The organism is Phycisphaerales bacterium, from assembly GCA_040221175.1.
Lineage (GTDB): Bacteria > Planctomycetota > Phycisphaerae > Phycisphaerales > UBA1924 > JAHCJI01.
In genome coordinates, this window is the sequence record JAVJVK010000004.1 from 572,150 (window position 1) to 1,033,522 (window position 461,373).

The following is a 461,373-nucleotide window of genomic DNA, read 5'->3' on the forward strand; positions in this document are numbered from 1 at the left end:
ATTTGCGGCAGGCGCACCTGATCTGCCAGCAGTATGCGGACACGTATGGCGGGCGCGGGCCGGCGATCGGGCAGCCGTATGGGAGCGTGCCGAACTGGGCGTTGGTGGTCCAGACCGAGGCGAAGGGTGGCGCGGGGCGGGCTGGATCGAACCCCGGTGAGATCTATGAGGAAGAGAGCGTGCTGGTGTGCCCGGCGTGCCAGGCGCAGACGGGCGAGCGGATGACGCGGACGTACGCGATGAACGCGACGGGGCTGGCGGGGCTGCCGGGCGATGATGGGGATTACGACGCGCGGGCGACGTTCATCCGGTTTGATCTGGTGCGCTTGCCGGCGGAGGTGCCGTTGCTGGTGGATGCGGCGCCATTGCCGGCTGGGCCGGGGCAGCCGCCGGCGACGCGGACGGCGAGCGTGATCGACTTCCGGCAGGCGGATCACGTGGCGCAGCGGCTCGGGTATTGGCATGGCGGGAAGGCGGATGGGCGTTGCCATGCGGTGATGTTTGATGGGTCGGCTCGGGGGTTTGGAGCCGTTCCGGATGCGTGGCTGGAGGCGCTGCGGTAGCGGCAGCTGTACGGGACATCGAGTACGGGACGGCGGGCCTGTCCTCGGTCGGCGGGCGGAGTAGGGGAATCGCCGCGGGCGTGCGCTAGGCTGGACTTGCGAGCCGTGCGCGTGCGTGGCGGCTGTCGGGGGTGGGCTCGCGTTGGCGGTGACTGCGGACCGGGGCGGCGTGCCCCGATGGGGACGATCCGACGATGCCTGAGCAGCCTGGATCTGGTGGATCGACGCGGTCGGTCGGGGCGCGGCACGCCCGGGGCGGGGTTCGGCCGCTGGTGGCGGCTGCGATCGTGCTGGTCTGCCTGATTGCGATGGGGAGCATCGGCGGGCTGGTGTGGCTGCGCGCGGGGGCGGAGGGGCCGGGCGGTTCTCGGGGAGGTTCACGCGCGGCGGCGGTCGAGGTTGCGCCGGTGGAGGTAGGTCGGCTGGAGGGGCGTCGGACGTTCAGCGCCACGCTCGAGGCGCGGGCCCTGGTGACCATCGCGCCGAAGGTCTCCGGCACGGTGGTGAGCCTGCCGGTGGACCTGGGCGACGTGGTGGAGCGCGGGGGCGTGATCGCCAAGCTGGACGATGCGGAGTTCGTGCAGGCGGCGGCGCAGGCCGAAGCTGAAATGGAAGTGGCTCGGGCGCAGCTGACCGAAGCGGAGAGCGCCGCGGAGATTGCCGCCCGCGACCTGAAGCGGACCGAGGACCTACACGCCCGGGGGATTGCCAGCGATTCGCAGCTCGACCAGGCGCGCGCGGCGGAGCTTGCGGCGCGCAGCGCGGTGGCGGTGGCGGGCGCGCAAGTGGAACGGGCGCGGGCGGCGCGGCAGGCGGCGGAGATTCGCCTGGGGTACGCGACGATTCGCGCCGACTGGGCGGGCGGCGACGGCACGCGGGTGGTGGCGCGACGGTTTGCCGAGGAAGGCGACACGGTGGGCGCCAACACGCCGCTGCTGAGCGTGGTGGAGCTCGACCCGATCACGGCGGTGTTCTTCGCGACCCAGCGTGACTATGGGCGGCTGGCGGTTGGCCAGCGGGTGGGCGTGACGGCCGATGCGTTTTCGGGTGACACGTGGGAAGGCGAGATCGAGCGGATCGCGCCGGTGTTCGACGAAGCCTCGCGGCAGGCGCGGATCGAGGTGCGCGTGCCCAACGAGGGGCTGCGGCTGAAGCCGGGGATGTTCGTTCGGGTGGACGTGGTTCTGGAAGTTGCAAACGAGGCGACGATCGTGCCGCGGGTGGCGATCACCCAGCGGGACGGTCGCGACGTGGTGTTCGTGGTTGACGAGTCGTCGATGACGGTTTCGCAGGTGCCCGTGCGGCTGGGGGTGGTCGAGGGTGAGCGGGTCGAGTTGCTCGGCGAGCCTTCGGAAGCCCTGCGCGGCCAACGCGTCGTAACGCTTGGACAGCAGCTGGTGGGCGATGGCGCGGCGATCACGATTCCCGGTGATGCGGGCGGGACCGGGGTGGCGGCCGATGAGGGCGACGAGTCGCCGGTGGCGACGCCGGTGTCCGGGGGCGCGTCGTGAACCTGCCGAAGGCCGCGGTCGCCAGGCCGGTGTTTACGGTGATGGCGACGCTGATCGTCGTCGTGCTGGGCGCTGTGTCGCTGGTGCGGCTGCGGATCGATCTGCTGCCGGAGGTGGAGCGTCCGACGCTTTCGGTCTCGACCGACTACGAGGGGGCGAGCCCGGAGGTAATGGAGCGCCTGGTGACGCAGGTGGTCGAGGAGATCCTGGCCACGGTGCCGGGCGTGGAGGAGATGACCAGCGAGAGCAGCGAGGGCGAGAGCTCGGTTCGCGTGCGCTTTGGCTGGGGCACGGACATCGACACGATGGCCACGGAGGTTCGGGCGCGGCTGGAAGACGAACTGAACGAGTTGCCCGACGAGGTAGATCGACCGCAGATCCGCAAGTTCGACGTGAACAGCTTTCCGGTGGTGCTCTTGGGCATCGGCAGCGAGCTGGACCCCATCGAGCTGACGACGCTGGTGGAAGAGCAGGTGCGGTATCGGTTTGCGCGGATTCCGGGCGTGGCGCAGATCGACCCCTGGGGTGGCTACAACCGCGAGGTTCGGGTGGAACTGGACCCGGCGCGGCTGCGCGCGCTCGGTCTTCCCTTGAACGAAATTCTCGATGCGATCCGCGGGGCCAATCTGGACCTGCCGGCCGGGCGGATCGAGCGTGGGCAGTACGAGGTGACGCTTCGGGCGCCGGCGGAGTTTGCGAATGTCGAGGAGATCGGGGCGGTGGTGGTGGCGGTGCGCGATGGCGCGCCCGTGCGGCTGGATCAGATTGCCGACGTGAAGGACACGTACGAGCGGCTGACTCGGCACATTCGCGTGAACGGCGAGCTGGGGATGCGGCTTGCGGTGCGCAAGCAGGCCGACGCGAACACGGTGGAGGTGGCCAACGCCGTGCTGGCCGAGATCGAGCGGGTGAACGAAGACTTCCCGCAGATCACGGTGGTGCCGGTGATCAACCAGGGCAACTTCATCGAGCGGAGCATCCGCAACGTGGCGTTCAGCGTGCTGTATGGCGGGGCGTTGGCGGTGCTCGTGCTGCTGTTCTTCCTGCGGAACCTTCGGAGCACGCTGGTGATCTCGCTGGCGATTCCGATCTCGGTCGTCGCGACGTTTGCGTTGATGTACGGGGCGGGATTCACGATCAATCTGATGACGCTGGGCGGGCTGGCCCTGGGCATCGGCATGATGGTGGACAGCTCGATCGTGGTGCTGGAGAACATCTATCGTCGCAAGCAGGAACAGGGCGAGGCGCCCCGGAAGGCGGCGGTGCTGGGGTCGGTCGAGGTCGGGCCGGCCATCCTGGCCAGCACGATTACGACGCTGGTGATCTTCCTGCCGCTGATCTTCGTGGAGGGCGTGAGCGGCGTGCTCTTCAGCGAATTGGCGTACGTGATCGCGTTCTCGCTGGTGTGCTCGCTGGTGATTGCGTTGAGCGTCGTGCCCATGCTGGCGAGCAGGCTGCTCCAGACCAACGAGCAGGCGGCGCGAGACGATTGGCGTTCGCGGCTGAAGGCGAGGTCTGACCGGGCGTTCGGGGCAATCGACGGCGGCTACAAGACGGCGCTTGGATGGGTGCTGCACCACCGCGTGCTCGTGCTGCTTGGGGCGGCGGTTGTGTTTGCCGCGAGCGTGGCGTCGCTGCCGGTGCTGGGGCGAGAGTTCCTGCCGCCGAGCGACGAGGGCGAGGTGCGCGTCTCGGGAGAGATGGACGTCGGTACGCGGCTTGATCTGATCGATCGCCAGACGCGGCTGATGGAAGACATCGTGCTGGACGCGGTGCCCGAGAAGGTCGCGTGGGTGACGAGCGTGCAGACGGGCGACGATGATGGGAGCGAGGGCGAGATCCGGATGTCGCTGGTTCCCTCGACCGAGCGGGAGCGATCGAACACGGAGATCGCCGATGATCTGCGTGAGAGGCTGGAGGGCGCGATTCCGGGAATGACGATCCGCACGCGGGCGCCGCAGGGCCAGTTTCTGCTGGAGCGCCTGCTGGGCGGTGACGACGGGCTGACGGTCGAGGTTCGGGGGTTTGAGCTGGACGTGCTTGCCGCGTTGACCGAGCGCGTCGTTGAGGCGATGGGCACGATCGACGGGCTGGAGAACGTTGATACGAGCCTGAACGCGGGGCAGCTTCAAGAAGAGCTTCGGATCGATCGAGCGAAGGCGGCCGACGTGGGCGTGAGCGCGCGCGACATTGCCGAGGCGATTGAGACGGCGGTCGCGGGCAGCCAGGCGGGCGAGTTTCGGCCTCGTGGGCAGAGCTATCGCATCCTGGTGCAACTTCAGGACGCGCGATCGCTGTCGATCGAGGAGATTCTGGACCTGATGGTTCGGAGCCGGACCGGGGAGGACATTGCGCTGCGGAATCTGGTGACGACCGAGCCGGGGCGCGGCCCATCGGTGATCGAGCGGAAGGATCAGCAGCGATTGTTCACGGTGAGCGCGGACGTCGCGGGACGGGACACTGCATCGGTGGCGGCGGATCTGGAGGCGGCCCTGGACGAGATTCCCCGGCCGGCGGGCTACGAGTTCACGCTGGCGGGCAACGTGGAGGAACAGCGCAGGAGCCAGCGGGAGCTGTTGATCAGCTTCGGCCTGGCGCTGGTGCTGGTGTACATGGTGCTGGCGAGCCAGTACGAGAGCCTGCGGGATCCGTTGATCGTGATGCTGGCGGTTCCGCTGGCGGCGATCGGCGTGGTGCTGATGCTGCTGGCCACGAACACGACGCTGAACGTGCAGAGCTACATCGGGTGCATCATGCTCGGAGGCATCGTGGTCAACAACGCCATTCTGCTCGTCGATCAGGCGGGGCACTTGCGGCGGGATGGGATGCCCACGCGAGAAGCGGCGATGGAAGCCGGGCGACGGCGTTTGCGGCCGATCCTGATGACGTCCATGACCACGATCCTGGGCCTGACGCCGCTGGCGCTGGGCATTGGCGAGGGCGCCGACGCGCAGGCGCCGCTTGCCCGCGCGGTGATCGGCGGTCTGGTGAGCTCGATGCTGACGACGCTCGTTGTCGTGCCCGCGGCGTATACGTTGCTGCATCGTGACGGGTCGGAGCGTGAAGCGGCGAATCCCTATCAGCCGGAGGTTCAGGCTTGATCGGGTGTCGCAGCGTGCTGGCGTGTGCGGGCCTGGCGTCGCTGGTTGCGATTGCCGGATGTGCGCGCACGGCGATCGACGTCTTCGAGCCGGACTGGGGCGCGGAACTGGACGAGGAGCAGCGGCGATTTCGGCCGCAGCCGACGCCGGCGTTTGCGGTGGAGGGCGAACCGGTGCAGGTCGAGGCCGCTGCGGCCGAGGCAGGGCCTTTGGAGTTGAGCCTCGAGCGAACGGTGATGCTGGCGCTCGCGCGGAACCCTGATCTTCGCGTGGCGGAGTTGGGCCCCGCAGTGGCGGGCGCGTTCGAGTTGGTCGAGCGCGGAGCGTTTGATCCGGAAGTGTTTGCCGAGGCGAGCCTGGGCACGGAGGAACTGGTCGAGAGCGCGCGGGCGACGGGCGAGCAGTTTCCGGTGCGCGGCGATACGCGGGAGGTGATCGCCGGCGTCCGGCAATCGTTGCCGAGCGGAACGGACGTGGAACTGAGTGTCAGCCAGGATCGCATCGCGTCGAACCGGGCGCCGACGCAGGAGTCGGCGCGCGTGGGGTTAACGGTGACGCAGTCGCTGTTGCGTGGCTTTGGGCCGGCGGCGAATCTGGCCCGGGTTCGGCAGGCGGAACTGGAGACCGAGGCGAGCCAGTACGAGCTTCGGGGATTCGTCGAGGCACTGCTGGCCGACGCGGAGCGGGCCTACTGGCAGTATCTGCTGGCAGGACGACGGATTGCGATCTTCGAGCGTTCGCTGGAGTTTGCGCGTACGCAGGCGGACGAGGCGAGCCAGCGCGTGGAGGTTGGGGTGTTGCCCAGGAGCGAACTGGCGGCCTTCGAGGTGGAGGTTGCCGTTCGTGAGCAGGCGTTGATCGACGCACGTGCCGAGAAGGCGACGTCGCGGCTGGAGTTGTTGCGGCTGGTTGGCGCGCTCGGGGGACGTGGCGCGGATTCGATCGACCGTGAGGTAATTGCAACGACGATGCCCGAGGCGGAGGCGGCGCCAATCGATGACGTGGACGATCGGGTTGCATTGGCTCGCCTGATTCGCCCGGATCTGGCCGAGAGCCGGTTGCGCTTGGAGCAGAATCGGCTGGAGGTCATCGCGACGCGTCGAGGGCTCTTGCCGAGATTGGACGTGTTTGTTGCGCTTGGCAAGACGGGGTTCGCCGACAGCTTCGGACAGTCGGTAGACAACCTGAGCGACGAGACGTTCGATGCGACGGTGGGCGTGCGCTTCTCGCAGTCGCTGGGGCGGCTGGTGGCGCGCGGGGAACAGCGGGCGGCGATGGCCAGCCGGCAGCAGGCGGCGGCGGCCGTGGCGAATCTGGAGCAACTGGTTTCATATGACGTGCGGGTGGCCCTCAACGAGGTGGAGCGGGCTCGGCAGCAGATCTCGGCGAGCGCCACGACGCGGCGGCTCCAGGCTCGAACGGCCGAGGCGGAGCGTGATCGCTTCGAGGCTGGGGCCGGCACGTCGCTGCTGGTGGCGCAGGCACAGCGTGACCTGCTGGAAGCCGAGATCGCGGAAGTGGCGGCGGTGGTCGAGTATCGGCTGGCGCTGATCGACCTGTACGTGGCCGAGGGCAGCCTGCTTGACCGCCGCGGCATTACGATCGCGATGTCGTACTGATTTACTCGCAGCCGGCGTCGAAGGCGTTCTGGAAGGCGAGGAAGTCGAAGATGGTGAGTTCGCCGTCGCCGTCGAAGTCGGCGATGGGGTCCATGTCGTCAAAGGCGTTCTGGAAGGCGAGGAAGTCGAAGATGGTGAGCGTGCCGTCGCCGTCGAGGTCGGGGCGGCAGGTGGCGTCCGCGGCCAGGCGTTGGGCCAGGGCGCGTTGGGTGTCGTCGCTGGGGCGGTAGTACTGGCCCATGGCCCAGACGTCGCCGCCCGGGGTGACGTCCATGCTTCGGAACCACTGGTCGATGCCGTCGGTGGGTGCGGCGTCTATGCGTTGCCAGCTGCTGCCGTCGTACTTGAGCATAAGCTGACGCGGGCGGCCGTCGGCGTCTGCGTCGGTGCCGCTGGCGTAGACCTCTGTTGCCGACCGCGCGGCGACGGCGCGAAGCTCGGCGCGGCGGCCCTCAATGAACGGCACGTCGGCGCGCGTCCAAGATGAGCCATCCCAATGGAGTATGAGCGGCTGCGTTCCGTCGTCGGCGCCCATGAAGAGCGAGCCGACGGCCCAGACGTCGTCGCTGGCGATGGCCTCGACGCCGCCGAGCTGGCCGAATTCGCGGATGCCCACGTCGACGAGTTCCCAGCGATCGCCGCCGGTCCAGCGCACGATGTAGGGGGTCGGGCCGAAGGGGTCGGTGCTGCCGGTCTGCTGGGCGGCGCCCACGCCCCATGCGTCGTCCTCGGCTACGCCGTCGATGTCGCGGATGCTGTTGAACCCGCGGCCACCGAGCGTGGCGAGCGGCTCGACGTCGTAGGTTTCCCAGCCGGATCCGGTCCACTTGAGTGCAAGTCCAACGTTTCCGACGGCCGGTGGTGGCTCGAGCGAGCGGCGCAGTCCGCCGGCCCAGATGTCGTCGCCCGCGCGGCCGATGGCGTCAAGGCCCGATCCGCCCGTGAACTCGGGGCTGGAGATCTGCGACCATGAGCCACCTTCATATCGCATCACGAAGGTCTGACTCACGGAGATGGGCGAGTACGACCCCACCGCCAGCGCCTCGCCCGGGCCGATGGCCTCGACGTCTCGCATGAACGGCACGTCGTCCACCGTGGGCGGTTCGATGAATCTCCACCGCTGACCATCAAAGCGATAGGTCACCATCACCCGCTCGCGAAAGCCGCCGGCGGTGAAGTACTGGCCGTCGCCCACCGCCCACACCTCATCGTCCGCCCATGCGTCGACGCCGAAGGCGATGCTGATGGGGTAGGGCGATTCGGTCTGGAAGTGCTGCCAATCGCTGGATTGGGCGATCGCTGCTGATGAGATGGCGAGTATGAGCGTGTGTGCGATGCGATGCATGTGGTTCTCCGTTAGGCGCAGCCGGCGTCGAAGGCGTTCTGGAAGGCGAGGAAGTCGAAGAGCGTGAGCTCACCGTCGCCGTCGAAGTCGGCGCTTGGGTCGCCGGCGTCGAAGGCGTTCTGGAAGGCCAGGAAGTCGAAGAGCGTGAGCTCGCCGTCGCCGTCGAAGTCGGCGGGGCAAGCGGTTTCGCCGATGGCGCCCATCTTCCAGGCGGTCATGGTGGTCTGGCCGGTGGTGCCGTTGAAGGTTCGGGTGGTAACGTAGACGTTCGCCTGATCGTCGAAGTGCATCTCGCCCGGCGTGACGGCGGTGCTCGTGGCGCGGGCGATTTCGGATCCGGTTGCGGCGTCGAGCCGGAACAGGATGGTCGCGCCGCCGTAGGGAGGGGAGCCCGCCGAGCCCAGAAGCAGGACTTCGCCGGCGGGCGAGACGCGGATGCTGCTGGGCACGTCGTAGCAGCCGTGGCAGGTCTCGCCGAATTGGAAGGTCCATTCGAGGGCGCCCGAATCGGCATTGCGCTTGACGGCGTAGATGAGGTCGTTGAAGTTACTCTCGTTGCCGTCCAGGTCGGCGTCGCCGGCGATGTAGACGCCGCCGTTGTTGTCGATGGCGATTGTGCGTGCGTGGTCGTCGATGCCGAGTTGGTCGTAGGCGCGCCAGAGTTCGGCGCCGGTGTCGCCGTCGACCTTGACGGTCATGAAGGCGTCGCCGCCGTCCAGGCCCGTGCCGGTAACGTAGATGTCGCCCTGATCATCGACGACGAACACGTGGTTGTACTCTCCCGCGCGGGTGCCGTAGTTGTTCTCCCAGATGATCGAGCCGTCGGCGGGGTCGAGCTTGATGAGGTAGTAGTCGGGCTGGAGGTCGGCCATGACGGCGTTGGGCATCATGAGGACGCTGCCGTCGGCCATGGCGTGCATTTGTTCGGAGGAATCCTGCGAGTAGGGCCCCCAGGCGCCGCCGTCCCAGGTGGTTCCCCACTGCCGGGTTCCCTGCTCGTCGAAGCGCAGGATGAGCACGTCCGAGCCGTCGCCGTTGGTGCCCCCGCCGATCATGGCGTCGCCCCCGGGTAGGGCGACGATGTCGTAGCCGGCCTCGGAGGCGCCGGGGTTGAAGCGGTCGATGGTGGATTCGAGGATGTCGCCGGTCGACTGATCGAGTGAGAGCAGGAGCGTCTGCGCCCTGCTGCTCCAGTCCGGCGTGCTGCCGGTGACCAGCAGGCGGCCGGTGTCCGTGAGGGCAAGGGCGCGGGCCTGGTCATGCCAGTTGCCCGGACCGTTGTAGTCCAGACGCCAGCGGAGGTTGCCATCGGTGTCGAGTGAGGCCACCACGGCGTCGGTGTTTCCGGACGGACCGCTGATGCCGCAGAGGTAGAGATCGCCCGTCGCGGCATCGAGTTGTGCATCGAGCAGGCCGCCCGAGAGGTGGGTGCCGGTGTCCAAGCGGGTGATCCACAGGTGATCGATGGTCTGAGCGGTGGCCAGCGATGCCATTCCGGCGGTGCAGAGGATCGCGATCAGGGGGGCTTGGTGGTTCATGCGAGATGCCGTGCAAATGACGTGCCGTCGATCACAGCAGTTCATCGGGCATGGTCGGCGTGGACGTGGCCATGACGGGCCTTCGATGGCTCCATGTGGCCCGTCGCCGCACGGCTACTCGCAGCCCGCGTCGAACTCGTTTTGGAAGGCGAGGAAGTCGAAGATGGTGAGTTCGCCGTCGCCATCGAAGTCGGCGAGGGGATCGCCGGCGTCGAAGAGGTTCTGGAACATGAGGAAGTCGAAGATGGTGAGTTGGCCATCTTCGTCGAGGTCGACGCGGCATGGGGGCTCGCCGAAGGTGAGGCGGTAGGCTGCGCCGCCGGCGTCGAAGGGGCTGGCGGTGACGGTAATCTCCATGGAGAGCGGGCCGCGGTGGTCGAGGTAGACCTCGCCGCTGGACCATCGGTCGTCGGCGAAGGCTGCGTCGTAATCGGTGCCGATCTCGTCGCCGATCGTGGTGGGCTCGGAGCAATCGAATGCGTCGACAGTGCCAGCGCGGTCGACGAGACGAACGGAGAAGCGGTCGCCGGAGGTGAACGCGTCGGTGACCTGGAGCTGTGGGAACTCGTCGGTGATGAACAGGTCGATGGTGATGATGTCGCCGACGGGGCCGAAGGTGAAGCGGGTCCAGTCCTGGGCGTGGGCGGCGGCGGCGATGCAGCAGAATGCGGCCGTAGTGAGGGCGTGGCGAGGCGACATTGTGAGATCCTCCCTGTGACCTGGTGCGTGAGCCAGAGAATCTCCCTTATACCCGAAATCGCGCGGGCGATCAACGAGAAATTGGGCTGGCGGCGTGCTCGGTGATCAGGCGGGCAAGTTGGGAGGCCAGGGTCGACTTGGCGTCTTCAAAACTCGGGCAGGCGTCTCCAAGCAGGGCGAGCATGCTCGTGACGGGGCGGCCGGCCAGGCCGCAGGGGACGATGAGGTTGAAGTGATTGAGGTCTGGCGCGACGTTGAGGGCCAGGCCGTGCATGGTGACCCACTTGCGCACGCGGACGCCCATGGCGGCGATCTTGGCGGGTGGTGCTTCGGGTTGGGGTGAGACCCAGACGCCGGTGGCGGATTGGTCGCGCTCGCCTGAGATGTTGCACGTGGCGAGGGTGTCGATGACGGCTTGCTCGAGCAGGCGCATGTAGCCGTGCAGGCCGAGGGGCTTGCCGCTGGGTGCGGCGAGGCGTTCGAGGTCGAGGATTGGGTAGGCGACGATTTGGCCCGGGCCGTGGTAGGTGACGTCTCCGCCGCGGTCGGTCTGGTGGAGTTGGACGCCCATGGAGGCGAGGTGGTCGGCCGAGGCCAGCACGTGGTTGGCGGCGCCCGGGCGGCTGGTGACGGTGATGACCGGTTCGTGCTCGACGAGGTAGATCTCGCCCAGTTGGCCCTCTGGGTTGCCTCTGGCGGCGATGAGCTGGGCCTGGCGTGCCCGCTGGATCTCGAGGGCCGGGGCGTATTCGATGCGGCCGAGGTCGGTGATGGTGAGCCTGGGGTCGGGATCTGGCACGCTCGACGGTAGCTCCGGGGGCTCTACGATGGGTGCGATGCCGGCTACATCCCCAACCCATCACGAGACCGCCGAGATTCACCCGTCCGCCTACGTCGACCCGGAGGCGCACCTCGGCGAAGGCGTGATCGTGGGGCCTCGGTGCCACGTTGGCGCCGGGGTGAAGCTGGCCGAGGGCGTGCGGCTGATGGCATCGGCGCACGTAGAGGGCCCGGCGACCATCGGGGCGGGCACGCTGGTGTACCCGTACGCGGTGATCGGCATGCCGGGGCAGGACTTCAAGTTCTCACCGGGCGATCCGACGCTGGGCGTGAAGGTTGGCTCGGGGTGCGTGATCCGTGAGCATGTGACGATTCACGCGGCAACGAAAGGCGACCACCCCACCACCGTTGGGGACAAGTGCTACCTGATGGTGGCCAGCCACGTTGGGCATGACAGCGTGGTGGGCAACGGGGTGATCCTTGTGAACAGCGCGCTGCTGGCCGGACACGTGACGGTGGGCGACAACGCGATCCTGAGCGGGAACACGGCGGTGCACCAGTTCTGCCGGGTGGGACGGCTGGCGATCATCTCGGGCGGGGTGGCGACGGCGATGGACGTGCCGCCGTTCTGCCTGTGCGACCAGATCAATGCGACCAACGGGCTAAACCTGGTGGGGCTCCGTCGGGCTGGCGTACCCAAGGATTCGATCGACGCGATCCGATACGCTTTCCGCACGGTAATCTCCAAGAGCCTGCCGCGCGAGGAAGCCCTTGAGAAGTTGCGCACGCTGGGCGCGAACGATCCTTACGTGCTGGAGATGGCCGATTTTATCGCCACGAGCACGCGCGGCGTGGGGCGCGGGGCGGATCGGAACACGCGTCGTTCCGGCTGACATCGATCGACGTGCCCAAGGAGGGGCCGATGGTGCGTGACGCGAAGAATTCGCCGGCCGATGGGCCCGCGTTGTGCGTGCTGGCCAGCGGATCGAGCGGCAACTGCTCGGTGCTGCGCAGCGCCGATGGTCGGCTGGCGCTGATCGACGCGGGGCTGAGCCCCAGGCGGACGGCGGCGGCGCTCGCGCAGCTCGGGCATGGGCTGGAGGACGTGGACGCCATCGTGCTGACGCACCTGGACAGCGATCATTTCTATGCGTCGTGGGCGACCGCGGCGCGGAAGCTGGGACGCGGGGCGAGCGTGTGGGTGCATGCCTCGCACGCGCGGGCGCGGCGGCTGGAACCGCTGCACGAGAGCGGGCGGCTCAGGACCTTCGAGCGCGAGGCGTTCGAGCCGGTGCGGTCGGCGACGTTTGTCAGTCGTCTGGCGAGCCACGACGCCGAGGGCGTGGCGACGTTTCGGATCTCGACCCCCCAGGGCGAACTTGGCTTCCTGACCGACCTGGGCGAGGTGACCGATCGGCTGGTCGAGTTCCACCAAGGCGTGGGCGTGCTGGCGATCGAGAGCAACTACTGCCCGCGTTTGCAGGCGCGCTCGGAGCGGCCGGACTTCCTCAAGCGTCGCATCATGGGCGGGGCGGGGCACCTGAGCAACCAGCAGTGCCTGGGGGCGACCGAGGCGATCGCACCGGCCGAGCACGCGGTGTTCCTGCACCTGTCGCGCGAGTGCAACCGGCCGGAGATCGTGGGCGCGTTGCACGAGGGTGCGGACTATGCGCGGACGATCGCGTCGGCCGAGGCGCCCACGCGATGGGTGCCGATCGTTGGCGGGATGGCGGCGCGGCCGGTGACCCAGACGGCGCGGCCGGCGCCCATGACGCTGTTCGGGCCGGCGCCATGAGCGGACAGGGGCTGGGCGGCGGACTCGGCGGCACGGCGGCGGGGTATCGCAACACGAGCGGGCGGCGCCTGGAAGACGCGCGTGGCGGTGAGCCAAGGTCGGCCGAGCGCGGAGCGCACCGGTTGTGGCGGTGGCTGGCCGGGCTGCTGCGGACGCGGCGGGTTGTGACCATCCAGGGCGTTCGCTACGAGGAATTGGACGCCGTGCCGCTGCGGCGGGCGCTCTCGCGCGGGATGGGCAAACGCTACCGCGTGCGCTTTGCCGACCGGGCCAAGATGGTGCTGGAGGTCAGCGGCAGCCGACCCATCGCCGACCTGCTGGGCGCGGGCGACCTGGGCGAGTTCACGCTGATCGATCCCCTGATGCGGCCGGGCGACCGCGTGCTGCTGCTGCACGCGGGCACCGGGCACGGACCGGCGTGGCTGAGCGAGCGGCTGGGGCCCACCGGGGCGCTGGTGGCCCTGGAGCCCGACGCGGCCAGCGTGCGCTACGCGCGGCACCGCTACGACCCGGCCAATACCTCGCTGGAAGTGTGCGACCTGCAAGCCAGCAGCGGGGTGCCGCCCGCGCTGGCGGGCGAGTTGGACGGGGCCTTCGACGGCGTGGTGCACCGGCGGCTGCCAGCCGAGGGGCCGCTGCGCGAGGCGCAGCTGGCCGAGTGCTGGCGGCTGCTGGGCCCGGGGGGGGCGATGGTGGTGCTGCTGGCGGCGCCCAGCGGGCACCATGACCCGCGCGAGGACCCCAGGCTGCCGGGGCTCGAGGCCCAGCTGCGCGAGCTCATGGACGCCCACCCGCCCGGGGCCACCCGGATGGAGCGCGTGCGGGCGCACGCGCGGTGCGGGTTGCTGGTGGAGCGTGGCTACGACGACGAGGCGCCGCTCGGCCCGCCGCCGACGCACCAAGACGGTGACGGCGTTGGGGATGGGGACGAGGGCCAGCGCGTCTAGCCCATCGTGGGCGACCGGCCGGATTGCTCAGCGCTGCGGGCCGGTCAGGGCGCGCAGCACGCCGAGGGTGCCGGCGGTGGCGGCGGCGAGGGCCTGGTCTCCCGGCGTGCCCGGGCGCAGCTCGACGGTCAGCACGGCGCGGCCGGCCTCCTGGCCGTACCAGGTGCCCAGCGATCCGGGGGGATTGGTGAAGTCGGCGTGCACGCGCCACGCCGGGTCGACGGTCGATGCGGCGCGCACGAAGGCCCGAGCCAGATCGTCGGCCGGTTGCGGCCCATCGGGATCGACGAAGGGGCCGCCGTCGGTGGCGTGGAAGACGATGATCACGTCGGGGCTGGTGCGCTGCACGTAACGGTGCACGGCGGCGGCCTCGGGCTCGCTGAGGGGAGTGGGACCGTGGGCGGTCGAGGGGCGGAAGTTGCCGGCCGGCCAGTTGCGGTTGAGGTCCACGCCCCGCGCGTTGCCGCGGCGGGACTGTGCGAAGCCGTCGGGGTTCATGGTGTCGATGGCGTGGAGGGTTACGCGATCGCCGTAGCCGGCGGTGGTCAGGCGCAGCCACAGGTCGTCGAAGCGCTGGTAGACCTCGGCCTCGTCGCCGTGGATGAGGCCGATGATGAGCACGTTGGTTGGCCCCGCGCCGTGGGTGCGCACGAAGATGGGGCGGGCTTCTCTTGAGACGCCGAGTTGCGTGGCGCCCGATTCGAGCGCGGGCGGGGCGGGCATGTCGACGCGGTCGCCGGGTCGTGCGATGTAGTCCTGGGGGCGGGTGGCGCATCCCGAGAGCGTGCAGGCGGAGAGGGTGAGGACGAGGACGGTGCGGGTGCGTGTCATGGCGGGGCAGGATAGCGTGGGCGGCGGGCAGGTCGATGGGCATCGTGCGACCGCCGTGCGCCGACGTTCGACGCCTGTGCGGAGCCGCCGCGAAGCGCGCCCCCTCGACAAGAGCGCCGGCCGGTCTTCGGGGGTTGACCGGCCGGCGTCGCGTAAAGGGAAGGTGATTCGCAAGGCAGGCGGGCCCGGGCTCCAGCGTACGAAGGGTGCGAGCCCGGGCCGCCTGGGTGTTGGTGGCTTACGAGCAGCCGGCGGCAAAGCCGTTCTGGAAGCACAGGAAGTCGAACAGGTCCAGGCTGCCGTTGCGGTCGCAGTCGGCGGCGGTCTCGCCCGCGTCGAAGGCGTTCTGGAAAGCGAGGAAGTCGAACAGCGTGAGCTCGCCGTCGAGGTCGAAGTCGGCGTAGCAGCTCTGGATGATGCGGTCCTCGCCCCCCTCGGGGTAGGCCGTCATGCTGATCGTGCCCATCAGCGTGTCCTCGATCATGCTGGCCAGGCTCTGCTGGTAGCTCACGCCAAGCGTGGTGAAGGGCAGGCCGCGGAAGGGGTACTGGTCTCCGCCGCGGGCGAGGAAGTCGACGATGGCGACGTCGACGTCTGGCGCGGCGGGGACGACCATGCCATCCTCGACGATGGCGGTGCCGTCGCTGAGAGTGACGTTGCGGATGCGCTCGCCGGGGGTGGTGACCATGAGGTCGCCGTCCAACACCTGGGCCTGCTGGCGCCAGTCGAACTCGAGCGTGAAGCCGGCGATCTGCGCAAAGCGGCCGTTGGACTCGCCCTGGCGGCTGACGGCGTTCTCGAGGATCTCCTTGAACTGCTCGGCGGGAACATTGGGCACGATGGTGATGAAGTTGCTGAAGGGCAGGATGTCGAAGGTGTCCAGCTCGGTGATCTCGCCCGACGCGATGATGCTGTCGTTGCGGATGCCGCCACCGTTGGCCAGCGCCACGTCGGGCGCATCGACGCCGAAGGTGGCGGCGAGGTTGATGCCGGTGGTCAGGAACGAGTCGGCGATGAGGTTGCCCAGGTTGGTCTCGATGTTGCGCACGCTCGAGCGGCGGCCGTCGAGGTCGACCTCGCTGAAGCCGATGACGTTGGCGGCGAGCGCCGCAACGCCCGCGGCCACGGGGTCGACGACCTCGGCCTGGATGATGGGGTCAGCGGCGACGGCGTCGGGGCTGACGCCCGAGACGCGCACGGGGCCGGACGCATCGAGGATCTCGGTGAGGTTGCCTTCGGCGTCGAAGCCGAGGATGAGGCGGCCGACGTAGCGGTAATCGCCGCTGGTGGTGACGATCGGGATGTCGTTGCCGTCGGCGTCGGTGCCGAAGATGGGGTAGCCGCTCTGGCCGGCGACCTCGTCGGGCGTGTCGCCGGGGACGAGCAGGTCGCCGGGGTTGGCCAAGAGCTCCCCGCCGCCGCCGCCGACGATGGCGTCGACGCCGCGGAGGGTCTGGATGAGGCCGAGCTCTTCGGTGAGGCCCTGGAGGTGGCTCGACAGGATGATGATGTCGACGCCGCCCAAGGTGAGTGCGTCGACCTCGGCCTGGATGATGGTGGTTAGCTCGTCGCTCACGGTGACGCCGCGGGGGCTGGAGATGAACGGCAGCGCGGGCGTGGTGGCGCCGATGACGCCCACGCGGCGGACGCCGGCGTCGGTCATGACGTCGACGACGGTGCTGGGGGCGATGCGACCGCCGTCGACCAGGGCCTGCAGGCCGGGCTCAGCGCTGAAGTCGAGGTTGGCCGAAAGGAAGGGGGCGGGGTTGGTGCTGAAGCCGGCGATGAAGTCTTCGAGGATGTCGGGGCCGAAGTCGAACTCGTGGTTGCCGATGATGAACGCGTCGTAGCCGATCAGGTCGAGCGCGACGGTGTCGAAGAAGGGCACGCCGCGGTCGAGGCTGACGGAGAACTCCGGGCCGGGCAGGAAGTTGTCGCCGCTGGTGATGAGCAGGCTGCCGCGGGCGAAGCTGCCGGCGGGGAAGGTCGTGGCCTCGGTGCGCAGGTTGCTGACCACGGTGGCGAAGCGGGCGACGCCGCCGAAGTCTTCGAGGCCACTGCCGGCGTCGATGAGCTGGCTCTCGCCGTCGTTGTGGTGCAGCAGGTGGAGGTAGAAGTCGGTCTGGGCGCTGGCAGTACCGGCCGCCACGGCCAGGAGCAACGACGCGGAGGTGAATCGGTTGGTCATCTCGTCTCGTCCCCTCTTGCAATGGGTGCTTGTGTGTTGAGTCGAAACATAACAACGGACCGGAACGCGGGTGTTTCGGCGTGGTGAACGGTGCGCGAAGATGGTGTGTGGCGTGTCGTGCTGGCGTCAGGGACCGCCCGAAAGCATGTCGATGATCCAGGCGATGATAACACCGGCGCCGGTGGCGAAGCCCACGAGGATGGTGGCGGCCACGAGGAAGCAGCCGATGCCCATGAGCCAGCCGTGCCACCAGGGCTCGGGGGTGTACTGGCGCTCTTCGACGCGGGCGACGATGGCCGATGCGAACTTCTCGGCTGCGCCGTCGGCCATGTCGAGGAACAGCTCGGGCTCGATGAGCTCGAGCTCGCCGAGCAGGGGCTGGCCGTCGGGGCCGGGGACGAGGTCGACGCGGGCGTAGAGGGGCTTGTCGCCGTAGCGGTCCTCCCACGCGGCGAGGGCGCGCTCGGCGACGTGCTGCTGCTGCTCGGTGGGCTCGACGAGGGTGTAGGCGCCGCCGAAGTCGACCTGGGAGCGGAAGTCGCCCGGGGCGGGGACCTTGGTGACGGCGTGGGAGAATTGGCCGTTGAAGTAGACCAGCGAGGTCTCGCCCTCGGTCACGACTCGTGGCAGGAACGGCTGGACGAGCGCGCCGCCGGCCTTGGTGAGTTGCGTGAGGTAGTCGAGGGCCGCGGCGTCTGGGTGATCGAGCTTCTTCAGCCCCACCGCGGCGGCGGCGACGGTGGGCTTGATGATGAGGGGGGCCCAGTTGTTGGCTTTGGCTTGGTCGATGGCGGCGGACTCGCTGCCCTTAGTAACGAAAATGGTGGGGACGATGGGAACGCCGGCGGATGCGAGCTCCTGCAGGTAGGTCTTGTCGAGGTTGGCGAGAATGGTCTCTGCGGTGTTGGCGACGCAGGGCACGCCCTTCATGCCGCCGACGAAAGCGCGGAAGGCTTCCAGATCATCCCAGTAGTCCCAAGTCGTGCGGAGCACGGTTAGGCTGGCGAGTTCGCCGATCTCGCTGGCGGCGTCGCCTATGGGCACGTGGTCCTCATCGAGCTCCAAGGGCACGTCCCTCCACGCGATGAGCGTCACGATCGCCCCCTGCCGCACCAGTTCCTGCATCAGCCTGCCCTCGGAGGCGTGGTCGATGTGGTCGTGGTGGCGGCAGGTGAGCAGGGCGATGCGCGGGGTGGGGCGCGGCTGGCGTGGGGGTTGGCGTGCGGCGTCGGTCATTGGGCCGTTGGTCATTGGCCCGAGCGAGCGAAGCGGAGCAAAGGGCGGCTGCCGATGCGCAGCTCGAGCCACTGGGGGCCCACGGCGATGGTGTCGGCCCGCTGCATGCGCGAGACGTACTGCTGCTCGAAGGCCAGGGCCTCGGGCTCGCCGCCCATGCGCGTGGTGACGATGCCGCCGGGGTTCCATTCGCCTTGCTCCAGGGCGTCGGCGTCGGTGCTGCCGCTGAAGCGATTGATGCCGGCCTGGCCCGAAAGTCGGCCGCTCTCGGTGATCGTCAGCGTGGGCGAGCGGGCGCCGCTGGGCAGGTCGTAGCGCTCGTCCTCGATCTTGGTCAGGCTCCAGGCGCCGATGGCCGAGGCGTCGGCGGCGGGCTCGGTTGGCTTGGTGCTGGTGGTGCAGCCGAGGAGGGCGAGGGTGGCGATGGCCAGGGCGGTCAGGAGGATGGTTCGCATGAGTATCTGCCTTTCGCGGGGTCGTCGTTCTCAGGTCTGCAGCACGCCGGTCTTGAACTCGCGCGTGTAATCCCAGCCCTGGTTGGCGCTGGCGAGGGCGTCGATGAGTTCGGAGCGGGTGTTGTGGGGCTGGATGAGGCGGTCGACCCAGCCTCGCGCCGCGCCGTAGTGGATGTCCTGCTGCTCGTTGTAGCTGGCGCGGACGGCTTCGAGGATTTCCTTGTGGGTCTGTTCGTCGATGGTCTCGCCCTTGCGCTCGCGGCTGCGTTCTTCGATGGTCGCGAGCACGCCGCTCGATTGGGCCGCGCCCATGACCGCGCACTTGCTGCCCGGCCAGGCCAGGGTGAGGAAGGGCTCGAAGGCGCGGCCGCACATGGCGTAGTTGCCGGCGCCATAACTCGACCCGGTAATGAGCACGATCTTTGGGACCACGCAGTTGCTCATGGCGTTGACGAGCTTTGCACCAGAACGGATGATGCCGGCCTGCTCGCTGTCGCGGCCGACCATAAAACCAGTCGTGTCGTGGATGAAGACCAGGGGGATCTTGCGCTGGTTGCAGTCCATGATGAAGCGGGCGGCCTTGTCGGCGCTGTCGTCGTAGATGACGCGGGGCATGCCGGCGGCCTTGCTCGGCCCCGCTTTGCCGCCGGGCTGAACGCGCTGGGTGAGCTCGCACTGGTTGGCGACGATGCCGCAGGCGTGGCCGCCGATGCGGGCGTAGCCGCAGACCAGCGACTGGCCGTAGTCGGCCTTGTACTCGTCGAAGTCGGGCTCGAGGCTCTCGTGGCCCTCCTTGTTCGGCAGCGCGCGGGCGTCGAGGACGCAGGCGAGGACGTCACGCACGTCGTACTGCTGGCCGGACTTGTCGGTGAAGACGTCGTAGACGTCGTGGGCGTCGCGCAGGGGCGTGACGCCCTCGCGCGCGTCGGGGGCCTCCGGCACGTCGCCGCCGTTCTTGCCGACGACCTCGCGGAGGCGCGTGAGGCAGGTGTCGTCGTCGGGCTCCTTGAAGTCGATGGTGCCGCTGATGGCCGCGTGCATGGAAGCGCCGCCGAGCTCCTCGTCGGTGACGTCCTGGCCGATGGCGGCCTTGACCAGGGCCGGCCCGGCGAGGTACAGGCCGCTGCCCTCGGTCATCAATAAGGTATCGCAGAGGACGGGCAGGTAGCCCCCGCCGGCGACGCAGAAGCCCATGATGGCGGCGGTCTGCTGGAGGCCCTCGGCGCTCATGACGCTGTTGAGGTAGAAGATGCGGCCGAAGTCGTCGGTGTCTGGGAAGACGTCTTCCTGCAATGGCAGGTACACGCCCGCGCTGTCGACGAGGTAGATCAACGGAAGACGCGCCATGCGGGCGACATGCTGGGCGCGGATGATCTTCTTACACGTCATGGGGAAGAACGCGCCGGCCTTCACCGTGGCGTCGTTGGCGATGATCACGTGGCGGCGGCCCTGGACCAGGCCGATGCCGGTGACCACGCCCGCGCCCGGGGCGCCGCCGTGCTCCTGATACATGCCGTCGGCGGCCCAGAGGCCCAGCTCCATGAAGCCGGGGATCTCGTGCTCGTGGGGGTTGGCGCCGCCGGCCGCCCAGTCGATGGAGGTGTCCAGCAGGCGGGCGATGCGTTCGCGGGCGGTGAGGCGGGCCTTCTTGTGCTGGCGCTCGATGGCCTTATCGCCCCCGCCCATGCGGATCCTCGCCTCGCGGGCGAGGCTCTGGGCGTTGGCGTCCTTGAGGGTCGTCGGCGTCGAAGGGGCGGTCGTGGTCGCGGGCAAGGCTGGGCTCCGGCGGCTGGGGTGGGGTACGCCGGGGAGCGTATTCAGGCGGGGCCCGAGCCGCGGCGGCCGCGGGGGCCGGCGGCATCGGGGTGATGGCCGGCGGCTCGGCGCCCGTGGCGGGCGGATCGGGGGCCGGGACGCGTGCCTTTGCGGCGGGAATCCGTGCCTTTGCCGTGAAGGCACGAATTTTTGGGGCAAAGACACGCGTCATTGGACTGATGGCACGGGTTTCCACGTAGAAGACGGGCGTCTTCGCGGCGAGCGCGGCCCCTGGAAGGGGCCCGGGATGGACGAGAGGGCTCGCCGGTGGCTTTGCGGGGCCGTGCGGGCCTATCGGCGGGGCGCGGGCAGGAGCATGGTCTTGAGCACGCCGCCCAGCCAGAGGCGGCGCTGGTCGGGCAGGAGGGTGGCGAACTTCAGCGTCTTCGTGGTGGTCTCGATGGCGATGGCCCGTTTGGCCTTGCCGTCCTCTTTGACGTCCGAGTCGGTGAAGCGGATGGCCTCGACGGCGTCGGCGTCGAAGCGGCGCTTCCAGCCCAAGGGCCCCACGCCGGTGAAGACCTGGCCGTCGGGCCCGCGCAGGCGGACCTCGACCTTGCCGACCAGGGCCGTAAGCAGGGCGCCGATGACCGTCAGGCCGATCAGGACGAAGGGGGTGAGGAACAGGGCCATGAAGATGGTCATGCCCAGGGGCATGTTGGAACTGGCGCCCCCGCCCCAGTTGCCTCCCCCGCTCCCGCCCCCACTTCCACCCATGGGCGTGGGAAACCAGGCCGGCAGCGTGACGCCCGCGTGCAGGAGGAAGCTGGAGACCACGATGATCAGGAAGATGCCCACGATGCCGTTCCAGAAGGCGGCGAAGAAGGCCAGGCCCGCGACGCCGGGGAGCGAGCGGGCCGAGGCGCGCAGGGTGACGCGGTCGCCGTAGTCTCTCAGGGCGCAGCCGCGGGGCGGATCGCCGTGCGCCAGGGCGATGGCCTTGCGGGCCTCGGCCTGGTCGTGGGTGGAGGCCGGAGCCCGGGCGTGGGTCGCCCGGGCGTCGCCCCCGCCCGCGAGGTCGGCCAGGCGGCTGAGCCGGCCGCAGCGTCGGCAGAGGGCCACGCCCTCCTTGACGTTGATGTCGTCGATGTCGATGGGCGAGCCGCAGGGGCACGTGGTGGCGTGGGCGGGCATGGGTCAGAAATCGGCTTGCGGCGTGCCGGGCTTCCACTATACTGGCATCCGGGTGGCTGCACAGACACCGAACCGGCCGAACGCTCCACCGACCCCGATCAGGAGAACGCCATGGCGACGCCCGAAGAGATGGCCAGGACCATGGCCGAGAACCTGAAGAAGAACACCGGCAAGAGCCTGGCGCAATGGGCGAAGGTTGCGAAGGGTTCTGGCTTCGAGAAGCACGGCGAGGTCGTCAAGTTCCTGAAGGAAGAGCACGGGCTCGGGCACGGCTACGCGAACCTGATCGCCCACGAGATGAAGGGCCAGGCGGGGGCGGCCAGCGGGAAGAAGGCGAGCGCGGGCGCGGGCGAGGGCGACGATCTCGTCGCCGCCCAGTACGCCGGGGCCAAGGCCGACCTGAAGCCCATCTACGACGCGCTGATCAAGAAGGTGAAGGCGTTCGGCAAGGACGTCGAGGTGTCGCCCAAGAAGACCTACGTGAGCCTGCGGCGGAGCAAGCAGTTCGCGCTCATCCAGCCCAGCACGAAGACGCGGGTGGACGTGGGCATCCAGCTCAAGGAGCCGCCGAAGACCGCGACGGACCGGCTGGAGGCCTCGGGCAGCTTCAACTCGATGGTGAGCCATCGCGTGCGGCTGGAGGGCGTCAAGGACATCGACACCGAGGTGGTGGCGTACCTGCGCGAAGCATACGACAAGGCCTGAGTCGGCACGGAAGGGGAGCACACGATGCGGATGTTTCTTTCGACCCACATCGACGCGACGCAGGAGGCGGTGTTCTCGGCGGTCAGCGACTTTCCCAACGCGGCGGACATGGTCGGGGGCATCGACTCGGTGGAGATGCTCCAACCCGCCCGCGACGGGACGCCCATCGGCGTGGGCACGCGCTTCAGGGAGGCGCGCACGATGATGGGAAAGCAGGCGGTCGAGGAGATGGAGGTCACCGAGTTCGACCCGCCGCGGGCGTACACGCTCAGCGCGGTGTCGTGCGGGGTGAAGTTCGACAGCCGCGTGACGTGCCTGGATGAAACGCCCGGCGGCGGGCAGGCTGGTGGGCAGAGTGGCGAGCGGAGTGGCGGTTGCCGGCTGAGCTACGACATCAAGAGCCAGCCGCAGACGCTGGTGGCCAAGGTCGTCTCGCCGATCATGGGCCTGATGATGAAGGGCACGATGCGGAAGATGATGGAGAAGGACCTGGCCGACATCAAGGCGTACGTGGAAGGGCGGAACGGCGCCGGCCAATCGGCGTGAGGGGCCATCCGGGCTTGGTGAGGCCCTATTCGGACGCTGTTCAGCGTGCCAGCGCACCGCGACGCCCGGCCACTACGCTTGGGGCGCGCCCGCGCGTGCCACCGGGCCGCGGCGACGCCCAGGGCTGCCCAGACTAGACCCAGCCCAGACCAGACCAGAACGAAAGGGAGATTCGAACATGCCGAGCATTCCCACGAGAACCCTGACCCCGGCCATCGCGCTGCTGATGGCCGCCGGCACTGCGCTGGCGCAGGCCGACGAGCACCAGGACCAGCCGCAAGCGGTTGCCCAGCAGGGCGAGCAGGCGGCCGGGCCGGTGGACCTGGATGCGCTCGTGGAGGCCTACTACGAAGAGTGGGACGCGGTGCGCGCCTCGGGCGAGGCCACGTTCGACGCGTGGATCGAACTGCACCGCAAGACGCTCTCGCAGGTCGACCTTGGCTCGCTGGATGGAGAGGGGCTGGCCACGCTGTACGCGGCGGGCCTGTTCAACGGCGACGAGGCGCGCGAGCAGGCGACGGCGCGGGTGGCCGAGTTGCTGCCCAAGGCCGAGCCGGGTAGCGTCCGCGAGGTCTCGCTGCGCACGCTCGACCTGCTGCTGCGCGGGGTGCCCACGCGCACGCATCGGCCCACGCCGCAGACGCAGGCCGAGGTGCTCCAGGCGGTGCTCAGCCACCCGAAGCTGCACGAGGCCGTGCGGCAGGGCAAGGTGTCGAACATCGGCCGGGCGATCAACGCGACGGCGCCCGAGAACATGGAGGCGCAGAAGGAGAGCGTCATCGCCCTGGGCGTGATGCTGGCCGATGCGCCACCGGAGATGGCCACCGATGCCGCGCTGTTCTGGCAGACCGTACCTCGCATCAAGGAACTGAGCGACGAGCGCAAGGAAGCGATCCGCGTCGGGCTGGTGGACATGATGCGCCGGGCGGTGGAGGCGACGGACGAGGAGGGCGAGCCTGTGCTGGGCGAGACGCTTGCCTACGTCGAGAACGCGCTGAAGCAAATCGATGGCGCGGCGGCGCGGGGGATGCTGATCGACCATGCGATGCCCGAGATGACCATCACGTGGTCGAGCGATTCGTCCATCACGTCGTTCGATGACCTGAAGGGCAACGTGGTGGTGATCGACTTCTGGGCCACGTGGTGCGGCCCGTGCATCGCCAGCTTTCCGAAGGTGCGCGAGCTGCAGGAGTATTACAAGGGCAAGCCGGTCAAGATCATCGGCGTGACAAGCCTGCAGGGCGCGGTCTACGGGCTGCCGGGCGAAGAGGGCCCGGTCGACTGCGAGGGTGACCCGCAGAAGGAGCACGAGCTGATGCCCGCCGTGATGGAGGCGCACGACGTGACGTGGCCGGTGGTGTTTACCGAGCAGAACGTCTTCAACCCCGACTTTAACGTCAACGGCATTCCGCACGTGGCGATCGTGGATGGGCAGGGCAGGGTGCGCTTCAATGGCATGCACCCGGCGGCCCCGATGGACGAGAAGACCGAGAAGATCGATGCGCTGCTGAAGGAGATGGGCGTGGAGCCGCCGGCGCCGGCCAACGCCAAGCCCAGGAGCGAGCCCCAAGAGAACAAGCCGCAGGGCTGACGCCACTGCAGAACGATCACCAGCAGGGGCCGCGGGCTTGCTCGCGGGCCCCTTTTTCGTGCGCACTACAGCAGGGGCGAGACGATCTTGGCGGTGTCGTCGGCGAGCTTCTGGATCCATGGCCGGTCGGCCAGCTCGCGTCGATCCAGGGGTCGGCAGTCCGGCAGGTACTGCTCCAGGCGGTGGCGGAGCGCGAGGGTGACGTCCTTGCCGTGGGCGAGGAGGTTGAGCTCGTAGTTGAGCCTGAAGCTTCGCCGATCGAAGTTGCCCGAGCCGAAGACGCTGAGCGATTCGTCGACGGTCAGCGCCTTGACGTGCAGCAGGCCCTTCTGGTGAAGGTGGACCCTGGCGCCGGCATCGATGAGTTCTTCGAGCACGCTCTTGGCGGCGGCGTTGACCAGGAACGAGTTGGTCTTCTCGGGGATGATGATGTCGACCCTGACGCCGGCGACGGCCCGCAACCGGAGCGCGAGCTGGGTTGGCGGATCGGGAATGAGGTACGGCGTCACCATGACGATGCGGTGGTTGGCCTCGTTGATGGCGCTGAGGATGACGTCGCGAAAGGCCTCTTCGCGTCGGCCGGGCCCGCTTGGAAGGGCCTGCACCACGATCGGGCCGCAGTGTTCGGGCGTCGGGAAGAGATCGGCCTCGGGCCCGGGCATGACGCCGGTTTCGGCGACCCAGTCCTCGAAGAACAGCAGCTGCATCTGCGTGGCAAGGGGGCCGGTGATGCGCGCCGTCAGGTCGATCCACGGGCCATAGCGACGGTTGCCGTAGTCCAGATCGCAGATGTTCTGGCTGCCCGTATAGGCGGTGTGTCCATCGATGACGACGAGCTTGCGATGGTTACGCACGTCGATGCGCGCAAACGTGCGCCGGAAGAACCGGCTCGGGAGCGCATCGCGCACTTCGACGCCGCCCCTGCGCATCCTCGGCGCGAGCGTCGAAAAGAAGTCCGCCGATCCGGAGCCGTCGGCCAGGACCCGGCACACGACGCCGCGGCCCGATGCGCGCACGAGTGCCTCGGCGACCTTGCGTCCGTTGGCGTCATCGCGGAAGATGTAGGTGAGCAGGTGGACGTGGTTCTCGGCGGCATCGATGGAAGCGACGAGCTGATCGATGAAGTGCTCGCTGTCGACGATGTCGCCGTTGTTGCCCACCAGGGGCCTGGTGCCCCCCACCATCGTCGCCAGTCGGAAGAGGTCTCGGTACCCCGGATCGATAGCGTCGCTTGGCGCGGCATGCTGCTCGAGCATGTTCAGGCGGTCGACCGTTTCCACGAGCTGCGCGGCGCGCTGGTTGGCTCGCACGCGGCGGCGACCGAGCAACTGGCGACCGAAGGCGGCATAGAGCAACGCGCCCGGGATGGGCTGGAAGAGCGTGAGGGCGAGCCACGCCATGGCCTCCCCGGCGGTGTGCTTGCGGATGATGATGGGCGCCAGCACGAGCCGGACGATCCACTCCAGGAGCAGGTAGCCCAGGGGAAGCCAGGCGGAAAGGGAAGCGCCGCCATCGGCCTGGGCGAGGAACATGGGAAAGTCACGCATGGGTGATTGTTGACCGGCCCGGGTCGGTACCATCGGACGAGGAGCAAGCCGTGCTGCACGCCCCGGGCCGACCATCCAACCCGCAATCGCTCGAAGAGGCGCTCGGTCCGGCGCTGCTGGAGGTGCTCGGGCGGATGCGGCTGCGGAGCCGCAAGATCTTCGCGGGCAAGCTGCCCGGCGAGCGCCGGAGCAAGAAGCGGGGGCAGAGCGTCGAGTTCGATGACTTCCGCGAGTACGTGCGTGGGGACGACCTTCGGCACCTGGACTGGAACCTGTACGCCCGGCTCGAGAAGCTCTTCCTGAAGCTGTTTCTGGAAGAAGAGGACCTGGCCCTGCACGTGGCGATCGACTGCTCGCGGTCGATGGAAGCGGGCCGGCCGCCGAAGCTGGAACTCGCCCGTCGGCTGGCGACGGCGATCGCCTACGTCGGGCTGAGCAACCAGGACCGGGTGAGCGTGTGGGCGCTGGGCGTGCCTGGGCGGCCCGACGTGGTGCGCATGCCGCCGGTGCGGGGGCGATCGGGCGCTGGACGGCTGCTTGAATTCGTGTATCGCCAGGCGGTGGCCGAGCCGGGCGGCGTGACGCCCAATCGCCCCGAGCTCGTACCGGCGCTGCTGCGTCTTGCCCGTGCACGCGTGGGCAAGGGCGTGCTGGTGGTGCTGAGTGACTTCCTGACCGACGAAGACATGACGCCCGCGCTGAACGCCATGGCGTTTGCGCAGGGTGGGGGCTTTGACACGGTGCTGATCCAAGTGCTGGCGCCCGGGGAAATCGACCCGGCGAGCGAGGCCGATGCGGGGCTGCTGGGCGACGTGATGCTGACCGACGTGGAAAGCGGGCGGACGGCCGAGGTGACGGTGACGCCTTCGCTGATCGCCGGCTATCGCAAGCGGCTGCAGGCGCACAACGACCGGCTGGCGAAGCTGGCGAGCGCCCGGGGCATTGGTTACATGTTGCTGCCCAGCGATACGGAAGCCCGCGACGTGCTTACGGGTTCGCTGCGGGCTCGGGGCGTGCTGTCTTGATCGATTGAGCTTACTTGAAGGGCAATGCCGTGCGCAGGGCCGCGTGGGTGCGCAGTTCGGCGTGTGGCATCTGGGCGAATTCGCCGTCCTTCAGCTCGATGTGGCCGGTGTTGTTGGGATCGAGTTGATCGCGCAGCATGCCGAGGAAGCGACGGGACGCGAAGACCTTGAGACGCTGTCCATCGGTGCGCTCGCTGCGGCCGGCCAGCCATGCGGCGACTTCGCGTGCAAAGCGGCGGTCCTCTTCGGCCTCGGTGCCCTGCGTGTCGTTGACCATATGCGGACCGCCCACGACGCCGGTGCCGGCCTCGGCCCCTCGCTTGCCCGGGCCCGAGAGCATGTCCGGCCGGGTGCGCTCGTGTTCGTCGTCATGGCCGTTGGTGATCGAGGCAGTCTCGGTGAGGTCGATCGCCTTGCCCATGGTCGGCCGGGCGATGAGCAGCTTGGCAACGCGCTGATCGACGACGGCTACGGCTGCGGACTTGTCGGATGACGGCATCGAGATCTCCCTTCGGCTTGGAACTCACGCAACAACTCAAGCTCCTGCGGGAGTGTGGAAGATCAACGTGAATCGGGCCCTTGCGACTCGATGAATCGAGTTTCACGTTCGTCGGGGGGCCGGGTGAGGTGGGTCACGATGGCCCGGAACTTGGCTTCGGTGGGAAATACGAGGCCGATGCCGATGATGGCCAGCATCGGCGACACGAGGAAGAGCAGCTGACCGGTCACCAGGGCGCACGTGGCGCCGAGCAGGCCGAAGCCTTCGATGGCGGCAAGTTGGACCAGCGTGCCCCGGGCGTATGCGTCTTCGAACGTATTGATGGCTCGATGTTCGTCGTCGCCGTGATCGCGGAGCCAGTGGAGACGGGCCTGCTGGAGTTGGCTCGACTTGACGGCAATGCCCACCAGCACGCAGGCGGGAATCGACAGCGCCGCCGCGCCGGCCAGCGGGGCGATGAGGGCCGGCGCGGGCGTGGCGACGCGCGCATATGCGAACCCGCCCATGATGGCCGTGAGCGTCAAGAGACCCGCGATGAGGGCGGCACAGATGATCTGGATGGTTCGCAGCGGCATCAGCGGGGCGGCGCCCCCTGGGGATGCAGGAACGAGAGGTGCAGCGCCATGTGCTTGCGCTGGAGCGTGAGCCACTCTTCGTGGGTGAGTTGGCCGAGCAGCGGGCTGGGCTGGGTCATGGCTTCGCCCGCGTGGATGCGGGCGATCTGCTCGCGCAGGAGTGCCAGTCCCTCGGCATCGCCGACATCGTCGCTTGGGAGCAGGGCCGATGCCTGCTTTGGCAACTTGAAGCCCGAGGGCAGAGGCTCTTCGCTCTGGGTTGCCTTCTTTTTGAGCATCATGCGGGCGATCCAGCGAATGGGGGGCGGCGCCTTGGAGGGGAAGCCGTCGTAGGCGAAGCGCAGGAACTTGGCCAGGTGCTCGAAGTTCTGGCCCGGCGTCCAGTTTCCCGTGGCGGTCAGCGCGCCCGCATTGAGCGAGGCCTCGATGCGATCCAGGTCTTCGGAGACCTCATCAAACGATGCGAACGCGAGGTCGCGACGGGGGGCGATCTTGGTATCGACTTCGGCAGGTGGTGCGGATTGGGCGGTTTGTGACATGCAGTCTCCTTTCGCTCCCCTGTCGGGCGATGGTAGTGCCCTCGGGCCCGGGGACTGGCTGCAATGGGAACGAGGCGCCGACGTTTGCATCGATGAAAGCCGGACCGAAATGTGCCGATGGCGCATCCCAGAGACTCGGACGGGGGCAGGACCGCCTCCACGCGGAGAGAAGGGAGAACACCGATGCCGCTCAACCCGGCTCGCTTGACGAATCGAACGCCGACGTCGCTGGCCATCGCGGCCCTGCTCGTGGCGGCATGCCCGAGCCTGGCGCTGCAGCAGGATTCGGATGATGCGCCGCTGCTTGCCGGCCCCAGCGTGGGCGGTCAGGCTGAGCCCCTCACGCTGGTGCGTCATGATTTTACGGGCGCGTTCCAGCGTCTGGATCGCCATCCCGCCGAGGCCGCGCTTGCGCTGATTCGCGAGAACTTCACGGTCGAGCCCTCGGCCGATGGGGCCATCGCGTCGATCCTGGCGGATCGGCGTCGGCTGCTGGACGATCTGGTGGTCGAGCGGCTGGACGTACTGATCAAGCTTGCCAATGGCGGCGATGAGCGGGATCGAGTCGAAGCGATCGGCGTCTTGCGCCGTGCGATGGCGCCCGAAGCGCGAAAGGGCGCCCTGGGCGATCGCATCCGTGCGCACCTGCCGGGTCCGGCGGCGGCGGAGCATGCGCGATTGGAACGGGAGTACCTGGACGCGGCAATCGCCGACCGCGTGCAGTTGTTGGAAGCCGAGCGTGCCGGGATGGGCCAGGGCGCTTTGCGCCTTCGGGCTCGCGCCATCGAGACGCTCGTGGGCCTGGGGGCAGAGGTGCGGTCGGCCTACGAGCGGACCATCGTGCAGAAGGGCGAGCAATTGGACGAACTGATCGCGGCGTTGAATCTCTCGCCCGAGCAGGAGGGAACGGTCCGCCGGCTGGTGCAGGCATATGGCGAAGAGACGCTGCTGGACAAGGACGCCCGCGAAGATCAGAAGGGACGACTGGCGCTGTTCCTTCAGATTGCTGCGGAGCTGACGCCCGATCAGCGGCGTGCGCTGATTGCCCACGCCCGCGGCGAGGGCTGAGTTACGACTTCATCACGGCGTCGACCTGCTTGCGGTCGCCCGCGCTCATGCCGTCGACCGGTGTGTGCTCGAGCAGGTCGTCGATGATGTTGTCCGTGGTGATGCGGTCGGCCTCGGCGTTGAAGTTGGTCAGGATGCGGTGACGCAGCACGGGCCGGGCGACGGCCTTGACGTGCTCGACGGTCGTCATGGCATCGCCGCTGAGCAGGGCCTTGGCCCGGGCGGCCAGGACGAGGTACTCGCTCGCCCGTGGGCCGGCGCCCCAGGAGAGGTACTCGCTGACCAGCCTTGGGCGCTCGCCCTGGTTGTCCATGGGCTCGTTGATGCGCGTCGCGCGAACGAGCCGCAGGGCGTAGGCGATGACGTGCTCGGTGACGGGGTGGTGCTCGACCATGCGGGCGACGCGGTCCATGTCGTCGGCGCTGAGCACGGCGTCGAGCTGCACGGCACTCTTCTCGCTGGCGCGGCGGATGATCTCGGTCTCTTCCTCGAGGCTGGGGTAGGCGATGCGGATCTGGAACATGAAGCGGTCGAGCTGGGCCTCGGGCAGCGGGTAGGTGCCTTCCTGCTCGATGGGGTTCTGCGTTGCCAGCACGAAGAAGGGCCTGGGCAGGTCGTGCTTCATGCCGCCCATGGTGACCTGGCGCTCCTGCATGGCTTCGAGCAGGGCGGCCTGGGTCTTGGGCGGGGTGCGGTTGATTTCGTCCGCCAGGATGACGTTGGCGAAGATCGGCCCCTGGACGAATCGAAGTTCGCGGTGGCCCGTGGCGCGGTTCTCCTCGATGACCTCGGTGCCGGTGATGTCGCTGGGCATCAGGTCGGGGGTGAACTGGATGCGGCTGAAGTCGAGGCTCAGCGTGCGGGCGATGGTGGAGATCAAGAGCGTCTTGGCGAGCCCGGGCACCCCCACCACCAGGGCGTGGCCCCGGGCGAACATGGCCAGGAGCATCTGATCGACGACTTCGTCCTGGCCCACGATGACCTTGTGGATCTCGCCCTTGAGCCGCTTGTAGGCATCCTGGGCGAAGGCGGTGTCCTGCGGGGTGGTGTCGCTCATGGGGGCCCTCCGTGGTCGATCCATGCTACGAGCGTCGGCTCGAAGGGGATCGGGCATCAGGGAATCGGGCGTGCATAAAAGGACCGCCGGGCCTGGATCCTGCCCGATCCGAGGCCCGGCGTAGGGGAGTTCGTGACTGGGGCTGGTGGCCCGGGTTCGGGTCGTCTACCCGGCCGGCCCCGTCGCGTGAGGTTCACTCCCGGGTTTGTTCCGCTTGGCGGGGCCCGGGTTGCAGCACCCCGAAAGAAAAAACTTCTCGGTGTGCTCGGCCGTTGCCTGGTTCCTTACCGGCGGCGGCCGTCGCGCTCGTCCAGGGCCCGCTCCAGGCGTTCCATGAGGCGTTCGATCATGGCCTCGGTCCGCTCTTCCATGCGATCCATGGCCCTGTCGAAAGTGTGCTCGAGGCGATCGAGGCGCTCTTCGAGTTCCTCCAGGCGCTGGGCCCATGCGTCTTCGCGCTCTTCGCCCGGGAAGGTGAGGGCGAAGCCGCCGCCGCCCTCGCCGCGTTCGGCCCAGAAGCGGCGGTTGTTGCCGGCGCCCATGTCGCCGCGGAGCCGCTCGATGGCTTCCTGCTGCATGCGGCGCATGTCTTCGACCTCGAGGCCGAAGGCTTCGCCCTGCTTCATGGCCTGGATGGCCTTCTCGATGGCCTCGGACGCCTTCTTGTGGGCGTCGGCGGCCTTGTGGTCGACGTCGCGCTCCATGCGTGCGAGCATCTCGGCGGCTTCACGCATGGCCTTCTCGGCGCGCTGCATGTGCGAATGGGCCTGATCGCGCTCGATCTCGAGCGCCCGCCACTGGTTGCCTGCTTGGGGCGCCAAGCGAAGCTCACCCGCCGCGCCGCCGACCACCGGCGCCGGCGCCCGGCCGAGGGCCTCGGCATCGAAGGCTTCGAACTTCAGGTCGACCGTGACGGGATGGCCCTTGCGGATGACCTTGACCTTCACCTTCGACCCGGGTTTGGCCTTGGCGAGCACCTTGCGGATGTCGTCGGCCGAGCGGGGCTCGGCGTTTTCGCCAAATCCGATGATGATGTCCTTGGCCTGGAGCCCGGCCTTGTCGGCGGGCAGCCCGTCGACCACGCGCTCGAGCACGACGGCCTTCTTGGCGTCCAGGCCCAGGTGCTCGAGGATCACCGGATCCGGCTCGGCCATGACCACGCCCAGCATGACCTTGGGCTGGGCCTGCGGTGCGTCGGCCACCTGGGCCTGGGCCCAGCCGCCACCGGTGTTGCCGCGAAGCTGGATCTGCGCGGGCAGTTCCGGGGCCACCGGCTCGACCGGCCGAACCGCGATGCGGCCCTGGAACGGATGACCGGCGCCTTGCTCGGGCATGGCGATCTCGACCTTGCGGTCGTTGCCGGGCATGGAGATGATCACCATGCCGTCCTTCATCTTGTAGTGGTCCTTGGAGAGTTCCTTGCCGTCGAGCTTGACGACGATGGGCTGCTCGTTGACCCGGCGGACGGTGAGCGTCTTGCCATCGACGACGCGATTGATCTCGATGACCGTCCGAACCTCCTGGCGCACCTCCTGCTTGTCTGCGAGAGCGTCCTGGTCTGTCTCGACGATCACCTCATAGGCGCGCCCGCTGCCACCGCCGGACTGCGCAAAGGCCGCGCCGGCGAGGATGGTCAGGGCGAGGGCCGGCGTGGCGACGCCAGCACGCACGATGCGATCGATCATTGTGTTGCTGCTGTGGATCATGGTGTGAACCTCCTATCCGCTCCGACGATGTGTCGTGATCGGTCCCCGCCGAGCGACGGTTTCTGGCCGATCCTTCAGATAGAGACGCGGGCCGTTGTCGGGCCCGTCGATCTTGACGTGAGTAAGCGGGCTTTTGACAGCCATCTGACAGAGAGCCTCGATTCAGATGGGCCCCGACGAGGGGCGCCGCGTGCGATATGGGACGGTGCGATCGATGCCAGCGTCGTCGGGCTTGACCTGGTAGAGGTCGCCGTCGTCGACGATGGCGCGTTCGATGAGCTTGCGAACGTAGATGAGCTCCAGGCGGCCATCGGGGAGCGGGCGCACCTCCAGCAGCGTGCGCTCGGGCATCTCGGCAACCAGTTGTTCGGTGCTCTCGGGCGTGGCCGCGGAGCTGGTCGACGCGCGGCGGTAGGGTCCGCCGGCGAGCATGGTGTTGCCCGACGCATGGGACGGATCGACGAGTTCGAAGCGGCTGGGCTGGCTGGACGTGTTGTTGCCCGCCACCGCCAACGGCAACGCCTGGCCACCCGGCTGAGGCGTCCCAAGCGGCGAAGTGGGGCGGGATGGAGTCAACTGCGGCGCCATCCACGCGATGGCCACGCCCGCCGCGAGCGCCCAACCGGTCCAGCCTGCGACCTTGCGGATGCGGAACCGCAGGCTCGGGCCCGTGAGCGCGTCGGTGGGCGCATCGATGCCATCGGCGATGGCGATGGCCTGCTCGACCGCCCGGGCCAGGTCGGCCTGGGCGTGCTGGGCCTCGAAGAGTTCGCGCCACACGCTGGGGTCGTACTCGGCCAGGGCCCGCAGCTGGTCCCAGTCCCGGGCCGTCGCGGCATCGTCGACCACGCGGCTGATCAACAGGTCGCGGTCGACCGGCTGGGGTTCGAGGTTATCGTGATCGGTCGGACTCATTGGTTTGGCTCTCCGTGTGCCCCCGAATCACTGGATGCGCCGGCGGCGCCGGTCTTGCGGTCGCGTTCGATGGCGACGCGTTCGCGGAGCATGCGGCGGCCCCTGGCGATGCGCGTTTCGATGGTGGTCTCGGGCAGGCCGGTCAATTCGCTGATGGCCTTGTAGTTCATGCCGCGAACGCAGCGCAAGACGAGTGGTTCGCGATAGCTCTCGGGCAGCTGGTCGATCAGGTCGAGCAGCCAGCGGACCTCGTCGGCATCGTCGGGCATCGCCGCCGTGCGGTCGGGGGTTTCGTCGCGCTGGAAGGTGCCCGGATCGGTGGCGGCCTGGCTGTCCAGCGCGTTTCGGCGGCGTGTCTTCTTGCGGCCCTCGGCACGGGCCGCATTGATGGCGACCGTTCGCAGCCACGGACGCAGGGCGCCGGGCGTGCGGAGTTCCTGTACGCTGCGGACGAAGGTGGCGGCGATGTCCTGGAGCAGGTCGTCCAGGTCGGCCTCGCGCGGCATGTGCGCCAGCACGATGGCGGCGACCCAGCGGCGATGGCTCTGCCACAACTGCTGGACGGCTTCCCCGTGGCCGGCGGTCGCCCGCTCGACCAGGGCAGGATCGACGCGGTAGCGGTCGACCGAGGCCGTCCGTTTCGGATTGGTCGTGTCTGAGCTCATCGGCTGTGGCACTCCCCGTCGGTCGCCCCGCCGGCGACCGGTCCTGAGCACGCCCGGATGCGCACGGGCCCCCAGCCCGCCACGGGAGGCGCGGCGAACACGGATTGATGGCTGCCCTGTGGTGTGTCCATGCCGTTATACTTCGGATTCTCGGGCTGGCGGGTTCACGCCGAACACCTCTCAGGAACCGAACGACGTGCCCACCCCGTCCGCTACACGCTCTCGACGCCCGCACGACGACGTGCTGGCGATGCCGCTGGGCGACCACATCGAGGACCTGCGCCGGCGGCTGATCGTCGCCCTGATCGGGCTGGCGCCCATCCTGCTGCTGTCGCTCATCTTCGGTCGCGAGATCATCGACGCCATGCTGATCCCGCTGCGGGGCGCCCTGACGGCCCGCGGCCTGCCGCCGGTCGTGCAGGTGACCGGACCGATGGAGACCTTCGGGGCGTACCTGCGGGTGTCGATCGCCGTGGCGGTGCTGGTGGGCCTGCCGTGGCTGCTGTTCCAGGCGTGGCGGTTCGCCGCGCCGGGGCTGTACGCGGCCGAGCGGAGATTCGTGTACGTGCTGGCGCCGATGAGCGTGGGCCTGACGCTGCTGTCGGTGCTTTTCCTGTACTTCGTGATGATGCCCATCGTGCTGGCGTTCTTCATCGGGTTCGGGCAGACGCTCGGCGGGCAGGATCCCGGCCGGGCCGAGCCGCCGGCGGCGATGGTGTTTCCCGAGATTCCCGCCCTGGCCGGCGATCCACCGGATCCGCAGCCGGGGCAGGTGTGGATCAACACGAGGCTTCAGGAGCTGCGCATCGCCGTGGGCCGGCTGCCGGCGATCGAGGTTGCCGACCCCGAGGAGGTCTTGCAGGCACGCGAGCGCAGGCCGGCGGTGCGGATCCTGGGCTCACCCTTGGCGCTGACGGCGGGCCTGAGCCAGCAGTTCCGCGTGTCGGAGTACATCAAGCTGATGTTCCAGCTGACGCTGGCCATGGCGGTGGCGTTCCAGACGCCCGTGGCCGTGCTGCTGCTATGCTGGACGGGGCTGATCGATCCGCACGCGATGGGCAGGCACCGCAAGTACGCGATCCTGATCGCGGCGGTGCTCGGGGCGGTGCTGACGCCGGCCGACCCGCTCTCGATGATCGCGCTGGCCGTGCCGCTGTATGCGCTGTACGAGCTGGGGCTCTTGATCGCGCGGGTCTTGCCGGCCGAGAAGCTGGCTCGCGCGGCGGGCGAGGGCGACGTGGACGACGAGAGCCCGTAGATGCTTGGGCGTTTGTTCAAGAAGCGCCGAGCGCCCCGGGCGCCCCAGCCGCTGCCGGCCGAGCATGCGACGGAAGTGGATCGCCGCATGATGACGCGGGCGATCGAGCTCGCCGGGGAGGCCGCACGGGCCGGCGAAGCGCCGATCGGGGCGGTCGTGTACGAGACGTCGAGCGAGGCGGTCGTGGCCGAAGCTCGCAACACGCGTGAGGGCGATGCCGACCCGTGCGGGCACGCCGAGCTGCTGGCCATCCGCGCCGCGGCGCACGCCACCGGCGACTGGCGGCTGAACCAGTGCACGCTGGTAGTGACGCTGGAGCCCTGCTGCATGTGCGCCGGGACGCTCGTGAACGCGCGCGTGGGTCGGGTCGTGTTCGGCGCGTTCGATCCCAAGGCCGGCGCGGCGGGCAGCCTGATGAACCTGCTGGCGGACTCGCGCCTGAATCACCGTCCGCAGGTCATCGGCGGGGTGGAGGCCGACGCCTGCGGCGAGCTGCTGCGGGCGTTCTTCCGGGACCTGCGCAGGCGGAAGCGGCCGTAGCGTGCCCGCCCCGATCCGGTTGAGTTCTGTTTGGAAGAACCGGCCGCTTGGCCACGCCAGCGGGGCCACCGGTCCGAGAAGAAGGCCGCAGAAATGACTTTTTTCATGGTGTGAGCCGCTCGCGCCATGGAGTAAGCCGCTCGCACCATGAAAAAAGTCGCTCGCGCCATGGAGCAAGACGCTCACACCATGAAGAAAGTCGCTCACACCATGGAGCGAGACGCTCGCACCATGAAAAAAGTCGCTCGCGCCATGAAGTAAGACGCTCGCGCCATGAGAAAACCGGCTCGCGCCGGGACGTGCCGGGGCGCGGGCTCCCCATGGGAGGGGCTCACGCCCGCGTGCCGGTCTGGATCTCGTCGAGCAGGCCCTCGCAGGCGGCCAGCAGCATGTCATAGACCCGGTCGAAGCCGTCGTCGCCGCCGTAGTAGGGATCGGGCACGTCGGGGGCCGTGCCGTCGCGATGGGTGGGGTCGTACGAACGCATGAGCCGCACGCGTTCGGCCGGTGCGCCCAGGGCCAGAAGGTTCTCCATGTTGCTGGCGTCCATGGCGACGATGTGGGTGAACGACTGGAAGTCCTGCGGCGCGCGCACCTGCCTGGCGATGCTGGGCAGGTGGACGCCGCGCGTGCGGGCCACGGCCAGGGCCCGGGCGTCGGGGCCCTCGCCCTCGTGCCAGCCGCCCGTGCCGCACGAATCGACCACCAGCCCGTCGATGCCGCGCTGCCGGGCGAGGTGCAAGAAGATGCCCTCGGCCAGCGGGCTGCGGCAGATATTGCCCAGGCACACGAAGAGGATCGATGGTGGCGCGTCGGTCATGCGGCGAGGCTAGCCCTCGTGCTGATCGTCGGCGAGGCGCCGCTCGATCGCCTCGAGGTGGAACCCGGTGGTGTCGCGGGTGGTCCAGTGCCCGTCGACGGTTTCGAGCGCCACGTCGGGGTCGGCCAGGGCGGCGTCTTCCATCAGGCCCAGGCGCTCGAGCGTGGCGCGGGCGATGTTGGCGTCGAAGCGGCTGGTGATCTTGAAGCGTTCCTTGAGGTAGGCCGAGGCGCGGGAAGCGAGTTCGTCGATGGGCCAGCGGTCCTGCTCGGGCAGGTCGTGCCGCGCGGCGAGCACGGCGTAGGCGATGATGGCGGCCTTGGCCTCCTCGTGGGCGATCATGCGGCAGAGGGTGTGCAGCACGGCGGCGTTGTTGGCCAGGTTCTTCTCGTAGAGGTGCTCGGTGCGGTGGCTGGTGCGCTGCTTCTTCTTGCGCTTGTAGCCGAAGAAGCTGCGGACGGCCATGCCGCCAAAGCCGATGGCCGCGGGGATGGCCAGCGCGCTGGTGCTGGCGGCCCCCACCACCGCGACCTTTGCCAGCGAGCCCAGCGAGCCGGCGCCCATGCCCACGATCATCGCGCGGTCGAGCACGGTCATGGTCGCCTCGGCGTGGGGCAGCAGGGCCTCGACGTCGGCCACGGGGATGTCGCGGAAGAGCTTGAGGCGCAGGCACTCCTCGCCGGTGAGCCGGGCGACGACGGCCAGGCGGGTGTAGATCTCGATCTCGCGCTCGATCTTGATCCAGGGCTTCTTCTTGTCCCGGCGGACGAGGGTGATGGTGCCCCGGCCGCGGACGTGCAGCGCGAGCGAGCGGATGCGGTCCGGGTTGATGCGGACGCGCAGGCCGTACGCGCTGCCGGCGCGGATGGCCGCCTCGATGCCCACGTCGGTGAGCGGCGTGAAGTTGGCGCGATCGAAGAGGTAGTCCAGCGCGGCGTGCAGGCGCGGGTCGGCGAAGGAAACCAGCGGGTTGGGCTCGGCCAGGGCGTCCAGGTCCGGGTTGGCCGCGGCGTAGAGGCGGTCCAGGTGGCGGTGCAGCTCCCCCACTTCCTGGGCGATGACGCGCTCGGTGGCCTTGCAGATCTTCTGGGCCCAGCCGGCCAGCTCGCCGAAGCGGTCGGGGTCGGCGTCGATGGCGTCGACGATCGCCTCAATCCGGATGGGAATGAAGCGGTCGCCCAGCTCCGCCAGCTTGGGCGTCACCAGTTTCGTCGGGCTGGCGGGCGCGTCGGCCATCGCGGAGAACGTAGACCCCGGCGGCCGGGCCGGGCGGGGGTACCATCGGGCATGGCACGCATGATCTGGGCGGTTGCTCTGATTCTCCTGACGCTCGGGCTCTCGCTGGGCCTGCCGGCCTGCGGCGAGCAGTCGACGCCGGGCGCCTCGATCGGGTCGGCCGAGTCGGTGGTGTCGCTTGCCGAGGGCCGATCGCTGTACCAGACGCACTGCATGATGTGCCACCAGCCTCAGGGCGAGGGCGTGCAGGGCATGCAGCCGGCCCTGGCGGGCAATGCGGCGGTCGAGGGCGACGTGCGCTACCTGGTGGAGGTCACCGTGAAGGGCATGGGCGACGCGGCGGGGATGCTCGAGCCCAGCGGCGATTACCGCCAGCAGATGCTGGGGCTGGACTACCTGAGCGACGCCGACATCGCGGCGATCCTGACCTACATCCGCAAGTCGTGGGGCAATAACGCGAGCGCGGTGAGCGAGGAGCGGGTGTGGGAGATTCGCCAGGACTTGTAAGTTTCCTGCGTGGGGAGAAGAAGGTGATGAAGAAGCAAAGAGCTGTGGGTGTCGCGGGTTGCGGTGTCGCGTGCCTGGTGTTGTCGGGGTGCGCATCGAGCCGCACCGTGGTGATCACCAACACCAGCGACCAGAGCTTCGAGATGCGACGCGAGGGCGCCAGGACCGCCATCACCATCGACCCGGGCGGCAGCACGACCTTCGAGGTCTTCCCCGGCGAGCCCATGCAACTGAACGGGCTGGCCATCCAGGTCTACTAGCCCTACGCCAGCGGCCGGTTCGAGCCCAGGCCCGTCAGGTCGTCGTGCAGGGTGATCAGGCGGGCGGTGTCGTCGTCGGGCGGGCGGGTGTTGCCGATCTGGTCGACAAGCTCGCACACGGCGTACTTCGAGCACGCCTGCTCGTAGTTCCGCAGCCAGGCATTGACCCGCTCGTCCGCGTCGGCAAGCTTCTCAAAGGTGAGCTTGGGGGCGCCGGCGATGCCGATGCGCCATGGCTTGGGGCTCAAGCGGGCGCGGAAGCTCTGCTGGGCCCGGCAGAGTCGTGCGTAGAGCGGATCGGCCCCGAGCTGGTCCATCAGGCGCCCCGTGTCGTCGCCGTCGGGTGACATCGCAGGATGCGTGAGCAGGTATCGCAGGCCGGCGGCGGTGCGATAGACGCGGGCCCCGCTTGACGTGTTCTGGCATGACCAGGCGCGGAGCCGTTCGAGGGCGGCGTCGGTGGAGTTTGCGGGTGGCTGCTTGCGGCCGAAGAGCTTGCCGAGCAGGCCTCCGCCCGGGTGTTTCTCGGGCAGGTCGACGTCGACGAAGACCAGGCGGGCGGTGTTGAGCACGTTGGCACCGTAGCGATTCATGGTGACGGCGGCGATGCGGTCGCCGGCGGTGTTGCGGACGTCCTGCACGATGGGCTCGGGCAGGTCGTGCCGCTGGTACTCGTAGTGGTGCAGGCCCGGGTCGTCGGCCTTGATGACCTCGGCCAGCTTCCTGCGGGCCCGGTCTTCGGCGATCTGCCGCGCCTCGTCGAGGCTGGCGTCGGAGGCGCCCCACGCGCCCCGGCCGTAGCCGGCTTCTTCTACCTGCGCCCTTGCCCAGAATCGCGCGACTCGCATGGCTGGCTCTCCGTGCTGGTGGCCCCGGTGTCTTGTCGGGGGTAGGCTAGAACCATGGGTGTGGGGGTTTCTTCCATCGTGGCGATCGCGATCCTGCTCGGCCAGGCTGGCGGGCCCGCGGGCGATCCGCCCGAGCGTGAGGCATCGACCGAGGTCGACGCCCAGCAGCCGCTGGTGCCCTACCCCCACCCCTTGATCACCGAGGTGCTGTTCGCCGTGCCGGCCAGCGGGGGCGACGCGAACAAGGACGGCACGCGCCACGCGACGGGCGACGAGTTCATCGAGATCACCAATCCGCACGACGAGCCGATCAGCCTGGCGGGCTACCGGCTGGTGGACCGCCACCGCGGGCAGGACGGGCGCTTTGCGTTCACCTTCCCCGACCTGATGCTCGAGCCGGGGCAGACGGCGGTGGTGTTCAACGGGCTGGACGCGACGTGGACCGGGCCGGTGGGCGATACCCACCGCGCCCCGCCGGGGCCCAACCCGCTGTTCGAGGGCGCATTCATCTTCACTGCCGACGTGCCGAGCCGGTACGTCGCCCTGGCCAACCAGGCCGACTTCGTGCTGCTGGAGAACGCGATGCGGGTGCCGGTGCACGTGGTGGCGTGGGGCAACCCCGACCAGGCGCCGCCGACGGACGCGCACCACGTGGACACGATCACGGGCATCCCCCGCGCGAGCGTGCAGCGGACCGACGCCACCGGCGCCATGGCGGCCCACGACCGCATCGACGGCAAGACGTGCAGCCCAGGCGTGGCCTATCCCAAGCCGCCCTCGTTGCAGGATCGGCCGGCCGAATCGCCCTGAGCTTCGGTGCCCGAGCGGCGGCCTTGGGCCCTACCATCGGGCCGTTTCGGCCCGCGATTTCCCTTCGGAGCAGCGACCATGGCGTGGATCCCAAAGCCCTCGGCCACCACCAAGATCGAGCGGCGCGACGAGCCCTATCTGACCCAGGCCATGCGCGACGAGCTCAGCGAGCGTTACCTGCCGCGCTTCGAGACGACGCTGGCGGCGTTGTTGCCGGCGCTGCACATGATCCAGCACGAGTACCACTGGGTGCCGCCCCAGGCGATGGAAGAGATCGCCGATTTCCTCGAGCTCTCGCCGGCCGACGTGATGGACACGGCCAGCTTCTACGAGGAATACGCCCTGGCGCCGCGGGGCCGGCACGTCATCGGCGTGTGCCGTTCGATCGCGTGCGAGTTCTGCGGCCAGCCCGAGGTGAGCCAGGCCATCAAGGACGCGCTGGACATCGACGTGGGCGAGACCACCAGGGACGACAAGGTCTGCCTGGTGGAGCTGGAGTGCCTGGGCTCGTGCGGCACGGCGCCGGTGGCGCTGTACGACGAGGAACTGCACGAGCAGCTCACGCCCGAGCGCGCCGCGCAGCTGGCCAGCGAGATGCGCTCCAGCGATCAAGCGCCCCGGGCCGCCGGCCGCGAGGGCCTGAGCCCCGAGTCGGCCAGCATCCCGAGCTGATTTCGGGCGGGACTGGTTCAGGCCGGTTTGAGTTCAGGCCGATTTCGGTTCAGGCCGGCACTGGCTTATGCCGGCACCAATGGAGCATCGCCATGCCCGGGCGCATCTGCGGGAAGGTCGGCGGCCAGTGCGATGGCCCGCGCCAGCTCGTCGGCGCGTCGGCTGCCGATGAGCAGGGACTTCTCGGCGCCCTTCCACGCGTAGCGCACGTGCACGCCCCGGTCGCCGCTGATGTTGAAGACCAGGCCGTACTTCCTGGAGGTCCGCAATCCCCAGCCGCCGCAGTCGGCCAGCGGGTTGTAGCGCACGGCCAGGACCGCCAGGACGTCGGCGGTTGGCACGCGGCGGCCCCAGCCGACGATACTGCGCACCCGGAGCTCGCGCTCGGTCACCACCGTGCGCTGGGGCAGCATGCCCAGCAGCACGGGCACGCCCAGGCCGACGGCGATGGCGATGGCCAGGCTCGTTGTCGGGGCGCCCTGGGCGGCCATGACCACCACGGCGATGCCCACCGAGAAGACCGCCGAGATCGGCACCAGGTAGCGCACGATGGCGTTCTGGTGCAGGTACTGCGTTTCGGCAAACACCGGCTCATCGGCGGGCTGATCGGGCTCGTACGGGTGGTCGGGCATGGCGGCCTCCGTCTGTCGCTGTGCTGCATTATTGTGATGATGGCCCCGTTGCTTTCGGGCTGCGCCGGGCCGACGCTGACGGTGATCAACGAGTCGAGCGCGTGGCTGCGCTTCCACGCCGCCAGCGAGGTCGATGCGCGGCAGGCGTACGTCTCCGGGCCGCTGGCGGGCGATCGGTCGGTGACCTTCGGCGTGCCGCCGGGAGGCCGGCACGAGCAGCCCCTGGCGCGGGGCGGGTCGGTGTTCATCCAGCGGCGGCTGGGGCTGGTGATGGACCTGAGCGCCGGGCCCAACCCGGCCAGCGGCGACGCCCGCAACCCCTCGTTCAACACGGCCTACGGCGTGCGGCTGCCCCCGCCGGGGCCCTACGTGCTGAAGATCACCGGCCAGCCGGGCACGCTGGAGATCACGCGCCTTGACGCCCGCGGCCAGCCGCTGCCCGAGCAACGGGCGGCCATCGTGCCCCGGGCCGCGACGATGTGGTGGGGAACGTCGCCAGCACGACGATCACCGGACACGCCATAGCCGCGCCGCGTGGCGGGCGTAGTCGGCCGGCGGCTGGGCGTACAGGCGAGCCCCCAGGGCGAACGCCTCGGCCCGCAGCGCCTTGCGGCGTTGCTTGGCGTGTGCGATCAACTCGTCCACCAGCTCTGCATCGGCGTCCGATTCGCGCAGAGCGCCCGCCAGCACGGCCAGGTCGTGCTCGTCGCCCAGCAGGTCGCTGAGCTGCTTGGCCTGCTCGCGCACGGGCTCGATGACCGGCTTGAACAGGCCCCGCAGCAGGCGAAGGTGGGAGCGGTTGTACTTGACGCGCTTGCGCCACTCGTGCAGGTTGTCGGTGGTGGTTTCGTCCCTGGCCCGGGCCATGGCGTCGCGGCACCCCGCGTATGTCTTCTCCAGGCCCGGGCCGATGGCGTCGAAGTCCCGATCGCCGAGGGTCCACTTCCGAGCCCGGCCGCCGGCGTCGGTCATGCGCTCGAGGAAGCCGGCCAGGCGCTCGTCCGCATCGGCGGCCTCCTCGGTCCGCTCGGTTGCCAGCGCCGCCCGCACGGGGGCGAAGCGCTCGGCGTCTGGTTGGTCCACGAGCGCGTCGAATGCCTCCAGCACGGTCGTTGCGTCGCGCAGGTCGGCCAGCATTTGTGCGGCGGTGCGGAACTCGGCGTTCTCGCGCTGGTAGGCATCGAAGCTGGGGCGCACCAGGCGGACCAGGGCCCGCAGCTCCTTGCAGCGTTTGCGGGCGTCGTGCACGGCCGCATCGACGTCCTTGCGCGAAGCGTCCGGGCTTCGCGCACCCTCGATGGTGGCGATGGCCTTGTCGATGCGCTCCACGGCGATGCGCCGCAGCCCGGCGCGAACCTTCTCGCCCTGCTTGAACTCGTACGCCACGCCGTCCCCCTCCGCCGCGTCCGGGCTTCTTGCGGGGCAAGGTTATCACGGGTCGCGCGGGCTCGGCCGCGACTAGCTGTGCAATCCGGGGATCTTCCCGCGTCGCCGCTCGTCGCTGTAGCGGTTCAGGGCGTTCTCAATGATGGGGTGGGCGGCCTCGGCGGGCATGATCTCGTCGACCTCGACGTCCTTGCCCTCGAGGACTTTATAGTCTTCCAGGAAGCGCTTGAGCATCTTGAAGGTGTGCCGCGGGAAGTCGCTGGCGCTCTTGTAGTCGTCGTAGATGGGGTCCTGCTCGAGCACGGCGATGATCTTGTGGTCGGCCTGCCCATCGTCGATCATGCTCATCAGCCCAACGGCCCGCGCCTGCACCAGGCACATGGGCACGACCTCCTCGACGCTGAAGACCAGCACGTCCAGGGGGTCGTCGTCGTCGGCCAGGGTCTGGGGGATGAAGCCGTAGTTGGCCGGGTAGTAGACGGCGCTGCTGAGCACGCGGTCGAGCTTGAGCATGCCGCTGGTCTTGTCCAGCTCGTACTTGTTGTGGCTGCCCTTGGGGATCTCGATGACCGCGCGGAAGTGGCCTGGCAGGGGGTGGTTGCCGGAGCCGGGGGTGACGTCGTGCCAGGGGTGGATCATGGGCATGGAGGGTAGGGGGAAGGGAGGGGCAATGGGCGATGGGCCAAGAACCCACGCACGCGTCGGCGGGCCAGGCCCGCCGCGCATGGCCCCGCCGGCGAAGCGACCAGACTTACCCCGCGCTCTTCTGGTCCTTGGCCTCCGTCGGCGCGATGCTGCCGGCGGGGTTGTTGGCCTGGCTGCCGAAGGGGATGATCAGCGTCTGGCTCCAGCTGCTCTGCGGGCCGGTCGCCAGGCGTGCGGCGACGCGGTAGCCCACGCTCTTGATGCCCTCGGGCACGGCGTTGTCGGTGAAGGTCTTGTCGTCCTTGGCAAAGCCCATGAACTCGTAGGGGCCCGGTGCGCCATCGAGGGGCGTGAGGATCCGCTGGACCAGGTAGGTGGCCCCGCCGCCGGCGGCGACCTTGAAGGACAGGTCGACCGAGCCGTCGGTATCGACCACGGCGCGGAGGTCGGTGGGCGCGGGCGGGGCGTCGCGGACGCTGGGGTCCTTGGGCGCCGGGATGCCCGCCAGGGCGTAGACGCCGGGGTTATTCGTTGCCTTGGCGTAGGCGTCGATGGTGTCGATGTCGCCGCCGAAGATGGCGCGGAGGGCCTCGAGCTTGGCGTTCTTGGTACCGGTGGCCGTGCGAGCGGAGTTTCTCGCCGCGAGCATCGCGTTGTATGCGGATTCTGCCTCCAGAACGGCATTTTCCGTATCGATGAGTTGCTGTGCGGACAAACCCGTATCGGGGGGCCCGGCCTGGCCGCCCTTCCACTCGGCGATGCGCTGCTTGGCGTAGGTGATGAAGGCGGCCTCTGCGTTGGGGAATCGCGGCATGATGCACGCTCCGGGTTCTGCGGGCTCGGTCGACGCCGGCCCAGGTCTCCGTGGTCCGCTGTCCTTCCGGCGACGCTGCCGGCTGGGTGGGCCACAGGACCTGTATCGAGAGGATCGGAGGGGCACTTCAGTCGGCGTGCGATGGAAAGCGCGAAAAAGTGGGCTGGAGGGGTGGAATCGGGGCTGGGAGGGCGTGCGGGGGGTTTTTATTGGGCCGACGGGGTTAGGGCGGGGCCTTTAGGAAAGCCGCAGCCTGCCAACTTCCGCTCCCGCCCCCGGCGGGGGAGGTGGCCAAGCAAGCGAAGCGCCGCGAGGTCGGAAGGGGGCTCCCCACCTACACCGGCGTTCGATATGCCGACTTGTAACACTCGACCGACTGGCCCTTGAAAGACAACGACGTCTTGGTCCACTTGTCTTCGCCCTTGCCGTCCTTCAACTTAGCCTTGCTGTTGAGGCGCGTGTAGACGTCGCGGGTGATAAACGTGGAGCAGTCGGATCGGATCTCGGAAAGGATCGCAGCGTAGTTTGCCGCCCTGCCGATCCAGATGAGATCGTTGTTGCCCCGGATCCCTGCACGGACGGCAGTAACCTCCGATCGATCAATGCCAACACAGTGCTTCGGCTCGTAGGTGACTCCAGGCCGCATGGCCAACAGAACCGGCTGAACGATCTTCTCCACAGCGAAGTTAATCTGAAGTGCAGCAATAGCTGCGTTAGAGCACTGAGAGTCGCCGTAGAAAATCGCCATGACGCGATCGCCATCGAAGCTGGCAATTTCACCTTGGTTGTTTCGGATGATCCGAACTGCGCTCAGCAAGAACGCCTTTGAGATGGCCGCGGCAATCCTTGCTTGGTTGTCCCTTGCGAGCCCGGTCGAATCGGCAAGATCGGCATAGAGCATCGTTGCATCAATCTTGGAGCCAACGTTGCCGTAGCCGAGATCGTCTTGCTCGGGGACCTTTCTGCCATCACGTATAGACCATTCCCCGAAGAGGTCGCGGATATCAGCCGTCAGCTTGTCTGCAAACTCACCCATGAAAAACCTCCCGCCATGCCAGAATCTACGCGTTACGATCCTTTGTTCGACAAGCCGTCGTCGATCTTCATGCGATTCCTGATGACGCCCTCTCGCTGGATCTCACGCATGAGCCTGTCGGCAGCCGGCCGCAGGTCGTCTATCAGGGCGTTCTTGATGTTGCGCTCGAACTGAATCGGCTCTAAGCCAAAGAGGTCAGACGGGATCTTCAAATCCATGCCTCGCTGCTTCGTCATGAAGACCCTGTCGCGGCCGAGCCGTCCGATGAACAACCCCATCTCAAAAACGACGTTATCGCGAACTGCGTCCTGCAGCACAGCTCTAGACTCCGTTTTGTCGTCTGGGCCAAAAACGAACAACGCGAAGTCTGATCGGTTGACTTGATCGATGAGCGATTCCATCGCGTAGCGACTCGGCAAAAATACGTCGTCCGCCGTCCACTCGATCACTTCGATCGCTTTTTTTGGCTTCATGGCCTCTTTAAAGCCTTTGGTGACCGGCAACGACTCTCTTGAGGATCCGATGAACAGCACCGGTTTGTCATTGGGTGGTACATGGAATTTCGATCGTTCTCGCAGGCGATCGGATGCGATCCTGGCCAGCTTGATCGGCATGGAGCAGTGCGTGTTGCACAGATCAAGAAAGTCGCTTGAAGCCAGCCGCCAAGCCGCGACGTCGCCCGCTGCGGTAACCGTGGCCGATCGAACAGCAGCGCAGTCGATGGCCGCCATCTCGCCGACAGCCTCACCCGCTCGACGGGTTGCAACATGGTGGCCATTCACCAGGATGTCTACGCATCCCGCCAGGATGAAGTAGGCATCGTCATCACACGCGTCCTGCTCGACGAGGAGTTCACCCTTCTTGTGTCGAGAAAGCTCGCCTCGCTCGAACACGGCCTCGGCTAGTTCACTATTGCCGGCGATCAGGGCCTGCTCCATCAAGGCTCGAACCGCTGTGCTCTTGCCGTCTGGACCTTCGAACCGTTCTGCGATGTGACCGCATTCGCTCATCTGGCCTCCCCAAGCAGGTCACGCAATCGTTGCTCATGCTTGTACTGCTCGACGCCCTCCTGCCCATGACCCCAGAACGGCCAATCCGCAGGCCACTCGGTAATGCCCTCTTCCTTGGCGATCCAATGCTTCACGATCAGAGCCCTGCTGTTGTTGATGGCCAGTTCACATCCCTCTTGGATGATCGCGTCCGCCGGCTTCCCCTTCCAGTCCATGGTGTCGCGCCACTCGTCGGGAAGCACCCAGCACATCGGGGGAAAGTTGTGCCAGTCGGCGCCCGTCTTCATCCACGACTCGTCACACCAAATGATGGGCCCGTGCCGCTTGAGGTCATTGAACAACCATGGCACTCTCACAATGACTTTGGCATAGGCTGGCCCGATGTCCAGGTGGCCGATCGCCCCGTAAGCCTCGGAAGGCAGCTCGACGACACGTGGGTGGCGCAGACTGGCGGCAATGGTGTTCGCAAACTTCAGCGAGCGACTCATGTCGTCGCTCACTTGAAGTAGGGCCGATTGTCAACCGGACGCTGAACGCCCGCCGCCACAGTGACGACGGTCGGAAAACCATCGACGCGGGAGCGGGCGTACGTGCGTGCCAGTTCCTTGGTACTGCTCAAGCGAAAGAGGGTTGAGGTCTGGCCCCGCTGGTTCGTCGCGGGCCCGAAGTCGGCCTTGTAGTCGTCCGCCAGCCGATCGTGATCGGGCATGAATACCACCACCTCGCCAGTTTCGGGATTGATGTCACCAAACGCCTGGGTGCTGCGCCCGAATCCCTCGCCGGCCCCAACCAGGAAACGCCGCTGGCCGATCTGGATGCCGCCGAGATAGACGTTGCCGCCAGCGTTGCCGTGCACATCGCCGCCAGCGACTCCGTGGGCCCAACCGTTGAAGGTGGACCTGGGCATGGACAGGCCCATCTCCTTGTCGAAGTCGACCGGCAACTCCGCGAGCTTCGTGGCGCTGGCCTTCTCGTATTCGTCCTTCGAGCGGTACACAGCGGCGACCGTGAAGTTATCGCCCGCCCACGGCAATTGGGCCATCGTCACCGTCTCATGATCCCGCACGAAATCTGCGGCCGCCTCCATGATCTCGGCGAACTCGTCGGCGAGTTCCTGGAGACGATCGTCATCATCCAGGCAGTCTTGCACACGCCTTGTGAATCCATCGAGGTCGGCACGCAGCACCCAGCCAAAGTACACGTACGGCTTGTCGGGAGAGGGGGCCAGCGGTGAACCACCGGGGGCGATGGGCGCTGCATCGGCCATGACCCGCCGCATCCCCGCGCGGAAGTCGATCTGAGGCTCGGACTTGCGGATGGCCTCGCCGGTGCTGCGAGCGTCTTCCAGGCGGACGGGCAAGGTGTCAAGCGAGCTGTATGACCAAGCGCCGGTGACCGGGTGCCGCACGCCAACATGGAATCGCTGGAGCCGCCGGTCCGCCTCGGGCTTGGAGAGTTGCCTGTACAGTTCTTTCGCCGGCCTGTTGGCCGCCTTGCCCAGCGACACCCATGAATCGTCGTCATGCACGCCCCGACCAGAAACGACGAGAGTCTTGCCCGAGTCCACGGTCATCCGCCAGCCGTCCACCCGCGTGTGGCCCTCGGGGAACAGCGACTTGAACGCCTGATGCAACGCGGCGACAAACGTCAGCGCGTTGTCGTTAACGCTCGAATCGTTGAGGCCATTACCCCGCTGCAGGGCCACATGCAGGGTTGAACCTTGCACCTCGAACAGCGCGCCACCGCATTGCTGCGCCAATAGCTGGGCCGCCTCGGCGGCCCGAGCGATAGATCGAAGAAATCTCTTTGCATCCTCCGCCGTACGAGCATTCTCGTACTCAAGGGCAAAATCGAGCTTTATGTAGATATGGTCAAGCGGCGTTGGCGTGTACGTCGATGTTAATCCTGCCTGGTGAGCCTCGACGAACGACTTAAGATCCGAAGCCCGCTGGTACCCGTAACGATCTTGCATTGCGAATCCTCCGTGGCGATATTGCCCGCGGGGAGGTTGCAATGGGTGTGCCAAGTACCCTGACGTCTTTTGCACCTACGGGAAGGCCCCAAAAACCCTCACGCCTGCCGTACGGGTGCGATGGCTGCCAATTTGGCGGTCGAGGGGTATCAGCGAGCGACCGACGCCCCCCTCCAACCTCGGAAGATCTCGGCCACCTCCCCGGCCGGGGGCGGGGGAGGGAACGGATCGCCGCCGCAACACCGCCCGAGAACCGCGGCCCTTCCGCCCCGTCTTCTTCACCGCCGCCCATAACCCCCCGCAGCGCCCGGTCCGATAGAGAAACCGCCCTTGCGCCCCCTAGCAGAGTTTCGGGCGTGCAATCCGTCGCTCATGGCGTGCCGTCAGCCGCTCATGGCACGCCGTCAGCCGCTCGTGGCGTGCCGTCAGCGGCTCACGGCGTGCCGTCCATCGCTCATGGCGTGCCGTCGGCGGCTCATGGCCTGCCGTCCGTGGCTCATGGCGCGCCGTCGGCGGCGGGTGGCGTGCCGTCCATGGCTCCGTGGACGCCGTCGGCCGCGCCCGGCGTGACCCGCGTCGCTGTTGTCGGGGTGGCCGGGGCGGGGTTCTCGGGCGTTGTGCTCTGGCGGAGCAAGGTGGTTCGGGTGCGTCGTGCTCTGGCGGTGCGCCGAGGTTCGACGCCCCGGCGGAGCGCCCCTGAGGACAGGGCCGCTGCGCCGGGGCTCGCTCAAGCGTGGTGTTCTTAGGGCGCTCGCGGACTCGCGTGCGGGCTGCGCCCGGGCGGCGGGGCCGCCTCGACGGGGACATGCGCGGAGGACCGCGGATGCCCCGTCGCCCTTACAAGATCTAGTGGCCCTTCGGCCGCCGCCCTACCATGGAGGGAGCCCCCCCCGGCCCCAGGGCTCACCACGCCCCACCACGCCCCCTCACAACAGATGATCTGCCCATACTGCAGCCATAACGACGACAAGGTCATCGACTCGCGGCCGGCCGAGAGCGGGCGGGCGATCCGGCGGCGGCGGGCGTGCCTGAACTGCGACCGCAGGTTCACCACCTATGAACGCGTCGAGCAGCAGGCGCGGCTCGTTGTCGTCAAGCGCGATGGCAGCCGGGTGCCGTTCGACCCCGACACGGTCTTGCGGGGCATCCAGGCGGCGTGCGGCAAGCGGCCCATTCCCGAGGACGCCAAGGCGGGCGTGGTCGAGGCGGTGGAGGACGAGCTGCACCAGGCGTACGAGCGCGAGGTGGAGAGCAGCGTCATCGGCGAGCTGGTGATGGCCAAGCTGCGCGAGGTCGACGAGGTCGCCTACATCCGCTTCGCCAGCGAGTACCACCAGTTCATGAGCGTGACCGAGCTGCAGCGCGAACTGGACCAGCTCAAGACCCGGCCGAGAGAAGTCAAGGACCAGCGGGTGCTGTTCGACCCCGAGGAAGACGGCCGGGCGCCGGGTCGCTGACCCGGATGACCGACCCGGATGACCGAATAGGATGAGGGCATGAGCCAGCAACGCAGGGACGGCGTGGTATTCAAGAGGATCTCGATGGCCGCGTTGGTGGCCGGCGTGCTGTCGCTCGTCGCGTGCTCGAGCACGCCGCCGCCCAGGCCGTTGCCCGAGCCCCGAAGCCAATCAAGTACCCAGACGAGCAGCCAGCGCGCGGCGATCGACGAGCGGGCGCGCGAAGAAACGCCCACGCGCACGGCGGAGGCCGACGCCTCCACCCCCACCACGCCCACCACGCCCGAAACCACGCCTTCGACTCCCACCCCCACCACGCCCGACTGGTACCGCGAGGGCGCCTTCGAGATCGACGGCCGCGAGCACCGGGCCTTCGCCGTCACCGCCGGCGACGTGCGCGAGGCCCGCGGCCAGGCGATGGCCATGGCCTACCAGCGCTACCCCGGGGGCGAGGTGGCCGCCCACGAGGCCGTGCGCCTGGGCGATGGACGCTGGCGGTTCTTCGTGCTGATGGCCGCGGGGGGATAAAGGGCCCCAGAGCGACACGCGAGCCCCGGGGAAGCCCGGGGGACGCATGCCCGGACCGCGGCTCGACCCCGGCGGGGGCGGCGCTATCTTGCTTCTGGCCCTTCTCCTCGTGCCGGAGGCAGCATGTCGAACACGACGCCCGATCCGACGAACGACCCCACGACCGACACAACGACCGACACAACGTCCGGCCCGACGACCCTGCTCGAGCCCGAAGTCGCGGCCGACGCCGAGAGCCAGGCGCCCGAGGAGGCCGTGCTCGACGAGGCGGTCGACCGCGGCGACGGCGGCGTGTGCGCCCAGTGGCTCGAGAGCGCCAGCACCGAGCAGACCGTCCACGCCGTCAGCGCGATGGATAAGCACGAGCAGGCCCGGCTGCTGGCGCTGCTGCCCGCCGACACCGCCGCCGAGGTGTGCGAGGCCCTGCCCCGCGTGCAGGCCGCCGGCGCGCTGGGGGCCCTGGGCGCGGTCGACCACGAGAAGGCCGCCGAGATCCTCGAAGAAATGACCAGCGACGACCGGGCCGACCTGGTCGCCGCCATCGACGAGGACGAGGCGCACACCATCCTGGCGGCCATGCCCGCCGACGTGGCCGACGAGACGCGGCGGCTGGCCAGCTACGACGAGGACGCCGCCGGCGGGCTGATGCTCACCGAGTTTCTGGCCTTCGACGACTCGATGACCGTGCGCGACGTGCTGGGCGACATGGAGCAGAACGCCGAGCGCTACCGCGACTACAACATCCAGTACTCGTACGTGGTCGACTCGGGCGGCGCGCTCCGGGGCGTCATCCCCATCCGGCGGCTGCTGATGGCGCGTCGCACGACGCCGGTGGCCGAGATCATGGTCAAGGACCCGGTGCGCGTCGCCGACACGACCGAGTTCGACGCGCTGCGGGGGGTCTTTGACGACCACGGCTTTCTGGCCCTGCCGGTGGTCGATGGGCAGCAGCGGCTGCTGGGCGTGGTGGAGCGCGCGGCGGTGAGCGAGGCGGCTCGCGAGGACGCCGACGACATGTACCGCGCCAGCCAGGGCATCGTGGGCGGCGAGGAGCTGCGCTCGATGCCCCTGAGCCTGCGCAGCCGGCGGCGATTGGCGTGGCTGAGCATCAATATTGTTCTCAACATCATCGCCGCCAGCGTCATCGCCTTCCACCAGGACACGCTCGAGGCGGTGATCGCGTTGGCGGTGTTCCTCCCGATCATCTCGGACATGAGTGGCTGCTCGGGCAACCAGGCGGTCGCCGTGAGCATGCGCGAGCTGACCCTGGGCGTGGCCCGGCCGCGCGACATCTTCCGCGTGCTGATGAAGGAATGCAGCGTGGGGATCATCAACGGCTTCGTGCTGGGCATCCTGATCGGCGCGGTGGCCTTCCTGTGGAAGGGCAACCTGGCGCTGAGCCTGGTCGTCGGCAGCGCGCTGGCGGCCAACACGCTGATCGCCGTGTGCATCGGCGGCGGCGTGCCGTTGCTCTTGAAGGGGTTCAAGACCGACCCCGCGCTGGCGTCGGGGCCGATCCTGACGACCATCACCGACATGTGCGGCTTCCTGATCGTGCTGACCCTGGCCAGCGCGTCGATGGCGTACCTGGCCCCAGCCCAGGCCGAGGACGGGGCCGGAGTCGGAGCCGGGGCCGGGGCCGGGAAAGCGGACGCGCCGTATTCCCAACAAGATGGCGACGCACCTTCGACCCCGGAAGGAACCCCGCCATGACAGCCATGACCGCCACGCCCTGCCGCCACGCCGCCCCACCCCCACCCCCACCCCCACCCCAGCTGCCCGCCGACACCGATGCGCCGGCCCAGGCGGCGCCGCGTGCCAAACGCCGCTGCGGCGGCTGCCAGGCCGTCGCCGCCTCGCCCGCTCGTGCGATGATGGTGGTCATGGCCATCGCCACCGCGCTGGCGACGGTGGTGGCCATCGGCCAGCTGGCCGAGGGCGGCTCGGGCGAGACCGCCGGCGAGACGCTGTTCGTGGTGGCGGCGTTCAACCTGGTGTTCACCGCGCTGTTCGCGCCGCTGGTGGCGCTGTTCACGCTGCGGCGCGGGTTCTTCAAGGCCATCGGCTCGTTCTTCGGCACGATCTTCACCGGCATCGGCATGACGCTGTGCCTGCTGTTCTCCAGCGTGGTGATCCTGTTCGCGCTGGCGGCCGTGTTCGGGTAGGGGGCAGATCTTCAGAACATCCCGCACGCTCGGGCGTCCAATGGGTGATGGCCGAGCGTGCTGTACCTGGTGGATGGCGGATCGTGGCCCTCGCGGCCTCGCTGGGCGTGCTGGGGCTGTCGACCTCGGTGGGCGTGGCCTGGGTGGCGGCCGTCCTCGACAGCCCCGAACCCGGGCAGAACGTGCTGCTGGGCGCGGGCACGGTGCAGTCCGGCCGACTGCCCGGACGCCTGGGCGGCTGGGAGGCCGCCCAGTGGCGTCAGCGCGGCCTGACCACGCGCCTGATCGCCACCCGCGAGCCCATCGGCATCTGGCAAGATGGCGTCGTCGACCCGCCCCGGCACAGCCTGGCCCACGACCTGCCGCCGGCGCACGAAACCCACGGCCACCAGCGCCTGGTCGAGAAGGATGCCGGATGGCCCGTGCGCTGCCTGCGCGTTGCATGGCCCGTGCACGACCCGGGCATCGACCGACGGAGCGCCGTGGTGCGCGGCGGCATCGCCTGCGACGACCTGGCGTGGGGATTCGACGAGGACCAGTACTTTCCCGGCTGCTTCGGCGGCGACATGGCTTACTCGATGGCCAACGGCCACACCGCGCTGCCGCTCACGCCCCTGGTCGGGCCCCTGGCGCTCAACACCGTGCTGTTCGCGTCGGGTTGGGGTGGACTGGTATTCGCGGCGTGGCCCTTGCTTGCCGTCCCCGCGGCGGTGCGACGCCGCTGGCGGCGCACCCGCGGTCGGTGCGTGGCGTGCGGCTATAGCCTCGAGGGATTGCGGCTGGCGGACAAGGCCGACCCGCCGCCGTGCCCCGAGTGCGGTTCGACGGGCCATCGGCCTGCGTTTCGTGTGCCCGTTGTCGTTCCCGCAACGCTGGCGGTGCTCGTCGTGGCAGCGGTCTTGGCCCTGGGCGTCGAGCAATGGCGCACGGCGCCCAGGACCGACGCCGTGTTCGTCGCCGCCGAGCGTGGCGACGTGACGGGCCTGCGGCAGGCGGCGTTGCAGGGCGTGGACTTCGCGGCGGCTTGCCAGAGCGAAGACTGGGGCTGGGTGGGCGTCGACCTGGACGGCGAGGCGCCGCTGGCCTGGGCGGCGGCGCATGGCATGACAGACGCCGTGGCGTGGCTGCTTCACAATGGTTCGCCCGCATGGACCACGCAGACCAGGCCGGCCCGCTCGTACGGCCCGGTCATGCTCGGAGATGCCGCGCTGACCCTGGCCGCCCGGCACGGCCAGGCCGACGCGTGCCGCATGCTCATCGACGACCTTCGGGCAGCCGCGATGCACGATCCGGCCTTGGAGGCGCGGATCCCCAACCTGTTGCGGTCGGCCGCGGCGCGTGCGGCGTTGCGGGGCTCGCCCGAGGTGGTGGCGCTCACGATCGAAGCGGGGCTGACGCGGGATCCGGATTGGACGCTGCTGCCCTCGGCGGTGACCGGCGGCAATGCGCGCGTGGTGGCCATGCTCGTGGACGCCGGGCACGACCCCGACGAGGGCGGCGGAACCTGGGGCGGGTCGGCCGTCATGCGCGCCTACCAGACCGGCCAGCCCGAGATTTTCGAGATGCTGCTGGCCGCCGGTGGCGACCCCAACACGCGCGACGTTGACGGACGGGGGCTGCTGCATCGCGCGCCATGGGGGCCGGAGAACATCGAACCGGACGAGGCCGACCGCATCCGCCGAACGCTCATGCGCCGCGTCGCGTCGCCCGAGATCGGGGTCGACCTGAACGGCGCCAGCGCAACGGGCAAGACGCCGTTGATGGAGGCGGTCTCCCGGGGCGATGCCACGCTGGTGCGCGTGCTCCTGGAGGCTGGCGCCGACGTCCACGCGACCGACCGTGCGGGCCGAACAGCCCTGCAATACGCCCGGGGCGGACTGTCGTACCAATACCAGTCGGGCGGCTCGCAGATCCATACGCGAACGATCTCGCCCAGCCCGGAAGTCGTCGTCCTCCTCGAAGCCGCCGCGGGAGGCGGCAATTAGTGTTCCGGTCGAGAAGAGCGCCGACCCCCGATACACTGCTTTTGTGCCTAGTACAAAGCCGAACAAGCCAGAAACATCCGGAGCGGGCTCAAACGGCGCGCCTCCGGCCTCGCCCAACGCCAGCCCCGTCACGCCCAGCGAGCACATCGCCGACATCTTCAAGCGTGACGGCACCACGGCGAGCTTCGAGTTCTTCCCGCCCAAGAACGCCGACGCGGCCGAGAAGCTGTACGAGGCCATCAGCGAACTGGTGCCGCTGCGCCCGAGCTTCGTCTCGGTGACCTACGGCGCGGGCGGCTCGACCCGTGAGCTCACGAGGGAACTCGTCCTGCGCATCCGGCGCGAGACGCCCCTGCACCCCATCCCCCACATGACCGGCGTGTGCCACACGCCCGATGAGGTGGAGGGCATGCTCGAGGGCTACGCCCGCGCTGGGGTGCGCAACATCATGGCGCTGGGCGGCGATCCACCGCTGGACGGCGGTTCGCCAAGCGGCCGCAGGGAAGGCGAGGATCCCTTCGCGCATTTCCGTTTTGGCGCCGACGTGGTGCGCGCCATCCGCACCTACAGCGACACGCACCTGGGCAAGGACCGCGCCTTTGGCATCGGCGTGGGCGGCTACCCCGAGGGCCACGCCGCCACGCCCAACCGCCTGAAGGAGATGGACCACCTGAAGGCCAAGGTCGACGCGGGGGCGGACTTCATCATCACCCAGTTGTTCTTCGATAACCACGACTTCTACGACTTCCGCGAGCGGTGCGAACTGGCGGGCATCCGCATCCCGATCATCGCGGGCATCATGCCCATCACCAGCACCAAGGGCATGGGCAAGATGGCCGAGCTGGCCGCGGGCAGCCGCTTCCCCGCCCCGCTTCTGCGCGCCCTGCGCCGCGCGGGCGACGAGCCCGATCTGGTCCGGCGCGTGGGCCTGCACTGGGCGACCGAGCAGTGCCGCGACCTGCTGGACCACAAGGTGGCCGGGTTGCACCTGTACACGCTCAACAAGAGCACGGCCACGCGCGAGATCTATCGCACGCTGGGCGTGAAGGACTCGCGGGCGCTGTCGTGACGCGCGAGCAATTGAGCGTGGCCGCCGATGCCGCGGCACGCACGCTGCTCGGCTGGTTGCTTTGCCGACGCCTGGAAGACGGGGCCGTGCTCACCGGCCGCATCGTCGAGACCGAGGCCTACCTGGGCGCGGCCGACGAGGCGGCCCATACCTACCAGGGCCGGCGGACCGAGCGCAACGAATCGATGTATGGCCCGCCCGGCACGTGCTACGTCTACTTCACCTATGGCATGCACTGGTGCATGAACGTGGCGTGCGCGAGCGAGGGCGACCCGCAGGCGGTGTTGCTGCGTGCGATCGAGCCGGTCGCGGGCGCCGAGCACATGGACGCGTTGCGGCGCTCGAATCCCAAGGCGGCGCGGGCGCTGCCGGCGGCCAAGCTCGGGGCCGGGCCGGCGCGCCTGTGCGCGGCGATGGGCATCGATCGGCGGCACAACGGCCTGGACCTGTTCGAGCCGGCGGCCGAGGGGCCGGCGCTCTGGCTGGCCCCCGGCGAGGCGCCTCAGGGCGTGGCGTGCGGGCCGCGGATCGGCATCGACCGAGTGGGCGAACCGTGGCGGTCGGCGCCGCTGCGCTTCGGGGTGGCGAGCAGCGCATCGCTGAGCCGGCGGTTTCCGTAGGCCGGCGGTCCGCGGCATTTGTTTGGAGGTTGTCGGGAGTTGGGGGGAAACACCGCGGCTGGCCGATACAGTGCCCGGCACCGTGTACCATGCAGCGGGCAGGCCCGGCTTATCGGGAATGACCGGACCCCCCAGGCAGGTTAAGAACGGCATGGAAGAGCTCATCGACTGGCAGCGGCTTCGGACCCTGGCGCCCTTCTCGCCCGAGGCGTTCCGCTTCGTGCAGGAGGGGCTCCAGCACACCCTGGAGAAGGGCCGCGGCGAGTCCCCCGATGCGTCGCACGGGCAGGAACAGGACGACGACGATCTGGACCTGGCGCTGCTGGGCGAGATCGCCGGCTTCGAGCCGGCCGAACTGGACGAGATCGCCAGCGCCCAGAGCCGCCACGTAACCGGCCAGGAGCTGTGCCTGGGCCTGCGCTCGCTTGCGGTCGAGAAGTACGGCCTGCTGGCGCGCACGGTGCTGCGCGGCTGGGGCGTGCGCACGACCGAGGACTTCGGCAAGATCGTCTACGCCATGGTCGACACGGGGCTGCTGCGCACCAGCGAGCAGGATTCGCTGGACGACTTCCGCGGCGTGTACGAGTTCGATGAGGCCTTCGACGGCCCCCTGGACCGCTGCGCCAATGGTCCGGGCGCCACCGACGAGGCCGGCGGGCTTGGCTGACGCGAAGCAAGACCCCGACGCGAAGGGCCCCGCGCCCGCCCGCCAGCCGTGGTTCACGCGGCACCTGTGGCAGATCCAGCCCATCCGAGACATCCTCGTGTTCGCCGCCATCTTCGGCGTGCTGTACCTGGGCTACGTGCTGCGCCCGGTGACGGTGCCGCTGCTGCTTGCCCTCCTGCTGGCGTACCTGCTCGAACCGGTGGTGTGCAAGTTGGAGAGGTCCAGGCACTTCACGCGGCAGGGAGCGGTGTCGGGCATCCTGGTGGCGGTCGTGGTGTTCGTGGCGGTGCCGGCGGCGCTGGCGACGGCGTTCGCGGTGGTGCAGGGCGTGAGCTTCGCCCAGACGGTCGTGGACAGCACCGACCGCATCACGACCGTGACGACCTACGTGAAGAACCACGAGGACGACGTCCTGCCGCGGTACGACAAGGAGAGCCAGACGATCTCGTTCTACGCGGTCGAGCCAGCCAGCCAGTTGGGCGAGCCCGTGCCGGCCGGCGAAGGCCCGGAGGACCCAGCCGAGGGCGCCGTTGAGACGCGCCTGAACACCGCCGACAGCCGCAAGGCCGAGCGCGCCTTCGCCGGGCTGCCCGACGTGCTCAAGCCCGTTGTCTACGGCTATGCGCGGCGGACGGTCGACACGGCCGACGGCAGCGGAGACATCGACGGCACCGCGGACACGATCGCCCAGCTGTTCGACTGGGGCCTTGGCATCATCCGCGGCAACGCCGCCCGCATGACCGACGCGGCCGTGCAGGGCGGGCGCATCACGCTGGCGACCGGGCTTGCGACGGTGACGTCCATCGGCATGCTGCTGTTCGGGCTCTTTCTGACGGGGTTCTTCTTCTACTTTCTGTCCACCGGCTACGCCAAGGTGCGCGGCTTCGGGTACGAGGTGCTGCCCCACCAGCACCGAGACCAGATCGTTGACCTGCTGCGGCAGATGGACCGCGTGGTCGCCGGCTTCGTGCGTGGGCGCATCACCATCGCGATCATCCAGAGCGTGATCTTCACGATCGCCTACTGGCTCATCGGCGTGCCGGCGCCGCTCATCTTCGGGCCGCTCGTTGGCATCCTGAGCATCGTGCCATACGTCGCGCTGCTGGGCATCCCGCTGACCATCACCGCCCTGGCGCTGGATAACAGCGGCTGGTTCGCCTTCCAGGGGACGTGGTGGTGGACGCTGGGCGCGCCCGTCGCGGTCTACTTTGCCGGCCAGGCGGTGGACGACTACCTGCTGACGCCGGCCATCCAGGGCAAGGCAACGAACATGGACACGCCCACGATCCTGTTCGCCTCGCTGGCGGGGGGCATCCTGGCGGGCGTGTACGGGCTGCTGCTGGCGATCCCCGTGGCCGCGTGCGTCAAGATCCTGCTGCGCGAGCTGTTTTGGCCGCGCTTCCACGCGTGGCTGAAGGGCGAGGAGAAGGACTTCCTGCCGCTGAGGCGGTAGGGTTGGGCCGAGTGCACGCACCACACGACCGGGGGACGCATCATGAGCCAGGTACCACCGACCCAGCCGGGGCCGATCGCCCCGGACCCCACCACCGTCCGCGTCGCGATCCTCGTCTCGGCGATCTTCAACATCCTGACGGCCGTGAGCTGGGCGTTCACGTGCATCGGCATCGTGCTCAGCGTGCCGCTGGTGGTGCTGGCGGTGTTCGAAATCATGCACTTCAACGCCCTGGCGCAGCCGCCCTACGGCCCCAAGCGGGCGCGCACGCAATTGCTGGGCATCCTGGAGGTCTGCACGATCCTGGCGGGCAACCTGCCGTCGCTGATCTGCGGCGTGATCGTGCTGGCGATGCTCGACAAGGTGCGTGATTAGTCGCGCGATGAGCCGCGGGATGAATGGCGACGCCGGGCGCACACCAGAAGCCCGCCGAGCACGGCAACCGACGCTGGCGTGGGGATGACGCGAATAGTTGCGTTGCCCTCGGCAAGCAGGTCGAGGCGGCTCTCGCCGAAGACCGCTTCGCGGGTGGGATACACCTCGAAGCGGCTGGTGTCGGTTGACAGCAGCACGTCGAAGGGCGCGGCGACGTCCATCGGGGCGGTGTAGGTGACGGTCCAGAAGTCGATGGGGTTGGTGGGTGGTGGCAAGCCGGGAACGGGAAAGTTGAGCTGGCCCGCGAGGATGCCATCGATGCCGGTGCCGCTGGGCGCGCCGGGGGTTGTGCCCGGGCCGGTGAGGGGGGCAACGAGCTCCCAATCGCTGAGGCCGCGTTCCCCCTCGGAACTCACCAGATCGGTCAAGACGAGCGCGAAAGCCCAGTCGTGCGGGGCGTAGGCGGCAGAAAGCGTCACCGATGTGCTCTGGCCGGGCAGCAGCGTGTCGTCCTCGATGTCGAAGAGGATGGCGTATTGGGCCAGGGTTTGGGTGGCGGCGGCCAACAGCAGGACGCAGGCGGTCACGGGGCGCATGGGGTCCTCCTCGCGCGTTCAATATACCGGAAGCGGCGGGGCCACGCAAGGGCACTTGTGCGCGTCGCGTCGCGGACCACGGCGAGAGAGGGTGTTGTTCGGGAGACGCGGCCTGGCGGGCCGTGAGAGCCGATGGGCACCGCGGAGGAATGATTTCTCCGCCCGGCCAGATGATCTGACCGCCCGGTCAGGTCTTCTCGCCGCCCGGTCGGATGAACTGGCCGCCCGGTCAGGTCTTCTCACTGCCCGGTCAGGTGATCTGGCCGCCCGACGAGACCATGCAACCGCCCCGGCGGCGTCGCGTTACTTCCGCTTCTTGCGCTGCTTGAAGCCCTTGGGCTTGCCGCCCTTGGTGCTCTTGCGGCGGGCGATCGAGGGCATCATGGAGGCGGCCGCGGCGGCGCTGTCTCCCCCGGCCGCCCCCTGGGCCATGTGGGTCATGGTGCTCATCTTGCTGCGGGCGCTCATGTCGCCCATGCCGCGGGTGAGCTGGTTGATGGTGTTGAACTGCTTGACCAGCCGGCCGACGGTCTGCTGGTCGACGCCCGCGCCCCTGGCGATGCGGCGCTTGCGCGAGTTGTCGATGAGCTTGGGCTTCTTGCGCTCGGCCGCGGTCATCGACTGGATCTGGGCCTCGACGCGATCGAGTTCCTTGTCGTCGATGCTGACGTCCTTGAGCGCCGAGCCCACGCCGGGCAGCATGCCCAGGACCTGCTTCATGGGCCCGAGCTTGCGGATGGTCTTGAGCTGCTTCAAGAAGTCGTCCATGCCCAGCTCGCCGCGCATCATCTTGTTCTGCAGCTTCTCGGCCTCTTCCTCGGTGACCTCCTGCTGGGCTTTTTCAACCAGGCTCACCACGTCGCCCATGCCCAGGATGCGCCCGGCGAAGCGCTCGGGGTGGAAGGGCTCCAGCGCGTCGAGCTTCTCGCCCGTGCCCACGAAGCGGACGGGGGCGCCGGTGACCTCTCGAACGCTCAGCGCCGCGCCGCCGCGCGTGTCGCTGTCGAACTTGGTGAGGATGACCCCGTCGATGCCGAGCTGCTCGTGGAAGGCCTTCGCTGACCTCACCGCGTCCTGGCCGGTCATGCTGTCGACCACCAGGAAGATGTAGTGCGGGTTGCACGCGGCCTTGACCTTCTTGAGCTCGCCCATCAGGTCGTCGTTGACGTGCAGGCGGCCGGCGGTGTCGAGGATGGCCACGTCGCTGCCGTTGGCGCGGGCCTGCTTGAGCCCGCGCTTGCAGACGTCGACGGCCACGCCCACGCGCTCGCCGTACGCGCCGATCTGGTCCAGCTCGCCGTGGAACTTGACCGGCGCGCTGCCGGGAAAGCCGCCGGCCTGCTGGGCGACGGTCTCGAGCTGCTCGACGGCGGCGGGGCGCTGCAGGTCGGCGGCGACGAGGGTGCTGGAGAGGTCCTTCTTACGGAGCCAGGCGGCGATCTTGCCGCAGGTGGTCGTCTTGCCGCTGCCCTGCAGGCCGCACATCATGATGACGGTGGGGCCGGGAGAGACGGTGTGGATGCCCGGGTCGCTGGCCGTGCCCGGCTCGCCGCCCAGGAGCACGACCAGCCGGTCGTGGACGATCTTGATCATCTCTTCGCCCGGCTTGACGCTCTCGGTGACCTTCTTGCCCAGGGCTTCCTGGACGACCTGGTCGCAGAACTTTTCGACGACCTCGAGGGCGACGTCGGCCTCGAGGAGGCTCTCGCGGACCTGGGCCATGGCCTCGCGCACGTTCTTCTCGGAGATGGCGCCCTGGCCTGAGAGGTTTCGCAGGGCGGACTGGAAGCCTTCGGTGAGTCGTTCGAGCATGGGTGTCCTTGGAAGAAAGGCCTGGGTCGCCGGTGGATGTTCGGGCGAAGGGGATTGTAGAGGGCCCGGCCTGGTGCTTCAGCCGGTGAGGTGGGTGAGCCTTCGTTCGCGGAGGAGGGACCAGTCGGCCTTGAGGTCGGCGAGCGTCGCATCATGATGAGCGTCGGGGCGAACACCTTCTTCGCCGTCCCAGCAGGGATACACATCGACGGCCGCCTCGGCGGTCAACTCGCCGAGCAGGTCGAGCATGGCACACCGGTACCGTTCGTCATCCTTATCGATCTCCCATGTGGAGTCCTCGGGCATGCCACGCACCATGATCCCCAGCGGGCACGCGCAGCCCTCCGCGGTGCTGATTTCATAGACGTAGGCATATCTGAGAGAACTGAGAGCGTTTGGCCGATCCGCGTCCTCTCTGCGCCGGAGGGTGAGACCACCGCGAGGATGCCGCGGGGTCAACGGAGACGCCGTCGCGATGTACAGGCACATGCACACGGAGGATCGTAGAGCAGGCATTGGCACCCCGAGGCACTACGCCGCTACCTACCGTCTGGTAAATGGATAGCTTTCCTACTGCCGCTGCGAGTCCTACTTCCGTCGACCGTCCGCTGCGTCTGGCGGCCATCGACGTGGGCAGCAACTCCATCCGCCTGCTCATCGCCGAGCGTGACGACGAGGGCGGGTACCACGTGCTGGACGAGGAGAAGGTCAGCCCGCGCCTTGGCCACGCCCTGGCCGAGACGGGGATGATCGCCCCGGACCGGCTGGAAGACGCCATCGGCGCCGTCGAGCGAATGAAGCAGATCGCCCTGGGCTACGGGGTGGCCGAGATCCGCGTCATCGCCACCAGCGCCGTGCGCGAGGCGGGCAACGGACACGAATTCGTCGCCGGCGTCGAGCGGCTGAGCAACCTCAAGACCGAGGTCATCGGCCACGAGGACGAGGGCCGCCTGGCCCACAAGAGCGTGGCGGCGGCCTTCGACGTGCGCAAGCTGCCGTTTGCCGTCGCGGACATTGGTGGCGGCTCGACCGAGGTCGTCTTCAGCCGCAGCGGGGCCGTGGAGAAGGTCGTGGGCCTGAAGCTGGGCGCGGTGCGCGTGGCCGACATGTTCGGCGGGGCCAGGGCGTCCGAGCCGCACACCTTCGACGAGATGCGTCAGTATCTCAAGGGCGCCATCGAGGTGGCCGTTGGGAAGATGCCCCTCAAGCCCAAGGTGCTCTTCGGCACCGGCGGCACGTACAGCGCGCTGGCGTCGATCCAGATGGCCCGCGAGGGCACGAGCGCCGAGAGCGTGCAGGGCCACCGGCTGACCCGCGAGCAGGTCACCAAGACGCTCACCAAGCTGCGCTCGGCGCTCGAGAAGGGCGAGTCGGTGGCCGGGCTCAACAAGGACCGCTACGACATCATCCTGCCGGGCGCGGCCATCGTCGAGGCGCTCATGAAGACACTGAAGGTCGACGAGCTGGTCGTGCACGACCGTGGTATCCGCGATGGGCTCATGCTGTCGATGCTCGAGGGCCACACCGCGCAGAGCAAGGGCCGAGGCGCCCCGCCCGCCGCTACGCCCACGCGCGCCACGCTGGGTAGCCGCTCGGAATCCATCCGCCGCTTCGCGCGCAAGTGCCGCTACCACGAGGCCCACAGCGAGCACGTGACGATGCTGTCGCTGGAGATCTTCGACCAGTTGGCCCAGCAGTTGCCCGAGATCGCCCGCGAGCTGGCCCGCTCGCACCCCAGCCACCCGCTGGCGGTCGACCACGAGACGGCGATGGACGCCCAGGGTCGCGGCGTGCTCGAGGCCTCGGGCGTGCTGCACGACATCGGCTACCTGGTCAACCACTCCAAGCACCACAAGCACAGCTACTACATCATCGCCAACGGCGAGCTTGACGGCTTTAGCCCCAGGGAGCGCGAGCTGATCGCCAACGTCGCGCGGTACCACCGCCGCAGCCCGCCCAAGAACAGCCACGAACCTTACGCGGCCATGGACAACCACGACCGCAAGATCGTTCGCCGGCTGGCGGGCATCCTGCGCGTCGCCGATGGGCTCGACCGCACGCACACGCAGGTGGTCGATCGCGTGGCGGTCACGATCGAAGCCCGCGCCTCGGATGGACACCCCGCCGACCACCCCAACACGGCGGTCTTCACCGTCGAGTCACCCAGCGACGTGAGCACCGACGTCTGGGGTGCGCAGCGCAAGAGCGAGCTCTTTTGCTCGGCGTTCGGGCTGCGCACGGCGTTCGAGACCGCCTAGGTCGGCCAGCACGCAGAAAGTCGTCTTGATTCGGCCCCGCTTCGGGTAGACTGGGCGAACGCGCCCTCCGGAGGAATGGCCATGACCATCGCCGCATCGAGGTTTGTTGCCGTCGTGTGGTGCCTGTGCGCTGCCACGCTGCTGGCCCAGTCGCCCTGCCCGCCGGCCGAGCAGTCGGCAATCGGCGGAGCGATGTTCGACGTGGCGATCCACGAAGACGTCGCCTACATCGCCAACGGCGGGGGTGGCTTGCTCGTGCTCGATCTTCATGACCCTGCCCGGCCGACCGAGTTGGCCGAGCTAGCGCTGCCCGGGCAGGCGCAGGCCATTGCACTCGAGCCCGCGGCGCAGCTGGCGTACATCGCCGGCGCGGACGGGGGGCTGCACGTCATCGACGTCGTGCAGCCTCGGCGACCACGCCTGGTGTACTCGCTTGCGACCAACGGGCTGGCCCGCGACGTAGCGATCGCAGATGGGCTGCTGCTGGTGGCCCAGAGCGAAGCGGGGCTGGGCGTCTACGACCTTACCAACCCGCGCGTACCGGCCTTTCGATCGCACTTGGTGACGCCGGAACTGGCCGTCGGCGTGGCAGCGCAAGACTCACTCGCGGTGGTCGCCCTGGCGCGCGTCAGCCCCATCCTCGTATCGCTTGAGGACCCGGCGGCCCCGTCCATCACCGCAACGCTCACCGAGTTGACGTCCTGCTGGGACGTGGACATGGGCGACGGCTACGTGTATGCCCAGGGGCGGCTTTCGCCGGTCGACCTGTGTGTCGCCACGTACGACGTTGGCGACCCAGCCGTACCGGTGCAGACCGACTCGGACTGCATCGCGGGCGGCCGGCTGCGTGTGGCCCAGGATCGGTTGCTGGTCACCCGCCATCGCGAACTGCTGATCTACGACCTGGCCGACCCGTCGCAGCCCGAACTGGCCGAACGGATCTCCACCGGCGTATACCTCACCGCCGTGGCATGGACCGGCGGCCCGTGGGTGGTCGCCGGATCGGAGGCCCTCCTGGCCATCGCGAGTGATCCGCCGCACGGCGTGCTCGGGCGATTCGATCAGGTCGACCTCAGCCAGTTGGATCGCGCGGTCGTTGGCGGCGACCTGATGGTGACGGGGGGCGCGTTCCAGGTAGTCGACGTGGCCGACCCGACCACGCCGACGTTCCGGGGGCGGGCCGAGATCTATGGCTACGACGCGGCGATCGATGGTGATCTGGCGTACGTCACGCGTTTTCTTGATCTGACCGTCATCGACTTGGGCGACCCTGCCCGCCCCACCGCCGTCGGCTCGGTGCGCGTGCCGGGCAGCGATGCGGAGACATACCGCGTGGAGGTGCGTGGCAACATCGCGTACACGTACTCGCTGGACATGTACTTCCGCATCATTACCACGCTGGCCAGCATCGACGTGCACGATCCGAACAACCCCGCCGTGCTGGACACGCTGGTGGGCGTGGGCAACGCGTTCGACATGGCGGTTGGAGACGGCCTGATCATCACCGCCGATGGGCCGCTGCGCTTCGTCGACGCCACCGACCCGGCCAACCTGCGGCCGTTGGGCCAGCTCGAGGGTTCGTACAACGCCGTGACGTTGAACGAGGATTTGGCGTTCACCATCCACGGCGGGCCGGTGCAGTCGCTGCGCATCGTCGACGCCTCCGATGCCGCAACGCCGCGGATCATTGCCGATCTTCCGTTGACCCGGGCCCCAGCGTACCTGGAAGACCTCGTCGTCGTCGACGGCGTGGCGTACCTGGTCGGCCGCGAAGCCGGACTGCTCCGCGTCGATGTTGCCGATCCGAGTGATCCCGTCGAGCTCGAACCGGTTGCGATTGCGGGCGAGCCGTATTCGATCACGGCCCGCGGCACGTTGCTGGTGGTGACCACCACGCGGGGCGTCCGTCTGCTGGAGACGGGCCAGTGCGGGCCGTGCCGCGCGGATCTCGACGGCGACGGATCGCTCACGTTGTTCGACTTTCTCACGTTCCAGAATGCCTTCGCCACCGGCAACCTCGACACCGCCGACTTCGACGGCGACGGCGTGCTGACGCTCATGGACTTCCTGGCGTACCAGCGGGCGTTCGCGATGGGCTGCGGCTGAGGCGGCTTACGCGGCGGCGGCGGCCGTGCGCAGATCATGCACGAATTGCTCGAAGGCCTGGTCGCGCGTGGACTGGTCGGGCATGCGCAGTATGGCCGAGGGGTGGATGGTGCCCAGCACGGCGGCGCCCCACTGCTCGCTGTCGATGAGCTCGCCGCGCTGCTGGGTGACGCGGTAGGTGCGGCCGAGCAGGGCCTGGCCGGCGGTGGCGCCCAGTGCGACGATGATTGCGGGGCGGACCTGCTCGATCTCGCTGCGCAGCCAGGGCAGGCAGGCGCGCACTTGCGACACCGTGGGCTTCATGTGGATTCGACGCTTGCCTCTCGGCTCGTGGCGGAAGTGCTTGACGGCGTTCGTCACGTACACCGCTGCGCGGTCGATGCCCGCGGCCGCGAGCGCCTCGTCGAACAACCGGCCGGCCGGGCCGACGAAGGGGCGGCCGGCCAGGTCCTCCTCGTCGCCGGGCTGCTCGCCCACGAACATCAGCCGTGCGTCTTTCGGCCCCTCGCCGAAAACGGTCTGCGTGCCGACGTCGCAGAGCTCGCAGCCCTCGCACTGCCTGGCGGCGCTCCTGAGCTGCGGCAGCGAACGGTGCCCCTTCGGTGGGAGGAACGCCTCGGCCCCGGGGTTCTCGTCCTGCTGGCGGGCCATCATGGTTTTCACCCTCTCGGGGGCTTCGCGGAGCAACTCGTCGATGATTCCCGTCTCGGGCATGGTCGACCAGTACCGCCTCGGCATCTCCTTGAGCATGGCGCCAGTCTTGATGCGGGCGGGGTTGAAGATGTTGCGGTAGTAGGTCTTCCAGAGTTCTTCCATATTGTCGTTGGGGCCGTCGCGCTCCGACATCGGATCTCGATCGACGCCCGGGCCGTACGTCAGGCTCCGGCCGTCCCAGTCGGCGCTCTGGTGGGGCGTGAAGATGGTCCATCGCATCACGCCGAAGCGGCGGGCGAAGAAGGGGCCCACCAGCGGCAGCACGCGGTGCTCGGGGCGGTGCCAGGCGAGGTAGCGCTCGCCATCGGCGTCGTCGTCGACCTTCCGGAACCGCACGAACGCCTTGGCCTTGTGGGCGTCGAAGCGGACCTGCTTGTGCATCACCTCGAAGGGCCGCACGTCGGGGTCGGCCGCGTCGAGGAGCAATCCGCGGTCGCCCTCGACGCCGATGCGCCACACGAGGCGGTACAACACGGCCCAGCGGGATTCGTCGCGGTGGCAGGCGACGGTGCGGGCCCGCTCGAGGAAGGTTGCCGGCAGCCTCACCGCGGGGGCGGTCCCGCTGTCTTCCACGCCCGGGTCGAACAGCGAGCCGCCCGCGTCGGCGTCGCGCCAGGCCACGGCGTCCGGCGGCACGCGGCGGCGCAGCAGGCGGCGCGCGTGGTCGCACCACTGGTCGAAGTCGTGGCTTACGCCCACAACGATCACGCCGGCCGCTCCAACTGGTCGACCGCCAGGCGGCGGGTGAACAGCCGCATCTGCCGGTCGCTGGGCTTGAAGCGTTCGATCAGCAGCTCGGGCGTTTTCTTGATGACCTCGCCGCCGGGCACGCGGATGAAGGGGCCCGCCCGGTTCATCGGCGTCCGCATCGCCCGCAGGTCGGCCTCGCGCACGCGGCGACGCGTGCGGAGCTTCATGATCCGCCCCACCGTCCGCGTGCCGAAGCCCGGGACGCGGAGCAGGTCGGCCCGCGGCGCGGTGTTGACGTCGACGGGGAAGAAGGCCGGGTGGCGCAGGGCCCACGACAGCTTGGGGTCGTGCTCCAGGCTCAGGTCGGGCGCGTCGGGCATGGTCAGCTCGCTGGCGTCGAAGCCGTAGAAGCGCACGAGCCAGTCGGCCTGGTACAGCCGGTGCTCGCGGATGAGCGGCGGGGTCATGGCCGGCAGGTCGCCATCGGCGCCCAGGAACGGGCTGTAGGCCGAGTAGTAGACGCGCTTGAGGTTCTGCCCGGTGTACAGCCTCGTCGCGGTGGTCAGGATGTCGCGGTCGTTGGCCGGCGAGGCCCCCACCACCATCTGCGTGCTCTGGCCGGCGGGCATGAAGCGGGGCGCGCTGCGGGTCTTCTTCCGCTCGGCCTTCGACTCGATCAGCCGGTCGCGCAGGGCGCTCATCGTCAGGTCGACGGTCTTCATGCTCTTCTCGGGGGCGAGCTTCTTGAGGTCGGCGTCGGTGGGCAGCTCGACGTTCGCGCTCATGCGGTCGGCGTAGCGGCCGGCCTTCTCGAGCAGCTCCCCGCTCGCCCCCGGCACGGCCTTGAGGTGCACGTAGCCGAAGAACCGCTCGTCCTGCCGCAGCCGCCGGGCGACCTCGGCGAGCTGCTCCATGGTGTAGTCGGGGCTCTGGATGATGCCCGAGCTGAGGAACAGCCCCTCGATGTAGTTCCGCTTGTAGAACTCGACGGTCAGGAACACGACCTCGTCGACGGTGAACCGCGCCCTCGGCGTGTCGCTCGTCACCCGGTTTACGCAGAAGCGGCAGTCGTAGACGCACCAGTTGGTCAGGAGCAGCTTGAGCAGGCTCACGCACCGGCCATCGGGCGTGTAGCTGTGGCAGATCCCCACCCCGTCGGTGTCGCCCAGGCCCCTGGCCTTGCCGAGTCTGCCGTTGGAGCGCTTGGCCCCGCTGCTGGCGCACGAGGCGTCGTACTTGGCCGCGTCGGCGAGGATGGCCAGCTTCCGTGCGAGATCCATGAAACGATTCTAGATCCGCCAGGGCTATTGTTTGGGTTGTGGGCGGGTAAGTGTCAATGCGGGTCGGCCCTGCTCCGCCGGCCGCCGAATGGCCAATTCTGAACAGCCCCCGCACGCCAGCAAAGCCGCCGCTGAAGCCCGCGTGAGCATCGCCTCAGAGTGCACGAACTCCCTGTCGAACCCTTGTTTTACCGAAGAAAACGGGCAAGCTGTCCTTCGGGCCGTCGACGCACGGGTGGGGCGGCACGTGCCGCCCGCGACGCTTTCAACCCCTGGAGATCACCCATGCATCCCGTCACCCGTATCACCTCGCTTGCTTCCATAGCCATTCTGATGGCCCCGCCCGCCCTGGCCCAGTGCGACTGGCAGCGCGTCGATTCGCCAAACCCAGGCGACTACGCCAACAGCTTCGCCGACGCCCACGCCGCCGACGCCGACGGCAGCCCGCTCTACGCGCTGCTGCTGGCCGACAACACCGCCGCCTTCGGCAACCCGCTGGACTACCTGGTCTACCGCCGCGACGCGGGCGACTGGGTCGCCCTCCCGCCGCCGGGCCGCGGCTCGCTGGACACCATCCCCCAGTACTTCGGCATCCACGTGGATGAGCAGGACCGCGTGTTCATCTTCGGCACCGAAGACTTCGACGAGCCCTCGCTCCAAGCCGACCCGACCATCACCATGTACGACGGGTTCTGGCGCGAGCCGGTGACGATCAACCTGGGCATCATCTTCGGCCTCCCCACGTTCCAGCGGGGCGGGGAGATCCACGCGATGGACACCGCCCCCGACGGCACGATGTTCGCCGTGGGCAAGGCGACCGGCCACGCCCGCACCGATGACGGCAACATCCCGCTGTTCATGATCAACCGCGGGGGCGAATGGGTCGAGCTGGTCCCCGAGACGATGGACTTCCCCGGCGCCCTGGACCCCAGCACCATCCTGACCGACGTGCGTGCCTTCGCGGCCGACGACGTGTGGGCGGTGGGGGCGCACGGACGCAACGACGACACGGGGCTCGACGCCGGCGGCCTCATCCTGCACTGGAATGGCTCGGAGATCACCATCGTCGAGGACCCGCGCACCGGCGGCGAATTCGAGGGCTTCCCGCTCGAGAAGATGGACGCGATGGGCCCCAACAACATCATCGCCGTGGGCGGGTACGTGTTCGACGGCACGAGCGCCATCGCCCACTACGACGGCACCGAATGGACGCGGGTCGATAGCCCGGTCGACGACACCTTCCTGGACGTCGCCTTCGACGAGGACGGCACGGCCTGGGCCACGCCCTTCGCCGCACACCCCGAGATCGCGTTCTTCGATGGCTCGAGTTGGTCCGCCCGGCCCGCCCCGCGGCCCGAGGACTTCCTCAACACGCTGGCCACCGACGGCGATGGGGCGGTCTGGCTGCTGGGCCAGGATACGGATTTCGACTCGGCCAGCCTCGTGCTCGACTGCGACGCGTGCCCGGCGGACTTCAACGGCGACGGCGACCTGGACGTCTTCGACTTCCTGGCCTTCCAGAACGCCTTCGACGCGGGCGACCCCAGCGCCGACCTGACCGGCGACGGCGTGCTGGATATCTTCGACTTCCTGGCGTTCCAGAACGCCTTCGACGCGGGCTGCGAGTAAGGAGGACGCCACCCGGTGCCAGCGCCCGAGCATGACCAATCCAAGCCGGAGGGTTCAGGCCCCAAGCCCGGCACGCTGCACCGCGAGCTCAAGTTCCGCGATGCGCTCATGTTCGGCGTGGGCGGCATGCTCGGGGCGGGCATCTACGCCATCATCGGCGAGGCGACCGCCGACGCGGGCAACCTGCTTTGGCTCTCGCTCTCCCTGGCCGCGCTGGTTGCGTTGTGCACCGCGTTCACCTATGCCGAGTTGGTATCGATGTTCCCAGACGCGGGCGGGGGCTACGAGTACGTCTCGCAGGCCTTCGGCCGCACGTTCGCCGCGTGGGCGGCGACCCTCTTGTTGGGCACGGGCATCATCGCCGCGGCGGCGATCTCGATCGCGTTTGCCGACTACCTCGGCCGGTTGGTCGATCTCAACGCGCGTGTGATCATCGCGGGCATCCTGGTGCTGGTCACCGCCTTCAACGCGTGGGGTGCGGGCGAGTCCTCGTGGTTCAACACCGTCGCGACCATCGCGACCGTGCTGGGGCTGCTGGTGGTCATCGGCTTCGGCGTGCCGGCGGTGTTCGGCCTTGGCGATGGATCAGAGGGCGGCACGGACCTGCTCGGCCCCGCGCCCGGCGGCTGGATCGGCGTCTCGGCGGCCGCGGCGCTGGCGTTCTTCAGCTTCGTAGGCTTCGAGGACCTGGTCAAGATGGCCGAGGAGGTCGAAGAGCCGCGGAAGAACCTGCCGCGCGCCCTCATCGCCTCGACGCTCATCGTCACGGTCATCTACGCGCTGGTTGCGATCTCGGCGGTGAGCATCCTCGATCACGAGAGCCTGGCCGAGTCCAAGGGCCCGCTGTCTGCGGTCATGCGCGAGGCCTGGGGCCCCATCGGCGGCGTGGGCATCACCATCATCGCCCTGTTCGCCACCAGCAAGACGGTTCTGACCAACGTCATGGGCAACTCGCGGCTGCTGATGGACGTGGCGCGCGATCACGACAAGCTGAGCTTCCTGGCCTACGTGGCCCCCAAGGTGCACACGCCCGTGGCGGCCCTGGGGCTGACCTTCGTCGTGACCCTGGCCTTCGCCCTCATCGGCGACCTTGGGCTGGTCGCGTCCATCAGCAACTTCTGCGTCTTTTCGGCCTTCATCGTCGTCAATGCCGCCCTCATCAAGCTGCACGTGAGCCGGCCCGAGCTGCGCAAGCAGCAGGGCTTCCGCGTGCCCCTGCACGTGCCCCTGGGCGCCGGCCGCGTGTCGGTGCTGCCCTGCGTCTCGATCGTGCTGCTCATGGCGCTCATCGCGGCGAATGTCAAGAACCTGCTGGGATAGCGGCAGCCCCGCGTTCTGGCACTGATATTGCACCCTTGCCTGCCGTGGCCGCGAAGAGCGAGTGGCCGCGCCCCCGCGGGCCCACCGTGGCCCGCACGAGCCCCGACATGGCCACCAGTGGCCCACCCGCTCGGGCACAGCACCCCGGATTGGAGAATTCAACGATGCCCACGGCCCCCTCCCCCCGTCGTGCGTGCGGCCTGCTCGCCGTCGCCGCCCTGACCGCCGCCAGCCCCGCGCTGGCGATCGATGATGTCGAGCCCGGCCCGACCCGGGCCCTGGAGCGCGACACGGTGTTCCAGCCGTCGTATGGCGACCAGTTCTACGGCGAGGTCGCCGCCGGCGTGGACGAGTACTTCGCGGTGTGGGCCGACACCCGCGTGGGCGGGCGAGCACCCATCGGCTTCGACCTGTACGGCCAGCGCATCAACCCCGATGGAACGCTGGAGGCCCCCGGCAGCATCGCGCTGCTGGCCTCGCTCGATCGCGACGTCGACGGCGTGCCGGTGGTGGCGTTCAACGGCTCGATCTACCTGGCCGCGTGGTGCGAGGGCGACGAGCTATGGGCCATGCGCATCGAGCAGGACGGCACGCCCATCGACCCCGACGGCTTCCTGGTCGGCGTGCGGCGCACGCTCCAGTGGCCGTCGATCGCCAGCGACGGCGACGGCTTCCTGATCGCCCAGGGCGGACGCGATGGCAACCTGTACGCGACGCGCGTGGGGGCCGACGGCGCGGTGCTCGATCCCGATGGGCTCGTCATCGACTCGGGCGTCACCAGCAGCGGCTTCCCGAAGGTCGCCTTCGGCGACGGCGCGTACGTGGTGACGTGGAGCCGCCTGCCGGGCGGGAACGTGCGGGCCCTTCGCATCACGCCCGATGGCACGCTGGTCGACGGCGTGGGCGGGTTCGACGTGTCGGGTGGCGACTTCGACGTCTCGCCGCAGATCGCCTATGACGGCGAGAAGTTCCTCATCGGCTGGTCGCGTGAGGACGTGACGCACTTCGACCTGTACTCGTCGACGGTGGACTTCGGCGCGGGCATCGCGGTCTCGACGCCCCAGGAGTTCCTCGACGGCGCCACCCTCGGCTTCATCCGCAACACGCAGATCAATTTCAACGGCCGGGACCACCTGTTCCTGATCACCGTCGATGAGCCGGCCAGCGTCTTCCGCGACGTGTACGCGATGCGCCTGGATACCGGCGGCTTCGCGCTCGATCTTCCCTTCCCCGTCGACAACACGCCGCAGCTCGGCCAGACCTCGTTCGGGCTGGCGAGCCTGGACGGGCAGTGGCTGGCGGGCTACGAGGCCAACGACATCCTGGGCGTCGACCTGGTGTACGACGTGCAGGCGGCGCGCATCGACGCAGGCGGCACCGTGCTCGATCGGCCCGAGCCGCTGGAGATCTCGCCTGGCGCGACGTGGCAGGTGCAGCCGGCGATCGCCGCGGCGCCCGGCACTTCGCCCGGTTCGCCCGCGTTTCTCACGGTCTTCGAGGACTGGCGCGAGGGGCCCAGCGACTACCAGCCCGACCTGTACGGCGTGCGCGTGGATTCCAACGGTGTTCCCATCGACACCACCGCGTTCCCCGTCGCGACGATCGCCGGCTCGGCCCAGACCGATGCCCACGCGACGTACGCCGACAGCTCCATCGGCGAGCAGTTCGCCGTGGCGTTCCAGAGCCAGAACGGCGCGGTCGACCAGATCCGCCTGGCGCGGCTGACCTTGGATGGCGCGCTGCTGACGCCCGCGGGCGGCACGCTGCTGTTCGCCAACCAGCCCAACGGCGACGCGCTGGACCCGCGCATCGCCTTCAACGGCGACCGCTTCGCCGTTGCCTTCAGCGACGGCCTGCTCGCGCCCGGCGAGTCGGCCCTGCGCGTGCGGCTGGCCGACGCCTCGGGCGCGCCCATCGGCGACACGCTCAACGTGCCCGCCGCCGACCGCGTGAACATCAACGCCTTCGACGTCGCGGCCGGGCCCGACGGCGAGTTCCTGATCAGCTGGACGCGTCCCTCGCCCGGCGGCGCGTACGCGACGCGGCTGTCGAGCGACGGCGTGTTCCTGGGCACGGCCACCCTGCAGACCACCGGCACCACCACCATCCGCTTCTCGCGCGTGGCGTACAACCCCAGGGCCAACGGCGGCGCGGGCTCGTACCTGGTGGCGTGGACGCAGTTCGACGGCGGCGGCCTGCGCGTCTTAACGCGCCCCCTCGGCAACGACGGCCGGCCCCTGGGCCCCACCGTCGCGCTGACCGACCCCACCTCCAACATCGCGGTCGTCAGCGTCATGGCCTCGGGCGAGGGCTTCGTGCTGGGCGGCTCGACGCTGGTCGGCTCGGGCCCCTCGGCGACGTTCCAGCGCTGGGTGCTGCCCGTGGACGACACCGGCGCGACGACGGCCGAGCGCACCGTGCTGGCCACGAGCGAGCGCGACCTGACCTACGGCGACGCGGCCTTCGCGCTCTCGGACGGCTCGCTGCTGGCCGGCTACAGCCAGTTCGAGGGCAACCCCAAGAACGCGGCGCGCCTGTTCGTGCAGCCGGCGGCCATCGGCGGCTGCCCGGCCGACTTCGACGGCGACGGCGTGCTGACGATCTTCGACTTCCTGGCCTTCCAGAACGCCTTCGACGCGGGCGAGCCGATCGCCGACTTCGACGGCGACGGGCTGCTGACGCTGTTCGACTTCCTGGCGTTCCAGAACGCGTTCGACCAGGGCTGCGTATGACTTCTTCGGCGGCGTGGAGCGGTAGTACTCGCGCCGCGCCTCGGTGTGTGCCTTCTTGAGAGCTTTGGCCTTTGCGATGGCCCGGCCCCGTGCCTTCATTCGGGTACGGATGGGCAGGGTTGTCCGGTTCAGGTTCTCGTCGAGCATGACAACACCTTAATGCAACGGCGTGCGGCGTCAAGCCGTTTCCGTTGCATCACCACCACACTGCGCACTTCGGCAGTGATGGGGTGCAGATTGTGTTGCATGTGTAGGTGGGATCGGGGGATACTGGGAGGATGCGCGATGCGGCTACCCGGGCGTGCGCAGCGTCCGCGTGGCGATGTCGAACTCCAGCAGGTGCCGGCCCTTGGTGATGAACAGCACGCCGTCGTCTGGGTCGTGGCGGAGGCGCACCATGCCGTAGCCGCCGGCCATGTCCTCGGGCAGGGCGTACTCGGTCCACTGCCCGTCGGCCAGGTCGAGCACGACAAGCGTGTCGCTGCCGTTGGCCCAGTAGACCAGCACGCCATCGGCCACGATCTTCTCGGCCGAGCGGTCCAGCCGGCGTGGCAGCGGCCAGCGGGACTGGCCCACGGACACACGCGTCGCCTCGTCGGTGGTGTCGGCGTAGACACGCTCGCCCGCCGCGGTGAAACCGATGGTGAACGAGCCGAACGGCACAGCGGGTTGCGCCTCCAAGAGCGGCGCCGGACCACGCGTGCGCACTATCAGTGCCGCGTCACCCTCGGGAAGGCGCTCGAACAAGGCCACCGAGGCGGCGTCGATCACGAGCAGGTCGCGGGCCTGCATCGCGGGAGCACCCGGGAAGAGTTCGAGCCTATCGAGGTTGGCGACGATCGGCCGGCGCGGGAACCCGCCCGAGAGCATCACGATCGTGGAACCGAACCGCGCGCCCGCACCCGCCCCGAGGCCATCGGTGCCCGGCAGCGTCGCGGTGCGTCCATCGAAGCGGACCTCGATGGGTCCACCCTCACGCGGCATCCACGCGAAGGAGCCGTCGCCGAAGAGCGCGATGCCGTCGGCCGATTCGAACCCCGGGGCCCGGGCCAGCACCTTGCCCGACTCGTCAACGAGGCGGCGCGGCTGGCGCATCTGTCGCACAACCGCCAGCAGTCCATCGGCCGTGCGCGCGACCGCGTGCACCTGCTCGCCCTCGGCCGCAATGCCCATCGGCGCGAGGCTCCTGGCCGGTGGTGCGGGCGTGGGCGGGTCGCCGCAGCCGGCAACAAACGCGAGCAGGATCAAGAGCGCGGGCCATCGCATCGGCGATAGTAAGCCGCAACGCGTCCGTCGCGCTCGCCCGTTTGCCACCGCAAACCCCTAAAACACGCGTTGCGGAATCTTCCCGGCGCAGCCGAGTTCTTTAGAACCCCCGCCGTCCCTCGATCGCGTCCTCGAGCACCGCCTTGCTCGCCCAATCGATCTGGCCGCCCGAGGGCAGGCCGCGCGCCAGGCGGCTGACGCCCACGCCGCGCCTTTCGAGTTCTTCGGCCAGGTACAGGCCCGTGGCGTCGCCCTCGAGAGTTGGGTTTAAGCCCAGCACGACCTCCTTCACGCGCACGCCGCCGGCGTTGCGCGCGGGGTCGTCGACGCGAGCAAGCAGGTCGGCGATGTTCAGGTCGCCCGGGCCGACGCCCTCCAAGGGGCTCAGCCGCCCCATCAAGACGTGGTAGACGCCCGCGAAGGCGCCGCTGGCCTCGATGGCGAACAGATCGCGCGGCTGCTCGACGACCAGGACGAGTGAGGCGTCGCGCGCAGCGTTTCCGTCCGGCCCGGGCACCGCCGCCCGGCACACGCGGCACGGCGGCTCATCAGCGAGGTTCCCGCAGATGGGGCAGGGCGTCGACCGCGTTCGCATTTCGGCGATGGCCTGCGCGAGGCTCTTGGCCGCGTCGGGCGGGCCCTTGAGCAGGTAGAACGCCAGCCGCTCGGCGGTGCGGCGGCCGATGCCCGGCAGGGCGGCCAGCTCGTCGATGGCCCGCTGCACGCTCGCCGGGTAGGGCGTGGGGGCCGGACGCTTCGATCCGGCGGGCTTACGGGTTGGTCCCCTGTCCTTGGGCGTGTCCTTGGGCATCGCCCAATCGTATTCCTACCCTTGGCCATGACCGAGACGCCCGACGCACCGGCCGAAACCCCCACCACCCAGAAGAAGTCCCGCCGGAGGCTGATCGCTCCCGTGCTGGTGCTGCTCGTGCTCCTGGCTGGCATCATCTGGTACGCCGATGATGGCCACGAGCTGTTCTGGCCCAAGCGATGGGGCGTGGTGCAACAGGACGCCATCTACCGCAGCGGCGAGCCGCTGCCCGTGGCGACGGGCCGGGCGGTCAAGGCCCACGGCATCCGCACGATCATCGACCTGGGCGCCCACACGCCCGGCACCGAGGAGGAGATCGCCGCCCAGCAAACCGCCGAGGAACTGGGCGTGACGCGCTACCGCTTCGGGCTGATCGGCGACGCAACGGGTGACCCCAACGACTACGTGGCGGCACTCCACCTGATGAACGACCCGGCCAATCAGCCCGTCTGGGTGCATTGCGCCGCCGGCAGCGAGCGCACGGGCATGCTCATCGCGCTCCATCGCATCATCAACGAGGGCTGGGACGTCGACCGCGCCTACGACGAGACGCACCAGTACGACCACGACGACAACGAGTACCTCCGCAAGATGCTCGACCGCTGGCTGCCCGAGATCGAGCGGGCGTACCGCACGGGCGAGACCATCGACTACGACCCGGCCACCGATGGCCTGGGCGCAGCCGGGCGGGGTGAAACGAATGGTGGGCGGACGGGGCCGTTCAAGCAGCTCGAGCGTGCGCCGGAAGTGCTGGAGGGCGGCTGACATGGACCCTATCCGCGTCGCCTGCGTCCAGTACCTGAACACCGCGCCCCTGGTCGAAGGGCTGGAAAAGCTCGAGGGGCTCACCCTCATCCCCGCCGTGCCGGCGGATATTGCGCCGATGGTCCGTAGTGGCGAGGCGGATGTGGGGCTGGCGTCGGTCGTCGATGCGGTGGGCGAGCCCGAGCTTGTCATCCTGCCGGCGGGCATGATCGGCTGCGACGGGCCCACGCTGACGGTCCGGCTGTTCTCGACCATGCCGCTCGATCAGGTATCGACCGTGGCCGCCGACGCCGACAGTCATACGTCAGTTGCGCTCGCGCGCGTACTGCTGGCCGAGACGTTCGGCGTGACGCCCCGGTTCGTGCCGTTCAACGCGATCGAGCGCATCGCGCTGGAGGGGGACACCGTCGAGCAAGACGGAGACGGCTGGCCCGCCTGCCTGCTGCTCATCGGCGACAAGGTCGTCACCCACAGCCCCCCGGCCGTGCGTTATCCCCACCAGCTCGACTTGGGCGAGGCATGGAAAGAGCTCACGGGCCTGCCCTTCGTCTATGCGGCGTGGCAGTGCCGGGCCGACGCGCTCGATGGCGATGAAGGCCGTCGGCGCATGGCGCTGGCCAGCGCGATGCTCGACCGCCAGCGGCGGCACAATCAGACGCGGCTGGACTGGCTCGTCCAGCAATGGGCTCCCCGCGCGCGCTGGCCGGTCGACCTCGCCCAACGCTACATCGGTCAGTTGCTGCGATACGACCTGGGCGCGCACGAGCGCGAGGCGGTGGAGCGTTTCTTTTCGCTGTGCAACGTGCACGGCGTGTTGTCCGCCGGGGTGCCCCAGTTTGCAGACGTTGCCCGCCCCAACCCGGTGCCCGGGAACGCCTGAGCCATGCGTGCGCGCAGCCCGGCCAGCCAGCCGGCACGCGACGCCTTGGCCGAGCTCCGCCGAGCGCCGCGCCGCGTAGTGCTCCGCGCCATCGACCGGCTGGAAGACGCCGCCAACCAGCTCGACACGGGCGCAGCGGTGCAGGCCGGCTGGTTCCTGAGCACCGCCTCGGGCTACGACATCCACGTGGCCGGGCGCGTACCGGGCGACGTGGCCCTGACCGATGCGTGCGCTCTCATCGAGTCGTTGTGCATCGCCGCCGACCTGCGCGCCGACGAGCTTCCCCCCGGCTGCCTGGACGCCAGCGAACTGGCGAGCAGGTGGAGCGTCGCCGAACGAACCCTGCACCGCTATCGCAAGAGCGGCCTGCCATCGCGCAGCGTCCGGAGCGGTCGCACGCGTCGGCTCGCCTTCACCCCCGCCGCCGTCGCAGCGTTCGAAGCGCGCCGCGGGCCCGCTTTGAAAGGCGCCCGATCGTTCACGCGTATCAGCGACGAGGACCGTCAGCGGGCGATCGAGCGGGCCGAAGCCTTGCAGGCCACCGGCCTGAGCCCCAACGCAGCCGCACGCACGGTCGCCAATGAGTTGGGCCGCAGCCACGAGGCCATCCGCCAGATCCTGCGGAGGCACGCCGGGACATCGACCGCGTGGACCGAATCACACAAACGATTCGCCCTGCGCGCCCACGACCGTTTCATCGAGCCGGCCAGGATCGCGTCTCGCCTTGATTGCAATACCGCCGCGACCCGGCGCATCATCGACGCCGCGCGCCTGGCACGCCTGCAAGCGCTGGACCTTGACGTAGCCGCGGCGCCCGAACCGCAGGCAATCCGACTGCCACTGGGCGCTCCGGGTCCGACGCTGCTGGCCGATCTCGTGGCCGAGATGCGCGAGGCGACCGTGCCCGACCGCAAGAGCGAGCATGCCCTCACCGCATACGCCCGCTTCCTTGTGTCGCGAGCGGCTCGCACGATCGAAGAAGAGCGCGCCGCCGCGCTGCGGGCCGAGCCCATCGACGCCGCCGAGACCGATCTGCTCTGGGCGGCCCGGCTGCGCGTGGAGGCCCTGCGCCCCTTGCTCGGCATCGTGCTGCGAAGCGTCGAGGCGCGGCTGGGCGACTCCATCGAGTCGCTGCCCGCGCGGGCGGCCATCGCCAGGCTCGAACTTGCCCTTGCCGCCGCAGCCGAAGCCGCCCATCGCTATGACCCGGCACGTGGCGGGCGTCTGAGCGCGGCGGTGACCATCGCCGTGGACCGCGCGGCGGGCGAAGCGCTGGTGCCGGCCTCGCGGATCAGCAGCGCCCGTCGAAGCTTTGCCCTCTCCCACGTCAACGACTGGACGCGCCGTGTCAGCCCCTGGCAAGGCTTCCTCGAGGCGCCCATCGTCCTCCGCCTGGGCCTGTCCCGCGTACCGGCCGAGCAGCGATCGCTGCTGGAGGCCCGCTTCGGCCTGGGTGAGCGACCCCACACGCTTGCGGAACTGGCCGACCGCTTCGGCATCCACCGCCCCTGGATCGCCCGCCGCGTGCGCGAGGCGGCCGTCGCGGCGATCGCGGCGGGCAGGCAGGCGGCTCCAACCGATACGATGGCTCCATGACGACCGCCACGCCCGACATGTCCGCCGCCCAGCGCCAGGCCGCCGAGATCACCAACGTCCGTCTGGTCGTCGGGCTGGAGGTGCACGTCGAATTGGCCACGGCCAGCAAGATGTTCACCCGGGCGCGTAACCCTACCTCGCAGGCCGCAGCCGATGCCCAGCCCAACACGCTGATCGACCCCGTGGTACTCGCGCTGCCCGGCGCCTTGCCGGTGCCCAATGCACGCGCCATCGAGCTTTCGATCGCCGTCGGGCTCGCGATGGGCTGCTCGATCGCCCGGGTCACGCGCTTCGATCGCAAGAGTTACTTCTACCCCGACCTGCCCAAGGCCTATCAGATCAGCCAGTACGACCAGCCGCTGTGCTTCGATGGCCTCGTCGAGGTGCCGACGTTCAACGATCGGGGCGAGGTCGATCCGGTCGGCCCGCGCACGCCCATCCGCATCACCAGGGCCCACCTCGAAGAAGACGCCGGAAAGCTGCTGCACGAGGCTCCCGGCGGACGCGCCATCGATCACTCCATCGTCGATCTCAACCGCGCGGGCACGCCCTTGCTCGAGATCGTCACCGAGCCCGACTTCACCCATGCCGGGCAGGCAGAGGCCTTCTGCCGGTGGCTACGCCACACGGTGCGGCTGATGGGCGTCAGCCAGGGCGTGCTGCAAGAGGGCCACATGCGCTTCGAGCCCAACATCAACTGCGTGCTCACACTGGCCGGCGGGCAGACCATCACCACGCCGATCGTCGAAGTCAAGAACCTCAACAGCTTCCGCGCCGTCGTCGGCGCCATCGAGTACGAGCACCGCGCGCAGCCCGAGCGTTGGCGCCAGGACGGCCGCACGATGGGCCCGGGCGCCAAGGCAACTTCCGGCTGGGACGACGCCAACCAGCGCACCATCGTGCAGCGTGAGAAGGAAGACGCCCACGACTACCGCTACTTCCCCGATCCCGATCTCCCCCCCGTCCGAATCGAGCAGGCCATGCTGAACGGCGCGCAAGCCATCGCCGCCGAATCCTGGAGCGATCGTCTGGCGAGACTCACGGACGACCTGAAACTGCCAGTCGCCGATGCTTCGATCATCCTGAACGACCTGGCAACCGCAACATTGTTCGAAGCCGCGCACGCGTTACTGCTCGAGCGCGGCCACGACCGGGCCAAAGCCGCCAAGGCCGTCGCAAACGCCGTGACGCAAAAGCTCGCCAGCCTGGCCAACGAGCGCAGCTGCACGCCCGGCGAACTGCCGATCTCCTCCGATCAACTGGCGGGCTTGATCGACCTGCGGCTGGCGGGCGAGATCAGCAGCAACGGCCTGGACGAGTTGCTCTTGTCGATGGCAAGCGATCCCAGCGACGCCGATGCGCGTGCGCTGGCCCAGTCGCGCGGACTGCTCATCGTGCAGGACGTCGACGCGATCGACACGTGGTGCCAGGCCGCCATCGATGCCCATCCACAAGCCGCCGAGGAAGTGCGCGGCGGCAAGCCCCAGGCCATCGGCCGCCTCATCGGCCACGCCATGCAACAGGCTCAAGGCGCGGGCGATCCCAAGACCATCCGGGCGCGCCTGCTCGACATGCTGGGCTGAGTAGCTCTCGGCTGAACTAATCGAAGATCGAGGGAATCGGAGGCGTGCCGATGTGCGGGCGTGGGCCGGGCACGGGGTGCGGCAGGTACTCGTACTCGTCGCCCAGGTCGTCGGCGAAATTCGTAAGCCGAACCGACCCGTCCAGGAACAGGACGTTGCCCGTGTCGGGCTCGGGGTGCCACGACGCGTCCACGCGCCATTCCCGGTCGACCACGATCTGCCATTGCGGAACCGCGATGAGCAGCAGCCGGCTGGGCATGGTCTGGATCTCGTGCTCGGCCAATGGGCCCGGCCCCGCCTCGGGGTCGGTCAGCCGCTGGTCGAGCAGCAGCGGATTCGCGCGGTAGCTGGTGCCGAATCGCTCGAACACCGTGGGCTGGGGAAACACGTCCTGGGTCACCGGCTTGCCCGACGCCTCGGTCCAGCTGTAGCCGCGATCCAGCGGCGAGCGGAAGAGGTACGCCAGACTGTCGGCCTCCTGCTCGCTCTCGGTCACGATGTAGCCGTTCATCGGCCGATCGCTGGCCAGCACGGCCCTTCGATCGGCGCCGAAGAACGAGGCCCCGCCGTACTTCCAATCGGCATCTTCGCGGAAGGGCATGGCCTGGTGATCATCGACGTACTGGCGCCAACCGATGCCGATCTGCCGAAGGTTCGTCGCGCACACGGCGCCGTTGGCGGCGTATCGGACGTATCGGAGCGACGGCAGCGACAGGCCCAGCAGCACCGCCACGATGCCCATCGTGATGAGCAACTCGAGCATCGAGAACCCGCGACGCGATGGGTTGGTTGGCGTGCCCAGGGGCGTGCTCATGGCTCGGAAATCCTAGACCGGCTCCAGTCGGCGTTGCGGCGCGTCCTGCGGCCGCTCAGGGCCGACGCGTGTTGTATGCCGCTGGCCCTAAGGGCGTTTCGGCGCAGGCGCAATCGAGCAGGTATCTGGCCAAATCGCTGCGATCGCCCACCGGGGCACGAAGGACGCATCGCTACGTTTGGACGCTGGTCGCCGCTGCGGCCGCCGCCGGCGCCAGCAGCATCGCGGGCAGGAACACGCTGAGCCATCCGGGCATGCCCGCAATCGGGGCCGAAACACCAAGAACCGACAGCACCAGGGCCGCCAGCACGATCGGGGCGCACTTGGCCGCCTGGATGCCCATGTTCCGCGGCTCACGCGTGACGAAGAACGGCAGGGCAATGACCAGCGACAGCGCCGTGGCGACCCAGGCCCCAACACGGCCCCACCGGTCGCGTTGCAGGCGGCGGCGCAACTCGGGCGTCAGGCTCTTGTCCTGATCAAGCATGCGTCCGAGCGTCGCGAAGCTCAGGTGCTGGCCCAAGCCGGCAAAGCGGCGCACGGCCAAGGCGCTCGGGTCCATCTCCGTCTGGATCCGATCGACCGCTTCGGGCTCTCCCGCACGCCCCACCGGCTGGGCCACGCCGCCGACCAACACCCAGGCCGAGCCGTCCCACGTCGCCCGTTCGGCCGAGATCAGCCGCGTCGGCACGCCTACCTCGTTGCGCTCCCAGATCTTGACGCCCTGCATCTCGCCCGCGTCGGGGTCGAACACGCTGGCGAAGAACAGCCGGCCGCTCGCATCGGGCGTCGTGGGAAGGTTCGTCACCCCGATCCGTGCGTCTTCCCGCGTGACGCGCGGATCATCGGCCAACAACACGCCCACGATCCGCGGCAGGACCAGCTCCTGATTGGCCACGCCCACCAGCATGAACCCCAGCGCGACCACCATGACCGGCGCCATGGCCCGCCACAGGCTGATGCCGCTGGCCAGGATGGCCACCAACTCTCGCCGGGCCACGAGCTGGGCGGCCGTAAAGCCGAGCGCCGCCACGAGCACGAACCCCAGCGTGAAGTTGAACAGTTGCAGCAGCCTGGGCCACCACAGGCTCCAGATGACCGAGATCGTGGCCAGCACCTTGGAAACAAACGCATCGTGCTCGCCGGCGTAGCGAACGTACCGATGCAGGTTGAGCGAAGCATCGACCACGACGATGAAGCTGCCGAGGATCAGCAGCAGCAGCAGCACGTTGATGAGGTACTGCCTTCCGATGGTCCGATCGAGCAGTCGCACGCCCACGCCCCCTCAGCCTTTCCGCCCGCTGATGCGCAGCGACGTCCACGCCACCAGCCCCGCCAGGACCAGCGGGCCGCCCCACAGCAGAGGCAACCCCACGACGCCGTAGTCCTCCACCATTTCCTGCCCGGTCGAGATAACCAGGACCATTGCCAGCGCCGGCAGGAACGCCGCCAGGTAGGCCGTCAGCGGCGGCGCTTCCTGGAATCGGATGGCCGCAACCGCCCCGGCGATCGCCAGGATCAGGGCCGAAGCGCTCAGCGCCAGTCGCTCCTGGTGCGTGCCCAGGATCTCCCGGCGCGTCTTGGCGATGCGCTTGCGCAGGTCTTCGGTGGGCGGGGTCAAGAAGGGATCTTCGCCACCCCACCGTTCGTTGTGGGCCGCAACGGCCGCCAGCAGTTCATTGCTCGACATCGCGAGCATCTGAGAAACCGGATCGCTCTCGACCTTGAGCGGCCCGAGCGTCATCTCCTCGCGCACGCCGCCCACGCGCGAGCCAGTATCGGGCCCCTGGGCTACCGCCGTGCGTACGTTCTCGCCCAGGAGCATGAGCTCCATGCCGCGATTCGAAGGATCGCCCGTCAGGTTGGCTTCGATGGTGGCACGCTCGATCTCGAATCGGTCGAAGGAGCGAGAGCCACCACGCTCGGGCCGATATCGCTCCACCACGATCGGCTGCGATCCCCGTTGGGCCAGCCGCCAGGCCTGCGAATCGTCGTCCCACTCGATGCCGCCAGCCCGCAGCACGAGCGTCGATCCATCGGCGCCGAGCATCTGCACGGCCCCACCCCCACGCAACTCACCCACCGTGCGTTCGATGACCATGCGCAGCGCCAGGTGGAATGCCAGGTCGCGCCGGGCCGCATCGATGGGGCCCAGCGGATCGGGATTCTCGTACGCCCGGCGCATCTCGCCCCAGGTCAGGAACTTCGGCCTGTCTCCGGCGCCCCCGGGCATGAACAGCGTGTCCTGGAACTCGCCGACCTTGCCGTCGGCCAGGCGACCCGCGTCACCCACCGCCTCGCGCACGCGATAGATCACCTCGCTGACGCGCTCGCCCGGGGCGCCGGGCGCCTCGTCAGCCGAGACCAGGTCGGCCTCGGTAATCTCACGGGGCTTCATGACGTACAGGTCGGCTCGCTCGGCCGCGCCCCAACTGACCATCTCGCCTTCGGGATCGAGCTTCACCAGGTGGGCGCCCAGGAGCACCAGGTGGGCCTGCACGCCGGGCTGGTCGACCTCGGGCGTAAACACCTGATCGGCATAGAGCAGGAAACCCTCGACCTGCACGGCCTCGCCTCGCTCGATGGCGCGGCTGATGAGCCCGGCGGCCTGGCCCGACGCCACCTCGCCCATGCGTTGCAAGAACCTGGGGATCACCTGCTCGCTCAGCACGCCAAGCGACGCCGTCAGCACCACCCCCGTCACGATGGCCGGCATCAGAAGGGCCACCAGGCTCATGCCCCCGGCCTGGGCGGCCATGATCTCCCGGTCCTGAGCCATGCGGTGGTACGCCAGCGTGCCCGCCAGCGCACCGGAGAACGGGATGGCATATGCCAGCATCGGAACGGCCGCCAGGCCCATGAACTTCAACGTGTCGACCGCCGTGAGTTGGCCCTTGGCATAGTGCTGCACCGTGGCGCCGAAGGCCGTCACCAGCACCAGCACGGCCGTGATCAGCAGCACGTGCCGCCACAGCTCGATCGTGATGTGCCCGATCAGGGTCCAGGAGACACGCACGGGTGAGGGTAGGGCCTGGCGCTCCCCCTGGCGGCCTACAACCACGTCCATGGGTCCCGACATCGACCAACTGCCGCTGACTAGCTTCATCATTCCCTGCTACAACCACGGCCGGTTCGTGGATGACGCCGTCCGGTCCTGCATGCTCCAGATCGATGCCGAGGTCGAAGTCATCGTGGTCGACGACGGCTCGGACGATGGCGCCACCCCCCAGGCCTGCGACGCACTGGCGGACGATGACGTCCGGGTCATCCGCCAGCCCAACGCCGGCCTGCCCGCCGCCCGCAATGCCGGGGCCAAGTTGGCCCGGGGTGAGCACCTGGTGTTCCTCGACGCCGACGATTGGGTGGAGATTGACTTCGTCACCCGCCTGCGCGGGCACATGGAGCTTCTTCGGGAACTCAAGCAAGCGGATGAGGTGAGCCATGTTTACTGCCAGGAGCGCCTGACCGATCTGGGCAACAACGTCGTCTGGCGGGTGCCCGAGTGGGACCCGATCCTGCTCATGGTCACCAACCTGCACCCGGTCACCTGCCTCATCCGCCGGGACCGCTTCGAGGCCGTTGGCGGCTTCGACGAGACCATGACCGAGGGCTACGAAGACTGGGACCTCTGGCTCCGCTTTGCCGAGCGAGGCTGGCGGGGCGAGCGCTGGCCCGAGCCGCTCTTCAACTGGCGCCGCCACAGCCACCAGACGATGATCGACGATGCGGTCGCCCGGCACGAGGCGCTCTACCGCCGCCTGCTGGAGAACCACCGCGATTTCTTCGACGCCCACGCCCTCGACGTAGCCGTCCGCGCCAACGCCCTGCTCCGCCGCGCCGATGCCCACTGGATCGACGAATCGGGCGTGCCCATCGAACTCCAGTACCTCCACGCCGTCCGCGACGCGTACCACGCCTCGGGCGCCATCGCGATGGCCCGCAGGCTCGATCGCCTGACGCCGGGGATGCTGAAGCGGTTCGTGCGCCAGGTGATCGGCCGCGGCGCGAACACCCTCGACCACCCTTTGTCGCAACCGCCCGACGAAAAACCGGAAGCCTGAGGCTTCCGGTCGCGTGATACGCAGGTTGTCGGGCTCGATCAGCCGCCGATGCCGCCGTCGAACACGTCGTCGGAGAGATCGACCAGCGTGCCCTGCCCGAAGGTGCCGGTGCTCATGGTCACGGCCCTTCCGCTGACGCCATCATCACCGATGCGAGAGAGCGACACGCCGAACTGGCCGGCATTGGGCGTCACGCCGCCGCCACCGGGCCCGATGGCGATGCCGGCGATGAAGATGGTGTAGCGACCCCAATCCTCGCCAAGCGTGATGGTCGCCAGGATGTCGTTGAAATCGCGCGCCGAAATGTCGGCCCGCTCGCCCGGCTGCAGCATGGGCAGGAAGCCGAACTGCACGAACTGGCTGCGATCAAAGAAGTGGAACTGGATCGAGAAGTTCAGCTCGATGCCGGCCGTATCGCTGTAGGGGTTGTACAGCGAAATGACCTCTCCACCCGAGCCGGCATCGAAGCCGCCCGAGAGCACGACAAGGTCGGCCAGTTGCGTCTGGAACGCGGTGGACTGGGTCTCGTCGCCGATCGTGGCCGTGTAGTGCGCGGCCACCGGCTGGACCGAGCTGTAGCGGATGGTCATCACCTCGCCGGGCGTGAAGACGCCGCCGAAGTCGACAAGCAGTCGCTTCAGGTCGTACGTCCCGCGATCGCGCGGCGCCAGCACCACGCTCGTCATGGCTTCGTTGTCGTCGTTGTCGCTGATGGTCAGCGTCACGACCGTGCCGGCCGAGTTAGTGTTCAGGAAGGTCAGGTACGCTTCCTCGTCCGCGTCGCCGGAGTATCGCACGCCCGCCAGCACGCCCTCGGTCGCGCCGCCGTCGATCACGCCCAGCGTGCCGTAGGCGACGTTGGCGAACGCCGCCGAGCCATCGGCGGTCAGCAGCGTGTCGTAGGTGCTCATGGCCGCGATGATCGGCACGTCGGAATCCACGTACACGGCCTGCACGCCCTGGGTCGCAAAGCCGAAGAGGTTGTGCAGTTCGGCTCCGCCACGACGATGGCCTTCCAGCGTGTAGGTCATGCGCTCGAACGTGCTGGCATCGGTGTACACCGTGAGGGTGACCGTGCCGGCCATCCCGGTCAGGTTCTGCCAGACCACGTACGACTCGCGTGCGTCCAGGTTGTCGATCGACCCGTCCATGTCGGCATCGCCAATGGTGGACTCAATGCCGCCGAAGCCCCATGTGTTGAAGGCCCCGGCGCCGCGTGCATCCAGGTCGGCGAAGTTGACGAACGACTCGGTCAGCGTGGCGCCGAAGTCCGTGTGCGTCAGCGACGCGCTCATCGCCTCGGTGCTGTGCACCTCGATGGCGAACGGCGTGAACTTGCGCGCCTGCTCCGCATCGGCAATGCCCGGATCGCTGAGCGCCAGACGCGTCCGCGTGCCGGGGTCCAGCGTACCGGTGTACAGCACCTCGTCTCGAACGCCCGTCTCGTAGCGCAGCACCACCTGGTAATACGAGGCCGAACCGCCCGAGGTGTTGGTCGTCAGCTCGAGGTACGTCACGCTCGTGTCGTTGGCGTAGCCTTCCGGATACCCCGCCAGGAACGTGTAGAACTTCTCGGCATCGGCCGGCTTGATGATCAGCGTGCTGGTGACCTGCACCAGGAACCGCTCTTCCAGCGAGGTGCTGCGGATTTCGCCCGGCGCGATCGGATCGGGCGTCGAACGCACTGGCACGTCGGTCAGCGCGAAGCTCACGACGTCGGCGTCGGGGTCGTCAAGGAAGAACGGCGAGACCGACGGGTTGCCCTCGTTGTCGGTCAGGTTGCCGTCTTCGTCGACGTAGACGTCGGCAAAGACGAAGGTGTCGAGGTTCTGGATCGCCTGAACCACCGACCACGAGCGGTCGTTGGCGACACGGCCGAACACCGTGAAGTCCTGGGCGTCCAGGTCGATGTCGCCCGCGCCGGCGCTGCCGTTGTTGTCCCGCAGGTTGATGAAGAACTGGCTCGTCGCCGTGTCGGTGCCCACGCTGGTGATCAACGCCATGGCGATCGAACGCTCGACGTTGGAGCGGGCCGGGTCGGCCTCGTTCTCGATCGCCTCGTCGGTGTCCACGCGGCTCAGGCCGTCTTCGTCGGTGAAGATGAAGCCGCCGCCCTGGATCACGAACGGGTCGCCGTCGATGTCCGGGTTGCTCGAGTCGATGGTCACCGAGCGATGGAAGAAGCTCTCGAAGTAACGACCGCTGTTCACGTAGTTCAGGAAGTTCTCGACCGTGATGGGCGCCGCGCTCGACCCGCCGGGTCCGCTGCGGTCGTAGAGCTCGAAGTCGATCTCGCCCAGCGTGGTCTTGAACCGCACCACCGTGTTCTCGGGATCCACCAGGTCGGAGATATCCGGGAAGCTGGCGTCGAGCAGCACCCGCGGCTCCAGCGCCTCGACCAGGGCCGTCTCTCGGGGTCCCTGCCCCCTGCCCGCCATGCGATCGATCCAACCAAGCGCGCGTCCATACAAAGACATGGTTCAACTCTCCGTTTGAGGTCCGCCCGCCAGGCGTGGGGCCGAGGTCCATCGGCCGATGGCGGGTCGTCGGGCCGCCCCGTCAGGGCGGCTGCGGGGGTAAGCATGTTAGCGGCCAGCCGAAGCTGTCGCGTACGCTTCCGCGCCCCGCGATGTTCTCCAAGTGCCGTACGCTCCTGCCCATGGAACGGTTGACCGAATCCGGCCATCAACCTGATTATGCAGCGCACGGGGGCTCTTCCGCGTCGCCAAACCTGTGGGTTATCAGTCCATGCTTCAATCGGTCCGCCGACGCCCAAAACCTTTGCCAAGCTCTCTCGGCCCTCGCCTTACCCCCGAAATGCACCCCCACGCTGCTCCTGGTCGACAACGCAAGCAATCCGCCCATCCGCGAATCGCTCGGGCCTGATGCCCTCCCTTCGCCGTGGACGCTCATGCACCTGCCCCAGGAACGCAACTCCGGCGGCAGCGGCGGATTCAACGCCGGGCTGGCCTGGTGCCTGGGGCATTCCCGAACGAGGGACCTGGTGTGGCTCCTCGATAGCGACGCCGCTCCAGAGCCCGATGCACTGAGCTACCTCGTCGATGCCCTTTCGCGAACCGATGCCGCCATGGTGGGCTCGAGCCTGATCGACCCGCTCACCGGTGGCCCTTTCGAGTGCGGCGGGTTCATCCATCCTCGCACGGGCGAGTACCAGCAGCGGCCGCCCGAAGGCGACCACCCCATCCCGTGCGACTATCTGGCCGCCTGCAGCATCCTGACCACCACGGACACGATCCGCCGAGCGGGGCTCTTCCCCGATACCTTCCTCAATGGCGACGACGTGGGCTGGGGGTGCCGCGTTCGCCGGGCGACCGGCCGGCCCCTGCTGGGCATTCCCGCCAGCCGCGTGGCCCACCCCAGGCCCGATCGCATGCGGACGGCGGCCCGCTACTTCGCCGCCCGCGGCGCGATGGTGGCGTTGCAGGAAGCGGGCGTCCCCGTCTTCGGCCGGGCAATGCGCGAGGCGGCCCGCGGCGCTTCATTGCACGCCACGGGCCTGCACGCGCTGGCAGAATTGCACCTGGCCGGGCTCCGCGATGCCGCTGCTGGACGGGTGATGGGTTCGTTGCCGCAGGGCCTCGACCCGGGCAACCCCGATCGGCCGGGGCTTTCCATCGAACAGGCGCGGGAAGACGTAAGGGGCCGCCGCCGCGTCGTGAGCGCGCGAGCCCGTCGCGCCGACCTGCTCAACCCGCCCGGCTCGATTGCGGTCGAAGCACAGGGCGGCTGGACGATCTCGACCTCGCGGGCCACCCAGGCGTGGCGCGCGGCGATGGCGTTGCTGCGTGGCCTGAGGCTTGCATGGCGGCTGAATCGGTCTGGCGGCGCGTTCGGCCATGCCCCACCAGCACCAATGGACCAGGACGTTCGCGGCGCCGAGCACGGCTTGAGCATCGTCATCGTTGCCTACAACCGCAAGGACGCCCTGTTGCTCACCCTGGCGCGCCTGAGAGAAGCCGAGCCCGCCGCAAGCGCCGAAGTCATCGTCGTGGATAATGCCTCCAGCGATGGCGCCGCCGAGGCGATACGCGAGCAGTTTCCGGCCGTCCGTTGTCTCGAGCAGTCGAGCAATTTGGGTGTCGAAGCCTTCAATCGCGGCGTCGACGCAGCCTCGGGCGACCTGGTCCTCATCCTCGATGACGACTCTTGGCCCGATCCGACGGCCCTCGCACTTGCCCTCGAATTGATGGCCGAGCGCCGCGACGTCGCCGGCGTCGCGTTGCACCCCCGCCACCCCGATGGTGGCCGCAGCGAGTGGCCTTTCGCACGGCGCGTACACGAGGCCTGCGACGCCTGGCCGCTCATGGGCTGCGGCAATCTGGTTCGCACAGAGGCCTGGCGCCGCGTAGGCGGGTACTGCGAGCCGTACTTCCTCTACCGCAATGACACCGACCTGGCGCTCTCACTCTCGACCGTCGGCAAGGTGTGGTTTGATCCCAGTTGGGTCGTGTGGCACGACAGCCCCGCCGCCACGCGCAAGAGCGTGCGGTGGTGCCGCCTGGCCACCCGCAACTGGCTGTGGATGGCCAAGCGGCACAGCACCCACCCCCGCCGCTTCTGGGCCTGGCTGGGCGTGCTCCAGGCCTTCCGCCTGGCCGGCGCACGCCCAGCGGCGCAGACGGCGGTGCTCCGCGGGGTGGCCCAGGGCCTGCTCGGACGCGCGCCGGCGACCTCGGCGAGCGCGCCCGATGCCTGGAAAGCCCTCATCGACCTGAGGCTGGGCAAGCCGATCAGCCGGGCGGCCCGCTATGTTGGCCCATGCCACGCACGACCAGCCCAGCACACCTCTCCCCAGAGCAGTTCCGAGCCCTCGCCCACCAGACGCTCGACCTGATCCTGGACTACCACGCCACCATCGACCAGCGGCCGGTACGCTCGCGCGTCGATCCGGGCGATGTCCTGGCAGCCTTGCCCGAGCGCCCGCCCGAGCAGCCCGGCGATCAGGACGAGTGGCCCGCCATCCTGGACGACGTTCGCCGCATCATCCTGCCCGCGCTCACCCACTGGCAGTCTCCGGGCTTTTTTGGCTACTTTCCGGCCAATGGGTCGTGGCCGGCCGTCCTGGGCGATCTGCTGAGCACCGGGCTGGGCGTGCAGGGCATGCTGTGGCAGACCAGCCCCGCCATCACCGAACTCGAAACCCGCATGCTCGACTGGATGGCGCGGCTCTGCGGCCTGCCCGAGATCTTCTTGAGCACGGGCGAGGGCGGCGGGGTCATCCAGGGCACCGCCAGCGAGGCGACGCTGGTGGCCATGGTTGCCGCTCGCCATCGATTGCGCACCGCACGCCCACAGATCGATCCGCGCACGCTCGTGGCGTACACCAGCAATCAGGCGCACAGTTCGGTGCTCAAGGCCACCCGCATCGCCGGCATCGAACATCTCCGGTTGATTGCCACCGACGCCAACCACGCGATGGACCCCGTCGACCTCGCCCGGCAATTCCGCGATGACCTGTCGCAGGGATTGACGCCCTTTTACGTCTGCGCAACCGCCGGCACGACCAGCAGCGGCGCGTTCGACCCCATCGACGCCATTGCCAGCACGCGCACCGAACTCGCGCCCGATGCCTGGCTTCACGTCGATGCCGCCTGGGCCGGCTCGGCCGCCGTGTGCCCCGAACACCGGGGATTCCTCGAAGGCCTCTCGGGCGCCGACAGCTACTGCACCAACCCCCACAAGTGGCTGTTGACCAACTTCGATTGCGATCTGTTCTACGTCGCCGACCGCCAGACCCTGATCGACTCGCTGAGTGTCACGCCCGAATACCTGCGCAACTCGGCCACCGATTCGGGCGCCGTGATCGACTATCGCGACTGGCAGGTGCCCCTGGGCCGCCGCTTCCGGGCGCTCAAGCTGTGGTTCGTCATGCGTCACTACGGCGCAGAAGGCCTGCAAGCCCACATCCGCCAGCACGTCGCGTGGGCCGAGTGGCTCGAGCAGCAGGTGTTGCATGACGACCGATTCGAGTTGGCCGCCCCACGCTCGCTGTCGCTGGTCTGCCTGCGGCTGGCCGGGGATCGCGACGCCCAGACTCAGGCCCTGCTGGAAGCGGCCAACGCCACCGGCAAGGTGCTCTTGACCCATACCACGCTTCCGACCCAGGATGCACGCCAGCGCTACGCCATCCGCGTGGCGATTGGTGGCTCGAACGCCACGTTCGAGAGCGTCCGGGCTCTGTGGAACCTCCTTGCCACCCATGCTCCCGACGCTCGCCGCTCCCTCTGAACGGGGCGTATGCTCGCCCGTGGTCCTGCGCCTTCTTGCTTCCGTGCTGCTTGCCTGCGTCCTTGCCGGGTGTACGTCGGCCCGATCACCCGCTCCGCCGGCCGCCGCGACGTTCACCGTCGCGGCCGATGGCTACGCGGAGGCCTTCGAGGCCGCCAAGCGCGAGCTGCTCGACCAGCGTTTCGAGCTCGAACGCGTGGATGCCCGGGCAGGCATCATCCTGACGCGACCCCGTTCAGGCGCGGGCCTGCTGACGCCATGGACCATGGGCCCGGGGACCCGTCCCGTCGAAGACACGCTCAACGCCCAGAGCCGGCGCGTCGAGGTGAGGTTCGAGCCCGCCGAAGAGATCGATCGGCTTCCCGGCGGCGTTCCCGATGCACTGGCGGATCCGCGGCCCCCGGTATCGCCGGGCGAGGCCCAAGGGGCCATCGTCGTGAGCGTGCGCGCGTTGATCAGTCGTCGGGTGACGCCCACGCGGCGGCTCGACCCGACCACCATCCGCGGCAACGCCACACCAGCGGATCCGACGCTCTTTCAGCGCGGGCTCTCGGCGGTATACACCGCGCCGCACGACTTGGACGCCAAGGTGTCGAGATCCCTCTCTCGGGCGATCCAGCGGCGTCTCGACCTCACGATCGCCGGAGCGTCCTGACGATCATTCGCAACCAAACGACGGCGGTGGTACGCCGATGGTCGCACAAAGGCCGCCGTCGCCACGGCTTCCGAATCACCGGCGGAGGCCGACGCTCGCCCCCGTTCCATGCCGCACGTTTATACTGTTCCCCGACGAGCATGCGATTCCCCTTCTACTCCGGGGGCAGTATCGGACACCGAACGCATGCGTGACAGGCCCAGGCGGGGCATCCGGCCCGCCAAACCACGCCGGTGTGTCGAAACGACGCGATTCACCTGCAAGGCACACGGATTCGTGTGCACTGCCCCGCCGGACTCGACCGCAGCCACGAAAGAATGAGGTTGGTTTCCTGATGCATGCACGCGGCCCCGACGGGGGTATTGGCCCTGGCACACTGGCTCGCGACGCGCGGGTGCTGATCATCGGCGCCGGCCCCACCGGCCTTGGGGCGGCCTGGCGGCTCCGCGAGTTAGGACACGCCGACTTCACCGTACTCGAGGCCAACCCATACGCGGGCGGGCTGGCCCATTCGTTCGTCGATGACGCCGGGTTCACATGGGACATCGGCGGCCACGTCATGTTCAGCCACTACGACTACTACGACAAGGTCTTCGACGCCGTCATGGGCCAGGACTTTCAGCTTAACGACCGCGAGAGCTGGGTGCGCATGCGTGGCACGTGGGTGCCGTACCCATTCCAGAACAACATCCGCTACCTGCCGCCCACCGACGCCGCCGACTGCCTGATCGGCCTCATCAAGGCCCAAGCCGCCGACGCGCCAAGCTACAAGGACGCGGCCAACTTCGGCGAATTCATCGACCGCGTCTTCGGCGAAGGCATCGCACGCCTGTTCATGCGGCCGTACAACTTCAAGGTCTGGGCCCATCCGCCCGAGATGATGAACAAGCACTGGATCGGCGAACGCGTGGCCGTCATCGACGTCGAGCGGGCCGTCCGCAACGTCGTCGAGGGCAAGGACGACTTCGGTTGGGGTCCCAACAACCAGTTCAAGTTTCCCCTGCGCGGCGGCACGGGCGAGTTCTATCACCGCATGGCAGAGCGCCTGCGGGAGCACATCCGCTTGTCCACCAGCGTCGTGCGCATCGACGCGGCCCGCAAGGTCGTCATCGTGCGCAACAGCCAGGGCGAGACCGAGGAGTTGTCATACGACGCGCTGATCTCGGCCATGCCACTCGACGTGCTCTGCACCGACATCATCGCCGACGCGCCCGAAACGGTTCGCCAGGCCGCCGGCGGGCTCCTGCACTCGGCCGGGCACATGGTGGGCGTGGGCCTGAAGCGACCGTGCCCGAGCACCAAGAGCTGGATGTACTTCCCCGAGGACAACTGCCCCTTCTACCGGGTGACGTACCTGAGCAACTACTCACCCTACATGACTCCCAACCAGACGGGCGCCAACGACACGCACTACTCGCTGCTCTGCGAGACCAGCGCAAGCGGTCACAAGCCCGTGGACCCCGGCACTATCGTCGAAGACACAATCGCCGGCCTGGAGAACGCCGGCCTCCTCGAGCCAGGCGAGCGAGCCGACATCGTCAGCACCTGGCACCATGCGGTGGAGTACAGCTACCCCACGCCGTCGGTAGACCGGGACGATCGGCTTTCGGTCGCCATCCCCTGGCTCGAGGCCCAGGGCATCTACAGCCGCGGGCGGTTTGGCATGTGGAAGTACGAGGTGGCCAATACCGACCACACGCTCATGCAGGGCGTCGAGGTCGTCGATCGCCTGGTGCTGGGCGAACCCGAGCACACGATCGGCATCGTCTACAAGGTGACCGAGGACGGCCGAGAGGCCGCCGGCCACGACCGTCCGACGGTCGCGGGCTCGGGCGAAAAGCGCCTGATCGGGTCGGCAACTGGGGGAGGCCCCGGACGCGGCTCGCAAGACGTGGCCGACGCGGAACTTGGGGCCAATGTGGGCAGCGAAAGCCGACCGAACGAATCATGACCTCGGATTAACCCGAACTATAACCAGTTGCGGACGTAAATCTGGCCCGCAAAACGCTGCGGATTGTGTCGGTTGCATCGGCTATTCGGGCGAATGCTGGCCGAGTTCCATTCCCGGCGCACACTTACAGCAGTGAGGCACCCGGCCCCCTCGTGGTGGTCGGAACAGGGGTATGGCACACCACCCTGGGTGTTGTGTCGTGGTGAGACACGGACGGAAGGCTCCGGGGTATGGGCGTTCTTACGAGCCAATCGAATAACCCCCTGTTGGGGGGACGGTGGCAAGCCGACGTGCTGGCCATGGCCGACGAGTCGCATCTCGTCGCCTGGACGCCCTCGCCGCGCCGCCAGCTCGACTTCCTGGCATCGCTCGGCCAGTTCCTCCAATCCCAGCGATACACCGAGGTGTTTCGCTTCCAAGGCCGACACATCCACGATCTGGAATCGTTCTGCGCGCAACTGGAACGCCACGTGCCCGGCCCGTCGCTGGCGCGCCGCGTCCACGGCCCGCGCGGCGTGGTGTCACTCTTGCGAGGCCGTGACCCCGCACACTGCGGACCGGCCAGCCGGTTTCGCTTCCTCTTGTGGGACGACGCCCACGTGCTGCTGCAACACGACCGCCGGCTCTTCGGCGAGTTGGTCGACGCCCTCATCGGCGTGTCGGCCGAGTCGGAGTACGTCGGCGACGATCTGCTTCTCATCCAGCGGGCGATCTTCGCGGGCAATGCCTCGCTGAAGACCTACGCCGACGATCCCACCGGCCAGTTCAACATCTGGCTGCCCGACGGGTTCGATGAGCCCTTCTGGGAAGTGGTCACGGGCATCGAGGCGCCATCAATCACGACGCTCTCGATCGATCGCCTGATCGAACCCGGCCGCTGATTTCCGTGCTTAACCACACCCGGCCATGAACGACGCCTGGAAGCAGGCAAAGTCGTCCATGGTGACGCTGCCGTCGCCGTCGCAGTCAGCCGACGCCTCGCCCTGCGCGAACGCGTTCTGGAAGCACAGGAAATCGAAGATGGTCAGGTCGCCATCGCCGTCGCAATCGGCAGCGCACGCATACGAGCCGTACACCTCGTAGGGCAGCGACACTTGCACGCCGCCCTCGGTACGGTTGCGTGCCGGACGCCATGCGCCAAGCACACGCTGGCGAGCCTCGCCCGTAACCGGCCGCGTGTCGTCGCCCAGGTACGGGCTGTAGGGTCCGCCATCGAGGCTGCCGCCCATCGTCCAGACGAGCCAGTAGTCTCCCGCGGGCACCGACCAGCCGAGATCACCCGCCGTGAGCGCAAACACGCGGCGGTCGATCGTAAAGGTCACGCCCGTCATCGCGACGAACGCGTCGGTCGGGGAGACCGACGAGAGCATGTTGGCATCGATATCTCCGGCGATGCGTGAACTACCCGCGTCGCCCGGGCGACCGTTCCACAGTTCAAGACCGAGTTGATCGATCGTGGACCCCTCGATGGCGCCCTGCTGGTAGCCAAAAACCACCACCGACTCGATCGTGGCCTGGCCGGTCAGCGTGATGGGCTCGGCCAGGCGATACGCAAGCGGCGCGTGCCCGCTCACGCCGGCCGACGCGCCGTCGGGCACGGCCCAGATCAGGTCGGCGCCGGTGTCGTGAGCGCCGGGCATGGAAGACAGCGGCCCGTTGAAGGCAAGTTGCTCCTGCCCCAGGGCAAGAGCCGCGAACCCAAACGAAGCAAGAACGATACCGGTCCGCATCGCGGCAATGGACGTAGTCTGGGCCATGGGTCTCCTCCGGATGCAGATTACGCGCCGCCCGCATTCATCGCTACAGCGCGAACCGGCTGGGGGCCACCACACGCGGGCTTCATGGGCGTGATCCGCCAGCGAGAGGGCGCAGGATCCGCCGATTCCGAAATTTTGCCCTGCTTCGGGCAACTGGGATAAACCACCCACCCCTTCTAAGCCGATGCGAATGTCGGAGCGAGAGCCATGGTGGCGAGGGACGTCCCCGACGGGCCCGGTGGTGGGGCCACGGGGATGGAACGGATTCTTCCACACGGTGGTGAACGACATGGATGCGGCACAACAGATCGAACTGAAGAGGCTCCAGAGCGACCCCCAGCCCGAGGCGACCGACGCCGGGCCGTACGTCTTCGACCGTCGCCGCGCGACGCGCACGCCCGCCACGGGGCAGCGCCTGGGCGTGGTCTTCGGCGTCGAGGGCGGGCGATGGCTCTTGCCCCTCGAGCTGCGCGACACCAGCGCGGGCGGCGTAGGGCTGATCTCGGCTCAAGCACTCGAGGCCGGCGATCGCGTCACGCTGTACGACGAAGGAAGCCGCGCCACCTTCATCAAGGGCCGCATCGCACGATGTGCCCTTCGCGACGACGGCCGCTTCGACCTGGGCCTGTCGATCTAGTCGGCCGCTTGCACGATCTCAATCAAGGGTGTGCGACAGCCGTTCCCACGTCTGGTGGTACCGCTTGGCCATGTCGTCGAGTGCCTGGGGCACCACACGCACCTGACCGACGGTGGTGATGAAGTTCGTATCACCACCCCAGCGTGGCACGACGTGCACGTGCAGGTGGCTCGGCACGCCGGCGCCGGCGGCGCGGCCCTGGTTGATGCCCACGTTCAGCCCCTGGCATTCCAGCGTGCGCTCGGCCAGGTCGCAGGCCAGTTCGACGAGCATCCACAGGTGCGCTCGGTCCTGCGGCTCGTAGTCCAGCAGCCTCGCACGCGGCTCGCCCAGCGCCACGAGCAAATGACCGTTGGCGTAGGGGAACGCGTTGAGCAGGATCATGCCGCGCTCGGTCCGTGCAACGACGTGGTTGGATTGATCGGCCTTCGGGCTGGCCCAATAGGCCGAGAGGAACGTGCCGCCGGAGCCGTCGGTGGTCTTGGGCCCGGACTCTCCCAGCGACTGGAGGTACGTCAGCCGCCAGGGCGCATGGATGCCTTCGGGCCCGGCGGGGCGATTATCGGATCCGCGGCCGGGCGTGGCATGGTCGTCGGTGGGCATGAGCGACTGTAGCGGCTGCGCGCCGAGCCTTGATCGACCGATATTAAGGTTGGATCCAACGGAGGCACGTCGATGAAAATCGCCGACATCATGACCCGCCAGATCGTGACCGCGCATATGGACGAGGACCTTGAGCACGTCCGCGAGCTCTTCACCCGCTACCGCTTCCGGCACCTGCCGATCGTCGGCGACGACGGCGGCCTGGTGGGGATCGTCTCCGATCGCGACATGCTGGCCCACGTGAGCCCGTTCGCGGGCACCATCAACGAGCGCACCGCCGACGCCAACAGCCTGAAGCGTCGGGTCCATCAGATCATGACGCGTGATCCGCAGACCGTGTCGCCCGAGGAGTCGGCCGAAGGCGCCACGCTGATGCTGCTGCATCGTCGCATCTCGGCCATGCCGGTGGTCGACGACCGCGGGCGGCTGGTGGGCATCGTTACCATGCGGGACCTCACAAGGTGGCTGCTCAATCGCGAAAAGCCGCAGCAGCGGGACGGCGCAGCTTAGGGTATTCACGGATCTGTGAAACGGTCTGAACGGTGGCCGGGGGGGGCAGGGCGGATATACTCTCCGTTCCACGCACCAGACGCATCTTCGGAGCCGGGCCATGAAGCAGGACACCCACCCCACGTACTACCCCAACTGCAAGGTCTACCACAACGGCGAGGTCGTGATGACCGTGGGCGCCACCGTGCCCGAGATGCACGTGGAAGTCTGGTCGGGCTCGCACCCGTTCTTTACGGGCAAGCAGGCCTTCGTCGACGCCGCTGGACGCGTCGAGAAGTTCCAGCGCAAGTTTGGCGGCAACTACTTTGCCGGCAAGGACAAGAAGAAGGCCAAGTAAGACCTTCGACCCTGCCTCAAATCGACACCCCCTCGACCGCACGGCTTCCCGTGCGGTCTTTCGTTGGGCGTCCGGTGGTTATGGGGCAACGCAATTTGCCCAAGCCGCATGTTCGTCATGCCTTCCGCCCAGTGCGTGCCACATTCGCTTCATCGCGACAGCGCCCCGGCCATTGGGTCGATGAACGCATCAGGAAGTCCCATGTTCACGGCAATGGATGCCAGCCCGTCGACCACGCAAGCCGCCACCTATCGGGCGCGAGTTGGCCTCCCGCGACAGAAACCCGAGCGATCGACGTCGGGCAAGGAACTGAGCGAGTCCGAGGAGCGCAAGCTCAAGGAGCTTCGCGAAACCGATCAACGCGTTCGTCGGCACGAAGAGGCCCACAAGGCAGCCGCGGGCTCGCTCTATCGCGGCGGACCGAACTACAGCTACGAAACCGGGCCGGACGGCAAGCGATATGCCGTTTCGGGCTCGGTGCAGATCGATACCTCGCCCGGTCGCACGCCCGAGGAAACGGTGCAGAAGGCCGCGCGAATCCGCCGTGCAGCATTGGCGCCCGTCGATCCGTCGGGCACCGACCGCGCCGTGGCCTCGAAGGCGACGCGCATGGAAGATGCCGCGCGGCGCGCGATGGTCAGGGACAGCGTGACCAGCGAGGCCGCGCCGCAGGTTCGCACGACCAAGGCGCCACCGCTGCCCATCCGCGAGCGTTCGGATGACGACGCAACCCCGGCGGCAAACGCCCCGGAGCCAAGCCGGATCGACGTTGCCGAGGTCGACCAAACGGCAAGCATCGAGTCGGTCGCGGCGGAGACCTTGTCGCCGGGCGACCTGGGCGGCGAGGTGTGGGCTTCAACCAGTGCCCTGAGCGATTCGTCGCAGCTCAAACAGGAGCGCCGGGCCGACGGATCAATCCCGACGCCGCACGTGGACGTGATGGCCTAGGACGGCCGGCTTGCCTGGCTCCGCAGGATGATGACCAGCGCAGGCGCGGCCAATATGGCAACGACCACGCCGGTGGGAAGGCGTCCGGTTTCCATCGGCAAGGCCCGAGCGAGCGCATCGCTGGCAAGCATGATCATCGCACCAACCATCGCAGCGCCGAACACCAGGGGCGTGTGACGCGGGCCCATGAGCATCCGTACGAGGTGGGGGCACACCAGGCCGAGGAACGCGATCGGTCCTGCGAGCACCACCGCGATGGCGGTAAGCACGCCCGACACCAGCACCATCTCGACGCGCAGCCGCCGGAGCGGGACGCCGGTCGTGCGTGCCTCGTCTTCGCCCATCGCAGCCGCGTCGAGCGCTCGCCCGCGCCAGGCCACCCAGAGCACGCCGGCCAGCGTCACGCCGCCCGCCATCAGCATCTGCCCCGTGGTGAGCGATTCGGTGAGCGAGCCGAAGTACCAGCCGCCCTCCAGCCTTGCGCTGGGAGGCATAAGAGCACGCACGGCACTGGCCATAGACCCCAGGCCGATCGCCAGAGCTACGCCGACGAGGATCAGCGTGACCGGCTCCACTTGACCGCGTCTTCGTCCCAGCAGCAGCACTAGGCCGAGCGCCCCGATCGACCCGACCAGCGCCGCCACGTCGTCGCGGATGGCCCAGCCCACCGCGTGCACCACCGTGACGGCAAGCACGGCGCCGGCGGACATGCCCAGCAGGTCGGGCGAAGCCAGCGGATTTCGCAGCATGGCCTGCAATGCCACGCCCGCCGCGCCCAGGGAGACTCCAACGATGATGGCCGCGATGGCGCGATCGAGGCGGATGCCCCACACCACCGAACTTCCCGGCAGGGCCAGCCCCCCACCGGGCTCGATCAAGAGCCGAACACCCAGTGTCAGGGCAAGCAGAAGGGCGAGCAGGATGAGGGCGACCCGAACGGGCATGGGCCAGCGTATGGCGCTACCATGGCGGCCCCGGCCCTTGGGGCCGGCCTGAGACGACTTCCTACACGGAGCCGGGCACGCATGAGCACCCTCACCTGCAAGCTGATCACCCCCGATGGCGTGCTGTCGGACGGACCGGTGCAGTACGCCTCCATCCCCGCCCACGACGGCCAGTTCGGCGTGATGCCCGGCCGCGCCCCGGTGGTGGCCAAGCTGGGCCTGGGCCTGCTGACGCTCAAGACCAGCGAGCGGCAGGAGCAGGTCTACCTGGTCGAGGACGGCTTCGTGCAGGTCTCCAACAACACCATCCGCGTGCTGGCCAGCAGTGCGAAGGCGCCGGCCGACCTGAGCGAGCAGGACGCCAAGGCCGAACTGGCCGAGGCCGAGGCCCGCCGCGTACCCAAAGACCACCCCGATCCCGTCGCCGAGCAGGAGCGCATCTCCCGCCAGATGGAGCGTGCGAAGCTGCAGTTGCGACTCATCCGCGAGCGCGATCGGCGGTAAGACCAATCGATCGTTTGAGACAAGACCGCGTTCGACGCGGTTCTTTTATGCGCCCAGTGCGCACATCTTGTACAGCACCCGCGCCCCCACCACTGCGTCGATGGATCGCACGCTCGGGTCCGGGTCGGGCGCGACCTCGACCAGGTCGAACCCGACCACCTTCTTGCCGCTGTCGACGATGGCCTTGATGAGCGCCGCCGCCTGCGAGAAGCTCATGCCCCCGGGCACGGGCGTGCCGGTGTTGGGGCACAGGTAGACCTCGAGCGCATCGATGTCGAAGGTGACGTAGATCGCGTCGGGCAGCGCTTCCAGTGCCCGCTCGACCAGATTCTTGAACAGCACCGGGTCGCCGCCCGTGTCGGCGATGTCTTCGCCAAAAACCGTGGTCACGGGCTTGCCCAGCGTGTCCTTGGCCGATCGGGCGAAGTCCAGTTCCTCCCTGCAATAGTCGCGGATGCCGATCTGAGCCAGGGCCTTCACGCCCGGAATCATCGTGAGCGCGTTGCGCATGATCGAGGCGTGGCTGTGCGTCAGCCCGCAATAGGCGTCGCGCAGGTCCATGTGGGCGTCCATCTGCAGGATGCCGATCTCGCCGGCGTGCTCGGCGCAGGCCTCGATGGCCCCCAGCGGCACGCTGTGCTCGCCGCCGACCAGGCCGGGTGTCTTGCCGTCCTTCAGGATGCCAGCGACCGTCTCGCGTACGTACGCACGCACGCGCTCGCTGGCGGCGTTCACCCGGCCCCGGGCGTCCTCGTCCACCGGCGGCTCGCCCTCGACCTCGATCAGCACCTCGGCATCGGGACGCACCGCCGCGGAGAGTTCGGCGATCCAGGGCTCGATGGGCTCCATGACGATGCCGCGATCACAGATGCGACCCAGCCGCAGGTCTTCGAGGTCGACCTGGGCCGAGGCTTCGAGAACGGCCAGCGGCCCATTAGCCGTACCGGGGCGGTAGCTGGTGGTCGCGTCGAAGGGGATCCCCACGAGCACGACGCTGGCGTCGTTGCGAGTCGTTGGCAGGCGGAGGAAGTCGGGCTGGGTCATGCAGGAACGCTCCCGATAGCCGATGGAAGGCGTGCGACGGCGCCACGGTAGCGCTTGCTTGGCCCGCCCGGGGTGGGTAGGTTGCCTGCGATTCGCCCGCATCCAGATCTCGTGGAGACGCCATGGACCCCAGCGACACCTCCCGTTCGCCCGCCGATCCGCAGTTGAGCACCAAGCGCCGCGGCGCCCTGGACTGGATCGAGTGGCTTGGCAACAAGCTTCCCGACGCGGCCACCCTGTTCCTGCTGGGTGCGATCGTGGTCATGCTCGTCAGCCACATCGCCTACGTGGGCAACTGGTCGGTCGACGTGCAGGCCCTGCGTGAGACGGTCGACCCCGCCACGGGCGAGGCGACGACCGAACTGGTGCCCACCGGCGTGACGCTGACGGCGCGCAGCCTGCTGACCAGCGACGGGCTGTACTGGTGCCTGAGCACGATGGTCGCCAACTTCATGGGCTTTGCGCCCCTGGGCGTGGTGCTCACCGGCATGCTGGGCATCGGCGTGGCCGAGAAGACCGGTCTCATCGGGGCCGGTCTCAAGGCGTTCATGAAGGTCGTGCCCAACCGGTTCCTGACGCCCGCCATGGTGTTCCTGGGAATCATGAGCAGCTTTGGGCTCGACGCGGGCTACGTGGTGCTGCCGCCGCTGGCCGCGCTCCTGTACAAGTCCGTGGGCCGATCGCCGCTGGCGGGCATCGCGGCGGTGTTCGCGGGCGTGGCGGCCGGCTTCAATGCGAACCTCGTCGTGACGGGCCTGGACCCCATGCTCGCTGCCCTGAGCACGCAGGGCGCCCAGATCATCGATCCGGATTACCAGGTCGCCGCGACCTGCAACTGGTGGTTCATGATCGCCTCGACGTTCATCATCACTGGCGTGGGCTGGGCCACCAGCTCGTGGTTCGTCGAACGCCGACTGAGCCGCAAGAGCATCGAAGAAGGCGGCCCGGCGCCGGTGGAAGCCACCGACTTGGAAAGCCAGCAGATCACGCCAACCGAACAGAAGGGCCTGTTTGCCGCCACGATCGCCGGCGTGATCGTCATCGCCACCATCGTTGGCTGCGTGCTTATCAAGGACTCGCCGCTCTACGACTACACGATGCCGGGCGTGGCGACGGCTGAGAACCCCGAGCCCGATCCGGCGATCGCCGACCTGGTGAAGGAAAACGGTCAGCCCGTCGCGCCGCCGGAGACGATGCCCGAATCAGCGGTCGTCGTCGAGGGCAAGGGCTACTACACCGACGCCACCCTTTCGAGATTCGTCACCGATGCGGGCGACGTGCTCCAGAAGCGCTCGCCGCCGTTCGCGCGCTGGGTGGTGGTCATCACGCCGCTGATCTTCATCGGATCGATCATTCCGGGCATGGTCTATGGCATGGTGACCGGCAGCATCAAGAGCACGAAGGACGCCGGGGCCGTGATGATCAAGGCCATCGAGATGATGGCGCCCATCATCGTGCTGGCGTTCTTTGCCGCCCAGTTCATCCAGTACATGAGCTACAGCGGGCTCGACGTGATGATGGCCCACGCGGGCGGGCAGTCGCTGGCGACCAGCGGGCTGAGCAAGTACGGGCTCGTGGTGGCGTTCATCGTAATGACGATGTTCTTCAACCTGTTTATCGGGTCCATGAGCGCCAAGTACACGCTCTTCGCGCCCATCTTCGTCCCCATGCTCATGTTCGTAGGCATCAGCCCCGAGCTGACCCAGGCGGCCTACCGCATCGGCGACAGCACCACGAACATCATCACGCCCCTGAATGCGTACTTGGTGATCATCCTGGTATTCATGCAGAGGTTCGCTCCGCGTTCGGGTATGGGCACACTGATTTCCATGATGATGCCCTACACCCTGGTCTTTGCCGTCGTCTGGACGATCCTGATCCTGCTCTGGATGGCACTGGGCATCGAGCTCGGTCCCAACGGGCCTCTGTCGTACACGATGACCCAGGGCTGAACCGGCTGGCAATTTCGGTGTTTCGATCGCCCCGTCGCCCTCGGGCTGGGACGGCGCGTTGGTTGCCAATATCATCTTCACTCGGCCGGCATTGCCACCTCGATTGTGCCGATGAACCGATACCCGGAACGGCGTTGGACGGACCACGCCGTCCCTTGAAGATGGGATCAGGCGCCGTGCTATGGGACCTTCGGCCGAGGCCACGACAATCCAGCGAGCCACGACGGGCGGCACGACGATGAGCGACGGGAGCGCCGTGCGCCAGATGCTGCTGTTCGCCGGCGCGGTGCGTCCCACCCCGCTGCTCAAGGCGGCCGCGCGCAACGTGCTCGATCTTCCGTTGCTCGATGGACAGACCGTTGGGACACGATGGCTCGCGGCGCTCGAAGAGCTTGGGGAAGCACTCGGGATCACCCTGCCACTGCGGATCCTGACCGATCGCAAGAGCCCCGCCCCAACCTCGACCAACCACGACCGCACCACCGTCGAGCCCGATGACGTGGCCTTCCTCGGCACCGGGGGCGTGCTTCGGGCGGCCGCCTCGGGCCAGCAGGGCAAGATGCTCGTCGCAACTGGCGGCAGCGTTGTGATCCCACCGCTGCCCGGTGTGGTCAACAGGCTCCTGGAACTCGACGCGGACGTCGCGCTCCTGGCCGAGCACGATGGCACGCCAACGGGCTTCATGCTCGTTTCTGCCGAGGTCATGCGAGCGGTGCCCGGCGCCGGCTACATGGACTTCAAGGAACAGTGCCTTCCGGTCATCGCCAGGCGCCACCGCGTGCGCGTGGCATATGCCTCGGCCGGCGAGCGGATCTGCCTGCCGATCCGCGACCGCGAGCAGTACATCGAGGCCCTGGGATACCTGTCGGGCGGCAAGCCGTTCGTCGTCGTGGAGCCGGGCGCCGAGGTGGCGCCGTCCAGCCGGATGCGCGACGCGGTCGTGCTGGCCCGCGCTCGGGTGGGCGAGCGAGCGGTCGTCGCGCGCTCACTGCTGGGGCCGGGCGCAGTGGCGCCGGCGGGCCAGGTCGTCACCGACAAGACGCTGGGAGGTGATGCATGAGCCTCGCCGCCCGCACCTGGACCGCATGGACGCCCGTGCAGGCGTGCGTTGCCGTGGCCGCCGCGGTGCTGGCGTGCCTGCCGGCATGGCGTGACATCTACGTCAGCGCCACGACCGATCCGGACAACGGGTACATCGTGCTCGTGCCCGCCGTAGCCGGCTGGCTGGCGCTGTGCCGGCGACGCAGGCTCCGCAGCGCAGGCCGCCATGGCTTATGGCTCGGTCCGGTCATCGCGGCCGTGGCCGGCGGGGTCTACCTCGTGGGCGGTGCGCTCGATTCAACCCTGACCGTGCACCTGGGCGCCATCGGCGTACTCATCGGAGCCATCTGGTCGGTCGTGGGTAGCAGCGTGATGCTGCGCATGAGTCCGGCGGTCGTGGCGCTCTTCTTCCTGGCCCCCGCGCCCATGCCGTGGCTGCTGCCGGTCACCGACGTGCTGAGCGCATGGAGCCTGGCGGTGACCGCGGGCGTGCTCGAAGTCTTTGGCATGCCGGCCTACTCCAGCGGGCAGGAACTGGTGGTGGGCGTCGAGCAGATCAGCCTGGGCGACTTCGCCGGCGTCCGCATGATCGCAGCCATCGGCCTGGTGACGTACGCCTTTGCATTCGGCACGCCGCTGCGCCATGGCGTGCGCATCGCGCTCGTGCTGGCCAGCCCGCTCGTGGCGATGGTTGCCAACATCGTTCGTCTCGTGCCGTTTGCCATCCTGGCCGAATCGTGGCCCGCCTCGACCAATTTCCTTGCCCAGCTCAGCGGCTGGCTCACGCTGGCACTCTCGCTCGGCATGCTGTACGGCGGCATTCGGCTGCTCGCCTTTGCCCAGGTTCCCGCCCGCCGCTACGCCCTGGCTTATCAGTGATTCGTACACAAGAGGAACCCGCTTGCGCCGAAGCATCCCCGTCATCCTGATCCTGCCGGTCGCGGCGGCTGTCTACATGGCCGACCCGATTCGGCGGCAGGGCCCGATGCTCGATCCTGCGTCGGTGGACGTTGACGCGCATGTGCTCCAGCAAGACGTCGCCGGCTGGGTGCGGACGGAGACCTCGCAGCAGATGCCGCTGGCATTCCCGCCGCACAACGCCGTCCGGATCGAAACCATCCGATACGTCATCCGCAGTACGCCCGAAGGCGATATCGGCTTGCTCGATGACGATCGCAGGATCATCGCCGAGGCCTTCCTGCGCATCGTCATCGCGCAAGATCGTCGAGACCTGCTCGCGTTCGACCCGATCGAGGCCATGCGTTCGGGTGGATGGTCGGGCCAGGCCGGCGAGGATACGGACGAGCTTCGCCGGACGGTTCATCAGCGTGGCCCCGGACCGTTCACCGAGAGCGTCACGCTCGACACCGCCTACGTCGCTCCTGGTGCTTGGGGAGCCGACCCGGCCGTCCTGAACGCTGCTGGTGATCTTGATCGTGGCTGGCCCGGCCAGGGCGCCATGGTGCAACTTCTCATCGCCGACGCGCCGAGCGAGCAGGATGCCCAGGCACTGCGCAACGTCGTACGGTCGGCGGCCGAAGCGCTGGCCGAAGCGCTAGCCGGGAGCGAGGCGCCATGATCGCCGAGCCGGCTGGCACCCCCACCATCTTCGGCCTCTCGGCCGTGGCGCTCCACGATCGCTACTGGGCGTCGCGCGGGGTGCAGGTTGTTCGACAGGGCCTGGCCACGCCGCTCGTGCGCCACGCCCAGTTGTTTCTTCTTCTGCAGCCTCGCACGCTGTGCCTCTTCGAGCTGCCCCCGGTGGTCGACCATATCGTGTGGGATGATGCCGACCTGGTCATGCTGCGCCTGCAGGACATCGACGAGCACGCCTATCGCGAGCGCATCGTTGCGGATGACCAAGGACGCTTCGTGCAACTCGAACGGGTCTACGGCAGCGACGATTCACGATTTGCTCGGGCTGCGGTAACCAATCGGCCCACGGTCGCCAGACTGTGGCAGGAAGCCGAAGACCGTCGGGACGGATGGCGGAAGCTCCGACGGGCCGTACGACGCGGACAACGTTGGCCCATGGGCATCGATGCGCGGGTGTTCGATGCCGACGACCCCACCGAGCTCGCCCGGTGCGCCCGCCTGCTGGTCGAACGCTGGCACACGCCCAACAGCACCATCGAGCGCGCCACCCAGCGCGGGGGCGGCGCCTGGATCGACCCCGACGCCACGCTGGGCAAGGACGCCCAATGCATCGGCAGGGTCTGGGTGGGCGCCGGACGCACCGTCGCCGACGACGAGATCCTCGTGGGCCCGGACATCGCATGGGACGACCCCGCGCACACGCCCGACCCCGGGGATGTCCGCTGGCTTGATCTTCAGCCCACCGAACGGACCGAGCCCCTGCACCCGCGCTCCCTGCCACCCCTGGAGCGTGTGCTCAAGCGGGCGTTCGATATCGTGTTCGCGATCATCGCCCTGGCCCTGACGCTGCCGATCTATCCCTTCGTCATGCTGGCCATCTGGCTCGAGGACGGGCGGCCGTTCTTCTTCGCGCACACGCGCGAGTCGCTGAACGCCAAGGACTTCCCTTGCCTGAAGTTCCGCTCGATGCGCAAGGACGCCGAGAAGATGAAGGCCGAACTCGCCGCGCTCAACCAGGTCGATGGCCCACAGTTCTACATCAAGGACGACCCACGGCTGACGCGCGTGGGCAAGTTCATCCGCAAGGTACAGATCGACGAGTTGCCGCAGTTTATCAACGTCCTGCTGGGCCACATGTCGGTCGTCGGGCCGCGCCCAAGCCCATACAAGGAGAACCAATACTGCCCCGGCTGGCGCGAGGCGCGGCTGAGCGTGCGCCCCGGCGTGACGGGGCTGTGGCAGGTGAAGCGCACTCGCGCGGCCGACAGCGACTTCCAGGAATGGATCCGCTACGACATCGAGTACGTCGAGAACATGAGCCTGTGGCTCGACCTGAAGATCATCTGGCGCACCATCGCGCAGATCATCCGCTCGATCAAGCGCTCTTGACTACCAGCTCGGCTCGCCCAGCGGCTCGCCCTCGTAACGCTCGACGGGCACGCCCTCGGGCATGGCCTTGAGGAACATCGACCCATACCGCGCCGTCACGATGCGGGGGTCGAGCACGACGACCTGGCCCGTGTCGCTCGCGCTGCGGATCAATCGGCCGAAGCCCTGCTTGAACCGGATCACCGCGCGCGGCAGGCTGTCGATGCGGAATGGGTCCATGCCCTGCTCCTTCAGTCGCTCGGCGCGCGCCTCGGCCAGCGGACGATCGGGCGGGTCGAAGGGCAGCCTCGTAATGATGACGTTGCGCAGGCTCTCGCCGGGCACGTCCACGCCCTGCCAGAAGCTCGCAGCGCCGAAGAGCGCCGAACTCGGGTCCTCCCGGAAACGCTCGAGGATCACCGCCCGCGAGCCGTCCGCTTCCTGGGCATGCACGTTGATGCCCATGCGGCCCAGAGGGTCTCGGCAGGCTCGGGCCATGTTCCGCAGCAGTCGATGGCTGGTGAAGAGCACGAACGCCCCGCCGCGCGTGGTGCCCACGTGTTCGACGATCGCGGCGGCCAGACGATCCTCGTAGCCGCGGTCGAGCCCGCGGCCGGGTGTGCCCACGCGCTCGTCGACGACCAGCCGTACCTGGCGTTCGTAGTCGAAGGGCGAGCCGAGCCGCAGCGTCGATGCGCCGTGGGCCCCCAGGCGGGCCATCGCGTGGTCAAAGCCCTTGCTCTCGTCGCGAGAGCTCGTCGCCAGGGTCGCGCTGGTCAGGCACACCGAAAAGTCTCGCCCGAACAGGTGCTCGTTCAGCAGCGGGCCCACGTCGACCGGGGCGCTCGTGAGGCTTATGCGCGGCCGGCCCGTCGTGCTTCGGCTGGCGTCGATCCAGTAGACGTATCCCGCTTGCTTCTGCTCGATGAGCTGCGCGCACGAGCTGGCGATCTCGGCCGCCCGCATGGCGTAACTGTTCAGCTCGAACCTGTCGGGCTCGAACTGCGGCTCCTCGGGCAGGGCGTCCTTCAGCCGTTTCAGCCGGCCGGCCAGTTCATCGAAGGCGGGCGTCACCGAGTTACCCACGACCTCCGGCTCGCGCACGCGGAGCGAGCCGCCCTCGCCGCCGCTCTTCTCGCCCGCGACGACTCCCAGCGAACCGAAGAACTCGCGAGCGGCAAGTTCGGCCTCGTGCACGGCATTCGCCGCCGCAAGCACCGGGCGATCGTCGGGCAATTCCAGGTTCGCCAGATACCCCTTGTTCGTCCGGCTGTTGAGCAGCACGCCCAGCAGGTGCATCACGCGGCCCTCTGTGAGCGAGATGCCGAAGTGGTCGGCGGCGACCTCCTCCACCGTGTGCGCCTCGTCGAGCACGACGTGGTCGTACCTTGGCAGGAAGCCCGTGCCGCGCGACCGGAGCGCCATGTCGCTGAAGAACAGCGCGTGGTTGGTCACCAGCAGGTTGGCCCGCTCCATGTCCCGCCGGGCGTTCTGGTAAAAGCACTGCTGGTACCGCGGGCACTTGCGGCCCATGCAGTTGCCGCTGTCGCTCTGCACGCGGTCCCACACACCCGGTTTCTCGAGCGCCGGCAGCGTGCTGAGCGTGCCGTCTTCGGTGACATAGGCCCATTCTTCGATCGTGCCCAGCGACCGCCGACTTGGCTCATCGCCGAAGAGCTTCAGGCGCCGCTTGCTGGCAAGTTCCAATCGCCGGATGGAGAGGTAGTTTCCTCGTCCCTTCACGAGCGACGCGTGCAGCTCGCTCGTCGCGCCCGGCTGAGCGAGCAGCACCGGTTGCAACACACGCTGAAGCAGCGGAATGTCTCGCGAGATCAACTGCTCCTGCAACGCAATCGTGTGCGTTGAGACCACGACGCGCTCGCCGAAGAGGATCGCCCGGATCATCGCCGGCACGAGGTAGGCAAAGCTCTTGCCCACGCCCGTGCCCGCCTCGGCCAGCAGGTGGGCGCGGTTCTCCATCGTCCGCTGCACGGCGTCGGCCATCTGCAACTGCTCTTCGCGCGGCTCGTACCGCCCGCCCAACGCCTCGGCGATGGGGCCGTCAGTCTCCAGCAGGTCGCGTGCGTCGGCCATCAGGTTCCCAGCGGCTTGCGCTTGGGCTCGCCATTGCCGCGCGGGTAGGCCTTGGGCGTCGGCCGCATCTTCTCGAGGATCACGATCCGGCCCGTGGGTGTCTCGACGGTGCCGGCGTGGTGGCTCAGCAGCATGTGCAGCGCAGCCTTGGCATTCTCGAGTTCCTCGCCAGCCCGTTCGCCCTTGATGAGCAGCGCGACGCCCCCCGGCTTGACGAACGGCGTTGCGAGTTCGGCGATGGTCGCCATGGGCCCCACCGCCCGCGCGATGGCCGCGTCGTAGGCGTCGCGGTGCTCGGGGTCTCGGCCGGCCGCCTCGGCGCGCGCGGTGACGACCTTCGAGTGTTCCACGCCCAACACGTCCATCGCCGCGCGCACGAAGGCGGTCTTCTTGGCCGTTGCGTCGAGCATGGCGAACCGCAGGTCGGGCCGCACGATCGCCAGCGGCACGCCCGGCACGCCCCCGCCGGTGCCGATGTCGATGACAGTTGCCCCAGCGGGCAACTCGGCCAGGGGCGCCATGAGCGTCAGCGAATCGAGGATGTGCCGCTGCCAGGCCTCGGCCGGGTCCTTGATGGCCGTCAGGTTCATCCGCGTGTTGGCGTGCAGGAGCAGGGCAAGGAAACCGCCCAGCTTCTCCACCTCGCCGGGCTCGAAGGCGATGCCAAGTTCGGCGGCCTGGGCCAGGAACTCGGGCGGCGCCGGCAGCGGCTCCTTGGGCGCGTCGGCAAGGATCTCGGCGACGAACGCCTGGATGTCGCGCTCTTCCTGGTTGGCAGGCTTACGGGCTGGGGCGGGTTCGGACGTTGCTGAGGACCGGTTGGGCATCACCCTCAGCGTATTCAAACGACGGGCGATAGGACTGGCTGGACCGCCGCAGGCCGACGCCCAGCACCAGCCCGGTGGTCAGCCAGACGGCCACGATGCTCGACCCGCCGTAGCTGAGAAAGGGCAAGGTAATCCCCACGATTGGCAGCAATCCGACGTTCATGCCCACGTTCACGATGGTCTGCGCGGCGATCAGGGCGGCCAGCCCCACGCACAGCAGCCGGCCGAAGGGATCGGCACACATCGCCGCCACGCCCAGTGCCCCCAGGAGCCAGGCGAGGTAGAGCCCAAGGATGCCCACGCCGCCCCAGAAGCCAAACCGCGTGACGAGCACGCTGTAGACCATGTCGTTGTGGGCCTCGGGCAGGCTGTTGTAGCGGATGAGGGCCCGGGCGTGCTCGTCGCCGTTGCCCGTGGTCAGGCCCGCGCCCATGACGCGCTGGGCGGTCAGGCTCTGGTAGTTGATGCCATCGGCGCCTTCGCGGCTGCCCTGGATCTGGCGGATGAGCCCCACCACCCGCTCCTTCTGGTAGTCCTTCAGGAACGGATAGCTGGCCGGTGCGGCCATGGCTGCCACGAGCGCGATGACCGCCAGATGGCGGAGCTTGGCGCCCGCGGCGATGATGACCGCGCCCAGCGCCGGCACGATCATCATGGCCGTCCCGAAGTCTGGCTGGAGCATGATCAGGCCGATGGGCACGAAGGCGATCATCGCCGGCCCAATCAGCCCGAGGAAGCGACGGTGGCTCCGGCGATATCGCATGTGCCAGGCAAGCATGATCACGAAGACGACCTTGGCCACTTCCGAGGGCTGGAAGTCGACCGGGCCCAGATCGATCCAGCCGCGCGTGCCGTTGCGGGGCGTCACGATGGACGCGGGCACAACGGGAATAAGCAGGAACACCAGCAGCGCCAGGGTGGCGATGGCCATCGGCCAGCGCAGGAACCCGATCAGCCGGTAGTGCGGCACGCACGCGGCGCCGGCGGCCAGCACGCCCGCACCGACGAAGATGAGCTGGCGGTGGGCCGTGGGGCTCAGGCCGGCAGCGTCCTCGCCACGCGTGGCGATGTCGATGGCGTAGACGCCCAGCAGCGAGAGCGCCATGGCGGCGCCGAAGCTCAGCCAGCCCAGGTTGGCGATGGCCCACCGGGCCCGGGAGCCCGACCCTTCGGCCAGCATGAACCCGTGCAGGCGATCGAGCATCAAGGGCGCCCACCCTCCGAGCCGCGGGGCAGGTAGCCCTCGGCCTGCAGTGCGTGGACGATCTGGTTGGCGATGGGCGCACTGACGCGTCCGCCGCTGCCGGCAAACTCCATCATCACGCTGATGGCGTACCTGGGCCGGCCACCTTCCGGCCCCACCAGCCCGACGAACCAGGCGTGCGTGTAGTGCGTGGTGACCGGCTCGAAGACGGTGCTGGCGCCGGGTGGCTCGGGGTCGCCCTCTTCGATGACCGTGCCGTCGGGCGCGATCCTGCGTTCCTTGGTCAGCGTGGCCCTCTGCTGGGCGGTGCCCGTCTTGCCCCACACGCTGACGCCCGGCGCGTTGAAGTACTCGACGCGCTGGCCGTTGATGGTCGTGTGGTTACCCGTCCCGTACCGCGGATCGTTGACGCTCAGCCACAGGCCCTCGAGGGCGCGCTCGACGGCGGTGGACTCCAGGCCGATGTCCTCCCGGCGGACCGGCGAGCCCTCGCGCACCAGCGTGGGACCCAGCCGTTGGCCGCCGCGCGCAAGCGTGGCGTACGCGTCGGCCGCCTGAAGCGGGCTCCACGCGACGGGCCCCTGGCCGATGCCCATGAGCACCGCGTCGATGCGGGTGGGTCGCACCTCGATGGGGTTGCCCTGGTCGTCTCGCTCGGGGATCAGGCCCAGGATGCCCGGTGCGCACGCGACGGCGTCCAGCGGCTGGGAACCAACGCCGAACTGCCGGTAGGCCTCGACCATGCGGTCGTAGCCCAGTCGGCCCCCAAGCTCGTAAAAATAGATGTTGCACGAGCACATGAGCGCATCGACCTCGTCGGGATCGCGGCCCAGTTGCATGCTGTGGGTCAGGTTGTTGTAGACTCGCCGGTAGATCCAGCATCGCAGGATGTCGTCCCGCCCGGGCAGGTAGTGGCCGGTGCACTCGATGTGCTCGCCCAGTTGCTGCTCGCCCCGGCTGGCCGCCCAGACCAGCGTGAGGGCCTTGGCGATGCTGCCGGGCGGGTAGATCGCCGAGGTCGCACGATTGAACCGTGGATCATCCCAGTCCTGCGCCTCGACGTTGTCGGGCCTGGTGGCGCTGCCCACGGGGTCTTCGGGGTCGACGGTGGGCGTGGAGACCAGCGCGAGCACCTCCCCCGAGTCGATGTCGATGACCACGGCCGCGCCGGCCAGGGGCAGGCCGTCGTCTCGCCTGGAGGCGCGGTCGCCGTGCCACGCCTGCGCGACGGCCAGCCCGACCTGGGGGCTCATGGCCGCGGCGATGCGGGCCTGGAGCATGGCATCGAGCGTGAGCGTGACGTCGCGGCCGGGAGTTGGCTCGGTGACCTGCTGCTGGCCGGTATCCAACCGGCGAACGCGCACGCCTCGAAGACCCCGCAGCGTGTGCTCCATCCTGGCTTCGACGCCGGCGTGGCCCACGTGGTCGCCGGGCATGTAGGCGCCGCGGTCGCCGCCGCGATCGGTGCGCGCCAGGGCCACCTGCTCGGGCGTTGCCTGCTCTTCGAGCCACTGGCGGCGACGCTCGGGATCTTCCTTGTACACGCGTGAGCGGGTGCTGCCGACGATGGCGTCCAGCGTGCCGCGCACGGTCACGCCCACGGCGCCTTCGCCGCGCCCGCCCCGGCCGTCGCCGCGCAGCGGACCGGGCAGCGTCGAGCGGTCGACGTCGACCGTGATGGTCTGGTAGGGGTACTGCCGATCGCGCGAGAAGCCTGCGTCCAGGCCCGGGCAGACGGGCAGCTCGACCCGGGCGCGGCGGCCGGTCGCGGCGCCGTCCAGGTCGAGCACCGGGGCCTCGAACATCGTGGTTCGCTCGGCCAGTTGCATGACGGCAAAGCCGACATCGTCGCTGACCAGTGGCACGACGGTGTGCGGCTCGGTCTGCTCGCGCACGGGCCGACGGGCCTGGCGTTCAAGGCGTTTATCCAGGTCGGCGGTCAGGGCCTGGCCTCGGTCCAGGGCGCGCTCTTCCAGTTCCTTCTTGCGGTGGGCGGCGTAGCGGTCGGCCACGTCATCGACGCGCCGGACGATGGCGGCGCGGCGCTCCATGAGATCTTCCAGCGGCACGCCGGTGACCAGGGCCAGCTCGGCGAGCCCCCGCTCGACGTGGGCCTGGAGGAAGGGCTCGTAGCTGCGCGCGAGCGCATCGCGCTGCTCGGGCGCGATCTCGCGCCACGTTTCGGCGTGGGCAGCCCGCGCAAAGCGGACGGCCCAGAGCTCGGCCCAGGCGCCACCCAGCACGGCGTAATCGACGCGCACGTCGAAGCTGGGGCGATCCTGGGCCAACACCCGGCCCGTGCGGTCGAGGATGCGGCCCCGCACGGTGGGCTCGAAGGCCAGACGCTCGAGCCGCCGCTCGGCCTCCTGGCGAAGCTGGGCCCCCTGGACGAAGCTGAGGCGGCCAAGCTGGGCCGTGAGGGCGGCAAAGCCAAGCAGCCCCAGGGCGGCCAGCAAGAGCAGCCGCCCGTGGAACATTCCCAGGCCGTCTTTTTCGTACATGCCCATGGGCGGCGTCCTTGCCTGCGGGTGGGGCTCAGCGTGCGATGCGGGCCGTCCGGTGGCCCACAGAGGGTATCGGGTGTTGGGGCGAGGGGGCACGAAGGCCGCGGGCCCGAACGCCGGAGATGCCCCGGGCGCCGCGTCCCGGCCGCCGGACGAGGCAATAGGCCCGTCGAACAGAGCGCCCGGCCCGCCGATCGCCGCGCACGGCCCGTCGATGGGAGCGTTCGGCCCGCCGATCAGAGCAATCGATCCATCGATCATCGTGATGGATGGCGGGATCACGACATCCGGCGGGCCCAAACCGCCCTGGCGCGGCGTGAGGGCGGTTTCGATATTGGGACGTGGCGTGTGTGCGGGGTGGCCCGAGGTCTGGCGGTTGCCGCCGCACCTCGGACGCCCCACAACCAGCGGCCCGCGCGGGCAGGCCGAGTTCAGGGATCATGATGGAGCCGGGCGTTATGGGCCGGTCGCGGCGTCGTTAGCGTCGTACGCGTCGTGATAGAGGGTGTCGTCGGTCTGGCCATCGGTGTTCATGTCCACGCGGCGGGCGCCAGTAGCGATCAGGTCGTTGAACAAGGTCATGTCGTAGAGATCGGTCCCATCGTCGAAGTCGAGGCTTCCGGGGTCGGGTGTTCGCGGCGAAATGGCCTTGCAAACGAGACCACGATCGAGGACAATGGCGGCATGACTGCCTCGCAAGCCTGCCATGCCGCCGCCATCGCCCTCGCCGGTTTCATGCTGGCCAAAGCGACGTTGGCCCAATGTCCGCGGCAGATTCTCGAATCACCCTCGGCCTTCGCCGACTCGTTTGGCGGCGCCGTCGCTATCCACGACCGCCACCTGCTCGTTGGCGATGGCGGGGAGCATTCGCTCTGCGGCGATGTCTTCTGTGCCAACGGCCTTGTGTACGCCTACGAGCGAGACGGCGCCGGGGACTGGATGCTCCGGCAGGTCATCGAGCCCGCTGACCTCGCATGGAACCACCTGTTCGGTGCGGGCATCGCGTTGGACGGCGACCGCGTCCTGATCGGTGCCGCCCGCATCGGCAGCGGAGGACAGGCAAACTACGAATTCGAGTTCGATGGCGAACGGTGGCGCGAGGTCAGCCTGTTCCAGTCGCCCGATACCCGGCCTAAAGACGCGGCACGTGCGCTCTCGGGGGATACGGCGCTGGTGCCGTACGCCTTCGACGGACTGTTTGTTTTTGAGCGGGTCGACGGGGTGTGGCAAGCGACGGAGGATCTTCGAAATCCAGACAAGCCCATCGGCCGCAGCGACTTCGGCGTGTCCGCCGCGCTGAACGATGAGTGGGTCGTGGTCGGAGCGACGTACGAAGATATCATTGCGATCAACGGTGGCGCAGCCTACGCGTATCGCCGATTGCCGGATGGTGGCGTTGAACTAGCCCAAAAGCTCGTCGCGCCAGACGTGCTGGATGGCCCTCGCTTCGGTGCGCCCGTCGTGCTCCACGACGACCAGCTCTTCATCGGGGCCAGGCTCGCCAGCCGAACGGCCAGGGGCCAAGGCGTCGTCTACGTGTACGAACTCGAAGAAGGCCTCTGGACCCTTGCCGACGAGATCACGCACTCGAATCCCGAACGCTTCGATGGCTTGGGACGATCGCTCGCCGTCGAGGGCAACAACCTCGTCGTTTCAGCGCCCGGCGCATCAACGCCCACGGCCAGCGGCGGGGCCTTCCTGTTCCGGCGGGATGCGTCGGGGCTGTGGATCGAGGACACGCGGATCAGTCCCGTGCAACCCACGACGTCGTTCGGCGTCGGTGGGATCTCCGGCTCGACGGCGGTCTTGGGTTCGCCCGGCGCCGTGGTCGGAACTGGCTTCCCCGGCGTGGTCGAGATCTTTGATCTGGATTGCGACGCCTGCCCCCCCGACCTCGATTTCGACGGCGCCCTGACCATCTTCGACTTCCTCACCTACCTCAACCTCTTCCAAGACGCCGACCCGCAAGCCGACTTCGACGGCGACGGCGAGCTGACGATCTTCGACTTCCTGGCGTTCCAGACGGCGTTCGACGCGGGGTGCCCATAGCGAGCACGCTGGGGGCCGGGACGTTCTGCGCGATCCTTCGTGCTCATACCCTGTCTCCATGGCCGCCGCCGAGCCCCGCACCATCCTGCACGCCGACCTCGACGCGTTCTTCGCGTCGGTCGAGCAGCGTGACAACCCCAAGCTGCGTGGCAAGCCGGTGCTGGTGGGCGGCGGCGGCAAGCGCGGGGTCGTCGCGGCGGCCAGCTACGAGGCGCGGAAGTTCGGGTGCCGCAGCGCGATGCCCGGGGCGGTGGCGGCCCGGCTGTGTCCGCAGGCCATCTTCGTCAAGGGCCGCTACGACGCGTACAAGGAAGCCAGCCGGGCGGTGTTCGAGGTGTTCGAATCGGTGACGCCGCTGGTCGAGCCGCTGAGCATCGACGAGGCGTTCCTGGACGTCACCGGGAGCCTGCGCCTGCTGGGCGAGGGCGAGGCGATCGCGCGGCAGATCAAGCAGAGGGTGTTCGAGAAGACCCAGCTTCGCGTGAGCCTGGGCGTGGCGCCCAACAAGCTGGTCGCCAAGATCGCCAGCGACCTGGGCAAGCCCGACGGCCTGGTCGTGGTGCGCCCGGGCGAGGTTGGGTCGTTCCTCGAGCCGCTGGAGATCGCGCGCCTGTGGGGCGTGGGCGCCGTGGGGCAGCGCAAGCTCGAGCGCATCGGCGTCCGCACGTTCGGCGACGTGCGGAAGCTGGAGCGGCAAGCGCTCTCGGCGATGTTCGGCAGCCTGGGCGAGAGCCTGCACGACCGCTGCCGCGGCATCGACGATCGGCCGGTGGTGACCGACCGCCGGGCCAAGAGCATCGGCCACGAGCGGACGTACGGAGACAACCTTGTGACGCTGGAACAATGCCACGCGCAGGTGGTCGACCTTGCCGAGCGTGTGGCGTGGCGGCTTCGCCGTGCCAACCGTGCCGCGGGAACGATCACGCTGAAGGTGCGCAATGGCGAATTCAAGACCATCACGCGGGCGCACACGCTGGCCGAGCCCACGCACGACAGCGGCACCGTCGTGCGCGAGTCGTGCGCTTTGCTCGATGCCTGGGCGCGAGCGAGGTTCGAGCCCGTGCGGCTGCTGGGCGTGAGCGCGAGCCACCTGCACACGCCCGAGGGGCCGGGGCTGTTCGACGCGGCCGAGCACGAGCGGTCCAGCCGGGTCGATGAAGCGGCCGACGCGATCCGCAGCAGGTTCGGCGATGCGGCGATCGGTCGTGCGAGTTCGCTGGATCGCTAGGGCCTGAGCCGCAGCCGGATCGGGCCGCGGGCGTCGTCCGGGCTGACTTCCTGGGCGCCCTTGGTGATCACGAGCGAGCCCTGGCGCACGAGGCGTCGCGCGGCCCGACGAGTGCGCTCCATCAGCGGCTTCCAGTCGTCGGGCTCCACGGCCCGGGCCGCCTCGCTGGGGCAGATGGTGGCGCCGCGATCGCGGCTTGCGAGCACGCCGAGGATGGCTTGTTCGAGCCGGGCATCGAGATCGCCGGGCTTCTCGCGGCGACAGAGGTCCGAGCAGTAGCGAACGGTCTCCCAGGAACGCTCCCACTTCTTGCGCCACGAGAACGTGCGGCCGCACGTCTGGCAGATCTTCGTGGGCACGTCCGGGGGCGTCACGAGCCCACCGCGCGGGGTTTGGCGAGCGGATCGACCCGGGGCGTCGGATCGCCATGGCCGCGGATGCGCTGGGCGATGCGCGGCCAGGCGCGCAGCGACATGCCGGCCGGAAGGGACGCCAGGATGCCGTCCTGCTGGCTCTTGGTCAATCGCAAGACCTGCTGGACGGGCATGCCGGCGAACCTGCGGGCGGTATACGCGGCCATGGTGGCGCGCAAGACGCGGGCGATGATGGCGCGGCGTGGGAGCACGCCCGCGCCGATGGCCTCGAGCGCGAGGCTCGCCTGGGTGCGGATCGAGTGACGGCTCCGATCCCGGCTGAGGCGATGCACGCCCTGGCAGTCGGCCACGGCCACGCTCGGGGTGTCGCCATCGAACGAGACGATCAGGTTGCTGGGCTTGTGATCGCGGTTGTGCAGGCCCGCGGCAAGCAGGCACCCGACCTGGAGCCCCACCGCGTCGGCCAGGGCATGCTGACGCTTGAGGGACAACTGGCCCAGTCGAGCCTGGTCCATGCAATGCAGCAGGCTCTGGCCCTGGAGACGGCCCATGATCAGGCAATCCTCGCGAAGGCCGGATTCACGACGGCTGAGCAGGGCCAGCATGGGCGCGCAAGGGATGCCCTCTGCCGCCAGCAGTGCTGCTCCGGCCCAGTGCCGGTCTCCCGCGGCAACGCCCATGCGGGCGCGGGCACGGGCGAGCGGGCCGCGATAGCGGTAGAACTTGAGCACCACCGATTGGCCGCGCAGCTCGGCGGCCAGCACCCGGACGCCGGCATCTTCCTTCAGGAGGACCGCCTCATCGGCCCATGGCTCGCTGGCCAGGGCGCTGGCCCATTGGGGTCCGTCGCCCAAGGCGCCGTGTCGGCGAGCTGTGAAGCTGGGAGGCTCGGGCATCGGGCCCTAGTGTACGTTCGGGCGGTTTCAGGCCGCCGGATGTCCGATTTTCTCTCTGCCGCGAGGGACCGGCCGCGACGGCGACCGCCCCCGAGGACGCCCATGCCCCCTGCTCCAAAGCCGCTCTCGGTGGCGATCATCTGCAAGAACAACGCCGACACCATCGGCAGGACGCTTGAAAGCGTGCGCGGGCTTGGTCATGAGATCGTCGCGGTGGATTCGGGCTCGACCGATGGCACGCTGGCCATCCTGCACGAGCACGGGGCGCGGGTGATCGAGGTCGAATGGCTGGGATACGTCGAGACGGTGCGGTATGCCTACGAACAGTGCCAGCAGCCGTGGATCCTGCCGCTCGACAGCGATGAGTCGCTCGAGCCGGAGCTCCGGGCGTCGATCGAGGCCCTCGATCTGGAACGCGCTGGCGGGCCCACAGGCTACCGCGTGAACCGCAAGGTGTTCTTCAAGGGCCGGTTCTTCGAGCACACGTGGCAGCCCGAGTGGCGGCTGCGGCTGGTTCGCAAGCACCGATACCACTGGCACGGCATCAACCCCCACTACGACCTGCGGCCGCTGGAGCCCGGCGAGGTGATCGAGGACCTGCGGGGCGACCTGCGGCACGACAGCTTCGCCAGCTTTGCAGATCTCATGCGAAAGCACGTAGGGCACGCCGAACTGATGGCCAAGGGGCTCCACGAGCGGGGAAAGCGGGCCAGCGCGTGGAAGCTGGCGACCTCGCCGCCGCAGGCGTTTGTGCGGCAGGCGATCTTCAGGCGGGGATACAAGGACGGCACGCGTGGATGGGCCGCTGCCGGTGCGATGGCGGCTTATACCCTCATGAAGTACGTGTGCCTGCTGGAGCTTCAGGACCAGACGGGCCGACAGGACAGGGAGCGACTTTGACGACGATTCAAGAGGAGCGAACACCCGTGAGTCAGGCCGCAGCCGTGGATTTGTCCGGTGTCAACAAGACGCTGCAGTTCGAGGATGCCCGCGACCCGCGCGTGGCGCCCACCGTGGCGGACATGAAGAAGTGGGTGCTGCGCTGGCGGCTCAAGGGCGAGCCCCTGGGCGTCAACGGGGCGGTCAAGAAGCGGTGGTATGTGCGGCCGCACAAGATGTGGGAGTACAGCCGCGGCCTGGCCCTGACCGGTGCGAGCGGGCCGACGCGCGAGCCGGGGGCGAAGCTGCACTGCCTGGACGTTGGCGGCGCGATGACCCTGCCGATCTTCTACCTCGGGAGCCTGGGCGACCGGGTGGTGTGCCTTGACATCGACCCAACGATGACCCGGCAGAGCATGGACGCGGCCCGGCGGCAGGGGCTGGACCTGGACTGCCGGACCACGAACCTGGGCGAGGAGGACCCTTCGGCGGCCGACCTTGGCGTACCGGAGGCTGGTTTTGACCGCGTGTATTGCTTCAGCGTGATCGAGCACATCCTGCCGCCCGAGCAGGAGCGTGTGGCCAGCCGCATGGGCAAGTTGGTCAAGCCGGGCGGGATGCTGTGCATCACGTTCGACTTCGGGGAAGACGGGCCCATGGAGGCTCCGATGCGGACGATGGACGACGCGCACGAACTGGGCAAACTCATCGGGCTGCCGCTGGTGGGCGGAGACTTCGTCGACACGGGCGACCGCTACCCGCTGAACCGCAAGCACCCGCAAGCCCGCTATACGTTTGGTTCGATGTTCTTCCGCCGGCCCGAGGCCTAACGAGCCGATGAGTTGGTGCTAGCATTGTCGCCCTTATCGTGAGGGCGAAAGACGTGCCCGCGGCTGATACCGCGTCGAGGACACCAATGGCCAAGAAGACCACCAAGAAGGCCGGCACCACCGGCAAGAAGACCACCAAGAAGACGTCGAAGAAGAAGACGACAAAGAAGACCGCGCCGGCCGCCGCCGCCGCGGGCAAGAAGACTTCGAAGAAGACCAGCACCAAGAAGACCAGCAAGAAGGTCTCCAAGAAGACCCCGACCACCAAGAAGACCGGCAAGAAGGCCACCAGCCGCACCGGCCGCAGCAAGGTGACGCGCACCAAGGTGCACGCGATTCCGTCGAGCTGATCGTGACCGCCTCGGTTCGATCCAGCCACCAAGGCCGCGGCGGCCACGGGCCCGCCGGAGAGGAATTCCGCCCTGCCTCCTTCAAAGAAAAACAACAAGAAGAAGCCCGCCCCCACGCCCTCCAAGGGCGGCGCTGCTCGCGGCCGGAAGTCATCGTCCGGCAAGCCCGAGCGTGACGAGACCATCTTCGATCGCTCGGTGACGTTCGACGATTTCGATCTGGTCGAAGACGTACTCGAGGGGGTGGACGACGAGGGATTCGTCCACCCCACCATGATCCAGTCGATGCTGATTCCCGTCGCGCTGACGGGCAAGGACGTGCTGGGCCAGGCCAAGACCGGCACGGGCAAGACGGCGGCGTTCGGCTTGCCGTTGCTGTCCCTGATCGATCCCGGCGACTCGTTCGCGGGCCTGGTTCTGGCACCCACGCGTGAACTGGCGCTCCAGATCACCAGCGAACTCCAAACCCTGGGCAAGCACAGCGGGCTGAACGTCGTGGCGATCTACGGCGGCGACCCGATCGAGAAGCAGGCCAAGAAGCTGGCCAGGAAGCCCGAGATCATCGTGGGCACGCCCGGCCGCGTGATGGACATGGAGCGGCGGGGCTACCTGCGCTTCGACAAGATCCAGGTAGCGATTCTCGACGAGGTCGACCGGATGCTGGACATTGGATTCCGCGAGGACATCCGTCGCATCATGAGCGCCTGCCCCAAGGACCGCCAGACGATCTTCGTCTCGGCCACGCTGACCGAAGAGATCGAGAAGCTCGCCCGGCAGTACATGAACAACCCCGAGAAGCTGGTCGCCTCGGCCGGTTCGCTGACCGTCAGCGTGGTGGAACAGCACTACCTGACCGTGCAGCCGTGGGACAAGAAGCGGCTGCTGGTGCACCTGCTCACGCACGAAGAGCCCGCGCTGACGGTCGTCTTCTGCCGGCTCAAGCGCGTGGTGGACGACCTTGAGAAGCTGCTGCGCGACAAGGGCATCGACGCGGTCGCCATCCACGGCGACATGCGGCAGAGCAAGCGCAACAGCGTGATGAGCCGGCTTCGCACGGGCGAGCTCGGCGTGCTGATCGCCAGCGACCTGGCCAGCCGCGGCATCGACGTCGAGGGCATCAGCCACGTCATTAATTACGACCTGCCCGAGGACCCGGATCTGTACATCCACCGCATCGGGCGCACGGCGCGTGCCGGTCGCGGCGGCGTCGCGTGGAGCCTGGTGACCCCCGAGCAGGGCAAACTGCTGACCGAGATCGAGACGCGGATCAACACGCACATTCCGTACATGGACTACCCGGACTTCAAGCCCGGGCCCGAGCCGGCAGCCGTGCGTGAACGACGTGAGCAGGAAGCGGCCCGCGAAGAGCGCTCCAAGCAGCGAACGTTGGAGCGTCAGGGTAAGGTGTTGCCCAAGACCGCCGACGAGAGCAAGTTCCCCGGCGGGGTGGTGCCGACGAAGCTGCCGCCCAAGCGCATGGGCGGCCGTCTGTCGGGTCGGCGATAGCCCGCGGCTTTGCCTGGCTAGCCCTGTTTGCCCATTTTCGTGAGCGCCTTTTCACGGCTTGGCGCAATCGTGAAGAGGCGATCGACCCGCGTGGTCTTGAGCACCGCCGCGATGGGCTTGGCGAGGTTGCAAAGTGCAAGCGAGCCACCTTCGCCCATGCACAACTCACGCAGTTGCACGAGCATGGAGATGCCCGCGCTGGACATGTATTCGACGCGGGACATGTCCAGCACCACCCGTCCTCGCTGTCGGGCAGCATCGGGCATGGTCTCGGCCAGTACGTCGGCAGCGTCGGACTCGCTCAAACTCGGTCCTTTGGGCGAAACCACCAACACGCCCGAGCAGATTTCACGAAGGGTATTGAGGCCCTCGACGATGGGCTGGTCCGGGGTTTCGGCATGCCTCGGCATAGTGGCTCTCCGTTTCGGGTTCGGCCCCGAATGTACAGGATCCATCGGTCGGTATGTGCGAACGGTGAAGTGCGTCCGCCCCACCCTCGATCGGTCGTACCGGCAGGGGATGGTAAGCGGCTGTTACCGGACGGGCGGTTAGCCTGCCATTGCCGGATCCGACCGCTGGACGCACCTCTGGGGTTGAGCTTGGTTTCCCCCACCTACACCTTTAAAGAAGGAGAGATCGAATGATGAATTTCACGGAATCGCTGTCGACTCGCATGATCGCCGCGGCCGGCCTGGCCGCCACCGCGACCGCCGCCTTCGGACAGTGCGTGCCCACATGGGACTATGCGATTGGCAACCCCGGCGTGGCAGACGGCTACGTGCAGCCCATGTTTGTTTGGGAAGGCGACCTGTACGCGGGTGGCTCGTTCCCCATGATCGGCGGCGTGAGCGACACCGCATACATCGCCCGCTGGGACGGCAGCGCCTGGAACAGCCTGGGCACGCCGGGCATCGACCCGGGCTCGTCCAACGCGTTCACCACCAGCTTCGAGAGCTTCGACGTGAACGGCACGGAGGCGCTGATCGTCGGCGGCTTCTACGCCAGCGCTGGCGGGCTGGCCAACTCCATGTCCATCGCGGCCTGGGACGGGACGGAGTGGCTCTCGATGGAGCCCGACTTCGCGCTCTTTGACGCCATCTGGGGCATGACGACCGGCGACCTGGGCGACGGCGAGCGTCTGTACGTCGGCGGCGCCTTCGAGGGCATCGGCAGCTCGGCCGGCGCGGGCGTGGCCCAGTGGGACGGCACGAGTTGGGCGCCCGTGGGCGGCGGCGGCACGTTCGTGGGCACCGTGTTCGACGTGGTCATCTTCGACGACGGCTCGGGCCCTGCGCTCTATGCCGGTGGTCGCTTCAACACGATCGACGGCGAGCCCATCCTGCTGCTGGCGCGTTTTAAGGACGGCGCCTGGGAGACCGTGCAGGACGGCCTGTTCGGCACCTCGCCGGTTGCCGACGCCGGCCAGCTGGCGGTTTTTGACGACGGCAGCGGCCCGGCCCTGTACGTCGGCGGTCGCAGCTTCTTTGCCGCCAGCTCGTCGGACATGGCCGACGTGTATAAGTGGGACGGCACCGAGTGGTCAGGCGTCGGCCAGGACTTCACCGGCATCGTCAGCGACCTGTTCGTCTGGGACGATGGCAGCGGCGAAGCGCTGTACATGGCCACCAGCAGCTCGGACCTGGGCCGCCTGGCTCGCCTCGAGGGCGACACCTGGGTGACCGTCGATGGCGGCGCCGACGGCGGGTCGGTCTTCGGCCTTGCCGAGTGGAACGGCGACCTGTACGTTGGCGGCAGCTTCGAGACCGTCAACGGCGAGGCCGCCAGCGGCATCGTGCGCCGCACCGGCTGCACCGCCAGCGATTGCTACGCCGACTTCGACGGCGACGGCGAGCTGACCATCTTCGACTTCCTGGCCTACCAGAACGCGTTCGACGCGGGCGACCTGGTGGCCGACTGCGACGAGGATGGGTCGCTGACCATCTTCGACTTCCTGTGCTTCCAGAACGGCTTCGACGCCGGCTGCCCGTAAGCGGCACGGCGAGAAGGCCCGTATAACGGGCACTCCATTCAGGATTTCCAGAAATGCCCCCGATTCAGCGAATGAATTGGGGGCTTCTCTGTTAGCATGCCACACGGCCGTGGGCCGTTGAGGGACCCCATCAGGAGAGATTTTTCATGCAGACGAAGACCGTTCTTGGCATTCTTGCGGGCGCCGGCTTGGCTTGCGCCGCGCACGCGCAGTGCGATCCGGCGTGGGATGGCGCCATCGGCAACCCCGGCCTGGTGGACGGCTATGTCCAACCCATCATGAACTGGGACGACGGCTCGGGGGAGAAGCTCTACGTGGGCGGCTCGTTCCGCGGCATTACCGGCGTGGCGGGCTCGACCATCCTCGCGGCGTGGGATCGAGACACGAACACGTGGTCGCGCGTGGGCACCCCCGGCCTGAGCACCGGAAGCACCAACGGCTTCCTGACCACAATCATGCCGTACGACGTGTTCGGCGAAGAGCGACTCGTCGTGGCCGGGTTCTTCGCCAGCGCGGGCGGCGTCACCGACACCCGTTCGATCGCGGCGTGGAACGGGACCGAGTGGGTCTCGATGGGCGCGAATCTGCCGGCGCCCCAAAGCATCTGGGCTATGACCACCGGCGACGTGGGCGATGGCGAGAACCTGATCATCGGCGGCGCGTGGCCCGAGATTGGCGGCGAGTTCGCGGCCGACCTGGCCCAGTGGGACGGCGAGCAGTGGCTGCCCGTGGGCGACGGCCTGGGCATCACCGGCTCGTTCAGCCCCACCGTCTTCGCCATCGAGATGTTCGACGACGGTAGTGGTCCGGCCCTGTATGCCGGCGGCCGCTTCGACAGCATCGGCGGCGCCGCGGGCACGAGCCTGCTCGGCCGATTCGACGGCACCTCCTGGGAGGCGGTCGGACCTGGACTGCTTGCCGGGAGCATCACCTCCCAGGTTGCGGCCATGACCGTCTTTGATGACGGCACCGGCCCGGCGCTCTACGTCGGCATGGGCAGCGGCGTGCGCATCCCAGGCGTGCCCTTCGCCAGCGTGTACAAGTGGGACGGCGCGGAATGGTCGGCCGTGGGTCAGGAGTTCGGCGGCCGCGTGACGGACCTGCAGGTGTGGGACGACGGCACCGGCCCGGCCCTGTACGTTGCCGGCACGGCCGTTCCGCCCATCGAGTACCTCGCGAAGCTTGTCGACGACGAGTGGATCCCCGTCGACGGCGGCATCGCCAGCCAGCCGGCCACCAGCGGCACGTTCGCCAGCGTCTTCGGCCTGCACGTGTGGGACAACGATCTCTATGTGGGCGGCAACTTCACGCTGGTGGGCGATCCGGCCATCGACGTACGAGGTCTCGTCCGCCGCACCGGCTGCGCCGACTCGGCGTGCTTTGCCGACTTCAACGAAGACGGCGTCCTGGACATCTTTGACTTCCTGGCGTTCCAGAACGCGTTCGACGCGGGCGACCTGGCGGCCGACTGCACCGAGGACGGCTCGCTGGACATCTTCGACTTCCTGTGCTTCCAGAACGCGTTCGACGCGGGCTGCGAGTAAGTCTTCAGGGGATCGAGCAACGAACAGCGCCCGGGAGCGATCCCGGGCGCTTTCGCGTTTAACGCTTGTCGAACTGCTTGAGCTTCAGGCGGGTGCGGTGGTGCTCGGGCGCTACGGTGCCGCCGGCTGTCTGGCCCTTCATGTAGTCCTTCTGCCAGGTGTCCTGGCCGCCCTGGTGGCGGGTGATGGCTTGCTGGCGGCTGGCGGCCCAACTCAGGTAGGCCTTCTGCGTGGCGGGCTCCTTTTCGATGTTGATCGCGCCCGGCTCGGTCCACTCGAGCAGCGCGAGCGGGTAGGGCGTGATCATGCAGATGGGCTCGCCCTTGCGGAACCACACGTCGGTGCCGCGCTTCATGATCTTCCAGTTCATCGTGAACGTGCTGGGCGACCAGTCGGTCTCGACCAGGCCGTCGAGCGGGACGGCGTAGTCCTTGGGGTAGTTGGTCGCGCCGCGGACCATGAGCCCGATCCTGGGTGGCGTGCGGAAGAGCCAGGGCAGGCGGAAGGTGACGATGCCGCTACCGAAGTGGCTGACGATGAACTGGTCGATGCCCTTGGGTCCATCGTGGACCTTGATGGTCAGGGCGTCGGGCATGTCCTTTCCGTTCCAGCGCATCGAGACCGTGGCCGGGCATGGGATGACCCAGCCGCTCTGGTTGGCCATGGCCAGGGGCAGGCAGCGGTACGCCCCCTTGCCGGGCGTCTTGTCCATCCATTCACGGGTGGGACCGGCGGGCTCGATGCTCCAGCCGGTATCGTCGCTGACGATGTAGGCGGTCAGGGGGCAGGGTCCGTCGATGGTGACCGTTTCGGGCATGGGGTCTCGCTCCTGGGGTGTCTGCCTGCCAGCATACGGGGCCGGGAGCGGGTCCACGAAAACTTCACACAGATCATGAACCGAACACTTGACGGGTTGTTCGGGCTCTGGTACACTGGCCCGGCCGGGCACGCGACCAGCGCCGCCCCCGGCCCCCGACGCCCTTCGGTCATGGTGGACCGGGCCCGGGCCACGAGCGCTGCAGCGGTGTGACGCCCGGCTGGAGCACGAGATGCTTCAGCAGGCCACGGCACGCCGAAACAACTGGAGGTGCCCCCATGGCACGCACGAAGGGTTCTGCCGGTTCCGCGACCGCCGAGAAGTCCTCGAAGTCTGGCGCCAAGACGGACGAAAAGTCCAACGGCGCCGTCGAGGTCGTTGCCCCCGAGAAGGACAAGGGCGACGCCAAGGCCCCCACCACCACCGCCCCTCAGAAAGCCGAACCAAGCCCCGAGAAGGCCAAGGCGTTGAACCTGGCCGTCGGGCAGATCGAGCGCAACTTCGGCAAGGGCGCGATCATGCGCCTGGACGAGAACGCGGCGCTCAACATCCCGGGCATCAGCACCGGCGCACTCTCGCTCGACCTGGCCCTGGGCGGGCGCGGCATCCCGCGAGGCCGCATCGTTGAGATATTCGGCCCCGAATCCAGCGGTAAGACGACCCTGGCGCTGACGGTGGCGGCCCATGCCCAGCAGAGCGGCGGCGTGGCGGCGTTCATCGATGCCGAGCACGCGCTGGACCCCTCCTGGGCCCGCCGCCTGGGCGTGAACATCGATGATCTGCTGGTGAGCCAGCCCGACACGGGCGAGCAGGCGCTGGAGATCTGCGAGCTGCTGGTGCGGTCCAACGCTGTGGACGTCATCGTGGTCGACTCGGTCGCGGCGTTGATCCCCAGGGCCGAGATCGAGGGCGAGATGGGCGACAGCCACGTGGGCCTCCAGGCGCGGCTCATGAGCCAGGCCATGCGCAAGCTCACCGGCATCATCGCCCGAAGCAACTGCACGGTGATCTTCATCAACCAGATCCGCGAGAAGATCGGCGTGATGTTCGGCAGCCCCGAGACCACCCCCGGCGGGCGGGCCCTGAAGTTCTACAGCTCGGTGCGCATCGACATCCGCCGCATCGGCTCGATCAAGGAGGGCGACGAGGCCGTGGGCAACCGCGTGCGCGCCAAGGTGGTGAAGAACAAGGTGGCCCCGCCCTTCCGACAGACCGAGTTCGACATCATGTTTAACGAGGGCATCAGCATCTCGGGCGACCTGATCGACCTGGGCGTGGAGTACAAGGTCGTCGACAAGAGCGGCGCCTGGTTCAGCTACGGCGAGGTGCGGCTGGGCCAGGGCCGGGAGAACTCCAAGCAGTTCATCCGCGAGAATCCGGACCTGGCCAAGGAGATCCGCTCCAAGGTGCTCGAGCGGTACATCGCGCGAGCCCAGGCCAAGGAGCAGGGCGGCAAGCGGTAGGCCGCCATCGAGCCTGGCAGGCAGGGCTGGCCCCAAAGGGGGTCGGCCGGCCGGATTGGCTTGGCTTGGCTGGATTGGCCTGACTGGGTTGAATTGGCTGGGTTGAATTGGCTGGGTTGCTTGGGGGTGGGGATGCGTGCTACACTCCCCACCGCCATCTGGCACCCACCGCGGATGTGGCGGAATTGGCAGACGCGCTAGGTTCAGGTCCTAGTGGGAGTAAAATCCCGTGGAGGTTCGACTCCTCTCATCCGCACTCAAACCCCGGGCTTGTCCCGGGGTTTTTTGTTTGGGCTCAGAGCCCCTCGAACTCCAGGTCGGCAGAGGCATCCAGCCCGTAGACCTCCAGCAACACAACGCCAACGAGCCCGACGGCGGCTTCGATGTCGCCGCCGAGATTGGCCGACAGCACTTCCACCCCGTCTGGATCGTTCTCCACCGGCACCGACACGCCGTGAGTTGGAAGGACCCGCTTGGCCCGCTCGGCTTCGCCGACCGAAAGCGCAACCAGTGGGAGATCAAAAATCAGATCTTCCCCAGCCCCGCCAGCAAACTGCACAAACTTGTCCGAGCCATCAACAGTGATGATGAGGAATGGCGCCTCTCCGAGCGAGTCAGGCTGGCGCTCCATCAACGCTCGGAGTTCCCGGCGTACCGCGTCAGCCTGATCGTACATACTGACACCCTCGTCCGGGCTCTCACTCGTGGACGATTGCACCGGCGGTGGCGATTCGCTGCAACCGAGCACAAGTATCATCGCAGCTAGAACTGGCAATGCCGCAATGTGCCGCATCAACTGCCCCTTGTGCGCGCCCAAGGCCAACTTGCAAATGCCGGAGGGGGGACTCGAACCCCCACTCTGTCTCCAGAAGTGGATTTTGAATCCACCGCGTCTGCCAATTCCGCCACTCCGGCGAGGGGGCTGGATGATAGCCGGGCGGATTGAGGGGGCGGCATGCTGAATCGATGGACAGGGCGTGGAGTAGTGGCTGAGCCAGCTGGTGAGAGGTCCGGGCCTGAGCCGGCGCTCGGGTATCAAACGCCGATCATCGACGATGCCATCGACCAGGCCGAGACGAGCAGCACGACAGCCAGGGTTGGGACGGCGATCCATGCGCGAAACCATGGCGCACGCCGCAGCCATCCGAGGACGAGGCAGAGCGCGAAGAACACCGTCACGCACCCCGCCGCCAGGCCCAGGCTCATGCCGGCAACGGACGTCCACCGATCGTGGTCTGGCAGGGCGGCAATCGTCGGATCGGTCGCCAGGCTGGCGCCCTGGAGCAAACCGAGCAACAGCAAGGGACTGGTCCATCCGCGTGCGCGGTCGCTGCTCACCAGGCCGGCGATCGCCAGGACGACGACCGACGCGGGCGTCGCGACGTCGAGCATCTTCGGAGCGGCGTCGATGGCCCCGACCGACACCAGGCCGAATGCCCCCCCGAGCCCCACGAGCAAAGCGCTCATACCCGCGACGTGCTGCTCGAATCTCAGCCCCAGCAGGACCAGCGCGAGCACGAACAACTGCGGCATCGTCGCACGATCGAAGAATCCCACGTAGCCGTCCAGGGCGTGAGACGAGCCGGCACGAACGGACGTTCGTCTGGAAGTGTGAGCATCTGATGGAACAAGCGGGGTAGTCGAGCCCACGTACGCGACGTCGATGGCCGCCGACCACTCGCCGGTGGGCACGTGCATGATCATCGCTTCGCGACCGGGTCGATGCACCGACAGCAGCATCTGGTCGAGGACGTACGGACCGCGAATCGCCAGCTCTGCGGCTGTTGCAGGGAGCGTGCCGCGAAGGACGAACTCACCGGCCAGTGGAAATCGGAGCGAGGGGTTCTCCAGCCTCCAGGCATCGACCGTTTCGAGCGTCGGCGCGCTGACGACGGCCATGGAAACGGGCACGCCGTCCACCGTGACCTGGAAGCTGGCCGCGAACCGCTCGCGACTCTCGTGCAACGCGGCGCCGAGCACGCCGGGCGGGCCCTCCAGCAAGTCGTACATCTGCCAGTCCATCACCCGCTCGGACGTGTCGTTGAGCGCATAGGCCAGTACATCGTGCGTGACGCGCAGCTCGATCTCACCGCCGCGGGCGCCCCGGTCGATCTCTACCACTGCCACGGTCGCCAGCGTCGGGTGTGCGCTCGCACATGCAGCCATGCAGAGCACGAGCGTGAGGCACAAGCGGATCATTGCGGCGGTTGGCTCATGAGCGTGTTGATCGCGTGCTCGGTCAATGCCTGGTCCCAGATGGTCAGGTTCGCAAGATCACCCTCGTAGCGATATCGCCCATCCCACGGGTCGACGGGCGCGATGAGCACCTTCGACTCGTCGTCGGCCAGTCGCACGGCTCGCTCGCCGATGAGCTTGCCGTCCTTGTAGAGCCGGCCGACCTCGCCGTCGTAGGTCGCGGTAATCATCTGCCAGCGGCCCGTGTCGTACGCCGTTCGGCTGGGCACGTCCTGGTTGTGGCTCCACAAATGGACGCCGCTGGCAAATTTGGCGAAGTAGCGGGCCTGACCGCCCGTTCGTGCGTCACAGTTGCCAAAGCCAACCAACAGCGTGCGATTGTCGGGCTGCTCGTCGAAGCGGACCCACACGTTCATGGTCCACGCATCGCCAGCGGCAACGGGGAGTTGACCGACGTCCTCGAGGGTGGAGCCATACAGGTTCTTCGAGATCGTGTCGAGCCCGAAGGTCGGCCCCGAGACAACGAGCGTGTGCATGTCGTTCGAAAGCGTGTTGGCGGCGGGCGAAGCATCCTGCACGCGCGCCAGGTTCAGGGAGTAGGGCGTGCCGGCGTCGGGCGCGTCGGCGAGTTCGAGCATCGCGGTCCGACCGTCTTCGCCCATCGATACGCCTCGGATCTCGATGGCAGGATCGATCGATACATCGCTGGCGGCGATCGCCTGCACGGGCTCGGAAAAGCTCAGGCGGATGCGCGGCGTGGCGTACATCGCCAGCACCTCCTCGACGCGGGGCTTGGTCTGGTCGTTTACTCGGATGATCTGCTGCTGGACGGGGCCCACGCTGCCGTCGTCGTTGAGCATGGCGGCGCGGATCGTCGTCGTCTGGTTGAGGACGATCGGCCGCTCGTAGGCGGGCGAATCGGCGGTCGGTTCGCGGCCATCGGTCGTGTAGCGGAACGAGCCGGGCTTCCAGTAGAGGCTGGGCTGGATGGTGGCTTCGATGGTGTCGGTGTGCGTGCCGTCGGCGCCACCGGGCGTTGCATCCACCTGGATGGTCGGCGGGCGGTACTGGTGATCGCTGAGCGTGTCGAAGAGCGCCCTTGCCGGCGTGGCCGAGTGACCAACGTTGGCGACCGTGGCCGCGAAGATCGTGATGCGCGGGTCGTCGGGCAGCGTGATGGTGCGTGCGCCCTCGGGCAGTGCGATCGCCTTGCGGAAGAGATAGCAATAGCGGTAGATCGCGTCGGAATCATCCGTGTGGTGGTGCGAGGCGTACCAGGCGATCTCGTCGTGCTTGATGAATCCGGGCGTGAGGCCGATGATGTCGGTGCGGCCCCAAGGGTAGCGTGGGTTGGTGACGTCGCCGGGCCACTCGCGGCGGTCCCACTGGCCCACGTAACCGTCCCAGGCCTGGGCGGAGAGGTAGGTCTCGCTGCCGTTGATGTTGAGGAACGCGTGGGCGTCGTCTTCGCTCGAGGCCAGCAGCAGGTACAGCGTGTCGTAATCGCCCTCGGGCAGAGTGATCTCCTGGCCCTGGCACCGCAGTGCGTTCGGCGCGTCATGGTTGCCCAGATCAAAGTCGACGCCGCCCAGCGTGATGGTGTCGGGCAGCATCTCGGCGGGGTACGAGCGGCCGTCGCCGGTGAAGGCGCCGGAAGCGCGGTCGGCATTGGCCGTCATGGCATCGGTGTTGAAGGGCAGTTCGATGCTTCGGGCCTTGGGCGTTGCCACGCTCGACGAAACGTCTTGGATGCTCAGGGCGATTGCCTCGAGGCCATACCCGCCCAGGCTCGTCGTGAGCGTGCCGTCGCGGGCCTCCAGGTCAGCCATGGGCCGTTCCTGGCCATCGATCTGTCGGGCGTTGGTGATAGCGCCGATACCGCTGGAGATGGTGACGTTCTTCGCGGGTCTGCCGGTGTGCTCGCGCAACCGGATGACGATCTCGCCGGTGTCCTCGGCCTTCTTCATGGCCTGCACGCTGACGGCGGGGTCATCGACGCTCAGGAGCGAGATTGTTTTGCCCAACTCGCCGCTGTGCGAGGTCGTGCGGAACGGGATGAGCGGCTGGTTAAGCGCGGCGGCGTGCTGGTAGCTCTCACCCTCGCGCCAGTCGCCGGCGTGGCCCTGCACGGCGTAGAGCACGTGGTGGCGGCCCAGGTCCTGGCTCTGCTGGTCGGGGTAGCCGCCGCGGACGCCGGGAGTGAACAGCAGCGTGAGGCGGACGGTGTTGTCGTCTGGCTTGTCGGCGGCGTACTTGCTGTCGCACATCACGGTCGTGCCGTGGCTGCCGCTGGTGTCGGTCAGGTCGAACCATTGGTGGAAGAGGTACTCGTACTGGCGCGGGTGGCCGTTGCCTCGCTCGATCGTGCCCAGGTGGATGTCGTAGGTGGCCTTCGGGTTGCTGGCCGTCAGCGGGAAGGCGGCTCGGACGCTGCGCTCGCGCGTATTCCAATCGATGTCGGTATCGAACTCGACACGATCGCTGCCGGCGCCCAGGCGGATGCGCTGGGTAAAGGTCGAGCCCTCGGCCTGCCTGGTCACCTCGACGGCCACGCGGGCCGGACCGTTCTCGATGACCTCGAACTCGACCGGGCCTTCCTCGCCGACGAATGCCTTGGCGGGGAGCTGGCGGTCTTCCCAGTCCATGTTCCACGCGGGCCACTGGCTTGGATTCTCGTAGTGCAGGCCGATGCGCGCGGGGGCGCTGAGCAACTCGGTATCGGCCTGCTTATCGAAGATGGACTCGACGTCGCCCTGAGCGTTGAGCTTGACAATGTAGCTTGCGTTCTCGAGGCGGCGGCCGTCGGGCGCGATGCTGAGTTCGCTGGGCTGGCCCGGGAAACCGGCCTCGCTCAGGCGGACGTCGTAGGTCGCGAAGCCGATCGAAGGCGCGCTGGCGACGAAGGCGACGCGGGCGTAGCCATGGGCGTCATCGACCCAAAGGAGCTGCGCGGGCACGGGCTGGCCATGGGCATCGAGCACGACCACGGCCTTGGGCGTCGGGCCCTCGAAGGTCAGCTCGGCCTCGACGATGTCGGTGCGCTCCCACGAGACCGGGTTGTAGACGACGATGGGCGTGCCCTCGGCCGAGGTATCCATCGCGCTGATGATGACCGAAGCCGCGTCGGTGAGGACCGCGCCGAACTGATTGGCGGCGATGACTTCGTCATTCCAGCTCAGATCGTACGCGAGCGGCACGCTGGTGCCGGGCAGGATGTCGTGCATCTGCGAGCCCAGCACGAGCTCCCACGCGTCCTGCAGCCGCTGGCCGGGGTAGTCGCGGGCGCCCAGCAGCATGGCGCCCACGGCCGCCTTCTCGGCGGCGTCGGCGAGCTGCTCGTTCTTGCGGTTCCATCGCTTCATGTAGGCCTGGGACGAGATGCTGCCGGCCGAGTGCTCGATGAGCTGGAGCTCGCCCTTGTAAGTGGGCAGGGCGTCGCGCTGCTCGGGCGTGATAGCCTCGAACATGAGGTCGGCCCGCTGGGCGATGACGTTGATCTTTGCGTCAGCGTTCTTGCTGTGGGCCACGCTCTGCTCGACCATCGCGACCGAGGCTTCGCGGGGCGCACCGCCCTGATCGCCCACGCCGTAGTAGTGGTAATCGACGTAGACGCCCGACGCGTCGCCGTTGTTGTTGATGCGGGTGAGCCAGCCCTCGTCCATCGAGAGGTCGTTGCGAACGTCGCCCACGTAGGCGCCGGGGTCGAGGGCGGCGATGATCGACTCACCGTCGGGCCCCTCCCACACGCCCACCTTGAAGGGAATCGGTGTGACGGCGTTCCAGGTGAGCTTCTGCGTGCTGAAGCCCTCGAGCCCGCAGTGGGCCAGCAGGCTGGGCAGCGCCGCGGGGAAGCCGAAGCAGTCGGGCAGCATGAATTCGTTGCTGGTGACGCCGAACGTATCGCGGGCGTACTTGTTGCCGTAGAGGACGTGGCGGATCTGGGACTCACCAGAGGGCACGTTGGCGTCGTTCTCGTCGACGGCCGAGCCCGAGGGGAACCAGCGGCCCTGGGCGACATACTTCTTGAGGGTTTCGAAGTCTTCGGGGTAGTACTCCTCCATCATCTCGAAGCGGCGGGAGCCACCGAAATTGAAGACGTAGCCGGGGAACTTCTCGAAGCGGTCGAAGTTCTGGTGCAGCGTGTTGGGAATGAACTCGCGAATGGTGTCGAAGTAGGTCCAGCGCCACTGGGTGTCCAGGTGGGCGTAGCCAACGACGAAGAGGGTGGGCTCGGTCAGGTCGAGGGTGGCGGGGTCTGGCCCGGGGGCGTCCTGCTCCTGAGCAGCCGCGAGGGTCGTCGCCGCCAGTGCCATGCCCGCCGCCGCCACAAGGATGCTGGTCATCGTCATGCTCCGTCGAATCGGGGCCAAGCGGCCCGTACGCCCTGGGAGTGAGTCCGTCAAAGTCGATGGTACCCGCCCGGCTGAGCGTGTCGGCACCGAGCGATTGGATGACCGGCAGATCGCGCTATGAGGCGGTGATCCGCCTTCGGTCGGGTTTGTTGGTAGGATTGGCGCTGTTGGGGGGAGCAAGGCCCTGGCTTGCGCCAGGGCTGCGTGGGGTGTTGTTGATTGGGGCGAATGACATGGGCGTGGTCGTCGATGAACTGAAGAAGCTGCGGCAGCACCTGCTGACGGGCGTGTCCTTTGCCATCCCGTTCATCGCGTGCGGCGGCATCCTGATCGCCCTGTCGCTGGCGTTCGCACCAAAGATCGAAGGCATGGGCCTGGGCGAGAGCCTGGGCACGCTCGAACCGATCTGGGCGCGAAACCTGTTCCAGACGACGCTCGCGATCGGCGTGGCGGCATTCACGCTGATGCTTCCGGTGCTGGGCGGATACATCGCCTATTCCATCGCGGGCAAGCCGGGGCTGGTGGCAGGCATGCTCGGCGGATGGTTCAGCGGACACCTGAGCGTGCCATGGGACCCCGACGCCGGCGAGGTCAGCGCGGGCTTTCTTGGCGCGATCGTGGCGGGCATCATCGCGGGCTACGTGGTGCAGGCGCTCAAGAAGATTCCGACGAATCGCTACGTCAAGCCGTTGATGCCGATCCTGGTAATTCCGGTTGTCAGCGCACTGGTCATCGGCGTGCTGATGCTGCTGGTGATTGGTCCGCCCATCGCCTCGCTGATGGGCTGGATGACGGCCGGACTGGAAGACATGCAGGGCGGCAGCGTCGTACTGCTGGCGGCGCTGCTTGGGGCCATGATCGCCTTCGACATGGGCGGACCGGTCAACAAGGTTGCGTTCTTCTTTGCGGCCGGCCTGATCCAGGATGGCAACATCATGGTCATGGGCCCGGTGGCGGCGGCGATCTGCACGCCGCCGCTGGGGCTGGGGCTGGCGACGGTCATCGCTCGCAGGATGTGGCGTGAAGACCAACGGGAAGCCGGGCTGGCGGCGTTGGGCATGGGCATGATCGGGATCACCGAGGGGGCGATCCCTTTCGCGGCGGCCGACCCGCTGCGCGTGATCCCGTGCATCATGCTCGGTTCGATGACCGCGAGCGTGACGGCCATGCTGGCATCGGTGGGCAACCACGCGCCGCATGGCGGGCCCATCGTGCTGTTCGTGGTCGAGAACAAGCTGATGTATCTCGTGGCGATCGCGATCGGCACGCTCGTGACGGCCGGGTCGGTGCTGGCCGTGAAGAAGCTCACCGCCGGCACGCCGCCCGAGGCCGCCGAGAAGGAGGATACTCGATGAAGATCGTCGCCGTCACGGCGTGCCCGACGGGCATCGCCCATACGTACATGGCCGCCGAGCAACTCGAGCGGGCGGCGACCGCCGCCGGGCACGAGGTGCAGGTGGAGACGCAGGGCTCAATGGGCATCGAGAACGAACTGAGCACGCAGGCCATCGATGCCGCCGACGTGGTGATCTTCGCGGTGGACATCGAAGTGGAAAAGAAGGAACGCTTCGAGGGCAAGAAGATCATCCAGGCCAGCGTGTCGGAAGCCATCAAGAAGCCCGAGAAGCTCGTGGCCCGCGCGAGCGAGTAGGCCATGACGCACGCGGCCGAGCATCGCTTCGTGTGCGAATTGCCCCATGGGCTGCATGCGCGACCGGCGAGCGTGCTGGCCGAGGCGGCCGGCGGGTTCGCCGCCACCATCGAGATCGTTCGCGACGACGGACCGATTGCCGACGCGCGGAGCGTGCTGTCGGTGGTCGGGCTGGACGTGCAACAGGGCGACGGATTCACGATCCGCGCGGAAGGTGACGACGCCACGGACGCCGTGGCCGCGCTGCGGACGATCATCCAGACGAGCCTACATGATGATGGGGACGAAACGCCGAACGGCGTCGAGTGCCGCCTGCCGCCCGTGCTGCGCATGCTCGGTGTGCCGCACGTGCCGGGCCTGGGGGTGAGCAGCGGCGGCGGCATGGGGCGCGCGGTCTGCGTTGGTGGCCTGACGCTGCCCGAGGCGGCCCGTACTGCGAAGCCGGCATCGAAGGATGAAGAGCTGACCGCTGCTCGCCGGGCCGTATGTGCGGTGACCGAGTCGCTCCGGACGCGGGCGAGCCAGACACTCGACGACATGGAGGCCTCGCTCCTGCGTGCGCACGCCCAGATTGCCGGCGATGCGGCGCTCTGGTCGGCGATCGAAGCGCAGGTGGACAAGGGTGAGACCGCCCCCCGCGCCGTGATCAGCGCGGCCGAGGAGTTGGCCGCCCGGCTGCGCAGCGTCGATAGCGCGTACGTTCGCGAGCGAGCGGTCGACGTGATCGATATCGCGATGCAGTTGGTGGACGAACTGATTCCCGGGTCGATGAGCGCGGCGTGTCCTGGCCTCGAAGAAGACTCGGTGGTCTTTGCGGATATGCTGACGGCCAACCAGTTGCTGGGCATGGATCGGCGGCACCTTCGGGGACTGGTGCTTGGACCGATCGGCCGCACGTCGCACACGGTGATCCTTGCCCGGGGCATGGGCCTGCCGTGCGTGATCGACGTCGCTCGGGCAGCGGGCGTAGCCCGGCCGGGCGTGCACGCGGTCGTCGATGGCGATGGCGGCTTTGTCATCTCACCCATCGACGAGCGGGTACGGCGCTTCTATGCGAGCGAAGAGCGCACGTTGCAGCGGCGCCGTGACCGCGAGCGACCGCTGGTGTGCAAGCCCGCCCGAACCGTCGACGGGCGCGCTCTGGAAGTTGGCGTGACGCCGGTGGATGCCGCCGAGACGGCGCAGGCCGTCGAGAACGGCGCCGACGGGGTCGGGCTGTTCCGCACCGAGTTTCTGTATGTCCACCGGGACGAGCCCCCGGGCGAGGCCGAACAGCGCGAGGTGTATGAAGCGGTCATCGACGCGGCCGGTGACAACCCCGTGATCCTGCGAACATTCGATATCGGCGGGGACAAGCCGGCGCCGTACCTCCGGCTGGCTCGAGAGGATAACCCGTTCCTCGGCGTACGCGGCGTGCGCCTGTACGAGCGGCGCCCCGACCTGCTGGACACGCAGCTGCGCGCGATGTCCGCCGCCGCGCACGGTCGGCCGTTGAGGGTGATGGCGCCGATGGTCTCGACGGTCGCCGAGATGGCGTGGTTCCGGGAACGCGTCGCTTCGGTTGACGAGGGCATGCAGGTGGGCATGATGGTCGAGGTTCCGGCGGTCGCTCTGTCGCTGGACCGCTTTGCGCCGCACGTCGATTTCGTGAGCCTTGGAACCAACGACCTGTGCCAGTACTGGATGGCCGCCGACCGCGGCAACGTCGCGGTGGCCGGCCTGGGCGACGAACTGCAGCCTGCGTTCCTGCGGGTGCTGCGGCGCATCGTCGATGATGCTCACAACGCTGGGGTGTGGGTGGGCGTGTGCGGCGAGATGGGTGGGCGCGTGGCCAACGTGCCGATCATGCTCGGCCTGGGTGTTGACGAGGTCAGCGCGGGCTCGGCCGACGTGGCGGCCATCAAACTCGCGGTTGGCGAAGCCGATGCGCAGCGCTGCCGGGAACTCGTGGAAGCGGCGTGCCAGTTGGATTCGCCCGGGGACGTCCGTTCAATGCTGGCGGGCTTCGCATGGCGGGCGGTGCGCGATGGGCCGCCGATCATCGATGCCGCATGCATCGAGGTTGGCGTTGATGCCGTCAGCAAGGCCGAAGCCATCAAGGCGGCGGTGGACCTGCTGGCGATCTCGGGGCGGACCGAGCGACCGCGGGAGATCGAAGAAGCCGCGTGGGCGCGCGAGGCGACGTATTCGACCGGGCTCGGCTACGGATTTGCCGTGCCACACTGCAAGTGTGCCTCGGTCAAGTGGCCGACGCTGGCGGTCATCAAGCTGAACGAGCCGGTCGATTGGGAAGCCATGGACGACCAGCCGGTGCACACGGTGCTGCTGCTGGCGATGCCCGAGGGCGAGGCGGCGGGCGGCGGCGGCGCAGCACACCTGAAGGTATTTGCCACCCTGGCCCGCAGGCTGATGCACGAGGGCTTCCGCGACCGGATGGCGTCGTGCAACGACGCGGCGTCGATCGAAGCGCTACTCCACGAAGAGCTTGGAATCTGATTTCAGGCCGTGACCGGTTGTGCCGTGGGCCGTGCGGCGAGATCGGCGACTTCGACCGTGGGCAAGCCCGGGGCCTCGACGCCCGCGTACGCCAAGCCGCGTTGCTCGCAGAGCATCTTCGCGGTGATCTGGCTTGAAAGGAAGATCACCGGCAGGCCGCTGCCCGGGTGCGTGCCTCCGCCGACCATCCACACGCCTTCCAGGCCCTGCAACTTGTGGCGCGGGCGCTTGTGCAGCATCTGGCCCAGATTGTGGGCCAGATTGAACGTGGCGCCGTGGTTGATGTTCATCGCCGCCCAGTCGTCGGCGGCGACCATCTGCTCGCACTGGATGCGTTCTTCGATTCGCTCGATGCCGAAGACGGTCTCCAGTTGGGCCAGCATGTCGGCGCGCATCCGCCGGCGCTCGGCCTTGAAGTTCACGTCGCTGCGCTCGTTGGGCGTGGGCATGAGGACGTACAGGGCGCTGCACCCGGGAGGGGCCATCGAGGGATCGGTGGCGACCGGGTTGCAGACGTAGGCCGAAGGGTCTTCGCTCAGCGTGCCCAGGCGCGAGATTTCCTCGAGGTTCTGCTCGTACCGCGAGGATATGTAGATGGTGTGGTGCGGGAGGTCCGTCGGGCCCTCGATGCCCAGGTACAGCATCGCCGTCGAGCAGGAATACTTCTTGTCATCGATCGCCCTGGGCGTGGCATAGCCCGCCACGCGGCGGAGCGCGTCGGGCGGAATCAGGTGCTTGAGCGCCCAGGGCGCGTCGGCATTGACGACGATGTCGGCGTGTTCGTGGTGGGATCCGTCGACGACCACGCCGGTCGCCCGGCTTCCTTCGAACGTCAGACGCTCGACGGGCGCGCCGGTGCAGATCTCGACGCCCATCTGTTCGCACGCGCCCGCCATGGCATGCATTAGTTGGTTCAGGCCGCCGGTGACGTGCCACACGCCGTACTCGTATTCGATGAACGGCAGGATGGTGAACAGGCTGGGGCAGTCGAAGGGGCTCATGCCCAGGTACTTGCTCTGGAAGCTCACGGCAAGCCGCACTTGCGGATGGTTGAAGTACTTGCTCAGGAGCTGGTGCACGCTCTGGTGGGGATTGATGTGGGGCAGAGCCTTGATGGCGTCGGCCTTGAGCAGGTCCAGCGGTGAACGGATGGCCCGGCGCAGGATGGGCTCGGCCGCGGTGAGCTTGGCGCGGTTGTCGATGATAAAACGCTCGAAGGCGGCGCCGTCCTTTGCATCGATCGTTCCGATGCGCCGGGCCATCTCGGCCACGTCTTGCGTGGTGTCGAGCGAGATCGGATCCTGGCCCGACCGTCCCAGCAGCAAGCGGTACATCGGGTCGAGCCGCGTGAGTTCGACCGCGTCGGCCAGGCGCAGGCCGGCGGCGCGGAAGATCTCGTCGAGCACGTAGGGCATCAGGAAGAACGTGGGGCCCAGGTCGAAGCGGAACTCGCCCGACTCGCCCTGCAGCGAAACGCGGCTGGTGCGCCCGCCGACGCGGGACTGGGCCTCGTAGACCTTCACGCGGGCGCCGCTGGCCGCCAGCAGCATCGCGGCCGCCAAGCCACCCGGACCGGCGCCGATGATCGCGATGGGGTTGTCTGCCTTGGGCGTGGGCGCACTCATGGGTCTCACTATACTGCCGTCGATGACCCCCGCCGAGCACGCGAGCGCACCGAACGCGGGACTGCCCGCACCCCGCGGGGGTTTGACGCAGCCGTCGTGGACCCTCCGCGAGCGGCTGGCGTGGGTGCGACGGTTCCGGCGGGCGGTCGTGACCGGTCAGGACGAGTTGATCACGCTGGCGGGCGAGGAGGTCCGCAAGGACGCGTTCGAGACGCTGGTGAGCGACCTGGTGCCGCTCTTGAGCAGTTGCAGGTGGCACGAGCGCCACGCGGGGCGGGTGCTGCGGACGCGGCGGCTGCGCGGCGGGAGCGTCTGGCAGATCGGCCAGCGGCACTGGCTGCGGCGCGAGCCCCTGGGGCTCGTTGGCATCATCGCGACGTGGAACTACCCGGTGCAGCTCCTGGGTATTCAGCTCGTGCAGGCGGTCGTCGCGGGCAACCGGGTGGTCGTGAAGCCCAGCGAGCGGTGCCCGAAGACGCAGGCGCGGCTGCTGGCGATGGCGCAGGAAGCGGGGCTGCCCGAGGGGATGCTGGGCGTGCTGGACGCCACGAGGGAAGCCGGCGCGGCGATGCTCGAACGCGAGCGGCTCGATCACCTGGTGTTCACGGGATCGACGGCGGTCGGTCGCCAGATCGCCGGCGTGCTGGGGCCACGGCTGGTTCCCAGCACGCTGGAACTCTCCGGACGCGACTCGGCGATCCTGCTTGCCGATGCCGACGTCGCGCTGGCGGCGCGATCCATCGGCGCTGCGGTGCGGCTGAACGCCGGGCAGACGTGCATGGCGCCGCGACGCGTGCTGGTGCACGCGGGCATCGCCGAACGCTTTGCCGAAGTGCTTCGCGCGGAGGTGGCCACGGGCGGTGCGCTCACGGCCTGCGATGGCACGCCCTGCCGGGCCCGCGTCGAGGCGTGCGGACCCGGCGATGCGCTGGTCGAGGGCGACCACTTCGAGCCGGTGATCGCGGTGGTGGCGTGCGAGTCGGTCGAGCAGATGCTGCGGATTCACCGCGACGTCGGCCAGCACCTGGCAACCAGCGTGTTCACCGCGAACGTCCGCGGTGCGCGCGAACTCGTCGCGGAGTTGGCCGCCGGCACGGTGACCTTCAATGACGCCGTCATCCCCACCGCACACCCGGGGGCCCCGCTGCCGGCGCTGGGCGCCAGCGGCTGGGGCGTCAGCCGGGGGAAGCTTGGTCTGCTGGCGATGACGCGGCCGGTGCACGTCTCGACGACCAGCCGGCGTCTGCGCGTGCCGACCGACCCGCCAAGCCCGAAGCAGGCCGGGCAGGTGAAGAAGTTCGTGCGATTCTGGTACGGCCGCTAGGCCAGGCCCTTGAGCCAGAGTTCGTGGGGGTGGTGCTCGCCGCCGGTGTCCTTATGCTCGCGCGTCTGGGGCTGGTGGGCGAAGCCCAGGTTGGCCAGGAGCGACTGGGCCCGGGCGTTGGTGGGCTGGACGAACGCGCGCACGGTGGTGCAGCCCAGGCCGGCGGGCAGGTCGGCAAGCGCGTGCTCGGTGACGGCGGCGCAGGCCTCTCGCGCCACGCCCCGACCGCGGGCCTGGGGGGTCAGCCAGAAGGCCAGCTCGGCGTACCACTCCAGCCCCCGCTCGATGGTGATGAGGTTGCAGCAGCCCAGGATGGCCGTGGGGTCCTCGCGGTCGAAGACGGCGCGCCGCATGGCCCCGCCGGTGCGCAGGCCCTTGGCGGTCAGGTCGAGTTGCCGCTTGACGATCTGGCGGGCCTGCTCGCCGGGCAGGTTGACCCCGCTGGTGCCGTCGCCCGAGGCGATGAGGGCATCGATGGCCGCCTCGAAGGCCGTAGCGTCGGCCGGCGTGGCGGGGCGGAGGATCAGGCGATCGGTGTCCAGGCGGGCCCCGGGGGTGTCGCCCGCGAACACCTCCACGGGCCGTCCGGCCGTCGCGGGGGTGGCCGGGGTGGACGGTGGGTGCGGGACCGGGTTGCTGGGGGCCCGATTGCGGGGCGCTGGCTTGGATGGGTCCATGGGCGGGGCCTCGGCGCGGGTGCGTCCTCCTGCGGGCAGTGTCGGCCCGGGCCCGCCCGATCGCTTGAGAAAAGGGGCCTACTCGACCGTGACGCTCTTGGCCAGGTTCCTCGGCTTATCCACGTCGTGGCCGCGGAGCACGGCGGCGTGGTAGGCCATGAGCTGCAGGGGCACCACCGCCACCATGGGGCTCAGGCACTCGGGCACGTCGGGGATGTAGAAGACGTCCTGGGCGTGGTTGCCGATCTCCTGGTCGCCCTCGGTGGCCACGGCGATGACGTGCCCGCCTCGGCTGCGGACCTCGCTGATGTTGCTCATCACCTTCTCGTACTGGCTGCCGCGCGTGGCGATGAAGACCGCGGGCATGCCGTCGTCGATCAGGGCGATGGGCCCGTGCTTCATCTCGGCGGCGGGCATGCCCTCGGCGTGGATGTAGCTGATCTCCTTGAGCTTGAGTGCGCCTTCGAGCGCGGTCGGGTAGTTGTACCCACGCCCCAGGAACAGCCAGTTCTCGCGTTCGATGTACTTCTCGGTGATCGAGCGGATGGAGTCGTTGAGCCCCAGCACTTTCTCGATCTTGTCGGGGATCTGCTCCAGGTCGGCGATGAGCTGGCTGCACTGCTCGGCGCTCATGAAGCGCCGGCGGGCCATGAACAGGCTGATCATGGTGAGCACGGCCACCTGGGCGGTGAACGCCTTGGTGCTGGCCACGCCGATCTCCGGCCCCGCGCGCAGGTACACGCCCGCGTCGGTCTCGCGCGGGATGCTCGAGCCCACGGCGTTGATGACGCCCAGCGCGAGCGCGCCGCGTTCCTTGGCTTCGAGCAGGGCCGCCAGCGTGTCGGCCGTCTCGCCGCTCTGGCTGACGGCCACCACCACCGTGCCCTCTTCGATGATGGGGTTGCGATAGCGGAACTCGCTGGCGTACTCGCACTCGGCGGGAACCTTCGCGAGGTCCTCGAGCAAGTACTCACCGATCATGGCCGAGTGCAGGGCCGTGCCCTGGGCGGCCAGGATGACGCGCCGGCTGCGGACGAGCTGGGGGGCGAACTGCCGCAGGCCGCCCAGCACGACGGTGCCGTCGGCGCCGTTCAGCCGGCCGCGCATGCACATGCGCAGGGCCTTGGGCTGCTCGTAGATCTCCTTCTGCATGAAGTGGGCGTAGCCGCCCAGCTCGATCTGCTCGAGGTCCAGCTCGAGCTGCTCGACCCTGGGCGTCACCGGCACGTTGTGGATGGTGCTGGTGGTGAACTTCTCGCGGGTGATCTTGCAGACGTTGTAGTCTTCCAGCGGGAAGGCCTGGGTCGTGTGGGCGACGATGGCGGCCGGGTCGCTCGCGACGACGAATTCGCCGCTGCCCACGCCCACGAGCAGGGCGCTGCCCTTGCGTGCGCACACGAGCGTGTCGGGCTCCTGCTCGCAGATCACGGCGATGGCGTAGGCGCCGGTGACCTCGCGCAGGGCGGCCTGGACCGACTTTTCCAGGTCCATTCCGTGCTCGGGGTCGTACAGCTCGCCGATGAGCATGGCGAGTACCTCGGTGTCGGTCTCGCTGTGGAAGGTGTGGCCGCGCTCGGTGAGGTAGGTGCGCAGGGCGCTGTAGTTCTCGATGATGCCATTGTGCACCAGCGCGATGCCGTTGCGGTCGTCGCGGTGCGGGTGGGCGTTGGCCTCGGTCACCCCGCCGTGGGTGGCCCAGCGGGTGTGGGCGATGCCCAGCGTGCCCTCGAAGTCGGCGTTGCCCTCGACCTGGGCCTCGAGCTTGGCCACCCGCCCCACCGCCCGGGCGACGCTTAGTCCGCCGTCGATGATGGCCATGCCGGCCGAGTCGTAGCCGCGGTATTCCAGGCGCTTGAGGCCCTCGATGAGCAGTGGGCGGGCCTGGCGGTGCCCGAGGTAGGCGACGATTCCACACATAGACCGAATCTCCTGGCGGCCGACGGGCCTCGAACTGCGTGCGCGGGGCATCCCGCCCACACCGCGGCCCGCCCAACGGTACACGATCGGCATTCGCCGGGTTCGACCGGAAGATTCGCGGGTCCGTGGGTGGGCCCGGGGCGTGGGCCGAAGCGGCTGCCCCATGGCCCGGGAGCCCCGCGCGGTCGTTGCGGAGTCCTCCGCCGTCATGCTGCAGGCCTGCGCCGCCGTCCTGTGGGCCTCCAGAGTGGTTCTGGAGGCCCGCGCGGTCGTGCTGTGGGCCCGCGCGGTCGTTCCGTGGGCCTCCGCGGTGACTCTGTAGGCCTCCAGAATGGCGGCGCAGGGCTTGGTTTCGGTCCGCCCACGCGTTATGAAGGTCCGCGCCGCGGGGGCGACCGCAGATTCGCCAGCATCCGTGCGGGTTTCGCGGCCGGTTGGATAATCGTCGGATTCTAGATGGATTCTGAAAGGGTTGGCCCGCGCTCAGGCCTCCGGCGCGTGCGCTCGCAGGAACCGTTCCAGGTCGTCCAGTTCCACGGGCTTGGGCAGCACCGGCACGTGGTGGACGGCCTCGGGCAGGCTGCCGGGCTCGTGGCCGGTGAGCAGGACCATGGGCACGCCCGCGGCTTCGAGCACGGGGATCAGCGGGTAGACCTGCTCGTCGCCCAGGTTGACGTCGAGGATGGCCGCGGCCGGCAGCGTGCGCTCGGCCAGGGCGCGGGCCTGGGCGACGCTGGAGGCCGGACCGATGATCGCAAAGCCGCGGTGCTCGAGCTCGGCCTTCATCGCCATGGCCAGGGGGGCCAGGTCCTCGACCAGCAGCACGGCCGGGCGTGTGGGTTGGTCGGGATTTGTGTCGGAGCGGGCGGCCTGGTCCGAGATCGCATCGGTGTCGGGCGTTGCGCGGCCGTTCTCGCCGTGGCCATCCGCGTGATCCGGCGCGTCGGCCTGCGTGGGCGCGCGGGTCAGCGGCACGCGAAGAGAAAACGCCAGGCCGCAGGACTCGAAGCGGCGTTCGAGTGTGCCGCCCAGTTCGTAGACGACCAGTTGCTCGATGAGGCGGCTGCCGAAGCCCTCGGCCTTGGGCGCCTCGACGGGGTCGGGGCAGCGCTCGGTCCAGGAAAGCTCCAGCTCTGGCTCGTCGGCCGTGCCGAGGCGTTGCCAGCGGATGTCCAGCGAGCCGCTGGCGGTCGCCAGGCAGCCGTACTTGTGTGCGTTGGTGGCCAGCTCGTGGAGGACCATGTGGACGGCCAGGGCCATGTGGGGGGGCAGGGTGATGTCGGGCCCGCTGGTGTGCAACCGGGCGGCGGCGCCGCCGGTGAGGTCCAGCTCGCTGTCGATGACCCGGCCCAGGGTGACGCCCGTCCAGGTCGTGCGGGTGAGCAGGTTGTGGGCCTTGGCGATCGAGCTCAGGCGGCGTTCGAAGTCTCGGCGGAAGCTGGCCAGGTCCGGCGCTCGGCGCATGGTCTGGCTGGCGATGGACTGGACGACGGCCAGGGTGTTCTTGACGCGGTGGTTCAGCTCGGCCATGACGGTCCTGAGCTGCTCCTCGTGGGCCTTCTGGCGGGTCTGGTCGCGCAGGATCTTGATGAACCCGCGGGGGTAGCCGTTTTCGAGCGGACGCAGCACGCCGTTGGCCCAGAAGCGTGAGCCATCCTTGCGACGGTACCACTGGTCGGTGGCCACCTGGCCCTCGGCCAGCGCGCGGGTGCGCTTGCGCTCGGGCGCCCCCGCGGCGCGATCCTCTTCGGTGTAGAGCGTCTCGGAGGGTGCGCCGATCATCTCCTGGGCGGTGTAGCCAAAGAGCCGCTCGGCGCCGGCGTTCCACGAGGCGATGGTGCCGTCGGGGTCGATCATCAGCATCGCGTACTCGCGGGCGCTCTCGACCAGCAGGCGGTATCGCTGCTCGCTGATGCGCAAGGCCTCTTCGGCGCGCGTGCGCTCGGTGATGTCGTTGAAGAGGATGGCCACGCGATGCTCGGGCGGCTTGCCCATGCAGAAGGCGTAGACGTCGAACCAGCGGTTCATGGCTTCGGAGCGCTCGACGAATCGCTCGGCCTCGCCCGTGGCGGCCACGCGGGCGTACCGCTCGACCCAGTGCGGCTCGAGGTCGGGCACGAGGTCCATGATGCGTTTTCCGACCGCGTCGGTCAGCCCGGTATGCCGCTCGAAGGCGGGGTTGATCTCGGTGAACGCGTAGTCAATGGCCGTGCCCGCGTCGTCGTAGATCAGATCGATGACGCAGAAGCCCTCGTCGATGGATTCGAAGAGCGCGCGGTACTGGGCTTCGCTGGCCTCGAGCGCCGCTTCGGCCCGGCGACGATCGGTCATGTCGGAGATCATGGCGAACATGCCGCGGACTTCGCCAGATTCGTCGACGTCGGGCACGTAGACAGCGCTGACGTCGCGCCGGCCGGCGTTGGGGTAGACCAGGGTGGTCTCGAAGGAAACCTGCCGGCCCGACATCGCCAGTTCCAGGCGCGGGCGGATCTGCTCGTACGCATCGCGTCCCAGGACTTCCTCCACCGGCCGCCCGCTGATCTGCTCGCGCGGCCGGCCGAACCACCGGACGTAGGTCTGGTTGACGAAGCCGAAGCGCCTGTCAACATCGACGTAGGAGATGAGCACGGGGAGCGCATCGGTCAGCAGGCGCATGCGGGCCTCGCTGCGCTGGATGGCCTCTTCGGCCTGCTTGCGATCGGTGATGTCGGTCGCGGCGCCGAACCATTCGACGATGCGGCCGTCGTCGTCGGCCACGGGCACGGCCTTGGAGTGCATCCAGCCGATGCTGCCGTCCTGTCGCAGGAACTGGTGTTCGAGTTCGAACACCTCTCCCCGTTCCTTGGCCCGCGCGACGGCCTCGAGCACCGCCTCCTGGGCGTGATGGGGGATATAGCGTTCGAGCCAGGGCTGGTCGCTCGTGGCGTCTTCGAGGTAGCCGTCCACGTGCAGGCGTCGCATGCGCGTCCAGTCGGGGCTCATGCGGAAGACCACGTCGCTGGTGGCGGTCACGAGCGCGTGCAGCCGCGCTTCGCTGGAGCGCAGGGCCGTCTCAGTGTGTCGTCTTTCCGTCAGGTCGATGGTGACGACGACGATCGTTGTTGGGTCGCCGTCCTTCAGGAGGCTGGCCGTGCTGCTCACGTAGACGCTCGAGCCGTCGGGGCGCCGGTACCGCTTCTCGATCGCGACCGTTTGTCCGGTCTCCAAGAGGCGCTCGACTTCGTCGAGGCAACGCTCGACGTCGTCTGGATGGGTGACGTCCTTGATGGTGCACGCGAGCAGTTCGTCTCGCGATCGCCCCATGATGCGGCACATTTCGTCGTTGGCGTTGATGAAGCGCCCGTCGGCGGTGATCTCGCTGATTCCCACCTTGGCGTTTGCATAGAGCCCAGCCAACCGCTGGCGACTGGTCCTCAGGGCCTGACGGGCCCCGTCGGCGTCGGTCTCGTCGCGGATCCCCAGCAGGATGAGCTGCGCGTGGTCGAGCCGGCGGGCGTTGACGAGCATGAACCGGCGGCCGATGGATTCGAAGTGGTGCTCGACCTCGAAGTTATTGAACACCGTGTTGTCGGGCAGGACGTCCTCGAGTAACGTCCGAAGCGACGGGATATTCCATTGGCCATTGCCCAGGTCGTAGATCTTCCGCCCGATCGTCTCGGCCGGCTCGACTTCGAAGTGCTGGTAGAACGCGCGGTTGGCGCTCTTGACCACCAGGTCCGGCGAAAGCACGAGCAATGGCTCATGCAGCGTCTCGACGATCGCCTGGGCGAACTCTTCGTTCGCGTCGTCAAATAATGGTTCCGGTGGCTGCTTCAACGCATGATGCTATTCCTGGACACGGACATGCCGGCCACGGGCGTCGATGAGGAAATCCTCACATCCGCGGCTCCCTATGCTTGCGCATGAGCCACATGACCCCGGTTTCCACCGATTCTGCAAGCCTCGTCGCCCCGCTCTCCATCGCCGGCCGCACCGTCGACAGCCGCCTGTTCGTGGGCACGGGCAAGTACGCCAGCTACGACCTCATGCAGCGGGCCCTGGAGGCCAGCGGCTGCCGCGTGGTGACCGTGGCGGTGCGGCGCGAGCGCCTGGTGAACGAGAAGGGCGAGAGCCTGCTGGACTACATCGACACCGGCAAGTACACCATCCTGCCCAACACGGCCGGGTGCTTCACGGCCGAGGACGCCGTGCGGGTTGCCCGGCTGGGGCGCGAACTTCTCAGCCAGATCGACAATCCGGGACAGGATTGGGTGAAGCTGGAGGTTCTGGGCGACAAGCGCACGCTGCTGCCCGACCCGGTTGGCACGGTCGAGGCCACGAAGCAACTCATCGACGATGGATTCAAGGTGCTGGTGTACTCCAGCGACGACCCGATCGTGGCCAAGCGGCTGAAGGACCTTGGAGCCGCGAGCGTGATGCCGGCGGGCAGCCCGATCGGCAGCGGGCGCGGCGTGGTGAACCAGGCCAACATCGTGCTGTGTCTTGAGGCGCTCAAGGAGAACGACCCGGACTATCCGGTGATCGTCGACGCGGGCGTGGGCAGCGCGAGCGATGTCTCGGTCGCCATGGAACTGGGCGCCGACGGCGTTCTGCTCAATACCGCCATCGCGCACGCGAAGGACCCGGTCTTGATGGCCCACGCCATGCGCTTGGCCCTGGACGCCGGCTACCTGAGCTACCGCAGCGGCCGCATCGAGAAGAAGCTCTATGCAACGGCCAGCAGTCCGTTCGAGGGCACGATCAGCTACATCCCCGGCGAATAGTCACGCCTGCTTGCCGGCCCGGTACACGTCCGTCGGGATGCCCGCGAACCCCCAGTTCTGCTCGTCGATTTCGTCGATGACGATGTGGGTCTGCTCGGGGCGTTTGTCGAGCACGCGGCTGAGCGTGTCGGTGATCTCGGCGATGATCTGAGCCTTTTGTTCTCGTGTGGCGGCCGGGGTGATGCGGACGTTGACGTAGGGCATGATGATCCTCACGTGGTGGAGCTCAATCGAGCGCGGGCAGCATGACGGCCATCATGGCCGCGACGAGCAGGAAGGCGGCCAGGAAGTATCGGGCTGCCACGCGCTTGCCGTTGCGGGCGCCTCCATGAACGGCGGCAACGTAGGCAACGCGGGCGCTCACCACGCCCGCCGGCACGCCGATGGCAAGCACGAGCAGGGGGAAGGCGGTGAGGAAGAACGCCGAATCTCGGGATCGCAGCGACAGGGCGACGATGGTGATCAAGCCGCTGGTGATTGAAATCAGCCACGGCGCGATCAGATAGACGCGGGTCGACGGCGGCGCCGGGGCTGGCGGCAATGCGTCATGCATGCTGCCCCTGCGCCTCCCCCTGGGCCTGTTGGAGCCTGCCGGCACGGGTCGAGAGGCGGCGTTGTAGCTCGATGACCAGGGTGTCGTCCTCTGGCGGACCGCTCCGCCGCGCGTCGAGCTCGCCGATGATGCGGCGGGGCCAATCGCCCGGTTCGCAGCCGGCCATGGTCATCATGGCGGTCAACCACGAGCGACCGATGCACTTGCCCCGGTCGTCGCGGGCTTCCATCGCGCCGTCGGTGTAGGCAATGAGCATGTCGCCGGGCATGAACGTGTGGGTCTGCGGGTCGGCATGGAAGTCTTCCGGCAGGCAGGCGCCCAGGACGATGGCCGTCGAATCGAGCTCGTCGATCGTGCCGTCGACGCCGCGCAGGAACATGGGCGGGTGGCCGGCGTTGGCGTAGGTGAGCTCGTTGGTCGTCGGGTCGATGCGCAGGCAGACCGCCGAGGCATAAATGCTGTGCTGGGCGAGTGTGAGGTGCACGTAGCGGTTCAGCAGGGCCAGCACGTGGCCCGGCTCGGCGTGGGGATCTTCGGCGTAGATGCGTTCGAGCTCGCCGTGCAGGCGATTGACGGTGAGTGCGGCGGCCAGGCCGTGGCCGGTGACGTCAAGGAGGACAAGGTTGACCGGGACGCGGCCCTCGATGCCCGGGCTCTCGTGGAAGAAGAGGAAGTCGCCGCCGATCTGTCGCATGGGCTGGTAGGTGTAGCGGAAGACCATGTCGCCCACGTCGCGTGGTTCGGGGAAGAGGTCTTCGTGGATGCGGCGGGCGTCGGTCATCTCGCGGCGGACTTCGCCGTAGCGGGTCGAGAGGAATCGCATCTTGTACGCCCGCATTCGGCTTGAGTGCTTGACGGCGCACACCGCGAAACCTGGCGCAACGAACGCGGGGAAGAACGCCAGCCAGAGCCAGCCCAGCGTGGGTGGCAGGTGCATGGCGATGTAGGCCACGGCGTGCAGCCCGAGCACGAGCCCCACCGTCTTGTAGACCTCCTGGGGCGACCAGGGCAGGAAGATGCTGGCCATGAAGAACGAGAAGCCGAAGGCCATCGTCGGCTGGGGTACGTAGCCCAGCGCCTCGGCGCCGGGCAGGCGGAACAGCGCGCCGACCAGGCTCATGACGCCGATGTAGATCAGCAGCATCCGCGTCAGCTTCAGCAGCGTCGCCTTGTCGGGCCGGCTGCGGCGGACGCGCTGGAAGAACCAGACGTAGACGCCGATGTCGACCACGGCGATGCCGGTCATGCCCAGCTTGGTGCTCAGTGGAAAGTCGCTCGGCTGAGCCCACATGAGCATCAGCCCGAACAGGCCGAACAGCCAGAGGCCGAGCGTCGCCGCGAGGAACCACATGAACCGACGACGCAACAGCCGACCCGTCTCGACGTCGAACTCCTGGGCGAACTCGGTAGTAAAGGTGGCGGTGGCCATGTCGGCTCGTGTCAGGTCGAGGGGTGGTCCGTCTCGCGGTTTGCGCCGGGCTTCCAGAGCACGTCGCCGTCGGTGTTGGCGACGCGGCCCAATACGAAGAGCAGGTCGCTCAGCCTATTGAGGTATCGGATTACGATCGGGTTCGTTTCGTCGGGCTGGGACTCGAGCACGACCGCGGCAAGGCGCTCGGCCCTGCGGACGATGGTGCGGGCCAGGTGCAGGGCCGCAGCGGCCCGCGTTCCACCGGGCAGCACGAAGCTCGTCAGGGGCGCCAGGTCGGCGTTGAAGCGATCGATGAGGTCTTCGAGGCGGTCGACCTGGCCCGGGGTTACCCGAAGGCGCTCGCCCTCTTTGCCGTCGTCCTTCACGGGCGTGCACAGGTCGGCCCCGCAATCAAATAGGTCGTGCTGGAGGCTCTCGAGAATGGTGACCAACCCTGCCGTCGGCTGGCCGGCGTCTCGGCACGCAATGACGGCCAGCCCCAGGGCCGCGTTGGCCTCGTCGGTGGTGCCGTAGGCCTCGACGCGCGGGTCGGCCTTGGCTACGCGGGAACCATCGCCCAGGCCCGTGCTGCCGTCGTCGCCCGTGCGGGTATAAATCTTGTTGAGCTTGACCATGCCGCCACTTCTCCCGTTGGCCCCGGCTGCGAGCCGAACTAGTCTACGGCCCATGCCCCCCACCGCAGCCCAGACCGAGCGGCCCGAGCTTCGCGGCCTGACCTGCCGCTGGCGTGTCCACGAGCCTGCGGGGGTGCTCGACGCCTCGCTGCCACCGCTGGTGGCGCGGGTGCTGGCCGGGCGGACTCACCTTGGCGGTTCGGTGCTGGAGCCCAAGCTGACGGGCCTGCACGATCCTTCGGACATCCCGGATCTGGATCGGGCGGCGGCCATGCTGCTCGAGGCGGGGCGGTCGGGCGAAACCATCGCCATCTACGGCGACTACGACGTGGACGGCACGACGGGCTCGGCCATCCTCCATCACATCTTCGCCGAGTTGTGCCCCAACGTGAAGGTGCTGCACTTCGTGCCACATCGCCTGCGGGATGGCTACGGCGTGCACGTTGGCGCGGTGGAACGGCTCGCGGCCGAGGGAGCGAAGGTCATCGTCACGGTGGACTGCGGAATCACGGCCATCGAGCCCGCCCGCCGTGCGAGGGAACTGGGCGTTCGGCTGGTGATCACCGACCATCACAACCCGCCGGCACGGGTCGAGGACCTGCCCCAGGCCGATGCCGTGGTGCATCCGGGCAGGCCCGACTCGTCGTACCCGTTCGCCGGTTTGTGTGGCGCCGGCGTTGCGTTCAAGCTGGCGTGGCGCATGGCCACCATGGCGGGCGAGGGTGGTCGGGCGGCCGCGGGGCCGAGATCGCTGCTCCTGGACCTGCTGCCGCTGGCGGCGCTGGGCACGGTGGCGGACGTCTCGCCGCTGATCGATGAGAATCGCATCCTGGTCACCCACGGTCTTGCGTTGATGCGGCGCACGCGAGTACGCGGGCTGGCCGTTCTCGCCGAGCGCTGCGTGCGCGAGCAACGGGCCATCGGCGTGGGTGACCTGGGCTTTCGGCTCGGTCCGCGCATCAATGCGCTGGGCCGCGTGGCGCAGGCTGACGAGGCGATCGAGTTGCTCACCACGAGCGATGAAGACAGGATCGTTTCGATCTGTGAGACCATGGATGAGCTGAATCAGCAGCGGCAGTCCATCGAGAAGCTGATCGTCGATCAGGCATGCGCGCAGGTCGAGCACTTTGGCATGGACCAGGACGAACGCCGGGCGATCGTGCTGGCTCACGAAGACTGGCACCCGGGCGTAATCGGGATCGCGTGCTCACGCCTGGTGGAGCGATACCACCGGCCGGTCGTCCTGCTCCAGCGGGATGGGGACGTGTGTCGCGGCAGCGGCCGGAGCATCCCGGGGTTTAACCTGCACGGGGCCATCGCGGCGTGCGGGGATGCGGTTGATTCGTTCGGTGGCCATGACGCCGCGATCGGGTTGAAGGTCTTGCCGGACCGTTTCAGTGAATTCTCGGACGCGCTCATTGCGCATGCGAACGAGCACATCTCGGTTGATGAATTGACACCCGAGGTCCGCATCGATACGGACGCAGGCCTTGACGAACTGGACGAAGCAACCATCGGGATGCTGGAGAGGATCGGGCCGTTCGGCCGGGGGAATCCGACGCCGCGGCTCCGCGTGAGAGGCGTGCGCGTAGCCCAGGCTCCGATCTTGATGGGCTCGTCGGGCGCCCACGTATCGGTGCTGGTGCGCGATGCGGGCGGGATGGTGCTCAAGCTCGTGGGCTGGGGTTGGGGGCGCCACGCCGAGCACATCCGCAACGGCGAAACCCTGGACGTGGTGATCACGCCCAGGGTCGAGGAATACCGTGGTCGCCGATCGGTTCGCGGCGAGATCGCCGACGTTCGAACGGCTGATTAACGGGCCGCTTACTGGCCGTCGTCGGGCACGTTGGCAAACGTCTCGGCGTACTGGGCGTCCAGCGCGGCGATCATGCGTGCCACGTTCTCGTTGCTGGGGTCGAGCTTCTGTGCGGCCTCGAAGCTCGAGCGGGCCAGGCCCGGCATTTCGGCCTGCTGGGCGATGAGGCCCCGCAGGATGAGCGGCGAGGGGTCGCTCTCGCTGCGCTGGATGGCCAAGTCGAGGCTCTGCAGGGCGGCATCGAGGTCGCCCATGCCACGCTGCTGGAGGGCACGGAGCAGGTAGCCCTCGCTGCGCTGGGGCGCCAGGGCGATGACGCGGCCGGCGGCGCGGCGGACGCGGGCCATGTCGCGGAGCTGGTAGCAGACGTGGCCGAGTTGGACCCAGGCGTCCAGGTCCTTCTCGCCACCCTCGCCCTCGGTCAGGCTCACGAGCACGTCGCGAGCTTCGACGGGACGATCGACCTCGACCAGGCAGCGGGCACGCATGTGCTGCAGGTCGCGACGGCTCTCGAACTCTTCCTTGCTCATCAACTCGGCGAGGTTGAATTCGGCTTCGGCGAAGCGGCCGGCGGCCAGTTCGGCCCGGGCCAGGTCTTCGAGCACGCCGGGATCGTCGGGCGCCAGGAAGCGGGCCTCGGTGAACCAATCGGAGGCCTGCACGGCTTCGCCGCGCATCATGGCGATGTGGCCGAGCGTCTGGCGGATGCCGGCGTTGTGTCGGTAGAGGTCCAGGCGATCCTTGAGGTAGGTCTCGGCGTCTTCGGTTCGACCAATATCGATCAGCATCTCGGCGGCGGCGACGGCGTAGATGGCGCGGGCGGTGTCAAGCTCTGCGGCGGCCTGATAACGCTCCATGGCCTTCTCCTTCTCACCAATGCGTTCGTAAGCGACGCCCAGGAAGTACTGGGTGTCGACGTCCTCGGGGTCGAGGACCTCGGCCTTGCCAAGCGAGGCCATCGATTCCTCGAAGTTGCCAAGCTCCATCATGATGCGGCCACGAAGGACGTGCGAACGCACGACTCCGTCGTTGAGCGCGATGGAGCGATCGATGTGGTCCAGGGCCTTCTCGGGGTCGCCCGAGAGGAAGGCCTGGCGGGCCATATCCCACTCGGTGCCGCTCTTCATGCCGGCCATGCGTTCGGCGGCGGCGTTACGGGCCTCGGCGGAGGTGCGGCCGTTGCTCGAGCATCCGGTCAGGGCCATGGCTCCCACCACGGCACCGGCGAGGATCATGAGCTTGGCGGTCCGCGTCGTCGTGTTCGTGCGTCGTTCGTTCTGCATCGTCCTGCGTCCTCTCACCCGTCTGCTCGGGCTCAGGCTTCTGAACGCGTGGTCACTGCACGCGTCCGGCTGTTGCTTACCTTCGGCCTTTTTGGGGCCACGCTGAACCGGACACGCACGTGCGCGGCCGGGTGATGGGGTTATCAGTCCTGCGAGGTGTTCTCGGAACCCACGCCGTCGGCCGAGTCGGTCTCGAGTTGGCCTTCGTCGGTCTCGCCCGCGTCGGTCTTGTCGCCTGACGGGGCGCTCGAGGTCGACGGGGCTTTGGTGGCATCCCAGCTGGTCGGCTCGGTGTAGCCGTCGCGCGACACGCTGGGCGACCACTCGAACTTGTTGAAGCTGAGCGAACCAAGGAGCGCCGTCTCGAACTGGTCCTCGATCTGGGCTTCGACCTCGGCCTCGACGGGGCTCGACGCATCGAAGCTCGGCGTGAACTCGACGGGTTCGGGCGTCTTTGCTTCGGCCGGCTCAGTCGTCGGCTCGGCGGCCTCCTCGGCCTCGCTGGTCGCGATGGTCAGCGGGGCGTTGGCGGTGGTCCCGTCGGTCGACTCGGCCACGATCTCGCCCGTGCCTGCCTCGGGCGCTGGTTCGAGCGTTTCGACCTGCTCGGCCCCCTGGGCTTCTGCCAGGCGAGCGGCCTCGAGTGCCGCGGCGTCGGCTGCGGCCATGGCGGCGGCCTCTTCTTCGGCAGCCTGCTCGGCAGCGGCGAGCGCGGCCGCCTCGGCCTTGCGTTCGGCCTCGCGCTGGGCAATGACGTCCAGCGGAAGCACACGGATGACCTTGCCCTCCTCGACGTAGCCGAGGTTCTGCTGGCCGAGCACGGCGTCGAGCGTTTCCTCGAGCGTGAGTCCGTAAAGTGAGGCGCTCACGGTGCCGGCCACGTCGGGCGACACGATGATGCTCCGTCGGGCCTGGCTGGACAGGTCTCGCAGGAAGGTCGGGAGGGGGGCGTCTTCGACGGCAACATCGAAGGTGCGTGCCTCGCTGTCATAGGTGATGGCGGGCGTTTCATCGGCGGTCGTGGTCTCGACGTCGTCGCTCACCGTCTCGGCCTGGCCCTCGACGGGCTCGTCGGTCGTCTGGCCCGCGGCAGCGCCGATCTCGGCCTGGGCGAGGCTGTTGATCCAGTCCGAACCCTCGAAGGCGCTCTCGCTGGACTCGGCCGACTCGATGGCTTCTTCGCCGGCGTTCTCGGCAACGATGGTCTCGCGAGCGCTTGCGAGTTCGGTCTCTTCGAAGCTGTCATCGGCCGCGGCGATCGCCTCGGCTTCGGCGGCGAGGGGGTCGACCGGCTCGAGTTCTTCGGTGGTCTCGTTGACGCCCTCGCTTGCCGTGGCGATCGTGGCCCCGGTTTCGACGTCGGTATCGGACGCGTTCTCAGCGTCGGTCCCGGTCACGGTCTCGGCCTGGGCCACGGCAGTGTCGCCTTCACCGGCCTCTGTCGTGGATTCGTCGGTGGCATCTTCGTCCGTGGTGTCGCTCTCGGCGGCTTCGACGAGCGTGTCGATCTCGCCCTCGAGCGAGGCGCCCTCGTCGATCATGTCGACCTTGGTGGGCACGTACATCTCACCGTGCTCATCGAGGTAGAGGTCCATCTCGGTGTGGAAGGTGCTCTGGAGGATGCTCTGCATGGGCCAGTCCTGGGTCTTGGTCGTCAGCCGCTCGAGCAGCAGACGGGCCTGGGGCTGGTTGGGGTTGAGCGAGAGCGAGCGGCGAACGCAGTAGAGGGCCTTCTTGGTGTTGCCATCTGCGGCGTGCTGCTGGGCTTCGACGAGCAGACGCGAGGCCTGCTTGTCGCGGCTGAAGGGCAGCAGCCCTTCCCGTGTCCCGGCCACGGCGCTATCGATGAGGCTCTTGGCGCGCTCGGCGTGCTCGGAGACGATCTGGTCGTTCACGATCGTGGGCGTGATCATGAAGATGATCTCGGCGCGATCGGTGCTGTCCTCGCGACCACGGAACGGAGCGCCGATGAACGGCAGGTCGGCGATCCAGGGCACCTGGCGGCGGGTGTACTGCGTCCGCTCGCGGAACAGGCCGCCCAGGACGATGGTCTGGCCGTCGCGGACCATGACGTTGGCGGTCAGTTCATTGGTGGTCTCGTCGGGGATGGTTACGGCGGCGCCGCCCGAATCGGTGGCGTCGCGGATGACGGCCTCGGAGACCTGCGGCTTGAGTTCCATGCGGATCAGGCCATCGCGTGAGACGAAGGGTCGGAAGTAGAGCTGGGTACCAGTATCCAGGAATTCGACGGTCTGGGTCGTGCCCGTCTGCGTCGTGGTGCTGCTCAGGTAGCCGACGCGCTCACCCACGAGCACGCGGGCGGGCTGGCGGTTGAGCGTGAGGACCTTGGGCCGCGCGATGATGGTGGTGTCGGTCACCTCGTCGAGCACGCGGAGGAAGGCGGCAAAGTCGCCGTCGACGTAGCCGACCTTCAGCGAGGCGGGGCCGGCGGTGCGGCCGACGCTGGACACGGCGCCGTTGGCGCTGCCGTTGTTCGAGCTGGGCAGGGCGGTGGGCGAGCCGGCGACGTTTTCGCCCTGACCGTCGATCAGGTTGTTGACGGCGTTGAGCGGGCCGCCCAAGAAGTCGCCGAAGTTCATGTTGCCGATGATCGAGAAGTCGACGCCGAAGGCGTTGTTCTCGGTCAGTGCGGCCTGGAGGATGGTGGCTTCGACCAGCACCTGGCTTGGCTTGGTGTCGATCTGCACCAGCAGGTCGCGGATGGCGTCGACGTTCTCCTCGAAGTCGACGACGACGATGAACGCCTCGGTGGCCAGGTCATCGGCGCCCACGGGGGCGTTATCGGGAATCTGGAAGGGCGAGGTCTTGCCCGGGGCCTTGATCTGCCCGTTCTCGCTGAGCAGGGCCTGGGCGAACTCGGCGGCGTCGCTGGAGTTGATGTAATCCAGCGGAATGACCGCGGTGGTGCGCTCGCGGCTGCTCTCGATGAGGGTCTTGATCTCTTCGGCCGTATAGACGTAGATGAAGTTGCCTTCTTCGACGTAGCCGAAGCCGTTGACATGGAGGATGGCGTCGAGAGCCTCGTAGAAGGTCACGCCGTAGAGAGTGGCGGTGACGTTCGCGGCCACGTTCTTGCTGGCCACGATGTTTCGCTGGCTCTGGATCGAAAGGAGCTGGAGCACGTCGGCCAGGTCCTCGTCGACGACGTGCAGGTCAACGATGAGATGCTCATCCACCTTGATCTCGCCCTCGATGGGCACGCGGGCCTGGTCACCCTTCTGGGTGGTGTCGGCGGAGATGAGCTCGGGAGCCTTCTCGAGCGAGAATGCGTCGCCCGACTGCGCGAGCGCGGCTGGGCTGCCGGCCAGCGCGCCAAGCGCCGCGGCCGAGGCGGTGGTCAACGTCGTGTTCTTGCTCGACGCGGTCTGCTTGTTGCTGTGAACCGTCATGTGCTGTTCCCTCGATCCGTGGTGTGTCAGTGCATTGCCTGATGGTCACGGCCCCTGCGGCTCGTCCACGGCAACATACCCCCTATTCCTCGACACTCTGCCAAACGCACTTCTTGATCCAGCATCCCAAATTGAAACAACCGGCCAACCTGTGCCGCGTGGGCAAGGCCTGCCGGTTGTGCGGGGTGCGACGGCTGGTTCAGCGGGCGTCGGTGGATGCATCGCCCGCATCGCTTGACGACAACGCGCGACCATCGGTCTGCGACTGCCGGGCCTCGGGCACGGCATAGGCCTGGCGGGGCACGTCGGTTACCAGACGGAGGCGCAGCCAGATGAGGGCGGTAAAGAGCAGGACGGCCATAGCGAGGCCGAATCCCGATCGTCCGAGAAAGGCGATCGTCGGACTGCGAGCGGGAACGGAGCTGGTGTGGTCAGGGGTCGCCATTTAGAGAATGCCTCCGACCGAATATGTCGGGCAACGGGGCACTGCAATTGAGTAGAAGTATCGGCCTGCGCCGCGACGGCCTACTCGCGCTCGACCAGGACGCGGCCGGTGTAGGCCTCGACGGTGATGCGGAAGGTCTGGCCGATGGCATCGCGGATGCGGATGGTGCCGCCCGAACTGGGCCGGTCGCCGGTGGCGGTCTCGACCGGGCCGCCCAGTTCGTCGAAGATCAGGATGTTGTCGCCGTCGAAGTCCACCTCGATGATGGCGGCGCCGGCGGTGCGGTCTTCATCGAAGACCACTTCGTAGCGGGCGCCATCGCGAGTTGCGTCGAACAAGGCGTCCACGTCGGGATCGATGACCGAACCGCGGACCTCGCACAGGACGTACCGGCCCTCGCCCTCGTAGAACACGATGGCTCGCCTGGACTGGTACGCGACGGCATCGCTCTGGGCGAAGGTGATATCGGACACGAGCTCTCGAACGGCGGCCTGGACGCGCAGGTTGCCGGCCGAGCTCATGGACGGCACCACCATCGCGGCGGCCGTGCCCAGGATGGCAACGACCACGAGCACCTCTAGAAGCGTGTAGGCGCGGGCGCGCATGGGGTGTCCTTTCATTACGGCAGACGAGGCAGGGGGAAGTCCTGGTCGTCGAATCCGCCTGCCCAGACGCGGCCGGTGGCGGCGTCGTAGATCCATGCATGGTCGGTCTGATACGCCGCGTCGGGCGTGTCACGGAAGATGATCACCCGGCGGTTGTCGCCACCCACGTAGGAGTTGACCGGCGGAGACATGAGGTAGCTTGTCGTGTCGCCAACAATCTCGCCCCAGGTGCCATCGCCCTCCGCGATGGTGGGGAAAGCGTCTTCACGCGAGCGATAGACCACGATGTGTCGGCGGATCTTGCCCAGGTCGTAGAGCGTGGAGTTGACCTGCGACTCCTCCTGGGCCCCCACCATCTGCGGCACGACGATCGCTGCCAGCAACGACAGGATCACGACCACGATGAGGATCTCAATCAGAGTGAACGCGGTTCGAACCGCGGAGACGCCATGGGTCATGCTCGATTCCTCCGTCGAGTCCCTGCAACCGCAAAGCCCGACCCGGGTGTTACCCCGGGGCGGACGAGAATCATGAAATCAGGACGATTTACGGCTCGATCCACTCGCCGTTGACCTCGTCGAAACCGTTCATCCAGATGCGGCCGGTGGCTTCGTCGTAGACCCAACCGTCATCGCCGGCGGCGACGGCAGCGGCGGGAGCCGCAACACCGGCAACCACGGTCGAGGTGCCGGTACGGGGGTTCTGGGGAGCCACCCGGAGGTAGTCCGGGTTGACGATGCTGATCCAGCCACCGGCGGGCTCGGCCAGGAGGCCGGCGTCACCGGTAAAGATGTCGGCCAGAGCCGGCGAGGTGCCGTTGTTGCGAACGCGGAACAGCTCGATCTGGTTGCGAACCGTCTGGAGCTGGCTCTCCGCGCTGCTCACCTGAGCATCCTCGCTGGCGCTGGTGAACTGGGGGATGACGATCGCGGCCAGGATGCCGAGGATCACCACAACGATGAGAATTTCAACGAGCGTAAACGCCTTACGAACCTGTGCGCGCATGATGCGTGCCCTCCTAGGTACCCGCCGCCCGAGCTCTCGCCGAACCATTCGGCATCGCGTCGTCACGCTCGCGCGGGCGACCATCTGTCACGGTCCCCGGCTGACACCATGCCTGCCGCGGCCATACACAGCATCGGATTCGTGCCTGTGGCAATCCCGCCCGCAGGCGTCGTCGTGCGGGAATCGGTGTGGGCTGTGACGTTTGTGCGTTCTGCGTCGCGCCGCGGGCGGCAGACCGGGGTTATCGAACCGTGATTGACGCACAATGCGCAATGAAAAGCCCGGGCTTGGGCCCGGGCCGTGCTGGTGCGATTATCGTGAGGCTTCTTTAGGAGCCGCGGCCGTCGAGGATCAGGCCGGCCAGGTCTTCGCTGGGCACGCCCAGGGAGCCGAGCAGGCCGGCAGCGGCGATGGCCTCGGCGTCGTTACCGGCCCGCGCGATCTGGAGCAGACGCTGGATCTGGCGTTCGAGGAGGTGGTTGCCGTTGCGGCGAGCGGAGTTGGCCGTGTGTCCGAGCAGGGCGACGCGCTGGGCGCCCTGGGCCTGGATGGCTCGATCAAAGATGGCCTGCTGGGCGGTGGCCTGATCGATCCACGACAGCAGTTCGGCAAGACGCAGTTCGAGGAGGCCCTCGTCGTTCTCCAATGCCTGCACAAGTTGGCTGGTGGCGTCGGACGCCACGATGACCTGGTTCTGCGAGATCGCCAACTCGAGCAGCGCATCAATGGCTTCGGCGGCGTAGATGGTGGCCTCTTCTTCGGAGATCGGACCACCCAGGGTGCGGGCGGAGAGATCTTCGATGGTCGCGCGCATCTGCTCGCTGCGGATGCCCGCCGTGCGGACGGCCACGGAACGATCGCTGCCGTAGCGGCGGCTCAGTTCGATCTCATCGGCGCCCTCGGAGAGCAGCAGGAGCGGCGCGGCCATCAGGCGGTTGGTCGCATCCTTCTGGGCTACCAGACCGACGGACTGATCGAGCGGGAGGCTTGCGACGATCAGGTCGACGCTCGCTGCGGTTTCGTATTCCTGCTGGAGCGCGGTGAGCGATTCTCCGGCGGGGCTGACGCGGTAGCCCATGCCCTCGAGCATGCGCTGCAGGCCGCGACCAACCTCGGGATCGCTGGAGACGACGAGTGCGTACCGATCGGTCGCGCCACGGATGGACGAGGCGAGGATCGGAGCGACCAGGTCGCTGCGCTCGAAGGGCTGGTTGGGCTGCGCGTTCGCGAACGCCAGGGCCGCCTCGTATTGCACGCGGCGGTTGGGATAGGTCAAGGACTGGACCAGTGGCTGGGCATTGCCGGTCGAACCGACCCAGAGGTCCTGGCCGCCGGCGGTCTTACTGATCGCCTCGATGGCCTTCCGGGCCAGTTGGGTGTTGCTCGTGGCCAGCGCCCGCGACAGGACGTTCTGGGCGATGGTCGAGCCGGCGGCGACGGCGTAGTACATGGGCTCGCGCAGGCCCAAGTCCAGGTTCGCATCCTGCGGCCGCTCGATGTCCAGACGCAGGTACGAGGCCACCCAGAGGGCGGCGGCCGAGGCGTTGGGGCGGCGGACCAGGCGGAGCGAGTCTTCGCTCAGTCGCATGGCCATCAGTTCGTGGTAGACCGGGGTGGGCACCGATTCGAAGAGCAGGCCGCCCGCGGTCGGTTGGTAGCGCCACACGGGCTGGGTGGCTTCGCCCTGGAAGCTGGTGACGGCGGCCTCTTCGGACGAGAAGTTCTCGGCCACGGTGATGTACAACTCGTGGGCGGGCGAACCCTGGCCGGCGCCGACGCTGTTGAGCGCGCGCTGGGCGGCCTCACGCACCTGGGCGTTGCTGGACGTCTGAGCGACTTCCGCCAGGAACGGCGCGGCGGTGTCGTAGCCGATCTGGCCCAGCAGATCGGCGATGGCGCGCTGGGTCTGCGGCGGGGTCTCGCGGAGCGCGACGCTCAGGGGCATCACGGCCTGCTGGCCGAGTTGGACGAGCACAGCGCGGACTTCGCGGACCAGGGCCGGATCGCCGCCCTCGTCGATGACGCGGAGCAACTGGGGCACGGCGTATTCGCCTGCAGCCACCAAGCGGTCCTTGGCGATCAGACGCCCGCGAAGCGGGCCGGTGAGCATGGCGATGTTCTCGGCGATCTCCTGAGGATCGCGAGCACGCTGGAGGCGGCCCTCGCTGTAGAGCTTCCGCAGCGCCGCGGCCTGGCTTTCGGCCAGACCCGAACGGATGGCTTCGCTCACGGCGCGATCGAACCGGTCTTCGAGGCCGGCGTTCTCGACCAGGTCCACGAACTCGCGGGGATCGATGCTGCGTCCCAGAAGCTGGGCGGCGTAGTCGGCCGCGACGTCGTCGCGATCAATAAAGACGAAGTGAATGAACTCGTCCAGCAACTGCCGGTCGGTCAGGCGGTCGGGACCATCCTGAGCAACGGCCGGAGCGGCCAGATGGGTGGTGAAGGCCAGTGCCAGGCAGCCGGCGAAGGTGGGCAGGGTCGATCGCGAGAACATGGGCACGAGCTGCACTCCTCTAATCATCAGTTCGGTGAGGCCTGACACGACTCCACGCCGATCCCATGGAGCCCCGATTGGGGCCCGCGCGGGGTCGTGAGGATAGACCAGCGCCAGCCCGAAGGCAGGCTCGGGCAAAACGGACCTGGCCCTGGTGGGTGACCGTACGGGCCGCAGGCCTGATGGATGCATCCACCGGCGGTCTGCTCGCGATGTGCTCGGCCCGATTGTGGGTGGCCTGGTTAGAGCCGATAGCCATCGGCGCGTCGTCCCAGAACGGCGACTTGGGGCCGCTATGTCCGCCTAACCCACAGAAACCACAGAACTTACGGCACATCTCTCGCTTCCGGTGTCAAGCGACCGACCCGTGCCGCCGATCTCACTGGCGTCCGCAGCAGGCCGCAGCGCTCGGGGCGCTGGGAAGGGATGTGAGGTGTAGCCATGCCGTTCGAGAAGGACGTGCTGACGACGGGTGAAGTGGCGGAGATCTGCAAGGTCGCCCCGCGCACGGTGAGCAAGTGGTTTGATTCTGGCGAGTTGGAGGGTTATCGGATCCCCGGGTCGAAAGACCGGCGCATCCCGCTTCCGTCGCTGGTCAAGTTCATGAAGAAGCATCGAATGCCGCTGGACGGCTTGAAGACCACCGGCACGCGCGTGCTGCTGGTCGACAGCGATCCAGCCGTCATCGAGGGACTGGGAAGCATCATCGCCGAGCAGACCGACTACGAGGTCTCGACGGCGACCACGAGCTTTCAGGCGGGCATGCTCTGCGAGAAGCTCCGACCCCACGTGCTCTTGTTGGACATGCACCTGGGCGAGAACGAGGCCCAGCAGGTGGTGCAGATGGTTCGCTCCAATGACCACCTGGCGATGACGCGAATCGTGGCACTGAGCAACCGCCTGACCGATGGGCAGGCCCAGGGGCTCAAGAGCCAGGGGTTCGACGCCTTCCTGCGGAAGCCCTTCCCCGCTCGCGAGGCCCTGCGGATCATCGAGGCGATGACCTCCATGATCTGACATGGCCCGATATGCGGACGCGAATCGAACGAGCCCACGTCGAATCACGTGGGCTCGCGTCGTTTCGGTACCGTCGAGCGTGGGTGATCTACAGCGTGCTGAGCGCCGCGGCGACGATATCTCGGGCAGCGGCAAGGTCCCGGCGATCGATCATCTCGGTGACGGTGTGGATGTAGCGCGTGCCGCAGACGATGCCCACGGCCTTGGCGCCCGCGGCGGCCTGCTGGGCGGCGGCGCCGTCCTGCCCGCCGCGGGCAAGGATGGTGCGCTGATAGGCGATACGCTTCTTCTTGGCGATCGATTCGATCTGGTCGACGAGTTCGTAGTTGGCGATGAAGCTGGCGTCCTGGATGTGCAGGCCGAAGCCCTTGCCGTGCTGGTTGACCGCTTCGGGCTCGGGCACGCCGGGGGTGTCGCAGGCCAGCGAAACGTCGATGCCCAGGCCGATATCGGGCTTGACGGCGTAGCTGGCGGTCTTGGCGCCGCGCAGGCCGACCTCTTCCTGCGTGGTAAAGGCGACGACGACCTCGCACGAATGTCCGTTGCCGCTCTTATGCAGCTTGCGGACGCTCTCGATGCCCAGCCAGCAGGCAAAGCGGTTGTCCAGCGCCTTGCTGACGACCTTGGTGCCGATCTCGATGAGCGGCTCGTCCATGACGACGTAGTCGCCGATGCGGACCTTCTCCTTCACCTCGTCGGCGGGCATGCCGGTGTCGATGAAGAACTCCTTGACCTCGGGGACCTTCTTTCGTTCCTCTTCGCCCGAGATGTGCACGGGCCGGCCGCCGGGGTTCATGACGGCCTTGAGGTCTCCGCCGCTGGTGCACACGAGCACGCGTCGGCTGAAGAGGTTGCGCGTGTCGAAGCCGCCGGCGGGGTTGACGCGGATGAAGCCCTTGTCATCGATGTGGCTGACGTAGAAGCCGATCTCGTCCATGTGGCTGAGGATCATGACGCGCGTGGCGTCGCCCTTGCTCGAGCTGGCCTTCTTCTTGCTCGATTTCTTGCCCGAGCCGCCCTTGGGCCGCGGGTGGCGCGTGCAGATGAGCGAGCCCATCGCGTCGACGTACATCTCGTCGAACAGGTCCTTGACCTCCTCTTCGATCAGGGCGCGGACACGCTCCTCGCGGCCCGGCACGCCGGGGGTCTCGCACAGTCGCTTGAGCAGGTCGATGTTCAGGTCGTCTTTCATGGGCAATGCTCCGTCTGACGGGGGTTTTCGCGGCCGGCAGGGCCCCACTGTACGGGCCCCGGACCGGGCGGGTGTAGCATGTTGCATGGCCACGCAAAGCCCCATGACCGACCTCTATAAGGACCAGCATGCCGCCCTCCAGCCCTACGGCGACCCCCAGCGTGGGCTGCTCGTGCCCATGGCCTTCGAGCACGTCGAACTCGAGTACGCGGCCATCCGCAAGGGGTGTGCGCTGGTCGACCTGCCGCAGTCGGGCACCATCGAGGCGACCGGGGCCGATCGCGTCGGCTTCCTGAACAATCTGCTGACCCAGGAACTCAAGACGCTCGAGCCGATGGCCTCGGTCCGCAGCTTCTGGCTGAACCGCAAGGGCCGCATCGACGCCGACCTGCGTCTGATGGACGACGGCCAGCGGCTGCTCATGGCCACCGACGCGCTGGTGGCCGGCGCGACCGCCGAGGCGCTGGCCGAGTTCGTATTCGCCGAGGACGTGCAGCTCCGCGACGCGACCGAGTCGCTGCACCGCCTGGCGCTGCACGGCCCGCGGGCGGCGCAGGCGCTCATGGCCATCGCCGACACCGACGAGCACGTGGCGCTCGAGCCCGGGCGGGCAATGACCGTCATGGTCGCGGGCGCGAGCGTGCTGGTCGAACGCGAGGACAGCGCGAGCGAGCCGGGCCTCGTGCTGACGATGCCCGCCGAGCACGCACGCGCGGTGTACGAGCGGCTTGCGGGCGTCGATGGCCTGCGCCCGTGCGGCTGGCTGGCGTACAACATCGCTCGGATCGAGGCGGGCTGGCCGATCTTCCAGATCGACTTCACCGGCGACAACCTGCCGGCCGAGACGGGCGTGCTGCACGACCGCGTCTCGTTCACCAAGGGGTGTTACCTGGGCCAGGAGGTCGTCGCGCGGATGCAGAGCCTGGGCAAGCCGAAGCAGGTGCTCGTGTCGCTGCGGCTGGCCGAGGGCGCACAAGCCAGGCTGCCCGAGGAGCGGGCGCTGGTGTACGCCGACGCCGAGAGCGACAAGACCATTGGCACGGTGACCAGCTCGACCATCGCGCCCATGCTCAGCGCCACGCCCATCGCGCTGGCGCAGGTGCGGACGGCCCACGCCGAGGCGGGGACGACGCTCTACGTCCAGGCCGAGGGCGATCGCGTGGCGTTCACGGTTCAGCCGTCGCTGGCGTCGTGGCCGGCGCCCGGGGTTTCTTCGTCGGCGTCCTCGTCCGCGCCCGAGCGGCAATAGGTCAGCTCCACGTCCTCGCCCACGCGTCGCACGCGGCCCAGTCGCAGCTTGACCCCCGAGGACAAGGCGGGCGACACACGCCCCACCGCCACGGGCTTGGCTTCTTCATCGGCCAGCAGCATGGGCGCGACGTAGGCGATGGCGGTGTCGACCACGCCCGCCTCGAAGAGCGCGCCGAGCAGGCCGGCGCCGCCCTCGACCAGCACCGTCGTGATGCCGAAGGTGGAATACAGCTTCCGCATCGTCGCGGGCAGGTCCAGCCCGCCCTTCGCGTCCGTCGCCGCCGGGCACGGCAGGATGCGCACGCCCGCCTTGGCCAGCTCGGCCCGCCTGGTTTCGCTGATGCCGTTGCCGGCGAGCTTTTCTTCGCAGCAGACGACCGTGGGAATCGCCTTGGCCGTGCGCACGAGCTGGCGGTCCAGCGGCATCTCCAGGTCCGGGTCGAGCACGATGCGCATGGGCGTGGTGCGCGGGCGGCCGTGGCGGACGGTCAGCGAGGGGTCGTCGGCCATCACCGTGCCCATGCCGGTGAGGATGGCGTCGACCCTTCCCCGCAGCGCGTGCACGCGGCGGCGCGAGCTGGTGCTGGAGATCCACTGGCTCTCGCCCACGCGCGTGGCGATGCGGCCGTCGAGCGTCTGCGCCCACTTGGCGATGACCCAGGGCCTTCCCTCCACCACGCGCTGGCGGAACGGCGCGCTCACGGCGACGGCCAGTGCGCTGGCGTCGCTCCTGCGGACCGCGACGCCCGCCTGTTCCAGCGCCTCCGCCCCGCCGCGGGCGAGTTCGTTGGGGTCGCTGGCGGCGTAGACGACCTCGGCCAGTCCGGCGTCGATCAGCGCGGTGGTGCACGGCGGCTGCTTGCCCGTGTGGGCGCAGGGCTCGAGCGTGACGTAGGCCGTCGCGCCGCGCACGTCGTGGCCATTGCTGAGCGCGCCGGCGAGCGCCCGCGTTTCGGCGTGCCGCCCGCCGAAGCGCCGGTGGGCGCCCATGCCCAGGACCCGGTCCCCCCGCGCGATGACGCAGCCGACGAGGGCCCCATCGCCCACGCGGCCAAGGCCCAGCAGCGCGAGCCGCGCCGCGGCGTCGAGGAAGCGGGCGTCGCGCCGGGTGATGGGGTCGTCGGTGTGCACGCGTGCAGGGTAGGGAGCGGGCGCACGGCCCTCGGAGCCTTCGCGTGTCCAATCAGAATCGGTGGAGGCGGTGGTGGTGAACGACGAGGCATGCCAAACACGCCCCGGAGACTCGTGCAAGAAGATTGGATGCGCCGGTGGTCGGACACCGGATCGGCGGTAAGGTCCTAAAAGCGGGTGCGAAAGCACCGCGGGGCGATCGTGCGCCCGGCGTTCGCATTGGCAAGGCCAAGGGGCACAGGGAGCGTCGAACATGCGTGGAGCCATCGCCGTCTTTCTCTGCGCCCTCTCGCTGCTGGTGGCCGGCCCGGCCCTCGGCCAGACGCCCGTGGGCGGCACGATCGACACCGATACCACCTGGTCGCGGCTGGACAGCCCGTTCAGCGTCACCGAGACCATCCGCGTGACCAACGGGGCGACGCTGACGATCCGCGCGGGCGTCGAGGTCGAGTTCGAGCCGGGCACGTCCCTGCGCGTCGAGGACGGCACGCTGGCCGCCCTGGGGGTATCCGCGGGAGCCGGGGATCGCATCGAGCTGCTCCGCGGCGAGGGCATCGTGCTGACCGCCGGCGCGACCGACGCCGTGCTGGACCCCGCGACCGGCGCGTACGTCTCGGGCACGGTCCTCCAGCACGTCGAGATCCGCTACGTCGACGCGGGGTTCGGCGCGGCGCTGCAGGTCGATTCGAGCGTGCCGCTGCTCCGCAACGTGCGCGTGCAGGACATCGCCGGCGGCGGCATCGCGATGGACCTCTGGGCCCGGCCCGATGCGGACGTGCGCCTCGAGGACGTCACCGTGTTCGTCGCCAGCCGGCGGGGCCTGAGAATCGAGGGCGGCAACTCGGTCACGCTCGAGCGCGTCCGCGTGGGCGACATCGCCATCGCCGACCGCCGCGGGGCCGCGCTCGAGATCGAGCTCGATGGCCGGTCCTTCCCCACGCCGGCCGAACCGGACATCGAGCTGATCGACGTCGAGGTCTTCGACGTCTCGGCCCGCTGGGGCATCGTGTGCGATGGCGGCTGGGCCCGCGCGACCAACCTGCGCGTGGAGAACTGCGACAGCATCGGCTACCTCGCCAACGTCCGCCGCTTCGACATCATCGGCGGCGAATTTACCGACAACGGCTTCCTGCACGTGGACATCTTCAACGCCCGCGATGGCGGCGCCGTCCGCTCGGCGACGTTCACCGGCGGCGGCGGCGTCCAGCTCGAGGGCCAGTGCGAGGTCGTCGGCTGCCGGTTCGAGGGGATCACCAACGGCCCGGCGCTCTCGGGTCGGACCGCCACCATCCGCGACTGCGTGTTCCTGAACAATGCCGCTTCCGGCGACGGCGGCGCGCTGGAGTTCGCCTTCGGCTCGCTGGAGCTCTACGACAGCTACTTCGATGGCAACAGCGCCGTACGCGGCGGAGCCCTCTTCTCCAACGGCGTCGTGACCTCGGCGGGCAACACCTTCGTACGCAACCGGGCCCAGTACGGCGGGGCGGCCTGGCTCGACGAGCGCGCCATGGGCTCGGCCCTGGGCGAGCCCGGACGCCCGGACGTGTACCTGGACAACACCGCCTCGGAGGCCGGCGGCGCCGTGTACATCGCCGCCGACGAGGTGGATTTCGTCGCCAACGAGTTCGAGGGCAACGAGGCCATCTTCGGCGGGGCCATCTCGGTGGATCCCTCGGGCTCGGCGCTCGACCTCAACCGGCCCGGGGGCGGCCTGGGCAACCGCCTTGTGGCCAACCACGCCCTCTTCGGCAGCGACATCTACCTGTTCCGCCCCGACCCGGCCTTCCCCGCCGCAGACACGGACGCCCGGTGCGTCGACTGGGGCACGAGCGACCCAGCCGCCATTGCGGCACGCATCTACGACGCGGCCGACGAGCCGGGCCTGCCCGAGGTGCTCTACCTGCCCGTGGGCCCCTGCGCCGGATGCCCGGCCGACTTCGACGGCGACGGCGCGCTCACCATCTTCGACTACCTGCTGTTCGCCAACCTGTTCGACGCCGGCGACGCCCGCGCCGACCTGGACGGCGACGGCGAGCTGACCCTGTTCGATTTCCTGGCGTTCCAGACCGCCTTCGACGCCGGCTGCTCATAACCGCTCGAACCCGCGATGTTCCAAGGGGACCGCACGATGCCAAGACTCGCGATCCTGCTCGCCACGCTCGGAATGATCACGTTCTGGACTGCCAGCGCGGCCGGACAAGCGTGCACCGAGCCCGACACCATCTGCCTGGTCCACCTCGACGGAACGATCGGCGTGCGCTACGACGCGGCCGATGCCGCCGGCCAGGCCGGCCATGCCGTGGCCTTCGCCGGCGACCTCAACGGCGACGGCATCGACGACCTGGCCGTGGGCGAGTACGAGGCCGACGGCGGGTACGGCGGGCCCGGCGCTGTGTACCTGGTCTACGGCAAGGCCGCTCCATTCGGGGCGCGCGAGTCGCTCGTTGCCCTTGGCCAGGGCGAGGGCACGCGCCTGACTCCACCGCCCGGCGTGAGCGGCTTCGGCTTCGAGCTGGCGCGCCTCGGCGATCTGGATGGCGACGGGTACGACGACCTGGCGATCGGCTGCTACGACCGTTATGGCGGCGTTGGCCGGGCCTACGTGCTGTTCGGGCGTGCGGGCGGCTTCCCGGCAAACGCCAGCCTGGACGACCCCGGCGTTCGCTCGCTCGCGCTCACCGCCGCCACGCCGCTCTCGTACGCGAGCGTGGCCGTCTCGTCGGCGGGCGACTTCAACGCCGACGGCCGGCCCGACCTGGCTATCGGCGCGCCGTACGCCGGCGCGGGCGGCGAGGCGTACGTGCTCTGGGGCCGCGATGTGCCCGGTGGGGCCGAGCCCTTCCCCGAGGCGCTCACCCTGGGCGCCTGGCCCGCGTCGGTGGGCCTGACGCTGCGCGGCGGCCCGGGCCAGGCGGCGGGGTCCTCCGTCGCTGGCGCGCCCTTCGGACGCACCGGCGACGCCAACGGCGACGGGATCAACGACCTGCTCGTCGGCGCACCGCTGGCCGCACCCGCCGGTCGATCCCGGGCCGGCCGTTTCTACCTGGTCTACGGCTCGACGGCCCACGGCACGGGCGGCCGCACGATCGACCTGCCCGCCATGCCCGCGGGCGTGGGCGTTCGGTTCGACGGGCTCGAAGAACGCCAGTATGTGGGCTCGCGTGTGGCCTTCCTGGGCGACCTCAACGCCGACGGTCTGGACGATTTCGGCACCTTCTCGCCCGCGGCCGGGCCCAGCGGCTCGGTCGACGGCCGCGGGTGGATCCGCTTCGGCCGCGCCCCGGGCGACGGCTTCCTCCCCATCGAGCCGCTCTGGGCCGACGATGCCGGCCGCGGCTTCGAGCTTCGGGCCGATCGCGCCCTGTCGCGCTACTTCGGCGTCGGCGCGGCGGCGATCGGAGATTTCGACGGCGACGGCATCGACGACGCCCTCATCGGCGCCTCGCTCACCTCGTACTGGCCGCCCTACGAGGCCGGCCGCGGCTTCATCCTCCAGGGCGCCCGCTCGTGGCCGGCCCGCGTCGAGCTGGGGTCCAGCCCCGAGCGATACATCCCCATCGACGGCGACTCGGACGACCAGGAAGCGGGCGCCTCGGTCGCCGGCCTGGGCGACCTCAACGGCGACGGCCTGGCCGACCTCGTGCTGGGCGCCCCGGGCCAGGTGGGCGACGCGGGCCCCCCCGGCGCGGCCTACGTCGTCTTCGGCGGCGCGATCGCGAGCGCCTGCCCGGCCGACGTCGACCGCGACGGCGCGCTGACGGTCTTCGACTTCCTGGCCTTCCAGAACCTCTTCGGCGACGGCGATCCTCGCGCGGACCTGGACGGCGACGGCGCACTCACGCTCTTCGACTTCCTCGCGTTCCAGACGGCCTTCGACGCGGGGTGCGGATAACGGGGCGGCTCTCCCGCGGGCCAGTGCTTCACGGGACCCCGAGCAACCGCGACGGCGCGGGCTGGCGCGGTGGTGTCGCGGGGCGGCGCGGCGACGGTGCGGGCCTGCGCGGTCGTTCCGTGGGCCTGCGCAGTCACTCTGGAGGCCTGCGCCGTCATTCTGGAGGCCTCCACCGCGGCGCTGTGGGCCCGCGCCGTCATTCTGTGGGCCTGCGCCGTGACTCTGTGGGCCTGCGCGGTCATTCTGTGGGCCTGCGCCGTCGTTCTGTGGGCCTACAGAATCATTCTGGAGGCCTGCAGAATCGTTCTGTTGGCCGTGCGCAGCGTCCGGTTCGCCGTTATGCACGTCCGCCCGAGTCGCACCCTCGCGCGGAATGCCGAGAAGATGGGCGTTTCTGGCTCGTTCGAATAATCGTTGGGGGTTGCATGGGTGGTGTTCGGGTGGGCGGTGGTTTGTTCCGAGAAGGCCGGGCTAGGCAGCCCTCGATCTACGGTCCGCGGCAGTCCGGATGCCCGTGGTGCCGCGCCGGGCCTGGAGGGCGAGGTAGTTGTCGCCGGTTGCGCCTACCTCGCCGAACCACCACAGCGTCCAGGTGTCGCCAACTTCGGGCCGGTCGTCGTCGCCGAAGTAGAGCCAGCAGGTGACCGAGATGGGCAATCCACCAGGCTTGGGCGTGCTGCCAATATATCGCGCTTCGAGTGCCGCCCCATCTTGAAATCGCACGCTCATGGCTCAGCACCCCGACTCGAACAGGTTGAAGAACTCCAGGAAGTCGAAGACGTCGAGCATTCCGTCGTAGTCGAAGTCGGCGAAACCGGACGAGCCGCCGCTATCGAATCGGTTCTGGAACTCGAAGAAGTCGAAGACGGTCAGGTCGCCATCGGCGTCGAGATCGGCCGGGCAGCCGAGCAGCCACTCGAGCTGCCGTTCGGCGGTGAGGATGCCAGATTCCCAGTAGTCCCAGTGCTGGCCGTTGACGATTACCGCGCCGTCCCGTGAAACGACGATGGCTCCGGTCGAGTCGTCGACGAACTCGGCGATCACGGAGGCATCTCCGCCTGGTTCGAGCCAATCGCCATAGTCGCTGGTTGGCGGCAGGAACGGGTCGTCGTTTACGCGCCACCCAAGCTGGCGAAACGCCGGGTGCCGCCGCGTCGGATCGTCCCGCCCATGAACGGTGAATATATCTTGGAGCGGCTCTTCGACATCCACCGCCGCATCAATGCCGAGGATGGGCCACACTTCGGGCTGCTCGTCGAGCTGCGCCATCGAGAACATGAGCTTCCCGCCGCCGTCGACGTGCGAGGCCAGCTCGGCGATGATGTCGCCCGCCAGCGGTCCCTCGAACGCGTCGAACCACCGGATGATCACCAGGTCCCACGGGCCGTCGCGCAAGGCCGGCAGCAGCAGGTCCTCACGCTGGAAGACGAGCGTGACGTGATCGAGCAAGCCGAGATTCGAGAGTGCGCTGCCGATCGGAAAACTCTCGAACCCGCCTTGGCCGCTGAACAAGATGCGCGGATCATCTTGGGCCGTCGCGTTGGGAGATATCAGCGGCAAGGTTCCGCACGCGAGCAAAATTATGAACCTCATGTCGTTCCTCTCTTGAGCGGGGCGGTGTCGTTACATGAATCGATACATGAACCCAAGACCTGTCGCCGGCCCCGTATCGGCGTTGCCCCATGCATAGCCGCCGGGACGAGCTTTCGATGAGTTGGCCGGCTGCACGCAGCGGAGCTCGACTACCATGCGGCTGTACCCGAACGAATCGACGACCAGCACCGGGCTTGAATCGCCCTGCACGTTCGTTGTACGGAACCCCGGAATCATCGACCGATCGTGGCGAATGGTGGCGCGCCTGGAGAAAGAGCCGTCGGTCGGGAGCACCGTCGTACCGCTGCCGATCTCGTCGTAGCCGATGGTGATATCGAATTGGCCGAGGTACTCTCCGACGTACTCGTTCGTGCCGGCGTTGAGCTCGCTCACGCCCCAGATTGCACCGATGCCCATGGCGATGTCACCGCCTGGGTCGGAACCGGTTGGCTGGGTCGAACCGGGCTTGCCGATGAACTTGAACATCGCGTTGTTCGCGTTGCTATCCACCGGTATCACCAATCGCTGGTCCGCAATATCGCCGAGCTGGTCCGCCCAGAGGTTCTCTGCGTGCGCATACGCGTCCGGCGCGCTCAACCCCATCGCTTCCGGCGTCGTGCCGTGGGGCACGAAGTACTTTCCACCAGCGCCGTCGGTCGCAAGCGTCCACGCGATCTTGCTCGTTGTGGTATATTGGGTGGTCATGGGCTAAGGCTCCTGCGCTTACAGGTACCTGTAGAGGAACCCGAGGAAGTCGGCCGAGTTGGTCGTCTGCAGCGACGTGGTGACGACGGCACGCCGCATCTCAACGATGACGTAGGTGTAGCCCATCGTGTCGACGACCAGAACGGGCGCCGCTTCGCCCTCCTGTCCGACGACACGCATGCCCGGGAACAGAGACCGATCGTCTTGGACGCCAACCTCCCGGGCCCAGAAACCTGGGTTCGTATCCCCGCTGTCGGGCAGGACCGCCGAAGAGTCGATCTCTTTCTCGCCGAGAACGATCTTGGCCTTGCCAAGATAGTCTCCGACGTACTCGGTCGCCCCGTTGAGCTCGGACACGCCCCAAAGGCCCACCAGCCCGGTCCGGGCAACCGTGCTCGTCGTCGCAGGATTGCCGTAGAACTTGAGCAACAAGTTGTTGCTCTCCACGCTCGTCAGGTCGAGGCGGACGCGTTGCGTCTGGCCGGTGGTTAAGACGGATTACCAGTCTGAAAAGGTATCGGTATGAGCGTACGTCTCGGGATCACTGAGGGCGCCGGATTGATCAAAATAGTCATTGGCCGGGTCTTGGACGGTCCAAGCGACTTGCTGGCTGACGGGCGTAACGGCTGTGGCCATGGGGTCTCCCTCTGGTTCTGGGTCGATCTGGAGCTAGCTCTTGTCAATATACCCGAAGATGCGCCAACCCGTCGCATCTTTGACGTGAAGATCCTGCCAACCTCCGAGAACCCCCCCCAATCTGGGGCTTCGGGGCCCCCAAGGGCCTTGGGAGTGGCCGATTCTTGCCCAACCCGCACAACCGGCCGTTTTCTGCGGCTCGCACGCACCCAACTTTCAAACGCCTTGTCAACTCCCCCGATGAACACGCAGGCCCCGGGCGTCTGGGGCGTTGCACCAAGCCTTCTCCGCTGGACCGCCAGCGCGCAGGGGGAGGCGGACATACGAGGCCGGGCACGGGCGCTCCTTCGAGCACCCACGCGCGGCCGCGACGGAGGCGCTGCCATGAGCAGACGACCGCGTGACGAGCAGGCCCTCCTGGCCTGGAGCAAGGCCCGGGCACTGCAGTGGAAGGGTGGCCAGGCCGGCGTGCCGGATATCGGAATCACCCAGGCGATGGCCGACGCCTTCGACCTGGCCGTTTCCGAGGCAGAATCGGCATTCCTGGCGATGCAGAGTGCAAGGCAGTTGGCCGAGAACCGCACGAGCGAGAAGGACGACAAGTTCGAGGCGATGCTCGACCAGCTCGAGTTCCTCGTGCCGTCGATCGACGCCTACGCCAAGGCAACCGGCGATGCGAGCGTCTACACCCGCGCGGGGATCGACGCGCCCAAAAAGCCCGCCAAGCGCGGCGCGCCGCCCACCCCCACCGACATGCAGGCCGAGCTGACCAACGGCGGCGACGTCGTGATCCGCTTCGCCTGCGCCACCGGGGGCGGGGCGTTCTTCGAGATCCAGCGCCGCCTGACGGCCCTGGACGGCATGGTCCAGACCTGGCAGCCGCTGGTGACCGTGACCGAGAAGACCTATACCGACGAGGCGGTGCCCCGCGGCTACCGCAGCGTGGACTACCGCGTGCGGGCCACGCGCACCAACGGCAAGGCCAGCGAGTACAGCGAGAGCGCGACGGCCTACTTCGGCAGCTCGGCAAGCGAGCAGCCCGCACCGGCGGGCGTCACCATCGAGGACGCCCAGCGGCTCAGGGATGCCCAGACGGCCAAGGGCAAGGGCCAGGCCGGCTGAGATAGGTCTGGCTGACAAGAGGCTGGCACCACACCACGCGCGCCGCCGGGGACACCGGGCGGCGTGCTTTCTTGCGCGCAAACCGCCGCGTCGCGCATCGCGTTACGCCAATCTTACAAGAACCCGCCGCTCGTCGGCCGAGATCGCCCCTTCCATGTCGGCCAGCCAGCGGCGGGCGTCGGTGGTGTAGCCGGCGGTGGGCTTGACCTCGGGGCGGCGCTCGCGCCAGTAGGCGTTGAAGCGCTCCATCGTCAGCTCGCGCACCAGCTTGGCCTGCATCGACGCGAGCGCCACGGGCAGGTGGGCCTCCTCGGCCCTGGGCTGCACGCGGATGCGCGCATTGGGCACGTCCACGAACTGGTAGGTGCTGGCCTCTGGCGCCTCGGCCAGCGTGCGGAGGGGGCGGCCGAAGACGCGGGCCAGGGCGTCCTGGTAGCGCGTGCGGCCGCCCTGGCGGTCGAGGACGATGCGGGTGTGGACGTTCCCCTCGCCGTGCTCGCGCTCGTGTTCAAGCCGGGTCCGCTCGATCAGGTCGAGGATGGCCGGGGCGTGCTCGGCGATGGCGGCCAGCGTCGTGTTGGCCTTGGATCTTCCGCCTTCGAGCTGGGCGTTGAAGCGGGCCTCGTCGGTGCGGGCGACGCGCTGGAGCGTGCAGGCCACGCCCGCGCGGGCCATGGCGCGCGCCAGCGTGTTGGCGGCGATGCCCGCCTCGGCCGCGTCGGCGTGGCCCGGGCAGGGCAGGGGCTGGCCGCCGTACCAATGGAGCGCGCACGGCCCGACCGCCAGGCACTCGAACAGGGCCGCGTCGGTCGCGGGGATCGACCCCGTGCGGGCCCGCACGAAGGCCAGCACGCTCCGCTCGGCCTCGGCCAGGCGACCGGCGCCCATCGCCATCGGCTTGCACAGCTTCTTGCTGTCGGCGACGGCCAGGCGGCGCTTCTTGTCCCCGGGCTTGCGGCAGACGGCCGAGCGCAGCAGCTTCCAGGCGTTGGGGGCCGGCTGGCTGGGCTCCCAGTCGTCGATGCGCAGGGCCGCCAGGCCCACGCACAGGGGGCCCAGCATGGGTCCGTAGCCCGCCTCGTCGATGCCGATGTAGAGGAGCACCGACCATCGTTGCCGGCTCCCCCACCACCGGGCAAGGGACCGACCCTGTCGGTTGTCAACAACGTACGATGCGTCGATGCAAGAGCGACGCCCCACACGGCCCATCTACGTTGGCAACGAGAAGACCGGCATCGTCCAGATTGGCGGCGGCCTGCCCGATTCGTCGGGCAAAGCCACCAGCCCCGCGCCGGTGAGCGTGCAGACCATGACCGCCGGGTATACGCACGACGTGGACAAGTGCGTGGCGGAGGTCCACAAGCTCCAGGCGGCCGGGGCCGACGTGGTCCGCGTAGCGGTGCCCGAGAAGAAGGACACCGAGGCGCTCAAGGAGATCCTCGCCCAGACCAGCGTGCCGATCGTGGCCGACGTGCACTTCCACTTCAAGCGGGCGCTCGAGGCCGTCGAGGCAGGGGTGCACAAGATCCGCCTGAACCCGGGGAACATCAACGACCGCGAGCAGGTGATCGAGGTGATCAACGCCTGCAAGGACGCGGGCCTGCCCATCCGCGTGGGGGTGAACGAGGGCTCGATCATCGAGCGGCGCGACAAGCAGAAGCGGGCGAAGGAGCTGGGCGCCTTCTTCAGCGACCACAAGCACGGCTACATGCTGGCCATCATGATCGCCAAGCTTGAAGAATACCTGGACATCTTCTACGAGCAGGACTTCCACGACGTGGCCATCAGCGCCAAGAGCATGGACGCCACGATGGTGATCGACGCGTACACCGAGATCAGCAAGCGCTTCGACCACCCGCTGCACCTGGGCGTGACGCACGCGGGGCCCAAGGAAACCGGCTGTATCCGTTCCGTGGTGGCGCTCGGAACGCTGCTGGCCAATGGCATCGGCGACACGATCCGCATCAGCTACGCGAACGACCCGATCTACGAGGTCGAGGACGGGCTGGAGTTGCTCTACTCCCTCGGCCTGCGCGAGCGCATCGGGGCGGAACTGATTGCCTGCCCCACGTGTGGCCGAATCCAGGTCGATCTGTTCAGCCTGGTGCAGGAGGTTCGCGCGAAGCTGGCCAGCGACATCCAGGTGCCCATGAAGGTCGCCGTGATGGGCTGCGTCGTGAACGGGCCGGGCGAGGCCGAGGGCGCCGACGTAGCCGTCTTCGCCGGCGACCGCCGCGGCATCATCTACGTGCAGGGCGAGAAGGTCGCCAACGTGAACGAAGACGAGATCCTCGATCGCCTGCTCAAGGAGTGCCTGGCCTTCCAGGACGCCGTCCGCGCCGGCACGGCCAAGCTGGGCGAGAAGAAGGTGGACATCGTGCCGCCCGACCCGCTGGGCGAACTCGGCAGCGGGTGGGAGAAGATGGCGGCCGAGCGGCTGAAGGGCGCGGACCTGACGATCGGGCAGTCTTGAGCCTCTCTGGGGAACTTACTTTTTCAGCTGCGCCGCTATGCCCGCGGTCAGGCCGCCATCGACGGCGAATTCGGCGCCCGTCACGTATGCGGACTCGTCGCTGAGCAAGTACACCGCAAGACTCGCGACGTCTTCGGGCGAACCCAGGCGCCGCAGCGGCACCTCGGCGGCGAACTCGGCGATGGCGGCCTCGCGATCGGGCGCGTGCTCGAGCAGCGCCTCCCACATGGGCGTGAGGATCGCGCCGGGCGAGATGGCGTTGCAGCGCACCGGATAGCCGCGTTCGGCGCAGCAAAGGGCGACCGAGCGGGTGTGGTTGATGACCGCGGCCTTGCTGCTGGCGTACGCCGCGGCGCCACCGACGCCAACCTTGCCGCTGCGCGAGGCGATGTTGACGATCGAGCCACCGCCTGCCTTCATCGCGGCGATCGCGTGCCTGCAGCCCAGGAAGACGCCGTCGAGGTTGATCGCGTGCACGGCCCGCCAATCTTCGAGCGAGCAGTGCTCGGCGTCTTGGGGGCCCAGTTGGGGCACGCCGAAACCGGTGATGCCGGCGTTGTTGACCAGGCCGTGGAGGCCGCCGATGGATTCGAGGGCGGACGCCCAGTCCGACTGCGAACGGACGTCGAGATGGAGGTACGTCGCGCCGATCTCGGCCGCGGCCTTCGCACCCTCTTCGTCGCGGATGTCGCTCAGGTAGACCGTCGCGCCTTCGTCGAGGCACGCCCGCGCGATCGCCAGGCCGATGCCTTGGGCGGCGCCGGTGACGAGGATGCGTTTGCCTTCCAGTCGCCGGCCCGCCACGTCAGAAGACCCTCGCGGCCGGCGGCGTGTCGCTGGTCAGCCCCCCCGCCGCCAGGCACTCGTGCAGTGCGTCGGCATCGCGGGTGGTGAAGGCGCCGCGGCTGAAGCTGTCAAGATCGAATACGCCCCAGCACTGCCCGTGCGCGTCGAAGAGCGGGATGACCAGTTCGGCCAGGTCCTTCGGGTCGCACGCCACGTAGCCCTCGCCCAGCGCCGCGACGTCGCGCACGACGAGGGTGATGTGCTGGCGGAACGACTGGCCGCACGCGCCGTGCATGCCAATGGGCGAGCAGGCGGGCTTGTCTCTCCGTGGGCCCAGCAGCATCTGCAGGTCGTCGTCGGGGTCGGGCAGGTAGAAGCCCAGCCACGACACGTCTTCGCTTGCCAGCGCGTCCCACGCAATATCGACAAGGCCCGCCATCCGCGTTGCGCGATCGCCGGTAAGGCGACGGCATGCGGAGAGCAGGCCCGTGTAGTCGCGAACTCGCGACGTGGTCTCGCTCATGTGGAGATCAGAGCGTCGCGGAGGTGTAGGGCAGCAGGCCCATGAAGCGGGCCCGCTTGATCGCCTGGGCGATCATGGCCTGCTCCTTGGCGGTGGTGCTCAGACGCTTGCGGCCGTAGATCTTGCCGTTGGGGCTCATCATGCGGCGCAGGTTGTCGGCGTCCTTCCAGTCGACGTAGGTCACGCCGTTGCCGGAAGTCTTGATCACGCTCTTCTTGTTGGGTCCGCCGCCGAAGCGGGAAAAACGGCTCATGCTGGCCTCCGTCGTGGTCCATGGCGCCCGGGCGAGACCTCCTCGCAATGGGGCGCGACGGTGAGTTTGGGTCGAATCTCAGTCCCAGCGGGGCTTGGGCGGCGCATCGGCCGATGGCTGCCCCGAGGGCGGAGATGATAGCGGGGCTGGCCGGGCCGGGTCCACCGCGGTGGAACCTTCGCCCTTCGCCCGGGCGGGGGCCGCGGATCGCCGATCGGCCTCGCTTGGCTCTCCAGCCTCGCTGGCAGGCCTGCTACGGCCGCAGAAGCGGTCGAACGAGGCCCTCCCGCCGCCGCGGATGACCAGGAACAGGCACCCGGCGGCCAGGACGCCGTTGCGGTACATCTGGCACATGCCGATGGTGTCGTCGCAAGGGAAGCTGAAGTCGCCGAAACAGCCGCACTGGACGTTCATGTCGCGGGCGATGGCGGTGTAGATGGCGTACATGAACACGCCCAGAGCGCTGAGCATGGCGAAGGCCGCCGCCCGCGTCCAGAGCCCCAGCAGGATGAGCACGGCACAGATGGCTTCGAGCCACGGCACGGCGAAGGTCGAGACGACCACGACGTGGTGGTGATCGAAGCGATCAAGCAACTTGAAGGCCTGAATCGACTCGGCGAAGGCCTGCGCCGCGTCCGGGCTGCGCAGCTTCATGAATGCGGCAAAGCCGAACACGCCCGCCAGGAACAGGCGGACGAAGACGGTGAACACCACGTCGATGCGCTGACCGGTGGTCACTTAGCCACCCCCCGCCGGCTCGGTCGGATGGCCGGCGGCCTTCCAGGCACCGAAACCCTCGTGCATGATGTAGACTTCGGTGTAGCCGCGGCCGATGAGCCGCTGGGCGACGTTCTCCGAGGCGTCGCACTCGCCGCCCCCGCAGAAGATGATGACCGGGAAGGCGCGATCGACCTGGGCGAGCACCTGGGCGCTCATCCCGCTGATGAAGTCGCGCGTCTCGAGGTGAAAGGCGCCCTCGATCGTGCCGTCGGTTCGCTCGGCGTCGGTGCGGGCATCGATGAACGCCATGCCGTCTTCCCAGTACTCGTACGCGCGATCGACGGAGATGTAGTAGTCGGGCAGGTCCGCTTGCTCTTGGACGCCCTGATCGGGAACGGGAATCGGATCGGCCACGGTGGGATCGACGCCCAGTTCGGGTTCTTCGACGGTCGACGCCTCTGGTTCGGGCGCTGGCTCGGGGTCGCTCGCAGACGCCGACTCGCCGCCGGTTGAAGGCTGGGAAGCGCGTCCCTGGCGTTCGAGCGCGTCGGCGACGTCGCGGGTGATGGGCCACTGCATGGAGTGGGCCACGGCGGCGCCGACCGCCACGATCAGGATGATGGCAAGTCGACCGAAAAACCGCATGGATTACTCGCCCGAGCGGGTGTCGACCACGCGGCCCACGTAGGGCAGCATGACCTGCTCTTCGAGGGGCACGTCGGTGTGGACCACGAAGTTGCCGCGAATCCGGCCGGCCTGCTCGATGCTGGGCAGCACGAGCTTGACACGGTACGCATCGACGGCCTTACCGTTGGAGCCCGCCTCGGCGTCGATCGGTTCAACGGTGTACTCGATCTTCATCGGGGCCATGCCGGCCGGCTGCAGCGGGCGAAGCTCGACGCCGGTGATCTTGAACGGCTCGTTGCGGCCGTGACGAACTTCGACGATTTCTTCGAGTTCGCGGCCGACGCTCAGCGTGCCCAGGGACATACGCAAGGGGTTGATCGAAACGTCGCCCTCGACCTGGGCGCCCACCGGAACGGTGACGAGCTTGCGACGATCGTCGTTGGTGCGGATGGTCGCCAGCGCCTGAGCGCGACCGGGAGGCGCGTCTTCGCGGAGCGTGACGAGGATGTCGGTCCGAGCGACGGACTCGCCTTCCTGCTCGAGGCGGTCGGTGCCCAGGATGTCGACGTTGAAGTACTTCGCGCCTTCGCCCACGAGCGTGACGTGGAATGCCTCGAAGTCTTCGTGCGAGCCGGTCAGGCTGATGAGCGTCTCCTTGCGGGTGTGCTTGGTGACTTGGCCCAGGTTGACCTGCATGGGTTCGATCGAGATGAGCGGCTTGACGAATGCACGGACCTTGACGGCCACCATCGGGTTGGCCGGGTCGCTGGTGCGGAACGTCACCGTCTGCTCGTGGCGGCCCGCGGTCTTTCCGCGAGGATCAAACTCCACTTCGAGCTCGACCGATTCGCCCGGGGCGAACTCGTTCTTGGGTAGCTCGGCCACCGTACAGCCGCAGGTGGTGCTCACGCTGGGCACCATCAGGGCGGTGTTGCCCGTGTTGCGGAAGCGGATGGTGCCTGTTGCTGGCTCGGTGTCCAGGATCGTGCCCAGGTCGATGATGGGCGTTTCCAGATCGAAGGTGGCCTGGCCGTTCTGGCCGTCCTCTTCCTGCTGCTGGCTGCCTGGCACCACGACCGCGCCACCGGCCTGCTGGGCGAGCGTGGCGGCGGGCGAGAGGGTGAGGCTCGCGCCCAGGCCAAGGACGGCCAGGATGGTCAAGCGAGAGTTGCTGGTCATGCTCTTTCCCCTATCTCCTCGCCCGCTGGGGGCGACCTCGCGGAGCCTGCAACAGCACCACCGATCCGATCGGGTGGCCCGCAGGCACGCCTGCATCATTGTTCGGCCGCCGGGGGCCGCTGTCAGCATACCACAGGTCGCCGACTTCGCCCACCATGAAGCGCCAGCCGACACAAGCTGTCACGTCCGTCCGCTATTTCCGCGCCCCGCGATTCGAATACCAGACACAGACTGAACAATTCACTCCATGGCTTCCGCGAGCCTATTCAGGGCGTGGGCGTAGCAGGCGGTCCGCATCGGGATGTTCTCGGACTGCATGAGGTCGTACACCTGGCCGAAGGACTCGGACATGATCTCGCCCAGGCGCTTGTGCACGGTCTCCAGGTCCCAGTAATAGCCGCTGATGTTCTGCGTCCATTCGAAGTAGCTGACCGTGACGCCCCCGGCGTTGGCCAGGATGTCGGGCACGACCAGCGTGTCGCCCTTGGAGAGGATCTCGTCGGCTTCCTTTGTCAGCGGGCCGTTGGCCAGCTCGATGAGCACCTGGGCCTTGATCTTCTTGGCGTTGTCCTTCCGTACGGCGTTCTCGAGCGCGGCGGGCACGAGCACGTCGACCTCCAGTTCCAGCAGATCCTCGTTGCTGATCTTCTTGCCGGCCTCGGGCAGGCGTCCGGAATCGACCTTGGTGGCAATGGTTTCGCGAACGTCCAGCCCCGAGGCGTCATAGATCCCGCCACGGGAGTCGCTGACCGCCACGACCTTGTAGCCGGCCTTGTCGGCCAGCTTGGCGAAGTGCTGGCCTGCATTGCCGAAGCCCTGGATAGCCACGGTAATGTCCTTGGGGTCCCAGCCGCGCTTCTTCTCGACCTGCTGGAGGCACACGAAGCCACCGCGACCGGTTGCATCGTCGCGGCCCAGCGATCCTCCGACGGCGACTGGCTTGCCGGTAATGACGCCCGGGTATCGTCCGCGCTTGATGACGTCGAATTCGTCGCTCATCCAGCCCATGATCTTCGCATTCGTGTACACGTCCGGGGCGGGCACGTCGATGTCCGGCCCGAGCACATCGGCCATGCCGCGCATGTAGCCGCGGCTGAGGGTTTCGAGTTCGCGCTCGCTGAGCTTGCGAGGATCGACGACGACGCCGCCCTTGCCGCCACCGAAGGGAATGCCCACGGTGGCGCACTTGAACGTCATCCAGAACGCCAGGGCGCGAACTTCGCCCGGCGTGACATCGGGGTGGTAGCGGATGCCACCCTTGGCCGGCCCGCGGACGGTGTTGTATCGGCAGCGATAGCCGGTGAAGACCTCGAGCGAGCCGTCGTCTTTTTTGACTGGAATGGCGACTTCGGAGAACCGCTCGGCGTGCCGGAGCCGCTCGACCGTGTCCGCGCTGGCGGAACTGTGCTTGGCGGCGGACTCCAAGCGGGGCAGGGCTTCGTCCACGAACACGTCTGAGGCCATCGGCTTCTCCTTGCTTTGCACGCTCGTCGTGCGGGCAGTATCCGCCGCAAGGATCGGCCCAAGGCGAAGAACGACGTTGCATTCGGGTCAACCCGAAGTTGCATAAGCCGCGACGGGCGCGGCAAACGCCAGCCTCGTGTATGCCAGCCTGAATCCCAAGCGAGCGGCATTGCGTTCGGTCGGAATGCCGGGCTCGCACTCGATGACGGCGAGAGCGCAGCCTTCTTCCTGGCCCTGCCTCAAGCGGTGGGCGATCAGTGCTTGCTGGATGCCCCGGCGGCGGAATCGCTGGTCCACCGTCGCGCCCCACAGCGAGGCGACCTTGATTGGTCCCTGGCCCGGCATCGGCGATATGGACACGACTTCCATGCCGCATGTGGCGGCCGGCTCACCATCGACGAACGCCCAGAAACCCCTGGATCGAGGATGCTTCTGGCTGCGGATCATGGCCTCGACCTGTGCGGCCGGCGCAGGCTTGCCGGGCTCGGCGAAGCCATCCATCGTAAATCGCGCAATCGCCTCGACCGCGGCCCCATCCGTTGCATCCAGCCGCTCGATGGTCAGGCCGGAGACCTCCGGTGTGTGAATCGGCATATCGAGGCCCCTGGCCAGGACACGCTCTACTTCCTCGAGCACCAGGCTCGTCCGAGCCAATGCAGCGAACTCGGGTTTGGTGCTCTGGTCGGTCAGGACGATGCGGGGCCGACCGCCCCGGGTAGCGATGTAGCTCGCGATGGCCTGAGCGCCCTCGTCGGTAAGCACCGACTCGAGCCCGCAGCCGATCGCCGAGCACAGCCAGGGCGCACCGGCCATGAATGCCACGACGCCACCGCCCTGACTGGCTGGTCGAACTTCGTGCTCGTCGGCCAGTTCGGCGATGACCGCCATCTGCCGGCGTTCGTTCAGGCGCATGATGGTGGTCGAGCCAAGCGTTGTGCTCATCGCCAAGTGTAACCGCATCATGGCAAACGCCGGACGCGAACGCCAAGGAGAGAGCGTTCGCGTCCGGCGAATTGGGGTTCCTGGCGTTCGCCGCGTCAGCACCCGCCAGCGAAGGCGTTCTGGAAGCAGAGGAAGTCGAACAGGGTGAGGGCGCCGTCTCCGTCGCAGTCGGCGATGGCGTCGCCGGTCGCGAAGGCGTTCTGGAAGGCGAGGAAGTCGAAGATGTTCAGCCGGCCATCGCCGTCGAAGTCGGCATAGCACGAGGTCGTGTCTTCGAAGGTGAATGCACCGGTCACCAGGCCGTCGCCCGTGGCTGCATCGACCTGCCAGCGCCCCTCAAACGTGATGTGGTTGGAGCGATTGCCGGCGATCTCGCCGTTGCCGGCGACGACCACGACGACCTGGTCGTCCGCGATGGGCGGGCTCATCTCGACCAGGATGTCGCCGCCCGGGCGAGCCGGCGGATCGGCCGGCGGGGCGACCTTGGAGTCGATGGCGTTCGAGATGTTGACCGCCGCACCGGCTCCGACTACGGTGCCGGCGCCCACGCCGCCCACGCTACCGAGCGCGCCGCCGATGAGGATCTCGCCGGCATAGACCCACCACTTGGGCTTGAAGCTGCCGCCGTCGTCGGCGATCTCGACGTAGTCGAGCGTGGTCAGGTTGCCGTCGGCGTCGGTGTTCCAGATGCCCTCGATGGCGCTGTTCCACTGCTCATCGAGGATGGTGCCGAAGCCCTGGGCACGGGACTCGTAGCCGTCGGGCGTGGCCACGAGATCGCCGAAGTAGTCCAGGCTCATGACGCCGCCGCAGACGCTTCCCTGGCCAACGGCGCTCCAGTTCTGATCGTTGAAGCGAACCTCGATCTGCAGTGCGCCGCCCGAACAGGTCTCCCAGCCAGAACCCTCGGTCTGCATGTGCAGGCCGTGCAGGATGCTCTCGATGGCCATTTGCACGTTGGCGTGCTGGGCAACCTCCAACTGCTGATCCTGGGCGCTGGCGACCGTGCCGGCCAGCAGGGACAATCCAATGAACGACTTCAAAGCGATAGCGCGAGTCCGCATGGGACACCTCCACAAACTTGTTTGAAAACCTGGACCGCGTGGCTGGCCGCGCCGCTGACTGCGGCGCTGTGATGCCAGGCACCTGCTCGCCCACGATGAAAGCGAGCAGGATCCCCAATACTCACGCGCTCGTTTAACAAATCTTCGCACGTTCTGCTCTGATTGCACAGAAGTCCCTAGCCTCGGTCATGCCTGACGCCACGCACCTTGCCAGTCCGATGACCTATCGCTGCACCCTCCTGCGGGCCGGCCGGCTCTTGCTTGACGCCGGCGGCATGTTCGGGCTGATCCCCCGCGTGGTATGGGAGACGATGGTGACGCCGGACGACCGCCATCGCGTGGAACTCCACCACAATTGCCTGTGGCTTGTTGGAACCGAGGACGACCCCGAGTTGGGCCGGCCGCGGCAGGTCATCATCGAGGCGGGCACGGGCGACAAGCTCGACCCCAAGATGGCCGGCATCTTCGGGCTTGACGGCCGCACCGTGGAAACGGCGCTGACCGAGGCTGGCGGCGATCCGACAAGGATCGATGACGTGGTCATCAGCCACCTGCACTTCGATCACGCCGGGGGCCTGACCCGACGCCTGCGCCCTGGCGAGAGCCCGGACTGGTCGGCCGGGCCCGGGCAGGCCAGCGGCGATGCCAGCCAGGTGAAGCTGACCTTTCCCAACGCAACCGTGCACGTGCAGGAGAAGGAGTGGAAGACCGCCTTGGCGGGCGATTCGGTGATGACGCGAACGTACTACACCGACCACCTGGCGCCGATTGAGTCCCGGCTGAAGCTGCACGATTCGCCCCGCCCCTTCGAACCCGGGCGCGTGCCCCACAAGGACGAGCACCCCGCCCTTCGCTGGGAGCGGCGGACCACCACGATCCTGCCGGGGATCAAGGTCTTCCTGACGCCCGGGCACACCTGGGGCCAGCAGGCCACGTGGTTCACCGAAGATCGGGATCGCGCCATCATCTTCGTGCCCGACGTGATGCCGACCGCCTGGCACGCGGGCAAGGCCTACAGCCTGGCGTACGACGTGGAGCCGTACACCAGCATGGTGAGCAAGTCGTGGCTGCTGCGGGAGGCCAGCGAGCGGGGGTGGACCCTGATGCTGGACCATGAGCCATCGGACCCGTGGCGTCGCGTGGAGCCGAACGGGAAGGGCTGGTACGCCCTGAAGCCGGTAGATGGCCGCTGATCGACCCGATTCGCGGCCGGGGGTCTACCATCGGGCCATGCCCCCCGCGGTGAACGACACCACGGCTTCCAAATCCCTACCGCAGGCCGAGATCGAGGCCTCGACCGATGCGCGCGCGCCGGTCGAGGAAGGGCAGGACCCCGGGCCGAAGGGCCAGCCGATCGACGCCCCGAAGTCTCGGGCCACCTCGAAGAAAAAACGCCGGCGGACGCTCTGGGAGCGGGCCGAGGCGTTCGTGAGCCAGTTGAGCACGCGGAACCACTTTTGGCACCGCGTCTGCTCGCTGATCTGGCTGCCCTACGCATTCCACAGCGGCATCAAGATGAAGATGGTTGATGCCCAGACGTTCCAGGCGGTGCTGCCATTCCGGCGGTTCAACCGCAACTGGTACAACGCGATGGCCGGAGCCGCGCTGCTGGGCAATGCCGAGATCGCTGGCGGTTCGTACATCTTCAAGGTGTGCGGCGTGGACTACACCGTGGTGTGCAAGAAGCTTGAGTACCGCTTCCTGCGGCCTTGCCTGGGACCGGCGGTCTACCGCATCGAGCCCGAAGAGGACATCGAGGCTCTGGTCGCCACGGGCAAGGAGTTCAACTTGACCATCACGATGAACGTGGTCCAGCAGATCCGCCGGCCCAGCGATCGTGAGAAGCGTGTCGGCGTGGCAACAGCGACCTTCCACGTAACGCCCAAGGCCCACCAGCGCAGCCGCGGCCGGCTCAAGTAAGCGCTCATGGCCGGGCCATCCGCTCCCATCGCCCAAACTCGAACGTCGCCGCTGGCCACCCTGGGCTGGGGCTTCTACCTGGCCGTCTCGTGGACATGGGTCATCGGCATGATCCTGCCGGCGCTCATGCTGAGAGACTTTGGCTGGTGGGGTCTGGCGGTCTTCCTGGCGCCCAACGCCATTGGTGCGGCGGCGATGGGCACGGTCCTGCGAAACGGGGACGCTGCCCGGCGAATGCGCCTGGTACACGACGCGGCGATCCGCCGGTTTTCCATGGTCACGATCGCGTTCCACCTGTACGTGCTCGGCGCGATCGGCCTTGCGGTCGAGGGCTTCCACACCATCCCGGGACAACTCGGCGTGCTGGCATTCGGGGCCATCGCGGCGGTTGCATTCCTTGCCCTGCGGCGATGGCTGCTCACGGCCCTGCTCGTCTGGGCGGCCAGCGTCGGGCTCGGCGTTGCATACGCCATGTCCGCCGAGACCGGGTGGGCGATCGAATGGTCAGCGACGTCGTCCGGGCCTTCGCGTGACCTGTTGATGCTTGCGCCGGTCGTGGTGTTTGGCTTTGCCCTGTGTCCATATCTGGACGCGACTTTCTTGCGAGCGAGGGCCGCCACCGGCCCTGTGGCGGGCAAGGCCGCGTTCGCGTTTGGCTTCCTCGGACCGTTTGTCGTCATGATTGCGTTTACGGCCTTGTATGCAGGCGCAATCGTGTCCGGCCAGGCAACGGGCTGGGTACTCGTGCTGGTGCACTTGGCCCTGCAAGCCGGGTTCACGCTGGCCGTCCACCTGCGCGAGGCGAAGCTCTCGATCGCCGAGCGTGGCTTGACGCTTGGTCTGACGATCGCCGCGATGGCGGGTGCTCTGGCGCTGCCCGTCGGACCGATCGCCTGGGCCGACGGCATGCTGGCGTGGGAAGTGGGCTACCGGCTGTTCATGTCGGCGTACGGGCTCTTCTTTCCGGCGTACGTGCTGTACGCGATGATGCCCACGGCCCTGAATATGGGCCCCATGACCCGGGGCGCGCGGGCGGTGACCACGATTACGATGGCGACCGTTTTGCCGATGTACGCCCTGGGCTTCATTGCCCGAGAAGAGCAGTGGTTGCCGCTCGCCTTCGGGCTCGTTCTGGCGGGAGCGTTCGTCACGTTCATCATGCGACGCCGAGCGGCGGAGCAATCCGATGGCTGAAGCCCGCTTCCTGGCCGCGGCAGACCTGCACCTTGGCCGGCCGATCGCCAGCCTGCCAGAAGCGCTGCGCGATCGTTCGCGCGAGCTTGGGCCATTCGGGGCCCTGGAGCAGTTGATCGAACTTGCTCGCGACGAGAACGTCGATGCGGTACTGCTGGCTGGCGACGTGGTGGACGACGACGGGGCGTACTTCGAGGTGTTCGCCGCACTTCAAGGCGCGATATCGAAGCTCGATGGCATTCCACTGCTGGCTATCACCGGCAATCACGACGCGCGCGTCTTACCAAAACTGGCCGAGGCAATAGATGGCTTGACGCTGCTGGGTCTTGGCGGCGTCTGGCAGTCACGGATCATCAACACGGCGCTGGGCGGCGTGGAAGTGCTGGGCTGGGGCTTTCCGAGTACGCACTGCACCACGTCTCCATTCGAGGCGCCCCCACCGTCGCGTTCGGGCCCGCGCGTCGGGTTGCTCCACGGCGACCTCGACGCGACTCGAAGCGTGTACGCACCATTCACCAGCGCCGACTTGCGCGAGCACGCCGCCGATGCGTGGCTGCTCGGACACGTGCACAACCCATCTCATGAACGTCTGTGCAACGCGTCGCCCGCGGGGTATCTGGGCAGCGTTTGCGGGCTTGACCCGGGCGAGCCCGGGCCGCGCGGCGCATGGCTCGTGCGAATGGACGGCTCGGGCACCAGGCTGGACCATCGCCCGCTCGGCCCGATCGCCTGGGCGACCATCGAAGTCGATTGCCACGACATCCGTCCAGAAGCCCTCGATGGCGTACTGCGCGAGCGAGCCGAGCATGTCGCGGATGGTCTGGAGTCCGCACGGGCCGTGGGCGTTCGCGTGTCGCTGGCGGGCGAACACGCCGCGTGGCAGGCGTTGAACGCCCGGGCCGCGGGCATCGAGACGGGACACCCATGGCAGCACCGCGACAAGGCGGTGTTCATCGAAAGACTCGATGCCCGCGTGACGCCACCACTGCCACTGGAACGACTGGCCTCGGAGCGATCGGCGGCCGGTCGCATTGCCGGCCTGATCCTCGAGCTTCGGGCAGGCAAGGCCACGGAGGTTGTCGAGGAAGCGAGCGATCGCTTTGCGGCCATCGCGACCAACCGCAACCTGCGCCCGCCCGACCTGGGAGAGCACGAATTCCCGCTGCCCGACCCGCGCGAGACCCTGGAGCGGGAAGCTCGGCTCGTGCTCAGCGAAATGCTGGCCCAGCGTGAATCGGAGGATGGCTGATGCACATCGAGCGCATCGACATCCTCAGCAGCGTTGGCATCAATCCCGGCTTTTCGGTGCAGGGGTTCGATGCGCACCTGACGGTCATCGAAGGGCGCAACGAGTCTGGCAAGAGCACGCTGGCGGGCGCCATCCGCGAGTTGCTGTGGCCCGATCGACATCCAACGCTCCAAGCGCGTGGCACGTTCGTGGCAGGCGATCGCACGTTCCATGCGTTCGTTGATGCCCATGCGGGTGGCTGGCAGGGCGACCGGCCGGTCCTTCCCGATGCCAACGCTGGTCGGTGCCTCATCGTCGGCATCGGCGATCTCTGGGTCGAGGATCCGTACGATCAAGCCATTCGCCAAGCGATGATCCGCGAGTTGCACGGCGGCTTCGATCTCACGATCCTGCATGATGCAGCCGAGCCTCGCAACCCCACGGGCCCACGGCGCGACGCCCAGGAATGCGAGCGCGCCTTGTCGCGTGCCCGCACCGAGGCGCAGGCGCTGATTGCCCAGGAATCGAGGCTTCCGGACCTGCGTTCGAGTGCCGCCAGTTGTCGCAAGCGGGCCGCTCGCAAGGCGACGATCACCGACGCAATTGAGCGCATCGACGTGGTCGAGAAGCTCGGCCAACTCCGCAACGAACTTTCCGGAATTCCCGACGGCGCCCTGCGGGTGACGGGCGATGAAGACCGTCGGCTTCGGGACCTCCGGCAGCGCATTGACGAGGATGAGTCGGCCATCGCGCAGGAGCATGCCTCGGCTGCAAACATACGAGAACGATTTGAACGGCTCGGGCTTCCAGCAGATGGCGTCGATGCGAGCGACTTGCAGGCGCTCGCCGGCATCGAGAGCGACCTGGTGGGCCTCGAACGCCAGTTGAGCGAGGCACAGCGACGGGCAAGAGAACTGCAAGCCGAGATCGAAGCGGCGCCTCCGGCGTTGCGGACGTTCGACACCGAGACCCTCGCCCGGCTCGAGTCGGCACTGAACGCGGCGCACGAGGCTCGTGAGCGTCGGGCGCGCGATCTGGCCGCGGTCGAAGCCCCCGCTGCGACGAAGGTTCGTGCGCCGTCGCGATTGCCAGGGCTGCTGGCCGCGGTGGTTGTGCTCCTGTCGGGTCTGGCGGCTGCGTTCAAATCCGCCTGGATCGCCGCGGGGCTGGCCATCGTTGCGCTCGGCCTTTGCATCGCGGCGGTCGTGCGACGCCCCACCGCCAGTCATGACGCATCCGCCGGGATCCGCGAGCAGGCGGACCGTAGCAATCAGGCCTATCAGAAAGCGCTGCAGGCCGTGCGCGACATCGCCGGCGACGACGACACGCTGACCTCGACCCTGGCGATCGCAACGGCGGCGGACCGAGCCCGACGCCTCGATGCGGTTCGCATCGAGTTCCAGGGAGCCAAGGCAGGTGTCGAGTCGCTCGTCGAACAACGCGGCACGCTTCTGTCCCGGGCCAGCATGATTGTTTCCATCTACGGCATCGACGCGTGCGAAAGCGCAGAAGACCTAACAAGGGCGCGCACGGATCTCGATGCACGAAATCGCGAGCACCGGCAGCTGACCGAGGCCCTCGAGCAGGCCCGCCGGCTTGCCAACCAGTGCGAGCGGCGGCTCGATCAGGCCCGCCGGCAACGGGAAGACCTGCTGAGCCAGTTGGGATTGAGCGAAGACCGTCTTTCCGAGCTTGCCGAGTGGCTGCGATTGCGGGAGCGAGCGGGCACGCTGACCGATCAAATCCGCCGGGGCGAGGCTGTGCTGCAACGGCTGGACGCGTCGATCGCCAGCGCGCCCTCGCTGGCAGGCATGGATCGCGCCGCCCTGGAAGAAGAGCGCCAGGCATGTGAGGCCGCGGGCATCGAAGCAGACCGGTTGCACGCCGAAATCGGCGACATCGAGGGCCAGATCCGCACTGCGCGCGGCAAGGCCGACGTCGGTTCGGCATTGGCCGATCTCGAACGGGCGGCCGGGAGTGTCGTGGACGCGCGCGACGCGGAATGTGCCAAAGCGGCGCGACGGTTGATCCTCGAGCAGGCCATCGACGGCGTCCAGAGCGACGACCTCCCGGTGATCATCCGTCGTGCCGACACGCTGATGGCACGCTTCACGGCGCGGGCCTACGGCTTGCGAATCGAGCGCGGCCAGCCGGAGGTCTATGACTTGCGCTCGGGCCAGCACAAGCCCTATGAATCCCTGTCGACGGGCACGCGTGCCCAGGCGCTGCTCGCGATGCGGCTGGCCGGCGCCATCGACGCGGAGCAGCGGTCTGGTGCATCAACCCTTCCGCTCGTGCTCGACGAGCCGCTGGCGACGACCGACGACGTGCGATTCGAGGCCATCGCTCGCGCGGTGTTCGAACTGGCTCACGACGGACGGCAACTGGTCTACCTGACCTGCGATCCCGGCCATGCCGCCCGGCTGCAACGGCTCGCTCAAGATCAGGACGTGACGTGCACGCGCTTGAACCTGGACGAAATCCGCGGCCGACAAGCGACCCAGCACGTGCCGCCGGGAATGCTGCTCGAGCCCAAGGCCGGCCCCGACCCCGAGCGCATGTCGCGCGAGGCCTACCTCCGCGCAATCGGCCTGCGACCGCTCGATCCCTGGCGGGGCACGGCTGGCATCGACCTGTACTACGTGCTGCGGGACGACCTCCCCAGGCTGCACGCGCTGCGATTGCGCGAACTCTGCACCGTGGGTCAGGTGCTCGCGCATCCCGAATGGGCCAATGACCCCGAGGTCGCCCAGGCGTGCAGGATGGCACGACGGCTGGTGCGGGCATGGCGACGCGGCCGAGCGCGCCCGGTCACGACAAGCGACATCGTGGCATCGGGGGCGGTCTCGCCAACGTACGAAGCCCGCGTCGTGGAACTGAACGACCAGGCGGCCGGCTCTGCTCGCAAGCTCATCGACGCTCTCTCGAGGGGCGAAGCCAAGGGCTTCCGCAGCAACAAGATCGAACAACTGCAGGCGTACTTCGAGCAAGAGGGCCTGCTCCCGGACGGTGCCCCATTGTCCAGGGCGGAGGTGCTCGCAGAGGCGCTGCGGGGCGAAGTTATAGGGACTTCTGACCAGAGTAGTTCCCCGACGTTGCGATCGGCCACGGAGCTGTTGGACGCACTTGAGGCGGTGAATCGGACCGGCGATGAAGCGCTGGCCGACCAACGGGCGTAACCATCAGGAACCACGTACTCGATCCGCACCGGCCGTGGCCGGGCTGCGGGGACGTGGTACTTTGACACCGCGGGCTTGCCCGCGACCGGCTCCGTTCATGAGCAAAACCCGAACGCGGATCCGAACCGCTTCGGGCTCGTGCCCGTATCGAGCCAATCCAGGGAGGTATCGACATGCATTCGAAGATGGGACTCTTGCTGGCGTGCGGATTGGCGATCGGTCTGGCTGCGACGGGGCACGTCCATGCCGACCAGGCGTCGTCAACGCCCGCCGTGGCCGTGCAGCGGGCAGCGGACGATGCGCCCCCGACGCTGACCTTCAACGGGCGCCCGTTCCACGAGGCGGCCGGCTCGGTGCTCGATCTCGAGCAGGCGCGCGTTCCCGGCAGTGATGCCGTGCTTGTTTCCTGGAAGGAAGCGACTTCGCGCGGCCAGATCGGCTACAGCGCCATCTCGCTACGAGGCGAGCGGATCGACCGCGTGGCACCCAGCGAGAACACCATTCGTCTGCGGTATGCCGAGTTCGACCCCGACGTGTTCACGCCCGCCATTCCCGGCGAACTGGCGGCGGTCCCGGGCAATGATGCCTACATCGTGCAGTTCATCGGCCAGCCCGTGTGGGCGGCTGATCAGGCACTCGAGGCCGCCGGCGCCACGATCCTCCGCCCGCTGCACGACCACGCACGCATCGTGCGGATGGAGCCCGACGCGAAGGCAGCCGTCGAGGCGATGGGCATCGTCCGCTGGGTTGGCGCGTATCACCCGGCGTACAAGCTCGAAGAAGAGATCCTCCAGCCCCTGATGCTCGGTGGCACGTTTGCGGGTACGGCCTCGCGCTATTCCATCGAGTTGTTGACCGACGGCAATGCCGCCATGGACCGCATGGTGCGCATCATCGAGGGCATGGGCGCCACGGTTGAACTGACCGTGCCGCAGGTCGGCCGGCTCGAGGCCAACCTCACGCCCGCTCAGATCTTCTCGGTTGTTGCGGACAGCGACGTGCTGTTCATGGACCGCTGGCAGGCTCCCGAGACGGACATGAGCATCGCCCGCGCCATCGGCGGAGCAAACTACATCGAGGGCATCACCGGCTTCTCGGGCGAGGGCGTACGCGCCGAAGTCATGGACAGCGGCATCCGCCAGGATCACCAGGAGTTTTCGGCACGACCTCCGTTGATGCACACGAGTTCGAGCATCGACAGCCACGGCACCAGCACGTACAGCATCAACTTCGCCCAGGGCGCCTCGGGCGTTGCGCGGGGCATGGTGCCCGATGCGCAGGGAATCTTCGCGAGCTACAACTTTGCCGGCAACCGGTACTCGCACACCGCCCAGTTGATCAACCCGACGTTGCCCTTCCGAGCCGTCTACCAGTCCAACAGCTGGGGCAGCGGCCTGACGACCAGCTACACCACCAGCAGCAGCGAGATGGACCGGATCATCTTCGATCAAGACATCCTCATCACCCAGAGCCAGTCCAACCAGGGCAGCCAGCAGTCGCGTCCGCAGGCCTGGGCGAAGAACATCGTGTCGGTCGGCGGCGTGTTCCACCGCAACACGCTTTCCAAGTCCGACGATTGCTGGTGCGGCGGCGCAAGCCGTGGGCCCGCCTCCGACGGACGCATCAAGCCCGACCTGACGCACTTCTACGACTTCACCCGGGCGGCGACCAGCTCCAGCCGCACCGCGTACACCGAGTTTGCCGGCACCAGTGGCGCCACGCCCATCGTGGCGGGCCACTTCGGCCTGCTGTTCCAGATGTGGAGCGAGGGCGTCTTCGGCAACCCGACCTCGGGCGGCGACGTGTTCGATGAGAAGCCTCGCTTCACCACCGCCAAGGCCATGATGATCGCCTCGGCGGAACCATACAACTTCAGCGGTTCGAGCATCGCCAACGACAAGGCTCGCGTGAAGCAGGGCTGGGGCATGCCCGATCTGGCGGCGCTCTACGACAGCCGCGACAGCGCGTTCATCGTGAACGAAGACGACGTCATCCAGGAACTGGACGTGGCGACCTACCCGCTGAAGGTGGCCGCCGGAACGCCGGCTTTGCGCGCCACGCTCACCTGGGCCGATCGCCAGGGCACGACCTCCAGCACCGTGCACCGCATCAACAACCTGGATCTGCGCGTGACTTCGCCCAGCGGCCAGGTGTACTGGGGCAACGCCGGGCTGAACGCGGGCATCTGGAGCACGACGGGCGGATCGGCCAACACGGTCGACACTGTCGAGAACGTGTTCATCCAGAATCCCCAGGCCGGTACGTGGACCGTGGAGGTCATCGCCGCCGACCTGAACACCGACGGTCACATCGAGACGGGCACGCGCGATGCGGACTTCGGCTTGGTGGTGCTGGGCACCGACGGCCTGGCTGCAGCGTTCGAGCTTCCCTTCGAGGACGACTTCCCCGAACTCGCGCTCGACACCGAAAAGTGGATCGAGGTATCGGGCAGCGTGGCGCCGACGTCGCTGGGCCAGAACCCGCCGAGCGAGCCCTACAGCGTGCTGCTGCTGAACGATGCGACGATGGCCTCGACCCGGATCAACGTGCCCGCGTCGCTGCTGCCGTCCATGCCCGTCGAGGTCGCCTTCCACAGCCAGCATCGTGGAGTGGAGAGTGGCAAGGTGCTCGACGTGGACTACTACAGCGGCTTCTTCGGAGAATGGCGCGACCTGACCGAGATCGTGTCTGACGGCAACGATCAGTCGACCTTCGTCGCAAGCGCGACCGAGATTCCACTGGATGCTTACGGCGATGAGTTCCGCGTTCGCTTCGCGACGCCCGGGAGCGATGCCACCGACCAGTGGTACGTCGACGACGTGCGTGTCCGCGTCATCAGCGATGACCCGACCTGCCGGGCCGACCTGGATGGCGACGGCAATCTGACCATCTTTGATTTCCTGGAGTTCCAGAACCTGTTCGACCAGGGCGACCCGCTGGCCGACTTCGATGGCGACGGCGTCCTGAACATCTTCGACTTCCTGGCATTCCAAAACGAATTTGCGATGGGCTGCTGATTCCAACCGACATCACGCGATTCTTCGGGGCCCGGTCGCACAGCCGGGCCCTCTTTTCATGGCTCAGCCGAGATCGCCAGGCGGCGGCGCAATGCCTCGACCGCCGCGTCGATGTCACGCCGATCCTCGAGTTGCTCGATCGTCGCCTCGGCCTTGCGAGCGAACAAATCGAGTTGACGCCTGATCGCCGAGATGCGGTCCGGCTCATCGGTGCGGTCAGCCACCACCGCCAGACCCTCCACCAGAGCCCGGAGCGTGGCGACGTTTCCGCCAGCATTCTGCCGGATCTGATCGAAGGCGTTACCAAGCAGGGTCTCGAAGTCCGGCCGTATGGCGATGAAACGAACCTGTCCGTTCTCGGCACGGTACTTCGAGGGCATCTTCCGCCCGGCAATCTTGGCCATGATTGCCGTCAGGTGCTCCGTGCAACTGACCGCCGTCGTGGTGTCGTTGATCCCCGGGCTCAGGGCCTTGATAGCCATATCCACGATCTGCCGGATGCCATAGCTTGCGTCCTGCACGATCGTGCGCTGCCCGCCGATGACGAAGTACCCGTTGATCGTCTTGCGGGTCTCGTCGTCGGGTTCGGCGGCATTGGCGAGCGATACGAGCGGCGAACCCTCCACGATGAAGTGCCCGACGGGGCACTCCATGCGGACGACACACCCACGATCGCAAGCATGCTTCACCAGGCCGTCGCCATCCACGGATTGGAGGTAGCCCGTCTTGGGCGCTGCAATCGACCGCCACGTGGTGTCGTCGGCCGGCAGAGGCGGTCGCACGGCCTCGGCTGGCTGAGCAACACGCTCGGGGAACAGGCGGTCGACCGCCGCAAGCGTCTCGCTCGTGGCCGCAAGGATGATGTGCTCGGCCTGGATGGCCTGGGCGATGTGGTGGATGAAGAAGATCAGGCACGCGATGCCCACCAGCGCGAGCAGCACGGCGGCCAGGATCGCGAAGATCGGTACGAAGCTGTAGTCGTCGCCCTCGCTGATGGTCCTCAGCACCCACAGGCAATACACGAAGATGCCCACGAACGCGCCCAGGACGGCCTGGTTCGCCCGGTCGCGCATGAAGTTGCGCAGGATCCGGCTGGTGTACTGGCTCGACGCCAGGGTCAACGCGACGATGGTGATGCTGAAGGCAACCCCTGCGACGGAGATCATCGAACCGGCAATCGTCGCCAGCAGGCTGCGGGCCCCCGACGGCCCGACGGCGAAGAGCCGGGGCAGTGCCTCCTCGAACCGCTCGATCGGCAGGAGGTGATCGAGTTCGATCATCCCCTGAGCCAGCAGGATGGCCCCCAGCACGAACAGCGAGGGTACGAACCACAGGCTGGAGCGAAGGGCGTCCCAGAGCAGGCGAAGGTGTCGCATCGACGCAACGGTACACCGGCCGACCCACCGGATGAGGCCGCCGCGTTCATGCCAGCCGCAAACTTCCGCTCAACCGCTTGACTCTCCTGAGCCGATGGGGATCATTGAGCACATGAGCCGCCGCCACGCCATTTCGCTGAAAGCCAAAGCCAAGGGGAACAAACCCTCCGGCGACGGTCGCGTGCGCGTCCGCTAGATCCACCTTGCAATCGAAATCGCAAGGCTCGCCGGAACCCTTCCGGCGAGCCTTTTTCGTCGTGTCTTTCTGCATTTCTGAAGGAGCCTCAGCATGTCCCAGGTCACCACACCCACCACGCCCCCCACCACGCCGGCGCCCGAGACCATCACCGCCACCTGCCCCGAGTGTGGCTCGACCATCACGTTCGCCCGGGCGCCACGCCGCCACGAACTCGTCCGCTGCCCGGACTGCGGAGCCGAACTTGAGGTCACCGACGTGTCGCCCATCACGCTGGCGCTGGCCCCCGAAGTCGAGGAAGACTGGGGCGAGTAAGCACGACCCGAGCACCCGGAGCCCCGCCATGCATTTGACACTCCTACACACCCGCATCCGCATCGAAGAACGCCTGCTTCTCGACGAGTTCGAACGTCGTGGCATCGACGTCGAACTCGTGCACGCCGACGAGGCCGTCATCGACCTCACCCGGCAGCATGAGCCCGCCAGCGAACCCCACGTACTCCTGGACCGCTGCCTCAGCCATGCCAGGGCGTTCGCCATCGTGCGAGCCTACGAGAGCCGTGGCGCGATCTGCCTGAATCGATCGAGCGTCACGCACGCTTGCGGCGACAAGCTGCAAACGACACTCGCCCTGACCGACGCGGGGGTCCCCTCACCACGGACCGTTGCGGCGTTCGGAGCCGACGGGGCCGTTCGGGCAGCCGACGCGCTGGGCTACCCCGTCGTCATCAAGCCCTGCGTTGGCTCGTGGGGACGCATGGTGGGCCGATTGAATGATCGGGACGCGCTCGAGGCGGTGCTCGAACACAAGCTGGCTCTCGGCGGACCGCAGCACGGGGTGGTGTACCTCCAGGAGTTGGTGCGCAAGCCCGATCGCGACATCCGTGCGTTCGTCGTGGGCGGGCAGACCATCGCCGCGATCATGCGGCACAGCCAGCACTGGATCACCAATACCGCCCGTGGTGGACGCGCAGAGGGATTGCCCGTCACGCCCGAACTCGACGACATCTGCCAACGCGCGGCTTGTGCGGTGGGTGGCGACGAGCAGAGCCTGCTGGCCATCGACCTGATGGAATGCCCCGAGCGCGGCTTACTCGTGTGCGAGGTCAACTCAACCATGGAGTTTCGCAACTCGATCGACACCACCGGCGTCGATATTCCGGGACGGATCGTCGATCAGGTCGTGCGCGTGGCCGAAGCCCGGGCGGTGGTGGCGTGAGCGTTCGCGTCGGCATCATCGGAGGCGCGGGATACACGGGAGGAGAGCTCCTGCGACTGCTGACGATGCATCCTCACGCCACCATCGCCTGGGCAACGTCACGCGGCCGGGCCGGCTGGCCAATATCGGCCGTCCACCCGAACCTCCGGGGCGTACTCGATCTTTCGCTCTGCGACCCAGCGGATGTTGAACCGGTCGACGTCGTCTTCTTGTGCCTGCCGCACGGCGAAACGGCGGGCAACATCGAGGCATACGCAAGCCTTTCCCACCGCGTGATCGACTTGAGCAGCGACTTCCGACTTCGCAGCGCCGACTCGTACGAACGCACGTATGGCCAGGCCCACGCGGCGCCGGCGTGGCTCGATCGCTTCGTGTATGGATTGCCCGAGGCGCATCGCGAGCAACTCGCAGACGCCCGATACGTCAGCGGCGTGGGATGCAACGCCACGGCCATGAACCTGGCGTTGCTTCCACTGGCACGAGCCGGCGTGATCGATCGCGTCATTGCCGACGTCAAGGTCGGTTCGAGCGAATCGGGGGCCGAGCCGAGCGCCGCGAGCAATCACGCCGAGCGAAGCCACGCCCTGCGCACCTTCGCCCCGGTATCGCACCGACACGCGGCCGAGGTGGAACAGGCTTGCGGCACGTTTCCGCTGCACGTGACGGCGACGACCACGGATTTGGTTCGCGGCGTGCTCGCCACGTGCCACGTCCTGACCAGCCGTGAACTGACCGAACGCGACGCGTGGCAGCTCTATCGGGATGCGTATGCCGACGAGCCATTCGTACGCATGGTGAAGGAACGTCGCGGCCTGTATCGCCTGCCCGAGCCAAAGATCCTCGCGGGCACCAACTATGCCGACGTCGGCTTTGCCATCGAACCGGGCGCCAATCGCATCGTCGCGCTGTGCGCGATCGACAACCTGGGCAAGGGCGCCGCCGGCAGCGCCATCCAATCCATGAACCTGGCCTGCGGATTCGATGAAACCGCGGGCCTGACGTTTCCCGGGTTGCACCCGGTCTAGGAGCGCACGATGATCGTGATCAAGATCGGTGGAGCCGAGGGAATCGGCCCCCGGCACGCATGCGAAGACATCGCAGCGCTCGCTGCAACGGGCCAGCCCATAGTCGTAGTCCACGGTGGCTCTCATGAGACCAACCAACTTAGCGAGAGGCTCGGGATCGAGCCCCGCTTCATTACCAGTCCCAGCGGACACGCGAGCCGATACACCGACGAGGCGGCCATCGACGTATTCCAGATGGCCTGCTGCCGGCTGAATGCTCGCATCGTTCGCATGCTGCGTGAGATGGGCGTCGATGCCGTCGGCCTGAGCGGCATCGACGGCGGGCTGTGGGCCGCGCGACGCAAGGGCGCGATCCGGGCGATCGAGAACGGCGTCACCACCGTCATTCGCGACGATCACAGCGGAACGATCGAGCGCGTCGACTCGGCCATGCTCGAAGCCCTCTTGCGGCTTGGCAAGACGCCGGTGCTCTGCCCACCGGCCATCGGCCGGGAATGCGAGCCGTTGAACGTCGACGCCGATCGGGCCGCGGCGATGACGGCCGCGTCGCTCCGCGCCGACTCGCTCGTGATCCTCTCCAACGTGCCGGGACTGCTGCGCGCGTTTCCCGACGAGTCGTCGCTCATTCCCAGCCTGTCGCGAGGAGAGTTGGAGAGCGCCATCGAACTGGCCCAGGGTCGGATGAAGCGAAAGGTCATCGCCGCGGGCGAAGCAATTGACGCCGGTGTCTCGCGCGTTATCTTGGCCGATGCACGCCGGGAACGTCCGATCACGCATGCCCTGCAAGGGCAGGGGACATGTGTTACATGAACATCGTAAACGAACAGCACGCGATCGAACTGCTGCAAGACCTCGTGCGCACGGCAAGTCCGTCCGGACATGAACACGAGGCCGTCCTGCTGCTCGTGCAGCGCATGTCGGCCCTGGGCTTTCGCGCCGGCATCGACCCAGCCGGCAATGCCGTCGGCGTGATCGGAAGCGAGGCGCCCGACGCCACGGAGATCCTGCTGCTCGGACACATCGACACCGTGCCGGGCCACATCCCGATTCGCGTTGAAGATGGCGCGCTCTGGGGCCGAGGCTCTGTCGATGCGAAGGGCCCCCTTTGTGCATTCGCTGTTGCGGCGGCCACGGCGAAGATCGCCCAGGACACCCGCCTGGTTGTCATCGGCGCCGTCGGAGAAGAAACGCCTTCTTCGCCCGGCGCGTCGTACGCCCGCGATCACTACCGACCCGACGCGTGCCTGATCGGCGAACCCAGCGGATGGGAGCGCTTCGCCATTGGCTACAAGGGCCGCCTGATCGTCCGCGCGCTGTTCGAGCAGGCGGCGGGCCATTCCGCGGGTCCGGTCGGCTCGGTCGCCGAGGCCGCAATCGACTGGCATCGCCGAATGACATCGTCGATCGCAGAATGGAACATCGGCCACGAAGGGCTGTTCGAAACGATCCAGCCAAGCCTCCAGGCGTTCAACACCAATTCGGATGGCCTGCGCGACTCAGCGAGCCTCATCCTGGGCCTGCGTCTGCCCACGTGGGCGAAGCCCGAAGACATCGAGGCACGGATCCGCCGAAGTTCACCGGACGTGTCGCTCTCGTTCCACGGCCACGCGGCCGCGCACCGCGGCCCGCGCACGGGCGAAGTCCCCAGTGCGCTTTCGGCTGCCATCGGGTCGCTCGGCGGACGCCCCACCGCAACGGTGAAGACCGGCACGAGCGACATGAACACGGTTGCAACCACGTTCGGCTGCCCCATCGTGGCGTATGGCCCCGGGGACAGCACGCTCGACCATACGCCGCACGAACGCCTGGACCTACCCGAGTATCTTCGTTCCATCGAGGTACTGCGTCACGCGATCCCTCAAATCGCAGCCGCCTTCAGCCCCGAACGCTGTGCATCATGAGGCGCTTCATGTCGGCGACGGCGGCTCGGAAACCGGAGTAGATGGATCGACTCACGATCGCGTGGCCGATGTGTAACTCCTCGACGCCGGGAAGAGCTGCGATCGGTCCGACGTTGTGGTAATTCAGTGCATGGCCGGCGTTGAGCCGCATTCCCTTGGCCGAAATCTGTGCGCCCGTCTGGGCGACCGCCTCGAGCGCAGCGCTAAGCTCGGGCCGGCGAAAGTCGCCTCCACACCGCGCCCACGCGTGCGCATACGGCCCGGTATGAACCTCGCACACGTCAAAGCCCGCGGCGTGCGCCGCCTCGACCTGAGGAAGAGTCGGATCGATGAACGCGCTGACGATCAGGCCCGCGCCCTTCAGGCGTTCGACCACACCCCGCATGGCGTCAAGCTGACCGGCAACATCGAGCCCGCCCTCGGTGGTCACTTCCTGGCGGCCCTCGGGCACGAGCATCGCCGTATGCGGCTTGAGGTCGCAGGCGAACTCGATCATGGCGTCGGTCGCCGCCATCTCCAGGTTAAGCCGAACGTTGACGGTATCGCGCAACCGGCGCAGGTCGTGGTCCTGAACGTGCCGGCGATCCTCGCGGAGGTGGGCGGTGATGCCGTCGGCCCCGCCCAGTTCGGCTTCGTGCGCCGCGCGCACCGGGTCTGGCTCCACGCCGCGGCGAGCTTGCCGGACCGTGGCCACGTGATCGACGTTGACGCTCAGTTGCACCATGCCCAAGCCTATGCCCGGCGCGTCAGCGTTCGGCCTCGAAGCTCAGGCTCAGCACCGCCAGCGCCAGCACGTGCCGCCGATCAACCCAGGCCTCGGTCTCGACGCCTGAATCGAACGCGTCGGCGATCTCCAGGTGCATCGCGTTGCCGTCATCCAGCTTGTGGCCGGTGGCGACCACCCGGCCGCCCCGCTTGAACTCCATCCGCTTCCAGGGACCGCTGAACGCGAGCGCCAGCCCGATGGGCCCGGACACGAGCCCGCCCACCACGGACGCCAGGTTCAGATAGTCTCGAACGATGGTCACGGACAGTTCGGGCGCGGATCCCTCCGGCGCTGGCTCGTCCTCGGCCATCGCCACGCTCCACGCGTAGAGCGCGCCGGCGAGGTTCGAGGCCTTGGCCGCCTCCGCGGCGGCTTGTTCATCGTCGCTGGGCGGCGGCGGCTCGATGGCTTCGAAGCCACGGACCCTCCACTTCCCAAGTCGTCGCGAGACGTCGCCGAACATCCATCCACGCTCGTCCCGCAGCGCATACCACGATTGCTGGCCGCTGCGCTCGGAGAGCACCATCAACGGTGGGCGATCGAGCCCGCCCGGTAGATCGTCGTGGAAGCGATACTCTCGCGTGGGCTGGGCCATCAGCACGACCACGAGCCCGACCAGGCCCACGGCAACGGCCATGGCGAAGCCCAACAGCGGCGGCAACCCGATGCCCACCGGGATGAGGAACGCCAGCGCGATCGTCAGCAACACGCCCGCAAGCACCACGAAGAAGCGGGCTCGGTTCACCCGTGGGCGCACGGCCAGCAACAGACGAACCGTCGAGTCCCGCACGCCGATGCGGATTCGCTCGCCGGCCTGATCCTGGACTCGGACCAGCAGGAACTCGTTTCCATCGACCAGCAGGTCGAGCCCGTCGACCGGCGGCACGAGTTGCACTTGGCCGGTGGTCGCCATGGCCGCGTGTTCAGGCCGGGCTGGCCGAACGGTTCATCCCGATCAGGGCTTCGTTGGTCTCGAAGCGCTTCAGGGCGCCCAGGAGTTGCTCGATCTGCTGGGGCGGGGGCATTGAGAGAAGGCGACGCCGAAGGGCGTTGACCGTCTCGAGTTCCTGCTTGGGCATGAGCAGGTCTTCCTTGCGCGTGCCGCTGGCAGCCAGGTTGATCGCCGGGAACAGCCGGCGCTCGGCCACCTTGCGGTCGAGGATCAACTCCATGTTGCCGCTGCCCTTGAACTCCTCGAAAATTACCTGGTCGCCTTGCCCACCGGTGTCAACCAGCGCGGTGGCGATGATGGTCAGCGAGCCCGCTTCCTCGGTCTGTCGGGCCGCGCCGAAGATCTGCCGCGGCACTTCCAGCGCCTTGCTGTCGATACCGCCGCTGAGCGTGCGACCGCTGCTCGAATACTCACGCGAGCGATTGAACGCCCGGCCGAGCCTGGTCAGCGAGTCGAGGATGATCACCACGTCCTTGCCCAGTTCGACCAGCCGCTTGCACCGCTCCATCGTCACCGTGGCGACCTGGATGTGCCGCTCAGCATCGTGGTCGGCGCTCGAGGCCACCACCGTCACGCGGGAACTGTCCCAGGGGCGATCGGGATCGCCGGGCCCATGGCCGGTCAGCGAGCGGCGGAAATCGGTGACCTCTTCGGGACGCTCATCAACCAGCAGGACGAACAGTTCGGTGTTCTCGTGGTTGTGGAGGATGGCGGTGGCGATGTCCTTCAACAGCGTCGTCTTGCCGGCCTTGGGTGGGCTCACCACCATCGCACGCTGCCCGAAACCGATGGGACAGAACATATCGACCAGCCGGCACGATGCAGGGCAGCCTCGATATTCGAGTTGCATCCGCGGGCTCGGATCGACCGTGGTCAATTCCTCGAACGGCGTGGGCTGCGGAGCGTCATCGGGGTGCACGCCCTCGATGCTGATCACGCGCTCTGCGAGTGGTGCTTTCGCGCCGCGGTTGTCTTGCGGGCGTCGATTGCGACGGTTCCGGTTTCGCCCGCCGCCTTGGCCATTCTGGCCCACGGTGGCCTGCTTCTCGCCCAGGCGCACCTCGACCTGCATCCCGGGCTTGAGCCCGAAGCGATCGACGAGCGATCGCGGCAGGATTGGGTCGTCATCGCGGAATTGCACGGTATCGCCCGCCAGGGGCCGAAGCCGGACATCCCCGCGCCGTGGTTGGTCCACCAGGCCGGAAAAGGTCGTCATGTTGTCCATCATCCGCTGGATCCACGCGCTAGAGAGCCAGACGAGGCTCCGCTCGCGCAGATCGGCTTTCTGTGGTATCGGTCCGCCGGGGGGCAACGCTTTGGGCCGCTCGGCGTGACCGGCGTATCAGAGGCTTCCAGAGCCTCGATGTCAATCCAACCGCGTTGAGCAATCGGGCATTCCCAGCCCGCGGTGCCCCATCGCACAGATACGCATGGCCAGCCCCACCGGATTCGGCTATGCTCGGCGTTTGCAGGGTGCGGGGTTATCGGTAGCCCGCCACGCCACCCCCGCCTCACCCTTCCGGAGCCCATCCCCGCCATGGAGGTCCTTCGCGGCATCGCGGTTTCGCCCGGGCTGGTCATCGGCCGCATCTTCCTCTTGGAAGACGAGGACCGTCGCGTAGTCCGCCGGTTCACCCCCGCCGCAGGTTCGGACGAGGAAGCCGCCCGGGCCAAGGCCGCGCTGGAGGCCTCGGTCGCCGACCTTCAGGACGTCAAGCATCGCGCCGAGAAGGAGATGGGCGAGGAGGCCGCCAAGATCTTCCTCTTCCACATCGGCGTGCTCCAGGACGCCTCGCTGCGCGGCCCCATCTTCGAACGCATCGAGAACGAGCACATGGCCGCCGAGCATGCCGTCGAGGTGACCTTCGGCGAGTGGGCCAGCAAATTCTCGAAGATGGGCGACTCGGCGTTTACCTCCAAGGTCGACGATCTCGAGGACCTTCGCAATCGCGTGCTGGGCCACCTCATGGGCGAGCACAACCGCACGCTGGACGAACTCAAGCATCCCGCCATCGTGGTCGCCGACGACCTCACGCCTTCCCAAGCCGCGGGCTTCAACCGCGAACTGGTCCAGGCGTTCGTCACCGACCGCGGCGGACGCACCAGCCACACCGCCATCGTCGCACGGGCCCTGAACATCCCGGCCGTGGTGGGCCTGCGCGACATCGCGCGCATCGCAGAAGAAGACACCACCATCATCGTCGACGGGCTCGAGGGCGTGGTCATCCTCGACCCCACCGACGAGCAACTCGATCGCTATAAGGAACGCCAGGTCCGCATGGAGCGGCGCCAGACCGTGTGGAAGGAGCAGGCCTCCGAGCCCAGCATCACCACGGATGGCCAGCACGTCCGCCTGCTCGGCAACATCGAGTTTCCCGACGAAATCTCCCACGTGCTGGAGGTGGGCGGCGAGGGCATCGGCCTCTATCGCACCGAGTTCCTCTACCTCACCAGCGACACGGAGCCATCCGAGGAAGAGCACTATCAGGCCTACGTTCGCTGCATCCGCCAGCTCGAAGGGCGCGAGTTGGTCATTCGCACGGTCGACCTTGGCGCCGACAAGTACACCCAGCACAGCTTCGAGCTTCCCGAGCGCAACCCCTTCCTGGGCAACCGCTCGATCCGCTACTGCCTGAGCAACCTGCCGATGTTCAAGCGCCAGCTTCGCGCGCTGTTGCGAGCGAGCGCCGAAGGGCCGCTCAAGATCATGTTCCCCCTGATCACGACGGTGCAGGAACTCCGGCAGGCCAAGGCCATCGTCCGCGATGTGATGGAAGACCTGGAGGAGGAAGGCGTGCCCTTCGACGCCGACGTGCCCATGGGCATGATGGTCGAGGTGCCCGCCGCCGCCGTCATCGCCTCCAGCTTCGCCCGCGACGCGGCATTCTTCAGCGTGGGCACCAACGACCTGGTCCAGTACACCCTGGCCGTCGACCGCACAAACGAGCGGGTGGCCGACCTGTTCACCGCCATGCACCCGGCCGTCCTCAGGCTGGTCCGGGACGTCATGCGGGGGTCCAAGAGCCGGCAGATCCCCGTCTCCTGCTGCGGCGAATCGGCCGCCGAGCTCGATTTTGCCGTCTTGCTGATCGGCCTGGGCGTGCGTACCCTCTCGGTGGGTTCGTACTCGATTCCGCAGGTCAAGCGGCTGGTGCGGAGCGTTTCCGCAGAGGAATGCACCCGCATCGCCCGGCGGGCCCTCTCGCTCGAATCGCCGTCGGACGTCACCGCGTACGTCCGAGAGCGTGTCCGCAAGGTCATGCCCGGCGTCTTCGATTCGGGGGAGGATTAGTCTCGATCCATCGGCGAGAACCGCCGATAAGACTCTTGGCGGGCCCAATTGGGGCCTCAGGCCAAACCCCACCCCCACGAGGGCCGTAGATGTTCGTGGGACCGGTTGGGGCGCTTGATGAATCGCGCAACGACGGCCCTTGCACCCGCCGCGAGCCACTGGTCCCCGGCGGAGACTTGAGACAGATAACTTCGACGCCCGCCAGAGGCCGCGGATTGGCCAGGCCCGGCCGGCGTCCACCAGGCACGATCGACTCCGATCACTGCCGTTCACACATTGCGGAGCACGCCGAAGTGACCCCCCGAACCCCTCTCGCAGGCCCGACCGCCGCCCATGGGTGTGGCGTCGCCGGCCGCGTGGCGGTGGCGGGCGGCCCGGCACTCCCTGCACGAGAGCGTCCACATCATGGCACGAAAGCCCAGCACCTCCGACAACGGATCGACCTCCAAGGCTGACTCGACCGACACCGATACGACGAATACCTCCAAGAAGTCCTCCGGCAAGAAGTCCTCGCGCGGCTCCTCGGGTCGCGGCCGCGGTCGCTTCCAGAGCGATGCCATCGAGTCCAGCGGCGGCGCCCCTGGCGCGTCCCGCATGCTCGTCAACTACATCCCGGGCGACGAGTGCCGAATCGCCTTCGTCGAAGACGGCAAGCTCGAGGAATACCACGCCGAGCCAACAGCCTCGACCAGCCGCGTCAACAACATCTACCTGGGCGTGGTCCGCAACGTCAACACCGCCGTGCAGGCGGCGTTCGTCGACTTCGGGCTCGAAGAGCACGGCTTCCTGCACACCACCGACGTCCACCCCCGCTACTTCCCTAAAAACGAGGACGCCGCCGAGCGTGTGGGCATCAAGACCCCCCGCCGCGACCGCCCGCCGATCCAGAAGTGCTTCAAGCCGGGTGACCGCATCATGGTCCAGGTCTTGAAGGAAGGCGTGGGCACCAAGGGCCCCACCCTCACCAGCTACATCTCCATCCCGGGCCGATACCTGGTCATGATGCCCGGCATGGACAACGTGGGCGTCTCGCGCAAGGTCGAGGACGAGGACACCCGCCGTGCGATGCGCAAGGTGCTCGACCAGCTCGACCTGCCCGAGGGCTTCGGCTTCATCCTGCGCACCGCTGGCATGGAGCGCACCAAGACCGAACTGAAGCGCGACCTGGCCTACCTTAAGCGCCTCTGGAGCGACATGGAGAAGCGCCAGAAGAGCAAGAAGGCGCCCCAGGCCCTGTACGCCGAGAGCGACCTGCTCCTCCGTGCCCTGCGAGACCTTGCCGGCACCGAGGTGACGGACATCATCATTGATGATCCGGGCGCGCTCGCCCGTGCCGAACGCTTCATCAAGATCGCCTCGCCCCGCAGCCGACCCCAGCTGCGCCAGTACACCGGCCAGGCGCCGATCTTCGCGGCCTTCGGCATCGAACAGCAGATCCACAACATCCACTCGCGCGAGGTGCCGTTGCCCAGCGGCGGGCGGCTCATCTTCGACGAGACCGAAGCGCTGGTGGCCATCGACGTCAACAGCGGCCGCAGCCGCAGCGCGCGAGACGCCGAGAGCAACGCCTTCAACACCAACATGGAAGCGGCCGACGAGATCTGCCGCCAGCTCCGCCTGCGTGACATGGGCGGCCTGGTCATCAATGACCTGATCGACATGCGGCACGCCAGCAACCGCAAGGCCATCGAACAGCGATTCGCCGAGCGACTGGGCCGCGACAGGGCCAAGAGCACCATCCTGCCCATCAGCGAGTTCGGCCTGCTCCAGATGACCCGCCAGCGCATGCGCTCCAGCCACGAGCGCACCCACTTCGCCGAGTGCCACCTGTGCAAGGGTCGCGGCGTCATCCGCCGGCCCGATAGCGTCGCCGCCGAAGCACTGCGCGATCTCTCGCTCATCGCCAGCTACGAGAAGGTCGCACGTGTGGAGATGGTCGTCTCGGCCCAGGTCGCCAGCCACCTGCTCAGCGGCCGCCGCAAGCAGCTAAGCCGCATCGAGCGTGTCAGCGGCGTGATTACCGAGGTCCGCGTCAGCGAGAACATGGCCGCCGAGCGCTTCGTGCTTCACGCCTACGACAGCAGCAACAACGACATCAACATCGAGAAGCTGCCCAAGCTGCCCGAGCCCGAGCAGTTCCTGGTCGAGGCACAGGGGCTTACCGAGACCGATGCCGGGCTGGCCGAATCCGTCGAGGGACACGACACCGAAGCCGACCGGTTCGACGAAGAGGTCGATGACGTGCAGGCCGTCCAGGCCCACCCGATCGAACTTGACGCCGACTTCGACGATCAGGAAGAGGGCGAGGAACGCAGCGGCCGTCGCCGGCGCCGGCGGCGGCGTCGCCGCCGTGGTGGCGGTGGTGACGAAGCCTCGCAGCAGGAAGCTGCCCGGTCACACGATGACGACAGCGAAGATGACGAGAACGTCGAACCACAGGACGAACGACGGGCCGACGCCGACGAGCGCAACGCACACGAGCGAGAATCCGACGATGAAGACCGTCCGCGCCGCCGCCGCCGACGTCGCCGCCGTGGTGGGCGGGGTCGCTCGGGCGCCGACGCACAAGGCGGCGACCGCCGCGAGAGCGACGATCACGAGGAGGCGCGCGAGCCCGATTCGCTCGCCCGCCGGCTCGCCAGCGCCCTTTCCACGCCCCTTCCCGAGTCACACGCGGAAGAAGAAGCAGACGAGGACGAAGCGCCGGAAGGCCGCCAAGACGACGAAACTCGCGACGAGCAGCACGACGAGCACGACGAAGATCGGCCCCGCCGGCGTCGTCGGCGCCGCCGTCGCCGGGGCGAGCGTCGCGACGACGAGGCCTCGAGCGACGCCACGAACGTCGATGAGTCCGAGGCAGAATCGGTCGAGCCGGTCGCCGAGTCCGACGAGCCATTGGATCAAGACGAATCGGACGAGCAGGAGTCCGATCGCCCTCGCCGCCGACGCCGGCGCCGCCGTGGCGGACGCAACCGCGATCGCGCCGAACACGTCGAAGAAGCCGGCGAGATCGAGGACGCCGAAGAGGCCCACGAACACGACGAAGACGAAGCGGCGGAGGAAGACGAAGCCCCGACCGTCGAAGTCGTTGCCTCGCACGAGGAGCCCGAGCCCGAGCCGGCCGGCATGATCGAGCCGCGTCCCAAGCGTGGCCGCCGTTCGCGTCGCGAAGACGACGAGGGCGACCAGACCGACGAGCCCAAGGCCGAGCAGAAGCCCCGCCCGCGGTTCCTCTACTCGGCCCATCGCCGGACCAAGCCCGGCGGCCCGGGGGCCTGAGTCGATGTCTATCGGCACGCGGCGGCTGATCGTCCTGGGCAGCACCGGCTCCATCGGCCGGCAAACACTGGACGTCGTCGCCCATGTCGCTTCGTTCGCCAAAGCCAGAGGCCAGCCCCCACCCATCGAGGTGGTGGGCCTGGCCGCCGGCCGGCGTGCGCACGAGTTGCAGGAGCAGGCCGCAGCACACAGTGTGGCGCACACAGCCCTGTGCGAAGGCGACGGCGGATCGGCAACCTTCATCGGCAGAGACGCCACCGAGCGCCTCGTGCGCGAGGTCGACGCCGACATCGTCATGGCCGCCGTGGTGGGTGCGGCCGGTTTGCCCGCCACGCTCGCCGCGGTCGAACTCGGTCGCGATGTTGCATTGGCGAACAAGGAGACCCTCGTCGCCGCCGGCGCCGTCGTGGTTCCGGCCGCCGCGCGCTCAGGCTCCAAGCTGCTCCCCGTCGACAGCGAACACTCGGCGCTCTGGCAGTGCCTGCATGCCATCGCCGGCCCCGACGCCGCGCCGCCGATGGAGCCGCCCGCGCACGTCTCGCGCCTGGTTCTCACCGCCTCGGGCGGGCCCTTCCGCACCGCGTCGGCCGACGAGGTCTACAACGCCACTCCCGAGCAAGCGCTCGCCCACCCCACGTGGGACATGGGCCCCAAGGTCACCATCGACTGCGCCTCGCTCACCAACAAGGCCCTCGAAGTCATCGAGGCCCACTGGCTCTTTGGCTTCCCATCTGCGCAATTGGGCGTGCTCGTACATCCCCAGTCCATCGTGCACTCGCTCATCGAGACCGTCGACGGCTCGGTGCTCGCCCAGCTGGGCGTCAGCGACATGCGCCTGCCCATCCAGCTCGCGCTCACCCACCCCCGCCGCATGCCGGGCAATACCCCGCCGCTGAACCTCGCCCAACTCGCCCGCCTGGACTTCGAGGAGCCCGACGAGGCCCGCTTCCCCGCCCTGGCTCTGGCACGCTGGGTCATCGACACCGGCGGCACCGCCGGGGCCATCTTCAACGCCGCCAACGAGGCCGCCGTCGAGGCCTTCCTGGCCGGCCACGTCCCCTTCGGCCGCATCGGCGAGCTGACCCGGGACGCCTGCGAATCCCTCGACGTCTCACCGCTCCGCACGCTCGAAGACGCTACAAACGCCGACGCAAGGGCCCGCGAATACGTCGAACGCCACATCGCCGCGGCCATGCGGTCATAAGGACCGCAACCTGCCAGGGCCGCGCTGGTACTCTTACGGCATGCTCGATCTCACCGCTCACCGCCGCGGCGGCGTATACAAGAAGCTCATGCTCGCCATCGCCATCATCCTGGGCCTGGCGATCGTGCTGATCGTGCTGGAGTACTTCGCCGGCGCGTCGGCCAAGCCCGTCATCACCGATCGCTACAGCGCCGAACTCGAACAACGCTCGCTCGATCGGCAGGCCGCGTACACGGGCGAGGGCCCCAACGCCTACGAGCAGTTCGGCGCCATCGTGATGGAAGCCAAAGCCGCCAATGACGAGCTGTTCGATGCACTGCTCGAGCGTCTGGACCAGCAAGACACCGACGAGGACGATCCCTGGGCGTACGACGCGTTCGAGCCGCTTTACTTCGTGCCCGACGAGGGCACACCCGAGCAGTTCGAGCGCGCCCGCCAGCGCGGCGTGCAGGCCCTTCAGGACTGGGAAGCCCGCGGCATCTTCGCCCGCACCGCCGCCCTACCCACCCTGGGCCCCGTCGCCCGGCCGCCCACCGACAGTGTGGTCGAGGACATCATGGTGCCCTTCATGGGCGCTGCGCGCATGCTCGCCCGCACCCAGGCCGCCCGCGGCCGGGTTGCCGCTCAGGCCGGCGACCACGCCACCCTCGTGCAAGCCACCGACGAAACGCTCGCCCTGGGCCGGCACATGGGCAACTTGGGCTACCTGATCGATTGGCTGGTGGGCGTCGCCGTGCAGGAACTGGCGCGATCATCCATGCTCGACTCACTGTTGCTGCATCCGACGAGCGACCAGGCAATCCTGCAAGAACTCGATGCCTCAATCGAGCGGGAGATGCAGGAACGCATGCCAACCCTGGCCGACGCCCTTCGAGGCGAACGGCTCTATCTACTCGACTCTCTTCAACACTACTTCACCGACGACGGCAACGGCGGCGGCCGCTTCCTGCCCCTCCAGTACGTCCGACTCGTCGAGAGCGAGTTTTTCCCGGTCGACTCCACCCTCACCCCCTTCGGCGATCGCACGCTCTCGAACATTCATGGCCGGCTGTACCTCGGCCGACGCGAGACGACCCAATGGTTCGAAGGGCTCTTCCAGCGGTACATCGCCGCCGCCGAAGCCACCAGCGCCGACGCCCCGACCCGTGCAGCCGAAGTCGGCCGCTACGTCGACACCGCAACCTGGCGGAACCCGGTCGCCCAGAACTCCAGCATCTTCTTCGGCACCTCGCTGCAAGCCGAACGCCGCCGCCAGATCCAGTCCGCCGGCACACGCGTGCTGCTGGCGATCGAACGATACCGCCTCCAACACGGCGCCCCGCCCGCCACGCTCGAAGACCTGGGCGACCTGCTGCCGCAGGATCTGCGCACCGATCCCTACACCAGCCAGCCCTGGCACTACGAGCCCACGCCCGCCACCATCACCGCCGACGGTCAGCCGCTACTGCCCGGCGCGCACGCCTGGCCCTACACGCTCGCCAGCCGGCCGCTACCCGGCCGCACGCCCAACCCGACCGAAGACCGCGGCATCGACCCGCGCACGGGCGTGCTCATCACCGTGCCGATCCAGGGGCCCCAGTATGACACGCCGTAATCCGACTTGCGCGTTCCTCAGCCGCCGAGGCGGCATCCTGGGCAAACTGCTCATCACCATCGGCATCGCGCTGCTGGTCCTCGTCGTGCTGGCCGCGTCCGAACTCATCGCCGCCATGACCGCCTCGCCCAGCATCACCACCAACTATGGTCAGCACACCTACGACCGAATCCTTGAACGCCAGCGCTCGGTGCACGGCGACGGCCCCAACCAATGGCCACGCTTTGCCGAGATCATGGAAAAGGTCGAAGAAGGGCGCAACGACCTCGACCGCCGCAACCAGGCGTACCAGCCCGGCGCCGTCGACCCATTCCCGGCTATTGATTTCTACATCATCCGTGGACCCTACGACGACCCGGCTGCGTACAACCTGCCCGATCTTGCCGCCCACTACGCCCGCGCTCGTGAGCGCGGCATCGAGGCCTACAACCACTGGCGAGACATCGGCGTCTTCAAAGAATCCGCAGATCTCCCGGGCCTGCAACCAATCACCTCGCCCGACATCACGGCCCCGGGCGTTGAGGTTCCCCTCGAGCAGTTCGGGCTGGCACGGTCTCTTGCACGCGCCCAAGTGGCGCGCATGCGGTTGGCCGCCGAGGCGAACGACCCCGGCGAACGCATCGTCGCGCTGGAAGAGGGTCTCGCCCTCTCGCGCATCATGGCCGACAGCGGAACGATGCTTGGGTGGCTGACCAGCATTGCCATAGATGGCCTTGCCGTCACTTCGTTCCTCCACGACGCATACCTCTTCCCCCTCGACGACGCCACCCTCGCCGCCGCCGACGCCGCGATCGAGCGCGAACTGGTCGACAACTTCCCCACCCTCGCCGACGTCATGGCCAGCGAGCGCGACGCCGCCCTCGACCACATCCAGCGGGTCTACACCGCCCGTGGCCGCTTCATCCCTCTCGCCCACGCGCGCCTCAGCTATACCTACGACATCAACCAGGCGCCAGACGAGCTCCTGCCCTTCGGCGATTCGAAGTTCTCGAACATTCATTCACGCTTGTTCATCGATCGCGACGCCGCGACGGCGTGGATCAACGACGCCTACGACCTGGCCGACGCCGCCTCGATCGCCACCGGCGCCGACGCCATTGCTGCCGACGCCGCGCTCGAAGCACACTACGCCGCGCCCACGTGGCACAATCCGGCCAAGGACATCGGCCTGGAGCCCCACCGCGTCATCGACTCAGCGCGCCGGCGCGACATCCAGATCGCCGGCTGGCGCGTCATGCTCGCCATCGAGCGCTACCGACTGGCCCACGACGGCGCCCCGCCGCAGACCCTGGCCGACCTGGGCGACCTGCTGCCCAACCACCTGCGCCTCGACCCCTTCACCGCCCAGCCCTGGCACTACGAGCCCGTCGCCCCCACCACCGGCTGGAACAACGAACCCATCGGCAGCCACGAGACCATCTGGCCCTATACCCTGGCCAGCCGCCCCCTGCCGGGCTTCGAGACCGCCACGCCCGAGTTTCCGAACCACCCGGATACCGTTGTGCAGATCACCATGCCAATCGAACTGCCGGTGGAACGCTGGCCCAACGGCCCCTGAGCCGCACGCCCCTATCCTGCCCAATGCGCACGCTCCTGGCTTCGCTCTTGATCGCACTGCCGACACTGGCACAAGATGCCCCAACGGTTGATCCCTCGCCCGCGGCCGCGACGGACGACCGCAGCCAGTGGGCCCGATACGAAGCGATCATGGCCGATCTCGAGGCGTTCGTCGAAGAAGCCAGGGCCGCCGAGCGCGACGTCCGGCAGGAAGACAACGACTGGGCGGGCACTGGATTCTCGGCTTACTACTGGCAGCCGGGGTATGGCCGCCGCGTACACCGTGCTCGAGAGCGGGCGCGTTTGGCAGCTGTGCTCGACGACTGGACCGCGCGCGGCGTGTTCGAGCACACCGCGGCCCTCGCCAACCTCCATGGAATTAAACCACCGCCGACCAGCCCCGGGGATCCGCCGGCGTTCTCGCTGAGACTCATTCGAGAGCTTGCACGCATCCAGATTGCGAGGATGCATCTGGCCGCCGAACGCGGCGACGACGAGACGCGGCTCACTGCCTTCGAGGAGCTCTTGTCGATGCATCGCTTACACCTGTGGCACGACCACATGATTGCATGGGGGGTCGCCGAGTCAGGCGCGCGGGATGCCTGCGCCGAACTGTTGCGCACGCAGTTGCGTTTTCCGATGACCCAGGACATCGCGCTGGCACGCGCAGACACGGCCATCGAGCGCGAAGCGGTTGAACGATGGATGAATGCCGAGGGCGTGGCGGCGATGATCCGCGACGACCTGCTGCACATCATCGCCCAGACCTACACCGACGGCGGCGAAGGCGACGGTGTCTTCCACCCCGAAGCATACGACGACTTGCTGCGCGGCGCCCCCCGGCGCGTCGACCTTGAGGAATACCGCGGGCCATTCGAATCACATAGCGAGGCGAGGGCGTGGAGCGACACCTTTTTGGCCCTGGTGTCCACGATGCTCCAGTCATCCGGACAGGCATACATCGACGCCGAACGCGCAGCACAGTCGCTGATAGACGAAGCCTCGCCAGCAATACCGTTGGCTGGCGATTTTGGACCTGTGTATCTGTTCATCGTTCGCAACGAACGCCGGAGAGGGGTACTCGTTGACGGCTCGCGCGTCGTCTTGGCTATTGAGCGGTACCGCGTGGCAAATGGCGGCGCCTCTCCCGCGACGCTCGCCGATCTCGGTCCATTGCTGTCGCAGGAACTGCGCACGGATCCGATGAGCGGCGAGCCATGGCTGTATTCTCCCGAGCCGTTGCAGACGGACGAGTACGGGAGGCCACTGCTTCCCGGAGCCGCGGTCTGGCCCTACACCCTGCGCGGCCATGTCCTGCCGGGCGTCGAGTCGCCGGTGGGCTACGCCCGCGATGCGACCGAAGGCCTGCTGATCAACCCGCCCATCCAGGGACACGATTTTGACCCCGAGCCTGACGAAGCGGAGGGGAACTGACCAATGCGCACGCTCTTGGCTTTGCTCGTGCTCGCCCTTCCCGCGTACTCGCAAGACGCACCCCCCACCGGCCAACCCGCCTTCGACGCCTTCGCCCGCGCCCGGGCCATCGTGCTGGGCGGGGAACCGGGCGAAGGCGACCTCCCGCCCGTCTGGGGCGTTGCCGTCACCGTTCGCGAAGACGGTCGTCGGTTCATCGCCGACGCGCTCGCCTTCGATCGACCGCGCGCATCGCTCATCGACGCCGTCGCGCGCGAGGCGCGTACGCCCACCACCGACGCCGCACGCCTGACGGTTGAACTGGCCGGCCGGCCCTCTGCCATCGAGGGCACGCGCGGTCTGGCCGACGTCGCGCTCGCGATCCGCCCGGGTCTCGACGCCGTCGCCGTGCGCGCGGGCGAGGCGGTCGCTGTCGTGTTCCCCGACGCTGCGCTCGCCGGGGGCATGCTGCCCAGCGACATGATCTCCGCGGCATTGCGCGAAGCCCTGGAAGACGACCTGCCCGCCACCGTCGAGCCCGGCCCGGGCGCATGGACCCGCTACGCCGATGCCGCGCTGCGACAAGACGAGGCCACCGTGTACCGCGCCCCCGTCACCATGCTCGCTCAGCCGCCCGACGCGACCGCCCCCACGCTGGTCCACCGCGGTGGCCGCGTCGTCGGCCTCATGGAACTCACCCCACCGACCCTGATCGAATGGGCAGGCGACATGGCCGCACACCTGCAACGCCGCCGCCACGCGGGGCTGGAGCCCTACGGCCTGACCGGTACGCTCGACGCACGCACCGGCCGCACGCTCTCGCCCATCGACGAGCCGTTCAACCAGGCGCTTGCGGCTCACGCCCTTCTGCGGTACGGCACCTCGAACTGGGCCCCCGAGGACAAGGCCGCCCAGGCTCGCACCACCGCGGTCGTCCTGCTTCGCCAGCTCGCGCTCATCACGCCCGTGCGCATTGGCGCCATGGCCGACCTGGGCGACGAGGCTCCGCTCGAGCCCGAGCCGTGGTCCGACGTCACCTCGGCGGCGATGGTCCTGATCGCCATGGAGCCGCTCGGGCCCGAAGCCTTCGAGGCCTACCCCGAGTTGGAAGCGATGCGCGAGCGCTGCGCCGCGGTGGTCCGACCCCTCCTGGGGCTCTCGATCACCGGCTCGGCCGTGTTCGCCCCCGAAACGCCCGCGGGCGCATACGCCCTCATCGCACGGGCCCGCGTCGCCCTGGGCGCTTCGGATATCGCCACGGTCGAGGACACCCAGATCGGCCGCGCTGGCGCCCGGGCCGTGCTGACCCGCGTCGACCCCGAGGTGCTGGTGAGCCAGATGCCCTGGGCCCTCACGGCGCTGGGCGACCAAGAGCCGCTGGCCGGCGGCGACGCACTGCGCCAGATGCGCACCCTCGTCTGGGAACACCAACTCACGGGCCCCGCCGTTGAGGGAGATGATCGCGATCTGGCCGGCGGTATCGTCTTCACCCGCGGTGGCCCCCCGCTGCCGACGTGGCAGACCGCGCGCGCCGCCACGGCCATGGGCGCAGTGCTGCTCGACGAACGCCTGACACCCCCCAACGAGCGGGCCGGCGAGTTCCTCAATCTGCTGCGAACCCTGCGGTTCCTGCGCCAGCTCACCGTGGACGAAAGCATGGCCCACCTGCTCGCCGACCCCGGCAAGGCCACCGGTGGCGTGCGCGCCGCCCCGTGGGACCTGCGCCAGCCGTCAATCGCCACGAGCCTCACGCTGCTGGCCGTCTGCGACGCACTCGACACGGCCTATCAGCCCCGCTGAATCGGGGTTTTCAACGCTCGGCCGACCTAGAATCCACCTCGCCCACGGTGCCCATTTGCAAGGCATCTGTTCGGCAAATTCTTGACCGGCTTCGGAGGGCTGCTGCTTGGCCGACGAGCATGATCAGGCTGGAATCTCGGACGACGGCGATCAGGGCGAGGGGTCGCAACCGCCGGTGATCGGCGGCGGCCGCATCGTCGACCTTGAGATCGACCGCGAGCTCCAGGAAAGCTACCTCACCTACGCCATGAGCACCATCATGGACCGGGCCCTGCCCGACGTCCGCGACGGGCTCAAGCCCAGCCAGCGACGCATCCTCGTCGCGATGAACGACAACAACTTGCGCCCCGGCCGCAAGCACCTCAAGTGCGCCAAGATCGCCGGCGACACCAGCGGCAACTACCACCCCCACGGCGAGAGCGTGATCTACCCCACCCTCGTCGGGCTGGCCCAGAAGTGGCGCATGCGCGTGCCGCTCATCGACCCGCAGGGAAACTTCGGCTCCATCGAGGGCGATCCGCCCGCGGCCATGCGATACACCGAGGCCCGCATGCACCACGCGGCCGTCGACATGCTCCAGGACATGGACCTGAGCACCGTCGACATGCAGCCCAACTACGACGAGCGTCTGCTCGAGCCCAAGGTGCTGCCGGGACGCTTCCCGAACCTTCTGGTCAATGGATCGCTGGGCATCGCCGTGGGCATGGCCACGAGCATGCCGCCGCACAACCCCAGCGAGATTCTCGACGCCATCACGCGCGTCGTTGACAATCCCGACATCGAACTGCTCGAACTCATGCAGGACGAGGTCGACGCCGAGGGCAATGTGACGCGCCTGGGCGTCAAGGGCCCCGATTTCCCCACCGGCGGCGTCATCGTCGGGCGGCGCGGTATCGGCGAGGCCTACGCCAACGGCCGCGGCAAGGTCTACCTCCGCGGCGTGTGCCACGTCGAGGAACTGAACAAGGACCGCCAGCAACTCGTCATCGACGAGATTCCCTACAACCTCAGCCAGCGAAACCTGGTCGAGAAGATCGTCGAGGCCGTCCAGGACGAGCGCATCAAGGACATCAGCGACATCCGCAACGAATCCGGCCGCCAGGCAATGACGCGCGTAGTCATCGAACTCAAGCGAGGCGCCGACCCGGCCGTCGTCGAGAACCAGCTCTACCAGTTCACGCCCCTCCAGCAGACCTTCAGCATCATCAACATCGCGCTGGTCGGCCGCCGCCCGGTGACGCTCGGCCTCAAGGAACTCATCGAGCACTACATCGACCACCGCGTCGAGGTCATCCGCCGCCGCACCGAGCACCTGCTCCGCGAGGCCCGCCGCAAGGCCCACCTGCTCGAGGGCCAGATCTACGCCGTCATCGATATCGACGAGATCGTCAAGCTCATCCGGAGCAGCTCGACCCGCGAGGAAGCGATTCAGAAGCTCATGGATCGGCGCTACCGCATCCCGCCCGAGCACCCCGCCGCCAGGCAGATCCCCCAGCGCCTGCTCGACCACGTGGCGAAGTTCGAGGACCTCGGCGGCGTCGCCCTGACACGCCACCAAGCAGAGCAGATCGGCTCGATGCGTCTCATCCAGCTCGTGGGCCTTGAGATCGAGCGCCTCGTCGACGAGTACACCAAGCTGGTGGGCGAGATCGAGGACTACGAGGAGATCCTCGCCAGCCGCCCCCGCGTATTGCAGATCATCCGTGACGACTGTGAGGCCATGAAGGCCCGCTACGGCGATGCCCGCCGCACCGCCATCGAAGATGCCGTGGGCGAGATCGACATGGAGTCGCTCATCCGCGAGCACGACGTGGTGGTCACCATCAGCCGCGGCGGCTACGCCAAGCGCGTGCCCGCCGAGACGTATCGCGCCCAGGCGCGCGGCGGCAAGGGCATCCGTGCCGGCACGAGCAAGGACGAGGACTTCGTCCAACACCTTTTCGTCGCCAGCACGCACGACCACCTGCTGTGCTTCACCAACACCGGCCGCGTCTTCAAGATGAAGGTCTACGAGTTACCCGAGATGGCGCGCACCGCCAAGGGCCGCGCCATCGTCAATCTGCTCGACCTGAAAGAAGGTGAGAAGGTCTGGGCCTTCCTGACGATCAAGGACTTCGAGGCGAACAGCCAGTTCCTCACCTTCGCCACGCGCGGCGGCATCGTCAAGCGCACGCCGCTCCGGGCCTACCGCAACGTCAACCGCTCGGGACTCATCGCCGTGGGCCTGAAGGAAGGCGACGAGCTCTACGACGTTGCACTCACCAACGGCAACGACGACATCCTGCTGGTCACCAGCAATGGCATGGCCATCCGCTTCGCCGAAGACGATGTCCGCGTCATGGGCCGCTCGGCCGCCGGCGTCAAGGGCATCGATCTGGCCGACAGTGCGCGCGTCATCGGCTTGGTCGCCATCCCCATGGTCGAGGACGAAGACGGCGACCTGATGACCGATCCGGCCGCCATCGAACGCAACCTCTGCCTGCTCACCGTGACCGAGACCGGCTATGGCAAGCGCACGCCCGTCGACGAGTACCGCGTCCAGCCAGAGACCGGCAAACCCCGCAGCCAGAGCCGCGGCGGCAAGGGACGCCGCGACATCGCAACCGGCGATCGCAATGGCGAGGCCGTCACCGCCGTCGGCCTCTTCGACGGGCAGGAGATCATGGTCATCTCGCGCAGCGGCCAACTCGTCCGCATGGCCGGCGAAAGCATCCGCGAAACCAACCGCGGCACCAAGGGCGTTCGCGTGGTCAAGCTCAACGAGGGCGACGATGTCATCGCCGTCGCGCCCGTCGCAGAAAGCGACACGGCTCCGGGAGACGCCGCGACGACCGACGAGCCCCCCGAAGACGCAGGCGGTACCGAGTCATGACAACCGACTGGTCGGACGACATCGTGCTGGCCAACCTGGCCGACGAGCCCGCGCTCAGCGACGAGATGGGCACCATCCTCGATCGCATCAAGGGCCTCGAAGGCGCCGACACGATGCCCAACGTCGTGCTCGACTTCTCGAACGTCACCTACATCAACAGCTCCAACATCGCCCAGTTGCTCCAGCTCCGCCAGGCGCTCGAGCCCGCCGGCCGCCAGCTCCGACTCGTGGCCGTCCAGGGCGACGTCCTCGAAGTCATGCGCACGACCGGCCTGGACCGCGTGCTGAGCTTCTCGCCCGACATGCTCACCGCCCTGGCAAGCGTCCAGATCGACCACGAGGACTGACCGGCCGACCTCGGGGGGACCATGCAGATCGTCACCGAAGGCTTCGCGAGCGTTGCGGCGCTGCTGGCTTTGGTCGGCGTGCTGGGGGCCGTGGCCCTGCTCTTGCGCCAACCGCTGGTCGTCGCGTTCCTGGTTGCGGGCATCCTCGGCGGGCCTGCGGCGCTCGGGCTCGTGGGACACGGCGACGAACTCGAAGTATTCGCCGAGTTGGGCATCGCCATCCTGCTCTTCCTCGTCGGGCTCAAGCTCGACGTGGGCATCATCCGGCAGATGGGCGTGGTCACGCTCTTGGCCGGTCTCGTGCAGGTTGCCTTCACCGCCGGCGTCGGGCTCCTGCTCGCACAGCTCCAGGGCTGGTCGTGGGCAGCCAGCGCCTATATCGCGCTGGCGCTCTCGTTTTCCAGCACCATCATCATCGTCAAGCTGCTCAGCGATCGGCGGGAGATCGATTCGCTCCACGGCCGCCTGGCCGTGGGCATCCTGATCATCCAGGACATCGTCGTCATCCTGGCGCTCATCCTGCTGCCGGCGCTCGACCGCGGCGAAGGAGACCAGGCCGGCCTGTCGCAGATCGCCGGACAAATCGGGCTGATGCTGGTGAAAGCCATCCTCGCCGGCGCCGTGCTCGCGGCGACAACGCGATGGGTAATCCCCCGACTGGCGCACCACCTTGCAAGGTCGACCGAACTCCTGTTGTTGGCGTCCATTGCCTGGGCAGTCGGGCTTGCGGCCGCGGCCGATCTGCTTGGCTTCAGCAAGGAAGTTGGCGCATTCGTCGCGGGCGTCAGCCTGGCTAGCACGCCCTTCCGCGAAGCCATCGGCAACCGCCTGGTGCCCGTGCGAGACTTCCTGCTGGTCTTCTTCTTCATCGAGCTTGGCGCGGGCCTTCAACTCGATCGCCTGGTGGGCGTGCTGCTGCCGGCGCTGGCGCTCTCGCTGTTCGTGCTGATCGGCAAGCCCATCGTCATCATGGCCATCCTCGGTGTGCTGGGCTATCACAAACGCACGAGCTTCTACGCCGGCCAGACGCTCGGCCAGATCTCCGAGTTCTCGCTCATCCTGGGGGCCCTGGGCGTATCGCTGGGCCACGTGCCCGAAGAGGCCCTCGCGCTACTGACGCTGGTCGCGCTCATCACGATCGCCTGTTCCACCTACGGCATCGTGAACCTCGCCTGGCTCTACGACAGGCTCGCGCCCGTGCTTGGCGTCTTCGAGCGAGATCACCCCACGCGCGAGTTCAGTGACACGTCCACAACGCCGCTCCACGTCGATGTCATCCTGATCGGCCTGGGTCGCTACGGCGGTCGCATCGGGCGCCAGCTTTCGGCCCGCGGGTTGTCGGTCTATGCCGTCGACTTCGACCCCGGCGCAATCAGACGCTGGAACGAAGAAGGACGCCACGGTCGCTACGGCGACGCAACCGATCCAGAGTTGTGCTCGAGCCTGCCCCTCAGGCAAGCCCGACTGGTCGTCTGCTCTGCGCCCGAGCTACGCACGAACCGGGCACTGCTCGACGCCTTGGGCAAGGCTGGCTACCGGGGCGGCTTCGCGGGCACTGCCCACAACCATCGCGAGGCACGCCGGCTCCGACAACTCGGCGCAGACCTGGTGCTCGAGCCGTTCACCAATGCCGCCGACGAGGCCGCGGATCGACTGGCGCCCATGGCCACGGGGAACGCCAGCGCCCCATAGCATTCTCTCGAAAGTGAGGGAAACCTGATGGGCAAGCTGTTGAAGATCGCCGCCGCCGTGCTCCTCCCGCTCGTCGGCCTGGTCGTGTTTGCACTGGTGCTCGGCTGGATCTACGTCGACTCCCTGGCCGAACGCGGCGTCGAGCGCGGCGCCACCTACGCACTGGACGTGCCCACCGAACTCGGCTCGGCCGACGTCGGCGTGCTGTCGGGCCGCGTGGAACTCTCCAGCCTCTCGGTCGACAATCCCGATGGCTTCGAAGCCCAGCACTTCCTGACGCTCGGCAATGCCGACGTCAACGTCACCCTCGGCACGCTCATGGATGACGTCGTCGAAGTACCAAGCCTCACGCTCGCGGGCATCGACCTGCACCTCGAACGCACGACCGACGGCGCCAACTACAAGGTCATCATGGACAACCTCGCCCGCTTCGAGAGCGGCGAGCAGAAGGACCCCGACCCGGACGCCAAGAAGTTTGTCGTCCGCACGCTGGCCATCCGCAACGTGACCATCCACGCTGACATCGTGCCAATCGGCGGCGCCATCGGTGATCTGACGACCACCAAGCTCACCGTCGACGAGGTCGTCCTGCGCGACGTCGGCTCGGGCGGCGAACCCATGACGATCGCCGAAATCACCACCGTGGTCGTCAAGGCCATCCTCGCCTCGGCCATCGAAGTCGGCGGCGGCGTCATTCCCGAAGACGTACTCGGTGAGATCGGCGGTCAACTCGCTTCGCTGCTCGATCTCGAAGACATGGGCGTGGGCAACATCGAAGGACTGGGCGAAGCGGCCGCCGACCTGCTCGGCGCGCCCGTGGAAGGGGCCATCGAGGAAGCTGGCGAAGCGATCGAAGACGCCGGCGAAGCAATCCAGAAAGAAGCCGATCGAGCCAAGGAACGCCTGGGCGGACTCCTACCCGGCCAGAAGAAGAAAGAAGACGAGCCGAAGCCCGACGACCCCGGCTGATTCTTTCACCTATCTCGGCTGAGACTTGAACTCGCGCTGATCGGCCAGCCGCTCGGCGAGCTTGGCCGCACTGGCATGCCCGGCTTCCTTGGCCCGCCGTGCGTACGCCAGCGCCGTCGGACGATCATCGGCGCGGTCGAACCAGACGGCGGCCTCGAAGGCAAGCTCTGGGTCCTTGGGTCTGGCGTCCGAAGCCGCTCGGTACATATGTGCGGCTTCCACCGGTTGCTTCATCATGCCGTAGCACTCGCCCGCCAACCGGAGCACGGGCTTGGTCCGCATCGCATCGGGCGATAGCGAGTTGATCACCACGACCGCCTTGGATGCGTCACCCATCCGCTTGAGGGCCCGCGCCTGGATGATCTTCCACGCATCGGTTTCGGGATCATGGTGCCGAGCCCGACCTGCGTGCTGCAACGCCATCTCGGCCTTGTTCTCGCGCAGTGCGATCTCGGCCAGCATGCCCCAGATCCGCGGGTCATCGGGCGAGGCATGGCGCGCCCGCGCCAGCGCGGCGGTCGCGGGTGCGTAGTTGCCCGCTTCGAGTTCGGCCTGCCCGAGGAACAACGCATACTGCGCGTTGGAAGGCTCCGCCTCGTGCGCCAGGCGAAGGTGGGCGATCGCCTCGGTCCCCCGACCAAGCCGGGACGCCAGCGTGCCTGCGGCAAAGTGCAACTGCGGGTCGGTTCGCCCCAGGGTGATGGCCTGCGAGAACTGGTCGTACGCGGCCTGGTGATCTTCCATCGCCAGATACGCCTGAGCAAGTGCGACGCGCAACTCGCGATCCCGATCCGCTCGGGCCACCATCGGCTCCAACACGGCAAGGGCCATGGCGGGCTCACCATCGGCGATGTAGGTCTGGGCCTGCTCCATCGCCGAAGCGACGTCGACGCTCCGCGGCGGAGCCCCGGCCTGGGCGGCCGCCGCCGAACTGGGCGGCGGCTTGGAACCCTGCCAGAACACGGCCAGCGCCACCACCAGGCCGATCGAGAGGACCCCGACGGCAAGCGTGCCCAGACCCAGCCCCTTCCGGGAGGGCTCCTCGGCCTCGTAGCCGGGGAATCGAGATGGCAGGCGGTCCAGGGCGAGCCTGGCCTCTTCGTGTGGTGTCATTACGACTAACTATCGGCTTGCTACACTCGCTTTTCATCCCCATCAGCCCGGATAACTGTCGGCAGACCATGCCTTGGCCCCTTCGACCATGCCCGAACTACCCAAGCAATACGACCCGAAAACCGCCGAGGCCAACGCTTGGCGGCGATGGGACGACGCCCACGCCTTCTCGGCCGACCCAAGGGCCGTCCTTCGCGGCGAACGCCCCGCCTACGCCGTCGTCATTCCCCCGCCAAACGTCACCGCCAGGCTGCACCTGGGCCACGCCCTGAACACCACCGTCCAGGACGCCCTCGTCCGTGCATACCGCATGAAGGGCTTCGAAACCCTATGGATGCCCGGCACCGACCATGCGGGCATTGCCACCCAAACGGTCGTCGAACGCCGCCTCATGGAGAGCGAGGGAAAGCGGCGCACCGACTTCGCCCGCGAGGACTTCGTCGCCCGCGTCCAAGCCTTCAAGGACGACTTCGAGGCCCAGATCACCGAGCAGTTCAAGGCCATGGGCGCCTCGTGCGACTGGGACCGCCAGCGCTTCACCATGGACGAGGTCTGCGCCCGCGCCGTCCGAGAGGCGTTCTTCATCCTCTTCCGAGACGGCTTGATCTACCGCGGCAAGCGCTTGGTCAACTGGGACCCGGTGACCGGCACCGCCCTGGCCGACGACGAGGTCGACATGATGGAGGTCGACGGCTCGTTCACCTACCTGCGCTATCCGCTGGTGCATGCGTCTAAGAACGAACACGACCCGCGCGACACCGAGCCAGTAACCTGGAGCGAACTGGCCGCGCGCGGCTACCCGACCGAGCACGTCGAGGGCGAGGACGAAGAGCCCGCCCACATCACCGTGGCCACCACCCGCCCGGAAACCTACCTGGGCGACACGGGCGTGGCCATCAACCCCAAGGACGCCCGGGCCAAGGCCCTGCGCGGCCTGCGGGCCCAGTTGCCCATCGTGGGCCGCGTGGTGCCGATCGTCGAAGACGACTACGTCGTGCTACCCGACCCCGAGAGCGACGACGCCAAGGCAAAGATGGCCACAGGCTTTCTCAAGGTTACACCGGCCCACGACCCCAACGACTACGAGATCGGCCGCCGCCACCACCTGCCCATCATCAACGTCATGGCGCCCGATGCCAGCATCAGCGCCGACTTCGGCTGGACCGAGGCCGACCCAGACGGCGCTCGCGATGCGCACATCTTCATGGGCAAGCCCCGCGAAGAAGCGCGCAAGCTCGTCCAGCGGGAATTCGAGGCTCGCGGCCTGCTCGCCGGCGTCAAGCCCCATCGCCACAGCGTGGGCCACAGCTACCGCAGCCACGCGGCCATCGAGCCCTACTTCACCGACCAGTGGTACGTCCGCGTCACCGACGACCGCCTGCGCGGCAGCGCCCAGCGCGCCCTGCACCGTACCCAGCGCGAGAGCGAGGGCTTCAAGCCCCGCACAGGCGTCAAGACCGACTCGACCATCAAGTTCCATCCCGCTCGCTACGCCAAGACCTACGAGCAGTGGCACGACAACCTGCGAGACTGGTGCATAAGCCGCCAGCTCTGGTGGGGACACCAGATCCCCGTGTGGAGCAAGGCCTTCGGCACCTTCACCAACTTCATTGGCGAAGAAGACTCCAAGCAGGACAAGCTCGTCAACCTCATGATGAGCCTGCGCGACCATGATCCCTCGACGCCCATCGTCTACCGCCTGATCAGCGCCAGCGACATGGGCGTGCCCCTGCGAGACCCCGCCGAGATCCAGGAATGCGAGGATCTGGTGTGCATGGTCTGCGTGCGCAGGCCCGGCGCCTTCGAGACAGAAAAGTATGGCACGATCGAGTTCGAGAGCCTGCTCGAAGAGGCTGGCTTCGAGCGCGATCCCGACGTGCTCGACACCTGGTTCAGCAGCGCGCTCTGGCCAATCTCCACCATGGGCTGGCCCGAACCGGCCATCGCCGGCGAGGAGTTCGACGGCCTGCTCGAGGCATTCAACCCCACCAGCGTCCTGTGCACCGCCCGCGAGATCATCACACTCTGGGTGAGCCGCATGGTGATGTTCAACCGCTACTTCCTCACCGACCAGGGCCAGGAGCCCGGCGCCGGCCGCGTGCCCTTCAACGACGTCTTCATCCACGCGATGATCCAGGACGGCCTGGGACGCAAGATGAGCAAGAGCCTGGGCAACGGCGTTGACCCGATGGACATTATCAAGAGCCACGGCGCCGACGCCATGCGCTTCACCCTCGCCCATATGACCACGCACACCCAGGACGTGCGCATGCCCGTCGAAGTTGATCCGCAGACCGGGCGCAACACCAGCCCCAAGTTCGACATCGGCCGAAACGTCTGCAACAAGCTGTGGAACGCAGCCCGCCTGACGCTGGGCATCCTCGATCAATCCGATCCGCTCCCCGATATGGTCGATCCCGACGAACTGGGCGTGGTCGATGCATGGATGCTGGCGCGACTCGGCCAGGCCGTCGACGAGATCGACGCGGCGCTCGAGAACTACAACTTCCACGCCTATGCCGAGGTGTTCTACAACCTGTTCTGGCGCGACTTCTGCGACTGGTACCTCGAAGCCATCAAGCCCACCGTCCGCGAAGACGCGAACCAGCGCGGCGTCCTGCGCCTCACCCTCGAAGCCATCCTCCGCCTGGCCCATCCCATCATGCCCTTCATCACCGAGGCCATCGGCGAGCAGTTGGGTCACCATCCGCTTCCCCAACTCGAAGGCTTCGACCTGGGCACGCCCGGCAAGGCAGGCATCATGGCAACGGCGGCTTGGCCCGCCATCGACGATGCGCGCCGCAACGCCGACGCCAGCGCGTTGTTCGAGCGTGCCCGGGGCCTGGTCACCGCTGCTCGCGAAGTGCGCGCCAAGCACAACGTCAAGCCCAGGCGCATGGTCACCCTGCACGCACCCAGCGAACTCACCAGTGCCATCCAGCCCGTTGCCAGCGTCGTCAGCACACTGGCCGAACTCGACTCCATCACCACCGAGCCGGCCAACGGCGAGGCCGCGACTTTCGCCTACGACGGGTGGGAACTGCGCCTGTCGAACCTGGCAGACGAGGTCGATGCCGGCGCCGAACGCGAACGGCTGGAGCGCGAAATCGGCGAACTCGAAGGCTCACGCCGGACCCTCGAGGGCCGCCTCGGCAATCCCGGGTACACCGAGAAGGCCCCTGCCAAGCTCGTCGAACAATCTCGCGAACAGCTGGAACGCGTCAAGCAGGAACTTGCGACCGCGCGGCAGGCCCTGGAGCGCTTGAGCTGAGACGCGTCCTCCCACTCCTGCTCGTCTGCGCTGCCATGCTCACCGGCTGCGCCGGTGGCGCAACATCCGATGGCGTCCAGCGTCGCCAACCGTGGCCCTACATGCAGCGCGAGGGCGTGCAGATCACCACGCGAAACTACCACCTGCTCACCACCGCACAGCACCTGCCCATCGCCGACAAGCTCCCCGCCTTCCTCGAGGCCTCGCTCGCCCGACATCGCACGTTCGCCGGTTCCACCCTCGGAGGCCCCGCCCTTCCCGGTCCGCCCGGGCGCATGCAGATGTTCTTGTTTGCCGACCGCGAGGAGTGGGCCCAGTTCACGCGCGCAACGGTCGACCAGAGCGCACACCCTCTGCTGGCTATCGAAATCGGCGGCTACTCGGCCGGGGGGCGAGCCGTGTTGTTCGCACTGCCACCGCAGTATGACAGGCTGACCCTCAAGATCGCTGCTCACGAGGGCTGGCACCAGTACGTGCAGCGCGCCTTCCGAGAACCGCTACCGACCTGGGTCGACGAGATGATCGCCGTCATGGCCGAGGGTTTCGTCGTCGACGCCCAGGGAACCTATCGCTTCGAACCACTGCTCAACCCCGAGCGGCTCAGCCAGCTCCAAGCAGTCGACCAAGCAAGCCGATGGCGGTCGCTCGATCAGTTGCTCGACGGCGACCCCACGATCCTGCTGGGCAGCGACCCGGCCCGCGCGGTGGACTACTACGCCCAGCTCTGGGCTCTTGGTCTCTACATGGCAACCGACGCACAACGCTGGAGCGGCATCGAACGCCTCCTCCGCGATGCCGCCCGCGGCCGAATGCAACGCGAACTGGGCCGACCGCCCGCGAGCGATCTCGGCCTTGTTGCATTTCATCGATACGTCACGGCAAATCTCGACGCGATGGACGACGACTACCGCGCGTTCGCCAGGGCGCTACTCGACGAAGCCTCGGCCGTCACCCGGTCGGGCTCCACGCCAAGATAAGGCAGCACCTGCTCGACGATTCGACGCACCGCGGGGCCCGCCACGCTCGATCCATAATACTGGTTGCGGCGAATGGTCTCCGGCCCGGGGTCCTCGATGCTCACCATCACCACCACGCGCGGACGATCCAGCGGCGCACCAGCAACGAAGCTCGAGACATACTGACGCTCCAGGTAGCCCCGCGCTCCCGGCGGCCGGCGATGCCAGGATTCCGTTCGCTCGGGCGCCACCTGGGCGGTGCCAGACTTGCCGAACATGTTGTACGCGAAGGGAGCCTCGCGGCGCATTTTCTCGTCAAGCTTCTCGGCGATCTCCACCATCACGGTGCGCGTCGCCAGCGCCGCCTCGGGCGAGACCGCTCGGCGCGCCACCAGCCCGTCCGGCCCGCTGACGCCCACGGCACTGAGTCGAAGCGAGGGCACTGTCCCCGCTTCGCTGCCGTTGCGGGCAAACGCGCAGTAGGCCCGTGCCACTTGCGCGACGCTCGTGGTCACTTCCTGGCCGAACGCGATCGACACGTGGGTGTAGTCGTTCCATTCCTTCAGCGAGCGCAACGTGCCGTGCGCCTCGTCGGGAAGGCCCACCCGCGGCGGCTCACCCACACCAAAACGTTGCAGCGCTGCCCGAAACTCGGCGGGCGTGAACTCCTGCGCCGCCAGCGCCATGCCGATGTTCGATGAGTTCACCAACACCTCGGCCCACGTCTGCTCGCCGTTGGCGCGCACGTCGCTCAGCCGCCGACCATTGATGAACGCCACGCCACCCGGCGCCGGCTCGAATACGCGATCGAGCAGTTCCGGATGCGCGTCGGTCAGCGCCGCCCACACGAACGCCTTGAACGTCGAACCCGGCTCGTACGCGTCTTCCACGACGCGATTCCGACCGATGGCAGGGTCCTGCTCACGCAGCGGATCCGGTCGGACGAACTGGAATCGCCGGAAGAGATCGACGCGACGCGGCCATTCGCTCCGTGGCACGCGATCGTCGGCCCACGGATACGGCACATTGTCGACCTCGCGCAGCACGTCGGCCATAGCCAGCACTTCGCCCGTCGCCGGATCGAGCACGATCACCATCCCGCCCGCCGCGTCCGCGTCTTCGACCGCCCGCGCAAGCTCGGCCCGCGCAATGCGCTGGATCTCCAGATCGAGCGAGAGGTGCAGCGGCTCGGCCGGTTCGGGCGTCCGCGCGGCGCCCCGTGCGATCCATAACGGGCGGCCTGCCGCGTCGTGGGTGTACGTGATGGCGCCGGGCTGTCCTTCCAGCCGTTCGCGCATCGTCCGCTCCAGACCCTCGCTGTACTGTGGCTCGCTTCCGACCTTTCCCACGATCGACGCCGCCAGGTCGCCACCCACGCGATCGCGGATGGCCTCGCGCTCCAGGTGAATGCCCGGCAGCGGATGCGCCCGGACGATTGCCAGACGATTATCATCCAGATACCCGCCGATGCGGACGTACCGGATCAACGGCTTCGGCTTGTCCTCGGTGGGATTGGCCTTGGCCGCCTCGATCGCTCGCCGACGATCACGGTTCTCGGCCAGCGCCACCTGGATGCGACGATCGATATCGAAGTCGTTCTCGCCGGTCATCCACGCCATCGCCGCCGCAAGTTCATCGATCGAAATGCGGTCCTTCTCGAGTTGCTCGGCAATCTCGACCGGGTCGAAAAACACGCGGTGGACGTATCGCGATACGGCCAGTGGTCGTCCGCGCCGATCGAGGACGTCGGCACGCGGGACACCAATGGTGTGCTGACGCTCCCGGGCTTCCAGCACAGCCATGATCCGAGGAGGCGGCGCCGCCTGCAACAGGGCGACACGCACCACGATGACCAGCAGCATCGCCGAACACCCAATGCCCAGGGCCGGAGCAACCCATCGCACGCGATCGCCCGTTGGTTGCGTCTCACCGGTCATCGCGGTCTTCCAGGCCCACCAGGGCGGCTTCGGCCTCGTCGGGCGTTCGTGCGTCGAGTTCCGCCAAACGCTCGCGCAACTCGGCCGGACCGATGTGTCGAGCGATGTCCGCCCGCAGCCGACCGGATGCTTCATCAACGCGCATCACGCGAAGCCGCAACGAGGCAAACTCGTGGGCGGCCTGCGTTCGCATCTGTCGGATGGTCAGCAGCGCCCCGGCAATCCCGACCAGAGCGATGACGCAGAAGGCCAGCTTGCAGCCAAAGGCGTTCCCGATCTGGACTCTCGCACGCGCCATGCTCAGGAGCTCGGCAGCTTCAAGACCATGCCCGCACGCAGGTTGTCCGGGTCCTTCAACACGTCGCGGTTGAGCGCGATCAACTCGTGCTGGCGACGCACCGTGCCCAGCAACTCCTGTGCGATCTCTCCCAGCGTATCACCCGACTTGACCGTGTACGTCAACGGATTGCTGGGCGGCGCCGGCGTGCTGCTCCGCTCGGCACGCGCGCTCGTCGTGGGTTGCTCGGAGCCGACCCCCTTGATCGGATCGAGGATCCGCAGGGTCACACCCTCGCGCACCGACCCGTTCTCGCCCACGCGGCCGGCGTTGTCCTCCGCGATGCGCCGCCACGTATTCCCATCGCCGTAATAGCGGGCCGCGATCTTGTAGAGCGACTCGTTGGGCTGCACGTGGTGCTGGACCACCATCGGCTCGGTCGAGACCTCGCGCGACACCGCCCGGGCGCCGTCCTGGCCCATCGCGGCCATCCCGTTGGGCTTGGAGATCTGCGCCAGGCCCGTCAGCTTCCGAACACCTTCGGCAACCGCCTCGGCGCCCTCGGCGACCGAATCGCCCACGACATCCAGCACGCTGCGGCTGCGAGCGGGCTCGCCCGGCACGTACAGACCGCCGTCGCCGCCCAGGACCAACTGGATCGGCTCGGGCTGGGGCCGCTCGGCGACCGGTTCGGGGGTCGGGGCGACGACCTCGCGCGGCTCGGGCGCGGAAGCCAGAGCGCGGTCGGTCGTCTCGATCTGTCGCGCCGGACGCCCGCGGTACTCGGCCTGGGCCGGTGGCAGCGTGACCACCCGCCGGAGAGCCTGGCCCTCGCTGGCGTCGACCACCACGGTCGCGTCGTGCGGGGCATCCTCAAGGTCGGCCGAACGAGCAGCCGCCAGGTGATCACTGATCAGCAACCCCACCACCAGGACGGCGGCGAATCCGAGTACCAGGGCCAGCTTCTGCTCTCGGGTCAACGCGACGGTCCCCCTTCCACGTTCGGGGTCAATTCGATGGCTCGCAGGCGGGCCGACCGGGCTCGGCGATTCAGCGCCGTTTCGGCATCGCCGGGAACGATGGGCTTGCGGGTCAGCCGACGGGCCAGGCCCTGATCGCTCAGCGACACGAATGCACGCTTGACCATCCGATCCTCGAGAGAATGGAAGGAGATAAAGGCCATCCGTGCCCCCTGGGCGAGCCATCGGCCACGCCCGTCCCTGTTCGCCGCTTCGCCTGCTCGAACCGGCTCTGTCCCGCTCTTCGTCGACCCGGCTTGAGACGAGATCGCCTCGAGAAGGGCCGAGAGCGCGCCCAACTCGTCGTTGACGGCTATTCGTAACGCCTGGAACGTCCGAGTAGCCGGGTCGATGCCGCCACCAGTGGTGCAGGACCGGACGAGATCCGCGAGCGCGCGCGTGGTGGTTATCGGTTTCGACTCCCGGCAAGCGACAACTTTCCGCGCAATCCGCCCGGCACCTCGTTCCTCGCCGAACGTCCACAGAATCTCGGCGATTTCGGCCTCGCTGGCCGTCGCCAGAAGTTCCGCCGCGCTCGTCCCCGACGTGGGATCCAGACGCATGTCCAGCGGCCCATCCTGACGAAAAGAGAACCCCCGCTCCGGGTCATCCACCTGCGGGCTGGCAAAACCAAGATCCGCCAGCAACGCGTCGGCAGCCAGACCCCGTTCCTGCAGCGCCGCAGGGAGCCCTGCAAACGAACCATGCACGGCCTCGATGCGAGTCCCTGGCTGGGTTGCCCGAACCCACGAAGCCGCACGCGCCAGCATGGTGGCATCCAGATCGTTCAGCACGACCACGCCGTCGGGGCCCACCCGCTCGGCCGCCATCGCCGCGTGCCCTCCCAGGCCCGCCGTCGCGTCGACGTACACGTCCCCCGGCCGCAACGCCAGAACATCGAGCGATTCCTGCGCAAGCACGGACTGGTGGCCACCGGCAGACATTCCAAGCATGATTGCACCCCGCACCACCGGCGGCAGTACAGTCCTGCCATGAAAGCGCTCCTCGCCCTTGCCTGCTCGTTCCTCCTGCTCGCCGGCTGCAGCCCCTTGGGCCTCACCGTCCGCTTGGGCCCCGCCAACGACCAGGTCGTAGCCTCCCAGGTGCTCGAGATGGGCCAGGGCCCCGGCAAGGCCAGCGACCGAGTGGCCATGGTGGTCGTCCGAGGGCTCATCACCGACACCCCCACTACCGGACTGCTGGGCGAGAGCAGCGCTCCCATTGATGACCTCGTGGCCCACCTCAAGCTCGCCGCCGACGACGAGCGCGTCAGGGCGGTCCTCCTGCGCATTGATTCCCCCGGCGGCACCGTCGCCGGAAGCGAGACCGCCTACCGGGAAGTCCGCGCCTTTGCGCGGCGGACCGGCAAGCCCGTCATCGTGTCCATGGGCGAGGTCGCCACCAGCGGCGGCTACTACCTGGCGCTGGCCGGCGACCACATCATGGCCGAGCCCACAACCCTCACCGGATCCATCGGCGTGCTCATTCCGAGCTTCAACGCAAGCGAAGGACTCGGCAGGCTGGGCATCCGAACGCTGTTCGTAACCAGCGGCCCCAACAAGGACTTAGCCAACCCGCTCGCGCCCGTCCAGGAACAGCACTACGACATCCTGCGCGGCATCGTCGGCGAGTATTACGCGCGGTTCCTCTCGCTCGTGCTCCGCCGCAGGCCCGGCCTGCTGCCCGAGGAAGTTCCCACCGCCACCGATGGCCGGGTCATGACCGGAGACACCGCCGCGGCCATCGGTCTGGTCGATAGCCTGGGCGGCGTACGCGAAGCCATGGCCAAAGCAATGGAACAGGCTGGCGTCGAGCGTGCCATTCTCATTCGGTACGGCCCGCGGGGAAACGCGCCTCGAACCGCCTACGCCACCTCCGCAACGCCCGCGCCGTTCATGGCTGACAACTCGGTCAGCCTGCTCCGCGTCGAGGGCTCGGCGCTCTCGGCGGGCGCACTCGGGTTGCGTCCGGGCGTGGGCTACTACGTATGGGTTCCCTAGGGACCGTGCGTTCGCCCGCTTTTGCACCGGCAAGCGACGGCCATCCGATACGTCTTCTTGAGACGTGCGCCCGGGCTGGACCATCCTGATCTGCGTGCTGACGCTGCTGGGCGTCGGCTTGGTCATGGTGCGCTCGGCCGATACACGCGTAAACCCCATCCCAACCCCCGAGCCATTGGACTTCAGCCAGGGCGCCGCGCTGCTGGTCGTTCCGGACCCGCCCGAACCCGTTGATCCGACGTTCACCGAAGCGATGGGCGACATGGCCGCTTCCCGGGCCGCCGTCTACGCGGGGCTCGCGCTGCTCGCAACGCTCGCCTGCGCAGCCATGCCGGGCGCATTCCTCGACCGGGTCGATGCACTGGGCGAGGCAAGACGGCCAGGTGTCTGGCTGGCAGTCGCCGTGCTGCTGATCGTGATCGTCCTGGTTCTGGTCTACGTCCCCGGCCTCAGCCGGGAGGCCAAGGGCGCCAAGCGATGGGTCGAGCTGAGCCTGCCGGTCGTCGGCCAGTTCAGCTGGCAGCCAAGCGAACTCGCCAAGTGGGCCCTCCCCGCGGCGATCGCGGTCTTCGCCGCCGCCCGCGGGCCGGCCATCGGCACCATCCTCAAGGGGCTGCTGCCAGCCGGGGTGGCCATCGCGCTTGTCTGCGGCCTGATCATGCGTGAAGACCTGGGCACCGCGGTGCTCATCGGCGCTGCCTGCGGCGTCGTGCTCCTGGCCGCTGGCATCCGCTGGTGGCACGTGGGCGTGCTGGCCGCGGTCGCCCTGGCCGCGTCCGTGCAGGCCGTCCGCACCAGCCCTTATCGAATGGAACGCATCACAAGCTTCCTCGACCCATGGGCCGATCCAGCTGACACGGGCTACCACATGATCCAGAGCCTGGCGGCCATTTCCGGCGGGGAATTGACCGGTCGCGGCCTGGGCAACGGGCTGCACAAGCTGGGCTACCTGCCCGAAGACACCACGGACTTCCTCTTTGCGATCATCTGCGAAGAGCTCGGCGTGCTCGGCGCTGCTGGCGTCGTGGGCGTGTTCGCGCTGCTGACCTGGGCGTGCATCGGCGTGGTTCGCCACGAGAAGGGCGCCGCCTGCCAGCTCATCGCGTTGGGCATCACCGCCACGGTGTCGCTCCAGGCCATCATGAATTTGGCCGTCGTCACAGGCCTTGGGCCAACCAAGGGCATCGCCCTGCCCCTCGTCAGCGCAGGCGGAACCGGCTGGGTGCTCACCGGCGCTTCGCTGGGCATCCTGATCGCCCTCGACCGCCGCCAGGCCGCGCGCGCACCCGCGACAGCCGAGGCGCCCCAGCCGGACCATGAGCCCGGCCGCCAGCAGACCCTGTTCACCCGGTTGGGAGCGACCGAGGCGCCGGTTTGAGCCCCCGGGCGTCCATCGGCATTGCGTTCCTGGGCGGCGGGAGCGGAGGGCACATCTACCCCTCCCTGGCAATCGCAGACGCCATGGAGCCACTGCATCCAGACGCCAAGGCCGTGTTCCTGACCGGCGACCGCACCGCGGACGAGCAAACGCTGGCGGGCCAGTTGGTGTTCCACGAGCCCGCGCAACGCGTGGCGCTCCACGCCCGGCCACCCTCTCCCAAGCCACGGGCGCTTCTTGCCTTCCTGCGCGCCTGGGGACAGGCCGTCCGCGACGGCCGTCGTGCGCTGCGCGAACTCAAGGCGTCGAGCCAGACCGTCGTTGCGTTGTCCACGGGTGGATACGTCTCGGCCCCCGCTGCCATGGCCGCTCGAGCCGAACGCGTGCCCCTGATTCTCGTGAGCCTGGACGTGCGCATCGGCAAGGCCAATCGGTTCGTTGGGCGGCTTGCGAAAGCGAAGCTGGTGGCCCAGGCCGAGGCGCCCGCCGGCTGGCGCGCCATCGGCCCAATCGTGGGCCGGCGAGCCACCGCGCCGGCGGCCAGGCCCGAGTGCCGTCGCATGCTGGGCCTCGATCCGAGCCTGGCCACGCTGCTGGTCATGGGAGGCAGCCAGGGCGCAACTTCGATCAACGAATTCATGCGCGAGTTGTGCGTTCAACACGCCAACGATCTGAAAGCCTGGCAGGTGCTCCACCTGGCCGGATCGGTTCAGGCGGCTGACGAAGCTCGCGCCTCATACGAGACCGCCGGCATCCACGCACGCGTCCTCGACCGGCTGAGCCCGATCGGGCCGGCGTGGGGCGCGAGCGACCTGGCGCTCTGCCGCAGCGGCGCCGGCACGGTTGCCGAGGCCCACGCCAACGGCGTGCCGGCCGTCTTCCTGCCCTATCCCTATCACCGCGACGAGCATCAGGCCGCCAATGCGAGCCCTCTGGCCGACGCCGGCGGCGCCGTACTGCTGGAAGACCGCATTGCGCCCGAGGCCAATCTCCAAGCCGTCGCCCCAACGCTGCTGGACCTGCTTGCCTCTGCTCAGAAGCGAGAAGCGATGTCGCAGGCGCTGCAACGCCTGCCCCGCCAGGACGGGGCGGCCGCGTGCGCCCGCGAGTTGTCCCAGTACGCCATTCGCTGCTGAGAGCCCGTAAACGAGAGGGTGCAGCGACGAACTCTGGTATACTTGCGCCGATGGGGCAGAACGGACAAGATGGAGCACGCTCGCTCTCGGGCATCGACCCCTGCTGCGTGCTGTGGACACCCCCGGGCGAGCATCCCCCACGCGAACTGCTTGCCTCGCTCCAGCGGCGGAACCTGGCGTGGGTGGGCGTGCAGGACGGCTACTCGGCCATGACCGAGATCCTGCTGCGGCGACGGGCCGGCGGCGGGCCACGGTCGGCCGTGCTGGTACTGGTTCACCCGACCAAGCTCGACTTATCGGGCCTTGTCGTCGATGCCCTCGCCCGCTTTACCGGGCCCGTGGCGGTGTGGAGGTTCGATCCTGACGCCCAGCCGGTGCTTGCCGCAGCCCAGAGACACGAACTGGCCACCGTGTTCGTGCGAACACAAGAAGAGGAGTCACGGCCCGCTCGCACGGCAGGGAACCGGCCGCAAACTCCTCAAACGAATGCCCAGCCCCGACCCCAGCCCGAAGAGGACGAGCCCACCGCCTCGTCGATCCTGAGCGAGGAAGAGTTGAGCATGCTCCTGGCCGACCGGTCGGAGCGTTCGGGTCGATAAGCGGGCGAATCATGGGAGCCGACGTGGCGAGCAACGGAACATCCCAGCACGGCACGGCCGCCAACGGCAACCGGACCGACGGACCTGCGCGCATCGTGCTGGTGGGTCGGACCGGGCTCGACGGCGTGCTGGCCGCGCCCGCCACCACCGAGATGGTGCGCGTGCGCAGCGGTATGGACGCGCTGGGCGAGGTCTCGGCCTGGAGCCGCCAGCGGCACGACCAATCGGGCGAGCAGGTCGTGGTCCTGGGCGAGGCTATCGACGCGGACCCCACGCTGCTGCGAGCCCGCAAACTGGTCGAGGCGCTCCGCAGGCTCGATCCGAACGTGCGCGTTCTGGCCGTCGGCCGACCGCTGCACGATGAGGGCCAGGAACAAGGCGAAGACACCTTCGACGGATGGCTGGACATCGATGACCCGGCCTTCTCCTCCCGCGTGCTGCTCCACGGCCAGCGTGCCGCACGAGCCGCAACGCCCGATTCGCCTCCAGCCGGGCGTGCGGTCGAAGTGCACGCCCCCGAGCCACCGGCGCCACCCGCCAGGCCCGTGCCGGCCGACGACCGGCACCTGGTCGAATTGATGCTGGAGGGCAACCCGATCGCTCCCGCCGCAGTTGAGATCGCCTCGCGTCGCCTTGGCGTGCCGCTCACGCTGGAAGATGCCTCGGGCCGGGACGCCGGGCCGGGCCGGGCGCTCCTGCCGGGGCTGGAAGGTCAAGTGCTGGTCGGGCCGCGGGCCACGGGTGAGCAGTTGACCGATGCGGCCGAGTGGCTGTCGGGCTGGCTGCGCTTGGAAGCTCGCCAGCGCACCCTGGCGGTCGAGGCGAACACCGACCCGCTGACCGGGGCCTGGAACCGCCGCCACTTCGACGCGACGCTTGCCAAGGCGATCCAGGCCGCCGGCGAGGCCCGCCGCGACCTGTCCGTGCTCGTCTTCGACATCGACGACTTCAAGCAGTACAACGACGAGCACGGCCACGACGCGGGAGACGAGATCCTGCGGGAAGTCGTCCAACTGCTCCAGAGCGTCATCCGCCCGACGGACAAGGTTTGCCGCATCGGCGGCGACGAGTTCGCCGTCATCTTCGATGATCCCTCCGGCCCTCGAGAGCCGACCAGCCGCCACCCGCGATCGGTCGTGGGGGTTGCCAAACGCTTCCAGCAGCAGGTGGCCGCCAAGCGATTTCCCAAGCTGGGCGAAGACGCGCCGGGCCGACTGACGATCTCCGGCGGGCTGGCGACCTTCCCATGGGACGGCCTGGACGGCGCCTCGCTCGTGCGCGCGGCCGATCAACGCGCCATGGAAAGCAAGCACCAGGGCAAGAACGCCATCGAACTGGGCCCGTCGAGCGACTGAGCGCGCTCAGGCCCGCCCGACGCCCACACGCAGCAACCGGGTGTGCCCCATTGGGGCCGCAGGATCGCACACGAACGACACGTGGTCGGCACAGGCGGCCGGGACGACAATCGTGTGGCCGGCATGCACCGGAAGGCATGCATCGTCGTCGCCGTCGACCACGACCTCGCCCACGCCGCTGATCAGCATGAGCACCTGACACCGACCGTCGAAGGCCAACGGGATCTCGTCGCCCCCGTGCGGCCGCGCCTCGTCGATCGAGAAGGCGTCCAACTCGCACAAGCGGCCGGCTTCCTCGTCCGGACCCAGCCGCCTGGTGGCCGGTGGAGGCCCGCCAAGGATGCACTCGACGGCCTGATCGAGGTGCAACTCGCGTCCGGCTCGCCCGTGCTCGCGAGCCCAGTCATAGACGCGAAACGTGGTGTCGCTTGGCGTCTGCACCTCGGCAACCATCGTTCCCGCACCAAGCGCGTGGATCGTGCCGGTGGGCAACACGTGCAGGTCTCCCACGCGCGACGGGGCACTGTGCAGCAATGCGGGGACGTCGCCGCCCTGCTCGGCCGCGCGGCGCACGGCCTCGGGCGATGCATCGGGCATCAGGCCCTTCAGGATGCGCGCGTGCTCGTCGGCTTCCACAACGTACCAGCACTCGGTCTTGACGTGTGCATCGGCGTGCGCGGCTGCATACTGCGGGCTGGGATGCACCTGGATCGAAAGATCCTCCCGAGCGTCCAGGTACTTGACCAGCAGCGGAAATCGACCCTCGATGGGCGCCGCCAAACCGAGCAGGTCGCTCCCCCACAGCCGGACGGCATCACGAATCGTCTGCCCGGCCAAGGCGCCTCGAGCAATCGTCGAGGACACGCCCGCGCCACCGGCCCCCGATGCGCTGGTGGTATCAAGGTCGGCCAGTTCCCAACTCTCGCCGATGCTCCCGCCCTGGGGAACATCCTTGCCCAGCGTGGCAAGACGCCGACCGCCCCAGACCTTCTCGAAAAGCCTGGGCTCGAGCACGAACGGTCGTGGTTGTGGGATGGCGGCCGCCACGACGCCCGTCAGCCGCCCTGTTCGGCGACGGGATCGATGGCCATGCCCGAGACGGTGGCCTCGAACGCGACGCGATTCTGGACCACGCCCTGCACGTTGGCCGTGAAGCGACGGCGGCCGAACTTGATCTCTTCTCCGAGCACGTAGAGCTCGTCGCCGGGGGCGACCATCGAACGGAAGGCGGCGTTCTCGATCCGCAGGAACGCGGCCAGGAACGGATCCTTCTGGCGGATGAGGAACATGAAGCACGCCAACTGAGCGCCAGCCTCGATCTGGAGCACGCCGGGGAACATCGGCTTGCCAGGGAAGTGCCCGGCCACCCAGAATTCGTCGTCGGCAACCGAGCGCGCGGCGACGGCCTTGGTGTAGCCCTCGTTGTGCCAAACCAAGCGATCAATCAGTCGCATCTGCCCGCGATGGGGCAGCACGCGTTCGACACCAGCCGTATCGAGCACGTGCGCGCCAAGATCGATCCCGGTCAACGGGAACAACAGCCCCTTCGCGCCCGCGGGCGTATTGGTGGGGCCGGTGGCCGGTGTGTCGCTCGATACCGTCGGCATGGGGGGAGTTCAGTCCTGCTTGCGCAACTCCAGGACTTCCTTGCGGAGTTCCTGTGCCAGGTTCTTGATGTCCTGCATTGCCGTGCGAACGCGGGTGCCCGCGGCCTTGTTGCCCGCCTTGACCTTGTCCATGTCTTCGGCGATGGAATCAAGGATCTGCTTCATTTGCTCGTATTGCTGCATCGACCTGGTCTCCCACGTGGTGCCCGGAATGCGTCGGCCCTGCGGGCCGGCTGTCATACTTCCCATCCCCGGTGGCCGGGGCAAGCGTTGAGCCGCCCTGAGGGCCCAAGAGGGCCCCCAAACCGCAAAAATCGACCAAACAGCGGCCGGCCTCGCCCCAGTCTAGCCACCCAAAGCCCGCACAGATCGCTCCAGCACGGCCAGGGCCCCGCTCAGATAGATCGCATCTCCCTCGTGCTCCAGGTTTGCCGGGGCCGCCGCCGAAGCGATGAGCCGCTTGCTCTGGAGCAGCCGGGCATACTCGTCCTCCACGGGCAAACCCGCCTCACGCCGGGCCCGGGCGATCATCGAAACCGGCTTGAGCCCGCACAACCGCTCTGTGCGGCCCCAGAACTGTCGCTCCAGATACAGGCCGTCCTCGGCCCAATGCCCGGGGTGCACCATGCCCAGGTCTATCAGGGCGCACCGCTGGCCGTTGTGGCCGTGAACGTTGTTGGAGGGTTGCCGCCACATGGCGTTGGCCGGATGGAGATCGCCATGCAGCCACGCGTTGACGGGCCGCGCCCTCCACATCGCCATCGCTTCGGGCAGGAGCTTTCTGGCGTGCTTGAGCGCGTTGTTCCAGTGCTGGGCGTCTGGGATGGTGTTCTCGTGGGCCATCTGCCGAGCCTGATCGTGGGCGTGCGCCCAATCGGGCTCGATTGGCCGCCCAGTGGGCTGGAACCTCCGCTCAGCACGAATCTGGAAGTCGCAGGCCGCATCGATCAATGCACGCAGGCCGTGCTCATCGAAGTGCGTGGCAACCGTGCCCCCCTCGAATCGCTCGACGACCAGCCAGCAAAGGTCGTACGCGCCCAAGTGGTCGGCCGAGGCCAGCACGCGTGGGGTCGATAGTGCGACACAGTCGGGCGCCGTCCAGCCTTGCTTCCAGCAATCACCCAGCGCGGCCGCCCATCGTCGCTCGACCGGGCCCACGGGCACCTTCACCATGCAGGGCACGACCGACCCGTCTTCGAGGGTCCACGTGGAGAAGCCCGTGGCCGCGCCGCCGCGCTGCCAGCTGGTCCTGAACCATTCGATGTCACCGAGGTTGTCGCCGGCGGCCTGTTTTACCACCGGGGCCAGCATCGCCCCGAGCGCCAGCGGATCGCTGGTGTCCAGGGCGGTCGCATTGGGCTGCGGATCGGCCATCGCCTGGTGGCGCCTCCCTTGCCCTGGTCCGCGTCGCGCCAGCGGGGCCGTCCTAACCCCGGCACGCCCGGACGAACACACTGTACACGCCCAAACCGAGCGCTCCGTTTCCGCTCAATTCGGGATGCCACTGCACTCCTACGTAGAAAGACCTCTCCGGGTTGTGCACCGCCTCGATGATCCCATCGGGAGCGACCCCAGCAACCGACAGCGAACCCGCGTCTGCGACCGCCTGGCGGTGACGGCTCAGTGGGTTATCGGGGCTTGCCGAAATCCATGCCGGCGCACCTTCCTTCGCCTCGATCCCATGTGGACGCCGCCAATGGAGCGACCAGGCCTGGCCCAGCGTGTCGGGCAGGTGCTGGTCGAGACGCCCGCCGGCCAGGAGCGCCATCATCTGCATGCCGTAGCACACGCCCAGCACGGGCACATCGGGCCGATCGTCAAGCGCCTGGATCAGGGCGGCGTCGTAGGACTGGCGCAGTTCGATGACCGGCGTCACCCGCGGGTCGGTCGGCTCGCCGAAAGGCTCCGTGCGAGGATCGTCGCCACCGATCAGGAGCAGTCCGTCGACCATGCCCAGTTGTTCGGGAATCTGCCCGATGACCGGCGGGAGGACGATCGGAAGCCCGCCCGCGGCGACGACCGCGTCGATGTAGGTCATGCGGCAGCAGGACCGGAGGGCCGGCGGGGCGGCGGGATCGGAGCTTGGCGCCACGTCGACGTCGCCGGCGATGCCGATGAGCGGTCTGGCGAGCTGGCGTGAGTGGCCCATGGTCGGCCTCCGTGCCGATGGTGCGTTCGTGCCCCGCGCCCGGGGCAGCGGAGTATGCTGCGCCGATGTCCACGAAGCCGGTGATCATTGCCCTGTCGGCCGCCATCGCGATCGTGGTCGCCTCCACCTGGCTGCTGCGACCACCATCGGCAAGCACGGCGCTCCAGCCCCAGTCGGTGCTGGATGTCGACGCGGCGTCCATCGTCTCGTTCGAGACCCGCGGCGCGGCCGGCGAGGGCGCCCGCATCGAACGCGTGCTGACGGGCTGGCAACTGGTCAGCCCCGACGGTCCACCATGGGCCGTGGAAGACGGGCGTGCCCGCGCCGCCGCCCGCATCCTCGCAGACTTGCAAGGACGCCCGGTCGACGAACCCCAGTCAGCCCCGGTAGCCATGACGCTTACTATCAAAGACGCCCGTGGCCGGACGATGTCTCTGGGCCTGCGCGAGCCGGTGGTCGGTGGCCGGCGGATCGTCGACCGCATCGATGCCGACGGCGTGCTCCAGCGGTTTGCCATCGACGAACCCCTGTACGAGGCGTTCGTCGAGACCGGGCTGCCGGCCTGGCGTAATGCGGGCCTGCTGGGCGCCTTGCCCGGACGCCCGGCACGCCTGGAACTGGCGCGGGGTTCCTCCCGCCTTGAACTCGCCCGCGTTGATGGCCGGTGGTCGCTGCGCGCGCCGGTGGCGACGCGCGCGAACGAGCAGGGCATCGAGTCCCTTCTTCAGGCGATTGCCCGGCTTCGGGTCGAACGCTTCGACGAGCCCGCGCCGCCGGCGGTCCAGGCGCAGGATCCGGTGACCATCACCATCGAGGCCGATCGCAGCGAGCCGGGAGACGATCCCACCCGGCCCGTGCGCATCACAGAACGCTTGACGCTCACGCTGCACGGACCGGCCGACACGGGCGGTCGATTGACGCTGGTGGGCGTCTCCCGCGAGCAGGCGTATCGAACCGCTGGAGCCGCGGTCGAGTACCTGGGCGCCACCCACGTCGCCGTCGATCTGGAACCTTTACAGAACGTGACGCTCGAGCCCCGTGGGTACGTGGCGCCCACGGCCTTGGACGGCGACGCGTCGATGATTGCGCGCCTCACGCTGGATGAACGTACGTACGAGCGCACGGCCTCGGGATGGAGCGAGCAGGGCCGCGACCTCGCAGCTGAGCGAGCCGCCGCGCTCGACGCGTTGGCTGCGCTTCTCACTACGACGACGATGACGGGCGTAGAACTGACCGACGCCCCGACGCCCACCGGAAGCGCCTCACGCCCCGTCACCATCACTGCGGCGACCATCGCTGGTGAACCACTGACGCCCCCCGGCGGCCTTGTTCTGCGGGTCGTCCAGACGCCCAGCGGAGCGTCGGGCGCGCTGGTCATCGGCGACGGCGTGACGCGCGAGTACACCGATGCCGCGAGCACAGCCACGGCCCGCGCAGCAATGGTGCTCAGCGAACCAGACGCTGATCCATCAAGCGGCGGCTAGTACCCGCTGGAGACCATCTTCGCGGCGCGCTCGCGGATGCCGTCGAGCAATTCGCGTACTTCGGCGGCCATCTTACTATTGGGAAACTCGGCGATGATGCGCTCGCCGTGATTGGCCGCTTCGACCCATCGCTTGTCGCGCACCGCCAGCTTGAACTTGGCCCCCAGGTTGTTGCGAGCCTTGCCAATGACGCCCCGGGCGACCTCCCTGAAGGGCGCCGCTTCGTCCTCGGTCAGGTGCTGGTCGAGTCGCTTGAGCAACTCCATCGCTTCTTCGACGCGTTCGTCTTCTGCTGCTTCGAGGAATTGTCGTTCCAGGTCGACCTTGAATCGCTCGACTTCTCGCTCGACCCGCTCGGGAGCCGCCTGGGCCCTGGGGGCGTCTGGGAACGTCCGTGCAATGCGCACCGCTTCGCGCTGGGCTTCTTCCCATTGCCGATGCAGCACGAGATCTTCGAGCTGGCTCATCGCGTTGTTGAGCTGGCGCTCGAGCGTGGCGCGCCGTGATCGGTCGATGCGGCGACGGAAGTTCTCGGCGTCCTGCCGGTAGCCGAAGCGATCGGCAAGCTCGCCCGACAGCACGAGCGCGGCGTCCCAATCTTCGGCGGCGATGTCCTCTTCGATGGCTCGACGCAGCAAGGTGCGCTCGCGCGAGCGATGCAGCACGCGCCGGGCGTCGTCGCTCAGCGCCGCCTGCTCGCCCAGCGAGCGCAGCGCCAGCGTCGCTGATTGCAGGTCGCTGCGGGTCTGGCGAACATCTCGCACCAGGTACACCAGCCCAACCGACGCCGGCGCAAGCACGACGGCAAGCACCATGGCCAGCAGGCCCGCAACGCCCATGCTCTCGGGAACGAGCAGGCCGGCGGTGGTTGCTGCCTCGCCGGGCGTCAGCGTCGTTTGGGGGTCGCCCGAAAGAATCGCCTGGAGATCGATGCCAGCTGCGCTCGCGGCCGCGGCTGGACGCAGCGCCCACAGCACGACGGCCGCGAGCCCGAGCACGAAGACGAACCCGTGGCTCAGCAGGACCAACGCCATGGGCCACCTGCTGGGGCGAGAACGCGGGATCGCCGGCTCGAGCGAATCGAGGGTGGTCTGGGAAGATTCGGGTTGCTGCTGGTTCATGAGCGGCTCTCCTTGCCGTCGCGACGCATCCTCGGCTCTCTCCACTATAACGGCCGATCCGCCAGGTTGATGCAGCCCGGGTGCCCGATCGACGCGGGAGTACACTGCGGCATGGAGAAGATCGACATTTCCGGACGCATACAGGACATGAACAAGGAGGCTGCACTCTGGACGGCCAGCCTCGGACCGTTCGAGACCAATGCGTACGTGTACACGCCCGATGGCTCGCATGCCTGGATCATCGATCCGGGCCTGGGGCCGCAGCCGGTGATCGATCTGGTACGTGAACACGGGTTCTCAATCGACGCCATCCTGCTCACGCACGCCCACGCCGATCACATCCTGGGCCTGCCCGAGGTGACCAAGGCATTCGCCGATGCGCCCGTATTGATCCATGAAGCCGAGCGGGAGTGGATCGCCGATCCGGCGCTCAACCTCAGCGCCGGCTTCGGCATGCCCTATAGCGGGCCCGAGCCATCGCGCCTGCTCGCACACGGCGACGAGGTCTCGGTCGGCTCGGAGTCGTGGAGCGTGCGGCATACGCCGGGCCACAGCCCCGGCGGCTGCGTGTTCATCGCGCCTGGCGGCTCGCTGGCCATCGTCGGCGACACCCTGTTCTCGGGAAGCATCGGACGCACCGACCTGCCCGGCGGCGACTTCGACCAACTCGCCCAGAGCATCCGCCGAGAACTCTACGGCCTCGATGCCGCCTGCTTGTGCCTGCCCGGGCACGGCCCGCCGACCACGATCGGCCAGGAGCGGGCGCACAACCCGTTCGTTCGGCGCGAAGGCTGAGCGAGCGGCCGTCCCAATCACAAACCGGGGCCGACCCAAAGGCCGACCCCGGTTTGCTCCAAGGAGGGGACGCTTGTGCGGCCGTTGAATTAACAGCCGGTATCGAACTCGCTCTGGAACGCCAGGAAGTCGAACAGGGTCAGGCTTCCATCGCCGTCGAAGTCCGCGGCCGGGTCGCCGCTGGCGAAGGCCGACTGGAACGCGAGGAAGTCGAAGATGGTCAGGTCTCCGTCGCCGTCCATGTCGACGCGGCAATCACCACACTCCAAACCCTCGATGCGCAGGGCATCGATGGCGGCCTCCATGACCGAGTCGTTGGGGCTGTCGGACACGGTAAAGCGAACCTGCACCTGCGAGGTGAGGCTGATGTGGTCGGTCAGGTTCCACCGCATGTGCGTCCAGGCGTCGCCACCCATCGAGTGATCGACGCGCTCGAGCTCGATCCATCGGCCGCCGGCGTCGTCGGAGATCTCGACCACCAGGCGGTCCTGGTCGCCCAGTCCGGCGCGCTGGTCGTCGTTGGAGAACCAGCGGGCGTAGCTCAGCACGGCGTTGCTCGGCACGCCGCTGAGGTCAAAGACCGGCGAGGTGAGCGTGGTCGGTCCGCCGTCGAGGTCTTCGCCGCGATCCGAGCCGGTGACGTAGGCGTTGCCCGAGCCATCGAAGTCGCCCGAGGCGGCGCCGCGGAATCCATCGGGCACGCCCAGCTCCCAGCCGCCGTCCAGGACGACGCCATCGACCGACCAGCCCGGGGCGGACTGGAAGTCCTGGTCGACCGCGGTGACCACGGCGGTGGCGGCCAACGCGTCGTAGCTGACGCCGGGCGCACCAAATGGCTCGATGGTCTCGCGGCCATCGGACGTCGCACGGACGTAATACTCGACGATGGAACCACAGTCGAGCGCCGGGAACGTCGCCTCGAACTGGTCGCCGCCCAGCGGGACGAGCAGCGAACTGGCAAATGCGCCACCGTCGACGCTGTAGAACAGCTCGGCCGAGCCGGGGTCGAGCGGGCCGTCGACTTCAATGATCGTGACGGCAAAGCTCTGGGGCGAACCGGGGTCGACCAGGTCGAGATCGGGCAACGAGATTTCGATGCCGCGGATGGGCGGGCAGCAGACGCCTTGCGGATTGGCCAGAGCGTCCTGGAACTCGGGGCGATCGATCGCCGTGCCGTTGTTGCCACTGGTGGTGCTGCAGCCAGCGTGCGTGTGCACGCCGATGGCCAGTCCGGTCGCCTCTTCGATCACCGGTGAGCCCGAGTTGCCGCCGGTGGTGTCGGTCTGGTATGAGATGCCGTAGCCATCCTTGCGGACGAACGGGCCCAGGTGGGTCTTCTGGACCTGGTTCCACGAGAGCGGCGCGCCGGTGCCGAACGTGCTGCCGTAGCCGGTGATGCGGATATCACCCGCCGAGGTGGGCGCCGCCGGCGCAAGGCGGTAGAACTCGCCCTGCGCCTGGCCTGCGGTCAGGCCGGTGTCGCTGTTGGGGAAGGTGCCGAAGTAGGCCCAGTCGTTGCCAATGCCAAGGCCGCCGTTGGACTGCATCGAGTCGTCATCGACGGGGTACTGGTCTTCGGGCGCCGCCATGACGATGGAGCCGCTGGTGGTGCTCAGCGGAACGTTGAACTCGACGACGTCGGCGCTGAACGTGCAGTGGCCGGCGGTAATGAAGCACTTGGCACAGTCGTCGATGATCCACGCCGTGCAGCCCACGGGCAGCAGGCGGGCGTTGCGCGGGTCGCTCGAGAGTTCGCGGTCGTCAACCGAGCCGCAGATGCTGTCGAAGCCCGCGCCCTGGGTGAAGCCGCTGCCGGCGGTCAGGCCGTTGATGACCACGCGACCCACGCCCTCACCCGGGGTGGCCAGCACTTCCACGAGCAGGGTGTCGCCGTTGAAGTAGGCCGTCTTGTGCTTCCACTGCTTGATGGTGTGGCTGTTGAGGTGCTGGTCGTGCCTGTCCTTCAGGCTGGTGATGCGAAGGCGCATGTTGTCGGGCAGCACGGTCGACTCGGCATCGAAGCGAACGCGGCTCCAGCCGGCGCCCGGAGCCGTCATCGTGGTCGAGAACACGACCTGCTCCTCAGCACCCATCCCCGGCTGCCCGGGGAGCCCCAGCGGGCCGCTGTCGAGTCGGTTGGCCACATCGAACTGCTGCAGTGGGTCGGCCTGGGCCAACGCCGGAGCGGTAGCGCTCAGCACGCTGCCGCACACGCACGCAAGAACCGCCGCGGCCACGCCGCCGCGACGAACGCCTCGAGAAACAGCATCAAACGCCATGATCGGTCCACTCCTGGATCTTCGCTGGGCCCTTGGAAGCCCGAGCCTTGGATCGGGGACGATAGTCGGGAAACCCCGAATCTCACGTCGAGCGCTCCCCGGGGACACCCGCCACGTGGATGGGGCTACACCGCCCCCGCGACCGACGTTTCAGACCGCAGACGCGCCAAGCACCGCTCTCCGCACGGCAACCCCGCGTGCGCGGCCCGGTAACGCAGGCATGGCACTCGATTCGTCACAGGCCGCCATGGTCGGCCGCGTCCGAGTTCTCAGAACCGCCACCCTCTGGGTGCTTCGTCTCGTCGGGGTTGCCGTGCTCGCCCGAGGCCTGTACTTGTGCATCAACCGCGTGGTGTTCGGGCTGACGCAGGGCGACGTCGCGCTGGGCTGGAACGCGCACATGGGCGTGGGCGAAGAGCACATGCTCGCCGCGGGCATCGCCGCGACCCTTGTTGGCGTCGCCCTGGTGCTGCTCGCACGCCCTTTAAGCCGCTTTGCCATCGCCATGCCGGATCCCGGCTGCCCGGCGTGCGGGCACACGGGGGAGGTGGACGGGCAGGGGAAGTGTGTTGAGTGTGGGTGGGAGCTGATCGATCGACGCGGCCCGGCTTAGGCCTGGACGTGCTCGACCTGGCGGCTCTCGTGCGCCAGCAACGCCCGCACCTGCTTCTCGATCCCCGCCGCGTCCAGCCCAACCTCGGCAAGCTGGGCCTTGCGGCTGTCCTGCTTGATCCAGCGGTCGGGCATGCCGTGCCGACGGACGATAGCGTTCTTCAGGCCCATCTCCTCGATCGCCTCGAGCACGGCGCTGCCGAAGCCGCCGTGGAGGGTGTGCTCCTCGACGGTCAGGATGGGCACGCCGGCCTCGACCAACTCGGCAATCAGCGAGCGGTCGACGGGCTTGGCGAAGCGGGCGTCGTAGACGCCGATGTTCAGTTCGGAAGCGACGCGCTCGGCGACGTCGACGCATGCCAGGGCGGGCACACCGAAGGCGAGGATGGCCGCGTCGGGCTTGTCTGTCTTGTCCGTGAGCAGGCGCGCCTTGCCCAACTCGAAGGGCGGGCACACGCTCGCGAATCGATCCGACACGTCGTCTCGCGGGTAGCGCACGCTCGACAGCCCGCGGTCGTACTCGCGCATGAACTCGAGCGACGCGCGCAAGCTTGGCTCATCAATAGCCGCCATGATCGCGGCGTCCGGCAGCGTGCGCAGGAGCGAAACATCGGCAAAGCCGTGATGCACCGCTCCATCGCCACCAACCAGCCCCGCGCGATCGAGGCACAGCCGCACCGGCAGGCCCTGGAGCGAGGCCTCCTGGAACGCCTGGTCGTAGGCCCGCTGCAGGAACGTGCTGTAGACCGCGAAGAACGGCTTGGAGCCGGTTTTGGCCAGGCCAGCCATCATGTCCAGCGCGTGGCTCTCGCAGATGCCCGTGTCCCACACGCGCTCTGGGAACCTCTCCATCGCCTCGGTCACGCCGGTGCCGTCGGGCATGGCGGCCGTGCAGGCGACGACCGCTTCGTCGCGTTCCATGAGGTCGACGAGCGCATCGCCGAACGCGCTGGTGAAGCTGCGCCCGCCGCTCTTGACGACGACTCGGCAGCCCTCGCTCTGGATCTGCCCGCCGTCCTCCGCCGCGAAGGGCTTGGGCGAGTGGAACGTCCGCGCGTCGCCCTCGCTGAAGGCAAAGCCCTTGCCCTTGACGGTCTTGACGTGCAGCACGCACGGGCGATCGAGGTCCTTGACGGCCTCAAGGAATTCGATGAGCGTGGGCAGGTGGTGGCCGTCGATCGGGCCGACGGTGAGCAGGCCGAAATGCTCGAACCAGGTGTTCTCGGGCGCGCCGTCGCCGACCATTGCTTTGGCGGCCTCGCCCATGCGGTGGTATGCATCGCGCAACGCCTCACCGCCGGGGATGCCCTTGAGCAGTTCCTTGCCGGTGCGTTTCAGGCCCGTGTAGGTGTGGCTGACGCGAACGCGGTCGAAGTGCTGGGCGAGCGCGCCCTGCGGGCCGGCGATGGACATGCCGTTGTCGTTGAGCACGACGAGCATCTGCCGCTTGAGCGTGCCGGCGTTGTTGAGCCCTTCCATCGCGACGCCGTTGACGATCGACGAGTCGCCGATGATCGTGACGACGCGGCGGCCGTCCTTGCGGGTCTTCGAGTCGTACGCCTCGCCATTGAGCGCGTCGCCGCGCGCCATTCCGACGGCCGTGGAGATGCCCGTGCCGGCGTGGCCGACGCGGAAGAGGTCGTACTTGCTTTCATCGGGCTCGGGAAAGCCGGCCATGCCTTCACGGGTGCGGAGCTTGCTCAGCATTGGCAGGCGGCCGGTCAGCAGCTTGTGCGGGTAGCACTGATGGCCAACGTCGAAGAGCAACCGATCCCAGCCGAAGTCGAACACGCGGTGCATGGCGATGGTCAACTCGACCACGCCCAGGTTGGGCGCCAGGTGCCCGCCGGTGCGAGAGACCTGCTCGCAGATCGCCGCCCGGATCTCGCCGGCGAGCTGCTCGAGCTGGTCAATGGACATCGAGCGGAGTTGCTCGGGCCCGGTCAGCGTGTCCAGCAGTGCCATGCGAAGCCTCCCATCCCGATCCGGATCGGCCACGAAGCCGAATCCCCAACTGCATTTCTTAGGCGGAATCCCAATAGTTTTCAATGATTCTTGAAAATATCAGGGCCAACCCCCGGCCCGAGAACGCGGGCATCATCGACTTCATCGCGTTCGGCTGGCCAACACGCGAGCCACGTCTGCCAAATGTTGCCCCGCCTCGCCCAGGGGCTCCAGGGCGGACAGGCTCGCCTCCAACAGCCTGGCAACTTCGTTCCGCGATGCGTCGACCCCCAGCACGCCCGGGAAGGTCAGCTTCCCGGCATCGGCATCCTTACCCGTACGCTTGCCCGCCTGTTCGGTGGATTGCTCGACATCGATCAGATCATCGACCACTTGGAACATCAGGCCCACCGATTGGGCATATCGGGTGATGGCTTCGAGCGAGCGCTCGTTGCTGCCGGCGCTGATTGCGCCCATGCGACACGCCACCTGCAGCAGGGCGCCGGTCTTCCAGCGATGGATCAGCCGGAGGCGTTGCTCGGGCTCCGTCGCGTCGGCGCCGAACCCGCCCAATGAGTCCAGGGTCTGTCCGTCGATCATGCGGGCAGAGGCCTCTGCCAATTCGCCGATCAACCGGGCCGAAACCGGGGCGTCCGGCACGCGTCGGGCGAGCGCCCAGTATGCGGCATTGAGCATCGCATCGCCGGCCAGGAGCGCCACGGCCTCGCCCGCGTGCACGTGCAGGGTGGGTCGGCCACGCCGCAGGTCGTCGTCGTCCATGCAGGGAAGATCATCGTGCACGAGGCTGAACGCATGGACGAATTCGACGGCCGCCGCGGCCGGCAACGCGGCTTGATCCTGTCCGCCGCATGCCCGGGCGCAGAGCAGCGTGAGGGCGGGCCTCAGACGCTTGCCGCCGCCCAGCGCCGCGTAGCGGGCGCCATCGCGCATGATCTGGCTCTGGCACGCCTGATCGATGATCTCGGCGATCTCGGACTCGACCAGTTCTGCCAGATCGGCCACGAGCGCCCGCACCCGGCTCTCGAGCGCGGGGGCACTAGTTGATTGGGCCGTGGGCTCGCCGGACATGGGACAACGGTACGATCACAGCCCGATCGAAGCCGGAGCACATCAGTGGAAGCCCTCGCAAACGGCATCAGGCATTGGTTCGAGGTTGGCGGGTGGGTCATGTACCCCCTCGCCCTGGTCAGCGTGCTCGGCCTGACGATCGTCTTCGAGCGTGTGCTGTTCTGGTTGCGATTGACCGGACCAGCCGTGCGGTCCCGAACCACCGCGCTGGCTGGCAAGCTCCGCAAGGGAGCGTTTTCCGACGTAATCAAGAACACGGCCGAGCGTCGCGACCCTTATTCGAGGCTATCCAGGGAGCTGAGCGAGGACGCATCGGGCATCATCGGCGAGGCCCAGGCCCGCGAAGCCATCGAGAACCAGCGTTACGCGGTCGAGCGATTCCAGAGCGCACTGAGCATCATTATCACTGCCGCACCCATGCTGGGCATCCTCGGCACTGTTACGGGCATCATCACGAGCTTTGCGGCCATCGGCGAGGCGGGCGACGGAGACCCTCGCCTGGTCACTGGCGGCATTGCCCAGGCCCTGTACACCACGGCGTTCGGCCTGGCGATCGCCGTCGCCGCGTTGTTCCCCTACGCGATCTTCAAGGGCCTCGCCGATCGGGCGCTCACGCGGCTCGAACTGCTGGCGGCCTCGGCGATGGAGGGCTCGAGCCGCAGGGGTTCCGAGTCGCTCAAAGACCCGCCCACTGGCGGATGATCTTGTCGAGCTTGGCGGGCACGGGCATGACGCTCAGCCTCGACTGACGCACCAGGTCGAAGTCCTTGAATCGCTCGTCGGCCTTGATGTCCTTGAGCGTCACGGGCGTCTTTGCCTTCTTGCCGACGGTGACGTCGAAGAGCGGCGCCTTCATCTCGCCCTTGCCGTTCAGGCCCGGCTCCTCTGGGTCTTCGTACGGATCGGTGGCGACCTTGACCAGGCCCATGACGGCTTTGTCGTTGCCGGTGTGGTAGAAGAACGCCTCATCGCCCTTCTTGACGGCGCGCATGTGCATGCGCGCGGCGTTGTTGGCCACGCCCGTCCACGCCGTGCGCTTATCGCGCACCATGTCGTCCCACGAGTAGTCGCCCGGCTCGGTCTTGATCAGCCATGTTGCCATGATCGAGGATAGCCAATGAAAACAACCGCACGCCCGGGGGCACGCGGTTGTCGTTGATTCCTGGATGAAGCGTCCGGCTTACTGGGGAGCCTTGGCCAGTTCCTTGCCGGCCTCGCACTTGCCGCAGCAGGCCTCGGCGTCCTTGCCGCAGGCATCGCCCGCGCAGGCATCGCCGCAGGCGTCGGCAGCGGCCTCACCGGCCTCGGTCGAGATCATCTCGACCTGGGCGGCGTCGCTCGAGCACGAGGTCTCGCAGCTGGCGCCGGTCTCGCAGCTGCCCGCGACTTTCTCTTCGGCGCAGCAGCCGTCGGTGGCGGCCTCGCCCGTTGACACGAGGGTGGCCTCGGTCGACTTGGCGCCTTCCATGAGGGCGCAGCAGGAGTCACCCTCGGCGGCAACGGCGGTGGTGGTCACCTCAGCGCCGGTGATGGCGCAGGAGGAACAATCGCCCGACATCATCCGATACCCGGCCACGCCGAGAACGGAAAGGCCGGCGATCGTCGCGATCACGATGCTGGTGGTCGAACCGGTGCGCTTCATCTGCTGCCTCCTCGGTGCTCGCAGGGCCGCGGGTATAGCGCGGGCGAGCTCATGTGTTGGTGGGTGTGCCCCCAAGCGTATCCACCGCGCGGCCCGACGCCGCCGGCTTCTTATCACCACGATACTCCAATCGGCCTGACTTGTTCCCTCAGGCAATGGGCATTATCCCTAATTCGCGCTCGGAGCCAGTCGGGTGTACGTCTGATAACTTTCGATCCGGATAGTTTTGGCGACACAGGCACCCACTCGGCGTGCAGTGGCTCGCTCAACCGGTCGATGTCTGCTCAGACACAGCGTCGGAGCAACCGGCAGAAGAACAGCGATGCCCAAGTACGAAGACCAGCACAGCGTCGAGCAGACCTCCGAACTGGGGGACGGTGGCACCATGGACGGCTCCGAAGAAGCCGACGTGGAGAACGTGCTTGCCTCCATCGAGCAGGAACTGAGCGCCCTGGTCGAGCGATGCGAGCAGACCACTGCACAGCATGCCCGCGAGTTGACGCATAGGCAAGCCGAGATCGACCGAACGATCCAGATCGCCATGAAGCGGCAGATCGAGATCGATCGCCGAGCGGCCGAGCTTCGCAGTCTGGCGGACGAAGTGGTCGCCGCCGAAGCGCGTCTGTCCGACCGCAGGCGTTTGCTGGCCGACCGCCTCCGGCGGCGCCGAGCCCGCATCGATGAACGACTGACGGCCGCCGTCGACGCGCACGCCCAGCGTGCCGCGCAGGAACTGGAAGCTCGGGCCGATGAACTGGCCACGCGGGAAGCTGCGTGCGAACTGGCGCAGAAGGACTTGGATGAGCGTGCCTCGTCGGTTCAGGCCGAGCACGGAAGGGTGCAGGAGCTCCGCAGGCTGATCGAAGATCAGGCCTCACTCACGGCCAAACATTCGTCGGCCATGGAAGCGCACCTGGCCAAGCGAGATCAGGCATCGCTCGAACTGCTCGAGCAGTTGCGGGACGCCTGCGGCCTGGCCGACAGGGTGCGAGAGCTGAACAACGAGGTGCGCGAAGGCCGGCTGGAAGTTCGCGAGAGCCGCGAGCGCGCAGAACAGGCCGAGCGCGACCGCGCCGAGGCCCGAGCGGGCCTGGAGGCCGCGCGAGCTCGCATCGCTCAGTTGGAGCACCGCGTCGAGGAACTCAGCCGCGAAAACCTCCTGCACGAGCAACGGCTGGCACGCACGACCCACGAACTGGAATCCCGCGAGGCACGGGTCCTCGAACGCGAACGACGAATGGCAGCCGAGGCGGATCGGCTGGCCCAGGACCAGGCCACGTGCGACGAGAAGCTGCGCGAGCTCGGACGCCGGCTTGCGGTGAGCGACCGAGCCGAGCGTGCGAGGAGGCTCGACCCGCGTACGCCCCTGGCGATCAGTTCGATGGCGTTGCCGGTCAGCGCCCGGCGGCGGCCCGAGATCCGGCTGGTGAATTGAGGCATACACATGGGCGACACCGACATGGGACATGGCGCAGAAGAACGAACGCAGCATCCTCAGTCTGCGGGGCTGACCGAGGATATCCGCGGGGTCATGAGCGACATCGAGCGTCGCCTCGATCGACTGCGCGCCGCCCACGCCGACCGCGAGCGGGAGCGCGAGGAACTCGAAGCCCGTAGCCAAGCCGTGCGCGAGCACGCCCGCCAGCTCGAAGCCGCCCGCGAAGAACTCGCCGAGCACCAGCGTGCCCACGCCGAAGCGGTTTCCGCCGCGGAAGCACGGTTCGCGGAACTCGACCGGCGCGAAGAAGCCGCACGCACCTCGTTCGAAGAGGCCAAGGCTCGCCACGATGCAGTTCGCGCGGAGCTGACCCAGCAGCGAGCCGAGCTCGACCAGACTCGCGAGGAACTGCAGGCCGAGCGTGACGCGTTCGAGGCCGAGCGCTCGCGGATCGAGCAACTGGCCGAAGACGCAAGCCAGCAGGTCCAGGACGTCGCCGAAGACCGTGCCGCGCTCGAGGCCACAGCCCGCGAACTCGACGAGCGTCAAAGGGATCTCGACGAACAGGCGTCGGTGCTTGCGGACCGCGTTCGCGAGATTGAATCGCGCAGCAAGGGCCTCGATGCGCGTGCCGAGCAACTGAAGGAGCAGGATCGCAAGCTGGCCGAACTCAGTCGCCAGGCCGCCGAACGCCAGGAGAAGCTCTCGGGCGACAGCTCCGATCTCCAGCAGCAGAAGCAATGGCTGGCCGAGCAGACACGGCAGACCGACCTGCTGCGGTCACGCGTGAAGCAGCTGGAGTCCGAACTCGAGCGTGCGAAGTCCGAGATCAATGAAGCCCAGGCGACGACCGAAGCGCCGGGTGTTGACGAGGCCATCGAGCGCGAGCTCAATGAAACGCGACAGAAGCTTCGCGATGCCGCGGGCATCATCGCCGACCTGCGCGAGCAGCTGGATGTCGCGCGCTCGACGAACCCGGCCGAACCGAGCGACCCCGACAGCGCCCACATGCAGCGCCGCCAGCGACGCCTTCGCTTCGTGCGTCAAACGCTCCGCCAGGAGCACGCCAAGATCGCCAAGGCCAGCGAGTTGCTGCGGCAGCGCTCCGCCGCGCTCGCCCAGCAAGCGTCCGGCTCACCTGAAGCCGCTCGCGAACCCAGCCCGAAGCCGCCAAAGGCCTCGGGACCGCTTGCGGCCGTGGCCCGTCTGGGCATGGGCATGGCGGGCGTAGCTGCCGCGATCGTCGTGCTGGCGGGCGTCAGTTGGGTTGCCTCGGGCGAATTCGTCACGCCGACCTATGCATCGAGCGTGACCATCGGGCACGACGCCCGCGGTCGCGAGGCTCTCGCCGAGGACCTGGCGGGCTGGCAAGCGTTCCACGAGAGCCTGCTCGACGATCCGCGGTTCTACGAGTTCGCGGCCGAGCGCATGCGTCAGCGTGGCCTTCTGGACCTGGGCGACGCCGTCTCGGTAAAGTCGTTCGTGGAATCGTCGGTCGGCTGGGCCTCGGGCCGCGACGGCGAGTTGATGCTCGAGGTTCGCGAGCAGGGAGCGGATCGGTCACGACGCGTTGCCGAGACCCTGGCCATCGCACTGGTGGGCCAGGCCAATTCGGCCCGCGAACGTCGCCCCGACGGGCTGCCCAGCGTCATCGCGAAGGACGCCCAGGCCGATGGTCGACCCCTGACCAACGAACGACCGCTGTACGCCGGCGGCATCTTCGCAGGCCTCGTGCTCGTCAGCGCGCTCATGGGCGGGGCGGTGTCTCGTCGGCTCGCATCCGTGCGTCGGCAGGCCGCGGCTGAGGGCCACACCGACTTAGACGACATGGGCGAACAAAGCGAAGGCCGCATCAGCATCGGCTGATACGGCCCCTTCAGTCTTCACGACCGGCTGCCAGGCTGCGTTCGAGGTTAGAGATTGATCGTGGTGGTCGCCATGATCTGCTTGCTGCCACTGGCCAAGTCGACGCTGACCAAAGCCAGCCGCATGCCATTCTCGAGGGCGAGGTTCTCGATCCGCTGGGTCGAGAGCTTTCCGGCCGAGGCAAACTGGCGCAGCGTCTTGCCGATCTGGCCATTCGTACTCAGGACCACCAGGCCGTACTCAACGTTCTCGGCAGCCGGCAGATGGCCGCAGTGCAGCAGGGCCAGCCCCTTCTCGTCCAGATACTCCATCGATACGAGGATCTGCGAAGAAGGATCGACCGGCATGAAGTCGACGTTGACCACCGCGTCGCGGTTGAACAGGATATCGAAAGCTTCGGCCCCGTAGGCGCCGATGGCGCCCTCGAGGGCCAGGTTGCTCTCGAATCGCTCGTTCAGGTCGTTGTACCGCAGGGAAGAGTGACCGAACGCGACGCCGAAGGCAACCGCAGCGGCTGCCGAGGCAATCGCTCCAACGCGCCAGAAGCGCGACACGCCGCGGCTCTTGCGGATGCTCAAGGGGTTCTCGGCATCATCGGCCTCGGCGGCCTTGGCGATGGCGTCGGCCAGCATGGCCTCGCGCACGGCCGAGAGCACGCGATCGCGCAGGTCGTCCGCCGGCATGACGTCGGGGAGTAAGCCCTGGAGGTTCGCCAGGCGAGCCTGTTCGCTCAGCACGCGCTCCTGCGTGGCCGGCGGCGCCGCCTTGAATGCCGCATCGAATGCGGCCGACTCGGCTTCGTCGAGCATACCCAAAGCGTCGAGGACGGCCAGTTCGATGAGATCGATCGTGTTCATGTTGCGGCTTCCTCGACGGCTCTCTCTCGCAGACGAACCAATGCCCGGCTGAGGGCGGATTTCACGGTTCCGATTGGCGTGTCCAGTTCCTCGCCGATCTGTCGGAGCGTCTGCCCCCCTAGATACGCACGGATCACCACCCTCTGTTGCAGTTCGGGCAGAGTCTTTACGAGTTCCAGAACGTCTTTATAACGCTCGTGTTGCTCGAGACCGGTCATTTCCCCTGACCCGCCTCCGGGGAGTTGCCCTGCCGACTCGCCAAAAGCCGTCGTCTTCAGGCGAGCCTGGCTGCGGCGGAGCCGATCCACAAGGTGCCGCCGGCTCAGCAGCATGACCCACGTGACCAGGGCTGCCCGCTTGGGGTCGTACCGATCGGCGGTCTTCCACAAGCGAACGAAGATCTCCTGGACGGCATCCTCGGCGTCTGCCCGAGTGGGCATGGTCTGATAAGCCATGCGGTACACGAGCGAGCCGAAGCGGTCGTAGAGGTCGCCGATGGCCGATTCCTCCCCCGCTGCCACGCGTTGCATGAGGTCGAGGTCTGCCTTGGGATTTCGAGGATGCTTGGTCATAGCCCACCTGCCACCACACAGGTCCGTCGGAACCGCCAGTTATGCCAGCCGATGTCCCAACGTTTCTATTCGTCGCCGGGCCCGATCAGGATCCTTCCCCGGAAATGGGTTTGAGGTCGGGGTTTGGAGATCCGTATCACTTGGTTGCATTTTGTTCGGTATTTGGCCAGCGGTTTCGAGCAGGGACAAATAATTCTCTTGTATTTCACCGTTGGTTTCGTGTATACTGACGTCACACGATCAGCCGCCCGGGGAACGCGGATGAGTGGGGTGAATGTGAAATCTCGGTACCCAAGCACGAATCGGCGGTCTATCCGCCGACCGAACCGCGGCTTTACGCTGGTGGATGTCTTGGTGTCCATCGCTGTCATCATGGTGCTCATCTCGCTCATGATGCCCGCGTTGAGCAAGGCAACCGAGACCGCCCACCGCCTGGTGTGCTCGTCGAATGTCCGCCAGATCGGCATCGCCATGCTGATGTATGCCGACTCGAACAACGACTACATCCCCCCGACAACATTCTACGACCCCACACGCAATCGTGCCGAGCAGATGCTCATCCTGAGGCTCTCCAGCGTGTCCTCGGCCCCGCGAGACTACAGCCCGGAGACCGGTGGCTGGGATGGCTTGGGCCTGCTGTACTTCGGTGGGTACATCGATCATGCCGCGTGCTTCTACTGCCCGTCTCATGATGGCGCCCACCCGCTCTCGCAGTATTCCAACAGCTTTGGCGATGTGCCCGAGGTCGTTGTCGGCAACTACCAGTACCGCGGTGCCGGCCCGCTGGGTCAGCGGCACCTCAGCAAGATCGAGCCGCGGCGGACTGCGCTGGTCGCCGATGGCATGCGTTTGCGCAGCGACTACAACCACGACGTGGGCTCCAACGTCATGCGGGCCGACCTCTCGGTCACGTGGTTCCGCGACTACGGCGGCCGCATCCTGTCGCGGCTCCCGCTTCAGGAGGCCGACGCACGCTCGTCGGTCGTGATGGATGCGTGGGAACTCATCGACGACCAACTCGATGGCTCGTCGAGTGGCGACTCGCGTCGCGACGCCAACTGATCGCCAGACGATTCCCGAACCTCGGTCATGTATCCCTTGCCAGACCGGGATCGGTCTTGCTTACGTCACATTGATCTGACACGACGGATCGCGCACGGCTGCCGTACCGTTGGAGCCCGTTGATCCCGCAGGCGCCGTGCCCGATGGCGCCGTGGACACCCGAAGGAGAAACCACCATGGGAATGCACCGTGCTTCGTCGCCAATGCGCCAGGTCGTCGCTATGACGCTGGCCACGATCGCCCTGTCGCTGCTTTCTCCCCATGCCCGAGCCCAGTTGACGCCGGATCGAACCTACTACGGCATCGATCGCGAGATTCCCATCACGGTGGCATTGCCCGAGGGCGACGACGAAGAAGCCAGCATCGTCCTGTTTAACGCAGGGGGCGATCGCGTGGCGCGAGCCAACGTCTTGGCCGGCCGCGTCGATCTGGCCACGTTCTTCCCCATCCTGTGGGATCAGCAGCAACCGATGGTGCTGTTCGCCCAGCTCTATACCCCCGGAGACGCCGATGGCGAGGGATTGGGTACGCCCATTGGTGCGCCGCTGGTGATCCAGCCGCTGCTTACGCCCCAGCGTGCTTCGATCTCGAACAACACGGCGCAATGGCAGAACGCCGGGCCCCGCGTCTTCTCGGGCGTGCGCGTGTACGTCGACAAGCTGCTGAAATTCGAGACGACCGAGGGCCCAATGGTGTTCCGCCTGCGCCCGGACGTGGCGCCCAACACGGTGTGGCACATTCGCGAACTGGCGCGCGGCGGGTTCTACACCGACATCCCGTTCCATCGCATCCTGCCGACGCACCGCAGCGGCAAGCCCTTCGTCATCCAGGCCGGCGACCCGACCGGTTCGGGCAGCGGCGGGCCGGGCGTATTCATTGATCTGGAGCCCAGCGACCTGGAGCACAAGTTCGGCGTGCTCTCGATGGCGCGCACGAATGACCCGGACACCAACGGCTCGCAGTTCTTCGTCGCCCTCAGCCGAGAGGCCACCGTGCACCTCAACGGCCTGTACACGGCCTTCGGCGAAGCCATCAGTGGCGCCGACGCAATCATTGCGATCGAGCAGACACCGTTGGCGGATGCACGCATGGGCAGCCCCGTTGAGGCGCCGCGGATCATCAGTGCCGAACTGATCGATGCCGCTCCCTTCGGCACGGGCCCCAAGGCCATCGAGCGGCCGACAAGTTCGGGCGAGCGATGAAACAAACCGCGATGCTTCGCGTCAGAAACGGTAGGAGACGCCGGCGAAGAGCATGAACGTCGGATCGGTTTCTGCACGCCTGAGGCGGTTGCCGTCCTCGTCTTTCACCTTGAAGCGTCGCCAGAGCTGCGAGCCTACGCCGGCATCGATTTCCAGCCCGGGCACGGGTTGCCAGTTGACGCCCAGACGCAGGTCGATCGACTTGTCTTGGAACACGCCCTCTGGCGCGAAGCCCTCGTCGTCGAGACGGTAGTTGCGTTCGTTGTATCCTGAGCGCAGGCGGAAGGCGAGCTCGTCATTCATCTGATAGGTCAGCACCGCACCCGCCAGCGTGCCCAAGCGCAGCGTCCAACGTTCGTCCAATTCGAGCGTCGCGTCAATCACAGGGAGAGGGAGAAACTCGACGCTGCCTTCCTGCTCGGCAGTGGCCACCAGACTGACACCAATGGAGATGTTTTCCGTAGCCTGATAAGCCGTCCCGACGCCGGCGCGCCACACGATGGAGTCTCCGACGTCGGCGTTTCGCTCCCGCGCGAGCCCGATGCCACCGAGCACCAGCATGCTCCACTGCCGATCGAGGTTGTGGGTCACCAGAACATCGATGTTCTGGCGGTTGAAGTTCGCCACCGGGTTGCCATCGGCCGGGTCGAGCCCGAAGGCGCCCTGGAACTCGTAGAACGCGAACTCGTTGCTGAACTGGAAGAGCGCACGCGTCCGGCGCGAGGCAAACCAAACAACATCAAACTCGGTGCGCGTGAGCGTGCTGGTCGCGTCACCCCCACCATCAATATGCGGGACGCTGGTGGCCTCGAATCTCTGGGCGAGGGTGTAGATAAATCGCGGCGGCCCGGCGGGCTGGCTTGCTTCGGCTTGGTCTTCTGCAAGCGGCTCGCTGGCGCTTTGGGTCGGGGTGGGCTGCTCCTGGGCGCCTGCCACGCTGGTGAGCAGCAGGAAGGCGGTGCAGGCAAGGCAGGCTTGGGCTCGGGGCATGGGCGGGCTCCGGTAGGCTTGGCGGCAAGGATAGTCTTCACTAATCTCTCGGGCAGATTGCCTGGCCGGTCGCGTCACCATGCACACCTGACGGACCTCGCACCCATAGGATGGCCGCTATGACAGCTCCAGCCGCACCTGCCGCTCCGACCGATCCCCAGGCCAAGCCCGGCCAGTACCAGGGGGCCGAGCCCCCGCTGCTGTCGGTCAAGGACCTGAAGACCCACTTCCCCGTCCGCAGCGGGCTGCTCCAGCGCGTGACCGGCTACGTCAAGGCGGTCGACGGGGTGAGCTTCGACCTGGGGCGTGGCGAGACGCTGGGCCTGGTGGGCGAATCGGGCTGCGGCAAGACGACCGTCGGCCGGACGCTGCTCAAGCTGATCCCGAGCACCGGCGGCAGCGTGACGTTCGAGGGCAAGGACGTCATGAAGGCCCAGGGCGCCGAGATGAAGGCCCTCCGGCGCGACATGCAGATCATCTTCCAGGACCCCGCCGGCAGCCTGAACCCGCGCATGCGCATCGCCAGCATCGTCGGCGAGCCGCTCATCGTCCACGGGCTGGTCAAGGACCGCCGCCAGCTGCGCAAGCAGGTCGAGGAGTTGCTCGTGCGCTGCGGCATGCCCGCCGCCGCGGCCGATCGGTACCCCCACGAGTTCAGCGGCGGCCAGCGCCAGCGCATCGGCATCGCCCGCGCGCTCGCGCTGGAGCCCAAGTTCATCGTGTGCGACGAGCCCACCAGCGCCCTGGACGTGAGCATCCAGGCCCAGATCATCAACCTCTTGACCGACCTGCAGGAAGAGTTCGGCCTGAGTTATTTGTTCATTAGTCATGACATGGCCGTCATCCAGCACGTGTGCAAGCGCATCGCCGTGATGTACAAGGGCAGGATCGTCGAGACCGGCAGCCGCGACGAGATCCTGAAGAACCCCCAGCACAAGTACACGCAGAGCCTGCTGAGCGCCGTGCCCGAGCCGGACCCGCGCCGCGTCAAGCAACGCGTGATCTTCGAGGGCGGGGCGATGTAGCGGCCGTGCGGGGCGAACCGTGAATTCGGGTTCACCCCAGGACCGGCCATGCCCGCGGGCATACATTGCCTCCGATCGCGCCGGCGCGCCGCCGGACGCAGCAAGGAGAAGCAGCATGGATCGCAACACCGAGAACAAGATCAACCCCGTCCGCGTCGCCCTGACCGGCGTGCTCGTCGCCATGGCCGTCGCCGCCGCCGCGTGCAACACGATGGAGGGCGCCGGCGAAGACGCCGAGGCCGTCGGGGATGAGATCGAGGAAGCCACCGACGGCTGAGCGGACGAAAACGCGTTCGATCATCAAACGGCCCCCGTGGGCCGTTCTTCATGCGCTCGCAGCTCGGTTCGCACCGTGCGTACGCGCATGGAACAGGAACCGGCGCAGGTCGTCGCGGATGAGGCCGGCCGCGGTCGCCTGGCGGACGATCGCAACGATGCTCGTCAGGAGCACCGTAAGGCTCGCCAGGGCCCATGCGGCCTTGAGGATCTGGACGCGCGGCGACATGGTTGCGTGTCCGAAGACGACGCTCGCGGTGACCTGCGCCGCCACGCAGCCCGCGACGATCATGCTGGCCCACCAGGCTTGCCTCGCGTGCCCGGCTGCGCGACGGTTGCCCGCCCGCTGGGCCAATTGCCTGAGCACGACGGCTCCGCAGGCGTAGTGCGCGATGAGCAGTGCGCCCAGCACCAGCCCCGCGTAGGGAACCGGGATCGTGATGAATGGCTGGGAGATGAGCATGCTCGACAGCACCAGGCCCGCGGCAATGGCAAGCAACCGCGCTCCGAGCTGTGCACGCGTCGGGCCATCGACGGCCAGCCTGGGGTCGGGCGTCGCCGTGATCCACCAACCAACGCACCACACCACGATGCAGGCGACCGAGGGAAAGATGACCAAGACGTCGCGCAGCCAGGGCACGAGCCCGCCCGAAGTCAGCATGGCGACGACGATGCCCAGAACGAGGCTGCCGATCCACACGGCAAAGAGCAACCCGACGCCGAGGCGAGTCAGCCAGAGGCCGCGATCGAGCGTGCACAGGTATGCCTCGCTCGAGAAGGCCAGCCCATCGCCGCGCAGCGACTGATCAATGGGCGTGGCGCACTCGGGGCACGGGCCGTCTTCGGGCAGGCCGGCAAGGTCGTAGCCGCAGGTGATGCAGCGGACGCTCGGGCGCCAGCCGCACGCTGGGCATGGCTCGTTCAGCGGAAGGTCGCCCAGCGCATGGCCGCACGCCCCGCACACGCGCGGCGGCGCGAGCGGGCGTGGCCTGGGGAACTTCGAGTCGGCCTCTGGCACGAGACATCGTAGTTCACATGTGCACCAGTCCCGTCAGCAGCCGAGCGTGAACCTGTTCTGGAACTCGAGGAAGTCAAAGATGGTAAAAGCGCCGTCGCCGTCGAGGTCGGCGCGCGGATCGCGGGCATCGAAGAAGTTCTGGAACGCGAGGAAGTCGAAGACGGTGAGTTCGCCGTCGCCATCCAGGTCCGTTGCGCAGAATGGGCTGCCAGTGACCGTGAGCACGTAATGGAACGTGCCCCAATCGGGATTCCAGGGTTCGGGCTCGGCAATGCCGCAGGCATCACTGGCGAAGTAGACGGGCTTGGTCTCGCCCGAGCCGTTCGCGCCGGGCAGGAAGCTATCGCCGAACTCACCGCCGGCAAGGTCTCGCAGGCTGGGCACGCTGACCTGGACGACCACGGCCGAGCCCACGGCGGCGAGCGCATCGACATCAACGCTCACCACCCCTCCTGAAACATCGCCGACGCTCGCCACGGCCGAACCGATCAGCGGAAGCCCGGTCTGCGGCGGCGTGCCCTCGGGTGCGGCGTAGAGATTCACCGCAATGTCTACCTCAAGCAGCGTGGGCAGCCGGAGGGACTCGATGCCGAACTGGACGCTGGTGACGCGCAGGTCTTGCATCACGCCCTGATCTCGAAGATCCAAGGACCGCCAGTAGCTGCTGGCCTCCACCGTCGCCGCCGTGCCGAGCGCAGGGCAGACCCGGCCAAAGCCAAAAACCACCTCGTCCGACGTGGTATGACTGAGACGGACGTCGTCCGCCGCAGCCAAAGAAGCAACGATGCACCCAAGCAAAATACTGATAAAATCGGTACGCATCTCCATGATGATCCTCCCTTTATCAGCAGGTACCAGTGACCGGGATGCTCGGATGCGGCGTGAACCCGTTTCATTTCGAGAACGCCCGAACGCCAACGGCAACGTTAGCGTACACTAGCAAATGTTCTACTCGGTCCTGGTTGCCGTGCGGATCGCGCTCATCGCGGCTCTTGTCGCACTGTTGGGCCTGTTTGCCCTGCAGATGGTCCTCGCCGGGCTGATGCTCAAGTGGCTGTCCTGGCGGCCACCTGCTTCGGATCAGGAGCAACGGATGAGCGACGCCCGCGCCGTGCTGTTCGCCGCGAGCACGCGCACCATGGATCGCCCATGGGTCGAAGATCGCTTCGGGCAACCCCAGAACGTTCGAGGCATGGTCCACTGGGACCATGTGTTCACGCTTGGGCCCGAGCCGGGCCTGCTGTCGTCCGATGACCTGTGGCTGTGCGTGGAGTACGACGAAGAGGGATACGTCAAGGCCGCGGCGATCCTCGACCGCTGAGCCTTACAGCAGCCCTTTCGCCCGCGGGTAGCTCCCCAGCACCGTCAACCGCCGGCACTTGGTCTTGGCGTCCTCGATGGCCCCCACCACGGCCTCGTCCTGCATGTGGCCGGCGGCGTCGATGAAGAACATGTAGGTCCAGTTCTCGCGGCCGCTGGGGCGCTTCTCGATGTGGGTCAGGTTCACGCCGTGGGAGCTGAAGACCGCCAGCACGTCGGCGAGGGCGCCGGGCTCGTCGCTGGTCTCGAAGAGCATGCTGGTCTTGTCCTGGCCCGTGCGGCCTGTCTTCTCGCGGCTGAGGATCACGAAGCGTGTGATGTTGTTGGGCTGGTCCTGGATCGACTCGACCAGCACGCTCAGGCCGTACAGCTCGGCCGCGAGCGTGGTGCCGATCGCAGCGCTGCCGGGGCGGGCGCCGATGCTGCGCGCCTTCTCGGTTTCGTCGGCGGCCGTGATGGCGGCGCGGCTCGACGATGCTGCGGGGATCAACTCGGCCTTGGGGTATCTGGCGCTCAGCCAGTTGTGGCACTGTGCGAAGACCTCGGGCTTGCTATGGATCCGCGTGACGTCCTCGGCCGGGCAACCGGCCATCAACGCGTGGCGGATGGCGACCTGGGCCTCCGCATAGATCGAGACCTCGCCCGCGTGCTCGATGAAGGCGTCCAGCGTCTCGACGATGCCGCCAGCGGTGCTGTTCTCGATCGGCGCGAGCCCGTAGTCGACGTGGCCCTTGATGACCTCGTCGAACACGGCGCCGATGCTGGTGACGCTGGCGAACTCGACGCTGGCGCCAAAGTGGGCTCGGGCGGCCAGATGCGAGTACGAGCCGGCAGGTCCGAGGTAACCGATGCGCAAGGGGCGCTCCAGTGCAAACGAACCGGACATCATCTGTCGGTAGATCGCCTCGATGGTGGTGTCGCTCAGTGGGCCCTTGTTGCGGGCCTTGGCCTTGTCGAGCACCATGCGCTCGCGGTCGGGGGCATAGATGGGCGTGCCGTCGTGCTGCTTGCGCTTGCCGACCTCGACCACCAGCCCGGCCCGCTCGTTGAGCAAGGCCACGATCTTCTCGTCGGCCTCGTCGATGAGGCAGCGGAGTTCTTCGAGGGGGCGGGGGTGGTCCATACCGGGATTATCGGGTGATTTCCCAGGCGGGTTTGGCCCGGACCCAAAGAAAAACGCCCGGCACATAGACCGGGCGTGGAGGAGCGAACTGCCAGGCAGGAACTAAAGAAGCCTTATCGCTTCGAGAACTGGAAGCGGCGGCGGGCGCCGGGCTGGCCGGGCTTCTTACGCTCGACCTTACGGGCGTCGCGCGAGAGGAAGCCGGCGTCGCGCAGGGCGTCTTCCAGGCTCGGGTCATAGTCCCGCAGGGCGCGGGCGATGCCCAGGCGGACGGCCTGGGCCTGGCCCATGTAGCCGCCACCGCTGCACCGCACGACCACGTCGAAGCGGCCCTTGGTGCCGGTGACGTCCAGCGGAGCGTACACGTCGGCGCGGTCGCGGTCTTCGGTGAAGTACTCGCTGACGGCCTTGAGCTTCTTGCGGGTGCACTGGATCTGCACGTCGCCCTTACCTTCGTCGGCGGCGGGCTTCATGCGGACGCGGGCCACGGCCCGCTTGCGGCGGCCCGTGCCCCACCACCAGCCATGGCGGTCGGGCGGAACGGCTTCGCGAACGCGGCGGGTCGTGGGCTCGCCGGCCTCGTCGGCGGCGACGGCCTGGGACAGCGCGCTGCCACCCAGCAGGCTCGAGCCGCTCGTCGCGGCGGTCTCGGTGGAATCGGTCGAAGTCGGGGTGTTCGTGTCAGCCATTAGAGCTTCATCTCCACCGGTTGCTGGGCCTGATGCGGGTGCTCGCTGCCCGCGTACACCTTGAGCTTCTTGAGCATGACCCGGCCGAGCCGGTTCTTGGGCAGCATGCGACGGACGGCGTCTTCGATCAGCGCTTCGGGCTTGCGCTCGCGGAGCGAGCCGAAGGTCTCGACCTTCAGGCCGCCGGGATAGCCCGTGTACCGCTGGCGGACGCTCTGGGCGTCCTTGCGACCCGTGAGCTTGACGGCCTTGGCGTTGGTCACGATGACGTAGTCACCCGTATCGACGTGGGGGGTGTACTCGGGGCGATGCTTGCCCATGAGCACCTGGGCGATCTCGGTGGCCATCCGGCCCAGCACCTGGTCCGTGGCGTCGACCACGTGCCAGTTCTGCTCGACCTCACCGGCCTTGGCCATATAGGTTTGCCGACGCATAACACTCTCCTGCGGCCAGCGACGCCAAAACACGTCGCCGGGGGCACTTCACGTACGCCGCCTACCGGGCGGGGCGGGCAGACGGGCTGGTGGGCCCGACTGCAGGATTGACCATTCGGTCCGCCGGGCGGGGGCAAAGGCCACCAGCCGCCACCATCCGGCGTGAGGGGAAGCGTAGACGCCCCCCGACGCCCGTCAAGCCCCGAACCACCGGGCAGGTCCCCACTTGGCGTGATCGGGGTGGCCCCAGCCCCGCCCGTGGCCGATGATTGGTCGATGGACCAGCCCCCCCAGACCTTCGGCGACGCCCAGCCACCCATGCACCCGCCCGGGCCCATGCGCTCCCCCGACCCGGGAACCAGCGGCGCCGCCAAGCTCGCCTGGGTCGTGCTGATCCTCGTGCTGCCGCTCGTCGTGGTGATGCAGCAGTTGCAGGTCCGCGGCGAACCGGCCGAGGATCCCTCCAAGATCGCAGCGCCCCAGGGCGACAGCGTCGAGGTCGCCGCCCGCATGGGCACGCGGATCGCATACGAATTCCCCGCGGGCGCACCGAGCTTCCAGGAGCAGCTCGACGACGCAGCCGAGACGATCGATACACCGCTCCAGCGGTTACGTGCCGCGATCGCCTCGCGCGAGCTGGCCGGACCGGAGCGAACCGTGTCAGACCTCGAGTCGGTCGTCGCCGAACTCGAAGCCGGCGACGAACTCGATCCCGATGACCCAGACGCCGCGAACGAGAGAGCGCGCCGGGAGCAGATCCTGACCGATGCACGCACGCTGCTTCCCTACTACCAGGACATCGCTGCGAACGGCGAAGCCGCGGCGGCCCTGGATGACGAGACCGTCAATGCGCTGATCGAACGGCATGGCTACTTTGGCGAGCTCGTCCGCATCGCACGGCTACCCGAAGAGCACGAGTTGCGAGAGGCCTTGCTCTCGGGCGCCATCGGCCCGTTCATCATCGTCGGCGCGATGATCGCCGTCATCGGCGTGGCCCTGCTGGCGGGCCTCGTGCTGGGCATCATGGCCCTGGTGTTGCTCGGCACCGGCAAGATCCGCCTTGCCATGCCCAGGCCCGCACCGGGCGGCAGCGTCTACCTCGAGACGGCCGTGCTCTTCGTACTGTGCTTCGCGTTGCTCCAGATCATGCAGGCAACCGCCGCCCTGATCGGTGAGTCGGCGGAGATGATCGCCGGCCTGGTTGCGTTGCCGGCGCAGTGGCTGCTACTTCTCGTGCCGCTCTGGCCGCTCGCTCGTGGCGTTTCCTGGTCACGCCTGCGCGATGACCTGGGCCTGCGGGCGCCTCGGGGTGTCACGCTGGAGATCTTCGCCGGCATCGGGGCGTACCTGGCGATGCTCCCAATCGTGGTCGCAGGCGTGGCCGTCATGTTCGTGCTGCTGTTCCTCCAGGAGCAGTTCTTCCCCAGCGATCCGGAGGCCATGGGCCCCACCAACCCCATCCTCGAACTCGCCCGCACGCTCGACCCGGTGCTGCTGTTCATGATCTTCACGCTGGCGACCATCTGGGCCCCGCTGTGCGAAGAACTCGTGTTCCGCGGAGCCCTTTTCCGACATCTGCGCTCGCGCATGGTGCTGCCAATCGCAGCCGTGCTCAGCGCCCTGGTCTTCGGCATGATGCACGGCTACGCGCTCATCCAGCTCATTCCCGTCACGGTCCTGGGCTTCAACTTCGCACTCATCCGGGCCTGGCGGGGATCGCTCATCGGCCCCATCGCCGCGCACGCCCTGAACAATGCCGTCGTGCTCACGCTGCTGTTCGCCTTCGCCCACGTGCTCTACGGCTGACGGCTATACGAGTACGTCGAGCAGGCCGGTGAGACCCAGCAGCACGCTGATCATGCCGTTGAGCGTGAAGAACGCCATCGGGATGCCCGCCGCCCCACGCCGAGAAAGCACGAGGTGCTCATAACCCAGCAAGATCATTGTGGCGGCGACACCGATTCCGAAGATCACGCCGAACATCGGCTCGGCGACGAGCACGCCTACGAGGCACGCAAGGGCGCCGGCGTGCATCACGCGGCTGAGCATGTTTGCCCGCTTCCAGCCAAAGCGGGCGGGAATGCTCCGCAATCCCGCCTGCCGGTCGAAGTCGAGATCCTGCAACGCATAGATGGCGTCGAAGCCGGCCACCCAGAGCAGGACCATCGCTGCCAGGAGCCACAGGGCCGGGTTCGCGAGCGCTTCGATGCCCCCCACCGCGATGGCTGCCGCCAGTGGGCTCGCCGCCAGCGCACCGCCCAGGAACACGTGGCACCACCACGTGAATCGCTTGGTGAACGAATAGAAGGCAATCCATGCCAGCACCGGAACGCCCAGGAGCGCGGGCCACCAGTTGTCAAAGAACACGCCGAACAGCGCGCAAGCGGCAAGGAAGAGCAAAGCACAAGCCGCCAACGTCGCCCAGCCCGCAACGGGTTGCAGTTCGCCCGAAGCAAACACGCGATTTCGAGTCCGAGGATTGGACGCGTCGATAGCGCGATCCGCCAGGCGATTGACCACCATGGCCCAGGTGCGGGCTGCCACCATGCACACAACCACCAGGGCCAGCAAGCCCGCCATCCGCGGCCAGGCGATGCCCCCCGTCGGGAGACGCGGCGCCACCATGAACGCAGCCAGCACGGCAAACGGCAGCGCGAACACCGAGTGGGCCAGCTTGATGTCCCGGGCGATGAGCGCCACGGCGCTGGGGGCGGGTTGTGCACGGCTCGACATGCACGCAAATGTACGCGCCGGGACCAAAAGAAGACGCCCGACCGGGACGAACCCGGCCGGGCGTTTGGATCCTCAAATGGTCACCTGGGCCTCAGGGGCAGCCAGAGGCGAACTGGTTCTGGAACTCGAGGAAGTCGAACACGTTCAGCACCGTGTCGTTGTTGAAGTCGGCAAACGGGCTTCCGCTGTCGAAGGCCGTCTGGAAGGCCAGGAAGTCGAAGAGATCGATGTTGCCGTCCTCGTTCATGTCGATGCGGCAGTACTCGTTGACCGAGATGCTGTCGACGAACCAGGCGTCGGCCGTATCGGCGCCGACCTCGGAAACTCGCAGGCGGAACTGGTCGCCGCTGGCTTCCAGGGGCAGCTTCCACTCGTTCAGGATGAACTGCTGCTGATCGGTGCCGTCCGACTGGATGGCGCCCAGCGCGGTCCACTGGCCGGTGAAGGTCGAGAAGTACTCCACGCGGAGGAACTTGCCGACCTCGACGAAGCGATGCTGCGACCACACCCGCACGTACGAGGGCAACGTGCCGGGGGGCGGCACGTCGAACCGCGTGGTGGTGATGGTGCCGCCGGGCTGGAAGGTCAGCGCGTTGGGAGCGGTCACCGGGTTCACCACGGAGGGCGTGATCACGATCGAGCTCGCCTCGGCCCAGCGGTCGGGGTCCAGCGAGCGCGAATCATCGAAATCGTCGATGAACGGCAGGGGCTGGGGCTCGGGCTCGGTGACGAGCTCATCGACGCACGGCACCGCGTCCAGGAAGCCACGGATGACGCTGCGCGAGGTTGAACCAAAGCGGCTGATGTCGCCGGCGCACCCGCCGATGCCCGGGCACATGATCCGGCAGTCGCCGCCCGAGCAGTGCTGCGCGTTGCAGTTGTGGCCGATCTCGTGGGCCAGTACCGCCACGCGGGCGGCCGGGCTCAGCGAGACGTACTGGTTCACGTTGTAGCCGCGCGACGTGGTGCAGACACCCGACAGCCATGCCACGCCCAGCGTACCGCCCGCGAAGTTGCGTCCGCTGATGAGCGACGCAGTATCCCGGCGCACGCCACGCTGCTGAGACTGCCAGTGGTTCGTCATCTGCTGGAGCAGGGCTCCACCGTCGGACGTGGTGTACGGGTCGGAAGACGTCGGCCGCACGATGATCGTGGTGATTTCGATGACCGTGTCGACGTCGCGCTCGTAGATCGCCGACACCGAGTTCACCTGCGACTCGACCGCGGCAATCACGGCCGTCTCGGACGAACCCCGGCTCTGGTAGAACTCGAAGTCGGTATCGACGCCAAGCTCGAGTTGCAGCGTCGCGTCGACACCGGGGCCTTGCGGTTCGAGTGGGGCCATGAGACCCGCCACCGGGTTATCGATGGTGCCGCAGAAGCCGTTCTCTCCGGAAAGATCGTTGTCCTCTGAGTAGACCACGTGCAGCGAGCCATCGGCTCCGCGGACGCGATCGCTCAGCGGCTCGATGACCCAGCTATTTTCAGCGCCATCGCCGATGGACACCAGGGCCGTGAGCGACCCGCCGAAGAAACCAGCCGAAACGCTGCTGCCATCGATGCCTTCCACGAAACCGCGGTAGGTCGTCGGAGCCGGGGGAACCATGCGCTCCATCGAGCCATCGGGCTGCTGCACGAGCACCTCGAAGGCCGGCGAACGCACGTCGTGCGGCCAGAGTTCGATCTGCACCGCCTGCTCGCCCAGCATGACTTCGGTCGTGATCGAGCCGTCGGCGCCGACGTCAAAGCCCAGGCGCTCGATCGAGTACTCGATCAGATCATCGAACACCAGCGGCGACTGCTGGCCGGAGGGCGCTTCGCCCTCCTTCAACAGCGTCCCTTGGGTCTCCTGCGCATGCGCGGTGCCCGCCGTCGCGAGCATGGCGGCAGTACATACCAACAGGCTCGCGGCTGTCCCGCGAGTCAAAAAACGTGCGTTCATCGAAATAAACCTCCCCGGATGCATCCGGCTCGTGCCACGGCTCGAGCCAATTCTGAGCCTGGGCTCTCGTCCGTCCGCGAGCAAGGCAGGCCCGCGTGAACCCAGCGTCGAAGGGGCATAACGGCCACCATCGCGGCCCGTTACGCCCGATTCCAACGCCTACCCAGGCACCCTATCACGGCGTGTGCCATCCGCAACCGTTGTGGCCGGTGATTGTCGTGTTTTCGACAAGTCGTGGCTTATAGGACGTTGTTACGGGTCCATCCCCCGATCGCGTATGCTGGGCACTATGGCCGAATCCAATCTCGATCGTTTGCGGGGACTGATGCGGGTGACCAGCCAGCCGGCCATCACCATCGCGACCGCCGAAGAGGTGTACGCCCTCAATCTCGTGCGCGACGCCGCCGCCGATCAAGGCATGGTCTGCTACCGCTGGACGCTTACCGGCGGGCTCCAGGACGCGGCCATGGAAGACACCGGCCAGTCGAGCGAGACGCAACTGGCCGAACGCGCGCTCCGGCAGATCGCCAGCGAGGGCAAGCCGGGCGTGTACGTGATGCTCGACCTTGGACATCACCTCGACGAAGTGAAGGTTGCGCGCGCCCTGCGTGAGGCGTTGTTTCGCGCCAATGAGCAAGCCCAGCTCATCGTCCTGATCGATCACGAACGCATCACCCAGCCCGTGCTCCGCCAGTACGCGGCCGAGTTCGAGATCATGCCGCCCGACACCGAGGAAATCGAGCGGCTCGTGCGCACGCAACTACGAGCCCACCACCGCCACACGCCCATCGAAATCGACGTCAAGCGGAGCGAGTGGGAGGCGATGATCCGCAACCTTCGCGGGCTGACACGGCGGCAGATCCAGAACATCGTGGCCGAGGTCGTTCGCGATGACCTCAGGCTGGATGGCGACGACCTGCCCCGCATCGTCGCCCGAAAGCGTGAGTACGTGAAGGCCGACGGGCTGCTGGAGTTCATCGAGGCCCCCGCCACGCTCGACGACATCGGCGGTCTCAAGAACCTCAAGAAGTGGCTCTCCAGCCGTCTGCTGACCACCGAGGCCGAGGCCGAAGAGCACGGGCTGGATTCACCCCGCGGCGTTCTCATGCTGGGCGTGCAAGGGGCCGGCAAGAGCCTGTGCGCCAAGGCCATCAGCGCCGCCTGGAAGCGCCCGCTCCTGCGGCTCGACCCCACCTCGCTCTACGACCGCTACGTGGGCTCGAGCGAGAACCGCCTGCGGACGGCCCTGCACCAGGCCGAACTCATGGCGCCCATCATCCTGTGGATCGATGAGATCGAGAAGGGGTTCGCGTCGGTCAGCAACAGCGGGGCCGACGGCGGGCTCAGCCGCCGCATGTTCGGCAGCCTGCTCACCTGGATGCAGGAGCACCGCGAGCCAGTCTTCATCGTCGCCACGGCCAACGACATCGAGAGCCTGCCACCCGAGCTGATGCGCAAGGGCCGCTTCGACGAGATCTTCTTCGTCGACCTCCCCGGCGAAGAGGCCCGCCAGGCGATCCTCGAGATCCACCTGCGCAAGCGCCGGCTGAACCCCGAGGACTTCGACCTCAAGAAGCTCATCAAGGCCACCGAGGGCTTCAGCGGCGCCGAGATCGAGCAGGGCATCATTGCCGCCCGGCACGAAGCGTTTGCCCAGCGTCAGAGCGTGACGACCGAGGGCCTGCTGAGCGTTTTCGGCGAGAGCCCGCCCCTGAGCGTGACAATGTCCGAGAAGGTCGCCAAACTCCGCCAGTGGGCTAAGGGCCGGTGCGTGATGGCGGGGTGAGCGTCAGCCGTTCTGGTGCTCGCCCATGTCAGAGTCGCTCCACCAGCTCGGAAAGTTTCCGCCCTTCGACGCGTGGTACCAGCCCTCGAGCGTGCCGCCAACGAAGCGGAAGAATACCGGCTCATCGTGGACCATCCCGTAGCTCGAGCCCTCGTAGCGGTACACGCGGCGGTCGCGGACCTCATAGATCAGCGCCGTCTCGCCGTTAACGTCCTTCGAGCCGCGGTACACGGCCTCGGGGAAGATCTTGCGGAACTGATCGACGGTGGTGTCGGGCCCCAGCTTGCCCAGTCGGGCATTCTCGGCCTGGCTGAAGCTCGGCACGTCGGCCTTGGATCGCACGGTGAGCGCATCGTCCTGCTGGTCCGAGGTCAGCCGCGTCCGATCCTCCACGATGTACTCCTTCTTGCCGCCGCCAATCGAGAAAACACACCCCTGCGCGAGCAACGCTGCCGCCGCCAGGCCCAGACCCACCGCGACTCGCGTTCGATTCCTGTTCGTAGTCATGTCCGACGTCCTTTCTTCCTCTCGTTGAAGGGCACGAATCCCGCGTGCCATTGTAGTGGGAAGTCGCAAAGGTTAGTTTCAACAAACTTGCGGAATCGTCTCACACCCGGAAGATCGCCCCCATCTTCTTGCCCAGCAAGGCGCTGGCGCCCACCAGCGTCACGGTCAGCAGGGCCATGCCCCACACGCCCATGGCGCTGGCGATGTAGGGGCCGTCGCCCTGGCGGTTGCTGAAGGCATAAATCGCCCGGGTGATCGGCCAGTCGTCCTGCTTCTGGGCGAGCAGCAGGCTGTCTGACACTTCCAGCATGCTGAAGGCGAACACCAGCAGCGCCCCGGCGATGATGTTGGCCAGGATCAACGGCAGCACCACGCTGCGGATCGCACGCATCCGGCTCGCGCCCAGGTTCAGGGCCGCCTCTTCCATCTCGCCGCTGGTCTGCTCGAGCCCGGCGACCACCGACCGCACGATGTACGGCAGCCGGCGCACGGCATAGGCAAGCACAAGCAAGGGAATCGGGTTCGGATCGACGCCCACCACCGACACCACGCCGTCCAGGGGCGCCGCGATCTCGCCGAAGCCCAGGTTGATCGAGCCGCGGAAGGGCCACGCCAGGCTCACCGCCACGAATCCGAAGGCCAGCACCAGCCCGGGCACCGCCAGCGGCAGCATGCACAGCGTGTCGAGCACGCTGCGCCCAACCGCCCTGGTCCGCACGATCAGGTATCCCACCGTCACCCCGATCGAGGCATTCAACACGACCGCCATGGCCGAATAAACCAGGCTGTTCGCGATGGACCGGAAGGCCGCGTCGCTGCCCAGCGCCACGCCGAAGTGGGCCAGGGTGAAGCTCCTGGGAAGCAGGCTCTGGTACCACTGGCCCACGCCGCTGACGCTCATAAGCACCACGCCGATGTGGGGCGCGACAGCGAGGATCGTGACCAGAAGGAACGCCGCCGCCGCCAGCCAGCCCTTGGCCCCGCGCAGGGTGACTTCGCTGCTGGCCCGCGTCGCGCGGGTGCTCATGGCATAGCCCCGCCTGCCGAAGGCGATCTTGCCCGCGGCATAGGCCGCCAGCGATGCGGCCAGCAACACGAACGTCAGGGCGTACGGACGGGCCGATCCCTCCACCTCGCTGAGCCCGTAGAAGATCTGTACGGCCGTCACGCGGTCATAATCGAACATCAGCGGCGTGCCGAGCTCGGTGAACGCCCAGATGAAGACGATGGTGCCGCCAGCGAACAGGCCCGGCCGGATGAGCGGCAGCGTGATGCGCGTGAAGCGTCGCCACGGGCCGGCGCCCAGGTTCTCGGCGGCCTCGTTCATGGCCGGGTCGAGATTGGCCAGCGCCGCCGTCGCATTGAGGTAGAGGATCGGGTAGAGGTGCAACGCCTGCACGATGATCACGCCCAGGCCCTTGGCCTCGCCCATGACGTCCCAGTTGGTGCCCAGCAGGGTGTTGAGCATGCCCTCGCGACCCATCAGGGCCCGAAAGCCGATAGCGCCCACGAAGGGAGGCAGGATCAACGGCACCAGAATGAGCGCACTGAACACGCCCTTGAATGGGAAACGGTGCCGGGCGGCCAGGAGCGCCAGCGGCACGGCGATGAGCCCGCTCAGGAGGGTTGTACCCGTCGCAATCCAGAAGGCATTGAACAGCCCTTCGCGGGTGACCGGGTCGCGGAACACCCGAAGCACATGGGCCAAGGTCCATCCGCCATCGCCCGTGGGATCAACGGCGAAACCGCCGCGGATGGTCAGCACGATCGGATAAATCAGCGACAAGCCCAGGAACGCGACGAGCAGTACGACCAGCGTCTGCTCGATGAGCCGGCGCAAGGTCAACGCGTGCATGGGCTCAGGCCTCCGCCTTAGCTTCTTGGGCGGTCAGCGACGGCCCGAGGGTTAGGATCGTTGGATTGCCGCGGTCAAAGCCCGCGAGGTAGTCCCGCAGCGAATCGAGCGTCACCGCGTCGATTTCGGCAACCCGCTCCTCCAGAGATCGACAGCGTGCCAGCTTCCGGTAGTCATTGGCAAGGGCTCCGGCCCGCGCCGAGGTCGACTCGCCGCCGAAGACGATCCGCGACTTCAGGCCCACGCGGGCCCGCTCGAACTCCTCGGCCGTCGGCGCCCCCTCGCTCGTGGCGATCCGGTTCAACTCGGCCTGGAGCACCTCGAGCGACTCGGCGGCCCGATCGGGCGTGGTGCCGACGTAGGCCGACACCCAACCGGCTTCACGCTCGGGCGTATACGCGGCGTGCACGGCGTAGCACAACCCGCGCTTCTCCCGCACTTCGCTGAACAGGCGCCCCGACATGCCCCCGCTGAGCACGGCGGTAGCCAATCGCTCGCAGGCGGCGTCCGGCGTGCCATCTCGCGGCGCCTCTCGAACGACCATGATCTGGACCTGGGCGCCATCGTCGTCCACGTGGTGCACGCCCCGTTCGCCCAGGCCCCGCGCCATCGGCTCGGCGGCCTGGCCCCACCAGCCTTCCAGGGCGGCATCCAACGTCTGCTGGGCCATCAGCGGATCGATGTCGCCGGCCAGCGCGATGATGCTGCCCCGAGGCACGAAGCCGGTTCGGATGAACTCGCACGCGTCGGCGTGCGTGCACGCCTCCAGGCCCTCCCGCGTTCCGTACGTCGATCTATTCAACGGCGGCGGCAGGTGGTGGGCCATGGCTTCGACGCCCACCCACTCTTGCGGGTCGTCCGTCAGCGCATCGAGTTCCTGGATGGCAAGGCTTCTGGCGGGCGCGAAGGCCGCCTCGTCCATCGTCGGCCTGACGATCAGGTCGGCCAGCAACGGCACGGCCTTGGTCAGGTCCTGGCCGACGAACGTGGCCGACAAGCGACTCGTTCGAACGCCCGTATCCAGGCTGCGGCTCACGCCGGCCGCGTCGAGCGCGTCGGCGTGCTCCCGGCTGCTCAAGCCGCCCGCCCCGCGTTGGGCCATTTCGGCCGCGATTCCCGCGATGCCCAGCCGATCGTCAGGCTCGGCGGCCGCCCCGGCGGGCAGGGTCCAACTGAGCGCGCAGCTCTTGACGCCCGCCATCGATTCGACCAGCAGGACGGCACCGCACGCAAGTTCTCGGATCTCGATCGCCATGGTGGCGCAGTTTAGCGGACGCTCGCCCGCCCGGCCCTGCGGCGGCATAATCGGCGCCACCGCCACCACCGACCACATTCCACGCTCGCCAGCCCGCCGAACCCATTTCGATCGGCCCCGCAACCGATGGTCCCTTTTGAGAGGTACGCGATGCCCAATGGACGCTCCAGCATGCGCCGGATTGTGGACGTGGTCGCCCTGGGGCTGTGCCTCGTCGCGGCCACGCTCGTCGTCATCCAGCAGACGCGACAGGGCACGGTCGAGAACGTAGTCGTGCAGACCGAGTTGTCGCTTGCACGGTTTCACTCCACGCTCAAGGTCCAGGCCACCACCCGCGGGGTTGCCGTCAATGGTCGGGGCTGGCCCAACACGATCGAGGGCCACTGGTTCGGCGATGCACCCCCGCTCAACCACCTGCTCACCGGCGACCGACCGTGGGTCGAGATCGCGCCGGCCGAAGATGCCGACCGCGATCATCCCGCCGACCCGGTGGCGTTCGATACCGATGGGGTGAAGGCCCCGAGCTTTTGGTACAACCCCTACCGCGGCGTGGTACGCGCAAGAGTTGCGCCCCAGATCAACGACGAGCAGACCTTGGCGCTGTACAACCGGGTCAACGGCGTGTTCCTGGCAACCTTGGCGCCCGAGGGCGGACTGCGCAGCGCCGAACGGGAACGCGACGACGCGGAGCGGCTGCGTGAGATGTCCGAACGCGTGCGACAACTCGCCGAGTCGACCGGCGCCATCGTCACAACCGACAACGTGGTGAAGGTGCGCCGCGTTGGACCCGAAGGTGAAGACGAGGAGCCCCAACCGCCCGAAGCGGAGCATCGGAGCGATCCGAGCCCGGCGGTCATCGACGAGCCCGGCGAGGGCTCCGATGCACCAAAAAACCCCCGCTGAAGCCCGTGAGAGGGGTTTTTATCCCTTCTCGGATGCCAGTCCGAGCACGTCGGTCATGTCGTAACGGCCGGGCTTCTGGTCGACGAGCCATGCCGCGGCACGCAGCGCACCGCGCGCGAACAGGTCCCTCGAGTGCGCCGTGTGCGAGAGTTCGAACGTCTCATCGGGACCATCGAATCGGACGACGTGCTCGCCCACGATGCCCCCTGCGCGCACCGATGCGACGCTCATTGAACCAAACCGGGAAGCGCCGTCCGATGCCTTTTCGATCTCCGCCCGCAGCGCATTGGCGGTGCCCGAAGGGGCATCGACCTTCCCCGAACGGTGCCATTCTGCAATTGACGGAAAAAAATTTTCGCCCAGCGCGCGGGCGATTTTCTGGACCGTGTGGATGAGCACGACGCACCCGACGGAGGTGTTTGGCGCGACCAGCACGGGCACGCTCGTCGACAACTCGGCAAGCGCGTCAAGGTGCTCCTGCTCGAGCCCGGTGGTGCCAACCAGCAACGGCGCAGCGCGATCTCTGGCAAGCGCGATCGAATCGGGAATCGCGCCAAAATGCGAGAAATCCACGAGAATTTCGTGATTCTGGCGCGCGAGGTCGCACGCGTGGGCATGCGGATGCTCGCGGTCGATGCGCGCGACGACGTCGAAGCAATCATCGCCGGTGGCGAGCGCATCGATGCGCGAACCAAGAGCGCCCGAGGCGCCCACGAGCAGGATGGAGATGGGTCGTGACATGGTCATGTATCGCGTGACAGGCCCATTCGAGGGCATGAAAAAAATGTGGACGAAACGGAAAGTTCTAGTAGACTACTCAAGCCGCGTGGGGAACACACCCGATACACGCTGCGCGCGCCCTTTGTCCACCGAATGCCCGGCTCGCACATCGGCGCGTGTGGTAACCAGGCGAAGTCGGGCATGAGAGCAGGAGTTTGCTCATGGCGAAGAAAGCCGCAAGGAAGAAGGCCACCCGCAAGAAGGCGGCCAAGAAAACGGCGAAGAAGACCACCCGCAAGAAGGCAACCCGCAAGGCCGGCGCTCGCAAGACCGCCGCCCGCAAGACCGGAACCCGCAAGGCCGGCACCCGCAAGAAGGCCGCCAAGAAGACGGCCAAGAAGGCCACTCGCAAGAAGGCGACCCGCAAGACCGCCGCTCGCAAGACCGGAACCCGCAAGAAGGCCGCCAAGAAGGCCACCCGCAAGGCCGGCACGCGCAAGACTGCTGCTCGCAAGACCGGCGCACGCAAGAAGGCAACCCGCCGCACCGTGCGTCGCTGACGCACCGCCCATGCCAGGCATTCTCTCGGCGATCCGGGTCGAACCGGATCGCCGTTTTCGTTGCGCCCGACGCAGCACGCGGCAACAATCACCCATGCGCACCGACACGCACGCCGACGATCGAGACGCACGGGCCCGATTGCTCGCACACCTCGCGGGCGTCCTGGTCTGCGAGGCCGGGGCCGAGCCATGCCGCCTGGTCGTCGCCGAAGCGGGCGGCTTGGTCACTTTGCCCATGCACCGGGACCTGGACGAGGCCGGCCACTGGTCGTTCGCGGCGCGGCAGGAGTTGGACCCGGCCATCGAACTCTCGCTCGAGCCTCCCAGCGGAGTCGGCCAATTGTCCGACCCGGCCGAGATCGAGGCCGACCGCTGGCTGGCCTACCACGGCTCCACACCCCCGAAGTGTCGGTTGGTGTCGCTTGCAGTCTCGTTCGCTCGGTATGCGGACGACCAAGGACGCACGCAGGTGGCTGAGGACGTGCTGACGCCCAATCCGCTGCGTTCGCACGTGCCGGCGCTGTGCAAGTTGCTCAATGGCGACAGGGCGAAGCTGGCCGACGCGTGCGCGAGGCTGACCGGCGTGCGGCCCGAGTCGCCCATCGCGGTGGGCGTGGATGAATGGGGCGTGCACGTGAAGGCCGCCTTCGACGTGCTGCGGTTGGGGTTCGAAGAGCCGGCGATGGATGAGGCGGCGGCCAGGGCGGCGATCGAGGAGGTGCTGGGTGGGTGAGCGGCCGGTGAGGATGCGGGAAGCGCACGCGCACGTGTTGGCGCACGGTCGAGCCATGGACATGGTGCAACTGGACGCCTGCGCCACCGCACAGGACATGCTCGACGCCATCGCCGATGCGGCCATCGGGCGCGACGTGGTGCTCGCGCACGGAGCTCGGCCTGAATCATGGGTCGAGCCGGGTTGGCCGACGCTCGATGAGCTCGACCACGCCAGCCCGGAAGCAAGCGTTGCGGCGTGGTGCTTCGACTACCACGCCATCATGGTGAATTCCAACGCGATGTCGACCATCGGCATCGATGTCAGTAGTCCGGATCCGCAGGGAGGCCAGATCGGGAGGAAGCCCGACGGAACCCTCTCGGGCGTGCTTTATGAGGCCGCTGCCGGCCTGGCGTGGAAGCAACTCGAACCGAAGGGCGTCGACCCAACGGCACTGCTCCGGGCCATCGAGCACCTCACGACGCATGGCTTCACCCATGTGCATGACTTGAAGTCCCAGCCCGACCTCGGCCCTGCGCTCGCGGGGCTGCAACGACCGCACGCCTTCGAACTCTCGCTGTACCCCCTGGTCCAGGACCTCCCCGAAGCCCTCAAGACTCGGCACGACTGGCAGTCCGACCAGATCCGCCTCGCGGGTGGCAAGATCTTCGTCGACGGCACGCTCAACAGCCGCACGGCATGGATGCTCCACCCCTTCGCCGATGGCCGGGCCGAACATCCGTCGGGCATGCAGCTCATGAGCGACAAGCAGATCGAGGACGCCATCCGGCTGTGCATGAGCGAGGGACTGCAACTGGCCGCCCACGCCATCGGCGATGCCGCCGTGCGGGCGGTGCTCGACGCCACCGAGCGGGCGCGGGCGCCGAGGGGCACCGTGCGCATCGAGCACGCCGAGGTGATCGACGAGGCCGACGTACCACGGTTCGCCGAGCTTGGCGTCATCGCCAGCGTGCAGCCGTGCCACCTTCTGTATGACATCGAGGCATTGCGGCGGGCCTGCCCAGATCGGCTAGACCGCGTGCTGCCGCTGCGGGAGTTGATCGACAGCGGCCTGAAGCCCGGCCGCGACATCCTCTTCGGCAGCGATACGCCCATCGTGCGGCCCGACCCCGAAGACTCGATCCTCGCGGCGACCAATCGCGGGCGGGCGAATATGCGTCTTGAGGACGGCATCGCACCGGGGCAAGCGATCTCGCAGGCCGAGGCGTGGGCGTGCTTTGACGCGGATGCGTAGAACCACGCATTTTGCTAGGTGCTTTCCCGGAGCAAATCAGAATCGTTCCAAACTATTGCGTTCTATTTACACATAAGCGTGCCGCCCCAGACGTACGTCGGCTCGGCGCCTCAACCCTCGCTCTCTCGGGCGGGCTCAGACCTTCGGGTCGGGCCCGCCTTTCTGGTTCACGGGCAGCCTGCAACGAGAGCACTCTGGGAGGCGAAGAAGTGGAAGACGGTCAACTCGCCGTCGTCGTCGAGGACGGCGGGGCAGTCATCAGCGCGTGCCGTCGTCGTAGACCTCCAGCGTCTGAACGCTCAGGCCGAAGCCGCCGCTGGCGCCGCCGTCCAGGCCAGACCAGGTGCAGACCTGCCCGGCCGCGACGCCGCCCATCGCTGCCAACGAAAGAGCGCCCAGGAACACTCGACATTGATTCAGTGGCCGCATTTCTCAGCCCTGCTTCTCCATGAGTACGGCGATCCACCGAGTTCTGTCGCGGAACCCGGCACATCCGCCCGTGAGCGGCTCGATCGGGCTCGGCGGTGGGAGTCGGTTTCCTAGACTCTGTTGATGCCCCCCCGCCCGTTCGAAATCGTCAGTAGCTTCAAGCCCATGGGCGACCAGCCCGCGGCGATCGAGGCGCTCACGAAGCGGCTGGAGTCCGGGGCCGACGCGGCCACGCTGCTTGGGGCCACCGGCACGGGCAAGACCTTCACGATGGCCAACGTCGTGCAGCGGCTGGGCAAGCCCACGCTGATCATCAGCCACAACAAGACGCTGGCGGCCCAGCTCTACGAGGAGCTCAAGGAGTTCCTGCCGCACAACAGCGTGAACTACTTCGTCAGCTACTACGATTACTACCAGCCCGAGGCGTACATCCCCCAGCGGGACATTTACATCGAAAAAGACGCCAGCCGCAACGAGGACCTCGACCAACTCCGCCTGGCCGCGACGAGCAACATCCTCAGCCGACGTGACACCGTCGTCGTCGCCAGCGTGTCGTGCATCTTTGGTCTGGGGTCGCCCGAGGCGTACGGCGACAAGGTGCTGACCTTCAGCAAGGGCGTTCGCGTCGATCGACGGCAGCTCCTGGCCAGCCTGACGGCCATGCAGTACAAGCGCAGCGACTACGAGTTCAGCCGCGGCCGCTTCCGCGCGCGCGGGGACGTCATAGAGGTCTGGCCGGCGTCCGAGAAGTTCGCCGTCAGGCTCGACCTGTTCGGCGACGAACTCGACCGGCTGGAGTTGATCAATCCCACCAGCGGCGAGGTGCTCGACGAGGCGGAGATCTTCCACCTCTTCCCGGCGGTCCACTACGTGCTGCCCGAGGAGAAGATCGAGAGCATCTGCGACGACATCTCCAGGGAACTCGATGCACGCGTTCTCGAGCTGCGCAGCGAGGGCAAGCTGCTCGAGGCTCAGCGCCTGCTGGCCCGCACCAAGTACGACCTGGACCTGCTCCGCGAGACCGGGAGCTGCCCGGGCGTGGAGAACTACAGCCGGTTCTTCGACGGACGCATGCCCGGCGAGCGGCCGTTCACGCTGCTGGACTACTTCGATTATGCGCCCCGGCCGGAGATGGGCGAGGCCCGCATGATGCCCAGGGCCGAATCGAGCGATCCACTCGTACGGCGCGACGACGAGCGGCGTGCGAAGCGGCCCAACATCGACGACTGGCTGATCATCATCGACGAAAGCCACGTGACCCTGCCGCAGATCCGCGCGATGTTCAACGGTGATCGCATGCGGAAGGAAACGCTGGTCGACCACGGCTTCCGCCTGAGCAGCGCCCTCGACAACCGGCCCATGCGGTTCGAGGAATTCGAGCGGATGGCGCCGCAGCTCATGTTCGTGAGCGCCACGCCGGGGCCCTACGAGCTCGAACGCACGGGCGGGGAGATCGCCGAACAGGTCATCCGGCCCACGGGCCTGCTCGATCCGGGCGTGGAGGTCAAGCCCGCCGATGGACAGGTGCCTGATCTGCTCGAAGAGTGCAAGGCCGCCGTCGCGCGCGGCGATCGCGTCCTTGTCACCGCCCTGACCAAGCGCCTATGCGAGGACCTTGCCACCTACCTCGACCAGAACGACCTGAGGACGCGGTATCTGCACAGCGATATCGAGACGCTCGAGCGGCTGGAGATCATCACCGATCTGCGCGAGGGCGCCTTCGACGTCTTGGTGGGCGTCAACCTGCTGCGCGAGGGCCTCGACCTGCCCGAGGTGGCGCTGGTGGCGATCCTGGACGCCGACAAGGAGGGCTTCCTGCGCAGCCCGACGAGCCTGATCCAGCTCATGGGCCGGGCAGCGCGGAACGTCAACGGCCGCGTGGTCATGTACGCCGACAAGGTCACCCCGGGCATGCGCGACGCCCTGGACGAGACCGACCGCCGCCGCGAGAAGCAGACTGCCTACAACGAGAAGATGGGCATCACGCCCGCGACGATCAAGAAGGAGATCCGCCGCGGCATCGAAATGCAGCTCCGCGCCCGCAAGACCGCACGCGAGGCGGCCGGCAGCGCCGAAGAGGCCTTCGACATTGCCGAACTCATGCGCGAACTGGAGGCCGAGATGCTCGAGGCGGCCCAGTCGCTGGAGTTCGAGAAGGCCGCCCGGCTGCGCGACCAGGCGCGCAAGCTCAAGGAACGCCTGGCCCAGGGCGACACGGCCAAGGTCCGCCGCAGCGAGTTGGACGAGGGCAAGCAGAAGAAGCGTCAGCGACGCGGTAAGGCCGGCAAGCCCGGCACCCCCGGCAGCAAGCCCACGCGGCGCAAGAAGCGGACTTCCTGAGGACCCTCACGAGCAATGGACCGACGCGAAAAGCTAAAGACCTACTTCATCGGCTTCGGCATCGGGCTGATCCTGTGCGGCCTGATGCTGTACACGCGGTGGAAGTGGCACCAGGCCAACCCGCCGCCCCCGCCACAGCAGCAACAGGCCCCCTAGCCGCGCAGCGCCGTAACCGCTTCGGGCAGTGCTTCGGCAAGTTCCATCGGCGTCAGCCCGGCGTCGGCGTGATGGCTCTCTCGCCAGAGGCGGGCCGCGTGGGCGTGGGCCACGACGGCGCAGCGGGCGATCTCGAAGAGCGTGAGCTTGCCGTCGTCGCCCATGTGCTTCACACGCTCGCCAAGCTTCGCTCGGGCCAGTTCGTGCATCACGGGCCGTGCATGCTGGGCGATGAGTCCGCCAAGGAGGCCCGCGAGCACGTCGCCCGTGCCACCGGTCGCAAGAGCCGAGTCGGCAGTCTCGTCGCTCCAGGTCTGGATGCCGTCGCTGACGACGGTGCGGGCGCCCTTCAGCACCACGACGCAGCCCAGGCGTTGTGCGAGCGCCTCGGCGGCAGCGGGACGCCGGGTGTCGTCGGTGGCGTTGGCGTCCATGCCCAGGGCGTCGGCCAGGCGGGCGAATTCGCCTGGGTGCGGCGTGACGACCGCCGGCGCGTGGAAGTCCAGGGCGAGTTGGGGCGTCTGGGCCAGTTCGTTGATCGCGTCGGCATCGATCACCACGGGCATGGCCTTCTGTTGGATGGCTCGTAGCGCCAGCGCCGCGGGCCCTGAACCACGGCCCAGCCCCGGCCCGATGACCAGCGCATCGGCTTCTTCGAGCACGGTGTCGAGCACGGCAACCGCCTCGCTGGCGAGCAAGGCGCCGCGCGCATCGGTCGGCAGCGATCGACCGGTGGCATGGGCCGAGATCCCCAGCGCTTCGTTCAGCACGCCCTCGGGGCACACCAGTTGCACCAGCCCGGCGCCCGACCGCGTCGCCGCGTGGGCCGCCAGGGCCGGAGCCCCGAGCATGCGTGTGTGCGCCAGCGCGCACCCGCCGACCACGGCGACGCGTCCGAAGTCGCCCTTGTGGCCCGCATTCGGGCGCGCGGGGAGCCGGGGACGGGGCAGCTTTCCGGTCATCGCGTCGCCTCCACGTCGATCGTCAGCGCGCCGAGCGTGGGCACCAGTTCTCTCCACAAGTCGTTCGCGTCGGCGCCGTCGGAAACCGAGAGGGCGATCTGCGCCGCGTGCCTGGGGCGAAGCCGCTGGGTAGCGTCCAGGTCGAGCCATCGCGCGTCATCGTCGTGCTCGACCAGCGCCTGCACCCACACATGATACACGAACGCCGGCGGCGCCCCGGGGGCGGCCGTTTCGTAGCTCAGCCCCGCCACGAGCCTCGAGGGAATACCGCGAGCACGAAGCATGGCCGCCAGCAGCGTCGCGTGCTCGGTGCAGTCGCCCGAACGGTCACGCGCCACCGTCGCGGCGCTGGCCAGCGCTACGTCGAGGTTCTTGCTGGTGATGTAGCGGTGCACGAACGAACGCAACGCCTCGCCCTGCGCCCGGGCGGTCGCGGCGGGCGGCAACTGACGGGTTGCCCGCTCGGCCAGCTCACGTACGAGCGCGTCGTCGATCTCCAGCAGCGGCGTGGCCGCGAGATATCGCTGTCGGGCCTGCTCGTCGATTTGCGCCGCCGGTCCCGAGTCGTTCAGATCGATCGTTACGCGGACGGCGCCGCCTTCGAGTCGCTGGGCTTCTTGCGGGCCGGTGGTCAATGCGGGGACGTCTTCGCCGCGGAGGACGAAGATAGCCGAACGCACGCGCTGGTGCCCACGAATGGCTCTCGAAGCCGTCACGCGCGTGGCGTCGATGAGGTCGGGCGGGCTGGCCAGCGCCCGCCGGGCCGTCGCCTCGTCGCTCAGCACGATTTCCTGGGAAACCGCGCCGATCGACGTCACGGCACGCACGAGGTGGCCCTGGGCGTCGAGCCACTCGTGCACCACCCGCTCCTCATCGCCGCGCCGGGTCTCGAAGCGCACGGCCTTGATCGGCTCGCCCAGCACGTCGATGGACTCTTCGCCCGTGCGTGTGCGCCGCGTCGGCACCGGGTCGAGCCCGCTGAGCGGGTCGGCCACCTGCGTGCTGATGGTCGCATCGCCCGCGGCGATGCGCTCGGCCAGGTATCGGCGCTCGGCATCCGGCCCGACGTAGACGCCCTCGGGCGCCGGCTCGGTCGTGGCCTGTCCGTCGTCCTCGACCCGCACGGTGCGGCCGTCGAAGCGCCACGCCGTGACCTCGTCGCGGTCGCCCTCGATGCGGCGGCGCATGCCGTGGAGGTTGCCGTGGGTGGACTCGACGACCTCGCTCTCGAATGCCGTGACGACGATCGCCCCCTGCCGCCCCACCGCCACGCGCATCGCCGTGGTCGTGGTGATCAGGTCCCCGGCCTGGCTGCGCTCGATGGTCATCCATCCGGCGGGCTCGCCGCGGAGCTTGACGACGTACCACCGAGTCTGGGCGGCGGCGCTGGCCGCCAACGCAAGTACAACGCCCACCATGGCCACCACGCGGAGCATGCCGGGATCCTAGAGAGCCCGGCTTGTGTAGGGTTGGGCGTGATCGATACGCATTGCCACCTGACGTTTCCGCAGTTCGAGGGCCGCGTGCCCGAGGAATTGGCCGAGGCCGCACGCCACGGCGTGGCCGGCTGCATCACCATCAGCACCACGCCCTCGAATGCCCTGGCCTGCCTGGACCTGGCCCAGCGCCATCCGAACGTCTGGTGCAGCGCGGGCATCCATCCCCTGTACGCCGCCGAAGGCCCCTTCGATTTCACCCCCTTGCGGCACTGCATCGCCCAGGACCGATGCGTGGCCTGGGGCGAGTTGGGCATGGACAACCACTACAGCGACCCGCCGCGTTCGCTGCAGGAGCCCGTGCTCATGGAGCAGCTCGCGCTCATCCGCGAGATCGATCAGGAGGGCACGGCCGGCGCCGGCAAGCCCGTCGTGCTGCACTGCCGCGAGGCCTTCGACGACCTGATCCCGATCCTCAAGGACAGCGGCATCGCGGGCGAGCGTTTCGTCTTCCATTGCTTTACGGCCGGACCGAGCGAAGCCAGGCAGGTGCTCGATCTTGGCGCCATGATCAGCTTCACCGGCGTGGCGACGTACAAGAACGCCCCCGAGGTCATGGAAGCCGCGGTGCTCACGCCCGCCGACCGCATCATGGTCGAAACCGATGCGCCCTATCTGAGCCCCCAGCCGGTCCGCGGCGAGCGGCCCTGCCGGCCGTGGATGGTCTCGCTGACGGCCAAGCTCATCGCGAAGGCGCGGGGCGAATCGCTCGAAGACTTCGCACGCGCGACCGATGCGAATGCCGAACGGTTCTTCGGCGTGCGCACGCGTTTCGAATGACATGCACCCGTGCGTCGGCGGTCAGGGCGCATTCGTCGCCGAGGGCAACGACTGGGAGGTCAACGCCGGCGGCGATTGCGTTGCCGGCTCTGACTCATCGGCGAGGGCTCGGTCCGGACCGCCGGTGAACACCCACGCCAACCCAACAAACGAGAAGGCGACCGCCACCAGGCATACGGCGAAGTGCCACAGCGGGGTGCGGGCGCGCCGGATGCCCGGGATGGTCATGTATCGCTGCCGGCTGCTGTGAGACGCCGCCGCATGGGTGCGCCGCGATGCGGAATGTCGGGCTCGACGTCGGCCTCCGCCACGAGTCTTGCGGTTCATGCCCGAACTCCTTTGACGCTTCACCTGCGCCGCCGCTTTGTGCTCTCCCGCCTTGATTTCTCTCATCCACCTGACGCCTTCTTGCTTGCAGCGTACCAAGACCACCCCCTCGTCACCCGTGTGATCTCCCACACGTGCGGAAAACCAAAATGCGCATGGGGCTGTGGCCAGGGGCTTTATCAGGGCTCGGTGTCGCATCTGCGACAACTGCTCGCCCGCGTTTTCGTTCAGCTCGTGCGGGCGGCGAAGTTGATGCGCTGCTCGGCCAGGTTGGTGAGCGTGCGATCGGCCGCGCCCTCTTCCTCGAGCGTGGTCGTCAGCACCTCGGCGTCGTCGTGGCGGCCCAGCTTGCTGGCGAAGGCGCGGGCCACGCCGTAGGCGGCCATCTCATAGTGCTCGACGCGCTGGCAGCTGGCGATGATGGCGGCGTTGCGCACGTCCTCGTCCTCGGTCTCGGCGAGGGTCTCCTGGCCTTCCTTGAGCAGGCCTTCGATGCCCTTGCACTTGTGCCCGCCCGGCTCGTAGTCGAGGTTGACGAACAGCCTGTCCACGCGGGCCAGGTGCTCCTCGGTCTCCTTGCGGTGGGCCTCCAGCGCCTTCTTGAGCTCCACGTCGGTGGCTTCTTTGATCATCGTGGGCAGCGCGTCGAGGATCTGCGTCTCGGCGCTGTGCAGGTCCTTGAGTTCGTGGACGTAGAGCTTCTCGAGGCTGTCGATCTTCATGGTGGTTCCTCCTGCTGTACGACTCGTGCTTCGCAACTTGGGCTTTGCGACTCGGGCCGGGCGACTCGGTTTCACTTCCAGCGCCGCGGAGAACGCTACGAGCGATGGAATTCGGCCTTCAAGGGCCGGTGCGAACCATGAGGGCGATTTCACGGCGCGCGGGCGCACGCCCGCGTTGCAAGGCCGTGCGCACGCGTTGGCATGAGTCAGCGTTCATGCCGCGTTCGCCGTTCGATCGTCAAGGATTCTCGTACGCGTCCGGCGCGCGGCAACACGCCCGTCCAGGGCTTCCCGTCCCTGCGCGGGCGTGCACGCACCACGTGGTTGCGTCGGGGGCCGCGTGCCCTATCGCGAACGCACTCGCCGGTGGTACGCGTAGGAGCCGCCCGAGTAGTTGTAGCCGGTGGGTCGGTAGTACGACCGCCCGAACGCGGCGTTGGAGTTGTACGTGTACGTACCCGTGTTGCGGTTCATCGTGTATGGCGACGGCGCGCGGTACGCGTAGGTCGAGGGCCGGTAGGTGTTGCGGCGACCAAAGTACCCCGTGCTGTAGCGGTTGCTGCCCACGCCCATGTTCACTCGCGTGTTGAAGTCCAGCGCGTACTGCGCGACGGCTACCGTGGCGCCGAAGGCCAGCGCCACGCACGCACCGGCGAGCAGCCACGTCTTCACGTCTCGACCACGCATCAGCGCACCTCCAGCAGCTTGACGTCGCCGATCAGGGTCTCGTTGGGCCCCACGCCCATCTCGGGCTTGCCGAAGGCCCCGTAGGCCAGCGCGGGGGGCACGGCCAGTTGCCACCAGTCGCCGGCGGACATCGAGCGGATCAGCTCGCGCACGCCGGGGGTCAGGTCGGCCAGTTCGATCTCGACGGCTTCTCCCTCGGTGAACACGCGGCCGTCAAGAAGGGCGCCGCGGAACGTCACGACGACCCTGGCCGCATCGCCCACCGCCGGGCCGTCGCCCGATTCGATCACCCGATACTGGGCCCCGCTGGGCAGCGTGACGGCGCCGGGCTGGCTCTTGAACCTGGCGTGGAAGGCCTCGCTGCGCTCCAGGTTGCGGTCGTGCAGGGCCTTGAAGTCGGCGTCGTTCTGCAGGCGACGCTCGACGATGCGCTCTTCGACGACCTGGTGGGCTGCCGCCAGGGCGTCGTCCATCGCCTGGGCGTCGACCTCGGGCGCCCGACTCGTGACCCCCGTCGAGAAGCCCTCGACGATGCGGGCGTTGTCGAGCGTGATGCCGTCGCTCTCGAGCCCGGCGCGCACCTCGTCGCCCAGGAAGTAGCCGATGGCGTAGGCGACCGCGTCGGCATCGGCCTGGCCGACGCGCTGGGGGTTCTGGGCCTGGTCCTGCTGCAACGGACGGGCGTCGGCCTTGGGCGCCGCGTGCACGACGGCCACGCCGACGAGCGCCGCGGCCAGGCCGATGCCCAGCACCGCCGCGGAAGTTCGAGCGTTCTTCATGGTCTTCTCCATTGCTGTTGCTGCGCTGCGAGCGCTTCGCCATGCCGCCGGCGACGCACTCTCGATCGCTGCGTTGTTCGGGGCGGCCCATCGCCCCCCGCGTGGTCCACCGGCAACCGCGAGTCCCGGCAACGTGGAACTGCGCATGCGGCCGCACGCCGTACCGCTCAACGTTAGCTCGATCCCGACGGTATCGCCCGAGGAAGGAGGCCGTCACGCGGCGCCGGGGGCAACGCAGCGCTGAAGGCGGGAAGGACCATGTAAGTTGGTCGTTGTGTGGGCGTTCATCGTCCCCCATCGACGGGAGAAGCCCGTAGAAGGCTCCGCCGTGACACGGCAATGCCACCCCGCCAGCAGGGCGACAAAGCAGGGCGACAAGGCGATCCCGTCACCCGGCCGGATCGGCCAGCATGGCCTCGGGGCGCTCACCGAGCCCGGCCCGCCACTGGGCGGCGGCCTCACGGGCCGGTTTTTCGCGCGTGCTCCACCCGAGCTTCTTCCTGGATCCCGCCCCGATTCATGGGCAGCCGGCCTGGAAGGCGTTCTGAAAGGCCAGAAAGTCGAAGATCGTCAGCTCGCCGTCGCCGTCGAAGTCGGCCTCGCTCCTCCCGTCCTGGAAGAGGTTGGCGAAGACGAGGAAGTCGAAGATCGTGAGCGAGCCGTCGAGGTCGAGGTCTGCCTCGCAGATGAGGCAGCCGAGGTCGTAGGCGTGGACGAGGCCGACGGAGAAGCCGCCGAAGACTGCGTCGCCGGCTCCGATTGCAACATGGGATCCATTGGTCACCGTATCGATGCCGAAGCCGCCCGTACGGCCGGCGGCATCGATGCGTGCGGCCTGACTCCACGTGCCATCCGGGTCGCGACTGAATATGTATGAAGCGCCGTTGACGGAGCCAGATGTCTCGTCAACTGTGGCTGCGGTTAGCAGGCCGCCACTCATGTCAAGAGGAGAAAACCGATGGCCCTGGCCAGCCGGTTCATGCGTGATCTCTTGCGACAATATCCATTCCGTCCCATCGTGCTCGTAGAGATACACGACACCCTGATCGACAAACGATCGATCGGCGAGCCCCCCCCCGATTGCGAGAGTGTGGCCGTTGTAGAGGATGCCGCCGCCGAACAACGGCCCAGAATCGATGGGCTCCGAAACATCGGGCGGCACGATTCGCTGGTCGAATTCAAACTCATCTTCGGCCGAGCGCCGGTACACAAAGAGTGATCCGCCAAGGAACATTTCAGTCTCGTCAGCTGGCGCTCCAACAAACAGCCACTCGCCACTCAGCAGGAAATCGAGACCAAATTCTGCTGATCGAGGGAGGGGCGATGGAATCGTCTGCGCCAGATGCCAGCCATCGGTGGACTTCTCATAAATAAGCAGTTGCTGTAACGGGCGATACTGGCGCAGGATCGCTGTGTCGTTCTCCAGCGCCACCACGCCCCCAAAGCCCTGTCGTAACGTTGGTTCGCTCGGGCGAAACTGAAAGACTTCTCGCCATTGCTCCCCGTCGTGCTCATAGAGATACGACTTGCCAGCCGGCTCACCATTGACAACGGCCCCGCCAGCACCCACGAGCAACCGATCGCCATCGCGGCTGAACGATCCACCGAACCCCGAGCCAACCGTGATGTCCGGCGGCACGATGTGCTGCGTGCGTTGCCACAAGCCGTCGCCATCGAGCTCAAACACGTGCAGCGCGCCGGTACCGCAGTCGAACGGATCCGGGCAGAGTGTGGGCTCGCCAGGGTTGCCGATGAAGAGGAACCGGTCGTCCATCAACATCCTGGAACCGAAGCTCCCGCCCTCGGGCATGCCCAGTGGCTCGAGCGTCTGCGGCTCGCATTGCGAGAAAGCGGCCGCTGCGGGGCCAAGAAGGGCCATGATGCCAACGGCGCTGTTGGGGATGCGCATGCCTTCATTGTGACGCAAACGGGGAACGATTGCAAGGCCATTCCACGCCGCGCCCGTCTCCGATAATGGTCCATCGCTCCCGCTGCGAAAGGATCGATGCACGCGACACCTGGCTCATCGAGAACGACGTCGCCTGCAACAACGCCAACCTCAACGGCGACGGGAACGTCGATACGTTCGACATGGCCATGTTCAACGACCTGTTCTCGCTGGGCGCCCGCCGGGTGGACATGGACATGGCGATACCGACGCAGCGATCTATCAGAACGCCTCCGACGCGGCGACGGGGCCGTAGGCCTGCCGCCCCAGAGCGTCCCTCGCCACGGCCCGCCCGCGCGGGCCGTTTCTCGTGGCCGTGGGGGCACGCCCACCCCTCCGCGTCCGCGGCCGGAGCTGGTGGGGGCGTTCGGGGGCGGGCCGCGGACGCCCGGGGGACACGCCCGGACGCCGAGGGACCGCCCGCCAAAGCTCGCACGCCATCTTTCAACACTCGGACCTCGTCCCCCAACGCTCGGAGCCCACCCCCGGACGCTCGGCCGTGGAGTCCGAACGCTCGGAGCCCGTCCCCGAACGCTTGGACCTCTCCCCTGAACGCTCGGACCTCGTCCCCGAACGCTCGGAGTTCGTCCCCGAGCGTTCGGAGTTCGAGTCCGAGCGGATTGCCGGCGGGGCCCGACCGCCCCCACGACGCGCCAGGGCGGTTTTTCAGGGTTTTCACGGTTGGGTTCTGGATGGAAAGGGCCATGTTCGGGTTTTTGGGTTTGGGTGGGCCTTGACGGCACGCTTCGTGGCCGCGACGCGCAGCATCTGCCGAGCCCGCGACCAGAGCCCCGGCGGCCGGGATCGGCCAAAGCCGGCCCCATCGAACGCCGATAAGCCCGGCATGACCCAGAAGCAGACCGATCGATGCGCCCCCGCCCAGCCCGCCACGGACCCGGCCAACGACCCGGCCAATGACCCGGCCAGCGAACCGACCAACTCGCCCACCGGCGAGCCGGCGACCTACACGCTCAAGCAGGCCGCGGCGATGGTCGGCCTGACGCCCGACGCGTGGGCGAGCTGGCAGAAGCGCGGGCTGCTGCCCAGGGGCACGATCGGCCGAGGCGGCGAGCACAACCGCCCGGTCCGGCTCTTTACGCAGGCCGAGGTCGACGCCGCCCGCGCGGCCGTGGAGCGAACGGAGCCGGCCACGCCCGAGCACACGATCTCGTACAACGAGGTCGTCGACATGCTGGGCATCTCCAAGTCGCGCATGTACGAGATGATCAAGAGCGGCCGCTTCCCCCCCGGCCGCTGGACGGCGCCCGACAAGGCCACCGGCACGGGCGGGCGCCGCAAGATGTTCAGCCCTGCCGAGGTCGACCAGGCCCGCGCGGCGCTGGCCGCGTTCATGAACCAGGGGCCCACGATCGATGGCGAGCCGGCCGTGACGCTGCAAGAGGCCGCCCAGCGCATCGGCCTCTCGCGCACGCAGTGGTACGCCTGGCAGAAGAAGGGCTGGGTTCCCATGGGCACGCCCCGCACGTGGCCGGGCTCCATGGGCAAGGAGCAGGTGTACACCCGGGCCCAGATCGACGCCCTGGAGGCGTCGCTGCAACGCGGCGAGCACCCGGGCGCCGGCCACGTCGCGACCGAGCGGCACACGATCACCCACCAGGAGGCGGCGCGCCTGGCGGGCGTGGGCGTCCACGCGTGGCACGAGCTGAGCCAGCGCGGGCAGCTGCCCGAGGGGCGCTGGACGCCCAACCCCAAGGGAACCGGCAAGGGCGGCCTGCGCAAGCTGTACACGCCCGAGGACGTCGAGGCCCTCAAGCGGGCCATGGCAAGGCTCGAGGCCGAGCGGCGGCCGACCATCGACGGCAGGCCGGCCCTGACCGTGCTGGAGGCCTGCGAGAAGATCAACATCTCACGCCCGCTGTGGTACCTGTGGGATCGCAAGGGCTGGCTGCCCGAGGCCCACAAGGCCGCCCGCGACGCCAGCGGCAAGAGCATCAACCTCTACACGCCCGAGCAGATCGACGAGCTCAAGGCCTCGATCGACCGGGGCGAGCACCCGGGCGCGCAGGGGCGCGGCACGGCCGAGCACACCATCACCCGCGCCAAGGCGGCGAAGATGCTGGGCATCACCGTGTCGATGTGGTCGACCTGGGAGAAGGAGGGGCTGGTGCCTAGGGGCGTGCAGCCGCCGCTGTCTCCCACGCTGGGCACCGGCGGCAGCAGGCACGTGTGGACGCCCGCGCAGGTCGAAGAAGTGCGCGCGAAGGCGACCGAGCTCGGCATCCTCGAGCCCCCCGCCACGCCCGAGCACACGCTGACGCGCGCCGACGCCGCCGCGCTCGTGGGCATCTCCGAGGCCACGTGGACGTACTGGTGCCGGCGGGGCGTGGTCCCGCGCGGGTGCTGGCGCACGAACCCCAAGGGCTCGGGCCACGGCGGGCTGCGGCGGATGCATTCGCACGAGGAAGTACGACAGGCCCGGGCGGCGCTGGACGCCATCGGCTTCGGCCACGCCGAGGACGCCACCGACGCGCACACCGTGAGTCAGGCCGAGGCGGCCAGGCTGCTGGGCATCGAGACCGGATCGGTGCCCAAGTGGGAGAAGCGGGGCCTCTTGCCCAGGGGCGCATGGGGCCGGCGCGGCAAGCGCGGCTCGCTGCAGAAGCTCTACACGCCCCAGCAGGTCGAGGAGGCCCGCAGGGCGGCGATCGCGCAGGGCGTCCGCTGCTTCGCCAAGGCGACGAGCGAGCACACCCACACCCGCCAGCAGGCGGCGCGGTTCATCGGCGTGCCGTTTTCCACGTGGTCGCACTGGGAGCACCAGGGCCGCACGCCGGTGGGCGCGTGGGGACGTGCCCCCGACGGCAAGAGCCGCTGCAAGATGTACACGCTCGCCGAGCTCGAGGCGTTCGCCGAGGAACTGGAGAAGCTGCACAAGCCCTACGCCGACCCGGATCGACCGGGCGTGGTCCGCGTGCCGATCCGCACCGGCAAGGGACGGATGGAGGCGCTCATCGATTCGGGCGACCTGCATCTGGTCGAGGGCAAGAACTGGAACCTCTCCGAGCGGGCCGACGGGTCTCCAACCGCGGGCGCGGTCGTCCTGTCGACCATGACCGGGCGGATGAAGCCGCTCAAGCAGTTCATCACTGGCGTCAGCGGCCGGAGTTGCTGCGTCCGCCACGCCAACGGCGACTTCCTGGACTGCCGGCGCGAGAACCTGGTCGTGCTGGACCTCGCCCAGAGGTCGCACGGGAACCGGAAGATCAAGGTGCGGGCCGGCTACGAGACGACGTCAAGGTACAAGGGCGTGTGTTGGGACGAAGATCGCGGAAAGTGGCTGGCCCAGATCAGCAAGGAGGGCGTGCACCGGCACCTGGGCCGCTTCGACGACGAGATCGACGCCGCCGACGCCTACGACAACGCCGCGCGCGAGCTCTTCGGCGAGCACGCGTTCCTGAACTTCGACGGCATCGTGGACCGGACCGAGGAGGAGCCCAAGTCCGCCGCGTAGCACGCGGGCGACCGCCCTCGGTCTCCCCTTCGTCTCTCCGTCTCTTCCCAACTACCTCCGCCCGAACATCTTCTCCAGGTCGCGCATCGTCAGCCGCACCGAGGTCGGCCGGCCGTGCGGGCAGCTCGCGCTGCGTTCGACCTTCTCGCGGAGTTCCAATAAAGCGCTGAGCTCCTGGTCGCTCAGGGCGTCGCCCGCCTTGACGGCGGCCTTGCAGGCCATCATGTCCAGGACCTCGCGCAGCGCGTCCTCCTGGTCGCGGGGCAGGTCGTCCTTTTCCAACAGATCGCCCATGAAGTCGGCCGGGTCGACGCCTCGGCTGAACAAGAGGCTCGGGAAGGCGTGCACCGCCACGCGCGTGGGGCCGGCGCTCGTGGCGTCGATGCCCAGCGTTGCCAGGATGGGCGCCAGGGCTTCGAGCTTCTCGGGCGCGTCGGCGACGCCGATCATGGCGGGGGTCAGGAGCCGCTGGCTCTCCAGGGTTCCCTGGCTGGCGACGCGGCTGCGCAACGCCTCGAACATGACGCGCTCGTGCAGCGCGTGCTGGTCGATGATGACCACGCCGTCCTCGTCGTGGGCAACGAGGTAGCTGTCGCGGATCTGCATGGCCTGGATCGAATGGGCCCGGCGCATCCACGGGCCGTCGGGGGCGCGGTCGATGCCGGCGGGCGCCGCGTCCTTCGTTTCGACCTGCGCTCCGGGCGTCCTCGCCTCGGGGGGCTCGGGTCGGTTCAGGACCGCGTGCACCTCGGCCTCGGTGAATCGGTTCGCCTGTTCACGCGCGGCCTGGGTCAGGTCGCCGGCCTGCGGTCCCCGGAAGATGGCGCCGTCGGCGGGCACGAAGGGCTGCCAGGGTCGCGCGATGCCGCCACCGAAGGACCCGACGTCGTCGAGCGAGGCCGTCAGGTCCGCGCCCGCCAGCGCCTCGCGCACCGAGCCGTGCACCGCCGCGTGGATGGCCGACGAATCGCGGAAGCGGACTTCCGCTTTCGCCGGGTGCACGTTCACGTCGACCATCGAGGGGTCCACGTCGATCAGCAGCACGGCGACGGGGTGGCGGCCCGGCTCGATGAGCCCGCGGTAGGCCTCTCGCAATGCGTGCGCAATGCTCGCGTCGCGGATCACGCGCCCGTTCAGCACGATCCACTGGCCCTTGGCGTTGCCGCGCGCCGCGTGCGGGCGGCCGACCAGGCCCCAGAGGTTCACGTTGTACGTCTCGGCGGCCAGGCCCTTCGCCTCGATCATCGCCTCGGCCAGGTCCTGGCCCAGGATCGACCGCACGCGCTGCGGGGCGCTCTGATCCGCCGGCAGGTCGAGGGTGGCGTGCCCGTCGCACACGAGCGTGAAGCCGATGGCCGGGCGGGCGAGGGCGAGTCCCTTGACGGCGTCGACGCAGCGCTGCTTCTCGGTCTGGGCGGTGCGCAGGAACTTCCGCCGCGCGGGCGTGTTGAAGAACAGGTTGCGCACCTCGATGACCGTGCCCGGAGCGCCGCCGGCGGGACGAGGCCCGTCGACGTCCTTGCCCTCGACGCGCAGCTCGCAGGCCTCCCGCGCCCCCCGCGTGCGCGAGCGGATGCGCAGCCGGCTGACGCTCGCGATGCTCGCCAGCGCCTCGCCGCGGAAGCCCATCGTCGCCACGGCGTCCAGGTCGTCGGGCGAAGTGATCTTGCTGGTCGCGTGCGGGGCAACGGCCATCGGAAGCTGGTCGGGGCTCATGCCGCAGCCGTCGTCGGCCACGCGGACCAGCTCGATGCCGCCGGCCTCCAGCTCGATGCGCACCTTCGTGGCCCCGGCGTCCAGCGCGTTCTCGACGAGTTCCTTGACCACCGAGGCCGGCCGCTCGACGACCTCGCCCGCGGCGATCTGGTTGATGACCAGGGGGTCGAGCGCGCGGATCTCGGGCAGCGTATCGATGGCCTGGTGCGTGGAAGGAGCGGGCATCCGCGGCATCGTAGGAGCGGCCCGGGGCTACGCTGGTCGATGCCGACCAACGCCAACACCATCGACACCGCCGCCGCCGCGCGGGCCGCCCGCGAGGCGGTCTTCCAGGCCGCCGCCGTCTGCCGGGCCGTGCAGGCCCGCCTGGACGACCTGCGGGCCATCACCAAGGACGACAAGAGCCCGGTGACCATCGCCGACTTTGCCAGCCAGGCGGTCGTGGCCAAGGTCCTCCAGCAGCACCTGGGCGCCTCGATCGTGCTTGTGGGCGAAGAGGGCAGCGAATACCTCCGCCAGCCCGAGCACGCGGCCCACCTGAGGGCCGCCCTCGAGGCTGCCCACGAGGCCTGGCCCGAGGCGACCGAGGAGGAGTTCCTCGATGCCATCGACGCGGGCGATGCCGAGCCCACGGGCGACCACTGCTACTGGACGCTGGACCCCATCGACGGCACGAAGGGCTTCCTGCGCGGCCAGCAGTACGCGGTGGCCCTCGCATGGCTGGACCACGGCGTGCCAAGCGTGGGCGCCATGGCCTGCCCCAACCTGCCTACCTCCCACGATGCGCCCCTGGACGCGGTCGACCCGCACGGCAGCATCTACCTGAGCGTCGCCGGCGAGGGCACGCTCGAGGCGCCGCTGCACGACTCCAAGGCCGACGCCACACGCATCCTGCGCAAGGACCTGGCGCCCGACGAGCCCGTGAGCGCGTGCATGTCGGTCGAGAAGGCCCACAGCAGCACCGACGACACGGCGCGCGTCATGGCGCTCGTCGGCCCCGAGCGCGAGCCGGCCAGGCTCGACAGCCAGTGCAAGTACGCCGTCGTCGCCCGCGGCCAGGCCGACGCCTACCTGCGCCTGCCCACCAGGAAGGGCTACGTCGAGCGCATCTGGGACCACGCCGCCGGCTCGCTGGTGGCCACCGAGGCCGGCTGCGTCGTCAGCGACGTGGCGGGCATGCCCCTGGACTTCAAGCACGGCAAGGGCCTGGAGCGCAACCGCGGCATCGTCTGCGCCCCGCCCAGCGTGCACGAGCGGGTGATCCGGGCGATCAAGGAACTGGGGCTGCTGGGCTGAGCGGGCAGTTCAGCCCTCGCGCACCACCACCAGCACGCACCGATCATCGACCACGCGTTCCTCGCTGAAGGCCCCCACCGCGACGCGGATGGCCTCGGCGATGGCGTCGGGGTCGGGCTCGGCGTGCTTGATGGCCTCGTCGAGGCGCTCGACGCCGAACTGCTCGCCGTGCTCGTCGAAGGCCTCGATGATGCCGTCGGTGTAGAGCACCATGCACTCGCCGGGGTGCAGCATGCCCGCGGCGCCAACCGTGTCGAGGTGCTCGAGGATGCCCAGCGGCGGGCTGGCGTCGCCGGTGATGGCCTCGACCGAGCCATCGCGCCGGCGCACCCGCGGCACGTGATGGCCGGCATTGGCATACACGAACTGGCCCGTCTGCGGATAGAAGCCCACGAAGATCGCCGTCACGAAGCGTTCGCCCTGGAAGCTCTCGAACAGCACGCGGTTGACGTCGGTCACCACCGTGCTGGCGGGCCTGCCAAATGCGCGATACGCCAGCAGCACGCTTCGCAGCATGCCCATCGCCACCGACGCGGGCGGGCCGTGGCCCGAGACGTCGGCCACCACGGCGCCGAACTGCCCGTCGCCGAAGTCGCGGAAGTCGTAGTAGTCTCCGCCCACTTCCTCGCTGGGCTCGTACCACACGGCGAATCGCAAACCATCGACCCGCGGCGGGGCCGGCGGAATGATCGATCGCTGGGCGTCCAGGATCGACTCGAGCGAATGGCTGAGACGGGTGTTCAATGCCGAGACGCGCTCGACGAGTTCCTCACGCTCGCCGGCGAGGGCCATCATGTTCGAGAGCTGGGTCAGTGTCAGCAGTTGATGGTCTTGAAGGTCCCACGGTGAAGAGCGAAGGAACAAGGCCCATTCGGTGGCGCGCCCGCCTCGGTAGATCGGCAGGACCACCGCGTGCTCTGGCAACTGCCGATCGCCCAGCACGGTCGGCAGGCGACGCTCGCCGGACAGGTCGAGCGTGGCCGGACGCTGGTGGCGGGCAAACTCGTCCAGCAAGGGCGCCTTGTGGAGCGCGGGCTCGTCCGCCAGTCCCCATCGTCCACCGGGGATGACCGTGGCGGGATCCAGCTCACCCTCGGGTAGATCTACCGCGGTGCAAACGCGATACCAGCCGGGCCGATCCGGCTCCTCGAGGAAATTCATGAATACTTCGGCGCCGAACATCGAACGCATGCGCCGCAGCAGGCGATAGCCCTGCTCGGCCAGCGAACTGGCCTCGCTGGCCTCGCGCAAGAGCTCCACGTGATCGATGGAACTCTGTTCGGCGGTCGGAAGCGGCGGGCTCACCCGCAAGGGTACACAGACCCCATTGCGCCCGTCGACTCAGCCCAGTAGATCCAGCACCCGCTCCTGGTTCGATAACCCCACGCTGATCGCCGCCAGCGTCGCCTCGGTCCGGATGTTCCCGCGGATCAGCCGTGCCGATTCCTCGGCGAAGTCCGCGTCACGGATCAACGAACGGGCCGAGGAGAGCGATTCGATCTGTGCGCCGATCGCGCCCAGCTTTGGCGCGATGACGTGCCGACCCAGCGCGCCCAGTGCCCCGAGTTGCGCGGTCACCTGCTCGCGGGCACGGCCCAGGATGCGCTGGGCCAGCCCGGGATTCTCCAGCAACGACCCCGATCCGCCCGAGGCCAGCGCCGACATGGTCACCTTCACCGCGTCGGGGTCGACGATGACGTCGCCCGTCTCGGTCACCTCGGGCTCGATGTCGTATACCTCGCCCAGCTTTGACGGATCGAGGCTCGCGATCTGTTCGGAAGAACCATCCCCGAGCGGCACACTGAACGTGCCGTCCAACAGCTTCTGTCCGTTGAACTCGGCTCCGCTCGACAGGCGATCGATCGTTTGCAGAATCGAGTCCATCTCCAGTTGCAGCGCATTTCGCTCGCCTTCGGACAGGCCGGCGGTGTTGGCCGCCGTCACCGCCAGGCCCTCGGCCTCGATGAGCAAGCCGGAGATCTCGGCGATGGCGCCCTCAGCGGTATTGATTACCGCCTGGCTTCGATCGAGCGCTCTGGATTCGGCTTCGAGCGACGAGAGTGCGGCGCTGATGGCCTCGCTCGAGATCAACCCCGCCGGGTCGTCCGAGCCGCGATTGATCCGCAGGCCGGTCGACAGACGCTCCAGCGCGGTGTTGCGATCCGCCTGGTTCTGTCCCAGGATCCGCAGGCCCATATTGACCGACGAGCCAAATCCGATCGGTTGCATGGCCGCACCCTCCCTTGGCGCTCGTGCCCGCGGGCCGCTCGCCCCCACCCGCGAACAACCCACACCAGACCAGTCGCTTTCGCAGAGCAATTCGCCCACGCGAAAACGTCGTAGCGCGATCCATCGCGCCGGCATCATCGATCCGACCCATCGGGTCGGACCGTCACTCTTGCTATCGGGCTGTCGTGGGTCCGACTTCAGGCCGGTTCAGCGGCTGGGCCAAAAAGGCCTTCGACGAATGCGCTGGGGTCGAAGGGCTGGAGGTCCTCGGCGGTCTCGCCCACGCCGATGAACTTCACGGGCACGCCACAGGCCTCGCGCACGGCGATGACCACGCCGCCCTTGGCCGTCCCATCGAGCTTGGTGATCACCAGTCCCGATAACGGCACCGCTTCAGCAAAGTGCTCGGCCTGGGCGACGGCATTCTGGCCGCTAGTGGCGTCGAGCACCAGCAGCGTCTCGTGCGGCGCACCCTCGATGCTCTTGCCGGCGACCTTGGCGATCTTGCCGAGCTGCCGCATGAGCGATTCCTGGGTCTGCAAGCGTCCGGCGGTGTCGAGGATGACGACGTCGACCCCCCGCGACGCCCCGGCTGCGCACGCGTCGAACGCGACGGCCGCCGGGTCGCCGCCCTGCTGGCCGCGCACCACGTCCACGCCGATGCGTTCGGCCCAGACTTCGAGCTGCCGCACGGCCCCGGCCCGGAACGTATCGCATGCGCCCAGCAGCACGGTCTTGCCATCTTCACGCAACGCGTGGCACAGCTTGGCGATGGTGGTCGTCTTGCCCACGCCGTTGACGCCCGTGACCAGCAGCACGGTGGGCCCCTGGTCGGCGTACGCGATGCTCAGGTCTTCCGGCGGCCACATCGCCGAGACGCTCTTCTTGAGAAAACCGATGGCGTCCTCGCCCTTCTCGAGCTTGCCGGCCTTGACGTCGGCGCGGAGTCCATCGATGAGGCGACGCGTGGCCTTCACGCCCACGTCGGCACGCAGCAGGACGGCCTCGATCTCCTTGATCAGCGACTCGTCGAGCTTGCGGCCGCGCACCAGGTCGCGCAGGGGGTCGATGAGCACCGACCGCGTGCGCTTGAGCGAGTCCTTGATCTTGCGGCCCAGCGACTTCAGCACGCGTTGGGCTCCACCGTATCGGTCGGCTGACCGGCAAGGCGACGCATGGCCGCGTCGAGGAGCGCATTGACGAAGCTCGGGCTCTTCTCGGTGCTGAACTGGCGGGCCATGTCGACCGCTTCGTCGATGGCCACCTTCGGCGGCGTCTTCTGAGACACCATTTCGTGGTACGCCAATCGCAGGATGGCTCGATCCACCGCCGGCTGACGCGAGGCGGGCCAGCCCGGGCTGAGCTCTTCGAACAAGGCGTCGGCGCCGCGTCGCCCGGCAAAGGCGGCGAGCGCCAGCTTCTCAGCTTGCCGCAGTTCGCGGGGCTCGAGTTCCTCGCTCTCCTCACTCACCGAATCTCGCAGCGACGAAAGCACTGACTCTTCGGGCTCATCGGGCGCCCCGACGGCGTCGAGCCCGTACAACAACTGGAACGCGGCGATGCGGACTCGCTGGGTCGACGTCATGGAGACCCCTTGCCGTTCAGGCCCGAAGCGGCCACCTTGTCGGTTCCGCCGGCCAGGGGCGGCATCGCCTCGGGCGCCAGCATTTCCGGCTGATTGCGCACGGCGGCGGTCCGCAGGCGCCGCAATTCGTCGATCGCCTCGAGCGCGGCGCCCATCGCCTCGGCGCCCTTGTTGCCCTTGGATCCGCCCGCACGATCGCGGGCCTGCTCGTCGGTGCCGGCGGTAATCACCCCGAAGCACACGGGCACCCCGCTCTCGGCGGCCAGGTGGGCCAGCCCCTGGGCGACGGCATCGTTGATGTGCTGATCGTGGCTGGTCTGGCCCTTGATCACGCAGCCCAGGGCGACCACCGCCTCGAACGCGCCCGTCCGCAGGGCCGCCGAACTGAGGGCCACCAGTTCGAACGTGCCGGGAGCCCGCAGCACGGCCGGCCTGGCACCGGGCCAGCGCCTGCTGAGCGTCTCGACCGCACCCCGCAGCAGAGGGCCGGTGATGGAGTGGTTATACCGACTGACCACGATGGCCACCGGGGGAGGTTGCTCGGTGCTTTGCATCGCTGCATCGTAGGGGCACTCGATCATGGGCCACCGGCGGCCCGGCCCTCGCTGGGGCAGTACCATCGCCCCGTGCGGCAGCGCCTGGTCAAACTCACCGACGTCCTCCAGCTCACCCGCTTTGCCACCGCCTTCGCCGCGGTGGGCAACGTGTGGCTGGTCATCCTGTGGACGCGGGCGACCCCCTCCGAACTCACCGCCCTGCCCGTGACCGCCCCAATGCGGACGGCCCCACTTCCGCTGCTGCTGCTGGGCGGGGCCGTGGCCGCCATCGGGCTCTATGCGTTCACGCTGGGGCTCAACGACATCGTCGATCGGCGGCGAGATCGAGCCCTGGGGGCCGACCGCCCCCTGCCCGCCGGCCGGATCGGGCTGGATCTGGCGACGATCATCGTGGCCGGCTCGGTGTTCGCCGCCGTCCTGGGGGCGTCATTCTTCGGCACCGGCGCTGTCCGCCTGACGGTGCTCGTGGCCGCGGCGGCGCTGGCATTCAACGTGGTGGGCAAGTTCGTGCCCGGCGCGGGCCCGCTGCTGCTGGGGCTCATCTTCGCCGGCCACATGGTGATCCCCAATATTCAGCTCCATTTCGTCTGGCCCGTGGTCGTCGTCATGACCCACGCCCTTGCGGTCGAGTGGGCGGCGTGGGTCATCGGCCGGCGCAGCCCGGCCATCAGCCGTCGGGCCGTCGCCGCCATCACGCTGGGCTGGTTGTTCTGGGCGTCGGTCATCCTGCTCATCGGTTCGTACAACACCAGCGGGCTTGAGACCTGGCCGCGCTGGCCCAGCCGCCTGAGCGCCTTGCTCATCGCGGCGCTGGCCATCACCTTCATCATCTACATGACCCACAAGGTGCGCAAGACCGGGCCCGGCCCGCGCGCCGCCGAGAAGCTCCGCCGCTACGGCGCCATCTGGCTGGTGCTTTATGGCGTGGTGTGGGTCGTGACCGAGGGCTACTGGCTGGCGTCGGCGATCCTGGCCGGCCTGGGCATCGTCGGGCTCATCGTCATGACCATCGCCCGCGAGGCCTACCACCTGGCGCACCAGCCGATGGGGTATCGGCGGTAGATTCGACGCCGGCTAGAACAGTCCCAGCGCGTAGAACATCGCCGTGAACACTAGGTCGGCGATGACCACCGCGACGACGCTCTCGACCACCGTCCGCGTCGTCGCCGCGCCCACGCCCGCGGCCCCGCCGGTGACCCGCAGCCCGTTCAGGCAGGCGATCACGCCGATGAGCAGGCCGAACACCAGGCTCTTGGCCACGCCGGTCAAGAAGTCGACCAGCTTGACCTGAAAGAGCAGGTTCTCCCAGTACACCACGAACGGCAGGTCGATGACCAGGATCGACACGCCGATCGACGCGCCGATGGAGACCAGGCTTGCAAACACGCCCAGTGCTCCCATGCACGTGCAGGTGGCGAACACGCGGGGGACGACCAGGAACCGCACCGGGTTGAGCGCGTGCGCTTCAAGAGCCTCGATTTCTTCGCCTACGACCATCGTGCCGATCTCGGCGGTGATGGCCGCGCCGGCATACCCGGTGAGCACGATGGCGCTGATGAGCGGACCAAGTTCGCGAAGCACCGCCACGCCGATGATGTTGGCCAGCTTGTCCTTCTGCCCCAGTTCGTCAAGGGGCGGCGCCATCTGAAGGCTCAGGATGAGTCCCACCGCTGCCGACACCAGGCAGATGATGGCGATCGAACGGACGCCCACCCGGATAATCTGCGTGTTGATTGCCGAGGAACCCATGCGGATGCGCGGGTCGAGGACCGATCGCACAAGCCACATGAATGCCTGCGCAAGCAGCGCGAGCATGTCTCCGAGGTGGTCGAGGGTGTCCACCACGAGGCCGCCCACGAATCCGAGCAATCGCGTCATGCCTACACCGCCGAGGCAGACTGGACCGCCTCGTCGAGCGAGCCGGCGATCGGAAAGACGGTATCAAGCCGGGCAATCTCGAAGATGGACCGAACGCGGTCCTGCAGGCCGCAGAGCACGAGCCCGGCGCCCTTCTTGCGGCTGAGTTGCAGCCCGCGGACCAGCGTCGCCACGCCCGAACTGTCCATGTACGTCACGCCCGAGAGGTCGACCACCACGCCGCCACCCTTGGGTAAGCGGCCGATGGCGTCCTGGAGCGCCGTCTGCAGATCGGGCGAGCGGACGATGTCGACCTCGCCCGACAGGCTGACCACGACGGCCTTGGAGCCCTCGGCGCGGATGCCGATCTCGTTACTGGTGTTCTCGGCCTGATCTCGTGCCACGGTCAGTCTCCCGCCGGTCGCTTGGTGTTGAATTTCTCCCCGACCGGTCGGGAAGGCCCGTCGCATCCGCAGGACTGCTCGTCGCACCCACCGGTAAGCGCCCTGGTGCGCTGGGCACTCGGGCCGTCGGTCCGCTTCACGAGCGTCAGGCTCATGCCTGCTTCCTGCCGCGGAGCGTACTCAGCCCGATCGACCACCTGGCGGATGATGTGCACGCCAAGACCACCCGGCCGGACATCGTCCAGATCACGGCCCTGGATCTTGCTGGGGTCGATCTGCTGGGCTTCGTCCTCGATGACGATGCAGATACCCGGGCCTTGCTCGCCGTCGTCGTTGAGCGGCCAGATCTTGACCCAAATGGGCCGGCCCAGGTCTTGCTTGTAGCCGTGCCGAATGACGTTGCACAGGGCTTCGTCGACCGCGAGAGCCAAGTGAGAACTCGAGTCGTGGCTGAAGCCCAATCGCTTCGCAACGCCGGCGACCATCTCCCTCGCGCCGGCCAGGTATCGCACGTCGCTAACCACCCGGAGCAGGATGTCCGGGGGCGAATGCTGAACCTCTTGTGGCAGGGTGTCGCTCATCGAACGGTGTGTACTCCGCGGCCAATCTGGGGCATCACGGGCGGGCCGACCTCGAAGGCTGGCGATCGTCCAGCCACTGCTTCCATCGGTCAATCGCAGCCCTGCGCTGATCTTCCGGAGCCCAGGCATCGTAGCCGAAGCGGTCCTGAGCGGTCCGCTCCAGGGCGGCGATGGCCAGCGAACGCAGCGCGGGATCATCCGACCCGAGGGCCACCACCATCTGGGACAGGTCCTCGTGGGTCGGCTGCCGGGCCGTCGCGATTACCGCACGGATGCGCGAACCGGCATCGGGAGCCTCGAAGTCGGCCGGCAGCGGCGCCCGACAGCCCGCCTGGGCGAGCCCCACCAGCACCGTTCCCATGCACCACCGACGCATGGCCAACCGTAGTCCGGGGCGGGACGGCAGCCCGCTGGCATATGCTTCGCGCTTCCCCTTCGCGTGGAGGCAGCCCCTGATGATCCCGACCCCCCATGACGAAGTCGTTCTCATCGTCGACTTCGGTTCGCAGACGGCCCAACTGATCGCCCGCCGCTGCCGAGAACTCGGCGTGTGCGCCATGATGGTCTCACCCAAGGCCACGGCCGCCGAACTGGCCAAGGCAACTCCCAAGGCCATCATCCTGTCGGGCGGACCGGCCAGCATCGAAGACCAGGGCGCCCCCGCCCTGGCCGACGGCATCCTCGAGTTGGGCTTGCCGGTGCTTGGTATCTGCTACGGCATGCAGATCGCCTGCCACAAGCTCGGCGCCCACGTCGAGAAGGCCGACCACCGCGAATTCGGCCGGGCCGCCCTGGAGGTGTCCGACGCCGCCGGCCTGCTGAGCGCCATCCCCAGCAAGACCACGGTCTGGATGTCCCACGGCGATCAGATCAGCGAGCTCAAGAGCCACGGGTTCAAGATCCTCGCGCGCACGCCCACCTGCCCGGCCGCCGCCGTGGGTTACCAGCATGACGGGGTACGTTTCTTCGGCGTGCAGTTTCACCCAGAGGTCACCCACACGCCGCACGGCATCGACATCCTGCGAAACTTCCTCTTCGAGATCGCCGGCTGCAAGGGCACGTGGCGAATGGCCGACTTCGCCCAGACGCAGCAGGAGCGAATCGCCGAAGCCGTGGGCGACCAGCGCGTCATCTGCGGGCTCTCGGGAGGCGTCGACTCGGCCGTCTGCGCGGCGCTGCTGCACAAGTCCATCGGCGATCGCCTGACCTGCGTGTTCGTCGACACGGGCCTGCTGCGCAAGAACGAGCGTGAACTGGTCGAAACGACCTTTCGCGACCACTTCGACGCCGACTTGCGTGTTATCGATGCGGCCGACGACTTCCTGGGGGATCTCGAGGGCATCACCGACCCGCAGGAGAAGCGTCGCCTCATCGGCCACCGCTTCATCGAGGTCTTCAAGGACACCGCCAAGGACATCCCGGGCGCCACCGTGCTGGCCCAGGGCACGCTCTATCCCGACGTGATCGAGAGCGGGCAGGGCCACGGGGGCGTGTCGGCCACCATCAAGCTGCACCACAACGTGGGCGGGCTGCCCGCCGAGCTGGGCTTCGCTCTGGTCGAACCCTTGCGCGACCTGTTCAAGGACGAGGTCCGCACGCTCGGTGAGGTGCTGGGCCTGCCGAGCCAGATGGTCTGGCGGCACCCCTTCCCCGGACCGGGCCTGGCAGTCCGCGTGCTGGGCGAGGTGACGCGCGACAAGTTGGCCGTGCTGCGCGAATGCGACGAGATCCTGCTGGAGGAGATCATCTCGGCCCAGCTCTACCGCCAGACCAGCCAGGTGTTCGCCGTGCTGCTGCCGGTGCAGAGCGTGGGCGTGATGGGCGACGGCCGAACGTACGAGAACGCCGTGGCCATCCGCGCCGTCGAGAGCGAAGACTTCATGACCGCCGACTGGGCCCGCCTGCCCTACGACGTGCTGGGCCGGATCAGCAACCGCATCATCAACGAGGTCCGCGGTGTCAACCGTGTGGTCTACGACATTTCGAGTAAGCCGCCGGCGACCATCGAGTGGGAGTAAACAACACCGCCCCGAGTCCGCGAGGACCCGGGACGGGCTTTGTCTCATCCAACGGCGATCTCTAGTCGCAGACGAACGCGTTCTGGAAGCACAGGAAGTCGAACAGAGTCAACTCGCCGTCTCCATCGCAGTCCGCGTACGGATCGCCCTGATCGAAGGCGTTCTGGAAGCACAGGAAGTCGAACAGGTCACGCTCATCGTCGCCGTTGCAATCGACGTAGCAGGTGAAGGTGAAGTTGTCGAAGGCCACGCCGTTGCCTTGGGCGGTGCCACCGCCGAAGAACCGGAAGGCTTCGGGAAGCAACGTGGTGCCAAGGGCCCCGCCGTTGACGTACCAGTCGGCCGGTGCGTCAGAGGTGGTGACGGCAGAGCCGAGCTCGGTGAGTTCCACGCGGCGAATCCGGCGTTCGCGCCACTCGGCGACGATCTCGGCACGATACCACGTGTCGGGCTGCAGCACCTCCCACTCCGGGCCGGCCACGGCGCCGGGAAGCGGAACCTGCGTCCCGCCCTCATCGAAGACAACGAAGCTCAGACGAATCGCGTCCGCGACGGCCAGGTCGGTCCAGCTCAGCAACGCGATGAACTGCGCCGAGGTCGCTGGCTGGAACGAGAAGCTCCCGATGTAGTCCGAGGCGGGCAGGGTTCCATCAAACGAAGGAACCGCAAAATCGAAGCTGATGCGCTTGAGCAGCCCCGTAAAGGCGAAGTCCTGCTGCGCGCGTGCGAAGGTCCCGCCACCGGGGCCCGAGCCGGCAACGAAGGTCTCGCCGCCCTCTGGGTTCGCGGGCAGCCCCAGGATGTTGTCGAGGTACGTGAACGCGAGGAAGTCGACGCTGGTCGTCGAGGGCGGCACGTAAAAGCCGTCCTGTCCCGTCAGGATCGTCCCGGCCGCGGAAGAATCCAGGTCTTCGAAGTCGCTGATGTACTGCGCGTTTGCCATGCCGGCGGTCAGCACGACTGCCAGGCCCGATGCGATGATTGCATGCATGATGTTCCCCCAATGCCCTTTCGAGATCGCACCATCACGACCTCCAGTTGCATTGGAACAAGAACCGCATCGCAATTCAAGAGGATTCACCCAAAAACACGAAGCCGGGTGGCTTGCACCACCCGGCCCCGCGACTCGAAGAACGTAAGTTGTGCGTGTTTCTTGTTACGCGGCCTCGCGCTGGCTCACGTTGATCGTGGTGCCAGCGGCGCTGCGGAGTTCGCTCGGCGTGCCGTGCGAGCCCTGGGCGTGGAAGCCGGCGAAGCTGGTGGGGTAGCTGGTCTGGAAGATCGGCTGGCCGTAGCCACCGGTCACCAGTTGCGTGCCGAAGCCCACGGGCTGGCCCGTGAACTGGTTGGGGGTGCTGCCGGTGATCGGCCCGTTCCAGCCCTGCACGCCGATCGGACCGCCGAACTGGCCGGCCACGAGCTGGGTGGGAATGGTGCCGTAGCTGCCGATGCCAAAGCCCGGCTGGCCGAAGCCGCCGGTGGTGTTCAGGGCGGGGTTCAACGTGCCCGTGCCAAAGCCGTTGGTGGTCTGGCCGGTCGAGCCGGTGCTGCCGGTCGAGACCGGCGCGCCCTGCGAGTAGGCGCCGACGGGCTGACCCTGGCCGGCGACGCTGCTGTTCGTGGTGCTTCCGCCGAAGCCGCCGAAGCCGTTGAACGTGGTGTTCGGCACGCCGCCGAAGCTGGTCTGGCCAAAGCCGTTGGTGATCGGCGTGAAACCACCCGAGACGGGCTGGCCCCAGAAGCCGCCGATGGGCGTGGTGAAGCTGCCGGTGATGGGCGAGATGCCGCTCACGTTGCCGCCCCAGCCACCCTGGAAGCCGATCGGCGCGCTGAACTGCGAACCGAACGATCCCGAGAAGGGCGTCGAGAATGAGCCCGGGAAGCCACCGAAGCGACCGCCGAAAATCGACCAGTCACCCTGGGGCACGCCGCCGAAGCCCGTGCCGAAGCCACTGGCGAAGGGCGTACCGAAGGTGTTGAAGCCGCCGAAGGGCTGCGAGCCAAAGCCGGTGAAGCCGAAGGGGCTCTGGACAGCACCGAACTGGCCGCCCCCAAAGCCGAACTGGCTCGAGATGGGGCTGCCAAACGAGCCGAAGCCCGAACCGAAACCCTGGCTCCAGACCGGCTGGCCGAAGCCGAAGCCACTCACCGGCGTGAACTGACCGTTGAACGAGCCGGGGAACTGGCCAGGGAACTGACCGGGGAATTGGCCGCCGAAGCCCGTGGCGTAGGGGCCGAAGCTGCCGCTAAACGAGTTGCCGAAACCGTTGCCGAAGCTGCTGTTGAAGCTGCTGTTAAACATGGGGGTCCCAATCTGGCCGAAGCCGCTGAACGGAGAGGTGAACGACGAAACGAATGGGGTGCCGAACGCGAAGGGGGTGGCGACCGGCGAGTTGTTGATCAAGCTGTTCATGAGGGAGACGCTCCTACTTTCTGGATGGCCGGGCAATCAACGCGATGCCCGGTCGAGCCCTCCGTCGAGCGCGCGACCATCGCGCACCCCCACACCGGGGCTCATACCTCGAATCTCAAACCAAACTCGTGTGCACGCGGGCCGGCATCCGTGCCATTGGCTCGCACTCCTTGTTTCGGCAGCACGACCAGCCGACTTTGCCCGATCCACCCAATCCGGACAAATTTGTTGAAACGCGCAGTTTTCGCCGTCGCTCGGACGACGCATATCGCCTGAGCGACCTTCCGGCGGGAACAAACCGGCGGGCCCGGGCGTCAAACCTCCCGGCGGACCCGCCATCGCCCGCCCCCCGCAACCGCTGCCCCGCCCGCGTGGTAGAGAGATGGCGCCCACAACCGGTGGCCCGGAGCCGCCGATAGGATGGAGTCGGCCTTCCAAAAAGGCCGGCAGGCATCCGGGCACAGAAGCCGGGCCCAGCACGGGCCCACCCGGCCGGCACGCGGACGCCCCGCATCGATCCCGTCCGGCCGTCCGATAAAAGGAGGCACCCATGCGTCGCCCCAATCCGTTCCGCACCGTCTCGGCCGTCGGCCTGGCATCGCTGCTCGCGACGCCGTCCCTGGCCCAGCAGAGCCCAGTCAGCGCCCCACCTTCGACGGGCGAGGCCGGTGCGCCAGCGCAGTCAACCGCCGGCGTTCGACCCGAGCGCGTGACGCTCGCCCGCATGATGACGCCTCTGACGGCCAGCTTCGAAGCCCAGCCGCTGCGCGACGTCATGAACTACATCGTGCAGCAGACGGGCGCGAACCTGGAGATCTTCTGGCTCGACCAGCGCACCGGCACCGGGCTGGATCCCGAGCAGACCATCACCTTGAAGTTCGAGAACCTGCCGGCCATCACCGTGCTCGAGCGCGTGCTGGCCAAGGCCGAGGATGCCTTCGGAAGCGGCAATAACTGGCAGATGACCGAGTGGGGCGAAGTGCAGGTCGGCCCCACCACGCGTCTGAACCGCTACAACCGCACCGAGATCTACGACATCAACGACCTGCTGCTCGTGCTGCCCGAGTATCCCGACGTGCCGACCATCGACCTCCAGCAAGCACTGCAGAGCAGCCAGGGCGGCGGCGGGCAGAGCCCGTTCCAGGATCAAGGCGACAACGAACTCGAGGAACAGCCCCTCGAAGAGCGAGCCGAGGAAATCATCAGCCTGATCGAAGACCTCGTCGAGCCCGACCACTGGATCGAGAACTCGCGGGCCTCCATCCGCTTCTTCAAGGGCACGCTCATCGTTCGGGCGCCCGACTACGTGCATCGCGGCATCGTTGGCTACACCTACTGGCCCACGCGCCGCATCAGCGCCGTCGTTGAAGGCCGTCGCTACGTCACCATGGGCGTGGATACCGGCATCTCGACCATCGACGGCTTCGGCCAGCAGCCCGTGAGCGCGGTCGTCGGAGGCCGCATCATCTCCAGCGATCCGAGCGATCCTGGTGGCGGCGGCTGACCACCACGCGGAATACCGACACGCACTCGAGCGATAGGCTCTGCCAAGGAGATCCAACCATGGCAGAGCCTCGCGTCGTTCGTGTCAGCATCGGCAAGGACCACTACCACACCGACATCGCCGCCGGTGACCACACCCTGGTGGCCGATGAACCCGAGAGCGTGGGCGGCTCGGACAACGGGCCGGATCCCTACGCGCTGCTGCTTTCGGCGCTGGGCGCGTGCAAGGCCATCACCATGCGCATGTACGCGGATCGAAAGGAATGGCCGCTGGATCGGCTGGAGATCGATCTTTCGCACCGGCGTGTACATGCCGACGACTGCGAGGACTGCGGTCAGGAAGACGGCATGATCAGCGTGATCGAATGTACGCTGCGAGCCCAGGGAGACCTGACCGACGAGCAGCGCGCTCGTCTGGCCGAGATCGCCGACAAGTGCCCGGTGCACAAGACGATCACCGGACCAAACCACATTCGAACCACGCTGGCAAGCTAGCGAGCTGTCCTTGCCGCCTTAGCCATCGGCAGGACGCTCGAGCGTCGGCTGGGGCGTGCTCTTCGGCTCGGGCGGATTGTGCCACAACGCCAGATACACCCAAACGCACGTTGCAAGGAAGGCCTGCACCAGCGCAACCCAGCCAACGATTTGCTTGATCTGCGGCTTGTTGTCAAGGGGCGCACTCATGCGCTTGGCGCCGGCCACCATGGCGTGACCCGTACGTTCGGCCACGCGCGCTGCGATGGGCGCTACGGTGGCAATCACACGCTCGCCGATCGCCCGCCAGCGGGGCTTTGCGGTTGGCGCCGGAGCCGTCGGTGCCGTCACCACTTCGGCAACTGGTTCGGGCTGCTCGGCCGGGGCTTGCGCCGGTGCAGGTTCGGCCTGCTCGGGCTCGTCCAGCGCTTCGTCTTCAACTCCGGGCGACTCGAACGAAGGCTCGGGTTCGGGCGCGGGGTCTTCATCTGCCGTGAGTTGGGCATCGGCCAGGGCTGCCAACTGCTCGTCCAACTCGCCGATGAGTTCGGCTTCGTCCGTGGGCAGGTTGGGCTTGCGTCGCTCATCGGCAACTGCCGGTGCGAGCGTTTCGGAATCTGCACTCGCCTCGGCGTCGTCTTCGGGCAACTCGACCGGATCGGCCGACTCGTCGATGCCCATCTCGCCCACAGGATCTTCGAACACGCCCGAGGCCAGGAGCGAGGCAAGTTCTTCGTCCAGTTCGCTTTCGAGGTCGACCGGGCCAACGGGGGCGCCGTCGATGTCGTCGCTCGCGGGCGGCGCCTGGCCTTCCGGTTCGATCAACAGGCCGTCGTCGACGACGGATTCGGGCTCCATCTCAGGTTCGGCCTCGGGCTCGACGTCGGCCGACACCACCTCGTCTTCCGAATCGCTCCCAGCTTCGGGCTCGGGCTCGTCGATCGAATCGACCACCGCGGCGTCTTCGGGCTCGGGTTCTGCTAGTGAGTCGGGTTGGGCGACGGACTCGGCGCCGGGGTCCACGTCAGAGTCCTCGGAATCGAGTTCCGCCTCGGCCGAAGGGGAATCGGCACTCGGCAGCGTCGAGGGCCTCGGCTTGGGCGGAGACGTCGAATCCCCGGTCCCGCTCGCGCGCGCAACCTCTTCCGAACTCTCTTCAAGAGCGTCGAGCAGGGCATCGAGGCGCTCGCCGATATCCTCGATCTTCGAAATGTCCTCGGCTTGGTGTGCCATGGGCCGCTGGGTTCATCGACCGAATCGGATCGCCACTGAAGATCTCGGACCTACAGAATCATGCGTCCGAGAACCTCTGGCCAACCATAGAGCCTGCACATGCACCATCTCATCGTCGAATCGCTCGATCCGGATCAACCCAGCCTGGCTATCGAGGGCGAGCAAGCAAGGCACGCCGTCCGCGTCCGTCGGATGGAGCCGGGCGAGTCGCTGGTGCTGCTGGATGGAGCCGGGGGCGTGGCCCAAGCCGTGGTGGAAGGTTCCGATAAGCAAGGTCCCCAGTCCTCGTGGCGGCTGCTGGTCAGGATCACCGAGCATCGCATCCAACCCAGGCCCAGGCCGGCCGTGCACGTGGTGTGCCCGGCCCCCAAGGGCGATCTGCTCGAGACGATGATCGATCAACTCAGCCAGGTCGGCGCGGCCAGCTGGCGGCCGCTGGATTGCGAACGGAGCGAGCGGGAGCCGCGCCCGGGCAAGTTCGATCGCCTGACGCGCATCACGCACGAGTCGGCCAAGCAGTGCGGCAGGGCGTGGTTCATGGAGCTTGAATCGGGAATTCCCTTTGCAAAGGCCGTCCAGCTTCCCAACGCTGTTCTCGCAAGTGCGGACGGCGAGCTGGCTGGGGAAGTCCTGGAGCGGATCGGGGCGGGCTCGGCAGCCGAGAGCATCCACGTGCTGGTCGGACCGGAAGGCGGTTTTTCCGATGCCGAGCGAAGGCTGACGCTCAAAGCTGGGTTGTCATGCGTGAGGCTCGGCCCCCACGTGTTGCGGATCGGTACGGCGGCGGTCGTCGCGGCCAGCGCCTTCGTTCGAGCGGCGGACGGGTCGTGACCAGCCCGTGACTTGGGGTGGAGGAACGGATGCACGGGCTGGACGTATCCCTGATGCGGAGCCAGCCTGTCAGGAAGGTGCGAATTGAACCGATAGCCTGAGAGACCGCACTCGATTCGTTTCGTCCGCGTTCCATTTGCCGGAGCCCGAGCCATGGCCAGCACCCAATCCGGACAAGCCAGCGCCAAGCGGTTGCTCGCCCGCCTCTCGCGTATCCGGCGAGAGGCGAAGGTGCTGCTGGTTTCCCGCCGCGTGGGCTGGACGCTGGCGGCGATCGTCGGTGGCCTGGCGATGGTGGCCCTCCTGGACTACGCCATCCGGTTGCCGAGTTGGGTGCGGTATGCCGGGCTCTTCGGCGCGATCGCCGCGGCCGGATGGGCGTTCGTGCGGCTGGTCTGGCCGGCGCTACGGATGCACCCGAGCCTGACGGACCTGGCACTGCGGCTGGAGCATGGCCGGCCCGAACTCAAGGGCCGCTTGGCAAGCGCCACCGACCTTGCCCGGTCCGGCGCGTTCCATGCGCGATATGAGCCCCTGCTCGACACGCTGTCGCGCGATGCCTTGCCCGACATGATGAAGCGACGGCCCACGCTCCAGGCCGTGGGCGTGTGCCTGCTGGTCATCGGTGCGATGGTGGCGTTTTCTGCCGCCCGGCCGGGCATGGCCGCCTTGGGCGCCGCACGCGTGCTGACGCCATGGAGTGGGGCGCAGTGGCCGTCGCGCACGGCGATCGAACTCGCAGAGTCGCCCCGCTTTCATCCATTGGGTGAACCGATCGCCATCCGGGGCGAGTTGACGCGGACCGATCGCCCCGTAGGCCGGACGCGCGTGGAGGCCTGGTACCGGCTCGATGGCGGCGTGCCCCAGAAGCTTGCGTTGACCAGCCAGGGCCAGCCCGGCCACGAAGACGCACCGGAGATCTTCGAGCGGCTGGTGAATCCTGCCGCCGATGCCCTTCGGCAGACCCAGCGCGTGACGATGGAGCTGTGGCTGGAAACACGCGACGACCAGACCGATTCGACGATCATCGAACTTGTTCGCCCGCCGCGCGTCGTCCGCGCCAGCGCACTGGTGGTGCCCCCGGCATATGCGCAGCAGGCCTCGGGCGCGAGGGTGCTGGGCCTGGGCGAGCAGCGCGAGCGCGTGCCGCTTGCGCTGGGCGGAGAAGACACCGCCGTGCTCGGCCCGGTCCTGGCTGGCTCGAGCGTGGAGTTTGATCTGCGATTCAGCACCGCGGCAACGCCGGACCTGTCTGTGAATGTCTCCGATGGCAGGGGCGAGGCGATCGATGCGCGCATCGAGCCGATGACCGATGGCTTGGGAGCACTCGTGCGCGTGGACGCCGGAGTGCCCGCATCGCTGTCGATCGAGCTTCGTGACGAGCTGGGCATTGCCTCGACCCGACCGCTCGTGATCGCCCTGGACGTGCTCGACGATGCCGATCCGACGGCTGCCGTGCTTGAGCCCCCGCAGGACGAATCGGTCTTGCCCACGGCGACGCTGTCGATGGTGGGCGAGGGTCGCGACGACTTCGGGCTTCGAGCCGTCCAATTGCGAGCCCTGCGGGCGACGCCACCGGCCGGTAGCCAGGGCGCCCCGCCAGAACCCGCTGGCGAACCAGTCACGATTGCGCAGTGGCGCGACGACACGGCACCGCTGGAAGCGCGCGCCGCGGCCACGGTGGCGCTCGACGGCTTCGATCTGCATCCCGGAGAGGAATTGTGGATCCAGGCCCTGGCGACGGATCTTCGTGGAGGCGAGCCAAGCGAGTCGACGATCCGGCGGCTCCGCGTCATCGGCGAAAGCGAACTGATCGAGCAATTGCGGGCCGAGATGTCCGCCGTGCGTGAGAGCGCCAAGCGGCTCGATCGCACGCAACGCGACGTGCTCGACGAGGCGGCGCAGCTCGGCGAGGCACGCTCGACCGAAGACGACGCGGGCCTCTCACGCGCCCAGACCGATCTCACGGGCCAGCTCTCGCGGCAGGCCGAGGCGGTCCGAGACGTGGCCGAGCGCATGGATCGCAACGCGTTGGACGACCCGGCGCTGGGCGAATTGCTCCGGCTGGCGCAGGAGCACCTGAACGCGGCAGCCGATCAATCGGACCGGGCGCAGGCGGCCCTGGAAGACGCCGCCGAAGCGCAGGAAGCGAACGAACAGCAACGGGCCCGCGATGGCGCCCAGCGAGCGCAGGAACGCGTGCGCGACGAACTCGGCGGCCTGGTGGGCTTGCTGAGCCGGGACGAGGATGAGTGGCTCGCGCGGCGAGACCTGGATCGCCTCATCGAGCAGCAGCGCGAATTGCAGGAGCAGACCGCGCAAGCCGAAACGCAGGCCGCCGGCCGCACACTGGAGGAACTCTCGCAGGAAGAGCGTTCGCGCGTCGAGCAGATTGCCCAGCGGCAGGCCGAACTTGCCCGACGAGCTCAGGAAGCGATCGATCAACTGGCAGACCGAGCCGAGGCGATCGCCGAGAGCGATCCTGCGCGTGCCCAGACGCTGCGCGAGGCCGCCCAACGCGGTCGCGAGGGTGAAGCGCCGCGGGAGATGCAGCAGGCTGCCGACCAGGCACAGCAGAACCAGATGTCGTCGGCCCAACAGAGCCAGCAGCGAGCACTAGATGCCCTCGAAGAGGTTACCGAGCGACTGGACGAGGCCGGTGAGGATCGCGACGCGCAATTGCGACGCGTACTCGCGGAACTTTCGGCTGCGATCGAGGGGTTGATCGCCCGGCAGGCGGCGGAGATCGATCGGCTCGAGGCCGCCACGGCGACGCGTGCGTTCGATGGGCTGGACGCAGCGATGATCGGGCTCTCTCGCGACACGGGGGCGCTGGTCGAGGACCAGGCCGCCGGCGATGAGGCGCTGGCCGGCATCGCACGCAAGCTGCTGGATGCCGCGGAAGCAATGGACGGGGCGATCGTGGCACTCCGCGAGTCTCCGGTGAACGACGAGCAGGCGTTGTTGCAGGAGCGTGCGAGCCTGGAGCGGCTCGAATCGGCGCTCGAAGAGGCGCAAATGCTGGACCAGCAGGCCCAGCAGCGCGAATTGGAGCGGCAGCGTCGCGAGCTACGCAAGGCCTACGCCGAAGCCCTGGCCGCCCAGACCACGCTTCGCGACGAGACGGCGACCTATGCCGACCAGGAACTCACGCGGCGGCAGAAGATCCTGGTTCGTCGCCTGGGCGGACGCCAACGCAAGCTCATGGCCGAGCTCGACGAGGTTCGCAGACAGACCGAGGGTCTCGACGAGGCCACCGCGTTCAAGCTGGCGCACGATCGCATCGAGCGGGCCGCCGGCCGTGCGGGCGACCTGCTCGAAGCAAGCACGGTGTCCGGCGATACGCTGTATTCTCAGGACACCGTGGCCACGGTGCTCCGCGGCCTGATCGAAGCGCTCGACAGCAGCACGCAGCGGGGCGAGCAGGACTTCGCGCAGGGCAACCAGGGCGGCCAGGGCTCGGGCCAGCCGGGGCAGCAGGGCGAAGAGGAGGGCGTCGTGCCCCCCATGGCCGAGTTGCTGCTGCTGCGGACCATGCAGGTGGAAGCCGCCCAGATGACGCGCGCCATCGACGACGGCGTGCTCGGGCCCGAGCGCTTGGCCGATGCCGGTCGCCTGCAGCGCGAGCTGAGCGAAGCGGCGCAGGAGCTGGTCCAGCGACTGAGCGATCAGCAGGGACAACAGCAACCCCAGCCCGCGGGCGTGCAGCCGCAGCCGTTCGGCATGCATGTGCAGGAAGCCCAGCCACAGGAAACCAAGCCGAAGGAAACCGAGCCGAAGGAAACCGAGCCGCAGCAAGCCCAGAGCGATGAGCCCGCGTCCCCGTCTCAATCCGACGAACCCACGCTGGATGAGCTCCTGGGCATTACCAACCCCGGCAACGTCAGCGAAGCACCGACCAACGAGGATCTCGATCGCGAACTCGAGGGCGGCCTGGCGGGCGCGTTCATTCGAGCCGTGGACCTGATGCAGCGTGCTTCGACGCGGCTCAACAGCGACGGTGGGACCGGCTTGGGCACGCAACGAGTTCAGGAAGAGGCCATTGCCGCGCTCGATCAGCTCATCGAGGCTGCTCGCAATGAGCAGAACCAACAACAGCAGCAACAGCAGAACCAGCAGCAGCAACAAGACCAGCAGCAACAGCAGCAGGCTCCCCAGCAGCAGCAACAGCAGCAGGGGCAGAACCAGCAGCAACAGCAAACGAGCGACCCGCAGGGCGTCCGCGGACAGGCTCAGCAGGATGGCGCCCTGGGCGATGAGGCCGCGGTGGGCGCCACGTGGGGCGCCCTACCACCGCGCGTGCGCGAAGCGCTGCAACAGGGTTCTTCGGATGCCTACAGCGCCGTGTACCGTGCCATCACCGAGGCGTACTACCGCCGGCTGGCCGAGGAGGCAAACAACCAATGAGGCGTGCGGCAATGACCATCCTGCTGGCAACCATCGGCGTGGGACCCGTAGCGGCCCAGGACGCGGGCGGACCGGCCGGCCAACCCATGGTGGAGATCACGCCCCAGCTCGATGAGTCGATTGCCGAGGGGCTGGCGTTCCTGGCTTCGCAGCAGAACGCCGATGGCTCCTTCGGCGATGGCGCCTGGGGTCGCGGCGTGGCGGTGACCTCGCTGGCGGGACTGGCCTTCATGGCTGATGGACAGATGCCCGGTCGCGGGCAGTACGGCGAGGTGGTCCGGCGGGCGCTCGACTACGTGCTGGAGCGATCAGGCGAGAGCGGACTGCTGGCCGACGATCAGGCCCCCAGCCCGATGTACGGCCACGGATTCGCGGCGTTGTTCCTGGGCGAGGTCTACGGCATGAGCCAGGGCAGCGAAGCGTTGCAGGAGCGACTGCACGAGGCGCTCGTCAAGGCCGTGCGGCTGATCGAACGCTCCCAGAACGACGAGGGTGGCTGGCGGTATAACCCGGTGCCAAACGATGCCGACGTCAGCGTGACGATCTGCCAGGTCATGGCCTTGCGTTCGGCCCGGAATGCGGGCATCGAGGTCAGCAGCGAGGTCATCGACAAAGCGGTCGAGTACGTCAAACGCTGCCAGAACCCCGACGGCGGCTTCCGGTACCAGGCACGCAACGGCACGAGCGCCTGGCCTCGCTCGGCGGCGGGCGTGGCGACGCTCTACTACGCCGGCGAGTTTGGCGACGAGGCGATCGACCCGGGCGTGCAATACCTCATCCGCGAGGCGCTGCCCGGCCAGGGCCTGCGTCGCGGGTACTTCTACTATGGACACTACTACGCCGTGCAGGCCATGTACCTTGCCGGCGGCGAAGCTTGGACCACGTGGTGGCCGGCCGCACGCCGAGAGTTGATCGATCTGCAACAGCCCAACGGCGCCTGGCCCGATCGCACGGTGGGCACGGCTTATGGGACGGCGATGGCACTGATCGTGCTGCAAATGCCCAAGCGTTACCTGCCGATCTACCAGAAATGAACCTGCCCAGCGAGTACCGACCGATCATGAACACACGATTCCGAGCATTGTGCACGAGCGTGGTCCTGCTGGGCTCCGGGGCCGCCGCGCTCGGGCAGGCGTCGCCCGATCGCGTGGTCATCGATGCCGAGCTTGAACGCACGCTGGTGACAGACGTCCGCTTCGAGCCCGGCCGACTGGTCTACTCGACCGCGGGCAGGCAGGTCAGCACGCCGCTGGACGGCTCGGTGGTGGCGCTCATGGAGCCAAGCGGTATCGCGCCGCGCCCGCGAGACAGCTGGATCGAGTTGATCGACGGTCAGCGATTCGTGGGCATGCCGGTCTTCCTCTCCACCGCGCAGGCAGAGGAATTCGCGCTCGCCAGCGGCGAGGTGGGCATGGCATGGAGCACGCCGCTGCTGGGCAACCTCCGCGTACCACTGGATGCGCTCCGCCGTGTGGTGCTGAGGGAGGCAGCCACGCCCGCCGAGTTCGACGAACTCAACGACGTGCTCGTTCTCTCCAATGGCGATCGCACGCGCGGGCTGCTCGAGCGTGTGTGGCCCGACGTGGTGCTCGACGTCGATGGGCAATCACGCTCGTTCGAGCTCAACGAAGTGGCATCTATCACGCTGGCAAACCCTGGTGAGGAGCCCGTCGGCTCGCGGGTCTGGCTCAGCGACGGGTCGATCGTGGCGGTCGATGCGCTCGAGACGGTCCCAGACGGCGTGGCGATCGATCTGGCGGCGCCGGTGGGCACCCCGGACCAGACCCTGGCGCCCTTGACCATGAACGAAGTGCTCGCCGTGGCGTTCGAGAGCGGCGGCGTGGTTCCCTTGGCTGCCCTGGGCCCGCCCCGCTGGGATCCAAGCGCGTCGTGGACGCTGCCGCCGGTCATGGGCGACCCGGATCGGCAGTTGCTCGGCTCGGCGGCCATCGAATTGATCGGGCCCGTGACGGCGTCTTGGAGCATTCCCTCGGACGTTCGGCGCGTGGCCATCCGCGCCCGGCTGCGGGAGGATTGCCAGGTCTGGGGCGACTGTGAAGTCACCGTGAGCGTGGGTGGCGCGGTGGCCTTCACCGAGCGGCTGCACGGCGAGTCTCCCCAAGCCAGATTCATGATCGATCTGCCTTCTGGCGAAGCACCTATCGGCGTGCTGGAAATCCGCGTGGCCGAGGGGCTGGGCGGGTCGATCCAGGACCGAGTCATGCTGGACGGGTTCCTGCTGCTGTCCAGCGATTCGAACTGAATTCGTGACTTGGCGGTCCGATGGTGCGGTCTGGCGCGTATTTTGCGCCGGTTACTGGCCAAACCTCGATCCTGGTGTACCTTGCACATAGAGGAGTGACTGGCGGGTGTGTGCGCCCCGCCGCGTTGGCGCGTTCTGCGAGCGCTCGCCGTCGCATGGGTTCGCCGTGCGATCTCCGGCAAGTCTGACGCGCATCGGGAGGTAGGAATGGCTCGCCCATTGGCAACAACGGTGTTCGGTGCGGTTGCATTGGCGGCCACCGCCGCGCACGGCCAGGTCGACCCTGGCGACGTAGGCATCCGGACCATCGCCGCCGACGAGACGGCCAGCGTCGCGCTGAAGGCGTTTTCGCGCCGGGGAGAAGAGATCATCCATCGCGATGAGCGCTCCATCCTGGTCGATCAGGCGTTCCAGAGCATCGGTCCGCTGCTCGGCGGTCCGGATATCGTCGAAGCCAAGTGGAGCGAGATCCGCGGCGACGGCTTGAACGTCCTCCAGTTCGAGTTTCGTTCACGCGACGGCAGCCCGCTCGTCCCGGCCGACCACCTGATCGGCGGCGAAGAAGCTGAGTTCATCGGCTGGGAGATCGGCCGGAGCGATCCGATCGAGTTCCTCGACTTCACCGGCGACATCACCGTGACCGAGTACAAGGTTTTCGTGAGCGAGAACGGCGGCATCGACTTCACGGTGTACGACCTGACCAGTTCGTTCCTGAACCCGTGGGACGGCGTCGATTTCGGTCGCACCATTCCGCTGCGGACGCCCGGCGGCCCGGTCGAGTACAACCTGATGATCGTGGAATACGAGTACACCTACACGGTGCCGGCGCCTGCCTCGATGGCGTTGCTCGGCGGCTTCGGCCTGATGGGCATGCGCCGCCGGCGATAGGGCGATCCGCCAAGCCGACGGAGATCTATACTGGGCCATGTGCTTGAAGCGCGTGGCCCTTTTCTTGTTCGTTTCGCTCCTGATGGCCGGCAGCGTCCTGGCGCAGCGCGCCGAACTCGAGCTCTCCCAGGAGGGCTGGCAGGCCGCCCAGGCGAGCGAGCCGATCGACGCCGACGAGGCATACATCCGCGAGGCATGGGCGACCCTGCTCGAGGGGCGACCGGGCCGGGCCAAGAAGCTGCTCAACGAATGGCTGCGAGAAAATCGTGGGACGGGAAACCAGTGGATTCCACTGGCGTTGCTGGTCCGCGGCGACGCCAAGGTGGCCCTCGACGACGAGTACGATGCGCTTTATGACTACGAGGAGATCGCCCGCAACTATGCGGGCAGCCCCGAGTTCGTGAAGGCTGCCGAACGCGAGATGGCCATCGCGATCGACTACATCGAAGGTAAGCGGCGAAAGTTCCTGGGCCTGCGCATCAGTGGCGCTCGGCGCGACGGCGAGGAGTTGCTGGTGCGCATCGCCGAACGCCTGCCGGGCAGCCAGCTGGCCGAGCGGGCGATGCTCGAGCTGGGCGCCCACTACCGGCGCACCGGCGAGTTCGAGCTCGCTCGGGAGGTCTACGGCATCTTCCTGGAGGCGTTCCCGACCTCGACGTTCTATCGCGCCGCATTGCTGGCACGCATCGAAGCCACTTTTGCGCAGTACAACGGCCCGCAGTACGACGGCTCGGGGCTCATCGAGACCGAAGAGTTGCTGGACGTCTACGAGGCGAAGTATCCCGGCGACTTGGAAGTGCAGGCCGAACTCGATGCCCTGCGCGTGCGGATCGACGAGAGCCAGGGGCAGCAACTGTTGCAGATGGCCGAGGTATACCTGCTGCGAGGCGAGAAGGCGTCGGCCCGCTACGTGCTGCGGCGGCTCTTGCGTGACCATCCACGGACCACCGCTGCACAAGATGCGTTGGAAGTGCTTCGCCAGCGGGGATGGCTGCGAGAAGGAGACCGACCGTGAGGATGCGCCGGGCATGGCGGCTTGGCACCCTGATCGCAGCGGCAGCCGGAGCGCTCGCCGGATGTGCGAGCGATCCGACGAGCGGGTACAGCTTCTCGTCCAGCTACGACGCTCGCGTGCGCAGCGTCGCGGTCGAGGTGTTCCAGAACCAGACGTTCCATCCCGGGCTCGAATCGGACCTGACCACCGCCGTCATCCGTCGCGTGCAATCGGACACGCCGTGGGACGTCACGGGTGGCGACACGGCCCAGACGACGCTGACCGGCGTGATCCGCGACGTCCAGATCGGGAGGCTGACCCAGGACACCCAGGGCGGCATCACCCAGCAGGCATCCGTGCGGCTCACAGTCGATTTCACCTGGCGCAGCAACGTCACCGGCCGTGAGCTGGCCAGGCGATCGGGGCTGGCGGTGACCGAGTCGTTCATTCCCGCGGCGGGCGAACCCCTGGAAGTTGGTCTCTCGGCCGCGGCCGACGAGATGGCGGGCGCCATCCTGGAAGCCATGCGTTCGGTGTGGTAGCGATCCCGAGGCCGGTTCGCGGCGTATCAGCCTGATGGAATGCACCGCTGGCGGCCGCGGTTTGATACCCCGGAAACCCCAATAACCGGCGGCGCCGGCAGGTCGGTCTCTAGGATGGGTGCCACGCGGGCCGATGCTCGTGAGAGCGATCGTCCAACGACGGCCGCTGGAATGCCTCGATGCCGACCCTTCGCGGAGAATGCATGCGTCGATTTGCGATGAGCCAGAATGACCAAGACCCCAACCAGGCCCCCAAGGGTTCGGGCGGTGGTCCCGGGGGCAAGCGGCCCGGTCAGCCCCCCACCGGGCCCGCCATGCCGCAAGGTCGGATGATGATCCTCGTCGTCGCGATGGTGCTGCTCGCGGTGATGATCATGCTGATGTTCCAGACCGGGCGCGGCGAGGCCATCACGCTCGAGCAGTTCTACAGCCTGTACGACGCGGGCCAGATCGACGAAGAGAGCGTCGTCATCTCGGATGGCGCCGTCCGTGCCGTTCGGCTGGATGGCCCCGACAGCGCCGACCGGACGGCCGTGCGCATCGATCTCAACGCCGCGACGCGCCAGACCATCAGCGATCAGGTCATTGTCAAGACCGGGGGCAAGGCCCAGACACAACCCAGCAGCAACTGGCCGATCTACCTGATGCTCGGCCTGCCGATCGTGCTGTTCGTGTTCCTGATCTTCATGTTCCTGCGCAGCCTGCGCGGGGCCGCGGGCGGAGCGGGCATGCTGGGCAGCTTCGGCAAGAGCCGGCACAAGGTCTTCAACAAGGAAATGACCGGCGTGACGTTCAAGGACGTCGCGGGCATCGACGAGGCCAAGGACGAGGTCTCGGAGATCATCGAGTTCCTCAAGACGCCAAAGAAGTTCACCAAGTTGGGCGGGCGCATCCCGCGCGGCGTGCTGCTCAACGGGCCTCCGGGCTGCGGCAAGACGTTGCTGGCCAAGGCCATCGCGGGCGAGGCCGACGTGCCGTTCTTCTCGATCTCGGGCTCGGACTTCGTGGAGATGTTCGTGGGCGTGGGCGCCAGCCGCGTGCGTGACCTGTTCAAGCAGGCCAAGGACAACGCGCCGTGCCTGATCTTTCTGGACGAGATCGATGCCGTCGGCCGTCGTCGCGGCGGCGGCTACAGCACCGGCGGGCACGACGAGCGCGAGCAGACCCTCAACGCCATCCTGGTCGAGATGGACGGCTTCAACGCCACCGACGGCGTGATCGTCATCGCCGCGACCAACCGGGCCGACGTGCTCGACCCGGCGCTCGTGCGCCCGGGCCGCTTCGATCGCCAGATTTCGGTCAGCTTGCCCGACCTGAAGGGCCGCCTTCAGATCCTCAGCGTGCACGCCAAGAAGGTGAAGCTGGGGCCGGACGTCGACCTGGAGAAGATCGCCCGCGGCACGCCGATGTTCAGCGGCGCCGACCTGGCGGCCATCGTGAACGAGGCGGCCATCATGGCCACGATGGAAGACAAGGACTTCGTCGAGCACGAGGATCTGGAAGAGGCGCGCGACAAGGTGAAGTTCGGCCGCGCAGGCAAGAGCCGCGTTCGAGAGAAGGACGAGAACAAGCTCGTCGCGTACCACGAGGCCGGACACGCCGTGCTGCAAGCGTTGCTGCCCCACGGCGACCCGCTGCACAAGGTGACGATCATCCCACGCGGCGGCATGGGTGGGGCGACCTTCAGCCTGCCCGAGAAGGACCGCATGGGCTACGGGCTCAAGTGGATCAACACAACGCTCAAGGTCATGTGCGGCGGGCGCATCGCCGAGGCGCGCGCGATGGGCGACATGTCCAGCGGCGCGGCCCAGGACATCGCCCAGGCCACGCAACTGGCGCGCACCATGGTGACCGAATGGGGCATGAGCGACAAGCTCGGCTTCCTGCGGTATACCGGCAGCGACACGCGCGAGAGCTTCGTGCCCGACAAGGACTACAGCGATCGCACGGCCGACATGATCGACCAGGAGGTCCGCCGGATCGTCGACGAGGCTTACGCCGAGGCTCATCGCGTGCTGGACGAGAACTGGTCGAAGGTCGAGGCCGTGGCCGAGTCGCTCCTCAAGCACGAGACGCTCACGGCCGAAGAGGTCCACCTGCTGATCAGCGGCGGATCGCTCAACAAGCCCTCGGTTTCCGACCTTCTGCTGGCCGATCGCGATCGCAAGCCCAAGGCCAGCCAACCCCGAGCCGACGACGACGAGGGCCCGGAGATGGCCGGCGGGATGTCGCCCAGCCCGGCCTGAGGCTGTTCTTTCAACGTGGCCCGGGCGCGAGCCCGGGTTTTTCGTGCGCTGACGAGGCTTGGAAGAGAGCCCACGCTTGCACCAGGGCCTCGTCCCCACGGAGGTCTGGCTGCCAAGATGACACCTCGTTCACGCGGGGCCGGGCGGCTGGCACCGCACCACCCCCGCTACCGAGGCCCTGGCGGGGGTCTCGCGGATCTCGCCTCCGGGCACGCGGCTTGTAAGCAGCAGGGCGTGAAGCCCTCGGCTCCCATCCCGAACACGCCCGGCAACGGCTCGGCCCAGGGCCCGGCCCGGCTGAACCTGCTGCTGAGCGACGCCAGCCGGCCCGACCAGTCGTGGGCCGATCGGCTGCCGCCGCTGCTGGCGCCCATGGGCGTCCGAACCGTGCGGGCCCACAGCGGGCGGGAGGCCTCGGAGGTCATCCGGGCCACGCCCATCCACATGGCCGTGGTCGACCTGGCCCTGCCGCTGGATACGGGATCGGCCGAGGACGGCGGGCTGCGGCTGCTGGAGCTCTTGAGTCGCAGCGAGCACCGGCCGCCGACGATCGTGATCCGCCGGGCGAGGACGGCCCGGGAAGCCAGCCGCGAGTCGATGCGGGCGCTGCTCGCCGACGCGTTCGCGGTGGTCGATCGTCCGAGCCACCACCGAGACGTCGAACTGCTGTTGGAGGTGCTGCGCCGCGTCCTGGCGCGTCACTATCGGGGGCAATGGCCCGGAGCGTCGCCCGACGCAACATGAGAACCACCGGCACGTGCCGGGAGCCGAACGCCGTGGAGGGCGGGGCGGCTTCCGGGGCGGGGCCCGTTTCAGGATCGATTCGCAAGACCCAACCCAGTGCCCGTTGCGATCGGGCCTTTCGCAGAGGAGCGTTTGAACGATGGCCGCCACGAAAACACGCAAGAAGCTGAACATCCGCCCGCTGCACGACAAGATCATCGTCCGCCGCGACGAGGCCGAGAGCGTCACCGCCTCGGGCATCTTCCTGCCCGAGAGCAGCAAGGACCGCCCCAAGACCGGCGTGATCGAGGCCGTCGGCGACGGCGCGCTCAACACCGAGACCGGCGAGCGCGTGCCGCTGGAGCTCAAGAAGGGCGACCGCATCATCTTCAGCAGCTACTCGGGTACCGAGGTCAAGCTCGACGGCGACGAGTTGCTGATCATGACCGAGAGCGACGTGCTGGCGGTGCTCGAGGGCTGAGTCGCCTCAAGGCTGGAGCGCGCATGACTGCCTACGAGATGGCTGCATACCTGGATAGCCTGCCAAACAGCGGGATCGTCGAGTTCGACCTCGATGCGGACACCTATTACGTTGCCGCATCCGACGCCAGCTATGAGGCCGTCAGTGACAACACGCTTCGCGTCAATGGTCGCACGGGATACGGCACGCTCGCACTCTCACGATCGAGCATGCTGATCGACGCTGACGAAGTCCGGTATATCCGGCATATCGAGGAGATCCCGTCTTGACCACCGACGAGCTGCGCGCAGCGCTCAAGGAACTCACCGGCGGGCGTGACGCCACGTTCGCCTTCCACCATACCGGCGAGCAGGGCGCCCTGCTGCTGGTGCCAAACGCGATGCTCGTGCCCGAGGAGGGCGACCACATGGTCAAGGTCACCGACGGCCAGAGCATCGCCATCATCGACGCACAGAGCGTGGCATGGGTGCGGATCGGTCCGCCCCAGTTGAATAAGTAGTACGAATCGCAACGCCCGGGCCGACGCCCGCGGGCACGACGAGCACACAACCGGCCCACACGGCCGCGAACGAACTTTGGGAGTGTGAACCATGGCTGCGAAAGACATCGCATACGACAACGACGCACGCGAGCGGATCCTCCGCGGCGTGCAGAAACTCGCCCAGGCCGTCAAGGTCACCCTGGGCCCCTCGGGCCGCGTGGTGGCGATCCAGAAGTCCTTCGGCGCCCCCACCGTCACCAAGGACGGCGTGACGGTCGCCAAGGAGATCGAGCTCGAAGATCCCTACGAGAACATGGGCGCCCAGATGGTCAAGAGCGTGGCTTCCAAGGCCTCCAAGGACGCCGGCGACGGCACCACCACCGCCACCATCTACGCCGAGGCCATCTATAGCGAGGGCCTGAAGAACATCACCGCCGGCGCCAACGCCAACGAGGTGAAGCGCGGCATCGAGAAGGCCGTCGACGCCATCGTCGCCGAGCTCCAGAGCATGTCCAAGAAGGTCTCTTCCAGCAAGGAGATCGCCCAGGTGGGCACGTGCAGCGCCAACCAGGACGCCGAGATCGGCGACATCATCGCCAAGGCGATGGACAAGGTCGGCAAGGACGGCGTCATCACCGTCGAAGAGGGCAAGAGCCTGGACACCGAGGTCGAGCTGGTCGAGGGCATGCAGTTCGACAAGGGCTACCTGAGCCCCCACTTCGTCACCGACGCGGCCAACATGGAGTGCGTGCTCGAGGACTGCTACGTCCTGATCCACGAGAAGAAGCTCAGCAGCGCCAAGGACCTGGTGCCAATCCTGGGCAAGGTCGCCGAGAGCGGCAAGAGCCTGCTGATCATCGCCGAGGACGTCGACAGCGACGCCCTGGCCATGCTCGTGGTCAACAAGCTGCGGGGCGTCCTGAAGGTCGCCGCCGTCAAGGCCCCGGGCTTCGGTGACCGCCGCAAGGCCATGCTCGAGGACATCGGCATCCTGACCGGCGGCACCGCCGTGATGGAAGAGCTTGCCATCGACATGGAGAAGCTCGAGCTGCGCGAGCTGGGCCGGGCCAAGAAGGTCGTGATCGACAAGGACAACACGACCATCATCGAGGGCGCCGGCAAGAGCGCCGACATCAAGGGCCGGATCGACATGATCCGCCACCAGATCGACGCGGCCAGCAGCGACTACGACCGCGAGAAGCTCGAGGAGCGCCTGGCCAAGCTGGCCGGCGGCGTCGCCCAGATCAACGTCGGGGCGGCCACCGAGGTCGAGATGAAGGAGAAGAAGGCCCGCGTCGAGGACGCCCTGCACGCCTGCCGGGCGGCCGTCGAAGAGGGCATCCTGCCCGGCGGCGGCACGGCCGTGCTCCGCGCCCGCAAGAAGCTGGACGCCCTGCGCAAGAAGGCCGGCGGCGACGAGGGCCTGGGCGTCGACATCGTGTGGCGGGCCCTGAGCGCCCCGATCAAGCAGATCGCCAGGAACTGCGACCTGGAGGGCTCGCTCATCGCCAGCAAGGTCGAGGAGAGCAGCGACGCGAGCTTCGGCTTCAACGCGCTCACCCGCGAGTACGGCGACCTGGTGAAGATGGGCGTGATCGTGCCGACCAAGGTCGAGCGCGTGGCCCTGGAGAACGCCGCGAGCGTCGCCGGCCTGCTGCTGACCACCGAGGCCGCGGTGGTGGAGCGCAAGGAGAAGAAGGCGAAGGTGCCGATGGCGGGTGGGGATGATTTTGATTATTGATTGAGACGCAGTACTTGTGTTCACAAGGGCAGCTTCGGCTGCCCTTGTTTTTGCGCTACAGTCGCCCCTGCGCGTGGGGAGAAGCCTTTGAGCCGCGAATACATCATCTACACGGATGAGTCCAGCAGCGATGGTTCATTGTTCAGCAACTTCTATGGCGGCGTGCTCTGTCGCTCGCATGATCTCGAGCGCGTCACCGCCATGCTCGATGCGAAACGGTCCGAACTCAACCTCCTGGGCGAGATCAAATGGACGAAGGTTTCGGCGGCGTACCGCGAACGGTACATCGAGTTCGCCAACTGCTTCATGGACCTGGTCTCTCAGGACTTTCTGAAGGTCCGGATCATGTTCACGCAGAACCTCTATCGCGCGACCGGCCTGACCAAAGAGCACCAGATGAACCGGTACTGGATCCTGTATTACCAGTTTCTCAAGCACGCGTTCGGTTTGCAGTATTCCAACCTTGCATCGGATCCCATCCGGCTCCGCCTGCTGATCGATCAGATGCCAGGCACCATCCAACAGAAACGCACGTTCAAGAACTACATCACTCGCCTGTCCGATCAGCCCGAGTTCCGCCGAGCCGGGATCCACTTCGCCAATGAACAGATCGGCGAAGTCCGTTCCCACGACCACGTCATCCTTCAGGGGCTCGACGTCATCCTGGGGAGCATGCACTTCCGGCTCAACAAGTTGCACCTAGCCAAGCCCGAGGGCCAGCTACGCAGGGGGAACCGAACCCTGGCCAAGGAGGCCGTCTACAAGTCGATCAATACGCGGATCCAGCAGATCCGCCCACACTTCAATGTCGGGATCACGACCGGAACGGATGGAGATGTCCGCAATCGATGGCACCAGCCATACCGCCATTGGAGGTTCTTGTCCAAGCAGCGTGAACGCGAAGAGGGCTTGAAATGAGAGAACCCCACGGTCGCTACTAATGCCTCTCGCAATACGAGAGGTTTCGCAACGCGCAGGGCTCCTCAAGTATGATATCGTCAGAAGTCGAAAGCGTCAAGAGAAAATCACGCTCAAACTACGGATGATCCCCAATCCATCATCAAGGCCCGGACGGCGGCAGGATTGCCGCGGCGTAGCTGGCCCCGATCGCACAACAGGTGTTGAGTGACGCGAGTCCAGTCAAACGGTTTGCCTTCATAAGCGCCTCCTTTCCGGCATCAAAATGATGCCTGACGATCTCGCAGACGTACTGCAGACAGATCACAGAGAACGCGATCAGGCCAAACCACACCGTGGGTCCTACCGACGACGACAGTTCTGCCGCCGCTCGGGTCCTGTACGAAACTCTACACCCCTCACGCCACCCCACCCCCCTCGAACACCCGTCCCAGCCCCACACCCCCCACCACGCACGCCGCGGCCAGGGCGAGTTGGGCCAGCACGCCGTGCGCGAGCATGGGCAGCACGCACATCGCCAGGCCGGCGACGAGGATGGCCGGGCGCTCGGCCTTCTTGCCGTAGATGAATAGGGCCATGCCCACCAGGCCGACCAGGAGGGCGACGGTGATTTCGAGGGGCGACGGCGCGTCGAAGAGGGGCATGCCTTAGGTATCGGCAACCGGAGGGCCCGGGATCGGCGGGTTGTCCCTAATGCACAAGCCGCTCTGGTCCCGTGGCAGAGCGGCTTGCGACTGTGGAATAGGAACTGTGGCGCTGAGTACGGACGCCTGCCCGGGGTATCGGGCCGTTGAGGCCGCGGCTTGAAAGCGAATTGTCCACCCCGATGAAATGGACAAGGGCCGCTTCCCCATCTGGAAAAAGAAGCGGCCCCGCCATTCGGGAAATGTACTTGGGCGCTATGCCAACGAAGAACGCCCGTGCACCTGCTATCGGGCGTTCCGGTCGGCCCCTTGAACGGAATTCAGCTCGCCGAGCCGGCGCGGAGCTGGTCGAGGGTTGCCTCGTCGAGCCCCAGGTACTCGTACATGTGCTGGTCGTACATCTGGGCGTCCTTGTCCTGGCTGAGGTCCAGGCGGAGCTCGTTAATGACCTTCGTCCCCTGGCCGATCCAGGCGTCCCAGGTCTCCTTGCTGATGTTCTCGTAGATCCACTGGCCGATGGGGCCCTTGAAGGGGGGCCGCGGGAGCTGGTGGCCCCGCTTGCCGGTGCGCTGGCAGAGGAAGTCGCCCTCTTCGAGCTCTTCGGCGGTTGGCTTCTTCTCCTGCACCTCGGGCACGGGCGCGCCGAGCTTCTCGAGCATGCCCTTCATGGCGGTGGCGGGCATGCGGTCGCCGCGCTCGGTGGCGCTCTTGTAACCGGTGGTCAGGAGCTCGGTGGCTTCCTCGGTCTGCCCTGCCTCGATGAGCTGCTCGCCGGCGAGTTGGTACGCCTTGCTCATGGCGGGGTTGAGCTCGATGCAGCGCATGTAGCTGGCGGCGGCGTCTTCGTGCCTGCCGGCCTGGGCGTAGGCGTTGGCCAGCGAGAAGTGGGCCATGTCGTTGTCGGGGTCCTCCCGCGACATGTTCTCGAACTGGGCGATGCGGGTTTCAAGATCCATGATGCCTCCTGCGGTTACGCGGGCCCGCAGGCCCGAGGGGCATCGTACGGGTTGGGGCAGGGAGAGGCATCGGGCAATGGGCACAGTCGCGGGCACACTTGCGGAACCTTCCGCGTCGACCGAGGCTTCAACCTACCCCATCTTCTCCCGCTTCTCCCTCGCCGCAGGAGGGCTCGGCCCGACGAGGCGAAGCTCCCACGGGCTCGCCACCGAGGCGTCAAGACGGGTCACGCCGAGCCCCGCGAGGCGGAAGGCCCCGCTGGCGAAGCGATAGATAAGACAGCGGCGGCCAGGCTCTCCCTAAGTACCCGACCGCCGCTGGTTATAGTGAAATCTGGAGCGTCCGGGCGGTCACGTCCGCGCGTTGGAAGCCGAGCCCGCGCTCGACGCGGGCGGGGTGTCGCCGGCCGACCGGTTGTTGCCCGTGTGCGTGCCGCTCTTGCCGGCGCGCTGCTCGTCCTCGGCCGGCAGGGTGTCCGGATCGGTCCAGGTCCCCTGCTCGAGATCGGGCGTGCGGTCTGGTTTGCGGTCCGGTTTGCGGTCTGGCGTGTCGTTGCGGTCGGCCATGGCGGTCCTCCCCTCGGTTGCGGCTGCCAAAGCTGGTCTTGTCAACTTCAGAATGATGCGTGGCGTGCGCGCAGGGGCGATGAACCCCCGCTGAATCTCGTCTCATAATGAGATTTCCCATCCCCAACGCCGGAAACCCGCGTCCAACGGCGTTCGTGGCGGCGGGCTTTTGTGGTATGCTGTGCGAGTCCGGGCCTTGTTCGAGGCCCGAATCCGAAGGGAGATGAACTATGGCCCGCACCCCCACCGCCCTGGCCGCCGCCGCCCTGCTCGCCTGCGCGGGTTCGGCCCACGCCACCTGGTCCATCCTGCTGGTCGACACGCGGACGGGCGAGATCGCACTGGGCAGCGCCACCTGCCTGACGGGCTTCGACCTGCGGGCCAACACGCCGGTGATCATCACGGGCGTGGGCGCCGCGACGGCCCAGAGCTTCGTCGACAGCACGGGCCGCAACCGCGTGCGCATTCGCGACGGGCTTGCCCTGGGCCTGACGCCCGCAGAGATCCTGGCCGACCTGTCGACTTTCGACCCCGGGCACCAGACGCGTCAGTACGGCATCGTCGACATCACCGGCGGCACGGGCACGTTCAGCGGCACCGGCGCGGGCGCCTGGGCGGGCGGGCTGACTGGCGAGCTCACTGGCATGGACGATGGCATCTTCTACGCCGTGCAGGGCAACCTGCTGACCGGGCCTGCCGTCGTCGACGACGCGGTGCAGGCGATCATCAGTACACCCGGCGACCTGGCTGAGAAGCTGATGGCCGGCATGGAAGCAGCGCAAGCGGTCGGCGGTGACGCGCGGTGCTCGTGTCCGCCGCTGCCGATTCCCTGCGGCACGCCCCCGGTGGGCTTCCTCAAGAGCGCCGACATCGGCTACATGATGATCGCGCGCACGGGCGACGTGGACGCATGCAACGGCGTGTACCTCACCGACCCGCCGGTGCGCGACCTCGCCGTGGCCGACGTGGACGGCGACGGGCTGGCCGACGTGCTGGTGGCCGACCAACTGGGCGATCGGATCGCCACGCGCGCCAACGCCGGCGACGTGCTGGGCGACATGCCGGTGCTGCTGGATCCGAGCTTCGACGCGCGGTTTGGCCGGGCCGAGCGCCTGCTGCTGGCCGACGTAACGGGCGACGGCGTCGATGACCTGATTGCGCACGACACGAACGCCGGGGCGATTGCCGTGGGCGCGGGCGATGGCACGGGTGGCTTTGCCGATCCGGTGCGTACGAGCATCGCGGCGGGCGAGGGCGCGCTGCTGGCGATCGACCTTGGCGGCGACGGCGGGGCGAGCGACCTGTTCGTGGGCGCGGCCAGCGGCGGGCAGGCGGCGCTGCTGCGCAACGACGGGGCCGGCGGCTTCACGGTCGAGCCGCTCTCGTTCGCGGGCGACCCGCGTCGGTGGGCGGTGGGCGACCTGAACGGCGATGGGCTGGACGACGTGGGCTACGTCACCAGCGCGGGGCTGATCGTGGCCGTGCTCAACGACGGCGCCGGTGGCATCGCGCTCGGCCCGGTGGGCTCGAGCAGCATCGACAGCACGGCCCTGGCGGCCGCCGACATGGACGGCGATGGACGCGACGAACTCGTCGGCGTCAATCGCTCGAACCGCCTGGCCGTGGTCGTGAGCCTCGACGGCGCCGCGTTCACCGAGCTGGCCGCGCCCTTGCCGCGCACGCCCAACTGGGCGGCCGTGGGTAGCGTGACCAGCCCGGACGCCACGGAGCTAGCCGTGGCCGTCAGCGATCTGGCGGCGGACCTGATGACGTTCCGCGTCGAGGGCGGTGCGCTGGAACTGGTCGACACGACCGGGACCGGGCTGCTGCCGCGCAGCTTCACGCTGACGGACCTGACCGGCGACGGGTTCGATGAACTGGTGGGCACCAGCGGCAGCAACATCGCGGTAGTTGGGAATCAAGCTGGCACCTTCGCCCCCGGCCCGGGCTGCGGGGCTGGCGAGTACTTCATGAACTTCAACATCGCCAATGCAAGACGGAGCGACCCGGATCCGGTGTTCCAGCTTCGCGACTTGTTCGATGATTGGCGGAGCGACCTGGTTGGATTGGCCGACGCGGTGCGGAGCGAGGCGGAACTCGACCCGCCGGTGATCGCGGCGGGCGAGACCTCGACGCTGCGCATCGAGCTGCGCGACTGGCAGGGGCTTGCGGCGGACATGAGCATGGCCGAGCCGCAGATCACGATCGCCGGCGCGCCGAGCATCGACGTCGGCACGCCCGTGTCGCTCGGCGGCGGCGTGTGGGAGGTCGAGCTCACCGCGTCAACCGCGAGCGAGGCGGGATTGGCCGAGATCACGATCACCATCGCCGACGCGGGCGCACGCCCCGTGACGCTGATGCCCCCGCCCGTGCTCGAGGTCACCGGCGGCTGCTACGCCGACCTCGACGGCGACGGCTCGCTGACGATCTTCGACTTCCTGGCGTTCCAGAACCTGTTCGACGCGAGTGACCCGATCGCGGATTGCGATGGGTCGGGGTCGCTGGATATCTTTGATTTTCTGTGTTTTCAGAATGCGTTTGATGCGGGGTGCTGAGCAGTATCGAGAAGCAATTCTACTTTCGATCCAGCAGGCCCACAGCCCCGCAAAAATAGAGTCCGAGCCTAGATAGTCTTACGGTATCAACACCACCCAAGCCCAAGCCATGCTTCTCCTGAATCGTGATCTTGTTTTGCTGTTGCTTTGAAGGGTCGACCCCGGGATAGACAGTTCGACTTTCTTTCGCTTCGTACTGGGGATTCGGGTGCTCAAGAATTCCCAACGCTACCAGTCTGTATACCACCGGCTGAAAGGCGCCCTCCAGCGTCATTATGGCATGCATGCCTCGCCGAACTTCGCCCACGTTATCGCTTAGCCACAACGCCTCTGCGCCGCCCATCTGCCTGAGGATTGAGACATACATGGGGGACTGATCGTCCGAATTCTCAATAGCGCTGTGTAGCAAGTTCGCCCAAAGATCCTGAAGACCCTCGTGATCCGTGTTTCCTGCAGCTTCCAATGCCGGAACTAGGAACCCTGGAGGAAGGGCTTCAACTGGAGTATTGGACTCCCTCACCTTTGCACTTAGCTTGTCGAGTATCTTGATGCGGTTCACGCACTGCCAGCAATAGATCTGGTCGCCAAGCATTTCGCCGGCAACCTCGAACGGCCGACCCAGCAATCGCCGCGCAAGGTCAGATGCGGCTTCGGCCATGGGCTTCATAACGCCGAAACCTGCGCCCGCCGCGCCAGCAACGATTGCCAGATCGCTCACACCGCCTCCACCACCATCGCCACGCTGTTCCCCCCGCCCAGGCACAGGCCAGCCAGCCCGCGCTTCGCGCCGGTGCGCTGCATCTGGTGCAGCAGCGTCGTCAGCACGCGGGTGCCCGAGGCGCCGATGGGGTGGCCCAGGGCGATGCCGCCGCCGGCGACGTTGAGCTTGTCCTCGCTGATGCCCAGTTCCTTGATGTTGCTGAGCACCTGCGCGGCGAAGGCCTCGTTGAGCTCGAACAGGTCGATGTCGTCGACGCTCAGGCCGGCCTTCTTCAGCACGTTCTGCACGCCGGTGATCGGGGCGGCGAAGATGTCCTTGGGCGACACGCCGCTGGTGGCGTAGGCGATGACCTTGGCCATGGGCTTGATGCCCAGCTCGCTCGCCTTACTCTCGCTCATCACGATGGTGGCCGCGGCGCCGTCGTTGATCTGGCTGGCGTTGCCGGCGGTCACGGTGCCCTCCTTGGGGTTGAAGGCCGGGCGCAGCTTGGCCAGGCCCTCGGCGGTGCTGCCCGGGCGGATGCCCTCGTCGGTGCTGCAGCCGCCCTCGGGGCCGGGGACCTTGCGGTTGCCCAGCTGCTCGCCGGTGAGGGCGACCATCTCGTCCTTGAACCAGCCCTCGTTCGTTGCCTTCTCGGCGCGCTGGTGGCTCTGGGCGGCGAAGCGGTCCTGCTCTTCGCGGCTGACGTCGAACTTGCGCGCGATGTGGTCGGCCGCGTCGCCCATCATCCAGCACTCGAAGGCGCAGCGCAGGCCGTCGTGGGCCATGACGTCGACGAGCTTGGTGTCGCCGAACTTGACGCCCATGCGCACGTGGCTGAAGTGGGGCGAGCCAGTCATGTTTTCCATACCGCCGGCGACGACGACGTCGTTGTCGCCAGCCTTGATCGACTGAGCAGCCATCATGACGGCCTCGAGGCCCGAGCCGCAGACCTTGTTGATAGTCTTGGCGGAAAGCGTGTCGGGCAAGCCGGCCTTGAGCCCGGCCTGGCGGGCGGGATTCTGGCCAAGCCCGGCTTGCAGCACGCAGCCCATGACGCACTCGTCGACCATGTCGCCCTTGAGCGCCGGCACCTGCTCCATCGCGGCCTTGATGGCGTAGGCGCCAAGTTGGGGCGAGGGCGTGCTGGCGAGGCTGCCGAAGAACTTGCCGATGGGGGTGCGCTTGGCGGCGACAATAACAGGCTGGTTGCTCATGCGGGCTTTCTCCGAGGAAAAGGCACGCCACAGGCGATCGGACCTCTGGCGGCGGTGTTTGGGTATCGGCCGGATGCGGCAGGGCCGGGGGGCAGTATAGAGCCGAAGGACGCGTACGCTGGGCCCATGAAAGCACCAACCTCCCTCGCCGCCGTGATGTTCTCCGCCGTTTCCGCGTTCGCCCAGTGCCCCGACTACGCCCTCGACGATGGCTCGGGTGGGTTCACCATCGGACCCAGCGAGTTCGATGCGGTGGTCACCTGGGGCAATTACTTCCTAGCCGACGCGGGGTGCCCGTGGCTGAATGAGGTGAGCGTGTCGTTCCCCGGCAGCTTGCCCGTGGGCACGCCGATTACGGTGTTGGTGTACGGCGACCCGGACGGCGACGGAGACCCAACGAACGCCACCCTGCTCTCGGCGGCCTCGCACGCGTCGCGAGCGACGTCAACGAGCACCTTTGCGACGTACGCCATTCGCCCGACGCACGTGGGCGAGGGGGGGTTCTTCGTCGCGGTTGCCGCGTTCGTGCCGCAGCGGCAGGCCGTGGCGCGGATGGATCAGGACACCCTCGGCGCCCATAGCTGGCTGTTCTACGACGGGGAATTGCTGACCGACCTCGGCGCGGCCCCTTTCATCCTGCGGATGAGCGACAGCCCGTTCAACGGCACATGGATGGTGCGGACCCGGGCCGAGGCCGCCGGCTGCCCGATCGACCTGGACGGCGATGGATCGGCCACGGTGTTCGACTTCCTGGCCTTCCAGACGGCCTTCGACGCCGGGGACCTGACGGCCGACTTCGATGGCGATCTGAGCCTGACGCTCTTCGATTTTCTGGCGTTCCAGACCGCCTTCAATGCCGAATGCTGAATGTTATCGGACAAAAACTGCATCTTTCTTCCATTCGTAGCGTTTGTGCTCCATGAGCCGGACGCCCGGCCCGCGCTCTGGTCTTGAGCGCCCCCAACGATTCGGGTATATTGGAGAACACCGACGCCGATGGGGTTGGTCGAACGTGGGAGAGGAAGCTGCGATGGATGCGAAGAGCGTGATGACCGCGGGCGGGCTGCTCCTGGCGGCAGGGCTGTGCGGACCGGCATGGGCACAGGACGCGCCGGCCGACGATCCCTCGGTCCAGCGTGATCCGGCGGATCCGGTGCTGCAGAACCGCCCCGAAATGCCGGGCCGGCGCAGTTCGCTCGTGCAGCGGGGCTACGTCTCGCGCTGGATGCCGGCGCTGCCCCTTGGCAACCCGAACGGCCCGGGCGTTGACGATCCCGCAACGTATCCCGATGAATTCCGCACCATCCACGGCCGATTCAACAACCCGGTGGTGCCGTGGTTGGGTTCGACGGGCCAGCCGTTCTTGCGCAAGGCTCCCGCGGCGTATGGCGACGGCGCAGGTCGAATCCCTGCGCGCGCCGACGGCTCGAGCGCCCGCGCCATCAGCCAGGCCATTGCCGATCAGGCGGGAGAAGACATGCCCAGCAACGTGGGCAACTCGAACATGTTCTGGCTCTGGGGCCAGTTCCTCGATCACGACATGGACGAGACGCCCATCGCCGTGCCGATCGAACGCTTCGACATCGTCGTACCGACCGGTGATCCGTGGTTCGATCCCGATCATTCGGGGTCGCAGCTTATCGAGATGGACCGCTCGGGCTACCAGTTGAGCGCCGGCCCACGTGAGCAGATTAACGGTCTGACCGCGTTCATCGACGCCTCGAACGTCTACGGCGCCGACAACCAGCGGGCAGACGAGCTCCGCGCGCTGGACGGCACGGGCCGGATGAAGACCAGCGACGGCGATCTGCTGCCGTACAACGTCAACCAGTTCCCCAACGCCCCCACCCACCTCGATCGCACGCTCTTCCTTGCCGGCGACGTGCGATGCAACGAGCAGGTCTCGCTGACGGCCATCCATACGCTGTTCGTACGCGAGCACAACTACTGGGCCGACCAGATCCGTGCGGCCAACCCGACGCTCTCCGGCGACGAGGTCTACGAGCGCGCCCGCGGAATCGTGGGCGGCATCATGCAGGCGATCACCTACAACGAGTTCCTCCCGTTGCTGCTTGGGCCCGATGCCCTGCCCCCGTACGCCGGGTACGACTCAAGTGTGGACCCGAGCATCTCGAACATGTTCGCCGCGGCCGCGTTCCGCATGGGGCACTCGATGCTGCCCGCCTTCCTGCCGCGCATGAACAGCGACGGCACCGAGGCCGACGAGGGACACCTGTCGCTCGCCCAGGCGTTCTTCCAGCCCACGCACATTGGTCGCTACGGGATCGACAGCATCCTGCGCGGTATGGCCATGAAGCCTGCCCAGCAGCTCGACGCCCACATCATCTCCGACGTGCGCAACTTCCTCTTTGGCATCCCGGGCGACGGCGGGTTCGACCTGGCAGCCCTGAACATCCAGCGTGGCCGCGATCACGGCCTGCCCGACTTCAACTCCGTCCGCGAGGCCTACGGCCTGGAGCGCATCTCGAACTTCGCGGGGGTCACCAGCGACAGCGAGATGCAGGCCAAGCTCGCATCGGTCTATGCGGACTGCGACCAGATCGATCCCTGGGTCGGATTCCTCGTTGAGGACACCGCGCCCGGCGCCATGGTGGGCGAGACGCTCAAGGCGGTGCTGGCCGACCAGTTCACCCGTTTGCGCGATGGCGATCGGTTCTGGTACGAGGCATACCTGCCCACCGATCTCGTGGACACGGTCAATCAGCAAACCCTCTCAACCATCATCCGTCGGCATACCAGCATCGGCGACGAAATCCTCGACAACGCGTTCATGGCGCCGGTGGGATGCCCGGCCGACCTCGACGAGGACGGCACGCTGACCATCTTCGACTTCCTGGCGTTCCAGACGTTCTTCGACGCGGGAGACCTGAAGGCCGACTTCAACGACGATGGCGTGCTGGACATCTTCGACTTCCTGGTGTTCCAGAACGCCTTCGATGCCGGCTGCGACTGATGCCTGATATCGCTTAGCCGCCGCGGTTGCTTGGCCCGGCGGCTTCGCCCGCGCCGAGTTCCAGGGCGCGGTCGAGCAATTCCTGCTCGGCCTTGCGGTATCGCGTGAAGCTGCTCATCAACTGCTCGTGGAGTTCCTCGATCGCCCGCTGGCGGCCGGGAAGATCGACCGGTCCGCGATCGTCGGTGCTGAGCGAGATCAGGCTCTCGCTGGCGGCGCGGAGATCGCTGGCGGCCTGAGCGAACGAGCGCGTGGCGTCGTAGATCAGTTCGCCTTCGAGTTCGCGCGTCGTGGGACGCTGCAACAGCCGCCACGGGCTGCGACGCACTTCGAGCATCGTCAGCTTGGCCTGATCGCTGGCCAGACGCAGGTTGGCCAGCGCGCGACGGATGCCCGGCGTCTCGGTTTCCAGCAACATCGCCGCGTCGGCCGCCAGCGCGCGGCCATCGGCGCTGGCGGCTCGCGCGTTCTCGACGGTGTCCATGGCGGCGGGCAGCAGTTCTTCATTCGTTCGCGCGGTGATGTCGGCCAGGTCGGCCAGCACGCGATCGATGTTCGGGCGGTTGTCATCGATCGTGCCGCGAACGCTCTGGATGACCTCGCCCAGTTCGACGGTGCGCTCGTCGAGCCTGGAGGCGAGCGCGGTCCACACATCGATGCTCTCGCGGATCTCGCTCAGCGTACCGTCGACCTGGTCGCCCAGGCCCGGCAGCCTTTCGCGAAGATCGCCGGTGATCGAGCGTGCGTCGTCGAGCGCGAGAGTCAACTGGTCCATCGCCTGCCCGACGTCGGGCTCGATATCGGTCAGGATCCTGCTGACGCGCTCGCTGGTCTGGGCCAGCGATTCGATCGATCGACGGATGTTCTCCATGTCCTGGTCGTTCAAGCCCGTCTGGGCGAGCAGCCCCGGCGAGGGGCGGCCACGCACCATGCCACCTTCGGCCAGCGGCTGGCCTGCACCGACGCTGATGAAGTTCACGACCGTCCCCGTGCCAAGCAGCGGCACTTCAAGACGGACGATCGCGTCCTCGTGCAGCATCAAGTCATTGTCGATGTCGATGGATACGTCCAGCGCGCGGGCCGCGCCGCCTTCATCGGCCAGTTCGACTTCACTCACACTGCCCACCTTCATGCCGCCGACGCGCACCTCGGCGCCCGGGGCCAGCAGTCCGGCGTTATCCGAAAGCTCGAACCGCACGACGTAGGACTTCGTCGGCGTCAGCGCCGCCGACAGGTCGCTCAGGATGGCCGTCACCAGCACCGCCAGGGCCACGGCAGCGATAAAGAACGCCCCCACGATCGCGTTTCGTCCACGTGCCGGCGGCATTGGCGTCCCCGTCCCTTCGAGCGTGCATCAGGCCTGCAGGATCCGCCGAAGCCGTTGCAGCACGCTTTCGTCTTCGGTCCTGGGAACGATACGCGACGGCTCCACGCTGCGCATGCCGGGCACTCCCGGTCGCACGCCCAGGATGTCCTGCTCCCAATCGCTGTCACTCTGGCGGTCACTCAAGGGGCCTTCGGCCGAGCCTTTCAGGAACTGGTGAATGATCTGTTCATCCTGGCTGAGCGATTCGACTTGGTCTTCGGCAACATCCCGCACCCGCTCGAACCAGGCCTTGGACTCGACCGCGAGCATCCGCCCCTTGTCGAGCATGGCCATGCGGTCGGCAATGGCGAAGGCCGAGTCCATCTCGTGCGTCACCACGACGCAGGCAATGCCCAGCTTCTTAGTGAGATCGAGCAGCAGGCGATCGATCTGGGCGCTGGTGATCGGGTCGAGCCCCGCGCTGGGCTCGTCGCAGAACAACAGTTGGGGATCCAGGGCCATCGCACGCGCCAACCCGGCCCGCTTCTTCATGCCGCCGGAGATCTGCGCTGGGAACAGGTCCGCCGCATCACGCAGTTGCACCTGCTCGAGCTTGATCTTGACCTGGATGTCGATGATCTCCTGGCTCAGCCGCGTGTGCTCCTGCAAGGGAAGGGCCACGTTCTCGGCCACGGTCATGCTGTTGAACAGCGCCCCGCTCTGGAAGAGGATGCCGAACTTCAAGCGGACCTTGTTCAGTTCGTCCTCGCCCAGCCCGCAGATGTTCTGGCCGAACAAGGTAATGGAGCCCGCATCGCTCCTGAGCGAGCCGATCATGAGGCGCAGAAGCGTGCTCTTGCCCGAACCCGAGCCGCCCATGATGACCATGGTTTCGCCCGGCTGCACGTCCAGGTCGATGCCACGGAGGATCTCGCGCCCGTCGAAGCTCTTTCGCAGGCCTCGAACACGCAGCACCGGGCCATCCTGTTTGCCCGGCGGCACTGCTCAGCCCTCGCCCGAGCCTTCGCCGGTCTCGTCCTCGCCAGCTTCGCCGGCTGAGTCGTCCGGATCGCCTGGGTCCGTCGGGGGAAGCGACCCACCAGGCAACGAGGGCGCGCTTTGCGGTGCGACGGGGATGAGCCAGACCAGCGAATCGTCGGGAGCCTGGAAGGCGATGTTGTACACCACCGCGCCCCCGCTGCTGCCCTGGTTGGGAATGATCACCATGAACAGCACGGTGCCTTGATCGAACGGCAGGGCCAGCGGGGCCGCCGCGTAGGTCGCGGGCGAATACACCTGTCCGGCATCGGCCTGGGCCGTCTCGATGCTCGGCCCAACTTCGATGGCCAGTTGGATGAGCTCCCACATGCCTTCGGGGCGGCTCTGCATCGAGCCGTACTCGGCGTTCAGGGCATCGCCCCAGTCATCCATCATCGCTTCGTCGAGCACCTGGGCCTGGGAGCTGACCATGTAGCTCTGGGCTTCCTGCAGATCCCGGGCTTCCACCGCCTCGACCAGGCGTCCAAGACCGCTCCATTCCCGGCCCGCGGCGGCGGCGCCGAACACGATGGCGATGTTGATCGCACCAGCGATCAAGCCGATGACGATGGCCGCGATGGCCAGGCCGCCGCCCTTCTTGCGCCCGCCCGAGGTCGAAATCAGCACCAGCGCCAGCACGCCCAGCAGCAATCCCAACGGGCCAACGCCGGGGATGCAGCAGGCGATCAGGCCGACCAGCGAGATGACGAACGCGAAGACCGCGAGGATGCTGGTCTTGGGCTCGAGGTATTCGGGGCCGCCGGCAAAGTCGTTGGGCTGGGCGTAGGGATTGTCGCTCATGCCGCAGGGTAGCCCGCCCAGAAGCCGGTCAGCGGCGGCACACGCGACACGTGGGGCTCCCTATACGGTTGCGGTGACGACCTGGTGGGCCTCGACGATCGACTCGACGGCGAAGCGGACCTCGTCTTGCGTCGTATACCGGGACAGGCTTATCCGTAGCGAGCCGGCGGCCTTCTTCTTATCCAGGCCCATGGCGCACAGCACCGGGCTGGGCTCGAGCGAGCCGCTGCTGCACGCCGACCCGGCCGACACGCACACGCCCATCTCGGCCAGCGTGAGCAGCATGATCTCGGCGTCGGCGCCGGGAATGGCCAGGTTGGTCGTGTTCCAGAGCCGCTGGTTCGGGTCGCGCGGGCCGTTGACGCAGGCGCCCTCGATGCGCTCCAGCACGCCCCGCTCCAGCTCGTCGCGCAGGGCCGCGATGCGCTCCCGGTGTGCCGGGTCGGCCAGCCACTGCTTGGCGCCCCGGGCCGCCTCGCCCAGGCCCACGATGCCCGGCACGTTCTCGGTGCCCCCCCGCCGGCCGAGCTCCTGAGAGCCGGGGGCCTGGCGGCACAGCTTTACGCCCCGGCGAATCCAGAGCGCCCCGATGCCCTTGGGCCCGTGGAACTTGTGGGCGCTGAAGGTCAGCATGTCGAACGGGCACTCGCGTACGTCGGTGTCCATGCGCCCCACCCACTGCGTGCCATCGACGTGCACGATCGCGCCGGCGTCGCGCGCGAGCTGCGCAAGCTCCATCACGGGCTGGATGGCGCCCGTCTCGTTGTTGGCCCACTGCACGCTGAGCACGGCGACCTGGTCATCGATGAGCGTGCGCGCGCCGTCGAGATCGATCGCCCCGCCCGGCCCGATGGGCAGCCAGCGGGTCTCGGCCTTGCCGCACTCGTGCAGGCCCCTGGCCAGTTCGCGGACGGCCGGGTGTTCGACGCCGCTGGTGACCAGCACCCTGCGACCGTTGGTCTTCTCGCACTGCTCGAGCGCTCCGCGGATGCCCATCTGGCAGCTCTCGGTGCCGCCCGAGCAGAAGACGATCTCGCGCTGGCCGGCGCCGATGAGGTCGGCCACGCTCCGGCGGGCCTGCTCGATGCGGGCCCGGGCCGACTGCCCGGGTCGGTGCACGCTGGAAGGATTGGCCCAGCAGTTCTCCAGGCACTCGCACACGGCCGACACCACTTCGGGCAGCGGTCGCGTGGTCGCGTTGTTGTCCAGGTAGGCGTGCACCGGGGCGGGGTTCCTCAGGAGGCGCCGGCGACCGGATCAGCGGTCGTCTTCGTCTTCGTCCTCTTCTTCGTCTTCTTCATCCTCTTCGTCGTCGTCTTCGTACTCGTCGTCGTCTTCCTCGTCTTCGTACTCGTCCTCATCCTCGTACTCGTCGTCCTCGTACTCCTCTTCTTCCTGGGCCTTCTGCCGCTCCTCGAGCAGCTCCTTGAGCTGGTCGGGGTTCAAGACGCGGACCAGGCCGTCCTTGAGGCGACGCTGGGCGAAGTTGATGATCAGGCCGAGCTCCAGTTCCAACGCCCGCAGCTTGGCGCGCGTCTGCAGGCGTTCGCCCGTGCCCACCTCGCCGGGCCGGGCGACCAGGTCGACGATGAAGCGGTCTTCGACGAACAGCGAGGCGGTGACCTGGCCGACGAGCTGGTCCTGGTAGGTCACGTCGATCTTGCGATCGGCCACGTGCTCGATGCCCGCCTCCTTCATCTCGATCTGCAGCGCCTTGTTGTACATCTCGATGGGCAGGCCCGGGCCCAGCGCCTTGTGCACCTCGATGGCGCAGCCGATGACGCGCCGGCTGATGTCGGTCAGCTCGGGGTCCAGCGCGCTCAGCGGGATGCCCTGGCGATCGTGCCCGCCCCCATGCCCGCCGTGGCCCCGCCCGTGCCCGCGGCCGCCGCCGTGCCGCCCTCGGCCGCCGCCGTGACCACCGCCATGGCCGCGTCCGCGTCCGCCGCGGCCGCGACCCCCGCCGCCGCCGCCGCCCCGGCCACCCCGATACTCACCCCGGTCGTCGTAGTCTCGCCTGTCGTTGCTCATCTGAAGGGCTCCAAAGAATGTGTCCGGTCAGGGACGTGGATGATTGCCGTACGCCCCCCATGGGGGCCTCGTTCCATGCGACGCGCGGGCCCGGCGGCCCGGGGACGGCCGCGTTGCTCGGCGCCGGCCCGGGATGGACGGCGGACCGGGGATCGGGCTCGAAGTCGCCACGCGAGGGACGGGCCAACCCGTACCGCCTCCGCCGCAATCCCCAAGCATACCACGAAACGGCCCCCCGCGTCGCCAGCGGCCCCATCAGAACGCCGGCGTCCGTCCGCCGTCGACCGCCAGCACCGTGCCGGTGATGTAGCTGGCCGCGGGCGTGCAGTAGAACGCGACCGCCGCGGCCACCTCCTCGGGCTCGCCCAGCCGGCCCATGGGGATGCTGGCCAGGGCCTGGTCGCGTACGGCCCCCGTATCGGTCCCCTGCTTGGCCGCCTTGGCGTCGAACAGGCTGCTCAGCCTCGCCGTGTCGGTGAAGCCCGGCAGCACGCTGTTGACGGTGACCTTGTCCTGGGCCACCTCGCCGGCCAGCGTCTTGGCCCACGCCGCGACGGCCGCCCGGACGGTGTTGGAGACCCCCAGCCCGGGGATCGGGCAGCGGACCGACGTGCTGATGATGTTGACGATGCGGCCGTAGCCGTTCTTCTTCATCCCCGGCAGCACGAGATTGGCCAGGTTCTGGTTGTTCACCAGGTGGGCGGTCATGGCCTTGATGAACGCCTCGCCCGAAGCCTCGGTGATCGGCCCGCCGGGCGGCCCGCCGGTGTTGTTGACCAGGATATCGAAGCCGCCACCCCCACGAGAAGACGCCCGGTCCATGGCGCCGCTGGCCTCGTCGAGCACCATGGCCGGGTCGTGGAAGTCCGCCACGGCGACGTCGTGCTCGACGCCGTCGACCACGGGCAGTTCGGCCATGGCCTCCCCCAGCCGCTCGGGGTCGCGGGCGAACAGCGTCACGCGGCAGCCCAGCGAAGCCAGGGCGGCGGCCGAGGCCAGCCCGATGCCCTGGCTGGCCCCGCAGACCAGGGCGGTGCGTCCGTGGAGGTTGGTGTCGAAGGTGGTGGTGGGGGTCGTCATGGGCGGAGGGTACGGGGCGAGCCCGGTGCGCGCGGCCGGTGGGCTCACCGAGATGCAGCCGTCGATCATCCTGAACGAATAGCGAACAGAAGGCCCGAATGGTGCAATTGCTGCGCGTTAGGCCCGGATAACGCCGTCCTGCGCGTCGCGCCTTTCGAAGGGCGCGACGCGAAGGAGGCCGGGCGCGGCACGCCCGAGGCCGGGCGCGGCACTTCCTGCGCTGGTCGTGCCACGCCGTGGCAAGGGCGCATCGCATCCTGCCAAGGGCTCGCCGCGCCGTGGCAAGGGCGCATCGCATCCGGCCAAGGGCTCGCCACGCCGTGGGGCGGGCGCGGCGGGCCCCCGGCGGGACGCCGCAGGCCCATGGAAGCGTGCCGGCCGGCCCGGCCCCCGGACACGCAACGGGCCGCCCGGCGCGGGCGTACCTGTACGGTGGGTGGTCCATCACGCGGCCAGCCCCACGGGAGGACCGCCATGACCCGCCTCGCACCAGCCGCTCTAGCTCTCGCCTTCGCCGCCCCCGCCATGGCCCAGGCGATCCACATCCAAGCGGGTGTGTCCGGGGGCATCCCGATGCCCGGCGAACGATCGATCATCACCATGACCGCCAGCTTCAGCCCAATGGACTACGCCATGGCCGGCATCGGCACCGACCTGGTCATCAATGAGATCCAGGGCCGGCTCGAGAACCCACGGCTCATCGCTCCGATGGACGGGCCGGGCACCACCGCCGGCGCCGTCTCGGCTACGGGCATCGACGGCATCATCGCCGGCCAGCTCAACTTCCCGATCGCGGGCATCTACGCCGACCCGACCAATCCGATCGCCTTCTGGGCGGTCGATTGGGTGTACGAAGTCGATGATCCGAGCAACCCGGTGCTCATCGACGTGGTGACCCGGACCCGGCGCTTCGACGTGTATACCGATCGGCTGCTGGCAACCAGCGAGTTCCGCGTGGACGAGCTCGAAGAGGGCGCCCTGTTGATCGCGGTGCCGGCACCCGCGGGCTGGCTGCCGCTGCTGGCCGGCGTGCCGCTGGCTTCCCGCCGCCGGCGGTGAGCGTTCCGTTCGCACCGTACGGCCGCCTGCGGGAATCCTCGCCCCGAACAGGTTTGAAAAATTGTCTTTGCGCGCCGGTCGCCGCGTGCCGAATCGGATGTATGTTCATGCTCGGCGGTGGGTCGTGTCCCCCGCATCCGTTTCGTGCCCACGGGGCGCAGTGCGCCGGCCGGGGGTGGAGAAGCAAGAAATGAACCTCGTGAAGACCGTTGCGTGCCTGGCCCTCGTGGCGGGCGCCCCCGTTGCGTGCATGGCCCAGGCCATCGATTTCACCGTCGACGGCGACGCCCTGCCCGGGCAGACCATCACCATCAGCATGACCGCCGGCTATGGCGGCACCGACTACGCCGTGGCGGGCATCGCCACCAGCGTGCTGATCAACGAAGCCCAGGGCACCTTCAGCAACGCCCGCCTGCTGGCCCCGATGAACGGCCCGGGCACCGTGCCCGGCGTGATCGGCGCGGGCAGCATCGACGGCATCATCGCCGGGCAGCTGAACTTCCCCACCGCCGGCATCTTCGCCGACCCGACCAACCCCATCGGCTTCTGGGCGGTCGACTTCACCGTCGACGGCTCGCTGAGCGGCCCGACCATCCTGGACATCGAGTCGATGACCAGCAAGTACGACGTGTACCTGGAGCGCACCCGCGCCACCAGCCAGAGCCGCCTGGCCGAGCTCGACGAGGGCGCCCTGCAGATCGTCATCCCTGCGCCGGCCGGTGGCCTGGCCCTGCTGGGCGGCCTTGCGATGGTGGCCCGCCGCCGCCGCTAGTTCCCCCGCCGCGTGAGCCCGGCTGGCGCGGGCGCCCTGGGCGCGCCGATCGTCAGGCTCGTGCGGTCCGTTCGGCAGGTTCGTGCTTTCGACCAAGCAGCCGCTTGCACAACACGTCTACCAGCGTCCGCCCCTGGCGATACTGCTCGGGCGGCCTCCAGTAGACCTCGTGCAGCGGCCTTTGCGTGTCCGCATCGCGGCGCTTGGCCCCCCCGCTGCTGGGCGTCAGGCTCGTCAGCGAGCCGGCGATGCCCTGGAGCTTGTCCAGCACCGGCCGCGGGTCGGCCGCGAACAGGATGACGTCGGCCCCGCGCACCGCGGCGCCGCTCACGCCCGCGCTTGCCAGCGCGACGCGCAGCTCAGCCAGGCTCAGCAGGCGATCGACCTGTCCGGGCGGCTTGCCGTAGGCCTCGCTCAGGTCCTCGCGCACGGCGTTGACCTCTTCCATGCTGCTGGCCAGCGCCATGCGGCGGTACGCGGCCATGCGGCGCACGTCGCCGGGGATGTAGCTGGCGGGGATGTAGCCCTTGAGGCCGACATCCAGCGCGATGCGGCTGTGCGTGACGCTCCGCTGGCCGGTCATCTCCTGCACGGCCTGCTCGAGCAGGCGGCAGTACATGTCGTAGCCAACCACGGCGATGTGCCCGGACTGCTCGGAGCCCAGGAGATTGCCCGCGCCTCTGATCTCCAGGTCGCGCATGGCGATCTTGAAACCCGCCCCCAGCATGGCGTACTGCTCGACGGCGGCCAGGCGCTTCTTCGCCACGGCGCTCAATATCCCGTCCTCGGGCAGCAGCAGGTAGCAGTAGGCCCTTCGGCTGCTTCGACCGACGCGACCGCGCAGCTGGTGCAGGTCGGCCAGCCCGAAGTTGTCCGCGTCGGCGATGACCATCGTGTTGGCGCTGGGCTGGTCGATGCCGCTCTCGATGATGGTGGTGCTGACCAGGATGTCCGCCTCGCGGCGCACGAACCGGAGCATGACGTCCTCGAGCTCGCCGCCGGGCATCTGGCCGTGGCCGACGACGATGGTGGCCTCGGGCGCCATGCCCTGGACTTCCGCCGCTCTTGCCTTGATGTCCTTCACGCGGTTGTGCACGAAGAAGACCTGGCCCTCGCGTGCCAGCTCGCGCGCGATGGCCTGCTCGATGCGGGTCCGGTCGAAGGGCATGACCTCGGTCACCACGCTCTGCCGCTCGGCGGGGGGCGTGGTCAGGCTCGAGATGTCGCGCAGGCCGAGCATCGCCATGTGCAGCGTCCGCGGGATGGGCGTGGCGCTGAGCGTGAGCACGTCGGCCTCGGTCCGCAGCCGCAGGAGTTGTTCCTTGTGCTCGACGCCGAAGCGCTGCTCCTCGTCGATGATGACCAGGCCCAGATCGGCGAAGCGCACGTCCTTGCTGAGCAACCGATGCGTGCCGATGATGACGTCGACCTCGCCGCGGCGCAGGGCCTTGAGTGTGTCGTTGGCCTCCTTCGTCGTCTTGTAGCGTGAGACGCTCTCGACGCGGAAGGGATAGGCCGCGAAGCGCTCGCGGAACGTCCGCTCGTGCTGCTCGGCCAGCACCGTGGTGGGCACGAGCACGGCGACCTGCTTGCCGAACTCGACGGCCTTGAAGGCGGCCCGGATCGCCAGCTCGGTCTTGCCGAAGCCAACATCGCCGCAGATGAGCCGGTCCATGGGCCTCGGGCTGGCCATGTCGCGCTTGATGGCGGCGAGCGCGGCGAGCTGGTCGTCGGTTTCCTGGTAGGGGAACTCGGCCTCGAACTCTTTCTGCCACGTCGTGTCGGCGGGATACGCAATGCCCGGGCTGGCCTCGCGCGCCGCGCGCACGCGCAGCAGCTCGCCGGCCAGGTCCTTGACCGACTCAGCGACTTTTTCCTTCTGGTTCTTCCACCGCGCCCCGCCGAGTTGGCTGAGCGGTGGCGTGCCGCTGAAGCCGCCCACATACTTCTGCATCAGGTCGACCTGCGTGGCCGGCACGTGCAGGCGGGCGCGGTCCTTGAACTCGAGGGTCAGGAACTCCTCGATGTTGAAGTCGTTGGGCTTTTTCTTCTTCCTGCCCTTGGCGGCTTGCGCGATGTCCGTGCTCTTGCCCGAGCCATCGATCTCCATGAGCGTGAGCCCGACGAAGCGCGCGATGCCGTGGTCGGCGTGCACCACATGATCGCCGGGCGCGAAGTCCAGGAACGCGTCGACGGTGCGCACGCTCTTGATGCGCGCGTGCCGCCGGCGCACCGGCGCCCGGCCCAGCATCTCGTGCAGGGGCAATACCGCGATCGTCTCGGGCTGCCTCCACACGAACCCGTGCGCGATGGCCGCGTGCCAGGGCTCCAGGTTGGTGACGCCCGCCTCTTCCATGAGCTCGCCCAGGCGGCTGATCTCGCCCGGCGTGGCGCAGGGCACGAGCACCCGCGAGTTTTCTTCTACCGCCCACTTCCCGGCGGCGGCAACGACATCGATCGCGCTCTCGGCGCCAGCCCCCTTGAAGTCTGGCGGGCGCTCCACCGGCAACGCGAGTTCGTCGGCGTCGCCCGTGCTCGAGTACTGGTTCAGCTCGGCGAAGGCGTGCAGCTTCTCCTGCGCGAGCTTCACGATCTTCGTGTGCGCGATCACGCCCGACTCGGCCCTCACCCGCTCGTAATACCCGCGGCCCTGCTCGCTGACCTCCAGCGTTTCGACCAGCAGCCCGAACGCGCTCGCCGGGCAGTGCTCGACAAAGCAGACGCCCGCGCCCTGAGCCTGCTCGCCCTCCACGGCGGCCGGCAGGTCGACGGCATCCATCGTCGTGACGCTGGCCAGGCTCTGCACGTCGATTTCGGCAATGCGGTCGAGCTCGTCGCCGAAGAAGTCCAGCCGCACGGGTACGGCGGCGTCCTGATCAGTGCCCGGCGCGGCGGGGAACACGTCGACGATGCCGCCGCGCTGGGCGAACTGGCCCGGCTCGTCGACGGCGTCAACGCGGTCGTAGCCGGCCTCGCCCAGCCAGCGAACGAGTTCGCCGGGGTCGACGCGGTCGCCCTTGCTCACGCGTCGGCTCAGCCGCTCGAGCTGCGCTGCGGTCGGAGCGGGCTGCATCCACGCGTGGATCGAGCCGACGATCGCAAATGGCTCTTCCTGCTCGCCCAGTTCGCGCACGCGGCGCACCGCCGCCACCCTGCCCGCCAGGGCCCGAGCGGAGACACCATCGGGGCCCGCCTCGATGGCGGGAAGCTCAACGACCTCAAGCCCCAGCCCTTCGAGTTCGTCGGCGGCGTGCTGGGCATCTTCGACGTGGGCGTGGACGAGCACCACCGGCCGACGCAGGCGATCGCATAACGCAGCGGCCGTGAAAGAGGGCGAGGCACCGATGGCGCCGCGCGCGCGTGGCCGCCCCTTGCCGCTCAGGGCATGGGCCAGTTCGTCGAGTCCGCCGAGATCTGCAAGCAACTCGTGCAAGCGCGAGAAGATGTTAGGGCGTCATCCGCCCCCGCCCACCGGCTCGATACGAACGTACGGGCGAACCCCCTCGACGGTGGCGGGACCGATGCCGTGCACGCGGGCCAGATCCTCCACGGTTCGGAACGGTCCCGCGGTTTGCCTGCTCTCGATGATCGCCGCCGCTCTCGAGGGTCCGATGCCCGGCAGTAGTTCGAGCTGCGCGGCCGTGGCGGTATTGACGTCGATCGACATGCCGGCGTCGGCATTGGTCGGATCGACCTGCGAGATCGATGCGCCGCGATCGGGCGGTTGGGCCTGGGCCTGGCTGCTCGGCGCAGGTGCTGGCGCTGCGGCTGGCTCGATCGGCGTACCCACGCGCGGCTCGACCTGCTGAGGAACGAACACCACCGGTTGCGGCCCGGGCGTCGGTCGCGTGGCCAGGCTGTACCCCACACCCGCCAGGCCCACGCCTGAAATCAGCAACGCCGCCACCCAGCGTGCGTTCTGAGGCGTCGGCGCTGCGGCCGTCATCCGCCTGCTCCAGGTTGCGTGCCTGCCCGTACGGAGCTACGCAGGCGTCCGAGCGCTTCGAGCGCCGGGCGCGAAGCGCCGCTGGCGTCGGTCAGCCCCGCGCCGCCCGCAGTTCGGGCCGTGTCCTGGGCCACGCCCCAGCAAATGGAATGGACGTAGGGCTTCGCGGCGGCGACCGCCAGGACGCGCTCGATCCAGTCGGCCTGGGCCGCGGGGGACCAGGGCCCGTCCCACTGGCCGCTCTCGCCCTGCGTGTCCACAGGCCTGGAAGGACACGCCGCGAACGTCACCGAGATCGGCCGATCCATGGTGGCATAGCGATCGAGCATCTCGGAGAACGCCATCGCATCGCGCACGGCTGCGGCGGTGCTCTGCTCGGTCAGATCGATTCGCAGGCCGATGGCATCAACGTGCGTTCCGCTCTGGGCGATCAACTCGGCCAACAGCAGCGGAGGCAACGACCGCTTCGAGCGCGCCGCATACAGCGCAAAGGGGTCGGCGATCTCCACCTGCACGCGGGCCTGCGGCTGGAGCTTCCGCGTCACCATGGTGGCCACGCGCAGCAGGTCGGCCACCTGCTCGAAGCGCAGGGCGAGCGCACCATCGACGCCCAACGAACTGGCCAGCGTCCACCACTGCACGGTTCGGCGGTATCGCGTCACCACCTGACGCATGTGCTCGTACACCAGTTCGCGCAGCGTGTCGTAGTCGTTCTCCCAGATGAAGAGCCACTCGGGGAGCCTGCCGGGGGCCAGATCGAGTACCGGGCCGGCGACCACAGGAAGTTTGCCCTTGCGCACGGCCCACTCGATCCATCGATCGGTTGCGGCAAACTGGTACTTGCCCTCGGCCGGCTCGATCGAAGACCAGGGCATGGGCACGCTGATGAAATCGGCGACTTTCGCCAGTGCCGACTGGGCGGCGGGCTCGAAGCCCAGCGGATCGACTGCGCACCCGATCCGTGCCACGCCCGCCAGCGTCACGCTGTGTGCCTCGGGAGCCTTGACCACGGCGACCGGCTTGCCCGCCGGCCGACCGATCGACCGCTCGGCCCGCTCGATGGCGTCGTTGAACCATGAACCATCGGCGCGCGAGGCCAGGCCGCGTTTGACCGCTTCGGACACGAGCAATTCGCTGGCCTCCAGCGCGTCTCGCAACGCACGGCGAGACTTCTCGTCGGCCGCGGCGATGGCCGGATCGTCGGCCTGCAACTCATCGTTCTGCAGGCTGCGCCAGGACACCAGGGCGGCCGAGAAATCTTCGCGCGCGCGCTCGAAGGTTTGCAGGGCCGGATGCTCGGCCGAGAGCATGGCCAGGTTCCACTCTTCGAGCGCGTTGAGGAACCGCATGAGTTGCTTGCGGGCCAGTTCCAATGGCAACAGATACGGGCGATCGCGCTGGGGAAGCAGCGTCGTCGTGAGCAGGGTCGCCCGGTCGGCCTTCGAGCCACCCTCGGCGGCGCCGGCCGGGTAGAGGATCTCCAGCGAGACCGTGCCGGGGTTGTTGGGCGAGACCATGAGGACGCCCTGGTCGACCCGGATCTCGCCCGGCGCGGTGGCGCCATCGGCGGCGACGATCCCCGCGTGGGCGAGCGGCCAGCCGTCGGCCGGCTTCCCATCGCGATGCACGAAGAACTTGAGCATCCGCCAGCGTCTCTCCAAGGGGCCTGGGTCGTCGTTCCGGGCCTCGCCTCGGGCCGCACCCACTACCATACGGCCATGCCAAGCGCCGAGCCGACCCACGGGGCCACCATAGCCCGAACCCGCCTTGCCCTCCCGCTCCTGCATCGCGGCAAGGTCCGCGAGGTGTACGACCTGGGCGACCACAGGGTTGCCATCGTCGCCACCGATCGCCTCTCGGCCTTCGACGTGGTCCTGCCGACCCCGATTCCCGGTAAGGGCCGCGTGCTGACCGCCCTGTCGGCATGGTGGTTCCGGTGGCTCGAATCCCGCCGCCTTGGCCCCACCCACTTCATCAGCGATCGGCCCGATCTTCCCGCGTCGGCCTTCGACGTCGACGGAGCGACCGATCCGGCAAGCCTCCGCTGGCGCACCACCATCGCGCACCGGGGCGACATCATCAAGCTCGAGTGCGTCGTTCGAGGCTACCTGGAGGGCTCGGGCTGGAAGGACTACCGCGCGACCGGACGCGTGAGCGGCATCGAACTCCCAGACGGCCTGCGCCAGTGCGATCGGCTGCCCGAGCCCATCTTCACGCCCAGCACCAAGGCCGAGCCGCCCGAGCACGACGAGCCCATCTCGATCGAAGAGGCTTCGGCATTCCTCGGGGCCGACCTGGTGGGACAACTCCGCGAACGCTCGCTGGCGATCTACGGGGCCGCCGCCGAGCACGCGGCCGGCCGCGGCATTATCCTGGCCGACACGAAGTTCGAGTTCGCGTTCCCGCTCGATGCCTCGCGAGGCTCGCGAGAACCAATGCTCGCCGACGAGGCGCTCACCCCCGATAGCTCCCGCTTCTGGCCGGCCGATGGATACGAGCCCGGGCACGCCCAGCCGAGCTTCGACAAGCAATTCGTGCGCGAGTACCTGATGGGCCTGGTCGAGCGCGGCTCGTGGGACAAGAACGACCCCGGTCCCGAGTTGCCCGAAGACGTCGTGAAGCAGACGGCCGAGCGCTACGAGACCGCGCTGCGGCTGCTGACGACCTGACCGTCCCTACTTGAGCTCGCGCTGCAACTGATCGCCGCGCTGGCCAAACTCACGATCGAGCATGGCACGGAACGCCTGCATGCCCTGGGGCTCGGGGAACACCGAGTCGAAGCTGCGGCCCTCGACGATGGGGTTGCCCTGCTCGTCGTCGAAGATCGGCTTGAAACGCAACACGAGTTCGTCGTACGCCCACATGCGCAGCTCGGGGGGCGCGTTGTTGTAGGCGGCCTGGGCATAGTCGACGTTGAGCTGCGGAAGCAGCGAGCCGAACACCTGCCCGGCCACGAAATCGAAGCGACGGTCGAGGAACTCCATCCGCACGGTGCCAAGGCCCGATTCGCGGATCTGCTGCTCGCGGTACAGCGCGTGGTAGGTCTTGGCGTAGTCCATCGCGCGCTCGAAGACTTCGTCGTCTCCGGCGACCAGGCCCGTCAGATATGCGTCGTACAGCGAGCCGACGACTTCCTGCAGCGCGACCGACGGCGAACCGAGGCGGTCTGTAAGCTCGGCCCGCACGAATCGGTCGATGTCCTGGGCCAGCCACTGGTACCGACGATTGTCGTTCATGTTGGCGAACTCGAAGTTCGCCAGATCGTTCTTCATCTTGGTCGCCAACTCGCGGTTTCCGCGCCGGTACACGTACCGGATGGCGTCCTTCATCATGTTCTCGTATCCCGCCGCATACGAGCTGTATGCGCGGTCGTTGTCGTAGTAGCTGCGTTCGACCACGTCTGCCAGGATCTCGCCGTAGACGGGCACGAACGCGGGGTCGGGAATGCCAAGGTAGAACGGCTGGCGCTCGCCGGTGTTCAGCCGCATGCCGCTGTAATCAAAGAACAGGTTGCCCGTGCGCCAGAGCTCCTGGATGGACTGCACGACCAGGCGGTCGGTGTTGATGAAGTCGTAGTCCTTGATGTTGACCGCTTCGATGCGGGTCATGCCACCCTCGACGCCCTTCTGGCCCCAGTACAGGGCATGGGCGGCCGGATGTCGCCAATCAAGTGGTCCGTAGGCGCTGGTGTACCGCAGCATGCGTCGGGGCTCCATGTTGAAGTCTTCCAACAGCACCCTCTTGCGCGTAAACGCCAGCAGCGCCTTCCAGGCCTGCTCATACTCGGGATCATGCACCAGTTCGGTGATGGCCAGGAATCGATCGTCGGCCGAATCGCGCAGCTCGGGCCACACGGCCGACGAGCGCGCCATCCGCACGCGCGTCACGATCTTCAGGGTCTTCTGGCTGGTCGCATCGACCTCGAGGGCCGCGAGCCGGTCGACCAACTCGCCCACCTTGGGCTCGGCCTGGACCACTTCGACGAGCGTGTCCGGAGCGTTGACGATCGGGCGCAGCCAATCTTCGAACTGGGCGATTCGCGCCTCACGCGTGTAGTCGCCACCAACGCCGGAGGGGGGTGGACCGAGCAGTTCGTGCCACTCGGCGGCCAGTTGAAGCTTGTAGTACCAGTGGGCATCATCGGCAAAGGCCTGGACCTTATGGAGGAACAGCCATGCGAGTTCCTTGTGCACCACCATGTCGGTCGGGTTGTGCTTGACGCCCTCCATTCGGAGCAAGTCGATGCCCTGGCTCACCCAGTTCCACCGCTCCTGGGGTGTGTTCGTCGTGACAGAGATGTTGTACGCCATGTTCCAGGCGTGGAAGGCCCACACCTGCGGGAACCGCGGTTGCAGCCGCGTGATGGCACGGGCGAGGTCGACGGCCTCGTAGTACTTGCCCTCTTCCTTCAACTCATTGGCCCGGATCCACAGGATGTTGACGAACAGCCCGCGGAAGGCGCCCATCGCGATGCCAAGCGCCACCTGCGGCGGATCACCCTCTTCCGCACGCTCGGTGTAGGTCAGCTTGTGACGACCAGCCGAAGCCGTGAGGTCGGCCGAGACGAAACCCGAAAGGCCAAGCAGCACGAAGCAGGCCACCACGGCGATCAACTGGGTCATTCGGCCTCGTGGCATCGCTCATCGCCTCCGCATGGTTCGGGCGTCAGCACACGCCGCCCCTGTCCTACGCCGTCCGCGGTGTATCGGATCGCTACTGCCCCGAGTAAATCGCCAACTCGCGGGAGCGGAACACCAGCCACCCCAAGCCAAACAAGAGCACGCACCAGATGCCAAGCACGACCATGCCCTGGGCCAGGCTGCCCCACGAGACGTACTCGCCCTGCACCAGCTTCTCGGTGGGATTCAACTCGGCGTAGACCCTGAACACCCAGATCACGCCGGCCGAAATGAACTCGACCACCGCGAGGATGGCTGGCCCGATGCCCTCGCCGAAGAAGGGGTTGTACACCTCCAGCGATTCTTCGAGGAACAGGGCGCTCTCGGCCGCAAAGAACGCGCCGAACGCCACAAGGCAGGCCACCGGGAAGCTCAGGGCCGTCGAGGCCGCGATGGCAAGCAACGACAGGAAGGCCAGCTTGATCCACAGCACGACCACGACGCGCACGAAGTTCATGCGATACCCGCCCACGCTGTAGCTCAGTTCGAGCCCGCCGGGCGGGAAGGTGATGGTCTTCGGATTGCCCATGATGCCCATCTGGCCGTTGCTCGATTGCACAAGCGAACCATTGATGATGGTCATCTCGAGTTGACCATCCTCGTTGATGGCCAGCGGCGGGATGTCGTCGATGATCAGCGTCTGGGCCAGTCGTACCTCGCGCTCGTACTGGAAACCGCCGAAGTCGAACATGATGCGGTAGGACTCGTCGGGCAGGTTGGCTCCCGATTCCACGCGATACCGAAGCAGCAACGGCGCGTCCTGCTGGGCGGCCTTCTCCAGGCCGCCGAACACGTAGGTCTTGGCTTGTCCTGGCTCGATCGATCGCAGCCGGGCGATGTAGTTCTTGTACAGGTCGTCGCGCACCTGCGAGCGGGTCTGGGGCTCTTCCTCGGCCAGGTCCTGGAACGACTCGAGCGCTTCGCGCTGCTCGATGAACTGGTCGACGATGTTCCCGAATTCCTCGCTGTCCTTGGCCAGCGGGATGTCGATATCGCGAGCCACGCGGGCATGGAGCACCTGGTTGTGCAGGATGCGGCGGTCTTCACTCAGCGCGGCGGCCCCCAGTTCCACGCCACGGGCCACGTAGGCCTCGCGCTCACCGTCGGCCGGCTGCTGACGCAGATACTCGGCGAACAGGAAGATGCCGGCGCCGCACACCAGCAGCAGGGCCGCGTTGAGCGTCACGACGCCCAGCCACTTGCCAAGCAGGTACTTCCACACCGAGACCGGCTTGGTCATGGTCTGCCAGATGATCTTGTCTCGCTGCTCGAAGGTCAGTGTCGCGGCCGACAGCAGCAGCGTCAGGATCGCCAGCATCCAGAACGCGCCGGCCGTGCCATACTGCAGGAACGCCTGCATCCGATACCGCAGGGGCGTGCCCTCGTTGAGCAGCATGGGGACAGCGGCCAGCCCGAGGATCAGCAGCACGATGAAGACCAGCGAGACCTTCATCCGCACCGCCTCGGCCAGCACGTTCCGCGCGACGGCGAACACGGGTCCGGAGGGGATCGACAGCAACAGGCGGAGCAGTTCGAGCACCGCGACGAAGCAGAACGCCAGCGTGGCGGCTCCCGCGATGATGCGAGCCAGGGCCTCGACGGTCGGACCCGCCCGACCGTAGTACACCGCCAGCATCATGGGCCCGGACACGAGCAGCACGGCAAGGTTCAGGAGCACGTACGTCAGCCCCAGGCCCAGCCAGATGATGATGAGCGAGACGCCCAGCCCGACGCCGATGCCCACGGCGACGCCCAGCGGGCTGCGGTCCTGGGCCAGCACGCCCTGGATGATGCGTTGCTGCCGCTCGATCTGCGCGCGCAATTGCGGGTCTTCGATCTCGGAGGTATCAAAGAACTCGATCCGGTCGCTCGCGCGATCCCCCGAGCTCGACTGAGCGATGTAGACGATGCCCGCCGTGACCGCCAGCGCCAAGACCAGAACCGACGCCACGATCTTGAACCCGCGAGACTTCTGCAGGCGATCGATCCGTGCCCACAGCTTGCTCATCGCTTCGTGTCCTTGCCGGCCTTGCCATCATCCTCTTCGTCGTCATCCATGAGCGAACCGATGACGCCAAGGTCGACCTCGGGCTTGTCTTCGGTCTCCTGCGGCTGGGTCTCATCTTCGATGAGATCCTCCACCACTACTTCGTCGACGCTCTCAGGCTCGGGTTCGGGCTCGACGGGCTCTTCCTGCTCGGCCTGGGCAGGCGGCTCCTCGCGCACGAGATCGCTGATCAGCGCCTCGCCCTCGTCCTGCGGAACGCTCTGGGCGCGGAGGAACTCGGCCGTCATCCCGCCGCCCTCGGCACCGGCGGTCTCGAGTCGTTCGGCCTGCGCATCTTCGACGATCTTGAGGAACAGCTCTTCAAGCTTCTGCCGCGGGTGTGAGACCCGCTGCACCGCCTTGGCGCCCCCGGTACGGCGGCGGATAACCTCATCGATCTCCGCCAGCGTCTGTTCATCGAGCGTGTCGGCCTCGATGGTGGTCCGATCGGTCGACAGCAGCAATTGCTCGCGAGTGCCTTCCTTGCGGATTCGTCCGCCGTAGAGCACGACCATGCGATCGACCACGTCTTCGACGTCTGCCAGCAGGTGGCTGGACAGCAGCACGGTCTTGCCCCGCCGCCCGAGTTCAACGATCAGGTCCTTTACCTGCCGCGTGCCGATGGGGTCCAGGCCCGTCGTGGGCTCGTCGAGGATCAGCAGGTCGGGGTCGTTGATGAGCGCCTGGGCCAGGCCGATGCGACGCTGCATGCCCTTGGAGTACTCGCGGACCTGCCGATACTGGGCGGCCTTCAGGCCCACCATGTCCAGCAGGTCGTCGATGCGCTTCTGCCGGGTGGAGTGATCGAGCCCAAAGAGGCGGCCGTAGTAGTCCAGCGTCTCTCGCGCGTTCAGGAACGGATAGAGATAGCTCTCCTCGGGCAGGTACCCGATGCGCTTCTTGATCTGCACGTCGGTGGGCGACTTGCCGAACACGGCGACGCGGCCCTTGGTGGGCTTGAGCAGCCCGAGCAGGATCTTAATCGTCGTGCTCTTGCCCGAGCCGTTGGGGCCCAGCAATCCGAAGATCTCGTGCGGTCGGATGTCGAAGGTCACGTCCGCCACCGCGCGGGCGCGCGGCCGCATCCAGAAATCGCGGAACGTCTTGGTGAGCCCCTGCACGGCAACGACGGGTCGGGCCGATGGACTGGTGGCCTCGGGCGTTGATGCCGACTGCGGGGTTGCCATCTGGGTCATGCGATGCGTGCTCCCTGTTGCGTTCCGTGGCGGCAATCAACCGCCAAATTCGCGCATCTCGGTGTCGGTCCGGAACTCCCGGTCGCGATCGCGACGCTGGCGGCGTTCCTGGGCCTCGCGATTCAACCGCTCCTGCTCGATCTCGTTGATCATCCGACGAATCTCCGGGTCGGGATTCACCAGAAGGTTGATCGTGCCAAGCGGCAGCTTGATGACCTCCACCGTGTCCCGCGAGAGCACCGACACCATCATGCGCGACCAGTCGCTCTGCAGCACCAGGTCTGGGTTCTGGCGATACTGCGGCAGCTTCGCGTTGTACAGCGCCAGCATCAGCTTGGCCGACTGTTCCGCCTCAACCCGCTGCTGCTGGGCGGTGTTGAGGATCTGCGATACTTGGCCGCTCACCGGATAGCTCTGGATCTCGCCGTCGATCTCCACCGGTTCACCAGCGAGCAATCGGTGGATTTTGTCCAGGATCGCATCCTGCTCGGCTTCCTCGCCAAGCTCGACGGCCTGCTCGTAGCGATTGATCTGCTCGAGGATGACCTCGGCGGCCGCACCGGCGACCCGGCTGAGTTCGTTGGACGCGAAGCTCTCGGCCTGCACGCGTTGCGTCTGGCTCTGGCTCTCGGCGGTCTGCACTTCGGTGAACGCCTGCCACACGCTCAGTGGAGGCGTGCGCGTCCGCATCGACAGAGACTCAACGATGATGCCCGCATCGATGGCTTCGAGCGTTTCCTGGGCGATGCGCTGGGCTCGGCTGGCCACGCCGCCGGCAGCGCCGGTCTCGCGCAGCAGGTCGTCGATCGCCGTCGTCGAGACCGCACGGATCACGCCGCGCTGCACGGCCGTCCGGACAATGGCCTGCTCGTCTTCGGGAGTGATGTTGCTGGCAAACTCGCGGGGATCCTCGCGGCGGTACACCACCGTCCACTGCGTGTGGACGAGGTTCTGATCGCTGGTGATCAGTGCGCCATCCCGCTCGGGATCGAGCGATCGCCGCGGCGCCCGCGCCAGTTCCTCCAGCGAACGACCACGATCGCGATCATCCACGCGGAACCAGAACTCGTCTTCGAGCTGCACCGTCCGCTGGCCGGTCTGCACGCGCACGAGCTGCCCGAGCGGGTAGGGCAGCGTCCACGTGAAACCGGGCGACACCGTGTCGGCCGAGGGCCGACCGAACTGCACCTTGATGCCACGCTCGCCCGCGCTCACCGTCCGGAAGCCGCTGAAGATGTAGATGACCACCAGCCCCACGATGGCCAGTTGCAACAGCCGGTACATCGTGCGGAACGCCGCCGCCAGCGACTCGTTGGCCGCGTGCATGTCGTTGATGGCCTGCTCGCCCGAGCCGCCATCGGCGCGCAGGCGAACCGACGCCTCGCGCACGGGCGCGGCGCTGGACTGATCCTCGCGCAACTCGGGCAACATCGATTCGAGCGACGCGTCGTCCTTGCGGGGGGCGTCATCGCCGCGATCGGTCGGCTCACTCATCGCCGCGCCCCCTCGCTCCTTCGGGCTCGCCCAAGAACGTACCCATGCCGGGAATCTCGCCCGCCTCGCTCGATTCGAACAGCGACGGATCCAGCAGGTTCAAGCCGGGCGTGTCGGTCGAGAAAAGCAGCGTGGCCCGGCCGAACATCGCCTCTTCGAGCAGTTCCAGGTTCTTCAGGTAGATCGCAAGGCCCGGCACCTCGCTCATCTGTTCGAGATATCGCGCAGCCTCCTGATCGCCGCGAGCGCGAATCTGCCGGGCGCGACTCTCGGCGAACGCCAGGATCTTGGCAGCGTTGCTCTCGGCCCGCGATCGAATGGCGTCGGCCTCGCTCTGGCCGCTCTGCTGCAGCCCGGTCACGATGCGGGCGCGATCCTGGCGCATGCGCTCCAGGGCCGCCTCGGTGGTGGTCTGGGGCAGGCTCGTTCGGGCGATCCCCGCCTGCACGACCTCGATGCCGAACGACCGTTCGCCCTGGCCCTCGAGCGTCGACTTCATCTGTGCCAGCACGCGCTCTTCGAGCTCTTCCAGCCTGGAGGCTGCCTCGTTGGGCGTGAACAGTTCGGCCATCGAGTACGAGCTCAACTCGGACATCGAGCTGCGCAGCGTGTCTTCCACGAGCGTCGCGGCCGCGCGGTAGTGGTCGGCCGCCCGAGGTCCGGAGTTGCTGAACCGGCGGTAGAAAGTCCCAACCTCGTTGGGCTTGACACGCCAGATGGCAAAGGCGCCGACGATCAACTGCCGGTCATCGCGCGTCTGATAGGTCTCGATGCGCGCCTGCGACAGGCGATTGGTCGTTTCGTACTTGGTCACGCCCTCGATGGGGTAGAACCATTTGAAACGGAGGCCCGGCTCGGTGACCTCCTTGGAAACCTCACCGAAGTACGTGACCACGGCCGCTTCGGTGAAGCGCACCGTGAAGGTCATCGCGTAGACCAGCAAGACGACCACGAAGAGGATCGCCACGCCGAATGTCAAGATGAACTTGGGCATGCCAGAAAAAACTCCTGCTGCAAGGAACGCCCCGGGACGCCCCGCCTGTGCACCATCACGAATAAGTCAGCCGCCATCCGACGACGAGAAGTCGTCCTGCAGGATGCCGCCACCCTGCCGATCGTGCGTCAGGTCGACTTCCATCGACACGCCACGCCGGCCTGGCACGATCATCACACGCTTTCCATCGAGCGCGTTGAAGAAACGATCCAAATACAACTGTGCGCGGAAGTACGGGCGGTTGGCCCGGTCCGCCGCGGCCTGGCCCATGGCCAGCTGCGCTTCGCCCCACTGGCCCATGTGGCGCTCCCACCGCTGGGCCTGCGCCTCGGCGATGAGCGACGCGGCCTGCCCGCCCGCCTCGGCCAGCAGGCGGTCGATCTTGAGTTCCTGCTCGATGATTTCCGCTTCGAGTTCCTCATCAACCGTCGAGCCACGCCGGGACTGCAAGCGTCCGAGCGCATCGATCTCGGCGACGATTTCGTCGGCCAGTTCTACCGACCCGACCACGCGGGTGAGCGAGCGAATGGCTTCGGCCTGGGCCGCGTTGAGCTGCGCCTGGTACTTCTGTTCCTGCTCGACGACCTGGCCGTACTGGAGCGCTACCGAGGCCGGCGGTGCCACGCCCGAAACACCAACCGAGAGGATCCGCACGATGGGCTCGCCGTTCTGCTTGGGGTTGGCCTTGATGAACTCCTCTTCGAGGTGATCGCGGATTTCCGCGGCCATCTCCGCCCGCTTGGGCCCAAGCAATTCGTCGACCCTCGACCGCAGCAGGTATCGCATTACGACCTTCTGCGTCAGGCGATACAGCATGTCCAGGTGGTTGCCGTCCTGGGTGAACAGCTCCCACGCCTCGACATCTTCGACTGTGTAACGCACGGGCACTTCGACCCGCAGCATGCTCAGGTCCCGGCCGAACTCCACTTCCGAGCCGGCCTCCACCTCGCCCCGCGATGGCTGCACGAGCATGGTCGACTCGTTCTCGGCCATGAGATTGGTCCACAGGTATGCGTCGGTCTCGACCGCCCGTGGGGCGCTCGCACCGTCGATGTTGCGAACCGTGCTCGTCGAGTAGCCCACCAGCCGCTCCACGCGGTCCTCGTCGAACTCATACACGCCGGGCACTTCGATGCGGTCCACGGGCCAGGGCAGCTTCAAGTGCAGACCGGGCTCTACGTGCGCATCGACCACACGCCCGAATCGCGTGTGGATGCCCGTCTGATCGGGCCGCACCACCACCACGCCCGACATGCCCCACAGAACGAGCGCCGCGGCCAGGATCAGCATCCACGCGCGCCGGGTAAGCAGGCGATACATCCAGCTGCGAGATACCTCGTAGCCGAACTGGTAGTCGATCGCGCCGCTGACCGACTCGGCCACCACCTCGGGCGACGCGACCGGGCCAAGCAGGCGAGACGCAAACGGCGGGCGAAAGCCCTCGTCGGGCTTGCGCGGGCGGTAGAGCTCGAGAAGAAAGTTCAGGATCGCCTCGGCCCCGAACACCACAAGCAGGATGGGCGAGACGTACAGCATCGCACGGATCACGTCGTTGCTGCCAAGCTGATCGACCACGTGGCCCGCGCCCACGAGCAGGCCGAACACGGCCGTGCCGGCCGCGATCGTGGCGCCACCCTGCAGCGCCTGCCAGGCAGGCCGCTTGGCCATGCCCGCGGTATACCTGCTGAACATGAACCCGATCACCGCGACGGCCAGGCCCAGCGTCAGGCCCACGAGTTCATGCGGCGGGGCCACGAACTCATCGGGGTTGGCAAGTTCGCGACCGGGGCCGATCCGCAGCAGGCCAGCGAGGATGAGCGCGGCGCCAAAGACCAGCCCCACCGTCGGGACCGCGACCGTACGGATCAACTTCAGTCGCCGGCCTGCAACCCGCAGGCCGCCCTCGGCTTCCTCGAATACCGAACTCGTCGCCGCGTCGGTCGCGGCGAAGGCCTCGGCTTCCATCGCCTCGATCCGCTCTCGGCGGTGCTGGTCGTAGAGGATCAGCAGCACGATCCAGGGCACCAGGCCCACCAGCGCGAAGATCGAGCCGGTGACCGCCGTGGGCTCGTTGCCCACGATGCCGTAGATCAACAGCCCGACGCCAAACACGCTCTGGAAGATCAGGCCCAGGATGCAGTGGCTGGCCGCACGCTTGTAGGTATTGAAATCACCCGACATTCATGAAGGCTCCCGGCAAGGAATCCGCCGCGATCGGTCCGCCCGCGGGCACGTCCGAGGCGACCGGGACGCGGCGTCACCCACGCGCCCGGCCACTGACTGCCCATTCTCACGCCCCGGAGCGTCGCTTTCCACACGTCCGGGGCGAGATTCGCCCGTGCTCGCTCCGCCCCTCCCGAGGCACGCCCGACCCAGAAGCCCCAAGGGCGGGCATGCGGACGCATTGGGCAGCTACGAATCGCCGCGACCGGGGTTCGGCCCGACGCGGCAAGAAATTCGTCGCCCGACCGACCCCGCACACCCCCTGGGGCGAATCATTGCATCGCTGGAACGCCCTGAGACCACCGCAGGCGACCGTGCAAGACCGGGAGGCCCATGCTCAGCCAACTCTTCACCATTGCCCGAAACACCTTCGTCGAGAGCGTCAGGCAGCCCATCCTCCTGCTGCTGGTGCTCATCAGCGGGCTCCTGCAGGTCTTCAACACGTGGACGGCCGCATTCAGCATGGGTCGGAGCAGTTCGGCCGAGGTCTACGGTGACAATAAACTCTTGCTGGACGTAGGGTTAGCGACTATCTTCGGAGCCGGCGTCCTCATGGCGGCCTTCCTTGCCACCGCCGTTATCTCCAGCGAGATTGAACGCAAGACCATGCTCACGGTGGTCAGCAAGCCCATCTCCAGGGCCTGGGTCGTCGTCGGAAAGTACCTGGGGGTCGCGGGTGCCATCACCGGCGCCGTGGTCATCATGCTCGCCTTCCTGCTGCTGGCGATCCGCCACGGCGTGATGTCCACCGCGGGCGACAACCTCGACATGCCCGTCATCCTTTTCAGCCTCGGAGCGGTCATTGGCTCGCTCCTGCTGGCCGCCGCGGGCAATTTCATGTACGGCTGGTCCTTCAACCAGACGGCCGTGGTCGCCATGCTGCCCCTGGTGCTGCTGGCCTATCTCGGCGTCCTGCTCATTTCCAAGAAGTGGGAGTTCCAGCCCATCACATCCGACCTGCCGGTCAAGATCCTCATCGCCTGCTCGGCCATGGTGCTCGCGATCCTCGTGCTGACCGCCGTTGCCACGGCCGCCAGTACGCGGCTGGGCCAGGTCATGACCATCGTCGTCTGTGCGGGCGTCTTCCTCGGCGGTTTGCTCTCGAACTACTTCCTGGGCAGGCAAGCATTCTCCAACGACATCGTCGGCGTGGTCGACTTTGCCCAGCCCCCCGAGGTCGGCGAGAACAACCCCTCGGCCCGCGGGGCCTTCATGGAAGTCACCCTCAAGGAGCCACCGCGTATCGAGATCGAGCCGGGCGATCCGTTCTTTTATGGGCCAAACCCCAACGGCGTGGCCTTGGTGACGGGCAACTTCACGCCCTTTGCCGGAGATCCATCCGACACGCCCAGCCTGTTCGAGCCCACTACGCCCAGCGGCCTGGTCGTCCAGAGCGTGCAGGGCAAGGAACTGGTGGTCCAGAACATCGGGCGCAACCCGCTGCAGCTCTACCGAGAGCCAGAACGGGACGACTACGTGTTCATTACCCCCACCCGGGTCGAGCCGGTCTCGGCCACGCTCTGGGCGGTGATTCCGAACATGCACTATTACTGGTTGCTCGACGCGGTGACGCAGAACCGAGAGGTGCCTGCATCGCACCTGTTGAAGGTCGTGATCTATGCCCTGCTCCAGATCGCGGCCTTCTTGGCGTTGGCCATCGCGCTCTTCCAGCGACGCGACGTAGGGTAAACCCCGTCAACTCCTGCCGCGAATTTGCGTATCATTATTCTGTCAGGGCCCGACTAAACTGCTGTGTCGGGCGGCGGCCGTGGCCGCTTGCATTACACTCTCCCCCGGCCCGTTCTCGCGCCGGCACCGAACGAATCGGAGGCCTCCCATGTCATCCCTCCTTGAAGGCATCGAAGTCAACGAGTCCGGCGGCTCTTCCAAGTCTGGCGGCGGGCCCAACCCCAAGGTCATCAAGATCTCAATCGCTGTCGTGCTGTTCCTGTTGGCCGGCACGCTCATCGCCATGCAGTTCGGCATTATCCCCGCGCCCTGGGGCGGTGAGACCGTCACCAACAGCTCCGGCGAGGTCGTCGAGTACACGCCGCGCTCGGATGAAGAGGTCAAGCAGATCCAGGAACAGCTCAAGCAGGACGAGGCCGAGTTCATCCGCCGCGGCGGCACCGTCGGCGGCTCCTGAGTCCGCAGCACAGGTCGCTTCTGCATCGTCGCGCCGCCGGCGCGCACCGAGGAGGTTTCCCATGGCTTCATTGCTCGATGGCATCGACTTCGACAACGGCCGCAACCAGCCCCAGCGTTCGGGTCCGAGCGCCGCCGCGATGAAGATCGGGGCGGCCGCGGCCATGTTGCTGCTGGCCGGCGCGTTCTTTGCGATGCAGGCCGGAATCATCCCCTGGCCGTTCGGCGCCACGCAAGGACCCCAGGTCGCCCAGCGCGACACCCAGCAGTCTCAAGAAGAGGTGCGCCAGATCAACCAGAAGCTGCAGCAGCAGGTTGACGAGTTCATCGCTGGCGGCGGGCAGATCGGCACGTCGTAATCGCGGCGAGGCGACTCAGTCTTCGGCGTTGCCCGCGTCCATATCCCCAAGCTGGCGGAAGCAGGCCTCGTAGCCCAGCAGCAGGTGGGCCGCGGCTCGTGCGCTCTCTTCCGAATCCAGGGATTCGGCGGGAACGTTGAGCGGCGAACGGAACGTAAACAGCATGTCGTCGGACCTGAAGTGCTCGAACGTCGGCCGGGGCCCTTCGTAGCCCAGGTCGACCATTTCCTCTTCCAGCAGTTCATCGAGCTTGTCGCCGGTGTGAACCAGGTCCGCCTCGATCGACTCGCTCTGCCAGCGGTCGGCCATCTCGAGGGCGACCCAGACCTTGCCGTCATCCCAACGAACCCGGTAGTACGCCTCTTCGGCGGAGCCATCGGCCAGGCAGTCCAGCCTGTTGTTGATGATCTGGCACGAGGCGAAGACACCCGCCGCTTCCGCCCGCTGACGCAGGGCTTCCAGGAGCGTGCCGAAGGCGGGCGGAGCAGAGCTTGAGGTCGATCCGGATTGAGGCATGGGCCCTCCGATGGGGGTTCTCGGGTGCTGCATTGGGTCCGTTGGGGCATCGTACGCTCGACAGCGGGCGGCCTGACCGCTATGCTCACCCCGCGCCGGGTTTCCCGGCCTCGCCCCACGCCCAGGTGGCGGAACTGGCAGACGCGCTACCTTGAGGTGGTAGTCCTGGAAACAGGGTGGAGGTTCGAGTCCTCTCCTGGGCATTCCTTCCCGACCGGCGGTCCGTCCGATATCCGACGCGACCGCACAACCGGCACAACCAATCGAGATCAACCTTGGCCCTTGCCCGACCGATGGTGTGGATATCGGTCCGCCATGCCGGCGACCGAGGAGGGCCCGCTCGATGTCGCAGCCGCAGTTGACGCCGCAAACCACATCCCAGGAACTGCCCGCCATCGATGGCCGGGCCCTGGAGTCACTCGCCGCCGTCGTGTTGGAGCGGTCAGGCCTCACCCTGCCAGACGACCGCCGCAGCGAACTCTCCTCCTGGCTGAAGACGCGCATCGCGGAAGTCGGGCTCGACACCTTCGACCAGTATCTCACGCTGTTGACGGCGGGCCCGCTCCGCGGTGAAGAGTTCCAGGCCATTCTCGAACACGTCAGTCCGAGCACGGCTGCGTTCTTCGATCACGAGCGCCAGTTGAAGGCGTTCGAATCCTCGATCTTGCCCGGCTTGCTCGAGGCCCGGAAGGAAGGCCGACAACTGCGGCTGTTTTGCCCGGCCTGCGGCCGCGGCGAGACGGCTTACACGCTGGCCATGATCGTGCACCGGTGCCTGGGCGTCCGCCTCATGGACTGGTGCGTGGAGATCTATGGCTGCGACCTGAATCACGCCGCGATCGACGCTGCATCGCGTGGCGTCTACGGAAGCGAAATCGCGTCGAGCGTGCCGGAAATCGTGCGACTGCGGTACTTCACCCAGCACGGCGAGCGGTACGCTGTGAACGACGAGATCACGCAGATGCTCGGGTTCGAGGCGATCGATCTTCGCGACCGTGCCGGCATCGCCCGCCACGGCTCATGGGACGCGATCGTCTGTCGCGACACGCTCGGCCACTTCGAGCCGCAGATCCGCGAGGGTGTGCTGGGCATGTTCCACGACCTGCTGGCCGACGACGGCGTGCTGATGGTCGGCGAGTCGGAGATCCTGCCAATCGAACCGACGACGTTCACGCCGCTGCCGGACCGCGCGGCAGCCGCGTATCGCAAGGCATAAGCCCCCGAAGACCAAATGGAGCACGCCCGATCCACGTCTGGACCGGGCGTGCGGAGGACACAAGGCGCCGGGCCGCCCTTCGGCGGATGGGCACGTCTTTATCGCAGGACGGAGGCTTACTCGCCGGACTCTTCGCCGGCCGAGCGGGCCAGCATGTCGCGGAGGTAGCGGTTCTCGCGGCGGGTCGCTTCGAGATCGAACACGAGGTACTTCACGCTGAGGCGCAGGTAGTCGAGGGACTCCTGCATCTCACCGATGGCCTTCTTCACCCGGTCGTGGCGGGTCTTGGTCTCGTCGGCCAGTTTGCGGAGGCGGTCGCGCTCGCCCTCGGGCATGTCGTTGATCTTGGTCAGCAGTTCACCGAGCCGGGCGTGAAAGTCGCGATCGTTCATGTGGGTGTCCTCCGTCGATCTGATCTGTGGATGTCGTCCGCCCCCGCGGCCTGTGCCAAGACCAGATACAACCCACGCGCCGCCGTGCCAGAAGATGGGCACGAACTGCGCGACGTCCAATAAAAAACGCCCTGCATGGCTTTCAGGGCGGTTCTCGGTCCATTTGTGCCGGTGGGGCAAGCTGGGGCCTGCTGGTCGGCCGTCCGGGCTGTTGATCGCCGTCAACGCCGAGCGTTGCGTCCGCGCAACACGTCCTGTGCCTCGTTGGGCATCGACAACGCGATGCGCCGGAATTCCGGCTCGTTCTCGCGCTTCATCTGCCGGCCAAGATCCCGCAGGTGGTCTTCCAGCGTGCGGCGGAAGCGGGCGAAAGCATCCTCGATGTCGTGGCGGGGTAGCTCCGATAACGGATCGACCAATCCGGTCTGCATGGCCGCCCAATCGATGAGCGAGCCGCCGCGGCCGTTAAAGCGGAACAGGGCCCCGGCCTCCATGAATCGGTCGGGCAGCGGCCGCAACGCATCGCGCACCGACTCGGGCAATGCGACCATCCTGGCCTGGAGGGCCGCGGGCTGGAGGTTTACCGGGCCATCGTCGGTATGCGTGAGCGAGGGCGAGTCGATGACTTCTCGCACGCCGGCCCGGGCAAAGCGGATGCGGACCTTGCGGGTGGGCTCGCCATCGACGATGGTCGAGATGACCGAGAGCACCTCGCCGTGGCCCCATTCGGGCCGGGTTGCCAGACGGACCCGGTCGCCCTTCTTCACTTCTGCCACGCTGCTGGACACCCCTTGCCCTCCTCGCATTGGGTCGCGGGGCCGATGATAGCTCCCCGGGAATGGACGGGCGGGCCTAGTATTAACCTGCAGCGTATACGACACCCAGCACCGCCCGGCGATCCGGGTGCGTGCTGCTCGTGCGTCATCGGGAGCCCCCAACTGCCATGATCGAAGCCCTTAAGAGCAACGAGATCGCCTCCAAGGTCGGCGGCCGATTCAAGCTGACCGTGCTCATCCAGCGCCGCCTGGTCGAACTGCTCGACGGTTCGCGCCCGCTGGTGGACCGCAACGGCCGCAGCGACCTCGAAGTCGTGATCGAAGAGATCATGCAGGACAAGATCACCCTCGAATTCGCCGAGCCCGAGGCGGCCGAGGCCCTGCCCCCCGCCCCCACGCGCTCCCAGGAAGCGTTGCTCTAACGCGCCCGGGCGATGACCAGCCAATCCAATGCTGACTTGACCGGCCGCCGCGTGCTCATCGGCGTGACCGGCGGCATCGCCGCGTATAAGACGGCCACGGTCGTCAGCCGCCTGAGCCAGCGGGGCTGCGACGTGCGCGTGGCCATGACCGAGGCGGCCACGAAGTTCGTCACCCCCCTGACCTTCGAGGCGCTCAGCGGGCACCCGGTCGTGACCGGCGTGTGGGACCACCACGACCCGGGCGACGTGCAGCACGTCAACCTGGCCGACCGCATCGACCTGGCGCTGGTCGCTCCGTGCACGATGGACTGCCTGGCCCGGCTGGCGCACGGCCATACCGGCGACCCGATCACGCTCATCCTGAGCGCCGTCGATCGCGCGAAGACGCCCGTGTTGTTGTCGCCCTCGATGAACAGCGTGATGCTGGCCCAGCCCAGCACGCAGCGCAACATCGCCCAACTCCGCGAAGACGGCTACCAGATCCTCGACGCCGAAAGCGGCTGGCAGGCCTGCCGGCACGTGGGGCCGGGGCGGATGCCCGAGCCGGAGACGCTGATCGAAGTGGTGATGGAGGCCCTGGCGAAGCTGTAGACGCTACGCGTCCTCATCTTCGCCCTCATCGGCCGGCCCGACGTAGATCACGATGTCGCCACGGCCCTTGTCCTCTTCGGCCAGTTCGTCGCTCCAACTGGGGACCATGACGATGCTGAGAAGTCGGGCGCCGGGGCGCATGCGTTCGAGGTAATATCGCGTAGCGCCGTCGAATTCGACGTGGAAGCGGCCAACGACCAGGGCGACGGGTTCGTGACCGGCCTGGAGCGCCGTTGCGACGCTATCGGCCATGGTGGCGTCCCAGACCAGTTGCGAGCGGAGGAAGTCGAGCGGACCCGAGCCGCCGTGGCTTACGTCCATGCCGCCCATGGCCTCGACGAAGCGATCGCGGTACGCCGACGGTCCCTGCTCGTCGCGCGGCAGCACGAACGTGGTGCGCTGGGCGGGGCTCATGGCGCGAAGGGCGTCGTAGCCATCTGTACGCGCCAGGCGGACGTAGCGGCGAGGGGCGTTCGCGGCGATCACCACGCCGCCGGCGTCCCGGGTCGCGTTAAACATCGCCTGGTGTGCGTCGGGGAAGTTCGAGGCGCTGCGGCCTGACTTCTTGATGAAGTCTTCCTCTTCAATCATGCCGCCGAGGTACTCGTCGATGGCGAGCTGCTGGTCGCGCTCGAAGAACTCGAGGAGGAGGGCGGGCGTCTCGTCGTGGTCGCGGACGCTCAGCATGTCCTTCCAGATTGCGGCGGCGACTGGGAGCCCAACCGGATGGCCGTGCAACTCGCCGAACAAGACGGCGTCGGCCTTCTTCACTTGATCAAAGATGTCCAGGTCATTGAGTTTCTCGCCGGTCCGACCATCGAAGAACTCGGTCTCCGGATGGTCGATCATCTGGGTCCTGATCGAGTCAGGCGTACGGGGCTGAACCATCGGCCCAAACACTCCGCATCCAGAAACAGCCAGCGACACCGCAACGAGCGACAGAACCAGGGCTTTCTGCGGCATGTGATCTCCTGCACTTGAGACTCGGTAACGGCCGCCCCTGTTCTATGCTCTCGCCGCCGCCCTCGCCTCCCAATCGCCGGAGCCCCGACCCTTGGACCCCACCACCTACGCCGGCTTTGCCGCCGGGCTGGCGACGAGCCTGCTCTGGGCCCTGACCAGCCTTTGCTTTGCCGCGGGCGGGCGGCGGATCGGCCCCACGCTGGTCAATGGGCTGCGGCTGTACGTGGCCATCGTGCTGCTGACGGGCATGGCGTGGATCGCCACGGGAGACATCCTCCCCGTACTCAACGACCGGCAGTTCATCCTTCTGGCCGCCTCGGCGCTGGTGGGCATCGTCATCGGCGACCAGGCGTTATTCACGGCGTTCGTAGACATCGGGCCCAGGCTGAGCCTGCTGATGATGAGCACCGCCCCGATCTGGGCGGCCGTGCTGGGGTGGATGGTGCTGGGCGAGGCGCTTGCCTGGCCAGCTTTGCTGGGCATCAGCGTCACCATTGCGGGCGTGGCGTGGGTCATCATGGAGCGGCCGACCATGAAAGCCGACGAGCGGGCCCACCCCCACCGCGTGCGGGGCATCACTCTGGCGCTGGTGGGCTCGATGTGCCAGGGCGGCGGGCTGCTGATCAGCAAGGCGGGCATGGGCCACGGCTGGATGGAGCCCGAGCAGCACCTGGGGCCATTGCCGGCCACGCAAGTGCGCATTGCGGTTGCGATCGTGTGCATGACGCCCGTGCTCATCGCCCGATGGCGGTTCCAGGCGAACAGGAACGCGCCGAAGATTCCAGCGCGCACCTTGAAGATCGGGCTGGCGTTCACCGCGTTAGGGGCCCTCGTCGGGCCGTTCCTGGGCATGTGGATGAGCCTGGTAACGGCCGACCTGACGCCCGTGGCCGTTGCGCAGACGCTCTGCTCACTGGCCCCGGTGATGATCCTGCCCATGGTGGCCTGGCACGGCGATCGGGTCTCGCCCCGGGCCGTACTGGGCGCGTGCGTGGCGGTGGGTGGCGTGGCGCTCCTGGCGCTGCTGCCCGCGATTCTTCCCGAGAACTGGACAAAATCCGGTCCGACCCGTGAGTCGACGCCACCGGCGACGCTCGAAGAGAGATGACCATCGCTCGCACCAATCGAGCCGACGCACAAACACCGCGTGTTCGGGTACCCGAACACGCGGGGATTCGCGGAACAAACGGTTACAATCCCTCAGGCATCCGACGCCTGGGGGGAGCCATGATCCAGAACCAAGCCGATGGCCACGGCTCACGCGACGCCGATCCGTGCGAGGCGCTGCTCGCCCGCGCCATGAAGGGTGATCGCGCGGCGCTCATCGACCTGCTCGAACAGTGCGCGCCCATGCTGCGAGGCCGCCTGGAGGGCAAGATTCCGCCCCAGTTGCGCGTCACGGTGGAAGCCGACGACGTGCTGCAGGTCACGTACATCGAGGTCGTCGGCCGCATCTCGCAGTTCAAGAGCGGGGGCATGAACGGCTTTCGCGCTTGGGTCTCGCGCGTGGCCGAGAACAACCTGCTGGACGCCATTCGCTCGGCCCATGCGGCCAAGCGTCCCGACCCGGCCAAGCGAGCCCACTCGCCGCGCAATGCCGATGACTCGGCCGCGACGCTGATCGAGGTGATCGCCGGCGACAGCAAGGCGACGCCCTCGCGGTTCGTCGCGCGGGGCGAGGCGGTGATGGCGATGGAGCGCATGCTCGCGACGCTGCCGGCCGACTACGCGAAGGTCATCCGCCTGTATGACCTGGCCGGCCATCCCGTGGAAGAGGTCGCCAAGGAGATGGGCCGGTCGACCGGCGCCGTTTTCATGCCGCGCGCCCGCGCGCACGACCGGCTCCGGGAGGCCATGGGCGACGAAGACCAGTACTTCTCCCGCCCGGGCAGTTGACACCACCCCACCACGGACGCTGCCGCATGGATGACACGCCGAACCAGGGCAAGGACCAGGGGCAATCTGGCTCCCCCGACGACGCGCGCCCGTCGAATGACGGCTCGAGCGCCGAACGCAAGCTTATCGAGGCCGCGCTGAAGGGGGCCGAGCCGGCCAGTGGCTGGCCCGAGTCGACGCAGGCGTGGTTCGAGGGCGCGCCGTTGCCGCCGCACGGGGCGTTTCCCGGCTACGACATCGTCCGCGAGATCCACCGCGGCGGGCAGGGCGTGGTGTATCAAGCGGTTCAGCTCAGCACGCGGCGACACGTGGCGATCAAGGTCATGCATTCGGGCCCGTTCATGGGCTCCTCGGGCAAGGCTCGCTTCGAACGCGAGGTACAGGTGCTCGGCCAGCTCGATCACCCCAACATCGTGCGCATCCACGACAGCGGTGTGACCAAGGACGGCTCGTGCTTCTACGTCATGGACTACATCAGCGGCAAGCCGCTGGACAAGCTCATGAACGAGGGGCAGTTGCCCATCCGCGAGTCGCTCAAGCTCTTCGCGAAGATCTGCGACGCCGTCAATGCCGCCCACCTCAAGGGTGTCATCCACCGCGATCTCAAGCCCGGCAACATCCGCATCGACAAGCACGGCGAGCCCATCGTCGTGGACTTCGGCCTCGCGAAGCTGGCCATTCCCGAGCTCGACGCCGAGGGCAGCGGGAAGCTCATGAGCATGACCGGGCAGTTCATCGGTTCGCTGCCCTGGGCCAGCCCCGAGCAGGCCGATGGTTCGCCGACCAACATCGACGTGCGCACGGACGTGTACTCCCTGGGCGTCATCCTCTACCAACTGCTGACGAATCGCTTCCCGTACGAAGTGCTGGGCAACATGCGCGACGTGCTGGACAACATCATGAAGGCCGAGCCAGCCCGGCCCAGCACAATCCGCCGGAAGATCAATGACGAGGTCGAAACGATCGTGCTCAAAGCGCTCTCCAAGGAGCGCGAGCGCCGCTACCAGAGCGCCGGAGACCTGGGCCGCGACGTACACCGATTCCTCGACGGCCAGCCCATCGAGGCCAAGCGCGATAGCGGCTGGTACGTGCTGACCAAGACGATGAAGCGCTACCGCGTGCCCGTGGCCATCGGAGCCGGGGCGCTGGCGTCGCTCGTGGTGTTCGCCATCGTCGTATGGGTGCTCTACACCGATGCGAGCGAAGCGCGAGATCTGGCCCAGGATCGCGGCATCGCGGCTGAGGCAGCTCGAAGAGCCGAAGCCGAGCAGCGCGCGCTGGCAGAGACCCGATTCGACAACGCCTACGACCTGGCGGGCACCATGCTCACCGAGTTCTACGACGGCATCCGCGATCTACGGGGCGCAACCGGAGCGAAGCTTGCACTGGCCGAGAAGGGCGTGGCCACGCTCGACGCGCTCGAGGCCGACGCCGGCGGCGACCCGCAGCGGCTGCTGACCATCGGCCGGGGCCGCCTGCGATTGGGCGACCTGTACACCGGGCGGGGCGAGTTGCATCGCGTTGGCAAGCCCGAGCAGGGACGCGCCCTGTATGCCGCGGCGCTTGGCATCGCTGACGAGTTGCTCGCCGATCGGCCCGATTGGGCGCCAGCCCTCCGGCTCCGCGGCGATGCCCTGGCCCACCAGGCCCACGCGGTCAGGCTCATGCGCAACCATGAGCGATCCGTCGAACTCTATGAGGCGGCGCTCGTGGCGTTCGACAAGGCCATCGACGCCAACCCGACCGATGGATCGATGGGCGCCATCAGGCTCACGCACGCCGACACGTTGCTGGAGCTGGGCAATACGCTGGTGGAGCAGGCGGCGCTGAGCGAGAGCATCGATGTCCGTTCGAGATTGCAGGCACGCGCCGAGGCAACCTACGAGCGCGGACGATCGGCCTTCGAGCGACTGGCGGGCGAACTGGAAGGGCCTGAGTCCAATCGAGCGAGCCTGGGCCAATCTCGTGCACGAGTTCGCCTTGCTCTCATGGCTATCCGTGCAAGCGAGGCGGGCGTCGAGCAACCCGACCAGGCCGAACGAAGCCTCCAGGGACTCACCCGGGCCGTTGCCTTGCTGTCCGACGCGATCAGCCAACTCGAATCGCTGGCAGCCGCCGAACCGGCCAATGGCGTCTATCCATCGGACATGTGTGTGGCTTTTGACGCATGGGGGCAGGCGCTGCGCCAGAAAGCGCGCGTGCTCGAAGCCAACGCCGGCGACGGCGACGACCGCGCCGCGACGTTGCAGGCCGCCACGGATGCCCGGGCCGAGGCGATCGACGTACTCAGCACCGCGATCGACATGGCGCGCCGAGCGGTCAACACCGACGAGTCGGACGTCACCTATCACCGCACGCTCTCGCACCTGCTCAACAAGCGCGCACGCGCCCTGGATGCCTTGGGCGCCCACGAACGGGCCGAGCGTGACTTCGTTGAGTCGGCGGGCATCCGAGATATGCTGGCCAGCACCGATCCCACGGGGCAGCACCTCAACGACGCCATGGTGGGCTGGTATTACCTGGGCGTCTTCCGAGAGGGCCAGGCCGATCGGACCGACGGGGACGCGTCGCTGCAGGAGGCGTTGGCCGCCTTCGAGAAAGCTCGCGGCTACATCGAACGGCAACAGCAGGCCGATATGAGTACCGATAACGACACCCTTGCCACCATCGACGCCCGTATTAAAGCCGTACGCGACAAGCTTTCTTCCGGTTAAGTCATCCGAATCGGGTTGAGTCGATCCTCGCGTTCTGATATCTTGGGAGAAGAGGAGATACGCCGCCCGAGGCGGCGAGAGGAGAGAGCATGGCGACGTTGGGCCTCACCCGAGTGGTTCTTACCATCGGTGCCGTCGGAGTATGCACCCACGCCAGCGTGGGCCAGGTGATCGATTCCACGTGGATCGACGACACCTCGGGCGTCTGGTCGGACGCCACGAGATGGTCCACGCCCGACTTCCCAACCGCGCGCGGGCCGGACACCTACCGCGCCATCATCGACTTCGATACCGGCGGTCCATACACGATCGGTGTCTCGTCGAGCATCGACGTCGACGGCCTGGTACTCACGAGCACCGATGCCACCATCGACGGCGGTGGTACGGGCACGATCGTCGTGCGGAGCACGCTCGAATTTGGTGACGGCACCGCCCGCGCGCTGGCCGAACTGATGAGCGAAGGCACGCTGCTGTTCACCGGCGCGGCCGTGGCGGAGATCGATGACACGCCGCTGTGCCACGTCGGGTCGGTCGGTCGCAAGACCGGCACGGGCGACATCCTCCTGACCGGCTCGACCATGTTCGAACTCACGTCCGCCTCGACCTTCACGATCGAGAACTCGGGCGACTTCATGGGCGACACCACCGCCCGCCTGATCAACGACGGCGTCTTCGCCAAGCAGTCGCCGGGCACCACCTTCATCGAAGACGTGGGCTTCGTGAATACGGGCACCGTGGTGGTCGAGCAGGGCACGCTGGTCATTACGAATCCCATCCTGCCCAGCCCCGGCACGCTCGGGCCGGCAACCTACGACATCTTCGATGCGGCAACGCTCGATTTCTCCGGCGCGCCCCTGTCCACGAACCAGGCCGACGTCATCTTCCGAGGCCCTGATTCGGTATTCCCCGAGTTCTCCGGCATCGAAAACAACGAGGGCCTGTCCCGCGCCGAAGGCGGTGCCGACATTACCTTCTCGCCCACCGGCGGCCTGGCCAACTCCGGCACGCTGGAAGCCGACGGCGCCGGATCGACGATTACCGCCTCGGGGCCCATCAGCAACACTGGACAGATTACCGTGCTCAACGGCGGCGTCGTCCGCTCGACCACGCTCGACAACAACAACGGCGCGGTGCAGGGCACCGGCACCATCCAGACCTCGAGCTTCACCAACAACGGACTCGTCAGCCCCGGCAACTCTCCCGGCGTGCTGGTAACCGAGAATCCGATGGGCACGCACGCGTTCCAGCAGGGTTTTGACGGAACGCTGCTGATCGAGATCGCCGGACGCACGCCCGGCATCGATCACGACGTGCTCGACGTTCGCGGCATTGCACTCTTCGATGGAACGCTGGAGCTCGAGTTCTCGCCCTTCATGGGCGAGCCCCCCGTGCAGCCGGGCGATCAGTTCGATATCGTCCTGGCCGAGAACATCGACGGACAGTTCCGCGACATCCAGCTCCGTGGCCTGGGGCTGGAAGGCCAGGTGGACGTCATCTTCACGCCCGGCGGCATCGTCGTGGTCGTCCAGCAGGTGCCCGCACCGAGCGCGCTCGCGTTGCTCGGGCTGGGCGCGATGCTCGGCGCCCGGCGCCGGCGGTAGTCATCCCAGTTCCTTCAACGCTTCGGCCACCTCATCGACGTGGCCGGGCACCTTGACCTTGCTCCACACGCGGGCGATCTTGCCTTGCGCGTCGATGAGGAAGGTCGTCCGGTCGATGCCCATGTAGGTCCGGCCGTACATGCTCTTTTCGACCCACACACCGTACTTCTGGGCCACGACGGGATCGGGCTTGCCCTGCTCATCTTCGCGATCGTCGGCCAGCAGCGGGAAATTCAGCTCGTTCTTCTGCGCGAACTTGGCCTTGCTCTTGGTGCCCAGGATGCTGATGCCCAGCACCGCAGCGCCGAGCTTCTCGAAGGCGGGCAACTGATCACGGAAGTCGCAGGCCTCCTGCGTGCATCCGCTGGTCGAGTCCTTCGGATAAAAGAAGAGTACGACCGGCTGCCCCGCGTAGTCGCTCAGGGCGTGCGTGTTACCGTCCTGGTCTTTCAGCTTGAAGGCCGGCGCCTTCCGGCCCGCCTTGATTGGTCCATCCGTCGTCGTGGGCATAGCTCGCTCCTTTGCAAGGAGCCTATCGCCCGGCAACAGATTCGTGGGTCGGCGTGGCCGAGATCAGGAAAGAACCCACCGGATCATGGTGGCCGCCAGCACCACCCCCACCATCATCGCGATGCCGAAGCGAGCGAGGATGGGCAGGCCCGCGGGCTGGGGCGTGTGAGCAGGGCGGATCAGCGGAAGACGCTCGGCGGTGGCCAGGCCCAGGGGCTCTTGGCCGCACCGGGCCGAGTCCTGCACGATGGCGATGACCAGGTTGGCATCGAACTGCCGCAGGCCGAGCCGGGTGGCCTGACTCAAGAGTCGATCACGGGCCTCGGGGCGAAGGATCGCCGAACGCCCGCCCTCGAGGCTCGCCGCGACGCGGCATGCGAGCACCCATCGGGCATCGGCGGCGTCGATGGCGGCCGCCTGTCGGTTGGCCCGGGCCACCTCGAGCTCGCGAGCCGCCTGCCGGGCCGCTTCGCTCGGGCGCTCGGGAGCCGCGGCGTCGCCCACCAGAGACGCCACGGCCCGAGCCGCGTTGCGTGTCGGCAACGCTGTTGCCCGCACGCCACGCCCGTCGCCGACGAGACGCAACGAATGGCTTGTTCCGGCTGAATCCATCATCGTGCGAAGCAGCGTGCATATCTCGTGCCGAAGCGGGGCCAATTCGTCGATACACTGGCAAGCATGACCGAGGGAGATGCCCAGCCCGAACAGACCGCACAGACCGAGCCGATGTCTGAAGACAGGCTCGGAAGTTTGCGGGTTTCCCTGACAAGCGATCAAGTGCTTGATCGGCTGGGACGCGCAGCCCGACGTGGCAAGCTCCCCGAGTATGCCCCGGGCGGCCCCGACGGCGCCCTGTTTCGCGCGAGCGCGCTGGGGCACCCGTTCGACCGCGACCTGCTGGCGTGGGCCGATCCGCAAGATGATGGCGTTCGGATTCGATTCGGATTACGCTGGCGCAAGAAACTTCCGATAATCTACATCGTCGTCATGATCGCGACGGTCGAGCCGGGCCGCTACTTCCTGGACGTCATGATCCCGGGCTCGTGGGGCTGGGGCTCGATCATGTGGTGGTACTACCCCCTCACCATCCTCTCGCTGCCGTTCATGTGGTGGAGTTTCGTCCGCAATTCGCGTCGCTCCACGATGGAAACGGCCCGCGAAAGCCATGCGGCGATCCGGTCGATCCTGGAGGCAGGCGCTCGGGATTAAGATGCGTCGACCCCGCGAATCACGCCCGACGGCGGAAAGGCCGGGGCGCCGGTTCCGATAGACTTGGTACGCGGCATGGTCCGATCCAGCCGCGCGTACACCCCGAACCACTCGGCCCGGCCGGCTGCAACAGGCCAGGAGGAAGTCCATGCTCAAGTCAGCTCGCTCGTTGAACGGCCTTGCCGGCCGGATGTCCTGTGTGATCGCCGCGTGCGGCTTGGCCGTCTCGGCCCCGGCGCTGGCCAAGCCGCAGGTGCTCGACTGGGTGCCCACGGACGCCAGCGGCGTCGTCGCGGTGAACAACCTGGGCGGCGCATCGAGCGACCTGCGTGCGTTCTACCAGGCCAGCAACCTACCACCCATGGAAGGTGAGATGCAGGCCATGTTCGCCGAAGTCGACGGCGTGGGGGTCGACGCAGGCCGGTCGGCGGCCTTCTTCATGGTCGGCGCCGAGGGTTCCAGCGTCATGCTGCTGCCGGTGACCAGCTACAAGGAATTCGTGACCGCGCGCGGCGGCGTGGGCGCCGGGGTGGAAGAAATCGAGTTCGGCGGCCAGGACGTCTTCGTCAAGAAGGTCAGCGACGGGTACGTCGCCATGAGCGACACCGACGAGTATCTCGAGGTCTGGACGCCCGTCGACGGCCACATGAAGGCCCACGCCAGCGCGATGGGTGAGCGTTCGCTGGGCGCCGCTTCGAACGCCGACGTGTTCATCGTCGGCTCGATCGCCGCCCTGGCCGACGAGTGGCGCGAGGGCTACGAGGGCATGAAGGGCATGGCCATGATGTTCGGCGGCCCCGAGGCGGCCCAGGGCTTCGGCGCGATCGATCCGCTCGTGGGCGCCTTCCTGACCGATGCGCAGACCGGCGTGGTCGCGCTCGACTTTGCCGAGGACGGCGTTACTGCCCGAATGCTGAGCCGCTTCAAGGAAGGCTCGATGCTCGCCGGCCTGTTCCAGGGCAAGTCGAGCACCGAGGGCCTGCTGGCCCGCGTGCCTGACATGCCGTTTGCGATGGCGGCGGCGTTCGACACTTCGAGCCCCGGCGTGCGCAGCCTCATGGGCATGATGCAGGAGGGCATGGGCGACCAGGCCGCCGGCCAGGCCCGCGCGATGATGGACATGATGAACAACTCCAGCGGCGGCGCCATGGTGCTGGGCGCACCCTCGATGCAGGAGATGAGCATCGGCGCTGGGGCGTTCGTCCGCAGCGCGGCCTATTACCGCACCGAGAAGCCCGCCGATCTGCAGAAGGCCATGGCCGAGGGCCTCAAGGCCGCCGACGGGCAGAAGACCGAACAGGAAGGCCTGACCTTCACCACCACCACCAGCTACCGGCCCGAGGCCCGCGTGATCGACGGCGTCACCGTCGACGAATGGGGCGTGGCCACGAACATCGAGGGCGAGGCCAACGAGCAGGCCATGCAGGCCCAGATGGCCATGAGCATGATGTTCGGAAGTAACGGCCTGGGCGGCTACATCGCCCCCGCCGACAACGGCGTGGTCATGACCATGTCGCGCAACAGCCAGATGCTCACGCAGACGCTGGGTACCGCCAAGAACGGCGGCGGCCTGGGCGCCAGCGACGCCATCAGCGCAATCTCGGCTAAGTTGCCCGACAACCGCGCCCTGGAGTTCTACATCGGCGTCGACCACTTGCTGGGCATCGGCGCTGCCTTCCTGGGCGAGATTCCCGAGATGCCGCCCGTGGCCATCGTGGCCGCCAGCGGTGACGGCACCGCCGAGATCGCCCTGCACGTCTCGCCCGCGGTCATCGCCAAGGGCATGGAACTGGGCATGATGTTCGGCGGCGGCATGGGCGGCCCGGGCATGGAATTCGAAGAAGGCGACGACAGCGGGCCGGCCTTCTGACACAGACTCCGCATCAACCAAGGCTCTGGGCATTGGCCCACGGACGCGCGGTCTCCCTTGAGGGGCCGTGCGTCGTTGCCATCCTCAACACCACCCCCGACAGCTTCTATGACGGGGGGACGTTGCAGGACGTCGATGCTGCCGTCTTGCGTGCCCGGCAAGCCGCGCGCGACGGCGCCGCCATGCTGGACGTCGGCGGCGAGAGCACCCGGCCGGGCGCAGAGCGCGTGTCGGCCAATGTCCAGATCGATCGCGTCGTGCCCGTGATCGACGCGATTCGACGCTGCGAAGTAGAGCGCGTGGCCAACCTTCCCATCAGCGTCGATACCACGCTCGGCGAAGTCGCACAGGCGGCGATCGACGCAGGGGCCGACGCCATCAACGACGTCTCGGGCGGCGCCGAAGATCCGACGTTGCTGGATGTCGCGGCACGCAATCGTGCGGGGCTGGTGCTGATGCACCGTGGACCCGCACCGCCGGAAGATCGGTACGCCGATGAATACGAGCACGAGCCTGTGTATCCCGACGGCGTCGTCAATGCCGTGCGCGAGGCACTCTCCGCGTGCGCACGGCGAGCGGTCGAAGCGGGCATCGCCACGAACAGCATCGTTATCGATCCGGGTCTGGGCTTTGGCAAGAGCGTGGAGCAGAACCTCGAACTGGTCCGGCGGCTGGACGAACTCACCACGCTGGGATTCCCGGTGTACGTCGGGGCAAGCCGAAAGCGATTCGTTGGTCGAGTCTCGATCGGCCCGGACAGCAAGCCTGCGGATCGGCTGGCGGGGTCGCTCGCCATCACGGTCCTGGCGGCGCAGCGTGGGGGTCTTCTCCACCGGGTTCACGACGTCGCAGAGCACGTTCAGGCCTTATCGGTGCTGGGGGCGTGGAATGCCGGCGGGCAGCACGGGGTTTAGCTTCTGGCCCCGGTTCCATGCCAGGAGAGCGCACGGCGGTGGAAGGCATATCGGGGCTCGCTAGGATCGGGTGTCCGATTCTCGCGATACGAGAAGGACGGGTCACCGTTGACCCCGAGCGACGCAAGGAGCCACGCATGGCCAACGAGCATGTTCAAGAGTTCACAGACGCTAACTTCGAGGCCGACGTGCTCAAGAGCGATCAGCCCGTGCTGGTCGATTTCTGGGCCGAGTGGTGCATGCCGTGCCGGATGCTCGCGCCGATCGTGGATCAGCTGGCCGAGGAATTCGCCGGCAAGGTAAAGGTTGGCAAGCTCGACACCGACGCCAACCGCGAGGTGGCGGTCAAGTACGGCATCCACGCGATCCCGACGATCATCCTGTTTAAGGATGGCGAGCCGGTGGAGAAGTTCATTGGGTTGAAGAACCGTGAGGAACTCGCCGCCGCCATGAACGGCGCCGTCGGCGCGGCCTGACGCTTTTCGCTCACGCGGGCCATACAGTCACCCCCTTGGTGAACAGCACACACGAACAAACCGATCCGCCCAATGGCTCGCGACTTCGTTGCGGGGCGGTGGGCGTCGGTCGCATGGGGCGTCACCACGCCCGCGTGTACGGCCAGTTGCCCGATACCGAATTGGTCGGCGTGGTCGACGCCGATCTCGAGCGTGCGGCCGACATGGCCGAGCAGTTCGGCGGGCGCGCCTTCGGCACGCTGGACGCCTTGCTGGACGCCGGCGTCGACGCGGTTTCGATTGCCGCCCCTACCACGGCGCACCGCGATCTGGCCGAGCGCTGCATCAACGCCGGCGTGCACTGCCTGATCGAAAAACCCCTGGCCGGCACGTCGAAAGACGCCGAGGCGATTCGGGACCTCGCCGAGCAGCGCGGCGTCGTATTGATGGTCGGGCACATCGAGCGATTCAATCCGATCATGCGCGCGATGCAGCGAGCCACCGCCGAAGACAAGTCCATCACGCCGCGGTTCATCGAGGTGCACCGCGTGAGCCCGATGACCTTCCGCAGCGTCGACATCGGCGTGGTCATGGACATGATGATCCACGACCTGGACGTGGTGCTCATGCTCATGGGCGGGCAAGAGCCCGACGAGATCCAGGCCGCAGGCGTGGCCGTGGTGACCGAGCACGAGGACATCTGCAACGCACGCCTGACGTGGAATAAGCCTTACGGTGCGTGCGTGGCCAACATCACCGCCAGCCGCCTGGCGCTCAAGACCGAGCGAGTCACACGCATCACGGGCGAGAAGGCGTACATCAAGCTCGACTACGGCGCCAAGACCGGCGTGATCATCCGTCGCACCGCCAACGAATTGCAGATGCGTGAGATCCAGGCGCAACTGCGCAGCGGCGTAGACCTGACCGATCTGAAGTGGGACGAACTGGTCAACGTGGAGCAGCTCGAGATCGACGACGGGGAGCCCATCGTCATGGAGATCCGTGCCTTCCTCGATGCCATCCGCACCGGGAGCCCGCCGCCCATCGACGCAAAGGCCGGCTTTGCCAATGTCCGGACGGCCCAGCGCATCGTCGAGGCCATCCGAGCGACCATGGGCGACAACCTCGCCGCGTCCAATCCCAATGTTGAAGGAGTCTCCGGCCGGGGCCAGGAAGCGCCCGTCGGCCGCTCGACCAGCACCTGAGCCCACCCGGGGGCCTCGAATCGGCCCGCGTCGGCTCCGCACGGACGCCCCTTTCCGCTAGACTTTCCCCCGTTCCGGTGGCCAGTATCCATCGGTCGCATCCTCACCCGTCCGAGATCCAACGCCATGGCCGATCAGCAGTCCAGCACGTCCCCGACCTCGCCTACGCCTCCAAATCCCGCAGACAAGCAGGAACCCGCGGCGCAGGTCTCCGAGACCATGCCCAAGACCGAGGCCCTCAGCGACGATCTGGCCAAGCAGATCGACGCGGCGATGGAAGCCTCGACCCCGGCCCAAGCCGAGGGCGGCGGAAAGGGTGCGGCCAAGGGCCAGGGCGGCATCCGCGGACCACGCGTCGTCGGCGGCAAGCCCAGCATGCGCGCGGGCAAAGTCGTCAACGTCACCGACAGCGACATCTTCCTGGAGTTTGGGCCCAAGGAACTGGGCATCGTCTCGCGCGATCAGTGGCGTGAGGGCGAGAACCTGCCCGAAGCCGGCCAGGAACTCGAGGTCATCGTCGAGCGTTTCGACAAGGCCGAGTCGATCTACGTCTGCGCCCGCCCGGGCGCCATCCGCAAGGCCATCTGGGACTCGCTGCAGAGCGGGCAAGTCGTCGAGGCCACCTGCGTGGGCGTCAACAAGGGCGGGCTCGAGATGGAACTCGCTGGCGGGCATCGGGCATTCATGCCTGCAAGCCAGGTCGCCGTCGAGCGCGTGAACGACCTGGAGAAGTTCGTCGGCCAGAAGATGGAGTGCGAGGTCCAGCGCGTCGAGCGTCGCGGCCAGGGCAACGTCGTGCTCAGCCGCCGGTCGATCCTCGAGAAGGAGCGGGCCAAGGAGGCCGAGAAGCTGAAGGACACGCTTGCGGTCGGCCAGGTCGTCGAGGGCACCGTCCAGCGCATCGCGCCCTTCGGCGCATTCGTCGACATCGGCGGCATCGACGGGCTCGTGCACGTCTCGGACCTCTCCCATGACCGCATCGGCCAGGGCGAGAACGCCGTCCGCAAGGTCGTCAAGGAAGGCCAGCAAGTCCGCGTCGAGGTCCTCAAGATCGACTGGGACAACCAGCGCATCGGCCTTGGCATGAAGCAGCTCGAGTCCGATCCGTTCACCGAGAAGGTGGGCGAGATCGAGGAGGGCGCCGAGGTCTCCGGCCGCGTCACCAAGATCATGGACTTCGGCGCGTTCGTGGAGCTGGCTCCGGGCGTCGAAGGGCTTGTGCACATCTCCGAGCTGGACCACAAGCGCGTCAAGGCCGTCAGCGACGCCGTCAAGCCCGACGAGGTGGTGAACGTCAAGGTGCTGAGCATCGAGCCGGGCAAGCGTCGCATCAGCCTGAGCATCAAGGCCCTCAAGCCCGCGCCGGCCGGCGCCAAGGGCAAGGGCGAGCGCGGTCCCAGCGCCGAAGAGATCCTCAAGGAAACGCCCCAGCTGCGCCGCCTGCGCGAGAAGTTCGGCAGCGGTGGGTTCAAGGGCGGGCTGGGCTGAGCGACTCGTCCAACCCGAGAATTGCGATTCGCCCCCGCCGAATGACTTCAGCGGGGGCGTTTGTATCAGCGGCTGGCGATGATGCTGCCGGCCGGGTGGTATCCACGACAGATAGCGATCTGATATCGCTTCTTGCCGAGTTGGGATAAGCGCTCATCCTGCACGAATTCGACCGAGCCGAAGACCGGACGCAGTTTGTCTTGCAGGTCGGCATAGCGAGCATCGGCGACGACGATGCAGTCGTAACCGAGCCAGTCGATCGGCTCGCTCCAGTAGCGGTAGCCAAGGCCCGGCCCCTCGATGAGCCACTGGCTATTGGTGAGCTCCGCCGACTCGACGTGGCTTTCCATTGGCCCACGATAGAACGCGAGCACGCTGGCCAATCGGTACTTGTCCATGCCAACGACCAACGGGTCTCGCCCGGACTCGTGCTCGAGCACTTCTTCATATTCCTCGACAATGGCGGCCAGCTCTTGCCAGGGGCCAAACGCGGAGACGGGGCTGTGGTTGGCCTGGGTGAGCAACAGGAAGAGCATGACGCCGATGACCGAAGCGGCGCTCGCGCCGGCGGTCCATGCGAGTTGCCGCGACCACGCGAGCCGGCGGGCGGTGGTCCTGGCCAGCCGAACCCGCGCCAGGAACAGGTACGACGCTGCCGGTAGTAGAACTAGCAGGGCTGGCAGTGTCCAGTTGAGGTGGATGTCGTGGCGCAGCGCCTTGAGGGCTATGACGCCGAGCAACGGAAGTGAGAATGCCGCGGTGATGATCCAACGGGGCTGGAGGAACCGGCGGCGACGTGCTAGTCGAGGAACGTCGGCCAGCAAACGCCACAGCAGCACTGGTGTGAGCGCCAGCACCTGGATGCCAGCGAACGCGGCGATGGTCCCCAGGCTCAGCGACGCATCGCCGAAGCGGTCGAGGAACTGGAAGCGGAAGCTGGCCCAGTCGTGCGTGGCGTTCCAGTAGAGCACGGGCGAGAAGATTGCCGCGGCCAACAGCACTCCGAGGTAGGGGTGCACGCTCCGCAGGTGACGTCGCCACGGGGCGTGCACCGCCACGGCGCCGACCGCACCCGCGGCGAGGAAGACGCCGGTGTACTTGCTCAGCATCGCGCCGCCGAGAGCGGCGCCGGCGAGATACCAGCCGATCGCGCGATTCTCTCGCAGCGCCATCGTGACACCAATCAGGCAGAGCATCCAGAAGAAGAGCAGCGGTGCGTCCATGGTGGCGATGAAGCCCGTGGCGTAGTAGAGCGGCAGCACCAGCAGCAGCACGGCCGCCGCCAGCCCAGCGCCGCGACCGAACCACGCCGACCCAAAGCGGTACATGAGCACAGCGGCGGCGAGCATGAGCGCCTGGCCCACGAATCGCACGCCCAGCTCGGTGTGGCCGAAGAGCATCGTGCCCAGGGCGATGACCCACGAGACCATGGGCGGGTGGTCGAAGTAGCTCAGGCTGGGTTGCTGGGCGTACATCCAGTAGTACGCCTCCTCGGGGGCCAGCGGCATCTGGGCCATTGCGACGAACCGGACGAGCAGCGCGAGCACGACGAGGGCGAGGACGCGGATCTGCGTGCGTGCGCGGATGGTCGGTATCGAGAGCGGCATGCGCCTCCTTCCAGGCGGCCGCAGGCAGGCGTGCTCGTCGCGAAGCAGCGGCACATTGAGCGCGGCCTCGGCCATGACGCGGCCGCTCATCTTTGAGTTTCCTTGCGCACGGTCGGGGAAGTGGATCGGAACCTCGCAGATGCGCAGGCCCAGACGGTGGGCCATGTAGGCCATCTCGACCTGGAAGCCGTAGCCGCCCTGGGTGAGGCGCGACCAGGGGTCGATGGCCAGAAGTGTTTTACGCTTCCACACGCGGAAGCCACCAGTCGCGTCGTGCACGGGCAGGCCCAGCGACCAACGAACATACAGCCCGTTGGCCACTCGGCTCAGCGCCCGGCGGGCGCGGCTCCAGGTCTCGCCCAGCGTACCGCCCGGGCAGAAGCGCGAGCCGATGACCAGATCGGCTTCCCTTGCGGCTTCGACGAGGGCGGGTACGTCTTCCGGCCGGTGCGAGAAGTCGCAGTCCATCTGCAGCACCAAGTCGGCGCCGTCGTCGAGGGCCTGACGGAATCCCGCGAGGTATGCGGCACCAAGGCCCTCCTTCTTCGATCGGTGCAGCACGGTTACGGCATCGGGAGATCGCGCTGCCAGCTGATCGGCAATATCGCCGGTGCCATCGGGGCTGTTGTCATCGACGATCAGAACGCGCACGCGGTGCTCGATTGGCAGGGCGAGCAGCGACTCGACCATGCGTTCGAGATTGAGCGCTTCGTTGTACGTCGGAAGCACGATCGTCAGGTTGTTCATCGTGGTGTCTCGTTACCCGCGGCTTGTCGGGACTCGTGGCTTGACGACGTCTCGATCCCGTGGGGAGAGTCGTGTCGTCCGGGCTGTGTGGCGCATGGCGCTCAGCAATTAGGAGAATCATAACAACCACGAACACCACAACATGGTGGAATCATGATGTTGGGAGAAGTTCTTAGCGGCCGATACCGACCTCGATTATGAGTGAGTGCTTGCTAGCCCCGTGGACCCGAACCCGCCAACACCCCGCGCCGTCTCGTCGAAATCTTTGACCACCACAACCTCGCACATGGCCACGGGAGCGATCACAAGCTGGGCGATGCGGTCGCCGTGGTGGATGGTTTGGGATTCCTTGGAGAGGTTGATGAGCGCGACGCGGAGCTCGCCGCGGTAGTCGGCGTCGATGGTGCCGGGCGCGTTGGGCACGGTGATGCCGCGCTTGGTGGCCAGGCCCGAGCGTGGGCGCACCTGGCCCTCGTAGCCGTCGGGGATGGCGATGGCAAGGCCGGTGGGCACGATGGCGATCTGGCCGGGTTCGAGCGTGAGCGTTTGCTGATCCGGGGGCAGGCACGCGGCAAGGTCGAGCCCCGCCGCGTGGGTCGTCTGGCGTCTTGGAATCGCGGCGCGCTCGTCGAGCACGCGGAAGCGCACCGGCGGGGTCATCGGGCCTGCGTCCAGCTGCGACCGGACTCGACCTGGGCCGAGCTCGAGAGATTCGCCAGCTGGCGGTCGGCCGCGGCGATGATGCGCTCGGTGCTCTGGATGGCGCGGTCGAGGCTGCTGGCGCCCGCCACGCGCTTGTAGGTGTCGCCGCCGGGACGCTGGGCCATGCGGGCCTCGCTCTCGTGGCGGGCCTTGCGGAGCTCGGCGAGCGCGGCCTCGGCCCGGGCCCGCGTGGCGCGGAGCTCGGCGAGCAGCGTGGGCAGGTCGGCGGTCTTGGTGGGTGCGGCGGTCGGCATGGTGGCTTGATGCTGGCGGGTGCGGCTCTCGAGAATGAAGCGGGACCGGCCGGGCGTGAGCGAAAGTTTAGCCGTCTCTTGTTGGTGCCGGCGAACCTGGGTTTGCAGCGTGCTGGGGATCCCCCGAGTCGCCACCGGCACGACCACCCAGGCTGGGCACCCAGCGGCGCAGCTCCGCCAGCACGGCGTCGCGGTCGCCGGGGTCCTCGATGGCCCTGAGCGCCCGGAGGGCCCCGGCGCCATCGGGCCCGCCGTCCGCACCGGTCAGCCGGAGCACGCCGGGGCAGTCGGTCTCGATGAGTTCCTCGGCCGCGTGCACCAGGGCCTCGTGCAGCTTCTCGCCCGGGCGGATGCCCGTCTCGAGGATGACCTGCTCGCCGGGGGCGCCGCCCTCGTTCCACACGGGCGTCAGGCCGTGGGCCCGGGTGAATCGCTCGGCCAGCGTGGCGATCTCGACCGGCTCGCCCATGTCCAGGACGAACACGCCGCACAGGTCGGTCGGCTCGAGCGCCCCGGCGTGGGCCACGAGCAGCGCCGCCTCGCCGATGGTCATGAAGTAGCGCGTCATCCGGCGGTCGGTGATGGTGATGGGCTGGCTCTCGGCCACCTGGGCGCTCCAGATGCGCAGCACGCTGGCCGCCGAACCAAGCACGTTGCCGAAGCGGACGATCGCCACGCGCGTCTGCTTGCCTTCCGCCCGGGCGCGCGCATCGGCGGCGATGCCGTAGGCCTCGGCAAGGCGCTTGGTCGCGCCCATGACGCTCCTGGGGGCCACGGCCTTGTCGGTCGACACCAGCACCACGCGGTGGGCGCCGCAATCGATGGCCGCGTCGACCAGGGCGGCGGTGCCGAAGAGGTTGTTGCTGACCGCCTGGGCGGGGTGGTCCTCCATGAGCGGCACGTGCTTGTGGGCGGCGGTGTGGAAGACCACTTGCGGGCGCTCCTGCATGAGCAATCGCCGGGTGCCGGCCGCGTCGGCCACGTCGTGGAGGATCGCCCGGCGGGCCATCCCCGGATGGGCCCAGGCCAGGCGGCGGTCGATCTCGAAGAGCGCATTCTCGGCCCGCTCCATCAGGATGAGGCTCGATGGCGCAAGGCGGGCGCACAGGCGGGCCAGCTCGCTGCCGATGGAGCCCCCCGCGCCGGTCACCAGCACGCGCCTTCCCTGGATGAGCTCGCGCAGCGGCGCCTCGTCGGTCCGGCGCATGGGCCGGCCGATGAGGGCCTGCAGGTCGATGACCGGGGCCGTCGACATGGTGGCGCTCTGCGTGTCTTGCACGGGCGCGCCCAGGCCGACGAGCACGGGCGGCTGACGCTTCAACAGATCCACCACCGGCGGCAGGAAGCGCTCCTCGAGGCCGGCCTCCTGGATGGCCTGCCGCACGCGGGCGATGCCGGCGTGGTCGTCCAGGGGCAGGCTGACGATCGCCACGCGAACGCCCATGTTCTCGCGGAGCCCTTCGAGCGCCTCGAGCGAGCCCAGGGTTGGCACGCCGATGAGCCCGGTGTGCCCCTTCTCGCCGATGCCGGTCAGCACCAGCCCCACGACCATGGGCCCGCCCTCGGGGATGCTGCGTGCGGCCAGGGCGGCCGTGGTTGCGTCGCCGACGACGACGCTGGGCACGCCGGCGAGGGGCAGCAGGCCGCGGGAGCGGGCCTTGGGCGCTTGGGCCCGGGTCGTGGCGTTCTGGGCAAGCTGGGTCATGGTGCGTCTATCGGTTCGATCGTCGCCGCATCTCCGCGCGCGGGCCCGTGGTGGCCCGCGGTGGCCCATCGATGGCCGTTGCTGGCCGCCATGGCGCCGCGAATCTCGATCGCGCACGCGCAGGCCGGTCGCATCGTGGCATCGGACTTGCAACCGTCGCTGGTGGCATGGGCGCGTCGGCGGCGATCGTCCGTCGATCCGCCCGTTCGAGGAGAGAAGCCATGCAACGCCGCTTCGTGTTCACCAGCCTGCTCTTCGTGATGGCCGCCGCCCGGGCCGACGTACCCGGCTACGAGCTCACCGTGCTGGCCGAGTTCGACCGCACCACCACCCTCACGCGCGCCAGCGACGCGGGCCACGGCGTGGGCTGGCAGAGCGTGCTGGGGCTCATCCAGCCCTTCGTCGTCACCGAGTCGCAGGGCCTGGTGCACCTGCCCCTGCCCGATGGCTACCTCACCGGCCTGGCCTCGGGCGTCAACAACGATGGCGTCGTCGTCGGCGCCATGTCCATGAGCACGCTGCCCTTCGACGTCGGCCAGCCGGCCATCTGGCTACCCGACGGCGCGGGCGGCTACCAGGAGGGCATCGTGCTCGACACGCCCGACTTCGTCCAGGGCCCGCGCGGCCCGATCGCCAGCGCGGGCGGCATCGCGGTGGACATCAACGACGACGGCGCGATCGTCGGCTGGACGCGGGCCCAGGGCTTCCAGGGCGGGCCGGCCACGCTGTTCTCGATGACCGCCGAGCCGGTGAACCTGGGCGAGCTTGGCTTCGCGGCCACGCCCACCGACCTGAGCGAGACCGGCGTCGTCGTCGGCGGCCGCCTGCGCATGGACCTGGCCACCCTGGAGATCACCGACATCGGCGTGCCCGGGCCATTGGGCGGCACCAGCTTCGAGGGCGCACTCATCTATGGCGTCAACGATGCGGGCGAGACTGTCGTCGCCGCCGACCTGGCCAGCACCGTCTTCGAGAACTACCTCTGCTACACCCACGGCGACGCCGCCGGCTACGCGCGCGTCGACCCCGCCGAGCTGCCCGCCCGCTTCGTGGGCTTCTACGACATCAACAACCGGGGCGACGTGGTGTGGTCGGCCGGCGGCGGCTCGGGCATCCTGTTCAAGGACGAGGGCCAGATCGTGCGCGATCCCGCCTCGCTCGTGGTGGGCGGCACGCCGTGGCAGGTCGCCAAGGGCTTCCTGGACAACAACAGGCGGATGATCACCACCGCGTTCCAGTTCGCCCCCGAGCGCAACGCCATCGTGATGCTCGTGCCCACCGGCCCGGCGTGCGACGCCGACCTGGACGGCGACGGCGTGCTCACGCTCTTCGACTTTCTTATGTTCCAGAACCTCTTCGACGCGGGCGACCCCCGCGCCGACTTCGACGGCGACGGCGAGCTGACGATCTTCGACTTCCTCGCGTTCCAGAACGCCTTCGACGCCGGCTGCCCCTGACGCCCCGGCGCGGCGCCGGCCCTAGGCCGCGCGCTCGCCGCCGCCCTTCCCGCGCGCCCGGCCATCGTTGCCGAGCACGCAGCCGCCGCCGAAGTTCACCACCTTGAGGGCCGGATGGCCGCGGCGGGTGCTGGTCTGGGCGGTGACGCGGTAGGTGACCATCGTCGTGCCCAGGGGGATCGTCGCGTCGTGGAAGCGGCGCCGCAGGGCGGTCTGGACGTACACGAAGGGGCCGGCCGGGCCGTCGCGGCGCTCGACCACGTACGTCACCCCGCGCAGGCGGCGGCCGCCCTCGGCCCTGTTGTCGCACTCGAAGGACATCACCAGCGACCCGTCGTCCAGCAGGCGGTGCTCGAAGCAGCGCGGCACGCCCGGGGCGGGCAGGGGGCTGGCGTCGCGGCGCGAGGGGATCTGCGCCGCGACCAGGACGCTTACCGGGCTGGGCTGGGCGGCGGCGAAGGCGCGCACGCGGCCGACGGCGCTCGACGCCTTGCCGCGCAGCCGGCCGGTGGTGTCGTGGAAGCGCGCCAGCGCGGCCGACGCCTTGAGCCTGGCCCGCTCGTACTCGCGCAGGGCGGCCTCGGCGGCCTGGGTCATGTCGTCCAGCTCGTCGACGGTCGCCTCGTCCAGGCCGATGGCTTCGGGGTCGACCTCCCAGGCCTTGAGGTGGTTCTTGCACCAGGGGATCACGTCGGGATGTCGTTCGGGGATCGTGCTCATATCCGTTGGATCGGCGCGGCCGCGGCCGGACTTCACTCCAAATCCATACAACCGGCAAAGATTGCCGCCCACGGCCCTCCACGCGGCGTCTGATCGGGCCATGATCGGGTCTTGGGCGGCCTGGACGCGTTTCCGGGGGCCCGGGATGGGTTTCTGGATGACCAAAAATCGTTCTTGGTCATCCGAAAACGAACTTTGGGCGACCGCACACCGGCGGCGGGCGACCAGGAACGCGGCCGGGGCGACCGGGAATCGGGCCCGGTCGGCCGCAACCGGGTCACGGGCGGGGCGACCGGGGCCAGGTCGGGCTTGCATCGCGGGCCCGTTTCTGGTATAACCGGGCCCATGCCCACACCCAACACCCGCGTCCGCTCCGCCCGCACCGCCCTGACCGTGGCCGCCACGCTCGCCGCCGCCGGCCTGGCCCACGCCCAGGGGTGCCCGCCGGTGCGCTTCGTATCCCCCGATGGGGCCGACGCCCGGCACTATGGCGGTCCGGTGGCGATCGAGCCTACCGCCGATGGGCATCGCCTGGCCATCGCCCAGACCGGCAGCGTCTGGGTCTACGACCTGGTCGACGGGCAACCCTCCGCCGGCCAGGAGATCGTCTCGCCGTACCCCTTCATGGCCTTCCTGTTCGGCTGCGCCGTCGATCTCGAGGGCGATCGAATGGCGATCGGGGCCTACGAGGTCCGCTGGCCGGGCCGGCCCTTCCACCTGCGCAGCGTGGGGGGCGCGGCGGTCTTCGAGCGTAACGGCGACGAGTGGGCCCACACCGGCTCGCTGGTCGCGCCCTTGTCGGTCACCGCCGAGGCGGCGGTTGCCAACCCGATCCTCCATGGCGACACCATCTTCGGGGCCGGCGGGGGAAGGATCGTGGTGTTCGAACAAGACGCTGCCTCGCCGGATGGATGGTCGCCCGTGCAGGTGATCGAGCGGCCCGACGGCATGGCCTATGACGCGTCGTTCGGCTACCCCGTCGTGCCCACCGGCGACTGGCTGTTCGTGGGCGCCAACCGTGAGGACGTCTCGGGCGTGTCCATCGGCGGCTCGGTGGTGGTCTACCGGCGCCAGCCCGATGGCCGGTACACCCAGGTCCAGAAGATCGACGGGCCCGACCTGGGCGGCTACCAGATCAAGCTGTTCGGCCGATCGATGGACTGCGATGGACGGACGCTGGCCATCGGCTCGGCGTTGGCGTCGCCCGATCCCGATGTCGAAGAGCAGGGCGCCGTATACGTCCTCGAGCTCGACGGTGACACGTGGACCCCGCGCCAGACGCTGACCCACCGCGGCGCCGAGCGGCGCGACGGGCTGGGCGGCTACGCGATCCGCGTCGACGGCGACCGGCTCGTCGCGCAGGCCTCGGGCGACCGCACGGCACGCTCGGACAACATGGCCTACCTGTTCGAGCGCACGGGCGCGCGCTCCTGGCGGCAGAGCGCCCGCCTGTTGCCCACCCCGCCCTACCACGCAGCCCAGTACGCCAGCAACCTGGCGCTCGAAGGCGACCTCCTGCTCGTCGGCTCGCGCGACGAGTGCGAAGGGCCGGGCACCGACACCACCGGCGCCGCCTACCTCTTCGACCTGGCCTGCTACGAGTGCCCCGACCTCGACGCCGACGACCGGCTCACCGTCTTCGACTACCTCGAGTTCATGCGCGCCTTCGAGGCGGGCGAGGCGATCGCCGACATGGACAACGACGGCCAGCTCACCGTCGCCGACTTCCTCGCCTTCCAGAACGCCTTCGCGGTGGGGTGCCCGTAGGCCAGCGGCGTCCGCCCGTGGGGCCGGGGTGGCCTGCGCGGGGGTGCTGGACATCCGCACGGGCGCGGCGGCAATCGGGACGAATCGGGCGGGGGCCTGGATGCGGGCCTGGCGGGCGGGGTCGCACTGTCCCCAACGTGGCACGAAGTGGCTCGGGAATGCCGCGGGCCTCCCTACTATTCGCTTTGGAGAACGGGCCGTCCCGCGGGCGCTCTCGCCCACCCCGGACGGCCCCCGAATCGAACGCGAGGGACGCCGTTGAGCAGCAGTGTTGACGTTCAGAACCCCACCCGCACCAGCGCCGCGGCCGGCTCGGCGCTCGCCCCCACGGACACCTTCGTCCATCGCCACATCGGGCCGGACGAAGCCGAGGTCGCCGAGATGCTGGGGCTGCTGGGCTACGACGCGCTCGATGCGCTGATCGAGGCGGCGGTGCCGAGCCAGATCAGGACCGAGGCGCCCCTGAACGTGGGCCCGGCCCGTGGCGAGCACGAGCTGCTGGCCGAGCTTCGCGAGATCGCCGGCAAGAACGAGGTCCGCCGCAGCTACATCGGCATGGGCTACACCGGCACCATCGTGCCGCCGGTCATCCAGCGCAACATTCTCGAGAACCCCGGCTGGTACACGCAGTACACGCCCTACCAGGCCGAGATCAGCCAGGGCCGTCTCGAGGCGCTCTTGAACTTCCAGACCATGGTCAGCGACCTGACCGGGTTGCCACTCGCGGGCGCGAGCCTGCTGGACGAGGGCACCGCCGCGGCCGAGGCGATGGCGATGTGCTCGGCGGTGAACGGCCGCAAGCGTTTCGTCGTGGCCGACGACTGCCACCCCCAGACCATCGCGGTCGTGCAGACGCGCGGCGACTCGATGGGCGTCGCCATCGACGTGCGCCCGGCCAGGGAGCTCGCCAGCGCGCTGGACGGCGCCGCGGGCGTGCTGGTGCAGTACCCCACCACCGACGGTCGGGTGGAGTGCTACGAAGAGCTCGCAAGGCAGACGCACGACGCCGGCGGCATGCTGGTGGTCGCGTGCGACCTGCTGGCCCTCACGCTGCTCAAGCCCCCCGGCGAGTTCGGCGCCGACGTGGCCATCGGCAGCGCCCAGCGCTTCGGCGTGCCCATGGGCTTCGGCGGGCCGCACGCGGCGTTCCTGTCGACCCGCGACGAGTTCGCCCGCAAGATGCCCGGCCGCATCATCGGCGTGAGCAAGGACGCCCAGGGCAATACGGCCTATCGCATGGCCATCCAGACCCGCGAGCAGCACATCAAGCGCGACCGGGCGACGAGCAACATCTGCACGGCCCAGGCCCTGCTTGCGATCATGGCCAGCATGTACGCGGTGTACCACGGCCCCGAGGGCCTGCGGCGCATCGCGATGCGCGTGTACACGCTCACGCAAACGCTGCGGGCCCGGCTGCTGCAGGGCGGGCACGAGATCGCCGAGGATCAGGTCTTCGACACGCTGCGCATCCGGCCCGGCGGCGCCAGCGCCGCCGACGTCATGCACGCGGCCGATGCACGCGCGATCAACCTTCGCGACTTCGGCGACGGCACGCTGGGCGTGACTCTCGACGAGTCGACCCGGCCCCAGGACGTGGCCGACCTGCTCGCATGCTTCGGCGTCGAGGCGGACGTGAGCGACCTCGCAGGCAAGGCGCACACCGACATCGCCCCCGTGTTCCAGCGCTCCACAGGCTACCTCACCCATCCGGTCTTCAACACGCACCACAGCGAGACCGAGATGCTGCGCTACATCACCAAGCTGCAGCGCCGCGACCTCTCGCTGGCCGACAGCATGATCCCCCTGGGCTCGTGCACGATGAAGCTCAACGCGACCAGCGAGATGCTGCCCGTCACGTGGCCGGAATTCGGTGCTCTGCACCCGTTCGCACCGGCCGAGCAGACGATCGGCTACCAGGAGATGTTCGATCGCCTGGAGAGCTACATCGCCGACATGTGCGGCCTGCCCGCCGTCAGCCTGATGCCCAACGCCGGCAGCCAGGGCGAGTACGCGGGCCTGCTGACCATCCGCGCCCTGCACAAGAGCAAGGGCGAGGATCGCGACGTCTGCCTCATCCCCACGAGCGCCCACGGCACGAACCCCGCCAGCGCGATCATCGCCGGCATGCGCGTCGTGCCCGTCAAGTGCGACGCCAGGGGCAACATCGATATGGCCGACCTCAAGGCCAAGGCCGAGCAGCACAAGGACAAGCTGAGTGCGCTCATGGTCACCTACCCCAGCACGCACGGCGTGTTCGAGCCGACGATCAAGGACATCTGCAAGATCGTGCACGACAACGGCGGCCGCGTGTACATGGACGGCGCGAACCTGAACGCCCAGGTCGGCCTGTGCCGCCCGGGCGAGCTTGGGGCCGACGTCATCCACCTGAACCTGCACAAGACCTTCTGCATCCCCCACGGCGGCGGCGGCCCGGGCATGGGGCCCATCGCGTGCACCGAGGAGCTGGCGGCCTTCCTGCCGGGCCACCCGGTGCGGAACCCCGACAGCGCGGGGGCGAACGCCATCGGGCCGATCAGCGCCGCGCCGTATGGCTCGCCCAGCATCCTGACGATCTCGTACGTGTACATGGCCCTCATGGGCAGCGCGGGCCTGAAGCGGGCCACCGAGATCGCCATCCTGAACGCCAACTACATGGCCAAGCGGCTCGAGGACCACTACGACGTGGTATACCGCGGGCCCAACGGTCGCGTTGCCCACGAGTTCATCATCGACTGCCGGGCCTTCGACAAGAGCGCGGGCATCAAGATCGACGACATCGCCAAGCGCCTCATGGACTACGGCTTCCACGCCCCCACCATGGCCTGGCCCGTGCCCGGCACGCTGATGATCGAGCCCACCGAGAGCGAAGCCAAGGGCGAGCTCGACCGCTTCTGCGACGCGCTCATCGCCATCCGCCAGGAGATCCGCGACATCGAGGAGGGCAAGGCCGATCGCGAGGACAACCTCCTGCGCAACGCCCCGCACACCCAGGCGGCGCTCATGGCCGACCAGTGGACGCACCCCTACACGCGCGAGCAGGCGGGCTTCCCTGTGCAGTGGCTGCATGACGCCAAGTTCTGGCCCGCCGTCGGCCGCATCGATAACGCCTACGGCGATCGCCACCTGGTGTGCACGTGCCCGAGCGTGGAAGAGGTGGTGGCGGGGTCAGCGTGACGAACCGGCCCGCCGCATCGGCGCCGGCTTCAGGTACGTCAGGCTCCGCCACAGCCATTCCATCGGGCCGAAGCGGAACTTTGAAAGCCACAGCGGGCTGATGATCAGTTGCAGGGCCCAGACGCCCAGGACGATCGGGATAAGTTCGCTGCGACTGAGCTGGCCGAAGTAGCCAAGGCCCCAGCCGTAGAAGATGAACGCGCCGATGACTGATTGCATGAGGTAGTTGGTCAGCGCCATGCGGCCGACCGACGCCAGGGCGTGGCGGACCATGCCCAGCACGCCGGCCTTGCAAATGAGCATGACGAGGGCGACCCACGCCAGGGCCACGCCCACGCTGCCCGCATAGTTGAACCATCCCACCACGCCGAAGAAGGCGACGGGGTCGAAGCCCTTGGCGTGGTTCACGGCGACGCCCGCGGCGATGAGCCCACCGCCCAGCAGGGCCCCGGCGACCAGCATGGTCACGTAGTCGCGCACTGATCGCTCGGCTCGGAAGACCCCCCACTTGTGCAACGCCATGCCCAGCAGCATGAGCCCCGAGACCCGCCAGAAGATGAAGACGGCAAACACGAACGTCTGCATCATCACCACGTCTGGAGCCTGGGCGGCGGCGCGATGGAAGAAGCCGCCGAGCACCTTCTGGCGTTCTTCCTCGAGTGCGGCTGCATCGGGGAAGAACATCACGCCGACTTCCTTCCACGTCTCCATCATCTGCGGATCGGTGCTGTTGCGCAAGAGTTCGAACATGGCCTGCTGGGCGCCCGACAAGGCCATGCCCACGGGCAGCAGCAAGCCGCCGATGATCGCGAGCCAGAGCGCCCGGAGGCGACGCAGCGGGTAGACGAGCATGCCCACGAGCGCGTATGCAACCAGGATGTCACCGAACCAGATGAGGTACGCGTGGATCATGCCGATCGCCAGGAGCCAACCCATCCGGCGGTAATGCACGCCGGCGGCGTTTCGACCCGTCTCGGTCAGGCGCTCGGCCATCAACGCGACGCCCGCCCCGAAGAGCATGGAGAAGATGGCCATCATCTTCATATCGAAGAGGGCGTGGCTGGCCAGCCATGTAAGATAGTCGAGCCCCTCGAAGCCACCGGCGATGGGCGGATTGAAGAACGCTGCGCCGGTCAGCGCGAAAATGGGTATGTTCATCACGAATATGCCCAGCAGCGCGACGCCGCGGAGCGTATCGATGGAACGGATGCGATCCTGCTGCGTCGTGGGGCCGAGCGGCCCGGGCTCGGCGTGCTGCGGGGCGTTTTCCATGATCCGATCGTACCGGGGCGTCGGAAGAAAAGACGGCGGCCGCCTCGTGGTGCGACCGCCGCCTGGGTATGGAGAGAGACAACAGAGGGATCGGGGTCGGGCAGGCCGATGCGTTTACGGGCAGCCGGCCGAGAACAGGTTCTGGAATTCGAGGAAGTCGAAGAGGCTCAGGCTGCCATCGCCGTCGATGTCCGCCCGCAGGTCGCCCATGTCGAAGGCCGTCTGGAAGGCGAGGAAGTCGAAGAGCGTCAGCGAACCGTCGCCGTCGAAATCGGCGACGCAGGGCGCGACGCCGCCGGCGTCGTTGATGAAGACGCTGGTGGTGTTGCTGTCGCGGTTGGTCACGGCAAAGTCGCTCGAGCCGTTGCCATCAAAGTCGCCCACGGTGGCGAAGCTGGGCTGAACGCCAACGGGCAGGACCAGGGCAGCACCGAAGCTCATGCCGCCGAGATTCTCGAATACCGAGACCGCGCCGCCGTCGTTGTTGAGCACCAGGATGTCCGGGCCGGCCGCGGTGCCGGGGGCAAAGTCGCCCACGTACAACTCGGAAGGATCGATCGAGCCGACGGGCAGGCGAGCAAAACGGCTCAACACGCCGCCGGTGTTGGCGTACGTGTCGACGCTGTTGTCGATGGTGATGGCCATGTCCTGGTCGCCGTCGCCATCGAAGTCGGCCGCGACGATGCCCTCGGGGCGGTCGGCGGGCGTGCTGATGACCTGGCCGGCCACGAAGCCACCCGCGCCGTTGCCATTGAGGATCCGCACGGTGCGGTCATCGTGGCTGGTGACGGCGATGTCGGCCAGCCCGTCGCCGGTGAAGTCGGCGATCGCGGCCATGCGGGGCTCCTGACCCACCGCAATGTGCGTGCTGGCGGTCGACGCGCCCAGATCGAGCATGATCGAGATCGAGTTCGAATCACGGTTCACCACCACGAAGTCGGCCGTCGGGTTGCCGTTCAGATCACCCTTGACGATCCAGACCGGCTCGACCTGTGTCGCCGCGCTGCCACCAGCAACGAATGCACCGGCGCCATCGTTCAGCATGATCTGGGCACGATTCGGCCCGTCGAACACGACGATCAGGTCCTCGTCGCCATCGCCGTCGACGTCATGATTGATGGCCGCGTCGGCGCCGATGCCCGAGCCGAGGAAACTGACCGGGCCGGGCGTGAAGTTACCAGTTCCGTCGCCGACCATGACGAGGATTCGGTCGTTGGTGTCGACGATGACGGCAAGGTCCATCAGGCCGTCGCCGGTGAAATCGGCGCTGGCGATGCCCGAGGGGCGCTGGGCCGTGGCAAGGTCGGTGCGCGGGCCGAAGCTGATCTGGGCGCTGGCGGTGCTGGCGAAAGCGCCGGCGGCCAGTGCAAGGGCGAGCGTGGTGGTCTTGGTCTGAGTCGTGCGTTGCATCTTCATTCTCCTGGGGTAGGAAGTTCGAGTCGTATCCACGTGGCCACGATCCTCCTCTGGTCGCGACGCTGCGATGGTTATTACAACCAGCGTGCCAATAAACAAAAACACCCCGCCGGGCGTGCAGGCGGGGGGCGACGTCGTGAATGGATTCTGGCTCCGGCTTTTGCTGGCCATCGCCGCAAGGCCCGTCGGCCATGCGTGGCCGCCTACTCGTCGAACGCGTTCTGGAACGCCAGGAAGTCGAAGATGTCCAGCGTTTCGCTCAGGTCGAAGTCGGCGCGCAGATCCCCGGCATCAAACAGATTCTGGAATGCCAGGAAGTCAAAAATGTCCAGCACGCCGTCGTCGTTGAGATCGGCGCGCAGGCCGTAGACGGCCAGGTCCTGATGGCGGATCACGCCATCGCCATCCAGGTCGAAGAGTGCGAAGTCGTAGGGCGGATCCGCCAGACGGACTTCTCCGTTCTTCTGGCCATCGGCATCGATCGCGTCCCCATCGTTGGCATAGACCCAGTCTCGCAGCAGTTCCTGGTCGAGCAGGTCCACGATCGAATCGCCGTTGAGGTTACCAGGCTCGAGGTCGAAGCCCACGTCCGTCCAGACGTAGAGCCCGTCCACGAACTCGTCGGCATAGCTGGTCCCGACGAGGGCCGAGACTTCCCAGCGATTGGGCTCGAGCGAATCTTCGATGTCGCGCCCCTCCCAGTCTTCGATGAGCACCCAGGCTTCGCCGCTGGCAAAGGGCACCGAATCAATCAGGTCGGTGACGCCCTCCTCGATGCTCCAGCCATCATCGGCCCTCAGGTTGATCGGCGGGGTCGACGTGCCCGCAAGTTGGCCATAGCCGCGATTGGTCACTGCGCCCACGAAAGTGACGGTGGTGCGGTCGCTGGCAACATCATGCTCGAATCGCACCTCGACCCACGGGTCATAGGCGCCATCGACCGATCCGCCACGCATGCCGCTGGGCTGGATGTAGCCTTCCGACCGGGTGAAGAACCGACCCCGCACGACCATGGTCTCACCCGCGTCGAACATGCCATCGCCGTTGCCCGTCTCGCTCACCAGCGTGACACCCGAGCACCCGCAGAAGGCAAGCGACCAGTCGGCGCCGCTACGCTCGAATGGTTCGCCCGTGTAGATGCTGCGGTCGTAGTCTTCGGTCGATTCCGCGATGCGCTCGCCGATGGAACTCCCCGGGCGCGAACCGAAGCGCGCCACGTTGGCCATGAACCTGCTTTCGGCCGACGCGCCTAGGTGGCCGCCCGTATCTTCACGCCGGTCCACGCTGATTTCGATGAAGCCCAGCAGCGGGCTGGCGCCGAACCGGAATGGGTCGAAGGGCTGGCCGCTCAGGCCCAATGTGCCGGGCGGGTTGATCAGGCCGTCGAGTACGAGCTGGATGCGGAAGACATCGGCGCCCTCGCTGTCGATAACCGTGCCCGCGTACGGATTCGTGGCCGGCGAGAACGGCTGCCACCCTCCGATCGACAGGGACACGATGTCCGGCAGCGTTGCGTCGGGGTGAACCACGCCCATTCCGCCGCGATCGGTCGGCCGAAGGACGGCATCGCCCACGGGATCCGTAAAGAACGACTCGCCGGGATCGGCAACCACCAGAGCGCTCGTGACGAGCATGCCTGCGAGCCCCAGCCCTATTGGGATTCGACGTGTCATGGCGTGCTCAGCTCCCGCACCAGGTCGTGCAGTTCGTATCGCTCGATTCGGTTCCGCATGCTGCTTCGCTGCATGTCGATCAATCGGGCCGCCGCAGCAACGTTGCCGGCCGTGTGCCGGAGGGCCTGCTCCACCAGTTCCCGTTCCACCGCTTCGGCCGTGCACGGTCCGCGGTCGAAGTCGAAGACCAGCCCACTGCCGGCCTCGGTGCGCTCGGCGCCGCCGCCCAGTGGCAGGTCCCTCGGCTCGATGGTCTCGTCTTGGGAAAGCAGTGCGGCGTGCTGCACTGCGTTTACCAGCTCGCGGACGTTGCCGGGCCACGCATAGCTGCGAAGGGCGCGTTCGGCGGCCTCGCTGAATTCCATCTCGCTGCGGCCGAACTGCCGGGCGAACTTCGCAAGCGCCGAACGAGCGATCAACAGCACGTCTTCGCCGCGGTCCCGAAGCGGCGGAATCTCGACCGTAAACGTGTTGAGGCGATAGAACAGATCGCCGCGGAAGGACTTCTCGCGCACGCGGGCGGGCAGGTCCTGGTTGGTTGCCGCAATAACCCGGGCCGACACCCTGCGTTCACGCGTGCCGCCCACGCGGCGCAGCGTGCCCGCCTCGAGCACGAGCAACAGCTTGCTCTGGAGTTCCAAGGGCATCTCCCCGATCTCGTCGAGGAAGATCGTGCCATCGGTCGCCATCTCGAACAGGCCTTCGCGGGCCTCCTTCGCGTCCGTGAAGGCGCCCCGCTCGTGACCGAACAACTCGGCCTCGATCAGGTTCGCCGGCAGGGCCGCACAATTGACGTGTACGAAGGGCTGGGACGCGTCTCGATCGGTCGCAACCGCGTGCAGTTCGCGCGCCAGCACGCCCTTGCCCGTGCCGGTCTCGCCGGTGATCAGGACTGTGGGCAGGGCGGCCGGACCATCGCCCACCTTGGGCAGCGGAAGCGTCGCCAGGCGCCGGATCATGGTGATCGCCGCTTGCCACGCATCGGCTTCGCCGACCGGCCCGGATGCCACGTCGTCGGGTGTCTGGCTGGCTAGCCGCTCGTGCAGCCGGAGCTTGGCCTCGCGCTTGCCACGCTCGAGCGTTCGTTCGACCACCAGCGTGAGTTCGGCCACGCTCAGCGGCTTGAGCAGATACTCGTCGGCCCCCAGCTTCATTGCCTCGACGGCAGTCGAAACGCTGTCGTCGGAGGTCATGACCAGCACGCCGCCGGTAAAGCCTTCTTCGCGGATGGCCTTGATGAGCGCCAGGCCGTCGTCGCCGGGAAGCCGCAGGTCGGTCAGCACCAGGTCGACGTGCTGGGCGCCGAAGATCTCCAGCCCCTGGGCTACGCTGCCGGCCTCGAGGCATGCGTGGCCCGCCCGCTTCAGTGTCGTTGCCACCGAAAATCGCAGGTCTTGGTCGTCTTCTACGAGCAGGATCGTGGCCAAGGCCGGCCTCCAACTGGCCACCAATGGCCAGCCCGGGTTCAGTGTACCGGCAGTCGGAGGGCAAAAACCGCCCCGGAACCCCTGCCAGGGTCGCGCAGCCAGGCTTCTCCGCCATGATCCCGTGCGACCTTCTGAACCATTGCAAGACCGATGCCATTGCCATCGCTCTTGGTGGTGAAGTAGGGCTGGAAGATGTGGGCCTCGGCGTCTTCGGGCACCCCCGGCCCCGTATCGGCCACGTCGATGCCCCACTGCGACTCACCGGGACTCGGATTCTCGGACCACATCGTCACCCGCACGGCCCCACCTTTTGGCGTCACATCCAGCGCATTGGACACCAGGGCCACCAACGCCTGCTCGAGGTGTCCGGGGTCGAACAACGCACGCTGCGGAGCGCCGCTGGCATCCAGTTCCAGCCGAACTTCCGACGCCCGAGCCCGGTCCTGCATCGCCGCGATGGAATCTTCGGCCCATGCGGCGGGAGACAATTCCATCCGATTCAGCTCTTCGGGTCGTGCCAGGTCCAAGAGCTTCTTGAGCCAGATGTTCACGCGATCAACCGTCGACACGATGCGTTCCAGCGTGCCGCTGCGAGCCGCTGCGTCGGGTTCATCGCCGGCCAACTCGGCCATCATGCGGATGCCGGACAGCGGACTCTTGATGTTGTGGACGATGCGGCGGGTTGCGCTGCCGAATGCCGCCATGCGCTCGCGTTCGATGCGCTCGGCCTGCATGGCGCCGATCGTGCCGGCCATGGAATTGAACTCGCTGGCCAGCATGGCGATCTCGCCCTGACCGATGACCCGCACGCGATGGTCGAACTCGCCGCGCGCGAATCGTTCGGCTGCCTTGCGCAGCTCCGCCACGGGTGCCAGCACCCATCGCCGGACCAGTTCGATCGCCAGGGTACCCGCCAGGAGCGCTATTGCCAGGCTTGCCGCCAGAGACGCGAAGACACGGCTCCGCATGTCGTCGGCGTGCGAACTGGCAAGCATGGCGTTCTCGATCACGCGAGACTCGATGGCCTCGATCCGTTCATGAATATCAAAGAGGGCGGCCAGAGCATCGGCACGCTCGGCCTCGCCCTGGGTCTCAAGCCAGCGCCCGACGCCTTGCTCGGCCATGGCGATGCGATTGGCAAGGTACTGCGGCACGCCATCGCCCAGCACGATCTCCAGCCGCTCGGCCGCTTGAAGCTCGGCGGCCGCCGCTTGCGCCCGCCCGCTCAAGTCCTGGATCGACGCACGGTCTAGGCCTTGAGGCCCCTCGGGCGCATCCGGGGGCGCGGGGCCGATCGCCGCGTGCTGGGTGCCGCGGGCGATCTGGTTGTGCTGCGTCCCCGCCGCTCGCTTGACGGTGCTCAAGAGCATCAGGGCCTGCTCGGTCGCGCGCATCGGTTGATCGAGCTGCCGCTCGAGGAACAGCACGCCCCACAGCATCGTGCCCGCGTTGATCAACACCACCACGCCGAACGTCAGCAGCAGAAAGGCGAACCTGCCGCGGAGCGATTGCATCCTTGCAAGCGGCGCCCAGGAAATATCCCATCGCTTCATGGCGCCCCACATTCGATGCTCAGTCGGCGGCGTGCGGCGGCCAGCTTCACCGGTGAGGGTGGTCATAGTCCCATCGCCAACTCGACTCTTCGAGCGGTCGATTGGAGGACTCCACGTGCCCGTCGACGAACGCGACGTTCAGGCCCGAACCGTGTCGGGACGCGGGCATCCACGTCCGGCCGTCGTCGTACAGGCCATCATCGCCGATCGGCGGCGCGGAATACACGGGCGTCACGCCCCGGGCGGTTGCTTCAACGCCGTCCACGTCCCATGCCAGCGGCACCATTGCCTCGCTGAGCACGCGTTCGGTCAGGCACGTCTGCATGCTCCGGCCACCCGGTCCTTCGACCCGATGCAGGCGTGCATTGAAGCCATACGACACGGTGTTCCAACTGGCGACGCCGCCGCCCGAGCAGGGGGCATCGCGCCGCAGCACGAGATCACCACGAACCGAAGCGCACCGGAGGGGCACGTCCTGGCCATCGTTCAACGCCACACGAGAGCGGCCGTCACCGTACTTCCAGTATTCGTCGATCCCGTAGAGGCTTTCCTGGAACGTCTCCAACGCGACGTGGCCGTGCCTGCCGCACGGATCGTGGGTGCGACCGCTGTCCAGTTGCGGATCGAGGAACATCTGCAGGTCGAATGCCACGTTGCGAAGCGACATCTGGCATCGGAAGCTGCGCGAGGCGTCCATGGCGCCAAACAGCACCGGCAGAAGAATGCCGAGCAAGACGCCCAGCAGCGCCAACACCAGCAGCAACTCAACGAGCGTTACGCCCCGGCGAACCCGGTGCGGCAGGCCAAGTGGCCTGATTCGAATGTTGGCTGGCGGTCGACCCATCAAGAACATCCCCACGATTGTCAGGCATTGTACACGAAACCGCCCGGGCCAGCGCACGAAAGTCGAACGAATCAAGATCCTGTCAGGACTCGAATCGCAAAATCCTTTTGAGAGGCCAGCACTGGCCCTTGATTGACGCGTCCGAGCCAAGTCTCGGCGACATCTCGGCTTACAGGGCCCCGATCCAAGTCGTTATCGGAATCAGATCGATTCGTCGATGGACGGCCGAAGCGAGGCCACCCCGACCGGGCACCCCGGATCAGCCGTCGATCCGGATGGGCGTCAGGCGTCGGCCGGGCCGTCGGTGCTTAATAGGTCCGCTGGCGGACACGCACCCCGTCCGTCAATCCATCGCCGGGATACCGCACGATCTGCTGCCCCTCGCTCAAGCCATCGAGCACCTGCATGGACTCGGCATTGCGCTGGCCGAGCGTGACGGACGTGAGCCGAGCCGTTCCCTCCGTTCCCCTCCCTTCGATGACGTACACGGCCCAGCCATCTTCACGCCGGAACGCCGAAGTGGCCGGGATGACCAATGCGTCGTCAACTTCCCACACGACGATGCTCGCTTCGACACGAAAGTGATCACCCAATGTCAGACGATCCTGGCGTGGCGTGATGAAGTCGGCGATGACGTTGACGCGCTGCTCCTCGATGCCCAGCGCGGAAACATGGGTGAATCCGCTCGGTTCGACCAGTCTCACGATCGCTTCGAGCGTTCCTGCACCCCCCCAATCAGTGATGGCAACACGAGCGCCGGGCTCGATAGCCACGGCATCGCTCGAGAGCACGTCGATAACGACCTCCAGATCGGAAAGATCACCCACCTCGACCAGTGCATCGCCAGCAGCAACGACACGAACACTTTCTTCTTCGACACGCAGCACGACGCCGTCGATCGGGCTGGTCAGCGTCAGGCTTCCGACCCGGGGCGTGTCGCCCTCGATGGGCTCGCCGCGAGACAGCAGCAACGCGGCGCGGGCAACCTCCAGTTCGTACACGGCGATGTCAGCCTCGAAGCTGGCCGCCCGCAATGCATCGGCGGCGCTGCGTTCAGCAGCCTCGGCTCGCACGAGCTCCTGCTCGTTGGCCGCGCCGTCCTCGCGAGCGTTTGCCAGCCTGCCCAGCTCGGTTTCGGCCAGGTTGTACGCCGTCTGGGCTCGCTCGCGCATGGCACGAGCTCGCTCCAGGGCTGCTTCGGCCGCACGCACCCGCGCCTCGGCCTGCGCAATCGCCCGTGGATCGAGCAATTCCGGATCGGCCGGATCGATCACGGCGATGACGGTCTCGCCCGCCCGTACGGAATCGCCTGGATCGAGCGTGAGCCGCCGAAGTCGGCCCGCGAGCGGGCTCGAAACGACGTATCGCTCGGAGATCCTGGTGACGCCCTCTTCCTCGACCGTGATCGCCATCGAACCCCGCTTCACCATCGCGATGTCGACATCAACCGGCCTGGGCCGCAACGCCCATGCGATGGCCAACACGATTGCCACGGCCAGGGCAACGAGCGTGATTCGTCGAAACGTGGCGGCCATGGCGCTCTCCGGGGTCGCGTTTGCAGTTCTGGGATAGGCTACTCGCGTGCTTTCAGGGCGGCCAGCAAGTCAAGCCGCCGGACGCGCCGCGCGATGGTCAGCGCGGTCACCATGGAAGCCAGGAGGACAACGATCGCCGAGATGGAAAACGTGGCCGGCTCGACAACGAATGGCATCCGGAACAATTCCGACGCGCTGGCCCACGCCGTCAGCCGCGCCAGAGCGTAGCCCAGCACGAGACCGACGGGCACGCCCGCAAGCGTCACGATCGCGAGCTCGCCGATCTGGAGCCACACCACTTCGGCCTTCGTGAATCCCAACACGCGGAGCGTCGCCAGATCGCGGCTGCGTTCGGACAGCGACGTTCGAGCTGCGTTGTATACCACCCCGATCGCTATGACGACGCTGAATCCGATCAGGAATGTGCGCATCATGCCCAGGTTCTGGTCCAGGATATCCTCGAACGCCTGCCTCGTGGCAGCCGTGGAACCCACTGCAACGATGCGGGGAGTCTGCTCGACGCGTGCATAGAACGCATCAAGCTGGTTCGGATCGACGCGTGCGTACACGCCATCGACGACGCTCGGTTCTCGAAGCTGCCGATTGAGTTCCTCGATGCTGGCGTACACAGCGAGCCCCGAGAAATCGTCCACCGTGGCCGCCACGATCGGCTCCAGCACCGGGCGCCGGCCGTGCAAGACTTCGGCGCGCACGCGTTCGCCCGGCACGATATCCAGCGCTCTGGCGAGTTGGCTCGACACGACGATGCCCCGGTCCGGCAGCGGGACGGGCCGGCCGTCCATGTCAAGCAAGTGATGCATGCCGTCCCGACGCGAGAGGCCGACAATGCCCGTTCTCCGTTCGTAGGGCCCATTTCGCAGGCGTACCGCCACGGCTCGATAGGGCTCGACCGCACGCACGCCGGGCAACGCCCGTATGGCCCGGACCGCATCGGCGTCCGTGTCGGCGGCAAGCACGATGTCAAGGTCGCGCTGCTGGACGCGTTCGAACTGGAAACGCATCACGTAGTCCATGGCGTCTTCGGTGAATCGGCCGACCACGAGGATCGCCGTTGCCATGGCCACGCCAAGCGTTGACAACACCGTCTTGATCGGCCGTCTCTCGAGGTAGCGAAGCACCATGCGCAGGGAGGTAGGCAAGATGGTGGTGATGCCAAGCCGCTCTCCGATCATGCGGTGGTAGGACATCGGGGCGGGGGGCTTGAGTGCCTCGGCCGGCGGAATCAGCATCACGCGGCGCAGCGTAAGAAGTACCGCAACCATGCCCGAGGCAAGGCCAACCGCCACGCCGAGCGCCGCAAGCGATGGGCTGAGCACGTAAGCGAATGAGGGAAAGTCGAAGAAAGCGGCGTACATCGCGGTCAGTCCACGCCCCATCAGCGCGCCGCCGAGCAGCCCCAGGGCCGCGGACATGATCGCAATCGCGAGCGCGAATCCCAGATAGTGTCGCGCAATTTCCCACGCGGTATAGCCAAGGGCTCGCAGCGCCGCAATCTGCTCGCGCTGAAGGGCCATCAATCGGCCCAGGATCAGGTTCAGCAGGAACGCCGATACGGCTAGAAAGATCAAGGGTGCAATCAGGGCGGTACCGCGAAGTTCCTCGAACTCGTTCTCCAGGATCTGGTGCGAAGGCTGGTCCGAGCGACCGTACGCGCCGGTTCCTCCAAAGGGCGCGAGCATCTGATCGACACTCGCGATGACGGCGCGCTCATCGGCGGTGGCGGTCAGCAGGAACGTCACGTCGTTGAAGGCGCCATCCATATCGAACGCCGCTTCCATCTCGGTCCGGCCCATCCAGAAGACCGCGTATCGGTCGTATTCGGGCAGGATACCGCCGGGGGGAATGAGGAACACGAACTCCGGCGAGATACCCACGCCCACGATGCGCAGCATCTGCGACCGCCCGCCCATGATCGCACGGATGGTTGAACCGGGCCTCAGGCCATGGGCGGTGGCGAAACGACTGTTCACGATGACCTCGCGGCCACGCTCACCCTCGGGCATTCGCCCTTCCAGCAGGTGCACCTCGTTCAAGCCACCCCGACCGCGCTCAGGGAGCGACACGATGGCGGCCGATGCGGGCTCGCGCATCGACGGGACGTCGAGCAACACGCGATCGACGATGCGCGTATCGACCGATGACACGCCCGCGATGGTTGCGAACCTCTGGGTCAATGACTCGGGAGCACGCCTGGCATGGGCGAAGACGTCGGCAAACCGGTTCCGCTCGTAGTAGGCTTGCGATGCCGCATGCAAGCTGTCGAGCATGCTCAGGGCCATGACAAACGTCGCGATGCCACACGCCATGACCAGCGACACCGCGATGGCCTGTTCCTTCATCCGCCAAAGGTCGCGCAGCAATTTTTGATGAATCGTCTTCATCCCGTTCACCACGAAAGCTCACGGGCAGGCCTGCGATCGGCGTTGATGTCCACGCGAGCAATCTGGCCATCGGACAGTGACACGACGCGGTCGCCCATGCCGGCAATCACGGCGTTGTGCGTGATGATCGCCGTCGCCGTGCCGAGCTCTCGGTTGGCATGTTCGAGGGCCTCGAGCACGATCACGCCCGTCTTCGAATCCAGCGCACCGGTCGGTTCATCGCACAGCAGGACCCGCGGCCGCTTGGCGATGGCTCGTGCGATAGCGACGCGTTGCTGCTCCCCGCCCGAGAGTTGGCTCGGGAAGTGATCGAGCCGATGCGACAGACCGACGAGATCGAGCGCCGCTTCGGGCGTCATCGAATCGGTTACGATGTCCGTAATGAGCGCGACGTTCTCTCGAGCGGTTAGGCTTGGGATGAGGTTGTAGAACTGGAACACGAAGCCAACGTGCGCACGACGGAAGCGGGTAAGCACCGCATCGCTCGCACCGGTCAGGTTCTTGCCCAGGTACTCGAGCGTGCCGGACGTCGGCGTATCCAGCCCGCCAAGGATGTTCAGCAGCGTCGACTTGCCACTCCCGCTGGGCCCCAGCAGCACGACCAATTCGCCCGCGCACAGCTCGAAATCGACCGATCGCAGCGCATGCACGTCGACGTCGCCGACGTGGTATACCTTGGAAATGCCCCGAGCCACGAACACCGGCCCGCCGGTCATCGCAGGATCGAAACCGGCCGCACTCGCTGCTCGGCCACCATCCATTCGCAACTATACCTTCGATGACCAGCGACGATCCCAGCGAAAGTCTGGCGTCGCCGGGGGGAAAGGCCCCGCCCCAGCGAGTACCTCGTGCACGCGAGCGTACGTGCATCGATCGGGAGCATTGACGGAGGCATCAAGGCTGCACGACCAAACTACCAATGCCCGCTTCGTGAGATCATGAGCCACCACGACACCGAATGCGCCGAGCGAGCCCGGAGGCGACCAGCCCCAGGGCCATCAGAAGCGGCGCGTCGCTCTCGCACGTCGACCGGCGGGCATGCCAGCGACGCCCGACTCGTACGCCTCACTTCGAACTATTCTGGAAGGGCATTGGGGCAGGGCATTGCAGAATCCTGCAACACCCCGCACAATCACCGAATGAGCGCAACAGGCTCCGAACTACCCGTCGAATCCCCGAGAGAAACGGCCGATTCCGAGCAAGGCGGCGCAGAATGCGGCGCACTGAGCCCCGCAGAGCACACGGTCATTGGCTGGATGCTGGCGCGTCCCTGTCCAAAGCCTGTCGGGTTGCGACCTGCGACTTGAGAAGCCCCAGGACCTCGCCCACGGGCATCGACGAGAGCAACCACGGCTCGACGATGAAAGCGCCGCCCCCGTCGATCGGCTGGACCTCCCACAACCACACGTGTCGTCCATCCAGCCACGAGGCCGTCGTGCGGACCTGGCGGACCACGCGGACGCGGGTAGCCGGGTGGACCATCCTGGCCCTGCAATGGAACATCTGGCCCGGTATGAGCGCCACGCCATCGAGGGAAACATCGGGCCGGTACTCGATACCGCCCTGGTGGATCGACGCGGGGTTGTGGATGATCGGGGCCATTCCAAACAATACCCGATCATCGTGCCGTGGTCCATTGCTCGTCGGACAGGCGCATCGCCCCTGACCCCACGCGGGCACACGCCCCCCTACCCCCTGGCTACACCCCGAGGCCTGCTCACTATTGTATGCGCATTGTTCGCTAAAGTGTAGCCACGGCTACGGATTGTGGACCGGGACCGCCCTAACGCTCGCCCATATCCTCGACGCATGGCCGACCACGACCTCGAACGCGCCGTAGAACGGGCACTAAAACGCCGGGACCGCGCCCGATCCCGTAACGCCATCATCATCGTCGTGCTGCTGCTCGTGGTCCTTCCGGCCATCCTGCTCGTCGTGCGCTATCTCATGCTGGCGGAGTGACCGCGATGGACCGACGAGCCCGAGAGCGAGAACTCGACCGCATCGAGTGGGAGCAAGACCGACTCAATCGTGGACTGCCCGAAGATGGCGGCGGGCTAGGCCCGGAGAACAGCTAACTGCGCTTGCCAGTCTGAAAGAATCCTGCGATACTCGGTAGCGGCATTGTCTGGCAGGTAGTCATCCTGTAGCCGGAGAAGATCGTCCACGGTCTTGGCGGCAGTCTTTTCCTGAGATTTGCGGGACTTATGGCGAAACAGAGCTTGGCGTCGAACCTCGTTGTAATCCCGCAGCACGACCGCAACTTGCTCATCTACCTGGGCGTAGACGCTCCAAAACACCTCGACGACGCTGTCGTACATCTCGGGCGTTAGACGGCTTGCGTGAGCCACAGCTAATCCGTAGTACCGAAGTGTGTCACATGCCCGCTCGCACTGGACCAATTGGTCCTTCGTATCGCGGATGCTGGCCATCACGGCGGATGCCCGCTGGACGCTGTGGTCGAACTCCGCGACAAGGAACTGATCGGTCCCGCCTCGACGGAGCTTTCTTGGCTTTGGCTTGGGCGGCAGTTGAGGCGGCATAGCGACAGCGTATGACCCTTGCACCCTGACAGAGATAAGCGACTGCCACGTGCTACGGCGTCATTCCCCGACCGATCGCCGCCAAGATCAGCATGAGCCCGAAGCCGATCAGGAACACGAGCACGCTCGACAGGATGATGCCGAGGGCCACGGCCCATACGACCTTGTGGTAGAGGGCATCGAAGTACGCGCTCTTGCGGCTGGTGAGCGCCCGCCGAATCTCGGCGGCATCGAGGGCGACCGCCCGCGCCAGCTTGCTATTGACCTCGATGGCATCCTCGATGCGCCGGAGCCGATCATCGAGGCCCGCGTCGGCACCGGGCTGGCGCTCGTCGGCCACGGGCTCAACCGCCTCGACCGCCATGCCCATGTTGTTGGCGACGACCTGCGCCTCGTCCCGGTCGGCCGCCTCGATGCGGTGCTCGACCTCTCGCCCCGTCAGTTTGTCTACGCCCCGCACGACGAACTCGCTCATCGACGATTCTAGTGGGGCTGGCCAAGCTGGATGTACGGGTTGGGTTTGACTTCCGTTTGGTCGGGCCCTACCATTGTGCATCGATCTGCATGGTCGGCACGGGGCATGTGCGGGCAGTGGCCAGCCGCCCCAACCATCTCGGCCTGAGCCGCTACCGCGACGCCCCTCACGCCCGGTCTGTTCCACGACCGCCCAGTGAGGCCCAGCCGCAAGCCCAATCACGGCGAGATGATTTTTCGAGTAGATGGGGGCATCTCTCGGAGGATCATCCATGATCCAGTTTGCTCAGGGCCATAAGGCCCAAGTGGACGTGCGCCTGCTCGACGCTGGCGAAACGTCCGAGTTGCTGTCCATCTCTCGTAGAACCCTGGCGAGACTCACCGCGTCCGGGGCCATCCCGTCCGTGCTCTTGAACACGTGCCGCCGGTACCGATCCGATGCGTTGCGGGCGTGGATCGCCAAAGGTGCGCCAACCGAGCCGGGCGCGGGCGAGGCCATCATGGCCGAGTTGGGCGAGGGGGTGCAGGCATGACCGAGCACCACAACGACCTCGACTATCAACCCGACTGCGAACTCGTCGAACTGCGGCCGATCATGCTGCGCCACCGCGAAGTTGCCGACGTGTTGGGCGTGAGCGAACGCACCGTCTACGAGTGGCGCGAGAATCGGGGACTTCCGTTCGTGCGCATCGGCACCACCGTCCGCTACCCCGTGGCCGGGCTCGAACGCTGGGCCGCCGACCTTTCGGAAGGGGGCGCATGATGCTGGCAGAGAACCAAAGCCGCCCCGGAGTTTGGCGACAGACGGGGCAGTGTAAGACTACATGCAATTATAGGGCCGATGACCTCGAAGCGCAACTCGAACGGGCCTGTGCGTTTCTGTTCCACTGGGACGGAACCACGACGTTACCTGGCCACGGCCTTCGGCAGTGGGAACGCGATCGGGACAATCGCGCGTGGATTACCGGCTTCCCAGACTTGGCCGTCGAAGTCTACGAGCGGCTGCACATCTGGACGCGCGATGCAGACGTGCGCGTTGCGTGGCGTCGGTGTCAACGCTGGACGAGCCGCACTGTGCTGGGCCTTGACGAACCACGCCGGGCGACTCCTGTGCCGCTGTCCGCCGTTGTGCTGCGAGACCTCACCGCAGCCGCCATCCGTCAGGCGGTGGGCGCATGAGAGTACAAGAACAACATCCACCGACGTTCCATCTCGACGACTTCACGCCCAGCGCCGAGATTCAACTGCCCGAGGCGTTTAAGCCCTTTCCCATGGAGGCGTTGCCCGGGGCCGTGGGTGCGTTCGCGGTCGAGGGCGCAGCATCCATCGGCTGTGACACGTCCTACATCGTGCTGCCCATGCTGAGCGCCCTGGCGTCCGCCATCGGGAACACGCGGCGTGTCGCGCTCAAGCGGGCATGGGAAGAACCGCCGATCATCTGGACGGCCATCGTGGGCGAGAGTGGCACGGCCAAGAGCCCAGCGCTCGACCTAGCTCTAGGGCCCGTACGCGAGCGTCAGCATCGGGCGATGAGGGAGCACGCCGAAGCCCAGGAACTCCACGAGGCCGCGATGGCCGAGTGGAAGGCTCAACATGGGCGCAAGGACGCCGACGCATCATCGGCCCCGGTACCGCCAGTGTGCCGCCGTACGCTGACCGACGACACCACCACCGAGGCGATAGCCCACCTGTTGGGTGAGAACCCGAGGGGGCTGCTCGTGGCCCGCGACGAGTTGGCCGGATGGTTTGGGGGATTCGATCGCTACACGGGCGGCAAGGGGGGCGACGCACCCAAGTGGCTCGAAGTGTTCGGGGGCCGAGCACTGATAACCGATCGTCGGGGCAGTGGCACAACGTACGTCCCCCGCGCCAGCGTCTGTATCTGCGGGGGCATCCAGCCGGGCATCCTGCGGCGCGCGCTCGGAGCGTCCAACATCGAGAACGGCCTAGCTGCGCGTCTGCTGTTCGCCATGCCACCGCGCACCCCGAAGCGGTGGACCGACGACGACGTAACCGAGGCCACCGAGCGGGCGCTCGACCGCGTGTTCGATCGGCTGTACGCCCTCGAACCCGACTACACGGATGGCGAGGATGAGCCCCGGCTGGTGCATCTGAGCCCGGAGGCGAAGCGCGAGTTTCGGTCGTTCGTCAATCGGCACGGCGAGCAACAGATGCAGCACGATGGCGCACAGGCTGCCGCGTGGTCGAAGCTAGAGGGCTATGGGGCACGATTCGCCCTCGTGGTCCACCTGACGCGGTGGGCGGCGGGAGAAGCCGTTGAGGCTGACACCATCGACGTGCAGAGCGTGCGGTCCGCTATCGCGATGGTCGAGTGGTTCGGCCGAGAGACCGGCCGGGTCTACGCCCTGCTCGAAGGCGACGACGTGGACGATGCACGCGGCAAGCTGGTCGAACTCATCCAGCGCAAGGGGGGCGATGTCAGCGCCCGCGAACTCGTCCAAGCATGCTGGAGCATCCGCAAAGCGCCGGAAGCCGAGGCCGCGCTAAACGATCTCGAAACGGTCGGTGCGGGCCAGTGGTACAGGGTGCCGAGCACATCGAGGGGCGGGAGACCATCTCGCCGATTCCGGCTAGCACCACCTCTACAACCTCAACATCTACGAAACCGCCCGCCAGAGCGCGCGAATGGGGGTTTCGTGGATGTAGAGGCCCAGCACCCCGACACGCACGCCCCGTTTCGCCAATAACCTCGTAGGGAGTCTCATCGCATGGCAAGTATCGCACACGACCGAAAGAACAACACCCGGCGCATTCTGTTCGTGGATGGGAACCGCAAGCGCAAGACCATCCGGCTGGGCAAGATGAGCGCCAAGGACGCCGCCACCGTCTGCCACCACGTCGAGGCGTTGCTAGCCGCGAAGCTGGCGGGCTCGTCGGTGGCCCGTACGTCGGCCCTGTGGCTCGCCGACCTTGGGGACGTGCTCCACGACCGAATCGCCCGCGCCGGGCTGTGCGAGCCGCGTACGGCCCCGGAAACGCGCACTCTTGGCGGCCTGCTCGATTCATATTTCGACGTGCTTGACGTGAAGGACAGCACACGCGGGCGCTACGAGCAAACCGAGCGGCTGCTGGTGGAACACTTCGGGAGTGAGATGCCTCTCGCGAAGATCACCATTCGAGAGGCAGAGGGCTGGCGCGCCGCGCTGGTCGAGCGTGGGCTGGCCCCGGCCACCGTGTCAAAGAACATCGGTATCGCCCGGCAGATATTCCGCAAGGCCCACCAGTGGTCGCTCATCGCATCCAATCCCTTCGAGGGAGTGAAGGCGGGAAGCCAGCACAACCGGGAGCGCCTGCACTACGTCCCCCGTGCTGACGTGGAGCGCCTGCTCGATGCGGCCCCGTCGATCGACTGGAAGGCCATCATCGCCCTTGCCCGCTGGGGTGGGCTCCGCACACCGTCCGAAACCCTGAGCGTCCGCTGGGTGGACGTGGATTGGGACCGCGGCCGTCTGCGGGTGCGTTCGCCCAAGACCGAAGGCCACGAAGGGAAGGGCGAGCGGATCATCCCCCTGTTCCCCGAGTTGCGGGCGGTGCTGGTCGAGGCGTTCGAGGCGGCCCCGGATGGTGCTGTCTATATCGTCAACGGCTACCGGGACGCCACGGCCGCCAACCTTCGGACGCAACTGGGGCGGATCATCGAGCGGGCTGGGCTCCAAGCGTGGCCCCGGCTGTTCAACGCCCTAAGAGCGTCGAGGGCCACCGAGTTGGCCGCCGACTACCCAATCGCGGTCTGCACGTCCTGGCTTGGACACACGGCCGCCGTGGCCCAGGCCCACTACCACATGGTTCGGGAGAGCGACTTCGCCCACGCGGCCGGGAAGAGCACCGAATTGGCCGGCGCACGAAGCGGCGCACAGGCGGCGCAGATTGCGGCGCAGCACACGCCCGCGAACAACCGCGATGTTCGGAAGGCGAGCCCACAAAACGTGTCTGGGGGGGCGTTTGTGCAGGGCATTGCAGAAACCTGCAACCTCCCGCACAACTACCGAATGAGCGCAACAGGACTCGAACCTGTGACCTCTGCCATGTGACGGCAGCGCTCTAGCCAACTGAGCTATGCGCCCGAATCGTCCCCGAGGGGCCGTGAGTATACGCCGGCTATCGCGACCCGTCGCCCGCGTCGTTCAGGTCGATGTGCTTGGCGTGGCGGAGGTTCTCCCCCGTCTCCCGGTAGATCAGGTCCCGGCAGATGCCCGCCATGACGTCGGCGGTCCGCTCTAATTCCCGACCCACCCGGTAGATGTACAGGCCCGCGAGGTCGCCCTGCGGTTCGTTGTTGATGATGTCGATGGTCTCGGAGAACAGGGTCTTCTCCAAGTCATCGATCAGCTCATCCTCGGCGATGATCTCACGGGCGGCGTCCAGGTCCTCGTCCAGCACGGCCCGAAGCGTCTTGTGGCAGCAAGCTGGCACGCGGTGAGCCATCTCGATAAGCGACGTCGGCCAGCGGGGCTCGAGCCCGGCCTTGACCATCCGAGACGCACACTTGGCGATGCTGGTGGCGTGGTCACCCACCCGCTCAACCTGCGTATTCACACGCAGGACGAACAGCACCTCGCGAAAGTCACTGGCAACCGGGTGCTGCATCAGCAGCAGGTCGAGGCAGGCATTCTCGATCTCGAGTTCCTGCCGATCGATGACATCATCCTGCTTGCGGACCGCCTTTGCCTGCGGCCGATCCAGACGCAGCAACGCATCCAGGGCCTGCTCGATCATGGCCGTGGCGTACGAAGCTTCCTTGATGAGCTGGCGCTTCAGGCCGATGATCTGCCGCGGCAGGCCTTGCCCGCCGATCTGTCTCTGGTATCCCTGCTGTGGTTCCATGAACGCGCCACCCCTCCGTGAGCAGTCGGTCTTGTCGGTGCGAGGGTTGCCCAGAAGACCATCGGTGATTCTAGGCATGTCGCTTCATCATGCGTACGCTCTAACAGATGTCCCCACCGCCGCCAAGCAGCGCCGCGACCGCACGTCCGCACGCCATTCGGACCGATCCGGCAAGCTCACATTGCCCCTCAACGGACCGGCAGGAAGACGCACTCGTTGCGTCTCCGGCACCGGCCGGCCTTGTTCGCCCGGCTGCGCCCATCGCCCTTGCAACGCCACCCAGACGCGGCCGGGTCACGGCGACGCTGGTGTCGCTCTGGAAGCGATCGGTTCGCCGACTCCTGCGTCCGGCGCTGGTGCCGCTCGAAGACGCCATTGCCGGTGCGGGTGGATGGCACGCCTGGCGCGGCGGGCTCGATGGCTGCCTCACCAGTGCCATCGGCGACGTGCACATCGAGCGCCGCCTCCGCGACGAGCTCGCCTACTGGGTTCGGGCCGTCCACGTCCCAGGCGCCCACGAGGCCATCGACCCAGCTTATGGCGACTTCCACGCCGTGTTCGCGCGCTGGCAGACCGACCGCTGCAAGGAGCTGGCCGAGTGGCTCGGCGCGCCCGACGCCGTCGCGTGGCAGACCCAGACGTCAGTCCTGGAAATCGGAGGTGGTCCACACCCGATGGTGGCCCAAGGGACGTGGCGATACGCCGCGGCCGTCGATCCGTTGAACGACGGGTATGCATCATGCGGGCTCTTCCCGCCCGGCCCGCTCGGGTTCACGCCCATTGCCGCCTCGGGCGAGCAGATTCCCGTTGCCGGCAGCACGTTCGATGTCGTGGTGTGCGACAACTGCCTCGACCACGTTGCCGATCCCGGCCGCGTCGTGGCCGAGATCGGGCGCGTGCTGAAGCCAGGCGGACACGCCTGGATCCTCGTCGACCTGCGAAGCACGGTCGACGACATGCATCCGCATGCCTTCACGCCCGAGTTACTTTCGGCCATGCTGATCAGCCAGGGCCTGGACATCGTGCGTGACCGCATGGGCGAGCACGCCAGCCACCCGCTGGCCTATGGCGAGATCCGGGTGCTGGCTCGCAAGCGAACCGACCGACCGGGCTGATCTGCCCATAAGAAAACCGCCGGTTGTCCCGGCGGTCCTGGGTGATTTCGATCGCATCGATCCGGATCAGCGACGGCGACGCATGCTTGCCAGGCCGGCCATTCCGGCGAAGGCCAGGAGCGAAGCGGGCGCGGGAACGACGTAGAGGTTGTCCCAGCCCATGATGTTGCCGTCCGAACCGCCCACGAAGAACCGCATGGCGGTGGGCTGATCCAGCAAAGAGCCCGAGCCGCCGGTCATGAACCAGCCGTCGGGGTTGGCGGTGCTCGACATGCCGGTCGTCAGATCGACGATGGTGACCGACAGGATCTGGTTGCTGGTGAAGTCGACGTTGATGATCTGGCGATACCAGTGGTTGGTGTCCAGGTTCTGCCACGCCGGGCCGGGCGACAGGTTGTTCGTCGCGGTGCCGGCGGAATCAAAGACGTTGAACTCGGCCTTGAATCCGGCCGACGGATCGGTCAGGTCGATGAAATTGTTCAGCGCGATGAAGGACTTGTAAGTCCCCGCGGCCGCGCCATCGCTCTGGAGCGAGAAGCTCGAAAGGTTCAGGGCCGAGTCGCCCGCGCCGTCGAAGTTCGCCGCCATGTCGTAGGCGATGGTGTACGTGCCGCCACCGAAGTCGAAGTCCTTCTGGGCCCGGGCGAACGACGTGCCGCCGCTGCTGCGGCCGCCGATGAACTGGTTGCCACCGACCGGGTTCTGAGACAGGCCCAGGGTGTTGCCGGCGTAGGTGTACACGCCGTGCTCGATGCCCGTGGCCACCGGCTGATACCAGCCCTCGACCCCGACGAACGAAGAACCGGCGGCCGAACCCGTGAAGTTCGGCTGCTCGAACCCGCTGATCAACTGGGCATGCGCGGCGCTGGCGACGCACAGCCCGACGGACGCAATCGCGATTCTGGTCATGATCTGCATGTCTCGCTCCTCAACAAGCAAGCGGCTACCGCGCCCCCTCCTAAAGGGCTGCGGGCCAACATGATCATGACAGGAATCGCTCGTATTGACAAGACCATTTTCCAGCACTTTCCTTGCATTCTCGAAAAGTAGGATTCTGAAAGGTCTCAATAACGGGTTTCGCGGGCCGCCAGACGCCCTATTTCCCCCGCCTTAACAAATTCCTCAATCAGATGACTTGAGTTATTGGACAATGCAGTCCCGACGAGATCTCTATCCTGGGGCCTTCTACCCAGGCGCAACATGAAAAGACCCCCGGGCCTGGTGGCGGGCCCGGGGGCGGGTGGCGATCATCGGGACCGGGTGGTGGCGAGCCCGCCGGAAAGAAGGGGGCGGGCGTGATCCCGACGATCTGTGGGAGAGAAGGAGGCCTTCAGGCCGGCGCTGTCGTGCGCCGGCATCCGGTCATTAGCTGCATCCCATGCTGTTGCCGCAGTTCAGGCACTTGTAGCAGGTGCCGTTGCGGACGGTGATGGTGCCGCACACGTCGCAGGCGGGCGCGTCGGCCATGCTCTCGAGCATCGAGGACAGCTGGGCCGCCTCGCCGGTCTTGGCTTGGGCCTGCGTACCAGATTCCACCGGCTTCTGGCGGCTGGGCACCACGACCTCGGCCGACGTGCGTGCACGCACCGAACCCGTTGCGTCCTCGCCGGGGCCGGTATTGGCCTCACGCGTTGCGCGGGCGGCGGTCTCGACCCGCCCACCGGACCCCTCCGTGGGTCCGGCGAGCGAACGAATGCGGTCACCCGTCCCTGAGTTCGTGTCGGTCTTCGATGCCTCGCCCGAGCCGGTGCGCTTGGGCGTGTTGGCCTCGCGATAGCCGGGGATGAACTGGATGCCAAGCCAACGGAAGATGTAATCGACCAGGCTCTTGGCAAGCGGAATGTCGCGGTTGGTCGTCATGCCCGCCGGTTCGAAGCGCTGGTGCGTGAACTTGCGGACCAGGCTCTCCAGCGGCACGCCGTACTGCAACGACACGCTCACTGCCGTGCCCAGGCTGTCCATCAGGCCGCCGATGGTCGAACCTTCCTTGGCCATCGTGATGAACAACTCGCCGGGCAAGCCGTCCTCATACAGGCCCACCGTCAGGTAGCCCTCGTGGCCGGCGATGTTGAACTTGTGCGTGATCGATCCACGCGTGTCGGGCAACCGGCGCCGCATGGGCCGGTGCACGATCCGCTCCACGGTCTTCACCGTTGCCGCCTCGTCGGCCTTGCTGGCCTGCTCGACCGCCGTCACCGTGAGTTCCTCGACTTCTTCCAGCGCCTCGGCCTCGCCTTGCTCATCAACGTCAAGCTCGTCCTCGAGATCAACGGCCACGACCACGGGCGCCTCGGCCTTCTTCTCGTCGACTTCTTCGTCCTTCGCGTCGCTCTTGGTGCTCAGCGGCTGACTGAGCTTGCACCCGTCGCGATAGAGCGCGTTGGCCTTCAGCCCCAGCTCCCAGCTCAGGCGGTAGCAGTCCTTGATGTCTTCCACGCCTGCGTCATTGGGCAGGTTGATGGTCTTGCTGATCGCACCGCTGATGAACGGCTGGGCCGCCGCCATCATGCGGATGTGCCCCTGCGGCTCGATGTACCGCGTGCTCAAGGGGCCGCACGTGTTGGCGCAATCGAACACCGGCAGGTGCTCGTCCTTCAGATGCGGCGCGCCCTCGAGCGTTTGCGTGCCGCACACCAGCAGGTTCAGGGCGCCGACCTGCTCGCGCGACAGCCCCAGCTCTCGCAGCAGGTTGAACGACGGATTGGCCTTGGCTGCCTGGGCGTCCACGCCCGCTCGCTCGAGCGTCTCGTCGCCCAGCGCCCATGCGCTGAACGCGAAGCCAAGCTCGAACACGCCCGGCAGCGCGTCGGTGATGGTCTTGAGGTCCTGCTCGGTCAGCCCCTTGCTGCGCAGCCACTGCGCCAGCGTCTGGCCAATCTGCGCCCCCGGCACGCCTTCGGGCAACTCGACCTCAAGGTGCAGCGCGCCAAGCAGGTACCGCAGCATGTCCTGCCGCTGGCCCTCGTCGTAGCCCATGGCCTCCAGCGCGGGCTTCACGCTCGCGTTGGCGATCTTGAAGTACCCGCCGCCCGCCAGCTTCTTGAACTTCACGAGCGCGAAGTCCGGCTCCACGCCCGTCGTATCGCAGTCCATCAGCAGGCCAATGGTGCCCGTCGGGGCGATCACCGTGGTCTGAGCGTTGCGATAGCCGTGCTTCTCGCCGAGCTGGATCGCCTGGTCCCACGCCATCTTCGCGCGATCCAGCAGCTCGGGCGTGTTCGCGACGGGAATCTCGCCGCCGCGGCAGCGCGCCTGATCGATCGGCACCGGACGCGTCCTGGCGTTCAGCCCCTCCCACTCGGCCGCCTCGCGCTTCACGCCGTGGGCGGCGCGGCGGTGATTGCGCATCACCCGCAGCATGTGCTCTTCGTCGGCCTTATACCCGGCGAACGGCCCGTGCTCCTTGGCCATCTTGGCAGACATGCGGTACGACCCGCCGGTCAGGATCGCCGTCAGGCAGCCGCAGATCGCACGCCCGTCCTCGCTGTCATACGGAATGCCCGCCTGCATGAGCATGGCACCCAGGTTGGCGTAGCCAAGCCCCAGCGTGCGGTACTTCCAGCTCAGCTCGGCCACTTCCTTGCTGGGATAGGCCGCCATCAACACGCTGATCTCGAGCACCATGGTCCACAAATCGATCGCGTGCTCGTACGCACGCACGTCGAAGTGACGCGTCGGAGCGTCATAGAACTTCATCAGATTCAGCGACGCCAGGTTGCACGCCGTGTTGTCCAGGAACATGTACTCGCTGCACGGGTTGCTGGCATTAATACGGCCGCCCTCGGGGCACGTGTGCCACGCGTTGATCGTGCTGTCGAACTGCACGCCCGGGTCGGCGCACCGCCACGCGGCGTACGCGATGTCGTCCCACAGCTTCCGCGCATCCAGCGTGCGCGCCACGCCCTCGGCCGTCCGCCAGCGCGTCTCCCACGCGCCGCCCGCATCGACGGCCTCGAAGAACTTATCGGGCACGCGCACCGAGTTGTTGCTGTTCTGCCCGCTGACGCTGGCGTAGGCCTCGCCGTTGAAGTCAAAATCCAGCTTCAGCCCCAGCCGCCTGGCCGTCTCGCCCACCGTCTCGGGGTCGTGGATGCTGGCGCGCTCGCCGGCGATCTTCGTCAGCCCCTCGACCATCGCCGCCACCTTGATCTCCTCGCGAACCTTCCAGTTCACGAAGCTCTCAATGTCGGGGTGGTCCATGTCCAGGCACACCATCTTCGCAGCTCGCCGGGTGGTCCCGCCGCTCTTGATGGCGCTCGCGGCCCGGTCGCCGATCTTCAGCCAGCTCATCAGCCCGCTGCTCTTGCCGCCGCCGCTCAGCGGCTCGCCCTCGCCGCGCAGGCGGCTGAAGTTGGTGCCCGTGCCGCTGCCATACTTGAACAGCCGCGCCTCACGCACCCACAGGTCCATGATGCCGCCGTCGTTCACCAGGTCGTCGCTCACGCTCTGGATGAAGCACGCGTGCGGCTGTGGGTGCTCGTACGCCCCGCCGGCCAGGCTCACCTCGCCCGACTTGGGGTCGGGCACCCAGTGGCCCTGGGCCGGCCCGTCAATGCCGTACGCCCAGTTCAGCCCGGTGTTGAACCACTGCGGGCTGTTGGGCGCCGCCATCTGGTGGATCAGCATGTACACCAGCTCGTCGTAGAACGCCTGCGCGTCCTCCGAGCTATCGAAGTACTTGTGCTGCTCGCCCCAGTGGCGCCAGCAACCGGCCAAGCGGTGCGCGAGCTGGCGCACGCTGCGCTCAGGCCCAAAGACCACCTTGCCGTCGGCGTCCTTCTGCACGCCGGAGGGGAGGCCATCCTTGGCCCGCTTGGCGGCGGCCTGCCACCCCCCGGCGATGATCGAACCCGCCTTCTCCATCTGCGGCACGCCCGCCTTGCGGAAGTACTTGCTCACGGCGATGTCCGTCGCAAGCTGGCTCCACGTCGCCGGCACCTCGGCGTCGTTCATCTCGAAGACGATCGACCCATCAGGATTGCTGATCTTGCTCGACCGCGTCGTCCACTTGACGGTGTCGAAGGGGTCCTGGCCGGCGGTGGTGAATTTGCGGGTGATTTTCATCGCGTACGTACCTTCGCGTTTTGTCGATGCGTGATGGAATGCTGGTTCTCGGTTCGTCCATGACCCGAGACTTCCTTGCCTGATTCGTCTTCTGATTCCCCCCGAGAGGTATCCGCTAGTCCACCTTCGGCAGCGTCAACCCACCCTGATCCTGATACTTCCCAGCCTTATCCGCATAGCTCGTGGCGCACACCTGGTCGGCCTTCAAGAACACGAGCTGCGCGATGCCCTCGTTCGCGTACACGCGCGCCGGCAGCGGCGTCGTGTTGCTGATCTCCAGCGTGATCTTGCCGCGCCACTCGGGCTCGAGGGGCGTCACGTTCACGATCAGGCCGCAGCGGGCGTAGGTGCTCTTGCCGACGCAGATGACCAGGCAGTCACGCGGGATCTCGAAGAACTCGACCGTCTCGCACAGCGCAAAGCTGTTGGGCGGGATGATGACGTGGTCGGTCTTGTGGTCGTCGCAGTTCACCTCGACGAACAGGTCGTCGGTGAAGTTCTTGGGGTCCACCACCGTGATGCCGCCGCTCCTGGGCGTGGGCGTGAAGATCTTGAAGGTCGGCCCGACCCGCACGTCGTAGCCGTAGCTCGATACACCGTACGAAATCTTACCAGGCCGCCGTTCGCCCTTCTCGAATGGTTCGATGCGAACCAACTCCCTGATCTGTTCGTCGCACAGCACGGGCATCGCGGTTTCCTTCCCTGTTTGAGGCCCACCACCGCCGCGTGAGGTCCGAGCCACCCAGCCGGACGCGTTCATCGGCGTCTCCACTCTACCCACTACAACGTGTAGACGCAAGACTTTTTGACCACAAGATACAGTATGGATATCCTGTCGGTCGACCCATCTTCACCCTAAGCTTCGCTCTCCAACACACTTGCGCGCCCAGGGCACACCCAACCGACAGCGCAAGCGCCAGATATCAACAGGTAGTGGCTCTGGAAAACACATATACATCATGCTGTGTTTTACATGAAATTGCCCGCCCTCGGCCGACCTCAATCCAACGGGCAACGCCAAGCATGGCCAAAAACCCTGTTGAAACCCAAACACAGAGAGCCTATCCTCTGAGAAGTGCACGGGCCAGGTGCAGCAATCCCCCACGGCGCTCGTAGAGTCTGGCTCTACCCACCGCTGGAGACCGCCGAATGCCCATTCGCATGCCCTCGATTCGCCTTGCCAGCCTCCTGACCGTGCTGGCGCTGCTCGGCATCGTGCTGGCGAGCGTGGCCGGCTGCAAGAGCAAGGGACGCGTGGTCGATCCCGGCGGCGGCGTGGTCGTGCCCTTCGAGGGCCCAAGCGTGCTCCGCGGCACGGTGGGCGCGTCGGCCACGATCATCGGCGTCGAGCCCACGCTCGTCTCGGGCCTGGGCATCGTCGTGGGCACCAAGGGCCAGGGCGGCCCGCTGCCCCAGGCCGTCGAGGCCACCGTCATCCGCCAGCTCTCGCTGCGCGAGGGCGCCCGCGGTATGGACATGTTCGAGGGCACCCCCTTCGAGGGCGAGAGCCCCGAGAGCTTCATCCGCCGGCCCGACGTCAGCGTCGTGGCGGTGCTGGGCCTGGTGGCCCCGGGCGCCCCGCAGGGCTCCACCTTCGACGTCCTGGTCTACGCCCTGAACAACGAGGAACTCACCGGCGGGCACCTGTGGCGCACCGATCTGCGCCTGGGCCGCCCCACCGTCCAGGGCGGCCCGGCCACCCGGCTGGTGGGCTTTGCGCAGGGCCCGGTCTACGTCAATCCCTTCGCCGCCGGCCCGCGCTCGAACCCCACGCAGGGCCGCATCATCGGCGGGGGCACCATGACCAACCCGCTGGAGCTGGCCATCCGGCTGAACGTGCCCAGCCCCCGTCGCACGCGGGCCATCGCCTCGCTGATCAACAGCCGGTTCGGCAACAGCCCGGTCGACCGCGGCGACATCGCCAGCGGCCGCCTGACCGGCCAGTCCGACGCGACCACCTCGCTGGTCACCGTGAGCATTCCCTGGAGCTACAAGGACCGGCCCGAGGAATTCCTGCGGCTGGTGGCGCACATCAACCCCGATGCTCAAGGCCGCGAAGAGCGATACGTCGGCCGCTACGTGCGAGCACTGCAGGAAGAGCCCGGCTACGCCGACCGGCTCGCCTGGGCCCTCGAGGCGCTGGGCCCGGTGGCCGTCCGCGGGTCTACGTCGGTGTCGACCCTGTACGACTGGCCCGAGATTGCCCCCCGCATGGCGGCGTTGCGGGTGGGCGCCCGGCTGGGCGACCCCAACGCGGAACGACCCCTGATTGCCATCGCCCGCGGCGACAACGAGGCCCTGCAGATCGAGGCCCTGAGGCTGCTGGGCGAACTGGGCACGGGCGCCATGATCGACGCCACGCTGCAGGACATGGCCGCGGCCTCGAGCGTCTCGGTGCGCGTCGCGGCCTACGAGGCCCTGGCCAAGCGCGCCGGCATGCGTGAGCTCCGCGACGTGCTCGAGCGAACGAGCGTGCCCCCGGGCGTCGACCCCGTGGGCGTGCTGCGGGACTGGAGCGAATACGCCCGCACGAACTTCCGGGGCAGCCTGATCCAGGGCCTCCGTCGAGACGTCATGCCCGGCGGATTCGTGGTCGATCGCGTGCCGCTGGGAGAGCCCCTGATCTTCTTGCGTCAGCAGGGTCGGGCGGGCTTGGTGCTGTTCGGGCCCGAGCTTGAGATCCAGCCCGGTTCGGTGCTTCGGATCAGCGACGACCTGATCCTCGCACGACCCGAGGTCGGTGAATCCGACTACGACCCAGACGGCTACGACGTGCGGGTTCGCTATCGCCACATGCCCGCCGACTGGCTGGTGACCGTGCCCGATGCGCCGGCGACCCTGCACGAGTTCATCGAGTTCCTGGCGACCAAGCCCACCATCGAAAGGCCGATGGCCGGGCTGGGCATGAGCTTTGGCAGCATCGTCTCGGTGGTTTCCAAGCTCCAGGAGGTCGGCGCGGTCAAAGCCCAATGGCAGGTCGAGCGCAACCTGCTGCGCGAAAGCGTCGATCGATCCACGCGCGGCGCGATTGCCGATCGGCCCGAGTTGGAAGGCCAGGCGCCGCAAGAGGGCGACCCGCTCCAGCGGTTCATCCAGCGGTCCCTGGGCGGTCAGGAAATCGACGACCAGACGCTGGAAGAGGCCGGGGAGGCGATGGGTGAGACGCCGGTCGAACCCCAGGGCTGATAACCCCCGCGCACGGGGCAATTTGGGCCGAAGAATCCCACGTCTCTGGTGGCCGGGGGCCGATACTGTGGGCTCGGGCGGCAGGACGCCAGCCCGGTCCGCGGCGACGCGGGCCAATGGTGACAGGAGGTCCGATGCGGCTTGCCAAGCTAACGCTCAATGGGTTCAAATCGTTCGACGATCGGACGGAATTCCACTTCGATGACCCGGTGACGGGCATCGTGGGCCCCAATGGGTGTGGCAAGAGCAACGTCGTCGACGCCCTCAAGTGGGTGCTGGGCGAGCGCAGCAGCAAGAGCCTTCGCGGCAAGGAGATGCTCGACGTGATCTTCGCCGGGTCGGCCGCGCGCAAGCCCGCTGGGATGGCCAGCGTCACGCTGACCTTCGAGAACCCCCTGCTTGACGAGGCGCCTAAGGCCGACGTGCCCGAAGCCGAGCCGCTGGCGATCGACGCCACCGAGGACGAACTCAGCGAGATCGATGAAGAGCCCGACGCCAACAGCGTGCTGGCCGACCGCCGGACGGTCCGCCGCGGGCTGCCGGTCGATTCGGACGTCGTGGAGGTGGAGCGCCGTCTGTATCGCGACGGGGGCAGCCAGTACCTGATCAATGGCAAGCGTCGCCGGCTGAAGGACATCCGCGACCTGTTCCTTGACACGGGCGTGGGCGCCGACGCGTATTCGATCATCGAGCAGGGCCGCGTCGACGCCATGCTGCTGGCCAACCCGCAGGAGCGGCGGACGATCTTCGAAGAAGCCGCGGGCATCGCGCGCTACCGCCAGCGGCGCGTCGAGTCGATCCGCAAGTTGGATCGGGCCGAGCGCAATCTGGCGGTCACGCGTGAGCAACTCGCCAATACCGAGCGTCGGCTGAAGATCGTGCGCGGTCAGGCCGCCAGGGCCCGGCAGTTCGTGGAACTGGATGCCGAGCTCAAGGCATGGCGCGCGTCCCGTGCCTTGGCACAGCACGATGCGCTTACGACCGCGGTCGAGCGCATCCATGCAGACATGGAAGTCGCCCGCGAACAACGCGACAAGGCCGAAGCGGAATTGAGCGCCCTCGAGAAGGAGCGTCAGGAAGCCGACCTCAAACGACATGAAGCGGCCAAGACGTTGCGAATGGCCGAAGAAGAACTGGCCGAAGCGAACCAGGCCGTCGAGCGCACCCGGCACAGGAAGGAGCTGGCCGAGCGTTCGGCGGGCGAAGCGCTCTCGCGTCTGGACGCCGATGGCCAGCGCCTGGCCGAGGTCGAACAAGCGGCCGAACTTGCAGAGGCGCAGGCGGAGAAGGCTGCCGAGAACGTGGCCGCGGTGGCCGAGCAATTGGCCGACGCCGAGCGCGTACTGGAGCAGGCCTCGCAAGCGCGGCAGGAGGCACAACAAGCCGTGGCGCACAAGCGTCAGGCGCATGCCGAGAAGCGCCGCGAGGTCGAGCGCATCGAGCGCGACCAGCTCTCGGCCCAGGGCCGCATCGCCGAGGAGAAGCGCCGGGCCGAGCAACTGGCCGAGAAGGCCCGGCAGGCGGCGACCGAACTCGCCACGCTGGATGAGGAGGCGCAGCGGCTGGCCGAGCAGCGTGACGCGGCAATGCAGCAAGCCGATACCTTGCGCCAGGACCACGACGAACAAACCCGCGAAGCTTCGAAGCTGGAAGACCAGGCCGCGTCGCTTGGTGAGGGGCGTGCAAAGCAGTCCAGCGAGGTCAAGGCTCTCGAGGAGCGTCGCTTGCGGCTGGAGACGCGACACCACGCCGTGGAAGAAGTCCTTGCGTCGCGCGAGGGTCTGGGTCAGCCGGCGCGCGAAGTGCTGGATCGAGCGGCAGCGGGCGATGGATTTTCGTCGGTGATCGCGCCGCTGGCCGAACTCATCCGCGTCCCGATCGAGCACGCGCCGCAGGTTGAAGCATCCCTGGGCTCGCTGTTGTCGGCGCTCGTGGTTCCGTCGATGAACGCCATGCCCGGGCAAGAAGAGCTGGCAACGCTCACGGGCCGCGTGAGCTTCGTGCCGCTGGGCATGGGCGTGCCGGCGGTTGAAACGCGGCCCGATCACGCCGCGTTTGCCGCGATGCGTTCGGCGGGACGCTTACTGCCGTTGCGAGAGGTCGCCGGCGTCGACGAGCGAGCGTGCCGGGATGCGGGCGTTGATCCGACGTCGGTGTCGGGGTTGCTGGACGTGCTGCTGCACGATTGCTGGCGCACCACCGACCTCGAGTCGGCGGCACTGCTTGCGGCCGGCCCCATGCGCAGCGCGACCATTACCGATAGCGCCGCCAGCGTGCTAAAGCACCCCGGCATCATCAGTGCAGGACCGCTGACGGCGGGCGACGGTGAGGGCCAGGCCGTCGGCGTGCTTCAACGGCGAGCCGAGCTCGAGCAATTGACCACCGATCTGTCGCAGGCCACCGCCGAGTTGGAGCGCGCACAGGCGGCGTTACGGACGCTCGACGCCAAGGCCGGCGACCTGGCCGAACGGCAGACCGCGTTGCAGCGCACGTTGAACGACCTGGTGCAGGCCCGGCTTAAGGCCGAAGGCGAGGCCGAGCGTGCCGGTGATGCGCTGGCTCGGCTGGAACGCCAGCAGCAGCGCGCCCGAGACGAGTCGCAGGCAGCGGCGGCCAACGGCGAACAGACTCGCCAGCGGGTCGAAGAACTGGAGCACAAGCTGAGCTCGCTTGCGAGCATCCTCGAAGACGAACGATCGGCCATGGAGACGCTGGCGAGGGAAGTCGATCAGGCTGAGAAGGATGCCGATTCGCTGGCCGAGGCCCTGACGGTGGCACGCGTGTCCGCCAGCCGGCTGGGCGAGCAGATCGGCGCGGCGCGGCGTGAGGCATCCGGCTTGCGCGACGCGGCGGCGAAGCACCGTGCGAGCCAGCGAGACCTGGCCCAGCACGTGCAACGGGCCAGCGAGCAGGCCCAGGCCCACCAGAAGACGGCGCGTGAGGCAGCTGAAGAGATCGAGTCACTCCAGGCCCAAGCCGAGGCGGTGCGGGGCGGCATCGATGGCAAGCGGTCGGCCCTGCACGCGGCGCAGGAAGCGGCGCTGGGGCTGGAGCGCAAGTTTGACGCGGCGCGGCGGTCGGCCGGGGACATCGATAAGGCCTGGCACGATCTGGAACTGCGTGGCCGCGAAGCCGATATCCGGCTTGAGAACCTCGTCCAGCGCACGATGGACGAGGACGGGCTGGACCTGCCCGCCGAATTGCCGGGTTATCGCGAGGCGCTGGGCGAGGACGAGCACGGCGTCATGCGCGCCATGGGCGACGACGAATCGGCCCAGGCCATCGCCACGCTGAAGAAGTCGATCGACAAGCTGGGAAGCGTGAACCTGTCGGCCATGGATGAAGAGGGCCAACTGGCGGGTAAGAACGAGCAACTGGCCGCCCAGGTCGAGGACATCGACAACGCGCGCATTCGCCTGGAGACGCTGATCGACCAATTGAACGAGGCCAGCCGGCACCGCTTTGGCGACATGCTGGAGCGCGTGCGGGAGAGCTTCGCGGGCGACGATGGGCTGTTTCGGCAGCTTTTTGGCGGCGGACGGGCCGAAATCAAGCTGATGCCGCTGGTGCGCGAGGTGGACGGGCAAAAGGTCGTGACCGACGAGATCGACCTGCTCGAAAGCGGCATCGAGATCGTCGCGCGTCCTCCGGGCAAGCAACCCCGGTCGATCAGCCAGCTCTCGGGTGGCGAGAAGGCGATGACGGCGGTGGCGCTCCTGCTTGCGATCTTCCAGAGCAAGCCCAGTTGCTTCTGCGTGCTCGACGAGGTGGACGCGGCGCTCGACGACGCCAACGTCGACCGCTTCAGCCGCGTGGTGAAGCAGTTCAGCGTCAAGAGCAATTTCATCGTCATTACCCACCACAAGAAGACGATGGCCATGTGCGACCGCCTCCACGGCGTCACCATGCAGGAGCGCGGTGTCTCGACGCGCGTGGGCGTGCGGTTCGATCAGGTGGGCGCCGATGGCCGGCTGAGCGCCGCCGCGGTGGATTCGTCGGCGCGATCTGCGAGCGACAAGCCCAAGCTGCGGGACGCACTGGCCAACATGAAGCGCGGCGAGCCGACTCGTGTCGAAGCAAATGAAGCAACCGAGACCAGCGGGGCCGACGAAGCCGAGATGGCCGAGGCAAACGCGTGATCGAGGCATTCGAGAACGCGAAGCGGGTGCTGGAGGCGTTCCTGGCCGACGGACGCAACTTCACGACCCTCGATTTGGCCGCCGACATGCTGGCCGAAGCGTTTGCCGAGGGCAAGAAGGTGCTCGCGTGCGGCAACGGCGGTTCCGCCTGCGACGCCATGCACTTCTGCGAGGAACTGACCGGCCGGTTTCGCAAGGACCGCACGCCGCTGGCGGCCGTCAGCCTGACCGACGCGGGGCACATCACGTGCGTCGCGAACGACTACGGGTATGACGAGGTCTTCGCTCGCGGCGTGCAGGCGCTGGGGCAGAAGGGCGACGTGCTGGTGGCGTTAAGCACCAGCGGCAACTCGCCGAACATCGTGCGGGCCGTCGAAGCCGCCCGTGCGGCGGGCATGCGGACCATCGCACTGCTGGGCCGCGACGGCGGCCGGCTGGCCGGCGCGTGCGACCTCGAGTGGATCGTGCCCGGCGTACCCACAGCCCAACCGACCGCCGATCGGATCCAGGAGATCCACATGCTCATCCTGCACGCGCTGGTCGAGGGCGTGGAGCGGCGGATGTTCGGGGACTCCTGAGCCCGACCGTTTTCGTTCACTCAACCGAGTTGCGCTTGCGTCATGTGGCTCACGCACTCCCTTGCGAAGTACCGTCAAGGAGGTTTCGCATGCGCAGGATCTTGGCAGGGATCGGAGTATGTTTGGCTGTCGTCGTTATTGGTGGGTGCCACGCGACCCATCAACTGGAGAGCCACAGCATCGCACAGACCACGACCGGGGACACCGTCCAGGGGCGTCCGGCGCTCGAACGGCCCATCGGCCTTCCGGGCCACGAGGTGGTGCTCGTGCCCTTCGTCATGGAGGACGACAAGGGGTGGTTCCAGGCCGACGATCCGTTTCAGCGACGCGGCACGTATGCGGCCGCACGCACGCGCGTCGGCGGTGAAGGCTGGTTGGAGAATGCCTCGTACGGCTCGGCCAGCGGCGCGAGCTATGCGGCCAGCCGAGTTCGATGGCACAACGCATTCGGACGAGACCTGTCTAGCGATGAACGGTGGATGCTGCTCGATCGCCGCGGTGTCATCAGTTCGGTCGCCTTCCTGACCCGGCCTCGCTCCAGCGACCAGAGCGTCTGGGCCGTGCTCTACCTGGCAACAACCGAAGACACCAACGGCGACGGCCTGCTGGACAGCCTGGATGCGAGGCGGGCGTGGGTTGCCGACGGCGATGCCCGCAATCCGCGCGTGGTAACGCCCGAGGGCATGCGGGTGGTTCGCGCCTGGATAGACTGGGATCGCGAGTACCTGTACTTCCAATTGCTCGGCGATACCGACGGCGATGGTCGCTTCAGCGACGCGGACGAGTCGGCGCCCTGGCTCCTGAAATTGGGCGAGCGCGGTTCAGCCAGACCGCTGATCGACGACACAACGATGGGCCGGGCCCGAGGCCTGCTGACGAACTAACGTCGTGCATGGCAAACATGAGCGGGCATTCACTCGATGTGGCCGGGTGCTTTCACGTATGGCCACTAGCTTTGGTTAGCTGCGGGATCGACGGGAACCCGCGCCTTCCCGGGCAACGGTCTACGGAGCATCACCATGGAATATGGCATCATCGGCCTCATCATCCTGATCCTGGACATCATCGCGATCATCAGCATCCTGGGCGCGAACAAGAGCGTCGGCTGGAAGGTGGTCTGGACGCTGGTCGTGCTCCTGCTGCCGGTGATCGGCATGATCATCTACTTCCTGGTCGGCAAGAGCACGTGAGATCCCGGCATCCGTCCGCGGCCCTGCTGGCCCGACTCGTGGCGGTGGCGTGCATCCTCGTTGCCGCGTCGATATCGGGAGCCTGGCAGGACGAGGCTCCCGGCTCGCCGCCCCTGGAGCCCGATCGCGAGGTCTCGGCCAGCGAACAGGCCGTCGGAGTCGAGGACCAGGTCGACGATGAGCGGATTGCGCGTCGCCTGGGTGAAGTCCTTCGCGCGACCGAACGCTTCTCGCAGATCGACGTGGAAGTTCGCGAGGGCGTGGCCTTCCTGCGTGGTTCGACCGAAAAGGAAGAGTCCCGAACGCTCGCGGGCGATCTTGCGCGCCGCACGGAGGGCGTGGTGGCGGTGGTGAACAACATCACCATCGAGCAGGGGCCGATCTGGACCATCGAACCGGCAAAGCGGGAACTGGTGGCCCTATGGCGACAGGCGATCGCGTCGGCCCCGCTGCTGGGCGGCGGTATCCTCGTTTTACTGATCACGTTCGTGACGGCAACCCTTGCCCAGCGGCTCGCGGGCCCGGCCATCGGACGCGGCACCGACAGCGACCTGCTGCGCGCCGTTCTGCGCAAGCTCGTGTACATCGTGGTGCTGCTGGTGGGCGTGTACATCGCGTTGCGCGTCAGCGGCATGACCCGCATCGCTCTCACCGTCGTCAGCGGCACGGGCATCATCGGATTGATCCTGGGCTTTGCGTTCCGGGACATTGCCGAGAACTTCCTGGCCAGCCTGCTGCTGAGCGTGCAGCGCCCGTTCCGCCTGGGCGACGTCATCGAGGTCGACGGCAAGCTCGGCGTGGTGCGCAAGGTCACCAGCCGGGGGACGCTGCTCATCGACTTCGATGGCAACCACATCCAGATCTCCAACGCCACGGTCTATAAGAGCACCATCAAGAACTACACGGCGAACCCAAAGGTTCGGCTGAGCTTCACCGTCGGCATCGGCTACGACGACGACATCTCGCACGCTCAGGAAGTCTTGCGATCGATGCTGCAAGACCATCGGGCCGTGCTGGACGACCCCGAGCCGCTGGTGCTGGTCGAGCAGTTGGGCGCCTCGACGGTGAACCTCCGCGCATATTACTGGATCGACGGATCGGAGCACAGCATGCTGAAGGTCGGCAGTTCGGCGATGCGGCTGGCCAAGACGGCGTTGACGCGTGAGGGTATCTCCATGCCCGATGAATCGCGCGAGGTCATCTTCCCGAAGGGCGTGCCGGTGCGGATGCTCGACGAACACGACGCACCGCGCGGTGCGAAGCCGTCGGCACCGGCCGAACGTCGCGAGCGCATCGAGGCCGTGACCGAAGCCGAAGGCGACCTGGCCAGCGAGACGGCCGACCTGGAGAAGCAGGCCGACGAGGCCCGCGACCCGGAAGAGGGCTCGAACGTGCTGGGCCAATCCGCTCAGCGGGAGGGCGGCTCATAGCCCTCGGGCATCCAGGCTTCCAGGTCGACGAGTTCGCTCGCCGGCTCTTCGCTCAGCGGCACGCCCCACGCCCTGAAGTACGGTTCGAGGTTCCGCTCCACCGCCCGGCTCATCTGGACGACGAAGCGGTCGCGCTTCTCGTCGTCGCTCTTTGGCAACTCGTCGGCGGATAGCGATTCGTACGAACGGAACGCGCGGTCGAAGGCCTCGAAGCCGAATTCGTGCCAGAGCAGGGCATAGGTCTGCAAGGCCAGGAACGGGTCGCTCTTCCAGCGGTGGAAGGGCGCGCCCTTTTCGATGTGGGCGTACATGGCGCTCAGGGCACGTTCGGGGTCGCTGCGCATCATCTCGCCGTCGAGCGGGTAGCCGTTGACGCGGTGCAGCGCGAGCACGGTGAAGATGTTGACCGTTACCTCGCCCGTGCCGGCGAAGGTCCACATGGGGTTCTGGTGGGCGTGGCCCATCTCGTGGTAGTGGCCCCAGAGCTTGTTCTCGCCGTCGGCGTCAAAGTTCGCGAGGTCGACCATGTCACGCGCGGCGGTCGTGGGGATGACGATCGGCGCGTCGCTGGGGCAGTACATGTAGCCCCAGCTCAGGCGCTTCTCGGCAACGTAGCGGTACTGCCGATCGGGCCAGTGGCGCGACGAGCGCGGCTCGAGGCCCTGCATCGCGCTATGGACCTTGTCCCAGTGTTGCATCACAAGGTCGGGCCGCTCGAGGTCGCGCACGGCCGCGGCGGGCAGCGAGAAGGCCAGTTCGTCGGATTCGAGCTCGGCCCAGGGCGCGGGCAGGTGGCGCAGGTGCTGTTGCCACTCGGCCACGTCGGTGTGGCCCAGGCGGAAGCGTGGCATCTCGACGGCGCCGGCGACCTCGATGGTCACGTCCGCCGGCGCATCGCCCAGGTCGAGGTAGATCGGCCCGCCGATGGGCGAGGCGAGCGTGGCGGCGACGTTCTGCAGGGGCGCGCGGAAGGTGGCCCGGGGCATGCGCACGCGGTCGTCGAAGTCCTGGGGGTCGAGCCAGCAGCCGATCTGTAAGGCCGCGCCGCTTGATTCGCCTTCGATGACTCGGAGCGTGATGGCCTCGCCGGCCGGGGCATACAGGCCCGTGGTGCGCCATCCGGGGATGCCGTCGTTGAGCGTGATCTGTCGGGTCAACCGCGGGGCGCTCTCGGGCACGGCGCCGGGGAAGGCGGCGTGGCTGGGGTGGGCCGCGACCTTGCCGGTGGACGCGGCGATGGTCGCGCGGCGGGCTTCCAGGTCGAGCAGCGCACACGCCAGCGGCTGGTCCTTCAGCCGCAGCGGCGTGGTGGCCATGGCGGCGTAGGCGGCGTTGAGCTCTTCGCGATGGCGCTCGGCGAGCGCATCGGCGGCGGCGATCAGCGGGCCGTCGAGGGGCGCGATGGCCAGGGCCTGGCGCGCGACGCGGGCGGCGCGGACGACGTCGCCTTCGGTGTCACCGGCCAGGACCGCCAGCGCGGCGCTCGCGTTGGCGGCGGCGTTCGCGTCGGCATCGAGCGCGTACAGCCCGTCGCGACCGGGCGAGATGGCGCGCTCGGTGTAGAGGATGCCGTGCTCGCCGAGCAACTCGTTGGCCGCCAGGTCGTCGGCGCCGGTGGCGTGGCCGAGTTGGATCTGGCCCCAGGCCGTCTCGGCGCTCAGCAGTGCGCCGCCGCCCAGCAGCCAGGCGCGCAGGTCGCCGAGCCGGCCGGCGCGGGCGAAGGCCTGTGGCGAGGCGATCATCAAGTCAACGCCGGCCAGGTCGAGTTGGTCGATGTTGCCACCGACGGCCTCGAGCGTCACGCCCGCTTCGGCCAGGCGCTCGCGCATGTTGTCGGGCACGCCCCAGGCGCGCGTGCTGGCCCTGCCATCGAGCAGCCAGCGCATGATCTCGTCGAGGAACGCCTCGGTCTGGCCGCGGTCATCGCGCAGGAACCCGCCGTGGCCGATCGCGGCGACGCGCCCCTCGCCCGCCACCGTTCGAGCGGCGAGCACGGTGCCATCGGCCAGCGTGGCGAGCGGTTCGCCCTGGGCATAGACCACCAGCGAGGCGGGGTTGCCGCCCGTGGCGATGGCGTCGGGCTGGGGGCGGGCCGGGAGGGCGGCCAGAGCTGAGATGGTGGCCAGCGCGATGGCGGCGGCCGCGATGGTGCGCAAGGGGCTGATCATGGGCTCAGGGTAGAGAGCCCACCGCTAGGGCAGGCCCGAGCCCGTGTCGCCAGCCCGCAGGGGTACCAGCCGGCCGCACTCAGGGCACCGCGCCAGTGTCGTCGTCGCGGGGCAGGCCGCGAGTCTCGTAGCCGCAGCCGGGGCAGGGCTGGCGGGCGGGGTGGCCCGTGACGGCCTAGAGGATGAAGGCGGCCGTGGAGATTGTCAGCAGCAGCCACGCCGTGGAGTTACCCACCAACAGCCCGGCGACCAGCCCCACAACCAAGCCCCCCCGAGCCCCAGACCGGCTCCCCAGACGAGCGCGGTGATCGGGGTAGTCGGCTGCACGCGCATGGGCGAGGCCACTGGTATGCCACCCGCACACCCGTGCACGGACCGAGCAAGCACTTACGACTTCTCACCGCACAATCGGACAGCGCCCCCTCGTGCGGAGCAAAGCCGCGCCCGCTGACCCGTCGTGCCCAGAGCCCGCAAGTGCCACAAGCACAACTTAATGATGCCAGTACGGGTGCATCCGTCGTCAGAACCTCGTTCGCCTCGCAAAGCAAGCGACGTATGCCGCCGCAAGGCAGTGGTTGGATATCGATCTGCGGGCCCGCACCATCGGCCGCTCCGCACCCATCTTCTCTGGTACCTCGCCATAGCGCATCTACCAAGACGTGCGCAAAACTACACAGATTCTGGTCGACTTGGTTGAGATCTTACGAAGATACCCGAACCCCAAGGGTGGAAGCCCGTGTCGAGCAGGTGAGCTTGGGTATCGCCCGTCAAATGGACTAGCATCGCTCGCAGAGGAACGACAACATCACGACCGCAGACGGCGATTCCAACCATGGAACGCAATCGCGAGCCGACCGTGGTTCCTGGTACCAAGAAACTCGAAAGGGGAAAGCGATGAATCGTCAACTTGGTTGGATCACCGTGAGTTCGCTCGTTTGTTCGCTCGGGCTTGCCGGTTGTTCGTCGGGGCCAGATCTTGGCGTTCGCTCGAGCTTCTACGAGGACTGGAACGAAGACATCGGGCGCAGCGGATATGTGCCCGTGCTTCCCTTCCAGGAGGATGTGCGCGTTGGCGACATGTACCTGTACCAGAATGACCCGGAAGTGAGTAATTTCTTTGGCAGTTCGGCGCCGAGCCTGAACTCGGGCGGCGGCACGATGCGTTGGGGCTCTATTGATGTCGCGGATATGCTTAGCGATGAGTACGGCCGGCGCCAGCGTTTCACCGAGACGCCCGCGCGCGATGACGCGTGGATGGGTGAGGCCGACTCGAACCTGCGCGACGTTGCCGTCAGCGCGGCCTCGGCGATCACCGTTAGCGGCGTCGAGGCGGGCGGACTTATTCCCACCGAGGCCGCCGATCTGGCCCCGGGTACGAACTGGGAGGACGCCGAAGCGATCACGGTGCGCCTTAGCGAGACCGAGAGCTACGGGCTGCCGCTCAGCCGCCTGCTGGGTGAGATCATCGAAAGCAGGGACGACGGACCGTACCTCCGCGCTCCGTACGGCGAAGACATCGGCTTGCTTGCCACTGGCACGCGTGACCGAGTGTTCCTGCGGGTGGTGGGCGAGGTGGCCTACGTCCGGGCAGCCGATATCGCGATCAAGCTCGACTCCGAGGCCGTACGCAAGCGTGCCGAGCGGATGTACGAGCGTGACCTGTACGAACGCCAGCAGGCCCAGGCGCTGGCCGAGCAGCAGCGGGCCGAGCAGCGTGAGCGGGCCCGCGAGGTCATCGAAGCCCGCCGGCAGGCCCGCGAGCGGGCCGAGCGTGAGGCCGCCGAGCGTGGAGAGACGATCCCGCCCGAGGACATGGATACCACCGGCGTGCTGATGGACGAGACGCCCCCGCCCCCCGTTCGACTGACGGCTGAGGAAATGGCCGCGGCCCGCGAAGAGGAGATTGCCGCTTCGGTGCGCCCGTTCGCCCGCGCCGAGCGCATCAACACCGAACTGCGCGAGAACGACGTCGCTCGACCGATCAATAACACGGTACAGTTCCTGAGCATGTCCGACGACTCCGTCGCGATGCGTAAGTACTTCCGCCACGGCTTGGCCTTCGCCGTACGCGGCATCACGCTGGAGGTCGAGGCGTCGACGGGCAAGGTTCTCCGCCTGACGCCTATGGGCGAGGACTTTCGCCAGCGTCCCGTGACCGGCGAGGATGAGGAAGACGCCGACGCATCGGGTGGAGGCACCACGTCCGAGCGTGCGGACTCGTAAGAAGCTCGTCGATCATCAGATTCGTGGCGAGGAATTGCAGCCACCGCCCGCGAGAAGCGTTCCTGGGAATGCTCTTCGCGGGCGGTGGTGTATCCGCTTCGACTTCGACGCGCCCCCACGGCTCGTGCTCGATGGCGCCAACCCGCAGCGCACTTCGCGCATCGGCACGGTCGTCCTCAAAGCCGACCAGCCAGTTCGCCAGCAACGCCATGGCCAGCAGCGCGCTTGCGCGCGCCCCCGAACTTGGGCTGGTGCTCAAGGATCGTCCTGGCGAGGCGTAGTTGGCGCTGATGGCAGAGTTGGGACCAGCCGGGTGGGCGACGACCTCAGTCGAGACCCGGCAATGGCAGAAACACAACCGCCCGCCACGACCACGTCTCCGACGAAGGCCCGTGGACTCATCGGCTAGGATGATTGCGGCCAGCCTTGAAAGAGGCTGCACTCGAAGGGGGGCATCATGGCGGAGCGTGACGACGCGACGATTGTCGACGGAGATCGGGCCGAGCCGGGTCAGCACATTGATCGCTACAAGCTGCTCCAACGCCTGGGCGAGGGTGGCTTCGGCACGGTCTGGCTCGCCGAGCAATCCGAGCCGGTCCGGCGTCAGGTTGCGCTGAAGATCATCAAGTTGGGCATGGACACCAAGCAGGTGATCGCACGCTTCGAGGCCGAGCGCCAGGCGCTGGCGATGATGGACCACCCGGGAATCGCCAAGGTATTCGATGCCGGCTCGACTGAGACCGGTCGGCCGTACTTCGTAATGGAGCACATCAAGGGCGTGCCCATCCTGGAATACTGCGACACGCACAAGCTGGACACCCGTGCGCGTCTGAGCCTGTTCATCCAGGTGTGCGAAGCGATCCAGCACGCCCACCAGAAGGGCATCATCCATCGCGACATCAAGCCAAGCAACGTGCTGGTAACGCTGGAAGGCGACAGGCCCACGCCCAAGGTGATCGACTTCGGCATCGCCAAGGCAACCAACACCGAGCTTACGCAAAAGACGGTGTTTACCGAGCAGCGGCAGGTCATCGGCACGCCCGAATACATGAGCCCCGAGCAGGCCGAGATGTCGGCGCTGGACATCGATACGCGGAGCGACGTCTATTCGCTGGGCGTGCTGCTGTACGAACTTCTTACGGGCACGACGCCCTTTGACGGCCGCGACCTGATGAGCAAGGGCTTCGGCGAGATGATGCGGATCATCCGCGAGGTCGAGCCGGCCAAGCCCAGCACCCGCCTGTCCACGCTGGGCGAGAGCGCCAGCCTGACCGCCCAGCGCCGGCGCGCCGATGTCCGCAAGCTCGGCCTGATCCTCCGAGGCGATCTCGACTGGATCGTCATGTGCTGCCTGGAGAAGGACCGCACGCGCCGGTACGAGACGGCCAACGCGCTGGCCAAGGACGTCGAGCGACACCTGCACGACGAGCCGGTCGTCGCCGGTCCCCCCAGCACGAGCTACCGGCTGCGGAAGTTCGTTCGACGCAATCGTGCACAGGTCGCCGCCGGCGCGCTCGTCGCCGTCGCGCTGGTGCTGGGCATCATCGGCACGAGCGTGGGCCTGGCATGGGCGGTCGAAGCGCGTCGAGCCGCTGACGCGGCGCGCGTCGATGCCGAACTGGCCGCGGCGGAAGCCAGCGCCGAGGCGCAGCGCGCCGAGCGAGCCGAGGCCCAGGCGGTGCGGCGTGCCGAGCAGCTCGAGGTGGTCACGTCGTTCCAGGCGGCGCAGCTCTCGGGGCTCGACCCCGAACGCGCGGGGACGAAGCTCTTCGAGCACCTCGCCCAGCGCGTGCGGAGCGTGGGCGAGACGGGGGCCGACCCGCAGGCCGCCGACGCGGCACTCACGCTGCTGGGCCAACTGAACTTCACCGATGTGGCGCTGTGGCTGTTCCAGGCCGAGCTCTTCGATCCGTCGATCGACGCCGTCAATGCGCAGTTCGGCACGCAGCCGGCCCTGCGGGCCCGGCTCCTGGGCACGCTGGGCGAGACGATCATGGAGGTCGGCCTGCTGGAGCGCGCCATCGCCGTGCTCGAATCGGCCCTGGCCCTGCGAGAAGCCGAGTCGCCAGGGGCGCCGGACGACCACGCCGACCTGCGCAAGCTCCTGGGCCTGGCGTACCTTCGCGCGGGCATGATGGAGCCGGCCGAGATCGAACTCCGCCGCGCCTCGGCGGGCTTCGAGGCGACGCTGGGCGAGCGCGACCAGCGCACGCTCGACGCGGCGGACTTCCATTCCGACACGCTGCGCGTCATGGGCCGGCTCGACGAGGCGCGGGCGATTGGCGAGCGCACGCTGGAGCTGCGCCTGGCGACGCTGGGCCCCAACCACACCGACACGCTCAATTCGTACCTCAACCTGGCGCACCTGGCCATCACGCGCAGCGCCGACGAGGACGCCGAGCGGTACTTCCGCCTGGCCGCCGAGGGATTCGAGCGCGCCCTGGGCGAGGACAATCCGTCCACGCAGAACGCGCGCTCGGGGTGGGCCGAGGCCCTGGTGCGGATGGACCGGGCCGCCGACGCCGAACCGATCTACCGCCAGGTTCTTGCCTTCTACCGCGCGCGCCTGGGCGAGGACCACCCCAACACGATCACGACCACGATGCGACTGGTGGACTGCCTGCAGGTGCAGGAGAAGTGGGACGACGCCCGGGCCCAGGGCGCCGCCGCGCTCGCCGCGGCGCGGGCCCAGCTGCCCCCCGGGCACTGGATGCTGGGCTCCTTCGCCTGGACGCACGCCAAGACCCTGCTGGCCCTGGAGCGGTTCGCCCAGGCCGAAGCGCTGATGCTCGAGGCGTGGGGCGCCATCGAGGCCACGCTGGGGCCCACGCACGTCCGGGCCATCGCCGTGGCGCGATCGCTCGACACGCTGTATACCACGTGGCACGCGGCCGAGCCGCAGGCCGGCCACGACGCGCACATCGAGACCTGGCGGGAGCGTGGAAGGCTGCCGGGGGGATGAACAAGAGAACGGGCGCCATCGCCCGTGCGATAGGGTGCGGCTAGTCCTGGATGGTCGGCCGGGTGCGGTGGCCGCGCTCGTGCCAGTGGTCCATGGCGCTCTCGCGATCGTCGAATTCCCGGGCCCAGAAGGCGATCTTGGAGCGGCCGATCTCGATCACGTCGCCGTCCTCCAACTCGCACTCGCCCTGGACGTCGCGGCCGTTGATCCGCAGGCCGTTAGCGCTCTTCAGGTCGGTGGCCAGATAGCGGCCCTGGTCGCAACGAATCTGCAGGTGCTTGCGGCTGACGCGGTCGTCGGTGATCTGGACGGGGCAGGCCTCGTCCCGGCCCACGACCATGGTGCGCGAGCCCAGCGGGTAGTAGTCGCCCTCGTTGGGGCCCGAAACGATCGACAGCGACGGCATGGCGGCCTCCTCCACGTAGAGTGGCAGTATATCGGCCGGCCGGGCCGCGGGCAGGGCCGCTCGCCGGGCGCCCGGCGCACCCCCATTCACCCCGGCATTGCATCCCACCGCTCGCGCACCCACTTGAGGGCGCCCTTCTGGACCCCCTTGAACTTGGGCTGGTGCTCCAATATCGCCACCACCACGCCGCACCCGTCGGGCAGCGACCACTTGGCGTCGTGGTACACCCGGCTCTGGCTGGCCTCGGCCTGCACCAGCGCGAGGCCGGGCCAGAGGTGGGTGCAGTCGTCGAACAGGCCGTCCAGGCGCGACAAGTCCGCCGGCGGGGCGTCCTGGGCGTTGCTGGCGCGGGCGGCGACGAGGAAGACGGGCATGACGCAGGGTATCGGCCTGGTCGCGGCGGCCGGATATCGGCGCCCCCTCAGGGCACGTACGCCAGGCCGAAGGGATTGCGCCCCACGGTCACCTCGCCGATCAGGCGGGGCTGGCCGCGCCGGCCGGCCGCGCGATAGATGCTGACCCGGTCGGCCATCATGCCCGAGTGGGTGACGTAGAGCTTGTTGCCGCTGGGCGTCAGGGCGATGTTGTGCGGCGTGGGGAAGGGCGTATCGGTGGGCTCGGCGACGACCTCCATCGTTCTCGTGTCGATCTTCACCAGCCCCCCATCGCCCCCGCCGGCGATGTTGGTCGTAAAGAACGTGCGGCCGTCCAGGTCCATGCCAGCGCCGTGCGCGTTGTCGACGGCGATGACCGCCTTCTCGTCGAGCGTCAGGCGGTCGAGCACGTGCACGGCGTCGCCACCCTGGGCGGGCACGTACAGGTCGCGCGTGCCGTAGGCGATGGACAGGTGCGGGTCGTCGCCCACCTCGGCCCGGCCGATCTCTTCGCCGCTGAGCGTGTCGTACTGCACGACCCAGTCGGTGTCGCCGTCGACGCCGATGACCGTCACGTAGGCGAGCAGCCCCAGCGGCGAGACGATCACGTCGTGGGGCTTGCCGCCCATGGCCACCAGGTCGGCGGGCGTGTCGACGGCGCCCACCGTCTCGAGCGTGCGCATGTCGATGATCGAGGTGGTGTTGTCGACGTCGTTGTTGACCCACAGCTGGGCCGTGGCCGGGCTGCCCCACATGTGGAAGACGCCCTCACCGGCGCTCGCCTCGCCGACGATCTCGCGCGTCGTGGCGTCGAAGGCGACCACCCGGTCGTTGCCCCGGTCGCCCACGAACACGCGGTCGGTGCGCTGCGAGTAGAACACGTACATCGGCTCGGGGCGCTCGGCCCCGGGCAGCTCGAGCGTCTGGACGACCTCGTCGCGGCGCACGTCGATCACCGAGACGGTGCCCGAGACGCGGTTGGCGATCCAGACGGTGCCCTGCGGGCTCTTGTCCAGGTCCGGGCCGGCCGAGAGCATGGTGGTCAGGGCGATGGTCAGGCTTGAAACGAACATGGGGTTCCTCTCTCTCTGGCGATTGGTGTTGCACGCGTGCCGACGCGCACCGGTGCGCGCCCGCGCACTGGGTCGCCGCCGCGCAGCGCGCCTGGCGCGCGGCGCCGCCGATGAGCCAATTCCTGGAACTATGAATGCGCCTTCACGGGCTATTCGGTCGCCGGCCGGGGTCGGGCGTCCGCGGCGGCGGGCGTGGCGACGGCGCGCGGCCGATGACGCGGGGACGAACCCGCGCCATCGGCCGCGTGCGTGGCAAGAACGAAGCGTTCGAAGCGTTCGAAGCGACAGGATCTCGAGGCCTACGCCGCCGCCTCGCCCTGCTGGCCGTTGCCCGAGCCGAGCTTGACCGGCACGACCGGGCCCTGGACGACCTTGTCGGTCTGCTGGGCCAGGATCTGGTACTGCACGCTGTCGGTCCCAAAGGGAATCGCGTTGTCGGTGAAGCTCTTGTCGGTGGTGGTGGCGATCATGGTGAAGGCGCTCTCGCCGGCGAGCTTGCGCTTGACGACGTAGAACGTGCCCTGGGGCCCCTTGCCCTTCCACCGCAGTTGCAGCGACCCGTCGAACTGCAGCGCGTAGAGCACGTCGCTGGGCGCCTCGGGCGGCGGCGTCTCGCTGGGGTTGGCCTTGGGGCTCAGGTCGGCCAGAACATACACTCGCGGATCGTCGGTGCTGGCGGCGAACGCCTTCACCTCCAAGATCAGGTCGCGCACCATGTCCAGGGCCTCGTCGGCCGCGTTGTGGTACGACGCGGTCGCGCTCTTGCTGTTGGCGCGTGCCGCGCCGGCGGCGGTCCTGAGGTTGGTCGCCGTCGCGATGGCCGAGGACACGGCCGAGACGGTCGTCGGATCGACCCCGATCGCCGCGGCGTTGGCCGTCCACGTCGCCAGGCGTTCGGTGGTCCAGTCGAGGGCCGCGCTTCGTTGTGATGGCAGATTCCTGCCCATGAGAAAGACTCCGAATCAGGGTGGAGCGGGGCGCCGTCGCCACGACCCACGGTTCATGTATGGCCGACCCCTTGCCGGCCTGCACCATGGATCGACGGTCTGGGAGGGCGACTTTGGTCCGAGTTGAAAAAACCGCGAAAGTTTTTTGCAAGTTCCGCTCTTGCAAGAACTTACGAAACAGGCCCCGCAGCCGGATCCCGGCCCCGGCGTCGGCGGGAGGGCCCAAAGAAGGCCCGAGCGAAGGCCCGAGAACACGATTTCTCCCCTCCGCGCAACGCGTTGCGCGCTCGGCGCAACAGTGAGCGCGGCCCGCGCAACGCGATCCCGGCCCCGCGCAACGCGATGCGCGAGGGGCGCAACGCGTCCTGGAGCCCGCGCAACGCGATGCGCGGGGGGCGCAACGCGTTCTGGGAGCCGCGCAACGCGATGCCGGGGCCCGGTGGCGTGATCGGCGGGCATGCACGCCGCGATGGGCCGCTGGCGGTTTGTGCTTGCGTGTTCGGCTGGGTTCTGGTATGCTGTGGGCGAGAGGAGACCAGAGATGCCCGAGAGCCGTGTCGTTCTGACCGTGCTGGCCGCCGCCACGCTGCCGCTCACCGCGTTGGCCCAGGACTGCGACCCTATCGAGATCTTCGCGCCACAGATGGCGTATGACGCGGGCGCAACGCCACTCTCCATCGACCTGGCCGATCTGGACGGCGATGGCGACGCCGACATGGCCGTGGCAAACTACATCAGTAACGACGTGAGCGTGTTGCTCAACAATGGTGATGGCACGTTTGCGTCTCAAGTGCGATACGAAGTAGGCGAACTTCCATGGTCCGTGGCGATTGGCGATCTGGACAGTGACGGTGACGGTGACCTGGCCGTCTCCAGCCGCGACAGCGACAGCGTGAGCGTGCTGCGCAATCACGGTGATGGCACATACGCGCCAGAGGTGCGCTATCGGGTCGTCGGCGGCCCCGTATCCCTGGTGATGGGAGACCTGGACAGCGATGGCCACGCAGATCTGGCGGTGGCGTGCCCCCTCACGAACGGCGTCAGCGTGCTGCTGAACAACGGCGACGGCACCTTTGCGCGGGAAGTTCAGTATCGCGCGGGCGTTCGAGCCTTCGGCGTGGCGATCGGCGACCTCGATGGCGATGGCGACGCCGACCTGGCCGTGGCGAACAGCAGCAGCGCCGATGTGAGCCTGCTCTTGAACGCCGGGGACGGCACCTTCCCGACCCAACTGCGGCATGACGCGGGCGATCAGCCCAACAACGTCGCGGTGGGCGACTTGGACGGTGATGGTGACGCGGACCTCGTCGTGGCCAACGGGGATAGCCTTGGCATCGGCGTGCTCCTGAACGACGGCAACGCCGTCTTTGCCCCCGCCGTGTTCTATGACGCGGTGTACGGCTACGGAAGCCTGGTCATCGATGACGTGGACGGCGATGGCGACGCGGACCTGGTCTTGGGCAACGCGTCTGCTCTGGATGTCAGCGTCTTCTTGAACAAAGGAGATGGAACATTCGCGCCCCGCGTGCCTTTGTCTGCCGGCCTGGAGCCCATCGGGCTGCAACTCGGCGACCTGGACGGCGACGGCGACCCGGACCTGGCCGTTACCGATGCGAGCAACGACAACGTCACCGTGCTCTTGAATCGGTGCGGGCCGTTTCCCTGCCCCGCCGATCTCGACGGCGACGGCGTGCTCACGATCTTCGACTTCCTGGCCTTCGGCAACCTCTTCGATCTGATGGACCCCATCGCCGATTTCGACGGCGACGGCGACTTCACGATCTTCGATTTTCTCTCGTTCCAGAGTGCCTTCGCTGCTGGCTGCCCGTAGCCGTTGGGCCGGGGTAGGCACGGGGCATCGCTCCTACCCTCCCCTCCCATGACCCCCACCGCCCAGACCACCGCCCAGACCTCCCAACCCGGCGAAGCCGGAGTCCTCCACACCGCCCGCCAGGGCGATATCCACCTGTGGACGCGCACCCTCATCCCCACGACGAGGGAGGCCCCCGCCGACGCGACGACGCCCGGCCGCGTGTTCCCGGTCCGCGCGGGCTGATCGGCGGGCTCGACGCGGGGGTGGGCGGCGGGCCGCGCACGCCCGAGCATCGCCCCGGGCCGCGGCGCGCGTGAGTTTCGCGGCCATCGGCCGGACTCTGGGGAACATGGGCCGCATGGGGTAGGCGAATCGACGGACCTGGTCCGAATTTGCCCTTGTGCCGTGTCGTGATTTCCGGTATGCTGGCGCGCCGAAGGAGCCACCATGCCCAACCGCACCCCCACCGTCCTCGTGCTGGCCGCCGGCCTGGCCGCCTCGACCGCACTTGCCACCCGTGCGCACGCACAGGCGTGCGACCCCGCCACGCAGTTCGAGCCCGAGCAACGCTTCGACGCGGGCGATGGGGCGTGGAGCGTGTCGCTGGGCGACCTCAACGGCGACGGCTTCCAGGACATGGCCGTGGCCAATCAGGTTTCCGACGATGTGAGCGTGCTGCTGGGCCGGGGCGACGGCACGTTCCAGCCCGAGCAACGCTTCGAAGTTGGTCAGAGGCCAGAGGGCGTGGCCATTGGTGACATCAACGGCGACGGCTTCCAGGACATGGCCGTGGCCAATCAGAGCGACTACGACGTGAGCGTGCTGCTGGGACGCGGCGACGGGACGTTCCAGCCCCAGCAACGCTTCGATGTGGGCGACCGCCCCCGGCACGTGGCGCTGGGCGACCTCAACGGCGACGGCGCCCCGGATATGGCCGTGGCGGACTTCGACGGCGACGTCAAGGTGCTGCTGGGACGCGGCGATGGCACCTTCCAGCCCGAGCAACGCTTCGACGCGGGCGCGTACTCGGTGCACGTGGCGCTGGGCGATATCAACGGCGACGGCTTCCAGGACATGGCCGTGGCGAACTCCGAGAGCGACGACGTGAGCGTGCTGCTGGGACGCGGCGATGGGACCTTCGAGACCCAGCGACGCTTCGATGCGGGCGAACGGCCCTGGAGCGTGGCGCTCAGCGACCTCGACGGCGATGGCAACCTCGACGTGGCCGTGGCGAACCTGGATGGCGACGCCGTGAGCGTGCTGATGGGACGCGGCGACGGCGGCTTGCGGCCCGCGCAACGCTTCGACGCGGGCTCGAGTCCACGGAGCGTGGCCCTCGCCGACCTGAACGGCGACGGCGCCCCGGACGTGGCCGTGCCAAGCCTGCTGAGCGACGAAGTGAGCGTGCTGCTCGGTCGCGGCGACGGGACCTTCGAGCCCCAGCAACGCTTCGGCGTGGGCGACGCGCCATGGAGCGTGGCGCTGGGCGACCTCAACGGCGACGGCGCGACGGATGTTGCGCTCGCAAGCCTGGGCAGCGCTGACGTGAGCGTGCTGATCAACCGCTGCAATCCGCCCGCCTTCTGTCCGCTCGAGCCCGAGCAACGCGTCACCGCGGGCGACAGACCACTGAGCGTGGCGCTGGGCGACCTCAACGGCGATGGCTTCCAGGACATGGCCGTGGCCAACGGCTTCAGCAACGACGTGAGCGTCCTGCCGGGCCGCGGCGACGGGACCTTCGAGCCCCAGCAACGCGTCAACGCGGGCGGAAGCCCATCGAGCGTCTCGCTGAGCGACTTCAACGGCGACGGCTTCCAGGACATGGCCGTGGCGAATCAATCCGACAGCGACGTGAGCGTGCTGCTCGGCCGTGGCGACGGCACCTTCCAGCCCCAGCAACGCTTCGACGCGGGCTCCGGACCGCGCAGCACGGCCGTGGCGGACATCAACGGTGATGGCTTTGAGGACATGGCCGTGGCGAATCGATACGACAACGACGTGAGCGTGCTGCTCGGCCGCGGCGACGGGACCTTCGAGCCCCAGCAACGCTTCGGAGCTGGCGATGGGCCGTTCGGCGTGGCGCTCGGTGACCTCGACGGCGATGGCGTCCCGGATCTGGTCGTGGCGAACGTAAGCAGCGAAGACGTGAGCGTGCTGCTCGGCCGCGGCGACGGCACCTTCGAGCCCCAGCAACGCTTCGGCGCAGGCCGTGGGCCGTTCAGCGTGGCGCTGGGCGACTTCGACGGCGATGGCGTCCATGACGTGGCCGTGGCGAACAACTTCAGCAGCGACGTAAGCGTGCTGCTCGGCCGCGGCGACGGCACCTTCGAGCCCGAGCAACGCCTCCAAGCGGGAGATGGTCCCTATAGCGTGGCGCTCGATGACATCAATGGCGACGGTTTCCTGGACATGGCCGTCGCGAATGGCTTCTTCGACTTGAGGGTGCTGCTGGGTTTGGGTGACGGGACCTTCGGGCCCCAGCAACGCGTCGGCGCGGGCAGCGGAGTGAGCGTGGCGCTCGGCGACCTCAACGGCGACCGAGTCCTGGATCTAGCCGTGACAAATGAGTCAGGCGACTACGTGGGCGTGCTGCTCAACCGCTGCGCCCCTCCGTCCTGCCCGGCCGACCTGGACGGCGACGGCGAGCTCTCGATCTTCGATTTCCTGGCCTTCCAGAACCTCTTCGACGCCAGCGACCCGCGGGCCGACTTCGACGGCGACGGCTCGCTGACGATCTTCGACTTCCTGGCCTTCCAGAACGAGTTCGACCTGGGCTGCCCGTAGTTTTGGGGCGGGGCGCGGCTCCTACCCTGCCCTCCCATGACCCCCAACGCCCAGACCGCCACCGAAGCCGCCTCCCCCCTCTCCACCCTCCGCCAGGGCGACGTCCACCTGTGGAGCCGCACCCTCATCCCCACCACCCGCGAGGCCCCCGCCGACGCGACGACGCCCAGCCACGTGTTCCTGGTGCGGGCGGGGTTCATCCGGCAGCTGGCCGCGGGGGTGTACGACTACCTGCCGCTGGCCTGGCGGAGCCTCCGCAAGATCCAGGAAATCGTCCGGCAGGAGCACGAGCGGATCGGGGCGATGGAGATGCTCTTCCCCGCGTTCGAGCCGATGAGCCTGCTGAAGGAGACCGGCCGCGACGAGGCGTACGGCGACGACCTGTTCACGCTCGAGGATCGGCACGGGCGGGCGCTGGCGCTCGCCCCGACGCACGAAGAACCCATCGTCGAGATGATGAAGGGCGCGGTGACCAGCTACAAGCAGCTGCCGCTGAGCCTGTACCAGATCCAGACCAAGTTCCGCGACGAGCCGCGGCCGCGCTCGGGCCTGCTGCGCTGCCGCGAGTTCATCATGAAGGACGCGTACAGCTTCCACCTCAATCAGCAGGGCGAGGGCGGGCTGGACGTGGCCTACGACCACTTCTACGACGCGTACACGCGGATCTTCACCAGGTGCGGCTTGACGTTCACGGCCGTCGAGGCCGAGAGCGGGCCCATCGGCGGCTCGGCCAGCCACGAATTCATGGTGCACGCCGAGAGCGGCGAGGACAAGGTCTTGGTGTGCCCGGTGAGCGGGTACGCGGCGAACGTCGAGAAGGCGGAGATCGGCGAGCGCGTGTGGTCGTTCGATGGTGATGCGGGTGAAGAACTCAAGAAGCACCACACGCCGAACATGCCTGGGATCGAGCTGGTCGCCGGGCACCTGGGGGCGACGGCGGCGGGCATGCTCAAGACGATCGTCTTCGAGCGCGTGCTCAAGGACCCGGACACCACCAAGTACGTGCTGGCCGTCGTCCGCGGCGACCACGACGTGAACGAGGGCAAGGTGCGCGACGCGGTGGGCTCGGGCGTGAGGCTGGCCGACGAGGCGAAGGCGAAGGCCGACGGGCTGGCGATCGGCTACGTGAGCCCGAGCGCGTTCGCCAAGTTGACGGGGGCGACGATCGTGGTCGATCCCGACGCCGCGCAGCCGAACGCCTGGGCGACGGGCGCCGACGAGGTGGACCACCACGTGACGGGGTGGCACTGGCATCGCGATCTCGGCTACGAGACGGGCAAGCTCAAGGTCGCCGACATCCGCAACGCCGAGGCGGGCGACCCCAGCCCGCGTGCCGAGGGCTCGACGCTCGAGGTCCAGCGGGGCATCGAGGTCGGCCACATCTTCAAGCTGGGCACGAAGTACTCCGACGCGATGGACTTCAAGGTCCTCGCCGAGGACCAGAAGCCGCGGTCGGTGACCATGGGCTGCTACGGCATCGGCGTGAGCCGGACCATGGCCGCGTGCGTCGAGATGAGCCACGACGAGAACGGCATCATCTGGCCGGCGGCCGTCGCGCCCTATCACGTCGAGATCATCCTCATGAAGCCCGAGGACGAGAAGCAGCGGTCGGTCGCCGGCGAGCTGGCCGAGAAGCTGGCGGCCAGGGGCGCCGACGTCCTGATCGACGATCGCAAGGAGCGCCCGGGCCCCAAGTTCAAGGACGCCGACCTGATCGGCATCCCGGTGCGCCTGACGCTGGGCGACAAGGCGCTGGACGCCGGCGGCGTGGAGTTCAAGCTGCGCAAGGACACCGGGAAGGGCGAGGTGGTGGCGTTCGACTCGGTGATCGACCGCTGCATCTCGGCGCTGGAGAGCGCGTGAGTTTGCTCCTCGACGCCAAGAACGTCCACAAGACCTACAAGCTGGGCCGCGTCCCGGTGCCGGTGCTGCGTGGGGCGTCGCTCAGCCTTAAAGAAAGCGAGTGGGTGGCGATCCTGGGGGCCTCGGGCAGCGGCAAGAGCACGCTGCTGCACTTAATAGGCGGCCTGGACAAGCCACAGGACGGCACGATCACCTTCCAGGGGCGCGACATCTCTCGCCTCGGGCCGGGCGGGCTGAACCGCTACCGGGCCCGCGACGTGGGTGTCGTCTTCCAGTTCTACCACCTGCTGCCCGAACTGGACGTGATGGGCAACGTGCTGCTGGGGGCGATGACCCAGGGCGTGCTGGGTCGGAAGGTCCCCGCCGAGCGGCGCGAGCGGGCGAAGGAGCTGCTGACCACCTTCGGCCTGGGCGAGCGACTCCGCCACAAGCCCGCCCAGCTCAGCGGCGGCGAGCGCCAGCGGGTGGCGATCGCACGGGCACTGATCGCCGATCCGCCTCTTCTTTTGGCCGACGAGCCCACCGGCAACCTCGACCAGCACACGGGCGAGGGCATCCTGGACGCCTTGGAGAAGGTCGTGCGGCCCGATGACCCCGAGGCCCCCAAGCGGGCGATGCTGATGGTGACCCACGACCAGCAGGTGGCCGAGCGTGCCGACCGGGTGGTGCACATGGTGGACGGGGTGATCGTGGAGGCCACCGCCTCGGCCACATAGGGATACCTTGTATGCCTATTGGGTGACCTTCTCCGCTTCCGGTTGGTCCTCACTAGGTTCTGGCCCGCGCGAAGGGGCAACAGCGCGTAGTATCGTCACGATGGATCCGCCCGGGGGGCAGGAGATGTTCGGTCGCCGGACGCCTCGGCCTGCCCGACGTGGCGGGATACAGGGCAGGGAACCCAGCACCTTGACACCCACGGGCGCCACCGGACAGCACGCTTCGGCCGATTCGGCCTCCACGGCCTCCCCGCCGTCGAGCGGGCGACCGATCGAGCTGCGCGGCCTGAGCGGCACGGTGCCCGCCACCGTCGAAGAGGTCGGCGCGGGGGCGGCGGTGGTGTTCCTGCACGGGCTGGTGGGCCTGAACGAGCACTGGGAAGAGGTCGTCCGCCTGGCAGAGCCGAGCGTTCGGTGCGTGCTGCTGCAGGTTCCCCTGCTGGACCTGCGCGGAGACGACTGCTCGATCGACGGCGTGACCGCCCTGACGATCGATTTCCTCCAGAAGCACTTCGATCATCCGGTCGTGCTCGTGGGCAACAGCTTCGGCGGCCACGTCGCGCTGCGGGTGGCGTTGCAGCGGCCCGACCTGGTGCGCGGGCTGGTGCTGGCGGGAAGCAGCGGACTCATCGAGAAGTCGATGGTCAGCGACATCCAGCTGCGCCCCAGCCGAGGCTGGCTCGAACGCAAGATCGGCGAGCTGTTCTACGACCCGGCGACGCACATGCGGGCCAGCGACATCGAGCGCGCCCACCAGCAACTGAGCGAACGCGGTGGCGCGCGGGCCATGGTGCGCCTCAGCCGCAGCGCACGGCGAAACCATCTGGGCTCGCGCATGAGCGGCATCAAGGCGCCCACGCTGCTCATCTGGGGCAAGCAGGACATCGTCACCCCGCCCGAGGCAGCCGAGCAGTTCGCCTCGATGCTGGGCCGCTCGCGGCTGGTCTGGTTCGACCGGTGCGGACACGTGCCCATGATGGAGCACCCCGAGCCGTTTGCCTCCAGGCTGGTCGAATTCGTCGAGTCGCTCGACCCCGAGCAAGCTCCAGAAAAGGCCGAAGGCTGACGGACCCGGGGCCGATGACCGCGCCGTTCCACCAACCCGGTTCGCTGCGATGGACCTCGCTCATCGGCGCGGGCCTGCACGCGCGCGTCGCCGGCCGGGCGCGCACGCTCCGCAACCACGCGTATTGGACGGCCAACACGGCCTTTATCCAGCGCGCACAGCTCCGGTCGTTGCTCGAGCAGGCCAGGGACACCGCATTTGGCCGCGAGTACGGCTTCGCGTCGGTGCTGAAAGCCGGCGATGCGGACATAGCCGCCGAGTATCGCAAGGCCGTGCCCGCGCGCGATTATGTGGCGTTCCTGCCATACGTGAAGCGGATGGTGGAAGACGCCGAGCCCGACGTGCTGTGGCCGGGACTGGTGAAGCAGTTCTGCCAGACCAGCGGCACGACGGCCGGCGACAAGCGCATTCCGATCAGCGACGCCATGATGAAGAGCAACTTCAAGGCGTCGCTGGATATCTTCTCACACGCCGTAAACTGGGGCGTATCGCTGCCGAAGCTGTTCGGCGGGCGGGCACTGTTCCTGGGCGGTTCGAGCGCACTCGATCGGCAGGAGAACGGCATCCTCGTTGGCGACCTCTCGGGCATTGCCACGCAGCAGATCCGCTGGCCGCTGAGCGCCATCTATTCACCCGGGCGAGAGATCGCCCTGATGGATCACTGGCCCAGCAAGCTCGACGCGATGGCAGAGCTGACCAGCACACAGGACATCCGCATGATCAGCGGCATGCCCAGTTGGACCGTGGCGCTCATGGAGAAGGTGCTGGCCAAGACCGGCAAGGCCCGCATCGACCAGGTGTGGCCCAACCTCACGCTGTTCACCCATGGTGGCGTGCGGTATGACCCCTTCGAGCCCACCGTTCGTCGGCTGTTCACCGGCGGCGAGCGCGATATCCCCGTGCGGCTGGAGCTGTACCCCGCCAGCGAAGGGTTCATCGCCGTCCAGGACGAATACCAGCAGCCGGGGATGCGGCTGAACGCGGATCACGGGATCTTCTACGAATTCGTCCCGCTGGAGGAAATCGACAAGGAAGACGCGCCGGCCTTCTGCGCCGATGAAGCCGAGCCCGGGCAGCGGTACGTGGTGGTGATGAGCACGTGCGCCGGGCTGTGGCGGTACGTCATCGGCGACGTGGTGGTGTTCGAGAGCGTGCCCAATCGCATCGGTTGGGGCGGGGGCACTGGGCCGGCCCGGCTGCGGATCGTCGGCCGCCACAAGCTGTTCATCAATGCCTTTGGCGAGAACATCATCGTCGAAAACATCGAGACGGCGGTCGCACGGGCGGCCCGCGAATCGGGCGTGGAGGTAGGCGAGTTCACCGCCTCTCCGGTGTATCCGGGCGAGGGCGTGCGATCGGGGCTGCAACTGGCCGTCGAGGTCGTGGGGCAACGCGACCCGAGCGCGATGGGCCGGTTTGCCGAGGTCTTCGACGCCACACTCCAGAGCGAAGTGGTGGACTATCGCGTGAAGCGGACCGACAGCCTGGGCATGGCCCCGCCCGTCGTGACGCCACTGGAACCCGGGGCGATCCACGATTGGATGCAGAGCCGCGGCAAGCTGGGAGGCCAGCACAAGGTGCCGCGTTGCGCCAACCACCGCGAGTTCATGGATGCCCTCGCGGGCCCCGTGCGCCCGGGCGAACCCGCCCAGAACCGCCCATAAGTCGGCCAGATCCGGCCGAGAGGGCGGACGCGTCTCGGCCAGCGCTCTATCGTTGATTTGCTCGCCAGCCCTGTCGGTGACGGGGGCGAGCCCGTACCGCCCGGACCCCGAATGCGAATCCTGATCTCCAACCCGGACACCATCGGCGACGTCGTGCTGCGCGAGCCGCTGTTCCGCGCCCTGACCGAGGCCGGGCACGAACTGGGACTGGTCGTCAGCCCGCTGGTGCAGCCCATGGCCCGGGCGGTCGCGCCCTCGGCGCGGCTCTTCGAACTGCCGCTCAACGTCTATGACGGCAAACTGGACGCTCAGGACGAGCGGCTGGACTCGCTGGCGGACGCCGCGACGGAATTCGGCCCCGACGTCTTCGTGGGCGCTCCGTATACCTGGACGCTGCTGGAAGAGCGACTGTGCGAGGCCCTGCCCGACGCACGAACCATCGGCCAGGCCGGAGGCAAGTTTGTCGACCCGGCCTACGGCCGCGATGAGGCCACCAAATCGCCGTTCGACGAAGTCGTTCGCGTGAACGAAGATCTTCACGAGCTGCGCAAGAGCGAGGCCCTGGCTCGCGCCGTGCTCGGCACCGAGGTCCATCTCGACGACCCGACACTCAAGCTCGAGCCCGAATTGGAGCGTTCCGCCGACGCGGTGCTGGGCAGGCTTGGCCTGGAACGGGGTTCGTTCCTGGCGGCCTGCGTGGGGCACCACGAGTTCACGGCCATTCGCAATTGGCGGCCCGAGCGATGGGCCGACGCGTTGGCGTACTGGATGGAGCGATACGAGCGACCCGTGCTGCTGCTGGGCGCCCAGAGCGAAGCAGAGGTCTCCCGATCGATCGGCGACGCGCTGGAAGCCAGGGGGCTAGAGCCCCGGCACTGGTTCGGCGGCCCCGAGGGGGACACCATGCTGATGGCCGCGTTGCTGGCCGCCAGCCGGGGCTATGTGGGGCGCGACACTGGACCCATGCACATCGCCGCGGCGCTGGGCAAGCCAGTCTTCGCGGTGTTCGGCGGTGGGACGTGGCCGAGGTTCCGCCCATTGACGCGCCCGAGCGTTTCGATCACCCTGGCGGTGCCGTGCTCGCCGTGCGACTGGCGTTGCGAGCAGCGCCGCTCGCATTGCGTGAAGGACATTCCGCTGAGCGCGGTGACGACCCAGATCGATCGTCTGGAATCTGGCGCGGTCGAAGGGGCCGACGTCATCCAGATCGAGCCCAGCCGGGCGATGCTGGTGAGCATCGCCGGCGATGCCGCAAGGGCTGCCCATCGGTACCGCGCCGAACTCTCGGTTGCTCGACGCACGCTCGACAAGAAAGACCAGGAAGCCCGGAGGAACACGATGAGCGAGAATGCGGTCATGCAACGGCTCGATCGGCTCGAACAGGCATTGCGCGAGTCGAAGTCGAGAGAGGCCGAACAGCGGGCCAGCGAAGTGACGCAGAAGCTCACGCAGAACACCCAGGCCCTGGAGCAGGCGCGGCGGGAACTCGCGCGGGCGGTCGAGCGAGCCGAGACGGCCGACCAGACCACCTCGAACCTGCAAGCCGAAGTGGCCAGGCTGCGAGCCGAGTTAGAGAAATCGCGGGCCGAGAGCGCGGAGCGCACGAAGAAGCTCGACGCCAGCGAGCAGCGTGCTCGCGATCTGGAGCAGGCCCGGGATCGCCTGACCACCCAGCGGGATGCAGCCGAGCGCGAAGCCGCCGACCTCCGCGAGAAGTACACCGGCGTTGATATCCCCAAGCTCCGGGCGGACCTTTCCAACGCCCGGCGGGTGATTGGCAGCTTGCAAGGCGAAAAGAACGAGCTGCGCCTGCGTGCCGATCAGTTGCTGGAGGAACGCCGGGCCATGGAGAAGTTGGCCGACCAATGGCTGGTAGAGATCCACGCCCTTGAGCACAAGCTTGGCGAACTGCTTGCCAGCCGCTGGCGTCAGATGGGCCAGCGATTGCACGTGGCGATGGTGTTGCCATGGGAAGACGCCGAGCGGCGCCGCCTGCTGGGTTCGAGCGCCAACGGACAGCACACGGGCTGAGGCTCGACCGGAGCGAGCATCCTGAAGGGGAGCGATTGATGACGACGACCCGCACGCAGAGCACGGGGCCCTTGCGCCACGCCCGCCAGTTGGCCGATCTCGCGCGTTCGCTTGGCTCCAAGGCTTCTGCCTCGCAGGCCCTGCACGCCGCGCTCGAGGGCGAGCATGGCGTCGTGCTGGTCGCCGGCTCACCGACCAAGGATGCCATCGAGGCGCTGGCCGCCGCGTGCAACGAACGAGGATGGCAGGCCTACGTGGCCACCGGCGATCCGGCAGCCGCACGAGGTCTCGTGGAGAAACTCCGCCGAGCCGTCATCGTCGAGCACAACGCGGCGGAGTTTCTTCGCACGCTGCCGGTCAAGCCAACCGTCGCGTTGCTGTTTGACGCCGCCACGATTCCGTCGGTGGCTGCTTCGATGTGCGATGGCGGGCTCGCGGTCGCGTTTGCGAACGGCGTCGACCATGGCAACACGTGGGACGTGGTGGGTCGTTCGGACGAGGTCATTCTGCTCACGCGTTGCAGCGAGTCTTCGGGCATCGTTCCGGTGCGACTGGACGACGAGGTGTTTGGTCGTCTTGGGGATTTGACGCGTCGTGCACTCGCCGAAGGACCCACGCCCGCGCCGCAGAGCACCATGCGCACGCCCGCGGTGGTGTCGCCTACCGGCTTTGGCAGCTTCGAGACGCGACGAAAGCTGGTGGAGACCGTGATGCTCGCGCGCCAAACGCTTTCGCCACGTCGCGAACGCCGGTTGCTCGAGGGACTGAGCCGGTGGCCCTGGGTCGTGCCCCAGGGCGCGCCGCTGCCGCCGACGATGCCCGATGGCTCGCCGTGGCCGAAGATCACGATCGTCACGCCCACGTACAACCAGGGGCACTTCATCGAGGAGACGATCCTCTCGGTCATCCACCAGGGCTACCCGAACCTCGAACACATCCTGATGGACGGCAAGTCGACCGACGACACCATGGAGGTCGTCGATCGGTATCGCGATCATTTCTCGGTTGTCGTCTCGGAGAAGGACAAGGGCCAGAGCGATGCGATCAACAAGGGCTTCGAGCGGGCCACTGGCGACATCCTCACGTGGCTGAATAGCGACGACATGCTGGCCCCCGGCACGCTGGCGGCGGCCGCGATCGCCTTCAAGACCAGCGGCGCCGACTTCATCAACGGCATGGCCCAGGTCTTTCGAGAGGGCAAGCTCGTGCACCAGTGCATCACGAGCTGCGGCGACGGACCCATGCCGCTGATGGACATGCTCGACCTCGAGAACTGCTGGCTGACCGGGCAGTTCTGGTGGCAGCCAGACTGTTTCTTTACGCGCGATCTGTGGGAGCGAGCCGGAAGCCACGTCCGCGTCGACTGGTACTATTCGATGGACTACGAGCTGTGGCTGCGCATGGCCCAGGCCGGTGCGAAGGTGCACAGCATCGGGCGGCCGATCGTCTGGTTCCGCACCCACGACGATCAGAAGACCAGCGAGGGCGAGGGCAGCGGCTTCAAGGGCGAACTGCCCAAGGTCGTCGCCGATCACTGCGAGAAGCATGGCATCCAGCGCCCCGATCGCCCGCGCGAAGCGGTCAAGCAGCGGCTGAGGGTGGCGTTCTTCAACGACGTGGGCTTCGAATACGGCGCGGGCATTGCCCACCGCAGGCTGGCGCAGGCGTTCGCGTCGGCTGGCCACGAGGTGCACGCATTTGCCGCTACGAATCCCGAGCCGATCCGTGAACATGCGTCGGTGAGCGCTCATGACGTGCTCGCGGCGCTGAAGAACGTGCGGCCCGATCTCGTCATCATCGGCAATGTCCATGGCGCCGACATCTCCCCCGAGGTGCTCAGCGCCGTTGCGGCCGAGTACGAGACGGTGTTCCTGATGCACGACATGTGGCTGCTCACCGGGAAGCAGACCTACACGGCCGACAGCACCGACCACCTCGAGGGCGTGGTTTCCGAGGCGGCCATTCGCGCGGGCTATCCGAAGGTGCCCGCCGATCGCATTCGCTGGTCGTGGGAAGCCAACCGCCGATTCCTCACCGGCTCGGAGCGGTTGACCGTACTGACCAACAGCCGCTGGCTTGCGCGGTGTGCGCAAGAGGCGCTGGATCACCCGAGCACCGTGGAAGAAGGCCAGCAACCCTTCGATCTCGGAGGACGCCCGGAGATCCGGCCCATCGCGCTGGGCCTGGACACCAACGTGTTCCGGCCACGCGACAAGGCAACCTGCCGAGACGCGCTGGGTCTGCCACAGGACGACTTCCTGATCATGGCCTCGGCGTGTTCGCTCGACGACGAGCGCAAGGGCATCGGGCACCTTGCCGAAGCCCTCAAGCAACTCGAACTGTCCGACGCCACGGTGGTGGGCGTGGGCTATGTTCCGCCAAACGCGACGCCGCCGATCCCTGGCATGCGAGCGATGGGATACATGCGTGATCCTCAACAACTCGCCATGCTCTACTCGGCGTGCGATCTGTTCGTGGCGCCCAGCACCGACGAAGCCTTCGGCCAGGTGTTCATCGAAGCGGCCGCATGCGGCACGCCGTCGATCGGCTTCCCCGTTGGCGGCGTGCCCGAGGCCATCACGCATGGGGTGACCGGCCTGGTGGCCCGTGAGGTCTCGTCCGACGCCCTGGCCGAAGCGATCGACACGCTGTATCGAGACGATGCCTATCGGCAGAACATGGGCCAATGGGGCCGAATCCACGCGCAGAACGAGTGGAGCCTGTGGACCAGCTACCAGCGCCTGCACACGGCGCTCGCCGCGAGTGGCGCCGGCGCGCGGATCGGCCTGAGCCGAAAGATCGATTTTACCCGGCCGGCCCCGGTGCCGCAGAGCGCGACGCTCATCCGGACGACCAGCCCGGGCTACGAGCCTCGCTTCGGGTTTGATTACTGGGAAGGCCCGATCGCCGACCAGAATCTCGGTCGGTTCCGCTGGTTGCGTGGCGGGACGGCCGCCGCCGTGCTGCACGCCCGAACAGGTGGACGAGCACAACTGGCGATCACCTGCCGGAACATCTTCCAGGATCAGCGACTGCGGGTCGTGCTCAACGGCAACGTGGTGCACGAAGACGCGGTCCCGGTCACGGCTCCCAGAACGGACCACGCCATCACCCTGCCCGTGCAGGTCAAGGCGGGCGCGAACCAACTCCAACTGCACACGTGGAAGTGGAACCAGGGCGAGGAGCGACCGATTTCGCTCTTGCTGACCGACCTGCGATTGATTGAGCAGTAAGGCTCAAGCATCGATCAGATGACGTCGCGGATCTCGGCTCGGGCTGCGCGCAAGGCGAGCAGCCCCAAGGCGGTGAACAGCACGCCCCAGCCGAGCGCCGCGGGCAGTAGCCACAAGTCAGGCAGGCGGGCTTCGAGCATCATCTGCCGACCGGCTTCGAGCGCGGGATAGGTCGGGTTGTAGGGCAGGATCCTCTGGGCGGCCTCGGGCAGAATGTCGGGCTTGTAGACCATCGGGTAAGCCCAAAAGCCGATCATGAGTACGATGCGGATGACTTCGGTCATGTCCTTGACGAAGGGCACCACCGCCGCGCCCAGCGCCCCCACGCCAAAGCCCAGCAGCAGCAACAGCAGGAACGGCACGGGGGCCAGCAGCCAATAGGCGTTGGGTATGAAGCCGAAGGGGATGGCCGCGACGGCGAGGATTGCGTAGCTGATCGTGAGGCTGATGGCGGCCGAAACGACCGTCTGGGCGACGAACGCGCTCTCTGGGATTGGCAGTTTGCGGAGGTATTGCGCGTTTGCGACCACCGCCTGGCTGCCGCGCGACACGGTCTCAGCAAAGGCCAGCCATGGCAGCATCGCGCTGCACAGATACACCACGTATGGCGCGTCGCCCGTGCCCTCGCGGCTCATGATGTTGGCGAACACAAGCGAGTAAATCAAGATCATCGACAGCGGCTGGATGATGTTCCACAGCACGCCCGCACTCGCCCCGGCGTAGCGATGTCGCACGTCCGCGAGGGCCGTTCGCCAGATGTACGACGCGTGGGGCAGCAGTTCCAACATTGGCGTGGTTCCGGTCAGTCTCGGTGCTTGCTGCGCAGCTTCGTGCTCAGGCGGCACACGAGTTGGGCGCGTTCGGTTTCGTCGATCCAGTCCTGGAGCGTTGCGGCGATTTCATCCTCCGGCACCGGCGCGCCCGGCAACGGACACGAGGCGCCCAGTTGTCGATCCGCGATGGCCCGGTATCGCGTCAGGGTGCGGTCGCCGTACATCGATACGAAGTCGAACTCCTCGTTCAGGAACAGCACGACCGGTACGCGGTTGCCGTCATTGATGACCAGCCGCCGCGCAAGATCCATGTGCTCGTCGCGATCGAGCAGGCGGAGATGGATGAGGTCGGGCCGCAGGCCGGCGATCGCATCGAGCATGGGCACTTGCTGCACGCAATCGCCGCACCAGGTTCCGCTGACGCCCAGGACGTGCATCGTGCGCTTGAACCCGTCGAACAGCGACCGGTGCTCGGCGGTCGGCTGGACACGGCCGCGAAAGTCGGTCCAAGCGCGTCGGTGGTTCTCGCTGCCGGTGGCCACGTAGTCGTCGTACGACAGACCCTGGTCGAATTTCGTCCGGAGGTATTCGGTCTCGATCATGGCTGCACACTACGCGCTGCGAGCCTCGGACCACGACGCGTGCCACATTCGGGGCAGGTCTCCCCCACCGCCCCCGAGAGGTCGTACCCGCACGCGAAGCAGGCCGGAAGGCGAACGCAACGCCTCGCCTCGCGACCGAGCACGCCATACTGAAACGCGAACGCCGACACGGTTCCAAGAAGCCACGCAAGCCCGTAGCCGAGGATCGCGGCAGCAAGCAGCGGATAGACCGAGATGCCGAACGGTCCGGTGGCTTCCGTGCGGGCGATCGAGCCGTCGGGGTGGAACGTGGTGACCTGCTCGTAGACCGTGGTGACCGCGGCCAGCAAGCCCAGCCAACCGCCTGCGCCGACAATGAAGGCCGCGGGAACACCCAGGTTCAGGGCCCACCGGCGGCGTGCGAGCAGCGGCCGAATCAGGGTTCGGGCCTCTTGAAGGGACAACCC

Annotated in this window: 387 protein-coding genes, 4 tRNA genes and 1 pseudogene (2 of these 392 only partly in view); 194 read left to right on the forward strand and 198 right to left on the reverse strand. The window is 67.7% G+C overall.

All coding sequences use genetic code 11. The features are described from left to right. The 4 genes from RIE32_04730 to RIE32_04745 all read left to right on the forward strand — a co-directional run. Positions 1–563 carry the 3' portion of a prepilin-type N-terminal cleavage/methylation domain-containing protein gene (locus RIE32_04730; protein MEQ9095548.1) on the forward strand. It extends 127 nt beyond the left edge of the window, so the window shows 563 of its 690 coding nt (coding positions 128–690); the start codon falls outside the window, past its left edge; it ends in the stop codon at positions 561–563. 194 nt (positions 564–757) lie between these two features. After that, positions 758–2,074 carry an efflux RND transporter periplasmic adaptor subunit gene (locus tag RIE32_04735; protein MEQ9095549.1) on the forward strand — a complete coding sequence of 439 codons (1,317 nt, stop codon included), beginning with the start codon at positions 758–760 and terminating at the stop codon, positions 2,072–2,074. Beyond that, entirely contained in the window at positions 2,071–5,175 is a 3,105-nt protein-coding gene (locus tag RIE32_04740) for an efflux RND transporter permease subunit (protein MEQ9095550.1), read from the forward strand. Before RIE32_04735 ends, RIE32_04740 begins: the two co-directional genes overlap by 4 nt. Beyond that, entirely contained in the window at positions 5,172–6,794 is a 1,623-nt protein-coding gene (locus tag RIE32_04745) for a TolC family protein (GenBank protein MEQ9095551.1), read from the forward strand. Before RIE32_04740 ends, RIE32_04745 begins: the two co-directional genes overlap by 4 nt. A 1-nt stretch (position 6,795) precedes the next feature. On the opposite strand, the gene RIE32_04750 is transcribed toward RIE32_04745, so the two are convergent. From RIE32_04750 to lipB, 4 genes are all read right to left on the reverse strand, one after another. Continuing rightward, positions 6,796–8,139, reverse strand: a complete 1,344-nt coding sequence (locus RIE32_04750; protein MEQ9095552.1) for a GC-type dockerin domain-anchored protein — start codon at positions 8,137–8,139, stop codon at positions 6,796–6,798. Between the two features lie 11 nt (positions 8,140–8,150). After that, positions 8,151–9,677 carry a GC-type dockerin domain-anchored protein gene (locus RIE32_04755; GenBank protein MEQ9095553.1) on the reverse strand — a complete coding sequence of 509 codons (1,527 nt, stop codon included), beginning with the start codon at positions 9,675–9,677 and terminating at the stop codon, positions 8,151–8,153. A 114-nt stretch (positions 9,678–9,791) separates the two neighbouring features. Continuing rightward, a complete protein-coding gene (locus RIE32_04760) occupies positions 9,792–10,376 on the reverse strand; it encodes a GC-type dockerin domain-anchored protein (GenBank protein MEQ9095554.1) in 585 nt (194 codons plus the stop codon). A gap of 70 nt (positions 10,377–10,446) precedes the next feature. Then, positions 10,447–11,175 carry a lipoyl(octanoyl) transferase LipB gene (gene lipB / locus RIE32_04765; protein MEQ9095555.1) on the reverse strand — a complete coding sequence of 243 codons (729 nt, stop codon included), beginning with the start codon at positions 11,173–11,175 and terminating at the stop codon, positions 10,447–10,449. 37 nt (positions 11,176–11,212) lie between these two features. Between lipB and lpxA the strand changes: the two genes are divergently transcribed. The 3 genes from lpxA to RIE32_04780 are packed head-to-tail and all read left to right on the forward strand — an operon-like array spanning position 11,213 to position 13,898. Next, entirely contained in the window at positions 11,213–12,049 is an 837-nt protein-coding gene (lpxA, locus tag RIE32_04770) for an acyl-ACP--UDP-N-acetylglucosamine O-acyltransferase (protein ID MEQ9095556.1), read from the forward strand. Positions 12,050–12,081: 32 nt separating this feature from the next. Next, positions 12,082–12,951, forward strand: coding sequence for an MBL fold metallo-hydrolase (locus tag RIE32_04775; protein MEQ9095557.1), 870 nt, complete (start codon positions 12,082–12,084; stop codon positions 12,949–12,951). Then, positions 12,948–13,898: a hypothetical protein gene (locus tag RIE32_04780; GenBank protein MEQ9095558.1), complete on the forward strand. Its 951-nt coding sequence runs from the start codon at positions 12,948–12,950 to the stop codon at positions 13,896–13,898. The genes RIE32_04775 and RIE32_04780 overlap by 4 nt, the downstream gene beginning before the upstream one ends. 27 nt (positions 13,899–13,925) lie before the next feature. Here the strand turns inward: RIE32_04780 and RIE32_04785 are convergent, their stop codons facing one another. The 6 genes from RIE32_04785 to RIE32_04810 form a co-directional block, all read right to left on the reverse strand. Next, positions 13,926–14,729: a M14 family zinc carboxypeptidase gene (locus RIE32_04785; protein MEQ9095559.1), complete on the reverse strand. Its 804-nt coding sequence runs from the start codon at positions 14,727–14,729 to the stop codon at positions 13,926–13,928. A 238-nt stretch (positions 14,730–14,967) separates the two neighbouring features. Beyond that, positions 14,968–16,917, reverse strand: coding sequence for a 5'-nucleotidase C-terminal domain-containing protein (locus tag RIE32_04790; GenBank protein ID MEQ9095560.1), 1,950 nt, complete (start codon positions 16,915–16,917; stop codon positions 14,968–14,970). 126 nt (positions 16,918–17,043) lie between these two features. Continuing rightward, positions 17,044–18,153, reverse strand: coding sequence for a hypothetical protein (locus tag RIE32_04795; protein MEQ9095561.1), 1,110 nt, complete (start codon positions 18,151–18,153; stop codon positions 17,044–17,046). An 11-nt stretch (positions 18,154–18,164) separates the two neighbouring features. Next, positions 18,165–18,608, reverse strand: a complete 444-nt coding sequence (locus tag RIE32_04800; GenBank protein MEQ9095562.1) for an META domain-containing protein — start codon at positions 18,606–18,608, stop codon at positions 18,165–18,167. Between the two features lie 30 nt (positions 18,609–18,638). Next, positions 18,639–20,381: a carboxyl transferase domain-containing protein gene (locus tag RIE32_04805; GenBank protein MEQ9095563.1), complete on the reverse strand. Its 1,743-nt coding sequence runs from the start codon at positions 20,379–20,381 to the stop codon at positions 18,639–18,641. 333 nt (positions 20,382–20,714) lie between these two features. Beyond that, complete coding sequence (locus RIE32_04810; protein ID MEQ9095564.1) at positions 20,715–21,557, reverse strand: hypothetical protein; 843 nt, start codon at positions 21,555–21,557, stop codon at positions 20,715–20,717. Between the two features lie 111 nt (positions 21,558–21,668). Here RIE32_04810 and RIE32_04815 point away from each other — a divergent pair, with 111 nt between their 5' ends. The 3 genes from RIE32_04815 (at position 21,669) to RIE32_04825 (ending at position 24,399) form a co-directional block, all read left to right on the forward strand. Beyond that, positions 21,669–22,262, forward strand: a complete 594-nt coding sequence (locus RIE32_04815) for a DUF4287 domain-containing protein (GenBank protein MEQ9095565.1) — start codon at positions 21,669–21,671, stop codon at positions 22,260–22,262. A 24-nt stretch (positions 22,263–22,286) separates the two neighbouring features. Further along, complete coding sequence (locus tag RIE32_04820) at positions 22,287–22,808, forward strand: SRPBCC family protein (protein ID MEQ9095566.1); 522 nt, start codon at positions 22,287–22,289, stop codon at positions 22,806–22,808. A 178-nt stretch (positions 22,809–22,986) separates the two neighbouring features. Further along, positions 22,987–24,399 (forward strand): TlpA disulfide reductase family protein, encoded by a 1,413-nt coding sequence (locus RIE32_04825; protein MEQ9095567.1) that lies wholly within the window; start codon positions 22,987–22,989, stop codon positions 24,397–24,399. 65 nt (positions 24,400–24,464) lie between these two features. On the opposite strand, the gene cls is transcribed toward RIE32_04825, so the two are convergent. Next, positions 24,465–25,946 (reverse strand): cardiolipin synthase, encoded by a 1,482-nt coding sequence (cls, locus tag RIE32_04830; GenBank protein ID MEQ9095568.1) that lies wholly within the window; start codon positions 25,944–25,946, stop codon positions 24,465–24,467. Positions 25,947–25,996: 50 nt separating this feature from the next. On the opposite strand from cls, the gene RIE32_04835 reads away from it, so the two are divergent. Continuing rightward, positions 25,997–26,971 carry a DUF58 domain-containing protein gene (locus RIE32_04835; GenBank protein ID MEQ9095569.1) on the forward strand — a complete coding sequence of 325 codons (975 nt, stop codon included), beginning with the start codon at positions 25,997–25,999 and terminating at the stop codon, positions 26,969–26,971. A gap of 10 nt (positions 26,972–26,981) precedes the next feature. On the opposite strand, the gene RIE32_04840 is transcribed toward RIE32_04835, so the two are convergent. The 3 genes from RIE32_04840 to RIE32_04850 form a co-directional block, all read right to left on the reverse strand. Continuing rightward, complete coding sequence (locus tag RIE32_04840; protein MEQ9095570.1) at positions 26,982–27,470, reverse strand: host attachment protein; 489 nt, start codon at positions 27,468–27,470, stop codon at positions 26,982–26,984. A 62-nt stretch (positions 27,471–27,532) separates the two neighbouring features. Further along, the gene (locus tag RIE32_04845) at positions 27,533–28,045 is read right to left on the reverse strand and encodes a hypothetical protein (GenBank protein MEQ9095571.1); all 513 of its coding nucleotides are present in this window, start codon (positions 28,043–28,045) and stop codon (positions 27,533–27,535) included. Further along, complete coding sequence (locus tag RIE32_04850) at positions 28,045–28,584, reverse strand: DUF1569 domain-containing protein (GenBank protein ID MEQ9095572.1); 540 nt, start codon at positions 28,582–28,584, stop codon at positions 28,045–28,047. The genes RIE32_04845 and RIE32_04850 overlap by 1 nt, the downstream gene beginning before the upstream one ends. A gap of 183 nt (positions 28,585–28,767) precedes the next feature. On the opposite strand from RIE32_04850, the gene RIE32_04855 reads away from it, so the two are divergent. Beyond that, positions 28,768–29,652: a hypothetical protein gene (locus tag RIE32_04855; GenBank protein MEQ9095573.1), complete on the forward strand. Its 885-nt coding sequence runs from the start codon at positions 28,768–28,770 to the stop codon at positions 29,650–29,652. A gap of 1 nt (position 29,653) precedes the next feature. On the opposite strand, the gene RIE32_04860 is transcribed toward RIE32_04855, so the two are convergent. The 4 genes from RIE32_04860 to RIE32_04875 form a co-directional block, all read right to left on the reverse strand. After that, positions 29,654–30,709, reverse strand: a complete 1,056-nt coding sequence (locus RIE32_04860; protein ID MEQ9095574.1) for a MoxR family ATPase — start codon at positions 30,707–30,709, stop codon at positions 29,654–29,656. A gap of 284 nt (positions 30,710–30,993) precedes the next feature. Further along, the gene (locus RIE32_04865; protein ID MEQ9095575.1) at positions 30,994–32,415 is read right to left on the reverse strand and encodes a PDZ domain-containing protein; all 1,422 of its coding nucleotides are present in this window, start codon (positions 32,413–32,415) and stop codon (positions 30,994–30,996) included. Between the two features lie 162 nt (positions 32,416–32,577). Further along, on the reverse strand, positions 32,578–33,330 hold the full coding sequence (locus tag RIE32_04870; GenBank protein ID MEQ9095576.1) for a hypothetical protein: 753 nt from the start codon (positions 33,328–33,330) through the stop codon (positions 32,578–32,580). Continuing rightward, the gene (locus tag RIE32_04875) at positions 33,327–33,995 is read right to left on the reverse strand and encodes a sigma-70 family RNA polymerase sigma factor (protein MEQ9095577.1); all 669 of its coding nucleotides are present in this window, start codon (positions 33,993–33,995) and stop codon (positions 33,327–33,329) included. Before RIE32_04875 ends, RIE32_04870 begins: the two co-directional genes overlap by 4 nt. A gap of 196 nt (positions 33,996–34,191) precedes the next feature. Here RIE32_04875 and RIE32_04880 point away from each other — a divergent pair, with 196 nt between their 5' ends. Both RIE32_04880 and RIE32_04885 read left to right on the forward strand, forming a co-directional pair. Continuing rightward, complete coding sequence (locus RIE32_04880; protein MEQ9095578.1) at positions 34,192–35,253, forward strand: twin-arginine translocase subunit TatC; 1,062 nt, start codon at positions 34,192–34,194, stop codon at positions 35,251–35,253. Beyond that, positions 35,254–35,793 (forward strand): nucleoside deaminase, encoded by a 540-nt coding sequence (locus RIE32_04885; protein ID MEQ9095579.1) that lies wholly within the window; start codon positions 35,254–35,256, stop codon positions 35,791–35,793. Positions 35,794–36,124: 331 nt separating this feature from the next. On the opposite strand, the gene RIE32_04890 is transcribed toward RIE32_04885, so the two are convergent. Beyond that, positions 36,125–36,613 (reverse strand): low molecular weight protein-tyrosine-phosphatase, encoded by a 489-nt coding sequence (locus tag RIE32_04890; protein MEQ9095580.1) that lies wholly within the window; start codon positions 36,611–36,613, stop codon positions 36,125–36,127. A 9-nt stretch (positions 36,614–36,622) separates the two neighbouring features. Further along, on the reverse strand, positions 36,623–37,849 hold the full coding sequence (locus tag RIE32_04895; GenBank protein ID MEQ9095581.1) for a DUF3754 domain-containing protein: 1,227 nt from the start codon (positions 37,847–37,849) through the stop codon (positions 36,623–36,625). A 51-nt stretch (positions 37,850–37,900) separates the two neighbouring features. On the opposite strand from RIE32_04895, the gene RIE32_04900 reads away from it, so the two are divergent. Both RIE32_04900 and RIE32_04905 read left to right on the forward strand, forming a co-directional pair. Beyond that, complete coding sequence (locus RIE32_04900; protein ID MEQ9095582.1) at positions 37,901–38,356, forward strand: cytochrome c; 456 nt, start codon at positions 37,901–37,903, stop codon at positions 38,354–38,356. A 26-nt stretch (positions 38,357–38,382) separates the two neighbouring features. After that, positions 38,383–38,616 (forward strand): hypothetical protein, encoded by a 234-nt coding sequence (locus RIE32_04905; protein MEQ9095583.1) that lies wholly within the window; start codon positions 38,383–38,385, stop codon positions 38,614–38,616. 2 nt (positions 38,617–38,618) lie between these two features. Here the strand turns inward: RIE32_04905 and RIE32_04910 are convergent, their stop codons facing one another. Continuing rightward, positions 38,619–39,464, reverse strand: a complete 846-nt coding sequence (locus RIE32_04910; GenBank protein ID MEQ9095584.1) for a hypothetical protein — start codon at positions 39,462–39,464, stop codon at positions 38,619–38,621. Positions 39,465–39,518: 54 nt separating this feature from the next. On the opposite strand from RIE32_04910, the gene RIE32_04915 reads away from it, so the two are divergent. Together RIE32_04915 and RIE32_04920 are read left to right on the forward strand one after the other, a co-directional pair. Beyond that, positions 39,519–40,274: a lamin tail domain-containing protein gene (locus RIE32_04915; GenBank protein ID MEQ9095585.1), complete on the forward strand. Its 756-nt coding sequence runs from the start codon at positions 39,519–39,521 to the stop codon at positions 40,272–40,274. A 78-nt stretch (positions 40,275–40,352) separates the two neighbouring features. Further along, positions 40,353–40,946: an NAD(P)H-dependent oxidoreductase subunit E gene (locus RIE32_04920; protein ID MEQ9095586.1), complete on the forward strand. Its 594-nt coding sequence runs from the start codon at positions 40,353–40,355 to the stop codon at positions 40,944–40,946. Positions 40,947–41,011: 65 nt separating this feature from the next. On the opposite strand, the gene RIE32_04925 is transcribed toward RIE32_04920, so the two are convergent. After that, a complete protein-coding gene (locus tag RIE32_04925; protein ID MEQ9095587.1) occupies positions 41,012–41,578 on the reverse strand; it encodes a hypothetical protein in 567 nt (188 codons plus the stop codon). A gap of 39 nt (positions 41,579–41,617) precedes the next feature. Here RIE32_04925 and RIE32_04930 point away from each other — a divergent pair, with 39 nt between their 5' ends. Next, a complete protein-coding gene (locus tag RIE32_04930) occupies positions 41,618–42,103 on the forward strand; it encodes a hypothetical protein (GenBank protein MEQ9095588.1) in 486 nt (161 codons plus the stop codon). On the opposite strand, the gene RIE32_04935 is transcribed toward RIE32_04930, so the two are convergent. The 7 genes from RIE32_04935 to RIE32_04965 form a co-directional block, all read right to left on the reverse strand. Further along, positions 42,086–42,964 carry a CHAD domain-containing protein gene (locus RIE32_04935; protein ID MEQ9095589.1) on the reverse strand — a complete coding sequence of 293 codons (879 nt, stop codon included), beginning with the start codon at positions 42,962–42,964 and terminating at the stop codon, positions 42,086–42,088. The two genes, RIE32_04930 and RIE32_04935, sit on opposite strands and share 18 nt — an antisense overlap. 72 nt (positions 42,965–43,036) lie before the next feature. Next, positions 43,037–43,603, reverse strand: a complete 567-nt coding sequence (locus tag RIE32_04940; GenBank protein MEQ9095590.1) for an inorganic diphosphatase — start codon at positions 43,601–43,603, stop codon at positions 43,037–43,039. A 112-nt stretch (positions 43,604–43,715) separates the two neighbouring features. Beyond that, positions 43,716–44,423, reverse strand: coding sequence for a hypothetical protein (locus RIE32_04945; protein ID MEQ9095591.1), 708 nt, complete (start codon positions 44,421–44,423; stop codon positions 43,716–43,718). A gap of 334 nt (positions 44,424–44,757) precedes the next feature. Then, complete coding sequence (locus RIE32_04950; GenBank protein ID MEQ9095592.1) at positions 44,758–45,459, reverse strand: hypothetical protein; 702 nt, start codon at positions 45,457–45,459, stop codon at positions 44,758–44,760. 32 nt (positions 45,460–45,491) lie between these two features. Continuing rightward, positions 45,492–46,469 (reverse strand): nucleotide-binding protein, encoded by a 978-nt coding sequence (locus RIE32_04955; GenBank protein ID MEQ9095593.1) that lies wholly within the window; start codon positions 46,467–46,469, stop codon positions 45,492–45,494. Continuing rightward, complete coding sequence (locus RIE32_04960) at positions 46,466–46,969, reverse strand: hypothetical protein (protein MEQ9095594.1); 504 nt, start codon at positions 46,967–46,969, stop codon at positions 46,466–46,468. The genes RIE32_04955 and RIE32_04960 overlap by 4 nt, the downstream gene beginning before the upstream one ends. Next, positions 46,966–48,441 carry a hypothetical protein gene (locus tag RIE32_04965; GenBank protein ID MEQ9095595.1) on the reverse strand — a complete coding sequence of 492 codons (1,476 nt, stop codon included), beginning with the start codon at positions 48,439–48,441 and terminating at the stop codon, positions 46,966–46,968. Before RIE32_04965 ends, RIE32_04960 begins: the two co-directional genes overlap by 4 nt. A gap of 935 nt (positions 48,442–49,376) precedes the next feature. On the opposite strand from RIE32_04965, the gene nrdR reads away from it, so the two are divergent. From nrdR to RIE32_05015, 10 genes are all read left to right on the forward strand, one after another. After that, positions 49,377–49,898 (forward strand): transcriptional regulator NrdR, encoded by a 522-nt coding sequence (gene nrdR / locus RIE32_04970; GenBank protein MEQ9095596.1) that lies wholly within the window; start codon positions 49,377–49,379, stop codon positions 49,896–49,898. 39 nt (positions 49,899–49,937) lie between these two features. Then, positions 49,938–50,426: a hypothetical protein gene (locus RIE32_04975; protein ID MEQ9095597.1), complete on the forward strand. Its 489-nt coding sequence runs from the start codon at positions 49,938–49,940 to the stop codon at positions 50,424–50,426. Positions 50,427–50,549: 123 nt separating this feature from the next. Beyond that, positions 50,550–52,139, forward strand: coding sequence for a magnesium transporter (gene mgtE, locus RIE32_04980; protein MEQ9095598.1), 1,590 nt, complete (start codon positions 50,550–50,552; stop codon positions 52,137–52,139). Then, the gene (locus RIE32_04985; GenBank protein MEQ9095599.1) at positions 52,136–52,591 is read left to right on the forward strand and encodes a hypothetical protein; all 456 of its coding nucleotides are present in this window, start codon (positions 52,136–52,138) and stop codon (positions 52,589–52,591) included. Before mgtE ends, RIE32_04985 begins: the two co-directional genes overlap by 4 nt. A 47-nt stretch (positions 52,592–52,638) precedes the next feature. Further along, positions 52,639–54,576 (forward strand): ankyrin repeat domain-containing protein, encoded by a 1,938-nt coding sequence (locus RIE32_04990; protein ID MEQ9095600.1) that lies wholly within the window; start codon positions 52,639–52,641, stop codon positions 54,574–54,576. Positions 54,577–54,619: 43 nt separating this feature from the next. Beyond that, positions 54,620–55,645 (forward strand): methylenetetrahydrofolate reductase, encoded by a 1,026-nt coding sequence (locus RIE32_04995; protein MEQ9095601.1) that lies wholly within the window; start codon positions 54,620–54,622, stop codon positions 55,643–55,645. After that, entirely contained in the window at positions 55,642–56,265 is a 624-nt protein-coding gene (locus tag RIE32_05000) for a DNA-3-methyladenine glycosylase (protein MEQ9095602.1), read from the forward strand. Before RIE32_04995 ends, RIE32_05000 begins: the two co-directional genes overlap by 4 nt. 151 nt (positions 56,266–56,416) lie before the next feature. Next, positions 56,417–56,932 (forward strand): hypothetical protein, encoded by a 516-nt coding sequence (locus tag RIE32_05005; GenBank protein ID MEQ9095603.1) that lies wholly within the window; start codon positions 56,417–56,419, stop codon positions 56,930–56,932. After that, a complete protein-coding gene (locus RIE32_05010) occupies positions 56,925–58,385 on the forward strand; it encodes an AI-2E family transporter (GenBank protein ID MEQ9095604.1) in 1,461 nt (486 codons plus the stop codon). The genes RIE32_05005 and RIE32_05010 overlap by 8 nt, the downstream gene beginning before the upstream one ends. 42 nt (positions 58,386–58,427) lie before the next feature. Beyond that, positions 58,428–58,760 (forward strand): hypothetical protein, encoded by a 333-nt coding sequence (locus RIE32_05015; protein MEQ9095605.1) that lies wholly within the window; start codon positions 58,428–58,430, stop codon positions 58,758–58,760. Here the strand turns inward: RIE32_05015 and RIE32_05020 are convergent. The 3 genes from RIE32_05020 to RIE32_05030 form a co-directional block, all read right to left on the reverse strand. Beyond that, complete coding sequence (locus RIE32_05020; protein ID MEQ9095606.1) at positions 58,757–59,356, reverse strand: hypothetical protein; 600 nt, start codon at positions 59,354–59,356, stop codon at positions 58,757–58,759. The two genes, RIE32_05015 and RIE32_05020, sit on opposite strands and share 4 nt — an antisense overlap. A gap of 303 nt (positions 59,357–59,659) precedes the next feature. Beyond that, complete coding sequence (gene ffh, locus RIE32_05025; protein MEQ9095607.1) at positions 59,660–61,168, reverse strand: signal recognition particle protein; 1,509 nt, start codon at positions 61,166–61,168, stop codon at positions 59,660–59,662. 78 nt (positions 61,169–61,246) lie between these two features. Next, entirely contained in the window at positions 61,247–61,474 is a 228-nt protein-coding gene (locus RIE32_05030; protein ID MEQ9095608.1) for a hypothetical protein, read from the reverse strand. A 251-nt stretch (positions 61,475–61,725) separates the two neighbouring features. Here RIE32_05030 and RIE32_05035 point away from each other — a divergent pair, with 251 nt between their 5' ends. Continuing rightward, on the forward strand, positions 61,726–63,426 hold the full coding sequence (locus RIE32_05035) for a Ppx/GppA phosphatase family protein (GenBank protein MEQ9095609.1): 1,701 nt from the start codon (positions 61,726–61,728) through the stop codon (positions 63,424–63,426). 81 nt (positions 63,427–63,507) lie between these two features. Then, on the forward strand, positions 63,508–65,532 hold the full coding sequence (locus RIE32_05040) for a GC-type dockerin domain-anchored protein (GenBank protein MEQ9095610.1): 2,025 nt from the start codon (positions 63,508–63,510) through the stop codon (positions 65,530–65,532). A gap of 6 nt (positions 65,533–65,538) precedes the next feature. On the opposite strand, the gene RIE32_05045 is transcribed toward RIE32_05040, so the two are convergent. Together RIE32_05045 and RIE32_05050 are read right to left on the reverse strand one after the other, a co-directional pair. Beyond that, positions 65,539–66,954 carry a UdgX family uracil-DNA binding protein gene (locus RIE32_05045; GenBank protein MEQ9095611.1) on the reverse strand — a complete coding sequence of 472 codons (1,416 nt, stop codon included), beginning with the start codon at positions 66,952–66,954 and terminating at the stop codon, positions 65,539–65,541. Beyond that, on the reverse strand, positions 66,951–68,216 hold the full coding sequence (locus tag RIE32_05050) for a putative DNA modification/repair radical SAM protein (protein ID MEQ9095612.1): 1,266 nt from the start codon (positions 68,214–68,216) through the stop codon (positions 66,951–66,953). The genes RIE32_05045 and RIE32_05050 overlap by 4 nt, the downstream gene beginning before the upstream one ends. A 285-nt stretch (positions 68,217–68,501) precedes the next feature. Here RIE32_05050 and RIE32_05055 point away from each other — a divergent pair, with 285 nt between their 5' ends. From RIE32_05055 to RIE32_05065, 3 genes are all read left to right on the forward strand, one after another. Continuing rightward, on the forward strand, positions 68,502–69,845 hold the full coding sequence (locus RIE32_05055; GenBank protein MEQ9095613.1) for a GC-type dockerin domain-anchored protein: 1,344 nt from the start codon (positions 68,502–68,504) through the stop codon (positions 69,843–69,845). Between the two features lie 15 nt (positions 69,846–69,860). Continuing rightward, positions 69,861–71,165 (forward strand): APC family permease, encoded by a 1,305-nt coding sequence (locus RIE32_05060; GenBank protein MEQ9095614.1) that lies wholly within the window; start codon positions 69,861–69,863, stop codon positions 71,163–71,165. Between the two features lie 164 nt (positions 71,166–71,329). Then, positions 71,330–73,897: an EF-hand domain-containing protein gene (locus tag RIE32_05065; protein MEQ9095615.1), complete on the forward strand. Its 2,568-nt coding sequence runs from the start codon at positions 71,330–71,332 to the stop codon at positions 73,895–73,897. 291 nt (positions 73,898–74,188) lie between these two features. On the opposite strand, the gene RIE32_05070 is transcribed toward RIE32_05065, so the two are convergent. Both RIE32_05070 and recR read right to left on the reverse strand, forming a co-directional pair. Next, positions 74,189–75,163: a hypothetical protein gene (locus RIE32_05070; protein MEQ9095616.1), complete on the reverse strand. Its 975-nt coding sequence runs from the start codon at positions 75,161–75,163 to the stop codon at positions 74,189–74,191. Between the two features lie 100 nt (positions 75,164–75,263). Beyond that, the gene (gene recR / locus RIE32_05075) at positions 75,264–75,974 is read right to left on the reverse strand and encodes a recombination mediator RecR (protein MEQ9095617.1); all 711 of its coding nucleotides are present in this window, start codon (positions 75,972–75,974) and stop codon (positions 75,264–75,266) included. Between the two features lie 27 nt (positions 75,975–76,001). Here recR and RIE32_05080 point away from each other — a divergent pair, with 27 nt between their 5' ends. From RIE32_05080 to gatB, 4 genes are read left to right on the forward strand one after another with little or no spacing between them, the layout of a single operon-like run. Continuing rightward, a complete protein-coding gene (locus RIE32_05080; GenBank protein ID MEQ9095618.1) occupies positions 76,002–76,739 on the forward strand; it encodes a tyrosine-protein phosphatase in 738 nt (245 codons plus the stop codon). Position 76,740: 1 nt separating this feature from the next. Further along, entirely contained in the window at positions 76,741–77,619 is an 879-nt protein-coding gene (locus RIE32_05085; protein ID MEQ9095619.1) for a menaquinone biosynthesis protein, read from the forward strand. Positions 77,620–77,622: 3 nt separating this feature from the next. Then, positions 77,623–79,215 carry a hypothetical protein gene (locus RIE32_05090; protein MEQ9095620.1) on the forward strand — a complete coding sequence of 531 codons (1,593 nt, stop codon included), beginning with the start codon at positions 77,623–77,625 and terminating at the stop codon, positions 79,213–79,215. Then, a complete protein-coding gene (gene gatB, locus RIE32_05095; protein ID MEQ9095621.1) occupies positions 79,212–80,798 on the forward strand; it encodes an Asp-tRNA(Asn)/Glu-tRNA(Gln) amidotransferase subunit GatB in 1,587 nt (528 codons plus the stop codon). Before RIE32_05090 ends, gatB begins: the two co-directional genes overlap by 4 nt. Before the next feature lie 16 nt (positions 80,799–80,814). Here the strand turns inward: gatB and RIE32_05100 are convergent, their stop codons facing one another. The 3 genes from RIE32_05100 to RIE32_05110 all read right to left on the reverse strand — a co-directional run bounded on the left by RIE32_05100 (position 80,815) and on the right by RIE32_05110 (position 84,628). Next, positions 80,815–81,612 (reverse strand): type II secretion system protein, encoded by a 798-nt coding sequence (locus tag RIE32_05100; GenBank protein MEQ9095622.1) that lies wholly within the window; start codon positions 81,610–81,612, stop codon positions 80,815–80,817. A 172-nt stretch (positions 81,613–81,784) separates the two neighbouring features. Then, complete coding sequence (locus RIE32_05105; GenBank protein MEQ9095623.1) at positions 81,785–82,885, reverse strand: LptF/LptG family permease; 1,101 nt, start codon at positions 82,883–82,885, stop codon at positions 81,785–81,787. Between the two features lie 12 nt (positions 82,886–82,897). Continuing rightward, on the reverse strand, positions 82,898–84,628 hold the full coding sequence (locus RIE32_05110) for an LptF/LptG family permease (protein ID MEQ9095624.1): 1,731 nt from the start codon (positions 84,626–84,628) through the stop codon (positions 82,898–82,900). Positions 84,629–84,677: 49 nt separating this feature from the next. Between RIE32_05110 and RIE32_05115 the strand changes: the two genes are divergently transcribed. Beyond that, positions 84,678–85,673, forward strand: coding sequence for a glycosyltransferase family A protein (locus RIE32_05115; GenBank protein ID MEQ9095625.1), 996 nt, complete (start codon positions 84,678–84,680; stop codon positions 85,671–85,673). Between the two features lie 38 nt (positions 85,674–85,711). On the opposite strand, the gene RIE32_05120 is transcribed toward RIE32_05115, so the two are convergent. Then, positions 85,712–88,150 (reverse strand): peptidylprolyl isomerase, encoded by a 2,439-nt coding sequence (locus tag RIE32_05120; protein MEQ9095626.1) that lies wholly within the window; start codon positions 88,148–88,150, stop codon positions 85,712–85,714. A 182-nt stretch (positions 88,151–88,332) separates the two neighbouring features. Between RIE32_05120 and RIE32_05125 the strand changes: the two genes are divergently transcribed. From RIE32_05125 to RIE32_05145, 5 genes are all read left to right on the forward strand, one after another. Beyond that, positions 88,333–90,528 carry a glycosyltransferase gene (locus RIE32_05125; GenBank protein MEQ9095627.1) on the forward strand — a complete coding sequence of 732 codons (2,196 nt, stop codon included), beginning with the start codon at positions 88,333–88,335 and terminating at the stop codon, positions 90,526–90,528. Further along, on the forward strand, positions 90,453–91,922 hold the full coding sequence (locus RIE32_05130) for a pyridoxal-dependent decarboxylase (protein ID MEQ9095628.1): 1,470 nt from the start codon (positions 90,453–90,455) through the stop codon (positions 91,920–91,922). Before RIE32_05125 ends, RIE32_05130 begins: the two co-directional genes overlap by 76 nt. 19 nt (positions 91,923–91,941) lie before the next feature. Next, positions 91,942–92,577 (forward strand): hypothetical protein, encoded by a 636-nt coding sequence (locus RIE32_05135; GenBank protein ID MEQ9095629.1) that lies wholly within the window; start codon positions 91,942–91,944, stop codon positions 92,575–92,577. 334 nt (positions 92,578–92,911) lie between these two features. Then, positions 92,912–94,528, forward strand: coding sequence for an FAD-dependent oxidoreductase (locus RIE32_05140; GenBank protein ID MEQ9095630.1), 1,617 nt, complete (start codon positions 92,912–92,914; stop codon positions 94,526–94,528). A gap of 230 nt (positions 94,529–94,758) precedes the next feature. Continuing rightward, positions 94,759–95,409 carry a hypothetical protein gene (locus RIE32_05145; GenBank protein MEQ9095631.1) on the forward strand — a complete coding sequence of 217 codons (651 nt, stop codon included), beginning with the start codon at positions 94,759–94,761 and terminating at the stop codon, positions 95,407–95,409. A gap of 9 nt (positions 95,410–95,418) precedes the next feature. On the opposite strand, the gene RIE32_05150 is transcribed toward RIE32_05145, so the two are convergent. After that, a complete protein-coding gene (locus tag RIE32_05150; protein ID MEQ9095632.1) occupies positions 95,419–96,285 on the reverse strand; it encodes a GC-type dockerin domain-anchored protein in 867 nt (288 codons plus the stop codon). Positions 96,286–96,574: 289 nt separating this feature from the next. Here RIE32_05150 and RIE32_05155 point away from each other — a divergent pair, with 289 nt between their 5' ends. Then, positions 96,575–96,922: a PilZ domain-containing protein gene (locus tag RIE32_05155; protein MEQ9095633.1), complete on the forward strand. Its 348-nt coding sequence runs from the start codon at positions 96,575–96,577 to the stop codon at positions 96,920–96,922. 18 nt (positions 96,923–96,940) lie between these two features. On the opposite strand, the gene RIE32_05160 is transcribed toward RIE32_05155, so the two are convergent. Further along, the gene (locus RIE32_05160; protein MEQ9095634.1) at positions 96,941–97,525 is read right to left on the reverse strand and encodes an HIT domain-containing protein; all 585 of its coding nucleotides are present in this window, start codon (positions 97,523–97,525) and stop codon (positions 96,941–96,943) included. Positions 97,526–97,597: 72 nt separating this feature from the next. Here RIE32_05160 and RIE32_05165 point away from each other — a divergent pair, with 72 nt between their 5' ends. From RIE32_05165 to RIE32_05175, 3 genes are all read left to right on the forward strand, one after another. Next, positions 97,598–98,035, forward strand: coding sequence for a CBS domain-containing protein (locus RIE32_05165; GenBank protein ID MEQ9095635.1), 438 nt, complete (start codon positions 97,598–97,600; stop codon positions 98,033–98,035). Positions 98,036–98,135: 100 nt separating this feature from the next. Next, positions 98,136–98,372 (forward strand): 50S ribosomal protein L31, encoded by a 237-nt coding sequence (gene rpmE, locus RIE32_05170; protein ID MEQ9095636.1) that lies wholly within the window; start codon positions 98,136–98,138, stop codon positions 98,370–98,372. Positions 98,373–98,573: 201 nt separating this feature from the next. Continuing rightward, positions 98,574–99,320: a putative metalloprotease CJM1_0395 family protein gene (locus RIE32_05175; protein ID MEQ9095637.1), complete on the forward strand. Its 747-nt coding sequence runs from the start codon at positions 98,574–98,576 to the stop codon at positions 99,318–99,320. Here RIE32_05175 and RIE32_05180 read toward each other — a convergent pair. Beyond that, entirely contained in the window at positions 99,317–100,264 is a 948-nt protein-coding gene (locus tag RIE32_05180) for an iron ABC transporter permease (protein MEQ9095638.1), read from the reverse strand. The genes RIE32_05175 and RIE32_05180 overlap by 4 nt on opposite strands. Positions 100,265–100,345: 81 nt before the next feature. Between RIE32_05180 and atpC the strand changes: the two genes are divergently transcribed. After that, entirely contained in the window at positions 100,346–100,768 is a 423-nt protein-coding gene (gene atpC, locus RIE32_05185) for an ATP synthase F1 subunit epsilon (GenBank protein ID MEQ9095639.1), read from the forward strand. Positions 100,769–100,813: 45 nt separating this feature from the next. Here atpC and RIE32_05190 read toward each other — a convergent pair whose 3' ends face one another. Then, positions 100,814–101,812 (reverse strand): agmatinase family protein, encoded by a 999-nt coding sequence (locus tag RIE32_05190; GenBank protein ID MEQ9095640.1) that lies wholly within the window; start codon positions 101,810–101,812, stop codon positions 100,814–100,816. Positions 101,813–101,934: 122 nt separating this feature from the next. Here RIE32_05190 and RIE32_05195 point away from each other — a divergent pair, with 122 nt between their 5' ends. From RIE32_05195 to RIE32_05215, 5 genes are all read left to right on the forward strand, one after another. Then, positions 101,935–103,764 (forward strand): AbgT family transporter, encoded by a 1,830-nt coding sequence (locus RIE32_05195; protein ID MEQ9095641.1) that lies wholly within the window; start codon positions 101,935–101,937, stop codon positions 103,762–103,764. 238 nt (positions 103,765–104,002) lie between these two features. Beyond that, complete coding sequence (locus RIE32_05200; GenBank protein MEQ9095642.1) at positions 104,003–104,824, forward strand: hypothetical protein; 822 nt, start codon at positions 104,003–104,005, stop codon at positions 104,822–104,824. Next, positions 104,821–105,684, forward strand: coding sequence for an exosortase/archaeosortase family protein (locus tag RIE32_05205; protein ID MEQ9095643.1), 864 nt, complete (start codon positions 104,821–104,823; stop codon positions 105,682–105,684). Before RIE32_05200 ends, RIE32_05205 begins: the two co-directional genes overlap by 4 nt. Positions 105,685–105,706: 22 nt before the next feature. Continuing rightward, positions 105,707–106,384: a hypothetical protein gene (locus RIE32_05210; GenBank protein MEQ9095644.1), complete on the forward strand. Its 678-nt coding sequence runs from the start codon at positions 105,707–105,709 to the stop codon at positions 106,382–106,384. Further along, a complete protein-coding gene (locus RIE32_05215; GenBank protein ID MEQ9095645.1) occupies positions 106,381–107,790 on the forward strand; it encodes a sugar transferase in 1,410 nt (469 codons plus the stop codon). Before RIE32_05210 ends, RIE32_05215 begins: the two co-directional genes overlap by 4 nt. Here the strand turns inward: RIE32_05215 and RIE32_05220 are convergent, their stop codons facing one another. The 5 genes from RIE32_05220 to RIE32_05240 all read right to left on the reverse strand — a co-directional run bounded on the left by RIE32_05220 (position 107,791) and on the right by RIE32_05240 (position 114,980). Continuing rightward, positions 107,791–109,863 carry a helicase C-terminal domain-containing protein gene (locus RIE32_05220; GenBank protein MEQ9095646.1) on the reverse strand — a complete coding sequence of 691 codons (2,073 nt, stop codon included), beginning with the start codon at positions 109,861–109,863 and terminating at the stop codon, positions 107,791–107,793. Then, positions 109,863–110,690, reverse strand: a complete 828-nt coding sequence (gene rsmG / locus RIE32_05225; GenBank protein ID MEQ9095647.1) for a 16S rRNA (guanine(527)-N(7))-methyltransferase RsmG — start codon at positions 110,688–110,690, stop codon at positions 109,863–109,865. Before rsmG ends, RIE32_05220 begins: the two co-directional genes overlap by 1 nt. Next, complete coding sequence (locus RIE32_05230) at positions 110,644–111,894, reverse strand: FtsW/RodA/SpoVE family cell cycle protein (protein ID MEQ9095648.1); 1,251 nt, start codon at positions 111,892–111,894, stop codon at positions 110,644–110,646. The genes rsmG and RIE32_05230 overlap by 47 nt, the downstream gene beginning before the upstream one ends. Continuing rightward, positions 111,894–114,401 (reverse strand): penicillin-binding transpeptidase domain-containing protein, encoded by a 2,508-nt coding sequence (locus RIE32_05235; GenBank protein ID MEQ9095649.1) that lies wholly within the window; start codon positions 114,399–114,401, stop codon positions 111,894–111,896. Before RIE32_05235 ends, RIE32_05230 begins: the two co-directional genes overlap by 1 nt. A 453-nt stretch (positions 114,402–114,854) precedes the next feature. Continuing rightward, on the reverse strand, positions 114,855–114,980 hold the full coding sequence (locus RIE32_05240; protein ID MEQ9095650.1) for a hypothetical protein: 126 nt from the start codon (positions 114,978–114,980) through the stop codon (positions 114,855–114,857). A gap of 102 nt (positions 114,981–115,082) precedes the next feature. Between RIE32_05240 and RIE32_05245 the strand changes: the two genes are divergently transcribed. Further along, positions 115,083–116,447: a GC-type dockerin domain-anchored protein gene (locus RIE32_05245; GenBank protein ID MEQ9095651.1), complete on the forward strand. Its 1,365-nt coding sequence runs from the start codon at positions 115,083–115,085 to the stop codon at positions 116,445–116,447. A 58-nt stretch (positions 116,448–116,505) separates the two neighbouring features. Then, positions 116,506–117,675 carry a DNA polymerase IV gene (locus RIE32_05250; GenBank protein ID MEQ9095652.1) on the forward strand — a complete coding sequence of 390 codons (1,170 nt, stop codon included), beginning with the start codon at positions 116,506–116,508 and terminating at the stop codon, positions 117,673–117,675. Here RIE32_05250 and RIE32_05255 read toward each other — a convergent pair. Next, entirely contained in the window at positions 117,672–118,034 is a 363-nt protein-coding gene (locus tag RIE32_05255; GenBank protein ID MEQ9095653.1) for a DUF2256 and DUF3253 domain-containing protein, read from the reverse strand. The two genes, RIE32_05250 and RIE32_05255, sit on opposite strands and share 4 nt — an antisense overlap. A gap of 11 nt (positions 118,035–118,045) precedes the next feature. Further along, the gene (locus RIE32_05260; protein MEQ9095654.1) at positions 118,046–118,945 is read right to left on the reverse strand and encodes a hypothetical protein; all 900 of its coding nucleotides are present in this window, start codon (positions 118,943–118,945) and stop codon (positions 118,046–118,048) included. Positions 118,946–119,047: 102 nt separating this feature from the next. Here RIE32_05260 and RIE32_05265 point away from each other — a divergent pair, with 102 nt between their 5' ends. The 4 genes from RIE32_05265 (at position 119,048) to RIE32_05280 (ending at position 122,510) form a co-directional block, all read left to right on the forward strand. Beyond that, a complete protein-coding gene (locus tag RIE32_05265) occupies positions 119,048–119,845 on the forward strand; it encodes a glycosyltransferase family 2 protein (GenBank protein ID MEQ9095655.1) in 798 nt (265 codons plus the stop codon). Between the two features lie 26 nt (positions 119,846–119,871). Beyond that, positions 119,872–120,654 (forward strand): class I SAM-dependent methyltransferase, encoded by a 783-nt coding sequence (locus tag RIE32_05270; GenBank protein ID MEQ9095656.1) that lies wholly within the window; start codon positions 119,872–119,874, stop codon positions 120,652–120,654. 86 nt (positions 120,655–120,740) lie between these two features. Then, positions 120,741–121,004, forward strand: a complete 264-nt coding sequence (locus RIE32_05275; GenBank protein MEQ9095657.1) for a hypothetical protein — start codon at positions 120,741–120,743, stop codon at positions 121,002–121,004. Between the two features lie 198 nt (positions 121,005–121,202). Continuing rightward, positions 121,203–122,510, forward strand: coding sequence for a DEAD/DEAH box helicase (locus RIE32_05280; GenBank protein MEQ9095658.1), 1,308 nt, complete (start codon positions 121,203–121,205; stop codon positions 122,508–122,510). 17 nt (positions 122,511–122,527) lie between these two features. Here the strand turns inward: RIE32_05280 and RIE32_05285 are convergent, their stop codons facing one another. After that, positions 122,528–122,920 carry an STAS domain-containing protein gene (locus RIE32_05285; GenBank protein MEQ9095659.1) on the reverse strand — a complete coding sequence of 131 codons (393 nt, stop codon included), beginning with the start codon at positions 122,918–122,920 and terminating at the stop codon, positions 122,528–122,530. A gap of 230 nt (positions 122,921–123,150) precedes the next feature. Here RIE32_05285 and RIE32_05290 point away from each other — a divergent pair, with 230 nt between their 5' ends. Next, the gene (locus RIE32_05290; GenBank protein ID MEQ9095660.1) at positions 123,151–124,500 is read left to right on the forward strand and encodes a GC-type dockerin domain-anchored protein; all 1,350 of its coding nucleotides are present in this window, start codon (positions 123,151–123,153) and stop codon (positions 124,498–124,500) included. Between the two features lie 146 nt (positions 124,501–124,646). Then, positions 124,647–126,044: a GC-type dockerin domain-anchored protein gene (locus RIE32_05295; GenBank protein MEQ9095661.1), complete on the forward strand. Its 1,398-nt coding sequence runs from the start codon at positions 124,647–124,649 to the stop codon at positions 126,042–126,044. 58 nt (positions 126,045–126,102) lie between these two features. Here the strand turns inward: RIE32_05295 and RIE32_05300 are convergent, their stop codons facing one another. Beyond that, the gene (locus tag RIE32_05300; protein ID MEQ9095662.1) at positions 126,103–126,861 is read right to left on the reverse strand and encodes a DUF6065 family protein; all 759 of its coding nucleotides are present in this window, start codon (positions 126,859–126,861) and stop codon (positions 126,103–126,105) included. A 278-nt stretch (positions 126,862–127,139) separates the two neighbouring features. Here RIE32_05300 and recA point away from each other — a divergent pair, with 278 nt between their 5' ends. Further along, positions 127,140–128,324 carry a recombinase RecA gene (gene recA / locus RIE32_05305; GenBank protein ID MEQ9095663.1) on the forward strand — a complete coding sequence of 395 codons (1,185 nt, stop codon included), beginning with the start codon at positions 127,140–127,142 and terminating at the stop codon, positions 128,322–128,324. 170 nt (positions 128,325–128,494) lie between these two features. Next, positions 128,495–128,580, forward strand: a tRNA-Leu gene (locus tag RIE32_05310). A 39-nt stretch (positions 128,581–128,619) separates the two neighbouring features. Here the strand turns inward: RIE32_05310 and RIE32_05315 are convergent. The 4 genes from RIE32_05315 to RIE32_05330 all read right to left on the reverse strand — a co-directional run bounded on the left by RIE32_05315 (position 128,620) and on the right by RIE32_05330 (position 134,863). Then, on the reverse strand, positions 128,620–129,000 hold the full coding sequence (locus RIE32_05315) for a hypothetical protein (GenBank protein MEQ9095664.1): 381 nt from the start codon (positions 128,998–129,000) through the stop codon (positions 128,620–128,622). Positions 129,001–129,155: 155 nt separating this feature from the next. Beyond that, positions 129,156–129,239, reverse strand: a tRNA-Leu gene (locus RIE32_05320). Between the two features lie 120 nt (positions 129,240–129,359). Continuing rightward, a complete protein-coding gene (locus tag RIE32_05325) occupies positions 129,360–130,523 on the reverse strand; it encodes a HupE/UreJ family protein (protein ID MEQ9095665.1) in 1,164 nt (387 codons plus the stop codon). Beyond that, positions 130,520–134,863, reverse strand: a complete 4,344-nt coding sequence (locus RIE32_05330; GenBank protein MEQ9095666.1) for a glycoside hydrolase family 38 C-terminal domain-containing protein — start codon at positions 134,861–134,863, stop codon at positions 130,520–130,522. The genes RIE32_05325 and RIE32_05330 overlap by 4 nt, the downstream gene beginning before the upstream one ends. 242 nt (positions 134,864–135,105) lie before the next feature. On the opposite strand from RIE32_05330, the gene RIE32_05335 reads away from it, so the two are divergent. From RIE32_05335 to ptsP (RIE32_05345), 3 genes are read left to right on the forward strand one after another with little or no spacing between them, the layout of a single operon-like run. Further along, on the forward strand, positions 135,106–136,227 hold the full coding sequence (locus RIE32_05335) for a PTS fructose transporter subunit IIC (protein ID MEQ9095667.1): 1,122 nt from the start codon (positions 135,106–135,108) through the stop codon (positions 136,225–136,227). Beyond that, positions 136,224–136,523: a PTS fructose transporter subunit IIB gene (locus RIE32_05340; protein MEQ9095668.1), complete on the forward strand. Its 300-nt coding sequence runs from the start codon at positions 136,224–136,226 to the stop codon at positions 136,521–136,523. The genes RIE32_05335 and RIE32_05340 overlap by 4 nt, the downstream gene beginning before the upstream one ends. A gap of 3 nt (positions 136,524–136,526) precedes the next feature. Continuing rightward, on the forward strand, positions 136,527–139,019 hold the full coding sequence (gene ptsP, locus RIE32_05345) for a phosphoenolpyruvate--protein phosphotransferase (protein ID MEQ9095669.1): 2,493 nt from the start codon (positions 136,527–136,529) through the stop codon (positions 139,017–139,019). A gap of 2 nt (positions 139,020–139,021) precedes the next feature. On the opposite strand, the gene crtI is transcribed toward ptsP (RIE32_05345), so the two are convergent. Next, complete coding sequence (gene crtI / locus RIE32_05350) at positions 139,022–140,644, reverse strand: phytoene desaturase family protein (GenBank protein ID MEQ9095670.1); 1,623 nt, start codon at positions 140,642–140,644, stop codon at positions 139,022–139,024. Positions 140,645–140,666: 22 nt separating this feature from the next. On the opposite strand from crtI, the gene RIE32_05355 reads away from it, so the two are divergent. Then, on the forward strand, positions 140,667–141,968 hold the full coding sequence (locus RIE32_05355) for an aldehyde dehydrogenase (GenBank protein ID MEQ9095671.1): 1,302 nt from the start codon (positions 140,667–140,669) through the stop codon (positions 141,966–141,968). On the opposite strand, the gene RIE32_05360 is transcribed toward RIE32_05355, so the two are convergent. From RIE32_05360 to RIE32_05370, 3 genes are all read right to left on the reverse strand, one after another. After that, positions 141,965–142,546: a GNAT family N-acetyltransferase gene (locus RIE32_05360; GenBank protein ID MEQ9095672.1), complete on the reverse strand. Its 582-nt coding sequence runs from the start codon at positions 142,544–142,546 to the stop codon at positions 141,965–141,967. The two genes, RIE32_05355 and RIE32_05360, sit on opposite strands and share 4 nt — an antisense overlap. 177 nt (positions 142,547–142,723) lie before the next feature. Continuing rightward, positions 142,724–144,562 (reverse strand): glutamine--fructose-6-phosphate transaminase (isomerizing), encoded by a 1,839-nt coding sequence (gene glmS / locus RIE32_05365; GenBank protein ID MEQ9095673.1) that lies wholly within the window; start codon positions 144,560–144,562, stop codon positions 142,724–142,726. Between the two features lie 483 nt (positions 144,563–145,045). Further along, complete coding sequence (locus tag RIE32_05370) at positions 145,046–148,378, reverse strand: PAS domain S-box protein (GenBank protein ID MEQ9095674.1); 3,333 nt, start codon at positions 148,376–148,378, stop codon at positions 145,046–145,048. 86 nt (positions 148,379–148,464) lie between these two features. Here RIE32_05370 and RIE32_05375 point away from each other — a divergent pair, with 86 nt between their 5' ends. Next, a complete protein-coding gene (locus RIE32_05375; protein MEQ9095675.1) occupies positions 148,465–149,325 on the forward strand; it encodes a thiazole synthase in 861 nt (286 codons plus the stop codon). On the opposite strand, the gene RIE32_05380 is transcribed toward RIE32_05375, so the two are convergent. The 4 genes from RIE32_05380 to RIE32_05395 are packed head-to-tail and all read right to left on the reverse strand — an operon-like array spanning position 149,326 to position 151,924. Beyond that, positions 149,326–149,529, reverse strand: a complete 204-nt coding sequence (locus tag RIE32_05380; GenBank protein MEQ9095676.1) for a 4-oxalocrotonate tautomerase family protein — start codon at positions 149,527–149,529, stop codon at positions 149,326–149,328. It abuts the gene before it with no gap. A gap of 22 nt (positions 149,530–149,551) precedes the next feature. Next, positions 149,552–149,878, reverse strand: coding sequence for a hypothetical protein (locus RIE32_05385; protein MEQ9095677.1), 327 nt, complete (start codon positions 149,876–149,878; stop codon positions 149,552–149,554). Beyond that, positions 149,871–151,307 carry a SpoIIE family protein phosphatase gene (locus RIE32_05390; GenBank protein ID MEQ9095678.1) on the reverse strand — a complete coding sequence of 479 codons (1,437 nt, stop codon included), beginning with the start codon at positions 151,305–151,307 and terminating at the stop codon, positions 149,871–149,873. The genes RIE32_05385 and RIE32_05390 overlap by 8 nt, the downstream gene beginning before the upstream one ends. Positions 151,308–151,318: 11 nt before the next feature. Continuing rightward, entirely contained in the window at positions 151,319–151,924 is a 606-nt protein-coding gene (locus tag RIE32_05395) for a cob(I)yrinic acid a,c-diamide adenosyltransferase (GenBank protein MEQ9095679.1), read from the reverse strand. 52 nt (positions 151,925–151,976) lie between these two features. Between RIE32_05395 and recJ the strand changes: the two genes are divergently transcribed. Beyond that, positions 151,977–153,740, forward strand: a complete 1,764-nt coding sequence (gene recJ, locus RIE32_05400; protein MEQ9095680.1) for a single-stranded-DNA-specific exonuclease RecJ — start codon at positions 151,977–151,979, stop codon at positions 153,738–153,740. An 8-nt stretch (positions 153,741–153,748) separates the two neighbouring features. Here recJ and RIE32_05405 read toward each other — a convergent pair whose 3' ends face one another. The 7 genes from RIE32_05405 to RIE32_05435 form a co-directional block, all read right to left on the reverse strand. Beyond that, positions 153,749–155,023: a tetratricopeptide repeat protein gene (locus RIE32_05405; GenBank protein MEQ9095681.1), complete on the reverse strand. Its 1,275-nt coding sequence runs from the start codon at positions 155,021–155,023 to the stop codon at positions 153,749–153,751. A 143-nt stretch (positions 155,024–155,166) separates the two neighbouring features. Beyond that, the gene (locus RIE32_05410) at positions 155,167–158,433 is read right to left on the reverse strand and encodes a secretin and TonB N-terminal domain-containing protein (protein ID MEQ9095682.1); all 3,267 of its coding nucleotides are present in this window, start codon (positions 158,431–158,433) and stop codon (positions 155,167–155,169) included. Between the two features lie 199 nt (positions 158,434–158,632). After that, on the reverse strand, positions 158,633–158,878 hold the full coding sequence (locus RIE32_05415; protein ID MEQ9095683.1) for a hypothetical protein: 246 nt from the start codon (positions 158,876–158,878) through the stop codon (positions 158,633–158,635). An 80-nt stretch (positions 158,879–158,958) separates the two neighbouring features. Further along, positions 158,959–159,483 carry a prepilin-type N-terminal cleavage/methylation domain-containing protein gene (locus tag RIE32_05420; GenBank protein MEQ9095684.1) on the reverse strand — a complete coding sequence of 175 codons (525 nt, stop codon included), beginning with the start codon at positions 159,481–159,483 and terminating at the stop codon, positions 158,959–158,961. A 14-nt stretch (positions 159,484–159,497) separates the two neighbouring features. After that, a complete protein-coding gene (locus RIE32_05425) occupies positions 159,498–159,941 on the reverse strand; it encodes a prepilin-type N-terminal cleavage/methylation domain-containing protein (protein MEQ9095685.1) in 444 nt (147 codons plus the stop codon). An 88-nt stretch (positions 159,942–160,029) separates the two neighbouring features. Next, a complete protein-coding gene (locus RIE32_05430; protein MEQ9095686.1) occupies positions 160,030–160,488 on the reverse strand; it encodes a prepilin-type N-terminal cleavage/methylation domain-containing protein in 459 nt (152 codons plus the stop codon). A 328-nt stretch (positions 160,489–160,816) separates the two neighbouring features. Further along, positions 160,817–162,985 carry a HEAT repeat domain-containing protein gene (locus tag RIE32_05435; protein ID MEQ9095687.1) on the reverse strand — a complete coding sequence of 723 codons (2,169 nt, stop codon included), beginning with the start codon at positions 162,983–162,985 and terminating at the stop codon, positions 160,817–160,819. Between the two features lie 441 nt (positions 162,986–163,426). On the opposite strand from RIE32_05435, the gene RIE32_05440 reads away from it, so the two are divergent. After that, entirely contained in the window at positions 163,427–164,002 is a 576-nt protein-coding gene (locus RIE32_05440) for a response regulator (protein ID MEQ9095688.1), read from the forward strand. A gap of 88 nt (positions 164,003–164,090) precedes the next feature. On the opposite strand, the gene RIE32_05445 is transcribed toward RIE32_05440, so the two are convergent. Then, complete coding sequence (locus tag RIE32_05445) at positions 164,091–165,194, reverse strand: M20/M25/M40 family metallo-hydrolase (GenBank protein ID MEQ9095689.1); 1,104 nt, start codon at positions 165,192–165,194, stop codon at positions 164,091–164,093. 85 nt (positions 165,195–165,279) lie between these two features. On the opposite strand from RIE32_05445, the gene RIE32_05450 reads away from it, so the two are divergent. Continuing rightward, the gene (locus RIE32_05450) at positions 165,280–166,443 is read left to right on the forward strand and encodes a glycine cleavage T C-terminal barrel domain-containing protein (protein MEQ9095690.1); all 1,164 of its coding nucleotides are present in this window, start codon (positions 165,280–165,282) and stop codon (positions 166,441–166,443) included. Here the strand turns inward: RIE32_05450 and ribD are convergent. After that, positions 166,368–167,576: a bifunctional diaminohydroxyphosphoribosylaminopyrimidine deaminase/5-amino-6-(5-phosphoribosylamino)uracil reductase RibD gene (gene ribD / locus RIE32_05455; protein MEQ9095691.1), complete on the reverse strand. Its 1,209-nt coding sequence runs from the start codon at positions 167,574–167,576 to the stop codon at positions 166,368–166,370. The genes RIE32_05450 and ribD overlap by 76 nt on opposite strands. A 253-nt stretch (positions 167,577–167,829) precedes the next feature. Between ribD and RIE32_05460 the strand changes: the two genes are divergently transcribed. Both RIE32_05460 and RIE32_05465 read left to right on the forward strand, forming a co-directional pair. Further along, positions 167,830–169,668, forward strand: a complete 1,839-nt coding sequence (locus RIE32_05460; protein ID MEQ9095692.1) for a GC-type dockerin domain-anchored protein — start codon at positions 167,830–167,832, stop codon at positions 169,666–169,668. A 36-nt stretch (positions 169,669–169,704) separates the two neighbouring features. Beyond that, positions 169,705–171,468, forward strand: coding sequence for an FG-GAP-like repeat-containing protein (locus RIE32_05465; GenBank protein MEQ9095693.1), 1,764 nt, complete (start codon positions 169,705–169,707; stop codon positions 171,466–171,468). Between the two features lie 471 nt (positions 171,469–171,939). On the opposite strand, the gene RIE32_05470 is transcribed toward RIE32_05465, so the two are convergent. From RIE32_05470 to RIE32_05485, 4 genes are all read right to left on the reverse strand, one after another. Then, entirely contained in the window at positions 171,940–172,197 is a 258-nt protein-coding gene (locus RIE32_05470; protein MEQ9095694.1) for a hypothetical protein, read from the reverse strand. Positions 172,198–172,200: 3 nt separating this feature from the next. After that, positions 172,201–172,917, reverse strand: coding sequence for a GC-type dockerin domain-anchored protein (locus tag RIE32_05475; GenBank protein MEQ9095695.1), 717 nt, complete (start codon positions 172,915–172,917; stop codon positions 172,201–172,203). Between the two features lie 174 nt (positions 172,918–173,091). Further along, positions 173,092–173,766 carry a hypothetical protein gene (locus RIE32_05480; protein ID MEQ9095696.1) on the reverse strand — a complete coding sequence of 225 codons (675 nt, stop codon included), beginning with the start codon at positions 173,764–173,766 and terminating at the stop codon, positions 173,092–173,094. Positions 173,767–173,784: 18 nt separating this feature from the next. After that, positions 173,785–174,213, reverse strand: coding sequence for a hypothetical protein (locus RIE32_05485; protein ID MEQ9095697.1), 429 nt, complete (start codon positions 174,211–174,213; stop codon positions 173,785–173,787). Between the two features lie 573 nt (positions 174,214–174,786). Between RIE32_05485 and RIE32_05490 the strand changes: the two genes are divergently transcribed. Further along, positions 174,787–175,524 carry a hypothetical protein gene (locus tag RIE32_05490; GenBank protein MEQ9095698.1) on the forward strand — a complete coding sequence of 246 codons (738 nt, stop codon included), beginning with the start codon at positions 174,787–174,789 and terminating at the stop codon, positions 175,522–175,524. A 102-nt stretch (positions 175,525–175,626) separates the two neighbouring features. On the opposite strand, the gene RIE32_05495 is transcribed toward RIE32_05490, so the two are convergent. Continuing rightward, positions 175,627–176,628: a hypothetical protein gene (locus RIE32_05495; protein ID MEQ9095699.1), complete on the reverse strand. Its 1,002-nt coding sequence runs from the start codon at positions 176,626–176,628 to the stop codon at positions 175,627–175,629. 76 nt (positions 176,629–176,704) lie between these two features. Between RIE32_05495 and ispG the strand changes: the two genes are divergently transcribed. After that, on the forward strand, positions 176,705–177,997 hold the full coding sequence (gene ispG / locus RIE32_05500; GenBank protein MEQ9095700.1) for a flavodoxin-dependent (E)-4-hydroxy-3-methylbut-2-enyl-diphosphate synthase: 1,293 nt from the start codon (positions 176,705–176,707) through the stop codon (positions 177,995–177,997). A gap of 15 nt (positions 177,998–178,012) precedes the next feature. On the opposite strand, the gene RIE32_05505 is transcribed toward ispG, so the two are convergent. The 9 genes from RIE32_05505 to RIE32_05545 all read right to left on the reverse strand — a co-directional run bounded on the left by RIE32_05505 (position 178,013) and on the right by RIE32_05545 (position 185,555). Beyond that, positions 178,013–178,801 (reverse strand): SDR family oxidoreductase, encoded by a 789-nt coding sequence (locus RIE32_05505; protein MEQ9095701.1) that lies wholly within the window; start codon positions 178,799–178,801, stop codon positions 178,013–178,015. A gap of 1 nt (position 178,802) precedes the next feature. Next, positions 178,803–179,306 (reverse strand): GAF domain-containing protein, encoded by a 504-nt coding sequence (locus RIE32_05510; protein MEQ9095702.1) that lies wholly within the window; start codon positions 179,304–179,306, stop codon positions 178,803–178,805. Between the two features lie 7 nt (positions 179,307–179,313). After that, positions 179,314–179,559, reverse strand: a complete 246-nt coding sequence (rpsR, locus tag RIE32_05515) for a 30S ribosomal protein S18 (GenBank protein ID MEQ9095703.1) — start codon at positions 179,557–179,559, stop codon at positions 179,314–179,316. Positions 179,560–179,637: 78 nt separating this feature from the next. Beyond that, complete coding sequence (locus RIE32_05520) at positions 179,638–180,297, reverse strand: MauE/DoxX family redox-associated membrane protein (GenBank protein ID MEQ9095704.1); 660 nt, start codon at positions 180,295–180,297, stop codon at positions 179,638–179,640. After that, a complete protein-coding gene (locus tag RIE32_05525; protein ID MEQ9095705.1) occupies positions 180,298–180,924 on the reverse strand; it encodes a rhodanese-like domain-containing protein in 627 nt (208 codons plus the stop codon). Positions 180,925–180,927: 3 nt separating this feature from the next. Further along, entirely contained in the window at positions 180,928–182,085 is a 1,158-nt protein-coding gene (locus tag RIE32_05530) for a DUF1573 domain-containing protein (protein MEQ9095706.1), read from the reverse strand. A gap of 240 nt (positions 182,086–182,325) precedes the next feature. After that, positions 182,326–183,549: a Glu/Leu/Phe/Val dehydrogenase gene (locus RIE32_05535; protein ID MEQ9095707.1), complete on the reverse strand. Its 1,224-nt coding sequence runs from the start codon at positions 183,547–183,549 to the stop codon at positions 182,326–182,328. 87 nt (positions 183,550–183,636) lie between these two features. Beyond that, the gene (locus RIE32_05540; protein ID MEQ9095708.1) at positions 183,637–184,491 is read right to left on the reverse strand and encodes a GNAT family N-acetyltransferase; all 855 of its coding nucleotides are present in this window, start codon (positions 184,489–184,491) and stop codon (positions 183,637–183,639) included. A 95-nt stretch (positions 184,492–184,586) separates the two neighbouring features. Further along, positions 184,587–185,555: a GC-type dockerin domain-anchored protein gene (locus RIE32_05545; GenBank protein MEQ9095709.1), complete on the reverse strand. Its 969-nt coding sequence runs from the start codon at positions 185,553–185,555 to the stop codon at positions 184,587–184,589. A 188-nt stretch (positions 185,556–185,743) separates the two neighbouring features. Between RIE32_05545 and RIE32_05550 the strand changes: the two genes are divergently transcribed. From RIE32_05550 to RIE32_05575, 6 genes are all read left to right on the forward strand, one after another. Further along, the gene (locus RIE32_05550; protein MEQ9095710.1) at positions 185,744–186,748 is read left to right on the forward strand and encodes an MBL fold metallo-hydrolase; all 1,005 of its coding nucleotides are present in this window, start codon (positions 185,744–185,746) and stop codon (positions 186,746–186,748) included. Positions 186,749–186,785: 37 nt separating this feature from the next. Continuing rightward, on the forward strand, positions 186,786–187,475 hold the full coding sequence (locus tag RIE32_05555; GenBank protein MEQ9095711.1) for a hypothetical protein: 690 nt from the start codon (positions 186,786–186,788) through the stop codon (positions 187,473–187,475). Positions 187,476–187,481: 6 nt separating this feature from the next. Further along, complete coding sequence (locus tag RIE32_05560; GenBank protein ID MEQ9095712.1) at positions 187,482–188,669, forward strand: hypothetical protein; 1,188 nt, start codon at positions 187,482–187,484, stop codon at positions 188,667–188,669. After that, positions 188,662–189,918 carry a DNA repair exonuclease gene (locus RIE32_05565; protein ID MEQ9095713.1) on the forward strand — a complete coding sequence of 419 codons (1,257 nt, stop codon included), beginning with the start codon at positions 188,662–188,664 and terminating at the stop codon, positions 189,916–189,918. Before RIE32_05560 ends, RIE32_05565 begins: the two co-directional genes overlap by 8 nt. After that, on the forward strand, positions 189,918–193,076 hold the full coding sequence (locus RIE32_05570) for a hypothetical protein (protein MEQ9095714.1): 3,159 nt from the start codon (positions 189,918–189,920) through the stop codon (positions 193,074–193,076). Before RIE32_05565 ends, RIE32_05570 begins: the two co-directional genes overlap by 1 nt. Before the next feature lie 173 nt (positions 193,077–193,249). Next, positions 193,250–196,093, forward strand: coding sequence for a GC-type dockerin domain-anchored protein (locus tag RIE32_05575; protein MEQ9095715.1), 2,844 nt, complete (start codon positions 193,250–193,252; stop codon positions 196,091–196,093). Between the two features lie 56 nt (positions 196,094–196,149). Here the strand turns inward: RIE32_05575 and RIE32_05580 are convergent, their stop codons facing one another. Continuing rightward, a complete protein-coding gene (locus RIE32_05580; protein ID MEQ9095716.1) occupies positions 196,150–197,469 on the reverse strand; it encodes a DUF2254 domain-containing protein in 1,320 nt (439 codons plus the stop codon). A 289-nt stretch (positions 197,470–197,758) separates the two neighbouring features. Between RIE32_05580 and lysW the strand changes: the two genes are divergently transcribed. The 5 genes from lysW to RIE32_05605 are packed head-to-tail and all read left to right on the forward strand — an operon-like array spanning position 197,759 to position 201,810. Beyond that, positions 197,759–197,980 (forward strand): lysine biosynthesis protein LysW, encoded by a 222-nt coding sequence (gene lysW / locus RIE32_05585; protein MEQ9095717.1) that lies wholly within the window; start codon positions 197,759–197,761, stop codon positions 197,978–197,980. 28 nt (positions 197,981–198,008) lie between these two features. After that, positions 198,009–198,884, forward strand: coding sequence for a lysine biosynthesis protein LysX (lysX, locus tag RIE32_05590; protein MEQ9095718.1), 876 nt, complete (start codon positions 198,009–198,011; stop codon positions 198,882–198,884). Further along, positions 198,881–199,909 (forward strand): N-acetyl-gamma-glutamyl-phosphate reductase, encoded by a 1,029-nt coding sequence (gene argC, locus RIE32_05595; GenBank protein ID MEQ9095719.1) that lies wholly within the window; start codon positions 198,881–198,883, stop codon positions 199,907–199,909. Before lysX ends, argC begins: the two co-directional genes overlap by 4 nt. A gap of 9 nt (positions 199,910–199,918) precedes the next feature. Then, positions 199,919–200,719: a [LysW]-aminoadipate kinase gene (locus tag RIE32_05600; protein MEQ9095720.1), complete on the forward strand. Its 801-nt coding sequence runs from the start codon at positions 199,919–199,921 to the stop codon at positions 200,717–200,719. Then, positions 200,716–201,810 (forward strand): [LysW]-lysine hydrolase, encoded by a 1,095-nt coding sequence (locus RIE32_05605; GenBank protein MEQ9095721.1) that lies wholly within the window; start codon positions 200,716–200,718, stop codon positions 201,808–201,810. Before RIE32_05600 ends, RIE32_05605 begins: the two co-directional genes overlap by 4 nt. Here the strand turns inward: RIE32_05605 and RIE32_05610 are convergent. Genes RIE32_05610 through rho form a run of 3 tightly spaced genes read right to left on the reverse strand, consistent with a single transcriptional unit; the run spans position 201,785 to position 204,744 of the window. Beyond that, positions 201,785–202,534 carry a pyridoxine 5'-phosphate synthase gene (locus RIE32_05610; protein ID MEQ9095722.1) on the reverse strand — a complete coding sequence of 250 codons (750 nt, stop codon included), beginning with the start codon at positions 202,532–202,534 and terminating at the stop codon, positions 201,785–201,787. The genes RIE32_05605 and RIE32_05610 overlap by 26 nt on opposite strands. Before the next feature lie 22 nt (positions 202,535–202,556). Beyond that, positions 202,557–203,489 (reverse strand): hypothetical protein, encoded by a 933-nt coding sequence (locus RIE32_05615; protein ID MEQ9095723.1) that lies wholly within the window; start codon positions 203,487–203,489, stop codon positions 202,557–202,559. Between the two features lie 10 nt (positions 203,490–203,499). Next, positions 203,500–204,744 carry a transcription termination factor Rho gene (gene rho / locus RIE32_05620; protein ID MEQ9095724.1) on the reverse strand — a complete coding sequence of 415 codons (1,245 nt, stop codon included), beginning with the start codon at positions 204,742–204,744 and terminating at the stop codon, positions 203,500–203,502. 321 nt (positions 204,745–205,065) lie between these two features. Between rho and ptsP (RIE32_05625) the strand changes: the two genes are divergently transcribed. The 11 genes from ptsP (RIE32_05625) (at position 205,066) to RIE32_05675 (ending at position 223,547) form a co-directional block, all read left to right on the forward strand. Beyond that, positions 205,066–206,820, forward strand: coding sequence for a phosphoenolpyruvate--protein phosphotransferase (gene ptsP / locus RIE32_05625; protein MEQ9095725.1), 1,755 nt, complete (start codon positions 205,066–205,068; stop codon positions 206,818–206,820). Between the two features lie 405 nt (positions 206,821–207,225). Then, positions 207,226–210,099, forward strand: a complete 2,874-nt coding sequence (locus tag RIE32_05630) for an Rne/Rng family ribonuclease (protein MEQ9095726.1) — start codon at positions 207,226–207,228, stop codon at positions 210,097–210,099. Positions 210,100–210,103: 4 nt separating this feature from the next. Further along, positions 210,104–211,303, forward strand: coding sequence for a 1-deoxy-D-xylulose-5-phosphate reductoisomerase (gene dxr / locus RIE32_05635; protein ID MEQ9095727.1), 1,200 nt, complete (start codon positions 210,104–210,106; stop codon positions 211,301–211,303). Positions 211,304–211,343: 40 nt separating this feature from the next. Further along, the gene (locus RIE32_05640; protein ID MEQ9095728.1) at positions 211,344–212,897 is read left to right on the forward strand and encodes a hypothetical protein; all 1,554 of its coding nucleotides are present in this window, start codon (positions 211,344–211,346) and stop codon (positions 212,895–212,897) included. Then, positions 212,884–214,455 carry a hypothetical protein gene (locus RIE32_05645; GenBank protein ID MEQ9095729.1) on the forward strand — a complete coding sequence of 524 codons (1,572 nt, stop codon included), beginning with the start codon at positions 212,884–212,886 and terminating at the stop codon, positions 214,453–214,455. The genes RIE32_05640 and RIE32_05645 overlap by 14 nt, the downstream gene beginning before the upstream one ends. A 149-nt stretch (positions 214,456–214,604) precedes the next feature. Continuing rightward, positions 214,605–215,888, forward strand: a complete 1,284-nt coding sequence (locus RIE32_05650; GenBank protein ID MEQ9095730.1) for a hypothetical protein — start codon at positions 214,605–214,607, stop codon at positions 215,886–215,888. Positions 215,889–215,891: 3 nt separating this feature from the next. After that, positions 215,892–217,667: a hypothetical protein gene (locus tag RIE32_05655; GenBank protein ID MEQ9095731.1), complete on the forward strand. Its 1,776-nt coding sequence runs from the start codon at positions 215,892–215,894 to the stop codon at positions 217,665–217,667. A 106-nt stretch (positions 217,668–217,773) separates the two neighbouring features. Beyond that, positions 217,774–220,539 carry a DNA gyrase subunit A gene (gene gyrA / locus RIE32_05660; GenBank protein MEQ9095732.1) on the forward strand — a complete coding sequence of 922 codons (2,766 nt, stop codon included), beginning with the start codon at positions 217,774–217,776 and terminating at the stop codon, positions 220,537–220,539. Next, positions 220,536–220,886 carry an STAS domain-containing protein gene (locus RIE32_05665; protein MEQ9095733.1) on the forward strand — a complete coding sequence of 117 codons (351 nt, stop codon included), beginning with the start codon at positions 220,536–220,538 and terminating at the stop codon, positions 220,884–220,886. The genes gyrA and RIE32_05665 overlap by 4 nt, the downstream gene beginning before the upstream one ends. A gap of 21 nt (positions 220,887–220,907) precedes the next feature. Next, a complete protein-coding gene (locus RIE32_05670; GenBank protein ID MEQ9095734.1) occupies positions 220,908–222,578 on the forward strand; it encodes a cation:proton antiporter in 1,671 nt (556 codons plus the stop codon). A gap of 27 nt (positions 222,579–222,605) precedes the next feature. Next, positions 222,606–223,547, forward strand: a complete 942-nt coding sequence (locus RIE32_05675; GenBank protein ID MEQ9095735.1) for an AsmA family protein — start codon at positions 222,606–222,608, stop codon at positions 223,545–223,547. A gap of 9 nt (positions 223,548–223,556) precedes the next feature. Here the strand turns inward: RIE32_05675 and RIE32_05680 are convergent, their stop codons facing one another. Then, positions 223,557–224,660 carry a tetratricopeptide repeat protein gene (locus RIE32_05680; protein MEQ9095736.1) on the reverse strand — a complete coding sequence of 368 codons (1,104 nt, stop codon included), beginning with the start codon at positions 224,658–224,660 and terminating at the stop codon, positions 223,557–223,559. Positions 224,661–224,733: 73 nt separating this feature from the next. On the opposite strand from RIE32_05680, the gene RIE32_05685 reads away from it, so the two are divergent. Together RIE32_05685 and RIE32_05690 are read left to right on the forward strand one after the other, a co-directional pair. Continuing rightward, positions 224,734–227,931 carry a valine--tRNA ligase gene (locus tag RIE32_05685; protein ID MEQ9095737.1) on the forward strand — a complete coding sequence of 1,066 codons (3,198 nt, stop codon included), beginning with the start codon at positions 224,734–224,736 and terminating at the stop codon, positions 227,929–227,931. A gap of 35 nt (positions 227,932–227,966) precedes the next feature. Next, entirely contained in the window at positions 227,967–228,908 is a 942-nt protein-coding gene (locus RIE32_05690; GenBank protein ID MEQ9095738.1) for a hypothetical protein, read from the forward strand. Here RIE32_05690 and RIE32_05695 read toward each other — a convergent pair. The 4 genes from RIE32_05695 to rsmH are packed head-to-tail and all read right to left on the reverse strand — an operon-like array spanning position 228,836 to position 233,064. Then, complete coding sequence (locus RIE32_05695; GenBank protein MEQ9095739.1) at positions 228,836–230,824, reverse strand: penicillin-binding protein 2; 1,989 nt, start codon at positions 230,822–230,824, stop codon at positions 228,836–228,838. The genes RIE32_05690 and RIE32_05695 overlap by 73 nt on opposite strands. Further along, positions 230,814–231,122 carry a hypothetical protein gene (locus RIE32_05700; GenBank protein ID MEQ9095740.1) on the reverse strand — a complete coding sequence of 103 codons (309 nt, stop codon included), beginning with the start codon at positions 231,120–231,122 and terminating at the stop codon, positions 230,814–230,816. Before RIE32_05700 ends, RIE32_05695 begins: the two co-directional genes overlap by 11 nt. 2 nt (positions 231,123–231,124) lie before the next feature. Continuing rightward, positions 231,125–232,081 carry a LysM peptidoglycan-binding domain-containing protein gene (locus tag RIE32_05705; GenBank protein MEQ9095741.1) on the reverse strand — a complete coding sequence of 319 codons (957 nt, stop codon included), beginning with the start codon at positions 232,079–232,081 and terminating at the stop codon, positions 231,125–231,127. Next, positions 232,078–233,064, reverse strand: coding sequence for a 16S rRNA (cytosine(1402)-N(4))-methyltransferase RsmH (rsmH, locus tag RIE32_05710; protein ID MEQ9095742.1), 987 nt, complete (start codon positions 233,062–233,064; stop codon positions 232,078–232,080). The genes RIE32_05705 and rsmH overlap by 4 nt, the downstream gene beginning before the upstream one ends. Before the next feature lie 48 nt (positions 233,065–233,112). Between rsmH and sppA the strand changes: the two genes are divergently transcribed. The 5 genes from sppA (at position 233,113) to RIE32_05735 (ending at position 238,588) form a co-directional block, all read left to right on the forward strand. Next, the gene (gene sppA / locus RIE32_05715) at positions 233,113–234,120 is read left to right on the forward strand and encodes a signal peptide peptidase SppA (protein ID MEQ9095743.1); all 1,008 of its coding nucleotides are present in this window, start codon (positions 233,113–233,115) and stop codon (positions 234,118–234,120) included. A 64-nt stretch (positions 234,121–234,184) separates the two neighbouring features. Next, a complete protein-coding gene (locus RIE32_05720; protein ID MEQ9095744.1) occupies positions 234,185–235,498 on the forward strand; it encodes an FtsW/RodA/SpoVE family cell cycle protein in 1,314 nt (437 codons plus the stop codon). Then, the gene (locus RIE32_05725; GenBank protein MEQ9095745.1) at positions 235,495–236,634 is read left to right on the forward strand and encodes a UDP-N-acetylglucosamine--N-acetylmuramyl-(pentapeptide) pyrophosphoryl-undecaprenol N-acetylglucosamine transferase; all 1,140 of its coding nucleotides are present in this window, start codon (positions 235,495–235,497) and stop codon (positions 236,632–236,634) included. Before RIE32_05720 ends, RIE32_05725 begins: the two co-directional genes overlap by 4 nt. Before the next feature lie 50 nt (positions 236,635–236,684). Then, the gene (locus RIE32_05730; protein ID MEQ9095746.1) at positions 236,685–237,233 is read left to right on the forward strand and encodes a hypothetical protein; all 549 of its coding nucleotides are present in this window, start codon (positions 236,685–236,687) and stop codon (positions 237,231–237,233) included. Between the two features lie 11 nt (positions 237,234–237,244). Then, positions 237,245–238,588: a GGDEF domain-containing protein gene (locus RIE32_05735; GenBank protein ID MEQ9095747.1), complete on the forward strand. Its 1,344-nt coding sequence runs from the start codon at positions 237,245–237,247 to the stop codon at positions 238,586–238,588. A gap of 6 nt (positions 238,589–238,594) precedes the next feature. Here the strand turns inward: RIE32_05735 and RIE32_05740 are convergent, their stop codons facing one another. The 5 genes from RIE32_05740 to RIE32_05760 all read right to left on the reverse strand — a co-directional run bounded on the left by RIE32_05740 (position 238,595) and on the right by RIE32_05760 (position 242,344). Further along, entirely contained in the window at positions 238,595–239,602 is a 1,008-nt protein-coding gene (locus tag RIE32_05740) for a class I mannose-6-phosphate isomerase (protein ID MEQ9095748.1), read from the reverse strand. A 41-nt stretch (positions 239,603–239,643) separates the two neighbouring features. Continuing rightward, positions 239,644–240,195: a FabA/FabZ family ACP-dehydratase gene (locus RIE32_05745; protein ID MEQ9095749.1), complete on the reverse strand. Its 552-nt coding sequence runs from the start codon at positions 240,193–240,195 to the stop codon at positions 239,644–239,646. Between the two features lie 9 nt (positions 240,196–240,204). Next, positions 240,205–240,435: a hypothetical protein gene (locus RIE32_05750; protein MEQ9095750.1), complete on the reverse strand. Its 231-nt coding sequence runs from the start codon at positions 240,433–240,435 to the stop codon at positions 240,205–240,207. A gap of 105 nt (positions 240,436–240,540) precedes the next feature. Further along, positions 240,541–241,569, reverse strand: a complete 1,029-nt coding sequence (locus RIE32_05755) for an aminoglycoside phosphotransferase family protein (GenBank protein ID MEQ9095751.1) — start codon at positions 241,567–241,569, stop codon at positions 240,541–240,543. A gap of 52 nt (positions 241,570–241,621) precedes the next feature. Then, positions 241,622–242,344: a gamma-glutamyl-gamma-aminobutyrate hydrolase family protein gene (locus RIE32_05760; protein ID MEQ9095752.1), complete on the reverse strand. Its 723-nt coding sequence runs from the start codon at positions 242,342–242,344 to the stop codon at positions 241,622–241,624. A 65-nt stretch (positions 242,345–242,409) separates the two neighbouring features. Between RIE32_05760 and RIE32_05765 the strand changes: the two genes are divergently transcribed. Then, positions 242,410–243,828: a hypothetical protein gene (locus RIE32_05765; GenBank protein MEQ9095753.1), complete on the forward strand. Its 1,419-nt coding sequence runs from the start codon at positions 242,410–242,412 to the stop codon at positions 243,826–243,828. On the opposite strand, the gene RIE32_05770 is transcribed toward RIE32_05765, so the two are convergent. Beyond that, entirely contained in the window at positions 243,825–244,949 is a 1,125-nt protein-coding gene (locus RIE32_05770) for a hypothetical protein (GenBank protein ID MEQ9095754.1), read from the reverse strand. The two genes, RIE32_05765 and RIE32_05770, sit on opposite strands and share 4 nt — an antisense overlap. Positions 244,950–245,060: 111 nt before the next feature. Between RIE32_05770 and RIE32_05775 the strand changes: the two genes are divergently transcribed. Further along, positions 245,061–245,744, forward strand: coding sequence for an MBL fold metallo-hydrolase (locus tag RIE32_05775; protein MEQ9095755.1), 684 nt, complete (start codon positions 245,061–245,063; stop codon positions 245,742–245,744). Positions 245,745–245,833: 89 nt separating this feature from the next. Here the strand turns inward: RIE32_05775 and RIE32_05780 are convergent, their stop codons facing one another. Next, positions 245,834–248,023, reverse strand: coding sequence for a GC-type dockerin domain-anchored protein (locus RIE32_05780; protein ID MEQ9095756.1), 2,190 nt, complete (start codon positions 248,021–248,023; stop codon positions 245,834–245,836). A 220-nt stretch (positions 248,024–248,243) separates the two neighbouring features. Between RIE32_05780 and RIE32_05785 the strand changes: the two genes are divergently transcribed. Beyond that, positions 248,244–248,636, forward strand: coding sequence for a hypothetical protein (locus tag RIE32_05785; protein MEQ9095757.1), 393 nt, complete (start codon positions 248,244–248,246; stop codon positions 248,634–248,636). On the opposite strand, the gene dxs is transcribed toward RIE32_05785, so the two are convergent. Both dxs and RIE32_05795 read right to left on the reverse strand, forming a co-directional pair. Next, positions 248,633–250,600: a 1-deoxy-D-xylulose-5-phosphate synthase gene (dxs, locus tag RIE32_05790; GenBank protein MEQ9095758.1), complete on the reverse strand. Its 1,968-nt coding sequence runs from the start codon at positions 250,598–250,600 to the stop codon at positions 248,633–248,635. The genes RIE32_05785 and dxs overlap by 4 nt on opposite strands. 141 nt (positions 250,601–250,741) lie before the next feature. Then, positions 250,742–251,668 (reverse strand): polyprenyl synthetase family protein, encoded by a 927-nt coding sequence (locus RIE32_05795; GenBank protein MEQ9095759.1) that lies wholly within the window; start codon positions 251,666–251,668, stop codon positions 250,742–250,744. Positions 251,669–251,713: 45 nt separating this feature from the next. Between RIE32_05795 and RIE32_05800 the strand changes: the two genes are divergently transcribed. Next, a complete protein-coding gene (locus tag RIE32_05800; GenBank protein MEQ9095760.1) occupies positions 251,714–252,370 on the forward strand; it encodes a MotA/TolQ/ExbB proton channel family protein in 657 nt (218 codons plus the stop codon). Here the strand turns inward: RIE32_05800 and RIE32_05805 are convergent. Both RIE32_05805 and RIE32_05810 read right to left on the reverse strand, forming a co-directional pair. Next, entirely contained in the window at positions 252,345–252,770 is a 426-nt protein-coding gene (locus RIE32_05805) for an EVE domain-containing protein (GenBank protein ID MEQ9095761.1), read from the reverse strand. The genes RIE32_05800 and RIE32_05805 overlap by 26 nt on opposite strands. Positions 252,771–252,848: 78 nt before the next feature. Then, entirely contained in the window at positions 252,849–253,310 is a 462-nt protein-coding gene (locus RIE32_05810) for a hypothetical protein (GenBank protein ID MEQ9095762.1), read from the reverse strand. Between the two features lie 322 nt (positions 253,311–253,632). On the opposite strand from RIE32_05810, the gene RIE32_05815 reads away from it, so the two are divergent. Beyond that, positions 253,633–254,745: a hypothetical protein gene (locus RIE32_05815; GenBank protein MEQ9095763.1), complete on the forward strand. Its 1,113-nt coding sequence runs from the start codon at positions 253,633–253,635 to the stop codon at positions 254,743–254,745. 9 nt (positions 254,746–254,754) lie between these two features. Beyond that, complete coding sequence (locus RIE32_05820) at positions 254,755–256,614, forward strand: hypothetical protein (GenBank protein ID MEQ9095764.1); 1,860 nt, start codon at positions 254,755–254,757, stop codon at positions 256,612–256,614. Positions 256,615–256,661: 47 nt separating this feature from the next. Here the strand turns inward: RIE32_05820 and RIE32_05825 are convergent, their stop codons facing one another. Together RIE32_05825 and RIE32_05830 are read right to left on the reverse strand one after the other, a co-directional pair. After that, positions 256,662–257,471 carry a hypothetical protein gene (locus RIE32_05825; protein ID MEQ9095765.1) on the reverse strand — a complete coding sequence of 270 codons (810 nt, stop codon included), beginning with the start codon at positions 257,469–257,471 and terminating at the stop codon, positions 256,662–256,664. Beyond that, complete coding sequence (locus tag RIE32_05830) at positions 257,468–258,043, reverse strand: sigma-70 family RNA polymerase sigma factor (GenBank protein MEQ9095766.1); 576 nt, start codon at positions 258,041–258,043, stop codon at positions 257,468–257,470. Before RIE32_05830 ends, RIE32_05825 begins: the two co-directional genes overlap by 4 nt. 261 nt (positions 258,044–258,304) lie before the next feature. Between RIE32_05830 and RIE32_05835 the strand changes: the two genes are divergently transcribed. Beyond that, positions 258,305–259,105, forward strand: a complete 801-nt coding sequence (locus RIE32_05835; GenBank protein ID MEQ9095767.1) for a type II secretion system protein — start codon at positions 258,305–258,307, stop codon at positions 259,103–259,105. Between the two features lie 176 nt (positions 259,106–259,281). After that, positions 259,282–260,307, forward strand: coding sequence for a peptidylprolyl isomerase (locus RIE32_05840; GenBank protein ID MEQ9095768.1), 1,026 nt, complete (start codon positions 259,282–259,284; stop codon positions 260,305–260,307). A 21-nt stretch (positions 260,308–260,328) separates the two neighbouring features. On the opposite strand, the gene RIE32_05845 is transcribed toward RIE32_05840, so the two are convergent. Beyond that, positions 260,329–261,297 carry a DUF6268 family outer membrane beta-barrel protein gene (locus RIE32_05845; GenBank protein ID MEQ9095769.1) on the reverse strand — a complete coding sequence of 323 codons (969 nt, stop codon included), beginning with the start codon at positions 261,295–261,297 and terminating at the stop codon, positions 260,329–260,331. Between the two features lie 119 nt (positions 261,298–261,416). On the opposite strand from RIE32_05845, the gene RIE32_05850 reads away from it, so the two are divergent. Then, on the forward strand, positions 261,417–262,322 hold the full coding sequence (locus tag RIE32_05850; GenBank protein MEQ9095770.1) for an ATP-binding cassette domain-containing protein: 906 nt from the start codon (positions 261,417–261,419) through the stop codon (positions 262,320–262,322). Positions 262,323–262,437: 115 nt separating this feature from the next. Beyond that, positions 262,438–262,599 carry a hypothetical protein gene (locus RIE32_05855; protein ID MEQ9095771.1) on the forward strand — a complete coding sequence of 54 codons (162 nt, stop codon included), beginning with the start codon at positions 262,438–262,440 and terminating at the stop codon, positions 262,597–262,599. 48 nt (positions 262,600–262,647) lie between these two features. Here the strand turns inward: RIE32_05855 and RIE32_05860 are convergent, their stop codons facing one another. Beyond that, positions 262,648–263,616, reverse strand: a complete 969-nt coding sequence (locus tag RIE32_05860; protein MEQ9095772.1) for a hypothetical protein — start codon at positions 263,614–263,616, stop codon at positions 262,648–262,650. Between the two features lie 33 nt (positions 263,617–263,649). Continuing rightward, complete coding sequence (locus RIE32_05865; protein ID MEQ9095773.1) at positions 263,650–264,444, reverse strand: GC-type dockerin domain-anchored protein; 795 nt, start codon at positions 264,442–264,444, stop codon at positions 263,650–263,652. Between the two features lie 115 nt (positions 264,445–264,559). Between RIE32_05865 and RIE32_05870 the strand changes: the two genes are divergently transcribed. After that, a complete protein-coding gene (locus RIE32_05870) occupies positions 264,560–264,937 on the forward strand; it encodes a hypothetical protein (protein ID MEQ9095774.1) in 378 nt (125 codons plus the stop codon). A 3-nt stretch (positions 264,938–264,940) separates the two neighbouring features. On the opposite strand, the gene pheA is transcribed toward RIE32_05870, so the two are convergent. From pheA to rplM, 3 genes and pseudogenes are all read right to left on the reverse strand, one after another. Further along, positions 264,941–266,059 carry a prephenate dehydratase gene (gene pheA / locus RIE32_05875; protein MEQ9095775.1) on the reverse strand — a complete coding sequence of 373 codons (1,119 nt, stop codon included), beginning with the start codon at positions 266,057–266,059 and terminating at the stop codon, positions 264,941–264,943. A 113-nt stretch (positions 266,060–266,172) separates the two neighbouring features. After that, positions 266,173–266,577 (reverse strand): annotated as a pseudogene (gene rpsI / locus RIE32_05880) (30S ribosomal protein S9). A 170-nt stretch (positions 266,578–266,747) separates the two neighbouring features. After that, on the reverse strand, positions 266,748–267,182 hold the full coding sequence (gene rplM, locus RIE32_05885) for a 50S ribosomal protein L13 (GenBank protein ID MEQ9095776.1): 435 nt from the start codon (positions 267,180–267,182) through the stop codon (positions 266,748–266,750). A 276-nt stretch (positions 267,183–267,458) separates the two neighbouring features. On the opposite strand from rplM, the gene RIE32_05890 reads away from it, so the two are divergent. Next, positions 267,459–268,988 carry a CPBP family intramembrane glutamic endopeptidase gene (locus RIE32_05890; GenBank protein MEQ9095777.1) on the forward strand — a complete coding sequence of 510 codons (1,530 nt, stop codon included), beginning with the start codon at positions 267,459–267,461 and terminating at the stop codon, positions 268,986–268,988. Positions 268,989–268,991: 3 nt separating this feature from the next. On the opposite strand, the gene RIE32_05895 is transcribed toward RIE32_05890, so the two are convergent. After that, positions 268,992–269,915 carry a 4-hydroxybenzoate octaprenyltransferase gene (locus RIE32_05895; GenBank protein MEQ9095778.1) on the reverse strand — a complete coding sequence of 308 codons (924 nt, stop codon included), beginning with the start codon at positions 269,913–269,915 and terminating at the stop codon, positions 268,992–268,994. Positions 269,916–270,006: 91 nt separating this feature from the next. Further along, positions 270,007–271,857, reverse strand: coding sequence for a M12 family metallo-peptidase (locus RIE32_05900; protein ID MEQ9095779.1), 1,851 nt, complete (start codon positions 271,855–271,857; stop codon positions 270,007–270,009). A 289-nt stretch (positions 271,858–272,146) separates the two neighbouring features. On the opposite strand from RIE32_05900, the gene RIE32_05905 reads away from it, so the two are divergent. Further along, complete coding sequence (locus RIE32_05905) at positions 272,147–273,643, forward strand: AAA family ATPase (protein ID MEQ9095780.1); 1,497 nt, start codon at positions 272,147–272,149, stop codon at positions 273,641–273,643. A 3-nt stretch (positions 273,644–273,646) separates the two neighbouring features. On the opposite strand, the gene RIE32_05910 is transcribed toward RIE32_05905, so the two are convergent. From RIE32_05910 to RIE32_05920, 3 genes are all read right to left on the reverse strand, one after another. Beyond that, the gene (locus RIE32_05910) at positions 273,647–274,150 is read right to left on the reverse strand and encodes a hypothetical protein (GenBank protein MEQ9095781.1); all 504 of its coding nucleotides are present in this window, start codon (positions 274,148–274,150) and stop codon (positions 273,647–273,649) included. Between the two features lie 100 nt (positions 274,151–274,250). Next, positions 274,251–276,005 carry an iron ABC transporter permease gene (locus tag RIE32_05915; GenBank protein MEQ9095782.1) on the reverse strand — a complete coding sequence of 585 codons (1,755 nt, stop codon included), beginning with the start codon at positions 276,003–276,005 and terminating at the stop codon, positions 274,251–274,253. Positions 276,006–276,009: 4 nt separating this feature from the next. Beyond that, a complete protein-coding gene (locus RIE32_05920) occupies positions 276,010–277,260 on the reverse strand; it encodes a pitrilysin family protein (protein MEQ9095783.1) in 1,251 nt (416 codons plus the stop codon). Positions 277,261–277,431: 171 nt separating this feature from the next. Here RIE32_05920 and RIE32_05925 point away from each other — a divergent pair, with 171 nt between their 5' ends. Beyond that, positions 277,432–278,163, forward strand: a complete 732-nt coding sequence (locus RIE32_05925; protein MEQ9095784.1) for a hypothetical protein — start codon at positions 277,432–277,434, stop codon at positions 278,161–278,163. An 18-nt stretch (positions 278,164–278,181) separates the two neighbouring features. Here RIE32_05925 and dapB read toward each other — a convergent pair whose 3' ends face one another. Further along, a complete protein-coding gene (gene dapB, locus RIE32_05930; protein ID MEQ9095785.1) occupies positions 278,182–278,904 on the reverse strand; it encodes a 4-hydroxy-tetrahydrodipicolinate reductase in 723 nt (240 codons plus the stop codon). 200 nt (positions 278,905–279,104) lie between these two features. Between dapB and RIE32_05935 the strand changes: the two genes are divergently transcribed. The 3 genes from RIE32_05935 to RIE32_05945 all read left to right on the forward strand — a co-directional run bounded on the left by RIE32_05935 (position 279,105) and on the right by RIE32_05945 (position 281,410). Next, on the forward strand, positions 279,105–279,443 hold the full coding sequence (locus RIE32_05935; GenBank protein MEQ9095786.1) for a hypothetical protein: 339 nt from the start codon (positions 279,105–279,107) through the stop codon (positions 279,441–279,443). A 94-nt stretch (positions 279,444–279,537) separates the two neighbouring features. After that, a complete protein-coding gene (locus RIE32_05940) occupies positions 279,538–280,176 on the forward strand; it encodes a hypothetical protein (GenBank protein MEQ9095787.1) in 639 nt (212 codons plus the stop codon). Between the two features lie 13 nt (positions 280,177–280,189). Then, the gene (locus tag RIE32_05945; protein MEQ9095788.1) at positions 280,190–281,410 is read left to right on the forward strand and encodes an amidohydrolase family protein; all 1,221 of its coding nucleotides are present in this window, start codon (positions 280,190–280,192) and stop codon (positions 281,408–281,410) included. A gap of 258 nt (positions 281,411–281,668) precedes the next feature. Here the strand turns inward: RIE32_05945 and RIE32_05950 are convergent, their stop codons facing one another. Next, complete coding sequence (locus tag RIE32_05950) at positions 281,669–281,839, reverse strand: hypothetical protein (GenBank protein ID MEQ9095789.1); 171 nt, start codon at positions 281,837–281,839, stop codon at positions 281,669–281,671. 123 nt (positions 281,840–281,962) lie between these two features. Here RIE32_05950 and RIE32_05955 point away from each other — a divergent pair, with 123 nt between their 5' ends. Together RIE32_05955 and RIE32_05960 are read left to right on the forward strand one after the other, a co-directional pair. After that, a complete protein-coding gene (locus RIE32_05955; protein ID MEQ9095790.1) occupies positions 281,963–284,179 on the forward strand; it encodes an excinuclease ABC subunit UvrB in 2,217 nt (738 codons plus the stop codon). Between the two features lie 15 nt (positions 284,180–284,194). Then, positions 284,195–284,335 (forward strand): hypothetical protein, encoded by a 141-nt coding sequence (locus tag RIE32_05960; GenBank protein MEQ9095791.1) that lies wholly within the window; start codon positions 284,195–284,197, stop codon positions 284,333–284,335. Here the strand turns inward: RIE32_05960 and RIE32_05965 are convergent. Both RIE32_05965 and RIE32_05970 read right to left on the reverse strand, forming a co-directional pair. Further along, positions 284,332–285,297, reverse strand: coding sequence for an NAD(P)H-hydrate dehydratase (locus tag RIE32_05965; protein ID MEQ9095792.1), 966 nt, complete (start codon positions 285,295–285,297; stop codon positions 284,332–284,334). The genes RIE32_05960 and RIE32_05965 overlap by 4 nt on opposite strands. Further along, positions 285,294–286,733, reverse strand: a complete 1,440-nt coding sequence (locus RIE32_05970) for a transglutaminase family protein (GenBank protein ID MEQ9095793.1) — start codon at positions 286,731–286,733, stop codon at positions 285,294–285,296. Before RIE32_05970 ends, RIE32_05965 begins: the two co-directional genes overlap by 4 nt. A gap of 39 nt (positions 286,734–286,772) precedes the next feature. On the opposite strand from RIE32_05970, the gene RIE32_05975 reads away from it, so the two are divergent. Next, positions 286,773–287,573, forward strand: a complete 801-nt coding sequence (locus tag RIE32_05975) for a TatD family hydrolase (protein MEQ9095794.1) — start codon at positions 286,773–286,775, stop codon at positions 287,571–287,573. Between the two features lies 1 nt (position 287,574). Beyond that, complete coding sequence (locus tag RIE32_05980; GenBank protein MEQ9095795.1) at positions 287,575–287,823, forward strand: hypothetical protein; 249 nt, start codon at positions 287,575–287,577, stop codon at positions 287,821–287,823. Positions 287,824–288,127: 304 nt separating this feature from the next. Here RIE32_05980 and RIE32_05985 read toward each other — a convergent pair whose 3' ends face one another. The 4 genes from RIE32_05985 to RIE32_06000 form a co-directional block, all read right to left on the reverse strand. Further along, the gene (locus RIE32_05985) at positions 288,128–288,622 is read right to left on the reverse strand and encodes a ferritin-like domain-containing protein (protein ID MEQ9095796.1); all 495 of its coding nucleotides are present in this window, start codon (positions 288,620–288,622) and stop codon (positions 288,128–288,130) included. A gap of 345 nt (positions 288,623–288,967) precedes the next feature. Next, positions 288,968–289,309, reverse strand: a complete 342-nt coding sequence (locus RIE32_05990; GenBank protein ID MEQ9095797.1) for a hypothetical protein — start codon at positions 289,307–289,309, stop codon at positions 288,968–288,970. Continuing rightward, positions 289,309–290,088: an FKBP-type peptidyl-prolyl cis-trans isomerase N-terminal domain-containing protein gene (locus RIE32_05995; protein ID MEQ9095798.1), complete on the reverse strand. Its 780-nt coding sequence runs from the start codon at positions 290,086–290,088 to the stop codon at positions 289,309–289,311. Before RIE32_05995 ends, RIE32_05990 begins: the two co-directional genes overlap by 1 nt. Positions 290,089–290,605: 517 nt before the next feature. Next, positions 290,606–291,862 carry a GC-type dockerin domain-anchored protein gene (locus RIE32_06000; GenBank protein ID MEQ9095799.1) on the reverse strand — a complete coding sequence of 419 codons (1,257 nt, stop codon included), beginning with the start codon at positions 291,860–291,862 and terminating at the stop codon, positions 290,606–290,608. A gap of 1,018 nt (positions 291,863–292,880) precedes the next feature. Between RIE32_06000 and RIE32_06005 the strand changes: the two genes are divergently transcribed. Continuing rightward, positions 292,881–295,508: a helix-turn-helix domain-containing protein gene (locus tag RIE32_06005; protein ID MEQ9095800.1), complete on the forward strand. Its 2,628-nt coding sequence runs from the start codon at positions 292,881–292,883 to the stop codon at positions 295,506–295,508. Between the two features lie 51 nt (positions 295,509–295,559). Here RIE32_06005 and mutL read toward each other — a convergent pair whose 3' ends face one another. Then, positions 295,560–297,449, reverse strand: coding sequence for a DNA mismatch repair endonuclease MutL (mutL, locus tag RIE32_06010; GenBank protein MEQ9095801.1), 1,890 nt, complete (start codon positions 297,447–297,449; stop codon positions 295,560–295,562). A 39-nt stretch (positions 297,450–297,488) separates the two neighbouring features. Here mutL and RIE32_06015 point away from each other — a divergent pair, with 39 nt between their 5' ends. Next, the gene (locus RIE32_06015; protein ID MEQ9095802.1) at positions 297,489–298,520 is read left to right on the forward strand and encodes a 3'(2'),5'-bisphosphate nucleotidase; all 1,032 of its coding nucleotides are present in this window, start codon (positions 297,489–297,491) and stop codon (positions 298,518–298,520) included. Between the two features lie 9 nt (positions 298,521–298,529). On the opposite strand, the gene RIE32_06020 is transcribed toward RIE32_06015, so the two are convergent. From RIE32_06020 to ribH, 5 genes are all read right to left on the reverse strand, one after another. Further along, a complete protein-coding gene (locus tag RIE32_06020; GenBank protein ID MEQ9095803.1) occupies positions 298,530–299,825 on the reverse strand; it encodes a PP2C family protein-serine/threonine phosphatase in 1,296 nt (431 codons plus the stop codon). 36 nt (positions 299,826–299,861) lie between these two features. Further along, on the reverse strand, positions 299,862–300,749 hold the full coding sequence (locus RIE32_06025) for a flagellin (protein MEQ9095804.1): 888 nt from the start codon (positions 300,747–300,749) through the stop codon (positions 299,862–299,864). 197 nt (positions 300,750–300,946) lie between these two features. After that, the gene (ftsY, locus tag RIE32_06030) at positions 300,947–301,879 is read right to left on the reverse strand and encodes a signal recognition particle-docking protein FtsY (protein MEQ9095805.1); all 933 of its coding nucleotides are present in this window, start codon (positions 301,877–301,879) and stop codon (positions 300,947–300,949) included. Further along, entirely contained in the window at positions 301,873–302,334 is a 462-nt protein-coding gene (gene nusB, locus RIE32_06035; protein MEQ9095806.1) for a transcription antitermination factor NusB, read from the reverse strand. The genes ftsY and nusB overlap by 7 nt, the downstream gene beginning before the upstream one ends. After that, entirely contained in the window at positions 302,331–302,888 is a 558-nt protein-coding gene (gene ribH, locus RIE32_06040; GenBank protein MEQ9095807.1) for a 6,7-dimethyl-8-ribityllumazine synthase, read from the reverse strand. Before ribH ends, nusB begins: the two co-directional genes overlap by 4 nt. Before the next feature lie 72 nt (positions 302,889–302,960). On the opposite strand from ribH, the gene RIE32_06045 reads away from it, so the two are divergent. Then, positions 302,961–303,953: a hypothetical protein gene (locus RIE32_06045; protein MEQ9095808.1), complete on the forward strand. Its 993-nt coding sequence runs from the start codon at positions 302,961–302,963 to the stop codon at positions 303,951–303,953. Between the two features lie 12 nt (positions 303,954–303,965). Here RIE32_06045 and RIE32_06050 read toward each other — a convergent pair whose 3' ends face one another. Genes RIE32_06050 through RIE32_06065 form a run of 4 tightly spaced genes read right to left on the reverse strand, consistent with a single transcriptional unit; the run spans position 303,966 to position 306,109 of the window. Continuing rightward, positions 303,966–304,769 (reverse strand): ABC transporter permease, encoded by an 804-nt coding sequence (locus RIE32_06050; GenBank protein ID MEQ9095809.1) that lies wholly within the window; start codon positions 304,767–304,769, stop codon positions 303,966–303,968. 2 nt (positions 304,770–304,771) lie between these two features. After that, positions 304,772–305,152: an STAS domain-containing protein gene (locus RIE32_06055; GenBank protein ID MEQ9095810.1), complete on the reverse strand. Its 381-nt coding sequence runs from the start codon at positions 305,150–305,152 to the stop codon at positions 304,772–304,774. 2 nt (positions 305,153–305,154) lie between these two features. Continuing rightward, a complete protein-coding gene (locus tag RIE32_06060) occupies positions 305,155–305,733 on the reverse strand; it encodes an ATP-binding protein (GenBank protein ID MEQ9095811.1) in 579 nt (192 codons plus the stop codon). 34 nt (positions 305,734–305,767) lie between these two features. Next, entirely contained in the window at positions 305,768–306,109 is a 342-nt protein-coding gene (locus RIE32_06065; GenBank protein ID MEQ9095812.1) for a hypothetical protein, read from the reverse strand. Between the two features lie 79 nt (positions 306,110–306,188). Here RIE32_06065 and guaA point away from each other — a divergent pair, with 79 nt between their 5' ends. Next, positions 306,189–307,751, forward strand: a complete 1,563-nt coding sequence (gene guaA / locus RIE32_06070; protein MEQ9095813.1) for a glutamine-hydrolyzing GMP synthase — start codon at positions 306,189–306,191, stop codon at positions 307,749–307,751. A 61-nt stretch (positions 307,752–307,812) separates the two neighbouring features. On the opposite strand, the gene RIE32_06075 is transcribed toward guaA, so the two are convergent. Together RIE32_06075 and RIE32_06080 are read right to left on the reverse strand one after the other, a co-directional pair. Next, positions 307,813–308,742, reverse strand: coding sequence for a hypothetical protein (locus RIE32_06075; GenBank protein MEQ9095814.1), 930 nt, complete (start codon positions 308,740–308,742; stop codon positions 307,813–307,815). 165 nt (positions 308,743–308,907) lie between these two features. Further along, the gene (locus tag RIE32_06080; protein MEQ9095815.1) at positions 308,908–310,164 is read right to left on the reverse strand and encodes a hypothetical protein; all 1,257 of its coding nucleotides are present in this window, start codon (positions 310,162–310,164) and stop codon (positions 308,908–308,910) included. A 550-nt stretch (positions 310,165–310,714) separates the two neighbouring features. On the opposite strand from RIE32_06080, the gene RIE32_06085 reads away from it, so the two are divergent. After that, entirely contained in the window at positions 310,715–311,668 is a 954-nt protein-coding gene (locus tag RIE32_06085; GenBank protein ID MEQ9095816.1) for a hypothetical protein, read from the forward strand. Positions 311,669–311,727: 59 nt separating this feature from the next. Further along, complete coding sequence (locus RIE32_06090) at positions 311,728–312,162, forward strand: OsmC family protein (protein MEQ9095817.1); 435 nt, start codon at positions 311,728–311,730, stop codon at positions 312,160–312,162. A gap of 18 nt (positions 312,163–312,180) precedes the next feature. Here RIE32_06090 and RIE32_06095 read toward each other — a convergent pair whose 3' ends face one another. Next, positions 312,181–313,374 carry a hypothetical protein gene (locus RIE32_06095; GenBank protein MEQ9095818.1) on the reverse strand — a complete coding sequence of 398 codons (1,194 nt, stop codon included), beginning with the start codon at positions 313,372–313,374 and terminating at the stop codon, positions 312,181–312,183. 99 nt (positions 313,375–313,473) lie between these two features. Here RIE32_06095 and RIE32_06100 point away from each other — a divergent pair, with 99 nt between their 5' ends. From RIE32_06100 to RIE32_06165, 14 genes are all read left to right on the forward strand, one after another. Continuing rightward, positions 313,474–314,205, forward strand: a complete 732-nt coding sequence (locus tag RIE32_06100) for an RsmE family RNA methyltransferase (protein MEQ9095819.1) — start codon at positions 313,474–313,476, stop codon at positions 314,203–314,205. A 153-nt stretch (positions 314,206–314,358) separates the two neighbouring features. Further along, on the forward strand, positions 314,359–318,612 hold the full coding sequence (locus RIE32_06105; GenBank protein MEQ9095820.1) for a hypothetical protein: 4,254 nt from the start codon (positions 314,359–314,361) through the stop codon (positions 318,610–318,612). After that, positions 318,609–319,646: a terpene cyclase/mutase family protein gene (locus RIE32_06110; protein MEQ9095821.1), complete on the forward strand. Its 1,038-nt coding sequence runs from the start codon at positions 318,609–318,611 to the stop codon at positions 319,644–319,646. Before RIE32_06105 ends, RIE32_06110 begins: the two co-directional genes overlap by 4 nt. Before the next feature lie 26 nt (positions 319,647–319,672). Next, positions 319,673–320,875, forward strand: coding sequence for a hypothetical protein (locus tag RIE32_06115; GenBank protein ID MEQ9095822.1), 1,203 nt, complete (start codon positions 319,673–319,675; stop codon positions 320,873–320,875). 207 nt (positions 320,876–321,082) lie between these two features. Continuing rightward, complete coding sequence (locus tag RIE32_06120; GenBank protein MEQ9095823.1) at positions 321,083–321,763, forward strand: hypothetical protein; 681 nt, start codon at positions 321,083–321,085, stop codon at positions 321,761–321,763. A gap of 37 nt (positions 321,764–321,800) precedes the next feature. After that, the gene (locus tag RIE32_06125) at positions 321,801–322,778 is read left to right on the forward strand and encodes a tetratricopeptide repeat protein (protein MEQ9095824.1); all 978 of its coding nucleotides are present in this window, start codon (positions 321,801–321,803) and stop codon (positions 322,776–322,778) included. A 2-nt stretch (positions 322,779–322,780) separates the two neighbouring features. Further along, the gene (gene lptE, locus RIE32_06130; protein ID MEQ9095825.1) at positions 322,781–323,299 is read left to right on the forward strand and encodes an LPS assembly lipoprotein LptE; all 519 of its coding nucleotides are present in this window, start codon (positions 322,781–322,783) and stop codon (positions 323,297–323,299) included. Between the two features lie 203 nt (positions 323,300–323,502). Then, positions 323,503–325,545 (forward strand): ATP-dependent zinc metalloprotease FtsH, encoded by a 2,043-nt coding sequence (gene ftsH, locus RIE32_06135; protein ID MEQ9095826.1) that lies wholly within the window; start codon positions 323,503–323,505, stop codon positions 325,543–325,545. Positions 325,546–325,779: 234 nt separating this feature from the next. Further along, positions 325,780–326,289: a hypothetical protein gene (locus tag RIE32_06140; GenBank protein ID MEQ9095827.1), complete on the forward strand. Its 510-nt coding sequence runs from the start codon at positions 325,780–325,782 to the stop codon at positions 326,287–326,289. Positions 326,290–326,428: 139 nt separating this feature from the next. Then, the gene (locus RIE32_06145) at positions 326,429–326,749 is read left to right on the forward strand and encodes a co-chaperone GroES (protein MEQ9095828.1); all 321 of its coding nucleotides are present in this window, start codon (positions 326,429–326,431) and stop codon (positions 326,747–326,749) included. A 23-nt stretch (positions 326,750–326,772) separates the two neighbouring features. After that, positions 326,773–327,018: a hypothetical protein gene (locus tag RIE32_06150; protein MEQ9095829.1), complete on the forward strand. Its 246-nt coding sequence runs from the start codon at positions 326,773–326,775 to the stop codon at positions 327,016–327,018. Then, positions 327,015–327,248, forward strand: coding sequence for a hypothetical protein (locus RIE32_06155; GenBank protein ID MEQ9095830.1), 234 nt, complete (start codon positions 327,015–327,017; stop codon positions 327,246–327,248). Before RIE32_06150 ends, RIE32_06155 begins: the two co-directional genes overlap by 4 nt. 91 nt (positions 327,249–327,339) lie before the next feature. Next, positions 327,340–328,971, forward strand: coding sequence for a chaperonin GroEL (gene groL, locus RIE32_06160; protein MEQ9095831.1), 1,632 nt, complete (start codon positions 327,340–327,342; stop codon positions 328,969–328,971). An 87-nt stretch (positions 328,972–329,058) separates the two neighbouring features. Continuing rightward, positions 329,059–329,889, forward strand: a complete 831-nt coding sequence (locus RIE32_06165; GenBank protein ID MEQ9095832.1) for a hypothetical protein — start codon at positions 329,059–329,061, stop codon at positions 329,887–329,889. A 398-nt stretch (positions 329,890–330,287) separates the two neighbouring features. On the opposite strand, the gene RIE32_06170 is transcribed toward RIE32_06165, so the two are convergent. The 3 genes from RIE32_06170 to RIE32_06180 form a co-directional block, all read right to left on the reverse strand. Next, complete coding sequence (locus tag RIE32_06170) at positions 330,288–330,533, reverse strand: hypothetical protein (GenBank protein MEQ9095833.1); 246 nt, start codon at positions 330,531–330,533, stop codon at positions 330,288–330,290. Between the two features lie 320 nt (positions 330,534–330,853). Continuing rightward, positions 330,854–331,489: a Fe(2+)-trafficking protein gene (locus RIE32_06175; GenBank protein ID MEQ9095834.1), complete on the reverse strand. Its 636-nt coding sequence runs from the start codon at positions 331,487–331,489 to the stop codon at positions 330,854–330,856. 351 nt (positions 331,490–331,840) lie between these two features. Next, on the reverse strand, positions 331,841–332,056 hold the full coding sequence (locus RIE32_06180) for a hypothetical protein (GenBank protein MEQ9095835.1): 216 nt from the start codon (positions 332,054–332,056) through the stop codon (positions 331,841–331,843). 230 nt (positions 332,057–332,286) lie between these two features. Here RIE32_06180 and RIE32_06185 point away from each other — a divergent pair, with 230 nt between their 5' ends. Continuing rightward, positions 332,287–334,611 (forward strand): DUF1028 domain-containing protein, encoded by a 2,325-nt coding sequence (locus tag RIE32_06185; GenBank protein MEQ9095836.1) that lies wholly within the window; start codon positions 332,287–332,289, stop codon positions 334,609–334,611. Between the two features lie 19 nt (positions 334,612–334,630). On the opposite strand, the gene RIE32_06190 is transcribed toward RIE32_06185, so the two are convergent. After that, positions 334,631–335,329, reverse strand: coding sequence for an Abi-alpha family protein (locus tag RIE32_06190; GenBank protein MEQ9095837.1), 699 nt, complete (start codon positions 335,327–335,329; stop codon positions 334,631–334,633). Next, positions 335,326–336,528 (reverse strand): thiolase family protein, encoded by a 1,203-nt coding sequence (locus RIE32_06195; GenBank protein MEQ9095838.1) that lies wholly within the window; start codon positions 336,526–336,528, stop codon positions 335,326–335,328. Before RIE32_06195 ends, RIE32_06190 begins: the two co-directional genes overlap by 4 nt. A 126-nt stretch (positions 336,529–336,654) precedes the next feature. Here RIE32_06195 and RIE32_06200 point away from each other — a divergent pair, with 126 nt between their 5' ends. Together RIE32_06200 and RIE32_06205 are read left to right on the forward strand one after the other, a co-directional pair. Then, entirely contained in the window at positions 336,655–337,395 is a 741-nt protein-coding gene (locus RIE32_06200; GenBank protein MEQ9095839.1) for a GC-type dockerin domain-anchored protein, read from the forward strand. 163 nt (positions 337,396–337,558) lie between these two features. Continuing rightward, the gene (locus RIE32_06205) at positions 337,559–339,502 is read left to right on the forward strand and encodes a peroxidase family protein (GenBank protein MEQ9095840.1); all 1,944 of its coding nucleotides are present in this window, start codon (positions 337,559–337,561) and stop codon (positions 339,500–339,502) included. A gap of 13 nt (positions 339,503–339,515) precedes the next feature. Here RIE32_06205 and RIE32_06210 read toward each other — a convergent pair whose 3' ends face one another. The 6 genes from RIE32_06210 to RIE32_06235 all read right to left on the reverse strand — a co-directional run bounded on the left by RIE32_06210 (position 339,516) and on the right by RIE32_06235 (position 345,758). Continuing rightward, entirely contained in the window at positions 339,516–340,829 is a 1,314-nt protein-coding gene (locus RIE32_06210) for an MlaD family protein (GenBank protein MEQ9095841.1), read from the reverse strand. Between the two features lie 27 nt (positions 340,830–340,856). Further along, positions 340,857–341,783 (reverse strand): ABC transporter ATP-binding protein, encoded by a 927-nt coding sequence (locus RIE32_06215; protein ID MEQ9095842.1) that lies wholly within the window; start codon positions 341,781–341,783, stop codon positions 340,857–340,859. Positions 341,784–341,813: 30 nt separating this feature from the next. Continuing rightward, entirely contained in the window at positions 341,814–342,647 is an 834-nt protein-coding gene (locus tag RIE32_06220; protein MEQ9095843.1) for a hypothetical protein, read from the reverse strand. A 60-nt stretch (positions 342,648–342,707) separates the two neighbouring features. Further along, positions 342,708–343,868, reverse strand: coding sequence for a cysteine desulfurase family protein (locus RIE32_06225; GenBank protein ID MEQ9095844.1), 1,161 nt, complete (start codon positions 343,866–343,868; stop codon positions 342,708–342,710). 36 nt (positions 343,869–343,904) lie between these two features. Continuing rightward, complete coding sequence (locus RIE32_06230; protein ID MEQ9095845.1) at positions 343,905–344,678, reverse strand: GxxExxY protein; 774 nt, start codon at positions 344,676–344,678, stop codon at positions 343,905–343,907. 255 nt (positions 344,679–344,933) lie between these two features. Further along, entirely contained in the window at positions 344,934–345,758 is an 825-nt protein-coding gene (locus tag RIE32_06235) for an SDR family oxidoreductase (GenBank protein ID MEQ9095846.1), read from the reverse strand. A 474-nt stretch (positions 345,759–346,232) separates the two neighbouring features. Between RIE32_06235 and RIE32_06240 the strand changes: the two genes are divergently transcribed. Together RIE32_06240 and RIE32_06245 are read left to right on the forward strand one after the other, a co-directional pair. After that, positions 346,233–346,817 (forward strand): hypothetical protein, encoded by a 585-nt coding sequence (locus tag RIE32_06240; GenBank protein MEQ9095847.1) that lies wholly within the window; start codon positions 346,233–346,235, stop codon positions 346,815–346,817. Positions 346,818–347,007: 190 nt separating this feature from the next. After that, a complete protein-coding gene (locus tag RIE32_06245) occupies positions 347,008–347,589 on the forward strand; it encodes a hypothetical protein (GenBank protein ID MEQ9095848.1) in 582 nt (193 codons plus the stop codon). A gap of 52 nt (positions 347,590–347,641) precedes the next feature. Here the strand turns inward: RIE32_06245 and mfd are convergent, their stop codons facing one another. Genes mfd through RIE32_06260 form a run of 3 tightly spaced genes read right to left on the reverse strand, consistent with a single transcriptional unit; the run spans position 347,642 to position 353,178 of the window. Next, positions 347,642–351,022 carry a transcription-repair coupling factor gene (gene mfd / locus RIE32_06250; GenBank protein ID MEQ9095849.1) on the reverse strand — a complete coding sequence of 1,127 codons (3,381 nt, stop codon included), beginning with the start codon at positions 351,020–351,022 and terminating at the stop codon, positions 347,642–347,644. A gap of 21 nt (positions 351,023–351,043) precedes the next feature. Then, entirely contained in the window at positions 351,044–351,535 is a 492-nt protein-coding gene (locus RIE32_06255) for a ComEA family DNA-binding protein (protein ID MEQ9095850.1), read from the reverse strand. Next, entirely contained in the window at positions 351,532–353,178 is a 1,647-nt protein-coding gene (locus RIE32_06260) for an endo-1,4-beta-xylanase (GenBank protein ID MEQ9095851.1), read from the reverse strand. The genes RIE32_06255 and RIE32_06260 overlap by 4 nt, the downstream gene beginning before the upstream one ends. 75 nt (positions 353,179–353,253) lie before the next feature. Here RIE32_06260 and RIE32_06265 point away from each other — a divergent pair, with 75 nt between their 5' ends. Then, the gene (locus RIE32_06265; protein MEQ9095852.1) at positions 353,254–354,204 is read left to right on the forward strand and encodes a phosphoribosylaminoimidazolesuccinocarboxamide synthase; all 951 of its coding nucleotides are present in this window, start codon (positions 353,254–353,256) and stop codon (positions 354,202–354,204) included. Positions 354,205–354,210: 6 nt separating this feature from the next. Here the strand turns inward: RIE32_06265 and RIE32_06270 are convergent, their stop codons facing one another. The 6 genes from RIE32_06270 to RIE32_06295 form a co-directional block, all read right to left on the reverse strand. After that, positions 354,211–356,172, reverse strand: a complete 1,962-nt coding sequence (locus tag RIE32_06270; protein MEQ9095853.1) for a hypothetical protein — start codon at positions 356,170–356,172, stop codon at positions 354,211–354,213. Between the two features lie 76 nt (positions 356,173–356,248). Next, a complete protein-coding gene (locus RIE32_06275; GenBank protein ID MEQ9095854.1) occupies positions 356,249–358,222 on the reverse strand; it encodes a hypothetical protein in 1,974 nt (657 codons plus the stop codon). After that, positions 358,219–359,457, reverse strand: a complete 1,239-nt coding sequence (locus RIE32_06280; protein ID MEQ9095855.1) for an ABC transporter ATP-binding protein — start codon at positions 359,455–359,457, stop codon at positions 358,219–358,221. The genes RIE32_06275 and RIE32_06280 overlap by 4 nt, the downstream gene beginning before the upstream one ends. 36 nt (positions 359,458–359,493) lie before the next feature. Further along, entirely contained in the window at positions 359,494–360,951 is a 1,458-nt protein-coding gene (locus tag RIE32_06285) for an SPFH domain-containing protein (GenBank protein ID MEQ9095856.1), read from the reverse strand. Then, positions 360,944–361,945, reverse strand: coding sequence for an SPFH domain-containing protein (locus tag RIE32_06290; protein ID MEQ9095857.1), 1,002 nt, complete (start codon positions 361,943–361,945; stop codon positions 360,944–360,946). Before RIE32_06290 ends, RIE32_06285 begins: the two co-directional genes overlap by 8 nt. A gap of 66 nt (positions 361,946–362,011) precedes the next feature. After that, positions 362,012–364,126 carry an SPFH domain-containing protein gene (locus RIE32_06295; protein MEQ9095858.1) on the reverse strand — a complete coding sequence of 705 codons (2,115 nt, stop codon included), beginning with the start codon at positions 364,124–364,126 and terminating at the stop codon, positions 362,012–362,014. A 375-nt stretch (positions 364,127–364,501) separates the two neighbouring features. Here RIE32_06295 and RIE32_06300 point away from each other — a divergent pair, with 375 nt between their 5' ends. The 3 genes from RIE32_06300 (at position 364,502) to RIE32_06310 (ending at position 366,672) form a co-directional block, all read left to right on the forward strand. Next, positions 364,502–365,857, forward strand: coding sequence for an ABC transporter permease subunit (locus tag RIE32_06300; GenBank protein MEQ9095859.1), 1,356 nt, complete (start codon positions 364,502–364,504; stop codon positions 365,855–365,857). A gap of 148 nt (positions 365,858–366,005) precedes the next feature. Continuing rightward, the gene (locus RIE32_06305; protein ID MEQ9095860.1) at positions 366,006–366,314 is read left to right on the forward strand and encodes a hypothetical protein; all 309 of its coding nucleotides are present in this window, start codon (positions 366,006–366,008) and stop codon (positions 366,312–366,314) included. A 61-nt stretch (positions 366,315–366,375) separates the two neighbouring features. Beyond that, positions 366,376–366,672 carry a hypothetical protein gene (locus RIE32_06310; GenBank protein MEQ9095861.1) on the forward strand — a complete coding sequence of 99 codons (297 nt, stop codon included), beginning with the start codon at positions 366,376–366,378 and terminating at the stop codon, positions 366,670–366,672. A 15-nt stretch (positions 366,673–366,687) separates the two neighbouring features. On the opposite strand, the gene RIE32_06315 is transcribed toward RIE32_06310, so the two are convergent. Further along, on the reverse strand, positions 366,688–367,188 hold the full coding sequence (locus tag RIE32_06315; protein MEQ9095862.1) for a hypothetical protein: 501 nt from the start codon (positions 367,186–367,188) through the stop codon (positions 366,688–366,690). A gap of 119 nt (positions 367,189–367,307) precedes the next feature. Between RIE32_06315 and RIE32_06320 the strand changes: the two genes are divergently transcribed. Together RIE32_06320 and RIE32_06325 are read left to right on the forward strand one after the other, a co-directional pair. Continuing rightward, positions 367,308–367,391, forward strand: a tRNA-Leu gene (locus RIE32_06320). 140 nt (positions 367,392–367,531) lie between these two features. Further along, the gene (locus RIE32_06325; protein MEQ9095863.1) at positions 367,532–368,404 is read left to right on the forward strand and encodes a CheR family methyltransferase; all 873 of its coding nucleotides are present in this window, start codon (positions 367,532–367,534) and stop codon (positions 368,402–368,404) included. Positions 368,405–368,520: 116 nt separating this feature from the next. Here the strand turns inward: RIE32_06325 and RIE32_06330 are convergent, their stop codons facing one another. Together RIE32_06330 and RIE32_06335 are read right to left on the reverse strand one after the other, a co-directional pair. Then, positions 368,521–368,796: a hypothetical protein gene (locus RIE32_06330; GenBank protein MEQ9095864.1), complete on the reverse strand. Its 276-nt coding sequence runs from the start codon at positions 368,794–368,796 to the stop codon at positions 368,521–368,523. A 221-nt stretch (positions 368,797–369,017) separates the two neighbouring features. Further along, positions 369,018–369,584, reverse strand: a complete 567-nt coding sequence (locus RIE32_06335; protein ID MEQ9095865.1) for a DUF3553 domain-containing protein — start codon at positions 369,582–369,584, stop codon at positions 369,018–369,020. Between the two features lie 155 nt (positions 369,585–369,739). Between RIE32_06335 and RIE32_06340 the strand changes: the two genes are divergently transcribed. Together RIE32_06340 and RIE32_06345 are read left to right on the forward strand one after the other, a co-directional pair. Beyond that, the gene (locus RIE32_06340; protein ID MEQ9095866.1) at positions 369,740–369,994 is read left to right on the forward strand and encodes a hypothetical protein; all 255 of its coding nucleotides are present in this window, start codon (positions 369,740–369,742) and stop codon (positions 369,992–369,994) included. 12 nt (positions 369,995–370,006) lie between these two features. After that, positions 370,007–370,585, forward strand: coding sequence for a flavoprotein (locus RIE32_06345; protein ID MEQ9095867.1), 579 nt, complete (start codon positions 370,007–370,009; stop codon positions 370,583–370,585). 3 nt (positions 370,586–370,588) lie between these two features. Here the strand turns inward: RIE32_06345 and RIE32_06350 are convergent, their stop codons facing one another. After that, positions 370,589–371,548 (reverse strand): ChaN family lipoprotein, encoded by a 960-nt coding sequence (locus RIE32_06350; GenBank protein ID MEQ9095868.1) that lies wholly within the window; start codon positions 371,546–371,548, stop codon positions 370,589–370,591. A 91-nt stretch (positions 371,549–371,639) separates the two neighbouring features. On the opposite strand from RIE32_06350, the gene RIE32_06355 reads away from it, so the two are divergent. The 4 genes from RIE32_06355 to RIE32_06370 all read left to right on the forward strand — a co-directional run bounded on the left by RIE32_06355 (position 371,640) and on the right by RIE32_06370 (position 377,759). Then, a complete protein-coding gene (locus RIE32_06355) occupies positions 371,640–372,656 on the forward strand; it encodes a DMT family transporter (GenBank protein MEQ9095869.1) in 1,017 nt (338 codons plus the stop codon). A gap of 119 nt (positions 372,657–372,775) precedes the next feature. Continuing rightward, a complete protein-coding gene (locus tag RIE32_06360) occupies positions 372,776–373,444 on the forward strand; it encodes an RNA polymerase sigma factor (protein MEQ9095870.1) in 669 nt (222 codons plus the stop codon). A gap of 26 nt (positions 373,445–373,470) precedes the next feature. Continuing rightward, positions 373,471–376,158, forward strand: a complete 2,688-nt coding sequence (locus RIE32_06365) for a serine/threonine-protein kinase (protein MEQ9095871.1) — start codon at positions 373,471–373,473, stop codon at positions 376,156–376,158. An 89-nt stretch (positions 376,159–376,247) separates the two neighbouring features. After that, positions 376,248–377,759: a PEP-CTERM sorting domain-containing protein gene (locus tag RIE32_06370; protein ID MEQ9095872.1), complete on the forward strand. Its 1,512-nt coding sequence runs from the start codon at positions 376,248–376,250 to the stop codon at positions 377,757–377,759. Here the strand turns inward: RIE32_06370 and bcp are convergent, their stop codons facing one another. Continuing rightward, positions 377,760–378,269 carry a thioredoxin-dependent thiol peroxidase gene (gene bcp / locus RIE32_06375; GenBank protein ID MEQ9095873.1) on the reverse strand — a complete coding sequence of 170 codons (510 nt, stop codon included), beginning with the start codon at positions 378,267–378,269 and terminating at the stop codon, positions 377,760–377,762. Between the two features lie 63 nt (positions 378,270–378,332). Continuing rightward, positions 378,333–378,812 (reverse strand): hypothetical protein, encoded by a 480-nt coding sequence (locus RIE32_06380; GenBank protein MEQ9095874.1) that lies wholly within the window; start codon positions 378,810–378,812, stop codon positions 378,333–378,335. 135 nt (positions 378,813–378,947) lie between these two features. Here RIE32_06380 and RIE32_06385 point away from each other — a divergent pair, with 135 nt between their 5' ends. The 6 genes from RIE32_06385 to RIE32_06410 all read left to right on the forward strand — a co-directional run bounded on the left by RIE32_06385 (position 378,948) and on the right by RIE32_06410 (position 385,410). Next, the gene (locus RIE32_06385) at positions 378,948–379,478 is read left to right on the forward strand and encodes a hypothetical protein (protein ID MEQ9095875.1); all 531 of its coding nucleotides are present in this window, start codon (positions 378,948–378,950) and stop codon (positions 379,476–379,478) included. 148 nt (positions 379,479–379,626) lie between these two features. After that, positions 379,627–381,348, forward strand: a complete 1,722-nt coding sequence (locus RIE32_06390; protein MEQ9095876.1) for a hypothetical protein — start codon at positions 379,627–379,629, stop codon at positions 381,346–381,348. A 32-nt stretch (positions 381,349–381,380) separates the two neighbouring features. Beyond that, positions 381,381–382,262 (forward strand): dihydropteroate synthase, encoded by an 882-nt coding sequence (folP, locus tag RIE32_06395; GenBank protein ID MEQ9095877.1) that lies wholly within the window; start codon positions 381,381–381,383, stop codon positions 382,260–382,262. Between the two features lie 137 nt (positions 382,263–382,399). Beyond that, positions 382,400–382,738, forward strand: a complete 339-nt coding sequence (gene trxA / locus RIE32_06400) for a thioredoxin (protein ID MEQ9095878.1) — start codon at positions 382,400–382,402, stop codon at positions 382,736–382,738. A 38-nt stretch (positions 382,739–382,776) separates the two neighbouring features. Further along, complete coding sequence (locus RIE32_06405; protein ID MEQ9095879.1) at positions 382,777–383,922, forward strand: Gfo/Idh/MocA family oxidoreductase; 1,146 nt, start codon at positions 382,777–382,779, stop codon at positions 383,920–383,922. 126 nt (positions 383,923–384,048) lie between these two features. Continuing rightward, positions 384,049–385,410: a S1 RNA-binding domain-containing protein gene (locus RIE32_06410; protein ID MEQ9095880.1), complete on the forward strand. Its 1,362-nt coding sequence runs from the start codon at positions 384,049–384,051 to the stop codon at positions 385,408–385,410. Positions 385,411–385,475: 65 nt separating this feature from the next. Here the strand turns inward: RIE32_06410 and RIE32_06415 are convergent, their stop codons facing one another. From RIE32_06415 to RIE32_06430, 4 genes are all read right to left on the reverse strand, one after another. Beyond that, a complete protein-coding gene (locus tag RIE32_06415; protein ID MEQ9095881.1) occupies positions 385,476–387,764 on the reverse strand; it encodes a glycosyltransferase family 39 protein in 2,289 nt (762 codons plus the stop codon). Positions 387,765–387,959: 195 nt separating this feature from the next. Then, positions 387,960–388,424: a dUTP diphosphatase gene (gene dut / locus RIE32_06420; GenBank protein MEQ9095882.1), complete on the reverse strand. Its 465-nt coding sequence runs from the start codon at positions 388,422–388,424 to the stop codon at positions 387,960–387,962. After that, positions 388,421–388,720 (reverse strand): hypothetical protein, encoded by a 300-nt coding sequence (locus RIE32_06425; GenBank protein ID MEQ9095883.1) that lies wholly within the window; start codon positions 388,718–388,720, stop codon positions 388,421–388,423. The genes dut and RIE32_06425 overlap by 4 nt, the downstream gene beginning before the upstream one ends. A gap of 67 nt (positions 388,721–388,787) precedes the next feature. Beyond that, positions 388,788–390,425, reverse strand: a complete 1,638-nt coding sequence (locus RIE32_06430; protein ID MEQ9095884.1) for a polysaccharide biosynthesis protein — start codon at positions 390,423–390,425, stop codon at positions 388,788–388,790. 221 nt (positions 390,426–390,646) lie between these two features. On the opposite strand from RIE32_06430, the gene RIE32_06435 reads away from it, so the two are divergent. Next, entirely contained in the window at positions 390,647–391,882 is a 1,236-nt protein-coding gene (locus RIE32_06435) for a GC-type dockerin domain-anchored protein (GenBank protein ID MEQ9095885.1), read from the forward strand. Positions 391,883–391,903: 21 nt separating this feature from the next. Here RIE32_06435 and RIE32_06440 read toward each other — a convergent pair whose 3' ends face one another. Next, a complete protein-coding gene (locus RIE32_06440; protein MEQ9095886.1) occupies positions 391,904–392,602 on the reverse strand; it encodes a hypothetical protein in 699 nt (232 codons plus the stop codon). Positions 392,603–392,947: 345 nt separating this feature from the next. Here RIE32_06440 and RIE32_06445 point away from each other — a divergent pair, with 345 nt between their 5' ends. Together RIE32_06445 and gcvP are read left to right on the forward strand one after the other, a co-directional pair. Next, a complete protein-coding gene (locus RIE32_06445; GenBank protein ID MEQ9095887.1) occupies positions 392,948–394,369 on the forward strand; it encodes a GC-type dockerin domain-anchored protein in 1,422 nt (473 codons plus the stop codon). Between the two features lie 258 nt (positions 394,370–394,627). Next, positions 394,628–397,543: an aminomethyl-transferring glycine dehydrogenase gene (gcvP, locus tag RIE32_06450; protein MEQ9095888.1), complete on the forward strand. Its 2,916-nt coding sequence runs from the start codon at positions 394,628–394,630 to the stop codon at positions 397,541–397,543. On the opposite strand, the gene RIE32_06455 is transcribed toward gcvP, so the two are convergent. The 10 genes from RIE32_06455 to RIE32_06500 all read right to left on the reverse strand — a co-directional run bounded on the left by RIE32_06455 (position 397,535) and on the right by RIE32_06500 (position 411,267). After that, complete coding sequence (locus tag RIE32_06455; protein ID MEQ9095889.1) at positions 397,535–398,815, reverse strand: DUF418 domain-containing protein; 1,281 nt, start codon at positions 398,813–398,815, stop codon at positions 397,535–397,537. The two genes, gcvP and RIE32_06455, sit on opposite strands and share 9 nt — an antisense overlap. Before the next feature lie 114 nt (positions 398,816–398,929). After that, positions 398,930–400,225, reverse strand: coding sequence for an FG-GAP-like repeat-containing protein (locus tag RIE32_06460; protein ID MEQ9095890.1), 1,296 nt, complete (start codon positions 400,223–400,225; stop codon positions 398,930–398,932). A 209-nt stretch (positions 400,226–400,434) separates the two neighbouring features. Further along, positions 400,435–401,904 (reverse strand): hypothetical protein, encoded by a 1,470-nt coding sequence (locus tag RIE32_06465; protein MEQ9095891.1) that lies wholly within the window; start codon positions 401,902–401,904, stop codon positions 400,435–400,437. Then, a complete protein-coding gene (locus RIE32_06470) occupies positions 401,901–403,331 on the reverse strand; it encodes a sigma-54 dependent transcriptional regulator (GenBank protein ID MEQ9095892.1) in 1,431 nt (476 codons plus the stop codon). Before RIE32_06470 ends, RIE32_06465 begins: the two co-directional genes overlap by 4 nt. A 38-nt stretch (positions 403,332–403,369) precedes the next feature. Continuing rightward, the gene (locus RIE32_06475) at positions 403,370–404,950 is read right to left on the reverse strand and encodes a HAMP domain-containing sensor histidine kinase (protein ID MEQ9095893.1); all 1,581 of its coding nucleotides are present in this window, start codon (positions 404,948–404,950) and stop codon (positions 403,370–403,372) included. Then, on the reverse strand, positions 404,931–405,728 hold the full coding sequence (locus RIE32_06480; GenBank protein MEQ9095894.1) for a prepilin-type N-terminal cleavage/methylation domain-containing protein: 798 nt from the start codon (positions 405,726–405,728) through the stop codon (positions 404,931–404,933). The genes RIE32_06475 and RIE32_06480 overlap by 20 nt, the downstream gene beginning before the upstream one ends. Positions 405,729–406,036: 308 nt before the next feature. Next, positions 406,037–407,263 (reverse strand): HlyD family efflux transporter periplasmic adaptor subunit, encoded by a 1,227-nt coding sequence (locus RIE32_06485; protein ID MEQ9095895.1) that lies wholly within the window; start codon positions 407,261–407,263, stop codon positions 406,037–406,039. A 38-nt stretch (positions 407,264–407,301) separates the two neighbouring features. Then, a complete protein-coding gene (locus RIE32_06490; protein MEQ9095896.1) occupies positions 407,302–409,665 on the reverse strand; it encodes an FtsX-like permease family protein in 2,364 nt (787 codons plus the stop codon). A gap of 5 nt (positions 409,666–409,670) precedes the next feature. Next, entirely contained in the window at positions 409,671–410,426 is a 756-nt protein-coding gene (locus RIE32_06495; GenBank protein ID MEQ9095897.1) for an ABC transporter ATP-binding protein, read from the reverse strand. A gap of 484 nt (positions 410,427–410,910) precedes the next feature. After that, the gene (locus tag RIE32_06500) at positions 410,911–411,267 is read right to left on the reverse strand and encodes a hypothetical protein (GenBank protein ID MEQ9095898.1); all 357 of its coding nucleotides are present in this window, start codon (positions 411,265–411,267) and stop codon (positions 410,911–410,913) included. Positions 411,268–411,474: 207 nt separating this feature from the next. On the opposite strand from RIE32_06500, the gene RIE32_06505 reads away from it, so the two are divergent. Beyond that, the gene (locus RIE32_06505) at positions 411,475–411,627 is read left to right on the forward strand and encodes a hypothetical protein (protein MEQ9095899.1); all 153 of its coding nucleotides are present in this window, start codon (positions 411,475–411,477) and stop codon (positions 411,625–411,627) included. Positions 411,628–411,722: 95 nt separating this feature from the next. Here RIE32_06505 and RIE32_06510 read toward each other — a convergent pair whose 3' ends face one another. Beyond that, entirely contained in the window at positions 411,723–412,208 is a 486-nt protein-coding gene (locus RIE32_06510) for a hypothetical protein (GenBank protein ID MEQ9095900.1), read from the reverse strand. A 52-nt stretch (positions 412,209–412,260) separates the two neighbouring features. Beyond that, on the reverse strand, positions 412,261–412,683 hold the full coding sequence (locus RIE32_06515) for a hypothetical protein (GenBank protein MEQ9095901.1): 423 nt from the start codon (positions 412,681–412,683) through the stop codon (positions 412,261–412,263). A 271-nt stretch (positions 412,684–412,954) separates the two neighbouring features. Here RIE32_06515 and RIE32_06520 point away from each other — a divergent pair, with 271 nt between their 5' ends. From RIE32_06520 to RIE32_06530, 3 genes are all read left to right on the forward strand, one after another. Next, a complete protein-coding gene (locus RIE32_06520) occupies positions 412,955–413,215 on the forward strand; it encodes a helix-turn-helix domain-containing protein (protein ID MEQ9095902.1) in 261 nt (86 codons plus the stop codon). Then, positions 413,212–413,445 carry a helix-turn-helix domain-containing protein gene (locus tag RIE32_06525; protein ID MEQ9095903.1) on the forward strand — a complete coding sequence of 78 codons (234 nt, stop codon included), beginning with the start codon at positions 413,212–413,214 and terminating at the stop codon, positions 413,443–413,445. Before RIE32_06520 ends, RIE32_06525 begins: the two co-directional genes overlap by 4 nt. A gap of 412 nt (positions 413,446–413,857) precedes the next feature. Then, entirely contained in the window at positions 413,858–415,390 is a 1,533-nt protein-coding gene (locus tag RIE32_06530) for a YfjI family protein (GenBank protein MEQ9095904.1), read from the forward strand. Positions 415,391–416,693: 1,303 nt separating this feature from the next. Here RIE32_06530 and RIE32_06535 read toward each other — a convergent pair. Next, positions 416,694–416,767, reverse strand: a tRNA-Val gene (locus RIE32_06535). 34 nt (positions 416,768–416,801) lie between these two features. Further along, positions 416,802–417,605: a phosphate signaling complex protein PhoU gene (phoU, locus tag RIE32_06540; GenBank protein MEQ9095905.1), complete on the reverse strand. Its 804-nt coding sequence runs from the start codon at positions 417,603–417,605 to the stop codon at positions 416,802–416,804. Positions 417,606–417,835: 230 nt separating this feature from the next. Here phoU and RIE32_06545 point away from each other — a divergent pair, with 230 nt between their 5' ends. Further along, the gene (locus tag RIE32_06545) at positions 417,836–418,642 is read left to right on the forward strand and encodes a class I SAM-dependent methyltransferase (GenBank protein MEQ9095906.1); all 807 of its coding nucleotides are present in this window, start codon (positions 417,836–417,838) and stop codon (positions 418,640–418,642) included. A gap of 66 nt (positions 418,643–418,708) precedes the next feature. On the opposite strand, the gene RIE32_06550 is transcribed toward RIE32_06545, so the two are convergent. The 3 genes from RIE32_06550 to dcd form a co-directional block, all read right to left on the reverse strand. Then, positions 418,709–419,551: a VPLPA-CTERM sorting domain-containing protein gene (locus RIE32_06550; GenBank protein MEQ9095907.1), complete on the reverse strand. Its 843-nt coding sequence runs from the start codon at positions 419,549–419,551 to the stop codon at positions 418,709–418,711. Between the two features lie 456 nt (positions 419,552–420,007). Continuing rightward, on the reverse strand, positions 420,008–423,706 hold the full coding sequence (locus tag RIE32_06555) for an adenosylcobalamin-dependent ribonucleoside-diphosphate reductase (protein ID MEQ9095908.1): 3,699 nt from the start codon (positions 423,704–423,706) through the stop codon (positions 420,008–420,010). 115 nt (positions 423,707–423,821) lie between these two features. Next, on the reverse strand, positions 423,822–424,394 hold the full coding sequence (gene dcd / locus RIE32_06560; GenBank protein MEQ9095909.1) for a dCTP deaminase: 573 nt from the start codon (positions 424,392–424,394) through the stop codon (positions 423,822–423,824). Between the two features lie 461 nt (positions 424,395–424,855). Between dcd and RIE32_06565 the strand changes: the two genes are divergently transcribed. The 6 genes from RIE32_06565 to RIE32_06590 all read left to right on the forward strand — a co-directional run bounded on the left by RIE32_06565 (position 424,856) and on the right by RIE32_06590 (position 434,229). After that, on the forward strand, positions 424,856–426,892 hold the full coding sequence (locus tag RIE32_06565; GenBank protein ID MEQ9095910.1) for a flagellar basal body P-ring protein FlgI: 2,037 nt from the start codon (positions 424,856–424,858) through the stop codon (positions 426,890–426,892). A 134-nt stretch (positions 426,893–427,026) separates the two neighbouring features. Beyond that, positions 427,027–431,031, forward strand: coding sequence for a chromosome segregation protein SMC (gene smc, locus RIE32_06570; protein ID MEQ9095911.1), 4,005 nt, complete (start codon positions 427,027–427,029; stop codon positions 431,029–431,031). Next, complete coding sequence (locus RIE32_06575; protein MEQ9095912.1) at positions 431,028–431,609, forward strand: SIS domain-containing protein; 582 nt, start codon at positions 431,028–431,030, stop codon at positions 431,607–431,609. The genes smc and RIE32_06575 overlap by 4 nt, the downstream gene beginning before the upstream one ends. A gap of 89 nt (positions 431,610–431,698) precedes the next feature. Further along, positions 431,699–432,493 (forward strand): hypothetical protein, encoded by a 795-nt coding sequence (locus RIE32_06580; GenBank protein ID MEQ9095913.1) that lies wholly within the window; start codon positions 431,699–431,701, stop codon positions 432,491–432,493. 135 nt (positions 432,494–432,628) lie between these two features. Beyond that, positions 432,629–432,799: a PLDc N-terminal domain-containing protein gene (locus RIE32_06585; protein MEQ9095914.1), complete on the forward strand. Its 171-nt coding sequence runs from the start codon at positions 432,629–432,631 to the stop codon at positions 432,797–432,799. Continuing rightward, positions 432,796–434,229, forward strand: a complete 1,434-nt coding sequence (locus RIE32_06590; protein MEQ9095915.1) for a mechanosensitive ion channel family protein — start codon at positions 432,796–432,798, stop codon at positions 434,227–434,229. Before RIE32_06585 ends, RIE32_06590 begins: the two co-directional genes overlap by 4 nt. On the opposite strand, the gene RIE32_06595 is transcribed toward RIE32_06590, so the two are convergent. After that, positions 434,208–436,397, reverse strand: coding sequence for a M60 family metallopeptidase (locus RIE32_06595; protein MEQ9095916.1), 2,190 nt, complete (start codon positions 436,395–436,397; stop codon positions 434,208–434,210). The two genes, RIE32_06590 and RIE32_06595, sit on opposite strands and share 22 nt — an antisense overlap. An 894-nt stretch (positions 436,398–437,291) precedes the next feature. Here RIE32_06595 and RIE32_06600 point away from each other — a divergent pair. Further along, positions 437,292–438,620 carry a hypothetical protein gene (locus RIE32_06600; GenBank protein MEQ9095917.1) on the forward strand — a complete coding sequence of 443 codons (1,329 nt, stop codon included), beginning with the start codon at positions 437,292–437,294 and terminating at the stop codon, positions 438,618–438,620. A 457-nt stretch (positions 438,621–439,077) separates the two neighbouring features. Next, positions 439,078–441,582 (forward strand): serine/threonine-protein kinase, encoded by a 2,505-nt coding sequence (locus RIE32_06605; GenBank protein MEQ9095918.1) that lies wholly within the window; start codon positions 439,078–439,080, stop codon positions 441,580–441,582. Between the two features lie 40 nt (positions 441,583–441,622). On the opposite strand, the gene RIE32_06610 is transcribed toward RIE32_06605, so the two are convergent. From RIE32_06610 to RIE32_06625, 4 genes are all read right to left on the reverse strand, one after another. Beyond that, the gene (locus tag RIE32_06610) at positions 441,623–441,988 is read right to left on the reverse strand and encodes an FHA domain-containing protein (protein MEQ9095919.1); all 366 of its coding nucleotides are present in this window, start codon (positions 441,986–441,988) and stop codon (positions 441,623–441,625) included. Between the two features lie 86 nt (positions 441,989–442,074). Further along, positions 442,075–442,362, reverse strand: coding sequence for a hypothetical protein (locus RIE32_06615; GenBank protein ID MEQ9095920.1), 288 nt, complete (start codon positions 442,360–442,362; stop codon positions 442,075–442,077). 47 nt (positions 442,363–442,409) lie between these two features. Continuing rightward, complete coding sequence (locus RIE32_06620; GenBank protein MEQ9095921.1) at positions 442,410–443,435, reverse strand: hypothetical protein; 1,026 nt, start codon at positions 443,433–443,435, stop codon at positions 442,410–442,412. A gap of 299 nt (positions 443,436–443,734) precedes the next feature. Further along, a complete protein-coding gene (locus RIE32_06625) occupies positions 443,735–444,382 on the reverse strand; it encodes a hypothetical protein (protein ID MEQ9095922.1) in 648 nt (215 codons plus the stop codon). A gap of 541 nt (positions 444,383–444,923) precedes the next feature. Between RIE32_06625 and RIE32_06630 the strand changes: the two genes are divergently transcribed. The 9 genes from RIE32_06630 (at position 444,924) to RIE32_06670 (ending at position 459,552) form a co-directional block, all read left to right on the forward strand. Further along, positions 444,924–446,213 carry an FG-GAP-like repeat-containing protein gene (locus RIE32_06630; protein MEQ9095923.1) on the forward strand — a complete coding sequence of 430 codons (1,290 nt, stop codon included), beginning with the start codon at positions 444,924–444,926 and terminating at the stop codon, positions 446,211–446,213. 48 nt (positions 446,214–446,261) lie between these two features. Then, entirely contained in the window at positions 446,262–446,438 is a 177-nt protein-coding gene (locus RIE32_06635; protein MEQ9095924.1) for a hypothetical protein, read from the forward strand. Between the two features lie 204 nt (positions 446,439–446,642). Next, a complete protein-coding gene (locus tag RIE32_06640) occupies positions 446,643–448,979 on the forward strand; it encodes an FG-GAP-like repeat-containing protein (protein MEQ9095925.1) in 2,337 nt (778 codons plus the stop codon). A gap of 36 nt (positions 448,980–449,015) precedes the next feature. After that, on the forward strand, positions 449,016–450,842 hold the full coding sequence (locus tag RIE32_06645) for a proline--tRNA ligase (GenBank protein ID MEQ9095926.1): 1,827 nt from the start codon (positions 449,016–449,018) through the stop codon (positions 450,840–450,842). Beyond that, positions 450,839–451,558 carry an ABC transporter ATP-binding protein gene (locus RIE32_06650; protein ID MEQ9095927.1) on the forward strand — a complete coding sequence of 240 codons (720 nt, stop codon included), beginning with the start codon at positions 450,839–450,841 and terminating at the stop codon, positions 451,556–451,558. Before RIE32_06645 ends, RIE32_06650 begins: the two co-directional genes overlap by 4 nt. Before the next feature lie 190 nt (positions 451,559–451,748). After that, complete coding sequence (locus tag RIE32_06655; protein ID MEQ9095928.1) at positions 451,749–452,624, forward strand: alpha/beta hydrolase; 876 nt, start codon at positions 451,749–451,751, stop codon at positions 452,622–452,624. A gap of 14 nt (positions 452,625–452,638) precedes the next feature. Further along, entirely contained in the window at positions 452,639–454,288 is a 1,650-nt protein-coding gene (locus RIE32_06660; protein MEQ9095929.1) for a GH3 auxin-responsive promoter family protein, read from the forward strand. Between the two features lie 111 nt (positions 454,289–454,399). Further along, positions 454,400–456,319 (forward strand): glycosyltransferase family 9 protein, encoded by a 1,920-nt coding sequence (locus RIE32_06665; GenBank protein ID MEQ9095930.1) that lies wholly within the window; start codon positions 454,400–454,402, stop codon positions 456,317–456,319. Between the two features lie 38 nt (positions 456,320–456,357). Then, positions 456,358–459,552, forward strand: a complete 3,195-nt coding sequence (locus RIE32_06670; protein ID MEQ9095931.1) for a glycosyltransferase — start codon at positions 456,358–456,360, stop codon at positions 459,550–459,552. 14 nt (positions 459,553–459,566) lie between these two features. On the opposite strand, the gene RIE32_06675 is transcribed toward RIE32_06670, so the two are convergent. The 3 genes in view from RIE32_06675 to RIE32_06685 are tightly spaced (at most 14 nt apart) and all read right to left on the reverse strand, a layout consistent with a single transcriptional unit that may run on beyond the window. Beyond that, a complete protein-coding gene (locus RIE32_06675) occupies positions 459,567–460,340 on the reverse strand; it encodes an ABC transporter permease (GenBank protein ID MEQ9095932.1) in 774 nt (257 codons plus the stop codon). A gap of 14 nt (positions 460,341–460,354) precedes the next feature. Continuing rightward, entirely contained in the window at positions 460,355–460,927 is a 573-nt protein-coding gene (locus tag RIE32_06680) for a thioredoxin family protein (protein ID MEQ9095933.1), read from the reverse strand. Continuing rightward, positions 460,924–461,373 carry the 3' portion of a hypothetical protein gene (locus tag RIE32_06685; GenBank protein MEQ9095934.1) on the reverse strand. The gene runs 66 nt beyond the window's last position, so 450 of the gene's 516 nt are visible here — the last part of the coding sequence; its start codon lies off the right edge, out of view; the stop codon is at positions 460,924–460,926. The genes RIE32_06680 and RIE32_06685 overlap by 4 nt, the downstream gene beginning before the upstream one ends.

Bases quoted from the DNA above. Each gene is read 5' to 3' on its own strand.
- RIE32_06200 (MEQ9095839.1), top strand. From the start codon at position 336,655: ATGAAAGCACCAACCTCCCTCGCCGCCGTGATGTTCTCCGCCGTTTCC.
- RIE32_04975 (MEQ9095597.1), top strand. From the start codon at position 49,938: ATGAGCCAGCAACGCAGGGACGGCGTGGTATTCAAGAGGATCTCGATG.
- RIE32_05245 (MEQ9095651.1), top strand. From the start codon at position 115,083: ATGACTGCCTCGCAAGCCTGCCATGCCGCCGCCATCGCCCTCGCCGGT.
- RIE32_06585 (MEQ9095914.1), top strand. From the start codon at position 432,629: ATGGAATATGGCATCATCGGCCTCATCATCCTGATCCTGGACATCATC.
- RIE32_05070 (MEQ9095616.1), bottom strand. From the start codon at position 75,163: ATGCGATGGCCCGCGCTCTTGATCCTGCTCGCGTTTGTTGCCGGCTGC.
- RIE32_05190 (MEQ9095640.1), bottom strand. From the start codon at position 101,812: ATGACCCAGCCCGACTTCCTCCGCCTGCCAACGACTCGCAACGACGCC.
- RIE32_05155 (MEQ9095633.1), top strand. From the start codon at position 96,575: ATGGATGCGGCACAACAGATCGAACTGAAGAGGCTCCAGAGCGACCCC.
- dxr (MEQ9095727.1), top strand. From the start codon at position 210,104: ATGTCTATCGGCACGCGGCGGCTGATCGTCCTGGGCAGCACCGGCTCC.
- RIE32_04920 (MEQ9095586.1), top strand. From the start codon at position 40,353: ATGGCGTGGATCCCAAAGCCCTCGGCCACCACCAAGATCGAGCGGCGC.
- RIE32_05330 (MEQ9095666.1), bottom strand. From the start codon at position 134,863: ATGACCAGCATCCTTGTGGCGGCGGCGGGCATGGCACTGGCGGCGACG.
- RIE32_04840 (MEQ9095570.1), bottom strand. From the start codon at position 27,470: ATGCCGTCATCCGACAAGTCCGCAGCCGTAGCCGTCGTCGATCAGCGC.
- RIE32_04875 (MEQ9095577.1), bottom strand. From the start codon at position 33,995: ATGAGCTCAGACACGACCAATCCGAAACGGACGGCCTCGGTCGACCGC.
- RIE32_06230 (MEQ9095845.1), bottom strand. From the start codon at position 344,678: ATGAGCAACGACAGGCGAGACTACGACGACCGGGGTGAGTATCGGGGT.
- RIE32_05340 (MEQ9095668.1), top strand. From the start codon at position 136,224: ATGAAGATCGTCGCCGTCACGGCGTGCCCGACGGGCATCGCCCATACG.
- rplM (MEQ9095776.1), bottom strand. From the start codon at position 267,182: ATGCGTCGGCAAACCTATATGGCCAAGGCCGGTGAGGTCGAGCAGAAC.
- RIE32_06170 (MEQ9095833.1), bottom strand. From the start codon at position 330,533: ATGCCCCTCTTCGACGCGCCGTCGCCCCTCGAAATCACCGTCGCCCTC.
- RIE32_05005 (MEQ9095603.1), top strand. From the start codon at position 56,417: ATGGAAGAGCTCATCGACTGGCAGCGGCTTCGGACCCTGGCGCCCTTC.
- RIE32_05570 (MEQ9095714.1), top strand. From the start codon at position 189,918: ATGCACATCGAGCGCATCGACATCCTCAGCAGCGTTGGCATCAATCCC.
- RIE32_06240 (MEQ9095847.1), top strand. From the start codon at position 346,233: ATGACCCGCCTCGCACCAGCCGCTCTAGCTCTCGCCTTCGCCGCCCCC.
- RIE32_05080 (MEQ9095618.1), top strand. From the start codon at position 76,002: ATGACCGAGACGCCCGACGCACCGGCCGAAACCCCCACCACCCAGAAG.
- RIE32_05425 (MEQ9095685.1), bottom strand. From the start codon at position 159,941: ATGACCCATGGCGTCTCCGCGGTTCGAACCGCGTTCACTCTGATTGAG.
- RIE32_05695 (MEQ9095739.1), bottom strand. From the start codon at position 230,824: ATGACCGGTGAGACGCAACCAACGGGCGATCGCGTGCGATGGGTTGCT.
- RIE32_06120 (MEQ9095823.1), top strand. From the start codon at position 321,083: ATGGCTCGCCCATTGGCAACAACGGTGTTCGGTGCGGTTGCATTGGCG.
- RIE32_05055 (MEQ9095613.1), top strand. From the start codon at position 68,502: ATGCATCCCGTCACCCGTATCACCTCGCTTGCTTCCATAGCCATTCTG.
- recJ (MEQ9095680.1), top strand. From the start codon at position 151,977: ATGCCCCCCACCGCAGCCCAGACCGAGCGGCCCGAGCTTCGCGGCCTG.
- RIE32_05575 (MEQ9095715.1), top strand. From the start codon at position 193,250: ATGCATTCGAAGATGGGACTCTTGCTGGCGTGCGGATTGGCGATCGGT.
- RIE32_06310 (MEQ9095861.1), top strand. From the start codon at position 366,376: ATGGCTTCATTGCTCGATGGCATCGACTTCGACAACGGCCGCAACCAG.
- gatB (MEQ9095621.1), top strand. From the start codon at position 79,212: ATGACGACCGCCACGCCCGACATGTCCGCCGCCCAGCGCCAGGCCGCC.
- RIE32_05550 (MEQ9095710.1), top strand. From the start codon at position 185,744: ATGCCTGACGCCACGCACCTTGCCAGTCCGATGACCTATCGCTGCACC.
- lptE (MEQ9095825.1), top strand. From the start codon at position 322,781: ATGCGCCGGGCATGGCGGCTTGGCACCCTGATCGCAGCGGCAGCCGGA.
- RIE32_04785 (MEQ9095559.1), bottom strand. From the start codon at position 14,729: ATGACACGCACCCGCACCGTCCTCGTCCTCACCCTCTCCGCCTGCACG.
- glmS (MEQ9095673.1), bottom strand. From the start codon at position 144,562: ATGTGTGGAATCGTCGCCTACCTCGGGCACCGCCAGGCCCGCCCACTG.
- RIE32_04870 (MEQ9095576.1), bottom strand. From the start codon at position 33,330: ATGAGTCCGACCGATCACGATAACCTCGAACCCCAGCCGGTCGACCGC.
- RIE32_04815 (MEQ9095565.1), top strand. From the start codon at position 21,669: ATGGCGACGCCCGAAGAGATGGCCAGGACCATGGCCGAGAACCTGAAG.
- RIE32_06295 (MEQ9095858.1), bottom strand. From the start codon at position 364,126: ATGTCGGGTGATTTCAATACCTACAAGCGTGCGGCCAGCCACTGCATC.
- RIE32_05940 (MEQ9095787.1), top strand. From the start codon at position 279,538: ATGCGCACCGACACGCACGCCGACGATCGAGACGCACGGGCCCGATTG.
- RIE32_05950 (MEQ9095789.1), bottom strand. From the start codon at position 281,839: ATGCGGCCACTGAATCAATGTCGAGTGTTCCTGGGCGCTCTTTCGTTG.
- RIE32_05580 (MEQ9095716.1), bottom strand. From the start codon at position 197,469: ATGCGACACCTTCGCCTGCTCTGGGACGCCCTTCGCTCCAGCCTGTGG.
- RIE32_05680 (MEQ9095736.1), bottom strand. From the start codon at position 224,660: ATGACACCACACGAAGAGGCCAGGCTCGCCCTGGACCGCCTGCCATCT.
- RIE32_05615 (MEQ9095723.1), bottom strand. From the start codon at position 203,489: ATGGCGACCACCGGCCAAGTGCAACTCGTGCCGCCGGTCGACGGGCTC.
- RIE32_05650 (MEQ9095730.1), top strand. From the start codon at position 214,605: ATGGCCGATCTCGAGGCGTTCGTCGAAGAAGCCAGGGCCGCCGAGCGC.
- RIE32_06075 (MEQ9095814.1), bottom strand. From the start codon at position 308,742: ATGCATGCAATCATCGCATCGGGCCTGGCAGTCGTGCTGACCGCCGGC.
- RIE32_05910 (MEQ9095781.1), bottom strand. From the start codon at position 274,150: ATGACTACGAACAGGAATCGAACGCGAGTCGCGGTGGGTCTGGGCCTG.
- lpxA (MEQ9095556.1), top strand. From the start codon at position 11,213: ATGCCGGCTACATCCCCAACCCATCACGAGACCGCCGAGATTCACCCG.
- RIE32_05785 (MEQ9095757.1), top strand. From the start codon at position 248,244: ATGGCACTCGATTCGTCACAGGCCGCCATGGTCGGCCGCGTCCGAGTT.
- RIE32_06460 (MEQ9095890.1), bottom strand. From the start codon at position 400,225: ATGCAACGCACGACTCAGACCAAGACCACCACGCTCGCCCTTGCACTG.
- RIE32_04930 (MEQ9095588.1), top strand. From the start codon at position 41,618: ATGGCCCCGTTGCTTTCGGGCTGCGCCGGGCCGACGCTGACGGTGATC.
- ribH (MEQ9095807.1), bottom strand. From the start codon at position 302,888: ATGCAAAGCACCGAGCAACCTCCCCCGGTGGCCATCGTGGTCAGTCGG.
- RIE32_06115 (MEQ9095822.1), top strand. From the start codon at position 319,673: ATGAACACACGATTCCGAGCATTGTGCACGAGCGTGGTCCTGCTGGGC.
- RIE32_06670 (MEQ9095931.1), top strand. From the start codon at position 456,358: ATGACGACGACCCGCACGCAGAGCACGGGGCCCTTGCGCCACGCCCGC.
- RIE32_06330 (MEQ9095864.1), bottom strand. From the start codon at position 368,796: ATGAACGATCGCGACTTTCACGCCCGGCTCGGTGAACTGCTGACCAAG.
- RIE32_06265 (MEQ9095852.1), top strand. From the start codon at position 353,254: ATGCCAAGCGCCGAGCCGACCCACGGGGCCACCATAGCCCGAACCCGC.
- RIE32_06015 (MEQ9095802.1), top strand. From the start codon at position 297,489: ATGCCGACCAACGCCAACACCATCGACACCGCCGCCGCCGCGCGGGCC.
- RIE32_05405 (MEQ9095681.1), bottom strand. From the start codon at position 155,023: ATGCAGAACGAACGACGCACGAACACGACGACGCGGACCGCCAAGCTC.
- dut (MEQ9095882.1), bottom strand. From the start codon at position 388,424: ATGACCCCGCCGGTGCGCTTCCGCGTGCTCGACGAGCGCGCCGCGATT.
- RIE32_05480 (MEQ9095696.1), bottom strand. From the start codon at position 173,766: ATGACCACCCAATATACCACAACGAGCAAGATCGCGTGGACGCTTGCG.
- RIE32_05460 (MEQ9095692.1), top strand. From the start codon at position 167,830: ATGCGTGGAGCCATCGCCGTCTTTCTCTGCGCCCTCTCGCTGCTGGTG.
- RIE32_06025 (MEQ9095804.1), bottom strand. From the start codon at position 300,749: ATGCAACCGATCGGATTTGGCTCGTCGGTCAATATGGGCCTGCGGATC.
- RIE32_05795 (MEQ9095759.1), bottom strand. From the start codon at position 251,668: ATGTCCGGCGAGCCCACGGCCCAATCAACTAGTGCCCCCGCGCTCGAG.
- RIE32_05215 (MEQ9095645.1), top strand. From the start codon at position 106,381: ATGATCGCCGAGCCGGCTGGCACCCCCACCATCTTCGGCCTCTCGGCC.
- RIE32_05195 (MEQ9095641.1), top strand. From the start codon at position 101,935: ATGGACCCCAGCGACACCTCCCGTTCGCCCGCCGATCCGCAGTTGAGC.
- RIE32_05230 (MEQ9095648.1), bottom strand. From the start codon at position 111,894: ATGCTCGATCGCCTGCACGGGTTCATGCTGGCCGAAGGGTCGGGCTCC.
- RIE32_05965 (MEQ9095792.1), bottom strand. From the start codon at position 285,297: ATGACCGGAAAGCTGCCCCGTCCCCGGCTCCCCGCGCGCCCGAATGCG.
- RIE32_05535 (MEQ9095707.1), bottom strand. From the start codon at position 183,549: ATGGCCTCAGACGTGTTCGTGGACGAAGCCCTGCCCCGCTTGGAGTCC.
- RIE32_04955 (MEQ9095593.1), bottom strand. From the start codon at position 46,469: ATGAGCGAATGCGGTCACATCGCAGAACGGTTCGAAGGTCCAGACGGC.
- lysX (MEQ9095718.1), top strand. From the start codon at position 198,009: ATGCATTTGACACTCCTACACACCCGCATCCGCATCGAAGAACGCCTG.
- RIE32_05835 (MEQ9095767.1), top strand. From the start codon at position 258,305: ATGAGTGGGGTGAATGTGAAATCTCGGTACCCAAGCACGAATCGGCGG.
- RIE32_06595 (MEQ9095916.1), bottom strand. From the start codon at position 436,397: ATGATCAGCCCCTTGCGCACCATCGCGGCCGCCGCCATCGCGCTGGCC.
- RIE32_05915 (MEQ9095782.1), bottom strand. From the start codon at position 276,005: ATGCACGCGTTGACCTTGCGCCGGCTCATCGAGCAGACGCTGGTCGTA.
- RIE32_06185 (MEQ9095836.1), top strand. From the start codon at position 332,287: ATGGCCCGCACCCCCACCGCCCTGGCCGCCGCCGCCCTGCTCGCCTGC.
- RIE32_04860 (MEQ9095574.1), bottom strand. From the start codon at position 30,709: ATGAGCGACACCACCCCGCAGGACACCGCCTTCGCCCAGGATGCCTAC.
- RIE32_05995 (MEQ9095798.1), bottom strand. From the start codon at position 290,088: ATGAAGAACGCTCGAACTTCCGCGGCGGTGCTGGGCATCGGCCTGGCC.
- dxs (MEQ9095758.1), bottom strand. From the start codon at position 250,600: ATGGCACTGCTGGACACGCTGACCGGGCCCGAGCAACTCCGCTCGATG.
- RIE32_05390 (MEQ9095678.1), bottom strand. From the start codon at position 151,307: ATGGCCACCGCCACCTTTACTACCGAGTTCGCCCAGGAGTTCGACGTC.
- RIE32_06245 (MEQ9095848.1), top strand. From the start codon at position 347,008: ATGAACCTCGTGAAGACCGTTGCGTGCCTGGCCCTCGTGGCGGGCGCC.
- RIE32_04735 (MEQ9095549.1), top strand. From the start codon at position 758: ATGCCTGAGCAGCCTGGATCTGGTGGATCGACGCGGTCGGTCGGGGCG.
- RIE32_05315 (MEQ9095664.1), bottom strand. From the start codon at position 129,000: ATGTACGATCAGGCTGACGCGGTACGCCGGGAACTCCGAGCGTTGATG.
- RIE32_05200 (MEQ9095642.1), top strand. From the start codon at position 104,003: ATGAGCGACGGGAGCGCCGTGCGCCAGATGCTGCTGTTCGCCGGCGCG.
- RIE32_06445 (MEQ9095887.1), top strand. From the start codon at position 392,948: ATGCCCACACCCAACACCCGCGTCCGCTCCGCCCGCACCGCCCTGACC.
- RIE32_06430 (MEQ9095884.1), bottom strand. From the start codon at position 390,425: ATGACCCAGCTTGCCCAGAACGCCACGACCCGGGCCCAAGCGCCCAAG.
- RIE32_06365 (MEQ9095871.1), top strand. From the start codon at position 373,471: ATGGATGACACGCCGAACCAGGGCAAGGACCAGGGGCAATCTGGCTCC.
- RIE32_05385 (MEQ9095677.1), bottom strand. From the start codon at position 149,878: ATGCATGACGCATTGCCGCCAGCCCCGGCGCCGCCGTCGACCCGCGTC.
- RIE32_04925 (MEQ9095587.1), bottom strand. From the start codon at position 41,578: ATGCCCGACCACCCGTACGAGCCCGATCAGCCCGCCGATGAGCCGGTG.
- RIE32_04780 (MEQ9095558.1), top strand. From the start codon at position 12,948: ATGAGCGGACAGGGGCTGGGCGGCGGACTCGGCGGCACGGCGGCGGGG.
- RIE32_05700 (MEQ9095740.1), bottom strand. From the start codon at position 231,122: ATGGCGCGTGCGAGAGTCCAGATCGGGAACGCCTTTGGCTGCAAGCTG.
- RIE32_06620 (MEQ9095921.1), bottom strand. From the start codon at position 443,435: ATGTTCGTTTCAAGCCTGACCATCGCCCTGACCACCATGCTCTCGGCC.
- dcd (MEQ9095909.1), bottom strand. From the start codon at position 424,394: ATGCCCGTGCTGTGCGACGAACAGATCAGGGAGTTGGTTCGCATCGAA.
- RIE32_06360 (MEQ9095870.1), top strand. From the start codon at position 372,776: ATGATCCAGAACCAAGCCGATGGCCACGGCTCACGCGACGCCGATCCG.
- RIE32_06385 (MEQ9095875.1), top strand. From the start codon at position 378,948: ATGACCGAGGGAGATGCCCAGCCCGAACAGACCGCACAGACCGAGCCG.
- RIE32_06510 (MEQ9095900.1), bottom strand. From the start codon at position 412,208: ATGCCGCCTCAACTGCCGCCCAAGCCAAAGCCAAGAAAGCTCCGTCGA.
- RIE32_06125 (MEQ9095824.1), top strand. From the start codon at position 321,801: ATGTGCTTGAAGCGCGTGGCCCTTTTCTTGTTCGTTTCGCTCCTGATG.
- RIE32_06260 (MEQ9095851.1), bottom strand. From the start codon at position 353,178: ATGCTCAAGTTCTTCGTGCATCGCGATGGGAAGCCGGCCGACGGCTGG.
- RIE32_05970 (MEQ9095793.1), bottom strand. From the start codon at position 286,733: ATGCTCCGCGTGGTGGCCATGGTGGGCGTTGTACTTGCGTTGGCGGCC.
- nusB (MEQ9095806.1), bottom strand. From the start codon at position 302,334: ATGACGTCGACCCAGCGAGTCCGCATCGCCGCGTTCCAGTTGTTGTAC.
- RIE32_06525 (MEQ9095903.1), top strand. From the start codon at position 413,212: ATGACCGAGCACCACAACGACCTCGACTATCAACCCGACTGCGAACTC.
- RIE32_05600 (MEQ9095720.1), top strand. From the start codon at position 199,919: ATGATCGTGATCAAGATCGGTGGAGCCGAGGGAATCGGCCCCCGGCAC.
- RIE32_04850 (MEQ9095572.1), bottom strand. From the start codon at position 28,584: ATGTCACAAACCGCCCAATCCGCACCACCTGCCGAAGTCGATACCAAG.
- RIE32_06370 (MEQ9095872.1), top strand. From the start codon at position 376,248: ATGGCGACGTTGGGCCTCACCCGAGTGGTTCTTACCATCGGTGCCGTC.
- RIE32_05015 (MEQ9095605.1), top strand. From the start codon at position 58,428: ATGAGCCAGGTACCACCGACCCAGCCGGGGCCGATCGCCCCGGACCCC.
- RIE32_04750 (MEQ9095552.1), bottom strand. From the start codon at position 8,139: ATGCATCGCATCGCACACACGCTCATACTCGCCATCTCATCAGCAGCG.
- RIE32_06345 (MEQ9095867.1), top strand. From the start codon at position 370,007: ATGACCAGCCAATCCAATGCTGACTTGACCGGCCGCCGCGTGCTCATC.
- RIE32_06220 (MEQ9095843.1), bottom strand. From the start codon at position 342,647: ATGAGCGACAATCCCTACGCCCAGCCCAACGACTTTGCCGGCGGCCCC.
- bcp (MEQ9095873.1), bottom strand. From the start codon at position 378,269: ATGCCCACGACGACGGATGGACCAATCAAGGCGGGCCGGAAGGCGCCG.
- RIE32_05050 (MEQ9095612.1), bottom strand. From the start codon at position 68,216: ATGGATCTCGCACGGAAGCTGGCCATCCTCGCCGACGCGGCCAAGTAC.
- RIE32_06480 (MEQ9095894.1), bottom strand. From the start codon at position 405,728: ATGGGTCGACCGCCAGCCAACATTCGAATCAGGCCACTTGGCCTGCCG.
- RIE32_04855 (MEQ9095573.1), top strand. From the start codon at position 28,768: ATGCCGCTCAACCCGGCTCGCTTGACGAATCGAACGCCGACGTCGCTG.
- RIE32_05100 (MEQ9095622.1), bottom strand. From the start codon at position 81,612: ATGAGCACGCCCCTGGGCACGCCAACCAACCCATCGCGTCGCGGGTTC.
- RIE32_05035 (MEQ9095609.1), top strand. From the start codon at position 61,726: ATGGATAGCTTTCCTACTGCCGCTGCGAGTCCTACTTCCGTCGACCGT.
- RIE32_05285 (MEQ9095659.1), bottom strand. From the start codon at position 122,920: ATGCCGAGGCATGCCGAAACCCCGGACCAGCCCATCGTCGAGGGCCTC.
- RIE32_06285 (MEQ9095856.1), bottom strand. From the start codon at position 360,951: ATGAGTGAGCCGACCGATCGCGGCGATGACGCCCCCCGCAAGGACGAC.
- RIE32_05855 (MEQ9095771.1), top strand. From the start codon at position 262,438: ATGGATCGCAACACCGAGAACAAGATCAACCCCGTCCGCGTCGCCCTG.
- RIE32_05030 (MEQ9095608.1), bottom strand. From the start codon at position 61,474: ATGCCCGAGGACTCCACATGGGAGATCGATAAGGATGACGAACGGTAC.
- RIE32_05165 (MEQ9095635.1), top strand. From the start codon at position 97,598: ATGAAAATCGCCGACATCATGACCCGCCAGATCGTGACCGCGCATATG.
- RIE32_05895 (MEQ9095778.1), bottom strand. From the start codon at position 269,915: ATGTCGAGCCGTGCACAACCCGCCCCCAGCGCCGTGGCGCTCATCGCC.
- RIE32_06660 (MEQ9095929.1), top strand. From the start codon at position 452,639: ATGACCGCGCCGTTCCACCAACCCGGTTCGCTGCGATGGACCTCGCTC.
- RIE32_05150 (MEQ9095632.1), bottom strand. From the start codon at position 96,285: ATGGCCCAGACTACGTCCATTGCCGCGATGCGGACCGGTATCGTTCTT.
- recR (MEQ9095617.1), bottom strand. From the start codon at position 75,974: ATGCCCAAGGACACGCCCAAGGACAGGGGACCAACCCGTAAGCCCGCC.
- RIE32_06475 (MEQ9095893.1), bottom strand. From the start codon at position 404,950: ATGACCACCCTCACCGGTGAAGCTGGCCGCCGCACGCCGCCGACTGAG.
- RIE32_05435 (MEQ9095687.1), bottom strand. From the start codon at position 162,985: ATGTTCTCGCGATCGACCCTGCCCACCTTCGCCGGCTGCCTGGCACTG.
- RIE32_05395 (MEQ9095679.1), bottom strand. From the start codon at position 151,924: ATGGTCAAGCTCAACAAGATTTATACCCGCACGGGCGACGACGGCAGC.
- RIE32_04845 (MEQ9095571.1), bottom strand. From the start codon at position 28,045: ATGCCGCTGCGAACCATCCAGATCATCTGTGCCGCCCTCATCGCGGGT.
- RIE32_06630 (MEQ9095923.1), top strand. From the start codon at position 444,924: ATGCCCGAGAGCCGTGTCGTTCTGACCGTGCTGGCCGCCGCCACGCTG.
- RIE32_04865 (MEQ9095575.1), bottom strand. From the start codon at position 32,415: ATGATCCACAGCAGCAACACAATGATCGATCGCATCGTGCGTGCTGGC.
- RIE32_04810 (MEQ9095564.1), bottom strand. From the start codon at position 21,557: ATGCCCGCCCACGCCACCACGTGCCCCTGCGGCTCGCCCATCGACATC.
- RIE32_05265 (MEQ9095655.1), top strand. From the start codon at position 119,048: ATGCCCCCTGCTCCAAAGCCGCTCTCGGTGGCGATCATCTGCAAGAAC.
- RIE32_06000 (MEQ9095799.1), bottom strand. From the start codon at position 291,862: ATGGACGACCGGTTCCTCTTCATCGGCAACCCTGGCGAGCCCACACTC.
- RIE32_05555 (MEQ9095711.1), top strand. From the start codon at position 186,786: ATGCCCCCCGCGGTGAACGACACCACGGCTTCCAAATCCCTACCGCAG.
- RIE32_06440 (MEQ9095886.1), bottom strand. From the start codon at position 392,602: ATGAGCACGATCCCCGAACGACATCCCGACGTGATCCCCTGGTGCAAG.
- RIE32_05780 (MEQ9095756.1), bottom strand. From the start codon at position 248,023: ATGGCGTTTGATGCTGTTTCTCGAGGCGTTCGTCGCGGCGGCGTGGCC.
- RIE32_05235 (MEQ9095649.1), bottom strand. From the start codon at position 114,401: ATGGGCATGTACGAAAAAGACGGCCTGGGAATGTTCCACGGGCGGCTG.
- RIE32_05375 (MEQ9095675.1), top strand. From the start codon at position 148,465: ATGAGCCACATGACCCCGGTTTCCACCGATTCTGCAAGCCTCGTCGCC.
- ptsP (MEQ9095725.1), top strand. From the start codon at position 205,066: ATGGAGGTCCTTCGCGGCATCGCGGTTTCGCCCGGGCTGGTCATCGGC.
- smc (MEQ9095911.1), top strand. From the start codon at position 427,027: ATGCGGCTTGCCAAGCTAACGCTCAATGGGTTCAAATCGTTCGACGAT.
- RIE32_06150 (MEQ9095829.1), top strand. From the start codon at position 326,773: ATGACTGCCTACGAGATGGCTGCATACCTGGATAGCCTGCCAAACAGC.
- ftsH (MEQ9095826.1), top strand. From the start codon at position 323,503: ATGCGTCGATTTGCGATGAGCCAGAATGACCAAGACCCCAACCAGGCC.
- ptsP (MEQ9095669.1), top strand. From the start codon at position 136,527: ATGACGCACGCGGCCGAGCATCGCTTCGTGTGCGAATTGCCCCATGGG.
- RIE32_05770 (MEQ9095754.1), bottom strand. From the start codon at position 244,949: ATGAACCAGCAGCAACCCGAATCTTCCCAGACCACCCTCGATTCGCTC.
- RIE32_04940 (MEQ9095590.1), bottom strand. From the start codon at position 43,603: ATGATCCACCCCTGGCACGACGTCACCCCCGGCTCCGGCAACCACCCC.
- RIE32_05655 (MEQ9095731.1), top strand. From the start codon at position 215,892: ATGCGCACGCTCTTGGCTTTGCTCGTGCTCGCCCTTCCCGCGTACTCG.
- RIE32_05960 (MEQ9095791.1), top strand. From the start codon at position 284,195: ATGGACCGACGCGAAAAGCTAAAGACCTACTTCATCGGCTTCGGCATC.
- RIE32_04905 (MEQ9095583.1), top strand. From the start codon at position 38,383: ATGAAGAAGCAAAGAGCTGTGGGTGTCGCGGGTTGCGGTGTCGCGTGC.
- RIE32_05565 (MEQ9095713.1), top strand. From the start codon at position 188,662: ATGGCTGAAGCCCGCTTCCTGGCCGCGGCAGACCTGCACCTTGGCCGG.
- RIE32_05760 (MEQ9095752.1), bottom strand. From the start codon at position 242,344: ATGGGCCACTCACGCCAGCTCGCCAGACCGCTCATCGGCATCGCCGGC.
- RIE32_06675 (MEQ9095932.1), bottom strand. From the start codon at position 460,340: ATGTTGGAACTGCTGCCCCACGCGTCGTACATCTGGCGAACGGCCCTC.
- RIE32_05355 (MEQ9095671.1), top strand. From the start codon at position 140,667: ATGACCCCCGCCGAGCACGCGAGCGCACCGAACGCGGGACTGCCCGCA.
- RIE32_05825 (MEQ9095765.1), bottom strand. From the start codon at position 257,471: ATGAACACGATCGATCTCATCGAACTGGCCGTCCTCGACGCTTTGGGT.
- RIE32_05805 (MEQ9095761.1), bottom strand. From the start codon at position 252,770: ATGGCAACATGGCTGATCAAGACCGAGCCGGGCGACTACTCGTGGGAC.
- RIE32_06500 (MEQ9095898.1), bottom strand. From the start codon at position 411,267: ATGGCCCCGATCATCCACAACCCCGCGTCGATCCACCAGGGCGGTATC.
- phoU (MEQ9095905.1), bottom strand. From the start codon at position 417,605: ATGCCTAGAATCACCGATGGTCTTCTGGGCAACCCTCGCACCGACAAG.
- RIE32_05240 (MEQ9095650.1), bottom strand. From the start codon at position 114,980: ATGACCTTGTTCAACGACCTGATCGCTACTGGCGCCCGCCGCGTGGAC.
- dapB (MEQ9095785.1), bottom strand. From the start codon at position 278,904: ATGTCACGACCCATCTCCATCCTGCTCGTGGGCGCCTCGGGCGCTCTT.
- RIE32_06645 (MEQ9095926.1), top strand. From the start codon at position 449,016: ATGACCCCCAACGCCCAGACCGCCACCGAAGCCGCCTCCCCCCTCTCC.
- RIE32_05325 (MEQ9095665.1), bottom strand. From the start codon at position 130,523: ATGATCCGCTTGTGCCTCACGCTCGTGCTCTGCATGGCTGCATGTGCG.
- RIE32_05735 (MEQ9095747.1), top strand. From the start codon at position 237,245: ATGGGAGCCGACGTGGCGAGCAACGGAACATCCCAGCACGGCACGGCC.
- RIE32_06275 (MEQ9095854.1), bottom strand. From the start codon at position 358,222: ATGAGCAAGCTGTGGGCACGGATCGATCGCCTGCAGAAGTCTCGCGGG.
- RIE32_06390 (MEQ9095876.1), top strand. From the start codon at position 379,627: ATGCTCAAGTCAGCTCGCTCGTTGAACGGCCTTGCCGGCCGGATGTCC.
- RIE32_04760 (MEQ9095554.1), bottom strand. From the start codon at position 10,376: ATGTCGCCTCGCCACGCCCTCACTACGGCCGCATTCTGCTGCATCGCC.
- rsmG (MEQ9095647.1), bottom strand. From the start codon at position 110,690: ATGCCCAACCGGTCCTCAGCAACGTCCGAACCCGCCCCAGCCCGTAAG.
- RIE32_05490 (MEQ9095698.1), top strand. From the start codon at position 174,787: ATGAGCAGACGACCGCGTGACGAGCAGGCCCTCCTGGCCTGGAGCAAG.
- RIE32_06435 (MEQ9095885.1), top strand. From the start codon at position 390,647: ATGCAACGCCGCTTCGTGTTCACCAGCCTGCTCTTCGTGATGGCCGCC.
- RIE32_05140 (MEQ9095630.1), top strand. From the start codon at position 92,912: ATGCATGCACGCGGCCCCGACGGGGGTATTGGCCCTGGCACACTGGCT.
- RIE32_06255 (MEQ9095850.1), bottom strand. From the start codon at position 351,535: ATGACGGCCGCAGCGCCGACGCCTCAGAACGCACGCTGGGTGGCGGCG.
- rsmH (MEQ9095742.1), bottom strand. From the start codon at position 233,064: ATGTCTGCCGGTGGCCACCAGTCCGTGCTTGCGCAGGAATCGCTCGAT.
- RIE32_05815 (MEQ9095763.1), top strand. From the start codon at position 253,633: ATGCCCAAGTACGAAGACCAGCACAGCGTCGAGCAGACCTCCGAACTG.
- RIE32_05840 (MEQ9095768.1), top strand. From the start codon at position 259,282: ATGGGAATGCACCGTGCTTCGTCGCCAATGCGCCAGGTCGTCGCTATG.
- RIE32_06065 (MEQ9095812.1), bottom strand. From the start codon at position 306,109: ATGCGTCGGTGGTGCATGGGAACGGTGCTGGTGGGGCTCGCCCAGGCG.
- RIE32_05020 (MEQ9095606.1), bottom strand. From the start codon at position 59,356: ATGCGCCCCGTGACCGCCTGCGTCCTGCTGTTGGCCGCCGCCACCCAA.
- RIE32_06425 (MEQ9095883.1), bottom strand. From the start codon at position 388,720: ATGCCGACCGCCGCACCCACCAAGACCGCCGACCTGCCCACGCTGCTC.
- RIE32_05745 (MEQ9095749.1), bottom strand. From the start codon at position 240,195: ATGCCGACGGTATCGAGCGACACACCGGCCACCGGCCCCACCAATACG.
- RIE32_05175 (MEQ9095637.1), top strand. From the start codon at position 98,574: ATGTTCACGGCAATGGATGCCAGCCCGTCGACCACGCAAGCCGCCACC.
- RIE32_06205 (MEQ9095840.1), top strand. From the start codon at position 337,559: ATGGATGCGAAGAGCGTGATGACCGCGGGCGGGCTGCTCCTGGCGGCA.
- mgtE (MEQ9095598.1), top strand. From the start codon at position 50,550: ATGTCGAACACGACGCCCGATCCGACGAACGACCCCACGACCGACACA.
- RIE32_04885 (MEQ9095579.1), top strand. From the start codon at position 35,254: ATGCTTGGGCGTTTGTTCAAGAAGCGCCGAGCGCCCCGGGCGCCCCAG.
- RIE32_05430 (MEQ9095686.1), bottom strand. From the start codon at position 160,488: ATGCGCGCACAGGTTCGTAAGGCGTTTACGCTCGTTGAAATTCTCATC.
- RIE32_04795 (MEQ9095561.1), bottom strand. From the start codon at position 18,153: ATGACCGACGCCGCACGCCAACCCCCACGCCAGCCGCGCCCCACCCCG.
- RIE32_05090 (MEQ9095620.1), top strand. From the start codon at position 77,623: ATGCGTGCGCGCAGCCCGGCCAGCCAGCCGGCACGCGACGCCTTGGCC.
- RIE32_05275 (MEQ9095657.1), top strand. From the start codon at position 120,741: ATGGCCAAGAAGACCACCAAGAAGGCCGGCACCACCGGCAAGAAGACC.
- RIE32_06305 (MEQ9095860.1), top strand. From the start codon at position 366,006: ATGTCATCCCTCCTTGAAGGCATCGAAGTCAACGAGTCCGGCGGCTCT.
- RIE32_04825 (MEQ9095567.1), top strand. From the start codon at position 22,987: ATGCCGAGCATTCCCACGAGAACCCTGACCCCGGCCATCGCGCTGCTG.
- RIE32_05890 (MEQ9095777.1), top strand. From the start codon at position 267,459: ATGGACCAGCCCCCCCAGACCTTCGGCGACGCCCAGCCACCCATGCAC.
- RIE32_04985 (MEQ9095599.1), top strand. From the start codon at position 52,136: ATGACAGCCATGACCGCCACGCCCTGCCGCCACGCCGCCCCACCCCCA.
- RIE32_06005 (MEQ9095800.1), top strand. From the start codon at position 292,881: ATGACCCAGAAGCAGACCGATCGATGCGCCCCCGCCCAGCCCGCCACG.
- RIE32_05610 (MEQ9095722.1), bottom strand. From the start codon at position 202,534: ATGGTGCAACTGAGCGTCAACGTCGATCACGTGGCCACGGTCCGGCAA.
- RIE32_06085 (MEQ9095816.1), top strand. From the start codon at position 310,715: ATGCGTCGCCCCAATCCGTTCCGCACCGTCTCGGCCGTCGGCCTGGCA.
- RIE32_05945 (MEQ9095788.1), top strand. From the start codon at position 280,190: ATGCGGGAAGCGCACGCGCACGTGTTGGCGCACGGTCGAGCCATGGAC.
- RIE32_05335 (MEQ9095667.1), top strand. From the start codon at position 135,106: ATGGGCGTGGTCGTCGATGAACTGAAGAAGCTGCGGCAGCACCTGCTG.
- RIE32_05900 (MEQ9095779.1), bottom strand. From the start codon at position 271,857: ATGAACGCACGTTTTTTGACTCGCGGGACAGCCGCGAGCCTGTTGGTA.
- RIE32_05415 (MEQ9095683.1), bottom strand. From the start codon at position 158,878: ATGGCGACCCCTGACCACACCAGCTCCGTTCCCGCTCGCAGTCCGACG.
- RIE32_05845 (MEQ9095769.1), bottom strand. From the start codon at position 261,297: ATGCCCCGAGCCCAAGCCTGCCTTGCCTGCACCGCCTTCCTGCTGCTC.
- RIE32_06210 (MEQ9095841.1), bottom strand. From the start codon at position 340,829: ATGCCGCCGGCACGTGGACGAAACGCGATCGTGGGGGCGTTCTTTATC.
- RIE32_06175 (MEQ9095834.1), bottom strand. From the start codon at position 331,489: ATGGATCTTGAAACCCGCATCGCCCAGTTCGAGAACATGTCGCGGGAG.
- RIE32_06325 (MEQ9095863.1), top strand. From the start codon at position 367,532: ATGTCGCAGCCGCAGTTGACGCCGCAAACCACATCCCAGGAACTGCCC.
- RIE32_06350 (MEQ9095868.1), bottom strand. From the start codon at position 371,548: ATGCCGCAGAAAGCCCTGGTTCTGTCGCTCGTTGCGGTGTCGCTGGCT.
- RIE32_05775 (MEQ9095755.1), top strand. From the start codon at position 245,061: ATGGAGAAGATCGACATTTCCGGACGCATACAGGACATGAACAAGGAG.
- RIE32_05295 (MEQ9095661.1), top strand. From the start codon at position 124,647: ATGCAGACGAAGACCGTTCTTGGCATTCTTGCGGGCGCCGGCTTGGCT.
- RIE32_05925 (MEQ9095784.1), top strand. From the start codon at position 277,432: ATGCGCCGGATTGTGGACGTGGTCGCCCTGGGGCTGTGCCTCGTCGCG.
- RIE32_06100 (MEQ9095819.1), top strand. From the start codon at position 313,474: ATGCACCATCTCATCGTCGAATCGCTCGATCCGGATCAACCCAGCCTG.
- RIE32_05645 (MEQ9095729.1), top strand. From the start codon at position 212,884: ATGACACGCCGTAATCCGACTTGCGCGTTCCTCAGCCGCCGAGGCGGC.
- guaA (MEQ9095813.1), top strand. From the start codon at position 306,189: ATGATCCCGACCCCCCATGACGAAGTCGTTCTCATCGTCGACTTCGGT.
- RIE32_04945 (MEQ9095591.1), bottom strand. From the start codon at position 44,423: ATGCCGCGATTCCCCAACGCAGAGGCCGCCTTCATCACCTACGCCAAG.
- recA (MEQ9095663.1), top strand. From the start codon at position 127,140: ATGGCACGCACGAAGGGTTCTGCCGGTTCCGCGACCGCCGAGAAGTCC.
- RIE32_05180 (MEQ9095638.1), bottom strand. From the start codon at position 100,264: ATGCCCGTTCGGGTCGCCCTCATCCTGCTCGCCCTTCTGCTTGCCCTG.
- RIE32_05145 (MEQ9095631.1), top strand. From the start codon at position 94,759: ATGGGCGTTCTTACGAGCCAATCGAATAACCCCCTGTTGGGGGGACGG.
- RIE32_05525 (MEQ9095705.1), bottom strand. From the start codon at position 180,924: ATGCGGTTTTTCGGTCGACTTGCCATCATCCTGATCGTGGCGGTCGGC.
- RIE32_04990 (MEQ9095600.1), top strand. From the start codon at position 52,639: ATGGCCGAGCGTGCTGTACCTGGTGGATGGCGGATCGTGGCCCTCGCG.
- RIE32_05985 (MEQ9095796.1), bottom strand. From the start codon at position 288,622: ATGAAGATCGACAGCCTCGAGAAGCTCTACGTCCACGAACTCAAGGAC.
- groL (MEQ9095831.1), top strand. From the start codon at position 327,340: ATGGCTGCGAAAGACATCGCATACGACAACGACGCACGCGAGCGGATC.
- RIE32_05220 (MEQ9095646.1), bottom strand. From the start codon at position 109,863: ATGGCCGACGCACGCGACCTGCTGGAGACTGACGGCCCCATCGCCGAG.
- lysW (MEQ9095717.1), top strand. From the start codon at position 197,759: ATGTCCCAGGTCACCACACCCACCACGCCCCCCACCACGCCGGCGCCC.
- RIE32_05510 (MEQ9095702.1), bottom strand. From the start codon at position 179,306: ATGAGCGAGACCACGTCGCGAGTTCGCGACTACACGGGCCTGCTCTCC.
- RIE32_06520 (MEQ9095902.1), top strand. From the start codon at position 412,955: ATGATCCAGTTTGCTCAGGGCCATAAGGCCCAAGTGGACGTGCGCCTG.
- RIE32_06340 (MEQ9095866.1), top strand. From the start codon at position 369,740: ATGATCGAAGCCCTTAAGAGCAACGAGATCGCCTCCAAGGTCGGCGGC.
- RIE32_05605 (MEQ9095721.1), top strand. From the start codon at position 200,716: ATGAACATCGTAAACGAACAGCACGCGATCGAACTGCTGCAAGACCTC.
- RIE32_05870 (MEQ9095774.1), top strand. From the start codon at position 264,560: ATGTTCTACTCGGTCCTGGTTGCCGTGCGGATCGCGCTCATCGCGGCT.
- RIE32_04965 (MEQ9095595.1), bottom strand. From the start codon at position 48,441: ATGCAAGATCGTTACGGGTACCAGCGGGCTTCGGATCTTAAGTCGTTC.
- RIE32_06565 (MEQ9095910.1), top strand. From the start codon at position 424,856: ATGCCCATTCGCATGCCCTCGATTCGCCTTGCCAGCCTCCTGACCGTG.
- RIE32_06455 (MEQ9095889.1), bottom strand. From the start codon at position 398,815: ATGGAAAACGCCCCGCAGCACGCCGAGCCCGGGCCGCTCGGCCCCACG.
- RIE32_05540 (MEQ9095708.1), bottom strand. From the start codon at position 184,491: ATGAGCACAACGCTTGGCTCGACCACCATCATGCGCCTGAACGAACGC.
- RIE32_05130 (MEQ9095628.1), top strand. From the start codon at position 90,453: ATGCCACGCACGACCAGCCCAGCACACCTCTCCCCAGAGCAGTTCCGA.
- RIE32_05120 (MEQ9095626.1), bottom strand. From the start codon at position 88,150: ATGTCTTTGTATGGACGCGCGCTTGGTTGGATCGATCGCATGGCGGGC.
- RIE32_04900 (MEQ9095582.1), top strand. From the start codon at position 37,901: ATGGCACGCATGATCTGGGCGGTTGCTCTGATTCTCCTGACGCTCGGG.
- RIE32_06290 (MEQ9095857.1), bottom strand. From the start codon at position 361,945: ATGCCCAAGTTCATCTTGACATTCGGCGTGGCGATCCTCTTCGTGGTC.
- RIE32_06280 (MEQ9095855.1), bottom strand. From the start codon at position 359,457: ATGACCCAGATGGCAACCCCGCAGTCGGCATCAACGCCCGAGGCCACC.
- RIE32_06505 (MEQ9095899.1), top strand. From the start codon at position 411,475: ATGGCCGACCACGACCTCGAACGCGCCGTAGAACGGGCACTAAAACGC.
- RIE32_05690 (MEQ9095738.1), top strand. From the start codon at position 227,967: ATGCTCACCGGCTGCGCCGGTGGCGCAACATCCGATGGCGTCCAGCGT.
- RIE32_05410 (MEQ9095682.1), bottom strand. From the start codon at position 158,433: ATGACGGTTCACAGCAACAAGCAGACCGCGTCGAGCAAGAACACGACG.
- RIE32_06610 (MEQ9095919.1), bottom strand. From the start codon at position 441,988: ATGCCGTCGCTGTCGATCGTTTCGGGCCCCAACGAGGGCGACTACTAC.
- RIE32_06095 (MEQ9095818.1), bottom strand. From the start codon at position 313,374: ATGGCACACCAAGCCGAGGACATTTCGAAGATCGAGGATATCGGCGAG.
- RIE32_05810 (MEQ9095762.1), bottom strand. From the start codon at position 253,310: ATGAAGCGCACCGGTTCGACCACCAGCATCGTGATCGCGACGATCGCC.
- mutL (MEQ9095801.1), bottom strand. From the start codon at position 297,449: ATGCCCGCTCCTTCCACGCACCAGGCCATCGATACGCTGCCCGAGATC.
- RIE32_05665 (MEQ9095733.1), top strand. From the start codon at position 220,536: ATGACAACCGACTGGTCGGACGACATCGTGCTGGCCAACCTGGCCGAC.
- RIE32_05290 (MEQ9095660.1), top strand. From the start codon at position 123,151: ATGATGAATTTCACGGAATCGCTGTCGACTCGCATGATCGCCGCGGCC.
- RIE32_06555 (MEQ9095908.1), bottom strand. From the start codon at position 423,706: ATGAAAATCACCCGCAAATTCACCACCGCCGGCCAGGACCCCTTCGAC.
- RIE32_06315 (MEQ9095862.1), bottom strand. From the start codon at position 367,188: ATGCCTCAATCCGGATCGACCTCAAGCTCTGCTCCGCCCGCCTTCGGC.
- RIE32_04890 (MEQ9095580.1), bottom strand. From the start codon at position 36,613: ATGACCGACGCGCCACCATCGATCCTCTTCGTGTGCCTGGGCAATATC.
- RIE32_06050 (MEQ9095809.1), bottom strand. From the start codon at position 304,769: ATGACGCGATTGCTCGGATTCGTGGGCGGCCTCGTGGTGGACACCCTC.
- RIE32_06145 (MEQ9095828.1), top strand. From the start codon at position 326,429: ATGGCCGCCACGAAAACACGCAAGAAGCTGAACATCCGCCCGCTGCAC.
- RIE32_06580 (MEQ9095913.1), top strand. From the start codon at position 431,699: ATGCGCAGGATCTTGGCAGGGATCGGAGTATGTTTGGCTGTCGTCGTT.
- nrdR (MEQ9095596.1), top strand. From the start codon at position 49,377: ATGATCTGCCCATACTGCAGCCATAACGACGACAAGGTCATCGACTCG.
- rpsR (MEQ9095703.1), bottom strand. From the start codon at position 179,559: ATGAGCCGTTTTTCCCGCTTCGGCGGCGGACCCAACAAGAAGAGCGTG.
- ispG (MEQ9095700.1), top strand. From the start codon at position 176,705: ATGCAAGAGCGACGCCCCACACGGCCCATCTACGTTGGCAACGAGAAG.
- RIE32_04910 (MEQ9095584.1), bottom strand. From the start codon at position 39,464: ATGCGAGTCGCGCGATTCTGGGCAAGGGCGCAGGTAGAAGAAGCCGGC.
- RIE32_06605 (MEQ9095918.1), top strand. From the start codon at position 439,078: ATGGCGGAGCGTGACGACGCGACGATTGTCGACGGAGATCGGGCCGAG.
- RIE32_05125 (MEQ9095627.1), top strand. From the start codon at position 88,333: ATGGAACGGTTGACCGAATCCGGCCATCAACCTGATTATGCAGCGCAC.
- RIE32_05560 (MEQ9095712.1), top strand. From the start codon at position 187,482: ATGGCCGGGCCATCCGCTCCCATCGCCCAAACTCGAACGTCGCCGCTG.
- RIE32_06485 (MEQ9095895.1), bottom strand. From the start codon at position 407,263: ATGGCCGCCACGTTTCGACGAATCACGCTCGTTGCCCTGGCCGTGGCA.
- RIE32_06195 (MEQ9095838.1), bottom strand. From the start codon at position 336,528: ATGAGCAACCAGCCTGTTATTGTCGCCGCCAAGCGCACCCCCATCGGC.
- RIE32_06665 (MEQ9095930.1), top strand. From the start codon at position 454,400: ATGCGAATCCTGATCTCCAACCCGGACACCATCGGCGACGTCGTGCTG.
- RIE32_06490 (MEQ9095896.1), bottom strand. From the start codon at position 409,665: ATGAAGACGATTCATCAAAAATTGCTGCGCGACCTTTGGCGGATGAAG.
- RIE32_05755 (MEQ9095751.1), bottom strand. From the start codon at position 241,569: ATGGCCGATCCGCAGCCCAATGCGACCGCCCTGGACACCAGCGATCCG.
- RIE32_04895 (MEQ9095581.1), bottom strand. From the start codon at position 37,849: ATGGCCGACGCGCCCGCCAGCCCGACGAAACTGGTGACGCCCAAGCTG.
- RIE32_06105 (MEQ9095820.1), top strand. From the start codon at position 314,359: ATGGCCAGCACCCAATCCGGACAAGCCAGCGCCAAGCGGTTGCTCGCC.
- RIE32_05640 (MEQ9095728.1), top strand. From the start codon at position 211,344: ATGCTCGATCTCACCGCTCACCGCCGCGGCGGCGTATACAAGAAGCTC.
- RIE32_05675 (MEQ9095735.1), top strand. From the start codon at position 222,606: ATGGGCAAGCTGTTGAAGATCGCCGCCGCCGTGCTCCTCCCGCTCGTC.
- RIE32_06550 (MEQ9095907.1), bottom strand. From the start codon at position 419,551: ATGACCAGAATCGCGATTGCGTCCGTCGGGCTGTGCGTCGCCAGCGCC.
- RIE32_06680 (MEQ9095933.1), bottom strand. From the start codon at position 460,927: ATGATCGAGACCGAATACCTCCGGACGAAATTCGACCAGGGTCTGTCG.
- RIE32_06080 (MEQ9095815.1), bottom strand. From the start codon at position 310,164: ATGAACAGCTTGATCAACAACTCGCCGGTCGCCACCCCCTTCGCGTTC.
- RIE32_05085 (MEQ9095619.1), top strand. From the start codon at position 76,741: ATGGACCCTATCCGCGTCGCCTGCGTCCAGTACCTGAACACCGCGCCC.
- RIE32_06110 (MEQ9095821.1), top strand. From the start codon at position 318,609: ATGAGGCGTGCGGCAATGACCATCCTGCTGGCAACCATCGGCGTGGGA.
- atpC (MEQ9095639.1), top strand. From the start codon at position 100,346: ATGAGCACCCTCACCTGCAAGCTGATCACCCCCGATGGCGTGCTGTCG.
- rho (MEQ9095724.1), bottom strand. From the start codon at position 204,744: ATGACGACCTTTTCCGGCCTGGTGGACCAACCACGGCGCGGGGATGTC.
- RIE32_04820 (MEQ9095566.1), top strand. From the start codon at position 22,287: ATGCGGATGTTTCTTTCGACCCACATCGACGCGACGCAGGAGGCGGTG.
- RIE32_05955 (MEQ9095790.1), top strand. From the start codon at position 281,963: ATGCCCCCCCGCCCGTTCGAAATCGTCAGTAGCTTCAAGCCCATGGGC.
- RIE32_06270 (MEQ9095853.1), bottom strand. From the start codon at position 356,172: ATGCCACGAGGCCGAATGACCCAGTTGATCGCCGTGGTGGCCTGCTTC.
- RIE32_06530 (MEQ9095904.1), top strand. From the start codon at position 413,858: ATGAGAGTACAAGAACAACATCCACCGACGTTCCATCTCGACGACTTC.
- RIE32_05865 (MEQ9095773.1), bottom strand. From the start codon at position 264,444: ATGGAGATGCGTACCGATTTTATCAGTATTTTGCTTGGGTGCATCGTT.
- RIE32_05730 (MEQ9095746.1), top strand. From the start codon at position 236,685: ATGGGGCAGAACGGACAAGATGGAGCACGCTCGCTCTCGGGCATCGAC.
- pheA (MEQ9095775.1), bottom strand. From the start codon at position 266,059: ATGGACCACCCCCGCCCCCTCGAAGAACTCCGCTGCCTCATCGACGAG.
- RIE32_04800 (MEQ9095562.1), bottom strand. From the start codon at position 18,608: ATGCGAACCATCCTCCTGACCGCCCTGGCCATCGCCACCCTCGCCCTC.
- RIE32_05545 (MEQ9095709.1), bottom strand. From the start codon at position 185,555: ATGCGGACTCGCGCTATCGCTTTGAAGTCGTTCATTGGATTGTCCCTG.
- RIE32_06600 (MEQ9095917.1), top strand. From the start codon at position 437,292: ATGAATCGTCAACTTGGTTGGATCACCGTGAGTTCGCTCGTTTGTTCG.
- RIE32_05980 (MEQ9095795.1), top strand. From the start codon at position 287,575: ATGCACCCGTGCGTCGGCGGTCAGGGCGCATTCGTCGCCGAGGGCAAC.
- RIE32_05440 (MEQ9095688.1), top strand. From the start codon at position 163,427: ATGCCGTTCGAGAAGGACGTGCTGACGACGGGTGAAGTGGCGGAGATC.
- RIE32_06180 (MEQ9095835.1), bottom strand. From the start codon at position 332,056: ATGGCCGACCGCAACGACACGCCAGACCGCAAACCGGACCGCAAACCA.
- trxA (MEQ9095878.1), top strand. From the start codon at position 382,400: ATGGCCAACGAGCATGTTCAAGAGTTCACAGACGCTAACTTCGAGGCC.
- RIE32_05830 (MEQ9095766.1), bottom strand. From the start codon at position 258,043: ATGACCAAGCATCCTCGAAATCCCAAGGCAGACCTCGACCTCATGCAA.
- RIE32_04915 (MEQ9095585.1), top strand. From the start codon at position 39,519: ATGGGTGTGGGGGTTTCTTCCATCGTGGCGATCGCGATCCTGCTCGGC.
- RIE32_04790 (MEQ9095560.1), bottom strand. From the start codon at position 16,917: ATGACCAACCGATTCACCTCCGCGTCGTTGCTCCTGGCCGTGGCGGCC.
- RIE32_06235 (MEQ9095846.1), bottom strand. From the start codon at position 345,758: ATGACGACCCCCACCACCACCTTCGACACCAACCTCCACGGACGCACC.
- RIE32_05470 (MEQ9095694.1), bottom strand. From the start codon at position 172,197: ATGAGCGTGCGATTTCAAGATGGGGCGGCACTCGAAGCGCGATATATT.
- RIE32_05205 (MEQ9095643.1), top strand. From the start codon at position 104,821: ATGAGCCTCGCCGCCCGCACCTGGACCGCATGGACGCCCGTGCAGGCG.
- RIE32_06515 (MEQ9095901.1), bottom strand. From the start codon at position 412,683: ATGAGCGAGTTCGTCGTGCGGGGCGTAGACAAACTGACGGGGCGAGAG.
- RIE32_05115 (MEQ9095625.1), top strand. From the start codon at position 84,678: ATGGGTCCCGACATCGACCAACTGCCGCTGACTAGCTTCATCATTCCC.
- RIE32_05765 (MEQ9095753.1), top strand. From the start codon at position 242,410: ATGTCCACGAAGCCGGTGATCATTGCCCTGTCGGCCGCCATCGCGATC.
- RIE32_06300 (MEQ9095859.1), top strand. From the start codon at position 364,502: ATGCTCAGCCAACTCTTCACCATTGCCCGAAACACCTTCGTCGAGAGC.
- sppA (MEQ9095743.1), top strand. From the start codon at position 233,113: ATGAAAGCGCTCCTCGCCCTTGCCTGCTCGTTCCTCCTGCTCGCCGGC.
- RIE32_05465 (MEQ9095693.1), top strand. From the start codon at position 169,705: ATGCCAAGACTCGCGATCCTGCTCGCCACGCTCGGAATGATCACGTTC.
- RIE32_05935 (MEQ9095786.1), top strand. From the start codon at position 279,105: ATGGCGAAGAAAGCCGCAAGGAAGAAGGCCACCCGCAAGAAGGCGGCC.
- RIE32_05040 (MEQ9095610.1), top strand. From the start codon at position 63,508: ATGACCATCGCCGCATCGAGGTTTGTTGCCGTCGTGTGGTGCCTGTGC.
- crtI (MEQ9095670.1), bottom strand. From the start codon at position 140,644: ATGAGTGCGCCCACGCCCAAGGCAGACAACCCCATCGCGATCATCGGC.
- RIE32_04755 (MEQ9095553.1), bottom strand. From the start codon at position 9,677: ATGAACCACCAAGCCCCCCTGATCGCGATCCTCTGCACCGCCGGAATG.
- RIE32_06640 (MEQ9095925.1), top strand. From the start codon at position 446,643: ATGCCCAACCGCACCCCCACCGTCCTCGTGCTGGCCGCCGGCCTGGCC.
- RIE32_06615 (MEQ9095920.1), bottom strand. From the start codon at position 442,362: ATGCCCGTCTTCCTCGTCGCCGCCCGCGCCAGCAACGCCCAGGACGCC.
- RIE32_05450 (MEQ9095690.1), top strand. From the start codon at position 165,280: ATGGCCACGCAAAGCCCCATGACCGACCTCTATAAGGACCAGCATGCC.
- RIE32_05850 (MEQ9095770.1), top strand. From the start codon at position 261,417: ATGACAGCTCCAGCCGCACCTGCCGCTCCGACCGATCCCCAGGCCAAG.
- ffh (MEQ9095607.1), bottom strand. From the start codon at position 61,168: ATGCTCGAACGACTCACCGAAGGCTTCCAGTCCGCCCTGCGAAACCTC.
- RIE32_05300 (MEQ9095662.1), bottom strand. From the start codon at position 126,861: ATGCCCGAAACGGTCACCATCGACGGACCCTGCCCCCTGACCGCCTAC.
- RIE32_05905 (MEQ9095780.1), top strand. From the start codon at position 272,147: ATGGCCGAATCCAATCTCGATCGTTTGCGGGGACTGATGCGGGTGACC.
- RIE32_06415 (MEQ9095881.1), bottom strand. From the start codon at position 387,764: ATGAACAACCTGACGATCGTGCTTCCGACGTACAACGAAGCGCTCAAT.
- rpmE (MEQ9095636.1), top strand. From the start codon at position 98,136: ATGAAGCAGGACACCCACCCCACGTACTACCCCAACTGCAAGGTCTAC.
- cls (MEQ9095568.1), bottom strand. From the start codon at position 25,946: ATGCGTGACTTTCCCATGTTCCTCGCCCAGGCCGATGGCGGCGCTTCC.
- RIE32_05445 (MEQ9095689.1), bottom strand. From the start codon at position 165,194: ATGAAAGACGACCTGAACATCGACCTGCTCAAGCGACTGTGCGAGACC.
- RIE32_06090 (MEQ9095817.1), top strand. From the start codon at position 311,728: ATGGCAGAGCCTCGCGTCGTTCGTGTCAGCATCGGCAAGGACCACTAC.
- RIE32_05260 (MEQ9095654.1), bottom strand. From the start codon at position 118,945: ATGCCCGAGCCTCCCAGCTTCACAGCTCGCCGACACGGCGCCTTGGGC.
- RIE32_05530 (MEQ9095706.1), bottom strand. From the start codon at position 182,085: ATGACCAGCAACTCTCGCTTGACCATCCTGGCCGTCCTTGGCCTGGGC.
- RIE32_05820 (MEQ9095764.1), top strand. From the start codon at position 254,755: ATGGGCGACACCGACATGGGACATGGCGCAGAAGAACGAACGCAGCAT.
- RIE32_06465 (MEQ9095891.1), bottom strand. From the start codon at position 401,904: ATGACACGTCGAATCCCAATAGGGCTGGGGCTCGCAGGCATGCTCGTC.
- RIE32_06060 (MEQ9095811.1), bottom strand. From the start codon at position 305,733: ATGAGCGACACCCTGCCACAAGAGGTTCAGCATTCGCCCCCGGACATC.
- RIE32_05630 (MEQ9095726.1), top strand. From the start codon at position 207,226: ATGGCACGAAAGCCCAGCACCTCCGACAACGGATCGACCTCCAAGGCT.
- RIE32_05065 (MEQ9095615.1), top strand. From the start codon at position 71,330: ATGCCCACGGCCCCCTCCCCCCGTCGTGCGTGCGGCCTGCTCGCCGTC.
- RIE32_05920 (MEQ9095783.1), bottom strand. From the start codon at position 277,260: ATGGCGATCGAGATCCGAGAACTTGCGTGCGGTGCCGTCCTGCTGGTC.
- RIE32_06410 (MEQ9095880.1), top strand. From the start codon at position 384,049: ATGGCCGATCAGCAGTCCAGCACGTCCCCGACCTCGCCTACGCCTCCA.
- RIE32_05420 (MEQ9095684.1), bottom strand. From the start codon at position 159,483: ATGCGCGCCCGCGCCTACACGCTTCTAGAGGTGCTCGTGGTCGTTGCC.
- RIE32_06635 (MEQ9095924.1), top strand. From the start codon at position 446,262: ATGACCCCCACCGCCCAGACCACCGCCCAGACCTCCCAACCCGGCGAA.
- RIE32_04950 (MEQ9095592.1), bottom strand. From the start codon at position 45,459: ATGGGTGAGTTTGCAGACAAGCTGACGGCTGATATCCGCGACCTCTTC.
- RIE32_05250 (MEQ9095652.1), top strand. From the start codon at position 116,506: ATGGCCGCCGCCGAGCCCCGCACCATCCTGCACGCCGACCTCGACGCG.
- RIE32_05990 (MEQ9095797.1), bottom strand. From the start codon at position 289,309: ATGCGTGGTCGAGACGTGAAGACGTGGCTGCTCGCCGGTGCGTGCGTG.
- RIE32_06625 (MEQ9095922.1), bottom strand. From the start codon at position 444,382: ATGGGCAGGAATCTGCCATCACAACGAAGCGCGGCCCTCGACTGGACC.
- RIE32_05160 (MEQ9095634.1), bottom strand. From the start codon at position 97,525: ATGCCCACCGACGACCATGCCACGCCCGGCCGCGGATCCGATAATCGC.
- RIE32_05380 (MEQ9095676.1), bottom strand. From the start codon at position 149,529: ATGCCCTACGTCAACGTCCGCATCACCCCGGCCGCCACACGAGAACAA.
- RIE32_06495 (MEQ9095897.1), bottom strand. From the start codon at position 410,426: ATGGATGGTGGCCGAGCAGCGAGTGCGGCCGGTTTCGATCCTGCGATG.
- RIE32_05750 (MEQ9095750.1), bottom strand. From the start codon at position 240,435: ATGACAGCCGGCCCGCAGGGCCGACGCATTCCGGGCACCACGTGGGAG.
- RIE32_05670 (MEQ9095734.1), top strand. From the start codon at position 220,908: ATGCAGATCGTCACCGAAGGCTTCGCGAGCGTTGCGGCGCTGCTGGCT.